The organism is Saccharothrix violaceirubra (genome assembly GCF_014203755.1).
GTDB classification, from domain to species: domain Bacteria; phylum Actinomycetota; class Actinomycetes; order Mycobacteriales; family Pseudonocardiaceae; genus Actinosynnema; species Actinosynnema violaceirubrum.
The window spans coordinates 5,207,494-5,660,602 of the sequence record NZ_JACHJS010000001.1; the positions used below are offsets into that span (position 1 = coordinate 5,207,494).

A 453,109-nucleotide genomic window follows, 5' to 3' on the forward strand; every position below is an offset into this window, starting at 1 on the left:
ACCTGGTGGACACGTTGTCCCGCGGCACCGAGGCGGTCTCGGTGCTGCGGCACGACTACGCCTCCAACGCGTTCGACCACGCGATCGACGGCAGTCCGGTCACGGGCTTCGATCCCGACTTCCCCGTATACCGGCACGGCACCGATCCCGACCGCCTGCTCCCGCACATGCGCGAACTGGGCTTCTCGGACGAGGAGGACGGCGCCTTCGACGATCACCCCATCGCACGGGCGTTGCGCCTGGCTGAACTGATCACCGGTGTCCTGCCCTCGTTCGAGGCGCTGTGCGGCCCGTTGCCCAGTGCCCACGTCGAACCATGGTTCAGCGCCGCACCGAAACCCCCGGCCGCACGCCCCGGCTACGACGGTCCGCTCGACGCCGTCGCGGAGGCACGGCGACTCGCCGCCCTCCACGGCGTGACCGACACTCCGGAACTCGCCGAAGCCCTCGCGGCGGCCGAACGCGCCGAACGCGTCACGATCACGCCCGACAGTCCGCTCGGCCGCCACGTCCGCGCCTGGCTCACCGAGTCGAACCGGGCCGGCTGGTCGCTCAACGACCACGGTGGGCGTGGCCGCATGACCGACGCCGACCGCGACCGCGCCCACGGCCTGGGCTGGTTGGCCCGAGCCCTGGGCGCCGCTGTCGACCAAGTCACCTGACCCCGGTCAACGCCTCCTCGACCGCCTCGGCGATCCGCCGGTCGGTGGCCGCCCGACGTCGGCGTGCCCGCAGCCGCAGCACCACGACCAGCCCGGCCACCGCCACGAGGACGAGCAACGCCACCCACGGCACGGCCCAGGTGCCGGTCTCGGCCGTCACCTCGGCCAGGGCACCGCCACCCGCGACCTGGGGCACGAGCCGCACCGACGCGTCCAGCCACACCAGGGGCGCCACGTCGGCGAAGGGCACGGTGAAGTCCGACCCGGCACCGGGAAGCAGCTCCGGCACGCTCACGGACCGCTCCCGGCCACCGAGTCCGAACAGGCCCTCGACCGCGATCGTCTGCGTACCGCCCGCCCGCAGGTTCCCGGTGTTGGTCACGCGGAACGACACCGTGGCCGTGCCGAACCCGAACGGGTTCCCGTCGTAGGCCACCGACAGTCCTTCGATCGCCAACGCGGGCTTCTCCTCGCCCGTGACCCGCAGGTGGACGCGGCTGCCGAGCCTGCGGTCGACCCGCACGCCGCCGGAACTCTCCGGCACGGCCAACGACGTGACGATGCCGCCGCTGTGGTCGCCGGGTCCCGCGTCGGCCGGAACCGTGATGGTGAAAGGGACTTCCACGGCCGAGCGCGCCGGAACCTCCACTTGGGACTGTGCCAGGGCCACCCAGGTGCCGAGGTCGGTCGAGGGTTGGCCGGCCGGCAGCAGGTCGAGCTGGCCGGACGTGGTCGTGAACCCGTCGGCGGCGTAGACCAACAGCGTGATCGGGCGGTCGCCGTGGTTGGCGATGGCCACCGCGTCGCGGATCGTGTCGCCGGGAGCCGCCGAGTAGCCGTAGTTGGGCCGACCGTCGGTACCGGCCGGGCGCACGCCCCACGTCACCGACTCCTGGGCCGACGCGGGTGTCGTGATCCCGAGGAGGAACACGACGAGGACGAGCAGGACGCGCAACGGCATCGGGGTCTCCCAAGAAGAAGACGGGGTGGCGCGGAGAACCCGCGCCACCCCGAAGGACGATCAGCCCAGTGCGGTCAGGGTGAGGGTCGCGCGGTACGTGCCGTCGGCCACCGTGATCGGCAGCCGCAGGTCGAGGTCGGCCCGCAGGACCGACGACCCGGCCGCGTGACCCGCCGGCGCGCTGCCCAGCGTCGCCGAGCGCGCCAGACCGTCGCCGGACAGGAAGCCGGACGCGACGGCGGCACCGGCCACGGCGCCACCGGCGTTGTCGCCCAGGAACGGCGACCAGCCCAGGTACTTGCCGCCGACCGCGCGGCCCGCCGACGTGAAGTCGCCGACCTGGCCGGACAGCGACCACGGCGCCGACGTGATGCGGGTGTCGGTGACGCGCACGGGGTTGAGCGTGCCGCGGGCGGCGAAGTGGTCGCCGGACTCCTTGGCCGTGCCCAGGTCCACGACGCCGTTGCCGCCGTCGATGCTCCACACCAGCTCGCCCGGCGCACGCTCGGGCACGGTCACCTTGACGCGCTGCTCGTCGTCGCCGACCGGCGCCTCGATGCCCGCCTCGGTGACGAACTTGGTGCCGTTGCGCTTGGTGATGGTGAAGCTGTCGAACAGGTCGCCGACCTTGTGCGGCTCGGGCGAGTTCGCGGTCTTCTCCGCGACGTAGGAGCGGTACGTGACGGTGTCGCCGTTGACCGAGATCACCTGGTACGTGGTCACGCCCTGGCCGCGCCGGACCTGCGTGGCGGCGTTGCGCGTCCACACGTTGTCGTTGGCGGGCGCGAGCGTGTAGTGCTTGGCACCGGAGTTGCTGACCGCGTACACCGGGCCGGTGGTGATGCCGGGCGTGGCGGTGGCGTCGGAGTTCTTGTAGCCGCGGGCGTAGGTGTGGTCGTGGCCCATCAGCACCAGGTCGATGCTGTGCTTCTCGAACACCGGGACCCAGTTGTCGCGCAGCAGCGGCTCGTCACGGCCCTCCGCGCTGCTGTACACCGGCTGGTGGAAGGTCACGACGGACCACTTGTTCGGGTTCGTCGCCAGCACGTGGTCAAGCCACGCCGCCTGGAACTCGATCCACAGCGCGTCCGGCTCCGGGCAGTCGACGGCGCACGCGGGCAGCGACGCGGGAGTCAGGTAGCCCGTGCTCTGCGTGGCGTTGAGCGTGATGAAGCGGACGCCCTGGAAGTCGCTGAAGTAGACGGTCTCCTTGGCGACGTCGTCCCAGTGCGCGAAGTAGGCGGCCGTCTGCCGGGCCGCGTCGGTGTCGCCCTTCGCCCGGTCGGCGAGGGCGCCGATCGTGGTCAGGCCGGGGTGGTTCGCGGGGTACTCGAAGTTCATCTTCCAGTTCCGCAGCGCGCCGTCGTTCTTGTACTCGTGGTTGCCGGGCGCGGCGAGGACCTGGGTGGTGGCGGCGCTCTCACCCATGCCGGCGAACCAGTTGGTCCACTGGATCTGGGTGCTGGAGTCGATCAGATCACCGGCGTGCACGCTGCCGGCCGAGTTCGGGGCCTTGGCATTGGCCGCGGCGACGACGGCGGGCCACGTCGACTCGAGGCCGATCTGGGCGTCGCCGTAGTAGAGGAACTCGAACGGCTTGGCGCTCTTGGCGGCCGAGCGGAACTGCCGCCACCTGCTCCACTCGGTGCCGGTGCCCACGCGGTACTCGTACGCGGTGTCGGCGGTCAGGCCGGTGGCCGTGGCCGAGTAGTGCGTGTAGTCGACGCCGTTGAGCGTGCTGGTGTCGACGGCCGCTGCGGCGATGTCGACGGCGGACCCGCCGACGGGCCGCAGCTGCACCGTGCCGCCGCCGACGTCGGTGCTGCGCCACGTGAAGCTCTGCGACTCGGTGGGCGTCGCGGTGGGCGTGAGGATGACCCGGCTGACGTTCGCCGTGTCAGCCGAGGCCGAGCCGGGGAGGGCGAGGGCCGCGGCCACCACCGTCCCGGCGAGGGCGACGGCCAACACGGCGCGTCTTGACTGCTGGGGGGACATGCTGCGGGTGCTCCTTCTGCTCGAGGTCGTCGTCCCGCACGCTCGCAAGCAGTTCGAACAAGATGAGCAACTTTCACAAAACTGCGGGTGACCTTATGTCGACGGATGGGCATACCGGACATAAGCAAAGAGCGACACATCCGGGACCTTGCGTCACCGGACCGTCCACAGCGGCCGGTCGGGTCACCCGCTCGCGACCCGGCCGGCCCGGTCGCCCGCCGTGGTGCGCCGCCGCGTCCGGAGGAACATCCGGGTGGCCAGGCGGAAGCCCTGACGGGCGTTCAAGTGGGGCAGGTAGGCACGGCCGACCGCGTTCGCGATGCGGGGCAGCGCCGCCGAGTCCGGGTAGGCCATGAACATCGGGCGGTACGTCGGTTGGAACTTCGCCTTGAACGCGAACAGGGAGCGGAAGCCGTAGACCGGTTCCAGGACCTGACCGGTGAAGTCCAGGACGCGTTGCAGCGCGCGGGGGCGTTCGCCCCGGTCGAGCCGGGCCAGGGGTGCGCCGGACAGGCTCAGGAACTCGGCGCCCTCCGCGCGGAACCGCTGGGCGGCCGAGGCGATCAGGAACTCCATCGAACCGGCGAAGCCGTGCGCACGGCGGCGCATGAGGTCCAGCGTCCACCCGACCACCCGACCGTCCGCGTACACCGGCAGCCAGCTCGTGATGCCGTGCACCGTGCGATCGCCGTCCACCGCGAGCAGGCAGCGCACGCCGTCGCCCGCCAGTTCCGCCAGGCCGCCCAGCGTGAAGCCCATCTCGGGCAGGCCCTTGTCCGCCACCCACTGCGCCGAGATCGACCGGACCTGGTCGGTGATCGCGAACGGGGCGTCGGCGTACGTGCACCACTCGGCCGTGATGCCGGCCTTGGCCGCCCGGTTCGACGCCGTGCGCACGTCCTGCCACTTCTTGCCGGTAAAGCTCAGACCGGGCAGGTCGATCACGGTGTCCTCGGCGACCTGCACCGCCGACCACCCCAGGCGCTCGACCGCCTCCCGCGTCTCAGCGCCCACGCTGTACAGGCAGGGCGTCCACCCGTTGTGCGCGCAGAACTCCGTGAACCCGCGGACGGCCTCGACGCGCGCCGGTCCGACCGGGTCCCCGATCGTCAGCGCGATCGTCGCCACGACCCGGTACGCGATCGCCGTCCCGCCGTCGGGCGTGAACCAGTACTGGTTGCCGCGCCACGTGGTCATGTACGACAACGACGAACCGCCGTGGCGCCGCACCAGTTCACGAGCGCGTTCCGCCGCTTCCGCGCCCGAGCACGGCCACGCGCGCCACGACGCCATCAGCAGACCGGTCATCACGATCAGCCAGAACACCACGCCCGTGTACTCGAACAGCAGCGCGCCCACGAATCCCTCCGCGGCGAACTGCAAGGGCACCAGGTCGAGGTACCCCGGCGGGAGGAACCGCGTCGGCAGGTCCGCGAGCAGCCGCAGGAACCCCGGCTCGGGCGTGAACTGGTCGCGCACCAGGTACCCGCCGAAGACGTAGAGCGCCGACAACAGGGCCACGCTGCCGAACGTGAACCGCCGGAACCGGCGCGCGGCGTGTCGGGGCAGGCGCACGGTGAAGTGCCCGCGCGTCACCACCAGCACCACCACCATCGCGAGCGGTGCCAGCATCGGGACGGCGAGGGAGAACGCGGCCTCCCCCACCCCCGCGTCCGGGAACCGCGCGACCGCCATGAGGTACCACCCGATGAACCCGGCGTACGCCGCGTTGGACACCAGCGCCGACCACCACGCGAACACCCGACCGCGGCGCAGCCCTTCCGCCAGCACGAGCAGGAGCAACGCGGGCAGCAGCGACATCACGAGCGCGGGGAAGCGGTCGTACGTCAGTTGGATCGTCATCGTCCGGCACGCGTCGACCATGTCCGCGCCGCACACCTCGTCGACGAACTCCGGCGACGGTTGGGTGACGACCACGACGTCCGCGAACCACGACAGCGGGCCGTTCGGGTAAGGCGACATCATCGCCACGACCGGGCCGAGGGCCGAGGCCGCGAGCAGCAACGCGACCAGCACGCGCGTCTCCTGCACCGAACGCGTCCTCGGCACGGGCCCGCGTCTCAGGAACACCACCCCGATCAGCGCCCCCGCCATGCCGCCGGACAACCGGAGCACGTCCAGGAGCCACCCCGAGTACAGCGCGAGCACCAGCGACGACAGGATCGTCAACAGCCGGACGCGCCGCCGCCACGGCGGCGGGATCCGGAACGACAGCGCCAGCGCCAGCCCCACCCCGCCGATGGACGGCCCCACCGCGACCTCGCCGTCCAGCGATTCCAACCACGACCAGTGCAGCTCCCGCCCGGACAGCACCAGACCGAGGCCGAGTGCCACGCCCGTCACGTGCGCCGCGAGGAAGATCGCCGCGGTCCGCGCCGCGCCGAACACGCGTTCCGCCCGGGGACCGAACCCGAGCAGCAGCACGGTGGTCGCCAGGTAGCCGAGCGGGTCCGTCGACCACAGCGCCGAGCCGAGCATCGTCCATAGTGGACTGCCGAGGCCGACGCCCACCCGGTCGAGCAGGTCGTCGTCGCGGCCCTGGACGACACCGGTCAGCGTGCCGACCGTCCAGTAGCAGATCAGGAACGCGCACGTCAGCGGTGCGCGGCGGAGGAACCGGACGATCATCCGACCAACCCGGTCCGCGCCGCGAGCCACGGCAGGGACCCGAAGAGCCCCTGCCGCGCCAGGTTCCAGTCGTGACCGTTCGGCAGTTCGTTCCACAACACGTCCATTCCGGCTTTGCGACAGGCTTCGAACACGGCGGCGTCGGCCTGCCGGTACGTGCCGTCGTCACGACCCGCGACGATCACACCCGCCGTGCCCGGGAACCGCCCGCCCGCGAGGATGTCCAGGGGGTTGACCCGCGTGAAGGCGGCCTCGTCGCCGCCGAACGCCGCCTTGACGGTCTCCTGGCGGGTGCCCAGCGTGGGTTCGCCCTGAGGCGCCAGCGCGATGAAGTTGCCGTACACGTCCGACGCGCGCACAGCCAGCTGCACCGAGCACGTGGCACCGTGCGAGAAGCCCGCGACCGTCCACGCTTCACGGCGTTCGTCGACGGTCAGCCGCCGTTCGATCCACGCGGGCACGTCGCGGGCCAGGTACGTCTCGGCCCGGCCGAGGGCGGAGTCGAGGCACAACGGGTTCGCCGTCGCCTTGCCCAACTGGTCGGCCACGACGACGACCGGCGCGAGCCCGTCGTGCCCGCGCGCGTACGCGTCCAGGTTGTCCGCGAGCCGACCGCCGTCGAACCAGTCGCGCGGACTCCCCGGCTGTCCCGCCATCAGCACGACGACCGGCAGCCGAGGGCGCGGCGTCGCGTGGTAGGCGGGCGGCAGGTACACCCACGCCGGCCGGGCCTGGAGCGCGCCCGGGATAGTCACCTCGGACACCGTGCCGCGGTCGGGCAGCCCCGCGGGCCGCCGCCAGACGTCCGCGAGCCGCTTGCCCGCCGGCACCTCGACCACGTCGGTCGGCGGCGGTGCGGCGGCGTCGAGGTCGACCCGGTCGTTCCGGAAGACGTCCAGCACCGCGCGCGTGTTCGGGTACTGGCCGAAGTACGCGTTGGCGGCGACCAGGCCGCCCGCCGCCACGGCCGCGGCCAGCACCACCCCGAGGACCCGCCCGTACCAGCGTCCGGACCGCAGCCGCAGGACCGCCAGCGCCGACGCGACCAGCACCGCACCCGACCACACGGCCAGGACCGGCGGCAACGGCTCGGGCCACGGCTTCCACACGTGGTCCACGACCAGCGTCGCCCCGGTCACGACGAGCGCGCACACCGACACGACGACCGGCAGCACCCGGGTCCACCAGGTCCGGTTCCTCCGGATCGCGAGGTATGCCAGGGCGAGCGCGGCCACGACGGTCGCGGTGACGGGAATGGGTCCCTCGATCAGGGACAGGTCCAACGGGCCGGCCATGCGCCCGATCCTTCAGGAGATCTTCAGCTCGCACATCCGTGGTTCGCCTGAGTTCTCAGCCGCGACCATCAGCCTTGAGGATGACAACCCCGGAGCCGGATGGCGCTCGCGTCGCGCGTCGGACGCCCTTCGCGAACCGCGACGCGGCCTCGACCAGGTCCCCCTCGGCCAGGTGGCAGAGGGACAGGCGCACCGTCGTGGCGGTGGTCGGACCGCCGTCCACGAGCAGCCCGGCGGGCCGCCGGTAGCGGACGCCGGCCCGGACGCACCGGGCGGACAACTCCTCCTCGTCGACCTCGGGGCGCAGGCCACCCACAGGTGGTGCCCGCCCTGCGGGACCGCGTACCGGCACGCTCCGGGCAGGTACCGGTCCAGCGCGGCGGACGTGGTCGGGTCCATCGTCGCTGCCGGCGGCGACGCACTCGCCGTACAAGCGGACGTGACGCGGCAGGAGGACGTCGGGCGCCTGTTCGAGCACGCCGTGGACCTCGTGGTCGACAACGCCGGAATCGCCGTGCACGGGCCCGATCGCGGACTTCGCCGCCGACGACTTCGACCGCTTGGTGGACCTCAACCTCAAGGCCGTCCTCCTGGTCCTGCGCCAAGCCGCGGCCCGTCTGCCCGAGCGGGGCCGGATCGTGAACAGCTCCACCCGGCTCACCAGGTCGCCCGCGCCGGGCATGGGCGTGTACACCGCGACGAAGGCCGCCGTGGAGGCGCTGTCGACGACCCCGGCCAAGGAACTCGGTCCACGCGGGATCACCGCGAACAGCGTGCTGCCCGGCGTGACCGACACCGAAGGGCTCGTCACGGCGACCCGGGCGAACCTCGCCGGGATCGCCGCCGCGACACCCCTCGGCCGGCACACCGAGCCGTCCGACGTCGCGTCGGTGGTCGCCGGCCCGGCCCGACGCGGCGTGGGTCACCGGCCAGTCGATCGCCGCGGCGGGCGGGCTCGGCCGACCGTCACGCCGGGTGCACGAGCCGGCTCTCGTAGGCGAAGACCACCGCCTGGATCCGGTCGCGGAGTCCGAGTTTGTGCAGGATCCGCCCCAGGTGGGACTTCACCGTGGCCTCCGCGAGGTGCAGGGTGGCCGCGATCTCGGCGTTCGACAGCCCGGAGCCGACCTGGACGAGCACTTCCCGCTCACGGGCGCTGAGGCGACCCAGCCGCTCGTCGCGGTCGGCGCTTCGGCCGTCGGGGAGGTGCGGGCGGAACCTGTCGAGCAGGCGGCGGGTGATCCGCGGCGAGACCACGGCGTCGCCCGCGGCCACGTCGCGGATCGCGGTGAGCAGTTCCTCGGGCCTGGTGTTCTTCAACAGGAACCCCGACGCGCCGGCCTTGAGTCCGGCGAAGGCGTACTCGTCCAGGTCGAAGGTGGTGAGGATCAGCACCCTCGTCTCCGGGCAGAGCCGGACGACCTGCCGGGTCGCCTCGATCCCGTCGGTGCCCGGCATCCGGACGTCCATGAGGACGACGTCGGGCCGCAGCTCCTGGGCGAGGCGCACGGCATGGTCGCCGTCCCACGCCTCGCCGACCGGCACCATGTCGGGCTGGGCTTCCAGGACCGTGCCGAAGGCCATGCGCAGCAACGCCTCGTCGTCGGCGATCAGGATGCGGATGGTCATGCGCCCACCGTCCCGCCGCTGCCCAGGAACAGCCGGGTGTGGACGCCCCAGCCGCCCGCCGGGAGCGGGCCGGCGCGCAACGTGCCCCCGTAGGCCGCCGCGCGCTCGCGCATGCCGGTGATGCCGTGGCCGGGCGTGTCCGAAAGCGGGCCGCGGCCGTCGTCGACGACGGCCAGCGCGACGCTCTCGGTCGAGCACCGGATCCGGACCTCCGCACGGGTACCGGCGGGCGCGTGCTTCAGGGTGTTGGTCAACGCTTCCTGCACCACGCGGTAGACGGTCAGCTGGGCGGTGGCGGGCACGTGGGCGTGGTCGCCGTCGACGTCGAGCCGGGTCGGCAACCCGGCGGCGCCCAGCTGGTCGGCGAGCGCGCCGAGCTGCGCGATGCCGGGCAACGGGTGGCGTTCCGCGTCCGGTTCGTCGACGCGCAGGATGCCCAGGGTCCGGCGCATGTCGGTCAACGCCTGCCGACCGGTCTCGGAGATCTGGAGCATGGCGGTGGTGGCTTTCTCGGGCGACCGGTGCTGCGCGTAGACGGCGGCGTCGGTGAGCGCGACCATCACGGACAGGTTGTGGGTGACGATGTCGTGCATCTCCCGGGTGATCCGGGTCCGCTCCTCGGCGACCGCGACCCGCGCCTGCCGCTCCCGCTCCCGCTCCCGCCGGGCCGCCCGGTCCCGCACGGCTTCGAGGTAGGCCTTCGTGGTCCGCACGTTCACCCCGAGGACGGCGGCGGCGACGATCATCGCGGTGACCGCGACGAACGGCGTCAGGAAGGCGCCCTCGGCCGTCCAGCGCAGGCAGGCCAGCACGGCACCGACCTCCACGACGGCACCCGCGACGAGCGTGACGCGCGGGCCCGAGTTCGCGGCGACCGTGTAGAGCGCCACGAGCAGGGCGAAGGCGGACGGCAACTGGACGTCCACCACCCACTGCGCGAACCCCGCGGTCGCCACGAGCGCGAACACCACGAGCGGCGCGCGCCGCCGCCACACCAGGGGCGACGCGGCGGCGACCGTGAGCGTCACGGCCACCGGCCACTCGCCGGGCGGGTGCGTGGTCAGCACGTTGAGCAGGAAGAGCACCACCGGCAACGAGTCCCACAGCGCGGCCGGCACCCGGTGGTCGCCGGCCGCCTCGCCCCCGATCGGAGTCACCGCACCACGGTAGGCGGCGAACCCGTCGAGCACATGAGACCACCGGCTGACGGCACTGCGACCCCGGTAGGAATCCCGGCACCTCCCGCGGTAGCACTCCGACCGCCGATCCGGCCTGTCCGACTGCCACCCGGATCGCACCGGGCCCGGCCGCGCGTTCCGCCGCCGGTGGCAGTCCGAAGAGGACCCGGGAGCGATGTGGTCACGCCTGCCCGGAGCCGACGATTACCCCGTGACCGAGCTGATCACGGGACTGCACATGTCCCCGCTGGAACTCCTTGTCCTCCTCAGCGCCGCGGTGCTGGTGGCCGCGCGCTGGCTCCCGTTGCCCGCCCGACCCCGCGTCACGGTCGTGACGGCCGCGGTGTTCCTGCTGTCCGCGATCACGCTCGTGGTGGCGGGACCGCGCTGGCAGCTGGTGCCGGCCCTGGCGGGCGCCGCCCTCGCGCTGCCGTTCGCCCTCTCCCCCGTCCTGCGCCGCGGCCCCGCGCGCCGGGCCCGCTGGTGGCTCGCGCTGCCGGGCACGCTGGCGTGCGCCGGCCTGGTCGTCACGGCCCCGGTGGCCGCCTGGGCGTTCCCCGTGCCCGAGTTCCCCGTGCCGTCGGGCGACCACGCGGTCGGCACCCGCGTTCTGGAGTGGACCGACCCGGACCGCCCGGAGACCTTCACCGAGGACCCCGGGGACCACCGCACGATCGTGGCCCAGCTCTGGTACCCCGCCGAGGACGTCGCCGCGGACGCCCCGCGCGCCCAGTACCTCGGCCGCACGGAGGCCGAGGCGCACACCGTCGCCGAGGCCATCGCGGGCGGGGTCGGCCTGCCGGGTTTCCTGGTCGACGGAGTCCCCCGCGCCCGCACCCACGCCGTCCCGGACGCCCGGGTCGCCGACGGCCGCTTCCCGGTCGTGCTGTTCTCCCCCGGCGCCGGCGGTGTGCGCACCCAGAACACCGCCTGGGCGGAAGAGCTGGCGAGCCGCGGTTACGTGGTCGCCGCCCTGGACCACCTGTACGACTCGGCCGCCGTGGTCCTGGCGGACGGCCGCATGATCACCACGAAGACCATCTCGTCGGGCGACCGCGACCAGGACGAGAAGCTCGCCGCCGACTGGACCGCGATCCGCGCCGCGGACCTGGTCTCCACCCTGACCCACCTGGCCGGCCCCACCCCGCTGAGCGACCACCTGGACCTCACCCGCACCGCCGTGACCGGGCACTCGATGGGCGGCGCCGCGGCACTCCAGGCAGCCAGGCAGGACCGGCGGTTCGCCGCCGTGATCGACCTGGACGGCTACCCCCACGGCCCGACCACGCCCGACCTGACCCAGCCGGCGCTCGCCCTCACCCAGACCGTCACCCCGGACACGGACCCGCGCTACCTGTCCCGCCTGACTGAGGCGCTGACGCACAGCACCGGGAAGAGCTACCGGCTGACCATCCCCGACACCGCGCACCTCACGTTCATGGACGGCCCGCTGTACCTGCCGCCCGTGCCGTCGATCGTCGGCTCGCTGGGCCGCACGGAAAGCCCACGTGTCGTCGCGGCGACCACCCTCGCCTTCCTGGACGCGGTCCTGCGGGACAAGTCCACCGACCTGAACGCCACCCTGTCGACCTACGGCGACCTCACCGTCCACGAACCGCCGGCCGAGTAGGCGAGTCCGGCCGCGGTGGTCGTGACCGGGACTACCTGCGATCGACGACGACGTGACCGTCCGCGCGAGAGCGCAGTTCCACGAGCGCGGCGCTGACCCTGGCCAGCCACAGGGCGTCCGAGTCGAGGTCGGCGGCGTACGTCATCGGCGGAACCGCCCGTCGCCCGGTGAGGGCCGTGCCGCATTCGCGGACGGCCGCGTCGACGCACGCCGCTTCCGCCCGTACGGCAGCCTCCTCCGCGTCGTGCCCCGCCTCGAGAGCCGCCGCGTGCGCACGCCGGTACACCACGTCGTCGAGGTACGAGCGCAACGGCCCGACAAGCGCGTCCCGGATGACGATCACCTGGCTGTGCGGGGTGTCCCGGGAACGCGACGCGGTGCCCGACATGACCGCACGGGCCACGTCCGCGAGTGGTGCGAGGCTCGCGATCAGGCGACGGCGTTGCCTGCGGCGGGCGATCCGGGACGACTGCGCGGTGATGAGCATGCCCGCGGCGATGCAGGTGAACGACGGTGCCAGCAGGAAGATCTGGAGGCCGTCGGGCCCGCTTTCGTCCCACGGCACGGTGATGTGGAGGAGGCCGAGAGCCAGGTACAAGACCTTGTGCGCGGTGTGGGCCATGCCCAGCAGGCATCCGATGCCCACCAGTCGCAGGCCCAGCCGCATCGGCGCGGGTCGGATCATGCGGTTGCGCCAGGCAAGCATCAGCACGTCGCCCACGGCCCACGTGCAGCACGCCAACCACGTCATGACGTAGCCGATCACCAGCGGGTCGTCCGAGCCCTGCCAGCCCTGGCTCAGCTCGCCTCGGCGCAACGGTCCGAGGAGGTACAGCCCGACCAGCGACACCAGCGCGCCCGGCAGGACCCACCGGTGCCACCGCGGACGTGGGGTGCCCGGCTCCACGGACTCTCGGGCGAAGGTCGTCGCGTAGTGGCAGGCGCCGATCAACGCGGCGTGCTGGAGGAGCTGCGGCAACGCGGGCACCTCGCCCAACACCCGGAACACCCCGCGGTAGATCGGGGGGAGGCCGAGCGCGAACGCCACCTCCAACAGGAGAAGTCCCAGGAAGACCGCCCGCTTGGCGGGGTCGCCGGAGTCCCGGCGGATGGCCTGCCATCGGGTCACCACCGCGACGCCGACGAGCAGCATCACGATCAGGTGGACGACGTTCGCCGCGCGCACTCAGCCCTCCAAGGCACGCATCAACGGGGTGGTGTCGTTCGGGTCGCGCCTCAGGGCCAGCGTCGCGTAGGCGAAATCCTCGGCCTCGCGTTCCTCGTTCTCGCCGAACGTGTGGTGCCGGCGGGCGAGCATCACGCGCAACACGCCGGGATCCAGCGCGGTGAACATCGGGGCCAGGGCGTCGGCCACCTCGGTGGCCTGCGCGTGCCCGTACAGGATGTGCCCGAGTTCGTGGAGGATGATGTGGTCCTGGTGCGGACGCGAGGTGCCGGACTCGTAGCAGACGATGTCGACGTCGGCCGCGGCCAACCACAGGCCGGACATCCCGAGCGGGCTCAGCGGCATGGCGACGAGTTCGATCACGCGGCCTCGTCGCGCGCCGAGCGATTCGCACAGCTCGCGCACGTCGTCATAGGGCCCGATCGTCGGCAGGACCTTCGACCGGCGCCGGAACAGCCGCTTCACCGCGCGCCGGCCTCGGGATCGTTGAGCCCTTCGAGGCGGCGCAGCTGTTCGGTCAACGCGGCGACGGCGTCGAGGCTGCCTTCGGACAGGCCGACCAGGCGGGTGGCCGCGTGGGCGATGCCGACGTCACGCATGGCGGCGGCGAGGCCGAGCTGCGCGGCGACCTGCTCCGTGGTCTGGTCGTCGAAGAAGTAGGCGACCGGCACGCCGAAGAACCGCGCCAGCCGCTCCACCGTCTCCTTGGTGGGGTTGACGTTCTTGCCCGACCGGAGTGCGGACAGCAAACCCGTCGACAGTTGGGTCGCGGCGGCGATCTCGGGGTGCGTGAACGGCTTGCGGTCCCGGGGGTGCACCGTGCGGATGAGGTAGTCGACTTTCTCGGCGAGCGTGCGCGGTACGTCCATCGCCCGCCTCCGATCACATCGACGACCCGTTTCCGGCGGTCAGCCTACCGTCGAACCGTGATCACACGGCGCCAAGGCCGTCGCGATCACCGATGACTCCGATGAGCGAACGCGGACAGCGGACCTCGACGGCAGGTCACCGGCCGGTAGCCCTTCCACCGAGCGATGGAACATGATCGACGACACCAGGCCGGAACCGGTGTTCGAGTTCGACCGCGGCACCGGAGACGTGGTCTCGCCGCACTGTGGCGCGACCAGGTCACGGTCACGGGCATCACCGAGGTCCGCTCGGTCTCCGCGCCGCGGTGGATCGGCGAGGCCCTGACCGCCCGACTCGTCGGCGACGACGGTGACACGTACCGACCGCTCCCCCGCCGTCCGATGGGGCGAGTCGACCGCCACGAAATCCCCTCCTCAGGCGTACGCCGTGCCCCGGTCACGCACGCTCTGTTCGTACTCCGCCTCGGCACGCCGCCGCTCGTTCTCCAACTCGGCGCGCAGTCGCCGTTCCGCCCACTGCCGCCGCTCGTTGGCCTGCCGCCGGTGGCGGTCCCAGGTGTCGCGCTGTTCGGCCAGCAGGGTGTTCCACACCTGGTTCGGGTCGAAGGCGCGGGGATCGCGGGCCAGTGCGCGCCGGATCTCCGCGTACCGGTGCCAGCGTTCCGATTCCTGGTGGCGTTGCAGGCCGGTCATGTACTCCTGCCGCTGCCGGTCGAACTCGCGGATGCCCTGTTCGAGCCGCGCCCGCAACCGCGCGCGGACCGCTTCGCGCGCGATCGCGCGGTCCGCTTCCGGGTCCGGCTCCGGCCGTGGCGGGGTGAAGGTTTCCAGGGCGTGCAGGCGGTTCTCGACGAGCACGAGGTTGCGCGGCTTGAGCGACGCGTCCGGGGCGTCGATCCCGGCGGTCATGGGGCCGTTGTCGTTCCGCACGCGGCCCTTGCCGTCCTGGTGCTGGAAGATCGGCTTCACGGCGTCGGTCTCGTAGTACTCGTCGTGCAGGCCCAGGAAGTGACCGACCTCGTGGGCGAGCCGGCGCGGGTCGGTGTCCACCGGCCAGTTGAGCTGGTCGGCGCGGCCGTCGGGTCCGCCGATCAGGATCGTGCCGTGCGCGTCGGCGGCGGTGTCGGTGAACTCGACGGTGACGTTGAACTGCTCGCCGCCGGGGAGTTTGTTGCCCTGGTTGAAGAACTCCGCCACACCCTGCCGCGCCCGGTCCTCGATCCCGGCGAGCTGGGCGGGGTCGGCGTTGCCGTTCGGGTCGAGGTGCAGCTTGACGGTGAAGTCCTTGACCTTCGTGCCGTCGACGTCCAGGTTCCGGACGTCGTAGGCGATCGGGCTGCGCCACCCGTGGATGTCCACCCCGGTCGGGCCGATCGTGGAACTCGACAGCACCCCGCTGTCCTCGCCGCGGACCCACGAGGTCGGCGGGGTGTTCTCGCGGGCCTGGGCCACTCCTTCCGGGGACGCCGGGGTGTCGGGGTAGAACCAGCCCGATCCGGGGTCCGGTGCGGTGGCGGTGGACGGCAGGGACCGGGTGCCCGGGGCGGACGGGGACGGCTGCTGCTTGGACGAGCCGATCTGCGGGTCGTGCTTCGGCTGCGGGGTCGTCGGCTTCGGCTTGGGCGGGTCCTGGTCGGACTGGGTCGGCTTCGACTTGGACGGGTCCTGCTCGGGCGGCGGGTTGCCGTCCTCCGGGTTCGTCGTGGTGGCGACCTCGGTGGGCGGCGGACCGGGCAGGGTGTTGTTGAAGCCCGCGATCTCCTGGTCGATCGTCAGCTTCGCGTCCCACCACGCCTGCTGCCGCACGTCCGCCGCGTCGCGCAACCCGGCCACCGCGCCCTTGGCCGCCTCCACCTGCTGATCAAGGTATCGCTTCGCGTCGTTGGCGTTGCCCAGCCCCTGTTCGGCGCCGTCGAACACGCCCTGCGCGTCGTCGACCGCCTGCTGCGCGCCGTCCAACGCCTTCCCCGCGGCGTCGAGGTCGGTGCGCGCGCTGTCGAACGCGGCCTTGGCCTTGTCGGACAGGGCCTGCGCGTCGCCCACCGCGATGTCCGCCGCCTTGACGTCCTGCTCGGCGTCGGTCTGCTTCCCCTGGGCGGTCTTGAGGTCCTTCTGCGCCTCCGGCAGCTTCTTCGCGAGGTCCACGAGCGCGGTGTTCTTCCCCGCCAACGCCTGTTCCGCGCCGACGACGTCAGCCGAGAGCGCCTGCTCGGTCGCATCGGGACCCGGGTCCTGGCCCTCGGGCGGTGCGGGCCGGTCGGCGAGGTGGTCGGCCAGCGCCTTCTTCGCGTCCGCAACGGCCTGCTCCGCGGCTTCGACGTCCTTCACGCCCGCCTCGACGGCCTTGTTCGCGCCGTCCAACGCCTGCTCGGCCTTGCCGACGTCCGCCTGGGCCGCCGCGAGGTCCTGCTCGGCGCCGGTCTTGCGGTCGAGGGCGTCGGCCAGGTCCTTGTTCCGCGCGTCGAGCGCGGCACCCGCGTCGCCGAAGTTCTTCTGCGCGTCCCCGAACTTCGTCTCCAACGGCGGCAGCTTGGCCTGCTCCGCCGCGAGGTCGGTCTGCGCCTTGTCGAACTTCGCCTGCGCCTCCTTCAGATCCGCGACGGCCTGGTCGATGTCGTTCTTCAGCTCACCGATGACCTGCTGGGCCTCGTGCTCCGCCTTCTCCACCGCGGCCTCTGCCTTGCGCCAGTCCCCGGCGGCGGCCTTCACGGCGTCCTGCACGGCACCCAGGTCGTCGAACTGCTTGCCCAGCACGGTCTGCGCCTCGGGCGCGGGCATCCGCACCTGCGCGGAGTTCGGCACCGACAGGTCGACCACGCCGACCTTGCCCTTGCCGAGGTCGGCGACGATCCGGTACTCCACGTCGAACCCGACCAGCCCGGTGCGCCCCTCCCGCTTGAGGTCGTTGACCTGGTTGTGCTGCGTGCCGGACGCCCCGGCGTCGGACACCTCGCCCGCGTGCTTGACCTCGCCGCCGGGCGTGCTGAACGTGGTGGCGGGGTCCTTCGAACTCAGACCGCCGGTCACGCCGCCCACCACGACGTCGTTCACCTCGGACTTCTTGGCATCGCTGGACGTCGAGGTGATCGTGGTCCTGGGATTCTCCAGCTTCACCCCGTCGCTCAACCCGGCCAGCTTCGGGTTGACCAGCTTCGCGAACACCTTCACGTCCGCGTGTTGGCTCGTGGTCAGCGCGGCCTCGTGCAGACCGGGCACGCTCATCGGCCCGGTCAGCATCCCGGGCAGCTGCGGTTGCAGGTTCTCCGAGCTGAGCGCCGAGTACAGCGCGTTGAGCGAACCGGTGCCCTTGCCGGTGAGGCCGGACTTCGCGCCCGCCGCGCCCAGTGCCGCGATCGCCGCGTCCCGCAGGTCCTTCGCACCACGCAGGGTCTCCACCGACGCGGACGGCGGCAGGGTGGCCGCGTTGCCGCCCTGCTGCCAGGCGGGCGCGTTCGCGGCCTCGGCCTTCGGCCGCGTGGTCCGCGTCGGGTTGTGCGCGGGCGGGGGCGTGCCGCCGGAGATCTTCTGGTTGTCGGCGTGCAGCCGGATGCCCATGTTCTGCGGCCCGGTCCGCGCCGTCGCGATGGGCCGAGGGCTGGTCCCCTTCTCCACCACCAGTTCGAACCGCACGGGCACGTCGAACTTCGCGACCGGCCCGGTGCCGACCCGCTTGTGCCCGACCTGGTTCGCGGTGGAGTCGGTGACGGTGGTGTTGGTGGTGTTGGCGACGTTCACCGCGACCGAGGCGCCCGCCGAGGTGTTGGACAGGTTCGGGTTCGCACCGCCCGGCAGGCCCGCTCCCGGGGTCTTGAGTCCGAGCCCCCAGCCGGAGGCGCTGCCCTTGCCCTGCGTGGCCTTGGTGCTGCCGGCGATGATGTGCTCGACATCGACGCCGTCGTTGGCCATGCCGGTGAACCTGGGCGTTCCCGTGGTCGCCTTGAGGGTGACCTGGTAGGTGTCCTTGCCGAAGGTGCCGGGTTTGTGCACCAGCAACGGGATGCCACCGTCCAGCGCGCTGTCCATCAACGCCTTGACGGAGGTCGGCGACGTCAGGTCCACGAGGCGCTGGAGGTTGTTCATCGAGTCGTCCAGCACCGAGGGCGGCATGAGGTCGGTGCCCAGCTTGGCGAGGTTCGCGGTCAGCTCGGGCACCAGGTTCGACAGGTTGTCCGGCATCTTGTCGATCATGCCCAGGCCCAGCGAGCCCGGTTCGTTCGCGCCGAGCATCGGCGGCGGCGCGATCTCCCCGACCTTCGACGGCGGTGCGGAGGTGTCGGCCAGCACGCCCAGCTTCTTGGCCGCGTCCTCGCTGATCCGCACGAACACACCGCCCGGCAGGTCGACCTTGTTGCCGGCCACCGAGGGCGTGCCCTTGAGCACCGTGTTGCCGGCCCGGCTCTCGCCGACGACCGTGACCGCCGCGTCCATCTGCACCAGCACGGTCCGCCCGCTCGCCGGGGTGATCTTGACCCGGTCCACGTTGCCCGCGACCTCCGCACCGGTGGTGGAGGACTTCGACCACGGCGTCCACTTCGCGCCGACGCCGACCGCGCCTTGGCCGGTGGCGTTCGACGCGGGTTTCGCGGGCAGGTTCAGACCGGCGTTGAGGTCGACGGACTTGACGTCGACAGTACTGTCGGCGGCCTTGAACCCGCCGCCGGTGGTGTTCTCCATGCCGGTCTTGTCCGAAATGGACATCAGCTTGGGCTGGCTCAGCTCGATCTTGACGCCGATGGCCCCGGTCCGGTCGTTGATCCGGCGGCCGTACTTCAGACCGCCTTCCTGGGCGCCGGTCTCCATCATCCTGGGCAGGTTGGCCTTCATGACCTCGGGGCTGAACATCTTGTCGATCTGGTTGCGCGCCGGGGTGCCGGGCAGCGTGAGCGAGGAGTCTCCGCCGGCGGCGGTGTTCAGCGCCTGGATGGCGGCGTCCTTCACCGCCTGGGTGTTCGCCACCGCCTCCACGTGCAGGATCTCCGGCACGGGGTTGGTCGGCGGGGTGGTGAGCAGGGTGTTGATCGACGGTGGTGCGGCGATCGCGGTCGTCACCGGGGCCTGGGGCGTGAAGTCCTTCGGGTCGGTGTCGAACGTCGAGCTGTCCGACGCCCACAGGTTCACCTTGCCGCCGATCGGCGGGATCGTCGCCGCGTTCGGCGCGCCACCGGTCTTGGCGACGACTGTCGGCGTCGGCACGTCGACCCCCGGCATGCCGGGCGTGATCCGCTTGACCCACGCGCGGTTGCGGCTGAACTCGGTGATCTCGATGTCGAACGTCACGTCGTGCTGGAACACCTGGGCGTTGGACGCGCCGACGTTCAGCCCCGAGCTGCTCACCGACGGGCCGGCCGTGGTCTTCACCGAGGTGTTGTCGTTGTACTTGGCGCCGACGTTCGGGGTGGGGGTGAGACTGGTGGACCCCGGCTTCGTCGGGATCGTCATCTTCGCCTCGACGCCGAGGTTCCAGCCCTTCTGGGTGGTCGTGGAGCTGTCCAGGCGCGGTCCGCCGCCGCCCCAGTTCCGCACGTTGTGGCCGTCGACCTGCCCCAGGTGGGTGCCGTTGGTCAGCTGGGCCTTCACGCTGATGTTGACGAAGTCGTTGGTGGCCAGGCCCTGCTTCTTGAGCTGCACCTGGACGCCCGGTCCCAGCAGGCTGTCCATCTTCGCCTTCAACGCGGTGGGCGACAGCTCGGCGGCCAGCTTGCGCTGGTTGCCCAACTGCTCCACCAGGTCGGCGAACCCGGAGTTCTTGCGCGGGTTGCCGTTCGGGTCGTTCCAGGTGGGCAGGAACTTCCCGAAGCCGGGCAGGTTCTTCAGCGCCGTCTCGACCTGGGCCTGCACGTCGGCGGCGGCCGTGAACTCCCCGACCTTGATGTTGCCCGCGGCCAGGTCGGCGGCGAGGTAGGGCGGCTCGAACCTGGTGCCCTCGGTGCCCGGCTTGGTCAGCCCCGTCGGCCCGTCGCCGACCGGCAGGCCCTGCGCGGCGGCCTCGGGCAGGCCGATCCGCAGGTAGGAGGTGGCCGGGACCTGGACGCTCGCGCCGTTCGGCGTGCGCACCTCCAGCAGGGTGGTCACCTTGTAGATGCCGGTGGTCGTCTTGACCTGGACACCGGAGCGGTTGCCGCTGTTGGTGCCCGCGTTGGACGACTCGGTGACCTTCGCCGAGTAGCCGCCCACGACGCCCGCCGTGCCGCCCAGCTTTCCGGAGACCTGCACACCGCCGCCGAGCCCGGCCGAGACGTCGAACCCGCTCTTGGTGTTCGCGCCGATGCCGGTGGTGGTGGTCGCGATGTCGTGCAGCCGCAGCTGCGCGTTCTTGTTGGTACCGACCAGCTCGACGTCCTGGAGCGTCGCCGTCATCTGCACCGCGGTGGCGTGGCCGGCGTTCGGGCTGACGAGGTCGGGCGAGGTGACCCAGCCGTCGAGCATGGCGCCGAGGTTGTCGCGGATCGTGGTGGGGCTCAGGAAGTCCTGGAGCGCGGTCCGGCCCGGCGCGCCGAGCTTGGTGGTGGACGGGTGGAGCTTGGCGGCCACGTTGTCGAACGCGGTCGCGCTGTCGACGTCGGTGACCGCCTCGGGTGCCGGGTGCTCGATCCTGGTGCCCCAGTCGGCTTCCGGGGTGACCGGGCCGCCCTGGTCGGGCGGCGTGAACCCGGTCAGCTCGTCGGGGATCTGAAGGGTGACGTCCACGGGCGTGACCGGGGTGGGGGTGACCGTCACGGTCCCGGTGACGGCGCCGGTCGCGTCGGTGAGGGTGATGTCGTAGGTGACCGGGACGGTGGCGATGGTGGAGTTCTCGCCCGACCGGATCGCGCGCTGGTCGACCGTGCCGGTCTGCACGGCGGCGGACGTGGCGGGCCGGGCGAGCCCGACCTTGACCCCCACCGAGCCGTAGGCGCCGACCTGCTGCCCGGCCGTGCCGCTGAGCGCGATCTCGCCGGCCGTCGCCACCGTCGTGGTGGTATTGGCCGTGGTGCCGCTGTTGGCGGTGAAGTCGACCTTGGTCTTGCCGGCGGGCTTGGAGATCACGTCGGCGTCGTGGGGCGGGGTGTCGAGGTTCACCTTGACGTTCGCCTCGAACCACTTGTCGCCGACCTTGATCGGGAACCTGCGGCCGTCGCCCAGGAAGGTCTCGAAGCTGTCGCCGAGCGCGCTCTCGATCCGGTCGACACCGACCGGGGTGGCGTTCGGGTTCACCGGGAGGAGCGCGGTGACGGCGGCGGCGACCGCGGGGGCGCCGTTGACACCGGTGACGGCGATGGCCCCGAGCGCCTGGCCGCTCTGGAAGAAGTCGGGCAGGTTCTTCGAGGGCAGGACCTTCGTCGGGCCGGTGTCCTCGTCGTCGACCGGGTTCGGGTTCTCGTTCGGGTTCTCGTTCGGATTTCCGCCGGGGTTCGGCGGCTCGACGGTGATCACGGGCGTGTTCGGGGTGTTCTGGTCCGCGCCGCCGGTGGTCGTGTCGGGCTTGGTGCCCAGCGGTTCCATCGGCAGGGACTCGGGGGTCTTCTTGCCGGACGTGAACGGGAGCTTGAAGGGGAACTTGGACCCGCCCGCCTTCTCCTTGCCCGGGTTCTCGACGGGCTTCTTGCCAGGATCCGCGTCCGTGTCCTGTCCCTTGCCCTTGGGGGCTTTGGGCAACCGCGGGACCCTCGGCGACCGGTCCGTCGGCTTGGGGGCGGGCGGCGGGGTGGACGAGGAATCCCTGGGCGCCTTGGTGATGTCGCCGTTGCCGACCTTCGACTCGGGCGTGCCGAACAGGTTCTTGCCCGGACCGCCCGCGTACTTGCTCGTGCGCTCGGACACCCCACCCGGCGCACCACCGGGCGATCCGCCCGGCGCACCACCCGGCGGCAGGGCACCACCCGGCGGCGTACCACCACCGCCCGCCTTGCCGGCAGTCGGGTTGCCGTCCACCGGGGGCAGCGGTCCCGTTCCGCCGACGGCGGCGGTCTTCCCGCCGGGTGGCAGGTTCGTCCCACCTGCCTCGTTCACGCCGCCGGTGGGCATGGTCGCCCCGCCGGGCGTGAACCCGCCGCCACCACCGCCCTTGCCTCCAGGCACACCACCGGGAACACCGCCGCCACCCGGGATGCCGGGAGCACCCGGCGTCTTCGACCCGCCGGGCAGTTGCGTCCCGACCTCGGGCGCCCCGAACCTGGGCACGTCTACCTTGGGGGTCCCGGCCTTGGGCACGTCGATCTTGGGGGTGTCGATCTTGGGGGTCCCGACCGCGGGTACCCCGACCTTGGACGTCCCGACGTCGGGCACGCCGGCCTTGGGCGTCCCACCGGGCACCGTGCCCGGCACGCCGGGCAACCCGTCCGGTCCCGGAAGACCGGTGCCCTTCAAGCGACCGGGAATGCTCCCCGCACCACCCTTGGCGACGGATCCGGTGCCGCTCGGCACCTTCGCACCGCCGAGTCCCCCGCCTACGTTGCCCTTCGGCCCGTTCGGCGGCACCACACCCGGGACGCCGACATCGCCCTTCAGCCCGCCCGGCCCGCCACCGGCGGTGCCCTTCGGCGTGGTCACCGGCCCGACACCCGACGGGTTCACCCCGCCCTTGGCACCACCGGGACCGCCGACTCCGGCGTTCCCCTTCGGGCTCGTCACCGGACCGACGGCGGGACCTGTCGCACCCTTCGCACCGCCGCCCGGACCGACACCCGCACCGCCCCTGGGCGCGGTGGTCGGCGCGACCGAAGGCCCGGTCGTCCCCTTGGTCCCACCGGTCCCGCCCGGCCCGCCACCGCCCTTCGGCCCCACGGGCTTCGTCACCGCGGGTCCGCCGTTCTTCGCACCACCGGGCGGAAGACCGCCCGGCTGCCCCGGAGGCCGTAAGGCACCGGAGTCCGGGTTGATCTTGGCGAGTTCCTTGCCGCTGTTGGCGTCCGTGAGGACGTGCGTCTCGTGGGTCGCCTTCAAACCCGCCTGGACGTTGCCGAACGTCGTGGCCGCCTGCTGGGCCTGGGTCACCGTGTTCGCGTTGGACTCGTTCAGCGCGGGCACCATGAACAGACCGATCGGCCCCAACGCGTTGGGTGCGAACTGCAAGCCGCGCAAGCCGTTGGAGATCCCGGACAACCGGTCTTGAAAGCCGCCCGCCTTGGCCTGCAACCCCTCCAGGGTGGAACTGCTCATGCCGAACCCGGTCCCGCCCGTCGGTCCGCCCACGGGCGGCGGTGGCGGGGTCGGTCCGGACGTGGGTGTCGAGGTCGGGCCGGACGGGTTCGGGTTCGGGTTGCCGACACCCGGGTTCTTGGGAGCCATGGGCCGTTCTCTCCCGGTTTCCTAGATCTGGACCGACGGAGCGTCGGACTTGGTTTCCCGTTCCCCTGAGGGGTATTTGGCCTTGTAGTCGTCGTAGGACTTCTTGGCCGCTTCGCCGGACGTCTTGGCCTCGGTCGCGGCCGACTCGACCTTCGCCCCCGCCGCCTCGGCGTCCCGGGACGCCCGCTCCGCCGCCGCGATGTCGGCCTCGCTCCCGGTGCGCAGCGCCTTCGCGTTCGCCTCGGCGGCTTTCGCGTTCGCCTCGGTGTACTCGGTGTTGGCCTGCTCGTACTTGGCGTTCGAGGCCTTGGCTGCGTCGTTCTTGGCGGACAGGTCGCTTTCGTCCGCCGCACGCGCCGGGTCTTCCTGGCCGCCGGGGTTCTTGGTCTTGTAGTCCTCGTATGCCTGCTTCGCCGCGTCGTCGGTGGGTTTGGTGGCGTCCAAGGCTTCCTTCGAGTTCTTCGACGCGTCGGACAGGTCGCGGGCCTCCTTCGCCGCGGTGTCCGCCGCGTCCGCCGCTTCGGCGCGGGCCGCGTCCGCCTCGGCCTTCGCGGCGTCGTACTCGGCCTTGGCCTTGTCGAAGGCCTCCTTGTCGCCCGCTTCGGCGGCCTTGTTCACCTTCTCGGCCGCGTCGTCGACCTTCTCGTTGGCATCGGACAACTTCTTGGTCGAGTCGTTGAGCTTCTCGTTGGCCGCCTTGGCTTCCTCGGCCTGCTGCTTCTCGGCCTCCTTGGCGTCCTCGTACTGCTGATTGGCCGCCTTGGCGTCGTTGTTCGCCTTGTCGACCACGTCCTGGTCGTCGTCCTGCTTCTTGGCCTTGCCGATCGTCTCGTCCACGTCACCGACCGCCTTGACGCCCTCCCAGGCGATCTCCGCGACATCGGCGATGTTCTCGAACCGCTCCCACCCCTTACTGATCATCTTGACGATGTCGTCCAGCTTCCCGACCCGCCCCAGGTTGCGCCCCAGCGCCCCGACCAGCTTCGCGATGCGCGAGGCGATGTTGGAGGCCAACGCGACACCACGCCCGACCGCGTAGCCGATGAACGCCGGGATCGACGCGCCCGCGGTGGGGACCATCGCCGCGGCGGCGGTCAGGGCACCGCCGATCAGCGAACCGAGGAACTGCGCGATCATGTCGCGGACGATGTCCCGCAGCACGGTCACCAACATCCCGGTGACGGCGACGACCTTCGCCTTCGTCTCCACCGCACCGGCCAGGTCGTCCAGCTCCTGCCCCATCGCGGTCATGCTCGCCTGGAACCGCTCGGACGCCGTCCCGGTCCAGCCGTCGAACGTGGCCAGCCCCTGCTTGTGGTCCTCGGCCAACACCCGGATCTCGGCAGCCTGCCGCTTGGTCGCCTCGACGTTCGCCTGGATGTTCGCCGGATCACCCATGAGTTGGTCGAACCCCTCGCGGATGAACGTGATGTGCTCGATCAACCACCCGATCCCGGCACCGAGAATGCTGCCGAACGGATCGGTGACGATCATCGCGACCGAGGACGCCGCACCGATCGCGTTGAACGTGATGTCCAGGACGCGCTCGGTCTCGGACTCGGCATCGGACCCGATCGAGTCGATCAGGCCGTCGAAGGCCTCGACGAACATCGAGCCCTTGAACTTGTTCTCCTCGGTGATGTCCATGCCGGGAGGGGACGCGAGGGGCGTTTCGGGCGCGGTCATGACCTGGCCTTCCTGGGGACCGGGACGAAGTCTCGTCGTGCGCCGAGCCGGACCCGCCCGGTCCACCGGGCAGGTTCTCGCGCCACTACACGGCCCGGGCACCGCTCCGGTTCACCTTGATCACGACGGACTTCGGACCGTGTCCGGAGATCGACGTCCGGGGCGGTCCCGTCCACCACCGCGGCCCACCCGAAGAACCGGTCGGCGTCCTCGCCACCCGACACACGTTCCCTGCGCGGCCCCTCCATCACGGGCCGCGGCACATCAGGGGGACACCGCACTCGCGGGCCCACCACCGAGGCCGATCCGCTCCCGAGTTCCGCGGGCTTACGGCACGGCGTCGTCCCCGCCCAGGGCGGTGGTCTGGACGGCGTCGATCCGCACAGCGGTCTCCCACGAACGGCGCCGCAACGCGGCCGACAACAGGTCGTCCAACTCGTCGGAGCCGGGATCCCCGTCGTGGACCGTGCCGTGCGGCACGACGAGCGTGTTGGTCGCGACAACCAGGAACCGCAGGCGCACCAGCCGGTAGTCCGGGCCGGACAACTCGCGGTCGTTGTCCCACGGACTCTGGAACTCCGCACGCGCGGCCAACAGCGCCGCCCACCGACGCAGGCGCGCGGCGGTGTGCCGCCCCTCCCACGAATACAGGTCGACGTCGGGAAGCAGGTCGTCTCCGAGCCCGTCCACCAGGTGTCCGGCACGCGGAACGGGCCAGGGCGGCACGTCCGCACCACTCGAAGCCGACGAACCGTGCCCGAGTTCGCGCTGCCGGGCAACAGACCGCGCCCTCAGGTCGAGCACCGCCTCGTCCACACGCGCCGTCGTCAGGGAAACGGGCACACCAAGCACGACGGATCCGCGATCGAGACCGGCCACGACCAGACACAACGCGAGCACGACCGGGTCGGTCAGGTCGTGCTCGGTCAGCAACACGACCCGACGATCCCCACGGTCGTGCTCGCCGTTCCGGTAGGAGGCGCCCAGCCCGAACAGCGTCGTCGCGCCGACCCGGTAGACCGTGACCCGGTGGGAGAAGCGGCCGTCGTCAAGCCGGGCCAACACCTCTTCCACGTCGGCGGAAAGGCCTCCACCCGACGCGACGACGCTCACCTCACCGTCGGTCACAAGGTGGCACAGGTCAGCCCGGTCACAGGCAACGGCCATCCGCGCGAGGTTGTCGTGAAGCGGGGCGGGTCGACACGGATCGCTGGGCGGTCCTTCGAACACGGGCCGGATCGACGACTGACATCCGACTACCGATCACGGTAGTCCGCCCACCGCAGCCGTGACGGTGTCGCCATGAAGCCGAACTGCCGCCACAAGCCCGAGAATCGTTCCGCTACCCCCACAACCGCATCCAAGATCGGCAAGAGCACACGAAAAGCCCGCTGAACTGCGGGTCTGTCAATCTCGTTCGGTTCTGTCGCTGATTGCGTGATCAACGAGTTCGGGTGGCTGCCGGCAGGTATAGCGGGTCTGTGATCATGGTCGGGTGTGGTCGTGACTGGTTGGCAGCCCTGCTTCCGCACCTTGCTGACGTGGTGGTGGAGCGAGTCGAGCCGGCCTCGGCGGGCGTGCGGATCTGGGCGTGCACAACGGTGAAGACCGCGCGCTGCCCTTCCTGTGGTGTCCGGTCAGATCGAGTGCACAGCCGCTATGACCGGAAGCTGGACGATGCGCCGGTGGCAGGCCGGTGGTGCTGCGATTACGGGTGCGTCGGTTCTTCTGCGACGACCAGGGCTGTGCGTTGGAGACGTTCGTCGAGCAGGTCGACGGTCTGACCGTAGGGCACGCGCGCCGTACGCTGTTGTCGCGCACCGCGTCGGAGCGCATCGGGTTGATGTCGGCGGGCAGAACCGGGGCGCGCCTGGCCGCCGGTCCCGGACTGCCTTCCAGTCGAAGCACGCTGCTGCGGTTGGTGCACGCCCTGCCCGATCCACCGGTCGGGGTGGTGGAGGTGCTCGGGGTCGACGACTTCGCCCTGCGTCGCGGTCGCCGCTACGCGACCGTGCCGATCGACGCGGTCACCCACCGCCGCGTTGACGTGCTGCCCGACCGCAGGGCCGCGACCCTGAGCGCGTGGCTGTGTGCGCATCCCGGCGTGAGGATGGTCTGCCGGGACGGCTCGGCCACCTACGCCGAGGCCGTTCGCCAAGGCGCCCCGGACGCGGTCCGGATCGGTGACCGGTGGCACCTGTGGGACAACCTGGTCGCAGCGGTGGAGAAGACCGTGACCGCGCACAGCACATGGTGGTACGTCGGACCGGAGCGACGCACGAAGACCGCGGAGGAGCGGACCCTGCAGCGGCACGCGGCGGTCCACGGCCTGCTGGACCAGGGCGTCGGACTGTTGGAATGCGCACGACGCCTTGGCGTGTCACTCGACACGGTCAAGCGCTACGCCCGCATTCCCTCCGCCGAACAGTTGCGACGCCCGCCGCCCTACCGGCGCGGCATGGTCGACCCCTACCGCGGCCACCTGCGCCGCCGCCTCGCGCAGCAACCCGACGTCCCTGTCACCCACCTGCTCGCCGGGATCCGCGTCCTGGGCTACCCCGGCAGTGCCAACCTCCTGGTCCGCTACCTCGAACAAGGCCGCGCCGAACCCGACCGCGTCCCGCCCTCGCCACGACGCCTGGTCACCTGGCCGACGAGCAAACCGGAGAGCCTGCCCGGGCATCATCGCCGCCATCTCGACGACCTGATCACCGGCTGCCCGCCGATGACGACGCTCGCCCAGCGGATCCGCGAGTTCGCCGTAATCCTGACCCACCGTCGAGGACAGGACCTCAATGCCTGGATCGACGCGGTCCTGGCCGACGACCTGCCCGCTCTGCACCGCTTCGTCCACGGTCTGCGCAAGGACGACGACGCCGTGGTCGCCGGACTTTCCCTGCCCCACAGCAACGGTCCCACCGAAGGAGTCGTCAACAAGATCAAGCTGCTCAAGCGGCAGACCTGCGGGCGAGCGGGCTTCGCCCTGCTGCGCAAGCGGATTCTGCTCAACCGATAACCGCCCCGGATCCGCCATCTGCCCTTGACCTCAAGTCATTGATCACGCAATCAGCGACAGAACCGAACGTTTTACAGTCCCCCGCTTGGGCGATCTCGAAGACAGGCGCTGACCAGGCACCCAGCACCGCGCAGGGAGTTGGCGTGCCGCGCTGATCCGGTTGCGGCTGTCGCGGCCGGACTCCCCGACGGCGCCTGTCCGTAGACCAGGTCGCCCACAGCCTTGGCCGGAGTGCGACATATTCGGGCGGCCATGAACCGGCCAACTTCGACATGGCGCCCGGATGCCGTCGGACAAATTGCACGTCCTTCTATCTAGAAGCTTATCGAAATATTGCCGCCCACGATGCCGCGAAGGTAGCGTTTCGCAGCTCTGGGGGTGATTCGTATGGGTCTCGTACTGGTGCTGACACTCATCGCATTCCTGGCAGCCGCCAATGGGAGCAATGACGTGCCGAAGGGTGTGGCGACTCTCGTGGGTGCGGGAGTGACGAACTACCGCGTCGCGATCTTGTGGGGTACGGCGGCGACGCTCGTCGGGTGTGTGGTGTCACTGACGCTGGCGACGCGGATGACCGCCTTGTTCTCCACCGGGATCGTGTCCGTGGCTCCGACGACGGAGTTCACCATCGCCGTCCTCGTCGGTACGACCGGTTGGGTCGCGGTGGCGACGCTGCTGCGGCTCCCGGTGTCGACGACGCACGCCCTGGTCGGTTCGCTGGTCGGAGCCGGGACGATGCTGGCCGCCGACTCCGTCCGGTGGTCCGCCCTGTTGCCGAAAGTGGTCCAACCGCTGTTGTCGAGCGTGCTTGCCGCGTATGCGGTCTCGGCGGCGCTCGCCGCGTTGGGCCGTGTCCGGCGTCGACGAGTGGATGTGCCCGGCTCCGCGCGGGCGGACGTGGCGCGGGGCCGGGTGGTCGACGCGATCGTGGGTCGGGCGCACTGGGCCACCAGTGGCCTGGCCAGTTTCGCGCGTGGGCTCAACGACACGCCCAAGATCGTCGCCATCGGTGCCGCCGCACTGGTGCCCGCGGGGTTCGCGACCTGGCACATCCTCGTGGTGGTGACAGTGGCGATGGCGGTCGGTTCACTCGCGGGTGGGCTCCGGATCGCCAAGCGGCTGGCCGAGGACGTCGTGACGATGAGCCACCGGGAGGGTTTCACCGCGAACCTGACCACCGCCGCGCTGGTGGGTGTCGGCGCGTGGGCGGGGCTGCCGATGTCCACGACGCAGGTGTCGACGGGTGCGATCGCGGGCTCGGCGGGTACGGCGGTACGGCGGATCAACGGGAAGACCGTCCGACAATTCGCTATCGCTTGGATTGTGACGCCGCCATTCGCGGGAACCGTGGCCGCATTGATCTTCCTCGTCCTCCGCTGAGCACCTGATTAGACATCCCTCTAATCAACACCACCCGTCCGCCTATATCGAAGCATTGACATGTCTCGCGACAGGGGTCGAAACTCTGTGCCACTCGTAGGATTCGGGGAGGGATCTTGACGGAGCGGAAGGTATTGGTCGTATCGGCGTTCGAAGCCGAGATGCAGCCCTTGGCCTCCGCGTGCGCCGCGGCGGCACTGAGTGAAGTCGGTGCCGAGGTGACAGCATGGGACGCCCACCTCTTCGCCCGTCCCGAACCGGTGGGCCGGTTCGATCTCGCGCTGGTCGGCGTGGGGCAGTTCGAGGGTCTGGCCCGCGGGTTGGACCTCGTCCGTCGGCTGAGGAACCGGGCTTCCCGCACGATCGTGTTCGGCCAGTATGCCCAGATGAACTCCGCCGCGTTCCTCGACGAGGCGGACGGGGTGCTGTTCGAGGAACCGGAACGGGTCGCACGGGAACTGGTGTCCGGTGAACTTGCGAACGTGCCGGCGCTGAGGGGTTCGTGGGGCATGGCGCCACGCCCTCCGCACCGCCGGTTGGCGTACACCAAGCCTGCCCGCGAACTGTTCCCCTCGTTGGTGCATTACCACGCCCACCACACCCGGTACGGCCTGATGGGCAACATCGAGGCGACTCGTGGTTGCCACCACCGGTGCACCTACTGCTCGGTCTACGGCGCCTACGACGGCGGGATCGCGCCGATCGAGGCCGAGGCGGTGGTGCGGGATGCCCTCCAGCTCGCCGACGAGGGCGTACGGCACTTCTGCTTCATCGACGCGGAGTTCTTCAACTCGCGCAGGCTCGGCATCCAGGTCGCGGAACGGATCGTCGCCGAGGTCGGGCCGTGCACGTTCGAGATGACCACCCGGGTCGACCACATCCTGGACTACACGGCCGAACTCGAACGCTTCGTCGAGCTGGGCCTGCGGCGGGTGACGTCGGCGCTTGAGTTCCCGTCCGACCGTATCCTGCGGATCTTCGACAAGGGCATCGACCTGGGGGACACCCGGCGGGCGATCGCCGAGGCCGACCGGCTCGGGTTCGCGCTCAACCCGACCTTCATCCCGTTCACGCCGTGGGTGAGCTACGAGGAACTGCTGACCTTCGAGGACTTCCTCGCCGAGACCGGGCTGGAGCGGACGACCGATCCCACGGCGTTGCAGACAAGGTTGTTGCTGTTCAAGGGATCGCCGTTGCTCGGCTCTCCGTGGCTGGACGGTGTCGACACCGTCGACCGCGGGTTCTTCGTCGAGTGGACGCACCCGGACCGTCGGGTCGAGGAGCTGTGGCTGCGTCGCCGCCAGGACGCGGAGGACGTCGGCAAGGTGCGCTGCTGCGTCAAGTGCTGAGACCCGGGAGGCTGCCGAATGAGTGGTTCGCACCGCGTCGTCGTGGAGTCGGGCACCACGCTGCCCGACGGTGACTGGCCTTGGGAGCAGGGTGATCTGAAAGAGGCGTGGCCGTACCTGGGCCCCACCTGGTTGCGCGCCACCGAGAAGGCGCTGCCGGAAGCCGGACCGTGGCACACGGTGGCGCGTCGAGGCCGCGGTGAGATCGCCTACCTGCCTGGGTTCGTCTTCGACGGGCCTCCCGCCGTCGACTTCGATCCGCGCACCTACCTCGGGTGGCAGGCCGCGTCCGGGCAGGAGGTGTGCTGCGGCACCTCGGTCTGTTCCGACACCGTCGCCGAGATCGACGCGTTGGGCCTGGCGCCGTTCTTCCCCGTGCTCGTGCTCGGTTCGCCGTTGGGGTATCGGACGGAGGCCGCGTTCACCTTCTGGACCAGGTCGTTGTTCCCGACGCTGCTGGGCAACGCGGTCGAGTCGGCACTGGCCCAGGGCGTCCGGTCGGTGATCGCGCCGTGGATTCCCGATCGCCTGGGGAACGAGCACCTGGCCGGCTCGTTCGGTGCGGTGGGGGGAAGCACGACGTTCTGGGGTTACGAGGACTTCCTCCGACTGGACGCCACCGACTACGAGAGCCACCTCGAAGCCCTTCCCCTGAAACGACGTCGCAGGATCACCGAGGACTTCGACCGGGTCTCGGCGGCGCGGGTCGACCTCTCCCGGGTGACCGGCGAGGAGATCCGGCCGTTCGTGGGCCGGATCGCCGAGCTGACCTGCCTCAACCGGGAGAAGAACGGAGCGGGCGAGGAACCCTCGCACATCGAGACGATCCTGACCGCACTGCTCGACGCGGGCGCCGACGTGCGTTGTCACCTGGCCCGCAAGGACGGCGCGGTGGTCGGCGTGTGCGTGGCGATCCGCAAAGGCGACCGGCTGTTCCTGAAATGGGCCGGCTTCGACTATGCGGTTCTGGGCGACCGCAGCGGCGTGTACTTCGGCCTGGTGCTCGACGCACCGGTACGCGAGGCGTACGACGAGGGCCTGCGCTTCGTCGAGTACGGAGCCGGCGCGCACCAGGCGAAGGCGTTGCGGGGCTGCGCACCGCGCGCCGTGACCACCGGGCTCGTGGTGGCCGACACCGGTCTGCGCGAGCGGGTCGCCGGCCGGCTGGCGGAGTTCGGACGGACCAGGCACGAGGTGTTCGGCGGAGGGCGGAAGAGTTGATCAGATTCATCGCGCTCAGCGGCTTTCTCGGCGCGGGCAAGACCACCACGATGCTGGCGGTGGCCAGGCGGCTGGAGGCCGCGGGCCGCCGGGTCGCGGTCGTCACCAACGACCAGAGCGACGATCTGGTCGACACGAAGCTGGCGCGCGGCGCCCTGGGTGCCGTCGGCGAGGTGACCGGAGGGTGTTTCTGCTGCCGGTTCGAGGACCTGGTCGACGTGGTCCGCGAGATCGTCGAGGAGCACCGGCCCGACACGATCATCGCCGAGTCGGTGGGCAGCTGCACGGACCTCCAAGCCACCGTCATCCGACCGCTTCGCCGCTACTACGGGAACACGTTCGCGGTCGCGCCGTTGACTGCGGTCGCCGACCCCCTGCGCTTCCGGGCGTTCGCCCGCGTGTGGGAACGCGGTGAGCCCGACACCGACATGACCTACCTGTACCGGCGGCAGCTCGACGACGCCGAGGTGATCGTGGTCGGCAAGGCCGACGTGGTGCCCGCGGCCCACCTCGACGTGACCGAGGCAGCCGTGCGCGAGCACTTCCCGCACGCCAGGGTGCTGGTCTGCTCGGCGTTGACCGGCCTGGGCCTCGACCGGCTCGTCGCCGAGTGGAGCGTCGACGCCGCCGAGGGCCGGGACCTCGAAGTCGACTACGACCGGTACGCGGCGGCCGAGGCGGCGCTGGCCTGGCAGAACCGGACCTTCGACGTCGAAGCCGCCGGCGACGTGCTGCCGGTGGACTGGGGCCGGTCGGTGCTGCGCCGGATCGGCGAGGAGTGCGCCGTCCGCGACTGGCTGGTCGGACACGCGAAGGCGTCTCTCGAATCCTCCTCCGGCCTCACGAAGCTCGGCATCACCGGAACCGGAGTCGAGCCCGTGGTCGACGTCGAGACCCCGGACCCGGTGCGGACGTTCCGCGTGGTGCTCAACGCCCGGATCGCCTGTGAACCGGAGGAACTCGACCGACTCGTGGCCGAGGCCGTCGGCGCGGCCGACGAACGGTTCGGCACCGGGTCGCGGGGCGCCCCGGCGTCGGCGTTCAAGCCCGGCTATCCACGACCACTGCATCGACTCGCCGCGGAGGTGGGAAGGTCATGACCGTCGAGAGGGAAGATCTGGTCGAGCAGGTCAGGGCGCACTACGCGGCCAAGGCCACGACCTGCTGCGGCCCGTCGGACGTGACCGTGTTCGGGGTGGCCCGCTACGCCGACGTCAACCCCGACGAGGTGCCCGGACAGGCGCTGCTCGCGAGCCTGGGCTGCGGCAACCCCACGGCGGTCGCGGCACTCGGTCCGGGCGACCGCGTGCTCGACCTCGGCTGCGGCGCCGGTCTCGACGTCATCCTCAGCGCCCGCCGGGTCGGCACGACCGGAAAGGTCTACGGGCTCGACTTCCTGGACGAAATGCTCAGCCGCGCACGGGAGAACGTCGCGCTCGCGGGCGTGCACAACGTCGAACTGCTCAAGGGCACGATCGAGGCGATACCGCTGCCTTCGGACTCGGTGGACGTCGCGATCTCCAACTGCGTCATCAACCTGTCGGTCGACAAGCAGGAGGTCTTCCGCGAGTTGTTCCGCGTGCTGCGCGCGGGCGGCAGGCTCGGTGTGAGCGACGTCGTCGCCGACGACCGGCTCTCCCCGGCGGAGCGTGCTCGACGCGGCGGCCACGCCGACTGCATCGCGGGTGCCCTGTCGTTCACCGAATACCGGGAGGGCCTGCTCCAGGCCGGATTCGTCGAGCCGACGATCGAGGCCACCCACCCGGTCGCCGACGGCATGCACGGCGCGATCGTGCGGGCCGTCAAACCCGCTGGGTGCTGCGGATGACGGACGAAGGCGTGGCGATCAGCGCGGAGTGCGCCGACTACCTCGCCGGACTGTTCAAGGCGATGGCCGACCCCGTCCGGTTGCGGCTGTTGAGCATCGTGCTGTCCCACAAGGACGGCGAAGCCTGCGTCTGCGAATTGACCAACGCCTTCGGCCTGTCCCAGCCGACGGTGAGCTACCACCTCAAAGTCCTCCACCAAGCCGGGCTGGTCGCCCGGGAGAGGCGAGGCACCTGGGTGTACTACCGCGCTGTTCCCGAGGCGATCGCCGAGGTGGCCGCGCTGGTGGGAGGCATGGACCGCGTCGGGACAGGGTGATGGGCGCCGAGGCCGCGATCAGCGTCCGCCACGCCGAGGAACTCGCGAAGACCCTCAAGGCCCTTGCCCACCCGATCCGTCTCCGACTCGTGTCGCTGCTCGCGCACGAGCCGGACGGGGAAGCGTGCGTCTGCGCCATCTCGGCGGAATTCGGGGTCACCGGTCCGACCATCAGCCACCACCTGAGATTGCTGCGCGAGGCGGGCGTCCTGGCGTGCGAACGCCGGGGCACATGGGTGTACTACCGCCTGAACCCGGACGTGCTGGACCCGGTGCTCCAGGCGATCCCGTTGACCTCGACATCTCCATCTATTATCGTCGATTGACGATGAACGAAGTTCCGGCAGTTGACCAGGAGACCGCCGAGGTCTACGCCTCGTGGTTCCGCGCGCTCTCCGATCCCTCGCGGATCAGAATCCTGAACCTCCTCGCGCGACAGGAGGCACCGATGTCGGTCGGCGAAGTCGTCGACGCGGTGGACATCGGCCAGTCGACCGTGTCCCACCACCTCAAGATCCTGCGCGAGGTCGGATTCGTCGTCGGCACCCGCGAAGGCACCTCGACGCGGTACGAGGTCAACAGGGCCTGTGTCACCAAGTTCCCCACCGCCGCCGACGTGGTGATGGGGGTACGACCCGACGACTCGTAGTACTCGTAGGAGGAACGGATGGACCGCTTGGGCGACATCCTGGAGTTCACCTGGAAGTACCTTCTCCACCTCACGCCGTGGTTCCTGCTCGCGGTCGTGCTCGGCATCGTCGCGAACCTGTTCGCGCTGGACATCCTGGCCCGGCGCGCGTTCACCAAACACGGGGTGCTCGCCATAGTGGCGACGACCGCGATCGGCGCGTTCAGCCCGTTCTGCTCCTTCACCGTCATCCCCCTGATCCGACGGTTCCTCGCGGTCGGCGTGCCGCTGTCCGCTGTCATGGCGTTCTGGGTGGCCTCACCCTCGATGGACCCCGAGATCTTCGGCCTGTCCGCCGCGCAGTTGGGGATGCCCATCGCACTGGCCCGTCTTCTCGGCGCGCTGGCCCTGAGTCTCGCCGCCGGGTTCATCGTCCTCGCGTTCGAGAAGCGCGGCCACCTGCTCGACCCGTTGCGCAAGGACGTCGTCGAGGAAGCCGCCGCGCCGAGTTGCCGGCAGGTACCGGTGGCGGCGGGAGCCGGCGACGGGCCGGGCGCTCCGGCTTCGGACGACACCCGGCCGAGCGCGTGCGACGCGGCCGTGCGACCGGAGCCGACCTCGTGCGGTGCGACGCCGACTGTGGTCGACGACGGCGCACCCTGGTGGCCGATGGTCCGCAAGAACCTGCGCGAGGCGAACCCGGTCGCGCTGCTCAAGGAGGCGTGGGGCGACACCATCCGACTGGGAAAGTGGTTCCTTCTGGCCCTGATCGCCGACGCCGTCATCGTGTTCTACCTGCCGGGCGAGGTCATCGCGAACACCGTGGGCGGCGGCCTGCTCTCCATCCTCGTCGCGGCACTGGTCAGTTTCCCGTTGTACGTCAACGGGGTCGGTGCCATCCCGATCGTCGACGGCCTGCTCATCAAGGGCATGGACGCCGGCGCGGCGGTGACGTTCCTGCTGGCCGGCGCGGTCAGCACGATCCCGGCGATGGCCGCCGTGCGGTCGATCGTCAACTGGCGGGTCTTCTCCGTGTACCTGGGAGTCGGGTTCTTCGGCAGCGTGATCATCGGCTACCTGTCGTGGCTGTGGCTCTGAGACCGCGGGTGCTCGACGGCACAGCCGAACTCGACCCGGAGCGGTGGGATTCGCTGGCCCGGCAGGCCGGCTTCTACGTCAGCCGGCACTGGATTCGAGCGTGGGAGGAGCACGCGGGCGCACGGCCGCTGATGGTCGCGGTCTACGACGACGACCGCCTGCTGGGGGCCGTGCCGTGCTTCGAAACCCGTGCCGGGACCGGCAATCCGCGTTACGACCTCGGCACGCTGCTCGACGTGGACAACGCCCGACTCGATCCGCAGTTGTTCGGCGGCGGCAACTCCGGCTATCGCGGCGACGTGCTCTACGAGCGTGCCGCACCGTCCGAGGCGCGGGCGGCCGTCCTGTCGCTGCTGATGGAGACACTGACGAACGTCGCGGCGACGCGCGGCGCGCGCGGTTGGAGCCTGCTGTACCTTGACGGGCGCACCGCGGCCGAGGTCGCGCCGTACACCGACGCCCATCGCCTCATCATCGGCGCGTCGGCCACGATGCCTCTGGAGTACGAGGACTTCGACGGCTACCTGGGGTCGTTGTCCACGTCCAACCGTTCGAACGCCCGACGCGACATCCGGTCGTTCGAACGGTCGGGTGCGACCGTCGAGGCGCGGAGGGGGCTGGCCGGGTCGGTCGACCTCGTCGCCCCGCTGCTGGGCAACGTGCAGGGGCACCACGGCGCCGATCCGTCCGTCGCCGGAGCCGCCGGCTACCTGCGGTTGTGCGCCGCCGGCGGACTCGACGACCAGGCCGTCGTCTTCCTCGCCCGACTCGACGGCCGACCGGTCGCGTTCTCGCTCGCGTACGAGTTCGGGGGCCGGCTGTGGATGCGGGTCGTCGGACTGGACTACGACCGGGCACCCGCTTGCGGCGCGTACTTCACCACGTACTTCTACGAACCCGTTCGTTACGCGCTCGCGCGTGGACTGCGGGAGATCGACTTCGGCATGGAGTCCTTCGAGGGCAAGCTCCGAAGGGGTGCCCGGTTGCGTCCACAGTGGGCAGTGGCGTCTGTACCCGGCGTCGACCTCGGAGACTGGAACGCCCGTCGACGCGCGCACTGGCTGGCGGAGTTCGGCCATCACCGGGGTTTCCATCCCGATGACTGGAGCGTGCGACCGTCTTCCACGGCCGCGCCTGCCTCACGGACCCCATTCGGAGCTTGACCCGGTCGCCGCACGGCTCGCGGTTGCCTCGACCCCGCGTTCCGCCCGAATCATTGATCACCGGCCAATCCATCCCCACTCCCACGCCACCCCCTTGGCACGAGCGGTAGGGCAGGTCGCGCTCCCGACGCACCCCTGTGGGGTTCCAGAACTCTGCGTTGGGGAGGCTGATCTGCGGCGATCCTGCCCTCTGGGCCTCCAGAGCAGGATCGTGAGGTGTGGCGATACGACTGCTGTACCTGATCTTCGTGCGACTCGGTGGCCGGCTGGTCCTGCTCAGCCGATCATCGGCGGCCAAGGACGTGGAACTGTTGGTGCTGCGGCACGAAGTCGCCGTACTACGTCGCACCAACCGCCGCCCGCGGCTGGAGGGGGCCGACCGCGCAGTGCTCGCCGCGCTGGTGCGTCGACTCCCCCGACTGCTGCGCGAGCACCGGCTGGTGACACCGGGCACCCTCCTACGCCGGCACCGACGCCTGGTCGCGAAGAAGTGGACCTACCGCAACCGCGCCGGACGCCCACCGGTCGACGACACCATCGTGGCGTTGATCGAGAGGATGGCACGGGCAAACACCGGTTGGGGCTACCGTCGAATCCAGGGCGAGCTGCTCAAGCTCGGCCACCGGACAGCCGCTTCAACGGTTCGCCGCGTGCTCAAGCGCCTACGGGTACCGCCCGCGCCCCCGCGCGACACCGATACCTCCTGGCGACGGTTCCTGCGCGCCCCTGCATCCGGCATGTTGGCCTGCGACTTCTTCCACGTCGACTGCGCCGTCACACTCAGGCGGGTCTATGTGTTTTTCGTGATGGAGGCCGCCACCCGCTACGTCCACATCCTCGGCACCACCAACCCAGACGGAGCATGGACCACCCAACAAGCCCGCAACCTCCTTATGGATCCGGGCGACCGGGCAGACGACTTCCGGTTCCTCATCCGCGACCGCGCCGGCCAGTTCACCGCCTCGTTCACCGCGGCCTTCTCCGGCACCGGCATCAAGGTCGTGAAGAGCCCACCACGGTGTCCACGAGCCAACTGCTACGCCGAACGGTTCATCGGCACCGTCAGACGCGAGGTCACCGACCGCTTGCTCATCCTCAACGAACATCACCTCCGCACCGTGCTGGACCACTACGCGACCCACTACAACCACCGCCGACCCCACCAAGCACTGCGACTCGCACCACCGCGACCAGACCGGCCGACCGCAGAGCAGGGCTACACCTCGATACACGGCCGATCCGTCCTCGGCAGCCTGATCAACGACTACGAACCCGCAGCAGCTTAACCGCAGTTCAGGCGGCATGACCGACTTTTGGCACCCCACAGGGCGACAAGGACCACCATGGCTACGACCAGACCGGCGACCACGTGGTCACCCCGTACAAGGGCAGGAACAGGCCCGAGTCGCAGAAGGACACCAACCGCGCCAACGCCCAACTCAAGACCTGACGCGTCCTACGCAAACTCCGCTGCTGTCCCTATCGCGGCGGCCGCCTGGCCAGAGCCATCCACGTCCTACAGAACTACGAAGCCGCCGCAGGATGAAAAGGTTCAGTGCTGGTCCGCTACGCGGCCCACTGCGACCACCACCGGCCACACCGAACACGCCAGCTCTCACGACCACGACCACGACCAGGGGTAGAGCCGAGTTGCGCGTCGATACGTCGCCGACCAGTCCTCGGCGGCCTGGTCAACGAGTACGAACCCACCGCCGCCTAACCGCAAATCAGACTACGTAGCCGAATATCGGCACCCCCACCTCTCCGACCACCGAGCCCGGGCTCAGCGTCCGCTGCCGTCCGGTTCCCTTGCTTCCACCACCTCCCACGGATGGGCGATCGTGCCGTCGGGCTCCCCTCGTTGTCGCGATTCATCGCAATCATCCTGCCCGACGGGGTACCACGGCGGGGTCGCTCCAGGCCGCTGCCGATCCTGTCGGAGTGTGCTTGTCGCAACTGGGAGTTGATCTTCCTTCGGGCCGCACTGTGGTGCCCACACCGGCGTCGGCCGCCAGCCCGGCCCTGGGGCCCGGGTCATCCGAAGGAGAAGCATGACGAAGCCCAGCCACACCCCGTCCAACCAGCCCGATCCGGCGCCGTTCTTCACGGTGCACACCGCTCTCATCCTCCTCGCGGCGGCCTTCATCGGCGCGGTGGTCGGTGGCCTGACCTTCCTCAGCGGCGGGCCCGTCGCCGGCGCGGTCCTTGCCGGCCTGATCGGCTTCGGAACAAGCGTTCCGGTGCTGCGATCACTGATCCGCTGAGGAAGGCCACGCTCGGCTGAAGGCCCATCGGCAGCGCACGGGCATGGAGGCCGTGTCCCTGACGGATGCGGCCTCGGGTTCCGGCTCGACACCGAGCCGTGACGACGTCCCGAACCCTGGTGCCGAGCCGCACGCGGCCCGCCGAGGACGTCGACCACAGCATCGGTGATCAGGTGGTGCTTCGAGCCGAGCTTGCGCCGGTCGACGGGACTCGGCCCGGTGGGTGCGCTCCGAAGACCGAACCCGTCCGGCGGCACAGCAGCGCACTCCTGCTCTACACACCGGGATGACCTACCTCGATGTGGGGTCGCTGCCCAAGCAACGAGACCACCCGACTGCCGGCCCTCTGCGTCGTGGGCAAAGCATGAAGTCCACCGCTTTCCGGAGTCCGCGAGGTGACGACCCGAAACAGATCCGGGGGCACGCGACACTGCTCGATCAAGATCGTGTCCTCGATGCCCTCCTGTGCCAGGAGTTCCACGGCCCGGGGCAACAGGGATGGCTGCTCGATCACGGTGATCAGCCCTGGTTCGTCGCGTCGCCAGCCGCGCGTCGAGATGGTCGTCATCGCGTTGCGGTAGGACACATCGCTGAGCCGCCCCAGCCACCGTGCCCGGTAGAGCAGCGCCTGGATGCTGACACCCCACTGCTCTTTGAGCCGGGCAAGCGACCGCCACGCGTTGCCTCCCATGCTCATCGGAAGGTGGTCGCGGATCTGCTCGGCGGGCATGAGCAGCTCCGCGGCGAAGCGGTGGGCCTGGTCCTCGACCGCCCGGCCACCGGGTTCCGCGTCGCCGTGCATGACGAGGTGGCCCAGTTCGTGCGCCACGTCGAATCGCTGGCGGTAGTAGTCCCGCTTGATCGGGTTCAGTATCACCACCGGGCGGAGCCGGCTGTCGAACGAGTAGGCATCGACGGTCGCGGCCTGGGGTGGGCTGAACACCACGAGTAGGCCGTGGTTTTCCAGCAACCGCACCAGATGTCCGGCGGGACCGTCCTCCATTCCCCACTGCTCACGGACGAGTCTGGCGGCTCGCTCGGGACCGTCGTCGTCCGGACTGGTGACCGTGACCGGGAAGTTCGGCACGTTCGGTTCCGGAAACTCCACGTGCCGTTCGAGGCTGCCCGCGATGTCGACGGCCAGTTGGCCGTACGCGTACGCCTGGTCACGGGCCAACTGGCTGGTGGAGCGCAGCGAACGGAAGTGCGGCGTGGTGCTCAGCGCGGCGATGTCGTCCGGGCGGATAGCGAAGAATCCCGGTTCGACCGCAAGGCTCAGCGCCAACTGCGCCACGGTGGCGGCCGTGGGGCGTTTGGCACCCGATTCCCACCCGCCAACCGCGGTAGGGCTCTTCTCGATCAAGGCCGCCAGGTCGCTCTTGCGCAAACCTGCCAGGTGTCTGGCCATCGTCAGACGGGCGCCGTCGAAGAACGCGGCGACCTCCGCTGCACGATCCGCGGTGGGCACGCGAAAGGTCACTGCCCACCACTTCGACGGTCGTCGCGTCGTTCCTCGGCGGACCGGCGGAGGCGGACCGGTGCGTCCGGAGTGGTGTTCGGTCCGGTCGGCAAAGGGGTGTCGTCGGTGCGACGCCCACCGCCTGCGGGCGGGTCGGTCAGCAGGTTCTCGTACCAGTACCAGGCCTGACCCCCACCCGTGTTCAGCCGGGGACGCCCGAATACGAGTTCGATCTGCCCGCCCAAGCGGTCAAGGGTGTGAGAGACGACGTAGGTGTCGAGGTCCAAGTCCCGCTGCGCCGCCAACAGGGCTTCCAGCCCACCGATCTCCTCGTCGTCGAACAGTGACGGCTGCTGCGGTTCGGGATTGCGTTGACCCGCCACCCATTGCTTCGTCGGGCCCCTGCGGGGCCACGGCAGCGAGTCGAGCTTGCCGTAGTCACAGGACGCCAGCAGGAATCGCCGTTCTCCGCAGACCCAACCGGGACTCCCGTTCAGGTTCGAACGGCGAACCAGGCCGGAGTCCAACTGCGGCATCGAGAAGATGTCCTGGCTGGACAGCTGGTCGTAGAGCACGTCCAGGTCCGCGTCGTCGTTCCCGGAGTGCACCGCGTACCGCTCACACGCGAACACCCGGTCCAGACGGTCACGGAACAGCGTGAACCTCGTGTTTCCCAGCCAGGCCGCGTCGTGGCCGTCGGCCTCGGAGTACTGCTCCAGCGTCCGAGTGGTCGCGGACACATAGGCCCACCGCACACCGGCCAAGACCCCGACACCGCGGAGCGCCGAGATCACTTCACGCTGTTCTTTCACGGCACGGAAGCTACACCACATCCAGTATTTCACGCGACGGAATCAACCAATCGGCGTGTCGACCGTCGAGAGCGGCACATCGGAGCGCCTCAGGAAGATGAGTCCAGGACGTTTCATGTGGTCAACCACGCTCTGTCCGACGTCTCGTCAACCGGCCTGATGGCCTACCTCGGCGGCCTCGTCAAGTACTTCGGCGAGGAGCCGCACCAGCAGCTCGGCGACGACCTGCGCCGGCTCAAGCAGGTGCTGGAGACCGGCGAGGTCGTCCGCTCCGACGGAGCCCCGTGGGCAGGCGGGCACGTGCGGAGTTCCCGCAACGGCCGGCGCAGCCGCTGTCGGACGCCGAACGGGAGAAGGGCACGGACGCATGAGGGCGAACACCCGGGCGGGCCGCAACAAGGTCGAGGTCCGCGACGTGCCGGACCCGAGGATCCTCAACGGCCGCGACGCGATCGTCCGGATCACCTCCACCGCGATCTGCGGCTCGGACCTGCACCTGGTCGACGGCCACGTGCCCACCATGCAGGACGGCGACGTCCTGGGGCACGAGTTCATGGGCGAGGTGGTCGAGGTCGGCTCCGGCGTCGGCCCCGACAAGTTGCGCGTCGGCGACCGGGTCGTGGTGCCGTTCCCGATCGCGTGCGCCGCCTGCGCCGCCGAGCTGTACTCCTGCTGCGAGAACTCCAACCCGAACGCCGGGATCGCGGAGGGGATGTTCGGGCACCCGGTCGCCGGGATCTTCGGCTACTCGCACCTGACGGGGGGTTTCGCGGGCGGTCAGGCGCAGTACGCGCGGGTGCCGTTCGCCGACGTCGGTCCGTTGAAGATCGAGTCGGACCTGGCCGACGAGCAGGTGCTGTTCCTGTCCGACATCCTGCCCACCGGCTACATGGGCGCGGAGATGTGCGACATCCAGCCCACGGACGTGGTGGCGGTGTGGGGTGCGGGCCCGGTCGGCCAGTTCGCCATGGACAGCGCCCGCCTGCTGGGCGCCGCGCAGGTCATCGCCATCGACAAGGAGCCCTGCCGGCTGGCGATGGCGGAACGGGCGGGCCACACGCCGGTGGACTTCGACGAGGTCGACGTGCGCTCCCGATTGCTGGAGCTGACCGGCGGGCGCGGCCCGGACAAGTGCGTCGACGCGGTCGGCATGGAGGCCGCCCACGGCAGTGCGCACATCTCCGCGTACGACCGGGTCAAGCAGGCGGTGAGGTCGGAGACCGAACGCCCGCACGCGTTGCGCCAGGCGATCCTGTCGTGCCGCGGCGGCGGTGTGGTCTCGGTGATCGGCGTGTACGGCGGCCTGATGGACAAGTTCCCCGCCGGCGCGTGGATGAACCGGTCGCTGACCCTGCGCACCGGCCAGTGCCACGTGCAGCGCTACATGAAGCCGCTGCTGGAGCGCATCGAACGCGGGGAGATCGACCCGACCCGGATCATCACCCACACCCTGCCGCTCGACGAGGCGGAACGCGGCTTCGAGATCTTCAAGAACAAGCAGGACGACTGCGAGAAGGTCGTCCTCAAACCCTGACAGCCACCTGTGCCCCGCCTACGGTGATCGCCGTAGCCGGGGCACGGCCCCCCTATTGCTCCTCCACTACACGTACGTCCTGGTCGCCGAGCGCACTGCCATCCCGATACAGAACGGCGCGGACCGGTAGTTGTCAAGTCAAGTGAGACACGTTGTGTCTATGGGGCCGGTTGTGGTTGGTCGAGGGGTTGGTTGATCCAGGCCACCTCGGGCAGCGCGGGTGGGCGGGGTCGGCGGGCGAATCGCTCCGGGTGTCGGGCGTGGGCGCGGTCGAGAGTGGCCTGGCGTTGATCGCGGATCCGTCCGGCGGTGCCGAAGTGCACCGAGGCCGGGGTGTGCATGCCGATGCCGGAGTGGCGGTGCTCGTGGTTGTAGGCCAGGAAGAATCCTTCGCAGAACAGGCGGGCGTCGGCGAGGGAGCCGAACCGGTCGGGGAAGTCGGGCATGTACTTCAGGGTCTTGAACTGCGCCTCGGAATAGGGGTTGTCGTTCGAGGTGCGGGGGCGGGAATGCGAACGCAGGACGCCGAGGTCGGTCAGGAGTTCGGAGACCGGTTTGGACACCATGGCGCCGCCTCTGTCGGCGTGGATCGTGTGCGGTTCGGTGCCGTTGCGGGCGATGGCCTCGGCGAGGAAGTCCTTCGCCAGGACGGCGTCCTCGGCGGCGGCGACCAGCCAGCCGGTGACGTAGCGGGAGAAGATGTCCAGCACGACGTAGCACTTGTACCAGACGCCTTTGACCGGTCCTTTCAACGCGGTGATGTCCCAGGACCACACCTCGCCCGGGCCGCGGGCGGACAGCTCGGGCCGGGTCCGCGGCGGGTGGGTGGCGATCCGGCGGCGTTCGCGGACCTGGCCCTGGGCGCGGGCGATCCGGTACATCGTCGAGATCGAGCACCAGTAGCGGCCCTCGTCCAGTTCGCGCGCCCACACCTGCGGGATCGCCAGATCCCGGTAGGCCGGTGACGTCAGCACCTCCAGCACCCGGGCGCGCTCGTCGGCGTCCAGGGCCTGGGGTGGGGGTGTCCGCGCCGGCCGTGGCCCGTGGATCGGGCCTGTCGGGTTGAGGTGCCGGTAGTGCGTCGCCCGGGAGGTCCCGGTCAGCGCGCATGATTTCTTCACCGAGAGACCGGCCGCGCGCAGTTCGGTGAACGCGGTCGTCAGGATTTGCGAGGCGGCGTGTCGTCCTCCGCGCTCCCGGACAGTTCCTCCAAGAGCGCGTGTGCTTTTCCCATGATGTCCAGTGCCATTCGGGTCTTCGCGAGATCGGAGGCGAGTTTCTCGTTCTGGCGGCGCAGTCTCTCCAGTTCGACTTGTTCGGCGGATTTCCTCGCCGGTTTCGTCTGGGCGCCGGGTTCGGCCGCCTGGCCGGTCAGGCGTCCCGCGTCGCGTGCCCGGGTCCATTCGATGATGTGGGAGGAGTAGAGGCCCTCGCGCCGCAGGATCGCTCCCTTCTCCCCGGCGGGGGCGTTCTCGTACTCGGTGACCACGGCCAGTTTGTAGTCCGGGGTGAACACCCGGCGCGACGGACGTGGCGCCGGGTCGGCCTGGTCGTCGCGGGAGGGCCGGGACTGCTTGTCGGATGGCGAGGACACGGTCATCAGGATCTCCGATCCCGCCCTCGATCATGAACCCACCCTCACACAGGGTGTCTCACGTAAGTCTGACCAAGAGGGGACCGCCCCGCCCGCCTCGGTACCCCGGGCCCGGCGAGTGCGGGCGGAACTGGAGCGGGCCGGCCGCGACTACCACCCGGTGCACGACCGACCCTGTCCCACGAACAAGCGGACCGCCGCCATCTGGGGTTCTGTCCACACAACCGCCTGCGACCCGCCAACGAGGTCCGTGTCGTTTTGTTCAGGGCTGGTTGCCGGTGGCGGTGGAGTTCGGGGACACATGGCGGGGCGGGCACCACCGACCTCCAGGTCGGCACCCGCCTGGTGCCTCAGCCGTAGGGGCGGTCCGCCTCCACGTCGTAGGAGGTGGTGCGCCGGTCGAGCACCTTCTTGATCCTGACTTTCTTGCCGATCCCGCGGAAGGCGTCGAGAGTCCGCGGCAGCGACTCGGTGGTCATGCTGTAGTACAGGGTGAAGGTGTCCATGGCGATGCCGAGGTGGACGTGGATCTCGTCGGTCTCGCTGATCTCGTCGTCCTCGCGTTCGTGCACCACGACGGTGCGGCGGCCGCGTTGGATCGGTCGCACGACGAGCCCCTTGTCGAGCGAGTACGTGTGTGTTTTGCCGCTTCGACTGCGTATCAGGAGTTGCCGGGCGTCCCGGTCGACCTCCACCGCCACCACCAACCGCCGCGTGTTGGTCCACTTCGAGATCCCCCGCCACGTGAACACGGCCACGCCCACACCGGTCCAGAACGCGACCTCTGGCAAGAGGACCGCGAGCACCGCCGTCACCGGGGCCAGCACCGCCACCGGCCGCACCCCCGGCTCCCGGTACCACTCGCGCGCCTTCGCCCGCCACGTGCACTCCATGGTCATCAGGATGGCCGTTCCCCGACCCGGGCACCAGCGCCTTGGTCTTGCCCGGGCCCGCAGTCGACCCGTTGGCGGACACGTGCCGGACGAGGACCAGACACCGTGGGTGCGCAACGCGGACTCCGCCAACGAGGTGCCGACCGACGTTCCACCGAAACGGGAGCACGTAGCTGACCGGCGACCTATCCGATTCCACTCCACCGGGGTGCCCGGGAAAGCCCTCGCGAAGCACCGGCGGACCGGGGAGCGCCGACCACCCGCGATGCGGCGCGCGGAGCGGTGGGGTTCTCGAGGTCGCGGACCGCGGCGGGTCCGCCTCCGACCACGCGGGGGAGTTCGTCGTCCACCGGGTCACCCGCGGCGGAACGCCGGAAGATCTCGTCGATCCACTTCGCCACCGATGCGGACCTCGGCACCACCGGACCATCGAGGCGGTCGACGACCAGGTCCGCGCCATCGCCGGTCTCGACCACGGCCGACCAACCGCGGTGCTCATTCCACAGCAGCGCCACGTCGTAGTCCGGGAACGACCCCCACCGGCCTTCCAGCGCCAGGTACAAGCCCGCCGGCCGCTCGCCCTGGACGCACCAGCAGTCGCCGCTCAGCCCCAGCGCCGCCGTGGCCGACCGCGCATACCTCCGCGACGCCCGCGTCAGCGTGTCGTCGAAATCGAGGCCCACCGCGCACCACCGCCTTCGCACGTGACTCACCGCGCCGACTGCTTGACGCTCCCGCCGACTGCCCCATCAAGCCCGCCTGACCGCGGATCCACCCGTCGCCCTCCTGTTCCGTTCAAGAAACAGGTCGAACGCTCGCACCGCCGGTCACCGCGCCGCCCTCGTCCGCGCGGGCCCGGCGCGATCGTCACCTGCTTCAACCCGGGCGTTCTCGACCCGACCGTATTTCTTCGCGGTGCCGCCATGGGGAAACACACGGTCGCGGGTGCGGTGGAACCGCCGGGCGAGCACCGTGGGCGGGCAAGCCCTGCATCCGGTCCGGGAAGCGTGATCCGGGTCCGGACGTTCGAGTCGCCCAGCACCGGGTACGCGCCCCGAGTGGACACCACGACCGAACGCCGCTCGCTGTGGCTCCTTGAGACCACCCGCGTCCACCCTCTCGTCGCCGATACCGCTGTGGACGTGGCGGTGGTCGGCGCGGGTGTCGCCAGGGTCACCACGGCGGTGGTGCTCGCGCAGGCCGGCCTGCGCGTCGCGCTGCCGAGGTCCTCGTGGGCCTCGTCGGCGAGGTCTCGTCGGTGGCCGAGGTTCGGCTCGGCCAGGGCCGGCTACTGCGCCAGGGGCTCAGCAAGATCGGTGTGTTCCGCGACCACGAGGATCGGCTGCACGCGGCGTCCGCCCGCTGCACCCACCCGGGCGGCCTGGTCCGCTTCAACGACACCGAGCGCGGCCGGGACTGCCCGTGCCACGGCGCCCGCTTCGACGTCGGCGGCGCGGTCCTGGAACACCCGGTCACAGCACGTCCCGGACGCCTGAACCCGACGAGCACCCATGACGACGACACCTCGACCCGCACAAGCCCCCGTCGCATCGTCGGCGAGCGCGGAAACCGGAAGGTCATGACCGAGAAGAACCCCGACACGCCCGCGCAACTCTCCAAGAGGACGTGGTGGGGGGTGCTGAAGCGCACCGTCAAGGAGTTCAACGACGACAACCTCACCGACTGGGCCGCTGCCCTCACCTACTACGCCGTGCTGTCGCTGTTCCCCGGCCTCCTGCTGCTCACCTCACTGCTCGGCCTGCTCGGCCCCGACGCCACCAAGTCCCTTGTGGACAGTCTTAACGTGCTCGGCCCTGGTGAAGCCAAGAACCTGATCGTCGGCGCGATCGAGAACCTCCAGTCCTCCAAAGCCCTCGCCGGACCGCTCGCGGTCATCGGCGTCGTCTCCGCCCTCTGGTCCGCCTCGGGCTACCTCGGCGCGTTCATGCGCGCCGCCAACTCCATCTACGACACCGAGGAAGGCCGCCCGTTCTGGAAGGTCATCCCCCTCTGACTCGGGCTCACCCTCGGCGTGGTCGTCCTCCTCACCCTCACCGCACTGGGCGTCGCCGCCACCGGCGGTGTGGCCGACTGGCTGGGTGACGTCCTGGGATTGGGCGACACCTTCGTCACCGTGTGGGACATCGCCAAGTGGCCGGTCCTGTTCGCGCTCGCCGGCCTCACCGTGGGCCTGCTGTTCTGGGCCTCCCCCAACGCCCGCCAACCCCGCTGGCTCTGGATCACCCCCGGCGGCCTGCTCACCGTCCTCGCCTGGGTGGCCGCCTCCCTCGGCTTCGCCTTCTACGTCTCCCACGCCGGTTCCTACAACAAGACATACGGCTCCTTGGCCGGCGTCATCGTCTTCCTGGTCTGGCTGTGGATCTCCAACCTCACCCTCCTGCTCGGCGCCGAACTCGACGCCGAACTGGAGCGCGGTCGACGCATGGCTACCGGCGAATCGTCCGGCGAGGATCCCGTCGCCCCGCCCCGCGACACCAGGGCAATGGATTGAGGACGCCCGCACGCCGGCCCGACCACCGGAGCGAGGCGCTGAAGGTCGGTCGGATCCGCGGATCCGGTGCGAAAGCGGTGTGCGGTGAGCAGGACGACGACGTCGTACCGATCCACGCGGCGATCGACGCCGGGTCCGGGTCTGCCCTCAAGCTGTGGTCGAGGTGCTCCGATCTCGAGTCGTGGTGCGCGGGGATGAGCCGACAGGCGAGCAGTGGCGGGTGATCGAGCCCTTATTGCCGGTTTCCGGTGCGCAGGGGCGTACGCGAGGGGACGACCGTCTCAATGGTCCTGGCCTGCGGCAACGTCGACGACTGCACCGCCTCGGTCGCCACCCCCACGTTCCCACGGCGGGAACCGCCGGCTCACAGGAGCGCGAGGTGATTGGTTTGCCCACGGAGCGCCAGGGGATTCCCAGGCTTCAAGCGAGCGACGTGGGAGGACCTCCGTGGAGCCCAGGGCTTTGCCGAACGTGGTCGAGAGGGTGTTCGCCGGACTCGGCCGCGTGCGGCACGCACGTGCCTTCCATCCGACTGGACGGTTGTTCGCGGGCACCATACGGGCGTTCGACAGGTGTCCGGAGTGGTTGCCGCTTCCCCGACGGCCGCAGCCGGCGCTGGTGCGGTTGTCGAAGGGGGTCGGCCTGCCCGGGGCGATACCCGACGTGCTCGGGTTGGCGTTGCGCACCGAGGTTCGCGGGGCGCCGTGGGATGTTCTGCTGTCCAGTCACGCGCCGGGGTCTCTGGTGTGGCTGCCGTTCCCGGCCGCGCGGTGGTGCGGTGCGCGACTGAGCACCCTGGGCGGATTGGAAGGTGTCGGCGGCTCGGGGGTGCTGACCGCGACCGGCGCCGCACTGCCGCACAGCACCCGACTCGACGCGCTGTGCACCGCCTCGCCGATGACGTTCACCTTGTCGTTGCACGATTTCGGTCCCGTCGGCGAGGTCTCGCTGACCGCGATCGCGAAGTCGCCGGCACCCGACTTCGACCCCGTGGTCAACGCGGCAGGGCTTGAGCTGAAGCCGACTTGGCTCGGTGCGATTCGGGCTCGCGCCTACGCAGGCAGCCGAAGCGGGCGTGGGGCACCACGATCCACCGGATGAGGCCGGAAGCGGTGCCGGCACCCCCTGGCGGGTCAGAAGATGTTGCTCCAGCCGATGATCTGCGCCACGACGAACGCGAGCACCAGCAGCGTCAGCACGGTCACCGCGACCAGGGTGACGATCGACGGCACGCGGGACGGCATCGGCTGCGGGTGGGACAACCCGGACGTCTGACCCGAATCGGGTGGGGTGTCCCCCGGCGCCACGCCGCCTCCGGGTTCTGGGCCCGGTGTGCGCGCCGGATCCGGGTCGGGAGGGGTGTGACGTGGTTCGGATGTGCCCATGCCGGGTGGGTGCCCGCATTCGGCGCCCTGACGCGACGCTGTGGATCAAGCTGCCCGGCCACCGATGCGGGCGAAGCCTCCACAGCCCCGGGAACTGCTCCGACAACACGTCCACGCCGTCGTCGGACTCCACCCGCACCGCTCGTCCCGAGTGCACCAGGGCGTGCTCCGGTACTCCGCCGCCCGACCGTCCATCGGCAACCAGGTGCTCCCGATCCCGCACGCACCAACCTCACCGCCTCGACCCGCCCTCGTGAATGTTCCACCCAGGGGGATGACGAGTCGGCGCGGGTAGTCGACTGTGGACGACCCACGATCACGAGGAGCACGACCATGAGCGACACCACCACGGCGGACCGGTTGCGGATCGCGCTGTCCGACGTCACCTACCCGGCGGACCGCGACCGCCTCGCCGACCACGCCTCGCGCAACAACGCGGACGAAGACACCGTGCACGCGGTGCGATCGATCCCCGACGGCGAATATCCGTCCTTCGACGCCGTGCTGGAGGCGACGGCCGTGGACGAAACCCGCGAACCCTGATCGTCGACGACCGCGCCGACCACCGACGCGGTGCGCCAAGTGGTGTCCACCGGGAACCGGTGAGGTGGGCGCCGGCCGAATTCGACGCCGGGAGGGAGACGCCGGACGTGAACGCGCGGGTGCTGATGGCGGCTGGGTGGACCCCCGCCCGTTACGGCCTCGACGGACGTGGCGTGGACCCGCGGCGGCCGGCGGACGACCTCCCGGTCGTCGCCGTGCACGCTGCGGGACCTTGTGGCGGACCACTCACCCGGATGGGCCGCCGCTGCCCGCGCGCACCGGCAGTAGGAGATGACGGCATATGAGCCGGAGACGGTGGTGGACGACCCGGCCCGCGCAAGCGTCGACGACACGGAAGCGGCTGTCGCACGCTCGTGTCGAGCGTGCCGGAAGCCGTGCTTCCGACGCTGTCCGGCACCGTGCTCCGGACAGCGGGTGCCAGTGCCCCGAACACGCGGGTAGGTCGGCAGTGGGTACCCTGGCCGGTCGGCTCAGGTGTCGAGGTACTGGTAGTAGTAGCCGCGTGGGATGTGCAGGCACGTGGGGCCCGCCGGTGAGACGACGAACCCCGTTGCCCACGTGGCGTTCTTCTCCGCAACGCACTCGGCTTGGTCGTTCCGATATCCCTCGGTGACCCACCAGCTGTCCGCGCTCGCGCCCGCTGCCCTCGGCAGGACCAGCGCCCAGACCACCGCGAAAACGGCCGCCAGGATCCTCATCATGTTCAACCTCCGCTTCCCTCCACGTCAGATCATCGACCGTGCCCGGGGAGCGGCGCCGCACCACCCGACACGACACCGGCTGCCTGTTCGCCCCGATCTCCCGGCTCGTCCCGCCTTCAGACCATGATCGGGTCGACGCCCTCGACCATCGGCCATTCCGCCGTTTCACGAACCGACGAGCAGGTGAAGGACCCGACTCCCGATCCGCGAAGCGACTTCGACCGATCGGTGCTACGGACGTCGAGACCACGGCACCAGGAGGTACCGATGGGCTTCGCCGCGTGTAGGCCATCCATTCACGGGTAGTCGGCACACGACGCAGGAGGAGGTTCGATGAATTCCCGGAATCCGGTCGAGATCGTGAAGGACGCCGTCGACAAGGTCACCGAAAGGGTGACGCCGGACATTCCCGGCGCACCGTCTGGCGATCCGCCCAGCCTCGCGGAGCCCACCGGTCCGCGTGAGCCCCTTCCGCCCAAGTCCGATCAGGCCGCGCCGGACACCGTGTCACCCACCGGCGCGCCGACCGGCGCGCCGACCGGGGTGAACGCCCAGCAGGACGCCTTCCTGACCACCTCTCAAGGCGTGCGGCTGCACGACACCGACCACTCGCTCAAAGCAGGCGAACGTGGTCCGACGTTGCTGCAGGACCACCACCTGCGCGAGAAGATCATGCACTTCGACCACGAGCGCATCCCCGAGCGGGTCGTGCACGCCCGTGGGGCCGGCGCGCACGGGGAGTTCGTCGGGTACGGCAACGCGGCCAAGATCTGCAAGGCGGGATTCCTTCGCGAAGGCGCGACGACCCCGGTGTTCGTCAGGTTCTCCACCGTGCTGGGCTCGCGCGGCTCCGCGGACACCGTGCGCGACACCCGCGGGTTCGCCACGAAGTTCTACACCGACGAGGGCACGTTCGACCTGGTGGGCAACAACATCCCGGTCTTCTTCATCCAGGACGGCATCAAGTTCCCCGACGTCATCCACGCCGCCAAACCGCACCCCGACCGGGAGATCCCGCAGGCGCAGAGCGCACACGACACGTTCTGGGACTTCGTGTCCCTGCACACCGAGGCCACCCACCACGTCCTGTGGAACATGTCCGACCGCGGCATCCCCCGCTCCTACCGGACGATGGAGGGCTTCGGCGTCCACACCTTCCGCCTCGTCAACGACGCCGGTGAGACCTCCCTGGTGAAGTTCCACTGGAAGCCGAAACTCGGTGTGCACTCGTTGGTGTGGGAGGAAGCGCAACTGCTCAACGGCTTCGACCCCGACTTCCACCGCCGCGACCTCTACGACGCCATCGAGTCCGGCGCGCACCCCCGGTGGGAACTCGGCCTCCAGGTCTTCCCGGACACACCCGACCAGACCTTCGAGGGCATCGACCTCCTGGACGCCACCAAGATCGTGCCCGAGGAACTCGCCCCGGTGCGACCGGTCGGGCTGCTCACGCTCACCCGCAACCCGACCAACTTCTTCGCCGAGGTCGAACAGGTCGCGTTCCACACCGGACACCTCGTGCCCGGAATCGACGTCACCGACGACCCACTGCTGCACGCCCGCCTGTTCTCCTACCTGGACACCCAACTCACCCGCCTGGGCGGCCCGAACTTCACCCAGATCCCGATCAACCGCCCACACGCGCCGGTGAACGACATGCTCCGTGACGGCTTCCACCAGCACGCCGTGCACGCGGGAGTCGCACCGTACAAACCCAACTCCCTCGACGGCGGCTGCCCGTTCCACGCCGACGCGGCGGACAAGGCGTTCATCGAAGTACCACAACGGATCGCCGAGGCCACGAAGGTGCGTCGGGCCGCAGCGTCGTTCGACGACCACTTCACCCAACCCCGACTCTTCTTCCGCAGCCTGAGCCCACTCGAGCAGGACCACGTGATCCGGGCGTTCACCTTCGAACTCGCCAAGTGCTACGAGAAGACGATCAAGGAACGCGAACTGCTGGTGCTAGCCCGGGTCGACGCCCGGCTGTGCGCGGAGGTCGCCGCGGGGCTCGGGCTACCCGTTCCCGAGGCGCAGGACCTCCGCGACGTGCCGACAAGCCCGGCGCTGTCCCAATTCGGGCACACCTGGCCGGTGGATGGCCGGGTGGTCGGCATCGTCGTGGACGCCGACGACGCGGACGGGTTGGCCGGGGTGCGCGCCGCCATTAGCGCGCTCGGGGAGGCCGGGGTCACCCCGTTGATCATCGCGAGCCGAGGTGGGGACCTGCCGCACGGACTCGCCGCCCAACGCACGTTCGCGACCGCACGCTCGGTCGAGTTCGACGCCGTCCTGCTGGCCGCCGCACCGTCGCCCGCACCGGACGCGCTGCCCGTTCGCGCGGCGGTGGACCCGCGAGTGGAACTGCTGGTCGCCGAGGCCTACCGACACGCCAAGGTGATCGGCGCGTGGGGTGGCGGAACGGCGCTGGCCGAAGCCGAGCCAGGCGTCGTGGTCGCCGACGACCCGTCCGACGTCGTCCAGGACGTGCTGACGCTGCTCGCCGGGCACCGCGTGTGGGCGAGGCTCGAACCCCTCCGGGCGTGACGGGGACGGGAGCACCGGGCCACGGTGCTCCCGTCCCGGAACTGCTGTGCCGATCACCAGCTGCTTCACCGGGTGTGACGTCCGGCCAGGGTCCGACGCGACGCTTCAGCTACGCCGAGCGGGGTAATCCCCGATCATCGAAGCCCCGGAGTCGAATTTTTCGAGGAGCGCGTCATGCGACTGCCACACCCACGCGGTCCGATGAGTTCGGTGCTGATCGCAGCCTTGCGCACCGGGCGATTCGACTTTCTCGGATCGGGTCGTGTCACGACGTCGGACGTGGTGGGTGACGAAGACCTCCAGCTGAGTCTGTGGATGTGCTACGAACTGCACTACCGGGGCTTCGACGACGTCGACGACACGTGCGAGTGGTCACCCGAGGTGATCGTGTTCCGCGGTCTGCTGGAGAAGACCTTCCTGGCCGGGCTGCGCGCGATCGCCCCGGTCGAAGACGTGACCCCGGAGGAGGTACCGGACGCGTTGGCGGACCTCGTGGCGGCCGACGACGGGCCGCCCTTGGCCGGGTACCTCCAGCGCGAGGCCACGCTGGACCAGTTCCGCGAGTTCGTGGCGTTGCGCTCGGTGTACCACTTGAAGGAGGCCGATCCGCACTCGTGGGCGATTCCCCGGCTCGACGGTGGCGCCAAGGCCGCGTTGGTCGAGATCCAGGCCGACGAGTACGGCGGCGGGCGTGTCGAGCGGATGCACTCGGAGCTGTTCCGTGACCTCATGCGCTTCCTGGACCTGGACGACACCTACGGCCACTACGTCGACCAGGCCTCCGCCGCGACCCTCGCGGTCACCAACACCATCTCGCTGTTCGGCCTCAACCGGCGCCTCACGGGTGCGCTGGTCGGCCACCTCGCCGCGTTCGAGATGACCTCCTCGCTGCCCAACCGCCGCTACGGCACCGGGTTGCGGCGCCTGGGCGGCGACGCCCGGGCCACCCGCTTCTACGACGAGCACGTGGAGGCCGACGCGGTCCACGAGCAGATCGCCGCGCACGACCTGTGCGGCTCCTACGCCAAGGCCCACCCCGAGGCGGCCGGTGACGTGCTGTTCGGCGCGGCGGCCTGCCTGTCCGTGGAAGCGCGGTTCGGCGGGCAACTCCTGCACCGGTGGGCACGCGGCCTGCCGGCGCTGCTCGTCCCGGCCTTGGGACGGACGGCGTGACCGCCGAGCGCGCCACCATCACCTCATACGAGAACGGGCCGCTGCTCGTGCGCGGGGACTTCGAACTGCGCACGCACGACGGCGAGTTCATCGACCCCGGGCGCGGCACCGTCGCGCTGTGCCGGTGCGGGAAGTCCGCGCTCAAGCCGTTCTGCGACGGGACCCACAAGGCCGCCAACTTCCGGGCGTCCCGCGAACGCTAGCCGATACGAACCGCCGGTACGTCATCGGTGCCGGACGGTCCGAGCGCAGGCTCTCCGCCCTTCCCGCGATTGCGCGGCACACGAACCGCGCAATCGGTTGACTGCACCGCGCGGTTTCCGGTGCGTCAGTTGTCAGCTGAAGGACAGTCCGCCGGTCACGGCGAGCACCTCGCCGGTGACGTAGCTCGACTCCGCCGAAGCCAGGTAGACATAGGCAGGCGCGAGTTCGGCCGGTTGCGCGGCCCGTCCCAGCGGGGTGTCCGCGCCGAAGGAGTCGACTTTCTCCGCCGGCATGGTGGCCGGGATCAGCGGCGTCCACACCGGACCGGGTGCGACCGAGTTCACCCGCACGCCCCGGACGGCCAGGTACTGCGCCAAGCCCTTGGTGAAGTTGACGATGCCCGCCTTGGTGGTGGCGTAGTCCAACAGCTCCGGCGACGGCCGGGACGCCTGGATCGAAGACGTGTTGACGATCGCCGACCCCTTGCCCAGGTGCGGCACCGCCGCCTTGCACAGCCAGAACATCGCGTACAGGTTGGTCTTCACCACCCGGTCGAACTGCTCGGTGGAAATCCCGAGCAGACTGTCGGACTGAGACATCTGGTAGGCGGCGTTGTTCACCAGTACGTCAAGACCGCCGAGTTCGGACGCGCACCGCTCGACCAGGTGTGCGCAGTGCTTCTCCTCGGTGATGTCACCGGGCACGAGCACGGCGCGCCGACCGGCCTCCCGGACCCACTCGGCGGTGCGCTCGGCGTCCTCCTGCTCCTGCTCCAGGTAGGACAGCACCACGTCCGCGCCCTCCCTGGCGAACGCGATGGCCACCGCGCGTCCGATGCCGGAGTCGCCTCCGGTGATCAACGCCCGCCGGTCGCTGAGCCGCCCCCGGCCGCGATAGGAGTACTCGCCGTGGTCCGGTTCCGGGGCCATCTCCGACGCCGTTCCCGGGTGCGCTTGTTCTTGGCCGGGAACCTCTTCAGGTCGCGGGTGCCGCTCGGCGGAGCGACGGTCGTGCTCGGTCATGTCGGGTCCTCCTGCTCGTCGACTGCCGAGCAAGGCGTTCCCGCGATCCGATCGTTCAACCCGAATCGGGACGGGTGACCGGGCGGCCCGATGATCCGGCCGACCACGCCCGGCGACCGTTCGCGTCACTCTTGGCGTCCGTTCCAAGCCGTGGATGTCCGGGTTCATGCCCGGCCGGTCGGGTAGCCGTCATCCGACGCGAAGGAGATGAGATGTTCCCGACCACCTGTACTCCGGTGCGGTCCGTCGCCCACGGCGTCGGCTCGAGCCGACGCACGATCCCGGGCCGCCGTGTGACCCCGTCCTCGGGCAGGTTGTGCGGGCGTCGCGGTGCGCTCGGACGGGTCGCTCCTCAGCTCCGGGAAGGCCGGTCCGGGCCCGTGGGGATGTGCGCGGCAAGCAGGACGACGTCGTCGTCGTGCCGGCCCACCGGGACCAGCAGGCGACGCACACACTCGTCGACGAGGTGGCGAGGATCGTCCGTCACGCGGAGGGCCGCCAGGACTTCGCGGAGGTTGGTGATCCCTTCGTCGATGTCACTCCCGCGGCGCTCGATGAGGCCGTCGGTGTAGAAGACGACCGTGTCGCCCGGGAGCAGGCGGACCTGGTGGTCGAGCACCGGGCGGTCGCGCAGGTGCGGATGGCCGAACAGCATGTCGTGGCCGTGCAGGATGGTGGTGGTGCCGTCGGCGTGCCGGACGACGGGCGGCGGGTGACCGGCGTTGGCCCAGGTCAACACCCATTCCCGGCTCGAGTCCGCCAGCGGTAGCAGGTGGGCCTGGATCATCGTTCCCGTGGCGGCGAGGCCGGTCGCGACACACGCCTGTTCCAGTGCCGTGACCACCGCCGACGGTGGTCCGGCCGGTCGCTCCCAGGCCGCCTGGCGCCCCATGCTGCGAACCTGACCCATGAGCGTCGCGGCGTCGATGTCGTGCCCGGTGATGTCACCCACCACGAGGACCACGCCCGCCGAATCTCCCGGATGTTGTGTACCGGGCACGATGACGTCGTACCAGTCACCACCGACCTGGTCATCCGACGCCGCGGGCACGTAGCACGCGGCCAGGCGCATGCCGTTGACCTCCGGGACCCTCGTCAGCATCGCCTCCTGGAGCCGACGGGCCACGCTCACCCGGCTCTGCAGGAAGTCCGCCCGCTCCAGCGCGTGCGTGACGTACCCGGCCAGCGTGGTGATCACCGTCCGCTCCACGAGATCGACCTCGTGCGGCCGGTCCCAACCGAACAGCAGCACCCCGGTGGTGTCGTCGGCGTACCTCAGCGGCGCACAGGCGATCGCGTGCAGGCCCATTTCCGCGTAGCGACGTTGCGCGGCGGGCGGGAACGCCGCAGCGATCGACGCCGGATCCGGGTAAAGGCTCAACACGCCCCGGCGGGCGGTCGACGCGATCGGCGCGTCGTCACCGACGTCGTAGACCTCGGCGCCCGACTCCGGCCCGACGGCCTGCCGGGGGTCGTCGATCCGGTGGAGGTCGGCGCGTCCTTCGGGAAGCGTCAGCCCGACGTAGACCGGGGCGAGTTGACCGGACACCAGTTCGGTGACCGTCGCGCGGATCTGTGCCAAGTCCTCGGCACGGGACAGCGCCTGCGAGGCCGTCAGCAGCAGTTGTGACCGGTCCAGTGCCGCCTGCAACGCGGCCTCGGCACGTGTGGACCGCACTTGTTCGCACTTCGCGTCCGCCGCCGCGATCCTCGCCCGCAGTACCGATGAGCACGACTCGGCCAGGAGGTCGAGCAGATCCAACTCAGCTCCGGACCACTGTCTGGGGACGTGGTCGAGTACGCACAGGCTGCCCAGCACCCGGCCCTCGGCGTCGGTCAGCGGGAACCCTGCGTACGCACCGACCCGCGGAGACCCCGCCAACGCATCGCCCCGCACCCGCAGGTCGACCGTCGTGTCCGCGACGATCAGCGGCTCACCGGTCGTGACCTGGTGCGCCACCGCCGACCGGTTCGCCGAGGCCCGACGAGTCGACCCCCACGGCTCTCCCACGCCGCACAACCCGGGCAACGTCAACTCGTGCCCGGCGATCAACGACACCATCGCCGCAGGGGTTCGTACAAGGTCGCACGCCCGCCGAGCCCACCGGTCGAACTCCGGATCGGAATTCCCGCCCATCCCGGTACCCGTGACCGCTTCCACTCGACCGGCTCCGGCGTCCGCCCGCCACACGGATCCGTCCCCTTCCACGATCGCACTCCCAGCATTCAGGCCGACACACCCGAGCCAGCTCAACCCGATGCGCAACAACTATAAATCGGCACGCTCGATCACGACCGCTCGTGGCGACGACCACGCCGGCCCTCTGATCGGGCCGTCGTCGGGCAATACCCGAGTGGAGACTCCAGCCGGTTCGGCGTCGACCCCGCGGGTAGTCACGAGGAGACGTGCTGACGAAGATGGCGGAACCTGCTGACCCGACGGACAAGTCGGCCCCGGCTCCCCTTGGCCCACTCCTCCGGTCGCACCGACGCCGTTCGCCGTGCTCCGGGCCCTGCCTGGAGGGTGGGGCATCCGACCACGTGCTGGTGGACCGTCCGCGTGCAGCTCGACCTTGGGGTGGCGCCTGTGCTGGCCTCGACTGCCGCCTAGTGGTACCCGGCGACACGTCGCCGGGTACCCGTATGAGCGCAGGGGCGGGTACTCAGGCGTTGAAGCCGTCCTCTACGACATCCGCTGTTTCCTCTCTGCCGGGTAGGCGCTCTCCGACGGTGTCCGAACAGCGGCAAGGTGTTCATCGTGTTCGCGTGGGCGTCGCGATGGGGTCGTCATCGGGACGATCACCAGAGCTGCGCCCACGTCGACCGGACGCGTGAACCTGAGGCACCCTGCTCATCCAGTACGCCACCAGAAGGCCGGCCGACGACTACTCGCCGAACGCCGGCATCCGGCGCAGTTCAGGAGGCGACACCCTCCGTCATGGGTCGACTCACGGAGGGAAGAGCCGCCAGCAGGTCGGGCTGAGAGGTGGCTCCGAGTCCGGCGAGGGCGTCGATCCATCGCTGTTGAAGGGTGTCGAGGATCCTGCGTTCGATCTCGGGTGCGACCGGGTGTACCCGGACTCGCGGGCTGGAGCTGTGGAGGTTGCCATCGGCTGCCGGACGCATGGCGCGGCGGGAGAAGTTGGAGCGTCGTAGGAGCGCGTGGTGTTCGGTGACGAACACGTGCGGGTGGTCGTGGGTGTCGAGGTGGAGGCGGAGCAGTTCCACGAGGAACGGTGGCAGGGTCACGGTTCGGGCGGACTCGGCGGTCTTGGGTGGGCCGAGTTGGAGGGTTCGGTCGATCTCGTGCAGTGCGCCGACGTCGGGGTCGATGACGAAGCGGCCGTCGTCGAGGTGGAGGTTGCCGCGACGCAGGCCGGTCAGTTCGCCCCAGCGGGCTCCGGTCCAGGCTGCGGTGATGTCCAGGACGCCCGCCCATGGGCCGACCAGGGACGCGGCTTGGAGTGCGACCCGCAGGGCTTGGTGGGGTTGGTCCCAGACGATTTCGCGGGTGCGGTGGTGGCGTCGGCGTCGTCGTGGGCGGATGGGGTTGTGGTCGAGGAGGTTCTCGTCGGCCGCGTCGGCGAGGATCATGGCCAGCGGCTTCATGATGGTTTTCACGGTGCTGTCCGCGAGTCCGCCCGAGCGCAGTTCGGCGGCCCAGGTGTGGGCGGCCAGGTTGCCGATGTCGACGAGGTGGCCGCTCCCCCACCGTGGCCGGATGTGGTTGCGGGTCAGGCTTTCGTACTGGGCCAGTCTTTCGTACTGGGCCAGTGTCGTGGGGGCGACGTCGATGCCGTCGAACCACAGGTCGATCCAGTCGTTCACGACCACCGGGGCCGCGCCGGACTTCGCCGGCGGGTTGTCGGTGCTCGTGGAGCCGTGGTGGATGTCGTCGATCCTGCGGGCTTCGGCTTTCGCCTCGTCCTCGCTGCGGAAGCCCGACTTCGAACCGATCGTCCCGTCGTCGCGGAAGTACCGGACTTGCCAGGAGTTCCGTCCGCTTCCATCGGAACCGTTCTCCTTCCCGTCCACGATCACACCGACGTCCACATGGATGCATCGTGTCCACGAGAACTTCAAGCGCGCTCGGGAAGATCCCCGATGTGGGTGTCGTGTCCTGTTGGGACGGACTGGCAGGTTTCGGCGATCTGCTCGACGTCGCGAACGGCGAAGCGCCGGTGTTTGCCGAGGAAGCGGCAGGGCACAGCGCGGGCGGCGGTGCGGCGGCACAGCCAGGAGGGTCGGACCTGGAGTATGGCCGCCGCCTGCTCTGCGGTGAGCAGGATCGGGGGGTGTCACCGGCTGCGGGTTCGCCGGGATTCGGTGCGGTGGGTCCGGGTTGCCGGGCCTGCCCGGTGGGGGCCGGTTCCCGCTCGACAGCCTTCTGCCTCGGTGCGGGTGACGGGGCCGCGAGGTGGGGCCGGTATCGTCAGGCGACGCGTCGTGTGCTGCCCATCGTCTGTGGTCCTTCCGGGTTGGATCTCGAGGGTTCGTAGAACGGTGTCGTGCCAGCGCAATGCGAATCCCAGGCAGTTGGATTCACTGCGGTGCCCAGGGCGGCAGCCCGGCACGTACCTGCCTCGGAAGCTCCACGCGAGGGAGTCGCTTGACGCGAGTGCGTCCGCGTACCGGTCCTCCGGTGCGGTGCACAACGCGCTGGAGAAGCTGGGCGACAGCGGCTACGCCGTGCGAACCTGCGACAAGCCGCGAAAGTACTCACTCGCCGCGACGGCTGCCGCACCCACGCAGTAGCCGTACCCGGTGCCCGGCAAGCCCTGTCGCCACGTTGTGCCTGCCGATAACCTCATCCATGCAGGTAGAGGACGCGCGGCACCCAGGACGTCGAGGGCTCAGGGTCACGGTTGCCATTCGCCGTGGTGTCGGCCAGCACGGCATGATGATCGGCTGTGCTGCTCCGACTGGCCTACCTCGGCGTGACCAACACGTTCGCGCTGCTGCGCCTGCTGCCCCTGAGCGACCGGGACAAGGACACGGAGATCCTGGCGCTGCGCCACCAGATCATGGTCCTGCAACGCCAACTCGGAGACACCCGACCACGGTTCTCCCCCGCCGACCGGGCCTTCCTCGCGGCACTGCTGCACCGACTCCCGACGCACGCGCTAAGTCGACTCCGCCTACTGGTCCGCCCGGAGACGATTCTGCGGTGGCACCGCGACCTCCGCGCCCGCCGCCACGCAGCCCGATCCCGCCCCAAGCGGCCCGGCCGACCACGGACCATCCGCTCGATCCGACTCCTGGTACTACGCCTAACGCGCGAGAATCCCACCTGGGGCTACCGCCGCATCCACGGCGAACTCCTCGTACTCGGCATCACAGTCGCCGCCTCCACCGTCTGGCAGATCCTCCAGGACGCCGGGGTCGACCCGGCACCAGAACGCGTCTCCACGCCCTGGTCGGCCTTCCTCCGCTCCCAAGCCGACGCGATCCTGGCCTGCGACTTCTTCGAGACCACCACCCTGAGCGGCGCCCGCCTTTACGTGCTCGCGGTGATAGAGCACGCCAGCCGCCGGATCCGCGTCCTCGGCGCCACCGCGCACCCCACCGCCTCCTGGGTCACCCAAGCCGCCAGGAACCTCGTCATGGATCTTGAAGAGGCGGGTAGTTCCGCGCGGTTCCTGATCCGCGACCGGGATGGAAAGTTCCCCGCCCTGTTCGACGCCGTCCTCGCCGACGCCGGTATCCAGGTCGGCCTCACCGGTGTCCGGATACCGCGCATGAACGCGATCATGGAACGCTGGATCCGCAGCTGCCGCCACGAACTCCTCGACCGCACCCTCATCTGGAACCAACCGCACCTACTCCACGCACTACGCCAGTACGAACAGTTCCACAACACCCACCGACCCCACCAAGGCATTGCCAACGCACGACCACTACGCGCCCTGCCACCAGCCGTCACCGATCAAGCAGCGATCACCAGACTCGACGTCCGCCGACAGCAACGACTGGGCGGCATCCTCAACGAGTACCACCACGCCGCCTGACCCGCACGGACGACATTCTCGGCAAGCACAGCGCTCGCCCCGGCAGCCGCGAACGTCATTCGCATTAAGGTGTGCCGGTGTCCATGACGATCACGGTGCCGTACGACGAGCGCCTGTTCAAGCGCACGACCCAGTTCCTGCTCCGTCCGCAGCTCAACCGGCTCTACGTGCTGGGCGCGGTGCTCGTCGCGCTTGGCGTCGCCATGCTGACCCTGACGACGATCGACAAGGTGGTGGGGGTCGTCTGCGTGATCCTCGGCCCCCTGCTGGTGTTCCGCATCGGGCGGGTCACGGCCGCCCAGGCGCTGGAGGCGCAGTGGTCCGCCACTCGGGCCGCGTTCAACCTGGTGATCGACGACCAGTGGGTGAGCATCGCGTACCCGCTGGCCCAGATGCGGTGCCACTGGGAGACGCTGGCGCGGGTCGTGGAGAAGCCCGACGTCTGGTACCTGATGTTCACCAAGTCACAGGCCGTCCCGCTGCCCAAGAACCTCATGACCCCGGAGCAGCAGGCCAAGTTCGCCGCCCTCGCCGCCGCGCGGACGTCGGTGGTCCCGCTACGGCGTGCGCCGGCCCAACGCGCGTGAAATAGCCCGGCCACCGGCCCGCACGGCGGGCAGCACGGTGTCGGTGCGGGTCTCGATCGGCACCACCACGGAGACGGCAGCCACCACGTCGCCGTTCGGGCCGCGCACCGGGGCGGCCACCCGCACCCGCAGCACGGCCTTCTCCACCGCATCGCATCCACGAACGACCCACCCACAGGGTATTTCCGCAGCTCGGAGGTATGACTGAGAAACACCCACCCACCACGAACCCCCACACCCACGACACCAATACCCCCACATCGTCCCGACAATCCACTACGTTGCACCACGCAACACGCGGTCATCGACATGAGCGCGCGTTCGCGAACACCTGATCAGCGGCATGACAGAACGTTCGATGGTTGCCGAATCGTTGGCCGTCCGGCGACTGCGAGGTTCCGGGGTGGTTCGGCGTTGGCCGGGGACTGGGCGATCGAGGTCCAGCCAGCCTGTCCTGTCGTGGGACGGCGCCTGGGAACCGCTGGCGCGGTGACTGCAAAGCGACCGAGGTTGAGGGCTGTTTGCGAGAATGGACAGGTGAGGTTCAAGCGCCGAAATCTCGAAGCACTGGCTGACCTGGTCGTTGGCAACATCGGCCGCGACGACCCTCAGAACGAGGACGAGGCGAGGTACTTCCCGTACCGCTCCAGCATGTACATCACCGAGTTCTTTCGCGAGCTGGACACGGAGTACGAACACGACGGCTCCACTCGCCATCGCTGGGTTGCCGACGTCCTGGAGACGATGCTGGCCGAGCCCCACGACGGCCCCACCCGCCCACCCGAGATCTTCTGCCGTCTTATCGACCAGCTCATGAGTCCGGCCGACCGGCACAACGAAGGGCCGGATCGCCCCCGCGCCCTGGCGCAGCTCAACGAGGTCCTCGGCCGCGAGGGCTTCGAGGCGTTCTACGGCGAGGACGAGCACTGCTACTTGCGTCACCAGGGCAGCCGGACCGTCACAGTGCTCGCAGCCAATCCGCACCGACCGTTTAGCAAGGCCGAACAGGAGAGACGGCAACTCCTGACCGCCTACCTGGACGACTGCAGCGAGGACGACCTCATCGAAGAGGTGCTGCTGCCGCTGTTCCGGCAACTCGGGTACCACAGGATCACGGCCGCAGGCCACAGGGACAAGGCGCTGGAGTACGGCAAGGACGTCTGGATGCGCTACACGCTGCCCACCCAGCACATCCTCTACTTCGGCATCCAGGCGAAGAAGGGCAAGCTCGACGCCTCGGGCGTCACCAAGGCCGGCAACACCAACATGGCGGAGATCTACAACCAGGCCCTCATGATGCTGGCACACGAGATCTTCGACCCGGAGACCAACCGGCGAGTTCTGGTCGACCACGCGTTCATCGTGGCCGGAGGAGAGATCACCAAGGCGGCGCGCAACTGGCTCGGCAACGCCCTCGACGCGACCAAACGCAGTCAGATCATGTTCATGGACCGCGACGACATCCTGAACCTCTACGTCGTCGCCAGCCTGCCACTGCCCGCTAGTGCGTTGCCACCGGCACCCGTGGCCCCATGGGCGGTCAGAGGTGAGGAGCCGCCCTTCTGACATCTCCCCGGCTCGTCGTCCACGCGTCCGCCTATGACACCACGCACCAGCCCACCGAACTCGCCCTCCGACAACACCCCCGACCACGACCGCCCTCAGCGCCGCCTGCTCGACGCCGCATCGTCGGCCACCTCGACCAATACACCCTCAACGAGCCTCCCGGTTCACATCGGTTCACGTCGGACCGGCGCAGATCGGGCCAGGTCGAGGTAGGTTCGGCAGAACCACCCGTTCGGGTGGCGACCCCATTTGGTGTTGGTCAAAAATCAGGAGCGAGTCGCTCCTGATCCGCTCCTTCACAACACCCACGAAGATCGTTTCGTTACTGTCCCGTGACCACTTTGAAGATCGTTCCGAACGCATGAAAAAGCCCGCTGACCTGCGCTTATCGCGCCGATCCAGCGGGCTTCCTCAGACCGTCGGGACGACAGGATTTGAACCTGCGACCCCTTGACCCCCAGGACGCCGAAGTGGGCATCCTCGCAGATCAATAGCGGTGTATTGATCGCTTATGTTGTCCAGGGACGAGCGCGTTGTGTGCCTCGGCGCAGGCCGTGTGGTCCCCACGTGGTCCCCAACCTGGACAGCCTCCAAAGACGTAGACGACAGGTTGTCCAGCGATCCGGCGCACCCTCGCCGGGGCATGATGCCGCCGGAAGTCCAGGCTCCTGAAAGACGATCACCGTCGTCACATCGGAATGTGTGGGCCGACAAGCCGAGTGGCACCCCCGCTCCCGTGCCGGGGCTAGAAATATTGGCGAGGGGCAAGCCGGTGCCCGAAATGCCGGTGCGAGCGGAAGCCTCGGCCGCACGGTGGATGAGGTGGGCACCGTACGACGATGCGTGGCGCGGTTGGCGTGGGCGACCGCGATGTTGTCGAGTTCGTAGACTCCCCACAGCGCAAACTGTCCGGGCTCGCTGTTCCTGGTGCCGCGCATTGCCCCTCGCCTTCAGGTCGTCGACATCGGTTCGGTGGACCACCGTGGGCTTCTCGCCCCGTTCCCCCGGCCCTTGCCGCCGGTTAGCGCCGGGACAGCGGTGTCAAGGGTGGCCGTAGGCCATCGCGCAGCGACGCGTAGCGCCCTTGATGCCGCTGTCCCGGCGTTAAACAATCCCGGGGCCTCGGCGGGAAGGCTCACAAACGCCGTGTTGGGACCGACGCCGCTGCCGTTGAAGTGCTTGAGTCCTTCACGGAACGGGCTACGGCGGCGCGCGGCCCGACCACGTGCGTCGCCTTCGCGCGGGGCCGACGGGCGGAGCGGAGCGGGAGCCCGGCGCGCCCCGATGCGAAAGGCGGCGTGACGGTGGTGGGCACCTGGCGCGGCTCGACGTCGCAGCGTGCCGCCGCAGGCGGCACGCCTTGATCCCCTAAAGCTGAATTCTTCAACGCGTCGCATGAGCGGTCAGCTCGCTACGCTCGGGTCGGCAATCCGATCTGAGAGGGACGACGTGACGGATGAGCACGTGGTGGTCATCTCGACCACCGACAGCGCCGAGAGTGCGGCTGAACTCGCGAAGGCGATCGTGGACGCCAGGCTGGCCGCGTGCGTGCAGGTCAGCAGCCCGATTCGCAGCGTCTACCGCTGGGACGGAGTGGTCCAGGACGATCAGGAGTGGCAGCTCTGGATCAAGTCGGCCCGTGATCGCCTGGACGAGCTGACCGCGTTCATCAAGGCGAACCACTCCTACGACACGCCCGAGGTGGTCGCGCTGCCGATCGTCGGCGGCAATCCCGACTACCTGAAGTGGATCACTGACGAAACTCGGGGCTAGTGCAGGGCGACGGCGATCCGGTCTCGCAGTGCCGTCTCGGGGCCGGTCCTGGTCGTGGGCAGGGTCGACGCGAGGGTGAGCAATCGGGTCTTGGCCAGGCTGGCTTCCGTTCGCACCGCCAGGCGGCCAGCCTGGGTCGCCAGCTCGCCTGCCTTGTCGTAGTCCTTGGTCGACGCTGCCGACGTGGCGAGGTCGGCGAGGATCAGTGCGCGGACCTTGTTGTCCCTGGGCGACAAGGAATCGAGCAACGAGCCCGCGACCGCATCCGCGTCCCGGTGCCTCATGATCGTGTAGGTCGACACGGTCATACTGCCCAGACGGCTCGCCGAGAAGAACCCGGTCCAGGACCGTTCCGTCCGGGGTTGGGCGAAGTCGTAGGCCGTGATCGCGCGTTCGATCGAGCGGAGCGCTCCGGTCTCGTCGCCAAGCCGGGCGAGTTCTTCCGCCTGCCTGGCCGCGATCCATGAACGCGTTGCGGGTGCCGACGAACCGGGCACCATGTCGTGGGCCTGGTGGAGCAGCTTGCTCGCCGGGCCGGTGTCGTTGCGGGACGCGGCCAGGTAGCTCCAGTAGCCCAGAGCACACGCGGCCAACGCGCCGTCGTCGACGGCCTTGGCGATCTTGAGGGTTTCGCGCCACGCGTTCGCGGCCTCGTTGCCTCGGCCGGTGTCGAACAGGACCCAGCCGGTCAGGGCCTTCGTCTCACCCAACGCGACCACCAAGTCTCGACGCGTGCGGTCCGACCGGGCGTTCTTGATCAAGCTTTGCAGCGTGTTCCCGTGACCTTCGAGCGAATCCAGAAGTTGGCTCGCGGGCACGGTCTCCTCGGTCTGGAACAGGTCCGCAGTGCGGTCCCGCATGAGCCTGACCGTGGCGTCGTCCACAGGACGTTCCTGATCCAGGGAGTCCTGTAGGCGCTGCCACGGCGAGTTCGTGATCAGTTCGACGCTCGCGGCGGCGATACCCGCTGCCTTGAGCACGTCCCGGCGTCGCACCTCGGGTCCTTCCTCTGCTTCGTCGTGTTCCATGTCCGGCCAGGTGAACCACAGCAGATGACGGGGAATCCTCATCGCCTCGGCCCACGGAATGAGCTTCGCCAGGTCGGTCACGGCCACCGACGACCGCTCCACCCGGCTCAACTGCCCTTGGCTGAGGTTGATCCAGCGGCCAAGGTCGACCTGCTTGACCTCCGGCGATTGCGCTTGTCGATAGGCACGCATCACGCGGCCGATATGGCGTTCGCGCAATGCCTGCCGCAGTTCCGGCTGTGACCAGAACTCTTCGTCGTGGAGAGGCGCGTCCGACATTCACAACCCCCTGTGGATCGTCCGGCACATATGAGTCTAGCCACGATGGAACACGACTACCAGCACGTATGCGTCAGGCGCATATGCGCAGGACTGGGCCGTGCGGCGTATGCGCCCGCGTCCGACAGCGATCGGCCCGGATCGCCGAACCTGTACGTGCCAGGAAAGCCACTACGAAAGGGCAAGGGATGGCAGCCACGGCAGGTCACAGCTCCGGCGAAACGGAGCGGCCTCCCGTGTCGCGACCGGAGACGGACGGGTCCGAACAGTACGGATGGGTGTACACCGAACACGGTTCGGTCGTCCTGTCGGTTCCCGGCCAGCGTGAACTCAGGTTCTCCCCGGACGACGCACGGGTCGTCGGAGAACTCTTGATCAAAAACGCGAGCGACGCAGACCAGCGGATTACCTCGGAGGACGACTGACATGGCGATTGCGGGTGGCCACCGGTTCCCGATCACGTTCGACGAACTGTTCCCGGAAGGGTTCTTCGTGCTGAGCGTGGAACGGGCATCGGAATACGTGGAAGGCAAGTCACCGCGTCCGGCGGTGGACAAGGTGACCGGGCTGCCGGTGTGGCTGGCCCAAGGCACCGATCCCTCGGCCAAGGGCCGGAACACCGGCCAGGTGGTGAAGATCGCTTCGGAGTACCAGCCGGTCCCCCCGGAGACCCTGGCGGGGACGCCGTTCCGCCCGGCCGTGTTCGAGGGGTTGAAGGTGACGCCGTACGTCCGTGACGGGTGGATCGCGTACACCGTCTGGGCCGATCGGATGCTCTCCCCCAACACGGCCACGCGCGGTTCCCGCAAGGCGGACAACGGCACGACTGCGGCCTGAGAGGGGGCCTTCTGATGTTGCGAGCAACGTTCTCACTCGGCCCCGCGCCGACGGTCGACGTGATCAAGTGGCCGAACTCGGACCTCCGCGCGTTGTGCCTGGAAGTCCGACCGGACGAAGTGATCGTCATCGGTCCGACGGACCGACCCGGCGGCGCGGTCGAGTTCGCGGCCTACCTGCGGGAGATGGCGTCGCACTGCGTGCGGTTGGCCGCGCAGGTGGACCCTCAGTCCGGGCGGCACGGCCAGTCACCGGACACGACCATGCGTGCGCTGAACCAACAGGCTTCGAGCTGGTTCCGGCCGCACGGTGACGAAAGCCGGTACGGAAACCTGGGCGAGACCGGCGCCGGGAGGTTGCCCGAATGAGCGGCCACCGGGAGCGGTCATGAGCGGGGCCTACGGACCTGAACGGGTTTCCGGTCAGGGCATCGCGCCGGAAAACTTGCCCGGTGAGTGGGCCGAAGCCGAGAACGTCCTGACGTTGCGGGAGGCCCACATCCTTGCCTGGCGACTCCGGCCGAGGCCCGGTGCGACGGACGCCGCCCAACTTCTGTTCCATCGACGGGCGGCGACGCTCTACCGACTGGTCGCGGACAAAGATGCCGCGCACCAACACGAATCCCTTGCCTGCGCGACGGTGGAGGACAACCACGCGGAGAAGCTGACCAAGACCGAACGGGAGTAGGCCCAGTAGTAGCAGGGACACCGCGCGCCCGACAGTCGCGTGTGGATGACGCACGCCCCGAAGTGGGTGGCTAAAGAAGATCGCGGCCGGTGGGTGTGGTCGCACGGGGAGCAGTCCGAAAGTCTTGGCGGGCTCTGGCTGCTCCCCGGCGACACACCCGACTGGCTGTCTCCTGGTCGTGTTGAGCCACAAGGAGTTCCAGTCGTGTCAAGCGTATCTGTTGTTCGTGGTCGTTCGTCAAGTGGTGACACTCGCCTGTCGGAGTGGACTTTCGGCGGTGACCTCTGATGTCGCGCTGGGTCGATCCGGCGCCGTTCGAGGGTGTCCGCCCTCGGCTGCCGTGGTGGATGTTGTTGCCGGGCAAGCTGAAGTGCCTGGCGGTCGTGGTTGCGTTGGCGTGGCTAGTGGTCGTAGCCCTGGGGCGGTTCGTACTCACGGCTGTGCGGTACCCGGTCACGTTTGTAGCGCCGCTCGTGGCGGCCTGGTGCGTGTGGCGGCACGGCTGGTGGCCTGTGGGCCTCACCTGCACGGGCCTCGCCGGAGTCCTGGCGCTGTGGGCAAAGGTGGCCCCACACTCATTTCGGCGGCTCTGCTGGTACCGGCTGGTTACGGAGTGGCGGCGGGCTGTGGTGTACGCCCCGCGCTGGCGGACCGTCATGAGGCTGGCCGAACTGACGAAGGACGTTCGCGGGCGCGAGTACCGGCCCAGCCTGCGGCACGTCCGCTCCGAAGGATGGCGTGACCGGGTCCGGGTACGGATGATCCCGGCCCAGTCCTCTGATGCCTGGGAGCTGCGGCGCGACGGCCTGGCGCACTCGTTCGGCGCCCGGTCGTGCCGGATCAGGGTCCTGCGGCCCCGGGTGGTCGAGCTGGACTTCATGCACTCCGACCCCCTGTCGCGCAGCATCCCCGCGCCCGCCTTGGTCGACGTGTCGTCCGGTGTCGACTTGAAGCGGGTCACGGTCGGATGCACGGAATCCGGTTCGTCGTGGCGGATTCGCTTGCAGGGCAACCAGGTTCTGGGCGTCGGCGTGCAGGGCTCGGGTAAAGCGTCGGTGCTGTGGTCGATCGTGTGGCACCTGGCCCCGGCGATCCGTGACGGCTTGGTGCGCCTGGTGGGCGTCGATCCCAAGGGCGGTATGGAACTCGGCCAGTGCCCAGAGGCTTTCGACCGCGTCGTGTACGACAACGGCGTCCAGGCCGTGGAGTTGTTGGAAGACCTGGCGGTCCAGGTCAAGGATCGGGCGGACCGGTATCGCGGTGTGCGCCGGTTGTGGACGCGGGTCGACGACGAGCCGTTCACTGTCCTGGTCGTGGACGAGTTGGCGGACCTGGTCGCCTACCAGTCCGACCAGAACCTGAGGGAACGCGCTTCGCGGGCGTTGCAGACGATCGTGTCGCAGGGCCGCGCGCCCGGATTCTGCGTGCTCGCGCTCGTCCAGGACCCGCGCAAGGAAGTCGTGGGGTTCCGCCACCTGTTCGGGACCCGCATCGCGCTGCGGCTCGACGAACCCGTGCAGGTGGACATGGTCCTGGGCGACGGAGTCCGGGCCAAGGGCGCGGCGGCGCACGAGATCGACGAGAACACTCCGGGCGTCGCCTGGGTGAAGACGGACGGTCGCGGTCTGCCCGAACGCGTCCGCGCGTTCCACGTCACCGATACCGACCTCCTGGCCCTGGCCGCGTACCTGACGGACGGTGAGGCGGCATGACCGACCTCGTTCCTGCGGTCACCTCGGACGTGGCCGCGATGACCTCGGCCGAACGTGCACGGCTGCCCCTGACGCTGGACGTGGTCAAGGCTGCGGCCGAACAGCACGGCGTGTGCGTCCGGCCCGTGCTGCGGGAAGTCGTCGACCTGGACAGCGGCGAGGTGCGCATCGTGGGCGTCCGCTGCAACTCCACGCGCACGTCCCGGTGCCCGGCCTGCGCCGATCGCAACCGACGTTCACGCATGGCACAGTGCCGGGAAGGCTGGCACCTCGCCACTGAACCCGTCGCCGAACGCCACGCCCCGACCGCCGATCAAGTCGCCCTGATCACCTACCGGGCCGACCTCACCGCCGAGTACCGACGCGCGAAGCACGAGGACGCGCACGACCAGGTGGACGACCTCCGCGAAGCACTACGCGAGGCAGACGCGGACATCCGGGCGGAAGGAGTCCGCGGTGGCCTCCCCGCCGTGGAACGCACCGCCAAACCTCCGGCCCGCTCCACTCGGCGTCGCCAGGACTCGCCGAACCTGCCCCGCCGTGCCGTGTCCAAGCGGACAGTGGGTCGCGAGTTCGCCGGACGCTACCGACCATCGACCTTCATCACCCTGACCCTGGACACCTACGGCAAGGTCGGTCCGACCGGCGCTCCGGTCGACCCGGACACCTACGACTACCGACGGGCGGCCCGCGACGCCGTCCACTTCGCGTCGCTGGTCGACCGGTGGTGGCAGAACCTGCGCCGGGTCGTCGGCTTCGACGTGCAGTACTTCGGCACGGTCGAGCCGCAACGGCGCGTCACCCCGCACGCCCACTTCGCCGTGCGCGGCTCGATCCCCCACCGGATCGTCCGCCAGGTCACCGCAGCCACCTACCTCCAGGTCTGGTGGCCACCGCACGACCACCCCGTCTACGGCGGCGACCGCCTGCCTGTGTGGAACGCCGACGCCCGGACCTTCACCGACCCCGACACCGGCAAGGCGTTGACCACCTGGGCCGACGCCGTGGCCGACCTCGACAAACCCGCACACCTCGCCACGTTCGGCCCCCAGGTGCACTCGAAAGGCATCCTCGGCGGCACGGAGGAAGCCGGACGACACGTCGGCTACCTGACCAAGTACCTCACGAAGTCGATCACCGAGGTAGTCGACGCCGACAGCTCGCCACGCCTGGCCGACCACGCCGACCGCCTGGCCGCCGAACTCGCGGTGACACCGTGCTCCCAACGTTGCGCGGTATGGCTGCTCTACGGCGTCCAACCACAAGGCACGACCTCACGCACGACACCCGGCCACTGCAAGGGCAAGGCACACCGCCGGGACACCCTCGGCCTGCCCGGCCGCCGAGTCCTGGTCTCCCGCCGCTGGTCGGGCAAGACCCTCGCCGAACACAAGGCGGACCGCACCGCGTTCGTCCGCGAAGCCCTCGCGGCGGCGGGAATCGAGACTCCGACCACGGACACCGCCCGACTGCGCTGGGCACCCGTACGCCCCGGCGACCCACACGTCCCGTCACGCACCGAACTGCTCCTGCACATGATCGCCCAACGCCTGGCGTGGAAGGCGGACTACGAACGGGCCAGAGCGGTGCCCGATGTTTCAGCAGTCCCACCGGCAGCCGCTTGACCAGGGGGAAGACATGAACGAACCGATGCTGGAAAGCCAGTGGTACACGACGGACGAGTTGGCTTCACGGCTCGGCGTCGACAGCTCGACGGTGCGACGTTGGCGCACATCGAGCCCGGTCCAAGGGCCGCCGTTCGTCCGGCTGACCACACGCGTGACGCTGTACAGCGCGGCGGATGTCGAGGCATGGTTGACCGAACGGCGAATCGACCCGGGGACGGCCGCGTGATGAGCGATCCGGTGCAACTTCCGATCGGGGTGTCGCTCTCCACCGATGTCGAACACCGCCCTGATCGACGGACGCCCTACCGGGCTCGCGCGCGGTGGGTCGACCCGGTCACCAAGAAGCGTTCTTCGAAGTCGGAATCCTTCGACACGGAGACCGAAGCCCGGGACTGGCTGGACGCGCTCATCCTCGCCGCTGCCACCGGGCTCAACCCCGCCGTCGCGACCATGAGCCTCACCGACTACGGCAACGCCAACATGGGGTTGGCCATGCGCGGTCTGGAGGCGAAGACGCTGGACCCGTATCTGGCGGGCTGGCGGAAGCGGGTCGTGCCCACTCTCGGCCACATCCCGGTCCGGATGATCACCAACGGCGTCGTGGACCGTGCGGTGCACGCCTGGATCGCGGACGAGTGCAGCCGATCGACGGTGAAGAACAGCATCGCACCGCTTGTCCGCGTCATGGAGCAAGCGTTGCGGGACGGGTTGATCGACCGGAATCCGGCCCGGGTCAGCGGATGGCAGCGCGAGTACGCCCGTGCGGAAGACGAGTTGGACGATCCCCGTTCCCTGGCGCTGCCGGACTGGGAAACGCTCGTTCGGCTCTCGGACGCGCTGGTGGCCCGTTCGCACGGCGAGTTCCGAGGCTGGGGCAACGTCGTACTGTTCGCCGCGTGCACCGCTGCCCGCATCGGGGAGGTGTCCGGATGCCGTGTCGGTGACCTCGACACGACGGAGTGGATCTGGCGCATCCGACGACAGACCACCACGTCCCCCGGCGGCCTGGTGGACAAAGGCACGAAAGGCAAACGCGCCCGCACCGTTCCCCTGATCGAGGAAATCCGGCCACTGGTCCAAGCCAGCATCGACCGAGTCGGCCGTGATCCCGACGCCCGCCTGTTCACCGGGCCTCGGGGTGGCCGGATTTCCACGGCGGTCCTGCGGGACGCGACGCATTGGGACGAGGTCGTAGCCGCACTCGGATACGAACACCTGCGGCGGCACAGCCTGCGGCACACCGGACTGACGTGGATGGCGGACGCCGGTGTTCCCGTGCACCACCTCCAGCGCATCGCCGGACACGGGTCGCTGACCACCACCCAGCGGTACCTGCACCCGGACCGGCGCTCGGTCACCGACGCGGGCGAAATGCTGTCCCGCCACCTGCGGTCCCCACGTCGGCCGAACCTCCGCGCCGTGTGAGAAACGTGGTCCCCGAATGGTCCCCAAAGCATGATCCCGGCGATCATGCACAAGATCGGGACCGGAAACGAGAGAAGCCGCCTCACCTGGGCAAATACCCGTGTGAAGCGGCTTCTCTCAGACCGTCGGGACGACAGGATTTGAACCTGCGACCCCTTGACCCCCAGTCAAGTGCGCTACCAAACTGCGCCACGTCCCGGCCGCATCCCGATCTCTCGGGGTGCTCGCATAGCTTAGCGCACTCCCCCGCATGCTCCGCACGGGGGTCCGCGCTACTTCTTCGGGCGCTTCTCACGCACCCGCACGGAGATGCGCACGGGACTGCCCTCGAAGCCGAACTCCTCCCGCAGGCGGCGCTCGATGAACCGGCGGTAGCCCGCCTCCAGGAAGCCGGTCGTGAAGAGCACGAACGTGGGCGGCCTGGTGGCAGCCTGCGTGGCGAACAGGACCTTGGGCTGCTTGCCGCTCCGCACCGGCGGCGGGGTGGCGGCGATCAGTTCCGTCAGCCACGAGTTGAGGCGCCCGGTCGGCACGCGGGTGTCCCACGACGTCAACGCGGTACGCAGGGCCGGCGCCAGCTTGCGCACCGAACGCCCCGTCAGCGCCGAGATGTTGACGCGCTCCGCCCACGGCACGCGGACCAGGCCGCGCTCCAGCTCCCGGACCATGGCGTGGCGCCGGTCCTCGTCGACCAGGTCCCACTTGTTGAACGCCAGCACGCACGCGCGGCCCGAGTCGACGACCATCGACAGCACCCGCAGGTCCTGCTCGCTCAACGGCTCGGCCGCGTCCAGCAGCACGATCGCCACCTCGGCGGACTCGATGGCCGCCTTCGTCCGCAACGACGCGTAGTACTCCGCGCCCGACGCGAAGTTGACCCGCTTGCGCAGGCCCGCCGTGTCGACGAACCGCCACACCTCGTCGTCGAGTTCCACCAGCGAGTCCACCGGGTCGACGGTGGTGCCCGCCACCGAGTCGACGACCGCGCGCTCCTCGCCCGTCAGGCGGTTGAGCAGGGACGACTTGCCCACGTTCGGCCGACCGACCAGGGCCACCCGCCGCGGGCCGCCGCGAGCGGACTCGAAGGTGTCGCGCGGGGTCTCCGGCAGCACGTCCAGGATCTTGTCCAGCACGTCGCCCGAACCCCGGCCGTGCAGGCCGCTCACGGGCAACGGCTCGCCGAGCCCCAACGACCACAGGGACGCCACCTCGGCCAGCAGGCGTTCGTCGTCGACCTTGTTGGCCACGAGCAGCACCGGACGCTTGGACCGCCGCAGCACCTTCACGGCCGCTTCCTCGGTCGTCGTGGCGCCCACGGTCGCGTCGACGACGAACAGGATCGCGTCCGCCGTGTTCATCGCCAGCTCGGCCTGGGCGGCGACCGACGCCATCATCCCGGTCGCGTCGGGCTCCCAACCGCCGGTGTCGACGACCGTGAACTTGCGGCCGTTCCACAGCGCGTCGTAGGCCACCCGGTCACGCGTCACGCCCGGCACGTCCTGCACGACGGCCTCGCGCCGGCCGATGATCCGGTTGACCAGGGTCGACTTGCCGACGTTCGGCCTGCCCACCACGGCCAGCACCGGCTGCGGCGCTGCGGCCTGGTCGTCCGCGAAGTCCGCGTCGTCGAACGCGGCCCAGTCGGACTCGTCCGCCCACGTGCCGTCCAAGTCCGTCACGATCCCTCTCCTCGCTGGTCGTCCAGCTCGGCCACCAGCATGGCCAAGCGGTCGCGGACGTGCTCGGTGGCGGCGACGAGCGCCTGCCTACCCTTGTCGGCGGGCAGCTCGAAAGCCTCGCCGAACAGCACGTCCACCTTCGGCCGGAACCGACGTCCGGTACCGGCCGGGCGCCGGGTGCCCCGGCAGGCGACGGGCACGACGAGCGCGCCGGTCGAGCGGGCCAGCCACGCGGCGCCCTTCTGCGCCTCCGCGACGTCGCCCGAACCCCGCGTGCCCTCGGGGAAGACGCCGACGACACCGCCGGCGCGCAACACCTTCTGGGCCGCGATCAACGGTGCGCGGTCGGGCTCGCCGCGCCGGACCGGCAGTTGGCCCAGCCTGCGCAGGAACCGCCCGACCGGACCCCGGAACATCTCGTTCTTGATCAGGAACACCGTGCGTCGCGGCACGATCCCGAACAGCAGTGGACCGTCGGCCAACGAGCTGTGGTTGGCCACGACCACGACGGGTCCGGTGGTCGGCACGCGGTCCGCGTGGTGCACCCGCACCCGGTACCCGAGCCTGAGCGGCACGCGCGAGATCCACCGACCGAAGTCGTGCACCCCGTCGCGACCGCCTTCGGGGAGCCGACCCGACCCGCTCACCCGCGCACCGGACCGGCGACGAGACCCCGGCCGGCGGCCAGGTCGAGCAGCGCGGCGAGCACGCCCGCCAGGTCGAGGTCGGTGGTGTCGAGTTCGACGGCGTCGGGCGCGGGCCGCAGTGGCGAGACCGCGCGGGACGAGTCATAGGCGTCACGCCGTTCGACGTCGGCCAGCACCGCGTCCACAGTGGACTCCAGCCCGTCCTGCCGCGCGCGGCGGTGGGCACGGGCACGGGCGTCGGCGGTGAGGAACACCTTCAGACCGGCGTCCGGCACGACCACGGTGCCGATGTCACGCCCTTCGACCACGATGCCGCCGACCGCGGACAACGCATGCGCCACGATCCGTCGCTGCTCGGCCACGAGCAGTTCGCGCACCGCCGGGTTGGCCGACACCGGGGAGACCGCCCGGGTCACCTCGGGGCCGCGGATCTCGACGCCGACGTCCTCGCCACGCAGTGTGGTGGTGGAGTCGGCCGGGTCGGTGCCCTGCGCCAGGCCCGCGTCACGGGCCACGGCCGCGACCCGGTCGGCGTCGTCGAGGTCGGCACCCGAGCGCAGCACGGCGAGCGTCACCGCCCGGTACATCGCGCCCGTGTCCAGGTAGCGGGCACCGAGCGCGGACGCGAGCCGGCGGGCCGCCGAGGACTTGCCGGTGCCGGACGGCCCGTCCAGGGCCACCACGCCACGCAGCTCACCGTGTCCCACGGTCGTCCTCCTCCACTCGTCCGGTCACCAATTGTGCCGGGTGGGGCGGGTCACAACCCCGGCAGGGCCGTCGACGCGCACCGTACGCGTCCGAAACGCCGGACGTTTACCATGAACAGTATGAATGTCGAGGTCACGCCACTTCCCGGCATCGGGACCCGTCAGGACTTCATGATCCGCTCGGGCCGGCGGATCGGGGTGATCACCTACCGCGACGGCAAGTTCGAGTTGATCGTGTCGAGCAAAGAGGACCCCGACGACTGCTCGGCGTCCATACCGCTGAGCACCACCGAGGCGGGCACGCTCGCCGGCCTGCTCGGCGCGCCGCAGCTCGTCGCCCAGCTGCGCGACGAGCACTCGGACATCGCGGGCATCTCGACCAAGCAGTTCCCGATCGTGCCCGGCTCGGTGTTCGACGGCCGCACGCTCGGCGAGACCGAGTTGCGCACCCGCACGGGTGCGTCGATCGTGGCGGTGGTGCGCGCGGGCGCGGTCTCGCCCTCGCCCCGACCGGACTTCGTGTTCGTCGGCGGCGACCTCGTGGTCGTGGTCGGCACGGTGGACGGTCTCCAGCAGACGGCCGACATCCTGGGCGGTGGCTGAACCCCTTGCACAGCACAGCGATCGCACTGATCCAGCTCGGCGCCGTCTTCTTCGGACTCGGCCTGCTCGGCCGGATCGCCTGGCGCATCGGCATCTCGCCGATCCCGCTCTACCTGATCGGCGGCCTCGCGTTCGGGCACGGCGGGTTCGTCCCGCTGTCGGGCATCGAGGAGTTCGCGCACATCGCGAGCGAGATCGGCGTCATCCTCCTGCTGCTCCTGCTCGGCCTGGAGTACTCGGCCGCCGAGCTGATGACCGGGCTGAAACGCTCGTGGACGGCAGGCGTGCTCGACATCGTGCTCAACGCCGCGCCCGGCGCGATCGTCGGGTTGCTGCTGGGCTGGGGTCCGGTGGGCGCGCTCGCGATGGCGGGCGTCACCTACATCTCCTCGTCCGGGATCATCGCCAAGGTGCTCGGCGACCTCGGCCGGCTGGGCAACCGGGAGACGCCGGTCGTGCTGTCGGTCCTGGTGTTCGAGGACCTGGCGATGGCGGTGTACCTGCCGATCCTGACCGCGGTGCTGGCGGGCGTGAGCTTCCTGGGCGGGTTGAGCGCGGTCGGCATCTCGCTGGCGGCGATCACGATCGTGCTGCTGATCGCGTTGAAGTACGGCCGGTTCGTGTCCGCGATCGTGGACAGCCCGGACGCCGAGGTGTTCCTGCTCAAGCTGCTCGGTTCGGCGCTGCTGGTCGCGGGCATCGCCTCGCAGCTGCAGGTCTCGGCCGCGGTCGGCGCGTTCCTGCTGGGCATCGCGATCTCGGGGTCGACCGCCGAGAACGCCACGCGCATGCTGGAGCCGCTGCGCGACCTGTTCGCCGCGATGTTCTTCGTGGTGTTCGGCCTCAACACCGATCCCGCGTCGATCCCGCCGGTGCTGGGCCTCGCGGTCGCGCTGGCCGTGGTCACGACGGCGACGAAGGTCGCGACGGGCTGGTGGGCGGCCAAACGCCAGGGCATCGCCAAACTCGGTCGCGCCCGTGCGGGTGCCGCGCTGGTGGCCCGCGGCGAGTTCTCGATCGTGATCGCCAGCCTCACGGTCGCGTCCGGCGCCGTGGACGGTCGGCTGGCCGCGTTGGCGACCGCGTACGTGCTGCTCATGGCGATCTTGGGGCCGGTGGCCGCACGAATCGTGGAACCGCTGGCCAAACTAGGAGCTGTTTGGGGTTGGGATCATGTGGTTGGGGTAAGGGTCTTCAACCACATGATGGCTCCTCGTAGATGCAGTCCGGCCTCGTAGCTTTGTGGTGTCTTGTCGTAGCGGGTGGCCAGTCCGCGCCATGTCTTGATCTTCTGGAAGAGGCGTTCGACGGTGTTGCGCCGCCGGTAGCGCACGGGATCGAAGGACACAGGCCGCCCGCCGGCGGAGCCCTTGTTCCTGCGGTTGGCCCGCTGGTCGGTCTTCTCCGGGATCACAGCCGTGATCCGGCGGCGGCGTAGGTAGGCCCGGTTGGCTTTGGAGGAGTACGCCTTGTCCGCGGCCACCGCGTCCGGACGGGTGCGCGGCCTTCCGACCGGGCCGGGAACCCGGATCCGGTCCAGCACCGTCCGGAATTGCGGGCTGTCCCCGGCCTGGCCAGGGGTGAGCACGAACGCCAACGGCAGCCCGGCGGCGTCGACCGCGGTGTGGACCTTGCTGCTCAGCCCGCCCCGGGACCGGCCGAGCCCGGCCGCCGCAGCCCGCGCCTTCCGACGGCGCCTACGGGCGGCACGGTCCCGACCGGCAGATGTGCCCGCGTCGGTCGTGTCCGGCGCGGACCGCGACGCACCACCCGCAGCACGCTCCGCTGGACGGGCAACGGAGCCCCTTTTTCCCCGGTCAACGCCTGTTCCAGCGCGTCAAGGGTCTCCCCGGTCACCGCGAGTCCGGCCGATTCGTGGTGTGCCCGCACGATCGTGGAGTCCACGCTCACCAGTTCCAGGTCGACCTGTCCGCGGGAGGCGGCCTCGGCGATCAGCGCCTCCATCAGCGTCTGGAACACTCCGGTCTTCGCCCAGGTGTTGAACCGGGAGTAGACGGTGGACCAGGGACCGTACCGTTCGGGCACGTCACGCCAGCCTGACCCGGTGCGGAACCGCCACAGGATCCCGTTGAACTGCTCCCGCACCCGACGTGGCAACGGCCCGGTGGCCGCCACCGGCATATGCGGCTCGATCAACGCCCACTCGGCATCGGTCAGATCAAAACGCGCCACATCCGTGTTCTACCAGCCCAACCAGCACACCACCGGGCCCACCTAGATCCGAACTTCAAACAGCTCCTAGCCCGAAAGCGTGGTACCGAGCCGGCGACCGCGTGAACCCTGTCGACGCCCCGTGACGACGACCCCGGACGGGCATAGGAAAAGGGCTGCCGTCCACTCCCCCGGAAGGGGTCGTCATGACAGAGCCGACAGGAGCCACGACCGGCCGCTACCTCGTCCTCTTAGCCGACGGCTCGGGTGCCGCCGGCGCACGCGAGTTACACCGGGTAGCCGGTCTCACCGCCACCAGCACGGCCGACTCGGCGACGAGCGAGGAACTCGCCGCCGCCGACGGCCTGATCCTGCACGACCTCGGCGTCGCCGTGGTCGACGCGGAACCCGAACAGGCCAGGCGGCTGTCCCTCGCCGCCGAGGGCGCCGGGCCGATCTCGGTCGTCGAGCCCGAACGCGTCGTCCAGGCGTACTCGACGACCGCCGAGGAAGCGCTCGCCGTCGACGAGACCGTGCACACGTGGGGCCTCCAGGCGGTCGGCGCGACGCTGTCGGCCGCGACCGGCGCGGGCGTGCGGATCGCGGTGCTGGACACCGGGTTCACCACCGACCACCCGGACTTCGCCGGGCGCACGGTGTTCACGAACTCGTTCATCACCGGCGAGACCGTCGACGACGCGCACGGCCACGGCACGCACTGCATCGGCACAGCCGCGGGTCCCCGCAAGGCGCCCTCGGGCGGGCCGGGCTACGGCGTGGCGCACCAGGCTGACATCTACGCCGGGAAGGTGCTGTCCAACGCCGGTTTCGGCTCCGACGGCGGCATCCTCGCGGGCATCGCGTGGGCCGTGGCCAACGACTGCGCCGTGGTCTCCATGTCGCTGGGCGCCCCGGTCGAGCCGGGCACGCCCGCGTCGCCGGTGTTCGAGGAGGTCGCCCGGCGCGCGCTGGGCCGCGGCACGCTGATCGTCGCGGCGGCGGGCAACGAGAGCCGGCGCCCGAACTCGGTCCGGCCGGTCGGCCACCCGGCCAACTGCCCGTCGATCCTGGCGGTCGGCGCGGTCGACGTGAACCGCGCGATCGCGTTCTTCTCCTGTGGCACCAAGGACACCATCGGCCAGGTCGACCTGGTCGCGCCGGGCGTGGACGTGTACTCGTCGTGGAACAAGGACTGGGAGCAGCTCGGCCGCCACCGCCGCATCCAGGGCACGTCGATGGCGACACCGCACGTCGCCGGCGTGGCCGCGCTCGTCGCCGAGAAGCACCAGGCACGCGGGTGGGAGCTGTGGGCGCGGCTCGCGCAGACCGGACGGCGGCTGGAACTGCCGTCGGTCGACGTCGGCGGCGGGCTGGTGCAGGCGCCTTGACGCGGGTGCCGGTCGTCGTCTCGATCGGCGTGGACGCGGAACTGTCCGACGTGATCGCGCGGTTGCGCACGCTCGGGCTGGTCGTGGACCGGGTGCTCGACCCGCTGGGCGTGGTGGTCGGGTCGGTCGACCCGGACCGGCTCGCCGCGCTCGGCACCGTCCCGGGCGTGTCGGGCGTGGAACGGCAGCGCACCGTCGGCCCGGCGTGAGTCCCGTTTCCCGGGATGTCGGATCGACGCCCTACGCTGTGCGGTGCACTCGACCCCGCGTCGAACAGGTGTTCTAGAATGCGGCCGGGTCGATCCGGACGCGCAGAGAGGAAAACGGGAACGTGGAGGCGGACACGCTCGTGGAACAGCAGGACCAGGTGGACGCCGAGGCGCCGGCCGCGCCCGTCGGGGAGACCGCGCCGGCCCCCGAGGCCAAGCCCGCGAAGCGGACCAAGAGCACGGCGAAGAAGACCCGCACCGTCGAGCTGACCCTCACGGTCACCGGCACCGCGGACGGCGAGTGGCAGGCGGACCTGGTGCACGGCACCCGACGGGTCGTGTCGGGTCTGGTCATCCCGGCGGCGGCGGTCTCCCGCGCGGCCAAGGAGCTGCACGAGGACATCGCCGGCGGCATCGAGGAGGTCATCGAGGCCGCCCGTTCCCAGCACCGCACCCGCATGGAGGAGCTGGAGGCCGAGTTGGCGAAGGTCAAGGCCGCGTTGGCGGAACTGACCGACTAGTCCGCGTCGACAGGCATACGGGGGTCGTCCGGACGGACGGCCCCCGTCGTCCGTTGTGGACGGTCGGGGGCACCTGGCGCGTGACGCGTCGGACACACTAAGTTACCGGTCCTCACCGGATCGGGAGGACTGAGACGTGGATCGACGCGTGGCGATCGTGACGGGTGCCGCCCGCGGCATCGGCGCGGCCGTAGCGGCCAGGCTGGCTCGCGACGGGTTGGCCGTGGCCGTGCTCGACCTGACCTCGGAGGCGTGCGCGGACGTCGTGGCCGACATCCGCGCGCAAGGCGGCACGGCCGTCGCGATCGGCGCCGACGTGTCCGACACCGCCGCGGTCGACGCGGCCGTCGACCGGGTCGTCGCCGAACTCGGACCGCCGACCGTGGTGGTCAACAACGCGGGCATCCTGCGCGACAACCTGCTGTTCAAGATGACCGACGACGACTGGGACGCGGTGCTGGGCGTGCACCTGCGCGGCACGTTCCTGATGTGCCGGGCCGTGCAGCGGCACCAGAAGGCGGCCGGCTGGGGCCGGATCGTGAACCTGTCGAGCACGTCCGCGCTGGGCAACCGGGGCCAGGCCAACTACGCGGCGGCCAAGGCGGGCGTCCAGGGGTTCACCAAGACGTTGGCGATCGAGCTGGGCAAGTACGGGATCACCGCGAACGCCATCGCGCCCGGGTTCATCGCCACCGACATGACCGCGGCGACCGCCGAACGCCTGGGCATGTCCGTCGCGGAGTTCGAGCGCGGGGTCGCGGCCGTGACGCCGGTGAACCGGATCGGCACGCCCGAGGACGTGGCGCACACGGCGTCGTTCCTGGTCAGCGAGGGCGCCGGGTTCGTGTCCGGCCAGGTGGTCTACGTGGCGGGCGGGCCCAAGGACTGACTCACAGGCCGAGGTCGCGGCCGATCAGCTCCTTCATGATCTCGTTGGAGCCGGCCCAGATGCGGGTCACGCGGGCGTCCATCCACGCGCGGGCGACGCGGTACTCGGTCATGTAGCCGTAGCCGCCGTGGAGCTGCACGCACGCGTCCAGCACTTCGTTCTGCACGTCCGCGCTCCAGTACTTGGCCTTGGCCGCGTCGATCGGGGTCAGCTCGCCCCGGGCGTGCGCCTCGACGCCCTGGTCAACGAACGCCTGCGTCACGTCGATCTTCGTGACGAGTTCGGCGAGCGTGAACTTGTTGTACTGGAAGGACCCGATGGACTTGCCGAAAGCCTTGCGCTGCTTGGTGTAGTCGAGGGTCTCGTCGAGGATCTGCCGGGCGTGCGCGGTGTTGGAGACCGCCGCGCCGATCCGTTCCTGGGGCAGGCGCTGCATCATGTGCACGAAACCGCGGTCGACCTCGCCGATCACGTTCTCGGCCGGGACGCGGACGTCGTCGAAGAACAGCTCGGCGGTGTCGGACTCGTGCTGGCCGACCTTGTCGAGCTTGCGCCCGCGTTCGAAGCCCTTCATGTCCGACTCGACCGCGAACAGGGTGATCCCCTTGGCGCCGCGATCCGGGTCGGTGCGCGCGGCGACCACGACGAGATCCGCCGAGGAACCGTTGGTGATGAACGTCTTCGACCCGTTGAGCACCCAGTCCGACCCGTCGCGCACGGCCGTGCTCTTGAGCGCCGCGAGGTCCGACCCGCCCGAGGGCTCGGTCATCCCGATGCCGGTGACGAGGTCGCCCGCGCAGAACGCGGGCAGCCACCGCTTCTTCTGCTCGTCGGTGCCGAGGTCGACCAGGTAGGGGGCGACGACGTCGGCATGCACGCCGAAACAGCTGGCCATGCCCGCGCTGACCTTGGAGAGTTCCTCGCCCAGGACCGCGTTGAAGCGGTAGTCGCCGGCGCCGCCGCCGCCGAACTCCTCGGGCACCTCCAGTCCGAGCAGCCCTTGGCGCCCGGCTTCGAGCCAGACGTCCCGGGCGACCAGCCGGTCCCGCACGAAGTCGTCGTAGCGCGGCAGCAGGTGCCGGTCCACGAACCCTTTGACGGACTCGCGGAAGTCTTCGTGGTCGCGCGTGAAAACCGTACGTCGCACTGTCCGACCTCCGTGCTGGGCGGCGGCTTGGCTGCCGTTCCAGGATTCCACAGCGACCGCCTGGGACCGGATCACTCTTCGAACCGGTCCCGATCGGCGCGCGTGATCACCCCTTCAGGTTTTGCACGACCAGGGCGGCGACCTTCTCGGTGGTGGCACAGGTGTCGGTGTAGTCAGGTGACTTCTTGTTCTCGACACTCGCTTGCAGCAGGAACCAACCACCGGCGCCGGTCACCTCGACACTGGTGCCGCAGTTCCCCTTGCCGTCGGTACCGTCGGAACTCACCGCGCGGTAACCGGCCACCTCAGCCTCCCTGAAGACCGGCTCGTCCTTGGTGTTCGAGACCATGTCGGGGAACCTGGTCCCGTCCGTCACGACGGTCACCTCGTAGGTGGTCCCTTCAAGCACCTTTTGCGCATACCAGGTGCAACTCGGACCAAGCACGCCCTTGTCGGACTCCGGAGCCTTGAACGACCCGAGACCGGACAACTGGGCGGGTTTGAGCAGTTCGCATGGCTTGTCCGCGTAGCGCTCGGGGTTCAGATCCCCTTTCGCCGACGATGAGCCGGTCGTGCCCGGAGTCCGAGTCGTACCCGAATCGGCGGTGGCCACGGACGACGGCCTTCCGGGAGACTTCTCCGAACACCCCGCGATCAGGATCGCGGCAGCGGCAGCCAGCACCGGCAGAGTGGTGCGCCTCATCATCGATCCCCTTGCCCGGTGAATGCGTCGTGGGCGACGCCCTCAGTACGGCGATAGCCGGCAACGGCTGCCTTGATGTTGTCGATGGTCTTCTGCAGCGCTTCACGCGCCTTCTCGTTGGCCCACCGGTAGCCGCCTTCCTCGTCACCGGCGGCTTTGCGCATGGCCATGGCCGCGAACCCGCTGTAAATGTCCTTCCCCGGCGGGTGGCTCTTCGTCAGCTCCTCGGCGTCTCGATACGCCTTCAGCAGCTTCTCGATCGCCTGCTCCAGCGAAGCGATCAGTTGGGGCGCCTTGTCGATGTCGATGCTGAACTGCGTCTGCGTCGACCTCGCCCGAACCCGTCCCTCGGCATCGGCGACCGTCGCGGCGGTCTCCGCGGCGAAGGCCACCCGTCGCCGCTCTAACGCGGCCTCTCCCTCACCCATGACAGTCCGTACCCCTCTCGTCTCTCCCGGTGAGGATGATTCCAGAGGAGCACAGCCTCGTCAGGCGAACACGGACACACAAAGAGAACGGCCCCCGAAGGCTTCAGGGGCCGTTCCGCGCATTCCGCTACCTGTCGAGTCGACGACGGCCCACGGCGCCCGCCGCCACCGTCACGCCGAGCCCGGCGAGGATCACCTGGAAGACGATCTCCAGCCAGTCGATCCCGGCGGTGTCGGCCACGCCGAACAGGCGGGCCACGAACGTGCCCAGGAACGCCGCGACGATGCCGACGACCAGCGTCAGCCACACGGGGATGTCCTGGCGGCCGGGCGCGACGAGTTTGCCCAGGTATCCGATGACCAGTCCGATGACCAACGCGCCGATCACACTCTCGATGCTCATGACGCCTCCCGAAGTGGGTGGTCTTAAGGCGTCAATCATCCCACTCCGACGTCAGCCGAACAGGCCCCGTCGGCCCGCGACCTGGTCCATCCACTGGTGCAACACGCCCGACCAGTCGGTCCGCTGCGCCTGGTCGTGGGTGACGTGGAAGTGCCCGAACGTGTCGCCGCCGGCCCGCAGCAGGCCGCCGCGCCGGTCGGCCTCCAGCACCACGTACAGGTGGTGCGGGTCGGTCACGAAGGTCAGCTCGACCTGGCTGATGCGGTTCAGGAACTGGGGCGGCGGGAGGAACTCGATCTCCTGGTAGAACGGCAGCTGCTGCGGCACGCCGTGGATGCGGCCCTGCTCCGAGTCGGCGCGGGTGAAGCGGAAGCCCAACGCGCCGAACGCGTTGAGCACGTGCTCCTGCGACGGCAGCGGGTGGACGGCGAACGGGTCGAGGTCGCCGGGGTCGACGGCGCCGCGGACCTCCAGCTCCGTGCGCAGGCCCATGGTCATGCCGTGCAGGTGCTGGCCGTGCACGACGGTCAGCGGCGTCTCCAGCGGCACGGGGAACTGGAAGGGCAGCGCGATCCGCTGGCCGGGGCCGACGCCGATGCGGTGCGCGACCGACACGCGGGCGAACTCGACGTTGCGGTTGTACTCGTTGTCACCGCTCTCGACCTCCACCCGGGTGACCAGCGACAGCTTCACCTCGTCGATGTCGGCCGCGTGGTCACCGCCCGCGATCCTGACCTCGCCGGTGAGCACCTCGCCGGGGCGGACGTTCGGGTTGGTCAGCACCGTGTCCACCGTGGGACCGCCGACACCGAACGCGCGCAACATCCTCTTGAACACCACGGTGGTCCTCCTGGACGACCTCAGGGCCTTGGAGCCGATTTGCCCCAAGGACGCCTCGGTGGAGTGATCGGTTCCCGGTGGAATAACGCTAAGCCCGCGTCACGGATAGTGACTGGCATCACACCCGGTCAGCCTAGCAGCCCTCACCTCGTCAATCGTGAACGGTCAACCGGGTGACGTGCGGAACGTCGGTGCCGTGCCGTACGTTGCCCGACCGTGACCACTCTCCTGGGACGGTTCAAGCAGCGGCTCCGGCGGTTCGCGCAGAAGCCGGGCTCGGCGGACCTCGCGCCATACCGCAAGCTGCTCGTCGACGTCAACGAGCTCGCCGACCGCTTCTCCGGCCTGGACGACGAAGAGCTGACCGCCGCCGCGGCCGAACTGCGCGAGAAGTCCGATTTCGGCCGGGTCGAACTGGTCGAGGTGTGCGCGCTCGCGCGCGAGGCCGCCGACCGCGCGCTCGGGCTGCGCCCGTTCGACGTGCAGATCCTCGGCGCGCTCGGTCTCCTCGAGGGTCACGTCGTCGAGATGGCCACCGGTGAGGGCAAGACCCTGTCCGGCGCCATCGCCGCGGCCGGGTTCGCGCTGCGCGGCGACCAGGTGCACGTGGTGTCGGTCAACGACTACCTCGCCCAGCGCGACGCGGAGTGGATGAAGCCGCTGTACGACCTGCTCGGCGTGAGCGTGGGCTGGATCGGCCAGACGTCCAAGCCCGAGGAGCGGCGGGCCGGGTACGCGGCCGAGGTCACCTACGCGCCGGTCAGCGAGATCGGCTTCGACGTGCTGCGCGACCGGCTGGCCACCGACGAGGCGGACCGGATCGTGCCGGAGCCGCGCGTGGCCCTGGTCGACGAGGCGGACTCCGTGCTGGTCGACGAGGCCCGCGTGCCGCTGGTGCTCGCCGGTTCCACGGCCGGCCCGTCCGCCGACCCCGCGCTCGCCGCCCTGGTCAAGCGGTTGCGCCGGGACCTGCACTTCGAGATCGACGACGAAGAGCGCAACGTCTACCTCACCGGCGCGGGCAGCGAGCTGGTCGAGCGCGAACTCGGCGGCATCGACCTGTACTCCGACGAGCACGTGTCCACGACGCTGAGCAAGGTCAACGTCGCGCTGCACGCGCAGGTCCTGCTGCACCGGGACGTCGACTACATCGTCCGCGACGGCAAGGTGCACCTGATCAACGACACCCGCGGCCGGATCGCGAACCTCCAGCGCTGGCCGGACGGTCTCCAGGCGGCGGTCGAGGCCAAGGAGTCGGTGCAGACCACCGACAGCGGCGAGGTGCTCGACTCGGTCACCGTGCAGGCGCTGCTGAGCCGCTACCCCACGGTGTGCGGCATGACCGGTACCGCGGTGGCCGTCGCCGAGCAGCTACGCGACTTCTACTCGCTCGAAGTGCTGGTGATCCCGCCGAACGTGGAGTGCGTGCGCGAGGACGAGGACGCCCGCCTGTACACGACGCTGGAGCTGAAGGAAGCCGCGATCGTCGAGGAGATCAAGGAGGTCCACGAGTCCGGCCGGCCGATCCTCGTGGGCACGCTCGACGTCGCCGAGTCCGAGCGGCTGTCGCGCAAGCTGTCCGAGGCGGGCCTGGAGTGCGTCGTCCTCAACGCGAAGAACGACGCCGAGGAGGCGGCGATCATCGCGGACGCGGGCTCGTTCGGCCGGGTCACGGTCTCGACCCAGATGGCCGGCCGGGGTACGGACATCCGGCTCGGCGGCCACGACCAGACCGACCGCGAGCGCATCGCCGAGCTGGGCGGCCTGTACGTGATCGGCACCGGCCGACACCCGTTCTCCCGCCTGGACGACCAGTTGCGCGGACGCGCGGGCCGGCAGGGCGACCCCGGCGGTTCGGTGTTCTTCTCGTCGTTGCAGGACGAACTGGTCACGCAGTACGTGCCCGACCACGACGAGCCGGCCGAGGTCGAGGACGACGGCCGCATCCTGGACCTGGGCACGCTGCACACCGTGGACCACGCGCAGCGCGTGGCCGAGGGCGTGCAGCTCGAGATCCACCGGAACACCTGGCGCTACAGCAAGTTGGTCGAGCACCAGCGCACGCTGCTGCTGGAGTTCCGCGACCGGGTGCTCACCTCGGACCTGGCGTGGAAGGAACTGGCCGAGCGCAAGCCCGAGCGGGCCGAAGAGCTGGACGAGCTGGACGAGGAGATCCGCGTCCGCGCGGCCCGGTTGATCGCGCTGCACCACCTCGACCAGCGCTGGACCGACCACCTGGTGTTCCTGACCGACCTGCGTGAGGGCATCCACCTGCGTGCGTTGGCGCGGCAGAACCCGCTCGACGAGTTCCACCGCGAGGCGATCCCCCAGTACCACCGGATCGCGCCGGACGCGTGGGAGGAGGCCGAGGAGACGTTCGTCAAGGCGAAGATCGACGAGGACGGCGCCCACCTGGCCGAGGCGGGTGTGAAGCGGCCGAACACGACGTGGACCTACCTGGTCAACGACAACCCGTTCTCGTCGGGTCTCGAGGAGACGTTCAAGAGCCTCGTGAAACTGGTGCGGCGCAAGTAGTCCTCGTCGTGCGCTGCGGGCCGGGTGCGTGTCGCGCCCGGCCCGCGGCATGTGGTGAGCGGGGCAGGGTCAGCGCGCGCCGGTCGCCAGTGGTTTGCCGGTCGGCCGGTTCTCCCCCGGCGCCGGGTCGGCCTGGCGAGGCAGCGGGTCGGCCTTCGCCCGGTCCGCGACCGCCTGCCGGGACAACGCCCTGATCTCGGCCAGGATGTCGAGGTGCTCCTGGGACGGTGGTGGGCCGACGAGGTTCGAGTGGTCGAAGGCGGTGCGCTCCGCGCGGTCCGCCAGCCGTTGAATCCGTCTGATGAGGTCGAGCCCCTGGTCGATGGGCTTCGAGCGCCGTTGCTCAGTCACGCGGGAAGCCTTCACCTCACGCCGGGTGAAGGTAAATCACCTGTGAGTGCGAACTTCACCGGCGACCATTCAGCTACCCGTGGCAAGAACCGCGAAACTCCCCGATCGGTTGGACACCCCTCCGAGCACTGCGAACGTCCCAAGTGACGATCGGGTCGGGGCGGTGCGCAATGGTGACCGGGAGTCATCGGTGAACGCGCTCGCCACTCGTTCGAGCCAAGTGCACGTGCATTCAGGTCGCTGTGACCGGGGACACCATTTTCCCGATTCGGGCGTGTTTGGGCCCACATGTGAGCGGGCATCACAACTCAGCGACCCCCGCGGGCCAGTCGGGCGGTCGAGAGACACGAACCACCTTTTGCGAATACCGCGTGAAGCGGACAACCGGCCCCGAGTAGGCTACTTTGGCCCGATCGGGGGACGTACGAGCTTGTGGGGGTTACCAAGTGTCACTCACGCCGATTTACGACGACCTGATGCGCGAGTTCGAAGGGATCGTCGAGGCCAGCAAGGCGGTCGAGGCCGGCCAGGAGGCGGCCGAGCCCGCCGCCGCCCAGGAGCCCGCCCAGGGCTCCTGACCGGCGTGCCGGCCGCCAGGGCCGAGAGCCAGGGCCACCGACGATCGAGCCGGACGGACCACCGGCACGACGTCGTCCGGCGGCGCCCTGATCGGGCGCCGCCGGACGGGACGAGAAAACTAGGCCGGCGGCTGGAGCAGGTCGGCCGGCACCGGCTGGTCCTGTTCCAACGCACCGAACAGCCGCAGGGCGTTGTCGCGGTCCCACTGGACCACCGAACCGACGTCGCCGATCGTGGGCGTACCGCCCACCGGCACGGTGACGGTGTCCACGCCGCCGCCCATCGCCAACGCCATCCCGGCGAGGTGGTGCAGGTGGTCGCCGTCGGCCACCGAGATCGAATCCGTCGCCGCGAACAGCAGCGGGAACGCGCGGAACGGGTTGGCCAGCACGCTGAAGCCGGTGGCCTTCTCCGACAGCGCGGCGAGGAACTTGCGCTGGTTCTGCACGCGTTCGAGGTCCGCCCGCGCGAACGCCCGCGTCCGCACGAAACCGAGCGCCTGCGCACCGTCCAACTCCTGGCAGCCCGGCTGGAGGTCCAGACCCGCCAGCGGGTCCTTCATGGGCTGCTCGATGCACATGTCGACGCCGCCGATCGCGTCCACGATCCCGGCGAAGCCGCCGAAGCCGATCTCCATGTAGTGGTCGACGTACACGCCCGTCGCGCCCTCGACCGTCTGCACGAGCAACCGCGGGCCGCCGATGGCGAACGCGGCGTTGATCTTGTTCTTGCCGTTCCCCGGAATGTCCACATAGGAGTCACGCGGCACGCTCACCAGCGTCGCCTTCCCCGATCCCTCGGGGATGTGCAGCAGCATGATCGTGTCGGTGCGCCGGCCGCCGGCGTCGCCGGTGGACAGTTGGGTCTTCTGCTCCTCGGTGAGGTCGTCCCGCGCGTCGGAACCGACCAGCAGCCAGTTCGTACCGGGCGTGTCGGCGGGCCGACCCTCGTAGTCGGTGAGCGCGTCGATGCGCTTCAACGTCGAGTCGACGTACACCCACATTCCGATGCCGAACGCCAGCAGCACGACCAGGACGACGGCGACCACCCGGCCGACTCGCACTTTCCGCTTGGGTCGATAACCAGCGCTCATCCACTCTCCCGTGTCGAGGTCTACACACCAACAGACGTGTGGTGGCGAAAGTGGTTGCCACCCTAATGGGACGGCGGGCGCACCAGCGCGTCGAGCAGCCGGTCCAACTCGGCCTCCGGGTCGGCGGTCAGACCGGTGTGCGCGGGCGAGGTCTGCACGATCGTGCTGCGCGGCGCCGTGAGCCACCGGAACCGCTGCCCGACCGTCGTGCGCGACACCGGCCCGGCGGCCGACAGGCCGTCGCAGGACGCCGTGAGGTGCGACAAGCTGCTCCTGAGGATCTCGACGTCCAGGAACGGGTCCAGCGCCCGTACGCGGTCCTCGTCCACGTGCACGCGTGCGCCCAGGAAGCCCAACGGCGCGCAGTAGACCAGGACGCCGACGTTGACGAACTCGCCGCGTTCCTGCCGGGGCACGGCCCGCACCACGGCGTACTCAAACACGTGCGACACGGGCGGCCTCCAGCTCGTCGACCCAGGTGCGATCGGCCAGGCGTGCCGCGAAGAACCGCTCGTAGGCGGCACGCGGTTCGGCGAACACCTCGTCCTGTGCGAGCCACTCGTCGGGCACCAGGGCGAGCACCTCGCGCACCAGCTCGGGCGTGACGCGGGCGGCCAGTTCGGCGTCCACGCCGGCGAGCGGACCGGCGAACGGCAGCATCAGGTGGTCGGCCGCATCGAACCGGTACTTCGCCGCCGGGAAGCGCTCGGGATTCCACGAGTGGTGGAAGTACAGCGAGGCGCCGTGGTCGATCAGCCACAGGTCGCGGTGCCACAGCAGGGTGTTGGGGTTACGCCAGCTCCGGTCGACGTTGAGCGTCAACGCGTCCAGCCACAGCAACCGCGTCGCGTCCTCGACGGACGGGTCGCGCACCACCGGGTTGTAGTCGAACGAGCCGGGCAGGTAGTCCAGGCCGAGGTTGACTCCGCCGCTGGCCCGCAGCAGCTCCTGCACCTCCTGGTCCGGCTCGGCCCGCGCGAGTTCCGGGTCGAGGTCGACCAGCACGATCTCGGGCACCCGGAAGTCCAGGCGTCGGGCCAGTTCGCCGACGACGATCTCGGCGATCAACGCCTTCACGCCCTGACCCGCGCCCCGGAACTTGAGCACGTACATGCCGAGGTCGTCCGCCTCGACCAGGCCGGGCAGCGAGCCGCCTTCGCGGAAGGGCGTGACGTACCGGGTGGCCGCGACCCTGCGCAGCCCGTTCGTGGAGTTCACGCGGGCATCATCGCCGCCGAACCGTGATCCGCGCCAACGGGTTCACGCCGTACCCTCGCGCCCGTGCGACGAGACCCGGCCATCAGCCTGCGCGGCGCCTTGCAAATCCTCGGCCACCACGACCGGCCGTGGTTGGACAGGCTGAACAACGTCCTTGGTGGGGCGATCCTGGCCAGCGGCTTCACCCCGGCCGCGATCTGGGGGTGGGTGGACCAGAAGAACGAGGCCGTGGGGCTGTTACGCAACGCCGTGGACGGGGTTTCGGACCGGATTCTGGGTACGCGTGGCTACGAGCGCCACGAGCTGTGCGGGGCCGCCCACACCGCCATCGTGATCGCCGCGTACTTCGACCTGCTGCACGAGCAGTTGGGCCGTGACTACGAACTCGCCGAGCTGACCGACGCGGACAAACTGCGGTTGGCCGCGGGCGAGTCCACGGACAGCCTGATCCGCCACCTCTACAAGTCGAATGTCCCGGCCCCGTCCGCCCTGACGGGGTTCGAAGAGAACGTCGACCTTGTCGGGCTGTGGGCCGAGCCGCTCACCCCCGCCGTCGAGCGGTTCCTGGACCGTGATCTCCACGCGACGCCGGTGAAGGTCGCGGTCGGTGACCGGTACCGCTCGTACTTCACGGAACTGGCCGCGACCGTGCCGGAGTTCCGGGTGTGGTCCGACCTCGGCGAGCACGCCGCGACCCGTTCGGCGTTGAGGCGACTCGAAGAGCTTCTCACCGTCACGACGACCGAATCGCCGCGTGATCTGCGTGCGGTGATCCGCGACGTCAACCATTCGGAGTTGACCCGACGGGTCGTCGACGTGAATACCGAGGGGTACGGAATCGATGCGGTGTTCCCGACCGTGGAGGACATCTTCGTCATGCCGCGCTTCCGCGCCGTCGGGCGTTCGTCACCCGATGACCTGGAACTGGTGCTGGCGCGGCACTTCAGCACCCCGAACGCGACCCGTCGACCGCTGCTCCTGCTCGGCCATCCCGGTGCGGGCAAGTCCCTGATCACCAAAATCATCGCGGCTCGGCTGCCGAGCGAAAGGTTCACGGCGGTCCGCGTCCCACTGCGGCACGTCGACGCGAACACCACCATCACGAACCAGGTCCGACAAGCATTGACCGCGGCCACGCACGGACGCGTCCCGTGGCCGGACCTCGTGGACCAGAGCGCGGACGTCATCCGCGTCCTGCTCCTCGACGGACTCGACGAGCTGCTCCAGGCCACCACCGACGACCGGTCCGGGTATCTGCACGACATCGTGGAGTTCCAGCGGGTCGAAGCAGCGATGGGTCATCCCGTCGCGGTCGTCGTCACCTCGCGGACACTGGTCGCCGATCGGCTGCGCATCCCGGGCGCCACACCGGTCCTGAACCTGGAGGAGTTCGACGCCGACCGGATTCGGGACTGGGTCCGGCGGTGGAACGCGGTGAACTTCGACCTCCCGTTCAGCGCCGAACTCGCGCTCCGCCACGAGGACCTGGCCGGACATCCGTTGCTGTTGCTCATGCTCGCGCTGTACTACGCCGACCCGACCGTGTCGCGCGATGAGGAACTGTCGACCACCGAGCTGTACGAACGCCTCTTCGTCACGTATGCCCGCCGCGAGGTCACCAAGCAGGCCGGACGCGTGCTGTCGGAGGGGCAACTCGCCGAGTCGGCCAGGGATCAGGTGACCCGGCTGTCCACGGCCGCGCTCGGCATGTTCAACCGGGGACGGCAGGACATCACCGAGGCGGACCTGAGCGCCGATCTCAAAGCACTGGACCGGATCGACACCTCGGGTGAGCGGGTACTGGCCGAGTTCTTCTTCGTCCACGCCCCCGAGGCCCAGGTCGGTGAGACCCGACGCGGGTACGAGTTCGTCCACGCCACCTTCGGCGAGTATCTGGTGGCGGCACGGGTGGTCGACGTCCTGCGTGATGTGGCGGAAGGCGCATACGGGCGCCGCAAGGTGCACGATCCCGAAGACGACCTCCTTCGCGCAATGCTGTCACACCAGCCTTTATGCATCCGCGAACCGGTCCTGGAATTCGCCCGCGACCTGCTCTCAGTCCTGGACGAGGACGAGTTGGATCGCATCCGCCGGACCCTGGAGACTCTGCTGCGGTGCTACCGCACCAGACCGCCGGCCCGCGCTCACACCGACTACTCGCCGCAAGAACCAGATCTGCTTCGCGAGATGGCAACCTACGCCGCGAATCTGGTGCTCTTGCGCGTGCACGGCCCATTCGAACCGCCCAGGGCAGACAAACTCGGCATCACCTGGCCGGATCTGGTCAACCTGTGGCGGGCGGCGTTGACATCCGACAACTACCTGGCGATGCTGGATGCACTCTCGCTCAAGGGAGGGAATTTGGTACGGTTCAGCCCGCTTCAGCACGCGGGCTCGTTGTTCACCGACGTCAAGCACGCACGGCTGACCGGTGATCGCAGTCGGGAATCGCTGCTGCGCACAGGGCTGGCGCTGAATTTCGCGGCCTCTTACCTGGTCATCGACACCGACGACGGGGAGGCCGCTTTCGAGTGGACCCAGCACTTCCTCTCCTGGCTCGACGCGGCAAAAATCCGCCCCTGGGACGAGATCCCGAATTTGATCACCTGCCCGCCACCGCCCACTATGACCGTCGAAGAAATCCGTCAACACGCCGACCGCGCACTCGCCGTAGTCGAGAACCGGAAGAGTTCGTGGCCGCCCGACTATTCCGAACAGCTTTCCACCTGGTCAAAGAATCTGAAGAAGGCCGAACCAATACGATATACAGGCCTGTACTTCACCTTTCAGATGACCAGAACTTTCGGTCGCATCCCAGAAGATACATTCGAGTTCACGAGAGTGATCGGGCCGCAGCGAGCACAGGAAGATATCCCAAGCGCTGACCTTTAGCATTTGGGTGGTACGAGGAGATGACAGGGAACTTCACGCCGTTGATCCAGGGCGACGGGCCGCACAGGCCGTGGCCGGCGAAGGTCGTCCGCACGTCGCCGAAAGTGAAACCGGCCGCGAGAGACCGAGCCTCGATCACGGCGTTCAACCGGTCCGCCGCCGAGTTCAACGCCGCGCGCTCGGCCTTGCTCAACGAACAAGCCCCGGTCGGCTCGAACAGGTGGGGATAGCCCAGCACCACGACCTTCGCCGGGGTGGTGGCGCGGAGTTTCGAGTACAGGCGGTCCAAGCGCCCAGGCAGGGTCTCAGCCGTCAGCTTGTTCGCCTTGTCGACCGCCTTCAGGCACGACTTCTCGCTCTGCAACGTGCACGTGGTCATCACGTCCGCGAAGCCGATGTCGTTGCCACCGACCGTCAAAGTCACCAACGTCGCCGCCGGGGTGATCGACTTCAACTGACTCTCCACGGACTTCGCCGTCGCCCCCGAGCACGCCGCCATCACGAACGACGCATGGATCTGCTTGGCGTACAAAGCCCCGTAAGCGTTCGAACTCCGGTCGCACGAATCGCGCGACGCCCCGGTGCCGGCCGCGTAGGAGTCTCCCAACGCGACCAGCTCCGGGGCGATCGGTGCGGGTACCAGGGCCAGCATCAGCACGGCAGCCATCAGGTTCATGCCACCTGACCTACCACTGTGGACGGTGCCGGCCGAGAAAGTTAACCCTTCAGTGCGACACAGACCGGGATCGGGGCGGTGAACGTGCTCGCGAGCTTCACCCGGCCCGAGCCCTGGTCGACCGTGAACGTAGTGACCGTGTTCGAGTTCTGGTTCGACGCGAACAGCAGCTTGCCCGAGGCGTCCAACGCCAGGTGTCGGGGGAACTTGCCGCCGACGGGCGTGGTCTCCAGCAGCTTCACCGTGTCGCCCTCGACACTGAAGACCGCGATGCTGTCATGACCCCGGTTCGACACGTAGACGAACCGGCCGTCGGCCGACACCAGCACCTCCGCCGGGTAGTTGCGCGGGTTCGCCGGAGTGCCCGAGGGCACGGTCGGCAGCTTCGCCAGCGGCGTGAGCACGCCGTTCGCGTACGACGCCACGACCAGGGTCGAGTCCAGTTCGTTCGCGATGTAGGCGTACTGACCGTTGGGGTGGAACGCCAGGTGCCGGGGGCCGGCACCGGGTTGCACGCGGGCCGTGCTCACGGGCGTCAGCTTCCCGCCCGCCAGCCGGTACGTGTACACCGAGTCCGTGCCCAGGTCGACGGCCAGCACGTACTCGCGCCGCGGGTCGACCACGACCTGGTGCGCGTGCGGCCCGGCCTGCCGGGACTGGTCGGGGCCGGAGCCCTGGTGGCGCACGTGGTCGGTGCGGTCGCCGAGGCTGCCGTCCGCCTTGATCGGGTTGACCGACACGCTGCCCGAGCTGTAGTTGGCCGAGATCACGTGCCCCTGGAACACCACCAGGTGGCACGGGTCGCCGCCGCCGGTCGGCTTGGTGTTGAGCACGCGGGGCGTCGCGCCGTCGAGGGACACCGCGGTCACGGCGCCTTGAGGCGATTCGTTCACCGCATAAAGCCGGTTGCCCTCGACCACCACGAACGACGGGTTGGCCACGTTGGAGATCACGCCCGTGGAGCGGACGCGGCCGGTGGTCCGGTCGGCGACGCCGATCCCGATGCCCTTCCCGCCGCCACTCCACGTGGTGTACGTGCCCAGGTAGACCCGGTACTCGGCTTGCGCCTGCGCGACACCCTCGGTCATCAGCAATCCCGCTCCCACACCGGCCGCTCCGAGGAACCGCCGCCTGTTCACCACCATGTCGCCTCCGGACAATCCGGGGGGCATCCAGAGAGGTCTACCCTGACCCAGATACCGGCGATCATGCAAGAGGCGCAACAGATATTGCGCTCAGCGCAACGCGTGGCCGTGGGACGACCGGCCGAGCGCGGTCGCCGGATCGTACGCCGACCCAAGACCCGGCCGTCACGCAATGTATCGCCGCAGAACCATCCGATTGCGCAATGAACAAGCCCACTGCGCAATGCCTGACGGATGAAATCGCCGACCAAAGCCCTTTAGCCTGGTGACATGACCGCCATCGCCGCACCCACCACTGGTCAGTTCATCGCGCTCGACGACGAGTGGAGCACGCACAACTACCACCCGCTCCCCGTGGTGATCGCCCACGGCGAGGGCGCGTGGGTGACCGACGTGGAGGGCCGCCGCTACCTGGACTTCCTGTCCGGCTACTCGTCGCTGAACTTCGGCCACCGCCACCCCGCCCTGGTCGCCGCCGCCGTCGAGCAGCTCGGCCGGGTCACGCTCACCAGCCGCGCGTTCCACCACGACCAGTTCGGCCTGTTCTGCCGCGAACTGGCCGAACTGACCGGCACCGAGATGGTGCTGACCATGAACTCCGGCGCCGAGGCGGTCGAGTCGGCGATCAAGGTCGCCCGCAAGTGGGCCTACCGGGTCAAGGGCGTGCCCGAGGGTGCCGCCCGGATCGTCGTGGCCGGGTCGAACTTCCACGGCCGCACGACGACGATCGTGTCCTTCTCCACCGACGAGTCGGCCCGCGCCGACTTCGGCCCGTTCACACCGGGTTTCACGGTCGTCGAGTACGGCTCGCTCGACGCCCTGCGCGCGGCCATCACGCCGGACACGGCCGCCGTGCTGCTGGAGCCGATCCAGGGCGAGGCGGGTGTCGTCGTGCCGCCGCCCGGCTACCTCTCGGCCGTTCGGCAGCTCTGCGACGAGCACGACGTGCTGCTGATCGCGGACGAGATCCAGTCCGGCCTGGGCCGCACCGGCGACCTGTTCGCACTCGACCACGAGGGCGTGCGCGCCGACCTGTACACGCTGGGCAAGGCACTGGGCGGCGGCATCCTGCCGGTGTCGGCGGTGGTCGGCAGCCGCGCGGTTCTCGGCGTGCTGCGGCCCGGCGAGCACGGGTCGACGTTCGGCGGCAACCCACTGGCGTGCGCGGTCGGTCGCGCGGTGGTGCGGCTGCTGGCGACCGGCGAGTTCCAGCAGCGGTCCCGCGAGCTGGGCGCGCACCTGCACGCCCGGCTGGGCGAGCTGGTCGGCCACGGCGTCGCGGAGGTGCGCGGACGCGGCCTGTGGGCCGGGGTGGTGATCGCGCCGGGCGGCCCTGGCGGGCGGGCGGCGTCCGAGGCGCTGGCCGCCAAGGGCGTGCTGTGCAAGGAGACGCAGGAGTCGACGTTGCGCGTGGCGCCGCCGCTGGTGATCTCGCGTGCGGACCTGGACCACGGCCTCGACGCGATCGAGGCCGTCCTGCGCCGCTGACGCTGCGCGTCCGTCCGGTAGCGATGGGCGCAGGCCGTGTCCGAATTGGGCGATGAGCACGATTACGCAGGTCACAGCCTTGTCGAGGGTGCCGTGATCGGCACCCTCGACAGGCACAATCTCCCGTATGGGAGAACGCAAGCGGGCCGAGGCCGCCGCCGCACTGGGACGGTGGACCGAGCCCGAGGAGGTCTTGGCGCAGGGACGTGCCCTGCGTTCGCAGGTCGACCACGCCGCACACCGCGCGATGTCCTTGGCCGCCGACCGCCCTTCGGTGGTCGACTACGTCGAGGCGTCCAACGAGGGTCGGCTGCCCGACCTCGTACCGTTGCGCATCGGTCGGATGCTGGCGTCGCCGTTCTCGTTCTTCCGGGGCAGTGCCGGGCTGATGGCGGGCGACCTCGCCGCCGGGGTCGCGAGCGGGTTGGACGCCCAGTTGTGCGGTGACGCGCACGCGGCGAACTTCGGCCTTTACGGCACGCCCGAGGGCACGATCGTCATGGACATCAACGACTTCGACGAGACGTTCCCCGGCCCGTGGGAGTGGGACCTCAAGCGGCTGGCGACCTCGCTCGTGCTGGCCGGGCGTGAGGGCGGCGTGTCGGAGAAGGGTTGCCGGGACGCGGCCGAGGACGCCGTGCACGCCTACCGCGAGGCCGCCGTGCACCTGGCCGGGCTGCCGTTCCTGGAGTCGTGGAGCGCGCTGGGCGACGAGTCGGTGCTGTCCAAGTCCAAGGCGCAGGACCTGACCGACGAGTTCAGCAAGGCCGCGTCCAAGGCACGCAAGAACACCAGCGCCAAGGTCGCCGCGAAGTGGACCCGGCGCGAGGGCGAGCACTGGCGGTTCGTCGCGGACCCGCCCGTGCTGACCCGGATCCCGGACGAGACCGCCCGGGGCGTCGTCGACGCACTTCCGTCCTATGTGGACACACTACGCGAGTCACGGTACAACCTGATCATGCGCTACGGCGTGTCCGACGTCGCGTTCCGCGTGGTCGGCACGGGCAGCGTCGGCCTGCGCAACTACCTGGTCCTGTTGCACGGCAACGGGGACGAGGCGCTGGTGCTCCAGGTCAAGGAGGCCCGGCCGTCCGCGCTGGCGCCGTTCCTGGGCACGTCCGAGCACAAGCACGAGGGCAAGCGGATCGTGCACGGCGCCAGGCTCGTGCAGGCCGAGTCCGACATCCTGCTCGGCTGGACGACGATCGAGGACCGGCACTTCATCGTCCGCCAGTTCCGCAACCGCAAGGGCGAGATCGACGCGACCACGCTCAAGCGCGACGACCTCGACGACTACGGCCGGCTCGCGGGCGCGCTGCTGGCCCGCGCGCACAGCCGGTCGGTCGACCCGCGCCTGCTGGCCGGGTACTGCGCCGACGGCGAGGACCTGGACACCGCGATCGGCCGGTACGCGCTGGACTACGCCGACCGCACCGAGGCCGACCACGCGGAGCTGGCGAAGGCGGTCAAGGACGGCCGGCTTCCCGCGCATGTCGAATAGCCGCCCGTGACACCAGGAACAGCACGACGGCGTTGAGCGTGTGCCACCCGTAGTGCGTGCCGCTCGGCCAGTCCGCGCACAGCGGCTGGTCGAGCGTCCGCACGGTCAGCGACACCACGAACACGACGGCCGCCGCCGCGAGGTCGGTCCACGGCTGCCGCCGGACGGCCGCGACCACCGCGATCGTGATCAACGCGAGCAGCGGCGCCAGGTAGCCGCCCGAGCCGCCGGGGATCAGGTTCGCGAGTGGCAGCGTCACGGCCGCCAGGACCGCGAACGCGGGCACCACGAGCCACGACTTCGCCCATCCGAATCCCAGGTACCAGTGCGCGAAGCAGACCAGGTACCAGAGCACGAACACCGCGATGAAGCCGACGTCGGCCGCGTTGGTGATCGTGTTCGCGAAGGTGTGGAACGACAGGCTCGCGAGCCCGACCAGCGCGAGCAGCACCGGCAGCGCGCGCAGACTGCGCGGTCGTGGCCGGTACCGGAGCCACAGCAGCACCGCGGCCACCAGGAAAGCGGCGTTGCTGACGGCGTTCCAGGGCTCGGCCAGCAGGCCGATGCCGAGTCGTTCGCAGTACGCGTCGACGTGGTCCACGGGCATTTTCTACCCTAAGTTCGTGCGGGTGGACTTCGGTTGGATCGGACTGATCAGACACGCGGAGAGCACAGCCAACGTCGTCGGCGCCCGAGCCGAGGCCGACGGCAGCGAGACCATCGACCTCCCGGAGCGCGACGCGGACGTGCCGCTGTCGGACCGGGGTCTCGAGCAGGCTTCGGCATTGGGCCGCTGGTTCGGCGCCCAGCCCCGCGCGCAGTGGCCGGACGTCGTGGTGTGCTCGCCCTACCGGCGGGCCATCGACACCGCGCGACTGGCGTTGCCCGAGCACCCGCTGACGATCGTGGACGAGCGGGTGCGCGACCGGGAACTCGGCGTGCTCGACCTGCTCACCCGGCACGGGGTGGCCCGCCGGTTCCCCGACGAGGTCGTGCGCGAGCGCCGACTCGGCAAGTTCTACCACCGCCCGCCCGGCGGCGAGTCGTGGGCGGACGTGGCGCTGCGGCTGCGGTCCCTGCTCGGCGACCTCGACCGGCGCTTCCCCGGCCGGCGGCTGCTGCTCGTGGGCCACGAGGTGACCGCGCTGCTGCTGCGCTACCTGCTGGAGTGCGTTCCGGAACGGGACCTGCTCGCCTACGCGCGCAACCGGATCGTGCCGAACGCCTCGCTCACGTCCTGGACCCCGGCGGGCGACCGCTACGCCCTGGAGCACGAGCACGCGACGGCCCATCTGTCCACTTAGGACCTGGTGCGCGCCACGTCCCACACCGGCCCGTCCGTCTCGACCACCTCGCCGTCCGCGCGGAACAGCAGGAACCGGTCGAACGAGCGGGCGAACCAGCGGTCGTGCGTGACCGCGACGACCGTGCCCGCGAACTCGTCGAGCGCGCGTTGCAGGGCCTCGGCCGAGCCGAGGTCGAGGTTGTCGGTGGGTTCGTCGAGCAGCAGCAGGGTCGCGCCGGACAGTTCGAGCAGCAGCACCTGGAACCGGGCCTGCTGGCCGCCGGACAGCGACTCGAACCGCTGGTCGCCGGACGCGCCGAGCCCGTAGCGGCCGAGCACGGACATCGCCGCGCCCCGGTCCAGACCCCGCCGCGGACCTTCGCCGTGCCACAGCACGTCGACGAGCGTGCGGCCCTGCCACTCCGGGTGCTGGTGGGTCTGCGCGAACAGACCCGGCTCGACCCGGGCACCGAGCCGCCACGCACCGTCGTGCGCGACGTCGTCGCCGCCGAGCAGGCGCAGGAAGTGGCTCTTGCCCGACCCGTTGGGTCCGAGCACCGCGACCCGGTCGCCGTAGAAGACCTCGACGTCGAACGGGCGCATCAGGTTCTTCAGTTCCAGCCCGGCGCAGGTGATGGCGCGCACGGCCGTCCGGCCGCCGCGCAGCCGGGGCGTGACCTTCTCCTCGGCCGGCAGTTCCGGCGGCGGACCGGCTTCCTCGAAGCGTTCCAGCCGGGTGCGCGTGGCGCGGTACTTCGCGGCCATCGACTCGGAGATCCTGGCCTGGATCTGGAGCGTGCGGACCAGCTCGACGAGCCGGTCGTGCTCCTCGGCCCAGCGGCGGTGCTGTTCGGCGAGGCGTTCGACGCGGGCTTTCCGGGCGTCGTGCCACGTGCCGAAGCCGCCGGTGTGCGTCCACGCCGAGTGCGCCTCGACCGTGACGACGTGGGTCGCGGCGACGGCGAGCAGCTCGCGGTCGTGGCTGACCAGCAGCACGGCCTTGTCCGTGTCGACCAGGCGTTGTTCGAGCCAGCGCTTCCCGGGCACGTCCAGGTAGTTGTCGGGCTCGTCGAGCAGCAGCACCTGTTCCGGGCCGCGCAGCAGGGCTTCGAGCACCACGCGTTTCTGCTCGCCCCCGGACAGCGTGCGCACTTCGCGGAACCGTGCGCGGTCGAACGGCACGCCCAAGGCGGCGACCGTGACCGTGTCCCACAGCACCTCGGCGTCGTAGCCGCCGGCCTCGCCCCACTCGGCGAGGGCCCGCGCGTAGCGGAGTTGGGCGGGTTCGTCGTCGGTGTCCATCAGCGCGAGTTCGGCCGCGTCGAGTTCGGCGGCGGCCTGGCGCACCGCGGCGGTCGAGGCGTGCAGCAGCAGGTCGCGGACCGTGCTCTCGTCCCGGACCGAGCCGACGAACTGGGGCATCACGCCGAGTCCGCCGCGCACGACCACCGCACCGGCGGCGGGTGCGATCTCGCCGGACAGGATGCGCAGGAGTGTCGTCTTGCCGACGCCGTTCGCGCCGATCAGCGCCACCACCTGCCCGGAGCCGACCTTGAACGCGACGTCGCGGAACAGTTCGCGGCCGTCGTCGAGCCGATAGGCGAGGCCGCTCGCGTCCAGGAATCCCACGGGTGCCGATCGTGCCTGCCGACGGGGTGGCGCGCGAGCGGTTTTCGGCGAGGTCAGCGCCAGGTGAAGCCACGCAGGAGCAGGATCGCGGAGGCCGAGCCGAGCGAGGCCAGGGCCGGGCCGAACGAGCCGAGGAGGAGCAGGAGGACGCCCAGGGCGACGAACACGGCCGCCAGGCTGTACACGAGGACGGGATGCTTGGGCTTGCCGGCGACGAGGGCTGTCGCCAAGGCCGGTTCCTCGTCGGTCAGTCGGGTCTCGATCTCGATCAGCGTTCTGCGCTCGGATTCGCTCAGCATCGCCCGCTCCTCCCACGACCTCGTCGGCACCTTGTGAGTACCCTGACGCGGTCGCCTGAAACCCCGGTCGCCGCGCCTTGGACGCACCGGCCGCCGGATCGGTTTCGCCGGATCCGGTGCCTGATCCCGGCGCCTGATCCCGGCGCCGGACCTCAGCGGGACAGCGCGACCAACCGCGAGACCGCGCGCAGGTACTTCTTCCGGTACCCGCCGCGCAGCATCTCGTCGGTGAACAGTCCGGACAGCGCGGCGCCGGACACCGCCACCGGGATGTCCCGGTCGTAGAGCCGGTCCCCCAACGCGACCAGCCGCAACGCCACGGCCTGGTCCGGAGCCGGGCGCACGCCGCGCAGGTGCACGGCCGTCACGCCGTCGAGCAGCCGCCCGTACCGCGACGGGTGGACGTGGGCGAGGTGCGCGCACAGGTCGTCGAAGTCGTCCAACGTCGAGCCGGGCGTCGACTCGGCCTTGGCCGCCAGGTCCTGGTCCGACATCGGGTCCGGCGCGTCGGGCAGGCCGCGGTGCCGGTAGTCCGGGCCGTCCACCCGCACCACGTCGAACCGCGCCGACATGGACTGGATCTCGCGCAGGAAGTCCGCCGCCGCGAACCGGCCCTCGCCCAGCTTGTCCGGCAGCGTGTTCGACGTCGCGGCCACCGACACGCCGGCCGTCGTCAACTCCTTGATCAACCGGGTCACGAGCATGGTGTCGCCCGGGTCGTCGAGTTCGAACTCGTCGATCGCCAGCAGCCGGTGCCCGGACAGCCGGCGCACGGTCTCGCCGAACCCCAGCGCGCCGACCAGGTTCGTGACCTCGACGAACGTCCCGTACGCCTTCGGGCCGGGCACGGCGTGCCACAGCGACGCGAGCAGGTGGGTCTTGCCGACGCCGAAGCCGCCGTCCAGGTACAGGCCCGGCTTGTGCTCGACCGACCTGCGGAACAGCGAGCCGAACCAACCCCCGGCACCGGCGGTACCCACGGCTCCGGCGAACTTCTCCCCCGCGCGCACCGCCGCGGCCTGGCTGGGCTCGTCCGGGTTGGGCACGTAGGTGTCGAACCGGACCCGGTCGAACCGGGGCGGCGGGACCATCGCGTCGATCATCTCGTCCGCCTCGACGTGGGGGGTGCGGTCGGACAGGCGTGGGGCGGACATGCCGGGCAGCCTAGCGGCGTGCTGGGATGTTTCCGTGCGGATGTTGTGGCCACCACGCGAGCCGGGACCGACCGACGCGGACCTCGAACGCCTCTACGCCTACCCCGACCGGCTGGACCGACCGTTCGTGCAGGTCAACTTCGTGTCGAGCCTGGACGGCGCGGTCGAGGTCGACGGCCGGTCCGGTGCGCTGGGCAACGCGGCGGACAAGAAGGTGTTCGCGCTGGGCCGTGACCTGGCCGACGTCGTCCTGGTCGGCGCGGGCACGGCCGCCGCCGAGGGGTACCGCGGGGTCAAGGCGACCGAGGTGCGGGCGGAACGCCGGGCACGCCTGGGGTTGTCGCCCGTGCCGCCGATCGCCGTGGTCACGGACCGCTGCTCGGTGGCGCCGTCCTCACCGCTGGTCACCGACACGGCCGTGCCGCCGATCGTGCTGACCACGGCCGCCGCGCCGGCGGAACGCCGTCGTGCGCTGGCCGACGCGGGCGCGGATGTCGTGATCACCGGCGACGACCGGGTGGACCTGGTCGCCGCGCTCGACGCGCTGGCCTCGCGCGGACTGTCACGGGTGGACTGCGAGGGCGGGCCGGCGCTGTTCGGCGCGTTGATCGAGGCCGACCTGGTCGACGTGCTGTGCGTCACCTACGCGCCGTTGCTCGTCGGCGGCACGGCCGGACGGATCGCTCACGGCCGCATGCCGGACGCACCGCGCGCGATGGAACTGACGTCCGCGCTGACGTACGAAAGCGCTCTGCTCCTGCGCTACACCCGCGTGCGCTGACGCCTTCCACCAGGCAGGATGTCGACGTGGCACTCCCGTTGAGCCCTCCCGTGCAGCCGATGCTGGCCACCGCGGTCGACGCCATCCCGACCGACTCCGACCTCGTGTTCGAGCCGAAGTGGGACGGCTACCGCTGCCTGGTGTTCCGCGACGGCGACGACATCACGCTCCAGTCGCGCAGCGGGAAACCGCTCGACCGGTACTTCCCCGAGGTCGTCGCGGCGTTGAAGCGGACGCTGCCGGACCGGATCGTGGTCGACGGCGAACTCGTCGTGGCCAAGGACGACAAGCTCGACTTCGACGCGTTGTCCGAGCGCATCCACCCGGCCGCGAGCCGGATCAGGCTGCTGGCCGAGTCCACGCCCGCGAGTTTCGTGGCGTTCGACCTGCTCGCGGTCGACGACGACGTGCTGCTGGACGTGCCGTGCGTGGACCGTCGCGCCCGCCTGGAAAAGGCGATCACGCCGGGGGATTCGCTGTACCTGACACCCGCGACGACCGACGCGGACCTGGCGGCGCAGTGGTTCGGCCTGTTCGAGGGCGCGGGTCTGGACGGCGTGATCGGCAAGCCCGCCGGGTCCGGCTACCAGCCCGGCAAGCGGGTCATGGTCAAGGTGAAGCACGCCCGCACCGCCGAGTGCGTGGTCGCCGGGTTGCGGTGGCACAAGAACACCGAGCCCGGGACCGCCGTCGGGTCGCTGCTGCTCGGTCTGCACGACGACCGGGGCGTGCTCAACCACGTCGGCGTGGTCGGGTCGTTCAAGGCGGCCGAACGCCGGGCGCTGGCGGCGGAGTTCACGTCGTCGATCGTCGCGGCGGACCACCCGTGGCTGGTCGAGCCGGACGGGCGGCGGCTGCCCGGCGAGATCAACCGGTGGCGGTCGGCGCAGGCGGACTGGGTGCCGGTGCGGCCCGAGCGCGTGCTGGAGATCGCGTACTCGCAGACCGAAGGCCAGGAACCGGTGCGGTTGCGGCACAACGGGCAGTTCCGGCGGTGGCGGCCCGACCGCACCCCGGAGTCGTGCCGCTACGACCAGTTGGACCGGCCCGCGCGTTACGACGTGGACTCGGTGTTGCGTGGCGAGGTGCGTCCCGCCTGACTTCGGTGCCACCGTCATGGTCATGGCGGAAGACGTGGCCGCGCTCGTGCGCGAACTGGACGACCGGATGCTGCGCGACTACCGGCGCATGACGATGTGGCGTCAGGTGCACCGCACCACGGGCGTCCTTTACACCGTGGTGCTGATCCTCGTGCCGGCCGTGCTCGCGGTCGGGTTCACGACCTCGGAGACCATGCTGGGCAAGGCGTTGCTGTTGATCGCCGCCGTGGTCGGCGGGCTCAACGTGACGTTCAAGCCGTACCTGCACTCGCAGAAGCGACGGGCGGACGTGAACACCATGCGCCGGTTGCGCGACGAGTACCGGGGCGAACTCGCCCGCGCCGGGGCTTCGGGTGCGGTCGACGTGTACGACAAGTACTCGCGCACCTACGCGACGGTGTTCGAGGCGCGCGGCCAGGACCTCGTCGACGGCACCGTGGAACGCGACCCCCGGCAACCCTGACCCGCGAGTCCTCCACTCAGGCACCCCGAAACACGCGTTCAGGCACCTTCGATCGGGTGAGATCAGACGTCCGGCCGGGCCGATCGCGTCGCGCCGACGGACGCGAGCACCACGCAGCACACGGCGATCCACTGCGTAGGCCGCAACGCCTCGTGCAGCACGACCAGTCCGGCGAGCGCGGCGACCGCCGGTTCCAGGCTCATCAGGATGCCGAAGACGCGCGGCGGGATCTTGCGCAACGCCTCCAGCTCCAACGAGTACGGGATCACCGACGACAGCAGCGCGACCGCGACGCCCGCGATCAACACCGACGGCTGGAGCATCGCCGCCCCGGCCTGGCCGACGCCGAACGGCAGCGCGAGCAGCGCGCCGAACACCATGGCCAGCGCCAGGCCCCGACCGTCGGACGTGCGGTCGCCGAGCTTCGCGGCCAGCAGGATGTAACCGGCCCAGCACACGGCCGCCGCGAGCGCGAACCCGACGCCCACCAGGGACAGACCGCCTTCGGCCCGGGTGAGCAGCACCACGCCGGCCGCCGCCAGCAACGCCCACAGGCCGTCGAGCCACCGCCGTGACCCCAGCACCGCGACCGCCAACGGGCCGAGGAACTCGATCGTCACGGCCGCGCCCAGCGGGATGTGCTCGATGGCGTGGTAGAAGGTCAGGTTCATCGCGCCCAGGACCAGCCCGTAGCCGGCCACCACGGCGTAAGTGCGCGGATCGAGCCGCAGCGACGGCCGCCAGATCAGCACGAGGATCAGCGCCGCGAACACCAGCCGCAGCGTGACCGCGCCGCCCGGACCCGCGACCGCGAACAGCCGCTTGGCCACGGCCGCGCCGACCTGGACCGTGATCACGCCCAGCAGCACCAGGGCCGGCGGCGGGATCGCGCGGAACGCCCGGGAGGCCAGGGCCGGCGGTCCCCCGGCCGGGTGTCGCCGCCGAGGAGTGCCGTGCGCCGTCGCCATCACCACGGGGACCATCATCGCTGCTCCGCTCACCGAAGTCTCACCTGAATTGTGTGAGGCTGGTCCGCACCCGTCGGGAGAGAGCGAGGGACGACTGTGCCGCGTGTGCGTCATGCCGCCTTGGTGATGGCGGCCTTGAGCGCGCTGGCGGCGTGCAGCGCCGGACCGTCGAACCGGCCGGTGATCGCCGTGCAGGGTGACGGGGAGACCACCGGCGCGGCGGTGCCCGCCGGGCCACGCGAGACCCCGCCGCTGGACGACATGGACCCGACCGGCATCACGTGGTCGGGCTGCGTCGAGGCCACGAAGGACCGGATGGGCGGCACGGCGCCGGCGGGCGACTGGGCTTACCGGTGCGCGCGGCTGACCGTGCGGCTGGACATGCCGTCGCGGCCGGGTCGGGGCAGTCTCGGCATGGCGCTGCTGGGCATCGGCACGGGCAAGAGCCCGCTGGTCGTGATCGGCGATCCGGACGGCGAACCGGGCACGCTCAAGGCGGCACGCCTGGCCGCCACGCTGCCCCCGTCCCTGTTGAGCACGTTCACCCTGATCGGTGTCGACCGTCGGGGGACGGGAAATTCGGACGGTGTGCAGTGCGTGCCGGAGATCGCGCGCCTGGGCATCGTCGAGGCCGACCCCGCCGAGCAGTCCCAGGAGGACCTGCTGGAGGACATCGGCCGGGCGAGCCAGGACTGCGTGCTCGACCTGGAGAACCGGCTGCCCGCCGTGGACTCGTGGCGCGCGGCGGCGGACCTCGAACAGCTCCGCGAGGCGATGGGCGTCGACCACCTGAACGCGATCGGCATCGGTGACGGGTCGAAGGTGCTGACCCTGTACGCGAGCCGCTACCCCGAGCGCGTCGGGCGGCTGGTGTTCGACGGCGCGCCCGACCCGGCGCTGGACGTGGCCGGTGTGACCGAGGCCAAAGCGGTGTCGGCCGAGTCGACGTTCGCGGCGTTCGAAAAGGACTGCGTGGTGCGGTCCTGTGCGTTGGGCGCGGATGCCACCAAGCGGTTCACGGCGTTGCTGAGCACGTTGCGCACGCGGCCGATCCGCGGCTACGACTTCGACCTGACGCCCGGCACGGCCACGGTCGCGGTGCTGGCCGGGTTGGCGGACCGGGGGGCGTGGCCGGCGTTGGCGGACGCGATCGTGGCGGCGGAGGGCGGGAACGCCGAACCGTTCGCCGCGTTCTTGCGCCCGATCGTGACGGGGGACAGCGAGAACCCGCCTCGATTGGATGCCGGGCTGGTCACCGAGTGCAACGACACCGCTACGCGGTTGCCGCCGGAGCGGGTAGCGGCCATGGCGACGGACTGGCAGGGGAAGCATCCGCTGTTCGGCGCATACTTCGCGCGGCAGTTGCTGCGGTGCGGGCCGTTCCCGGTGCCGCAGAACCCCAAGCCGGCCAAGATCGCTTCGGCGCCGCCGGTCCTGGTGGTGACGACCGCGGACGATCCGGTGACGCCGAAGTCGGGGTCGGAGCGGGCGGCTCAGGCGTTGCCCGCCGGGGTCCGGGTGGACTGGTCGGGCGGGGGGCACGGGGCCGTGGGGCGGTCTTCTTGTGCCACGTCGGCGGTGGAGCAGTTCCTGGTGAGCGCGAAGGTGCCTACGTCGGGGATGTCCTGCCCGCCCTGATTCTTCGTGCGGTGGCGTGCGGGCGGGGTTGAGCCGGGAAGCCTTGAAAAGGTGGTCGTCGGTGCGGGGCGTTACGAGCTTTCAAGCGTCGCTCGCCGCCGGGGAGGGTGTCGTGCCCCCGGTCCCTGCCGCTGTGCGGTGGGGCTTGGGACTTCGGGGTCGAGGGCCCTGGGAGCCGGGCTTCGAGCGGTGAGGCTTGTTCCGATTTTCGCGGTTTCCCGCCTGTCGCGGGGTTTTCGCCGCTCTCGCGGAGCGGCCCCGGTGTCCTGCGGGACACCGGGGCCGGTCGATGGGGTCTAGCAGCTGGAGCAGCACCCGCAGCCGGGTCCCGTGCATCCGGTGCAGCAACCGCACCCGTCGAGCTGGGCGGTCTCGGTGGTCGTGGTCTCTACCGTCATGGCGGCCTCCCGGTGGAGTGAACGGACATCGGACCGAACCTGTGCCACTTCACAGTCGGCCATACGACCGCTCGGGGAAAGCCCTCTCACCCGAATGTCCTACGGAGAGCGAGTGTGAGTTGCATAGAGTGGCGATTGATCAGCCGTCGAGTTCCTCCAGTGCCCGCTGGGCTTCTTCGAGTTCCGCTCGCAACTGCACGACCCTGGCCAGGTGTCGTTCCCGTGCGGTCTCGATCACGGCGTCCACGGCCTCGGCCACCTCGGGCAGGAGTTGGCGTGCCGCACGGCCCACGGCCGCCGGGGGCACGGGCGTCGCCCGGAGCGGACGTCTGCTCCCCCACTGGAGATCGACCGTCCACTCGCCCTCGGGCGTGGACGTGAGCGTGATCGTCACCTCGCCGCCGGGCGGGCGGGACTGCTTGCGGGGCGCGGACTTCTGCTTCGTGGGCTTCTCCGGCTTCTCCGGTGGCACGGGCTCGTACGGGTACTCCACCGGTGTGTAGATCGGCTCCTCGGGCGCCGGCGCCGCCGGGACGGACTCCTCCCGGGCCGGTTTCGGTTCGGCCACGACCTTCTTGCGCGGCGCGGGTTTCTCCACGGTCAGCTCGGCCGGCGAGAACGACAGCTCGTCCTTCGTCCCGGTCGGGCGGACCTGGATGAAATCTCCCTCCGCGGGCTCCGTGAACGCGACGACCTTCGCCGACCGGCCCGCCTCCACGCCCACCGCCGCGGCGGTGAACCAGACGGCGGGTGGGCGGCCCGCGGCGAGTTCGGCGCGCAGCTGGTCGACATCCTCCGGTGACAAGGACTTCGCCATCGGTACCTCCACTGCGATCATGATGCGTCGCAGTGCAGCTTGCCCTATGGCACCGACAGTTCCGCAGCGGCGGTCGGGGCGGTTGGTCCGGACGGACCATCACTGGTCCACAGTGGACTATCCGGCGGACTATCCGGCGGACTCGTCCTCGGTGCGCAGGTGGTACTCGCAGCCGTACTCGACGGCGTAGCGCAGGTCGTAGTGGTGCACGATCTTCGGCCCGCCGTGCAGGTGCACGTGGGTCACGGTCGGCTTGGGCGACTCGGCCGGCCTCGGCACGGAGTCGACCCGACCGTCGAGGGGCCCGCCGACGTACCGCACCACGTACGCGTGCGTCATGGTCGTGCCTCCCTCGCTTCGGCGTCCGCGTCCATCGTACGAGAGGACGGCCGGACAGGGGCACTGCCGAACCAGTGCCGCGCCAAGGCGTCCAGGGTGTCGACGTCCGCGGGCGGCGGCACCTCCCGCAGGTACCAGGCGAGGTTGCTGTAGACGTGCAGCAGCGTGTACGCCATGACGCGCAGCGGGTCGACCGGCCGACCGTAGCCGGTGTAGAGCGCCCGGTTCGCCGCCTGGTCGCCGCGGGTGAGGAAGATCCCGGTCGCGACGAACTCGTACTCGCGGGCCGCGCGCATCGCGGGCTCGAAGTCGATCAGACCGGTGAGCCGGGTGCCCTCGACGAGCAGGTGCGCGCTCATCACCTCGGTGTGCGCCAACACCGGTTCGTCGGCGCCGAGGTCGACCCGGTCCAGGAACTCGTCCACCCGGTCGGCCCACGCCGGGTCGACCGGCCGGCGCGGTGCGACCCGTCGCGCGGCGACGAAGGACGACCAGTCGGCCGGGTGGTCGACCGGCGAGGGCAGGTCGTGCAGCACGGCCAGCGCCTCGCCGACCTGACGCGCGACCGACTCGCGACCGGCGGCGTCGAGCGTCGGCCACACCTCGACGAGTCCCGTGCCGCGCAGCCGTTCCATGAGGACGTAACCCCAGCCGTCGACCTCGCCGGCCTCGCGCACCGCGGGCGTCGGCACCGGCAGCCGGCCGTGGACGGCACGCAACACGTCCCGCTCGGTGGGCAGCTCTTCGAGGTGCACGGCCGGGAACAGCTTGAGCACGTGCTCGCCGACCCGGTAGACGGGCAGCGACCCGTCGGGGTAGCGGACCGGCTCGCCGCGCAGGTCGAGCCGGCCCAGCAACCGGTCGACGCCGGGCCTCAGGGCACTCTCGTCGTCGACCACTGCCTCGAACCGCTCTTCGGTGTCCGCGAGGGGGAACGTCACCCGATCGACGCTATCGGACAGCGCTCGAGCGCTATTCCGTTTTGCGGGCTTTCGACGGCTGCACGCGGGGTGGCTCGCCGGGCATCTTCGGGTAGTCGGGCGGGTACGGGAGTTCGCCCCGGGGGTCGGCGGCGTACCACTCCAGGAGGGTCTCCAGGCCGTACGCGGTGTCGTCGAGCGTGGCGTGCGGGTCGCCGTCGTCGGCCAGGTAGGCGGGCACGGTGCGGACGTCGAAGTCGTCCGGGTCCACTGTGGACAGCGTCGCCCAGGTGACCGGGGTGGAGACCGTGGCGCGCGGGGTGCCGCGCACCGACCACGCGGACGCGATCGTGCGGTCCCGGGCGGCCTGGTTGAAGTCCAGGAACACGCGCTCGCCGCGTTCCTCCTTCCACCACGACGTGGTCGCCCGGTCCGGCATCCGCCGCTCGACCTCGCGGGCCAGCGCGATCACCGCGTGCCGCACGTCGACGAAGTCCCACTCCGGACGGATGCGCACGGCCACGTGCACGCCGCGCCCGCCGGACGTCTTGGGGTAGCCGACCATGCCCAGCTCGTCGAGCACCTCGCGCAGCACTTCGGCGACCCGCACCGCGTCCCGGAAGTCCGTGCCGGGCTGGGGATCGAGGTCGACCCGCAGCTCGTCGGGCCGGTCGGTGTCGGCGGCACGCACCGGCCACGGGTGGAAGTCGAACGTGCCCAGGTTCGCCGCCCACGCCAGCACGGCGGGCTCGGTCGGGCAGACCTCGTCGGCGGGCCGCCCGGACGGGAACCGGACCCGCGCGGTGCCCACCCAGTCGGGCACGCCCTTGGGCAGCCGCTTCTGGTAGAACCACTCGCCCTCGACGCCGTCCACGTACCGCTTCAACGTCGTCGGCCGGTCGCGCAACACGCGCAGCAGCGGCTCGGCGACCGCGAGGTAGTACCGGACCACCTCGATCTTGGTGATGCCGCGCTCGGGGAAGTAGACCTTGTCCGGGTTGGACACCCGCACGACCCGGTCCCCGACCTGGAGTTCCTCAGCCTTGGCAGCCACGTCCGGAGCCTAACCCCGACCACCGACAGCGGTCGGGCGGAAGGCGGGCGGGATGCCAGGACGCGTGGTTCGGGGCCACCCGAGTGCGTAGTCGGAGGTGCCGGAGTGCGCGTGCCGGGGTGCTTGAGTGCATGTTTCGCGGTGTCCGAACGCATGACTCGCGGGGCTCAGCCGAGGGAGGTGAGCATCTGGGCGCACACGCGGGCGAGGTGGCGGCGCATCACGTCGGCGGCCCGCGTCGGGTCGCCGGCCTCGACCGCCACCACGAGCGAGTCGTGGTCGTCCAGCGACGCGTGCTGGTGCGGCGGGTCGTCGCGCAGGCCGCTGCGCAGGAGCACGACGCGTTGCTGCACGAGCCGCACCTGTTCGGCGATCCGCGGCGAGCGGGCCGCGTCCAAAAGCGCCTGGTGGAATGCGAGGTCGAGCCGGTAGGGGAATTTGTCGCCCGCGGTGTGCGCCTGGCGGGACGATTCGCACACCGCTTTCAGGCGGATGACGTCGGTGTCCGTCCGGCGGCTCGCGGCGAGTTCGGCCGCCGCGCATTCCAATGCGGTGCGCAATTCGAACAACGCTCGGACTTCCGACACGTCCGCCGAAGGCACGTGCGCGCCCCGGTGCGGAACCAGGACGAGCAATCCCTCGGACGCCAAATGGCGGATCGCCTCGCGCAACGGGCCCCGGGAAATGCCGAGCCGCTGCGCGATCCCGACCTCGTTCACCCGGCTGCCGGGCGGCAGCTCACCGGTCAGCACCAGCTCGCGCAGGATCTCGACGGCCTGCGCGGCGAGGCTGAGGTGGAGCGGGGATGTCATCGAAGTCTCCTAGCGCCCGTCGGCGGCCGTGTTGTTGACTGTCGACAGACGACAGCATAGAGGAGGAGAGCATGGCTCACGAGCTGGTCGCCGAGGTGTGGCGGGGCGAGTTCCTGGAGTCCGTGCACCACGGTTCGGTGGTCGTCCTCGCCCCGGACGGCACCACGCGGCTGAGCGTGGGCCAGCCCGCCGCCGTGGCGTTCCCCCGCTCGGCGAACAAGCCGTTCCAGGCGTTGGCCCTGGTCCGGGCCGGATACGCCGAACGCGCCGAGCTGCTCGCCCTGGCCTGCGCGAGCCACTCCGGCGAGCACTTCCACCTCGACGGCGTCCGCCGCATCCTCGGCCGCGCGGGCCTGGACGTCGACGCGTTGCGCTGCACCCCCGAACTCCCGATCGGCGAGCACGCCCTGCACGCGCACCTCGCGGCCGGGCGCGGGCCGGAGCCGATCACGATGAACTGCTCGGGCAAGCACGCCGCCATGCTCGCGACCTGCGTGGTCAACGGCTGGTCGACCGCGGACTACCTCGACCTCGACCACCCGCTCCAGCTCGCGATCCGGGCGACGGTCGAGGAGTGCGCGAGCGAACCGGTCGGCGCCGTCGGCGTGGACGGCTGCGGCGCTCCCCTGTTCGGCATCACCCTCGCGGGCCTGGCCCGCGGGTTCGGCCGGCTCGCGTCGGCCGCGCCCGGCACCGACGAGCACACGGTCGCGCACGCGATGACCACCTACCCCGAGTGGGTCGGCGGCACCGGCCGCGACGTCACCCGGCTCATGCACGGCGTGCCCGGCGCGGTGGCCAAGGACGGCGCCGAGGGCGTGTTCGCGATCGGCCTGCCCGACGGGTCGGCCGCCGCGTGCAAGATCGCCGACGGCGCCCGCCGCGCACAGGGCGTCGTGCTGGTGGCGGCGTTGCGCGCCCTGGGCGTGGACGCGCCCGCGGACCTGGCGACGGTCCCGGTGCTCGGGCACGGTCGCACGGTCGGTGCGGTCCGACCTTCGGCCGCTCTCACGGGGTGAAATCGGCATTACCCTGGGCCCATGGGCAGTTCCCGACCCGGGGGTTCCCCCGACGACAGGTTCGACGACGAACTCATCGGCCTCGACCCGGACGACCCGGAGACGCGGGCCTTCGCCGCCCACCTCGACCGGATGCACCGGGAGCACCCGACCTTCACGGTCGAGGGGTCGCTGGCCGGGGTGGAGCACTTCGCCGACTCGGCCAACCGCGCGGGCGGACTGCGCCGGCAGACCGCCGTGCTCATCGTGCTGCTGATCCTGCTCGGCGTAGGGGTCAGCGTGTGGTTCTACCTGGGCCAGATCCTGTCCGTGTTCTTCGTTTAACGTGGAGGTATGGAACCAGTCGTCGGCGCGACCCCGAAGGTGGTGCGCTCCGAAGCGGAGTGGCGCGAGACCCTGACGCCGCAGGAGTACGCGGTGCTGCGGCAAGCCGGCACCGAACGTGCGTGGACCGGCGAGTACACCGACACCAAGACCGAAGGCGTCTACTCGTGCCGCGCGTGCGACGCCGAGTTGTTCCGCAGCGACACGAAGTTCGACTCCCACTGCGGGTGGCCGTCGTTCTTCTCGCCGCTGGCCGGGGACTCGGTGCTCCTGCGCGAGGACCGCGCGCTCGGCATGGTGCGCACGGAAGTGCTCTGCGCCACATGCCACAGCCACCTCGGGCACGTTTTCGAGGGTGAGGGCTATGCGACTCCGACGGACCAGCGCTACTGCATCAACTCCATCAGCTTGCGTCTGGTCGAAACCACCGCCGGTCCGACAGACTGACCAGTGCTGCTCCGAATGATGTCCGTTACCACACCATGGAGGAAACATGCATCTGTTCAAGGGCACCGACGGTGAGGGCTCCGGCGGCGTCGACGGCGCGTCGTCCTCCTGAATCCCCTTTACCGCAACCCTAAGGGTTGCTCAAGCACTCTTGCTGGGGTGTGAAGCGGCGCACACCATTGCCTCCTGACCGGCGGACGAACCGCCGAGGTCCGCAGGGGGTGGATCGTGGAGCGTCCGTGGGGAATTACGGAACAGGGGTTCTTCGAGCTTTACTGGATCGCGCTCGCCGTGACGATCGTGATCGCGATCCTGATCAGGGTGCGCCTGCGGGGGCAGTCGGACGACGCCCCCGCCGGCGCACCCGACGTCCACGTGCTGGCCGTGCTGGTCGGTGGCGCACGACGCGTCGCCGAGACCGCGCTGGCCGAACTGATCGCCGCGGGAGATGTGCGGCTCACGCGTGACGGCACCGTGACCGCCACCCAGGGTGTCCCGTCCGCACGGGATCCGATCGCGCGCAGTGTGCTGCGCGACGTGGAACGGCCGCCGCTCGTCCTGGCCCGCAAGACGCTGTGGGGCCAGGTCCACACCGTCCGGCACGCGGAGGCCGTGCGCCTGGCCACCGGACGTGCCGTCGAGGCCGGTCTGCTGGCCGACCCGCGCCGGGCGTTGCGGTCGGCCGTCCTCTCACTGCTCCCGCTGGCCCTGCTGTTCGCGGTCGGCCTGGCCCGGTGGGCGTCGGAACTCACGGTCGGCGGGCCGGTCGGGTGGCTGTCGGTGCACCTCGTGCTGACCGGCGTCCTGCTGGCCGCGCTGCCGAAGGTGATCGCCGTGGGACTCACCGCCCGGGGTTCCCGGGTGGTGGCGCGGACCCGCACGAGTGCGGGTGTCGGGGGCTGGAGGGCGACCGGCTCGGCGGGGGGAGTCGAACCGGTCGCCCTCCACGGCATCGAACGCCACCCGGACCCGGAGGTGCGGGACGCGTACGTGGCCGGTCGGCCCCTGCCGCGAACGAATGGTGGCGGCAGGTCCACCGCGGCGGCGTACGGCGCCGGCGCCGGCGCGGCGTGCGGGTCGGGCAGCGGGTGCAGTTCGTCGGGCTGCGGCGGTGGCAGTGGTTGCGGCGGTGGGGGCGGCTGCGGTGGGGGCGGGGGCAGCTGATCCCCCATCGTCGGACGAATCGGACACGGTCCGACCGCGCACCGCACACGGCCGGACCGCCTCCGTGACGGATCATCGTTTTCGCTGGTCACACCTTTACGCTGCGCGGGAACCAGGCGTGGCGCCGGTCCGTCACAGGCGGCGGTACCACCGGGGAGAGGCGGGATGGCCGATGACGGTCACGGCGGGTCCGGCACGACTGTGGCCGGAAGAGCAGGGGTTCCTGGCCGGCGGGCCGGGGCGGGCGGCCGAGGTCGCGGTCGTGTCGTTGCTCGACGCGGGCGCGCTGCGCCTGTCGCGCAGCGGCGTGGTGCGCCCGGTCAGCGGGCCGCCGCGCTCGTGGACTCCGATCCAGTCGGCCGCGCTGCGGTCGGCGTCGCGGCCGTTCGGCGAACTGGTCCAGGCCGTCGCGGCGAGCGCGGAAGCGCGGGGGTTGCGTCGCCACCTGCTGGACCGGGGACTGCTGGTGTCGCCGACGCGGCGGGCGCTCGCGAAGACCACGCGCGTGCTCGCGTTGCTGGTCGGCATCGCGGCCCTGCTCACGGTCCTGATCACGCACGTCCAGGTCCTGCTGTGCATCGGCGTGGTCGTGGCGATGCTGTTCGTGCGCTACTTCGCGGGGAAGCTGCGGGGACCGTTGACCGGCCGCGGGCGTGCCGAGGTGCGCGACCTGGCCCGGTACGCGACGCCCGCGAGCCGGCTGCACCTGGTGGCGTACAAGGGTCTGCTCGGCCGGGTCGGGAGTCTGCGCGTGTGCGACCTGCTCGGGCTCGCCCCGGCGGCCTCGACGTTGCGGCGGCGCAGCAAGAAGCGGTCGACCACGACGTCGTCGTCGGACTCGTGCGGCGGCGGGGTCTACAGCTCGTGCGGGAGTTGCGCGGGCAGCGGGTGCGGGTCGTCGTCGGACAGTTCCTCGTCGGACAGTTCGTCCTCGTCCGACAGCGGCAGCAGTTGCAGCAGCGGGAGCAGCTGCGGTTCCTCGTGCGGAGGCGGTGGCGGTGACTGAACGACTCGGGGTCGGCATCGGGTGGCGGCCGGAGATCGACCTGACCGTGGAACGGCTGCCCGGCGTGGACTTCGTCGAGGTGGTCGCGGAGAACCTGCACGTCGGGCACCTGCCCGAATCCGTGCTCCTGCTGCGTGAACGCGGCATTCCCGTACTGCCGCACGCCGTGTCGCTGTCGCTGGGCGGCGCCGACCCGGTCGACCCGAAGCGGGTCGCGCACCTGGCCGCGCTCGCCGAGGCCGTCGACGCGCCGTTCGTCAGCGACCACGTGTGCTTCGTGCGCGCGGGCGGGCTCGACTCCGGTCACCTGATGCCCGTGCCGCGCACCCGCGACGCGCTCGACGTGCTCGTGGCCAACGTCAGGTCGATCCAGCCGGACCTGCCCGTGCCGCTGGCGCTGGAGAACGTGGCCGCGTTGCTGGAGTGGCCCGACGGCGAGCTGTCCGAGGGCCGGTTCCTGGCCGAACTCGTCGAGCGCACCGACATCCACCTGCTGGTCGACGTGGCCAACCTGTACGCCAACGCCCGCAACCTGGGTACCGACGTGGACCGGTTCCTCGACGAGATCCCGTTGGAGCGCTTGGCTTACGTGCACGTCGCGGGCGGCGTCGAGCACAACGGCCTCTACCACGACACGCACGCCCACGCCGTGCTGCCCGAGGTGCTCGACGTGCTGGCCGCGTTGCGCGACCGCGTCGACCCGCCGGGCGTGCTGCTGGAACGCGACGACGACTACCCGTCCGACGCGGAACTGGCCGCCGAGCTGGCCGCGATCCGCGCGGTCGTCGAACGGTGACCGCGCCCCAGCGCGCCGAACTGGCCCGACGCCAGGCCGAACTGCTGCGCGCCCTGCTCGCCGACGGCGACGTGCCGGCGGGGTTCGACCCGGACCGCGTCGCCGTCGAGGCGCGGGCGCTGTTGTCGAAGCGGCGCGGGATCGTGGCGATGTTGCGCCCGGATCTGGTCGACTCGTTGGGCGAACGCTTCCGTCCGCTCTTCGACACCTACGGCCGGGGCCGGCCACGAACGGATGGCAGCCGAATGCGTGAGGACGCGGCGGCCTTCGCCGAGTGGCTCGCCGACCGGGGCGAACTTCCGACGCGGACCAAACGGCGCTGGTGGCAGCGAGCGGATCAGTGATCTTCGGCCGGCCGGTCGCCGGCCGGCCGCGCGAACAGCGCAGCGTCGCCAGTCGGGTCACCGCGCGTGACCACCGACTGGGCCGACCAGGGGGCAGGGCCGCCTCGAAACGACGCTGACCCGCTTGCGCCCCGTGGCTAACTTCGGTGGCGTTGGGGGGAACTGGGACACCGCTGCCGCCGCGGTCGGACGGCGTCCTCCCGATTGCGCGTCTCGGACGCGTACCCACCGGATTCGGGAGGTGTCTGTGCTGGGTTCAAGATCGACCGGCCGGGGTGTCGCCTGGGGGGCGACCACCCTCGCCATCGGCCTCGTGGTCGGGGTCACCACGCCCGCGACCGCCGCGCCACCGGAGGTTCCCGCGACGGGAATCCCCTTGGCGGGCAAGCGGATCGCGACACCCGACGCCACGGTCACACTGCTCACCGGCGACCGGGTGTCCCTGGTCGGCGGCGCCGTGTCGGTACGACCGGCGGCAGGTCGGGAGAAGGCCGAGTTCCACCGCTTCGAACGCGACGGGCACCTGCACGTCGTGCCGCGCGACGCCTACGGCGCGTTGGCACGGGGCAAGCTCGACCCGCGACTGTTCGACGTCACCGGGTTGATCGACGCGCGATACGACGACGCGCACCGCGACTCCGTGCCGTTGATCCTCCAGGCGGCGAGCACCGGCGCGGCGGGCGTGAGCGTCACGCACGCGCTGCCGGGTGCGTTGGCCGCCAAGGCTTCGAAGTCCGCGGCGGCCACCGCGTACGCCGCGCTGGTCGCCGATCCGGGCGTGGAGAAGGTGTGGCTGGACGGCCTGCGGCAGCCCACGCTGGACCAGAGCACCAGGCAGATCGGCGCGCCCGCCGCGTGGGAGCGGGGCCTGACCGGCAAGGGCGTCAAGGTCGGCGTCGTCGACACGGGCGTGGACGGCGCGCACCCCGACCTCTCCGGCCGCGAACTCGCCCAGGCCGACTTCACCGAGGACAACGACAACGTCGACCGCGTCGGCCACGGCACGCACGTCGCGGCCACGATCGCGAGCCACGACCCGAAGTACCGGGGCGTGGCGCCCGACGCGCAGATCCTCGACGCCAAGGTGTGCGTGCTCAGCGGCTGCGCCGAGTCGTGGATCATCTCCGGGCTCACGTGGGTGGTCGAGCAGGGCGCGGACGTGGTCAACGTCAGCCTCGGCGGACCGGACGGCCCCGAGACCGACCCGATCGAGGCGCTCGTCGACTCGCTCTCGGCGCGGACCGGCACGCTGTTCGTCGTGGCGGCGGGCAACTCCGGCCGGCCGGGCACCATCGGCTCGCCGGGCAGCGCGGACTCCGCGCTCACCGTCGGCGCGGTCGAGCGCGACGACGACATCGCGGTGTTCTCCAGCCGAGGACCACGCTCTGACGGCGGGGTGAAGCCCGACGTGACCGCGCCGGGTGTGGGCATCGTCGCGGCCAAGTCGGCCGAGGGCCAGATCGGGGACCCGGTAGACGCCACGCACGTCGCCCTGAGCGGCACGTCCATGGCCACCCCGCACGTCGCCGGCGCCGCCGCGCTCCTGGCGCAGCAGCACCCCGACTGGACCGGCTCCCGCATCAAGGCCGCCCTCACCGCCACGGCCGCGTACAACCCGAAACTCGGCGCGTACGACCAGGGTTCGGGCCGGATCGACCTGACCAAGGCCGTCGACTCGACGCTGACCAGTGAGCCGACCGGGCTCGCGTTCGGCGTCCAGGCATGGCCGCACCAGGACGACAAGCCGGTGACCAAGGAGGTGGAGTACCGCAACACGGGTACCACGCCGATCTCGCTGCGCCTGACGATCGACGCGGCCGGACCGGCGGACCTGTTCTCCGTGTCCCCCAAGGAACTCACCGTGCCCGCCGGCGGCACGGCGACGGCCACCGTCACCGCCGACACGCGCGGCACGGCCGACGGCGGGGCGTTCGGCGGCGCGGTCGTCGCGACCGGCGGGCCGACGCCGGTGCGCACGCCCGTGGGCGTCGACAGCGAGGTCGAGAGCTACGACGTCACGTTCGAGGTCGTCGACCAGGACGGCAGCCCGGCGACGGGCCACGCGACCGACGTGTTCGGCCTGACCAACCAGACGGTGAAGTTCCTGCCGGGCGACAAGGGCACGTTCACCACCCGCGTACCCAAGGGCGACTACCTGGTCAACAGCTCGGTGACCGACCAGGGCCGGACCAAGGGCGCCTTCCTCGTGGCGCCGAAGGTCCAGGTCTCCGGCCCGACCACGGTGCGAATCGACGCGCGCAAGGCCAAGCCGGTCCGGATCACCCCGCCCGACCCCGCCGCCAAGCAGGGTCCGGGCGAGCTGACCTACCGGCGGACCCACGGCCAGTACGGGCTGCTGATGGGCGTGCTGTTCATCGGCGGGTACGACGGCACGATCGCGATCGGCCACCTCGGCGAGGCGGTGCCGGCGGCCGAGTTCGAGACCGTGATCGGCACGACCGCCACCTCGGACCGGGCGACCTACCGGTTGTCGTACTCCGATGTCGGCCGACTGCCGGACGGGTTCGTGCGCACACCGTCGATCAGGGACCTCGCCGAGGTGCGGACGTCGCTGGACGCGGCGCCGGCGGGCAGGACGTTCCTGCTCGGTGCCAACCCGACGACGAAGAACGGCACCGGCGGGTGGGGCTCGCTCGACCCGGTCCCCGCGTCCGGCAAGCCGCTCGACTACGTCACGCCCGAGCTGCGGTGGGGTTGGCGGCTGGAGCAGAATTCCGCGCCGGACCGGTCCGACGCGTCGTGGTCGTCGCCCGACCGCGACTACCGCAAGGGCCGCGTCTACCAGCAGCGATTCCTGCGCCCGCCGTTCGGTCCGGCGGTGCCGGCCAACCGGTACCTGCCGTCCATCGCCCGCTACCAGGACCTCCTCCTGGTCAGCCCGTCGTTGCTCGTCGACGGCGAAGGCAACCAGGGCCGGACCGCGGGCAAGGGCACGGTCGCGCTGTACCGCGACGGCAAGCTCCTGTCGAAGGTCGAGGCGCCGGGTGTCGGCCAGTTCCCGGTGCCGGCGGGTCCCGCCGAGTACCGGGTCGACATCGACCTGACGACGGCGGCGGACGTGCTCGCCTACGCGAGCCGGGTGACGGCGAGCTGGACCTTCCGCTCCGACACCGCGACCGGCACGACCCCCGTCGCCCTCCCGGCCGGTTTCGTGCGGTTCACGCCGAAGCTGGACGACTCGGGCACGCTGCGGGGCCGGTCCGCGCGGGTGCCGTTCGTGGTCGAGTTCGACAAGGACTCGGGCGCGGGCAAGGTGCGCAAGGTGGGCGTCGACGTGTCGTACGACGACGGCAAGACCTGGTCCCCGGCTCCGGTCACGGGTGACTCGGTGCTGCTCAAGCCCCCGGCGGGCAGCGGCTACGTGTCGTTGCGCGCCAAGGGGTCGGACTCGAAGGGCAACCGGTTCGAGCACGCGGTCGTCCGCACGTTCAAGTTCGCGAGGTGAGCACGGCGACGGGTCGGTCCACAATGGACCGACCCGTCGCACTCAGGTGACGCGGGTCACATTTCAGCAACACCGACGCACGCTTCGGCACCTCCACTCCGGGAGCCCGCGAACAACGCGGGCGAGGGGAACCACAGGGAGGTGTCTCGTGCCGAGAACAGGTACCGCCGCACTGGCGGTCGCCGTCATCGCCGCCGGGACCGTCGCGGCAGGGGCGGGCACGGCCGCTGCCGCACCGGTGTCGTCGTCCGACACCGTCACGCTGATCACCGGCGACAAGGTCACGTTCGCCGGCGACAAGGTCACCGGGGTCGAACCGGGACCGGGACGCGACAAGACCACGTTCCACCGCTTCGAACGCGACGGCCACGCCCACGTCGTCCCGAGCGACGCGTTCGCACCGCTGGCACAGGGCAAACTCGACCCGCGGCTGTTCGACGTGACCGGGCTGATCGGCTTCGGCTACGACGACAAGCACCGCGACTCAGTGCCGCTCGTCGTGCAGGGGAAGGAAACGCGCGCAGCGGGCATGCGGACCACCGCGACGTTGCCGGGCGCGTTCGCCGCGACCGTCGCGAAGTCCGACGCGTCCGCGAACTGGTCCGGGATGCTCGGCGACCCGAACGTGCGCCGGGTCTGGCTCGACGGCCTGCGCACACCGACCCTGGACCGAAGTACCAGGCAGATCGGCGCACCCACCGCGTGGGAGAAGGGCTTCACCGGCAAGGGCGTCAAGGTCGCCGTGCTGGACTCCGGCGTCGACGGCGCCCACCCCGACCTCGCCGGTCGGGAGATCGCCGAACACAACTTCACCACCGACCCGGACACCGTCGACCGCAACGGCCACGGCACCCACGTGGCGGCCACGATCGCGAGCCACGACCCGAAGTACCGGGGCGTGGCACCGGACGCGTCGATCCTCGACGGCAAGGTGTGCGCCGGGAAAGGCTGCCCCGAGTCCGCGATCCTGGCCGGCATCGAGTGGGCCGTGGACCAGGGCACCGACATCGTGAACCTGAGCCTCGGCGGGCTCGACTTCCCGGGCGTCGACCCGCTGGAAGAGGCGATCAACACCTACTCAGAGCGCTCCGGCACGCTGTTCGTGGTGTCGGCGGGCAACGACGGCCTGCCCGGCACGGTGAACTCGCCGGGCAGCGCCGACGCCGCGCTCACCGTCGGTGCGGTGGACCAGAACGACGCCGTGGCCGGATTTTCCAGCCGTGGCCCCAGGCTCGGCGACCACGCGGTCAAGCCCGACGTGACCGCGCCCGGTGTGCGCATCGTCGCGGCCAAGGCCGCCGAAGGCCGGAACGGCGAACCGGTCGACGACACCCACGTCGCCATGCAAGGCACGTCCATGGCCACCCCGCACGTCGCGGGCGCGGCGGCCCTGCTGGCCCAGCAGCACCCCGACTGGACCGGTGCCCGAATCAAGGCCGCCCTCACCGGCAGCGCCGTACCCAAGTCGGGTACGGGCGAGTTCGACCAGGGCTCCGGCCGGATCGATGTCGCCGCGGCCACCGTCGTGACCGTTGTCGCCGAGCCGACCACCCTCACGTTCGGCGAACAGCGATGGCCCCGCCAGGACGACGAGCCGCTCACCCGTGATCTCGTCTACCGCAACACCGGCGACCAGCCGGCGGTGCTGGGCCTGACGCTGGAGACCGGCGCTCCCTCCGGCCTGTTCTCGTTGTCCGCCAACGAGATCACCGTGCCCGCGCATGGCACCGCTTCCGTACGGGTCACCGCCGACACCCGAACCCACCCGGATGGTCGACACTCGGGCACCGTCGTCACGACCGGCGCGATCAAGGTCCGCGTGCCGCTGAGCGTGCACAGCGAGCCCGAGAGCTACGACGTCCACCTCGAGTTCATCGGGCACGACGGCAGGCCGGCAACCACTCACAACACGGCGTGGCACGGTAGCGCTCCCGGGGAACAGTTCCGGTTCCTCGACCCCTCGGTACCGAGCACGACCCTGCGACTGGCCAAGGGCGACTACGTCCTCACCAGCGTCGTAGGTGAATCGACTCGACAGGCCCTGCTCTCGGCTCCGAAGTTGTCGGTGACGGCGGACATGGTGGTGAAAGTCGACGCTCGCACCGCCAAGCCGCTCACCGTCACCGCACCCGACGCCACGGCGGTCCACCAGAGCGCCATCGTGGGTGTCGCTTGGAAGGGGGAGTCCGTCTTCACCAACTTCCCGAACGGATTCGGCGATCTGACGTCCATCGGAGTCATCGGACCACAGCCCCGACTCGACGGGCTGTACACATTCGCGGCCACCAAGGCGGTGACGGCCACCGCGACCTACATGCTCGGCTACATCGACCGAGGCCGGGTCTCGACCGGATTCATCCGCAAGCCGGCCAAGAAGGACCTCGCCGAGATCCGGATCGACCCGCAGGGTACCCCTGGGCTGAGCCATTCCCTGGCCGAAAGCATGCGGTTGTCCGACGACCAGTCGATCAATTGGTTCTCCCGTCCCGCGACGCCGAGCAACCTCGTCGAGTACGTCACCACCGACGTCTCCTGGAACTGGGGTTTCTCGCAGCACCGCGGCGATTCGCTCGCGGCGGATTGGTCCTCTCCGATGCGCGCGTACCGCCAAGGACAAGTCCACGACCTGCGGTTCCAGGTACCCGCGTTCAACCCGGTCACCCGTTTGGACGAGCAGGGCTCCACGGTCTACGGGACCAGCGGCGCCCTACTCATGATCTTGAAGACATACGTGGACGGCGGGGGGAACCGCGGTGTCATCGGTGCGCCCAAGGTCACCCTGTACCGCAACGGCACGCTTGTCGAAGAACAGAACAGCGACTGGGTCGCCTTCACCAAGCTGCCCGAGGGAATGGCCGACTACCGGGTCGAGACCGAGAGCACGCACTCACCCGAGATGAGCGAGTACGGCACGCTCGTGCGCACCGCCTGGAACTTCCGCTTCGCGCCTTCCGCCACGAGCGACCGGACCCGGGTCCCCGTACCGGTCACCGCCGTCCAGTTCACGCCGACGAACGGGATCGTCGCCGCCGGGAAGTCGGTACGGGTGCCGTTCGGCTTCACCGGGCCGCGTCAGCGGATCGAGGTGGCGGAAGTGTCCTACGACGACGGTGCCACGTGGACGAAGGTGCCGGTCGCCGGGGATTCCGTCCTCCTGCGCACGCCCAAGCGCGACGGCTACGTCTCGTTGCGTGCCAAGGGTTCCGACGGCAAGGGCAACGGGTTCGAGCAGACGACGATCCGCTCTTTCAAGTTCGCCAAGTAGGGCACCGTCGGCCGGGTGCGTCCACTGTGGACGCACCCGGCCGACGGGTCAGGGCAGGTTCGCGACCAGCTCGGCCGCCGGCACGCGGGTGCCGGTGTAGAACGGGATCTCCTCACGCACGTGCAGCCGCGCCTCGGTGCCGCGCAGGTGGCGCATCAGGTCCACGATCCGGTGCAGCTCGTCGGCCTCGAACGCCAGCAGCCACTCGTAGTCGCCGAGCGCGAACGACGCCACGGTGTTCGCCCGCACGTCCGGGTAGTCCCGCGCCTCCTTGCCGTGGTCGGCGAGCATCTTGCGGCGCTCGTCCTCCGGCAGCAGGTACCACTCGTAGGACCGCACGAACGGGTACACGCACACGTACTTGCGCGGCTCCTCCCCGGCCAGGAAGGCGGGGACGTGGCTGCGGTTGAACTCGGCCGGGCGGTGCAGGGCGACCTGGCTCCACACCGGCGTCGACACCCGGCCCACGGCGGTGCGCCGGAACCCGGTGTACGCCTGCTGGACCTGTTCGATCTCCTCGGCGTGCCACCAGATCATGTAGTCCGCGTCGGCGCGCAGACCCGCGACGTCGTACACGCCGCGCACGACGACGCCCTTGCCCTCCAGGCCGTCCAGGTACTCCTGGGCCTCGGCGGCGGCCGGGCCGCGCTCGTCGGGCAGCCGCCCGGCGTCGACCCGGAACACGGACCACATGGTGTAGCGGATGGTGTCGTTCAGCTCGGTGTAGTTCAGGCGGGCCATGCCCTCATCCTCTCACTCGCCCCAGGACGTGGGCCGCGACCCGGGCCGCCGCGGCGTCGCCGGTCGCGATGCACGCCGGGATGCCGACGCCGTGCAGCGTGGCACCCGCCAGGGCCAGGCCCGGCACGTCCTCGACCGCGTCCTCCACATCGCGCACCAGGTCGAGGTGACCCACGCCGTACTGCGGCAGGCCACCGCCCCACCGGGTCACCAGCACGTCGATCGGCGCGGCCGTGATCCCGGTCAGCTCGGCCAGGTCGGCGCGGACGGCGGCGACCAGGTCCTCGTCGTCGCGCTGGAGCACGCGCACGTCGCCGTGCCGTCCCACGCTGCCGCGCACGAGCGCCGGACCACCGGCCAGGTGCGCCCACTTGCGACTGGAGAACGTGAAAGCCTTGGCGCTGAACGGGGTCCCGTCCGCGTACCGCTCCCCCTCGGCCAGCAGCACGCCCGACCGCTCGGGCAGTTCCGTGCCGGGCGGCAGGGCCAACGCGACCACGGCCATGGACGCCAGTTCGACCTCGCCCAGCCGCACGGAGGCCTTGGGCGCGATGTCGGCGAGCAGCTTGCGGGCCGCCGGCGCGGGCACGGCGAGCACGACGCCGTCCACGTCGAGGAACTCCGGCGCGGTGGCCGACCCGATCTCCAGCCGCCAGTCGCGCTCGCGCCGGACCAGGCGCCGCACCGGCAGCCCCAGCCTGATCCGGGCCCGCGTGGACAGCGCGTCGACGAGCGCGGACAGCCCCACGTCGAGCGTGCCGAACACGGGCGGGCGCGGCACGCGCGGCTGCGGCGGCGCGGGCATGGTGGTCGCGGCGGCGGCCAGCAGCGAGCCGACGCCCGAGTCGAGCGCGGTCGCCAGGCTCGGCATCGTGGCGCGCAGGCCCAGCACGTCCGTGCGACCCGCGTACACGCCGCCCAGCAGCGGTCCGACGAGCCGGTCGGCGACCTCGGGGCCGAACCGCTCGCGCAGCAGCGCGCCGACCGCGACGTCCCGGCCCGCCAGGTCGATCGGCGGCAGGTCGGGTTCGGCCGCGACCCGGCGCAGTCCCTCGGCGGACAGCACCGCGCGGACCGCCTCCACGGACGCGGGCACGCCCATCAGCGTGTGCGCCGGGATCGGCCGGATCGCACCGGCCGCCCGGATGGTGGACGGCGCACCGGTGGGGTGCACGACGTGCCCGCCGAGCCCGAGTTCGACGACGAGTTCGGCGGCCTCGGTCCGGCGGTGCAGGAACGCCTCCGCGCCGACGTCGTAGCGCAGCCCGGCGACCTGCTCGGTGCGCAGCTTGCCGCCGAGCCGGTCGGACCGCTCGACCACGGTGATCTCGGCGGCCGGGCCGAGCAGCAGCCGCAGGCGGTGCGCGGCGGCCAGACCGGAGATCCCGCCACCCACCACCGCGACGCGCATCCCCGTCATCCCGCCCGGTGCACCAGCTCGACGGCCTTGGTGATCATGTCCGGATCGGTGTCCGGGAGCACGCCGTGGCCGAGGTTGAAGATGTGGCCGGCGGCGGCCCTGCCCTCGTGCTTGATGCGCTCGACCTCGCGTTCCAGCGCGGGCAGGCCGGCGAACAGCAGCGCCGGGTCCAGGTTGCCCTGCACGACCGGGAGCGGCAGGTCCGGCGCGGCGGCCCGGAGCCGGCGCACGGCCACGTCCAGCGGCGTGCGCCAGTCGACGCCGACGACGTCCGCGCCGGCCTCGCGCATCGCGGGCAGCAGTTCGCCCGTGCCGACGCCGAAGTGGATGCGCGGCACGGTCGTGACGCTCCGCAGCACCTTCGTCGAGTGCGGCAGGACGAACTCGCGGTAGTCGCGCTCGGACAGCGCGCCGGCCCACGAGTCGAACAGCTGCACGGCCTGTACGCCCGCGTCGACCTGCACGCGCAGGAACGCGCCGGTGATGTCGGCGAGGCGGTCGAGCAGGGCGTGCCACAGCTCCGGGTCGCCGTGCATGAGCGCCTTGGTGCGCTCGTGGTTCTTCGACGGGCCGCCTTCGACCAGGTACGACGCCAGCGTGAACGGCGCACCCGCGAACCCGATCAGCGGGACGCCGTCGAGTTCCTTGAGCAGCAGGCCGATCGCGTCGGCGACCGGCTGGGCCTGGCCGGGCAGCAGGGCGGGCAGCGCCTCGACGTCGCGGCGGTCGGCGATCGGCTTCGCGATCACCGGGCCGGTGCCGGGCACGATGTCCAGGTCGACGCCCGCGATCTTGAGCGGGACGACGATGTCGGAGAACAGGATCGCGCCGTCCACGTCGTGCCGGCGGACCGGCTGCATGGTGATCTCGCGGACCATGTCCGGGTCGAGGCAGGCGTCGAGCATGGCCGTGCCCGCGCGCAGCTTGCGGTACTCGGGCAGCGAACGGCCCGCCTGGCGCATGAACCAGACCGGGGTGCGTGACGGTGTGCCTCCGCGCGCGGCGACCAGCAGCGGGGCGTCGGTGTAGTCGCTCATGTCGACGCCATCGTCCCACGGCCCGGCGGCCGTCGTCCGCGTGGTCGCCCATTCCCGGCGACGTGGGTGGCGGGCCGGTTTTCCCGCCGGACCGTCCGCTCCCCGGACACCTCGACCGCGGGGCGTCGATCACCGGCGTGCCGTGCTCACCCGACGGGGTGGGCGGGCCTAAGGTCGGTGTCGTGACCGGAGTGGTGGGGGAGCCCGAACTGTTCCGGCGGGCGGTGGCCACGTTGCGGTCGGTGCGGACCCGGCCGGAACTCGAGCTGTCCGTTGTGCGCCCGCCACAACGACTCGCGCCCTGGGCGTACGCGTTGACCGCCGAGGTGACCGGTCCCGCCGACGAGCTGTCGACCGGGCGGTTGGTGCTGCTGCACGACCCGGACGGGGTGGACTCGTGGTCCGGGATCTTCCGCCTGGTGGCGTACGTGCGGGTGGAACTGGACCCGGAGCTGGCGTCGGACCCGCTGCTGCCCGAGGTCGGGTGGTCGTGGCTGACCGAGTCGTTGGAGGTGTCCGACGCGCCGTTCGTGGCGCTGGGCGGCACCGTGACGCAGACGTCGTCGGCGCGCTTCGGCTCGATCGCCGGTCCCGCGCGCACGGACGACCTTGAGCTGCGCGCGTCGTGGACCGCCACCACCCCCGACCTGTCGCCCCACGGCACCGCGTTCTACGACCTCATGGCCACCGCCGTCGGCCTGCCCCCCGTGGGCGTGACCACCCTCCGCTGACCGCGAGTCCTCCACTCGGACACCTCCCTTCGGGTGATCCCACCCCCAATCCCGCGAGTTATGCGTTCAGACACCGCGAGTCGTGCGTTCAGACACCGCGAGTCGTGCGTTCAGACACCACGAGTTATGCGTTCCGGCACCACGAGTCGCACGTTCGGACATCACCGGTCGTGCACTCGGCACGCCCGGCCGAAAGCCGTCCTCCCCGGAGAACGCGCGAGTCGCGCACCCGGGACCCTCGACCGGGCGGCCGGCCTCAGTCGTTGTCGCGGAGCACCCGCAGCGCGTTGCGACCGGCGAGCTTGGCGCACTCGTCCTCGCTCCACCCCCGCTCCAGCAGGGCACCGAACAGGTCCGGGTACGTGGACACGTCCTCCAGCCCCTCGGGCAGCTCCCGGGTGCCGTCGTAGTCCCCGCCGATGCCGATGTGGTCGATCCCGGCCACCTCGCGGGCGTGCTCCACGTGCGCCACGACGTCGTCCAGCGTCACGCGCGGCGGCGGGGTCGCCGAACGCCACGTCGCCAGGAACCGCTCGCGGACCTCCAGGTCGTTGTGGTTCTCCCCCGCCGCGGTCATCGCGTCCTTCAGCTCGTCGTCCCACTCGGCCAGCCGCTGGGAGACGAACCGGGGCACGAACGTCACCATGCACACGCCGCCGTTGCCCGACAGTCGCGCGAGCACGTCGTCCGGCACATTCCGAGGGTGATCGGCCACGGCACGACAAGAGGAATGCGTAAACACGATGGGCTTGGTCGACACGTCCAACGCGTCACGCATAGTGCTCGGTGCGACGTGGGACAGGTCGACGAGCATGCCGATCCGGTTCATCTCGCGGACGACCTCCCGACCGAAGTCGGTGAGCCCACCGTGCACCGGCTCGTCGGTCGCCGAATCGGCCCACGGGGTGTTCTCGTTGTGGGTCAGCGTCATGTAGCGCACGCCCAACCGCCGCAACGCGCGCAGGACGCCCAACGACCCGTTGATGGAATGCCCGCCCTCGGCTCCGATGAGGGACGCGATCCGCCCTGCGGCGAATGCCGACTCGGCCTCGTCCGCGGTCGTCGCGAGCGCCAGTTCGTCGTGGTACTCGGCGACGAGTTCATGGACCAGTTCGACCTGCTCCAGCACGGCGGTGACGGCTGCGTCGCCCGCCAGCCGGCACGGGACCCAGACGGACCAGAACTGGATGCCCAATCGGCCCCGCCGCGCCCGCACGAGATCGGTCTGGAGGGCGGGCTGGAGGGTCCTCAGATCGATTCGGGACGCGCCGCGACACGGATCGCCCGGTATTGACTTTTCACCGATTTCGCCCTCGGCGGCGAGATCGCGCAGCGCCCACGGGAGGTCGTTGTGTCCGTCGACCAACGGGACGCGGGCCAGCAGATCCGCCGCTCGATCTCGGTGTGCGGTGCTCGACACGGCCAACTCCTAGGTGTCGTCGTGAGACCGACTCGCGTTACAAGCCCTATCCAGTTGTCATCCGATCGTGTGACAACCGAGGCCAACGGTGACGACTCATTCGCGATAGATACCCGATTGATCGTCCCGTAGACCCGCTTGGGCGGCTACGCTGCCCCAGACGACACCACTTTCGGTCGATCAGTGGCGCGGCTGATTGGCCGAAAGTCCCGGTGCCGGTCGGGGGGCACGACCGACTCCAGGGAGGTAGTGACGTGGCTGCCGTCGGCTTAGGTCAGGCCGTTCGTACCACGCCAGCCGGCTCGTTGCCGGCGAACATGGTCCCGCACCCGCGGGAGGAGCTTTTTTCGGTGTTGGTGGTCGACGACCACCCGCTGCTGAGGGAGGCGATAAGTGCCCGGCTCACCCAGATGGGAGCCGGGACCGTACACGAAGCGGCTTCGGTCGCGGAGGCTCGGGCGCGGGCACTCGCAACCGGACCGTGTGATCTCGCGATCCTCGATCTGGGTCTGCCGGACGGAACCGGCATCGACCTGGTCACGGAACTCCGTGCCCAGGGCTGGCCCCGCATCGTGGTCCTCGCGTCCTCCGACGACCCCTACGCGGTCAGGTCGGCCTTCCAGGCGGGCGCCCAGGCGTACCTCCTGAAGTCCGCCTCGCCGATGGTGGTCACCGACGGAGTGCGCAGGGTCCTCGACGGCGGCGTCTACGCGGACCCGAGCGTGGCACCCGTGCTCGCGGCGGGAACACGTGTGCCGGACCCCAGCCGACCCGCGCCACGACACCGCCACGCGGGTGGCACCCGTGCTCGCGGCGGGAACACGTGTGCCGGGCACCGACAACACGCCGCGGGAACTGTCCGCGCGCGAGGTCGAGGTGCTCCAGCTGGTCGCTGACGGCCAGAGCAACAAGGAGATCGGCGAGGCGTTGAGCCTGTCCGCGCTCACGGTGAAGTCTCACCTGTCGCGGATCGGGCGCAAGCTGGGCACGGGTGACCGGGCTCAGATGGTGGCGCTGGCCATGCGTGCCGGCGTGATCCGCTGAGCAGGTCACCACACTGAACCGGCCTGAATCACCCGCGAGTGGTTCGTTCGTCGTAAGGTCATCCGCCGTGGATGCACCCGCCGACGAGCCGACCGAACCAACCGGAGCAGATCCGGTTCCGCTGACGGAACCCGCTGACGGAGTTCCGCCGGTGGTGGCCGATGCCCCGTCGCTGGAGCGTGCCGCGAAAGCGCTCGCTTCGGCGACGGGACCGGTCGCGGTGGACACCGAGCGAGCCTCGGGCTACCGCTACTCGCAACGGGCCTACCTGGTGCAACTGCGCCGGGCGGGCGCCGGGACCGTGCTGGTCGACCCGATCGCCCTCGGCGGTCGGCTCGACCCGCTGGTCGCGGCGCTGGACGGGACCGAGTGGGTGTTGCACGCGGCGTCCCAGGACCTGCCGTGCCTCGCCGAACTCGGCCTGCGTCCGGCCGTGTTGTTCGACACCGAGCTGGCGGGCAGGCTCGCCGGTTTCGAACGGGTGGCTCTCGGCACGCTCGTCGAGCGCCTGCTCGGCTACCGGTTGGAGAAGGGGCACGGCTCGGCCGACTGGTCGCGCCGCCCGCTGCCGGCCGACTGGCTGAACTACGCGGCGCTCGACGTCGAGCTGCTGGTCGAACTGCGTGACGTGCTGGAACGGGAACTGGACCGGCAGGGGAAGCTGGGCTGGGCCCTCGAGGAGTTCGAGGCCGCCCGCACCGCTCCCCTGCCGCGTCCCCGTGCCGAGCCGTGGCGACGCACGTCCGGCATCCACCGCATTCGCAGTCCCCGGCAACTGGCCGCCGTGCGCTCGCTGTGGGAAACCCGCGACACCGTGGCCAGGACCCGTGACATCGCACCCGGACGGGTGCTCCCGGACAGCGCGCTCGTCGAGGCCGCCGTCCGCAACCCGCCGGACGAGGCCACGCTGTCAGGCCTGCCGGTCTTCCGGGGCCGGGCGCAACGGCGCATGGTCGGCGAGTGGTTCGGCGCCCTGCAAAGGGCGGCGGCACTGCCCAAGGCGGAACTCCCCGACCCGGCCCAGCAGCACGACGGCCCTCCGCCGCCCAACCGCTGGGCGGACAAGGACCCGGCCGCCGCGGTACGGCTGGCCGCCGCACGCACGGCGCTCACGGCCGTCGCGGAGGCCAACACGCTGCCGGTGGAGAACCTGCTGCTGCCCGACCTCGTGCGCCGCACCTGCTGGCAACCGCCGGCCGACCTGTCGGTCGAGGGCGTGACGGCCGCGCTCCGCGAAGGCGGTGCCCGGTCGTGGCAGCTCGGTCTGACGGCCGAGGCGCTGGCGAAGGCCCTGGCCACCCGTCCCGAGTGAACCGTCGCCGGACCGGCCCGCCGAGGGCCGGTCCGGGCGCTAGTCACCGTCCCACTCGTTCTCCACGCAGTCCGGGCCGTCCGGTTCCGGTTCGTCCTCGTCCTTGACCTCACCGAGGGTCCGGCCGGAGACCTCGGCCTGGGCGAGCCTGCGCACCGCCGCGACCACCGCGTCGCCGAGCACGGTGCCGATCACCACGTTCTCGAAGGACGTGTCGCGGGTCTTGGCCATGAAGGCGTACTCGACGTCCGCCTCGGCCATCGTCATGCACGCGTCGACGTACCGGTCGAGGTGGTCGATGAACCGGTCGTGCCCGACGTCGCGGGCGGCCGCCAGGACGTCCACGAGCGCCTGGAACGCGGGAAGCTTCGTCCGGACCGGCCACTTGTTGCGCTTCAGGAACGCACGTGCCTGCTCGTAGGCGATCTTGTCGTCGTGCTCGAAGTGGCGGGGTGTGAGGGCCGCGCTCATCGCGCCCATGGCCCGGTGCTCCGACCGTTCCGGGTCGTCCAACGCGCCGAGCACCTCGCGCACCTTCGCGATCGACAGGCCGCCGACCTGCACCATCGCCCGCACCAGGCGCAGCCGGTGCAGGTGGGTGTCGTCGTAGCGGGCCTGGTTGGGACTGGTGCGCTCGCCCGCGTGGAGCAGCCCCTCGCGCAGGTAGTACTTGATCGTCGCGACGGGCACGCCGGCCTGCCGGCTCAACTCGGCGATGCGCATGTACCGAAACCCTTCCTGAGATCGTCCTCAGTATGGATACTGTAGCTATCCGATAGTAGAAAGCGTCACTATCCATAACTGGGAGAGGTCATGAGTCGCATCCTCCGCTGGCACCCACCCTTGATGATCTTCACCTTCCTGATGCTCGGCTTCACGGCCGTCTCGGCGGTCGGCTTGGTCGTCGATGACCGCGTCCTGCTCGACGCGCCGATCTGGTTCAAGCCGTTCAAGTTCGCGATCTCGCTCGCCCTCTACGGGGTGACGTTCGCGTGGATCCTCACGTTCGTCACCCGCTTCAAGCGCCTGGCCCGGTGGGCGGGCACGCTGATCGCCGTCGGCGGGACCCTCGAAATGCTGATCATCACCGGTCAGGTGGTCCGCGGCCGGCAGAGCCACTTCAACGAGTCCACGCCGCTGGACGACGCGCTGTGGGACACCATGGCATACGCCATTCTCGGGGTGTGGGTCATGCACCTGATCATCTCCCTGGTGCTGGCCTTCACGCGCTTCGAGGACCGCGTGGCCGGTCTGGCGATCCGCCTCGGCTCGTTCCTCGCGCTGATCGGCCTGGCCCTGGGCATCCTCATGGCCCGCAACATCGACCCGGACCAGGTCTCGGCCACCGGCATCGCCGGGTCCCACACGATCGGCCGGCCCGACAGCACGACCACCGAGCTGGCGGTGACCGGCTGGAACGCCAACGCGGGCGACCTGCGCGTCCCGCACTTCGTCGGCATCCACGCGCTCCAACTGATCCCGCTGATCGTCGTGCTGTTCGGCCGCCGGGCCAACCGCACGCTGGTGTGGGGGCTGTCGATCGGCTATGCCGGACTCATGGTGCTCACGACGTGGCAGGCGTTGCGCGGCCAGGCCCCGTTCCAGCCCGACGGACAGACGACGGTCGGCGCGCTGGTGCTCGTGGCGTGGTCGGGACTGGTGACGGTCGTGGCCCTGCTGCTGAACTCCCGTCGGACCGCGCGCGTGGCGGTGGCGGCGTGACCGGGTTCCTGTTCCAGATCGCGTTCCTGCTCACGGTCCCGTTCTGGGGCCTGATGGTGTTCGCCCCGAAGTGGTCGGGCACGCTCAAGATCGTCTCCTCGCCGCTGGTCGCGGTGCCGCCGCTGGTCGTCTTCTGCGTGGTGACGGTCGGGCACCTGCCCGTGCTGTGGGCCACGATGAGCAACCCCGACCTGGACACGTTGCGCGCGTTCATGAACGAGGCGTGGGGTGCCACGGCGGTGTGGGCCCAGGTGATCGCGTGGGACCTGCTGATCGGCGCGTGGATGTTCCGCGAGTCCCGGCGGCTGGACCTGCACCCGCTGCTCATGGGACCGCTGCTGGTGTTCACGATCCTGCTCTCGCCGTTCGGTTTCCTGATCTTCCTCGGCATCCGGCACTTCCGTGACACACCCGACAGGGCGACCCAGGTGGTTACCGACCGGTAATGAGGACTAGAGTCGGGATTACCGATCGGTAGGAGCGGTGTCCACGATCGGAGGACAGCCCGTCACCGAAGCTTGAGGAGACGCCGTGGCCGCACCAGATGCGCGTGCTCGGACCGTGGTCTTCGTCGACGGCGTGCGCACGCCGTTCGGCAAGGCCGGCCCCAAGGGGATCTACGCGGAGACGCGTGCCGACGACCTGGTGGTCAAGGTGATCCGCGAACTCCTGCGCCGCCACCCCGAGCTGCCGCCGGAACGGATCGACGAGGTCGCCGTCGCGGCGACCACGCAGACCGGCGACCAGGGCCTGACCATCGGCCGCACGGCCGCGCTGCTGGCCGGACTGCCCAAGTCCGTGCCCGGCTACGCGATCGACCGCATGTGCGCGGGCGCGATGACCGCCGTCACCACGGCCGCGAGCGGCATCGCGTTCGGCGCGTACGACGTGGTGATCGCGGGCGGCGTCGAGCACATGGGCCGCCACCCCATGGGCGAGGGCGTCGACCCCAACCCCCGCTTCCTGTCCGACAAGATCGTCGACCCGTCCGCGCTCGTCATGGGCTCGACCGCGGAGAACCTGCACGACCGGTTCCCCGCGATCACCAAGGAGCGCGCCGACGCGTACGCCGCCGCCTCCCAGGCCAAGTACGCCGACGCCGTCAAGAACGGCAAGATCGGCCCCGAACTGGTGCCGGTCGCCACGCGGTCCACCGAGCACGGCTGGGGGCTGGCCACCGCCGACGAGCCACCCCGGCCGGGCACGACCGTCGAGGACCTGGCCAAGCTCAAGACCCCGTTCCGCCCGCACGGCCGGGTCACGGCGGGCAACGCCGCCGGGCTCAACGACGGTGCGACGGGCTGCATCCTCGCCGACGAGGACACCGCGCGGGAACTGGGCCTGCCGGTCGCCATGCGGCTCGTGGGCTACTCGTTCCTGGGCGTCGAGCCCGAGGTCATGGGCGTCGGACCGGTGCCCGCCACGGAGAAGGCCCTCAAGCGCGCCGGGCTGACGATCGACGACATCGGCCTGTTCGAGATCAACGAGGCGTTCGCCGTGCAGGTCCTGGCGTTCCTCGACCACTTCGGCATCGCCGACGACGACCCCCGCGTCAACCAGTGGGGCGGCGCGATCGCGGTCGGCCACCCGCTGGCCTCGTCGGGCGTGCGGCTGATGACCCAGCTCGCCCGCCAGTTCGCCGAGCGCCCGGACGTGCGCTACGGCATCACCACCATGTGCATCGGCATCGGCATGGGCGGGACCGTCATCTGGGAGAACCCGAGCTGGAACGGGGAGTCGAAGTGAGCACGCCGACCGCCGAGCAGGCGAAGGAACTGTTTCCCGACGAGGTCGTGACGACCGCGCGCACGCGCCTGGTCTCCGTGCCCGGTCTGGCCGGGCGGGTCGCCCTGATCACGCTGGACAACGGCCACGACCACACCCGGCCGTCCACGTTCGGCCCGCAGGGCCTGGTGAGCCTGGCCGCCGCGTTCGACGAGGCCGCCGCCGCGGACCCGGTCGCGATCGCGGTGACCGGCAAGCCGTTCGTGTTCGCCGTGGGCGCCGACCTGTCCGCCGTCGAGCACGCCACGCGCCGCGAGCACGCCCTGTTCATCGGCGAACTCGGCCACGACGTGTTCCGCCGGTTCACCGACTCGAAGATCCCCACGTTCGCGTTCGTCAACGGCGCGGTCATGGGCGGCGGCCTGGAACTGGCGCTGTCGTGCCACTACCGCACGCTCGCGTCGAACGCCGCCGCGATCGCGCTGCCCGAGGTGTTCCTGGGCCTGTTCCCGGGCTGGGGCGGCACGCAGCTGCTGCCGAACCTGATCGGCCCGGACGCGGCCGTGACCGTGATCTTCGAGAACGCGTTGAACCAGAACCGGATGCTCAAGCCCGAGCAGGCGTTCGGGCTCGGCATCGCGGACGTCCTGTTCGAGTCGGCGGACTACCTGGAGCGGTCGCTGGAGTGGCTCGCGGGCGTCGTGCGCGGCGAGATCCCCGTGCCGCGCAAGGAGATCGACCGCGGCGCGGGCTGGGACGCGGCACTCGCCCGGGCCAAGGGCATCGTGTACGGCCGCACCAAGGGCGCGACGCCGGGTGCGCTGAAAGCGTTGGAGCTGCTGGCACTCGCGCGCGAGAACGACCTGGACCGGGGCTACGCCGCCGAGATCGAGGCGCTGGCCGACGTCGTCATGGGCGACGAACTCCGGGCCGGGCTGTACTCGTTCAACCTCGTGCAGAAGCGGGCCAAGCGACCGGCGGGCGCGCCGGACAAGGCGTTGGCGCGCAAGGTGACCAAGGTCGGCATCGTCGGCGCGGGCCTGATGGCCTCCCAGATGGCGCTCCTGTTCGCCCGCCGGCTGGAAGTGCCGGTCGTGCTGACCGACGTCGACCAGGCCCGCGTGGACAAGGGCGTCGGCTACGTCCACACCGAGGTCGACAAGCTGCTCGGCAAGGGCCGGCTCTCCCCCGACGCGGCCAACCGGCTCAAGGCGCTGGTGACCGGGTCGCTGGACAAGGCAGCGTTCGCCGACGCCGACTTCGTCATCGAAGCGGTGTTCGAGGACCTCGACGTGAAGCGCACGGTGTTCGCCGAGGTCGAGCGGCACGTGTCGGCCGAGGCGGTGCTGGCCACCAACACGTCGTCGTTGTCGATCACCGACATGGCCGCCGGGCTGGCACACCCCGAACGCGTGGTGGGCTTCCACTTCTTCAACCCGGTGGCGATCATGCCGCTGCTGGAGGTCGTGCGCGCGGAGAAGACCGACGACGCGACACTGGCCACCGCGTTCGCCGTGGCCAAACAGCTCAAGAAGTCCGCGGTGCTGGTGAAGGACGCGCCGTCGTTCGTCGTGAACCGGCTGCTCACCCGGTTCATGGGCGAGGTCGTGAAGTCGATCGACGAGGGCACGCCGTTCGAGGTCGCGGACCGGGCCACCGAGTCGCTCGGCCTGCCGATGTCGCCGCTGATCCTGCTCCAGCTCGTCGGCCCGGCCGTCGCGCTGCACGTGGCCGGGACGATGCACCGGGCGTTCCCGGAGCGGTTCGCCGTGTCGGCGAACATGAAGGCGTTCGTCGAGGCGGGCAAGACCGCGGTGTGGCAGTGGGACGCGGCAGGCCACCAGAGCGTCGACCCGGCGGTCCAGGAGCTGTGGCGGTTCGGCGACCACCCGTCGACCGGCGACGAGGTGCGCTCGCGCGCGCTGGAGGCGTTGGCCGAGGAGATCCGGTTCATGCTCGACGAGGGCGTGGTGGCCGAAGCGCAGGACATCGACCTGTGCATGATCCTCGGCGCCGGGTGGCCGTTCTGGCTGGGCGGCGTGACGCCGTACCTGGACCGGACGGGCATCTCGGAGAAGGTCACCGGCCGACGGTTCCTGCCGCCGGGCGTGGCGTCCGTACCCGGCTGAGCCTTCCACCGCGCCCGGTCGCCCTCTCGCGGGGCGGCCGGGCGCGGTGCGTCACGTAGACGTTGCTGCGAGTGGGTGTCAGGCCCGGCGCACTCGGGTGAGCAGTGCTCACGTCGTGGATCACCGCGCGATCTTTGGTGGCATGACCCGCCGTCGTCGCACCCGTCCCCGCACCCCCCGACCGGACCCGGTCCGGGTGGAGGAACTGGTCGCCTACCTGCGTACGGACCGGCGCTGGCGCGACGAGGTGGCGGGCCGGCTCGTGTCCCGCCTCGACCCCCGGCTGGTGCGGTCGGTGCGCACGTGCGGCTGCCGGCCGTTGGCGCACGTGGCCGAGGAGTTCGACAGCCAGGCGTGCGTCGACCTCGGGCCGAGCGCGCCGTACCAGGTGGCCAAGGCCGTGTACGGGCAGGTTCCGCTGCGCGGCGCCGCCCGTCTGCGGTACACGGCCCGCAGCCTGCGCGTCCTGGGCGTGTTCCTGTGCGCGAACGACCTGGCCGCGTGCCCTTGCACGGTGGCCCTGGCCCGTGACCCCCGCCAGACCCGGATCGACCGCGTGGTCGTCGGCGCGTTGGACGGCGCGGGCTTCTAGAGGCGGTCCAGCCCGGGCACGCGGTCCAGGACGACGCCGAAGTGCTCGGCGTGCGCGGCGATGATCCCGGCGTCGTCGAGGTCCTCGACGTGCCGGTCCTCGCCCACCGTGACGATCAGCTTCGACCCGGCCACGGTCACTCGACCGTCGGCGGTGGGCAGCGAACACAGCGGGTTGCGCCGGAAGTACGACCCCGGCCAGGTCTGGTGGTACCAGGACGTGGCGCCGAACTCGTCCAACGACCGTGGCCGGGTCTCCAACCGGAACTGCGTCACGCCGTCGAGCCGCACGTCCAGGTCACCGTCGACGTCGACCACCTCGACCCCGTCCACCCGACCGCCGGGCGCCATCACGGGCAACGGGAAGCGGCCGAAGCCGACGTCGACCAGCAGACCGTCGACGCGCAGGGCGAGGTGGCCGAACGGCGGCCCGAACACGCCATCGGCGAACACCTTGCCCGCGAGCAGTTCCACGTCGTGGCCGAGCGCCCGCAGCAGCAGGGCGAACGCCCCGTTCAACTCGTAGCAGAACCCGCCACGACGACGGTGCACGATCTTGTCGACCAGGGCGTCCTCGTCGAGCGTGATGACCCGCCCGAGGTGGATGTCGAGATTCTCGAACGGCACCGACCGCACGTGCCGCTCGTGCAACTCCCGCAACGGACTGTCACGCCGGGCCCCGATCCGCGCAAGGTAGGCCTCGGCCGTTCGTGTGTCCATGGTGGACAGCGTGCACCGCCCACCCCCGTGGTCAAAGGATGCGATCGGGATCGGCGGGCACCCCGCACCATCGGGCGACTACCGGGAACCTCGCACCCCGTCGACCCTGGGCGGATGTTCCCGATCATCGTCCTGGCGCTGAGCGCCCTGCTGCCCGTCCGCACCGACGCCTGCGAACGGGGTGAGTTCTGTGCCTGGGCCGCGCCGGCCTACAGGGGCACACCCGACCGGTTCGACCTGGAGACGGCCAACCCCGGCGAGTGCGTGCCGCTGCCGCACGACGCCCGGTCGTTCGCCAACCGGCTCAGTCGCGAGGTCACGGTCCACCAGAGCGCGACCTGCTCGACCGAAGCCGACTTCACCACCTACCCCGGTCACGGTACGTATGTGCCGGAGGCGCCCTTTGTCGTCCGAGCCCTTCAAGTATGGGAATCGTGATCCCCGAACGGCGTACACACGACGCCGCTCCGTGATGAACTGTCGCTCACATCTCCCGAGCGACGAAGGGACGACATGCAGCCGCCGGCCGCGATCCACCTGCACCAGAAGATCACCATGATGGTGAACCGCTACGAGGCGTTCGCCGACGACGGCAACGGGCAGCCCGGCGTGCCGATCGCGTTCGTCGAGCAGAAGCGGATGAAGCTCAAGGAACACGTCACCATCTACACCGACTCCTCCAAGAGCCGGGTGCTGGCCGAGTTCCGCGCCCGCAAGGTCATCGACCTCGGCAGCGGGTACGACGTCACCACGCCCGAAGGCCAGGCGATCGGCCTGTTCCGCAAGGACTTCGGCAAGTCCCTGGTCAACTCGACCTGGCACGTCGAACAGCCGGGCCTGGCACCGTTCACCGGCCGGGAGCGCGACCAGGGCATCGCCGTCCTGCGCCGCGTCTGGGGCTTCATCCCGTTCGTGAACAACATCCCGTTCCCGTTCCGCTACCACTTCGACTTCGCGCGCGAGAACGGCCCGGTGTTCAGCGTGGACAAGAAGACCTGGGTGCGTGACCACTACCTGATCCGCATCCTCGACCCGAACGTCGACTTCCGCCTGGTGATCGCCCAGGCCGTCGCCGTGGACGCGCTCCAGTCCCGCTGACCGTGGTGCCCGGACCGCGTCCGGGCACCACACCCGTCACGCCCACGCGGCGGCGTTCTCCTCCACGTACGCGGCGAACAACCGCGCCGGCCGGCCGAGCACCCGCTCCACCGTGTCCGTCAGCGACAGGTACTGCCCCGCCGCGACCGCGGTCAGGTGGTACGTCACCGCCTCGGCGTACCCGGTGTCCAGGCCACCCGCCTCGGCCGCCGCCACGTAGGCGGCCGGCGGCACGCTCGCGATCGCGGTCGACCGGCCCGACACCTTGTCGATCAGGTCGAGGGCTTCGCGGAACGACAGCCCTTCCGGACCGGAGATCTCGTAGGTGTTCCCCGCGTGCCCGTCCTGGGTCAGGGCCGCCACCGCGACGTCGGCGATGTCCCGCGTGTCGATGAACGCGTGCCGCCCCGGGCCGGCTTCCGGCAGCGGCACCGTGCCCGAGAGCACCTGCTCGTGGAAGTAGTCCTCGGTGAAGTTCTGGTGGAACCACGTCGGACGCAGGATGGTCCAGTCGATCCCCGAGTTCCGCAGCGCGGGCTCGTTGCCACCCGCCGGGCCCAGGCCGCCCGCCGACAGCAGCACGATCCGCTCCACGCCGGATTCGACCGCGCGCGGCACGAACGCGGACACCAGCGGCGAGCTCAAAGTCCAGACAGGAGGCACGAGGTAGATCGCCCGCACACCGTCCAAAGCGGACTGCCAGGTGGACTCGTCGGTCCAGTCGAAGCGGAGGTCGGAGGAACGGGACACGGGCCGGACGTCGTCGAGCGCGGCGGCGACGTGGCGGCCGGTCTTGCCGGTGGCGCCGATAACCAAGGTCGTCATGCCCCAAGCGAACCAGCGCGGTGAGCGGACGGACATGGTCGAGCCGCCCGATTCCATGTTCAATCGTCTACATGGACGCACTCACCGATCTCCTGCGCGGTGTGCACGCGCGTAGCGCCCTGCTGTGCCGCTCGTTCGTCACCGAGCCGTGGGCCATGGCCTACACGCCCACCGTGAAGCTGACCGTCACGTTCGTGCTCGACGGCGACGCGTGGCTCCTCGTCGAGAACATGGCTCCGTTGCGAGTGACCGCGGGCTCAGTCGGCCTGGTGCGCGGACGCACCCGGTTCGTGCTCGCCTCGGACCCGTCGACCCCGCCGCAGTTCGACGCCCACCAGGACGACTGCGAACGCTGGCGGATCGGCACCCGCACCTACGGTCTCGCGCCCGAGGGCGACGCGACCGTGATCACCGGCAGCTACGACGTCCAGGACGTGTCCGACCGGCTGCTCAACGCCCTGCCGCCCGCGCTCGTCGTGGGGTGCGACCCGTGCGCGACGTCGACGCTGCTGTCCGAGGAGGTCGCCGTCGACCGGCCCGGCCAGGACATCGTGCTGGACCGGCTGCTGGACCTGCTGCTGGTGTTCGCGTTGCGCGAGTGGTTCGAGGGGGATTCGTCGAACGCGCCCGGGTGGTACCACGCGCTCGGCGACGATGTCGTCGGCCCGGCGTTGCGGGCCGTGCACGGCCGACCGGACCGGGCGTGGACGGTGTCGGAGTTGGCGGCCGAGGCCGGGGTGTCACGGGCGTTGTTCGCCCGCCGGTTCTCCGCGCTGGTGGGCGTTCCGCCGTTGACCTACCTGACCGGGCTGCGCATGGACGTGGCCGCCGACCTGCTCGCCGAACCCGGTGCCACGGTGACGTCGGTGGCCCGTGCGGTCGGCTACGCGGACGGGTTCGCGTTCAGCACGGCCTTCAAACGAGTACGCGGCGTGCGACCCAGTGTGGTAGCTCTGCGGGCATGAACACGTTGGCAGACTTGAAGAACGCGTTGCGCGCGTTCGCGGCGGCCCGCGACTGGGACCGGTACCACACGCCCAAGAACCTCGTGATGGCGTTGTCCGGCGAGGTCGGCGAACTCGCTGACCTGTTCCAGTGGCTCACGCCCGAGCAGGCGGCGAACGCGATGGCGGACCCGGAACTGGCGTGGAACGTCCGCGACGAACTGGCCGACGTCTTCCACTACCTGGTGCGGCTGGCCGACAAGCTCGACGTCGACCTCGTCGAAGCGGCGTTCGCCAAGATCGAGCGCAACGAGACCCGCTTCCCCGCGGACTCGCCGAAGCCACTCGCCTAGACATAGGTCAACAACAGGAGGATCAACGTCGCGAGGAGGATCGCCGCCAGGACGACGGGTGTCCACTGCGACTGTCCCGGACGGTCGCGGGCATGTCTGCCCCGCCGTCCGTGCCAACGCCACGGCACCGAGACCTCCCACGACCACTGCTGGCTGCTCATGACCGTTAACGTAGGGACGACCACCTCGGACCGGCCGCGCGTCACCCGCGTGCCGCAACCGCACCAACCGGTCAGCGGTGCGGACCGGCCGGACCGTGACGGTGGCGGGAAAGGGTGTCGCGGTGCGCGTCGTCGTGGTCGGTGCGGGGATCGCCGGTGTGGCCTGTGCCCGTGCGCTGGCCGATTCCGGGGTGGTTGTGCGCGTCCTGGAACGCGGCCGGGTCGTCGGCGGGCGGATGGCGACCCGCCGTTACGACGGTCGGCGGGCGGACATCGGTGCCGGGTACTTCACCGTGTCGGACGCACGCTTCGCCGCCGTCGTCGCGCGCTGGCGTGACGCGGGCCTGGCGCGCGAGTGGACGGACACTCTCACCGTGCACTCGCCTTCCGGGTGGAGCACGACCGCGGAACCGATGCGGTGGGCCGCGCCGGGTGGACTGAGGTCCCTGGTGGTCGATCTCGCGCGAGGACTGGACGTCCGCGTGGAATCGGAGGTCGAGTGGGTCGAGCCGGGTCCTCGCGTGGACGGTGCCCGCACCGATGCCGTCGTCCTGGCGATGCCCGGCCCGCAGGCACTACGCGTCCTGGACCCACGTTCGCGGGCCGTGCGTGCCGCGGCGGAGGGACAGGGCTGGCAACCGTCCCTCGTGGCGACCCTGAGGTTCCCGAAGCGGACCTGGGACTTCCCCGGCGTGTTCGTCAACGGGAACCCGGTGCTGCGCGCGATCTTCGACGACGGCAGCCGACGCGGCGACAACGCCCCGGTCCTGGTCGCGCACACCGTCGCCGCGTTCGCCGAGGGTTTCGTCGCCGACCCGACCGACGCGGCCGACGACATCGAGGCCGCGGTGCGGGAGCTGATCGACCTGCCGCCGGCCACAAGCCGCGCGGTGCACCGCTGGACCTATGCGATTCCAGGCACTCCGAACCCCGCACCGTTCTTCTTCGGCGAGGAGATGATCGGCATAGCCGGCGACGCATGGGGCCTGCCCAGGGTGGAAACTGCCTGGCTCTCCGGCACGCTCCTGGCCGAGGCCCTGCTCACTCAGGTCTGAGCCGCAGCAAATCCCCTGAAACGCAAAAAGCCCTGTGGGGGTCGACCGGAAGATCGACCCCCACAGGGAAAGAATGTTCGGCGGCGTCCTACTCTCCCACACCCTCACGAATGCAGTACCATCGGCGCTGGAAGGCTTAACTACCGGGTTCGGAATGGGACCGGGTGTTCCCCAACCGCAATGACCACCGAAACACTATGAAGATAACCAACCGACCACACCCGACACTCCCAGCCGACCCTCACAAGTCGACCAGAACCCGCCGGGGGCCTGGTTTCGGTTCCTTCAGAACCGCACAGTGGATGCGTAACATCTTCATGACAAGTCCTCGGCCTATTAGTACCGGTCAACTCCAGCCGTTACCGACCTTCCATCTCCGGCCTATCAACCCAGTCGTCTACTGGGGGCCTTAACCCACAAAGGGGTGGGACACCTCATCTAGGAACGAGCTTCCCGCTTAGATGCCTTCAGCGGTTATCCCTTCCGAACGTAGCCAACCAGCCATGCCCCTGGCGGGACAACTGGCACACCAGAGGTCCGTCCGTCCCGGTCCTCTCGTACTAGGGACAGCCTTCCGCAAGTATCCTACGCGCGCGGCGGATAGGGACCGAACTGTCTCACGACGTTCTAAACCCAGCTCGCGTACCGCTTTAATGGGCGAACAGCCCAACCCTTGGGACCTACTCCAGCCCCAGGATGCGACGAGCCGACATCGAGGTGCCAAACCATGCCGTCGATATGGACTCTTGGGCAAGATCAGCCTGTTATCCCCGGGGTACCTTTTATCCGTTGAGCGACCACGCTTCCACAAGCCATGGCCGGATCACTAGTTCCGACTTTCGTCCCTGCTCGACCCGTCGGTCTCACAGTCAAGCCCCCTTGTGCACTTGCACTCGACACCTGATTGCCAACCAGGCTGAGGGAACCTTTGAGCGCCTCCGTTACCCTTTGGGAGGCAACCGCCCCAGTTAAACTACCCACCAGGCACTGTCCCTGATCCGGATCACGGACCGAGGTTAGACATCCAGTACGACCAGAGTGGTATTTCAACGACGACTCCACAACCACTGGCGTGGCCGCTTCACAGTCTCCCACCTATCCTACACAAGCCGAACCGAACACCAATACCAAGCTATAGTAAAGGTCCCGGGGTCTTTCCGTCCTGCCGCGCGTAACGAGCATCTTTACTCGTAATGCAATTTCGCCGGGCCTGCGGTCGAGACAGTCGAGAAGTCGTTACGCCATTCGTGCAGGTCGGAACTTACCCGACAAGGAATTTCGCTACCTTAGGATGGTTATAGTTACCACCGCCGTTTACTGGCGCTTAAGTTCTCAGCTTCGCCACAAAGTGACTGACCGGTCCCCTTAACGTTCCAGCACCGGGCAGGCGTCAGTCCGTATACATCGTCTTGCGACTTCGCACGGACCTGTGTTTTTAGTAAACAGTCGCTTCTCGCTGGTCTCTGCGGCCGGAAGATCCTAGCCCGCAAGGGGCTTCAAATCCCCCGGCCCCCCTTCTCCCGAAGTTACGGGGGCATTTTGCCGAGTTCCTTGACCACAGTTCACCCGATCGCCTCGGTATTCTCTACCTGACCACCTGTGTCGGTTTGGGGTACGGGCCGCATGAACACTCACTAGAGGCTTTTCTCGACAGCATGGGATCACTCTACTTCGCCTCAATCGGCTACGCATCACGTCTCAGCCTGTATGACGTGCGGATTTGCCTACACGTCGGCCTACACGCTTACACCAGTACTACCACTCACTGGCGGAGCTACCCTCCTGCGTCACCCCATCGCTTGACTACTACAAGTTCAGGTCCCGCGCTCCACGTCACACCATCACCCGAAGGATCAGGCGCGGGCTTCGGGCGGTTAGTATCACAAGGTTCGCCATGGGCGCGTTCACACGGGTACGGGAATATCAACCCGTTGTCCATCGACTACGCCTGTCGGCCTCGCCTTAGGTCCCGACTTACCCTGGGCGGATTAGCCTGGCCCAGGAACCCTTGGTCATCCGGCGGACGAGTTTCCCACTCGTCTTTCGCTACTCATGCCTGCATTCTCACTCGCACAGCGTCCACACCTGGATCACTCCGGCGCTTCACCCGCTGCACGACGCTCCCCTACCCATCCACGCTGATGCGTGAATGACACGGCTTCGGCGGTGTGCTTGAGCCCCGCTACATTGTCGGCGCAGGACCACTTGACCAGTGAGCTATTACGCACTCTTTAAAGGGTGGCTGCTTCTAAGCCAACCTCCTGGTTGTCTGGGCGACCCCACATCCTTTCCCACTGAGCACACACTTAGGGGCCTTAGCCGGCGTTCTGGGCTGTTTCCCTCTCGACTACGAAGCTTATCCCCCGCAGTCTCACTGCCGCGCTCTCACGTACCGGCATTCGGAGTTTGGTTGATTTCGGTAAGCTTGTGGGCCCCCTAGACCATCCAGTGCTCTACCTCCGGCACGAAACACACGACGCTGCACCTAAATGCATTTCGGGGAGAACCAGCTATCACGGAGTTTGATTGGCCTTTCACCCCTAACCACAGCTCATCCCCCAGGTTTTCAACCCTGGTGGGTTCGGGCCTCCACGCGGTCTTACCCACGCTTCACCCTGGCCATGGCTAGATCACTCCGCTTCGGGTCTAGACCACGCGACTATCACGCCCTCTTCGGACTCGCTTTCGCTACGGCTACCCCACACGGGTTAACCTCGCCACGCAGCACTAACTCGCAGGCTCATTCTTCAAAAGGCACGCCGTCACCCCGAAAGGCTCCGACGGATTGTAGGCACACGGTTTCAGGTACTATTTCACTCCCCTCCCGGGGTACTTTTCACCTTTCCCTCACGGTACTAGTCCGCTATCGGTCACCAGGGAGTATTCAGGCTTAGCGGGTGGTCCCGCCAGATTCACAGCAAATTCCACGAGCTCGCTGCTACTTGGGAACACCACAAGGAGACACCGGGTTTTCGCGTACGGGGCTGTCACCCGCTACGGCCACGCTTTCCAGACGCGTTCCGCTAACCACAGTGCTTTCTGACTCCTTGCCAGTCCGGCAGAACTGACCAGTGGGTCCCACGACCCCGTACACGCAACCCCTGCCGGGTATCACACGAATACGGTTTAGCCTCTTCCGCTTTCGCTCGCCACTACTCACGGAATCACGGTTGTTTTCTCTTCCTGCGGGTACTGAGATGTTTCACTTCCCCGCGTTCCCTCCACACGCCCTATGTGTTCAGACGTGGGTGACCCCACATGACTGGGGCCGGGTTTCCCCATTCGGAAATCCTTGGATCTCAGCTCGGTTGACAACTCCCCAAGGCTTATCGCAGTCTCCTACGTCCTTCATCGGCTCCTGGTGCCAAGGCATCCACCGTATGCCCTTAATAACTTGCCACAAAGATGCTCGCATCCACTGTGCAGTTCTCAAAGAACAAACCAGACACCAGCCCACCAACGTCAACGCCTACCCGCACACCCCCGAAGAGGCACACCAGCGGTTCGAAGACCGGACCGGTCGGTCACTGAAAGACACTCGCGTGTTCTCTCAGACACCCAACAGCGCACCGAACAGAAACCCTCGACCCTCTGATCACCTTTCCACGCTCCGGAGAGCAGTACTCACTGACCAGACAACCGAAAACCCCGCATTAGCCAGCATCCACAAAATTGAGCCCCACCCGACGATCATCCGCCGCCGGCGTGGCCTCCACCACGACCCTCCGAAAAGGACCGCGGTGCAGATGCTCCTTAGAAAGGAGGTGATCCAGCCGCACCTTCCGGTACGGCTACCTTGTTACGACTTCGTCCCAATCGCCAGTCCCACCTTCGACCGCTCCCCCCCTTACGGGTTGGGCCACGGGCTTCGGGTGTTACCGACTTTCGTGACGTGACGGGCGGTGTGTACAAGGCCCGGGAACGTATTCACCGCAGCGTTGCTGATCTGCGATTACTAGCGACTCCGACTTCACGGGGTCGAGTTGCAGACCCCGATCCGAACTGAGACCGGCTTTAAGGGATTCGCTCCACCTCACGGCTTAGCAGCCCTCTGTACCGGCCATTGTAGCATGTGTGAAGCCCTGGACATAAGGGGCATGATGACTTGACGTCATCCCCACCTTCCTCCGAGTTGACCCCGGCAGTCTCCCATGAGTCCCCGCCACTACGCGCTGGCAACATGGAACGAGGGTTGCGCTCGTTGCGGGACTTAACCCAACATCTCACGACACGAGCTGACGACAGCCATGCACCACCTGTACACCAGTCCGAAGAGGCCACCATCTCTGGCAGTTTCCGGTGCATGTCAAGCCCAGGTAAGGTTCTTCGCGTTGCATCGAATTAATCCACATGCTCCGCCGCTTGTGCGGGCCCCCGTCAATTCCTTTGAGTTTTAGCCTTGCGGCCGTACTCCCCAGGCGGGGTGCTTAATGCGTTAGCTGCGGCACGGAGGACGTGGAAGCCCCCCACACCTAGCACCCACCGTTTACGGCGTGGACTACCAGGGTATCTAATCCTGTTCGCTCCCCACGCTTTCGCTCCTCAGCGTCAGTATCGGCCCAGAGACCCGCCTTCGCCACCGGTGTTCCTCCTGATATCTGCGCATTTCACCGCTACACCAGGAATTCCAGTCTCCCCTGCCGAACTCAAGTCTGCCCGTATCGACCGCAGGCTCCACGTTAAGCGTGAAGTTTTCACGGCCGACGCGACAAACCGCCTACGAGCTCTTTACGCCCAATAATTCCGGACAACGCTCGCACCCTACGTATTACCGCGGCTGCTGGCACGTAGTTAGCCGGTGCTTCTTCTGCAGGTACCGTCAGTCACCCTTCGTCCCTGCTGAAAGAGGTTTACAACCCGAAGGCCGTCATCCCCCACGCGGCGTCGCTGCATCAGGCTTCCGCCCATTGTGCAATATTCCCCACTGCTGCCTCCCGTAGGAGTCTGGGCCGTGTCTCAGTCCCAGTGTGGCCGGTCACCCTCTCAGGCCGGCTACCCGTCGTCGCCTTGGTAGGCCACTACCCCACCAACAAGCTGATAGGCCGCGGGTCCATCCCGTACCGCCGGAACTTTCCACCCCACGACATGCGTCGCGGAGTCGTATCCGGTATTAGACCCGGTTTCCCAGGCTTATCCCGAAGTACAGGGCAGGTTACCCACGTGTTACTCACCCGTTCGCCGCTCGTGTACCCCGAAGGGCCTTACCGCTCGACTTGCATGTGTTAAGCACGCCGCCAGCGTTCGTCCTGAGCCAGGATCAAACTCTCCAATAATGAACGAGTTGATCGCTCGAACGATGCTGACCCACGAACCGGAATATGGTCCGCGTTTGACAGTCAGTCGTCCAGTATTCGATCTCAAAGGAATACCTCTTGACGAGGTATATCAGTTTACTGGCTATTCGGCACGCTGTTGAGTTCTCAAAGAACACGCGCTCACCATCGTCGCGCTCTCAGTCGAGAGGCTCTTCCGGGGCTTGTGGCCTGCGCTCCGTTCCGGCTTTTCCGGCCCGTTCCGCGCTGACATGGAGAAAGTTACACGGCGGCCAACAGGGAGACAAATCAGGGGTCCAGGGCCTTGTTCGTGCAGGTCAGAACCCCTGTGGAGACCCAAAACCGCGATCATGTGTGACCGGGACCACTCGAACGAGTTTCAGTGGGGTGCCGACGGCAGCGTGACGGCCACCGAAAGCCCTCCTCCGGGCACCGCCGACGCCTGCACCACGCCCTCGTGCGCGGCCACCGCGACCCGCACGATCGACAGCCCCAACCCGGTCCCCGTGCGCGAGGTCCGGTCCGTGCCGCCACGGCGGAACGGCTCGAACAGCTCGTCCACTCGTTCCGGCGCGACGACCGGCCCCGACGACGTCACCCGCAGCAGCGTCCACTGCGGACCGGCCTCGGTGCCCACCTCGATCCACCCGCCGGGCAGGTTGTGCCGCACGGCGTTCTCCAACAGGTTGCCCGCGATGCGTTCGAGCAACGCCGGGTCACCCACGGCCGGCGCCGGTCCACACCGGAACGTCGTCCGCAACCGCCGGTCGTCCGCCTCACCGCGCACCGCGCGCCACGCGGACTCCACGACGGCCGTCAGGTCGACCGGCTCCCGCACGGCCAGCCCCACCGCTTCGGTGCGTGCGAGCAACAGCAATGCCCCGACGAGCTGCTCGGCGCGCAACGTCGCGGCCCGCACCACGTCGGCCATCCGCCGCAGCTCGGCCCCGTCCGCGTCCGGGTCGGCGAGCGTCACCTCCAGCTCGGTGCGGATCACCGACAGCGGGGTGCGCAGCTCGTGCGAGGCATTGGCCACGAACCGGCGCTGCGAGTCGAACGCGGCCTGGAGCCGGTCGAGCATCTCGTCGAACGTGTCGGCCAGCTCCGCGACCTCGTCCCGCGGTCCGGACAGCCGCAACCGTTCGCCGAGCGACTCGGCGGACAGCCGGCGGGCCGCGCCGGTGACCTCCTGCACGGGTCGCAGCACGCGCCCGCCCAGCGTCCACGCGAGCAACGCCGCCGCCGCGACCACGCACAGGAACGCGATCGACCCCGACCGCAGCACGTCGTCCTGGGCCTGCCGGGCCAGGGTGTCGGCGAGCACGCCCGCGTCGACATCGGCACCGTCGACGACCACCGTGCTGCCCTCGGGGTAGCGGGGCATCGAGCCGACCACGCGGGTGACCAGCAACCACCCGAGGATCAGCAGCAGGCCGCTGACGAACGCGACGAGCCCGGCCGCGAGCACGGTGATCCGCGCGCGCAGTCCCGGGCCGCGCCGGCGCGGCACCTCAGGCCTCAGCGGAACCCGCCGTCGGCACGCGGTACCCGGACCCGACCACGGTGTCGATGATGCCCGGCTCCCCGAGCTTCTTGCGCAACGTCATCACGGTGACGCGCACGGTCGTGGTGAACGGGTCGGCGTTCTCGTCCCACACGCGTTCGAGCAGTTCCTCGCTGCTCACCACGGACCCCTTGGCCGCGAGCAGCACCTCCAGCACGCCGAACTCCTTGCGGGTCAGCTCGACCGGCTGGCCGGCGCGGCGCACGGTCCGCCGCGCCGGATCCAGTTCGACGTCGCGCGCGGTCAGCAGGGGCGGGGTCGCGGGTGTGGCACGCCGGGCCAGCGCCCGGACCCGGGCCACCAGTTCCGGAAACGCGAACGGCTTGGCCAGGTAGTCGTCGGCACCCAGGGACAGCCCCGCGACCCGGTCGTCCAGCCCCGCGCTGGCGGTGAGCATCATGACCCGGGTCAACGCCCCGGAGCCCAGGATCTCCTTGCACAGCTCGTCACCGGACATGCCGGGCAGGTCACGGTCGAGCACCACGACGTCGTACCGGGTCACCGTGGACTTCTCGTGCCCGGACTCGCCGTCGTACGCCACGTCCACGGCCATGCCTTCGCGCCGCAGCCCACGCGCGATCGCGTCGGCCAGGGGCACCTCGTCCTCGACTATCAGGATGCGCACCCCACCAAGGTGCCACACCGGCCGGGGAGGACGTTCAGCGCCGGGTCCCGTCGACGACCACCGTGCCCGCCGACTGCAACGCCCGGAGCTGGAGCAGCGCCGGGTGCTCCTCGGCCAGGCGTGCCGCGTTGAGCAGCGACCGGACGGCCGCCGTCTCGCCGCGTGCGCGCTCCAGGGCGGCACGCCCCTCGGCACGGGCCACGATCTCGGCGAGGGCGGCCTTGCGCAGCTCGGCGGGCATGATCACGTCGCGCACGTCCACCTTCTCGACCACGAGCCCGAGCCCGGTCACGGGGTCGCCCAGGGCGGCGAGCACCTCGGCGCCGATGGCGGCGCGCTCCGGTTCCACCCGGTCGTGCGGTCGGGTCAGGACGGCAGCGCGCAGCGCGAGCTGGGCGGCCAGGTGCAGGTCCTGGACGGGATCGGCGCTGACGCTCAGGTAGCGCACGGCGTCGGTGATCATCCACTTGAGCACCGACGTCACCCGCACGAGGACGCCGTCGGCGGTGGGGATGTCCTGCCACGCGCCGACGTGGTTCTTCGCCCGCACGTCGACGCGCTTGACCACGTCGTCCCGGCGCAGCCGGTGCTCGCCGGGTCCGAGTTCGCCGACGATCACACCCCGGCGGAAGTGCACGCCGCGTTCCCACGGCAGAAAAGTGTGCTTCATCGGTTTCCTCCCCTCGGGCGCAGCGACCGTGCCCCGGTCGGGCGGACGACCGGCGGGGGTCCCGAAGACCCGCGTGGCCGGGCGTCCGACCGGTCCGACCGGGGCACGGTTTTCAGGAGTCGAACCTGAGTCGCTCAGCGCGATGCCGCGGACCGGCTCCCATCACGGAACCCGGAGCGGCATCGCCGTCCGGGCCGCCGACCGGCCCGGACACCGAGAATAGGGAGATCACTTGCGGGCTGTCGCGCCGATTTCCGCCGGTTCGGACGCGGCGACCCACTCGGTGATGCGCCGGGCCACGCCCTGGTCGGTCAGGCCGAGGTCGGCGAGCACCTCGCCGCGTTCGGCGTGCTGGTGGAACTCCTGCGGGATGGCCAGGTCACGCAGCGGCGTGGTCACGTCGGCGTCGCGCAGCGCGGCGGCCAGCGCCCAGCCGAAGCCGCCGTGCCGGCCGCCGTCCTCGACCGTGACCACCAGGCGGTGGCGTGCGGCGAGGTCGACCAGGTCGGCGGGCACGGGGAAGATCCAGCGCGGGTCGACCACCGTCACGCCGATGCCCTGGTCGGCCAGGCGACGCGCGGCGGCCACGCCCAGCGAGCCGAACGCGCCGACGGTCACCAGCAGCACGTCGTCGCCGTCGCGCCGGAGCACGTCGACGGTGCCCAGCCGCTCGATCGCGGGCAGGTCCTCCCCCACGGACGCCTTCGGGTAGCGGACCACGGTCGGCGCGTCGGACACGGCCACGGCCTCGCGCAGCTCCTCGCGCAACGCGGCGGCGTCGCGCGGCGCGGCCACCCGGATACCGGGCACCAGGCCGCAGATCGACAGGTCCCACATGCCGTGGTGGGACGCGCCGTCGGGGCCGGTGATGCCGGCCCGGTCGAGCACCACGGTCACGCCCTGGCGGTGCATGGCGACGTCCATCAGGAGCTGGTCGAACGCCCGGTTGAGGAAAGTCGCGTAGATCGCCACGACCGGGTGCAGGCCGCCCATGGCCAGGCCGGCCGCCGAGGTCATGGCGTGCTGCTCGGCGATGCCGACGTCGAAGCACCGGTCCGGGTACAGGCCCGCGAACTTGTCCAGGCCCGTCGGTCCGCGCATGGCCGCGGTGATGGCCACGAGGTCGGACCGCTCGCCGCCCAGCGCCGCGAGTTCGTCGGCGAAGACGTGGGTCCAGGTGCGCTTGGCGGGCGCGAGGTTCTCGCCGGTGATCGGGTCGATGACGCCGGTGGCGTGCATCTGGTCGGCCTCGTGGTTCTCGGCGGGCGCGAAGCCGTTGCCCTTGCGGGTGACGGTGTGGACGATCACCGGCCCGCCGAAGGACTTGGCGCGGCGCAGCGCCGACTCGAGCGCGACCAGGTCGTGGCCGTCGACCGGGCCGATGTACTTCAGGCCGAGGTCCTCGAACATGGCCTGCGGGCTGATCGCGTCCTTGATGCCGACCTTGGCCGCGTGCAGCGCGGCGTAGAGGGGCTTGCCGAACACGGGCGCGTTGCGCAACGCGGTCTTGCCGCGTTCGAGCGCGCGCTCGTAGCCGGGACGCAGGCGCAGCGAGGACAGGTGGTCCGCGAGGCCGCCGATCGTGGGCGAGTACGAGCGGCCGTTGTCGTTGACGACGATGACCACGGACCGGTCGGTGCCGGCCGCGATGTTGTTGAGCGCCTCCCAGCACATGCCGCCGGTCAGCGCGCCGTCGCCGACGACCGCCACGACGTGCTGCCGCTTCCCGGTGAGCTGGAACGCCTTGGCCAGGCCGTCCGCGTAGGACAGGGCCGTGGACGCGTGGCTGTTCTCCTCGACGTCGTGCTCGCTCTCGGCCCGCGACGGGTAGCCGGACAGGCCGCCCTTCTGCCGCAGCGTGTCGAAGCCGGCACGCCGGCCGGTGAGGATCTTGTGCACGTAGCTCTGGTGCCCGGTGTCGAACACGACCGGGTCGGCCGGCGAGTCGAACACGCGGTGCACGGCCATGGTCAGCTCGACAACGCCCAGGTTGGGGCCGAGGTGACCGCCGGTGCGGGCCACCTTCTCGACCAGGAACCCCCGGATCTCGTCGGCGAGTTGTGCCAACTCGTCGGGGCCGAGCCGTTTCAGCTCGTCCGGGCCGTGCACGGATTCCAGCAGCGACACTCGCTCCACCTCGCCCTAGTGGTCCGAATCGTCCGGCCAGTCTACGGACCGTGTGCTGAGGGACCCGGTCGGCGGGACGGCCTCCACCAAAGCAACACATTCCACGTGATGCGTCATCGGGAACGCGTCGAAGGCCCTGAGCTGCGTGGTCCGGTACCCGTTCGCGGCGAACACGGCCAGGTCGCGGGCCAACGCGGCCGGGTCGCAGGCGACGTAGACCACACGGTCGGGGCCACTGCGCGTGATCGCCTCGACGACTTCGCGGCCGGCGCCCTTGCGCGGCGGGTCGAGCACGACGACGTCCGGTCGGCGGTCGGCGAACGCGGGCGAGGCCAGCACCGCCTCGGTGCGGCCGACGTGCCACTCGACCTGCGGCAGGTCGGCCAGGTCGCGGCGGCCGTCGGCGACCGCGCCCGCGGCCGACTCGACGACCGCGACCGACCCGGAGGCGCCGACCTGGTCGGCGAGCACGGCCGCGAACAGGCCGACGCCGCCGTAGAGGTCCCACGCGGTCTCACCCGGTCGGGCGGCGGCCCACTCGGCGACGACGGCGGCGAGCGTGTCGGCGGCCTCCGGGTGCACCTGCCAGAAGCCGTCGGCGCGCACGTGCCACGTGCGGCCGGCGGCGTGTTCGGTGGCCGTGCCGCTGCCCGAGCGGCGGCGGGCGGGTCCGGGCACGGGACGACCCCGGACGCGCTTGGCCGGTCCGATCTCGGTGACGTGCACGGCGTGGTCTGCGTCCCTGGTCACGACCAGTTCGGCGCCGGGCGGCCACGCCCGGTCCACGACGGCGTCGAGCGCGCCGGGCGCGGCGATGGCGCAGTCGTCGACCGGGATCACGCCGTGGCCCCGGTGCGCGCGGAAGCCGGGCCGCCCGTCGGCGCCGACGGCCAGGCGCACGCGCGTGCGCCAGTCGGCCGGCCCTCCGGGCAGTTCCTCGACGACGACGTGGCGCTCCAGGCCGGCCAGGCGGCGCAGCTGCTCCTCGACGACGGCCGCCTTGAGCGCGCGTTGGGCCTTCGGCGTGGCGTGCTGCCAGTCGCAGCCGCCGCAGCGGCCGGGTCCGGCGAACGGGCAGGGCGATTCCACTCGATCGGGTGACGCGACGAGCACCTCGACCGCGTCGCCCCGGCAGAACGAGCCGCCCTTGTCCTCGGTGATCAACACGCGGACGCGTTCGCCGGGCAGCGCGTGCCGGACGAACACGACCCGCCCCTCGTGGCGGGCGACGCAGTGCCCGCCGTGCGCGACGGCACCGACCTCGACCTCGATCAGCCGACCCGTCATCGGCCGGTGTCCCGCTGGTCGAGGCCGCGGCGGACGGCACCGGGCGCGACGGCGTCGTCCCGACCGCTGACCTTGGCCGACGAGGCGAGCTGCCACGGCACGCTGGTCACCATGACGCCCGGTTCGAACAGCAACCGGCCCTTGAGCCGCAGGGCGCTCTGGTTGTGCAGGACCTGCTCCCACCAGCGGCCGACGACGTACTCGGGGATGAACACCGTGACGACGTCGCGCGGGCTGTCGGTGCGGATGCGCTTGACGTAGTCGAGCACCGGTTTGGTGATCTCCCGGTAGGGCGACTCGATCACCTTGAGCGGCACCTTGAGGTTCTCCTTCTCCCAGTCGTGGACGAGCCTGCGGGTGTCCGCGTCGTCCACGTTGACCGTGACGGCCTCCAGGATGTCCGGCCGGGTCGCCTTGGCGTACGCCAGGGCGCGCAACGTCGGCATGTGCAGCTTGGACACGAGGACCATGGCGTGGTTGCGCGCGGGCAGCAGCTTCTGCCGCTCCTGCTGGCGCAGCTCCTCGGCCACCCGGTCGTAGTGCCGGCGGATCGCGGTCATCAGCGCGTAGATGGCGGCCATGGCCGCGATGGCGATCCAGGCGCCCTTGGTGAACTTGGTGATCAGCACGACGACGAGCACCGAGCCGGTGAGCACCAGGCCGACCGTGTTGATCAGCTGGGAGCGGCGCATCCGGTTGCGCGCCGCCGGGTCGGTCTCACCCGCGAGCAACCGGTTCCAGTGCCGGATCATGCCGGTCTGGCTCATCGTGAACGACACGAACACGCCCACGATGTAGAGCTGGATGAGCCGGGTGACCTCGGCGTCGAACGCGATGACCAGGACCACCGCGGCACCGGCGAGGAATAGGATGCCGTTGCTGAACGCGAGCCGGTCGCCGCGGGTGTGCAGCTGGCGGGGCAGGTACCGGTCCTGGGCGAGGATCGAGCCGAGCACCGGGAAGCCGTTGAACGCGGTGTTCGCGGCGAGCACGAGGATCAGCGCCGTGACGACCGTGATGAAGTAGAACCCGGCCGGGAACCCGTCGAAGACCGCCTCCGCGATCTGGGCGACCATGGTCTTCTGCTCGTAGCCGGGCGGCGCGTTCACGAGCTGGTGCGCCGGGTCCTCGGCCATCCGCACGCCCGTGAGCTGGGCGAGCACGATCAGACCCATCAGCATCACGACCGCGATGCCGCCCATGAGCAGCAGGGTCGTGGCGGCGTTGCGCGACTTCGGCTTGCGGAACGCGGGCACGCCGTTGCTGATGGCCTCGACGCCGGTCAGGGCCGCGCAGCCGGACGAGAAGGCGCGCAGGACCAGGAACACGAACGCCAGGCCCATGAGGTGGTCGTCCTCGGCGCGCAGCTCGATGCCGGCGCTCTCGGCGCGCATCGGGTCGCCGAGGACGAAGCCGCGGAACAGGCCGTAGCCGATCATCAGCAGCACGCCGACCATGAACGCGTACGTCGGCACCGCGAACGCGCTGCCGGACTCGCGGATGCCGCGCAGGTTGACCGCGGTGAGCACCACGATCGCGGCGACCGCGAACTCGACCTTGTGCGTGGCCACGAACGGCACGGCCGAGCCGATGTTGGCCGCGGCCGACGAGATCGACACCGCGACCGTGAGGATGTAGTCCACGAGCAGCGCGCTGGCGACCGTGAGGCCCGCTCTGCGCCCCAGGTTGACCGTGGCGACCTCGTAGTCGCCGCCGCCGGACGGGTAGGCGTGCACGTTCTGCCGGTAGCTCGCCACCACCACGAGCATCACCAGCACCACGACGACGCCCACCCAGGGGGCCAGCGCGTAGGACGAGAGGCCGGCGACCGACAGGACGAGGAAGATCTCCTCGGGCGCGTAGGCCACCGAGGACATCGCGTCCGAGGCGAACACGGGCAGGGCGATGCGCTTCGGCAGGAGCGTGTGCGCGAGTCGATCGCTCCGGAACGGCCGGCCCAGTAGGAGGCGCTTGGCCGCTGTTGTCAGCTTGGACACGGGACCAAAGCGTAAGGGGTCTCGTCCCCTGGTCGGAGTAATCCTCGGTAGGTTCTGCACAGGCGTCGTTCGGGAGGCATACGTGCACGTGGTGATCATGGGTTGCGGCCGGGTCGGTTCGACCCTGGCCAAGGCCCTGGAACGCCTGGACCACCAGGTCGCGGTGATCGACAAGGACGCTCTGTCCTTCCGCCGGCTCGGGACGGATTTCCACGGCAGGCAGATCGTCGGCAACGGGTTCGACCGACAGGTCCTCATCGAGGCGGGCATCGAGCGCGCGGGCGCGTTCGCGGCCGTGTCCAGCGGTGACAACTCGAACATCATCTCCGCGCGGGTGGCGCGGGAGACGTTCGGCATCGAGGCCGTGGTGGCACGGATCTACGACGAGAAGCGGGCGGCCGTCTACGAGCGGCTGGGCATCCCGACCGTGGCGACGGTGCCCTGGACGACCGACCGGTTCCTGCGCATGCTGCTGCCCGAGGGCGCGTCCACGGCGTGGCGCGACCCGTCCGGGTCGGTGGCGGTGTTCCCGCTGGACCTGCACGAGGACTGGATCGGGCAGCCGGTCGAGGCGTTGCAGGAGGCGGCCGGCTGCCGGGTGGCGTTCGTGATGCGCTTCGGCACCGGCGTGCTGCCGGACCGGCGGACCGTGATCCAGGCCGACGACGTGGTGTACGCCGCCGCGTTGTCGGGCACCGTGACCGACGTGGCCGCCGCGGTGGCGCACGCGCCCGAGGAGAGCTGATGCGGATCGCGATTGCCGGTGCGGGCGCCGTCGGGCGCTCGATCGCGGCGGAACTGGTCTCCGACGGCCACCAGGTGATGCTGATCGAGCGCAACCGGGCGCACTTCGAGCCGCACACCGTGGAGCTGGCCGAGTGGGTGCAGGCCGACGCGTGCGAGCTGTCGTCGCTGGAGGACACCGGGTTGCAGCTGTGCGACGTGGTGATCGCGGCGACCGGCGACGACAAGGTGAACCTGGTCGTGTCGCTGCTGGCCAAGACCGAGTTCGCGGTGCGGCGCGTGGTCGCGCGGGTGAACGACCCGGCCAACGAGTGGCTGTTCACCGAGTCGTGGGGCGTGGACGTGGCGGTGTCCACGCCGCGCATCCTGTCCGCGCTGGTCGAGGAGGCCGTGACGGTGGGTGACGTCGTGCGGCTGATGACCTTGCGCCAGGGCCAGGCGAACCTGGTGGAAATCACGCTGCCGGACGACACGCCGCTGGCCGGGTCACCGGTCAACGGGCTGGCGTTGCCCCGGGACGCCGCGCTGGTCACGATCCTGCGCGGCGGCCGGGTGATCGTCCCGGGTCCGGAGGATTCACTCGAAGGCGGGGACGAGCTGCTGTTCGTGGCGGCGGCCGACGTCGAAAGCGAAATCCGCACCGCGTTGGGCTACTGAACCCGTGCGCAAACATTTTCCCCGACGATTCACCTGCGGGTGTGGTCGTCGGGGAAATGCTTGCCCGACGACTTCCCCGGGGCGAATGGTGGTGCGCGGCGGCCGGTTTCGGCCGCTTTCGCGTGAACCACGGAGGGAGTGGTCGAACATGCGGGTCACGGCCAGGTTGTCCACGGTGCTCTTGGCGACCGCCGGTCTCGTCGCCGCAGGTCTGGGCCTCGGAAGCGCGTCCGCGCAGGACGATGTGCGGTTCCTGACGTTCGCGGACAAGTGCGTCGACGTGTCCGGTGCGAGCGGGGGCGACGGCGCGAACATCATCCAGTGGAGCTGTCACGGCGGCGCGAACCAGGATTTCTCGATCGTGAACGCGGGCAACGGGCAGGTGGAGATCCGGACGTTCGCCGGAAAGTGCGTGGACGTGTCCGGCGTGAGCTCGTCGAACGGCGCGAAAATCATCCAGTGGCGGTGCCACGGCGGCGCGAACCAGAAGTTCCGGATCGAGGACCAGGGCGACGGGCGCGTGGTGATCCGGACGTTCGCGGGCAAGTGCGTGGACGTGTCGGGCGCCAGTTCGTCGGACGGCGCGCAGATCATCCAGTGGCAGTGCCACGGCGGTGCGAACCAGAAGTTCCGGATCGTCTGATCAGGTCTCGTCGGGACCGCGCGTGAGCGGTCCCGACGACCCGACGAAGGTCCGAACGCGTGTTTCGGGGTGTCCGAGTGCGTGTTTCGGGGTGTCCGAGCGGAGGACTCGCGCGGTCAGTCGCGGGCGGTGCCGTCCTCGGTGCGCACGGCCTCGGCCCGCAGTCGCTCCTCGGCGGCGGCGTTCTCGGCCTCTTCGAGTTCGGCCGCGGCCTTGAGGCGCTTGTCCGAGCGCCGCACCGCCCACACCGTGGCGACCAGGGCCAACGCCATCAGCGGGTAGCCCATCGACAGCCGGGCCACCAGGAGCCAGCCGACCTGGTCCTCCTCGTAGAGCCAGCGCTGCACGGCGAACCGGGCGAAGAACACCAGCGCCCACACCAGCGTGGCGATGTCGTAGTCGCGGACCGAGGCCCGGTCCTTGCGCCACGCCATGCCCTGGCCGTTGAGGAAGCTCCAGATCAGGCCCGCCAGCGGTCGGCGCAGCAGGATCGACAGCACGAACGCGCCGCCGTAGACCAGGCTCTGCCAGATGCCGAACAGGAAGAAGCCCTTGGCCGACCCGGTCTTGTAAGCGATGAACGCGGCGATGCCGACGCCGAACACCGCGGAGACGGCCGGCTGGATCGAACCCTTGCGCAGGGCGAGCACCACGCCGATGACGACCGCCGCGCCCAGCGAACCCCAGATCGCGGGCAGGAGCCCGGCGAACATGTTGACCAGGACGAACACCAGGACGGGCAGCGACGAGAAGACCAGGCCGGGCACGCCGCCCATCTGCTCGAGCATCGTGGGCTGCTTCTCGGGCTCTTGCGTAGAGGTCATGAAGCGTTCTGCAACTCGTAGTAGGGGTTGTAGAGGACCTTACGGCCGTCGCGGACCGCGATCCGTCCTCTGGCCTTTATGGTCCGACCGGGTTCGATGCCGGCGATGCGGCGGCGGCCCAGCCACACCAGCGTGACGCCCTCGGTGCCGTCGTACAGCTCGGCCTCCAGGGTGGCCGCCGCGTCGCGCGGGCACAGCTCGACGGTGCGCAGCCGGCCGAGCACCGTGACCTCCTCGCCGGACTTGCAGTCGCACGCCCGGACGGCGCCGATCTCCTCGGCTTTTCGCGACAGGTCGTCGGCGTCCAACTCGCTGACGTCGGTGGTCAGCCGACGCACGAGGCGGCGCCAGTAGCCGCCCCCAGAACCAGTCATCCCCGACTCCTGGGTGCTTCGTTGGCCTCGCTGCGAGGCCGTCCACCGGTCAGGGTAACCGCGCGCCACGGCGGTGGTATCCGACCGGGGGAGGATCCGCCGTCACGACTTCGTCGTACCCTGTCGGGCCGTTCGACACCCCGTCTCATCAGGGGTCACGTCGGGGATTCCCCGGATCGGCACGCCGCCGCGCCGGTTCACCCGGGCGGCGGCGGTCCGGCCGGGTCAGCCCTGCTGCTGTTGCTGCTGGGCCTGGATGTGCCGGGCGATGGCGTCGGGCAGCTCGACCGGCAGCGGCGTGCGCACCGGCATGGGCTGCTCGCCGCGCACGACGACGGTGAGCCGCAGCACCTCGCGCAGCGCGACCAGGGCGTGGTCGGCCTGGTCCTCGGACGGTGCCGCCGCGACGCCGCGCACCATCCAGCGCGGGCCGTCGACGCCGACGAAGCGCAGGTGCACCTCGTTGTTGCGGGCCGAGATCTCCTCGCCCCACTCGCCGTTCTCCCGGTTGATGCGGAACCCGTCGCCCTTGAGCTGGGTGATCAGCTCGGCGCCCACCTCGGGCCACAGCTTCTCCGTGCGCGGCGCGGCGAACGCGCTCACGGTGAGCTGGCCCAGCGTGGTCAGCAGGTGCACGGCGCGCACCGCGCCCGCCGGGTCCATCTCGACCTGGAGCTGGGCGCCCTCGGGCACCGGGAAGCGGATCGAGCCGAGGTCGAGCCGGTTCAGGCCGTCGTCGGGCGTGTCGGCCTCGTCGAACGGGCCGTGTTCGGGCCGGTCGTCGTCGAGCCCGACCTCGACCTCCGGCTGCGCCGTCCCCCGGTTCGCGGAGTGCCTACCGCGCTTGCGGCGCCTTCCGAACATCGATCACCCCTCCGTCCGGGCGAGCACCTCGTGCCCGCCAGTAGAGCCGTAGCCTCCCGCACCCCGTTCGGAGTCGGGAAGTCCATCGACTTCGCGGAACACCGCGTGTTCCACCTTCTGCACGACCAACTGGGCGATCCGGTCGCCGCGCGCCAGCACGACGGGTGCCCGGAGGTCGTGGTTGACCAGGCAGACCCTGATCTCGCCCCGGTAGCCCGCGTCGATCGTTCCGGGCGTGTTGACCACGCTCAAGCCCACCTTGGCCGCCAGACCGCTGCGCGGGTGCACGAACGCGGCATAGCCTTCGGGGAGCGCGATCGCGATCCCGGTGCCGACCACGGCGCGTTCGCCGGGGTCGATCACCACGTCGCTGGTGGTCACCAGGTCCGCGCCGGCGTCGCCGGGACGCGCGTACGACGGGAGCGGGACGGACGGATCGAGCCGGGAGAGCAGGACCTCGACGCTGGGCACGGCGCGCGAGATTACCCTGGTGGCGTGAGCGAGACCTCCGCAACCGTCCCGACCGCCTTCCGGGAGCGGCAGTACGTGCCCTGGTGGGGCTGGCCGCTGCCGCTGGCCGCCGCCGTGCTGCTGGCCGCCGAGATCCACATGGGCTTCCCCGGCGTCCGGTCGTGGCTGCCCTACCTGATCACGGTCCCGCTGGCCGTGCTGCTGATCGTGCGGATGGGCGCGCTGCGGGTCGAGGTGTCCGACGGCGAGCTGCGGGTGGGCGCGGCGCACGTGCCGCTGGCGCTGCTCGGCGAGGTCGAGGTGTTCGACGCGAAGACCAAGCGGAAGGCGATGGGTCCGAACCTGGACCCGATGGCCTTCGTCGCGCACCGGGGATGGGTCGGCCCGGTGGTGAAGGTGCGGGTCGAGGACCCGCGGGACCCGACGCCGTACTGGCTGTTCAGCGTGCGGTCGGCGGACGAACTGGCCCGCGTGCTGCGCGACTCGCGCTGACCGTGTCGGGAGACTGCCTCCTGGGCGCCACCCCGGCGGTGGGGTGAGCGCCCAGAAAGTCGTGCCCGGTCGAAAGGCTTCGATCAGGCGCAGTCGCGGCAGACGTACTGCCCGTTCACTTCCTCGGCGAGCCTGCTGCGGTGGTGCACGAGGAAGCACTTCGAGCACGTGAACTCGTCCGCCTGCTTCGGCAGGACCTTGAACGTCAGTTCTTCACCGGACAGGTCGGCGCCCGGCAGCTCGAAGTTCTCGGCGGACGCGTCCTCGTCGATGTCGACGACGCCGGACTGCGTTTCGTTGCGCCGCGCCTTCAGCTCCTCGAGGGAGTCTTCAGCGAGTTCGTCGGCCTCGCTGCGACGCGGTGCGTCGTAGTCGGTCGCCATCTTCTTTCACCCCTGCGGTCACATGGAGACTGTTCGTGTCGCTGGTAAACGCACCAGCGCCCCTGTTTGTGCCCTCCGCCTCGGTGACGGAGGTCTCCCTCGCACGGCCGGGCGTCAACCCCCTGGACGTCGACGCTTTTCCGGTGTCCGGCCGTGTGCGGAGCGCCGAGAGGGTAGCTCATCGCGCAAGGTGTCGCGCAGCGGGTTCCCCCTAATTGAGCAGACGGGTGACAGGACCTTCGCACGCAGGCCCGATAGGCTTCGGGAACAGGCTTGCCGACCGGTGGTGGACGCGTACCGCACGGGGTGGGGTGCCGACCGTCGCGACCGGGTGGCCCGGAGCGCGGTCGCGCGGGTGTCGGCATAGCCTGATCGTCATCAGCACTGCCCAGGGGAGGTCGGCGGACGTGGGACCGGGATCGGCGAGTGCGGGGTCGTCGCGGTACCGGAAGCGGCGGCCGGTACCGGCCCTTGTGCTGTTCCTGGTGCTGGGGGTCACGGCGGTGGTGGTCTGGAACGGCGTGCTGGCCGACGCGGGCGACGTGGACGCCGCGATCAGGTGCAACACGCCCGGGAACGTGCCGTCGTCCGTCGTGCCGACCGGGGAGCCGGCCGGGGAGACGATGCCGCAGGCCGCGCGGGGCACGGTGCTCGGTCACGACGCGTTGGACCGCACGGACCCCGTTCCGGCGAGCGATGTCCACTTCCGGGTGTTCAACGCAAGCACGCAGCGCAACCAGGCGCGGTTCGTGGCGACCACGCTGACCGAGCTGGGGTTGCAGCAGGCCGCCGAGCCGGACAACGACCCGGTCTACCCGGCGCAGGACATGGAGTGCCGCGGCCAGATCAGGTTCGGTGCGCCCGGCGCGGGCGCGGCCCGGACGTTGAGCCTGCTCGCGCCGTGCCTGGAGCTGGTGCGCGACGAACGCCAGGACGCGACCGTCGACGTCTCCGTCGGCAAGAAGTTCAGCGAACTCAAGCCCAACCACGACGCCCGCAAGGTGCTCGACGGGCTGACCGCGTGGGCCGAGCAGCACCCGGACCGCCAGGGCGGCCAGGCCGCCGACGGCAACCCGCCGCCGTCGATCGACCAGGACCACCTCGACGCCGCCCGCGACGTCCACTGCTGATCGGCGAAACACCGGCGCGAATGCGCGAGTCGTGTGTTCGACACCGCGAGTCGTGGACTCGGATCGGACTTCCGCGTACTCACCGTGCCCGGACACCGCGAATCGTGTGACGCTCTTGCGCGAATCGGGTGAAATGTGGCGCTACCCACTCCCGAAATTGGTTCAGACCTTTCCGAAGCCGCTTTCCGCGAGCGTCGCGCGCAATGCGTCCGCGATTCCCGGAGCCGCCGCGAAGGTCGCGTCGGCGCCCAACTCCGGGGCCTCGCCCGGCAGCAGCACGACGGCACCGGCCTCTTTCGCCAGCAGCGCGCCGGCCGCCCAGTCCCACCGACCCAACGCGTGCTCGGCATAGGCGTCCAACCGCCCGGCCGCCACGGCGCACAGGTCCAACGAAGCCGCGCCCGCCCGTCGGATGTCGCGCACGCGGGTGGCCATGGCCGCCCACGTCTCGGCCTGCCGCTGCCGGCGGTCGGCACGGTAGGCGAACCCGTAGCCCAGCAGTGAGACCTCCAGCCGGGTGACCGCGGACACCGCGAGGCGACGCCCGTCCAACCAGGCACCACCGCCGGCCGCCGCCGTCCACACCCGGCCGCTCGCCGGTTCCACCACGGCACCCGCCACCGACACCCCGTCCACCTGCGCCGCGATCGACACCGCGTAGTGCGGGATGCCGTACAGGTAGTTCACGGTGCCGTCGATCGGGTCGACAACCCAGGTCAGCCCCTCGACCGCGGCCGTGCCGCCCTCCTCCTCGCCGATCACCGGTTCACCGGGCCGGCGCGTCGCGAGCAGCGCGCGCACGAGCTGTTCGGAAGCGCGGTCGGCGGCCGTCACCACATCCGTCACCGTGGATTTCGTGTCCACCTCGGCGACGGCCGTCTCCCGACTCGTCCGCACCAGTTCCGCCGCCTCGGTCGCGACCTCGACGGCGACTTCGACCAGTCGGCCGGCATCGAAACGCACTGTTCCTCCTGCGTCACTCACACGGGACTATCGGTGAAACGCAGGCTAATGTCTGCGGATCACGTTCCTGAATCGAGTAGGAAGGGCCACGGGGATGGGCAGCTCCCGCGGGTTCGGTGTGGACATCGGCGGCTCGGGGATCAAGGGCGGACTCGTCGATCTGGAAACGGGCACGCTCGACGGCGAACGACTTCGCGTCACGACTCCGCAGCCGTCGACACCGGACGCCGTCGCGGACGTGGTCGCCGAGATCGTGGCCAAGTTCGACTGGACCGGCCCGGTCGGCGTCACGCTGCCGTGCGTGGTCAAGCACGGCGTCGCGCACACCGCGGCCAACGTCGACAAGGGCTGGATCGGCACGGACGCCGCGGCCCTGTTCGCCCGGCGCCTGGGCAGGCCCACCGAGGACGTGGTCGTGCTCAACGACGCCGACGCCGCGGGCCTGGCCGAGATGCGGTTCGGCTCGGGCGTGGGACGTGCCGGCACGGTCGTGCTGCTGACGTTCGGCACGGGCATCGGCAGCGCGTTGTTCCTCGACGGCCGCCTCGTGCCCAACACCGAGTTCGGCCACCTCGAAGTCGACGGGCACGACGCGGAGAAGCGGGCCGCCGCGTCGGTCAAGGAGGACCGGAACCTGTCCTGGGCCGAGTGGACGCCGCTCGTGAGCCGCTACCTGTCCGTGCTGGAGAACCTGATCTGGCCGGATCTCGTCATCGCCGGCGGCGGGGTGAGCAAGAAGGCCGAGAAGTGGCTGCCGCTGCTCGAGGCGCGGACGGAGGTCGTGGCCGCCGCGTTGAAGAACGACGCGGGCATCGTGGGCGCCGCGGTCGCCGCCGCGCACGGGACCCACTCATAACCGCACGTCCGCTACCTGCGAGAACGCGTGCCGCCGAAGGTCGGGAGCCGGCGGGGCGCACCGGCACGCGATTCTCGTCGTTACAATGGAACGGTGCCCCGCTGACGAACGATCCGGCGGGCTTCCCCCCGTACTCCGGCGACCGAGGTTCGCGCCCTTCGGTTTGCCTTGATCGACAGTCGCGAAAGGGCGTACGTGGCAGCCGCGAAGACGACCCAGGCAGCTAAGGCTGACGCCGAGGAGACGCCCAAGGCCACCTCGGCGAGGAAGGCGCCGGCCAAGAAGCCGGCCGCGAAGACCGGTGCGGCCAAGACCGCGACGCGGGCACCGCGCAAGACCGCGGCGAAGGCCGCCGCCGGCCCGGTCAAGGCCAAGAAGGCGGGCGAAGGCGACGAGCCCGAAGACCTCGAAGCCGCCCCCGACGCCGAAGACCTGGTCGACGACGTCGAACTGATCGACGAGCCGGTCGAGGAAGAGCCCGCCGAGGAGGAGACCGCCAAGCCCGGCGAAGGCGACTTCGTCTGGGACGAGGAGGAGTCCGAGGCGCTGCGGCAGGCACGCAAGGACGCGGAGCTCACCGCGTCCGCCGACTCCGTCCGCGCGTACCTCAAGCAGATCGGCAAGGTCGCCCTGCTCAACGCGGAGGAGGAGGTCGAACTCGCCAAGCGGATCGAGGCCGGCCTCTACGCCGCCGAGCGGGTGCGCCGGGCCGAGGAGGAGAGCGAGAAGCTCACCCCGCAGCTGCGCCGCGACCTGCGCTGGATCGTGCGCGACGGCGAGCGGGCCAAGAACCACCTGCTGGAGGCGAACCTGCGCCTCGTCGTGTCGCTGGCCAAGCGCTACACCGGCCGCGGCATGGCGTTCCTGGACCTGATCCAGGAAGGCAACCTGGGTCTGATCCGCGCGGTGGAGAAGTTCGACTACACCAAGGGCTACAAGTTCTCCACGTACGCGACGTGGTGGATCCGCCAGGCGATCACCCGCGCGATGGCCGACCAGGCCCGCACCATCCGCATCCCGGTGCACATGGTCGAGGTCATCAACAAGCTGGGTCGCATCCAGCGCGAGCTGCTCCAGGACCTGGGCCGTGAGCCCACCCCGGAGGAGCTGGCCAAGGAGATGGACATCACCCCGGAGAAGGTGCTGGAGATCCAGCAGTACGCCCGGGAGCCCATCTCGCTGGACCAGACGATCGGCGACGAGGGCGACTCGCAGCTCGGCGACTTCATCGAGGACTCCGAGGCCGTGGTGGCCGTGGACGCGGTGTCGTTCACGCTGCTCCAGGACCAGTTGCAGTCCGTGCTGGCGACGCTGTCCGAACGCGAGGCGGGCGTGGTGCGGCTGCGGTTCGGCCTCACCGACGGCCAGCCGCGGACGTTGGACGAGATCGGCCAGGTCTACGGCGTGACGCGCGAGCGCATCCGGCAGATCGAGTCGAAGACGATGTCGAAGCTGCGCCACCCGTCCCGGTCGCAGGTGCTGCGCGACTACCTGGACTAGGTTTTCGATCCGTTCGGAGCCCCCTCCCCTGCCGTGGGAGGGGGCTCCGGTCGCTTGTGGACCTTCTGGCGCGGCGGTGAACCGGACGTGATGCGTCCGGATCGTGGAATACCGGCCCCTGTTCGCGCTGGGCGTACAAAAGTGTCTCCGGTCACAGTGTGGCCCACTTGACGCACACCTTCCGGACCATTGCCGTTCGGCCGGATGTCGCAACGAGGTACCGGAATCCCTTGCTGCGACAGCGGAACGTGACGACCCATCCGGCGATCCGGTGGAGGTCGGCGGGTTCCGCGGACCTGGTCACCGGGTAAATCGGAAGTGACACGGGTCGCCACGACGTCGGGAACACTGACTAACGCCCGTGCGTCTGCAAGAGTGGAACCGGCGAGCACCGCGCACCCGCCACGTGCGATGTGGTCGCAGCAAGGAGTGAGGGCACCGACCCCCGGTGCCGGGACGGAGGGAGATTTCCATGACTACGACGCTCACCCGCCCCGCGTTGACCGCCGCCGACCGCTGCGACCGCTGCGGGGCTGCTGCCCAGGTTCGCGCCATCCTCCCCTCGGGAGGCGAGTTGCTGTTCTGCGGGCACCACGCCCGCGAGCACAACTCCAAGCTGCGCGAGCTGGCTGCCGAGTTGCAGCAGGGCTGACATCACTCGGGCTTCGGGCCCGGAGCAACCCATAGCCGTCCGGGGCGGGGACCGTGAGGTCCCCGCCCCCCTGCATGTCCGGGGCCCGTGCGTGCGGTCGGGCCTGCCCGAGTGCGTGTTTCGGAGTGCCTGAGCGGAGGACTCGCGGGCTACCAGGAGCGGAGCGTGGCGATGCGTTCCTCGAGCTGCTCGATGCTCGCCATGGCGGTCGGCGGGCCGCCGCAGTACTCGCGCAGCTGGTTGTGGATCTTGCCGTGCGGCTTCTTGGTGCGGTGGTGGTACATGGCCACCAGCGTGTTGAGCTCCTTGCGCAACTGGGCCAGACGCTCCTGGACACTCGCCGGACGCGTCGGAGCCGGAGCGACGGGGGCGGCCACCGGGCGTTTGCCCGCGTCGACGAGCTGCTTCTCCTGACGCTGCCGCAGCAGCGCACGGACCTGGTCGGGCTCGAGCAGCCCCGGCAGTCCCAGGTACTCCTGCTCCTCGTCGCTGCCCGCGAACGCCGCCGTGCCGAACGACGACCCGTCGTAGATCACCTGGTCCAGCTCGGCACTGGCGCCCAGCGCGGTGAACGCCCGCTCCTCCTCGCCCGGCTCGTCCTTGACCTGGTTGGCCTGGGCGAGCAGCTCCTCGTCCCAGCCGTCCTTCTCGCGGTGCGGCTTGCCCAGGACGTGGTCGCGTTGCTGCTCCAGCTCGCTGGCCAGGCCCAACAGCACCGGGACGCTGGGCAGGAACACGCTGGCCGTCTCGCCCTTCACCCGCTGCCGCACGAACCGACCGATGGCCTGGGCGAAGAACAACGGCGTCGACGAACTGGTCGCGTACACACCGACGGCCAGTCGCGGCACGTCGACGCCCTCGGACACCATGCGCACGGCGATCAGCCAGCGCTCCTGCGACGCCGCGAACTCGGCGATGCGCCCGGACGCCTTGGGGTCGTCGCTGAGCACGAGCGTGGCGTCGTGGCCGGTCACGCGCTGGAGGATCTCGGCGTACGCCTTGGCCACGGTCTGGTCGGTGGCGATGACCAGGCCGCCCGCGTCCGGGATGCCGCCCGACCGCAACTGGGTCAGCCGCTGGTCCGCGGCCTTGAGCACGGACGGCATCCACTCGCCGGTCGGGTCGAGGGCCACGCGCCACGCGCGGGCGTTCTGCTCCTGCGTGAGCGGCTCGCCCAGACGCGCGGAGAACTCCTCCCCCGCGCTGGTCCGCCAGCTCGCCTCGCCCGAGTAGGCCAGGAAGATCACCGGGCGGACGACGCCGTCCTTGAGCGCGTCCGAGTAGCCGTAGAGGTGGTCGGCACGGCTGCGCTGCACGCCGTCCGGACCGGGTTCGTAGGACACGAACGGGATGGGCGAGTCGTCGCTGCGGAACGGCGTCCCGGTCAGGCACAGTCGGCGCACGGCGGGCGTGAACGCCTCGCGGATGGCGTCGCCCCACGACTTGGCGTCGCCGCCGTGGTGGATCTCGTCGAGCAGGACCAGGGTCTTGCGGTTCTCCGTGCGCACGCGGTGCAGCGTCGGGTGCGCGGCCACCTGTGCGTACGTGAGCGCGACGCCGTGGAAGTCGCGCGAGGTGACCGCGTTGGTGTTGCGGAAGTTCGAGTCGATGGCCAGCCCCGCCTCGGCGGCGGCCTGCGCCCACTGGTGCTTGAGGTGCTCGGTGGGCGTGACGATCGTGACGGCTTCGATCGTGCGGTCGGCGAGGAGTTCGGCGGCGACGCGGAGACCGAACGTGGTCTTGCCGGCACCGGGCGTGGCCACGGCGAGGAAGTCGCGCGGCTTCGCGGCGAGGTACTTGGTGAGCGCACGCCGCTGCCAAGCGCGGAGCGGACGGGTCGATGCGACCTGCGGTTGCGCCAACCTCGGACCCCTTCTCGCTGATCAACGGTGGTGCACATGGGAATGCCCTCGTCGCGGATGGCCGTCGAGGGCACCGACAGCCTACCGGTTGCGCCGAACGGGTACTCGGCACCGATGCCGCGAATCCGGAGGCGATGCAGCATGCTTGACCTTGAGATGAGGTCGCCTAACGACATCGCAGGACGCGGTCGTGCCCGCAACGGGCCGCTGCGTCTGTTGGCGCGCACGCTGTCGAAGGCGTGGGAGCACAGCATCTTCTCCGAGTCGGCCGAGGCCGCGTTCTGGCAGGTGCTGTCGTTCCCGCCGTTGCTGCTGGGACTGCTGGGCAGCATGGGGTACGTGGGCGACTGGCTCGGACCGGACGTCGTGGGCGCGGTGAAGGACCGCATCATCTCCACGTGCCTGACGATCTTCAGCCACGACGTGGTGTCCGGGGTGATCGAACCGACCGTGGACCAGATCCTGACCACGGGCAAGGGCGAGATCGTGTCGATCGGGTTCCTGATCTCGCTGTGGGCGGGGTCGTCGGCGATGTCGTCGTTCGTGGACGCGATCACCGAGGCGCACGACCAGTACGGCGTGCGCAACGAGGTGTGGCAGCGGATCTTCGCGTTGCTGCTGTACATGGCGAGCCTGGTGCTGCTGGTCGTCGGCCTGCCGGTGCTCGCGCTGGGGCCGGACTGGCTCGGCGCGCTGTTCCCGGCGGCGTGGCAGGTCGAGCGGTGGTTGAGCGCGCTGTACTACCCGGGCATCGCGGTGCTGCTGGTGGTGGCGTTGGCGACGTTGTACAAGCTGTCGCTGCCGCGCAAGCTGCCGTGGCACCGGCTCGTGCCCGGCGCGGTGCTGGCGATGGCGGTGTTCGTGCTGTCGTCGATCGTGCTGCGGCTGTACATCCGGTGGATCACGACCACGGGCTACACCTACGGCGCGTTGGCGACGCCGATCGCGTTCCTGCTGTTCGCGTACTCGATCGGGCTGGCGATCACCATCGGCGCGTACTTCAACAGCGCGATCCAGGACACCTGGCCGGCGCGGATGACCCGTCGGCAGCGCCGCCGCTGGCGTCGGCTGGAGTTGGAGCGGGAGGCCGAGCGCATCCGCTCCGACGCTCCCGAGCCCCTGCCGCCCCGCGAGTCCTCCACCCAGGCACCCTGAACTACGCGTTCGGACACCCCGAAATACGCGTTCGGGACGGGCCTGGGAGTGCCCGAACGCACATTTCGCGGTGTCCGAACGCACGACTCGCGGTGCCTGAATGCACAACTCGCGGGTGGGTGACCTGATCGGAGGTGCCTGAGCGCGTGTTTCAGGGTGTCCGAGTGGAGGACTCGCGCGGAGGTTGGGCTAGTCGCCGCCCTTGGGGAGGCCTTCGTAGATCTTCTTGCAGTCCGGGCAGACCGGGGAGCCGGGCTTGGGGCTCTTGGTCACCGGGAAGACCTCGCCGCACAGGGCCACCACGTGCGTGCCCATGACCGCCGACTCGGCGATCTTGTTCTTGCGCACGTAGTGGAACATCTTCGGGGCGTCGTCCCCGGTGGTGTCCGTGCCTTCCGGCCTGGTGTCGAGTTCGGGAAGGGTCTGGGTGCTCACGGCCTCAGCTTAGCTGGGATGATGCCGCCTCGTGAGCGCGCCGAGCACCACCGGAGAGGTCCGCGACGCCCTGGCCGAAGGCCGTCCCGTCGTCGCCCTGGAGTCCACGATCCTGGCGCACGGGCTGCCGCCGGGCCGCAACCGCGAGGTGGCCGGGCGCATCGAGGACGCCGTCCGGGCGGCCGGTGCCACCCCGGCCACGATCGCGGTGCTCGACGGCGTTCCCCGGATCGGGCTGACCCCGGCGCAGCTGGACCGGGTGTGCGACCCGGACGCCGGACTGGCCAAGCTCTCCCGGCGCGACCTGGGCGTCGCGCAGGCCCTGGGCCTCGACGGCGCGACGACCGTCGCGGCCACGGCCACCCTCGCCCACGAGGCGGGCATCGGCGTGTTCGCCACGGGCGGTCTCGGCGGCGTGCACCGGGGCGGCAGCTGGGACGTGTCGGCCGATCTGGACGTGCTCGCCCGGGCGCCCGTGCTGGTCGTGTGCTCCGGCGTGAAGTCGATCCTCGACATCGGTGCCACGCTGGAGGTGCTCGAAACGCGCTCCGTGCCTGTGCTCGGCTGGCGGACGGACCGGTTCCCGGCGTTCTACCTGCGCGAATCCGAGTTCGACGTGCCGTGGCGGGTCGACGACGCGCGGACGGTCGCGAGGGTCGTGCACGCGCGGCGGACCGGGATCCTGCTCGTCAACCCGGTGCCGGCCGCGTTCGAGATGCCGCGCGGACTGCACGACCGACTGCTCGACGAAGGTCTCCGGCTGACCGCCGACGTGCACGGCAAGGACGTCACGCCCCGCCTGCTGCGCCACTTCCACGAGCACAGCGACGGCGCGAGCCTGGACGCCAACGAGGCGCTCGTGCTCGGCAACGCCCGCCTGGCCGCCGAGGTCGCCGTCGCGCTCACCGCCTGATCGGGGGACGCGTCGCCGTCGGGCTCAGGTCCGGGCGCCCGAGGCCGTACTGGCGGTCTGACGGGCGGAGGAGCGACATGCGCGTGACGATCAGGCTTCGGGTGCTGGGGTGCGCCGTGGTGGGCGCGATCGCCATCGGGGTGATCATCGCCGTGGCCGCGTTCGTGAACGGTTCCCAGTCACGGGAGACGGCCACGCTCGCGCGTGTCAGCGCCGCGATGAGCGCGCAGTGGAACGCGGACATGATGCACGACGGCCTGCGCGCCGACGTGATGGCCGCGTTGTACGCGACCTCGGACGAGCAGCGCGGGGCGCTGGGCGTCGAGGAGACCGCCGAGCACGTGTCGGACATGCTGTCGGACTTCGACCAGGCCGCCTCGCTGGCGCCCGCGTCGCTGCTCGACGAGTTCAAGACCGTGCGCCCGCTCGTCGTCGACTACACCGCGTTGGCCCAGAAGGTCGTCGACCTCGCGCGAACCGACCACGCGGCGGCGAACGCCCAGGTCGACGCGTTCATGACCATGTTCTCCAGCCTGGAGGACAAGCTCGGCACGCTGGACGACGACCTCGGCGCCGCGGTCGAGGAGCAGCGGCGACTGGCCGACGCGGCCGGTCTGTCGGGCCTCGGCCTGATCATCGCGTGCGGCGCGCTGGCCGTGGTCGGCTTCGTCCTGCTGGCGTGGTGGACGTTCCGCGCGATCGACCGGCCGATGAAGGCCATGGTCCGCGCGCTCAAGGCGTTGGCCGGCAAGGACCTCACGCAGCGCGTCGAGGTCGTCCGCGACGACGAACTCGGCGAGATGGCCGGTGCGCTCAACGACGCGTCCGCGTCGATCCGCGAGGTGCTCGTGACCGTGCGTTCGGACGCGGACGCGCTGCTCGGCGCGGGCGGCGACCTCGACGCCGTGTCACGACGACTGGGCCAGGCCGTCGACGAGACGGTCACGCGCACCGGCGAGGCCACCAGGTCCGCCGGGCAGGTCACCGACGCGGTCGGCCGGATCGCGCAGGCGTCCGAGCGGATCAGCGACGCCGTGCGCAGCGTGTCGAGCGCCAGTTCCACGGCGGTCGACTCGGCGACGGGCGCGGCGCGGACCGCGGAGACCGCGGCGTCCGGCGTGGAACGGCTGCGGGTGGCGAGCGCGGAGATCGGCGAGATCGTCGGCGCCATCACCTCGATCGCCGAGCAGACCAACCTGCTGGCGCTCAACGCGACCATCGAGGCGGCCCGTGCGGGTGCGGCCGGTCGCGGGTTCGCGGTCGTGGCGGCCGAGGTGAAGGACCTGGCGCAGGAGACCGCACGGGCCACCGAGAACGTGAAGAACAAGATCGGCGTGATCCAGCAGGTGACCGGCGAGACGGTCGGCTCCATCGACGGCATCTGCACGGTGGTCGGCCGGATCAACGACGACCAGCAGCGGATCTCCTCCGCCGTGGACGAGCAGTCCCGGACGACCGAGGGCATCGTCACCAGCGTCGGCGAGGTCGGCACGATCACGTCCGACATCCAGGCTCACCTGGACGGCATCGCCTCGTCGGCGTCGTCGACGGCGGACGGCGCCGCCGCCACCCGGGCGTCGGCGGGCACGCTCACCACGACCGCGCGCCGGATGAACGACCTGCTGGGCGGGTTCACCTTCTGAGTCAGCCGTCGATGACCTGGTGGCCGCGCGCTTCGAGCGCGCGGCGCTCCCGCTCGAAGCGGTTCGGCTCCTCCTTCTTGCGGGGCGGGCGGTCGTTGGCGATCAGCACGGCCATCCACGGCAACGGAATGGAGAGCACGATGAACGCGAGCGCCAGCCACCACGTCCGGTAGAAGACCATCGCCAGCAGCAGGCACGGGAAACGTGCGCCCATCATGATCATGTACTTGCGCTTGCGTGCGGCGTGCTGGTCCTCGAAGGAGTGCGCCGCCTCGGTGATGAGCACCGGTTCGGGATTGCCCACGAGACCACCTCCCCGACCATCGTCCCACCTCGCCGGACGCGTCACCTGACCGGATGGCCTATTTCGCCGACGACACCGGACGCGGCCGTACGATCCGGTGGTGGTCGCCCTTGATCGACTGGTGGACGTGCTCGGCAGCCTCGGCACGCACCTGTGCTGCGCGCCGCGCGGCCGGGACGTGGAACTGCGCGGCGTGGCCCTGCACGACCCGGTCGAGCGGACCGCGACCGCCACCGACGACGTGCTGCTGGGTCTGGGCGTCCCCTCCCCGGCCGCGGCGGCACGCCTGGTCGGCGGCACGCAGGCGGCAGCGGTGGTGCTGCACGGCCGGCCGCCGCTCGACGAACGGGTCGCGGTGGCGGCCCGGCGGTCGGGCGCCGCGGTGCTGCTGGTGGACCCGTCCGTGCCGTGGGGGCAGTTGGCGAACGTGGCGCAGACGCTCGTGCTCGGCGGTCAGCGCAAGGGCGCGGCCGACCTGTTCGCGGTGGCCGACGCGATCGCGGCCGTGGTCGGCGGGCCGGTGACGATCGAGGACCAGCAGTCCCGGGTGCTCGCGTACTCGTACCGGCAGCAGGGCGTGGACGACGTGCGCGTGCAGACGATCCTGGGCCGTCGCGTGCCTGAGGAGGCACGGCGGGCGTTGGACGATTACGGCGTGTTCACGCACTTGGCGCGGACCGACGAGCCGTTGTTCGTGCCCAGGTTGACGCCGTCGTTGGGCGGCCGACTGGTGGCGGCCGTGCGCGCGGGGCGTGAGCTGCTCGGTTCGGTCTGGGTCGAGGTGGACGCCGACGTCGACGCGGTGCGCCACTCGGCGTTGGTCGACGGCGCGCGGACGGCCGCCCTGCATCTGTTGCGCGCACGCGCCAGCTCGGACCTGGAGCGGCAGGCCGAGGCCGACCTGGTGATCAGCCTGCTGGAGGGTGGCGAGCCCGCGGACCTCGCCCGGCTCGGCCTGCCCGCGGGCGATCTGCGGGTGATCGCCGTGCAGGCGCACGCGGGCGAGGGCGAACACGGTGCCGCGCTGCTGGCGTTCGAGCGGGCCACGGCGGGTTTCGGCTGGTCACGTCCTGGTCGCAGCGCGTTGTTCGGCAACGTCCTCTACACCGTGGTGCCGTGCGGCGAGGACGACGCGGCGGCGGTCGAGTGGGTGCAGGCGCTGCGCCGCGAACTGCCGCCGGAGGTCCTCGTCCCGGCCGGGATCGGCGGCCGGGCGGACGCCGTGCACCTGCCGTCCTCGCGCAACGAAGCGGATGAGTGCCTCGCGCTGTCCACCGGTGAGCCGGTCGTCTACGACCACGCGTGGGCCCACGTGCTCCTCGGCCGGCTGGCCGCCGTCGCGGACTCCGGTCGACGACCGTCGCGCGGACCGGTCGCCGACCTCGTCCGGCACGACGTCGAGCACGGGACGCGGTACGCGGACACGTTGCGCGCCTGGCTCGCGGCCCAGGGCGACGCCCGCGAGGCGGCACGCGCGCTGTCCGTACACCCGAACACGTTGCGCTACCGGATGCAGCGCATGGCCGAGGTCACCGCGCTCGCCCTCGACGACCCCGACCAGCGGCTCGCGATGGCGATCGCGCTGACCGTCACCCGTACCGCCCCTTGACCGCGCCCGTGCGCGAGGATTGGGCGTGCTCTCAGACCTTTCCGGTGAACTGGCCACGCGGTTGCGTGAGGCGTTCCAAGCGGCGCGCTACGACGCCGACGGCGTGGTGGACGTGCTCGGCCCGCAGGCGCACGCCGCGCTCGGCCGCGGCGAACCCGAGGCGGCCCGGCGGGCCAGCCTGGACAGCGGTGCGCTCGGCACCCTGATCAGGCTCTTCCTGCTCGGCGATGCCGAGGACGCCGACGCCGTGGCGAAGGCGTTGCCCGGCGTCGACCTGGACGTCGCGCTCGGCGCCGAGGTGGTGCGCGGCGACGGTGACCGGCTGCGTGCCGGGCTCGACATCCGCCCTTACGGCGACGACGAGGGCTCGTGGTGGGTGATCGCCGACCTGGACGCGGACCAGCGCGGCGGCCCGGTGCCGGCCGACCACGTGCTCGGCGTCGGGCACGCGTCCATCAGCCTGGCGCGGGCGACGTCACGCCGGCCCGTGGGCTCGTTGCTCGACCTGGGCACCGGGTGCGGCGTGCAGGCCCTGCACGCGTCACGGCACGCCGAAAGCATCACGGCCACGGACGTGTCCGAGCGCGCGCTGGCGTTGGCGGCGGGCACGTTCCGGCTCAACGGGCTGGACGTGGAGCTGCGGCGCGGCGAGTGGTTCGCCCCGCTGCGCAACCGCCGGTTCGACCAGGTGGTGTGCAACCCGCCGTTCGTGGTCGGTCCGCCGCGCGTGGACTACGTGTACCGCGACTCCGGTCTGGCCGGCGACGACGCGAGCGCGCTCGTGGTCCGGCAGCTGCCCGCGTTCCTGACCGAGGGCGGCGTCGGGCAGCTCCTCGTGTCGTGGGTGCACCGGCGAGGCGAGGACTGGGCGGACCGCGTGACGGGGTGGCTGCCGCGCGGCGTCGACGCGTGGTTCGTGCAGCGCGACGTGGCCGACCCGGCGCTGTACGTGGGCACGTGGCTGCGTGACGCGGGCGTCGACCCGCGGTCGGCCGAGGGCCGGGCGAAGGCCGGTGCCTGGCTGGACTGGTTCGCCGAGAACGACGTCGAGGGCATCGGGTTCGGGTTCGTGACGTTGCGGCGCACCGGCGCCGCGCACGGCGACGTGGTGTGCGAAGACCTGCGCCACGCCTACGACGACCCGCTGGGCCCGGAGTCGGCCGCGTGGCTGGACCGCGTGGCGTGGCTGCGGGCGCACGGCGACGCCGAGTCGCTGCTGGCGACGCGGTTCACGGTGCCGGACACCGTGGTGCTCGAAGAGGTGTCCGCGCCCACCGACGAGGGCTGGGAGTCGGTCGTGCGCCGCCTGCACCGCACGGACGGTCCGGGGTGGCAGCAGGAGGTGGACGCCGCGACGGCCGCGCTGGTGGCCGGGTTCCGGGGCGTGCTGCCGTTGGCGGACCTGGTGGCGTTGCTGGCCTACGCGCACGACCTGCCCCTGGACGCGTTGACCGAGGCCGCGGTGCCGATCGTGCGGGACATGGTGCGGCGGGGCATGGTCGTGCCCGCGTGAGGGCGGTCGTGGCCCGCGTCACCGAGGCGAGCGTGACCGTGGCGGGCGAGGTGGTCGGGTCGATCTCGGAGCCCGGTCTCCTCGTCCTGCTCGGCGTGCACGTGGACGACGACGCGGCGAAGGCGCCGCTGATGGCCAGGAAGCTGCACGAGTTGCGCGTGCTGCGGGACGAGGAGTCGTGCGCCGGCACCGGCGCACCCCTACTCGTGGTGAGCCAATTCACACTCTACGGCGAGACACGGAAGGGGCGGCGGCCGTCGTGGACCGCCGCCGCACGGCCCGAGCACGCCGCGCCGTTGATCGACGCGGTGGTCTCGGAACTGCGGGCCAGGGGGGCCAGGGTCGAAACAGGGCGTTTCGGGGCGATGATGTCCGTGCGCAGCGTGAACGACGGTCCGTTCACCGTGTTGGTCGAACTCTAGATCGGCTCTCAGCCAAATCTCAGGATTCCGGGCGCAACCGCTGTGACGGCAGTGACGTCTTGCAGGATGAGGGAAGCGGGAACCATTTCGATCCGCACAACGTTTCCCCAAGTGTCCAGCCAAGCAGGCGGCGGAAGACCGGTGCCGAAAGGCTCGCCGCGCCGCAGCGCGGGTGTGTGACGCGACCGCACGCCAGCCCGCGAAGGGGGAGGGAGTTCCATGACCGTCCCGAAGGTCCTCGACCGCGAGGTCGGGAACGACACGACCGTCACCGGCGCCGAGTTGGACCTCGACGCCCAGGGACCGGCCGCCGACCTGGTTCGGGTGTACCTGAACGGGATCGGCAAGACAGCGCTGCTGACCGCCGCACAGGAGGTCGAACTCGCCAAGCGCATCGAAGCCGGCGTCTTCGCGCAATACGTGTCGGAGACCGACACGACGTTGTCGCCGACGCGCCGCTCCGAACTGCGCGAGTTGATCCGCGACGGACATGTCGCGAAGAACCACCTTCTCGAAGCGAATCTTCGTCTGGTCGTTTCGCTCGCCAAGCGTTACACCGGTCGTGGAATGCCGCTGCTCGATCTGATCCAGGAGGGGAACCTGGGATTGATCCGCGCGGTGGAGAAGTTCGACTACACCAAGGGTTTCAAGTTCTCCACGTACGCCACGTGGTGGATTCGCCAGGCGATCACCCGGGGAATGGCCGACCAGGGCCGCACCATCCGCCTTCCCGTCCACCTGGTCGAGCAGGTGAACAAGCTCGCGCGGATCAAGCGCGATCTGCACCAGCAACTCGGCCGGGAGGCCACCACCGACGAATTGGCGGCGGAATCCGGGCTCACCCCGGACAAGGTCGCCGACCTGCTCGACCACGCCCGTGACCCGGTGAGCCTCGACATGCCCGTCGGTGCCGAGGAGGACGCCCCGCTGGGCGACTTCATCGAGGACTCCGACGCCACGGACGCGGAGAGCGCGGTCATCTCCGGGCTGCTCCAGGACGACCTGCGCCGCGTGCTGGCCACGCTGGAGCCGCGCGAGCAGGCCGTGATCAGGCTGCGTTACGGCCTGGAGGACGGCCAGCCGCGCACGCTCGACCAGATCGGCAAGCAGTTCGGCCTGTCCCGCGAGCGGGTCCGGCAGATCGAGCGCGAGGTCATGTCCAAGCTGCGCCAGGGCGAGCGTGCCGCCAAGCTGCGCGCCTACGCGAGCTGAGACGCCTCACCTGTTCGGCCGGGTTGACTTGTGACCCGGCTCACGGCACGGTCGTGCGTTACGAAGCCAAGCGACGCCTCCACGTTCCGACGTGGAGGCGGTCGCCTGCCGAGGAAGGTCGGGGCGGTCGGGGGCCGGCCCGGCCTTCCGCATTTCCGGGGTTTCCCGCCCGCGGAGGACGTGAATCACAGCGGTCGCGGGCGGACGGCGGGAACGGATCGGTATAGGTTCGGCGGAATCCGAACGCGCGCAAGGGAGCCCGCGACGTGCCCGCTGTGCCCACCACACCGTTCCAGTACCGCGACGTCCTGCCGTTGGCCAAGGACACCCGCACCGAGTACCGCCTGGTGACGTCCGAGGGCGTCTCGACGGTCGAGGCCGCCGGGCGGACGTTCCTCACCGTCGCGCCCGAGACGCTGACCCTCCTGGCCAAGGAGGCGATCCGGGACATCCAGCACCTGCTGCGGTCCTCGCACCTGACCCAGTTGCGCGCGATCGTCGACGACCCCGAGGCCAGCGGCAACGACCGCTTCGTCGCCATGGACCTGCTGCGCAACGCGTGCATCTCCGCGGGCGGCGTGCTGCCGATGTGCCAGGACACCGGCACCGCGATCGTGCTGGGCAAGCGCACCGAATCCGTGCTGACCGGCGGCACCGACGAGGAAGCGCTGTCGCGCGGCATCTTCGACGCGTACCAGGAACTGAACCTGCGCTACTCGCAGATGGCGCCGGTGACGTTCTGGGACGAGAAGAACACGGGCACGAACCTGCCCGCGCAGATCGACCTGTTCGCCGCGCCCGGCACGGAACCGAAGTACGAGTTCCTGTTCATGGCCAAGGGCGGTGGTTCGGCCAACAAGACGTTCCTGTACCAGGAGACCAAGGCGCTGCTGAACCCGTCGCGGCTGGCCAAGTTCCTGGACGAGAAACTGCGTTCCCTGGGCACGGCCGCGTGTCCGCCGTACCACCTCGCGGTGGTCGTGGGCGGATTGTCCGCCGAGCAGAACCTGAAGGTCGCGAAGCTGGCGTCCGCGCGGTACCTGGACGACCTGCCCACCGAGGGTTCGCCGCTGGGCAACGCGTTCCGCGACGTCGACCTCGAACAGCAGGTGCTGGAACTGACCCGGAACTTCGGGATCGGCGCGCAGTTCGGCGGCAAGTACTTCTGCCACGACGTGCGCGTGATCCGACTGCCCCGGCACGGCGCGTCCTGCCCGGTGGGCATCGCGGTGTCGTGCTCGGCGGACCGGCAGGTCAAGGCGAAGATCACGCCCGAGGGCGTGTTCCTGGAGCAGCTCGAACGCGACCCGGCCCGGTTCCTGCCCGACGTGCGGGGCGAGGACCTGTCGGACGAGGTCGTGCGGATCGACCTGACCCGGCCGATGGACGAGATCCGGGCCACGCTGTCGTCGTTGCCGGTGAAGACGCGGGTGTCGCTGACCGGGCCGCTGGTCGTGGCGCGGGACATCGCGCACGCGAAGATCAAGGAACGGCTCGACGCGGGCGAGCCGATGCCGCAGTACCTCAAGGACCACCCGGTGTACTACGCCGGTCCGGCCAAGACTCCCGACGGGTACGCGTCGGGGTCGTTCGGGCCGACGACGGCGGGCCGGATGGACTCCTACGTCGAGCAGTTCCAGGCCGCCGGCGGCTCGCTGGTGATGCTCGCCAAGGGCAACCGGTCGCGGCAGGTCACGTCCGCGTGCGACACGCACGGCGGGTTCTACCTGGGGTCGATCGGCGGCCCGGCCGCGCGGCTGGCCCAGGACTGCATCCGCAAGGTCGAGGTCCTGGAGTACCCGGAGCTGGGCATGGAAGCGGTGTGGCGGATCGAGGTCGAGGACTTCCCGGCGTTCGTCGTCGTGGACGACAAGGGCAACGACTTCTTCGCCGAGACGTCCGCGCCGACGTTGCAGATCTCGTTCCGCAAGTAGGAGGTGGGCGGCGCCCTGCGCGGACGCCGCTCCGTCCTACTTCTTGTCCTGCCGGTGCGCAAGGACGACCTGACGGTCACCGAGCGGTGCGTCGATCTTGGCGGTCAGCGGGGGGAAGCGGATGTCCATCGTGCACATCTTCTCCTCCTTGGGGACCGTTTCGACGAGCACGAGCTTGACCTTCGTCGAGGTCTGCTCGGCCACCTCGACGGAGGCCTTGCTGCACCCGCCCTCCTGACCGATCACGCCGAGGACCGAGCCGTCGCCTTCGGTCCAGACGGTCCTGGGGAGCTGTTCGGGGAGCAGGGCGGCGTCGACCTTGGCCGGGGGGACTTCCTTGCCGCCCTCGGGGACCGGGCTGTCGAACGTGGGCTGGTCCGGTGCCGGCGTGGGGCTGGGGCGTTCGGTGGTCAGCGCCGGACCCGCCGCGGGCTCGACGCTGGGCTGACTCGTGGCGCACCCGGCGAGCGCGACCAGCAGCGCACCGGCACCGATTGCGGTTCCTAGGCTTCTCATGTGTCCAGGACGGAGCTGTCACGCTCCGGGGTTGCTTTTCACAGTTACCCGATCGGGTGATTCGCCCGGACAGCCAGGGCACGGACATCGACCACTTCGAGCCGTTGGCGCGCAACCCGTTGCGCACGTTCGACTGGCTCAACCACCTGCCGGCGTGCCCGTCGTGCAACAGCAGCCTCAAGCGGGACCGGTTCCCGGTGGCCGGCGAGGGGCTGCCGTCGCTGGTCGACCCGACCGCCGAGGACCCGTTCGACCACCTGCGACTGGGACGAACGGCTGCGGGCCGACCCTTTTGGCGGTCTAGAGCGTCCGACTCAGCCACGTCGAGCGTTCGGGCTCGAAGCCGTGCCGGCGGTAGAAGCGGCGCGCGGCGTCGTTGGGTTCCTCGGTCTCCAGGAAGATCTTGCGGGCGCCGGCGGCGCGGGCCTGGTCGACCAGTCCGGTGAGGACGGTGGCGCCGGTGCCCCGGCCCCGGTCGGCGACGTAGAACTCGTCGAGCAGCGCGTCGCGGCCACCGGATTCCAGGGACCAGCCCCAGGTCAGGACCGCGTAGCCGCGATCGAACAGCCAGACCTGGCCGTGCCGGTCGTCGGCGAGCAGCGGGCCGAGGGCCGCGGTGACCACCGGTTCGTCGTAGTCGTGGCCGTCGATCGCGTAGAACTCGCGCACCAGCGGCAACAGGGTCGACAGGTCGTCGTTCGATGCTCTGCGGATCACCCACGCAACGTCGACGGTGGGTGGTCGGGTTGTCAAACTGTGACCCGATCGGGGGTGAAGAATAGGCCGACGAGGCCGATATTCCCGCGAAATTGTCGGACCCCGGGTCCATCATGGCGCGCATGGCAGACGCAATCGTGGCCGAAGGACTGGTCAAACGCTACGGGTCGGTCGTCGCCCTCGACGGACTCGACCTGACGGTGCCCCAGGGCTCCGTCATGGGCCTGCTCGGTCCCAACGGCGCGGGCAAGACGACGACGGTGCGCGTGCTCACCACGCTCTTGCAGCACGACGAGGGCAGGGCACGGGTCGCCGGGCTCGACGTCGTCGCCGATGCCAAGGAACTGCGCCGCAAGATCGGCCTGTCCGGGCAGTACGCGGCGGTCGACGAGAACCTCACCGGGTTCGAGAACCTCGACATGGTCGGCCGGCTCTACCACCTCGGCCGGCAGGGCAGCCGGGAGCGCGCCCGCGAACTGCTCGCGCGCTTCGACCTCGTGGAGGCGGGCGACCGTCCGGTCAAGGGGTACTCCGGCGGCATGCGGCGCCGGCTCGACCTGGCCGGCGCGCTGGTCGCCCGGCCCGAGGTGCTGTTCCTGGACGAGCCGACCACGGGTCTTGACCCGCGCAGCCGGCTGGGCATGTGGGACGTGATCGCCGAGCTGGTCGCCGGCGGCACCACATTGCTGCTCACCACCCAGTACCTGGAGGAGGCCGACCGGCTCGCGGACAAGATCGCGGTCATCGACCACGGCCGGGTCATCGCGCTGGGCACGGCCGACGAGTTGAAGAACCAGGTCGGCGGCGAGCGGCTGGAGCTGACCGTGGCGTCGGCGGAGGACGCGGCGACCGCGCGGTCCGTGCTGGCGCCGCTGGCGATCGGCGACATCTCGGCCGACGAGCGCGGACACCGGCTGACCGTCCCCGTGTCGGGGGGCGCGGCCGTGCTGGTCGACGGCGTGCGGCGGCTGGACGCCGAGTCGGTGAAGGTGCTCGACATCGGTCTGCGTCGACCGACGCTCGACGACGTGTTCCTGACGCTGACCGGCCACGCGACCGAGGAAGAGCAGGGAGAGAAGTGAGCTTCGCACAGGCGCTCGGTGACGGCGCGGTCGTCGCCAAGCGGAATCTGATCAAGATCAAGCGGGTCCCGGACCTGCTGGTGTTCTCCACGTTGTCGCCGATCATGTTCGTGCTGCTGTTCGCGTACGTGTTCGGCGGCTCGATCGAGATCCCGGGTATGGACTACCGGGAGTTCCTGATGGCCGGCATCTTCGCCCAGACCGTGGTGTTCGGCTCGACCATCACCGGTTCCGGTCTGGCCGAGGACATGCAGAAGGGCGTGATCGACCGGTTCCGGTCGCTGCCCATGGCGCGGTCCGCGGTGCTGATCGGCCGGACGACGTCCGACCTGGTCAACAACGTGATCGTGATCGTGGTCATGTCGATCACGGGTCTGCTGGTCGGTTGGCGCATCCACTCGTCGTTCCTCGAGGCGCTGGCCGGGTTCGCGCTGCTGCTGCTGTTCGCGTACGCGGTGTCGTGGGGAATGGCGATCGTGGGGCTGCTGGTGCGCAGCCCGGAGGTGTTCAACAACGCCAGCTTCGTCGTGATCTTCCCGTTGACGTTCATCGCGAACACGTTCGTGCAGGAGAGCAACCTGCCCGGACCGCTCAAGGTGTTCGCGGAGTGGAACCCGGTGTCGGCGGTGACGGCGGCGGCTCGTGAGCTGTTCGGGAACACCAATCCGGCGTTCAAGCCGGCGGACGTGTGGCCGCTCCAGCACCCGGTGCTGATGACCTTGGCTTGGGTGGTGGTCTTCTTGGCGTTGTTCGTGCCGTTGGCCATTCGGCAGTATCGGCGTGCTGTCAGCCGGTGATGTGGGGGTGGTGAGGGGCGTCGCCGATCTTGGTGGCGCCCCTTTGGTTTGTGTTGGGGTGGTGTAGCGGGGCTGGGTGGTGTGCTGCCGGTGGTCGTCGCGTTCGTGAACGCGCGAGTTATGCGTTCGGGCACTGCGAGTTGTGCGTTCAGACACCCTGAGTTGTGCACTCGGGTGCCTGACGGGCGGGTGTAGCTGTACTCGCTCGCCTCGGAAATCGTTGTGGTGCAGGCGATGGCGTGATGGTTGCCCGTCAGGGGGCATTCGGTCGGTCTATACGCCGGATGTTCGACGGGCTGCGGCCGTCCGGGCGAGTTTGTTGGCTGGTAAAGGTTTTTCCGGCCCGAGATCTTGTCGCGATGCGTAACTCCTTGTCATGACTGGAAATCGCGTTTACGTCCTTCCTCGGCCGGTTATCCGAACGGCAGACCCAGCCGAGCCAAGGAGGATGAGATGTCCACCGGCACCATCATCGGCGTCGTCGTCGTACTGGTCGTGATCGTCGGGGCCGCGGTGCTGCTGAAGGTCGCCCTCCAGCGCCGGCGGTTGCGTGGGCGGTTCGGGCCCGAGTACGAGCGGGCGGTGGCCGGGGCCGACAACCGCATGGCCGCGGAGCGGGAGTTGAGTGCGCGGGAGCGCGAGTACGCCAAGCTCGACATCCGGCCGTTGAACGCCGCCACCCGGGAGAGCTACGCCCGGCACTGGACGCGGGTGCAGGAGCAGTTCGTCGACGACCCCGCCACCGCTGTCGGCGAGGCCGATCGGTTGGTCACCGACCTCATGGCCGAGCGCGGGTACCCGACCGACGGCGGCCACGAGCGTCAGGTCGCGTTGCTGTCGGTCGCGCATGCGAAAACCCTTGGGCACTACCGGGAAGCGCACGACATCAACACCCGCCACGAGCGCGGCGAGGCGTCCACCGAGGACCTCCGCGCGGCCATGGTGCACTACCGGACCCTGTTCGAGGACCTGTTGGGCCGAGGGCGAGAGGAAGCGCGATAGATGACCGAGCGCCAGGAAACCCGTCCGTTGACCACCGAGGACCTCGTCCGCGACGAGCACGACCGGGTCGAGACCCACGACGTCCCGGGCGACGGCCGTCACGACCACGAGACCGCGTACGACCGGACCCCGTACGACCACGAGCCGCTCGACGAGGCCGACGGCGGCGACGTGGCCGACACCCACCACATCGACGTCGACGAGCCCGCGCCCGACCGGTCCGTCGACGCGGACGCCCCGTTGTTCACCGACACCGACGCGGACTCCTACCGCGAGCAGTGGCGGTCGCTCCAGGCCGACTTCGTCGACAACCCGCGCGAGGCCGTCCAACGCGCCGACGAACTGGTCGCCGGCGTCATCCAGAGCCTCGCCACGACCTTCGCCGACCACAAGCGGTCGCTCGAGGGCCAGTGGCAGCGGGGCGACCAGGTGGAAACCGAGGAACTGCGGCTCGCGCTCCACAAGTACCGGTCCTTCTTCGACCGGCTGCTCGCGGTGTGACCCCACGTTTCCCCGTTGTGCGTCCGGCGACCCGGGCGCACAACGGGTGTTTTCGTCGTGGGGTGTCCTGCCGCGGACGATCAGCCGGGCATCTCCCGGATCTCCATCTCCAGCACGTCGATCTCGTCGGCGATCGCCTCGTCGAGCATGTTGTCGAGCAGCTCCGAGCACCCGGTCACCATCGAGTCGAACCGGGGCACCTGTTCCCACCACACGGCCGGGTTGTTCCAGAAGGACCCCGAGCCCTGGTCGACGCCCGCGAGCCCGCGCAGGCGCGGGTCGTCCTCGGGCAACCGGCGGACGTAGTCGATGAACCGCGCCAGCGAACCGGGATGGTGCACCGGTACCGCACCGTAGCCGCGCAGACAGTCCTCGAGTTCGGCCAGCAACTCCTCTTTGAAGCTCATGCTCCACCCCGACTTCCCCCGCGCCGTTGCGGGTGAGGAGGACTCAAAGTCCAGGCACACCACGGTACCGCCGCGGGGTCACGCGAAACGCCTGCCAACGGGCGCTTTACGGCCACGAAACCGGCGGAGAGGGGGAACCCGACCCCGAGGAGCGGCGGCGCGGGAGCGGGGAGGAGCGGCGGTGCGGGCCGGGAGCCTCCAGGGAGGTTCCCGGCCGTGCCGGACGGCCCGGATCGTCCTCAGTGGACGGTTTCAGTGGTCGGCGCGCAGGCGGGCGATGAAGCTGAAGCGGTCGCCCCGGTACAGGGAGCGGACGCGTTCGATGGGTTCGCCAACGTTGTCATACGACACCCGGTGCAGCAGCAGCATCGGCAACGCCGGGTTCGTGCCGATCAGCAACGCCTCGCGCGGGGTGGCCAACACCGTCTCGACGCGTTCCTCGGCCTCCTCGAAGGTCACGTCCAGCTTCTCGGTCAGGCACGCGTACAGCGACGTCGTCGGGTCGAACGCGTCGAGCAGGGTCGGGAACCGGTCGGCCGACAGGTACGTCGACTCCAGCCCGACGCGTTCGTCGTCGGCGAGCAGCACGCGCTCGAAGTGGATGGCCGGGGCGCCGCGCTCGATCCGCAGGTCGCGGGCGAGCACGTCGTCGGCGGGCAGGTGTTCGACGGAGATCACGCTGCGCGCGGGGTCCACGCCCTGGCGGCGCATCCCCTCCGTGTAGCTGACCAACGACAGCGGCTGGACGAGCTTGGGCGGCGCCACGTAGGTGCCGCTGCCCTGGCGGCGTTGCAGCTTGCCTTCGAGCACCAGCTCGCCGACGGCCTGGCGAAGGGTGACGCGGGACACCGAGAAGCGCTCGGCCAGCTCCCGTTCCGAGGGCAGGGCCGTGCCCTCCCCCAACGCCTCGACGAGCCAGAGCAGCTCGGTCTTGACCGCGTAGTAGCGCGGGACCCGACCGTGCTCGGGGATGCCGGCGCGAACCGGTCCGTCCGCGCGGTAGTGCGGAACGAAATGAGAAGCAGGCACGGAATCGAGACTACGTTGAGGTCAGCCCCGGTCGGACCGCTATCGGAGTGGGTTCCGCCTCACGGCACCAGCTCCGGCGGTTCGGGGATCTTGTAGCCCGAACGGCCGATGTTCGCCTCCAGGGACTTGCGCCATTCACCGGACGTCATCATCTTCCGCACGGCTTCGGTGATCTTGGTCTTACTGGCGGTGTCGCCCTTGCGCAGACCGATGCCGTACTCCTCCTTGGAGAACGGCTTGCCGACCACCCGCAGCACCTCGGGGTTCTGCGCCGCGTAGCCGGCGAGGATCACGTCGTCGGTCGTCAACGCGTCGACGTTCTCCGCGAGCAATGCGGTAACGCAGTCACTGAACTGGGGGTACTCCACCAGGCGCCCGCCGGGCGCGTACTCGTCGATGACGTGCTGCGCCGACGTGCTGCCCTGCGTCGAGCACAGCCGCACGCCGTCCTGGGCGAGCGACTCCGGTCCGGTCACGCGGGTGTCGTCCATCCGCACCAGAAGATCTTGGCCGGCGATGAAGTACGGCCCGACGAAATCGATCACCTCCTTGCGCTTGGGGGTGATCGAATATCCGGTGACGACGAAGTCGACCCGGCCGGAAGTGATCATGTTCTCGCGTTCGGGCGGGCTGACCTCGACCCAGGTGATGCCGGATTCCTCGACGCCGAGTTCGGTCGCCACGTAGCGCGCCACGTCGATGTCGAAGCCCTTGAGCACGCCGTCCATCCGCCGGACGCCGAGTCCGGGCTGGTCGAAGGCGACGCCGATGGTCAGCTTGTTGTCGCGGCCGGCTCGCCCGACGACAGTGGTGTCGTCACCGGAGGAGCAGGAGGCGAGGACAAGCACGGCGACGCACGCGAGGGCGCGCAAAGATGCCAGTGCCATTCTTCCCCTTTTCGGGAGATTACCTCGGATTAACGGCAACTTAAGCGGACCCGCACGCTCCCACAACGCGTCTGTGGAAAACTCCGGACACGGAATCGGTCAAGAGTCACGCTGAGTCACCAACGGCCGCCGGGCTGTCGGAGTCGTCGCGGTCCGGTGTCGTGCCGTGACGGCGGCGGCCCGATCGTGAGCCGCGCGCTGCCGACGTACGCGCCCGCCGCGCTGGCCAGCACCGGCTCCAACGCCAGCCCCCGGATCTCGGGCACGTCCTCGGCGAGCGCGGCCAGCCGCAGCACGAGGTCCTCCAGCGCGCGCAGGTCGGCCCGCTCCGCGCCGCCGTACCCGGCCAGCAGCGGTGCGGCCTTCGGTGCGCGCACGAGCGCCGCCGCGTCCGCGTCGGTCAGCGGGACGGCCCGGTACGCGCGGTCGCCCAGCAGGTCGCTGACCACGCCGGACAGCCCGAACGACACCAGCGTGCCGAACGACGGGTCGTCCTGGAGGCCGAGTACGCAGGACAACCCCTTGGGCGCCATCCGCTGCACGTACACCTCGCCGTCGCCGGCCACCTCGGCGAGCATCGCGTGCGCCGAGCGGACCGCGTCCGCGCCGTGCAGGTCGAGGCGGACGCCCACCAGGTCGGTGCGGTGGCGCAGTCGCTCGTCGGTCGACTTCACCGCGACCGGGTAGCCCAGGTCGGCCGCCGCGACCACCGCCTCGTCGGCGGTCGCCACGACCCGGAACGGCACCACCTCGACGCCGTAGCAGGCCAGCAGCCGGACCGCGGTCGAGTCGTCGAGCCGGCGCACTTCGGTCACGTCGAGTGACGCCACGAGCGTGTGCGCCGCGTCCGCGTCCACGCCCTCCGGCCGGACGAAGCGGCCCTGCGGCGCCGATCTCCAACGCGCGTACCGGCTCGCCCGCGCGAGCGCGAGCACCGCGCGTTCCGGGCTCGGGTAGGACGGCACGGAACCGCGTCCGGGCGCACCGCCCGGACCGGGCACGGCCAACTCGTCGGGCACGCCCTCCGCGGCGAGGAACGTGGACACGATCGGCTTGTCCGCACCCGCGACGGCGGCGCGCAACGCCCGCGCGAACTCCGCGCCCGGCACGGCGAGCGGCGGTACGAACACGACGACGAGCGCGTCCGCGTCCGTGTCGCGCAACGCGTCACGGACCGCGCCGGCGAATACCTCGGGGTCCGCCTGCGCGCCCACGTCGACCGGCACACCGACGAGTTCGAGTCCCTGCGCCAGCGCGGTGTCGGCGGCCAGCAGACCGATCGCGGTCGAGTTGCCGACCACGGCCACGCGCGGACCGGCGGGCAACGGCTGGTGCGCGAGCAGCAGGGCGGTGTCGAACAACTGCGCCAGCGACTCGACCCGGATCACGCCCGCCTGCTCGAACAACGCCTGCACGCTGGACTCGTCGACCGGCACCGACGTGGCGGCGAGCGCGGGGGTGACCGCGTGCCGCCCGGACTTCACCGCGACGATCGGCTTGGTGCGGCCGAGCCGCCGGGCCAGCCGGGCGAACTTGCGCGGGTTGCCGAACGACTCCAGGTACAGCAGCACGACGTCGGTGGACGGGTCGGTCTCCCAGTACTGGAGCAGGTCGTTGCCGGACACGTCGGCGCGGTTGCCCGCGGACACGAACGTCGACAGGCCAAGGCCCCGTTCGGCGGCGGTGGCCAGGATCGCGGTGCCCAGCGCGCCGGACTGGCAGAAGAAACCGGTGCGCCCGCGCGCGGGCAGGACCGGCGCCAGGGTGGCGTTGAGGCGGACCGCCGCGTCGGTGTTGATCACGCCGAGCGCGTTCGGGCCGACCACGCGCATGCCGTGGGCGCGGGCCTCGGCCGTGAGCCTGCGCTCGGCGTACCGGCCGTCGGGACCGGTCTCGCCGAACCCGGACGTGACCACGACCAGCGCTTTGACGCCCTTGGCCAGACACGCGTCCATGACCTCGTCGACGCTCGCGGCGGGCACCGCGACCACGGCGAGGTCCACGTCGTCGGGGATCTCCAGCACGGACGGGTACGCGCGCACGCCGCGCACGGACCGGTGCTCGGCGTTGACCGGGTAGACCGGGCCGGTGAAGTCGGCGCGCAGCAGGTTGGTCAGCACCGCGTGGCCGATCTTCGTGCGGTCCTTGGACGCGCCGATCACCGCGACCGAACGCGGGTGCAACAGGTTGTGCACGCTGCGCGCCTCGGCCGCCTGCTCGCGGGCACGGGCCACCTCGACCGACTCCTCGGTGGGGTCGATGTCGAACTCCAGGTGCAGCACGCCCTCCTCGAACGCGCGGCTGACCCGGTAGCCGGCGTCCCGGAAGACCCGGACCATCTGGCCGTTCTCCATCAGCACCTCGGCGGTGAACCGGCTCAGGTCGCGTTCGCGCGCGGCGGCGGCGAGGTGTTCGAGCAGGATCGAGCCGAGACCACGGCCCTGGTGGGCGTCCTCGACGACGAACGCCACCTCGGCGGACCGGCCCGCGTCGATCCGGTCGTAGCGGCCGACCGCGATGATGTCGTCGCCCAGCAACGCGATGAGCGCCACGCGGTCGGCGTGGTCGACGGTGGTGAAGCGTTCGACGTCACGGCGCGGCATGCGCGGGTACGGGCCGAAATAGCGGAAGTAGCGGGTGCGTTCGGACAGCCGGCCGTGGAACGCGACCAGGCGCTCGGCGTCGTCGGGCGTGATCGGGCGCACATGGACGGTGCCGCCGTCGCTGAGCACGACGTCGGCCTCCCAGTGCCGGGGGTGGTCGAACGGGTCCACGTCAGTCCCTGGGGTCGTCGGGGTCGAGGCCGTGCAGGGGGAACACCGCGTGGCGGGTGTCGCGCACGGCGGCGTCCACCGCGTCCGTCGTGACGCCGCCCCACGCGGTGACGTCCGTGGGCGCGCCGTCGGTCATGGAGGCGGGCAGGCGGCGGTCGGGCGCCAGCCGGGCGACGTGGTCGACCCAGTCGGCGGGCACGGGCGTGTCCGGGTCGAGGTCGCGGTCGAGCACGGTGGCCAGCAGGTGGGTCCAGGACCGGGGTACCACGCGGATCAGCTCGTACCCGCCGCCGCCCAACGCGAGCCAGCGCCCTTCGGCGACCTCCTCGGCCAGGTCGCGGAACCGGCGGTAGACGGCGGCGTGCCCGTCGACGCTCAGCGCGAGGTCGGCGAGCGGGTCCTCCCGGTGGGTGTCCACACCGCACTGGGTGACCAGGACCTGCGGCCGGAAGGTCCGCAACAACGACGGGACCACCGCGTCGAACGCCCGCAGCCACGCCTGGTCGCGGGTGCCCGGGGGGAGCGCGAGGTTCACCGCGGTGCCCTCGGCGCCGGCCGCGCCGGACTCGGCGGGCAGCCCCGTGCCGGGCCAGAGGCTGAAGGGACTCTGGTGCAGCGACACGGTCAGCACGCGCGGGTCGTCGTAGAACGCGGCCTGCACGCCGTCGCCGTGGTGCACGTCGACGTCCAGGTACGCGATGCGGTCGAAGCCGTTGTCGAGCAACCACGAGATCGCCACCGCGCAGTCGTTGTAGACGCAGAAGCCGGCCGCGTGGTCGCGCATGGCGTGGTGCAGTCCCCCGGCGATGTTCACCGCGCGGCACGCCGAACCGTCCGCGATGCGCCGTGCAGCGGCGAGCGAACCGCCGACGACCAACGCGGACGCCTCGTGCATGCGGGCGAACACGGGGTTGTCGGCGGTGCCGAGTCCGTGGCCGACGTCCCAGCCGCTCACCGGCGCGGCGCGCACGGCGGCGAGGTAACCGGCGTCGTGCACACGTTCGATGTCGGCGTCGGCGGCCGGCTCCGGTGCGACGAGGTCGACGCCGTCGAGCACGCCGAGGCCGGTCGCGAGCCGGATGGTGAGGTCGAGGCGGACGGCGTTGAGCGGGTGGTCGCCGCCCAGGTCGTAGCCGAGGAAGGACGGGTTCCAGACGACGGCGGGCTTGCCCATGGTCTCCGAACCTAGTCGAGCGATCACGGCCGCGTGGTCGCTCGACGACACTCTCACAGTCGCGTCGCGGTGGCCGGCACGGAAACCGTTTCGCGCCCCACGCCCGGTACGCGGCCGGAACGCGGGTCACCGGGAGGCGACGATGACCGGCCGCGGCACCCGGCGGTGTGCGGCGGTCGGGACCGCCGCACGTGTCGATGCGCGGAAGCCGGTGGCGGTGTCACCGCGCGTCGCGCGTGGCGGTCCAAGTCGACGCCGGACGGTCGTTGGCGGGGAAACGGTGTCGCCGTGCGACGCGGGGTGGTCACGCGGACCGGAGTGGATCACCGGCACGCGTGCCCCGACGTGGTTCCGGGACGGCCGTGTGCGGGACGCGGGCAGGGCGACCTAGAGTCTCCCGGGCGGAACCGGTCACCCGTGGAGCGAGGTCGAACACGTCATGCAGATGCGCCGTACTCCCGTCGTGCTCGCCTTGGCCCTCGCCCTCGGGTTGTCCGGGTGCGCCGCCAAGGTCGTGGGCAGCCCGGTCGCGGCCGGCGGTGCCACGTCGGCGCCGTCGACGACCGCCTCGGGCAAGCCGTCGGCGAGCGGGAAGCCGACCTCGTCGGGCACCGCCAAGCCGTCGGCGACCAGCGCCGCGCCCAGCGGCACCCAGTCGACCGGCAAGGTGAAGATCGGCACCCGCAAGAAGAGCACCGGGCCCGACGCCTGCGGCCTGGTCACGCCGGAGGACGCCAAGGTCGCCGTCGGCGCCGCCCGGGTCGGCGAGCCGGGGTGCATCCTGTCCACCGAGGAGCCGTACGTGGTCGTCCTCGTGCTGGTGACGTTCTCCGACTTCGAGGGCCAGGCGCGTGAGTTCGAGATCGGCGGCAACACCGCGTACGAGATCAAGGACGACGCGGACTGCTCGGTGATCGTGATGCTGACCGACGACCCGGACGAGATCACGCCCGCGCTCAAGGTCGACGTGACCCCGGTGGACGAGGGCCTCGACACGTGCAAGATCGCGGTCGCGTTGGCCACGAAGGGCTTCGAGCGGCTCCCCAACGCCTGACGCCGTCCGTTGTGGACGGCGCCGGCCGTCAGCCCGGGGCGGACCCGGCGGCGACCTCGCGGGCCGGGTCGGTGCACCAGTGCGACCACGAGTCGGGGTAGAGGATGGCGGGCTTTCCGGCAGCCGTGAGACCGGTCGCCTCAGCGGCCGGCACGACCGACGACGCGGTCACGCCCGAGCCGCGGTACGCCCCGACGCGGGCGAGTCCGGCGGCACCAAGGGCATCCACCACGGCATGGCACCGGGAGTGACGATCACGTCACCCGGCCCGGGGGAAGGTTCATCCGTCGACACCGGACGGTTCTCCCGCGTCCACGCCGCGTAGCCGCCGTCCAGCACGGCCACCTCGTCGTGCCCCGCCCAGCGCAGCAGCCACCACACCCGTGCCCCGACCGATCCGTCACCGCCGTCGTACGCCACGACCGGGTGATCCGCCGACACCCCGGCCGCCTGGGCACCCGTCGCAGGTCCGGCCCCGCCGGCAGCGGATGACGACCGCCGGCGCCCGGTTCCGCCGAAAGATCCGCATCGAGGTCGAGGTGGACCGCACCCGGGACATGCCCGACCTCGTAGTCTTGACGTCCCGGCGGTCCGCCGAGGCGTCGGCGCACGTCGAGCACGACCGGAGGCCGGTCGCCGGCGAGCGCGGCGGCGAGGGTTCCGGTGCTGATCAGTGGACGCACGGCACCAACCTGCACCCGTCAGGGGACGACTAGCATTGCCATCACACGAAGGGGAGCAGGTGTGAACGACCTCATCGACACCACCGAGATGTACCTGCGCACGATCTACGAACTCGAGGAAGAAGGCGTCGTGCCCCTGCGCGCGCGCATCGCCGAACGCCTCGGCCAGAGCGGCCCGACGGTGAGCCAGACCGTCGGCCGGATGGAGCGCGACGGTCTCGTGGTGGTCGCCGACGACCGCCACCTGGAGCTGACCGAGCAGGGCCGCAACCTCGCCGTCGCCGTCATGCGCAAGCACCGGCTCGCCGAGCGACTGCTGGTCGACGTGATCGGCCTGGAGTGGGAACACGTGCACAGCGAGGCGTGCCGCTGGGAGCACGTGATGAGCGAGGCCGTCGAGCGCAAGCTGGTCAAGCTCCTGGGCAACCCGACCACGTCGCCGTACGGCAACCCGATCCCCGGCCTGGACAAGCTCCTGGTCGACGGCGAGCCGGCGCCGGCCGTCGAGGCGGGGCTGGTGCGGATCGACGAGGTGGCCCGGCGCGGCGGCGGCACCGTGGAGGTCCGCCGGATCGCCGAGCACGTGCAGATGGACCCGGAACTGATGGCCGAACTCAAGGCAGCGGGCATCGTGCCCGGTCAGACGGTCGACGTCGAGTCGCTCGGCGGTGCCCGCGTGGTGCAGGTGCGTGGCAACGGTTCGAAGGCCGAACTCGACCCGGCGGTCGCGCACGCGGTGCTGGTCCAGGCACGCTGACCGGAACCGACGATCCGGGCCCGACCCGGCCCTGGTACGAGTGGAGGTGCACGCCCGCACGGGCGTGCACCGCAGCATGCGGACGAGGGAAAGAGGTACCGGGGTGAAGCTGCTCGTCACGGGCGGTGCGGGCTACGTGGGAAGCGTATGCGCCGCACGACTCGTCGAAGCCGGGCACGAGGTCGTCGTGCTCGACAACCTGTCGACCGGGCACGCGGACGCCGTGCCCGAAGGCGCACGCCTGGTGTCGGCCGCGATCGACGACGTGATCGAGGACGTGCTCGCCGAGGGGTACGACGGCGTGCTGCACTTCGCGGCCAAGTCCCTCGTCGGCGAGTCGCAGCAGGACCCGGCGAAGTACTGGCAGGGCAACGTCGTCACGTCGCTGCGCCTGCTGGAAGCGATGCGCCGGCACCGGACGCCGCGACTGGTGTTCTCCTCCACCGCCGCCACCTACGGCGAGCCGGAGGTGGTCCCGATCCCGGAGACCGCGCCGACCCGCCCGACCAACACCTACGGCGCGACCAAGCTGGCGATCGACCACGCGATCACCGGGTACGCCGGTGCGCACGGCATCGCGGCGGTCAGCCTGCGGTACTTCAACGTCGCCGGCGCGTACGGCCGGTTCGGCGAGCGGCACACCACCGAGACGCACCTGATCCCGCTGGTGCTCCAGGTCGCGCTCGGCACGCGCGCGGACGTGAAGATCTTCGGCGACGACTGGCCGACCGACGACGGCACGTGCGTGCGCGACTACATCCACGTCGTGGACCTCGCGGACGCGCACGCGCTGGCACTGGCGAACGCGGTCGCGGGCGAGCATCGGATCTACAACCTGGGCAACGGGTTCGGCTTCTCCGTGCGGCAGGTCGTGGACGCGTGCCGCGCGGTGACCGGCCACCCGATCCCGGCCGAGGTCGCGCCGCGTCGCGACGGCGACCCGGCGACGCTGGTGGCGTCGAGCGACAAGGCGCGCGCCGAACTGGGCTGGACGCCCAAGCGGGTCGACCTGGACGGCATCGTCCGCGACGCGTGGGAGTTCACCCAGTCCCGCCGGGAGGCGTGATGACGGACCGCACGGTCGAGGCCGACGACTTCGCCGACCTCGCCTCCTACGTCGCACTGCCCCGGGTCGGGTCGCTCGCCCTGTCCCCCGACGGCACCCGGCTGGTCGTCGTCGTGTCCGAACTGTCGCCCGACGGCAAGCGGTACCAGGGCGCGCTCTGGGAGGTCGACCCGACGGGGCACGCGCCCGCGCGCCGGTTGACCCGGTCCGCCAAGGGGGAGTCGACGCCCCGGTTCGCGCCGGACGGCGGACTGCTGTTCCTCTCCGCGCGCCCCGATCCCGAGGCGAAGTCCGACGCGACCGACAAGGACAAGACCGCGTTGTGGTCGCTCCCGCCCGCGGGCGAGGCACGGGAGCTGCACCGGCCGGCGGGCGGCGTCGCGGACTTCGTGGTGGCCCGCGACAACGGCCGGGTCGTGCTGGTGTCGGCCGCGCACCCCGGCCTCGGCTTCGGCGAGGACGACCGGGAACGGCGCAAGGAGCGCGAGGACGCGGGCGTGACCGCGGTCCTGCACGAGTCCTACCCGGTCAGGTACTGGGACTCCGACCTCGGGCCGTCGTACCCGCGCGTGCTGGCGAGCGCGGAGCCCGTCGGTGCCGAGCGCGTCGAGCGGCTGGTGGACCTGACGCCGGACAACGCGCGTCGGCTGGGCGAGTCGCCCGCAGTCAGCCCGGACGGCGCGTGGGTCGCGTTCGTCGAACAGGTCGACGTCAGCCCGGCGTACGGCGCGCGGCAGCGGCTCGTGGTCGCGGCGGCGGACGGGTCGTCGCGGCGGATCGTCGCCGAGTCGCCCGAGTTCTCGTTCGGCTCGCCCGCGTTCCTGCCGGACGGGCGGTCGCTCGTCGCACTGCGGATCTTCGAGTCGTCGGCCGACGAGCCGTGGCACCACCACCTGATCAGGATCGACCTGGAGTCCGGGGCGAGCACGGACCTCGCGCCCGACTTCGGCGAGGAACCCGAGCACCCGGTCGTGAGCCCGACCGGCGACGCCGTCTACTTCACCGGCAGCCGACTCGGGCACCAGCCGATCTGGCGGGTCGACCTGGCCTCGGGCGAGGTCGTGCGGCTGACCGCGTCCGGTTCGTACACCGACGTCGCGGTCGGTCCCGACGGTGCGACTGTGTACGCGCTGCGCAGCGCGTGGGACGCCACGCCCCGGCCCGTGCGGCTCGACGCGCACGCGGTCGAGCAGGAGGCGGTGGAACTGCCGGCGCCGGGCGCGGTGCGGTCGTTGCCGGGCACGCTCACCGAGGTCGAGACGGTGGTCGAGGACGGGCGCACGGTGCGCGCGTGGCTCGTGCTGCCGGAAGGCGCGTCCGCCGAGCGGCCGGCGCCGCTGCTGCTGTGGGCGCACGGCGGGCCGGTGGCGAGCTGGAGCGGGTGGAGCTGGCGGTGGAACCCGTGGCTGATGGCGTCGCGCGGGTACGCGGTCCTGCTGCCGGACCCGGCGTTGTCGACCGGCTACGGGCGCGACTTCGTGCGCGCGGGCTGGGGTTCGTGGGGCGCGAAGCCGTACACGGACCTGATGGAGATCACCGACGTGGCCGAGCGGCTGCCGGAGGTCGACGGCTCGCGGACGGCGGCCATGGGCGGGTCGTTCGGCGGGTACATGGCGAACTGGATCGCCACGCGGACCGACCGGTTCTCGGCGATCGTGACGCACGCGTCGTTGTGGCACATGGACGCGTTCACCGGGACCACGGACGACTCGTACTACTGGATCCGCGAGATGGGCGACCCGCTCGTCCGGTACGACCGGGTGCGGGACAACTCGCCGCACCTGCGGGTGGCGGACATCAAGACGCCGATGCTGGTCATCCACGGCGCCAAGGACTACCGGGTCCCGGTCGGCGAGGGGCAGCGGTTGTACTTCGACCTGGTGCGGCACGGCGTGCCCGCGAAGTTCCTGTACTTCCCGACCGAGAACCACTGGATCACGTCGCCGGGCAACGCGACGGTCTGGTACGAGACGATCTTCGCGTTCCTGGCCGAGCACGTGCTCGGCGAGCCTTGGCGGCGTCCCGGGCTGCTGTGATGGCGTGGAACACGGAGGAGACGCGCCGCCGCCTCAAGGAGGCGGCGGTCGCGGAGTTCGCCGAGCACGGTCCGGCGGGCACGCGGATGGACCGGATCGCGGGGCGGGCGGGGATCAACAAGGAGCGGTTGTACAACTACTTCGGTGACAAGAACCGCCTGTTCCAGGCCGTGCTCATCGAAGAGCTGGAGAAGATGGCGGCCGACATCCCCCTGGGCCTGGAGGAGCCGGGCGAGTACGCGGCGCGGTGCTTCGACTACCACGCCGCGCATCCGCACCTGGTGCGGTTGTTGCAGTGGGAGGCGCTGGAGTACGGACGTGCGCCGGTGCCGCACGAGGAACAGCGGCTTTCCCACTACGGGAAGAAGATCGCCGCTTTCGAGGCCGCGCAACGGGCCGGGCACGTGACCGGGTCGATTCCGGCGGCCGACCTCGTGTTCATGATCATTTCCTTGTCTGCGTGGTGGTTCGCCGTGCCGCAGGTGGCGCGAATGCTGACCGGGTACCCCGAGGCCGCCGACTCCCGCCGGGAGTCGGTGATCGAGGCGGCCCGAAGGCTCGCCGGTCCCTGAGCACGGCGCCCGAGGGCGACTGTCGGCCCGCTTCGGCCCGGGGCATCGCACCCCGGGCCGAAGCGTTTCCTGGGCGGAACGCACAGGTGGCCCGCTCCGCTTCGTCGCGCGGCCCGGGGGCAGGACGCGGCCTTCCCGACCCGACGGGCACACCGACCCTCGCCGGGTGTGCCACCAGGCGAGGGTCTTCGGGCGTTCGGGGCCGGGGACTTCGCGCTCACCTCGGTGTCGGTGTCCCGGGTCATGCCGCGACCGGAATCCTCGGGCGGGGGCCGACCGCGATGATCGTCAGCGCCGCGGCCAGGATCGCGCCCAGCAGCAGGCAGATCGTGGTGAAACCCGCCGGTGCCAGGACGGCCGCCACCACGGGGCCGAGTCCGCCGCCCAGTCCGACCACGAAGCCGTGGCCCGCCAAGGCGGCGCCACGCGCTTCGCCACCGGCCAGGCCGACGATGGTCACCAACGCCGGGACCGCGACCGCCAAGCCCGCGACGTACACGGCCGAGCCCAGCAACAGCAGCGGCAGCGTCGGGGCCAGTGCTTCGACCGCCAGTCCGACCGCGCCCGCGGCGAGCGCCGTCATGGTCACCCGGTACGGGCCGTATCGGGTGATCATGGGACCGGCCAGGGCGCCCAGCAGGATGCCGGGCAGGCCGGGCAGTCGCAGGAGCAGGAGCGTGCCCGCCTCCGTGATGCCATATCGCTGTGCCACCACCGCGTTGAAGGCCGTGTACATGCCCACGAACGTCAACAGCAGCGTGACCCCGCCCGCGTAGGCGGCCAGCAACGGGCGGTTGCCGAGCAGCGTCGCGAACGACCTCGGCGTCGTCGTCCGGGCGGTTTCGGGCAGGCGGAGAACGGCGATCGCGGTCGCCGCCAGCAGCGGTGCCATCAGCCAGAACACCCACTGCCAGCCGAGCGCGCGGTCGACGGACAGCGCGTAGCCCTGGCCGACCAGTCCGGCCAGCAGGAAGCAACTGGACACCGCCGTCACGCCGATCGCACGCCGATCCGGTGGAACGGCCGCGGCCACGTGCGCCAACGCCACCGTGGGGAACGCAGCCACGACGAAGCCCTGCACCACCCGGACGACCAACAGCACCTCGAAGCTCCCGGCCGCCCCCGCCGCCAGGCAGGCGACGGCGCCGGCCATCGCGCCGACCGCCATCAGGTGCCGCCGGTCGAACCGGTCGGCGACGGTGCCCAGCACCAGGTTCCCCACCGCGAACGCCAGCCCGAAGCCACCACCGACCCAGGACGCGGTGCTCAGCGCCACCCCGTACCGCTCGGCCACCCCGGGTAACAGCGGGACGGTCAGGTAGAGCTGCGACACCACCAGGAGGGCGCCGATCATCAGCACGCCGATGGTCACCCACCACCGTCGGTTCTCGTTCATCGTCATCTCCAACTCATTGGTTGGAATCAGGTTATGCCCAGAGTGCGCACCTCCTTCAAGCGATCGAGACGGACTGTGACGTGGGTCGCAATTCCGCGATTCGGGCTCCGCTCCCCCGGCGGACGTGGCGTGCGACCAGCCCGGCCGTGCGGTCGGTTCGACCACTCGCGACCGGCTACCGGCGCATCCCCGAAGGCGCGGCGGCCACCCGGACTTCGTGGGACGACCCGCCCCTGACTCCACCGGCCTTCTGGTTGCACCCCAACGACTTCCGGGCAGGGCGAGCCGTCGGCCCGACCTCCTGCCGACGCGACCCGGTGGCGGCCGACCGGCCACGTGCGGTGCATGGTCGAAGTCGAGGAAGGGCAGGGAAGACGACCCGAGGGGACCGGGTGGTCCGACAGGCCCGAGGAACGGTGGCAAGGATCTTCCTCCTTCGACATGGACGACGGCGTGTTCGGCAGGCCGGCTGGAGTCGGTTGACGCGGTGGCGGGCCCGGTGCGGTGTCGGGCGGCCTGCCCGAACAGGGATGCGTAACGGCGGAAGACCTGGGCGATGCCGAACAGGTCCCCGCGAGGACTTGGAACGGGTTATTGCGTGGCAGCAACGGGGAGGACGGCACGGAGTGGTGCGGATCCGGTACGGAAGGGCGTCCGACCGCGGTCGGTGTGCGGATGGAGCCGTTGCCGTGGTGGGAAACCGACGCCACTTGGCGGGTCTGCCGCACTGTCACCCACGATCGACACTTCCGACCGGCGGTTGACCGGGGCAGTAGACCGACCCCGGGCCGCCACGGGCCATGGCGGTCGGGTAGGTCCGCCACGGGGCACCGGTGCGCGGCTTCCGCGGGATCGCGTTGATCACCTGACGGTGACCCGGCCGCCCTCCGCGTCCGGACGCCGGTGACGGCGGCTCGATCGCCGTCCACGCACGATCGGTCGGTCCGCCACGGCCGGCCACACCTGGACCACCGGACACACTGATCACCGACTTACCGGACCTCGCCTACCTCCTTTGGAATCGACCATCTCGGTCGGATCGCGCCGACGTCGGGCGGCCGCGATCCCGACCCGTCGTCGGTCAGGCCCTGGCGGTCCGAGCCTGCCGCCAGGTGCCCTGCCCACCGCCGGTCGTCAGCCGTCAGCCGCCGACCACCACAGCCGTCAGCCCGAGCCAGCCGCGCTCGGCCTGAGCCGGTCGTCGGTCGAAGCCCGGTCGCGGCCCGCACAGACCGGCGGTCCGCACCTGTTGCCGGCCGGTGCCCGGCCCGCTGCCGACCGGAGCCAACCGGTCGTGCCTGCCCCTGCCCTGCGGAGCGGGCAGCGGGCGGATGGCCGACAGGTGGGTGGTGGGGAGTCCAGGCGGGGTGGGAAGAACCGAAGGTGCGGTGGTCAGGGTGGTGGGTGGCGGTCTCCGGCGTTCTCGGCCAGGGAGCGGAGTTCGAGGGGACTCATGCCGGCCTCCAGGGCCAGGCCTACGAGCGTGGCCAGGCGGTGGGTCGGGTCGGCGGTCGTGGCCTGGTCCAGGGCTACGTTGGCCAACGCTCCCTCTCCTCTCAGGTAGGCCGAGACCGCCAGCAAAGTGGCTGGTTCGGCGCGTTCCGGGATCGGGGTGGCCCGGGTCAGCTCCGTCCACAGCAGCTCGGCCCCGCGGGCGTGCGGACCGACGGCATGGGCGAGGGCACCGTCGCGCACGTACGGATCCGACAAGGCATACGCCAGGTCGGCCACCTCCTCGTCGGTCAGGGGACGGGTCCGGTCGGCCGCACGGACGATCTCCGCCCGGACCAGGTCGTGGTCACGGGCACGCGTGTCCGGGTCGCGGAGGCGGGTGTACTCGTCCAGCAGCCGGGCCCTCCGGGTCAGGGCGTCCTGGGGATCGGGGGCGAGCAGGGTCGCCAACTCGGCTCGGGCCCGGTAGGTCACGTGGCCGCGCACCGCCGACTCCGCGGCGAACGCGGACGAGCGCGGGTCCGGGACACGTCCCGCCGTCCCCCGGTCGTGGTAGTCGAACCACGGCTGGTCGTCGTGGGTCGAGCGGGTCCACAGGGCATGGGACAACGTCACGTCGACGTGCGTGAGCAGGTGGGTCAGGTGCCCGATCAGGCTGTCGCGGGGCAGCCGCTCCGGCGGGTCGGCACCGCAGCCGCCCACCACGACCGCCAAGGCCGAGTCGACGCCGAAGCGCGCCACCGGCCCGACCAACCGGTGCGCCAACGCCGGGTCGTGGCGTGGCTCGCCCAAGTCCGTCCGGATGGTGGCGTGGACGCGGGAATCCTCCAGCGCCAGCAGGACGATCGAGTCTGACGGGTGGAAGCCGAGCAGGTGCGGCACGGCCGCGATCACGTCGCCGGGGCCGTCGAGGCGGGTGTGGTCCATGGGTCCACTGTGGCCGGGTCGGTGGGAGGGTGCACGCACCCGGTCCGAAACTGTGGACAACTCGGGGGCCTGTGGATAAAGACCCCGCCCTCGGGGAAAGAGGGCGGGGTCCGACGAACGGGAAGTCAGCCGATGGCGCGACGAAGCGCCGCCGTGCCACCCACGACGGGCAGCTCCACCTCGGTCGACTTCAGGTCCAACGACAGCCCCGCACCCGGCTTCGGGCGCAACGTGTAGTCGTAGTCGCTGGACAGCAGCACGAACTCCACCGAGTGCCCGGCCTTCACGATGTAGTCCGTGGGCTGGAACTCGACCTCGATCCGGTACTGCTTGCCGGTCCGGATCGGCGTGGTCACCGACTCGTCGACCCGGTTCTGCGGGTCGGTCCACCCGCGCGTGATCACGTGCGACGTGCCGTCCGGCGCGCGGTCGACCAGCAACGCGGTCACGTTCGCCGCCGGCCGGTCGAACGACAGGCCGAGCTCCACCCGGGCCGTCCCGGAGAACCGCAGGTCACGCGACGTGGCACGGGTCCCGTAGGACAACCGGTTCGGCGACGACGGCGCGTCCGCCAACGCCTCGGCCTTCTGGGTCGCGTCGTCGCGCAACGACTCCACGACCGGCCGGCCGTAGTTCTGCCCGAGCTTCAGGGCACCCTTCGACGAACCGCCCGCGCCCAGGTAGGCCCGCGCGGTCGACGTGCCCGGCGCCGGCCAGTCGGCCTCGTCGGTCCAGGTCGTCCTGTCCTCGCGCTGGATCGTGGACTTCGGCTCGCGGTCCACGCCGTTGTCGATCCCGAACAGGTAGTGCGTGAACCACCGGTTGAGCGTGCGCCGCCACTCGGCCGACCGCAGCGTGTCCGGGTCGGTGTGCCCGGACTGGTGCAGCCACAGCTTGTGGTCGACCCCGTTGCGCCGCAACGCCTCATACCACTGCGCCACGTGCTTGGTCTTCACGTTCCAGTCGCTCAGACCGTGCACGGCCAGCACGGCCGCCCGCACCTTGTGCGCGTTCTTGACGTAGTTGCGCTCGTCCCAGAACGAGCTGTAGTCGCCGGTCACGCGGTCCTGCTTGGCGACGAGGTCGGCGATGACCGGCTTGCAGATCTCCCGGTCGGTGCGCGTGTAGACGTACTCGGCGAGCACGTCGAGGTCCTCGCCCTGGTACGTGCCGGGCGCGACCACGGCGCCGTCGGCGCGGTAGTAGTCGTACCAGCTCGAGATGGCCGCGATCGGCACGATCGCCTCCAACCCCTTCACGCCGGTGGACGCGACCGCGTTGGGCAGTGTGCCGTTGTACGACACACCCATCATGCCGACCTTGCCGGTCGTCCACGTGGCCTTGACGTCCTTGCCCGCCGCGTCGCGCGCGGTGGCCCGGCCGTTGAGCCAGTCGACGACGGACTTCGAGCCGATCGTCTCGTTGCGCCCGCCGGAGGTGGGGCAGCCGGAGGACTTGCCGGTGCCCAGCGACTCGCCGTACACCACGGCGTAGCCGCGCTGGATGAAGTACGACTCGTACCGGGTGGAGATGATCGGTCCGGCGGACGGCCCGACCGACGCGGCGATGCGCTCGTCCGCCTCGGCCTTGAGGACCGATCCGTCGCGCCGGTCGTGGCCGCCGTGCCGGTTGGGCACGTACAGCTCGAGGTCGACGTTGTGGTTGGCGACGGGGTTGCCGCCGGAGAAGTACGGGCTGTTGAGGAACACGACCGGCACCTTGAGGCCGCGTTCGGTCGCCTTCTGCCGCACGACCTCGACGTAGACCTCGTCGTCGCGGCCGTCGCGGTCGCTGTCGACCGGCGCACGCACCCAGAGGCTCTCCTTCACGACGTCGGTCGCGCTGAAGACGGGTTGCGCCTCACCATCGCGGAACACCGGCTCCTCGGTCGCGGCGTGTGCGACCGCGGGCACGAAGCCGAGCGTCACCAGAGCCGCGACCAGCGCGGCTCTCCGAGCACCCTTCACTTGGCGAACCCCCATCATGTGTGGGACAGGATGGGGGCACCCTTCCTGCACGGTGCGAGACGTGTCAAGGGCTCCCAAAGTCCACTGTGGACAGTTCGGGAGAACCCTACGATCGGCCCTTGACCAGCGCCGGAGCCACCCGGACGGAGGCCAGGACGAGCGCGCACGCGGCGAGCGCCGCACCCACCCAGTTCGGTGCGGTCCAACCGAATCCGGCGTCGATCGCCACGCCGCCGAGCCACGCGCCGGCCGCGTTGCCGAGGTTGAACGCCGCGATGTTGGCCGCCGACGCGAGCGCGGGCGCACCCTCCGCCTGGCCCAGCACCCGTGCCTGCAAAGGGGCTACGGTGGCGAATCCCGCCACGCCGAAAAGCGCGATGGTGATCACGGCCGCCACCGGCCAGTGGGCCGCGGCCACGAACACCAGCAGCACCACCGTCAACGCCAGCAGCACGCGCCGCAGGTTGGGCATGAGGTCCCGGTCGGCCAACCGCCCGCCGAGCACGTTGCCCACGCACAGCCCCGCGCCGAACAGGACCAGCAGCCACGTGACCGCGCCGGAGGAGAACCCGGCCACCTCGGTCATCATCGGCGCCACGTACGTGAACGACGCGAACACCGCCCCGAAGCCGAACGCGGTCGTGGCCAGGGCCAGCCACACGCCCGGTCGGCGGAACACGGCGAGTTCCCCGCGCAGCCCGTCCGATCCCGGCAGGCGCGGCACCAACGCCAGCACCCCCACGGCGCCCGCGACCCCCAACGCCGTCACCGCCCAGAACGTCGACCGCCACCCGAACGCCTGCCCGAGCGCGGTCCCCAGCGGCACGCCCAGCACGTTCGCGGCCGTCAGCCCGGTGAACATCAGCGCGATGGCCCGCGCCCGCCGGTCCGGCGCCACGAGGTCGGCCGCCACCACGCTGCCCACGCCGAAGAACGCCCCGTGGCACAACGCCGCCACCACGCGTCCGACCATCAGCACCGAGTAGTCCGACGCGACCGCGCACAACAGGTTGCCCAGCACGAACAACCCCATGAGCCCCAGCAGCAACGTCTTACGCGGCAGCCGTGCGCCCAACGCGGTCACCAACGGCGCACCGACAACGACGCTCAACGCGTACCCGGACACCAACAACCCGGCCGTGGGGATCGACACCCCGAGGTCGCGCGAGACCTCGGGCAGCAGGCCGACGATCACGAACTCCGTGGTGCCGATGCCGAACGCCCCCAGCGCCAAGGCGATCAACGCGGGCGGCATCACCGCTCCCCCAGCCACGCCGAGACCTCGGCCAGCAGCGTCCGCGCCTCGTCCAGCACGCCGTCCATGAGCAGGAACGCGTGGATCGTCCCCGGGAACCGCCGCAGCCGGACCGGGACGCCCGCCGCCGCCAGACCGGCCGCGTACCGCTCGCCGTCGTCGCGCACCGGGTCGTACTCGGCCGTGGCCACGAACGCGGGTGGCAGTCCGGTCAGGTCCCCGCGCCCCGGCGTCGCCTCGACGGGCGTCGTCGCACCCACGTACTGGTCCCAGAACCACCGCATCGTGTCGGCGTCGAGCCCGTATCCCTCAGCGAAGTCCACAGCGGACTGTGTGCCGAAGTCCCGGTCCAGCGCCGGGTAGACCAGCACCTGGAACGCGAACGGCACGGTCCGCCGCAGGGTCAGCGCGGCGGCGAGGTTCCCGCCCGCGCTGTCCCCGAACACCCCGATCCGGTCCGGTTCGACGCCGAACCGGACCGCGTTGCGCACGAACCACGTGGCCGCGGCCTCGCAGTCGTCCAGCGGCACGGGGAACGGGTGCTCGGGCGCCTTCTGGTAGTTCACCGCGAACACCACGTGCCCGGTGGCCTCGGCCAGGGCGCGCAGGATCACGTCGTAGTGGTCGAGGTTGCAGATCGTCCACCCGCTGCCGTGCAGGAACACGATGCCCGGCAGCGGGCCGTCGAGGCGGGGCCGGTAGACGCGGGCGGGCAGGTCGGCGGTCGGTCCGGGCACGAACAGGTGCTCGACGGACACGTCGGCGGGTGCGCCCTGGAACGCGAGGTAGCCCCCGGCGGCCGAGCGCGCGGCGGCCGGGGTGGTCACGGGCGCGGCACCGGACAGCTTGTCCAGCACGGCGCGTGCCTGGTCGTTGAGTGGCATGAGTCGATCATCGAGTCGCGCGGAACCATAAGTCCAAGGCTTGTCTTTTCTCCTTGCCATAAACTGCATTCATGACGCTCCGCCAGTTCGAGTACCTGGTCACGGTCGTCGACGAGGGCTCTTTCACCCGCGCCGCCGAACTGCTGCACGTCACGCAGCCCGCGCTGTCACACCAGATCAGGGCGTTGGAACGCACCGTGGGCACGCCCCTGCTCGACCGCCTGCCCCGGACCGTGCGCCTTACGCCGGCGGGCCGCGCATGGGTGCCCCATGCTCGTGCGGCACTGGCAGAAGCCCGACGCGCGCGCACCGCCGCACGCCGGGCCGCCGACCTGGAGGGCGGCGAACTGCGCCTGGCCACGCTCTACTCGTTCACGCTCGGCGGCCTCCTGCCGCCGGTGCTGCGGCGGTGGCGTGCCGAGCACCCCGACGTCCGGGTCGACCTGATCGAGCACCGGCACGCCGACGAGTTGCGCGAGTCGATGGCACGCGGCGACGCGGACCTGGCGATCGGGCCGGACCCGGTGAACTGGGCCGGCTACCGGGAGGTGCTCGGCGTGGAGGAGTTCGTCGTGGTGCTGCCGCCGGACTTCGCCCACGACGGTCCGATCGACCTGTGCGCGTTGAAGGAGACCGGCTGGGTGCATTACGCCACGACGAACGGACTCGCCGAAGTGCTCGACAACGCCTGTCGCACCAGGGGTTTCCAGCCGCGCGTCGCGGTGCGCACCGAGCAGACGGCGGCGGCGCCGGTGCTGGCGGCGGCCGGGCTGGGTCCCGCGCTCGTGCCGCGCGGCGTGCTGCCGGACGTGTTCGACGGCACCGTGCTGCGGCCCGATCCACCGGTGCGGCGCACGCTCGTGGCGTACGCGCACCGGGCACCCGATCCGCTGACGGCGGCGTTCGTCGCGCTGCTCGCCGGGGCAGGATGGGACGCATGAGGCTCGTGATCCTGGGCGGCGGCGGGTTCCGCGTGCCGCTGGTCCACCGGGTGCTGGCGAACGACGACCTGGTCACCGACGTGGTGCTGCACGACGTGGACGCGGACCGGCTCGCCGCGATCGGCGCGGTGCTGGACGACCGGCCGCACACGACCGCCACGACCGACCTGGACGAGGCGCTGACCGGCGCGGACTTCGTGTTCTCGGCGATCCGGGTCGGCGGCCTGGCCGGGCGCGCGATCGACGAGGAGGTCGCGCACGCGCACGGCGTGCTCGGCCAGGAGACGGTCGGCGCGGGCGGCATCGCCTACGGCCTGCGCACGGTCCCGGTCGCCGACCACATCGCCCGTCGGGTCGCCGCTATCGCCCCGGACGCCTGGGTCGTCGACTTCACCAACCCGGCGGGCCTGGTCACCGAGGCGATGTCCCGGCACCTCGGCGACCGGGTGATCGGCATCTGCGACTCGCCGAGCGGCCTGTGCCGCCGGGTCGCGGGCGCGCTCGGCGTCGACGGCGCCCGGTTCGACTACGCGGGCCTCAACCACCTCGGCTGGCTCCAGGGCGTGTACGTCGGCGACGAGGACCTGCTCCCCCGCCTGCTGGACGACGACGCCGCGTTGCGCACGTTCGAGGAGGGCCGCTTGTTCGGCGGCGAGCGGCTGCGCGCGTTGGGCATGATCCCCAACGAGTACCTGCACTACTACTACTCGACGCGCGAGGCCATGGGCGACGGCCGGGGCGCTTTCCTGCTGGGGCAGCAGGAAAAGTTCTATTCGGGCGAGGTCGACTGGGAGACCACGCGATCCGAGCGCGAGGCCACGTACATGGGCGGCGACCGCGACACGCTGGACGGCGGCGGTTACGAGCGCGTCGCCCTCGCCCTCATGCGCGCGATCGCCCTGGACGAACCGGCCGAGCTGATCCTCAACGTGCGCAACGGAACCACTCTGTCCACAGTGGACGAGCAAGCGGTGGTCGAGGTCCCGTGCCGCGTGGACGCGCGCGGCGCCCGGCCGCACCCGGTCAGCCCCCTGCCCGACGACGCCGCCGCGCTCGTCTCCGCCGTGAAGGCCGTCGACCGGCTGGTCCTGGCCGGCACGCGCGATACCGCGCTCCAGGCGTTCGCCCGCCACCCGCTGGTCGATTCGCCGACCGTCGCGCGGAGCCTGCTCGACACCTACGTCGACCGGCACCCGGAGCTGGCCTACCTGAGGTGACGCCGCCCCAACGAGTCCGCGCGCCGCGTCGTCTCCGGCAGCCGGGTCCGGCACAGCCGCAGGACCTCGGCGCACGCCCGGTCCAGGTCGATCCGGTGTCCCACCGACACGAACACCGGCTTGACGTCGTCGCACGTGCGCAACGCCCGACCCACCACCTCGCCGTCGTCCACCAGGTCGGTGCAGGAACCCTTCGCGGTACCCGGCAGGTCGTACGGTCCCATCGGCGTCTTGGCCACGCCGATGGACGGCAGATCCGCCAGCACCCCGAGGTGGCACGCCAGACCGAACCGACGCGGGTGCGCCACCCCCTGACCGTCGCACACCAGCAGGTCCGGCGCCACGGTCAGCTTCTTCACCGCCGCCAGCAGCGAGGGCAGCTCGCGGAACGCGAACAACCCGGACACGTAAGGGAATTCCGCGACCCCGGACACGACCGCCTCGTCCACGGTCCTCAGGTCCGCGTCGAGCACCACGACCGCGCCCACCACCCGGTCGTCGTCCCCGTAGGCGACGTCGAGCCCGGCGACGAACCGCGGCGTGAAGTCCGGGTCGGCGACCGCGCGCACCAGGGGGCGCAGGCGTTCCTGCTCGGCGACGGCTTCCTCGACGGTCGGCACACCGGGCAACCTATCCTGGCCCCGTGTGGAACGGTGACCAACTCGACCTCGACGCCTACCTCGACCGCGTCGACTACCGCCCGGAACGCGACCGCACGGTCACGTTGCGCGGCCTGCACCGGGCGCACCTGCGCGCGATCCCGTTCGAGAACGGCGACATCGTCGCGGGTGTCCCGATCGCGCTCGACCTGCCGTCGATCCAGGACAAGCTGGTCGGCAAGCGGCGCGGCGGCTACTGCTACGAGCACAACCTGCTGTTCGCGGCCGTGCTGGACCGGCTCGGCTACCAGGTGACGGGCCTGGCCGCCCGCGTCGTGCTCGGCCGGCCGGGCGACGTGCCGGCCACGCACGCCCTGCTGCACGTCGACCGCACGTGGCTGGTCGACGTCGGTTTCGGCGGCGGTGGTCTGCTGGAACCCCTGCCGCTGGTCGAGGACGCGTTCCAGGCGCAGGGCGGGTGGAGCTTCCGGCTCGACCTCGACGAGCCGACGGGCGTCTTCACGCTCCAGACGTACCGCGAGAACGCGTGGACCGACCTCTACCGGTTCACCAAGGACCCGCGCACGCCGGCCGACTACACGGTGCTCAGCCACTACCTGTCCACGCACCCGAACTCGCCGTTCACCGCACGGCTGCTGGTGCAGCGGACGGAGGACCACGCGTTGCGCCGGATCACCGGTTCCGAGTACTCGGTGACGAGCCCGGACGACGCGACGACCACGCGCACCCTCACGCCGGACGAGCTGACCGCAGTGCTGCGGACCGACTTCGCGGGCCTGGAGTTGCCGACCGGAGTCACCCGCCCGGTCGATTAGCATCCTGTGGATGGACGTCCTCGCGTTCGTCGGCACCGTCCGCTTCGACGGGCAGAACGGGTTCCTCGACGACCTCGACACGCCCGAGGGGTTCGCGGCGTGGTCGGGCTCGGCACCCGACGAGGACCTGCGCCAGCGCGTGGTGCGCCTGCGCTGGGCGACGCGGTCGCTGCTGGCGCACCTGGTCGACGCGCCCGACCGCGCCGACACGCCGTTGCTGTTGGCGCCGGACGTGGCCACGGCCGTGCTCAACGACGCGGCGGCGCGCGTGCCCCGGTACGCCCGGCTGGAGTGGGCGACGCGGCCGGCCATGCGGTACGTGGACGCCGCCGACCCTGCCGACCGGTTCGTGGCCGGTCTGGCCACGGCGGCGATCGAGTTCCTGACCGGCGGTGAGCGGGAACGGGTACGGGCCTGCCCCGCACCCCGGTGCGTGCGGTTCTTCGTGAAGGCCCACCCGCAGCAGCAGTGGTGCGCACCCGCGTGCGGCAACCGCGCGCGGGTGAGCCGCCACTACCACCGCGTGCACGCCGGCTAGCTAGCCCTGCGCGATGTACGCGGCCAGGTGTTCCTGGCCCGCCTCCAACTGGTCGATCCGGCTCTTCACCACGTCGCCGATGCTGACGATGCCGACGAGTTCGCCGTCGTCGAGCACGGGCACGTGCCGCACCCGACGCTCGGTCATGTGTACGGTCAGCGTGTCGACGGTGTCGCTGCTGGTGCACGTGTACAGGTCGGTGGTCATGATCGAGGCGACCGGGTCGGTCAGCAGTCCGCCGCCCCGGGAACCGAGGTGCCGCACCACGTCCCGTTCGGACACGATGCCCGCGACGGTGCCGTCCGCGACGACGACCAGGGCACCCACGTTGTGCGCGGCGAGGGCGGAGACCAGCTCCGCCACCGACGCGGTCGAGTCGACTGTCTCCACCCGGGAACCCTTGGCCCGCAAGACGTCCGCGATCCTCATGTGGTGCCTCCCGCGATCTCGTGGTCGGTACCTCTCACAGGTTACGGACCAACCGGACGTTTCGGGAGGTCACGGACCCGTTGGGACCAGACCTGAACGATGCAGCCCGCCGCGGTGACCGCGATCAGGGCGACGACGACCGTGCCGAAGCCGGTCGCGGCGGCGGCCAACGCCGGTCCGAGCGAGAACCCCAGTGTGCGCAGCAACGTGCTCACGCCGCCGGACGTGCCGATCAGGTCGGGCGGGGTCGCCGCCAGGATCGCGGCCGAGTTGGGTCCGGCGAACAGGCCGTGCCCGATGCCCAGGACGAACAGCCGCCACGCCACGTCCCACGGCGCGGCCGACTCGTCGAGCGGCAGGAGCGCGACCGTGCCGACGAGCACGACGACCGCACCGGCGAACGCCACCCGCGCCGCGCCGAACCGGTCCGCGAGCACGCCGCCGACCGGCGAGAACGCCGCCATGCCGGCCGACGTGGACAGCAGCACCAGGCCCGCGACCGTGGCCGACCGGTGCGCCAGGAGGTAGGGGACGACGAAGTTCACCGCGGCGATACCCGTGACCACGAGCGGCAGGGCGAACAGCGACGACGCCGACGCGCGCGTCCGCAGCATCGTCCGGACCGGCCGGACCTGCGGCAACCTCAGCCAGATCACGAGGGCGACGGCCGCGAGCGGCAGCCAGTACCCGCCGAGGAACAACGCCGTCGCGCCGACGCCGACCACCGAAGCCTCGACCAGCGACCGCCGGCCGGGCGCGGGCAGGCCGCCCTTCGCCGGAATCGTGCGCCGACCCACCACGAACGCGAGGACCACCAGCGGCACGTTGATCGCGAACACGGCACGCCAGCCGAACGCGTCGGTCAGCAGCCCGCCGACCGCCGGTCCGGCCACGCCGCTCACCGGGAACAGGGCCAGCACCAGACTCATCGCCCGCCCCCGGTGCTCGGGCCGGGACACGGCCGCGACGAGCGGGATCGTCAGGGCGCCGAGCAATCCGGCGAACACACCCTGCACCGCACGGGCCGCGAGCAACAGCGGGGCGTCCGGTGCCACCGTGATCAGCACACTGGCCACGCCGAAACCGCCGACCGCGAGCAGGAACGCCGACCGGGGACACGCCCGGTCCAGCCACCGCCCGGCCGGGACCGCCAACGCCACCAACGCCAGGTTGTACGCGTGCAACACCCACTGCGTCACGGTCGGTCCGGCGTGGAGTTCGGTGCCGAGCACGGGCAGCGCCACGCCCACCACGGTCAGGTCGAGCGCGGCCAGCACCACGCCCAACGCCACCGCCACCACGGCACCCCACCGGGTCCGCTCGATCGGGATCGTCATGCGCCCACGGTCGTTCTAAGGCGGCCGGGCGGGCATCGGGCACGAGCCCTATTCGAACAGCCGCAACCGGTGCGCCGCGGCAGCCGCCGCCACGCGGTTGGCGACACCGAGCTTGCCCAGGATGTTCGACACGTGCACGCTCGCGGTCTTTGTCGAGATGAACAGGCGGGCCGCGATCTCCCGATTGCCCAGACCGTCGGCGACCAGCCGCAGGATCTCGGTCTCGCGCGGCGTCAACCCGAGCCGGGACCGCCGTGCCCGGCCCGCTCCGTCGAGCACGACCCGCGCCCGTCGCGCCAGGTCCGCGAGTCGCGCGCGCATGTCGACGGCACCGAGCCGGTCGGCGAGGTCGACGGCCCGGCGCAGCGCGTCGGCCTGCCCCCTGGGGTCCGACCGGACCACGTCGAGCAGCGCGCGAAGCGTTTCGAACGGGCGTCCCAGCGCCGTCCACACGTCGGCTGCGGCGGGATCGCGGTCCACGGTCGCCGCCCACGCCCGGTCGACGGGGCAAACCGCCGGCGGGCGTGGCAACCCGACACCGACTTCGGCGGCGATCGCGACCAGCGGCCAGGTCACCGGCGTGGCGGCACGGACGACGTCGGCCGCCACGTCGTCGCGTCCGGCCGCACGGTGGAGGTGCGCGGCGAGCACCGGGTCGTCGCCACCGAGCGCCCGTGCCCGGTCCAGGCACCGCTCGGCCCGATCGGGGTCGCCCCGGTGCAGCAGGACGAAACCGCGTCGGCACAACAGGTCGGCGTGCCGCGCGGCGGGCGGCACGAGGTCGAGCGCCTCGGCGACGACCCGCAGCGCCTCGTCCCACCGGCCGGTCGCGATGAGCACGTCGGCCAGGTCGATCGCGTGCACCGCGCCCGACGACCGGGCGACACCGACCTCCTCGGCCACGCGCAGGCCCCGGCGTGCCGCGGCCTCGGCTTCAGCGGTCGAGCCGTGCGCGGCGGCCAGCAGGGACTCGTAGTGCGTCGCCCGCAGCACGATCCGGTGCGCGGCCAGTCCGGACGCGATGTCCCGTGCCGTGCGCAAACGCTTGGCCTGGTCGTCGGGATCGCCGGTGCGCAGGTCCAACGCCGCCAGGGTGATCAACGCGCCCGCGCGGGCCGGACCGTCGCCCGCGCAGGCCCGGAGCGCCGCGTCCCGCGCCTCGTCGCGCAGACCCGCCTCCAGCAGCCGCACGGCCAACGAGTTGAGCAGGTACGAGCTGATCCGGTCGTCGGACACCAGTCCCACGGCCGCGCGGTGGTCGTCGAGCGCGTCCGGCAACGGCCGCAGGCGGGCCCGCTGCTCCAGCACGGCGGCCACCCGGACCGGTTCGGTCCGGGGATCGAGCCGGGACAGCAGTTCCGTGGTCAACTCCACGCCGCGTGCGTGCTCGCCGGCGCGGGACGCGGCCTCCCCCGCCGACTCCAGCACCGATTCGCGGTCGACACCGAGGTGGGCGGCGTGCGGCCACAGCTCCAGGACGAGGTCGAGCAACGCGGACTGCTCGGCGAACGCGAGGGCGGCCCGTGCCCGCCGGGCAGCACGCCACGCCGTCGTGACCGCGCCTGCCGGATCGCCGGCGCCGAGCCGGTGGTACGCCAACGCCGCCGACTCCGGCAGGACCGCGGCGTACCGGGCGTGCAGGTCGGCCCGTTCGCCGGGCAGCAGATCGCGGTGGACCGCGTCGCGGATCAGGGCATGGCGGAACGCGTAGCCGTCGCCGTCGACCGACAGCACACCACTGTCCACTGTGGATCGCATGGCGGAAACGTCCACCACGCGGGAAAGAACGTCGTGCGACACCCGGTTCCCGGCCACGGACGCGGCGCGCACGATCGCCACCGCGTCGGCGGGCAACCGGTCGACCCGGCCCAGCAGCAGGCGGTCCGGCGGCGGACCGCCGACGTCCACCAGCGCCTCGACGAAGAGCGGATTGCCACCGCTGCGGTCGAAGACCTCGCGCACGAACGCCGGTTCGGGCTCTTCGCCCAGGATCGCGTGCACCTGGGCACGCACCTCGTCCCGCGAGAGCCGTTCCACCTCGAACCGGCGCACGTGCGGCAGCCGGGCGAGTTCGGCCAGCAGGCTCACCGGCTCGGCACGCTCGTCGGACCGGTAGGTCACCACGAACACCGACCCCGGGACGGAACGCTGGTTGCGCACCAGGAAGTCCAGCAACGCCCGACCGGCCGGGTCCAGCCAGTGCGCGTCCTCCACGACGAGCACGACGGGACGCCGTTCGGCCAGGCGTGCCAACAGGATCAGCACACCCTCGAACAGCCGGGGCCGTGCGTCGTCGGCGAACGGGACCCCGTCGCGCAGGGGCGCCAGGGCGGCGTCGTCGACACCGCGCAACGCCGCGACGAACGGCGCGTACGGCAGTCCGGGCGGGGCCACGCAGCCGCCGACCAGTGCCGTCACGTCGTGCGTCGCCAGGAACTCGGCGACCAGCCGGGATTTGCCGACCCCGGCCTCACCGCCGACGAGCACCGTCGCGGGCGCGGCGTGGACCGCGCCCGCGAGGTGCTCCACCTCGGTCGTCCGTCCGACCAGTACCGGGCTCGTCATGTCGAGCCGCGACAGTAGTCGGCGCTCAGCCTCCCGTGCGGCGGAATGCGACCCGCCGGGGCACGTGGGACGAGCGCAGCGTCCGACCGGGGAGCGCGGTCACGGCTTCGGACTTGCCTTTGCCGCGCCGCTCGCGCCGGTTGGGCACGGGCTGGTTCTCGGGATTGTCGTCGCGCATGGTGGGCATGTGCGCCTCCTCGAAATGGGTCGAGGGCATACAGAGGTCACGACGGGACGAAGCCGTCGTTCAAGCCGCTAAGGCCACCGTGAAGGAGCGCGACCGGATCACCGGGCGTCGCGCGAAGAAGAGGAGAACCCTCAGATCTGGAACATGCCGACGACGCTACCGCGCCCGTCGGCGGTTGCCAACCGATTATCCGTCTAGCCCTCGATGATCTCCACGACCTCGCCGTCGATCACCAGCGGCTGGTCGAAATCGGCCCGCTCACTGAAGAAGCGGTGCGCGAACGCGCCGACGGCCCGCGTGGTCACCGCGTCGAACCCGCCGCCGATCACCCCGCCGACCAGGGGCACGCCCTTGGCCAGGGTGATGCTCGCCCGGCTGGTGCCGTACTTGGCCAGGAGTGTGAACCCGACCCGCTTGTTGATCTCCCGGATGAGGTGCGCCGGAACCCGCTCGATCAGGTTCATGGTCAGTTTCGCGCCGACCCGGATGCCCGCCTTCTTCAGCAGCTCCGTCCCGGCGTTGCCCAGCAGGCACACCAGGATCGCGGTGCGCACCTCGTCGCTTTCCAGGTCGTGCCCGCGCACCGCGGCGATCGACGCGATCAGGTGCGTCTGCACGAGGTAGGCGGCGGCGATGTTGGCGGGCAGCGTGACCGGCAGCGTGATCAACCCGCCCAGGTTGGTCGCGAACCCCTGCACGCCGGCCGCCGCCACGTGCCGCCGGATGAGGTACCGGACGGCCTCGTCGCGCGACAGCCCACGCCCCAGCGCCTCCGCGGCCATCGCCTGGGCGCTCTTGAACGGCCCGAAGCCCTCGATGCCGACCCGCAGCAGGTTCTCGATCGCACCCTGCCCGACGCGGGCCAGACCACGCTCCTCCACCATGACGCGAGCCTACGCCGCTAGGCGGGCAGCGGGTCGTCCTGCGGCGCGGCCACCACCTTGCGACTGCGCCGGTTGCGCTTCTCCAGCGTCGTCGCCAACCAGGTCAGCAGCAGGCACATCGCGATGTACAGCGCCGCGACCGAGATCGTGATCGGCACCAGCGGCCGGCCGAACTGGAAGTCGCCGCCCAGGTAGCGGGCGTAGTAGAGCAGTTCCTCGTAGGTGATCAGGAAGCCCAGCGCGGTGTCCTTGAGCAGCACGACGAGCTGGCTCACGATCGCGGGCAGCATCACGCGCAGCGCCTGCGGCAGCAGCACCAGGCGCATGACCTGACTCTTGGCCATGCCCAGCGCGTACGCGGCCTCGCTCTGCCCGCGCGGCAGCGACAGCACGCCCGCGCGGAACACCTCGGCCAGGACCGCGCCGTTGTACAGCGTCAGCCCGAGCACCACCGAGAAGAACGGCGCGCCCAGCGCCAGGCCGTAGTGGAACATGAAGATCAGCACGACCAGCGGCACGGCGCGGAAGAACTCCACGACCACGGTGGCGGGCACGCGGATCACGGCGTGGTCGGACAGCCGGGCCATCGCGAACACCGCGCCGAACAGCAGCGCGAGCACGGCACCTGCGCCGAACGCCTTGAGCGTGTTGAGCAGGGCGGCCAGCAGGTCCGTCTGGATCTTGGTGTACTCGATCCAGGTCCACTTGGAGCCGCTGAACTGGCCGCTGACCGCGAAGCGGTAGGCGACGAACGCGAGGACGGCCACGACGGCGAGCGCCCCGACGACGCCGTACACGCGGTGGCGGACGCGGGCCCTGGGCCCGGGAACGTCGAACAGGACCGAACTCATCGCGCGATGCTCCAGCGCTTCTCCAGGCTGCGTTGCAGCAGGGTCATGGGGATCACCAGCACGACGAAGAACAGCGCGACCCAGGCCAGGCCGACGAGCTGGTCCTCACCGCGCTCGGCCAGGTTCAGGCTGATCGAGCCCGCCTGGAACACCGAGAAGCCGGCCGCGATGGTGGTGTTCTTGAGCAGCGCGTTCAGCGTGCTGACCATCGGCGGCACGACCGCGCGCAGCGCCTGCGGCAGCACGACCGAGCCGAGCATCTGGCCGAACGTCAGGCCCAGCGCCCGGGACGCCTCGGCCTGGCCGACCGGCACGGTGTTGATGCCCGCGCGCATGACCTCGCACACGAACGCGGCCGTGTACAGGGTCAGGGCGATCACCGCGGCCACGAAGTAGTAGCTGCCGAAGTCCCGGGTGTTCACGATCCCCAGCAGCGGGAACGCGAACGCGAAGAAGAAGAACACCAGCGTCAGCGGCGTGTTGCGGACGATGGTCACGTACGTGGCGCCGGCCGCGCGCAGCACCGGGACCGGCGAGACCCGCAGCATGGCCAGCACCACGCCGAGCACCAGGGCGCCGGTCCCGGACAGCAGGAACAGCTCGACGGTGTCGAGGAAGCCGGGACCGTACAGGTCGAGGTTGTCGAGCAGGACGTCCATTCGCTTCCTCGATCAGTGGGGACGGTGCGCGACCGGCCACCCCCGGCGGCCGGTCGCGGTCGTGATCAGCGGTTCGGGACGGACCTCAGTAGCGGTCGATGACCGGCTTGTCGGCCGAGCTGCCCGACTTGCCGAGCGTGGCGTCGTAGATCTGCTGCCACGCGCTGCCCGAGATGGCCTCGTCCAGGATGTCGTTGATCTTGGTGCGCAGCGCCTTGTCGTCCTTGGCCAGGCCGACGCCGTAGGGCTCCTTGGTGAACGGCTTGCCCACCACGCGGAACTTGTCCGGCTCCAGCGAGGCGTAGCCCTTGAGGATGGCGTCGTCCGTGGTCACGGCGTCGACGGCACCCTGGTCGAGCTGCTGGACGCACTGCGAGTAGTTCTGGAACTCGAGGATGTTCTCGGGCTCGGTCAGCGCGTTGGTCTTGACGTACTGGATCGGCGTCGAGCCGGTCACCGAGCAGACCTTCTTGCCCTTGAGCGTGTCCGGCCCCTTGATCGAGTCGTCACCCTTGCGGACCAGCAGGTCCTGGCCGGCGGTGAAGTACGGACCGGCGAACCCGATCTGCTCCTTGCGCTTGGCGTTGATCGTGTAGGTGCCGACGTAGTAGTCCACGTCGCCGTTGATCAGCGCCTGCTCGCGGCCCGCCGAGGCGATGGCCTTGTACTCGATCTTGTCCTCGGTGAAGCCCAGCTTGGCCGCGATCAGCTTCGCGATCTCGATGTCGAAGCCGGTGAACTTGCCGGTCTTGGAGTCCTTCAGGCCCAGACCCGGCTGGTCCTCCTTGACCCCGATGATCACCTTGCCGCGAGACTTGATCTTGTCGAACGTCGGTGAACCCTCGACCTTCACGTCCTGCGCGACGGCCTGGGTGGGCGCCGGGGTGCCCTCACCCGGTGAGCCCTCCTTGCCGCAGGCGGTCAGGGCCAGACCGCTCGCCAACAGCGCAACCGCAAGGGTGCGAACCCTCATCGTCGTTTCTCCTGCTCTTCTTGGGTCGAGCGACGCCGGGCGCGCCGCGGTCGATCGACGTCAGTGCGTCAGGATCTTGCCAAGGAAGTCCTTCGCGCGGTTGGACTTCGGCGAGGAGAAGAACTCCTCCGGCTTCGCGTCCTCGACGATCTCGCCGTCCGCCATGAAGACCACCCGGTCGGCCGCCTTCCGGGCGAAGCCCATCTCGTGCGTCACGACGAGCATGGTCATGCCCTCCTTCGCGAGGGTGGTCATGACGTCGAGCACCTCCTGGACCATCTCCGGGTCCAGCGCCGAGGTCGGCTCGTCGAACAGCATCACCTTGGGCCGCATGGCCAGCGCGCGGGCGATCGCGGCGCGCTGCTGCTGACCGCCGGAGAGCTGGGCCGGGAACTTCTCGGCCTGGTTGGCGATGCCGACCCGTTCCAGCAGCTCCATGGCGGTCTTGCGGGCCTCGGCGGCGGGCAGCCGGCGCACCTTGACCGGCGCGAGCATGACGTTGTCGACGATGCTCTTGTGCGCGAACAGGTTGAACGACTGGAAGACCATCCCGACCTCGGCGCGCAGCTTCGCCAGCGCCCGGCCCTCGGCGGGCAGCGGCCGGCCGTCGACCTCGATCTGCCCGCGGTCGACCGGTTCGAGGCGGTTGATCGTGCGGCACAGCGTCGACTTGCCCGACCCGGAGGGACCGAGGACGACGACGACCTGACCCTTCGGCACCTCGAGGTGCACGTCCTTGAGAACATGCAGGTGGCCGAAGAACTTGTCCACGCCCGCGATCCGGATCATCGGCGGAACGGCGGTGGTCATCGAATCCTCCAGCTGGGGGTTCTCGAGCGTTGGCGGAAACCTAGGTGTGCCCGACCACACCAGTCCAGGCGGTTGAGCAAGACTTAGGGTCTCAACTCTGTCACAGGCGGCGACGAGAATCGGGAGGACGGGCCGTGCGCGTACTGCTGGTCGAGGACGACGACCGGGTCGCGGAGGCGCTGGTCCCGGCGTTGACCCGGCGGGGTTTCACCGTCGTCCGCCAGGCGACCGGACGGGGGACACTCGATAGGTTGGCCGGGATCGACGTGGTGCTGCTGGACCTGGGACTGCCCGACATGGACGGCGTGACGCTGTGCCGCCACATCCGGGCCGCCAGCGACGTGGCCATCATCGTGGTGTCCGCGCGCGGCGAGATCGACGACCGCATCCTCGGCCTGCACGCGGGCGCGGACGACTACCTGGTCAAACCTTACGACGTGGGCGAACTCGTGGCGAGGGTGCATGCGGTGCGCAGACGGCGCGGCGACCCGGTCTCCACGGCAACGGCCGTGTTCGAGGTCGCGGACGTGCGGCTCGACCTGGCCCGGCACGAGGTTACCGTCGGCGGCGAACCGGTGGCGTTGTCACGCAAGGAGTTCCAGGTGTTCGCGCTGGTCGTGGCCGCCGGCGGCGCGGTGTGCACGCGCGAGCGCATCATCGCCGAGGTGTGGGGCCGGTCGTGGGCCGGCGCCAACCGGACGCTGGACGTGCACGTGGCGACGTTGCGCACCAAGCTCGGCCGACCGGCGCTGCTGGAAACCGTGCGCGGGGTCGGGTACCGGCTGAACGCGGACGGACCGTGACGTGCGGTCGCGACTGCTGGGCATCGTGCTGGCGCTGGTCGTGCTGCTGCTGGTCGGACTCGGCCTGCCGCTGGGCCGGGGCATCGCCGCCGCCGCGCAGCAGGAGCTGTTCCTCGACCGGCTGACCGACACGAACCGGTTCGCCTCGCTGGCCCAGCGACCGCTGGTCGACGGCCAACCCTCGGCGATCACCGAGGAACTGCGCCGTTACCAGGAGGTGTACGGCATCCGGGTGGCGCTGGTCGACCAGGACCGACGGGTGCTCGCGTCGTCCGCGGACGTCCAGGTCTCGGGCGACGTGTCGGCCCGCGTCGACGTGGCGCTGGCCGGGCGCGAGCCGACCGAGCCCGACCTGGTGCTGCCGTGGGACGACACCGAACTCGTGCTGGCCGAACCGGTGCTGGTCGACGGCGACGTGCGCGGCGCGGTGGTCACCCTGTCGCCGACCGGCAAGACCCGGCGCGCGGTCGTGTTCTGGTGGCTGGTGCTGCTGGCCGGGAGCCTGTTGGCGCTGGCCGTCGCGGTGTTCGCCGCGCTGCCGCTGGTGCGGTGGACGCTGCGGCCGGTGCGCGCGCTCGACGACGCGACCGGGACGCTGCTGGCCGCCGTGGTGTCGGGCCGGCCGGTGCCGCCCGTGGACTCCTCGTCGGGACCGCCCGAGCTGCGACAGCTCGCGCGGTCGTTCGACCAGATGGCCGCCAACGTCTCCGACGTGCTCGCCGCGCAGCGCGCGTTCGTGGCCGACGCGTCGCACCAGCTGCGCAACCCGCTGACCGCCCTGCGCCTTCGACTGTCCAATTTGGATGGACAGGTGTCCGGTGACGCCCTGACGCACCAGGTCGCGGCGCTGGACGAGGCGGACCGACTCAACCGCATCCTCGACGAACTGCTCGCCCTGGCCCGCGCGGGCGCCGCGTCGGTGGACCCGGTGCCGGTCGACGTCGACCGCGCGGTGGCCGACCGGCTGTCCGCGTGGCAGCCCGCCGCCGCCGCACGCGGGGTGCACCTCGTGCTGGACGGCGAACCCGGTGGCACCGTCCTCGCGCCGCCACGCGGGGTGGAGGCGGTGCTGGACGCGTTGCTGGACAACGCCCTCAAGTTCACCCGTGACGACACCCTCGTGCACGTGGACGTCCGACGGACCGGGCAGACCGTGGTGCTGTCGGTGCGCGACGAAGGACCCGGGCTCGCGCCGGACGACCTGGAACGGGCCTTCGACCGGTTCTGGCGGGCGCCCGAGCACCAGAACGTGCGCGGCTCCGGCCTCGGCCTGGCCCTGGTGCGGCAGATCGTCGGCCGGGTCGACGGCACGGTCCACCTCGAAGCACCCGACCCGGGCGGACTGCGGGTCGTGGTGGAACTGCCGGGCGTCAGACCTTGACGTCGCGGTAGTACCTGGTCGCGCCGGGGTGCAGCGGGATCGGCGTCGTCTCGATCGCCGACCGGGTGTCCAGCGACCGCGCGGCCGGGCTCACCTCGGCCAACGTGCGCTGCGCCGCGAACAGCCCCCGCGTCAACGCCTCCGCCAGGTCGTCGGACACCGTGTCGTTCACCATCAGGAAGTTGCGCACGACCAGCGTCTTGATCGCGCCGCCCGGGATCGGGTAGGAGGACGCGGGCAGCGTCGCCCACCCGTACACCGGGTGCCTCTCGACCATGCGCGGCACGACGTCGGCCAGGTCGACCAGCCGCAGCCCGACGACGCCCGCCAGGTCGGTGATCGTCTTGGTCGGCACGCCGCCGGACCAGAAGAACGCGTCCAGCGTGCCCGCGACCATGGCGTTCTTGCCGGACTCCAGGTCGAGGTGCCGCACCTGCAGGTCGGTGTCCGGATCGATGCCGGCCACGTCCAGCAGCAGCTCGGCGATGAACCGGGTGCCCGACACGGCCGCACCCGTCGAGACCCGCAGGCCGCGCAGGTCGGCGAGCTTGTGCACGGGCAGGTCGGCGCGCACGACCAACTGGAAGTAGTCGTCGTGCATGCGGGCCAGCGCGTACAGCCGGTGCTCGCCGGCCATGACCTGCGCGGTCCCGATCGCCGCCGCGGCGTCGGCCTGCGCGAACCCGACCTGCGCCCGGTTCGTGCGCAGTCGGCCCAGGTTGTCGACCGCGCCGTCGGTCACGTCGACCGCCGGCCGCGCCACCCCCGGCGACCGCTCCCACTCGGTCGCCAACGCCTTGCCGAGCGCGTAGTACTCGCCCGCCGTGCCGCCGGCCGCGATCGTCAGCCGCACGGTCGAGAAGTCCACCGAGCAGGCCGTCGCGGACAGCACGACAAGGGCCAGCGCGATCCCGAGCACGCGTGCGCGCAGCAAACCCGACACCCGCGCATCGTCCCACGTCCACGCTCTACGCTGGAGCCGACGGAAGGATTGGACGCAGTGACCCGCACATACCAGATCCGCACGTTCGGCTGTCAGATGAACGTGCACGACTCCGAGCGCCTCGCCGGCCTGCTGGAGGACTCCGGCTACGCGCCGGCGGCCGGTGACGCCGCGCCCGACGTGGTCGTGTTCAACACGTGCGCCGTGCGGGAGAACGCGGACAACAAGCTCTACGGCACCCTCGGCCACCTCGCGCCCGCCAAAACCGCCAACCCCGACATGCAGATCGCGGTCGGCGGCTGCCTCGCGCAGAAGGACCAGGGCGAGATCGTCAAACGCGCGCCGTGGGTCGACGTCGTGTTCGGCACGCACAACCTCGGGTCGTTGCCCGCGCTGCTCGAACGCGCCCGGCACAACCGCGAGGCCCAGGTCGAGATCCTGGACTCGCTGGAGACGTTCCCCTCGACGCTGCCCGCGCGCCGCGACTCGGCGTACTCGGGCTGGGTGTCGGTGTCGGTGGGCTGCAACAACACGTGCACCTTCTGCATCGTGCCGTCGCTTCGCGGCAAGGAGAAGGACCGGCGGCCCGGCGAGGTGCTCGCCGAGGTGCGCGCGCTGGTGGCCGAAGGCGTGCTCGAAGTGACGTTGCTCGGCCAGAACGTCAACTCCTACGGCGTCGAGTTCGGCGACCGGTACGCGTTCGGCAAGCTCCTGCGCGCCACCGGCACGATCGAGGGTCTCGAGCGGGTCCGGTTCACCTCGCCGCACCCCAAGGACTTCACCGACGACGTGATCGCGGCGATGGCCGAGACGCCGACCGTGTGCCACCAGCTGCACATGCCGTTGCAGTCCGGTTCGGACCGCGTGCTCAAGGAGATGCGCCGCTCGTACCGGACCGGGCGGTACCTGTCGATCCTGGAGAACGTGCGCGCGGCCATGCCGGACGCGGCCATCACCACGGACATCATCGTGGGCTTCCCCGGCGAGACCGAGGAGGACTTCCAGGCCACCCTGGACGTGGTCCGTGAGGCGCGGTTCACCGGCGCGTTCACGTTCCAGTACTCGAAGCGGCCCGGCACGCCCGCCGCGTCGCTGCCCGACCAGCTGCCCAAGCAGGTCGTGCAGGAGCGGTACGACCGGCTGATCGCGGTGCAGAACGCCATGTCGTGGGAGCTGAACAAGGAGCAGGTCGGCCGCCGGGTAGAGCTGCTCGTGGCCGCCGGCGAAGGGCGCAAGGACGCGGAGACGCACCGGCTGTCGGGTCGGGCGCGCGACGGACGGCTCGTCCACTTCACCCCGGGCGACGCGGCCGTGCGGCCGGGAGACGTCGTCGAGACCGTGGTGACCTACGCGGCCCCGCACAACCTGATCGCCGACGGCCGGCTGCTGTCGCACCGCCGCACGCTCGCGGGCGACCGGTCCGAGGCCGGTCTCAAGCCCAAGACCGCCGGGGTGACGCTGGGCCTGCCGTCGTTCGGCAAGCCGGCGCCGCTGCCCGCGCCGGTCGGCGGGTGCTCGACCGGATGAGCGACTTCGACGACGAACTGCGCGACGAGATCGACCGGGTGGGCAGATCGGCGGCGAAGCGGTTCGAGCCGGGCAGGGGTGCCCTGGTCATCGCGGTGGCCGTGCTGGTGGTCCTGGTGTCGCTCGTGCTGCCGTGGGTGGGCGGCGACCCGGGGCTGAGCGTGCTGGCCGGGCCGGCGCCGGCCGTGCCCAGGGTGTTCGCGTACCTGGCGCTGGTGTCGGGCGTGCTGCTGCCCGCCGTGACGCTGGGCCTGCGTCGCTGGGTGCTGGCCTGGGTGTCGGCGTTGGGCTGCTTCGCGGCCACCGTGTGCGGCGTGCTGTCGATCTGGACGACCCAGACGACGACCGGCCACCACCCCGGTCCGGGTCCCGGCTTCGGCCTGATCCTGGCCGTCCTCGCCGTGGCGACCCTGCTGGTCCGCTGGCTGCGCATCGCCGCGTCCCGCCACTGATCCGCGAGTCCTCCACTCGGACACCGCGAAATACGCCCTCAGGCACCCTGAAATACACGTTCGGACACGACACGGGCGCCGCGAGTGAAGACTCGCGACGCCCGTGTCGTGTGCTTGCGGACTACCGGGTGGCCACGGCCTGCTCGGCCGCCGCCAGCCACTCGCGCCACTGCTTGGCCTGGGCCTCGGCCTGCTCGGCACGGCGCTTGTCGCCCGCCGAACGCGCCTTCTCCGCCTGGGCCTCGAACTGCTCCACGCGCTCGCGGAACTGCGCCACGCGGGCCTCGGCCTCCGGGTCGGACCGGCGCCACTGGGCGTCGACCGCGCCGCGGACCTTCTCCTCGATCGAGCGGAGCTTGCCCTCCAGCTCGCGGACCCGCTCGCGCGGCACCTTGCCGATCGCGTCCCACCGCTCCTGGATGCGGTAGAGCTGCTGGCGGGCCGTCTCCAGGTCGTGCGACGGGTCGATGTGCTCGGCCTCGGCGAGCAGCTCCTCCTTGAGCTTGGCGTTGGTCGAGAACTCGGCGTCACGCTCGGAGAACGCCTCCGACCGCCGCGCGAAGAACGCGTCCTGCGCCGCCCGGAACCGCTGCCACAGGGAGTCGTCGGCCTCCTTGGGCGCACGCCCGGCGGCCTTCCACTCGACCATCAGGTCCTTGTAGCGCCCGGCCGTGACACCCCAGTCGTCGGACGAGACCAGCGACTCGGCCTCCTCCACCAGCTCCTGCTTGCGGGCCTTGGCCACGCCGCGCTGCCGGTCCAGGTCCGCGAAGTGCGAACCACGCCGCCGGTTGAACGCGTCGCGCGCCTTGGAGAACCGCCGCCACAGCTGCTCGTCGGTCTTGCGGTCGACACCCCGGATCGTCTTCCACTCGTCCAGGATCGCCCGCAGCCGGTCGCCCGCCGCCTTCCACTGGGTGGACTCGTTGGCCAGGACCTCGGCCTCCTCCACCAGCTCCAGCTTGCGCGCGCTCGCCGCCGCGCGGGCCTCGTCCTTCGCGACCTTGGCGGCCTCGATGCCCTCCTCGGCCTTGGCCAGGACGAACTCGACGCGCGCGGTCAGCGCCGCGAGGTCGCCGACCACGGCGGCCTCGGCCAGCTGCTCCTGGACGTGCTTGGCGCTGGTCGACGCGTGCTTCGGGTCGCCCGCCCCCGACGACAGGCGGGTCACCAGCAGCTCGACCTCGGTACGCAGGTCGTCGAACCGGCGCGCGAAGTGCGCGAGTCCCTCGGCGGGTTCGCCCGCCTGCCAGGAACCCACCGCCCGCTCGCCGTCGGCCGTCTTGACGTAGACGGTGCCGTCGGCGTCCACGCGCCCCCAGCGGTCAGGGTGGTCCGACGCGACGGGGACCGGCGCGGGCGCCGCCGCGCCCTCCGCGCGAGTCTCCTCGACCACCGCCCCCGCACCACTGCCACCAGTGGTTCCCGGTGTCGTCTCGTGCTCGGTCATCGCCGGCTTCCTCCTCGCCTAACCACTTCGTGGTGCCCGTGCCGACCACGGGCGCCCCGCCGATGACGGGGCCCAGCACCCGGGTAGGGCGACTGTTCGGCAGCCACCTGATACCCCGCGCGCATTCAAACAGGTCAGGGCCGACCTCGGTACTGGTGGTGTCCGATGAGTAGCGTTGACGTCCATGATCCCGCGTCTCGCCGTCGTGCCGCACCCGCCGCTGCTGGTGCCCGAACTGGTCCCCGGCGCCGTGGCGGACACGGCCGCCGTGCGGGCCGCCTGCGTTGCCGCGGCACGGGAATTGACCGCACTGTCACCCGATTGGGTGGCTGTCGGGGTGGACCCGTCGGGGCCTCGGGTCGTCGAGCGGGTAACGAGTACGTTTCGAGGTTTCGGGGTCGACGTCCCGGTTCGGCTGTCGGACGACGCCGTCGACCACGACCCGGAACTCCCGCTGCCCGCCCTCGTCGCCGCGTGGCTGAGGGAACAGGCGGGTGCGCGCAGCGTGCGCGTCCACCTGGTCGCGCCCGACACCCCCCTGGACGAGTGCCTCGCGCTCGGCGCCGACCTGGCCGGCGGCCCGCTGCTGGTCCTGGGCGACGGGTCGCACCGGCACGGCGAGCGGGCCGTCGGACGGGCGGACGAGCGCGCGGGGGCGTTCGACGACGAGGTCGGCCGGGCGCTCGCCGAGGCCGACCGGGATGCGCTGAAGGCGCTCGACACCGACCTCGCGGCCGAACTGGGCGCCGCCGGGCGGGCCGCGTGGCAGGTGCTCGCGGGCGTGCCGGGCGACTGGCGGTGCGTCCGGTCGGAGTTCTCGGCACCGTTCGGCGTCGGGTACCACGTCGCCGTGTGGGAGGCGTGATGCGCCGGCCCGTGGCCGTCGTCGGCCCCACCGCGACCGGCAAGTCCGACCTGGCCGTACGGCTCGCCGAGGACCTCGACGGCGAGGTGGTCAACGCCGACGCGTTGCAGCTCTACCGCGGCATGGACATCGGCACAGCCAAGATCACCGAGGACGAGCGGCACGGCGTGCCGCACCACCTGCTCGACGTGCTCGACGTGACCGAGACCGCGGCCGTCGCCGCCTACCAGCGCGACGCCCGCGCGACCGTGGAGAAGATCCTCGCCGCCGACCGCACGCCCGTGCTGGTCGGCGGTTCCGGCCTGTACGTCCAGGCCGTGCTCGACGACCTGGAGTTCCCCGGCACCGACGACGCCATCAGGGCCGCGTTGGAGCGTGAACTGGAGACCCTGGGCGCGCAGGCGCTGCACGACCGGCTCGCCCGGGTGGACCCGGTGGCGGCGCTGGCGATCCTGCCGTCCAACGGCCGCCGCGTGGTCCGCGCGCTGGAGGTCGTCGAACTCACCGGCCGGCCGTTCTCCGCCACGCTGCCCAAACCCGGACCGGCCCGCTGGGACACGGTCCTGATCGGCCTGGACCGCGACGTGTCCGAACTGGACGACCGGGTCAACCGGCGGGTCGCCGACATGTTCGGCGCGGGCCTGGCCGACGAGGTGCGCACCTTGGAGGCGCAGGGTCTGCGCGAAGGACGCACGGCCGCGCGGGCGTTGGGCTACCAGCAGGTGCTCGCGTCGTTCGACGGCGAGTACGACATGCTCACCGCCGCCGCGGCCACCGCGCAGGGCACGCGCCGGTTCGTCCGCCGGCAGCGGTCGTGGTTCCGCCGCGACCGCCGGGTGCGCTGGTTCGACGCGGCCGACGCGGGCCTGGTCGCGGACGTCCTCGCCCACGCGGCCCAGTAGCCTGGTCGGCGTGGGAGTCGAGTTTCTGAAGGGCCACGGCACCGAGAACGACTTCGTCGTGCTGCCCGATCCGGACGGCCTGTTGGACCTGACCGAGGAGCGCGTCCGCGTGCTCTGCGACCGGCAGGGCGGGCTGGGCGGCGACGGCGTGCTGCGCGTGATCAGGCTCGACATGGGCCCGTGGTTCATGGACTACCGCAACGCCGACGGCTCGATCGCGGAGATGTGCGGAAACGGGGTGCGCGTCTTCGCACGGTATCTGGTCGACGCGGGCCTGGTACCGCGCGGCGAGTTCACGGTGAGCACGCGCGGCGGCAACCGGGACGTGGTCGTGCACGACGACGGCACGGTCACCGTCGACATGGGGCGCGCGTTGGTGACGGGTACCTCGACGGCCACCATCGGCGGCACCGCGTTCGACGGCGTGTGCGTCGACGTGGGCAACCCGCACCTGGCGTGCGTCACCGGCACCCCGGTGACCGACCTGGACCTGGCCCTGCCCCCGGGCCACGACCCGGTGGCGTTCCCGCACGGCGTGAACGTGGAGTTCGTCAACGTGCTCGACGACGGCGCGCTGCGCATGCGGGTGCACGAACGCGGCGTCGGCGAGACCCGGTCATGCGGCACGGGCACCGTGGCCGCGGTCGCGTCGTGGCTGTACGGCCGGGGTGAGCGGACCGGCAAGGCCACTGTGGACGTCCCGGGAGGACAGGTCTCGGTCGTGGTCGACGAGGAGACGAGCACGCTCACCGGTCCGGCCGTACTGGTGGCCCGCGGCGAACTCGACCAGGCGTGGTGGGACTCGTTGGGCACGGCGTAGTACGGATCCGGAACGCGGGTCCGCAGCCATCCGAGCGTGGTCTGCCCGTGTCGTCGGAACCGGGCGGGAACCGCGACCGTGCGGCCCGCTCGCCGCGCTCACGATGGATCCGTCACCACTCCTCGACCGCGACCCGATTCCTTGTCGTACTTCCTGATCAAGGAGATTCCTTGTCGTACTTCCTGATCAAGGACCTGTGGTCGACCGATCACGCACTCGGCGGATCCGGGACAGCGTTCTCGACTGCCGATGACGGGCCTGGTCATGGCGCGCGTGGTGGAGGTGGCCGTCCCGGCGCACCGGCTGACGATGGCGTGGCGCGTTCGAGCCGGTCGACGCGGCGGTGTGTCCTTCGTACCGTCGGTGGTCCCGGCGTGCCGGGATCGTGGACGGAATATGCGTCCGCGCGGATAGGCACGGACCGCCCGGGTCGACTGGCCTCGTCCGCGATCACCCGGAACCGCGAACTCCGCCACATGCGTTCTCCCGTGACTTCGCAACCCTGGCGTCGGTGCCGCTGTCGCCACCACACCTGCTGATCGAGGATGGGATGGGCCGGTAGCCAAGCACCGCGGCGCGGAGTCCGCCGCCGGCCTCGCGGAGTCGATGGCCATGCCGACCGACGCCCACGCCACCGGCCGCTCCCCGCCGACACAGCATTCGCGCGCGTCGACACCCGGCGGTCGCCGAATTCGCGCCGACCAGCGTCGCGACTGCCTCGCGACGAACCGGCCGCGGGCACGGCGTCGACGCCTGGCGGCAGAGTCAGCACCGGTGACCAAGGCTTCCCGGACGCAGCATCGTCGTCGCCCGCCGTCTGGTGGAGAACGACAGCTTCAACGCCGTCGGCATCCGGGCCACCCGTCACCAGGCCCGGCCAAGTCCACCGCGACCGGCGACGCGCCTGCGGGGACCGCCACGCCGCCGCACTGCGCCACCTGTACAACCGCATACCCGGCCGGCTCGACCACTACCTCCGCAGGAGGACCTACGACCCGATCAAGGGTCTTCGCCCAGGACCTTCCTCTCGACCCGCCGCACGATCGGGGTGATGGGCAGGACATGGACGCTCCGGCCCGCCCGTCAGGGAACGAACGCCGGAAGTACCGCCTGCGGATTGGGCATTGTCCGACCGCGTCGCGGGAAGGCGTCGACCATCCGCTTGTTCGGCAGTCCTCAGGTGGGCCTCGGCGGTTCGGCTGCGATCACGACTCGGGGACGTCAGCGGCATCACCCCACGGGAACAGGGTCGGCGCGTTGGGTGCGCAGCGGTGAGCACAGGACCCACAGGACCGCCAGCACCTGGCCGACCAGTCCGATCCACAGCGTCGGCACGATGCCCAGTCGGGCGCCGAGCACACCGCCGAGCACGCCGCCGAGAGGCATCGTGCCCCACACGACGAACCGCACGCTGGCGTTCATCCGGCCGAGCAGGTGGTCGGGACAGATCGCCTGGCGGTAGCTGACCTGGGCGACGTTGTAGACCACCACGCCGTAGGCCATGACGATCTCCGACACGGCCGCGAACCCCAGTCTCCAGCCGGCCTCCGCGAACGGGAACAGCAGCACGACCGGCTGGGTGAACAGCATCGCCGCGATGATCGTGCGCGACTGGCCCAGGCGCCGCGTCCACCACCCGGCGGTCAGCGCGCCGAGCACGCCGCCGATGCCGCCGAAGCTGAACAGGAGCCCGACCGTGCCGTCGGACAGGTCGAGCGTGCGGACCAGGAACAGCACGCACACCGCGTAGAACACGCTGCTGAACAGGTTCGCGGTCGCCGTGCAGCCGACGATCGCGCGCAGTGACCGGTTGCCGAACACGAACCGCAGCCCTTCACCGATCTCCGCGAGGAAGTTCGGCATGGCGGGCTTGGCCGGCTCCGGCTCGGGCGTCCGGATGCGCAGCAGGGCGAGCGCCGACCCGAGGTAGCCGATCCCGGTCGCGAGCACGCCGACGGCCGCGCCGACCACCTGGGCGATGCCCCCCGCGATCGCCGGGCCGGACACCTCCGCGACCGACTGGGTGACGGTGAGCTTGGAGTTGCCCTCCACCAGCCGCTCCCGACCCACGAGCGTGGGCAGGTAGGACTGGTAGGCCACGTCGAACATCACGGTCGCCGCGCCGACCAGCAGCGCGACCACCACCAGGTGCCCGAACGTCAGCACGTCGAGCCACCACGCCGTCGGCACGGACAGCAGCAGCACGAACCGGACGCCGTCGGCCGCCAGCATCACCGGCCGACGGCGCGATCTGTCGACCCACACGCCGGCGGGCAGGCCGATGAACAGGAACGCGGCCGTGGTGGCGGCCGTGAGCAGGCCCATCTCGAACGGGCTCGCGGCGAGGGTGCCCGCCGCGAGCAGGGGCAGGACCGTGCGTCCGATCGTCGCGCCCAGGTGGCTGGTGGCGTCGCCGATCCAGAGCAGTCGGAAATCTCGGTGGGACCACAGGGACATGGCGACGAGTGTCCCGGGAGTGATTGGAAAGTGTCAATCACTGGTCGACCTAGACTGTGCCGGTGGAACGACGACCCGCGACCGAGGCCGAGGCCGCCGCCCTCGCCTCGGCGGTGCGGCTGCGCATCATCCGGTTGACGGGCGAGGTCCCGTTGACCAACAAAGAGCTGGCCGAACGCCTCGACCGCGACCCCGCCACGATGCTCCACCACGTGCGCAAACTCGTCGCCGCGGGCTTCCTGGAGGCGTTGCCGCCGCGGCCCGGCAACCGGGGGGCGAAGGAGATCCCCTACCGGTCGACCGGCCTGTCCTGGCGGCTGTCGCACGATGCCGACCCGCCGTCGATCGCCGAGGCGATGCTGGAAGCGTACCTGGCCGAGGTCGCCGAACTACCCGAAGGGGTGATGGACCAGTCACGGTTGGTGGTCCGTTGCGATCCCGGGGAACTGAAACGGCGCCTCAGATCGTTGTTGGATGAGCTGGCCGCGGAGCCGGACGACCCGGAAGGCGAACGCTTGGCGCTCTACCTCGCGGTGTACCCGCAGGGGTGATCGCACGGTCGTCCGCCCGGGACTAAAACATTCGGCGGCACCTGCGGGACGTGCGACGATGAAGGGCAAATGACGGAAAACACGCAGTACGACACCGACCGGTTCGACGACCGCGACGACGAGCTGTCGACCGGCGACCTGGCACTCGCCGACCGCGCCGCGCTGCGCCGTGTCGCGGGCCTGTCCACCGAACTCCAGGACGTCACCGAGGTCGAGTACCGACAGCTCCGGCTGGAGCGGGTCGTGCTCGTGGGCGTGTGGACCGAGGGCACGGCCCAGGACTCCGAGGCGTCCCTGGCCGAACTCGCCCTGCTCGCCGAGACCGCGGGTTCCGAGGTCCTCGAAGGGCTCGTGCAGCGCCGCGACCGACCGGACCCGGCGACCTACATCGGCTCGGGCAAGGTGACCGAGCTGCGCGACGTGGTGATCGCGACCGGCGCCGACACCGTGATCTGCGACGGCGAGCTGTCGCCCGGCCAGCTCCGCCAGCTCGAGGAGAAGCTCAAGGTCAAGGTCGTCGACCGGACCGCGCTCATCCTCGACATCTTCGCCCAGCACGCGTCCTCCAAGGAGGGCAAGGCGCAGGTCGAGCTGGCCCAGCTCCAGTACCTGCTGCCCCGCCTGCGCGGCTGGGGCGAGTCGCTGTCGCGACAGGCCGGTGGTCGCGCCGGCGGCGGGAACGGCGGCGTGGGTCTGCGCGGCCCCGGTGAGACCAAGCTCGAGACCGACCGGCGGCGCATCCGCGCGCGGATCGCGAAGCTGCGCCGGCAGATCGAGGCGATGGGCGTCATCCGGGAGACCAAGCGGCACCACCGCGTGGTCAACTCGGTGCCCAACGTCGCGATCGCGGGCTACACCAACGCGGGCAAGTCCAGCCTGCTCAACGCGCTGACCGGCGCGGGCGTGCTGGTCGAGGACGCGCTGTTCGCGACCCTGGACCCGACCACGCGGCGCACGACGACGCCCGACGGCCTGCCGTTCACGCTGACCGACACGGTCGGCTTCGTCCGGCACCTGCCGCACCAGCTCGTCGAGGCGTTCCGGTCGACGCTGGAGGAGGTCGCGGACGCCGACCTGCTGCTGCACATCGTCGACGGCTCGGACGCCATGCCCGAACGGCAGGTCAAGGCCGTGCGCGAGGTGATCACCGACATCTCGTCGCGCCGCGACGACCCGATGCCGGCCGAGCTGCTGGTCGTGAACAAGATCGACTCGGTGGGCGAGCTGGGCCTGGCCCGACTGCGCCACCTGTTCCCGGGCGCGGTGTTCGTGTCCGCGCACACCGGCGAGGGCATCGCCGAGCTGCGCGAACGCGTGGCCGGCCTGATCCCCCGCCCCGACGTGGTGATCGAGGCACTGGTGCCGTACTCGCGCGGCGAACTGGTCGCGCGCGTGCACCGCGAGGGCGAGGTGCTCAAGGAGCGCCACACCGGCGAGGGCACCGAGCTGAGCGCCCGGGTCCGACCCGACCTCGCGGGCGCGCTCGAGCGCTTCGCCGTCGACGGGAGCCGGATCTGAGGGCGCTGCTCGTCGCGCTCGGACTGATCGTGACGGCCGGTTCCGCTTCGGCGGGACCGGCCGTCGTCGATGCCTGCGCGATCACCGACCCGCGGCTGGCCGAGCTGTCCGGGCTCGGGTCGGACGGCACGTCCTGGTACGCGGTCGCCGACAGCGACGACGGGCGCATCGAGGTCCAGGTGCTCGACCGCTCCTGCGCGATCACGCGGACGATCGTGGGCGCCACCGATCCGTTCGACGTCGAAGACCTGGCGTTGGCCCCGGACGGCACGCTGTGGCTGGCCGACACGGGTGACAACCGGCGGAGTCGGCAGACCGTGGCCCTGCACGCGGTGTCACCGGACGGGACGACCCGGCTGTTCCGGTTGACCTACCCGGACGGAGCGCACGACGCCGAAGCGTTGCTGCTCGACGGCGCGGGCGTGCCGTACATCGTCACGAAGGAGGCGTTCGGCTCGCCGCTGGTGTACCGGCCGACCGGTCCGCTGGTGCCGGACGGGACCGAGCCGCTGGAGCAGGTCGCGAAGCTGTCGCTGCCCGGCAGCGACACCACCGGTGGACCGGCGGTCGGTTCCGTGGTCACCCGCGTGGTGACCGGCGGCGCGATGTCGCGGGACGGCCGGGTCGCGGCCGTACGGACCTACACCGACGCGTACCTGTACCCGGTGGTCGACGGCGACCTGGCCACGTCGCTGGAGGCCGACCCGGTGCGCGTGCCGCTGCCCGGCGAGCCACAGGGCGAGGCGCTCGCGTTCGACCCCGACGGCACGTTGGTGTCCGCGTCCGAGTTCGGCGACACCGGCGCCTCGTCGGCCGTCCGGACCGTGGCCGGCGCGGCGGCCCTGGCCGTGCCCGCGCCACCGCCCACGACGACGACCACCGCCGCTCCCCCGGCGTCGGCGCGGAGTGTCGACGCCGGCGAGTCCGTGTCACCGGTGTGGGTGATCGGCGGCGGACTCGGCGCGCTGGCGCTGCTCGCGTTCCTCGTCCGCCGGCGACGACGGACCTAGGACGTTCCGGTGGTGGCGGGTGCGGGTCGACGGCACGTGACCCGCACCCGGACTAGAGCCGGCGCAGCACCGCGACGACCTTGCCCAGGATCGACGCCTCGTCGCCCAGGATCGGCTCGTACGCGCTGTTGTGCGGCATCAGCCACACGTGGTCGTCCTTGCGCTTGAACGTCTTGACCGTCGCCTCGTTGTCGATCATGGCGGCGACCACGTCGCCGTTGTCGGCGGTCGGCTGGCGGCGGACCACGACCCAGTCACCGTCGGTGATGGCCGCGTCGACCATGGAGTCGCCGACGACCTTCAGCAGGAACAACTCGCCCTCGCCGACCAGGTCGCGCGGCAGCGGGAAGACGTCCTCCACCGCCTCCTCGGCCAGGATCGGGCCACCGGCGGCGATGCGGCCGAGCATCGGCACGTACGCGGGCGTCGGCTTGGACGCCGGGTCGAGCCCGGTCACGATCTCCGTCGGCAGCACGCCCACCGCGCGCGGCCGGTTCGGGTCGCGGCGCAGGAAGCCCTTGCGCTCCAGCGCGCGCAACTGGTGCGCGACCGACGACGTGGAGGTCAGCCCGACCGCCTCGCCGATCTCGCGGACGCTGGGCGGGTAGCCGAACCGGTCCAGCCAGTCGCGGATCACGTCGAGCACCTTGCGCTGGCGCAGCGTCAGGCCCGCGTTGCCCGCGACGTCCGCCGGTTCGGGGCCGGACGGCGCGTCGGTGCGCGGTTCGTCCTCGGTCTTGCGTGCCACGGTGCTCCTCCTCACCGGTCCCGATCACCCAGGCCGGCTGGTCGTCGATCTTCGACTTAGAAAAGTAGTCGCACTCCGTGTCCAGATCAAACACCTGTTCGAAGTAAATACCGGCGTGTCCTTCCCGTGGCGCCGGTCCGAGTGGTAGACATTCGCACGGACGTTCGATTCGAACAAAAGTTCGATCTTGGTACGCGGACCTGCGACGGAGGGCTCCAATGGCGGTGGTGATCGGCACACGGGACGGGTTCGAACTCGTCGAGCACGACGGTGTCGGGGTGCCACCCGGACCACGCGTCGTACGGCGGTTCGCCGTGACGGACACCGGCCGTCCGGCGGCGGAATCGCGTCCGGCCACGGCCCCCGAGCCACCACGCCCCGCAGTCCCGGCCGACCGGACCAGGCGCACGGGGCTGCTGCGGTTGCTCGCGTACGGTGTGCTGACGGCCGTGATCTCGGCGTGCCTGGCGTTGACGTACGGGTACGTGTCGGGCGCGATGACCGTGCCCGAACGCACCAGCGTGGTGTACGTCCAGGCGGGTGAGACGTTGTGGGACGTGGCCGCGCGCAGCGCGCCGGACAGCGACGTCGACGCGGTCGTGGACCGGATCCGCGAACTCAACCACCTGACCTCCGACGAGGTGCTGCCCGGCCTCGCCCTCGTCGTGCCGGACGGACGCGAGCCACCATCGCCCTGACCCCGGTCGGCACGACCTTGTGGCGGCGCCTCCCGCCACGAGTCCGCCGCGGCCGCCCCCTCGTCGGCCAGGGCGAGCCGGCCCGGATGGGCTGCGACGTGTCGGAATGCGGGCAGGCCTTTCCGGCGTCCGAGTCGCCGCAAACCCGGTCCTGGCGAAAGGATTCCCGTCCGGGCCGCCGGCTCTTACCGGGGCCCGTTGCAGCCGAGATCACCTGACCTGCGACCAAGGACTGCGCCGCGGCGACACGCGCACCTCACCTCGTCGGGACTGGGCCCTGCCTGAGGTTCCCGCCAGGTGGCACTCGTCGTCGGCACGAATGCGAGACGCTCTGACGCATCGGGCCACGCCCGGGGTCCGGCAGTTCCCCCGGCGCCCACCCGACCCGGAGTGGACACCAGCGGCCACGCCCCCCTGACACCTGCCCACACCGGCATGCCGGGCAGAATCGCAGACTCCGCGTGACGCACCGGTGGCCCTGCGCGGCACCCGGGCGTCGGCCTGTGACGGGTCTGTCGCGGTCGGTTCCACCCGGCGGGTCGAGTTGCGGCGGCCAGGGTCTCAGGCATAGGTTGACCCCCACATCTAGTGGTTACACCGCTGTAGTTGGTCCACAGGTTGGGGTATTCCCCACGGTGTGGCTGACGCGGTGAGTGCTGCGCGCGTGAAGGGGGAGCAGTCGTGCGGTGCCCGTTCTGCCGGAATTCGGACTCCAGGGTCGTGGACTCGCGGGAGGTCGACGAGGGGCAGGCGATCCGGCGCCGGCGATCGTGCTCGAGCTGCGGCCGGCGGTTCACCACCGTCGAGGAGGCGGTGCTGGCGGTCCTCAAGCGGTCGGGGGTGACCGAGCCGTTCAGCCGGGACAAGGTCGTCGTCGGCGTGCGCCGGGCGTGCCAGGGCCGCCCGGTCGACGAGGACGCGCTCCAGGTGCTGGCCCAGCGGGTCGAGGAGTCGATCCGGTCCGCCGGGCACGCCGAGGTCCCCAGCAACGAGGTGGGCCTGGCCATCCTCGGCCCGCTGCGCGAGCTCGACGAGGTCGCCTACCTGAGATTCGCCAGCGTCTACAAGTCGTTCACCTCGGTGGCCGACTTCGAACGTGAGATCGCCGCGCTGCGCGAGCCCGCCGACGACTAGATCACGGATTTCCGCGACCGCATCGGACGGGGAGCCCGGACGTGGTCGCGATCGAGGACAACCAAGCCAGTTCGAGGAGAGGGACCGGGGATGACGGAAACCGTCGGTGGCACCACGGCGAAGAACGCCGGCCGCAACAACGGCAAGCGGGCCGGCTTGTCGATCGGCCGGGTGTACACCACCGCGGGCACGCACCCGTACGACGAGGTCACGTGGGAACGCCGGGACGTCGTGATGACGAACTGGCGGGACGGCTCGATCAACTTCGAGCAGCGCGGGGTCGAGTTCCCCGATTTCTGGTCGGTCAACGCGACCAACATCGTGACCAGCAAATACTTCCGCGGCGCCGTGGGCACCCCGCAGCGCGAGCACAGCGTGCGCCAGTTGATCGACCGGGTCGTGAAGACCTACACCGAGGCGGGCACCAAGCACGGCTACTTCGCCACCGAGGCCGACGCCGAGGTGTTCGAGCACGAGCTGACCTGGATGCTGCTGCACCAGGTGTTCAGCTTCAACTCGCCGGTGTGGTTCAACGTGGGCACGCCGTCGCCGCAGCAGGTCAGCGCGTGCTTCATCCTCTCGGTCGACGACACCATGGAGTCGATCCTGAACTGGTACCGCGAGGAGGGCCTGATCTTCAAGGGCGGCTCCGGTGCCGGCCTGAACCTCTCGCGCATCCGCTCGTCGAAGGAACTGCTGTCCTCCGGCGGCACCGCGTCGGGTCCGGTGTCGTTCATGCGCGGCGCGGACGCGTCGGCGGGCACGATCAAGTCCGGCGGTGCCACGCGGCGGGCCGCGAAGATGGTCGTGCTGGACGTCGACCACCCCGACGTCGAGGAGTTCATCGAGACCAAGGCGCGCGAGGAGGACAAGGTCCGCGCGCTGCGCGACGCCGGGTTCGACATGGACCTGGGCGGCAAGGACATCGTGTCCGTGCAGTACCAGAACGCGAACAACTCCATCCGCGTGTCCGACGAGTTCATGCGCGCCTACGAGGGCGGCGACGAGTTCGGCCTGCGTTCGCGGCAGACCGGCGAGGTCATCGAGAACGTCGACGCGAAGGGCCTGTTCCGCAAGCTCGCGCAGGCCGCGTGGGAGTGCGCCGACCCGGGCATCCAGTACGACGGCACGATCAACGACTGGCACACCACGCCGGAGTCGGGCCGGATCACCGCGTCCAACCCGTGCTCGGAGTACATGCACCTGGACAACTCCAGCTGCAACCTGGCGTCGCTGAACCTGATGAAGTTCCTGACCGACGACGGTTCGTTCGAGGTCGAGAAGTTCACCAAGGCCGTCGAGCTGATCATCACCGCGATGGACATCTCGATCTGCTTCGCCGACTTCCCCACGCCCGCGATCGGCGACACCACGCGCGCGTTCCGGCAGCTGGGCATCGGCTACGCCAACCTGGGCGCGCTGCTCATGGCGACCGGCCACGCGTACGACTCGGAGGGCGGCCGTGCGCTGGCCGCCACCATCACGTCGCTGATGCAGGGCGTGGCGTACAAGCGGTCGGCCGAGCTGGCGGGCGTCGTCGGCGCGTACGACGGTTATGCGCGCAACGCCGACTCGCACCAGCGCGTGATCCGCAAGCACGCGGCGGCCAACGACGAGATCCGCACGCTGCACGCCACCGACGCGGCCGTGCTGAAGGCTGCGACCAAGGCCTGGCAGGAGTGCCTGCGCATCGGCGCCCGCAACGGGTGGCGCAACGCGCAGGCGTCCGTGCTCGCCCCGACCGGCACGATCGGTCTGATGATGGACTGCGACACGACCGGCATCGAGCCGGACCTGGCGCTGGTCAAGTTCAAGAAGCTGGTCGGCGGCGGTTCGATGCAGATCGTCAACCAGACCGTGCCGCGCGCGCTCGCGGCGCTGGGCTACGCGGCCGAGCAGGTCGAGGCGATCACCGAGCACATCTCCGAGCACGGTCACGTCGTGGACGCGCCGGGCCTCAAGCCCGAGCACTACGAGGTGTTCGACTGCGCCATGGGTGAGCGGTCGATCGCCCCCATGGGTCACGTGCGGATGATGGCGGCGGTCCAGCCGTTCCTGTCCGGCGCGATCTCCAAGACGGTGAACATGCCGGAGACGGCGACTGTCGAGGAGGTCGAGGAGATCTACTACCAGGGCTGGAAGCTGGGCCTGAAGGCGCTCGCCATCTACCGCGACAACTGCAAGGTCGGCCAGCCGCTGTCGGCGGGCAAGTCGGCGAAGGCCGCCGCGGAGACCAAGCCCGAGCCGGTCGTGGAGTACCGCCCCGTCCGCAAGCGCCTGCCCAAGAAGCGCCCGTCGCAGACCGTGTCGTTCACGGTCGGCGGTGCCGAGGGCTACCTGCACGCCGGTTCGTACCCGGACGACGGCCTCGGCGAGATCTTCGTGAAGCTGGGCAAGCAGGGTTCCACGCTGGCGGGCGTGATGGACGCGTTCTCGATGTCCATCTCGGTGGGCCTGCAGTACGGCATCCCGCTGGAGTTCTACGTCTCGAAGTTCCAGAACCTGCGCTTCGAGCCGGCGGGCATGACCGACGACCCGGACGTCCGGATCGCGACCAGCGTGCTGGACTACCTGTTCCGCCGGTTGGCCCTGGACTACCTGCCGTACGAGAAGCGTTCGCAGCTGGGCATCTTCACCGCGGACGAGCGCACGGCCCAGGTGGCGGCCGACTACGGCACGTCGTCGGACGTCGACCTGGAGGGCCTGCGCACGTCGGTCGAGTCCACGAAGAAGCCCGAGGCGGAGGTCGCGAAGCCGACCACGTCGCGGGTCGGCAGCTCGACCGAGCTGCTCGAACTGCACCTGGGCAAGGCCGCCGACGCGCCGCTGTGCATGACGTGCGGCACCAAGATGCGCCCGGCCGGTTCCTGCTACCTGTGCGAGGGCTGCGGCTCGACGTCGGGTTGCAGCTGACAGATCGACCGGAAGGTCCCCCGGACGCGACGTCCGGGGGACCTTCCCTTGTCCGGGGACGTGGAGGGCCGCCCGTGATGGCCGGACCTTCGAGCGCCGAGACTTACTACCGCTGGTAGCATCAAGTCATGACCGCTCGCGACCCCGCCGACGAGAGTGCCCGCCCGCACCCGGGCCGGGCCGACTCGGTCGCGAGGCTCGCCAGACAGCTGGGATTCCTGCACGACGAGGGGAAAGCACCCGAGGCGTTCGCGTCTACGGCTCGTACCGAACACGGCCACGACGAGCGTCCGTTGGGACGCGCACGCAAGGTGAGCGTGTCCATGCCCGAAGAGCTGACGGTCGCGGTCCAACGGCGGGTCGGACGCGGCGAGTTCAGCCAGTACGTCACCGAGGCCGTCACACGCCAGTTGGAGTTGGACCTGCTGGGCGATCTGGCCGCACTGCTCGCCGAGGAACACGGCGCGGTGCCCGAAGAGTTCCTGGCAGAGGCTGGAGCGGCGTGGCCGGACGTCGAGTGATGAGCGGCGGAACGCTGGTCCTGGACAGCGAGGGCCTGGTCAAGATCGCGGCCGGCGACTCCCGGGCACGGGCCTACCTGGAGACCGCGCGGACCCGCGGGGCGCGCGTCGTCGTCAGCGCCGTCACCTTGGCCGAGGTGTTGCGCGGCGGTCACCGGGACACCGCGGTGCATCGCGTGCTGTCCCGGATCGTCGTCACGCCCGTGACCCCGGAACTCGGACGCGCCGCCGGAGAACTCCTGGGCTCGACCGGGCTGTCCGGGCATCGCTGCGCCATCGACGCGATGGTCGCGGCGACCGCGTTGCGGCAGGGGCGCCCCGTGGTGCTGCTGACCAGCGACCCCGACGACTGGGAACGTCTGGTCGAGGAGCCTGAGCGGGCCAAGGAACAGCGTGTCGTGGTCGTGCACATCTGACCGTCGGGCAAGGTTCTCGTGGCAGACTGGATTCCATGATCTACGGAATCGAGTTCTCCACGCGCCGGTGAGCGCGCGTATCTCCGTCGACCGCGTGTACGGCGCCGACCGGTCCGGGCGGCCTACCCGGGTCGCGGTCGGGCATGGTTTCGCGGCCGTCGTCGAACGGGTCGGCACGTCCTGGTGGCATGGGCGGCAAGGGACTCCCTGGAGGTACGTCCTCCGGGTGTACCGGGGCTCGGAGGAGCTGCACGCGGTCGACCTGCCGTGGGCGGTGAACGCGGTGACCTTCCACCCCACGTCGCCGGTGCTGGTGTTCGCGGCCGGGCAGTACGACGGCGGCTATCGGCATCACGGGCGGTTGTCGTGGCTGGACCTGACCACGGGCGACGTCCACACGGTGCTCGACGAGAACGTGCGCCGGTTGGCGTGGGTCGACCGGACGTTGGTCGCCGATGCCGCACCGCCGTTCGAACTCGACGGCGCCGAGGCCGCCACCAGGTACACGATCGACTGGGAAGGGATGCCTGACGTGCGCACGCACGTCCTGATCCCCATCCCTCCGCATCCGGACGACGACCCCGGGACACCGGGCCGTGGGGCGATCCACGCGGTCCGCGCCCTGTCCGACGGGCGGGTTCTCGTGGCCGGTGCGGATGGTCTCGCCTGCCTCGACCAGCCAGGTCCATTGTGGACTGTCGAGGGTGCGGCTCACCAGATCGTGGTCGACGGTGACGGCCTGATCGTGAACCAGTCGGCGGACGGCGTGGTGCTGCGGGTGTCCCTGGACGGCGTGGTGTCGTCCCGTCGGACGTTCGACCATCCCATCGTGTTGACCTCCACCATGACCGGACGCGTTCTGGTGCACAGCCACGCGCACCCGGTCGGGCAGTTGCTCGACGGCGGCACGGTCGACCTGGGCCGGACCGATGCCGTCAACGGCCTGTTCGACATCGCTCGTGCGCCGGACCTGCTGGTGGTGAAGGACAGGTGGGTCGTCGGCGTGTCGAGCGGGCCGCTGTTCCCGTTGGAGTGGGACGAGGAGCGCGACGCCCGCCTGTCGGGCGGTGTCGGCGCGTACCTGCCGGACCGCCCGTCCCTCGTGCACACCGGTCAGGTGCACCGGGCGTGCGGAACGGTCGGCGGTTTCGTCGTCCGCCGCTCGTACCCGGACGGGGCGGCGGAATGGGTGACGACCACCGCGACCCGCGCGCTCGCATCGGACGCCGACGCCGAGTTCACGTGGGTGGCGACGATCGGCCGTGATCTCACGGTGCTGTCGAGCGGGACGGGGGCCGAGATCGCCCGACTCCCGCTGGCGGACCACGGGATTCCGCTCGCGGTGGGCCTGGCGGGTCGGGGAAAGGTCGTGGTGGGCACGGATCTGGGACGGCTGCTGTACTGCTCGCTCGACTAGGGTGGATCGCATGCGTGCACGTGGACCCCTGGGCTTCCGGTAGTTGCCGCCGGGAAGGTCCCGAGCGGTGTACTCCGGGGGAGTCCCATGTCCCGCACCGCACATCCCCGCACGGTCGAGGGGTCTCGGCCGTGGCGCTCGATCGTCGTGGTCGACCTGCGCTACGACCACGCTTGCTTCGCCGAGGCGCGGGGCGAACGCCCTCGTCCCCGGCTGATCCGCCGCCGGGTGGCGGTCCACCGTTTTCCGCGTGGGCGCAACGACTCGGACGTCCGTGACCGCGCCCAGGTCCAGGAGCGTCGGGCACGCCGACGGCTTCGGCGTGAGCTGTACCTGGCCCGGGTCGCCGGGCTGGAGGACGTGGTGCCCGCACGGCATCGGCGTGACGCCCTCTATCACGGGTGAGGTGGGGTGGTCGTGTCGCCTCCGCCTCGACGGAACCGAATGAAAACCGGGTGACGCGCGATAAAGTGCCAGGTCAGGAAGCGTCTTCCCCGCGCACGCGGGGGTGGTCCCCACTGGGAGTACACGGGCTCGGGCCACCGCGAGTCTTCCCCGCGCACGCGGGGGTGGTCCCGGGGGGCGTTCGCCATTTCTGGGCTCCGTGCCGTCTTCCCCGCGCACGCGGGGGTGGTCCGCCCGACGGTGAGGGCGAAGGGCCGGCCGACACGTCTTCCCCGCGCACGCGGGGGTGGTCCGATGTCGTGCCGAGATGGCCGGCCGCCGCGCAGCGTCTTCCCCGCGCAGGCGGGGGGGTCGGCATCGTCGATGGGAACGCACACCGCGTACTCGTCTTCCCCGGCGCCGGCGGGGGTGGTCCCCACCCACGACCAAGCGCACGCGCGCCCCAGCAGTCTTCCCCGCGCAGGCGGGGGTGGTCCCCAGATCCGCGAACTCCCCGTCGGGCAGGCCCTGTCTTCCCCGCGCAGGCGGGGGTGAGGTTCGAAATGTGCTGATCAACCCACATGACCCCGTTTTGTCGGTGGTGGTCGCTAGCTTGTGCTCAGTCCACGCGGAGCCCAGGGAGCGAGCACATGTCAGGCACGACGTACCTCGAACTGTCCGAAACGGGCGGTGGGGCGCACAAGTTCTACGAGGTGCGGGTCGACGGCACCGAGGTCACGATCACCTACGGTCGGATCGGGGAGCAGGGGCAGATCCGGACCGCCTCGTTCGCCGACCACGACAAGGCGGTCAAGGCCGCCGAGAAGAAGATCGGCGAAAAGGTGCGCAAGGGCTACGCCCCGGCAGTGAAGGGCATGCGCCAGCGCAGAGCGGTGAGCCGCCGGCAGATCGTGAGCACCCGCTCGACCGCCCGCCAGGCCCCCGTCCTGTGGCGGTTCGCGTCCGGCGCTCCCGCGTTCGGCATCTTCATCGGCGAGGACCACGCCTGGGTGGGCAACGAGAACGGGGACGTCTACACGCTCACCCACGACGGCCGGGTCACCGGGCGGTTCGGGTTGCCCGACTCGGTCAAGTGCATCGTGGCCGACGACTTCTGGATCTACGCCGGTTGCGACGACGGCAACGTCTACGACCTGGGCGCCAAGGTCCCCCGGGTCGCCTACGAGATCGCCGACGACGTGGACATCTACTGGCTGGACATCCACGACGGCGTGCTCGGCGTCTCCGACCGCAAGGGCGGCGTCACGGTCGTGGATCACGAGGACGAGTTCCAGTGGTCGCGCCCGGCCAACGGGGACAGCGCGTGGATGGTGCGCTGCTCCGACGAGGGCGTCTTCCACGGGCACTCCGGTGGCGTGACGCGCTACTCCGAGCGCGGTGACCGGGTCTGGCACTCCGACACCGTGGGCAGTGTGCTGTTCGGCTGGCAGGAGCGCACCGAGGTGTTCGCGGGCACGAGCCGGTCGCGGGTGCACCGGTTCGCCAAGTCCGACGGCCGCGAGACCGGCGTCTACGTGTGCGACGCGGCCGTGTTCTCGTGCGCCACCTCGCCCGACGGCGAGTTCGTGTTCGCGGGTGACAACCAGTCGTCCGTCTACTGCTTCGCCGCCGACGGCACGCGGTTGTGGAAGCTGGCCACGGGCTGCGGTTCCGCGTTCTCCATGCAGTACCGCGACGAGCGCCTCTACCTCGTGACCACCGACGGTTCGCTCGCGTGCGTCGACGCGAGCCCGGCCGCCGTGCACGCCGCCGAGCAGGGCCAACTGCCGCAGCGCCAGGACATCAAGGCCGGTGCGATCGAACGCGTCGAGGCCACCGCCGAGGTGGAGATCGTCTCGCACGTGGACGCGGGCGAGGGTGTCGTCGTCGAGTGCACCCAGGAAGGCGGCCGGATCAGGGTGCACGTGGTGTCCGACGGCTACAACCGGTCGTGGGGCGTGCAGTTCCCCAAGCAGATCCGGGTTCCCGGCGCCCGCTACCTCGTGTCCGAGGTGCTCACGTCGGCGAGCGGCTCGTTCTACCGCGCCCGAGGGGAGATCAAGCGCATCCGTTGACCTTGCCCTTGGCGGCAGGGTCGGACGATCACGGGCATGGACATCGTGATCGTCACCGGAGCGGGTTCGGGCATCGGCCGGGCGACGGCCCGCCGACTGGCGAAGGGCGGCGCACGCGTCGTCGCCGTCGGCCGACGCCCCGAACCGCTCGCCGAGACCGCCGCGGGCCTGGACATCCACCCGCTGGCCGCCGACGTGACCGTCGACCCCGAGGGCATCGTGACCGAGGTCGTCGACCGGTTCGGCCGAGTGGACGTGCTGGTCAACAACGCCGGCATCGCCCGGCCGGGCAGGCTCGACGCGGTCGACCGTTCGACCGCGCTGGACCTGTTCGCGACGAACCTGTTGGCGCCGTTGCTGCTCACGTCCGCCGCCGTCCGCGCCATGCCGGACGGCGGCGTGGTGTGCAACGTGAGCACGGCGATCGGCCAACGCGGCTGGCCGGAGAGTTCGGTCTACGCCGGGCTGAAGGCCGCGCTGGACTCGTTCACCCGCAGCTGGGCCGTGGAACTCGCCCCTCGGGGCATCCGCGTGGTCGCGGTCGCTCCCGGCGCGATCGAGACCCCGATCGCCGACGGCCTGCCGGCCGAACGCCGACAGGCGCTGCGGAACTGGCAGATCGCCCACACCCCGCTGGGTCGGGTCGGCACGCCTGATGAGGTCGCCGACGCGATCGCGAACCTGATCGGCTCGACGTTCGTGACCGGCGTCGTGCTTCCGGTCGACGGAGGCGCCGTCGTAGCGTGACGGCATGCGGATCGGCGAGTTGGCACGCGCGACCGGCACGACCCCGAGGGCGTTGCGGCACTACGAGGCGGCCGGTCTGATCGCTTCGGCACGCGCGTCCAACGGCTACCGCGTCTACTCCCCCGCCGCGATCACCCGCGTGCGCAACATCCGCCACTTCCTGGACGCGGGCCTGACGCTCGAGGACGTCGCGGCGTTCGAGTCCTGCCTGGACGGCGACGTGGCCACCACGTCGCCGTCACCGGCAGGTCTGCGCGTCGCCCACGACCGCCTCGCCGCGCTCGACCGCAGGATCGCCGCCCAGCTCGAAATCCGGACCCGCCTGGCGAACGCCCTCGCCCACCACTCGATCGTGGGTGTCTGAGTGCGTCTTTCAGGGTGTCGGAGTGGAGGACTCGCGGGCTAGCGGCGGAACAGCTTGTTACCAAGCCACACGACGGGGTCGTAGCGGCGGTCGGCCACCCGTTCCTTCAACGGGATCAGGGCGTTGTCGGTGATCTTGATGTGCTCGGGGCAGACCTCGGTGCAGCACTTGGTGATGTTGCACAGCCCCAGACCGTGCTCGGTCCGCGCGGCGTCCAGGCGGTCCGCCTCGTCCAACGGGTGCATCTCCAGTTCCGCGATCCGCATCAGGAACCGGGGACCGGCGAACGCCTCCTTGTTCTCCTCGTGGTCACGGATCACGTGGCAGGTGTCCTGGCACAGGAAGCACTCGATGCACTTGCGGAACTCCTGCGACCGCTCGACATCGACCTGCGACATCCGGTAGTCCCCCGGCGCCACGCCCTTCGGCGGGGAGAAAGCCGGGATCTCGCGGGCCTTCTCGTAGTTGTACGACACGTCGGTCACCAGGTCCCGGATGACGGGGAACGTGCGCATGGGCGTCACGGTCACGACCTCGTCCTCGGCGAACACCGACATCCGGGTCATGCACAGCAGCCGCGGCCGGCCGTTGATCTCCGCCGAGCACGACCCGCACTTGCCCGCCTTGCAGTTCCACCGCACCGCGAGGTCGGCCGTCTGCGTGGCCTGCAACCGGTGGATCACGTCGAGGACGACCTCGCCCTCGTTGACCTCCACCGTGAAGTCCTGGAGACCGCCGCCCGACGCGTCGCCGCGCCAGACCCGGAAGTGCCCTTGGTAGCCCATGTCAGCCCTCCAGTTCCGCGGCGGTCAGGTACTTGCGCAGCTCGGCTTCGTCGAACAACGCCAACAGGTCCGGCCGGATCGGGATCTGCGGCTGTTCGACGACCGACACCGATGTGCCGGACACCGTGCACACCAACAACTTCCGACGCCAGTCGGCCGCCATGACCGGGTGGTCCTCCCGCGTGTGCCCGCCCCGGCTTTCGGTGCGCAGCAACGCGGCCCGCGCCACGCACTCGCTGACCACGAGCATGTTCCGCAGGTCCAGGGCCAGGTGCCAGCCCGGGTTGAACTGCCGGTGCCCCTCGACCGTCACGGACGACGCCCGCGCTTTGAGTTCCTCCAGGCGTGCCAACGCCTGTTCCATCTCCGACGCCCGGCGGATGATGCCCACGAGGTCGTTCATCGACTGCTGCAACTCCATGTGCAGCGTGTACGGGTTCTCGCCGCCTTCGCCGGAGAACGGCGCCAACGCCACCCGGGCGGCCTCCTCCACCGCCTCGGCGGAGCAGGTCGGACGTGCGGACAGCCCCGAGACGTAGGACGCCGCGCCCGCGCCGGCACGGCGGCCGAACACCAGCAGGTCCGACAACGAGTTGCCGCCGAGCCGGTTGGACCCGTGCATGCCGCCCGACACCTCGCCCGCCGCGAACAGGCCCGACACGCTCGACGCACCGGTGTCCGGGTCGACCCGCACGCCGCCCATCACGTAGTGGCAGGTCGGCCCGACCTCCATGGGCTGGGCGGTGATGTCGACGTCCGCCAGTTCCTTGAACTGGTGGTGCATGGACGGCAGCCGGCGCACGATCTCCTCGGCGGACAGCCGCGTCGACACGTCCAGGAACACGCCGCCGTGCGGCGACCCGCGACCCGCCTTGACCTCGGCGTTGATCGCCCGGGCCACCTCGTCCCGCGGCAGCAGCTCCGGTGGTCGGCGGTTGTGGTCCGGGTCGGTGTACCAGCGGTCGCCTTCGGTCTCGTCGACGGCGTACTTGTCCTTGAAGACCTCGGGGATGTAGTCGAACATGAACCGCTTGCCGTCGGAGTTGCGCAGCACGCCGCCGTCGCCGCGCACGGACTCGGTGACCAGGATCCCCTTCACCGACGGCGGCCAGACCATGCCGGTCGGGTGGAACTGGACGAACTCCATGTTGATCAGCGACGCCCCGGCGCGCAGGGCCAGCGCGTGCCCGTCGCCGGTGTACTCCCACGAGTTCGACGTGACCTTGAACGACTTGCCGATGCCGCCGGTGGCCAGCACCACGGCCGGTGCCTCGAACAGCACGAACCGGCCGGATTCGCGCCAGTAGCCGAACGCGCCCGCGACCACGTCGCCGTCGAGCACCAGGTCCGTGACCGTGAACTCGGCGAACACCTTGAGCCGCGACTCGTGGTCGCCGGTCTCGGCGAAGTCGTCCTGCTGCAGCGAGACGATCTTCTGCTGGAGGGTGCGGATCAGCTCCAGTCCGGTGCGGTCGCCGACGTGGGCCAGGCGCGGGTACTCGTGGCCGCCGAAGTTGCGCTGGCTGATCCGGCCGTCCTTGGTGCGGTCGAACAACGCGCCGTAGGTCTCCAGTTCCCAGACCCGGTCCGGTGCCTCCTTGGCGTGCAGTTCGGCCATGCGCCAGTCGTTGAGGAACTTGCCGCCGCGCATGGTGTCGCGGAAGTGCACCTGCCAGTTGTCGTTGGAGTTCGCATTGCCCATCGCCGCCGCGATGCCACCCTCGGCCATCACGGTGTGCGCCTTGCCGAACAACGACTTGCACAGCACGGCGGTCCGCATCCCGTGTTCCCGGGCCTCGATGGCCGCGCGCAGCCCCGCGCCGCCGGCTCCGATCACGAGGACGTCGAACGACTGCCGTTCCACCTCGGGCAAAACGGGCTCCTTAGTTGATGATCCGCGGGTCGGCGATCGTGCCGGAGGCGACCAGCGCGACGTAGAGGTCGGTGAGACAGACGAAGATCAGCGACGCCCAGGCGAGCTGCATGTGCCGGGCGTTGAGCTTGGAGACGAACGTCCACATCCGATAACGGATCGGATGCTTGGAGAAGTGCTTGAGGCGTCCACCCGCGATGTGCCGGCATGAGTGGCACGAGAGCGTGTAGGCGCCGAGCAGGCCGACGTTGACCAGCAGCACGATGTTGCCCAGGCCCAGTCCGGTACCCAGCGCGTAGAACGCGTCGTAGACGTTGATCAGCAGCAGGATCGACGCCGCGTAGAAGAAGTACCGGTGCAGGTTCTGCGCGATGAGCGGGAAACGGGTCTCGCCCGTGTACTTGGCGTGCGGCTCGGCCACGGCGCACGCGGGCGGCGACAGCCAGGCGGCCCGGTAGTACGCCTTGCGGTAGTAGTAGCAGGTCACCCGGAAGCCCAGCAGGAACGGCAGGATCACGACCGGCGGTGTGAGGAACCCGGGCAGTTCCGGCAACGGCCGGCCGAAGTGCGCCGCGGCGGGCAGGCACTCCTGGCTCAGGCACGGCGAGTACATCGGTGTCAGGTAGTGGTACTCGTCGACCCAGTAGTACTCGCCCATGAACGTGCGTGCCGCCGCGTAGATCGAGATCAACAGCAGCCCGACGGCCGTGACCAACGGCGGCAGCCACCACCGGTCCGTCCGCAGTGTCCGCCGGTCGATCTGCGCCCTCATACCTCACCTCGTTCCACGTCGTTGTGGTGGGAGCGAAAACCGAGCCGGCCCCCGCGATCGCGCTCGCGGGGGCCGGCTCGTGGTCGGTCAGGTGCGGCGGTAGCCGCCGAGTCCTTCGTCGTCGGCGTCGTGCCACAGCCTGGGGTCGTAGGGTGCCTCGGGCACCACCACGACCTCACGTCCCACCCGGGGCGCTTCCCGCGGCCGGGGCGCGTCGTCGAGTTCGCCGAGTTCGGTCACGTCGATGTCGAGGCGCTCCAGGTCGTTGACCAGCCTGCGGACGGCGGCGATGTCGCCGTACCGCGCACGCATTCCGCCGACGCACTGGCGGAGCCGGCCGAGCGTGCGGCGCAGCTCGACGATCTCGGAGGAAGTCACCGTCAAGCACCTCCCGGTGTGTGGTTCGGCACACGACTCTGCCCGGTCCGCGCGCCTGTGACAAGCACCACAAGTATCGGCGCGCCGTCCCGGATACTGAATCGTTTTTGTGACGATCATGTGTCGTGGAATACTGTGCGTGCTGCAACGTCCATCCGTGTGACGCCAGCGCTGTCGTCCCACCGGGCCGCCACCACGGCCCGTGATCACTCCCGGAGACAGCGAAGCCATGACCACGCACCCGGTCGTCGCCGAGGTGACCGCCCGCATCGCCGCCCGCAGCGCCGCCTCCCGAACCGCCTACCTCGACCGCGTCACCCTGGCCGCGCAGGACGGTCCCACCCGCCGTGACCTGGCGTGCAGCAACCTCGCGCACGGGTTCGCCGGCATCACCGGCGGCGACAAGGACCTGCTGCGCGCGAACCGCCGGCCGAACGTCGCGATCGTGTCCGCCTACAACGACATGCTCTCCGCGCACCAGCCCATGCACGAGTACCCCGACTGGATCAAGGGCGCGGCCCGCCTGGCCGGCGGCGTCGCCCAGTTCGCGGGCGGCGTGCCCGCGATGTGCGACGGCATCACCCAGGGCCGGGCGGGCATGGAGCTGTCGCTGTTCAGCCGGGACGTGATCGCCATGGCGACGGCCGTGGCGCTGTCGCACGACATGTTCGACGCGGGCCTGCTGCTGGGCGTCTGTGACAAGATCGTCCCCGGTCTGCTGATCGGCGCGCTGTCGTTCGGGCACCTGCCCGCGATCCTGGTGCCCGCCGGTCCCATGCACTCGGGCCTGCCGAACAAGGAGAAGGCCCGCGTCCGCCAGCTCTACGCCGAGGGCAAGGCCACCCGCGAGGACCTGCTCGACGCCGAGGCCGCGTCCTACCACAGCCCCGGGACCTGCACGTTCTACGGCACGGCCAACTCCAACCAGCTCGTCGTCGAGGTGATGGGCCTGCACCTGCCGGGCGCGAGCTTCGTCCCGCCCGGCACGAGGCTGCGCCGCGCGCTGACCGAGGAGGCCGCCCGACGCGCGGTCGAGATCTCCCGGGGCGACGAGTACACCCCGATCGCCCACGTCGTCGACGAGAAGGCCGTGGTCAACGGCGTCGTGGCGCTGCTGGCCACGGGCGGGTCGACCAACCACACCATGCACCTGGTCGCGATCGCGTCGGCCGCCGGCATCGAGCTGACCTGGGACGACTTCGACGACCTGTCCTCGGTCGTGCCGCTGCTGACCCGCGTCTACCCCAACGGCAGCGCGGACATCAACCACTTCCAGGCCGCCGGCGGCGTGCAGTTCCTCGTGGACACGCTGCTGGACGCGGGCCTGCTGCACGAGGACGTGCGCACGGTCGCCGGTCCGGGCCTGGGCCGCTACCGGCGCGAGCCCGTGCTCGTCGAAGGCGCCCTGACCTGGCGTGACGGCCCCGGGCGTTCGCTGGACACCTACGTGCTGCGGCCCGCGACGGACCCGTTCGCGCGCGACGGCGGACTGCGCACGCTGTCCGGCAACCTCGGGCGCGCGGTGATCAAGGTGTCGGCGGTCGCGGCCGAGCACCGGGTCGTCGAGGCGCCCGCCCGCGTGTTCACCTCGCAGGAGGCGTTCGGTGTGGCGTTCAAGGCGGGCGAACTGGACCGCGACGTCGTCGTCGTGGTGCGGCAGCAGGGTCCGCGGGCCAACGGCATGCCCGAACTGCACAAGCTCGTGCCCGCCCTGGGCGTGCTGATGGACCGGGGCTTCAAGGTCGCCCTGGTCACCGACGGCCGCATGTCCGGCGCGTCGGGCAAGATCCCGGCCGCGATCCAGGTGACGCCCGAGGCCGCCGTGGGCGGACCGCTGGCCCTGGTCCGCGACGGCGACCCGGTGCGACTGGACGCGGTGACCGGCACGCTGGAGGTGCTCGCCGACCTGGCCGTTCGCGAGCCGGTGGACTTCCCGCCCGGCGCGGACGCGTGGGTCGGCACCGGGCGTGAACTGTTCGGGGCGCTGCGCCACGCGGTCGGCCCGGCCGATCGGGGCGCGAGCGTGTTCGGCCCGATCGCGGCCTCGCACTTCGCGGGCCGGACCACTCAGGAGGTGTCCCGGTGACCACCGGCGCGGAACTGCTGGACCTGTCCCCCGTCGTCCCGGTCGTCGTGCTCGACGACGCGGACCTCGCCGTGCCGCTGGCACGGGCGTTGCTGCGCGGCGGCATCAAGGTCATCGAGTTGACGTTGCGCACGGCCGCCGCGCCGGCCGCGGTGGAGCGGATCGCCGCCGAGGTGCCGGAGATCGTGCTCGGTGTTGGCACCGTGACCACGCCCGAACAGGCCGAACTGGCCCGCAAGGCCGGGGCGTCGTTCCTGGTCACACCCGGGTCGACGGACCGGCTGATCGACGCCGTGCTCGACACCGGACTGCCGTTCCTGCCCGGCGCGGCCACCGTGTCGGAGGCGTTGCGGCTGGCCGAACGCGGCATCACGGCGCTGAAGTTCTTCCCGGCCGAGGCGTCCGGCGGCGTCGACTTCCTCAAGTCGGTGGGGGCGCCGCTGCCGTCCCTGCGGTTCTGCCCCACGGGCGGCATCACGGTCGAGTCCGCGTCCCGGTACCTGGCGCTGCCGAACGTGGGCTGCGTCGGCGGGTCGTGGCTGACGCCCGCGTCGGCGTTGGCCGCCGGCGACTTCGACCGGATCGAGGAACTGGCCCGCGCGGCGGCTCAGCTGTCCAGGTAGCGCAGGACGCCGGCGATCGAGTCGGCCACCGGCGCACCGGTCGCCTCCAGTCGGCGGCGGTCGGTGACGCCGGTGGTCACCAGCACCACCCGCGTCCCGGCGTGCTCCGCGGCTTCCGCGTCGTCGACGACGTCGCCGACCAGCACGACGGCCGCCGGGTCAAGGCCCTGGGCGTCGAGGTGGCGCACGAGGTGCTCGGCCTTGGAGCCGTAGCCCACCGCGCGCAGGCCGTCGACCCGGGTGAACAGGTCGTGGATGCCGTGCCGGGTGATCAGCGGGACGAGGTTGTCGTGGTGGTACATGGACAGCAGCGACTGCGTGTGGGAGGTGCGTTCACGCAACGCCTCCACGCCCTCGGCCAGGCCGCAGGCGTCCACGAACGCGTGGTACTCCTCGTGGAAGATCACGTCGATGAACGCCCAGTCGTCGTCCGACAGCGACCGGCCCAGCAGTCCCTCGTAGCACTGGAGCAGCGGGCGGCTGAACGTCTCGCGCCAGCGGTCGATGGTGATCTCGGGACTGCCGTAGTGGCGGCACACCCGGTTGACCGCCGCGAGCACGGCATGGTTGTCGTCGAACAGCGTGCCGTTCCAGTCCCACACCACGTGCCGTGTTTCCATCCCCACCACGCCACCCTACGTCTGCCCCTATGATCCGGGCGGGGGTGTTCCGAAAGATCATGGATTCGACGCGCAGGACGACGGTCGCCGAGCCCGGCTGGCAGGTCGGGCTGGTGTGGGTGGTCTTCCCGCTGCTCGGCGCGGCCCTGCTGTTCGGAGTGGAGCTGATCTCCGGGTGGGTCGCCGCGCTGGAGTGGGCGCCCGCGCAGGGGATCTTCCGGCTGATCTCGTCGATCCCCTCGCCCTGGGACACCGTGGCCGCGCTCGGCGCGGGCGTGCTGGGCGGGCTGTTCATCTCCCTGCTGGCCGCCGTCGAGCGGTTGCGCGTCGAAGTCGCCGACGACCACGTCGAGCTGGCGCGCGACGACCACGACCACGCGTACGACCGCGGCGCGATCAGCGGCGTGTTCGTCGAGGGCAAGCAACTGGTCCTGCTCGGCGTGGACGGCGGCGAACTGGCGCGTGAGACGTCGGACCTCAGGGCGTCCGACCTGGAGGAGGCGTTCCGGGCGCACGGTTACCCGTGGCTGCCCGGCGACCCGCACGCCGCCGAGTACCGACGGTGGATCGAAGGCGTGCCGGGTCTGCCGGTGGGCGCGGAGCCGTTGCTCAAGGCGCGGTCCAGGGCGTTGCGCGACGACAAGAAGGACGACGCGGCCGACCTGCGCGCGGAGCTGGCCCGGCTGGGCGTGGTCGTGCGGGACGAGAAGAAGCGGCAGTTCTGGCGCACCACCGGCCGGTAGTACCCTCGCGTCGGTGCGCAACACGGTGTTCCGCAAGCTGATGGCGAACGAGTTCGGCCAGGTCAGGGCAGAGCTGATGGCCAGTGACCACGTACTGTCCGCGCTCGGGGGGCGTACTCCCGACCAGGCTCTGGACGAGGGCATCCCGGCCAAGGAGATCTGGGTCGCGGTGTGCGACGCGTTCGAGGTGCCCGAACACCGGCGCTGACGTCTCGAACACCTGTTCGGCTACACTGCCCGACACTACCGGGTGACCATCCCCGCGGCCGGCACGGTCACCGCCGAAAAATGTCGGACCCCACCCGTACCGTCGGCCCCGACATCGCACAGCGACCTTCAGACAACCGAGGTGGATTCCAGATGGCACCCCAGGCACCCGACCGCGACAAGGCCCTCGAACTCGCCCTGGCCCAGATCGACAAGCAGTTCGGCAAGGGCTCGGTCATGCGGCTCGGCGAGGAGGGCCGCGCGCCGATCGAGGTCATCCCGACCGGCGCGATCGCGCTCGACGTCGCGCTCGGCATCGGCGGGCTGCCCCGGGGCCGCGTGGTCGAGATCTACGGTCCGGAGTCCTCGGGTAAGACGACGGTGGCGCTGCACGCCGTGGCCAACGCGCAGCGCAACGGCGGCATCGCGGCGTTCATCGACGCCGAGCACGCCCTCGACCCGGAGTACGCGCGCAAGCTCGGCGTGGACACCGACGCGCTGCTGGTCTCCCAGCCCGACACCGGCGAGCAGGCGCTGGAGATCGCGGACATGCTGGTCCGCTCCGGCGCGCTCGACATCCTGGTGATCGACTCGGTGGCGGCACTGGTGCCCCGGGCCGAGATCGAGGGCGAGATGGGCGACAACCACGTCGGCCTCCAGGCCCGGTTGATGAGCCAGGCGCTGCGCAAGATCACGGGTGCGCTGAACTCGTCCGGCACCACGGCGATCTTCATCAACCAGCTGCGCGAGAAGATCGGCGTGATGTTCGGTTCGCCGGAGACCACGACGGGCGGCAAGGCGCTGAAGTTCTACGCGTCGGTGCGCCTGGACGTGCGCCGGATCGAGACCCTGAAGGACGGCGGCGAGCCGGTGGGCAACCGGACCCGGGTCAAGGTCGTGAAGAACAAGGTGGCCCCGCCGTTCAAGCAGGCCGAGTTCGACATCCTCTACGGCCAGGGCATCAGCCGCGAGGGCTCGCTGATCGACATGGGCGTGGACCAGGGCATCCTGCGCAAGTCCGGCGCCTGGTACACCTACGAGGGCGACCAGCTGGGACAGGGCAAGGAGAACGCCCGCAAGTTCCTGCGCGAGAACCCCGACGTGGGCAACGAGATCGAGAAGCGCATCAAGGAGAAGCTCGGCATCGGCGCGACCCTGGAGTCCGAGGAGACGGCCGCCGCTCCCGTGGACTTCTGATCCGCCGCCTTCGGGCGGGGTGAGGTTCGCACGGGCAGGCGGTCCGGTCGCGGCCGGGGTCGACCCCGGCCGGTTCGGACCGGCGGGCGATCCGGTCACGGCGGGTGCCCACCTGGCCGGTTCCGGCGAGCGGTCCGGACGATGTCGAGCCCGGTCGGCAGACAGTCGGACCGACACCGGTCCCGGCCGACGCCGACGGTTCGACCGAGGCCGGCAGGCGGAGCGATCCGGACGGACGCCGGCCACCCGCACCAGGCGGCCCCGCGACGCGGAACCGTTCGACAGCCAGTGGAACCGACGCCGATCCTGACCCGATGCCGACCGGCGGGCGGTTCGAACCAAGGCCGGTCTCGCCCGTGACCGACGGGCGGGCGGTTCGACCGGGTCCGGCAGGCCGATCCGGACGGACATCGACCGGCGGGCGGGTCGACCGAGCCGGTCTCGACCTGGTCCGACAGGCGAGGCGGCCTGACCGGCAAGGCGGTCCGGCAGGCTGCGATCCCGGCAGGCAAGGCGGTCCGGACGGGTGCCGGTGTCGACGGACCAGTGGGTGCTTCGTCCGGCGGCGGGGTCCGACAGGCAGTCGGGCCGGGCCTGTTCGGCAGGCCGGCGTGCTGCCACGTCGGAAAGAATCGGCCGGTGGACGGCCGACAGGGACATGTCCCGGCCAGGCCGGGACCGAGGTTCGTCCGGTGGGGAAATTGGTCGACGAGTTCGAGGACGACGGGAGCGACCACGGCAGGGACGACGATCCCTGGGCGGCGGTGGCGCCCGGCACGGCGGTGTCCGTACCCGACCCGACCGCACGGTCGGACAGTCGGGACGAGGACGACCCCTGGGCTTCCGCCGTACCCGGGGTCGGCTCATCCCCTCGTCGTGGCCCGGCCGCCGAGGGGGAGGGGTGGGCGCGGGCAGACCGGCGTGCCACTGGGAAGTCCACTTCGGACAGTCACGGTCGACGGGCCGCACCGGAGGCGGACGGCGAGGTCGACCCGGCCGCGGAGCGACGGCGGGCCACCGACATCTGCTACGCGTTGCTCACCGCACGGGCGCGTACCCGGGTCGAGCTGCGGGACGCCTTGGCGCGCAAGGGGATCGGCCCCGGCACGGCCGAGGACGTGCTCGGCCGGTTCGACCGGGCGGGGTTGATCGACGACGCGGCCTTCGCCGAGGTCTGGGTCCGGTCCCGGCACACGCATCACGGGCTCGGGCGCCGGGCGTTGGCGCGCGAGTTGCGGCAGAAGGGCGTCTCCGACGAGGTCGCGGCCGAGGCCGTCGCGGCGGTCGACGAGGACGCCGAGCGCGAACGGGCCCGGGAGTTGGTGCGCAAGAAGCTGCGCGCCATGTCCGCCCTGGACGACCGGACCAAGCTCCGCCGCCTGGTGGCCGCGTTGGCCCGCAAGGGCTACGCCGAGGGACTCGCCTACCGCGTGGTCCGCGACGAACTCCAGGACGTCGACGACGAGCCGTTCCCGGACTGATCCCGGGACAGGACCCGCTTTCGGTGGGGTCGGGGACGCACTCCGACGATCGGGCGTCTACCTGTCACCATCGGCGGGCACTCAGCCGAGCAACGCGTTTTCCCACTCGCGAGTGCGTTGGTCGATGTAGTCCGCGTCGGCCTGCCATGCCTCGCCGTGCCCCTCGTGCCACAACCGCGTCCACGGCTGCCGTCCCACCGCGGCTTGCGCGGCCAGGAACGTGGACATGGACCGGGTGCGGGCGGCGAGCAGCAGGACGAGTTCACGGCGTCGGGTCTCGTCCAAGCCGTAGGCGTCGACGAACACGCGCATGCGGCGACCGGCGTCCGCCCGATTCCACTCGGGATCGGCCGACAACGGGACAAAGCCGTGGAGGGCGTACGCGACGTCCCACAGGCGGGTGCCCGGCGCGGCCGTGTCCCAGTCGATGAACGCCCAGTGCGGATCGCCGACGACGAGGTTCCAGGGCGCGAGGTCGTGGTGGGCGATGATGTCGGCGCCGTCGGCGGGGATGAGGACCTGCCAGTGCGCGTCCGGCGGCGGGACGAAGTCGGCGACCGCGTCGTGGAAGTCGCGGACGATCCGGGCGACGCGCGCGAGGCGGTCGTCGGGGTCGAGCAGGCCGAAGTGTTCCGGCCAGGCCACGTCGCCGGGGACGAAGCTCAGCACTTCCCGGCCCTGGTCGTCGATGCCCAACGGCTTCGGCGCGGCGGTGAACCCGACCGCGTGCAGGTGGTCGAGAAGTGCGTGGACGGCCGGCGTCCAGGGGCCGCTGGGACGGCGGACGGTCCGCCCGACCCGGACCACCCCGGCGCTCATGTTCCCGCCGTGGAGTGGCACCTCGTCGTTTCCCATGCGGCCACCCTGGCAGGCGCCGGCGAAGTCCTGCCACCGCTTTCCTAGCCGACGCGGTGCCGCGTCCAGGTCGGGCTGTCGACGTAGTGGTTGTCGAACCGGTCCTGGGACGCGCCGATCTCGGCCGGGTCCGCCTGTCCCCGCTGCACGCGGTCGAGCAGGCGGTAGTAGTCGAACCGGCCGATGCCCGGCGTGAACACGAAGAGCACGTCCGCGTCCTTCCCCGAGGTCGCGCCGAACGCGTGGTGCACACCCGGCGGCACCAGGAGGAAGTCGCCTTCGGCCAGGGTCCGGACCTCCTGGTCGAGCAGGACGTCGAGGCTGCCGGACACGACGAAGAACAGCTCGGTGGCCTTCGTGTGGAAGTGCGGCGGCGCGCCGTTCGCCCCGGCGGCGAAGCGGGAGCGGTTGGCGGTCGCCGTCGCCGTGTCGGCCAGCAGGGTGACCGTCGCGGACGGGTCGGCGTCGAGGAGTTCGGCTTCCGGGGAGCGGACGATCAGCGGCTTTTCCATGACTCAAGCTTCGCCTGGAATCACCCTCCGAACAACGACGGAAACCATCGGCAACGATAACCCTGGAGTTATGGATATCCTGCGCTCATGGAGCGTCGGGACCTGGAGATCTTTCTGACCTTGGCCGAAGAACTGCACTTCGGACGCACCGCCCGACGCCTGCACGTGTCCCAGGCCCGGGTCAGCCAGACCGTCAAAGACCTGGAACGCCGGATCGGTGCGCCGTTGTTCGACCGCACCAGCCGCCGGGTCGAGTTGACGCCGCTGGGCCGACGGCTGCGCGACGACGTCGGCCCCGCGTTCCAGCGGATCACCGAGGGCGTCGACCGGGCCGTGAGAGCGGCCCGGGACACCTCGCTGTTGCGCATCGGCTTCCAGGCACCCGCCGTCGCCGACCTCGTCCCGCACGTGCTCGGCCGCTACCGCAGGCGCAACCCCGGCGCCGAGGTCCGGATGCGGGAGGCCGACTTCGCCGACCCGTTCGGGCTCCTGCGGCACGACGAGGTGGACGTGCTGGTCACGCTGTTCCCGGTCGACGAAGTCGACCTCGTCGCGGGTCCCGTCGTGTTCACCGAGCCTCTCGTGCTGGCCGTGGCCGGCACGCACCCGTTCACCCGACGACCCGAGGTCACGCTCGACGACCTCGCCCGGGACGTGGTGTTCCGGGCCGCGTTCCGGATGGACGCGACACCCGCCGGCCACCCGGTCGAGCACGGCCGGGACGTGACCACGTTCCAGGAACTGCTCGCGGCCGTGGCCGACGGCGAGGGCGTGTGCCCGCTGGGCGCCCACGCCGCCGAGTACTTCGCCCGGCCCGGCGTCGCGTTCCTCCCCGTCGTCGACGCGCCCGCGGTGGAGTGGGGGTTGGTGTGGCGGCGCGGCGGCGAGACGGCCGTCGTCCGGGAGATCGTGGGGGTGGCGGGCTAACCTCGTACGATGGTGCTGCTTCAGGACTTCGACGCCCCGGCGTGGGTGTGGACGGCCGTCGACATCGCGGTCGTGCTCGGGTTGGTCGTGTCGATCGTGCTCGGGGTCCGCGCGCTGCGGTCCGACCGGCGGAAGTGATCAGCGCAGCGCCGCGAACAGGCAGACCACCAGCAGCGGCAGCGCGGTCACGCCCACGACCAGGCCCAACGCGGCGAACGACCACGTCGCGACCACCACGCCCGCCGCGATGCCGCCCGCCGCGCCCGCCACGTTCATCAGCAGGTCGGACAGCCCCTGGGCGGCGGGCCGGTCGTCCGGCGACACCGACTCGGTGAGCAGGGCCGACCCCGACACCAGACCGGCGGACCAGCCGAACCCCAGGACCGTCAGGCCGATCGCGAGCTGCGGCGCGTCGTGCGATTCGGCCATGCCCGCGATCGCCGCCGCCGCGACGACCAGTGCGCTGCCGATCGCGAGCACGGGCACCCGGCCCACCCGGTCGGCCAGCCAGCCGAACACCGGGCTCGCGATGTACATGCCGGCCACGTGCAGGCTGATCACGATGCCCACCACGCTCAGCGACGAGCCCGCGTGGTTCATGTGCACGGGCGTCATCGACATCAGGCCGACCATCGCCGTGTGGCACAGGGCGATGGCCGACAGCGCGAGCCGGGCCTGCCCGCTCAGCGAACGCCACACCTGCCACGAGCCGCGCGTGTCGGCCACGCCACCGGCGCAGTGCGCGGGCGTGACCACGGCGGCACGCGAGCGGGCGATGGTCAACGGGTCGGGCCGCAGCAGGGCGAGCACGAACACCCCCGCGGCGGCGAACACGACGGCCGACAGCAGGAACGGTCCGGCGTTGACCGGCAGGTCGAGCGCCCGCGCGACCTTCCCGGCCGGCTCGGCCAGGTTGGGGCCCGCCACCGCGCCGACCGTGGCCATCCACACGACCAGCGCCATCGACCGGGCCCGCCGGCTCGGGTCGGCCAGGTCGGCCGCCGCGTAGCGGGTGGACAGGTTGGCGGCACCGGCCGCACCGAACAGCAGCAGCGCGGCCACCACCACCTGCCACGACTCCGTGATCACGCCGATCGCGGCGCACACGGCGCCCAGCGCGCCGATGCCGTACCCGGCGATCAGCGCCGGACGTCTGCCGCTGCGGGCCGCGAGCCGGGCGGCGGGCAGCGCGAACAACGCCGAGCCGAGCACCGCGCTGGTCTGGGCGACGCCGCCGACCGTGTCCGAACCGGACAGCGAGGCCGCCGCGAGGGCGCTCACCGTGAGGCCGATGGTCACCCCGGCCGAGCCGAGCACCTGCGTGCCCGCGAGCACCCGCAACACCTTGCGCTGCACCACGTCGACGGTCGTCATGTCCGAGAGCTTGCCCGATGTCACGTGCCGGGCTGAACAGTGCGTTCGAAGTAGTCGGCCATGCCGTCGGCGGTCAGGTCGTCGCCACCGCTGCTCTTGGTGACGATGCCGAACACCGGCAGGCCCGCGCTGGTGAACACGAGCAGGCCGACGCCGTCGCCGGCCGCCGACCGGTACCGGCCGGCCAGCCCGTTGCCCGCCCAGTCCGCCTGGACGATGTCGGACTTGAGCGAGCGCACCACCGCGTCCGCGCCCTGTTCGGCGCCGGTTACCGTGTCCGTGAGGACGTACTGCACGGTGTAGTCGTCACGCAGCGAGCAGCTGATCACGGTGCCCTTGATCGCGTCCAGGCCGGCACCCTCGACCGCACCCGGCTTACAGGTCGCGGTGTCGGGCACGGCGCCGGCGAGTTGGCGCAGGCAGTGGGTGAAGCCCTGGGCGTCCTTCGCCAGGTCGGTCTTGCACTCCTGGGCGTCGGGGATGCCCTGACCGGCGAACGCGTAGATGCCGCCGACCACGGCGAGCACCACGGCCACGGCGGCACCGAGCGCGATCCACGCCTTGCGCGGGCTCTTGCCGCGCGGCTTGGTCTGCCGGTCGCCGACGCTGGGGAAGTTGAACACCTGCTGGTCGATGCCGTACGCGCCACTGGTGTTCGGGTTGACCGGGTACGGACCGCTCATCGCGGGGTTGACCGGGTGCGCGCCGCTCACGGCCGGGTTGACCGGGTAGGGACCGCTCGCCGCCGGGTTGGCCGGGTGGGGCAGGCCGGCGGCGGGGGTCGTCGGGTGCGGGCCGCCCACGGCGGGGCCGACCGGGCGCGGACCGCCGACCACGGGCGTGACCGACGTGGTCACGACCGTGGCGGGCTCCGCCGAGGCGGGCTTCGGCGGGCGGGGGCCGATGCCGTCCTTGGGCACGTGGTGCGCGCCGAGCGCGACGGCGGTCTCGGGCTGGTCCCGGCTCGTCGGCACGACCCGCAGGTGCCCGGCGATCATGGACGCGACCAGGGGGATCCGGCTCGAACCGCCGACCAGGTAGATGCCCGCCAAATGCTCGGGCGCGATGCCCGTCGACCGGATCGTCGCGGCCAGCAGCTCGACGCTGCGCAGCAGGCTCGGCTTGATCAGCGCTTCCAGGTCCGAGCGGCTGACCAGCACGTCCTCGAACGGTTCCGGCATCGGCACCTCGGTGTGCGGGTGCCGGGACAGCGACTCCTTGGCCGCGCGCACGTCCTCCTGCAACGCGCGTCGGGCACGGCGGTCGGCGGTCGAGTCCGGGCGCAGCAGCCGCTGCCACGCGGCCGGGTCGCGGTGGGAGACCTGGCGGCCGACGTGTTCCAGCAACGCCTGGTCGACGTCGAGGCCACCCAGGTCGGGCAGGCCGTCGTCGGCCAGCACCGCGAAGCCGTTCTGCGTCGCGCCGACGATCGCCACGTCCAGCGTGCCCGCGCCGAGGTCGTAGACCGCGAGCGCCTGCCCGACCGCCAGCGAGGCGTAGTGCGACGCCGCCGCCACGGGTTCGGGCACGAGCACCAGTTCGCCGGTCAGACCCGCGAGCCTGGCCGCCGAGAGCAGGACGTTGCGCCGGGTCGCGCCCCACTCGGCGGGGTGGGTGAGGCGGATCTCGTCGAGGGCGGCGGCACCGAGCTGGCGGGTCGTCTCGTCCAGCACGCGGCGCAGCACGGCGGCCAGCGCGTCGGTGACGGGGACGACGTTGTCGCCGAGCAGCAGGGCGCCTTCGTCCACGCGGCGCTTGGGGTTGGGCTCGAACCGCGACGGGTCGAGGCGGGCGCGGCGTTCGGCGTCGCGGCCGACGACGAGCGTGCCGTCCTCCTCGCAGTAGACCGCCGACGGCATGGTCGCCGAACCGTCCACTTCGACCACCCGGGGCGGCCGACCGTGCGCGGCGAGGACCGCGACGGTGTTGGAGGTGCCCAGGTCGATGGACAGCACGCGCATGGGTGCAGATGCTGCCACAGGCACGATCTCGCTGGTCACGGTTCGACGGAGGTCACTTTCGGGTGACAAGCCGGGCACCTGGCCGCACGGGCCCCGAAACTGTCGGACCCCAAGTCCACGATGGTCCGCGTGAACGTACTCGACGCATTCTCGCCCGCCACCCGGCAGTGGTTCGCCGGTGCCTTCGCCGCGCCGACGGCGGCGCAGGCCGGTGCGTGGGAGGCCGCCGCCCGGGGCGAGCACGCCCTGGTGGTCGCGCCGACGGGATCGGGCAAGACGCTGGCCGCGTTCCTGTGGGCGCTGGACCGGTTGGCGTCCGCGGAGCCACCCGCCGACCGGGAGCGGCGGTGCCGCGTGCTGTACGTCTCGCCGTTGAAGGCGTTGGCGGTGGACGTGGAGCGCAACCTGCGCGCACCGCTGGCGGGCATCCGGCAGGCCGCGCACCGGTTGTCGCTGCCGGAGCCGTCGATCCGGGTCGGCATGCGCACCGGGGACACGCCGGCCGACGAGCGGCGGGCGTTCACCCGGACACCACCGGACGTGCTGGTGACCACGCCCGAGTCGTTGTTCCTGGTGCTGACGTCGCGGGCGCGGGAGTCGTTGCGGGGTGTGGAGACGGTGATCGTCGACGAGGTGCACGCGGTGGCGGGCGGCAAGCGCGGCGCCCACCTGGCGCTGTCGTTGGAGCGGCTCGACGCGCTGCTGGAGCGGCCCGCGCAGCGGATCGGCCTGTCCGCGACGGTGCGCCCGGTCGAGGAGGTGGCCGCGTTCCTGGCCGGCGGCCGGCCGGTCACCCTGGTGCAGCCGGCCCTGGCCAAGACGATCGAGGTGCGCGTCGAGGTGCCGGTGGAGGACATGTCGGTGCTGGGCGAGCCGACCGGCGAGGTCTCGGGTTCGGCCGCGGGCGCGGAACGCCGCGCGTCGATCTGGCCGGCGGTCGAGCAGCGCGTGCTGGACCTGGTGCGCGCCCACCGGTCGACGATCGTGTTCGCGAACTCCCGGCGGTTGGCCGAACGCCTGACCGCCCGCCTGAACGAACTCGCCGTCGAGTCGGAAAACCCTTCGGGCACGACGGACTTCGACCGGACGGTGGTTTCCGACCGGTCGCCGACGGTCGAGCCGGGGCCGGGCGGGCGGCGGACCTCCCGGTCGTCCACCGAGCGGTTCCCGGCCGAGGCCGTGGGGCAGTCGGGGGTCACGACGCAGTCGGGTGCGGTCATCGCGCGGGCGCACCACGGTTCGATGTCGCGCGAGCAGCGGACCGTGGTGGAGGAGGAGCTGAAGTCCGGGCGGCTGCCGTGCGTGGTGGCCACGTCGTCGCTCGAACTCGGCATCGACATGGGCGCGGTCGACCTCGTGGTGCAGGTGGAGGCACCGCCGACGGTCGCGTCCGGGCTGCAACGGGTCGGCCGGGCCGGGCACCAGGTCGGCGCGGTGTCGCGCGGGGTGGTGTTCCCCAAGTTCCGGGGCGACCTGGTGTCCTGCGCGGTGGTCGCGGAGCGGATGCGGGACGGCGCCATCGAGGCCGTGCGGTACCCGCGCAACCCGCTGGACGTGCTCGCGCAGCAGATCGTCGCGATGGTGGCGCTCGAACCGTGGACCGTCGACGCGCTCGCCGGGCTCGTGCGGCGGGCCGCGCCGTTCGCCGCGCTGCCGGAGTCGGCGTTGCGGGCCGTACTGGACATGCTGTCCGGCCGGTACCCCAGCGACGAGTTCGGCGAACTGCGACCGCGGATCACGTGGGACCGGGTCACCGGCGAACTGGCCGGGCGGCCGGGTGCGCAGCGGCTGGCCGTCACCTCGGGCGGCACGATCCCCGACCGGGGGCTGTTCACCGTGACCACGCCGCCGTCCGAGAACGGTCCGGGATCGCGGGTCGGCGAACTGGACGAGGAGATGGTGTACGAGTCGCGGGTCGGCGACACGTTCCTGCTCGGCACCTCGTCGTGGCGGGTCGAGGACATCACGCACGACCGCGTGATCGTCGTACCGGCGCCCGGACAGCCCGCGCGGATGCCGTTCTGGAAGGGCGATTCGCCGGGCCGCCCGCTGGAACTCGGGCGGGCGCTGGGGAAGTTCCTGCGCGAGGTGTCCGCGGCCGACGCGCGGGAGGCCGCGCGGCGCACGGCGGCGGCCGGGCTGGACGCGTGGGCGACCTCGAACCTGGTGACGTACCTGACCGAACAGCGCGAGGCGACCCGGCACGTGCCCAGTGACCGGACGGTGCTGGTCGAGCGGTTCCGGGACGAGCTGGGCGACTGGCGGCTGGTGGTGCACTCGCCGTTCGGCGCGCAGGTGAACGCGCCGTGGGCGTTGGCGATCGCGGCGCGGTTGCGGGAGCGGCGCGGCGTCGAGGTGCAGGCGGCGCACTCCGACGACGGGATCGTGGTGCGGCTGCCGGACGCGGTGGACCAGGAGGGCGTGCCGGTCGTCGTCGGCGCGGCGGACGTGCTGCTCGAACCCGAGGAGGTCGAGCAGGTCGTCGTGGCCGAGGTGGGCGGGTCGGCGCTGTTCGCGGCCCGGTTCCGGGAGTGCGCGGCCCGGTCGCTGCTGCTGCCCCGCCGTGATCCGAGACGTCGGACCCCGTTGTGGCAGCAGCGACAGCGCTCCGCGCAACTGCTGTCCGTGGCGGCGAAGTACGAGAGCTTCCCGGTGGTCCTGGAGGCGATGCGCGAATGCCTTCAGGACGTGTACGACGTGCCCGGCCTGCGGGAACTGATGGCCGAGGTACGGGCGAGACGGGTGCGCGTGGTGGAGGTGGAGACCTCGTCGCCGTCGCCGTTCGCACGCAGCCTGCTGTTCGGCTACGTCGGGATGTTCCTGTACGACGCGGACGCGCCACTGGCCGAGCGGCGGGCGGCGGCCCTGTCGCTGGACTCGGCGCTGCTGGCCGAACTGCTGGGCACGGAGGCGATCCGCGAGCTGCTCGACCCCGAGGTGGTCGAGGAGGTCGAGCGGGCGTTGCAGCGGCTCGCGCCGGACCGGCACGTGCGGGATGTCGAGGGCACGGCGGATCTCCTGCGGTTCCTGGGCGACCTGTCGCCCGCCGAGGCGGCCGAGCGGGGCGTCCGTCCGGAGTGGATCGACGAACTGGTGGCGCGGCGGCGGGTGATCCGGGTGCGGATCGCGGGGCAGGACCGGGTGCTCGGCATCGAGGACGCGGGGCGGGTGCGGGACGCGCTCGGCGCGGCGTTGCCGGTCGGCGTGCCGGAGGCGTTCACCGAGCCGGTGGCCGATCCGCTCGGCGACCTGTTGTCGCGCTACGCCCGGACGCACGGACCGTTCCCGGCCGCGCAGGCGGCCGAGCGGTTCGGGCTCGGGGTCGCGGTGGTGACCGGTGTGCTGGACCGCATGGCGGGCACGGGCCGGCTGGTGCGCGGCGAACTGCGGCCGGGCGGCACGCACACCGAGTACTGCGATGCCGAGGTGCTGCGCCGGTTGCGGCGCGCGTCGCTGGCCCGGCTGCGGTCCGAGGTCGAACCGGTGGAACCGGCGGCCCTGGGCCGGTTCCTGCCCGGTTGGCACGGCATCGGGCGACGGACGAGATCGGGGCCGACGGTCGACGACGTGTACTCGGTCGTCGAGCAGTTGGCGGGCGCGCCGCTGCCGGCGAGCGCCGTGGAATCACTGGTGCTGCCCGCCCGGCTGCCCGGCTACAGCCCGGCGTTGCTGGACGAACTGACCGCGTCGGGCGAGGTGACGTGGACGGGCTGCGGTGCGCTCGCGGGCGGCGACGGGTGGATCGCACTGGCGCCGACGGACGTGGCGGACCTGCTGCTGCCCGACCTGGTGCCCGAGGCCGTGCCGGAGTCGTCGCTGCACACGGCCGTGGTGGAGGCGTTGGCGGGCGGCGCGTTGTTCTTCCGCCAGGTGGTCGACCGCGTGTCGCTGCACGGCCCGACGACGGACGCCGAGGTGGTCGGCGCGCTGTGGGACCTGGTGTGGGCGGGCGTGGTCACCAACGACACGCTGGGCCCGCTGCGGGCCGTGGTGGCGGGTGGCGGCACAGCGCACAAACCAAGACGTTCGGCGCCACGCGGCCGTTATGCCCGCATGCGCGCCGCGCGACCCGACATGCCCAGTCGCACCGGCCCACCCACGGCGGCGGGTCGCTGGTCGTTGGCCGTGGTCCCGTCCACCGACCCGACCCGCCGGGCGCACGCGCGGGCCGAGGCTTTCCTGGAACGCCACGGGGTCCTGACCCGGGGCGCGCTGGACACCGAACGCGTGACTGGCGGCTTCAGCGGCGTGTACCGCGTGCTGCGGATGATGGAGGAGTCGGGCCAGGTGATCCGCGGCTACGTCGTGGAGGGCCTGGGTGCCGCCCAGTTCGCGGCGAGGGGTGCCGTCGACCGCCTCCGCGCCCTGTCGAGACCGGCGGCGTCCACGACACCCGACCCGGACGCCGCCACCGCGGTGGTCCTGGCGGCGGCGGACCCCGCCCAGCCGTACGGCGCCGCCCTGCCCTGGCCCGCCCAGATCGGCGAGTCCAAACACCGGCCCGCACGCAAGTCCGGTGCGCTGACCGTCCTGGTCGACGGCGTGGCGACGCTGTACGTCGAGCGCGGCGGCAGGTCGCTGCTCTCGTTCACCGAGGAGGAGGAGCCACTCCGCGCGGCAGCCCACGCTTTGGGCCGCGCCGTCCACGACGGCTGGTTGGGCAGCCTGTCCGTGCAGAAGGCGGACGGCGAACACGCCCTGTCCTCAAACCTGTCCACGATCCTCCAGGAGGCCGGCTTCCGAGCCACCCCCAAGGGCCTGCGCCTGCGCTCCTGACCACAACGCCACCAGGAAGGAACTCGCACCCGACCACGACGACACGGGCTGCGGGCTGCGGGCTGCGGGCTGCGGGCTGCGGGCAGACAACCCACTCGGGCTGCCCTCGCCCACGAGCCTCCCATCCTGGTGTTCACCCAGCCGACCCACGAACCCAGCCGCCAAGCGGGACAAACTGACTGCCACCGCCGAAGAACGGCGGCACGCTTCGGGACCCCGCCGAACGGTCCGTTTCAGCGCCCGGCTCCATGGACCTGCCCGGCATCCGCTCGCCGCTCCACTTCGCCGACCCAGCCCACCGGCCCACTTCGCCGATCCGGGCTCGCCGGTCTGGCCCGCCGGTCCAGCCGGCTGGTCTGGTTCACCAGTCTCGCCGGTCCACCGATCCGGTCTGCCGGTTCGGTTCGGCAGAGCGGACCGGTGGTCCGGCCAGCGGTGTGGTTCGGCGGACCAGACCGGCGACCCGGTTCGGGGATCCGCCGCGGCGACCCGACTCAGCACCCCCGCTTCGACAATCCGGTTCAACGGAGCGGTTCGGCAGTCCGGTTCAGCGGTCCGGTTCCGTGCTCGGTTCCAGGCCCCCGGTTCGGGGGTCTGGCGGGACCAGTTCCGCCGACCAGTTCAGCGGCCCGACTCGACAGTCCGGCCCAGTGAGCCGTCTCGACGCACGGCCTGGCGATGCGGCACGACGAGTCGCCACCGCAGTCCGGCTCGGAGGTTCGGCAGCGCAGCGGTTCGACAGCGCAGCGCAGCAGTTCGGTACGGCGGCGTGGTCCGGCGGTCCGGTGCGGTGGAGCGGTTCGACCAAACGGGCCAGCGGTCCGGTTCGAGGCGGAGCCGGCGGTGCGGTTCGAGATGAGGCCCGCGGTTCGATGATCGGGTCAGGGGTCCGGCGTGGTGGGCTGTCCATGTGAGGCCCGGCCGACCGCCTGCCGGGCCTCGGCGCGGACGTCCGGCCACTACCACGATGTCGCACCACCCCGTCGTCACGTGTCGGGGTCGACCACCTTCAGCCCACCCGAATCCTGGCTAATCCGGACAAAACCGGTGCGCCCGAACGACGCGTGGCGTGCATCGGTTTGAGGACACGTTGCGCAGGTAACGTCTGCCCTCATGGCGGAACTGGTGCTCGGCCCCGTGCTGCGGCACGTCGACTCGACTTCGGCCACGGTCTGGGTCGAGACCGACGCGGCGTGCGAGGTGGCCGTCCTCGGCGGTCGCGCGAGAACGTTCCAGGTCGGCGACCAGCACTTCGCGCTCGTCGTCGTCGACGACCTCACCCCGGGCTCGTCGACGCCCTACCAGGTCCACCTCGACGGCGACCTGGCCTGGCCGCGCCCCGACGACCCGTTCCCGCCCTGCCGCATCCGCACCTCCACCGCGACCCGCATCGTGTTCGGCTCGTGTCGCGCGGCCAAGGCGGTGCCCGGCGCGTTGACCGCCGACAAGCTCGGCCCGGACGCGCTCGACGCCTACGCCGTGCGGATGAAGGACCAGTCCGAGGACACCTGGCCGCATGCCCTCGTGCTGCTCGGCGACCAGGTCTACGCCGACGAACCGACGCCGCGGATCAAAGCCTGGCTGTCCGAACGCCGTGCCGGTGCCGAGCCGCAGGGCGAGGTGGTGTCCTTCCGCGAGTACGCCGAGCTGTACCACGAGACGTGGTCCGACCCGGAGATCCGCTGGCTGATGTCGACCGTCCCCACGTCGATGATCTTCGACGACCACGACGTCCGCGACGACTGGAACACCTCGCGCCCCTGGCGCGAGCAGATGGCCCGCAAACCGTGGTGGCACCGCCGCATCCGGGCCGGGCTCGCCTCCTACTGGGTCTACCAGCACCTGGGCAACCTCGGTCCGGCCGAACTGGAGCAGGACGACCTGTACGCGAAGGTCCGGTCCGCCGGGCACGACGTCGCCGACCTCCTGGAGGACTTCGCCGAACAGGCCGACCGCGAGGCGGACGGCCGCAAGTCGACCCGCTGGAGCTACCGGCGCGACTTCGGTCGCACCCGACTGCTGGTGATCGACACCCGCAGCGGGCGCATCCTCGACGGCCCCGAGCGGCTCATGGTCGGCGACGAGGAGTTCGACTGGATCGAGCGCAACGCCGAAGGCGACTTCGACCACCTGCTGATCGGCTCGTCGCTGCCCTGGCTCATGCCGCACGGCCTGAGCCACTTGCAGTCGCTCAACGAGCGCATGGCCGGCCTGCCCGGACTGCGGGGCCGCCTCGGCGAAGCGGTCCGCCAGGCCGCCGACCTGGAGCACTGGCCGGCGTTCCGGGCGTCCTTCGAGCGACTGGCCCGGCTGATCCACCGCATCGGCACGGGCGAGCACGCGCCGGGCACGGTGGCGGTGCTGTCCGGCGACGTCCACCACAGCTACGCGGCCGTCGCGCGCTACGCCGAGCCGACCGCTTCGAAGGTCGTGCAACTGGTCTGCTCGCCCGTGCACAACGAGCCGCCCCGGATCTTCCGCCCGGCGTTCCGGCTGTCCTGGTCGAAACCGATCGCCCGCCTGCTGCGCCGCCGGGCCGACCGCCAGGGCATCTCCCCGGACCCGGTGTCGTGGACGAAGCTGAGCGGGCCGCACTTCGGGAACTCGATCGCGTTCCTCGACGTGGCCGGCCGCTCGCTGCGCTTCACCCTGGAGACCGCCCGCCCGGACGAAGGACTGGTCAAGGTCGCCGAACTCGACCTGTAGGCGCCTACTTGGTGGCCAGCCGCAGCAGCGCCCACAGTTGCGCGATGGCGTCGTGGTCGCCGGAGATCTTCACCTCACGACCCGAGGCCCGCCCCCACAGCCAGCGGTAGACGGCGGTCGGCGAGCCGGTCACGGCGCCGGCCGCGGGCGTCCCGTCGGCGGGCCACGACGACGCCGGTCCCGGACCGGTGCGGGTGAGCCAGGTCCGGCCGCCCGCGGTGATCGACACCACGACCTCGGTGGTGCCGCGCACGGTCAGCACGTCGAGCCGGTGGCCCAGCCACAGCGTGAGCACCTCGTCGACGCCGTCGAGCGCCACGTCGTCGGCGACCGGGTCGAGCGGACGTCCGGCCGCGCCCTGCACGTCCATGCGGTGCACGGTCGTCTCGTGCGCGAGACGTCGGGCCCAGAACAGGTGGTCTCCCCTGGCCGGCCACCAGGTCGGGCACGGGTCGTCCGGTCGGTGCGCGGCCAGCCGGTCGACCAGCGGGCCGGCGCCCGCGCGCACGTAGTCCGCCAACGACTGCCCCGGCTCGGGGTCCTGCTGCCACGCCAACGGCTGGTACCCGTCGCGCAGCCACGCCGTCACCAGCCGGTAGGTGCTGCCCACGTGCCGCGCGGTCTCGCCCAGGGTCAGGCCGGGACACGCGGGCACCTGCCGTTCCGGGCGCTGCCCGTCGACCGCCGCGGCCAGCGCACCGGCCTCGGCGGCGAGCACGTCCAGCAGTCGCGCGTACCCGATCTCCCCGCTCACGTCCCGCCCTCGTAGACGACCTCGCCGGTCGGCACGGCGACCCGCCCGGGGACTCCGCCCCCGGGAACGGCCTCGCAGGTCGACACCGCGAACCCCGCACCGACACCGCCCTCGTGGACGATCCCACCGACCAGCACCGCGAACTGCCCGACCTGCCGGACCAGGTCGTCGGCCTCCCGGTCCGCCACGTGCCCGGTCACGCCCGCCAGGACCAGCTCGCGGGTCGCCGAGCACGCGTCGAAGAACGCCGCCCACTCGGTGAACTCGGGCGCCAACCGGGGCAGCAGCACCCACACGCTGGTCGGCTTCGCCCGCCCCCGGTGCGGCCGGCCCCGGGCCGCGAGCACGGCCGCCGCCGCCCGCAGCGCGCCGAGGTAGGCGGCGGCGAACCGGGACGCGGGCGCGGTCTCGCGGTCGGCTTCGCGCAGGCAACGCCGGGCCTGGTCGAGCAGCGCGACCGCCGACGAGGGCGGCAGGGGGACTCGGTGGAAGTCGGTCGCGGCTGACATGGCGGCCTCCTCGCGGGCGTCGGGACCTCGACGACCGCCGCGGGGAGACGGCGGCTCCTGGTGCGGAGCGCTTCCCCCGCTCCGCACCAGGGCATAGCTCGAACGTATGTTCGAACGAAAGCAGCATAACCTGTGAGCCCGGAACTCCTCAACCCGCCCCCGCGTGGTCTCATGAACAAGTGAGCGCACTTCAGCCCGACATGCGGCACCCCGGGATCGAACGAGTGGCGGACGCGCTGGCCGAGGCCGGGCACCACGACTCCGCCGAGGGCATCCGGGTCCTGGCCGACGCCGTCCGCACCGCCGCCGAGGCCGCCGCGGCACTCGGGATCGAACCGGGCGCGATCGCCAACAGCCTGCTGTTCCGGGCCGAGTACGCCGGGCAGGCACGTCCGCTGCTGGTCCTGACCTCCGGCGCGCACCGCGCGGACGTCGACCTGCTGATCGCGCTGACCGGCGCGGACGCGATCAAGCGCGGCACGCCCGAGTTCGTGCGCGAACACACCGGGCAGGTGATCGGCGGCGTGTCGCCGGTCGGCCACCCGGCGCCGATCGACACGCTCGTCGACGTCGACCTGGAGGGGTACGCGGCGGTGTGGGCGGCGGCGGGCCACCCGCACGCGGTCTACCCGACGACGTTCGCCGGCCTGGTCGAGCTGACCGGCGGCACACCCGCGCGGGTCGCCCGGTGACCGCCGCGCCATCGCAACGGCTGGTCGAACTGTCGCCGTCGGACCTCAACGCCCGGCTCGGCGAGGCGTTGGCGCTGTACGTGAGCGCGATGGCCTACCCGCCGGGCACGGCGGAACAGCGCGCGCCCATGTGGATGGCGCACATGCTGCGCGACGGCTGGCGGTGCGTCGGCGCGTTCGACGAGGAGGACGCCCTGGTCGGCATCGGCTACGGGTACCGGGGTTCGGTCGGGCAGTGGTGGCACGAGCAGGTGCGGCACGGCCTGACCGCCGTCGCCGGGCCGGTCGCCGTCGAGCGGTGGATGCACGACTACTTCGAACTGACGGAGCTGCACGTGCTGCCGCGCGCCCAGGGTCGGGGCACCGGCGAGCGGCTGCTGCGCACGCTGTTGGACGGCGTGGCCACCGACAAGGTCCTGCTGTCCACGCCGGAAGGCCCCAGCAAGGCGTGGCGCCTGTACCGGCGCGTGGGTTTCGTGGACGTGTTGCGCAACTACCAGTTCACCGGCGACCCCAGGCCGTTCGCGGTACTCGGCCGGGGCCTGCCGATGGAACCCGCGGCCTGAGCACCGGGCCCGCACGCCCGACGGCGTGCGGGCCCGCCCGGGTCAGAGTTCGCCGAGCCGTTCGCGCAACGTGTCCAGCCCCATCGCACCCATCTCCAGGGCGTCGCGGTGGAAGCGCTTGAGGTCGAACGCGTCGCCGTGCCGGGCGCGGGCGTCGTCGCGGGCGGCCAGCCAGAGGCGTTCGCCGAGCTTGTACGACGGCGCCTGACCGGGCCAGCCCAGGTAGCGGTCGATCTCGTCGTACACGTGCGAGGGCTCGGTGATCGTGCGGGTCAGCATGAACTCCAGGCCCAGTTCCGGGGTCCAGCGCTCGCCCTCGTGGAAGCCCGTGCCGCGCGGGATCTCCAGTTCCAGGTGCATGCCGATGTCCACGATCACGCGCGCGGCGCGGAACAGGTGGGCATCGAGCATGCCGAGCAGGTCGCCGTCGTCCTCCAGGTAGCCGAGTTCGCGCATCAGCCGCTCGGCGTAGAGCGCCCAGCCCTCGCCGTGGCCGGACACCCAGCACAGCAGGCGCTGGAAGTCGTTGAGCTTGTCCGCCTGGTACACCGCCGTCGCGACCTGGAGGTGGTGGCCCGGCACGCCCTCGTGGTAGACGGTCGTGACCTCGCGCCACGTGGAGAACTCCTCCTTGTCCGCGGGCACGGACCACCACATGCGGCCGGGACGGGAGAAGTCCGGGTTGGGTCCCGAGTAGTACGCGCCGACGCCGCCGCCGGGCGGTGCGATGCGGCACTCCAGGCGCATCAGCTCGTCGGGGAGTTCGAAGTGGACGTCGCGCAGGTCCCGCAAAGCCTTGTCGGACAGGCGTTGCATCCACGACTGGAGCCCGTCCTTGCCCCGCACGAGGTAGCGGGCGTCGGTGTCGAGGGCGGCGGCGGCCTCGGCGAGCGTGGCACCCGGCTTGATCCGCCCGGCCACCCGCTTCATCTCGGTCTCGACGCGGGTGAACTCCGCCCAGCCCCACTCGTAGGCCTCGGCCAGGTCGAGGCGGGAACCGATGAAGTACCGCGACCACAGGCGGTAGACGTCCGCGCCGACCGCGTCCTTGGCCGGTGCCTTGGCCGCGAGGTCGGCGCGCAGGAAGTCGGCCAGTCCGCCGAACGCCGCCGACGCGTCCGTGGCGCGCGCGTCGAGGTCGGCCCGCAGCGCGCCGTCCTCCGGTGCGGCGGCGACCAGGCCCGCGAAGTAGGACTGCCCGGACCGGCCCGCCCACGTGTCGCACTGGTCGGCGATCTTCGTCACCTGGCGCAGCGCCGCCACCTTGCCCCGCGCGGCGGCCTCGGTCAGGCCCGAGCGCAGGCTCGCCACGGCCGCGGGCACGGCCGCGAGCCGGCGGGAGATCGCCGCCCAGTCGTCGGCGGTGGCGGTCGGCATGTGGTCGAACACCTCGCGCAGCATCTGCACGGGGCTGGCGATGACGTTGAGCGCGCCGAGCTGCTCGTCGGCGTCGTGCAGGTCCACGTCGACGCCGACGCGTTCGAGGAACACGGCCTTGGCGTCGGCCTCGGACTTGTCGGCGGGTTCGGCGGCGGACACCGCCGCGAGCGCGCGTCGGGCCAGCTCGGCACGGGCGTCGACGGCGTCCGCGGAGAAGTCGGTCAGCCGTTCGTCGTGACCGGGCACACCCATCATGGTCGCGGTCACGGGGTCGGCCGCCGCGTAGTCGGACACGAACTGGTTGGAGATGCCGTGGACACCGGCGGTCGGAGATGCCATGAGCCGCACGTTACCGGCGGGTGTGGAACGCCCACAGGTGTTTAGCCTGCCTCACTACATCCTTCGACGGGTCAACTTTTGACCCGGCCGGCAGGATGTCCGCGTGTCCCGCTCCCCCGCCCGCCTGGTGCCGGTGTTCCTGCTGCTCATGCTGGCCTTGAGCGGGTGTGTCCGGCTGCACGCGGCGATGGCCGTCTCCGAGGACGACAAGGTGTCCGGCGAGATCGTGGCCGCGACGCCGCCGACCCAGGACAGCGACCCCGGCCCGCAGCTCAAGGTGCCGTCGGAGCTGGCCGAACGGGTCACCACCAAGGCGTACAAGGTGGACGGCTACGCGGGCACGCAACTGCTCTTCACCGGTCTGTCGTTCGAGGAAGTGCGCACGCTGGCGAGCGTCACGAGTCCGTCGAGCAGCCGTTACCAGCTCAACTTCCGCCGGTCGGGTGACCTGGTGACGCTGTCCGGCTCGGTGGACCTGAGCACGGTCCCGGTCGACCGGGCGGACATCCAGGTCAAGATCAGCTTTCCGGGCGAGGTCGTCGACACCAACGGCCGCGAGGAGGAGGACGCCACGATCGCGTGGGACCCCCGGCCCGGCCAGGCGTCGATGCTCACCGCGACCGTGCGCTACGAGGGCGAGAACGCGCCGTCGTACGTGGGCTGGACGCTGCTCGTCGCGGGCCTGGTCGGCGTGGCCGTGCTGATCGTCCTGGCGCTCGCGGTCGTGTCGCACCGCCGCAGCCTGGTCGCCTATTAGGCCAGGTTGAGCTGCCAGGAGACCCCGAACCGGTCGTTGAGCCAGCCGAATTTCGCACTGAACCCGTAGTCGTCCAACGGCATCAGCGGCATGCCGCCGTCCGCCAACGCCTCGTACACCCGATCGATCTCCGCCTCGGTGTCGCACTCGACGAACAGCGAGACCGACGGGGTGAAGGTGAAGTCGTGCGGCATGGAACTGTCCATGCACATGTAGAACTGCCCGCCCATCCGGAAGGTCGCGTGCACCACGCTGCCCTCGACTCCCGGCTGCTCAGGGCCGTAGCGGGTCACCGACAGCACCTCGCCATCGTCGAAGAGCGACGTGTAGAACGTCATCGCCTCCTCGGCCCGGCCCTGGAACATCAGCAACGCGGTCACCTTTGGCGCGTTCACAGCACCACACACTAGGCCCGCGCGGGCACCAGTCCCAGCCTCCCGACGACCTCCCTGGTCGCCTTCGAGCGGTTGAGGGTGTAGAAGTGCAGGCCGGGCACGCCCTCGGCGAGCAACCGCGCGCCGGTCTCCGTCGCGAGGTCGATCCCGGCGCTGCGGAACGCCGCAGGGTCGTCGAGGTACGGGTCGAGCCGGCGGGACACCTCGTCGGGCACGTCCGCGCCGGACAGCTCGACCGTCTTGGCCAGCGTGCGCTTGGTCGTCAACGGCATCAGGCCGGGCAGCAGCGGCACGTCGCCGCAGCCCGCCGCGTCGAGGCGGTCGCGCAGCCGCAGGAAGTCCTCGGGCCGGAAGAACAGCTGGGCGATGACGTAGTCCGCACCCGCCCTGATCTTCGAGACCAGGTGCTTGGTGTCCGTGTCCAGGTCGGGCGAGCGCGGGTGGCCGTAGGTGGACGCGGACACGCCGACGCAGAAGTCGCCGAGTTCGCGGCACAGCCGGACCAGTTCCTCGGCATAGGTCAGGCCGTCGGGCTGCGGCGTCCACTCGCCGTACGGGTCGCCCGGCGGGTCGCCGCGCAGCGCCAGGATGTTGCGCACGCCGACCGCGGCGTACCAGCCGATCACGTTGCGCAGCTCGGCCACCGAGTGCTGCACGGCGGTCAGGTGGGCGGTGGCGACCAGCGTGGTCTCCTGCGCGATGCGTGCCGTGGTGCGGATGGTCCGGTCGCGCGACGAGCCGCCCGCGCCGTAGGTGATCGAGACGAAGGACGGGTCCAGGGGCTCCAGCTCGCGGATCGCCCGCCACAGCACGGCCTCGTCGGCGTCGTCCCGGGCCGGGAAGAACTCGACGGAGAACCCGGGGCTGTCCCGACGCAGGCGCTCGACCACCGATGTCATGTCCACCACCCTAGTAGGCGGTCCGAGAGGTGGGAGGACTCTTTCACCAGATGGAACGAGCACCCCGGTCGGACGCCGTGACCACGCTGGGGAGACGATAGACGGGTGCCGCTCCACCCGTTGGACCTGGATCTGCCCAAGCACGTCGACGCAGCATTGGCGGGCTACCTCGCCGACCGCCGGTCGCTGGGAGAGCGGATGGAGGCGAACTTCACCGGCGCGGTGGACGCCCTGGCCGACTTCGTGCTCGGCGGCGGCAAGCGCATCCGGCCGACGTTCGCCTGGTGGGGCTGGCGGGCGGCCGGCGGCGACCCCGAGTGCGCGCAGGCCGAGGCCGTGCTCACGGCCGTCAGCTCGCTCGAACTGATCCAGGCGTGCGCGCTCGTGCACGACGACCTCATGGACGCCTCCGAGACCCGGCGCGGCCGGCCGACCGTGCACGTCGAGTTCGCCCGCCGCCACCGCGAACAGGGCTGGCTCGGCGAGCCCGCGCGGTTCGGGCTCGCCGCCGCCGTGCTGATCGGCGACGTGGCCCTGGCCTGGGCCGACGACATGCTGTTCGCCGCCGGGCTGCCCACCGACGCGTTGCAGCGGCTGAGCCTGCCGTGGCGGGACATGCGCACCGAGATGCTCGCCGGCCAGTACCTCGACGTGCTCACCCAGGTGCGCGGCGACGCCTCGGCCGACGCCGCGCTGCGCATCGACCGGCTCAAGACCGCCGCGTACACCGTCGAACGGCCGCTGCACATGGGCGCGGCCATCGGCGGCGGGTCGCCGGAGCTGATCGACGGGCTGCGCGCGTTCGGCACGGACATCGGCGTGGCCTTCCAGCTGCGCGACGACCTGCTCGGCGTGTTCGGCGACCCGACCGTCACCGGCAAGCCCGCGGGCGACGACCTGCGCGAGGGCAAGCGGACGCTGCTGGTCGCGCTGGGCATCGAGCGCGGCGCGGACGTGCTGGAGCACGCGCTGGGCCGGCCGGACCTCGACGTCGCGACCGTGGACGAGGTGCGCGCCCGGCTGGTCGAGGTCGGCGCGGTGGCCGCCGTCGAGGAACGGATCACCGAGCTGACCGAGTCGGCGCTGCGCGCGCTCGACCGGGCGCCCGTGGCCGAACCCGCCGGCGACCGGCTCGCCGAGCTGGCGGTGAGCGCGACCAGAAGGACGTACTGAGCATGCGCGCGGTGAACGGGCCGACCGACCACGTCGTGGTGGTCGGCGCCGGCCTCGCCGGGCTGTCCGCAGCCCTGCACCTGCTCGGCGCGGGTCGCCGGGTCACCGTGGTCGAGCGCGACGACGTGCCCGGCGGTCGGGCCGGCCGGCTGGACCTGGACGGGTACCCGTTCGACACCGGTCCGACCGTGCTGACCATGCCCGAACTGGTCGACGAAGCGCTGGGCGCGGTCGGCGAGACCCTGGCCGACCGGCTCGACCTGCTGCCCGTCGACCCGGCTTACCGGGCGCGGTTCGCCGACGGGAGCACGCTGGACGTGCACGCCGACGCGGACGCCATGGAGGCCGAGGTGCGCCGGTTCGCCGGACCGCGCGAGGCGGCCGGCTACCGGGCGCTGCGGACCTGGCTGACCGACCTGTACCGGGTCGAGCGGGACGCGTTCCTGGGCGCCAACTTCGACTCGCCGCTGGACCTGCTGACCCCGGAGCTGGCGAAGCTCGCGGCGTTGGGCGGCTTCTCCCGGCTCGCGCCGGCCATCGGCCGGTTCCTGCGCGACGAGCGGCTGCGCCGGGTGTTCTCGTTCCAGTCGCTGTACGCGGGCGTGCCGCCCAAGCGCGCGCTCGCCGCGTACGCCGTGATCGCGTACATGGACACGATCGCGGGCGTCTACCACCCGCGCGGCGGCATGCGCGCGCTGCCGGACGCGCTCGCCGCCGCCGCCCGGGACGCGGGCGCCGACCTGCGGTTCGGCACGCGGGTGGCGTGGCTGGAACGGATCGGGTCGCGGGTGAAGGCGGTGCGCACCGCCCAGGGCGAGCGCATCCCGTGCGACGCCGTGGTGCTCACCCCGGACCTGCCCGTGTCCTACCGGCTGCTGGGACACCGGCCGCGTCGGCCGCTGCCGGTGACGTGGTCGCCGTCGGCCGTCGTGCTGCACGCGGGCACCCGGCGGCGCTGGCCCGAACTGGCCCACCACACGATCTTCTTCGGCCGGGCGTGGGACCGGACGTTCACCGAGCTGACCCGGCGGGGCACGCTGATGAGCGACCCGTCGCTGCTGGTCACCGCCGCACCGGACCAGGGCCTGTTCGTGCTCGCGCCGGTGCCCAACCTGCGCACCGGCCGCATCGACTGGGACCGGGTCGGCCCGGCCTACCGGGACGAGGTCGTCGGCACGCTCGAAGCCCGCGGCCTGACCGGGCTCGACGCGTCGATCGAGGTCGAACGCCTGGTCACGCCGCACGACTGGGCCGGTATGGGCCTCGCGGCGGGCACCCCGTTCTCGGCCGCGCACACGTTCGCGCAGACCGGCCCGTTCCGGCCGCGCAACCTGCTGTCGGGCGTGGACAACGCGGTGCTGGCGGGCTGCGGCACGACGCCGGGCGTCGGCGTGCCGCCGGTGTTGATCTCCGGCCGGCTCGCCGCGCAGCGGATCACCGGCGTGACCGGCGCCACGCGCGGCCGACGGGTCGCGGCACGGCCGGCGCGCGGCCGGTGACGATCCCCGGAACGATCATGATCACGAGGCTGTCACACGTGTTCGCCATTGCGTGCCGACCGCCCTCGGTGTTGTGCGACGATGTTGCCGCGATGGCCGCGACACCGTCCCTTCCCCGATCGAGCGCCGCTCCTGTCGACCCGGTGCGGTTCGCCGCTACCCGGGTCGAAGCCGCCGGAGAGCACGACGACCCGCGCGGCATCCCGATCCGCACCATCCTGCTCGGCGTCGCCGGCGTCATGCTGATCGCGCTCGGCGGCACCGGCGCGGGCGCCACCCTCAAGCGCGACCCCCTGCTCACCGACACGTCGCTGAGCTGGATCCGCTACGGCCACGGGCACGACCTGGCGACGGCGGTGCTGTACATCGGCCTGGGCCTGGTGGTCTGGGCGTGGGTGCGGCTGGGGCGCATGGTGCGCAACCGGCACGTCGGCTCGGCGGCCGTGCTCACGGCCGTGGTCGCGTGGACGTTGCCGCTGCTGTTCGCGCCGCCCCTGTTCAGCAAGGACATCTACAGCTACCTGGCGCAGGGCCAGCTCGCGCTCAACGGCCTGGACCCGTACGAGGTCGGCCCCGCCGTGCTCCAAAGCCCGTTGTCGGACAACGTGAGCTGGGTGTGGCAGAACACGCCCGCGCCGTACGGTCCGCTGTTCATGATGCTCGCCGAGGGCGTCGTGTGGGCGACGAACGCGAGCGTGATCGGCGGCGTCGTGGCCATGCGCCTGGTGCTGGCCCTCGGGCTGGTCCTGGTCTGCTGGGCGCTGCCGGGCCTGGCCCGCCACCTCGGCGGGCGGCCGGCGGTGGCCCTGTGGCTCGCGGGCGCGAACCCGCTGATGCTGGTGCACCTGATCGGCGGCGCGCACAACGACGTGATCATGGTCGGGCTGATGGCGGCGGGCGTGCTGCTCGTGCTCGACCGGCGGCACGTGTTCGGCATCGCGCTGGTCGCCCTGGCGTTCTCGGTGAAGGCGACGGCCGTGATCGCGGTGCCGTTCCTGGTCCTGGTGTGGGCGCGGCGGATGCCCGGGTCGCGCAACGCCCAACTGGCCAAGGCGGTCGCGGCGGGCGGCATGACGTTCGTCGGCGTGTTCGCGGCCACGACCGCGATCGCGGGCCTGGACCTGGGCTGGATCCCGGCGTTGGGCACGTCCTCGACGATCGTCAACTGGCTGTCGCTGCCCAGCGCGGTCGGCGACTTCGCCTTCACGGTCACGAACCTGGTGGTCTCCGTCGAGCCGGGCGTGTTCATGACGATCGCGCGCGGCCTCGGCAGCCTGCTGCTGCTCTACGTGGCGTGGCGGCAGTGGCGCGCGGCCGACGAGGGCGGGCCGGGCGCGATCCGGCACGCGGCGTTGACCATGCTGGCCCTGGCGCTGCTTTCGCCGGCCACGCTGCCCTGGTACTTCAGCTGGGCGCTGGTGTTGGGCGCGGGCCTGGCGTGGACGACGCCGGCGCTGAACCGGGCCACGTTCTTCTCGGTGTTCCTGCTGCTGGTGACGTTCCCGGACGGCAACACGGCGCTGTACTCGTGGGGCTACCTGGTGCTCGCCGCCGGCGTGTCGGCGCTGGCCTGCGTGACGTCGACCAGGCCGGACCCGCTGAGGCTCTCCGGCAGGTACACGTGACCGACCTGGCCGCGGCGTACGCGCACTGCCGCGAGTCCAACGCCCGGCACGGACGCACGTTCTTCCTGGCCACCAGGCTGCTGTCGCCCGCGCGTCGACCCGCCGTGCACGCGTTGTACGGGTTCGCGCGACTGGCCGACGAGATCGTGGACTCCGGCACCTCGGCCGATCCGGCGGGCGACCTCGACCGGCTGGAGAAGCGGCTGCACGACGCGCTCGCGGGCCGGCCGACGCCGGAACCCGTGCTGCTCGCCCTGGCCGACACGGTCCGCCGGCACGGCCTGGACCCGGGGCTGTTCGGGGACTTCCTGGCGTCGATGCGGATGGACCTGGACGTCGTCTCGTACCCGGACATGGCCGCGCTGGGCCGGTACGTGCGCGGGTCGGCCGAGGTGGTCGGGATCTGGCTGCTGCCGGTGTTCGGCACGGTCGTGCCGCGCACCGAGGCGGAACCGGCCGCGGCGGCGCTGGGGCGGGCGTTCCAGCTCACGAACTTCCTGCGCGACGTGGCCGAGGACCTGGACCGGGGCCGGGTGTACCTGCCGGGCGACGTGCTGGCCGCCTACGGCGTGGACCGGGAGCGGCTGACGCGCTGCCGGCGGACCGGGCGGGTGGACGAGCGGGTGCGCCGGGCGTTGCGGCACCTGGTCGCGGTGACGTACGCGGTGTACCGGGAGGCCGAGGCGGGGATCTGCCTGCTGGCGCCGTCCGCGCGGCCGTGCGTGCGCACCGCGGCGACGCTGTACCGCGAGATCCTGGACCGGATCGTGGCGGCGGACTGCGAGGTGTTCGCGCGGCGGGTGGTCGTGCCGACCGGACGCCGGTTGGCGGTGGCCGTGCCGGGCCTGGTCGGTGCCCTGCTGGCCCGCTGAGCCAGGCCCCCGGAAAAGACAAGGCCGGAAAAGACAAGGCCGGAAAAAGCCCGACCGGGCGGCGGGTGCCGCCCGGTCGACGTGTTCGAAGTGATCAGAAACCCATCGCCTGCGCGCGGCGCTTGACCTCGCGCCCCCGGTCCCCGCGCAACGCCTCGATGGGCGTGCCGGGCAGGGTGTCGTCGTCGGTGAACAGCCACCGGAGGATCTCCTCGGTGGAGTAGCCGGAGTCGCGCAGCACCGTGATGGTGCCGGGCAGGCCCTTGACCACCCCGCCCGCGGCGAGGAAATCGGCCGGTACGACGAGCACGCCGTTCCGGCGCTCCGCGAGGAGTTGACCGTCGCGCAGCAACTGGTGGACCCGGGTGACCGGGAGGGACAGACGCTCCGCGACCTCGGGCAGGTCCAACACCTCAACGTCGGGAGCCAGGACATCCGCAGCGGCAGGAATCGCACTCACAAGCGTCACGATGCCACAACGACGGGAGCAATGCCCTGCGCCAACCGGGTGGAAGCGGTACATCCACCGGCCGCCTGCCGGACACCGGCCGTTCCCTCAGGACCTGACACGAACCTCACACACGGAACGCGATCCTCCATCACACGACACGGGGCACTTTCACCCCACCGTACGATCCACGATCGTGGAAAGGTCGGCGACGAACGTGATCGGCGGGCTGCTCGAACAACGCTACCGCGTTGGTGCCCTGGTGGCACGGGGTGGCATGTCCACCGTCTACCGCGGCGTGGACACCCGTCTCGAACGACCCGTGGCGATCAAGGTCATGGACCCCCGTTTCTCCGCCGACCCCGCGTTCGTGGCGAGATTCGAGCGCGAGGCACGGGCGGCGGCCGGGCTGCACCACCCCGGCGTGGTGGCCGTGCACGACCAGGGCGTGGACGAGGAACGCGTCTACCTGGTCATGGAGCTGGTCGAGGGCGGGACGCTGCGCGACCTCATGGCCGCGCGCGGCACCTTCGACGTGCCGCTCGCGCTCAGCGTGCTGGAGAAGGTGCTCTCCCCGCTGGCCGCCGCGCACCGGGCGGACCTCGTGCACCGCGACGTCAAACCCGAGAACGTGCTCATCGGCCGCGGCGGCACGGTCAAGGTCGCCGACTTCGGCCTGGCGCACGCCGTGTCCGCGGCCGGCCCCTCCGGCGACACCACGCTCCTGGGCACCGCGTCCTACCTCTCCCCGGAACAGGTGACCACCGGATCGGCGGACGCGCGCAGCGACGTGTACGCCGCCGGCGTGCTGCTGTACGAGATGCTGACCGGCACGCCGCCGTTCGTCGGCGATGACGCGTCCTCGGTCGCGCACCGGCACGCGACCGAGGACGTGCCGCCGCTGACCGACCACCCCGCCGAGGTGGCCGAACTGGTCCGGCGCTCGACCCGGCGTGAACCGTTCCTGCGCCCGGCCGACGCCGACGCGTTCCTGGGCGAGGTCGAGGCGGCACGGGCCGCGCTGGGCATCACGCCGGTCGACGTCCCCGTGCCCGGCACGCCCGTGGCGCCCGAACCCGCCACCATGCGCGTCGAGCAGACCGTGCACCTGGGCGCGCCCGTGACCGAACTCACCGTGCCCGTGCGCCGGATCGACCCGGACGGCCCCCAGGGCACCGTGGCGATCCCCCTGGGCGAGATCGCGGCACCGCGGCCCGCGCGACCCTCCGGTCAGCGCAAGAAGCGGCGGAAGAAGACGCCCGAGCAGCTCCTCGAAGAGATGCGGCAGCGTGGCAAGCGGCAGATGATCACGTGGACGAGCGTGGTCGTCGTCGTGGGCATCCTGGTCGGCCTGTCGGCGTGGTGGATGACCGTCGGCCGGGTCACCAGCGTGCCCGCCGTGGTCGGCCAGGAGGAGAAGGCCGCGCGGTCGATGCTCGACGACGCCGCGCTGAAGTTCACCGTCAGCGGGCAGAACAGCGACGACGTCCCGCGCGGCCAGGTGATCAGCACCGACCCGCCGGCCGGTACCGAGGCGTTGCGCGGCGACCTGGTCCGCGTGCTCGTGTCGCGCGGCCGTCCGGTCGTCCCGCAGATCGCGGCGGGCACCGACGTCGAGGTCGCCAAGCAGGAGATCGCGTCCGTCGGCCTGGTCGCCCAGCAGAACGAACAGGACACGCTGTTCAGCGACCGGGTGCCCAAGGGCAAGGTCGTGTCGCTGAACCCGACGTCGGGCAGCGAGGTCCCGATCGGCTCGGCGGTCCGCATCCTGATCAGCAAGGGTCCCGAGCCCAAGCCCGTGCCGCAGGTCGTCGGCAAGACCAAGGACGAGGCGTTCGGCGCGCTGACGGCGGCGGGCTTCACGCCCGAGGAGGGTCCGCCCGAGTTCTCGCCGACCGTCGAGGGCGACCGCGTGGTGCGCACCGACCCGCCGGCGGGCACCAACGTGACCGGCAACGACCGGCGCGTGGTCGTGACGCTGTCCAACGCCGTGACCGTGCCCCAACTCCAGGGCAAGAAGGTCAAGGAGGCCAAGGAGATCCTGGAGCGGGCCGGCTTCAAGGTCGAGATCCAGTACAACAAGCGCGAGCGGGCCACCGTCATCGGCCAGTCGCCCCAGGCCGACACCAAGGCACCCAAGGGCTCGACGGTCACGATCATGGCCCTGTAGGACGACGAAAACGGCCCCCGGCGCTTGCCGGGGGCCGTTTCGCGGGTCGCTTCAGCTGCGGAGCATCTCCGCGACCAGGAACGCCAGCTCCAGCGACTGCTGGGTGTTCAGGCGCGGGTCGCACGCGGTCTCGTAGCGGCCGGCCAGGTCGGTGTCCGAGATCTCCTGGGCACCGCCGAGGCACTCGGTGACGTCCTCGCCGGTCAACTCGATGTGGATGCCACCGGGGTGGGTGCCCAACCGGCGGTGCACCTCGAAGAAGCCCTGGACCTCGTCCACGATCCGGTCGAAGTGCCGGGTCTTGTAGCCGGTCGACGACTCGTGCGTGTTGCCGTGCATCGGGTCGCACTGCCAGATCACCTGGTGGCCGGACGCGGTCACCTTCTCGACGATCGGCGGCAGCACGTCGCGCACCTTGCCGTTGCCCATGCGGCTGATCAGCGTCAACCGGCCGGGCTGGTTGTGCGGGTCCAGGCGCTCGACGTACTCCACCGCCAGTTCCGGCGAGGTCGTCGGACCGATCTTCAGGCCGATCGGGTTGGCCAGCAGCTCGGCGAACGCGATGTGCGCGCCGTCGAGCTGACGGGTCCGCTCGCCGATCCACAGGAAGTGCGACGACAGGTCGTAGAGCTTCGGCTGGTCGCTGTTCGTGTCCAGCCGCAGCAGGGCCCGCTCGTAGTCGAGCAGCAGCGCCTCGTGCGAGGCGAAGATCTCCGTCGTGTGCAGCGAGGTGTCGTTCACCCCGCACGCCGACATGAACCGCAGACCGCGGTCGATCTCGGCGGCCAGCGCCTCGTACCGCTCGCCGGCCGGCGACGTGCGCACGAAGTCCTTGTTCCAGTCGTGCAGCCGGTGCAGGTCGGCCATGCCCGCCTGGGTCATCGCCCGCAGCAGGTTCATCGCGGCACCCGCGTTGGCGTACGCGCGGATCATGCGCGACGGGTCCGGCACGCGGGCCTCGGGCGTGGCGACCAGCGAGTTGACGATGTCGCCGCGGTAGGACGGCAGGCCCAGCGCGTCGATGTTCGACGAGCGCGGCTTGGCGTACTGGCCGGCGATGCGGCCGATCTTGACCACGGGCAGGCTCGCGCCGTAGGTCAGCACGACCGCCATCTGGAGCAGGGTCCGGACGTTGGCGCGGATGTGCGGCTCGGTGTTGTCCGCGAACGTCTCCGCGCAGTCGCCGCCCTGCAACAGAAACGCCTCGCCGCGAGCGACCTCGGCCAGGTTGTCGCGCAGCCGGTCGATCTCGGCCGGCACGGTGATGGGCGGCACGCTCTCCAGCACGGCCCGCACCCGGTCGACCTGCTCGGCGTTCGGCCACTCGGGCTGCTGGTGGGCAGGCCGGGCGAGGGCGTCGTCGAGACGGGTGCGCAACTCGGGCGGAAGGGGCGGAAGCTCCGGAAGCGTGTCCACGGGCACGTCCACGGTCCAGTTCACGTGTTAAGGGTAGGCCGTCGAGGGCAAGGCGCTGCCACCGGTAGGGCCGGTCATGATGAGAGTCATGCCCGAAAAGCGGTTGGACGACGCCACGGCCGGACGGCTGCTGGCGGTCGCGGTGGAGAACGTGCGGCGCGAGTACCCGGTCCACTGGGTCCACGTGGTGTCGGCCGACGGCGGGCTGGTGCCCCAGCGGGAGCTGCACCCGGTGTTCGCCGGGTCGTTCGACTGGCACTCGTGCGTGCACCAGACGTGGCAGATCGTGCGACTGCTGCGCCTGTGGCCCACGCTGGCCGGCGCGGAGGACGCGTCGGACACGCTGGACTCGTTGATCACCCTGGACGGCAGCCGTACCGAGGCCGCGTTCTTCGACGGCCCGCAGGGGTCGTACTGGGAGCGGCCCTACGGGTGGGCGTGGCTGTTGACGCTGGCCGCCGAGCTGCACACGTGGGAATCGCCGTGGGCGGCCGAACTCGAACCCCTGACCTCGACGATCCGTGACCGCTTCCGGTCCTGGATCGCCGGCGCCCGGCTGCCCGTCCGGACCGGCACGCACGGGAACACGGCGTTCGCGGCCGGCCTGGTGCTGGACGCGGCACGGGCGGTCGACGACGTCGACCTGGCCGCCGCGTGCGAATCGGCCGCGCTGCGGTGGTACTCCGGGGACCGCGGCTACGGCGGCTTCGAGCCCGACGCACCGGATTTCCTGTCCCCGATCCTGACCGAGGCCGACCTGATGCGCCGGGTGCTCCCGGCCGACGACTTCGTGTCGTGGTTCGAGGAGCTGCTGCCCGATCTCGGCGGCGACCGGTGGCGGGTGCTGCGCTCGCCCGTCGAGGTCGAGGACGCGTCCGACCCCTACGGCGCGCACCTCGTGGGACTGGCGTTGTCGCGGGCGTGGCAGTGGCGTGCGATCGGCGAGGCGTTGCCGCCCGACCACCGGTTCCGCACGCCGGCGTCGGACGCGGCGGCGGCCCACGCGGACGCCGGGTGGCGGTACGTGTTCGACCAGGGCTACGCGACCGAGCACTGGGTCGGGTCCTACGCGCTGTACCTGGGCGTCGGTGCTTTCAAGGGGTAGAAAAGGGCCGCGCCCCTTGGTGAACCGCTCCCCGGAAGTTGGACTGGGAATCCAGTTCCGACTGTCCGGGGAGCGGTTCGTTGCATCCACGCAGTTCGTTGTCAGAGGAGCAGCGGGAGTCCGCTGTCGTGTTGTTCGAGGCCGGGTGGGGCAGGGACGCTGTCGCGACCCGGCTGGGTGTGCCCGCGACAGCGGTGCGACGCTTGCATGATCGTTGGAGGCTGCGGGGCGCGGGAGCGTTGATGGCCAAACAGGGCAGGCGGTCGTTCACGTTCGAGTTCAAGCTGGAGGTCGTGCGCCGGTTCGTCGACGGTGGGGCGTCCGCGCTGGAGCTGGCGCGTGAGCATGACCTGGCCTCGCCGAAACAGGTCGAGACCTGGGCCAGGTTGTACCGGCGTGACGGCGAGGACGCGCTGCGGCCCAAGCCGAAAGGCCGGCCTGCCAAGCCCGCCGGCACCACCGGGCTCAGCGAGCTGGAACGGTTGCGGCAGGAGAACCTGGAGCTGTCCGCGAAGGTGGCGTACCTGGAAAAACTGCGGGCCTTGAAGGAGCAGGGGCGAGACTGAAGACCCAGGTCGTCGCCACCCTCAAGGCTCAGTATCCGCTCGCGGCGCTGCTCAAGGCCGCGGGCCTTGCCCGCTCGACGTTCTTCTACCAGCAGGCCCGCCTGGCCCGGCCCGACCCGCACGCCGAACTCAAGACCGCGATCACCGAGGAGTTCGAGGCCGCCCATGGCCGTTACGGGCATCGGCGGGTTCACCTGGTGCTGAGCCGCAAGGGCCGGCGGGTGGCCAGGAAGACGGTGCTGAAGCTGATGAACACCCTCGGCCTGGTCTGCAAGGTCCGCAGGCCACGCCGCCACCGGTCCTGGCAGGGGCAGACCGGCACCACCGCCGGGAACCTGCTCAACCGCGAGTTCGGCGCCTCGTCTCCGGACACGAAATGGGTCACCGACGTCACCGAGTTCCGCGTTGGTGACCGCAAGATCTATCTGTCGCCGGTGATCGACCTGTTCGACCGGTCCGTGATCGCCTACAGCTGCGGCCTGTCCCCGTCGCTGGAGCTGACGAACTCCTCACTGCGCGCCGCGATCGCCACCCTGCCCGCCGCGGCCAGACCACTGGTGCACCCCGACCAGGGCTTCCACTACCAGCACGTCACCTGGCGCAGGCTACTGGCCGATGCCGGTCTGACCCAGTCGATGTCCCGGCGGGGCAACTGCCTGGACAACGCGGTCGCCGAGAACTTCTTCGGACATCTGAAGGAAGAACTGTTCCACCACACCACGTTCGACACCGTCGAGGAGTTCACCGCGGCACTGCACGAGTACATCGACTGGTACAACACCACCCGCATCTCCACCACGCTCAAGGGCCTGAGCCCGGTCCAATACCGAGCCCAGGCCCTCGCGGCCTAACCTTCAGTTAGCCAGTCCAACTTTCGGGGACCAGTTCACTGGAGGCACGGCCCTTTCCGGGTCGATCAGCCGAAGAAGACCTCGGCCTCCGAGTAGCGCTCCGTCGGAACGGTCTTCAGCTCGGCGGTGGCCTCGGACAGCTTCACGCGGACGATGTCGGTGCCCTTGAGTGCGACCATGACGCCGAAGTCGCCCTCGGCGACCGCGTCCACCGCGTGCAGGCCGAACCGGGTGGCCAGGACGCGGTCGTAGGCCGTGGGCGTGCCGCCGCGCTGGACGTGGCCCAGCACGACCGCGCGCGACTCCTTGCCCGTGCGCTCCGCGATCTCCTCGGCCAGCCACTGGCCGACGCCGCCCAGGCGGACGTGGCCGAACGCGTCCTTCTCGCCCGAGTGCAGCACCTCGGCGCCGCCCTCGGGGATGGCGCCCTCGGCGACCACGATGATCGGGGCGTACTCGCGCTCGAAGCGGCGCTCCACCCACTCGACGACCTTCTCCACACTGAACTGACGCTCGGGCACGAGGATGCCGTTCGCGCCGCCCGCGAGGCCCGAGTGCAGGGCGATCCAGCCGGCGTGGCGGCCCATGACCTCCACGACCAGCGCGCGGTGGTGGGACTCCGCCGTCGTGCGCAGGCGGTCGATCGCCTCGGTGGCGATGTGCACGGCCGTGTCGAAACCGAACGTGTAGTCGGTCGAACCCAGGTCGTTGTCGATGGTCTTCGGCACGCCGACGACGCCGATGCCGTCGTCGGTCAGCCTCTTCGCCACGCCGAGGGTGTCCTCGCCGCCGATGGCGACCAGGGCGTCGACGCCGTTGGCCGCGAGCACCTCGCGGATCTTGTCGACACCGCCCTCGACCTTGTACGGGTTGGTGCGCGAAGAGCCCAGGATCGTGCCGCCCCGGGTCAGGATGTCCTCGACGTCGGGCAGTCCGAGCGGCCGGGTCAGGTTCTCCAGGGGACCCTGCCAGCCGTTGCGGAAGCCGACGACCTCCCAGCCGTGGACCTCGATGCCCTTGCGGACCACGCCGCGGATGACCGCGTTGAGGCCGGGGCAGTCGCCACCGCCGGTGAGCACACCAATGCGCATTTTGCTTAGCCAATCTTCTCGTGGCGTCGGTCACCCTAGACTGTCACGGACTGGATCGGTGCAGCAAGGGTGCGCCCCGTCACCGGACCACGAAGCCCCGGCGGTTCCGTTCGGCCTCGATCACCTTCCACCGGGCCAGGTTGTGGCGGGCGTCGGCGAGCGCGTCGTGCGCGTCGGCGGGCGGCTGCGGCAGGCGTGGTTTGCCCACGTCCTCCCAGCGCTGGCGCAGGTCGCGGGTGAAGCGCGGCAGCATGCGCGGCAACGCGGGCATCGCGCCCCACAACTGGGCCAGGGCCACGTGGTCGTAGGCGGCGAACCACGCCCACAGCTCGACGTCGTCGCGGTTGGCCTTGGGCCCGCCGAAGAAGTCGATCAGGTCCTTCTTGATCCGCTCACGACTGCGCCACGCGGGATCGGCGGGCGGCGGGAGCTGGTTGAGCACGTTGGCCCGCACCCACGGACCGGCCTTGGCCGGATCGAACCCGGTCGACACGGCGTAGTACTCGCGGCCCTCCTCGTCGACCACGCCGATGGAGACGAGGTCGATCGTCACCCCGTCCTCGATGAACTCACAGTCGTAGAAGAACCGCACGGCACCACCCTAGGTGGCGATCAGCCGGCCTTCTTGTCGGGGAGCCGGTCGGCGGCGGAGGTCTCGTCGGCGGTCTCCTTGGCCTTGGCCGCGTAGACGTCGACGTACTCCTGGCCGGACAGCTCCATCAGGGCGTACATGATCTCGTCGGTGATCGACCGCAGCACGAACCGGTCGCCGGACAGGCCGGCGTAGCGGGAGAAGTCGAGCGGCTTGCCGATCTTGATCCGGATCGGGTACGGCCGCCACATCTTCGAGCCGATGGGGTTGGCCTTGTCCGTGCCGAACATCGCGACCGGGATGACCGGCGCACCGGATTCGAGGGCGATCCAGGCCACGCCGACCTTGCCCTTGTAGAGCCGGCCGTCCGGGGAACGCGTGCCCTCCGGGTAGATGCCCAGCACCTTGCCCTCGCGCACGATCCGCACGCCCGTGTCCAGCGCGGCCTGGGCCGCACTCGCGCTCGACCGGTCGATGGGCACCTGGCCGACGCCGGAGAAGAACCACCGCTTGATCGCGCCCTTGACACCCTTGCCCGTGAAGTACTCGATCTTCGCCGGGAACGTGACCCGGCGGGACAGCTTCAACGGCAGGAAGAAGGAGTCGGACACCGCGAGGTGGTTGCTCGCGAGGATGACGCCACCGGACTCGGGCAGGTTCTCCGCGCCCTCGATGATGCGCGGACGGAAGAACAACTTCAGGATCGGCCCGATAAAGACGTGCTTCATCAACCAGTAGAGCACCCTGGGAACGCCTCCTCGACGTGCGGTGACCCGCACCAGCCTACGGAGCGGACCTCACGGGGCACAACGAAGCCGGTGCCCGGGAAGACCCTCCGGCTGCCGTAATCCGCAACACAACGCGGTCGTGGGACGATGGACACAAGCAGGGCAGGGCGCCTTCACGACCGGAGGGCTGGGGCACGCCGATGAACTCCCGACGCGACTCGACCGACGGCCCGGAGGACGTGGACGCTGCCTTCGCGGAGATCGTCGCGAGCCTGGAACGCGAGGGCGTCGGCACCTCGTGGCCGGACGAGAAGCCCGAGCCGCCCGAGGAGGTCGACCGGCACGTCGACCGCCCGGCGCCGGTGGACGTGGCGGACGAGGAAGACGATCCCGCGGACCATTACGTGCCGCCGGAGCCCCCGCCACTGCCCATGCTGCGCAAGGGCACGATCGCCGCGTTGGCGCTGATCCTGCTGGGCGTCGTGCTGCTGGTCTTCCCGGGCCTGTTCGGGCTGTCGTCGCGGATCGGCACGCCGTTGGCCCTGGTCGTCCTGTGCTCGGGCGTCGGCTGGCTGCTGCTGCGTCTGCGCAACAACCCGCCCCCCGACTCCGGCTGGGACGACGGCGCCGTCCTCTGACGCTCGCGAGTCCTCCACTCGAACGCCCCGAACTACGCACTCGGGCACCCTTCCCTCTCGCAAACGCGCGAGTTATGCGTTCAGGCACCGCGAGTTGTGCGTTCAGGCACTGCGAGTTATGCGTTCAGGCACCGCGAGTTGTGCGTTCAGGCGCCACGGGCCGGACCCCTGAGTTCGGGGCAGGAGCCGCGAGTCCCGCCGCAGGGCTACCGAGGCACGCGTTCGGACCCGCGAGTCGCACGGTCGGGCGCTGCGAGTCCGGCCGCTTCACGGAGGTGGCGGCGGGTGAGGACGTGGCCCCGACGACCAGGCACGTGGCCCGGATGCGCGAGTGCGCGTTTCAGGGTGCCCGGGTACGGGGCTCACATGCCCGGTGCGCGGCCCGAGGTGCGCGAGTACGCGACTCGGGCTGTCCGAACGCACAACTCACGGTGCCTGAACGCACAACTCGCGGTGCCTGAACGCATAACTCGCGCGTTTACGGAGGGGAAGGGGCCCGAGTGCGTAGTTCAGGGTGTCCGGGTGGAGGACTCGCGGGCCAGGACGGCGGCGCCCACCAGACCGGCGTCGTCGCCGAGCTGGGCGGTGCGGATGCGGGCCGGCGGGCGGTGGCCGGCGCCGGTCATGACCGACGCGTAGCGCTCACGGGCGTCGTCCAGGAACAGGGGCGCCGACTCGGACACCCCGCCGCCGACCACCACGACCTCGGGGTCGTAGACGTCGGCCACCAGGGCGAGGCCGTCACCCAGCCAGCGGGCCAGGTCGGCCAGCGCGCGACGGGCCACCGGATCGCCGTCCCGGGCCGCGCCCGCCACCCGACGACCGGTCACCACACGACCGTTGCCCACCACCTCCCGGGCCAGCACGGTCGACGAGCCCGGATACCGCGCCAGCAGTTCGACGGCGGTCGTGGCCAGGGCCGTCCCGCTGCAATACCGCTCCCAACAGCCCGCACGCCCGCACGGGCACGGCCGCCCGTCGGGCACGAGCCGCAGGTGTCCCAGCTCAGGCGCCACGCCGTGCGCACCCCGGAACAACACCCCGTCGACCAGCAGCGCCCCGCCGATCCCGGTACCCAGGGCGACCAGCACGGCCACCCGCGCGCCCCGGGCCGCGCCGAAGCGGTACTCGGCGAACGCCGCCGCGTTGGCGTCGTGCTCCAGCACGACGGGCAGTCCCACCCGCCGCGCGACGCGTTCGGCCACGGGCGCCCGCCGCCACGCCAGGTGCGGCGCGAACAGCACGGTCCGCCGGTCGGCCGCCACGAACCCCGCCACCGCGAGCCCGACGGCCGTCACGGGGTGCCGCGCGGCCAGGTCCGCGATCGCACCGCAGATCGCGTCCTCCAACGCCGCCACGCCGCCGGGTGTCGCCGCACGGACGGTGTCGAGCACCTCGCCGTCGCCGGTGACCACGCCCGCGCGCACGCTCGTGCCGCCGACGTCGAGGCCGATCGTCAGCACCGACGGACGACCGGGATGTGCTGCACGTGGGGTGGCCCGGGAGAGTCCTCGGCGGCGGCCGGCGGGCGGTCCAATGCGGCCCGCAGCACGGCGATCAGCCCGACGACGTGCTCGGCTGCCTTGGCCGCCAACTCCGACCGGTCGCCCTTGAGCACCGCGGCCACGTTGCACACCGGGCACCAGCCGCAGGCACCCGGGTCGTGCCCCTCCTCGGCGGCGAGTCGGTTCAGCCAGGGCTGGAAGCGGTCGGCCGCCACGTCCAGCAGCCGGCGCAGTTCGTCGATCGGGTCGGCGTCCACGGGAATCACCGCATCCAGAGGTCGGGATCGGGCCGGAAGCGGACGACCAGGCTCTCGGCGTCCAACTCCGCACCGGTCACCACACAGCGCTTGAGCAGCGACGGCAACGCGACGAGCCGACGCCGCCCGTCCACGGTCACGGCCAGTTCGTCGCCGACGCGGGCCAGGCCGAGGTCGGAGTCGCCGACGCGCACCGCGATCCGCAGCACGTAGTCGTCCCCGTCGCGGGACATCTCCGCCGCCGCGGATCCGGACCGGACGCCGTCGAGCGGGTCCGCTCCCCCGTACAGCGACTCGGCGACCGCGAGCAGTTCGGCCACGCCGACAGGTTCCTGCGCGCGGTGACCGACAGTGCGCACCACGCCGAGACCGTCCAGTCCGGCGAGCACGGCCTCCTGCTCGGCACGCCGGGTGCGCAGCCACGAGGCCGCCGCACCGGTCTCGGCGCCGGGATCGGGCACGAGCCGGTTGGCCACGACGCCGTCCACGGCGATCCCCTGGAGCGCCAGCGCGGTCGCGGTCCGCCGGGTCTCGGCGGCGACGACGCGTTCGGGCGTCAGCACCAGCCGCACGGCGGTGTCCGGCGAGGTCAGCAGGTCACGCAGCCGCTCGAGGCGCTCGGCGAGCCGGCCCAGGGCGTCGGCGGTCGCGTCCCAGCGGTCGACCTGCGCGCTGCCCGCGACGCCGGCCAGCAGTCCGCGCACCACGCGCCGATGGGTCGGGAACAGCCGTTCGAGGTACGAGGCCAGCGCCTCGGGCAGCGCCAGCAGCCGCAGCGTCTCGGCGGTCGGACCGCAGTCCACGACCACCGCGTCCCACGGCCCCTCGGCGACGAACCGGCGCACCTCGGCCAGCGCGAGCAGCTCCTCGACGCCGGGCAGCACGGTCAGCTCCTCGGCCGCCAGCTCGTCGACGCCCGCGCCCGCGAGCAGCGTCCGCAGGTGGCCGCGCAGGTCGCGCCACGCTTCGTCGACGAGGGCACGCGGGTCGACCTGGGCCGCGTGCAGTCCGGGTTCGACCTCGACCGGGTCGGCGCCGGCGGGCACGCCCAGCGCGTCGCCCAGGGAGTGCGCGGGGTCGGTCGACACGACCAGGGTCTTGCGGCCGGCGGCGGCGAGCGCGACGGCGGTGGCCGCGGCCAGCGTGGTCTTGCCGACGCCGCCCTTGCCGGTGAACAGGAGCAGGCGGGCGCTCATCCCGCCTTTTCCACCCGGCGCTTGAGCTCCTTCAGCGCGGTGTCCATGATCATCTTCTCGGCCTTGCGCCGGAACAGCCCGATCATCGGCACGACGAGCTGCACGGACAGCGTGTAGGTCACCTCGGTGCCGCCGCCCTTGGGCGTGAGCCGGTAGGTGCCCTCCTGGAACTTCTGCATCTGCCCTTTGACCAGGTGCCACGAGATCAGGCCCGGCGACCACTCGTCGTAGGCGAGCACGTACTCGTCCTTGATCGGCCCCTGGTCGATGTTGAACCGCACCTGCGCCGCCCGGCCGTCCGCGCGGGTCTCCAGCACCTCGGTCGCCTTGACCCCGTTCGCCCACTCGGGATACGTCGCGAAGTCGGCGATCACGTCGACGATGCGGTCCGCTGCCGCGTCGATGACGATGGACTGGGTTGACTCGTCGGCCATGCCGGGGAGGCTACCCGGTCACCAGCGCAGCACGTGCGGCGTGCCGGTGCGCTGGAAATGCCCGACGTTGACGCACTCCGTGCGCCCGATCCGGACCCGCCGGCTCAACGGCTGGTGCACGTGCCCGAACACCGACCAGCGCGGCCGGTCCCGCTCGATCACCTTCAGCAGCGCGTGCGAGCCGAACTCCGGACGCCGGGCCACGACGTCGTAGGTCAGGTCCGCGACGGCGGGTGGGATGTGCGTGCACAGCACGTCCACATCGGTCAGTCCGACGGCCGCCGCGCCGAAGTCCTCCTCGGTGCGCAGGTACGCGTGCCACGGCCCGCCACGCCGACGCGGCGCGAACGCGGGCGGCAGCAGCGCGCCGCCGACGAACCCGAACCGCAGGCCGCCGATCTCGGCCACCTCGCCGTCGAGCACGTGCACGCCCCGGCCCGCGAACCGGGGCCACAGCTCGGGACTGTCCACGTTGCCCGGTGTCGCGTAGGTCGGCGCGGGCATGGCCGCGAACAGCCGCTCGTACTGCTCCAGCACGGCCTCGCGGACCACCTCGGCGGCGTCGTCGACCTGCGCCCACAGCGACCGCAGGTACAGCGCGGCCTCGACGGGCATCCGACCGGTGCGCATCTCGGCGAACACGCGCACCTTCTCGGCGCCGAAGATGCGGCCGAGGATGCCGTTGCCGTGGTCGTAGTAGTCGACGAAGTCCAGCAGGTCGCCCAGCACGACCAGCGCGTCGGCACCGTCGCCCGCACGGGCGAGCGCCTCGGCGTTGCCGTGGACATCCGACACGACGTGAACGCGCACGGCATCGAATCTACGGCAGCGGGGGTGCCACCCCGGCGGGTCGTCCCGCCTCCAGGGACGCCTTGAGCCCGAACGCGACCGCCTTCGCGGCGAGCTGCCGGCGCCGGATCTCGGCCCGCACCCGGCGCGGCGTCGGCGTGCCCGGCAGTTCGGCGCGCAGGAAGTAGTGCAGCAACGTCCCGTCCGACATGGGCTCCAGCCACACCTCCATGGAGCCCACGAGCGCGCCCGTCACCGTCCAGCGCATCCCCTCGACGCCGCGATCGGCGTACACGGCGGGGAGGAGGTCCGGCCAGAAACCGGGCCACGCCGCCGGATCGGCGAACACCGCCGCCACGACGGCGGGCGGCACCGCCAGGAAGGTCTCGTCGACGACGTCCACACCGGCCACGACCGGCAACAGTGCCACGACACGGTCACGGACGGCCCGGCAGCCTGGTGTATCGCCGGAATCACAGGATAAGTTTCCCCACCGGTAACAATTCCCCCGTCCCGGAGGTCGACGTGCGCGAGTTCAGCGTCCCCGCCACCGCCACTGTGGCAGCCGAGGAGAACCTCACCGACATGGTGTGGGCGAACGCGGAGCGCTTCGGCAACGCGGTCAGCTTCCGGCGCCGGATCGACGGCACGTGGGTCGACGTGACGTCGCGCGATTTCGCCGCCCAGGTACTCGCGGTCGCCAAGGGGCTGATCGCGAGCGGGCTGGCGGTCGGCGACCGGGTCGGCCTGATGTCCAAGACCCGGTACGAGTGGACCCTGCTGGACTTCGCGATCTGGCACGCGGGTGGCGTGGTCGTGCCGATCTACGAGACGTCGTCGGCCGAGCAGATCGAGTGGATCCTGTCGGACTCGGCGACCAAGGCGCTGTTCGTGGAGACCGCCGCGCACCACGCGACCGTGGACACGGTCGTCGCGGACCTGCCCGAGGTGCGCAGCGTGTGGCGCATCGAGGGCCCCGGCGACGGCGTGGCCGGCGCGATCGACGAGCTGACCGCGCTGGGCGCCGCGGTGTCCGACGACGACGCCCGCGCCCGGCGCACCGAGGTGGGCGCGGACGACATCGCGACGATCGTCTACACCTCGGGCACCACCGGCCGGCCCAAGGGCTGCGAGCTGACGCACCGCAACCTGCTCGCCGAGGTCCGGTCGGACATCAACGCGTTCCCCCGGTTGATGCGCGCGGGCAACGCCCTGCTGCTGTTCCTGCCGCTGGCCCACATCCTGGCCAGGGCGATCGCACTGACCGCGTTCTCCGCGCGCGTGACGCTGGGCCACACCCCGGACGTGCGCAACCTGGTCGACGACCTCCAGTCGTTCCGGCCGACGTTCGTCGTCGCCGTGCCCCGCGTGTTCGAGAAGGTCTACAACGGCGCCAAGCAGAAGGCGCACGCCGGCGGCAAGGGCAAGATCTTCGACGCGGCCGAGCAGACCGCCGTCGCCTTCAGCAAGGCCCGCGACGAAGGCGGGCCCGGCCTCGGGCTGCGGATCAAGCACGCGCTGTTCGCGAAGCTGGTGTACGGCAAGCTCCAGGCGGCCCTGGGCGGCCGGTGCGTCGCCGCGGTGTCCGGGGGCGCGCCGCTGGGCTCGCGGCTCGCGCACTTCTTCCGGGGCGTGGGCGTGCCGGTGTACGAGGGCTACGGCCTCACCGAGACCAGCGCGGCGGCGTGCGTGAACACCGAGTCGGCGTTCCGCGTCGGCACGGTCGGCCGGCCGGTCGCGGGCACCTCGCTGCGCATCGCCGAGGACGGCGAGGTGCTGATCAAGGGCGACATCGTGTTCACCGGCTACTGGAACAACCCGGCGGCCACCGCCGAGTCGCTGGTCGACGGCTGGTACCGCTCGGGCGACCTCGGCGCGCTGGACGACGACGGCTTCCTGAAGATCACCGGACGCAAGAAGGAGATCATCGTGACGGCGGGCGGCAAGAACGTCTCGCCGGCCCAGCTCGAGGACCGGCTCCGGGCGCACCCGCTGATCAGCCAGTGCATGGTGGTCGGCGACGCGCGGCCCTACGTCGGCGCGCTGATCACCGTCGACCCGGAGTTCTTCCCGGCGTGGCGCGAGCGGACGGGCAAGCCCGCCACCGCCGGCGTCGCCGACCTGCTCGACGACGAGGACCTGCGCGCGGAGATCCAGGCCGCGGTCGACGACGCCAACCAGGCGGTGTCCAAGGCCGAGTCGATCCGCCGGTTCCGCATCCTGCCGGTGGACTTCACCGAGGCCGGCGGCGAGCTGACCCCGAGTCTGAAGCTGCGGCGGTCCGTCGTCTCGGACACCTACCGGCGGGACATCGAGTCGCTGTACGCGTGAGGTGGACTCACGATCCATCGGTCGCGGATCGACGTGATCCGCTTCACAAAGGTCCCCCGTTGGGGGACCATGGGCCAAACAAGACGAGTGGCCCGCACCACGTGGTGCGGGCCACTCGACCCCCAGTGATCGCGTATCCGCTCACGCGGACCCGATGAGCTTCGTCGTCCCGGTCCCCCGACCGGGACTCCTCAAGACTGCCCGAGCGCGCTGTCGTATCGCTGACGCGGCGATGACTCGCTCCGTCAGCGCGCGCTTAGGCTGGGGACGCGCGGAGAACGGAGCGAGGGGACGGTCATGGCGTCGGGTCCGTGGTTCGGTCTGCTCGGGCCCCTCCAGGTACGGCTGGACGATCGGCTCGTGCCCGTGCGCGCGGGCAAGCACCGGGCGCTGCTGGCGGCGTTGCTGCTGCGGGCGGGACGTGTCGTGCCGGTCGGCGACCTGGTCGCGTTCCTGTGGGGACAGGCGCCGCCGGCCCGGACCCGGGGCACGCTCCAGACCTACGTGATGCGGCTGCGCCAGCTCCTGGGCGACCCCTCGCTGATCCGCACGACCGCCGACGGGTACCGGATGGTGGTGCCGCCGGAACGCGTCGACGTGCACCGCTTCACCACGACCGCGGCACGGGCGAGCGCGGCGGCGCGGGCGGGCGACCTGGGCACGGCCGCGGACCTGTTCGCCGAGGCGCTGGGACTGTGGCGGGGCCAGGCGCTGGCCGACGTGCCGTCGTCGGCGTTGCGCGACGACGAGGTGCCCCGGCTGGCCGAGCGGCTGATGATCGCGCACGAAGAGCGCAACGACGTCGAACTCGCGTTAGGACGCCACGAACGGCTTGTGCCGGTACTGCGCGGCCTGACCGCCGACCACCCGCTCAGAGAGCGGTTCTGGGCGCAGCTCATGCTCGCCCTGCACCGGGGCAGCCGGCAGGCCGAGGCGCTGGAGGCGTTCCGCCGGGCCGATCACGTGCTCGGCGAGCAGCTCGGCGTCGAACCCGGCGACGAACTGCGCGGACTGCACCAGAAGATCCTCGTCGGCGACCCCGGCCTGGCCCTGCCCCGCCGCGGGCGGGACCCGGACGTGCCGCGCGGGCTGCCGCCGGACGTGCCGGGGTTCGTCGGCCGGGCGGCGGCCGTCGACCGGATCACCCGGCTGATCGCGCCGGACGGGTCGCGCACGGCCGTGCCGATCGTCGTGGTCGCGGGCGTCGCGGGCGTGGGCAAGACGGCCCTGGTGACGCACGTGGCGCACCGGCTGCGCGACCGGTTCCCGGACGGCCTGCTCTACGCGGACCTGCGCGGCTACACGGCCGGGCCGCCGGCCGAGACGATCGACGTGCTGTCGCGGTTCCTGCGGGCGCTGGGCGTGCCGCCGGAACGGATACCGGGCGACGTCGACGAGTGCGGCTCGCTGTTCCGCTCGCTGCTGGCCCAGCGCCGGATGCTGATCGTGCTGGACAACGCGGCGGCACCGGACCGGGTCCGGCCGCTGCTGCCCGGTGTGGCCGCGTGCCCGGTGCTGGTGACGAGCCGGTCGGACCTGCGTGGGCTGATCGCGGTGGACGGTGCGCGACCCGTGCCGCTGGACGTGCTCACGCCGGCCGAGGCGCAGACCCTGCTGGGCCGGTCGGGTCCGGCGGCGGCCGAACTGGCGCGGCGGTGCGGACACCTGCCGTTGACGCTGGGCATCGCGGCGGCCTCGATCGGGGACGAGCCGGTCGGGCACTACCTGGCCGCGCTCGGCGACCGGACCCCGGCGCGGCTGGCGCACGAACGCCAGTCCCCCGCGACCCGACGGCTGTTCGGGCTGCTGGGCGTCGTGCCGGGCGGGGACTTCGACGCGCAGGCGGCGGCGAACCTGGCGGACGTGCCGGTGCACGAGGCGGCGGAATCGCTCGACCGGCTCGCCGCGGTCCGACTGCTGGTCCGGCACGGCGACCGCTACGGATTCCACGACGAACTGGCCCGGTTCGCCCGGGAGTCGGAAGTCGCCGACGGCGCGGCGGCCCGGGTACGGCTGCTGGAGTACTACGCGGCGACGGTCGACCGGTGCGCCGAGGTGCTCTACCCCGACCTGGTGCGCCTGCCCGCGCCCGAACGCCGGCACCCGCGCGTGCCGGCCGTGGACACCCCTGCGCATGCGCGCGCCTGGCTGGACGCGGAACTGCACAACCTCACGTCCGCGATCCGCTCGGCCGCCGAACACGGACCGGCCGCGCTGTCGTGGCGGCTGGCCGACGGGCTGCGCGGCTACCTGTGGATCGGCCGGCACGTGGCGGAATGGCTGTGCAGCGCGCACTACGGGCTCGTCGCCGCGCACGACCAGCGCGACCGGGCCGGCGAAGCGGCGATGCACCGCAACCTCGGCACGCTCCACCGCCGCCTCGGCGACTTCGGCACGTCGATCTCGCACTACACGCGCGCGGTCGAACTGCACCGGCTGGACGGCGACCGGGACGCGGAGGCCGGCGTCCGGGCGGGACTGGGGCTGGTCCGGCTGGAGGCGGGCGACCTGGCGGCGGCGCGGGACGAGCTGGAGGCGTGCCTGGCCCTCCAGCGCGAGACCGGCGGCGCCCGGTCGGGCGAGGCGGGCGTGCTGGTCGGACTGGGCGCGTTGGCCGTGGAGACCGGCGAACCGGCCGAGGCCGTCGTGCTGCTGACCGAGGCGTTGTCGATCAGCACGGCGCACGGGTTGCGCGTCGCCGGGATCAGCGCGCGCACCCTGCTCGGTCTCGCCCTGCACCTGACCGGCGGGAACGGGGACGAGCACCTGGCCGAGGCGTTGCGGTCGAGCGTCGCGTCGGGGTTCACCGATGCCGCCGCCCGGGTTCTGGAGACCACGGCGTACGTGCGGCTGCGCGCGGGTGATCACGGGGCCGCGCTGTCGTTGGCGGACCGGGCGTTGACCGAGCTGCGCGACGGTGCCGATCAGCGGATCACGACGGACGTGCTGACGGTGATGGCCGCGGCCAACAGGGGGCTGGGGGCGCTCGATCTCGCCGATGCGCAGTACCAGCAGGCGTCGACCAAGGCACGGGCCATCGGGTACCGGGCGGGGCTCGCGCGGGCGTTGTCCGGGTTGGCGGGGTTGCGGCGGGTCCAGGGCGAGTTGGCGGAGTCGCTCATGCTGGCCGACCAGGCCGCGGCGCTGACCGCCGAGCTCGGCCTGTGCCTCCCCGCCGAGCTCGCGAGTCCTCCACTCGGGCACCCCGAAACACACACTCAGGCACCTCCTTTCGGGTGACCCCCATCCCGCGAGTCGTACGTCCGGACACCGCGAGTTATGCGTTCAGACACCGCGAGTTGTGCACTCGGGCACCGCGAGTTGTGTGTTCGGGTGCCGATCGTTGTGGGTTGGGTCGGTCGGCTCTGTTTCGTTTCTTGTCAGCCGGTCAGTAGGTGGGACAGGCGGTTGGCCAGGGTGTCCCAGCGCCACTCGCGTGACACCCAGTCCCGACCGGCCGCGCCCATCAGTCGTGCGGTGTCGCGGTCCGCCAGCAGGGTGCCGACGGCTTTCGCCACGTCGTCCACCGAGCGGCCGTCCACCACGTTTCCCGTCACGCCGTCGCGCACGGTTTCCGGTGCGCCGCCCGAACGGCCCGCCACGACCGGCAGGCCGGTGGCCGACGCCTCCAGGTACACCAGCCCCAGCCCTTCCACGTCGAGGCCCTTCCCGCGCGTTCGGCACGGCATCGCGAACACGTCGCCGGCGTTGTAGTGCGCGGGCAGCTCCTCCCACGGCACCGGGCCGGTGAACACGACGTGATCGGTCACGTCCGCGGCCGCGGCCAGGCGTTCCAGCGTCGAGCGGTAGCCACCGTCGCCCACGATCAGGAGGGCGGCGTCGGGTGCCGAATCGCGGATCTGTGGCAACGCCCGCACGAGGACGTCCTGTCCCTTACGCGCCACGAGTCGCGACACGCACACCACCACGGGTCGGTCGCCCAAGCCGTACCGCGCACGGATCTCCGCGCGGGCAGCCGGGTCCGGGGCGAACACCCCGGTGTCCACTCCGGACGGGAGGTGTTCCAGGGCCGCCATGGGTCCGAAGGCGGCGGCGAAGCGGGAGCGCGTGTACCGGCTCACGTACGTCACGACGTCCGAAGTGGACCCGATCGCCCGCAACGCCTGGCGAGCGCCGGGCAGCATCGACCAGCCCACCTCGTGCCCGTGCGTCGACGCCACGACCCGGTCGGCACCCAGTGCGGGGGCCATCAACGCCAACGGGGCCGCCGCGCCGAACCACACGGTCGAGCAGTCCGTCGCCCGGCGCAGGTCGGCGGCCTTCCTGATCACGTCGGGGGTCGGCAGCATCAGCGTGCCGCCGTGGCGGACGACCTCGAACGGCTGGTTCGCGTCGAACTCGGCGGCGCCCTCCCACGCGGGCGCGTACACCACGAGTTCGGGCAGGCGGCGCGCGAACGCGTGCAGGTACGCCTGGATCCCCCCGTGCCGGGGCGGGAAGTCGTTGGTCACCAAGAGGGTTCGCCGCACCCGCGACAGGTTACGGGAACGTGCTCCGGAGGAAATCGTGCCAGCCGCGCACGACCCCAGCCCGGTCGAGGCCGAACGTCCGCAGCGCCCCCTCCACATCGGACGACCGGGCGAGCAGCCGGTAGAACCCGACCAGGCGTGGTTCGCCGAGCACGGCGGCCAGGTAGGCGACCAGCGACCACGACCGCTGGTAGGCAGGTTCCGGGTCGGTCCGGAAGTCCGCGTCGGACGGCAGGTCGCCGAGTCGCCCGGCCCGCACCTCGGCCGCCAGCGTCGACGCCCACCCTGTGCCCAGGCCCCGGTAGCCGACGTAGTCGGCGAACCCCTCCAGCAGCCACATCGGGGCGCCGTCGGCCGTGGCCCCGCGGGCGACGACGTGCGTGATCTCGTGCCGCAGCAACACCCGCAGGGAGGCCGTGGGCAACGGTGACGCGAGCACGACCCGTTGTCCGGACGCCACGCCCGGGTCGGACACCGCGATGCCGGCGAGGCCGGCGGCGAATCCCGGTCCCACCAGGGCGTTCAGCTCTTCGCGGCCGGCGGGGACGTACACCGCGACCCGGCCGTTCCACGGTCCCCACACGGCACGCACGGCGTCCACGGCGCCGGGCAGTTCGGCGGACACGCGCGCGGCGAACTCCTCGCCGCCGGGGTGGGCGAGCACGAATCCGGCCGGCCCGTCGAGCACCGCGCACGGCCCGAAGTCCCACGGTCCGCGCCAGGTGTGCCGCCCGAAGCGTTCGAGGGCGGTGTCCGAGGCCAGGTACCAGCGACCGCCGCGGCGCGTGAACACGTACGCCATGTCCCGCACGCTCGGCACGGTGTCGACGTCCCGCAGCCGGTACTCCAGCCCGACCCGGGGCGTGGCAAGGGAATCCGCGTCCGCGGTGAGGCCGTCCGGCACGGCGGCGTCGTCGACCCGGTAGGACCACTGCGCCAAGGGCACCGCGGACAGGTTGCGGAACAGGGCGCGTTGGGCGTCCACGAACGCCGGGGACGCGTGCGGGTCGAGGTCGGCGAGGAACGCGGTCTCGTCACGCGTCAACACGGCCCGCGACCTCCGGTCGAGCACGTCCCGCACGGCCATGTCGTCGGTCACCGGCACGGACGCGACCGTCAGGAACAGCACGACGACCAGTAGGAACACGCGGACGGGGCCGCTCCTGGCAGGAGCGGCCCCGTCCGGAGAGGTCATCAGCCCGCGATGCGACGCATGGCGTAGATCGAGCCCGGCGCCTCCAGCGCGACGATCTTCACCGGCACGCCGTCGGTCGACGCGTGCACGACGCGCCCGTTGTCCACGGCCATGCCCACGTGCATGCCGCCGTTGTAGATGATCAGGTCGCCCGCGGTCACCTCGCCGCGCGAGACGGCACGCCCGGCGCCCGCCTGGCCCTGGCTGGTGCGCGGGATGCTCACACCCGCCGCGGCGTACGACTTCATGGTCAGGCCCGAGCAGTCCCACAGGTTCGGACCGGTCGCGCCGTACGAGTACATGTCGCCACGCTGGTCGAGTGCGAACTGGAGCGCCGCGCCCGCCGCGCCGGCGGGCACCGGCGGCTGCGAGGTGTCGCCCGGGTTCTTCAGGGTCGCCTTGTCGGAGTTGCTGAGCTGGTTGAGGACGTTCTTGACCTCGACGATCTGCTTGTCCAGCTCGCCCTTGCGCTTCGTGACGTCCTCGGTGATCTTCACCGCCTCGTCGGAAGCCTGCTGCGCCTTGGCCTGCGCCTCGGACGCCGCCTTCTTCGACTGCTCGGCGGTGTCGACCGCGGCCGACAGCTTCTCCAACGCCTCGGCGTTGTCCGCCGCGAGGATGCCCAGCGCGGACATGCGGTTGAGGAAGTCCTGCTGCGAATCGCTGACCAGCAGCGCCGAGAGCTGGTTGAACCGCGCGCCCTCGAAGGACGCCTCGGTCAGCTTGTCGACCTGGCCCCGGAACTGCTCCTCGTCGGACCTGGCCTGCTCGCCCGACTTGGTGGCCTGCGCGAGGTCGGCGTTGGCCTTGTCGAGTTCGGCCTGCTTGGCCGTCTGCTGCTCTTGGGCGCGGAGCAGTTCCTCGTTGAGCTTGGTCGCCTGCTCCGCCAGCTCGTTGTACTTCTTGAGCGCGTCGGACTGGTTGGTGGGCTGCGCGTTGGCGGGAACGGGCGTGATGCCCACCGCCGCGGCGGCCACCGCGGTCGCCGCGATCAGACCGCGTTTGAATCGTTGCGACGCCACAGTCGTGCGTCTCTCCTTCGTGTGTACCGCCAGGTGGGTCCGGGCGTGACGCGACGCATCTTCCCGCGAACCCGGTTTTTCCGGCTCGGCTCCCCGCGTGCCGATACGGCGGTGATCCCGCGCCGCCGGCCAGGGTGGACGGCGAAGCCCCGCGAGGTCTCGGCCAGGTTACGAAAAGTGAGCGCCCACGTCCACCCGTCCCGGCCCGAATACCTTTCGGGTTCATTACGATCCACGAACGGGCCAGCGAGGACACTCCCCGTTGGTGTGAAAAACCCGACGGAGGTCACACCCTGCCCAGGCGTGCCAGCAGCACCGCCGACGGCACGGGGTGGGCGCCGCGGCGTCGGACGGAGTCGGCGACGGCCCGATCGGACGTGACCACCACCACGGGCCGGCCCTCCGGCTCGGCGGTCACCAACGCCCGGATCACGTCGTCCGCCAGCACACCCGGATCGCTGAACAGCACGCGCACACCTCGCGGCGCCGACGTGGGCACGGCCACCACGCCCGCGCCGTCGAACACCAGCGTGACCTCCGCGCCGGTCCGCGCGGCCAGCACCGCGAGCTGGTGCACGAGCCGGTCCCGCTGGTCCGACAACGACAGTTCGGGGTAACCCGTCTTGGTGACGTTATAGCCGTCCACGATCAGGTGGACGGCCGGCAGGGCCAGCAGCCGGTCCAGCGCCGCCGGGTCCTCGACCCGGCCCACCGCGCCCTGCGCCGCGCTCGCACCGCGCACCAGGTCCGCCGGACGCGGTCCCGCACCGCCCAACGCCAACTCCCGACGCAGGCCGTTGACCGCGCCGTCGAGCGTGTCCACGAGCAGCGCCAGCCGCACCTCGTCGGCCTGCCGTGCCTCCTTGGCGGACTGCCGAGCCACGTCCGCGTCCGCGACGGCGCGTTGTGCCTTGGCCCGTTCGTTCTCGGCCCGCTCGCGTTCCCGGTCGCGTTCGGCGGTCACCCGCCGCACCTCCGCATCGGTCAGCGCCCGGACCTTCTCGACCTCGGCCGCCGCGGCCTCGGCCCGGTCCTTGGCCTCGCGCAACCGCACACCCTGCTCTCGCAGGCGTTTGCGCAGCCGCTCCAGCTCGACCTCGGCCTCCTCGCGGATCTTGTCCGCCGCGCCGCCGACCTCGGCGCGTTCGGTGCGCAACCGGTCCAGCTCGGACTCGAGGCGTTCCGCGCGCAGCACGGCCGTGTCCCGCTCGGCGCGCAACGACGCGTCCGACGCCCGCCGCCCGACCAGCTCCACGAAGTGCGCCGCGACCTCCTCGCCCTGCAGGATCGCCGCCGCGCCCGCCGTCACCGGGTCCGGCGAGGTGGTCTCCAACGTCGCGGGCCGGTTGCGGCGCAACCACTCCACGACCGCCGCCCGGAAGTTCGCCGACCCGCGCAGCCCGCCGAGCAACGCCGACGCGCCCAACCGCGCGCGTTTCGTCGGCGCGAACCGCGCGACCGCCCGCAGCGACTGCGGCACGTCGACCTTCGCCAGCTCGCCCAGGGCATCGGCGCTCAACTCGGCCAGCCGCACGCGCAACGGCTCGGGCAACCCGGCCCAGTCCACGGCCGATTCGCCGACCGGGTCGTCCTCCGAGACCGCGTCGTCGGCCGTGTCCAGCGGCGTGATCGGGTCCTGCACCCGTACAGGCTACGACCCGCGCACAGGCGACACCGATCCGGTAACGCGAGGTGGCGCGCCTTGTAATGAAGAATTGTCGGTGCCGACCATTATCGTCCCGGCCGATGACCACTCAACTGTCGTTCGACGAGCTGGGAACCCCGTTGCGGGACACCACGTTCGTCGTGTTCGACCTGGAGACCACGGGCGGCAGCGCCACCGAGGACGCGATCACCGAGATCGGCGCGGTGAAGGTGCGCGGCGGTCGGGTGCTGGGCGAGTTCGGCACGCTCGTCGACCCGCGGCGCGGCATCCCGCCGCAGGTGGTCGCGCTCACCGGCATCACGCAGGCGATGGTGTCCGCCGCGCCGGCGCTCGACGCGGTGCTGCCCGCGTTCCTGGAGTTCGTCGGCGACGCGGTGCTCGTGGCGCACAACTCCGGCTTCGACGTCGGCTTCCTCAAGGCCGCGTGCGAGCGGCACGGCTATCGACGGCCCACGTCGTCCGTGGTGTGCACGGTCAAGCTCGCCCGCCGTGTGCTGACCCGCGACGAGGCGCCGTCGTGCCGGTTGTCGGCGCTGTCCGCGCTGTTCGGCGTGGCCGAGATGCCCAACCACCGCGCGTTGACCGACGCGCGGGCCACCGTCGAGGTGCTGCACCGGCTGCTCGAACGCGTCGGCAACCAGGGCGTGCACTCGTTGGAGGAACTGCTCGCCTACCTGCCGGACGTGTCGCCGGCCCAGCGGCGCAAGCGGTCCCTGGCCGCGGACCTGCCGGCGGAACCGGGCGTGTACCTGTTCCGCGGCCCGTCGGACGAGGTGCTCTACGTCGGCACGGCGTCCGATCTGCGCCGCCGGGTGCGGCAGTACTTCACGGCGTCGGAGGGCCGTCGCCGGGTGCGCGAGATGGTGGCCTTGGCCGTGCGGGTCGACTCGGTGGTGTGCGCGCACGCGTTGGAGGCGTCGGTCCGCGAACTGCGCCTGCTCACCGCGTACAAACCCGCCTACAACCGCAGGTCGAAGAACGCGTCGGCGGCGTGGTGGCTGACCCTGACCGACGAGGCGTTCCCCCGGCTGTCGCTGGTCCGCACGCCGCGCCCGGGCGCCCTGGGGCCGTTCCGCACCCGGCGGTCGGCCGAGAACGCGCTGGACGCCGTGCTCGACGCCGTGCCGCTGCGCGCGTGCAACCAGCGGATACCGGCTTCGGGCGGCAGCGGCACGCCGTGCGCGCTGTACGGGATGGGTCGCTGCAAAGCGCCGTGCGCGGGCCTCCAGGACGTGACCGACTACGAGCCGGCCGCCACGACGTTCCGCGAGCTGGTGTCCGGCCGGACGACCGCGCCCCTGCACGACGTCGCGACCGCGTTGGAAGACCTTTCCGCCGCCGAGCGCTTCGAGGAGGCGGGCACCCGACGTGACCGCTTGGCCGCGTTGATCCGCGTCCTGGACCGGGGGCAACGCCTCGCGGCCCTGGCCGCGCTCCCCGAACTGGTGGTGGCCAGACCCGACGGCGAGTACGGCTGGGAGTTCGCGGTGGTGCGCCACGGCCGCCTGGCCTCGGCCGGGGTGGCCCGACGGGGCGTAGCACCGATGCCGGTCGTGGCGGCCCTGGTGGCGAGCGCGGAAACCGTGGTCCCGCGGCCCGGTCCGCTCTTCGGCACGCCACCCGAGGAGGTCGCCCTGGTCCTGCGGTGGATCGACCGACCGGGGTCGAGGCTGGTCCACTGCGACACCCCGTGGGCCTCGCCCGCGCGGGCCGCCGCGACCTGGCGGTCGTGGGCGGAACGCGCCGAGGCCGGCCGCGACCTGTACCGCCACGCCGAGCACTAGCATTGGGCCCACCCCGAGCACCCGAGGAGGACCCGTGATCACCGCGATCGTGCTGATCCAGGCCGCCGCCGACACCATCCCGGACGCGGCGCAGGCGATCGCCGACATCGAGGGCGTCACCGAGGTCTACTCGTGCGCCGGCGACGTCGACCTGATCGCCCTGGTGAAGGTGGAGCGCCACGAGGACCTGGCCGCCCTGGTCCCCGGCCGCATCAGCAAGGTGCCCGGCGTCCTGAACACCGACACCCACATCTCGTTCCGCTCGTACTCCAAGCGGGACGCCGAGGACGCCTTCTCCATCGGCCTGTAGCCCTGGCGTGTCCCCGCCCGCACGTCGGTGAGCCCGACGTGCCCGTTCGGGCTGCGCGGGTGCGGATCTCGTGGTGTCCGGACGCGAAAGTCACGGTGCCTGAACGCACAACTCGCGGTGTCCGAGTGCACAACTCGCGGTGTCCGAGTGCACAACTCGCGGTGTCCGAGTGCGTGTTTCAGGGTGTCCGAGTGGAGGACTCGCGGGTACGCGAGAGGCCCCGCACCCCAAGGGGGCGGGGCCTCTCGGCGGAGGGCTCAGGCTTCGTGCTTGCCGGGCAGGGCCGGCTTGTTCTCCGCGGTCAACGAGTCCGTCGCCGCACCGTGCTCGGCACGGGCACGCGCCAGCGCGGCGGTCTCCTCCGGCTTGTCCGGCGTCAGGAAGCTGCCGGGCACCGGGTGGCCGGCCGACCCCAGCTTGTTCATCTTCTTCGGCACGGACGCGCCCTGGTACTCCAACGGGAGCGGGTGGCCGTGGTCGTCCACCGGGCCCAGCGGCTGGTGGATCTCGATGAACTCGCCGTGCGGCAGGCGCTTGATGATGCCCGTCTCGACACCGTGCTCCAGCACCTCGCGGTCGGCGCGCTGGAGACCGATGCACAGCCGGTAGGTGAGGAAGTAGGCGATCGGCGGCAGCACGAGCAGGCCGATGCGGCCCATCCACGTCGTCGCGTTCAACGAGATGTCGAACTTGTACGCGAAGATGTCGTTCGCGCCCATGAGCAGCAGGACCATGAAGTACGTGATGGCCATGACGCCCAACGACGTCCGGACCGGCACGTCACGCGGACGCTGCAGCAGGTTGTGGTGCGCGTAGTCCTTGGTCATCTTGCGTTCGATCCACGGGTACGCGGCGGCGATGCCGGTCAGCAGCGGCAGACCGAGCATGAACGGCCAGAACGGCGCCGGGATCATGTAGTCGCCGAGGTACAGCTCCCACGCGGGCCAGATGCGGACCAGGCCGTCGGTCCAGCCCATGTACCAGTCGGGCTGCGAACCCGCCGACACCTGCGCCGGGTTGTACGGGCCGAAGTTCCACACCGGGTTGATCTGGAAGATGCCGCCCATGATCGCGGTGACGGCCGTGACCACGGCGAAGAAGCCGCCGCCCTTGGCCGCGAACACCGGCATGATCCGCACGCCGACGACGTTGGTCTCCTTGCGGCCCACGCCCGGGAACTGGGTGTGCTTCTGGTACCAGACCAGGCCCAGGTGCACGGCGATCAGCGCCAGGATGATGCCCGGGATGACCAGGATGTGCAGCGTGTAGAGCCGCGGGATGATCTCGGTGCCGGGGAACTCGCCGCCGAACGCCAGCCAGTTGAGCCACGTGCCGATCACCGGGAACGAGATCAGCAGGGCCGCCATCACGCGCAGGCCGGTGCCGGACAGCAGGTCGTCGGGCAGCGAGTAGCCGAGGAAGCCCTCGATCGCGCCGAGCATGAACAGCACGATGCCGATGACCCAGTTGATCTCACGGGGACGCCGGAAGGCACCCGTGAAGAAGATCCGGAACATGTGCACGACGATCGCGGCCATGAACAGCAGCGCGGCCCAGTGGTGGACCTGCCGGACGAACAGACCGCCGCGCACCTCGAACGAGATCTGCAGCGTCGACTCGAACGCCCGGGACATCTCGATGCCCTGGAGGTTCACGAAGCTGCCGTGATAGACGACCTCCTCCATGGAGGGGTCGAAGAACAGCGCCAGGTAGGTGCCCGACAGCAGCAGGATGATGAAGCTGTAGAGCGCGATCTCGCCGAGCAGGAACGACCAGTGCGTCGGGAAGACCTTGTTCAACTGCTTGCGGATGCCGCCCGCCATGTGGAACCGGTCGTCGGCCCACTTCGCGGCGCCGCCCGCCAAGCGGGCCCCGGCACCCTGCCGCTTTGTCGGCGTGGTGATGCCGCTCATGACTTACGCTCCCAGAACGCCGGACCCACGGCCTCGATGAAGTCGCCGCGGGCGATCAGGTAACCGTCTTCGTCCACGGTGATCGGGAGCTGCGGGAGCGCCCGGGTGGCCGGGCCGAAGCGCGGCTTGCCGTAGTGGAAGACGTCGAACTGCGACTGGTGGCAGGGGCACAGCAGCAGACCGGTCTGCTGCTCGTACAGGGAGGTCGGGCACCCGAGGTGGGTGCAGATCTTCGAGTACGCGTAGAAGTCGCCGTAGTTGAACTCCTCCTGACCGTCCCGCTTCACGACCTCCTGGCCGGGACGCAGGCGGATCAGCATGACCGGGTTGTCGGCCCGCTTGAGGGCGGCGACCAGCGCTTCCTCGTCGTCGCGTTCGGACTCGCGGAACGGGAACACGGTCTCGAAGCCACCGGCGGCCAGGTCCTCGGGCCGGATCAGCTCGACGTCGTGGAACCGGCCGGTGTGCCGGCGCAGGTAGACCTTCTCGCCGTTCTCGGCCTTCCACCCGGTGTGCCACAGCGAGTTCTTGGTCTCGCTGTCCTGCCACGGGTTCTTGACCAGCGCGCCCAGCGGCACGGCCAGCACGCCGAGGCCGAACACGCCGGCGCCCAGGCCCGCGGTCCGCTTGATCAGCGACCGGCGGCCGATCGTGGAGCGCACGCCCGCGTCGGCGAGTTCGGCGAGCACCGTGGCCTTGTCGATCTCGGGCGAGCCGCCGTCGTGGCGCTGCTGGACGGCCAGCTCCTCCGGGATGAACTTCTTGGTGTACAGCAGCGCGCCGACGCCCAGGGCCAGGATGGACAGGCCGAGCGTGAAACCGATGAGCGGCGTGTACAGGCTGTACAGGATGTGCTCGTCGGTGTGCGGCGCCTCGTACTTCCACGGCCAGAACAGGAACGCGCCGAGGAACGCCAGGCCGGCGAGCGCGGCGATGGTGAACCACAGTGCGACGGTCCGCTCGGCCCGGCGCTCCGCGCGCGTGCCCTTGACCGGCCAACGCTCCTCGTAGTGGACGAGTTCGACGCCGTCGATGGCGGTACCGAGCTTGACCAGCTCGTCCCGGTCCATGTCCGCGAGTTCCGCCTCCGAGGGCAGCCCGTCCGGCTTACCGCCGCTCATGCCTTGGCTCCGATCCAGAGGGTCACGCCGATCAGGGCGGCGATACCCACGATGAACGCGATCAGGCCCTCCGATACCGGCCCGAGGCCGCCGAGGGGGGCGCCGCCGGGGTTGTTGTTCCCGTCGGTCACCGACTTGATGTACGCGATGATGTCCTTCTTCTCCTCCGGCGTGAGCTGCCGGTCGGAGAACTTCGGCATGTTCTGCGGACCGGTGAGCATCGCCGTGTACAGCTGCTCCTCGGTCACGCCGTCCAGCTCGGGTGCGAACTTCCCGGACGACAGCGCCCCGCCGCGACCGGTGAAGTTGTGGCACGCCGCGCAGTTGAGGCGGAACAGCTCGCCGCCGCGGGCCGGGTCCTCGCCGCGGAGCGCTTCGCCACGCTCCTCGGGGGTCTCCGGGCCGCCGCCACGCGACTGGATGAAGGCGCCGAGCGCCTCGATCTCCTCGGGCGAGAACGCCGCCGGCTTGCGCTGGGCCTGGGCCTCCTGGCGGGCCATCGGCATGCGGCCGGAGGACACCTGGAAGTAGACGGCCGCCTCGCCGACACCGATCAGGCTCGGGCCGCGGTCCTCGACGCCGTCGAGGTTCGCGCCGTGGCAGCTGATGCAGGTGTTGTTGTAGAGCTGCTCGCCCAGTCGCACCTGCGCCGGGTCCTCCGTCGCCTGCGCGGTCTGCGGCTGCGGTGCCAGCGCGCTGAACAGGAAGCCCGCGCTCAACAGCGCGAAGCCCAGCGCGAGCAGGCCCGAGATCCGCCGACGCAGCTTGCTGCGCTTCCGGGCCCGTGTGGTGATGGTGGTCATGAGAACGGCAACCCTTGCTGGTGGGAGTTCGGGGTTCGGGCTGGTCAGGGCACGATGTAGATGATGGCGAACAGGCCGATCCACACCACGTCGACGAAGTGCCAGTAGTACGACACGACGATGGCCGAGGTCGCCTGTGCCGGCGTGAACTTGCTCAGCTTCGTACGCACCAGCAGGTAGACGAACGCGATCAGGCCGCCGATCACGTGCAGACCGTGGAAGCCGGTCGTCAGGTAGAAGACGGTGCCGTACGCGGACCCGGGGATCGTGGTGCCCTCGTGCACGAGGTTGATGTACTCACCCGCCTGGCCGGCGACGAAGATCGCGCCCATGATCAACGTGACGACGTACCACCGACGGAGGCCGAACACGTCGCCACGCTCGGCGGCGAACACGCCAAGCTGACAGGTGAACGACGATGCCACCAGGATGACCGTGAAGAACAGTGCGTAAGGCACGTTCAGCTCGGTCGGCTCCGGCGGCCAGTGCCCTTCGTTCTGGGCCTTCACCGTGAAGTACATGGCGAAGAGCCCGGCGAAGAACATGAGCTCACTGGACAGCCAGACGATCGTGCCGACGCTGACCATGTTCGGGCGGTTCAGCGAGTGCACGCGCTGGCCGATTGAGGGCGCTGCCGTTGTCACACGACGCATTATTGCTTGCAGGTTTTCGCTCCGCCCATCGGGTCCGGGGCGGGTCGACGGGTCGTCTCGATCACAGGTCGGAGTGGGTGCGATGGGACTGCTGGACGCCTTGCGACGAAGGCTCGCGCGCGGTGCCGTACCGACGTTGGCGATCGACTCGCCGGGGCTGCGCGTGGTCGTGACCGCGTTCGACCTCGTCGAGGCCGACTCGGCGGTGCTGGCCCGGTCGCCCGAGTGGGACCCCGCCGCCGACGCCGTGCTGCGCCACCACCTCGAACTGCCCGCTGACCAGGTACAACGCGCGCGCGAGCTGCTCGCGCCGGACGGGTGGGAGCTGCGGGAGGGCTCGCCCGCGTACGCGTTGCGCGTGCAGAAGCTGGACGTGCTGGGCTGCGCCCGGGAGCGGTCCCGGATGGCCGGGCTCGCCCAGCGGCTGGGCGGCGACTGGATCGGATGGGACGCGCTTCAGGTGTGCCGGGGTAATGCGGATAACATCGTCGCAACCTGGCACCCGACCCGCCGGAGGACCGCAGATGAGCGCGCAACCGACCAGGATCCTGGTGTTCAGCCACCGCCCCGAGGTGCGTGAGACGATCATCACTGCGGTCGGCCGCCGACCCGCGCCCGACCTGGGCCGCGTCGACTACGTGGAGGTCGGCGCGATCGCGGACGTCCTGTACGAGATGGACAAGGGCGGCGTCGACCTCGCGATCCTCGACGGCGAGGCGCAGCCCACCGGCGGCATGGGCCTGTCCCGGCAGCTCAAGAACGAGATCGCCGACTGCCCCCCGATCGTGGTGGCGGTGCGGCGCAAGGACGACCGGTGGCTGGCCACGTGGTCGCAGGCGGACGCGGTGATCGTCCACCCGCTCGACCCGCTGGCCGCCGCCGAGACCGTGGCCGAGGTGCTGCGGTCGACGGCCGTTCCCGTCGTGCGCGGCTGACCGCCATGACGGCTCTGTCCTGGCCTTCGCTGCTGTCCAGACTCGTCGACCGCGGGGACCTGTCCGAAGAGGACACCTCGTGGGCGATGGACCAGATCATGTCCGGCGCGGCGACGCAGGCGCAGATCGGCGGGTTCGCGGTCGCGCTGCGCGCCAAGGGCGAGACGCCCGCCGAGGTGGACGGCCTGGCCTCGGCGATGCTGCGGCACGCACGCCGGTTCACCGTGGACGTGCGGTCGATGGACGTCGTCGGCACGGGCGGTGACAACTCCGGGTCGGTGAACATCTCGACCATGGCAGCGCTGGTCACGGCGGCGGCGGGCGTGCCCGTGGTGAAGCACGGCAACCGCGCGGCGTCGTCGCAGACCGGCACGGCCGACGTGCTGGAGGCGTTGGGCGTCGCCATCGACCTGCCCGCTACGGGGGTCCAGCGGACCCTGGCCGAACTGGGCATCGGTTTCTGCTTCGCCCCGATCTTCCACCCGGCGTTCCGCTACACCAGCGGCCCCCGGCGTGAGCTGGGCATTCCCACCCCGTTCAACCTGCTCGGACCGCTGACCAACCCGGCGCAGCCGGACGCGGGCCTGATCGGCTGCGGCCGGGACGGCGTCGGCGGGCTGATCGCGTCGGTGTTCGCGCGGCGCGGCAAGACGGCGCTGGTGGTGCGCGGCGACGACGGCCTGGACGAGATCACCACGACGACCACGACGTCGGTGTGGGTGGCGTCCGGCGGTTCCGTGCGGACCGACCGGATCGACCCGTCGGTGCTGGGTGTGCGCGCGGCGTTGCCGGCGGACCTCAAGGGCGGCGACCCGGCGCTGAACGCCGAGGTCGTGCGGGACTTCGTGGGCGGCAAACCGGGGGCCGTGCGCGATGCCGTGCTGCTCAACGCGGCCGGTGCGATCGCGACCTTCGCCGGGTTCGGCCCGGACCTGCACGCGGACCTGGCGGCGGGCCTGACCCGCGCCGCCGAGGCCGTGGACTCGGGCGCGACCGCCACCCTCCTGCGCACCTGGGCCACCCTCTCCACGACCCTGAAGGCCGAACTCCCCGACCCCTGATCCGCGAGTCATGCGTTCGGACACCGCGAGTTGTGCACTCAGACACCGCCCACCCCCGCGAGTCCTCCACTCAGGCACCCCGAAACACGCGCCCAGGCACCCTGAAATACGCACTCGGACACGTCCGCGCGTGAACCCCGCGGTGGTGGGGCATGCTGGAGGCATGCTCTACACGGTCATGAAGCGGGTGGTCGCGCCCTCCGCGCGCCTGGTGTGGCGGCCTCGGGTCGAGGGGCTGGAGAACGTGCCGGAGTCGGGAGCCGTCATCCTGGCGCCCAACCACCTCTCGTTCATCGACAGCATCGTCCTGCCCATGGTGGTGCCCAGGCGGGTGTCCTTTTTGGCCAAGGCCGAGTACTTCGAGGGCCGAGGGGTCAAAGGTGCCCTCTCCCGGTACTTCTTCGGGGGCCTGGGCCACGTCCCGGTCAAGCGTGGTGCCGGCCGCGCGGCCCGCGCCTCCCTGGACACGGCCAACGAGATCCTCACGGCGGGCGGTGCCTTCGCCATCTACCCGGAGGGCACGCGCAGCCTCGACGGCCGGCTGCACCGGGGCCGCACGGGCGTCGCACGCCTCGCGTTGGAATCCGGGGCACCGGTCGTGCCGGTCGGCATCACGGGCACGGACCGGGTCCAGCCGGTCGACCGGCGGCTCCCCCGGCTCGCGCCTGTGACGATCCGCTTCGGCGAACCGTTGGACTTCTCGCGGTACGCGGGCATGGCCGAATCGCTTCCGGTGTTGCGCTCCATCACCGACGAGATCGTCTACCGCATCCTCGACCTGTCCGGCCAGGAGTACGTGGACCGGTACCAGAACTCGAACGCGGCCTGAAACGCGAAACGGCCTCCCCGGTCCGGGGAGGCCGTTTCGACGTGGAACTCAGTGGTGGTTCGGGCCGGTGTGGTACTCGAACACCAGGCCGCCGACCGCGATCAGCACGAGCACGACCGCGATGACCAGCAGCCACACGTGCCAGAACGCGAGCGCCACGCCCGCGGTGCCGGCGGCGGCGGCCAGGGCGACCGGCCAGTACGAACCCGGGCTGAAGAAGCCCAGCTCGCCCGCACCGTCGCTGACCTCGGCCTCGGCGTTGTCCTCGGGCCGCACCTCGATGCGCCGGGCCACGAACCGGAAGTACGTGCCCACGATCAGCGCCAGGCCGCCGGTCAACGCCAGGGCGACCGCGCCGACGGGCTCCACCACTCCGGTGGCCGACCACGTCCAGTAGCCGTACACGACGGCCATCAGGAACGAGAAGCCCATCACCAGGTCAAAAATGCGCGCTTCGACCTTCATCGGGAATCGTCCTCCTACTTCCCGCCGCCGGTGGACGCCTCGCGGACGGTCCGGTCGGTGTCGAAGGGCTTGGTGGTGACGGCGTGCGGGGTGCACAGCTCGCCGCAGTCCATCTCCGTCAACGCCTCGGCGGCGGTGTACGGCTTGCCGGTCTTCTCGTTGGTCTTCTGGCGCAGGCCGATGTACTCGTCGAACAGGGCCGGCTTGAGCGCGCGGACCTCGAAGTTCATGACCGAGTGGTAGGTGCCGCACAGCTCGGCGCACCGGCCGACGAACGAGCCCTCACGGTCGATCTTCGTGATCTCGAAGGAGGAGTCCTGGTTGTTCTTCTTCGGCAGCGGGAAGACGTCCCGCTTGAAGTGGAACTCCGGCACGTAGAACGAGTGGATGACGTCGGTCGACTCCAGGTTGAACCGGATCGACTTGTCCGACGGCACGACCAGCAGCGGGATCTCGCCCGAGCTGCCGACCGTGCTGACCGGCCCGTCGGCGGTCTTGAACTCCGGGTAGCGGAACTCCCAGTTCCACTGGAAGGCGATCACGTCGACGGTCACGTCCGGCTTCTCGGACTTGTCCGTCACGTAGTTCTGGGTGACCGCCGTGAAGTAGAAGAGCACGGCGACGATGACCGTCGGCACGACGATGAGCACCAGTTCCAGCGGCAGGTTGTACGCGACCTGGCGCGGCAGCTCCTCGCTCTTCTTGCGGTGGAAGGCGACCGACCAGAGGATCAGCCCCCACACGATCACGCCGACCGCGAGCGCGGCGACGACGGACCACGTCCACAGCTCGCGCATCTTCTCGGCCTGCGGCGTCACGGCCACCGGCCAGCCGAAGCGCAGCACCTCATCCGTGGAGCAACCCGTGGCCCCGATGCCGACCAGGCCGACCAGCCCGACGACCTTCGCCAGCCGCGCTGCCCTGGTGCCCTCCTTCAGGCCCACTGCTCGCCGCCTCCTCGCTGCTGAAAGCTCGCAGGCAAGGGAGGTTTGAGAACCCTTGCCGGATCATGCGGGAGCGTAGCTCAGCGCACGGGGGGTCACCCCTCGGGGGCCGCACCCCCACGGTGCAGTTTCGGTCACACAACGGTATCCCGGCATACTGGGGACTTACCTCAAGCAACACGAAAGGGTGCCTCGGCGTGTGCGGCCTGGTAGGACTGGTTTGCCCTGACGAGAACGACGCCGCGCACGCGCGGCAGGCCGTGCTGGGGGCGCTGCGCTGCCAGCGGCACCGCGGGCCCGACGAGAGCGGCACGTGGCAGGGCGACGAGGTCGTCTTCGGCTTCAACCGCCTCTCGATCATCGACATCGAGCACTCGCACCAGCCCCTGCACTGGGGCCCGATGAACCAGCCCGGTCGCTACGCGATCCTGTTCAACGGCGAGATCTACAACTACCTCGAACTGCGCTCGGAGCTGACCAAGCAGTTCGGCGCGGTGTTCGCGACCGACGGCGACACCGAGACGATCGTCGCGGCCTACCACCACTACGGCCCCGCCGCGGTGGCCAAGCTGCGCGGCATGTTCGCGTTCCTGATCTGGGACCGCGAGCGGCGGGTGCTGTTCGGCGCGCGCGACCCGTTCGGCATCAAGCCGATGTACTACGCCGCCGGTCCGGGCGGGGTGGCGTTCTCCAGCGAGAAGAAGTCCGTGCTGGAGCTGACGCACACGATCGGCGTCACCCCGAAGGTCGACCAGACGGCCGTCCAGCACTACCTGACGCTCCAGTACGTGCCGGAGCCCCAGTCGCTGCACGACGTCGTCCACCGGATCGAGTCGGGCACCTCGTTCACGCTCACGCCGGGTGGCAAGCCCGTGGTGGAGCGGTACTTCCCCGCCACGTTCCGGCCGCGCGCGGTGCACGGCCCGTCCGACGAGAACCGGCTCTACGACGAGATCACCGAGGCGCTGCGCGACTCCGTCGCCAAGCACATGCGCGCGGACGTCACGGTCGGCTCGTTCCTGTCCGGCGGCATCGACTCGACCGTGGTCGCGGCCCTGGCCAAGGAGCACAACCCGGACCTGATCACGTTCACCACGGGCTTCGAGCGGCAGGGCTACTCGGAGATCGACGTGGCCGCCGAGTCGGCCGCCGCGATCGGCGTGAAGCACGTGGTCCGGCCGGTCAGCGCGCAGGAGATGATGGACGCGCTGCCGCTGATCACCTGGTACCTGGACGACCCGGTGGCCGACCCGGCGCTGGTGCCGCTGTGGTTCATCGCCCGCGAGGCGCGCAAGCACGTGAAGGTCGTGCTGTCCGGCGAGGGCGCGGACGAGCTGTTCGGCGGGTACACGATCTACCGCGAGCCGCTGTCGCTGGCGCCGTTCGACAAGGTGCCGGGCGCGTTGCGCAAGGCCATGGGCAAGGTGTCCACGAAGATCCCGCAGGGCGTGCGGGGCAAGGACCTGCTGCGTCGTGGCGCGCTCACGCTGGAAGAGCGCTACTACGGCAACGCGCGGATCTTCCTGGACGACCAGCTTCGCCAGGTGCTGCGCACGTACGACCCGAACGTGTCGCACCAGGACGTGACCGCGCCCTGGTACGACCAGTCGCGGGACTGGGACCCGGTGACGCGCATGCAGCACGTCGACCTGTTCACGTGGCTGCGTGGCGACATCCTGGTCAAGGCCGACAAGATGACCATGGCGAACTCGCTGGAGCTGCGGGTGCCGTTCCTGGACCCGGAGGTCTTCCGGATCGCCAACCAGGTGCCGTCGGAGCTGAAGCTCACCAAGGAGACGACGAAGCACGCGCTGCGCCGGGCGATCCGCGACATCGTGCCCGCGCACGTGCTCAACCGGAAGAAGCTCGGCTTCCCGGTGCCGATCCGGCACTGGCTCAAGGACGAGATGCACGACTGGGCCGTCGACCACGTGCACCAGTCGCAGACCGACCGTTACCTGGACAAGAACGCCGTGCTGCGGATCATCGAGGAGCACCGCTCCGGGGTGGCCGACCACAGCCGGCGGATCTGGGCGCTGCTGGTGTTCATGATCTGGCACGGCATCTTCGTCGAGGGTCGCATCCGGCCGAACGTCCCGGAGCCGACCTACCCGGTCAAGCTGTAGTGGCGGCGGGGTCGGCGCACGGCGCCTGGCCCCGTTCCACCATGATCCGCTCGACGTCGGAGACCAGCCGGGTGAGGTGCGCCCGGCTGGTCTCCAGCGCGACGATCCGCTCGTCGACGGACGTCAGCTCGTCGCGCAGCATGAGCAGCAGCGGCACGCAGCCCGCGTCGTCCTCGGGCAGGTCGACCTCCTGGTCGAAGGCGTAGGCGAGGACCAGGCGGACCAGTTTGATGTTGAGCCCGGACGCGATCAGGCAGCGGACGCTGCGCACGCGGGCCACGTCGGCATCGTCGTAGACGCGGTAACGCCCCGCCGTGCGCGGGGGCGTGAGCAGGCCCTGCTGCTCGTAGTAGCGCAGCATGCGCACGGTCGCGCCGGTCTTCTCGGCCAATTCCCCGATCAGCATGTGATCCTTCCTGCGCTTAATAAGCTTGACCCTGACGTCAGTGTCACACTTTACCGTCGTGGACGTGATCGCACTCGTCCTGATGCTGTGCGCGTTCGCGGTCGGCACCTCGGAGTTCATCGTCGTCGGTGTGCTCCCGGAGGTGTCCGCCGACCTGGGGGTCTCGCTGCCGTCCGCGGGTCTGCTGGTCACCGCCTACGCCGTGTCCGTCGCCGTCGGCGGACCCGTCCTGACCGTCCTGACCGGCCGCCTGCCGCGCCGGCCACTCCTGATCGGCGTCATGGCGCTCGCGTTCGTCGCGGCGGCCGTGTGCGCCCTGGCCCCCGACTACACCGTGCTGATGGCGGCGCGCATGCTCGCGGCGTTGGCACAGGGCCTGTTCTTCGCTGTCGCCTCCCAGATCGCGGTGGCCGCTGTGGCACCGGAGAAGCGGACCGCGGCCATCGCCAAGATCGTCAACGGCGTGGCGCTGTCCACCGTGCTCGGCATCCCGGTCGGCACGCTGATCGGGCAGAACTACGGCTGGCGGGCGTCGTTCGCGCTGGTCGCCGTGCTGACCCTGATCGGGCTCGCGGGCGTGGCGCTCGGTGCGCCCAAGGTCGCCCACGAGCCCGATCCGGGCGTGCGGGCCAGCCTGTTCGCGTTCGGGCGCAAGACCGTGCTGCTGGGTCTGGCGACCACCGTCCTGTCGTTCACCGGCATGATCACCGCGTTCACCTACGTGGCGCCCGCACTGGTCGAGGTCAGCGGCTTCAGCCCGTCGTGGGTGACCGGTGTGCTGCTGGTCTACGGCCTGGGCACGGTCGTCGGCAGCACGATCGCCGGCCGCGTCCGCACCGACGCGATCATGCGGGTGCTGCCCGTGACGTTGGGCCTGCTCATGCTCGTGCTGCTCGCCACGGGCTTCCTGCTGGAGACCAGGCTGACCGCCGTGGTGGCGTTGTTCGGTCTCGGTGCGACGGCGTTCGTGTCCGGCCCGCTGCTGCACACGTTCCTCATGGGGCAGGCGGGCTCGGCGGCCGGACTCGTCGCGTCGGTGAACATCTCGGCGTTCAACGTGGCGGCGGCCCTGGGCCCGATGATCGGCGGCGCGGTGATCGCCGGCGGGTTCGGGGTGCGGTGGACGGCCGCGGCGGGCGCGCTGCCGACGCTGCTGGGCGTCGGGGTCGCGCTGGTCATCGGACGCCTGGTGCGTCGAGGGGGCGCACCGGTCGAGGAACGTGCGGAACCGGCGCCGGTCCGCGCGTGAGGCGGAACCCTTACCGGGCGCTACTGCCCGGTAAGGGTTTTGTCAAGCACTCGGTCCGCCTAACGTCGAGCCCGTGACGAACCCCGAGGTGGACTCGCTGGCCGAGCTGATCGACGACTGCACCGACCTGCCCCGCGAACTGCGCACCGCGGGCAAGACCATCCCCGCGCCGCGCGCGGCGGAGCCGTGGCAGGTCGACGAGGACACGTACCGCCAGGTCGAGGGACTGGACGCGTTCGTCTGAGGCTCTTCACACGACGAAGGCCCCCGACCTCGCGCGAGGTCGGGGGCCTTCGTCGTACGGGCTCAGTGGAACGAGTCGCCGCAGGCGCACGAACCGCCGGCGTTGGGGTTCTCGATGGTGAAACCCGACTTCTCGATCGTGTCCACGAAGTCGATCACGGCACCCTCGACGTACGGGGCGCTCATGCGGTCGACGGCGACCTTCATGCCGCCGAAGTCGCGGAGCGCGTCGCCGTCGAGCGTGCGCTCGTCGAAGAACAGCTGGTACCGCAGGCCCGCGCAGCCACCGGGCTGGACGGCGATGCGCAGGTGCATGTCGTCGCGGCCCTCCTGTTCCAGCAGCGCCTTGGCCTTCACGGCCGCCGCGTCGGTCAGCGTCACGCCGTGGGTGGGCGGTGCTTCAGGAGTCGGGCTGACTGCGTCCTGAGCGGTCGTCATGGCTCTCCCTCAGAGGTCCTTTGCGGGCATCTCTTCCCAGCAACACGGGTGGTTCCCGCTTTGTTCCTCCACCCATGGTCGCACAACGGCCGGCCACGGCGGTGTGACCGTCACCGCGACCACTGGCGGGCGACGCGTTCGGCCAGGTCGGACAGCGTTCCGGCGGGGTCTGCCAGGGCTTTCGCCACCGAACCGACGTGTTCGGCCACCGAGTACGCGTCCTGGACGCCGACGCTCGCGGCCTCCCTCCGGCCCACGTCCACCTGGCCCGCCAGGACCAGGCAGGGCACCCCCCGATCGGCGGCACCGGCCGCGACGGCGGTCACCAGCTTGCCCCGCAGCGACTGCCAGTCGAAGCTGCCCTCCCCGGTGACCACGAGGTCGGCGGCGTCCAGCGCGGCATCCAGGCCGGTCAGCTCGCGGACCAGCTCGGCGCCGGACCGCCGCTCGGCCCCCAGGGCGAGCAGGGCGGCACCGAGCCCGCCCGCCGCGCCCGCGCCCGGCAGGTCGCGGACGGCCCGGAGTTCGGGCATGGCCGCCAGGCGGGCTTCGAGCCGTTCGACGACTTCGGGCGTGGCGCCCTTCTGCGGACCGAACACGCGCGCGGCGCCGTTCGGCCCGAGCAGCGGGTTGGACACGTCGACGGCGGCCACCAGGTTGTCGGCGTGCCGCACGACCTCGCGGAACCCGGCGCCGCCGTCGGTCGTGGCCGAGCCGCCGAGCCCGACCACGACCGTGCGCAGGTGGGCGGCGGCCTCGACCAGCTCGCCGACACCGCGGGTGGTGGCCGTCTCGGGGCTCTTCCCGTCGACGAGGTGCAGACCGCACGCCTGGGCGGACTCGATGTAGGCGGTGCCGTCGTGTTCGAGCCAGAACGCGGTCACGGGCGTGCCGAGCGGGCCGGTGACCCGCTGTTCGTGCAGCGTGCCGCCGAGCGCGGCGTGCAGCACGTCGACGAAACCGGGGCCGCCGTCGGCCAGCGGTCGCAGGTCGAGCACGTCGTCGGCCGCGCGCCGCCAGCCCGCCGCGATGGCGTCGGCGGCCTCGCGAGCGGTCAGGGTGCCGCCGAAGCAGTCCGGAGCGATGACAACCCGCACCTCGGAACCGTACCGAAGCCGTCATCTCCTACCCTGGTCGCGTGAGGTTCCTGCGCCGCAGCGCCGAAGAGGCCACCACCGAGACCCCCGCCGAGGCGACCCCCGAGGAGTCGTCGGCGGAATCCGGCCGCACGCCGGGCAAGGGCAGGGCGACCCCGAAGCGGCGTGAGGCCGAGAACAAGCGACGCGGCCCCGTGCCGCCACCACCGCGTACGCAGCGTGAGGCGTTCAAGCGGATGCGCGGCAACAAGCAGTCGAAGGACGAGCGCCGCGCCGCCGCCGTCGAGCGCCGTGAACGCATGATGGCCGGCGAGGAGAAGTACCTGCCGCCCCGCGACCGGGGTCCGGTGAAGGCGTACATCCGCGACGTGGTCGACGCGCGCCGCAACTTCATGGGCCTGTTCATGCCCATGGCGATCCTGGTGTTCATCGCCCTGTTCGTGCCGAACCTGGTCGTGCAGCAGTACGCGACGCTGCTGACCACGTTCATGCTGCTGGCGATGATCCTCGAGGGGTTCGTGCTGGGCCGCATCGTGAGCAAGCGGGTGCGCGCGAAGTTCCCGAAGGAGACGGTCCGGGGGCTGTCGGTCGGCTGGTACTCGTTCATCCGCGCCAGCCAGCTGCGCCGGCTGCGCGTCCCGAAGCCCAGGGTCTCCCCCGGCGACAAGGTCTGAGTCCCCGGACCCGCGACGATGGCCGCCCTGGGTGACGTCGTCGCGGGAGGACGGGTGCCGTCATGGTCACGCTGAGCGCCGTCTTCGACCGGGAATCCGCAGTGGATCCGATCCTCGTCCGCACCCAGGACGAACTCGGCGCGCTGATCGAGCGGGTGCGCACGGCCGCGACCGGACTCCCGTGCCCGCCCATCGTGACGATCGGCGAGGCCGACGACCCGTGGGGCTCTCCCATCCTGGAGGCCGGCATCGGCGAGGATCGCGGGTTCGTACGGGAGACCTGGAACCCCATGCGGGTGACGCGGGGCGACCTCTCCGCGACCGGTGTCCTCGTGTACGACTTCCAGGCGCACCCGGCCGACATCCCCGCCGACCAGGCGGTGTCCCTGGACGTGGTCCGCGAGGTACTCGCCGCCTACCTCGCCCACGACACCCGGATCCCCGCCGATTTCCCACATCTTCATATCGTTAGCTAGACGAAACACACGCCACTAGGGTGGTGGCATGGAGTTCCGACGCCTGGGCCGCAGCGGCCTCAACATCAGCGAGATCTCGTACGGCAACTGGCTCACCCACGGCTCCCAGGTCGAGGAAGACCAGGCCACGGCGTGCGTGCGGGCCGCGCTCGACGCCGGGATCACCACCTTCGACACGGCCGACGTGTATGCCAACACCAAGGCCGAGGAAGTCCTCGGCCGGGCGCTCAAGGGCGAGCGGCGCGAGTCGGTGGAGATCTTCACCAAGGTGTTCTGGCCGACGGGCCCCGGCGGTCCCAACGACAAGGGCCTCGGGCGCAAGCACATCGTCGAGTCGGTCAACGGCTCGCTCAAGCGGCTCCAGACCGACTACGTCGACCTCTACCAGGCGCACCGGTTCGACCGGTCCGTGCCGCTGGAGGAGACGTTCCTCGCCTTCTCCGACCTGGTCCGCCAGGGCAAGGTGCTCTACATCGGCGTGTCCGAGTGGAACGCCGAGCAGATCGCCCGGGGCGCGGCGCTGGCCCGTGAGCTGAACGTCCCGTTCATCTCCAACCAGCCGCAGTACTCGGCGCTGTGGCGGATCATCGAGGCGCAGGTCGTGCCCACGTCCGAGCGCGAGGGCATCTCCCAGATCGTCTGGTCGCCGATCGCCCAGGGCGTGCTGACCGGCAAGTACCTGCCGGGGCAGCCGGTGCCCGCCGGGTCGCGGGCCACCGACGAGAACGGCAAGAACTTCATCGCGCGGTTCCTCAAGGACGACGTCCTGGAGAAGGTGCAGCGGCTCAAGCCGCTGGCCGCGGACGCCGGGCTCACGCTCGCCCAGCTCGCCGTCGCCTGGGTCCTCCAGAACCCGAACGTCGCCTCCGCGATCATCGGCGCCTCGCGCCCGGAGCAGGTGCACGAGAACGTCAAGGCCGCCGGCGTGAAGCTGGACGAGGAACTGCTCAAGCGGATCGACGAGGTGCTCGGCGACTCCGTCGAGACCGACCCCCGGCTCACGATCACCCCGTGACGCGCGACGTGCGGGGCGGCCACGACAGCCGCCCCGCACGTCAGAACCGGAACGTCCGCAGGGCCACCGCCACGCACGCCACCGCGAACGCCACGCCCACGGCCGCGTCGACCACCACGAGCCGCCCGTCGAACAGCGCCCGGACCCCGTCCACCACGTACCGCAGCGGGTTCAGGCGGGACGCCGCGTCCAGCCACCCCGGCGCGAACGACATCGGCAGCAGCACGCCCGACAGCAGCATCACCGGCACGGCGACCGAGTTCACGACCGGCGCGAACAGGTACTCGCCGGGCAGCTTCACGGCCGCCGCGTAGGACAGCGACGCCAGGCCCACGCCCGCGACGACCACGAGCGCCAACCCGGCGGGCACTCCCCACCAGGAAGCCCGCAGTCCGAAGGCGAGACCGCACAGGACCAGCGCCGTGCCCTGCACGGCCAACGTCGTCGCGTCCCGCAGGACGCGGCCGAGCAGCAGCGCCGCACGGCTGACCGGCGTCACGCGCAGCCGTTCCAGCACGCCCGACCGCAGGTCCGGGATGAGCGAGAACCCCGCGTACCCGGTGGCGAACAGCCCCAGTTGCACGAACAGGCCGGGCACGAAGAACGTCATGGCCCGCTCCCCCGGCAACGCGTCGGTCAGCAGCGGCCCGAACAGCACCAGGTACAGCACGGGCTGGACGAGTCCGATCGCGACGGCTACCCGCGACCGCACCGCCGCGGCCAGCTCGACCCGGTAGACGATCAGGGTGTCCCTCAGCACGTCAACGCCTCGAACACGTCGTCGAGCGTCGCGCCGCGCACGACCACCGACCGGATCTCCGCGCCCGCGTCGCCCAGCCGCCGGACGAGGTCGGGCAGCAGTCGGGCACCGTCGCGGCAGGTCACGGTGAGCGTGTCGCCGTCCAGCGACGCCTCGCCCAGATCCGTGACGGCGTCGACCACGTCCACGTCGTGCCCCGCGAGTCCGATCACGACGGTGTCGTGTCCCACCGCGGCCTTCAACGCCCCAGGGCTGTCCTCGGCCACGATCCGCCCCTGATCCATGATCGACACCCGCGAGCACAGGGCGTCGGCCTCGTCGAGGTAGTGCGTGCTCACGAACACGGTCGCGTCGAGCGCGCGCACGTGGTCCCACAGCGCGGCCCGACTGCCCGGGTCCAGGCCGGTGCTCGGCTCGTCCAGGAACAGCACCTCGGGCCGGTGCACGAGGCCGAGCGCCACGTCGAGCCGGCGACGACGACCACCCGACAGCGTGGCGACCGGCCGGTCGCGCGCGTCGCCGAGCCCGAAGTCGTCGAGCAGCACGTCGGCGCGTCGTGCCGCGTCCGGCAGTCGGTGCAGAAGTCCTTGCAGGACAAGTTCTTCCCGGGGTGTCGACAGTGGACGCGTGCCGCCGGACTGGGCCACGTAGCCGATCCGCCGGCGCACCCGGTCGGGTTCGGCGCGCAGGTCGTGCCCGGCCACCCGCGCCCGGCCCCCGGTCGGGGCGAGGACCGTCGCGAGCATCCGCAGGGTCGTGGTCTTGCCCGCGCCGTTGGGTCCGAGGAACCCGACGACCTCGCCCGGCCGCACGGCGAGGTCTACCGACCGGACCGCCTCGACCTGGCCGAACACCCTGGCCAACCCTTCCGCCTCGATCGCGTACATCACCCTCCTCTCACTAGTCGAAACCAACTAGTCGGTAGCGACTATACGAAATCGACTACCGGCCGGCTAGAGTCCGGGGCGTGGCCGACCGCACGAAGATCAAGAACCCGCTCGCCCTGGCCCTGCTCGGCCTGCTGCTGGAACGACCGATGCACCCCTACGAGATGGCGACCACGCTGCGCGAGCGCTACAAGGACCGGACGTTCAAGGTCAACACGGGCTCGCTCTACGACACCGTGGCACGACTGGCCGAGCACGGGTGGATCGCCGCGTCCGCCACCGAGCGGACCGGCAACCGGCCCGAGCGGACCGTCTACGGGTTGACCGACCTGGGACGCGCCGAGTTCACCGACTGGCTGGACGCGTTGCTGCGCAACCCGGTGAAGGAGTTCCCGCAGTTCCTGGCGGCCGTCAGCTACCTGGGCGCGCTGGAACCCGAGCGCGCGCGCGAGGCACTGGAAGCACGCGCGGGGCAGCTCGAGAAGACCGCCACGCAGATCCGCGCGACGCTGGAAGAAGTCCTGGCCGGGGGCCTGCCCCGGCTGTTCATGATCGAGGTCGAGTGCGCGCTGCGCCTGCTCGACGCCGAGCTGGCCTGGGTGCGCGAGACCGCCGCCGAGATCGCGGCCGGCACGCTGGCCTGGCCCGACCGCTGATCAGGACGCCAGCGACATCGGTCCGTACACCTCGGACTCGTCGCGCAGCAGGGTCACCCGGTCCACACCGGACGCCCGCAGGTCCTGCCACACGCCGTTGAACCAGTCCTCGGCCTCGCCCTGGTCGGCGAAAGTCTCCTGAGGACCGTCGACCTCGCGGCCCTGCGCGTCCTGGTACCGCCAGCGGTATTCCACGTGGGCCACCTCCGGAGTTCACGGCGGGTAACGTTCGGACTCAGGCTATGTCCCCCGATGGAGGGAGTGAGGTGTGACGAGTCGGACACTCGTGCTCGGCGGCGCGCGATCCGGCAAGTCCGCGCACGCGGAAGGGCTGGTCACGGACGACGTCGTGACGTACGTGGCCACGGCCCGCCGCTACGCGGACGACCCCGAATGGGAGCAGCGCATCGCCGCGCACGTGGCCCGACGTCCCACCCAGTGGACCACGGTCGAGGCGCCGACGCCCGACGACCTGCTCGCCGTGCTCACCGCGACCAGCGAATCCGACCCGCCGATCCTCGTCGACGACGTGGCCACGTGGCTCACCGGCGTGCTCGACGAAGCGGGCGCGTGGGACGGCGCGGGGGCCGACGTCGTCGAACGGCACTGCGCCCACCTGGTCGGTGCCGTGGCACAGATCCGGGCCCGACTGGTGCTGGTGTCGGCCGAGGTCGGACTGGGCGTCGTGCCCGGCACCCGCTCTGGCAGGCTTTTCCGCGATCACCTCGGCTCGCTCAACGCGCGGCTGGCCGAGGTCTGCGACGAGGTGGTGCTGGTCGTCGCGGGCATCCCACTGCGACTGCGCGAAGCCGGAGGTAGTCGGTGACCATCGAGTTCCCGCCCGTGGAGGCCCCGAGCGAGGCCGTGCGACAGCGGGCCGAACGGCGGCACGCCACGCTCACCAAGCCGACCGGTTCCCTGGGCCGGCTCGAAGAGCTGGGCGCCTGGGTCGCGGCGTGCCAGGGCGAATGCCCGCCCCGCCCGTTCACCCGACCCCGGGTCGTGGTGTTCGCGGGCGACCACGGCGTGGCCCGCCACGGCGTCTCCGCGTACCCGAGCGAGGTCACCGGCCAGATGGTGGCGAACTTCCTCAACGGCGGCGCGGCGGTGAACGTACTGGCCAACGTCGCCGGCGCGACCGTGCGCGTCGTGGACACCTCGGTCGACGGCGACACCGGCGTCGACGAGCACAAGGTGCGCCGGGCGTCGGGGTCGATCGACCGCGAGGACGCGCTCACCCTCGAGGAGGCCGAGCAGGCGGTCGAACTCGGTCGCCGGCTCGCCGACGAGGAGGTCGACGGCGGCGCCGACCTGCTGATCGCGGGTGACATGGGCATCGGCAACACCACGCCCGCGGCCGTGCTGATCGGCGTGCTGACCGGGTCCGAGCCGGTCGCCGTGGTCGGGCGGGGCACTGGCATCGACGACCAGGGCTGGATGCGCAAGACCGCCGCGATCCGCGACGCGTTGCGCCGGGCCCGGCCCGTGGTCTCCGACCCCCTGCGGTTGCTGGCCACGTCGTCGGGCGCGGACATCGCGGCCATGGCCGGTTTCCTGGCCCAGGCGGCGGTGCGGCGCACGCCCGTCGTGCTCGACGGCGTGGTGTCCGGTGCCGCCGCGATCGTGGCCGAGGAACTCGCGCCGGGTGCCCGCAAGTGGTGGGTGGCCGGGCACCGGTCGGCCGAGCCGTCGCACGCGCTGGCCCTGAACCACCTCGACCTGGAGCCGCTGATCGACTTCGACCTGCGGTTGGGCGAGGGCTCCGGCGCGGTCGCGGCCCTGCCGCTGGTGGTGATGGCGACCCGCGTGCTGGCCGAGATGGCGACCTTCGAGAGCGCGGGCGTCTCCAAGCGTTCGTAGCGTCGTCCGTGGTGTAGTGGCCGGCCGCCGGGGTGGATCGCACCGCGGCGGCACGGCCCCCACCGGCCGATCCACGGCGGGCCGTGGATCGGCCGTCCTGATCGGGGTCACGTACCGCGCGGTGAATCCCGCGCGGTGAGGACGGCGGCCAACCCGGTCACCGCGGCCCTGTGAGGATGACGCCGTGAAGCTCGCACTGTCCTGGCTCACCGTCCTGCCGGTGCGCGTCGGCAGCGTCGACGCGCACGCGGCACGACGGGCGATCGCGCTGGCCCCCCTGGTCGGCGTGCTGCTCGGCGCCGCGGCGGCCGGCGCGCTGCTCGCCCTGCGCGAAGCGCCCCCGCTGCTCGCCGGTCTGCTCGTGGTCGGCGGTCTCGCTCTGGCCACCCGGGGCATGCACCTGGACGGCCTGGCCGACACCGCCGACGGGCTGGGCTGCTACGGGCCGCCGGACCGGGCGCTCGCGGTGATGAAGGACGGCGGCGCCGGGCCGTTCGCGGTGGTCGCGCTGATCGTGGTGCTGGGCGCGCAGGCGGCGGCGTCGCCCGTCGTCGGGCCGGGCGCGGTGGTGCTGGCCCTCACGGCGGGCCGGGCCGCGTTCGCGCTGTGCTGCGTGCGCGGTGTGCCGGCGGCCCGACCGGAAGGGCTCGGTGCGCTGGTCGCCGGGTCACAGCCGGTGTGGGTGGCGGCGGCGTGGTGGGCGGCGTTGGGCGTGGCCGGGTTCTTCGTGTCGCCGGTGCGCGGGCCGCTGGCCGTGGTCGTGGCCGCCGCGCTGGTGCTGCTGTTGGTGCGGCACACGCGTCGGCGCTTCGGCGGCATGACCGGCGACGTGCTCGGCGCCGCCTGCGAAACGGCCACCCTCGCGGTGCTCGTGGTGTGCGCCGTGTGAGGGTGGCCGTCGCGTCGGGGAGCGCTCAGGCGAGCGGGACCATCCAGCCGTGCGGGTCCTCGACGGTGCCCTGCTGGATCGACGTGAGCTTCTCGCGCAGCTTGAGCGTGACCTCGCCGGTCACGCCGCCGGACACGGAGAACTCGCCGTCCGCGTGCTTGACGTGGCCGACCGGCGTGATCACGGCGGCCGTGCCGCACGCGAACACCTCGGTCAGCTCGCCGGACCCGGCCTTCTTCTCCCACTCCTCGGTGGAGATCCTGCGCTCCTCCACGCCGTAGCCGAGGTCGGCGGCGAGCTGGAGCAGCGACCTGCGGGTGATGCCGGGCAGCAGCGCGCCGGACAGCTCGGGGGTGACGACCTTGGCGTCCGCGCCGGAGGAGAAGACGAAGAACAGGTTCATCCCGCCCATCTCCTCGACCCAGCGGCGCTCCACGGCGTCGAGCCACACGACCTGGTCGCAGCCCTTGTCGGCGGCCTGTGCCTGGGCGACCAGGGACGCGGCGTAGTTGCCCGCGAACTTGGCCGCGCCCGTGCCGCCCGGTGCCGCGCGCACGTACTCGTTGGACAGCCACACCGTCACCGGCTTCACGCCGCCGGCGAAGTACGGACCGGCGGGCGAGGCGATGAGCACGTACAGGTACTCCGCCGCCGGGCGCACGCCCAGGCCCTTCTCGGTCGCGATGACGAACGGCCGCAGGTACAGCGACTCCTCGGCGTTCGACGGCACCCAGCGGGCGTCCACGGCGAGCAGCTCGCGGATCGAGTCGACGAACAGCTCGTCGGGCAGTTCGGGCATGGCAAGCCTGCGGGCCGACGCGCGCAGGCGCTCGGCGTTGGCCAACGGGCGGAAGGAGGCGATCGAGCCGTCGGGCCGGCGGTACGCCTTGAGCCCTTCGAAGATCGCCTGGCCGTAGTGCAGCACGTTCGCCGCCGGGTCCAGTTCCAGCGAGTGGTACGGCTCGACCCGCGCGTCGTGCCAGCCCTGCTCGCGGTTCCAGCGGATCGTCACCATGTGGTCGGTGAAGTGCTGCCCGAAGCCCGGCTTCGCGAGTACCTCGGCAACGCGCTCCGGGGTCGCCGGCTGCTGGTTGGAGGTCCGGGTGAAAGGCAACGCGGTCGTCATGACAGCACCCTAACCGTCATGCGGTGTTCGGAAAATCGCCTTGCCGACGGTCGGCCGTCCTAACTCCGCCGCCGGGGGGTGAGCGGTCCTCGCAGTGCGAGCGCGGCGACGCCCACGAGGAGTGACGCGATGGTCACCACGAGCGCGTCGAACGGCGCGCAGATCGCGAGCAGAACCGACAATCCGAGTCCGAAACACGCGGTGCGCGTAGGCCAGGTGCGGTCCTCTTTCCGGAGGATGCGCGCGGCGGCGTTCGTGAAGCCGTAGTGCAATGCCATGGCGCACGCGCCGATCGCGAGTGCCGTGGTCGGACTCGCGAGTACCACGCACAATGCGGCGCACGCGGCCGTGAGGATGTCGAGCGGGACGCGTCCGCGCACCGGGGGCAGATCGCCGACGGCGACCAGTGCCGTGAGCGTGCGCCGCGCGGTGGCGAACACGTGCCGCAGGACGGCGAGCACGGCGACCGTGACGGCGAGCCCGAGCAGGGGCACGAGCCAGCGCCCGTCGGCGACCACGAGCGCGTCGCGCAGGGGTGCCCGGGACAGGCCCAGCCGGGCCGGGCCGAGCTGGTGCAGCACGGCGTACCCGGTGAACGCGGTGATCACGAGCAGCGCGCCGACGAAGAGCGGCACCGCGGCGCGCGCGGACTCCGCACCGGACACCCGCTCGAAGCCCAGGAACGCGACGAACAGCACCGAAGCCGCGCCGAGCACGCCCATGACCTGCGGAGATCCGGCCAGAGCCGGGTTTTCGGGCGGTGGGACGGCCAGGCACACGACCCCGACCAGGAGCAGCACGCCGAGCACGAACACCGCCGCGGCGGCGGCCGAGCGGCGTGGCGCGCGCACGCCGTTGGACGCGACCGAGGCGATGAGCACGGCCAGCGCGGCGGGTGTGCGGTACTCCGGCAGGACGTAAGCGGCGAACGTCCCGGCGAGCGCGGCAGCCACCCCGGCTCGCCCGATCAGGTGAGCCACGCCGGAGAGCCGGGCGGGCAGGCGGCCCAGGCGTGCGTACGCGAAACCGTGGCCGCCGGCGTCGCCGTCCGCGCGGGCCTGGTCGGCCGCGCCGAACCCCGACAGCAGGGCGACGCAGGCGGGGAGGACGAGGGCGGGGAGGAACCAGGGACCCGCGAGCAGCGCGGCCGGCGCGAAACCGGCGAACACACCGGCGCCGAGGGCGCCACCGAGCGCGGACACCACGGCGACACGGGGCGTGAATGTCACCGGTACACACTCGCAGACGAACTGGCCACGGCCTAACCACTGCGCGATCGACACCTGATCGTGTTAATTGTTACTCCGCGCTGCTGGCACTGCAACGGGCGGCCGGCTGAACTCGACCTTTAGCATTCGGTGCGATCACCACTCCGTTCCCGTCGCACAACACAAGAAGTGCCGGGAGGAATTTCCGAGGAGACGCAGTGACAGCGCCGAAACTGGCCATTACCGACAGTGAACCGACGAAGGCCGCGGTCGACGCCGTCGTCGTCGGGACCATCCAGGGGACGGACGGACCGGTGCTCGCCGGGTCCGCCGAGGCGCTCGACGCCGCGTTCGACGGCGGGCTGGCGGACCTGCTGGCGACCGTCGGCGCGTCGGGCAAGGCCGAAGAGGTCGTCACGCTGCCCACCCTGGGCAAGATCGCGGCACCCGTGCTGCTCGCCGTCGGCCTCGGCAAGGCGGGCGACGACGGTGGCGTCACCGAAGAGCAGGTGCGCCGCGCGTCCGGTGCCGCCGCGCGTGCGGTCGGCGGCAAGAAGCGCGTGGTGACCACGCTGTCGACGCTGCACCTGGGTGCGGCCGTCGAGGGCACCGTGCTCGGCGCGTACACGTTCACCGCCTACAAGACCGCCGTCGGCGACGGTCCGGTCGGCCGGGTCGACCTGGTCGCGCCCGCGACCGGCACGACCAAGGCGCACCGCGCCACCGTGAAGGCGGCGACCGCGATCGCCGAGGCCGTGAGCCTGACCCGCGACCTGGTGAACACCCCGCCGAACGACCTGTTCCCGGAGTCGTTCGCCAACCGGGCCGCGGAACTGGCCAAGGCCGAGGGTCTCGAGATCGAGGTGCTCGACGAGAAGGCGCTGCGCAAGCAGGGCTTCGGCGGCATCCTCGGCGTGGGCGGCGGCTCGTCGCGCCCGCCGCGCCTGGTCCGCGTGACCTACAAGGGCCCCAAGGCCGGCAAGAAGGTCGCGCTGGTCGGCAAGGGCATCACGTTCGACACCGGCGGCATCTCGATCAAGCCCGCGGCCGGCATGGACGAGATGACCTCGGACATGGGCGGCGCGGCGGCCGTGATCGCCACCGTCGTGCTCGCGGCCAAGCTGAAGTACCCGCTGGAGGTCACCGCCTGGGCGCCGCTCGCGGAGAACATGCCCTCGGGCACCGCGTACCGGCCGGGTGACGTGCTGACGATGTACGGCGGCAAGACCGTCGAGGTGCTCAACACCGACGCCGAAGGACGGCTCGTGCTGTCCGACGCGATCGTGCGCGCGTGCGAGGAGGGACCGGACTACCTGGTCGAGACCTCCACGCTGACCGGCGGCCAGATCGTGGCGCTGGGCAAGCGGACCATGGGCGTGATGGGCACCGAGGCTTTCCGCGACCGGGTCGCGGAACTGGGCCGGGCCGTCGGTGAGAACGCGTGGGCGATGCCGTTGCCGGAGGAACTGCGCGGCGACCTCGACTCGCGCCTGGCCGACCTGGCGAACGTGGCCGGGCACCGGTTCGGCAGCATGCTCGTGGCGGGCGTGTTCCTGCGCGAGTTCGTGGCCGAGGGCGTGTCGTGGGCGCACCTGGACGTGGCCGGTCCGTCGTTCCACAGCGGCGGGGCGTACGGCTACACCACCCGGGGCGGCACCGGCGTACCCGTACGCACCCTGGCGGCCGTGCTGGCGGACATCGCGGCGAACGGCTGACACCCGCGCGAGGTGGGGCACCCTGCACCCCACCTCGCGGGTCACACCGACTCTTGATCGACATCCGCGCTCACGGGTACCGGACACACCCCCACCCACCCTGGGGGGCTGCCCCGCTCCAGCCTATCGACGACGGCAGCGCGGCGCGGAGATACAGCCCTCGCCTGTGGACAACTCCACCGGGGACACCGGGCCTGTGGACAAGTCCGGCGGGACACCCGATCGGGCGGCCGGAAGAGCGCGCGGCCGGAAGAGCGCTCAGCCCGCCGATTTGCGGCGGGTGTACTCGCGCATACGTTTGGGGTAACCCACGATCCCCGCGTCGTACACCGGGATGCCGAGTTTGCGCGCCAACCTCCGCGCGCCTTCCTCGCCGTCGATACGCCGTCTGGTCCACTCGCCGTCGTGTGCGACGAACACCACGGTGGTCTCCGTCACGGTGGTCTTCGGCTCGACGAACGCCTCGACCCCGCGCCGAGACGCGGCCCACTGCTCCAGGTATCCGGTGTCGGCCGACGTCGCCACACGCGGCACGCCGGCACGCTGCTTCCTGCGGAAACGGTCGAACAGACCCACCCCTGGTACCTCCTGCCCCGAGTCCAGACGGCCATCCTGCCGGCGGCCGTGTGAAAGCGTGGCCAAATCTCCCGATCGGGCACCGCGTCGCCGCCTTCGCGGAGGTAGTGACAAGATGGCTTCTACACGCGCGCACCCGCGCGGAGTAAGGCAACAAGCCCTCCAGGGAGATCCCGTGACCGACACCTCCGCCGACCTTGTGATCCTCGGTGGCGGCTCGGGCGGCTACGCCTGCGCGTTCCGCGCGGCCGAGCTCGGCCTGTCCGTCGTCCTGGTCGAGAAGGACAAGCTGGGCGGCACCTGCCTGCACCGCGGGTGCATCCCGACCAAGGCGCTGCTGCACGCCGCCGAGGTCGCGGACAACGCGCGCGAAGGCGACCAGTTCGGCGTGAAGTCCTCGCTGGAGGGCATCGACATCGCGGGCGTCAACTCCTACAAGGACGGTGTGATCAGCCGTCTGTACAAGGGACTCCAGGGTCTGGCCAAGGCGAACAAGGTCACGCTCGTCGAGGGCACCGGCACGTTCGTCGGCCCGAACACCGTCGAGGTGGACGGGCAGCGCTACACGGGCAAGAACGTCGTGCTGGCCACCGGCTCGTACGCGCGCAGCCTGCCCGGTCTGGAGATCGGCGGCCGGATCATCACCAGCGACCAGGCGCTGAACCTGGACTTCGTGCCGGAGAAGGTCGTCGTGCTCGGCGGCGGCGTGATCGGCGTGGAGTTCGCGAGCGTGTGGGCGTCGTTCGGCGCCGAGGTCACGATCGTGGAGGCCCTGCCCCGCCTGGTGCCGGCCGAGGACGAGTACGCGTCCAAGCAGCTCGAGCGCGCGTTCCGCCGCCGGGGCATCAAGTTCAAGACCGGCGTCCGGTTCACCGGCGCCACGCAGACCGACTCGGGCGTGTCCGTGACGCTGGAGTCCGGCGACGTGCTCGAGGCCGACCTGCTGCTCGTCGCCGTCGGCCGGGGCCCCAACTCCGCGGGCCACGGCTTCGAGGAGGCCGGTGTCAAGATCGAGCGCGGCTTCGTGATCACCGACGAGCGCCTGCGCACCAACATCCCGAACGTCTACGCCGTCGGCGACATCGTGCCCGGCCTGCAGCTCGCGCACCGCGGGTTCCAGCAGGGCATCTTCGTCGCCGAGGAGATCGCCGGGCAGAACCCCAAGGTCATCGACGAGGCGGGCATCCCGCGCGTCACCTACTGCAAGCCCGAGGTCGCCTCGGTCGGGCTCTCCGAGGCCGCGGCCCAGGAGAAGTACGGCAAGGTCGAGACCTTCGTCTACGACCTGGCGGGCAACGGCAAGAGCCAGATCCTCAAGACCGCCGGCGGCGTCAAGCTGGTCAAGGCGCCGGACGGCCCGGTCGTCGGCATCACCCTGGTCGGCGAGCGGGTCGGCGAGCTGATCGGCGAGGCCCAGTTGATCTACAGCTGGGAGGCGTACCCGGAGGACGTGGCTCCGCTCATCCACGCACACCCGACCCAGACGGAAGCCCTCGGCGAGGCGTTCCTCGCCCTGGCCGGCAAGCCGCTGCACGTGCACGGCTGACCGTCGCAAACCAGTCAGCCGCACACGATCCAGGAGTCAGCGAACGATGGCCTTCTCCGTCCAAATGCCCGCTCTCGGCGAAAGCGTCACCGAGGGCACCGTCACCCGCTGGTTGAAGCAGGAGGGTGACCGCGTCGAGGTCGACGAGCCCTTGCTGGAGGTGTCGACCGACAAGGTCGACACCGAGATCCCCTCGCCCGCCGCGGGCGTCCTGCAGAAGATCGTCGCGCAGGAGGACGAGACCGTCGAGGTCGGCGCCGAGCTGGCCGTGATCGGCGACGGCGACGCGGACTCCGGTTCCGCCTCGACGCCCGTCGAGGAGGCCGCGCCCGAGCCGCAGGCCGCACCGGCGCCGCAGGCCGCGCCCGAACCCGAGCCGCAGGCCGCGCCGGCCGGCGGTGCCGCCGAGGGCACGCCGGTGACCATGCCGGCGCTCGGCGAGAGCGTCACCGAGGGCACCGTCACCCGCTGGCTCAAGCAGGTCGGCGACCCCGTCGAGGTCGACGAGCCGCTGCTGGAGGTGTCGACGGACAAGGTCGACACCGAGATCCCGTCGCCGGTGGCGGGCACGCTGCTGGAGATCACCGCGGGCGAGGACGAGACCGTCGAGGTCGGCGGGCAGCTCGCGGTCGTCGGCTCGGGTGCGCCCGCGCCGAAGGCTCCCGAGGCGCCCAAGCCGGCACCGGTCCAGGAAGCCCCGAAGCCCGCGCCGGTCCAGGAAGCGCCCAAGCCGACGCCCGCGCCCGAGGCCCCGAAGCCCGCTCCCGTCCAGAAAGCGCCGAAGGCCGACGACAACAACACCGACGGTGGCACGCCGTACGTGACGCCGCTGGTCCGCAAGCTCGCGGCCGAGCACGGCATCGACCTGGCCACGCTCAAGGGTTCCGGCGTCGGCGGTCGCATCCGCAAGCAGGACGTGCAGGCCGCCGTCGAGGCCAAGAAGGCCCCGGCGCCGGCCGCCGCGCCCGCATCGGCGGCACCCGCCCAGCGGGTCGCGGCGCCGGCCGCCGACACCAGCGGCAAGCGCGGCACGGTGCAGAAGCTGCCCCGCCTGCGCCAGATCGTCGCGCAGCGTACCCGCGAGTCGCTCCAGGTCTCCGCGCAGCTCACCCAGGTGTTCGAGGTGGACGTCACCAAGATCGCCCGGCTGCGCAACCAGGCCAAGAAGGCGTTCGAGCAGCGCGAGGGCACGAAGCTGACGTTCCTGCCGTTCTTCGCCAAGGCGGCGGTCGAGGCACTCAAGCAGCACCCCGTGCTGAACGCCTCGATCGACGAGGAGAAGAAGGAGGTCGTCTACCACGGTGCCGAGCACCTGGGCATCGCGATCGACACCGAGCGCGGCCTGCTCAACGCGGTGATCGCGAACGCGGGCGACCTCAACCTGGCCGGCCTGTCGCACAAGATCGCGGACCTCGCGGCCCGCGCGCGCGGCAACAAGCTGACCCCGGACGAGCTGACCGGCGGCACGTTCTCGCTGACCAACCTGGGCAGCAACGGCGCGCTGTTCGACACCCCGATCATCCAGCAGCCGCAGGTCGGCATCCTGGGTGTCGGCGTGGTGAAGAAGCGCGCGGTGGTGATCACCGACGCGAGCGGCGACGACACCATCGCGATCCGCTCGATGGCCTACCTCGCCCTGACCTACGACCACCGCCTGGTGGACGGCGCCGACGCGGGCCGTTTCCTGACCACGGTGAAGAACCGCCTGGAAGAGGGCGCGTTCGAGGCCGACCTGGGTCTGTAGGAACACAAGCCGGCGAAGGCCGTATCCCTCACGCGAGGGATACGGCCTTCGCCGTCCCGGGTGGTCAGGACGACACTTCCGCCGCTGTGCGCGGGGCGGGTCGCTGAGAGACGATCATTGCCATGCGCGTTGTGGTCGCCGGTTCGTCCGGTTTCATCGGCACCAGCCTGGTCGCCGCGCTGCGCGGCGCCGGCCACGAGGTCGTGCGGCTCGTGCGGCGGCCGGCACAGGCACCCGACGAGCGGACGTGGGACCCACCCGCGGGCAGGCTCGACGTCGACGCGTTGACCGGCGCGGACGCGATCGTGAACCTGTGCGGCGCGGGCATCGCGGACAAGCGGTGGGACCAGGCGCGCAAGCAGGTGCTGCTGGACAGCCGCACGGTGCCCACGGAGGTACTCGCCGGTGCCGCGGTCGAGCACGGGGTGCCGCTGCTGGTCAATTCGAGCGCGGTCGGCTTCTACGGCGACACCGGCGAGGAGGTCGTCGACGAGACGTCGCCGTCGGGCACCGGGTTCCTGGCCGAGCTGGTCCGCCGCTGGGAGGCGGCGACGGAGGGCCCGCAGCGGGTCGTGAAGCTGCGCACGGGCCTGGTGCTGGGCGAGTCCGGCGGGCTGTTCGGCAAGTTGAGGCCGCTGTTCTCGGCCGGTCTGGGCGGCAAACTCGGCTCCGGCCACCAGTACATGCCGTGGGTGTCGCTGGACGACGTGCTCGCGGCGACCGTGTTCGCGATCGAGCACCCCGAGATCTCGGGACCGGTGAACGTGACCGGTCCGTCGCCCGTGACGAACTCCGAGTTCACCCGCACGGTCGGGCACGTGCTGCGGCGGCCGACGCCGTGGATCGTGCCGGGGTTCGCGCTCAAGCTCGTGCTCGGCGAGTTCGCCGAGGAGGGCGTGCTGATCGGGCAGCGCGCGATCCCCCGTGCGCTGGAACGGGCCGGGTTCCGGTTCCGGCACCCCTCGTTGGGCACCGCGGTGGCGGCGGCCGTCGGCCGATGATCGCCCTCGGCGTCCTGTTCGTGCTCGCCTCGGTCGGGCTCGGCGTGCTGGTGCGCCACGACGTGCCCGTGCTGGACCGCGATCTGCACGAGGTGGCCCTGACCCTGGGTCCCGCGGTCACGCGGACCGCCGAGGTGATCAGCCTCGTGCTCAGCCCGGGGCTGGCCACGATCACGTTGGTGGCGTTGGGATCGCGGGCGCTGCTGGCGCGGGACTCGCTGCTGGTGCGCGCGTCCGTCCTGTTCGGACTGTGCTGGACGACCGTGCTCGCGCGGGACCTGTACCGGCGCATCAGGCCGATCGAGTACGACCTCTACAGCTATCCGAGCGGGCACGTGACGGCCGTGGCCACGATGGGGTTCGTGGGCGTGCTGCTGACCGCGCACCTGGCCCGCGACCACGTGCGCACCGCGATCGTCCTGGCCGTCACGGCGATCGTGCTCACGGCCGCGAGCCGGGTCGTCGTGCAGTACCACTGGTTCACCGACACGGTCGGCGCGGTGCTCGGCGTCATGGGGGTGGGGCTGCTCGGCGCCCACGCCCTTCGGCTGACGCCCGTGGGCGTAGGGTCGAGGAGTGAGCAGTCCTGATTTGTCCTGCCGCACGTCGCGCGACCCGTTCGACGTGCGTGAACTGGGCACCATCGACTACCTGGCCGCGTGGGACCTCCAGAAGGGGATCGCCGAGGCGCGGGCCGAGGGGACCGGCGGCGACACCCTCCTGCTGCTGGAGCACCCGCCCGTCTACACCTGCGGTCGGCGGACCGAGCCCGAGGAGCGGCCGGTCGGCGGCGACGTGCCGGTCATCGACGTCGACCGCGGCGGCAAGATCACCTGGCACGGTCCGGGCCAGCTCGTCGGCTACCCGATCATCGGGCTGTCCGAGCCGTTGGACGTCGTCGACTACGTGCGGCGGCTGGAACAGGCCCTGATCCACGTGTGCGACCAGCTCGGTCTGCACACCGGTCGGATCAAGGGGCGCAGCGGCGTGTGGTTCCCGGCCGACGAGCGCGCGGGCGAGCGCAAGGTGGCCGCGATCGGCATCCGCGTGCAGCGCGGCGTGACCATGCACGGGTTCGAGATCAACTGCAACGCGTCGCTGGACGCGTTCGGCGACATCATCCCGTGCGGCATCCGGGACGCGGGCGTGGCGTCGCTGTCGGAGGAACTCGGCCGGGACGTGACGGTGGCCGAGGTGCTGCCGCTGGCCCGGGAGGCGGTGATCGCGGCCCTGGACGGGACGCTGCCGTTGACCGACCGCACGCTGGAGCGTCAACAACCGGTCGCCCCAGGGGTCACGTTCGCGGTGCGCACGGGCTGACAGCACGACGACGTCCCTCTAGTGTTCCGTAATTACGGACTACAAGTGAGGGGGACTCGCGGTGCCGCTGACCCGACGAAGCCTGTTCACCGCCGGTGCGGTCGCGGGCGGCACGCTGCTGCTGCCCGTACCGCGCGCGTCCGCCGAACCCCGCTTCGACGGGTGGCCCGACTGGCTCGGCGCGCATCGCGACGACGTGGCGCTGGTCGTCGACGACGGCCGGGGCGGACGGATCTCGCACCGCCCCCACGCACCCCAGCCGCTGGCCGCCGCGGCGATGATCGAACACCTGGCCGCCTACCGGGAGGTCCGCCCCGAGGGGCGCGTCACGGTCGGCGACTGGGAGCGGTACCTCCCGGGCCAGGACCACGGCGCCGCGCTGGCCCACCTCGGCATCACGTCGGGCAACGGCGTCACCGCCGACGACCCCCACGCCCTCGTCACGCTCGACGACCTGGCGGGCGTGATGATCCGGTTCGGCGACACCGCCGCCGCGGACCTGCTGCGGGACCGGCTGGGCCGACCGGGGTTGCCGTCGTTCCTGACCGAACGGCTGCGATTGGTCCTGCGCCGACCCGTGTCCGCGCAGGAGTACCTCGCCGATCCACGCCTCCAACTGGAGGTGATCGGCCGCTCCCCCGACGTCCCCGGCTACGCCGGTCGGGCGGACTGGGCCCGGGACACGTGGCCGGGCACGGCCGCCGCGGTGGACCGGACCCACCGGCTCCTGGCCGGTGACGCCCTCCTCGAAGCCGGCCACGCGGTGCCGCCCAAAATGGCGGGCATCGGAGTGGCGGACATCGGCAGACTGGGCGGCGCGCTGCCCGGAATCGTCACCCTCGGCGTCACGGTCCGGTGGCCCGACGGCCGGCTCGGCTCGGCCACGCTGCTGACCCGAGGCGTCGACGAGGCCCGGTACGCCGACCGGGGCGCGCTGCCCGACCTGCTGACGCGGGTCCTGCTCGACGCCGCCGTTCTCGGAGAGCTGCGCGATCGTCTCTCGTAGGATCACGCCGGTGGAGCTGGAAAGACGTCTTGCCGAACTGGAGCAGCGGGTCGCCGCCCTGGAGGGCGGGACCACACCGGCGGAAGGCGGCGGCACGCTCGGCTACCGGGGCCGGGTCACCCTGGGTGGCGAGCCGGTCGAACGGCACGTCGACGTGACACCGGCCCACGCGCTCCACCTGGACGACCGGCCGCGCCTGGAGGTGCTGGCCGCGTTGGCACACCCCGTGCGGGTCGACATCGTGCGCTGCCTGCTCGGCGCGGGCTCGCGCCCGTCGACGGCGTTGCAGGAGGCGGCCGGACTCGGCTCGACCGGTCAGCTCTACCACCACCTCAAGGCACTGACCGCGGCCGGCGTGGTGGAGCAGGACAGGCGCGGGAGCTACCGGCTGCGCCCGGAGGCGACCGTGCCCGTGCTCGTCCTGCTCACCGCCGCGGCGGACGTGGCCGGTCAGCTCCGCAGCTGAGGGGCGACCTCGGCCGCGACCAGCTCCAGGTGGGCCAGGTCGGACAGGTCCAGCACCTGGAGGTAGTACCGGTGCGCGCCGGTGCGTTCGCGCCACTCGCCGAGCCGGTCGACGACCTCGGCGGGCGTGCCCGCGAGACCGTTGGCCTTCAACTCGTCGACCTCGCGGCCGATCGCGTCGGCCCGGCGCTTGACCTCGGCGTCGTCCTTGCCGACCGCGACGACCAGGGCGACCGACCGGGTCACGGTCCCCGGGTCGCGGCCGATCGCGCGGCACGCCTCGTCGACCCGGCCGAACTGCTCGACGGCGAAGTCCGCGGGTACGAACGGCAGGTTGAACTCGGTGGCGTAGCGGGCCGCGAGCGCGGGCGTCCGCTTCTTGCCGCCACCGCCGATCACGACCGGCACCCGTGCCTGGACGGGCTTGGGCAGCGCCGGCGAGTCCTTGAGCGTGTAGTGCTTGCCCTCGAACGAGTAGGTCTCGCCGACCGGCGTGGCCCACAGGCTCGTGATGATCTCCAACTGCTCCTCGTAGCGGTCGAAGCGCTCACCGATGTCGGGGAAGTCCAGCCCGTACGCGGCGTGCTCCTCGGCGAACCAGCCCGAACCGAGGCCGAAGTCGACGCGCCCGCCGGACATGTGGTCGACCTGCGCCACGCCGATCGCCAGCGGACCGGGGTGGCGGAAGGTCGCGGCGGTCACGAGCGTGCCCAGGCGGATCGTCGAGGTCTCCCGGGCCAGGCCCGCGAGCGTGATCCACGCGTCCGTCGGACCGGGCAGGCCGTCGGCCGACCCCATCCGGAGGTAGTGGTCGGAGCGGAAGAACGCCCCGTACCCGGCGGCCTCGGCGGTCCGTGCGACGGCGAGCAGGTCGTCGTAGGTCGCCCCCTGCTGGGGCTCGGTGAAGACGCGCAGTTCCAGTTCCACGCGCCCACGCTAACCCCCGGCGCGCGGTGGCCGCCGCGCGGGACGTGACGTCCGTCGCCGCGCCGGATCGGGCCTGGTCGGGGCCTTCGGTCGGGGTCGGGTCCGGTGCCGCGTGACGTACTGTTGACGGGTGACCGTCGTACCTGAGGGTCGGAAGCTGCTGCGGCTCGAAGTCCGCAACAGTCAAACGCCCATCGAGAAGAAGCCCTCGTGGATCAAGACCAAGGCGAAGATGGGCCCCGAGTACCGGGAACTCAAAGGCCTGGTCAAACGCGAGGGCCTGCACACGGTGTGCGAAGAGGCGGGCTGTCCCAACATCTACGAGTGCTGGGAAGACCGCGAGGCGACGTTCCTCATCGGTGGCGAGCAGTGCACCCGACGCTGCGACTTCTGCCAGATCGACACCGGCAAGCCGGCCGACCTCGACCGCGACGAACCGCGGCGGGTGGCCGAGTCCGTGCAGGCCATGGGCCTGCGCTACTCGACCGTGACCGGCGTGGCGCGTGACGATCTCGAGGACGGCGGCGCGTGGCTGTACGCGGAGACCGTGCGGCAGATCCACGCGCTCAACCCGGGCACCGGCGTGGAACTGCTGATCCCGGACTTCAACGCCGTCCCCGAACAGCTCGCCGAGGTGTTCGCGTCCCGACCGGAGGTGCTGGCCCACAACCTGGAGACCGTGCCCCGGATCTTCAAGCGCATCCGGCCGGCGTTCCGCTACGAGCGGTCGCTGGAGGTGATCACCGCGGCCCGCGAGGCGGGTCTGGTGACCAAGTCGAACCTCATCCTGGGCATGGGCGAGACGCCGGACGAGGTGACCGAGGCGCTGGCCGACCTGTACGACGCGGGCTGCGAGATCATCACGATCACCCAGTACCTGCGCCCGTCGCCCCGGCACCACCCGGTGGAGCGCTGGGTCAAGCCGGAGGAGTTCGTGACGCACAAGGAGACGGCCGAGAAGATCGGCTTCTCCGGCGTCATGGCCGGTCCGCTGGTGCGGTCGTCGTACCGGGCCGGGCGGTTGTACGCGCAGGCCGTGACCAAGCGCGGCGACGAGCTGCCGGAGAACCTGACGCACCTGCTCCAGGCGGGCGAGGCGGCCCAGGAGGTCACCTCCCTGCTGTCCCGCTAGCGGTCTTCCGCGTCGCCTGCCGGTTTCCCCCGGCGGGCGACGCGCCCGTTCACGAAGAACGTCCCGGCACCGACCGCCAGGCCGAACACGACCACCGGCAGGCCCCAGCCGTACCGCCGCTCGCGCAGACGTGCGCAGACCTCGGGCAACGCCACCCCTTGGGCCTCGAGCGCGACGTCGTCGAACCCGGCGCCCCACGCGTTGCCGCAGGCGACCGCGATCCCGCCCGGCGACCGCGCCTCGATCGGCAGGAGCAGGATCAGCAGCCCGGCCAGCACGAACGCGCCGCCGACCACCGCGGACACCACCCTGGCCGACATGGCGTGCAACCTACGCCCACCCCGCCCGACCTGCGGCGATGTACCGACGAGGAACCCCGGTCGGCCGCGCCGGATCGCCTCACCGGCGCACGCGCCGCTAGTCCGCGAGGGGCACCTTCGCCAGCAGCTTGGGCAGCTCGACGGCCAGGTCCGGCACCTCCAGCCCGAGGGCGGCCAACCGCTCCACCACCTCGGCCGGCGCGATCTCGAACCACAGCGCGGCGTCCAGCACCGACCGCATCGTGACCGGCCGCCGGAGGTCCAGTCCGAACATGTCGAACCGGTCGAACCGGTCGAAACAGTCGAGAAGGGCGAGGCTGAAAGGGTCGAGCCGTTCGGGCACGGGGTCCACGTCGTAACCCAGCTTCCTCACCCGCTCCGCGACCTGTACGGCCTCGCCACCTGTCTTCTTGGACACGCGCGCGATCCCGGCGAGCGGCATCCGCCGAATCGACCTGATCATTCCCATCGTGTGGTAGTCGATCTCGGTCAGCGGCTCGTCCGGCCACGACCAGATCGGGGCCTCGAGACCCATCCGGCGCAGGCGACGGACGATCTCCGCGGCCGATCGCCCGATCTCCCGTGCCGCTTCGAGCACGAACCCGAAGTCGCGCCTGGTTTCCCAATGGGGACGCTGCTCGCCGGCCGGCGAGAAGCGCATGAGCAGGCGATCGGCCTCGTCGTACGCCTGGGTGGCGATCACCGACGATGGCAGGTCGAACTTGAGTTCGGCCAGCCTGGTCCACGCCTCGCCGACCGGGACGCGGGTGTTCTCGGCCAGGTCCAGCAGGTCACGCAGTCCCACCCGGACCGGGCCCGGAGGCGTGTTCCGCCGCAGCCACGTCCCCGACAGCAGTGTCCGATCACGCTCGTCGAGCGTGTCGGGCAGCAGGTCCGCCGGAGGCACCGGGATGCCGATCTCGGCGAAGCGACGTGCCACCTCGCGAGGTGGCACGTCCCACAGCACAGAAGCCCGGACCAGTTGCGACACCTCGACGACCCCGCCCATCGGCAGCGCCGCGCACGACAGGACCGGACGGGTGGCCGAGGCGGCCCAGTCTGGCAGGGACTCGACCCGGGGCGCGGAGAACCCCAGCTCGGCGAGCCTGTCCGTGACCCTGGTGGGCGACCACCGCAGTACGGCCGCTGCGGCACAGACGTGCTCCACGCTCACCGGGTGACCGTCCGGGAGCCAGGGTCTGCCTCGTTCGAGATCGACTCCGACCAGGGTCAGGTCGTCACGCGTGATCCGTCGCGGCAGTGTCCGCACCCGACGGGTGTCGAAACCGCACCGGTCGAACAGGTCGAGGAGCTTCTCGACCGGGATCCCGGTCCGGACGTGTGCGTAGACGAAGCGGCCGACGGACACCGGCGTCCGGGGGTCGAGCCAGGAAGACGTCCGGTACTCGACATGCGTCGACAGCAGCCGGGAGTCCCGGTCCGGGTCGTCGAACCCGCCGGTGAAGGACGAACCCGGATCGATGCCCAGCGCGGCGAGCCGCTGCGCCACGACCACGGGTTCGATGCCGTAGGCCGCGGCCACCGACAGCACGTAGCCGGCCGAGGTCGAATCCGACACCTGCACCTGGCGCGGGTCGTTCGTCGTCTCCGAACCCACTCCGAGGAAGGCCGCGTCCGATGGTCGCGCCGAACGCACGGCGCGACCATGCGGGAAGTCCACACCAAGCACCTCGGGGCCTCGGTGGGCAAGCAATCGCCACAGCAGAAGCCACTCGTCCAGTGCGGCATGGTCGAAGCGCGTCCGGGCAGGGCCGCCGGCCGCGTCCAACCGCCGGATTCGGGCCCAGTCCCACGGAAAGCAGCCCACCGTCGCCATGTCGATCGGCCCGGCCGCCGACCACACCGGTCGTCCACTCGACGCGATCTCGTCGGTCACGATGTCCGCGACGAAGGGACTGTCGACGGCCAGGTCGCAGATCCACTCGTGGGTCAGGAAGACCGGGTCGGCCGCGACCAGTTCACGGGCGGCGTCCCGCAGCAGGCTTTCCACCTGGGACGACACGTCGTCCAGGACCGACTTACGGTCGACGCTGAGTCTGGGGGCCGCGTGGTGGTGCAGGTTCACCACGGCACCCCGTGACCCCAGGCTGTTCAACGGTGGCGGGCTCAACACACCTCGGCGGTGGACGGGTTCCGCGTGGATGCCGTCGACCAGGAGCCCACCGCCCCCTTCACACCACACCACCTGCCCGTACTCGGTCGGCTCGCTGTGCACGAGCATCCCGGACACGGTCACACCATCCTCGACACCACGGGGTCTGGCCTCCAACCTGAACGGTTCCCACTCGGCCGACAGGTCGTCGTGGGTCGCCGTGGTGGCGAACTCGGCCAGGCCCAACAACCGGTTCAGCACGTCCACGCACGACGGCGCCGCATCCCCATCCCGCAGGTACAGCGTCACCGTCGTCCCCGGCTCGACGTCCTCGTCCACCGGCTCGATGCGGAACAGGTGCCCCGGCCCGGCGATCATGACGCGCAACGGCTGCCCGTGGTCGAACCCGTCCCGGCTCATCCGCCGGGTACGGACCTCGATCTCGTCGGCCAGCATGAAGTAGCTCAGCACCCCGATGCCGAACCGGCTGTTGGGGAACAGCTCCACCCCCGCCGCCTCCCACCGGGCCTGCTCCTCGGCGAACTCGGGCCGGTCGGCGAACCGGGCACCGGCGCGGGAGAACACCTCGCGCAGCTCGGATTCGCCCATCCCCACGCCGTTGTCGTGGCACCGCAGGTAGTACCGGCCGTCCTCGCGGCCCTGGGTGAAGGTGATCCGGCCCTCCCACAACGCCCGGCTCCGGTGCTTCACGGCCTGGTAGTCGTATCGGGCCTTGCGATAACGGCACGCGTCCAACGCGTTCTGGTACAGCTCGCGGATCGCCAACGACCGGTCCCCGTAGAGCTGCTCCCCCATCAGCAGCTCGCGCACCCGGCTCTCCTCCAGCCGGAACCGGGTCACGGGCACCACGAACACCGGCCGCCCGTTCTCCTCGGCGGGCCTGATGCGGTCCGCCGAAGCGTGGGCGGGCAAAGACCGAAGCGGCTTGAGGACCTCCACGCCGACGGCCACGTCCCGCACCGCGCCCAGGACCGCGTCGGTCCGGCGTACGTGGTCCCGCAGGGACTCCAGCACGGCTTCGTGGCGGCAGTGCGCCAACAGCGCGACGCCCACGTGCTCCATCGGCTCCCACCGCGCCTCGGCGATGGTCGTGCGCAACTCGCCCAGTCGCACCGGGTTCGGGATGCCCAGGTGCTCCACCACGGTGATCGGCAACGCGGTCAGCCCGATCGCCAGCTCACGGGCCACGACCAGGAGCAGGCCGAGCAGCTCCTCACGCACCTCCTGCGGCGGCCCGAAGCCGAGGTAGGAGCGGACCGGCTCGAGTCCACGCCGCCGGTCGTCGCGCAGATCCCCGGGCGTGAGGTGGAACAACGCCTCGATCCGGTCGAGGCAGGCCAGTACCGGCTGTAGCGGACGGTCACCGGTCGCCAGCGGCGCGGGCCGGTCGGGGCGGCCGGCGACCCACTGGTGGAACAGCCACCAGCCGATCCCGTCGCCGGCCTCGGGGCGTGCCGCCGTGCGGTCGACGAGCCGCCGTTGTTCCGGGCCGGACAGGAATCGCGCGTAGTCGGCCGACCCGGGCTCACGTAACGACGTGGGTCCGACCGACACCGCCGCGGCAGCAGCCTCCAGCACTCTGACCTGGTGCAACATCGGCGCCAGCACCAGCAGTGCGGCCTCGGCACCGGACAACTCGAAGTCCACGGCCAGGTGCGACGCCATGCGCGCGGCCAGGTCCGGGTCGAGCCAGGGGTCGCCGGCCAGCACCTCTTCGGCCCGGACACGGCGTGAGTCCAACGAGCGGGCCAGGGCCAGGACCGGTGGTCCGAAGCGGTCCGCGTCCGATGCCAGGCCCCACAGCGGACTGTCCGCCGCCCACGCCCCGTCCGCCATCCGCGCCCCTCTCGCCCGTGCCGCACCAGGAGCACATCTTCCCGGTGCGGCACGGACGGGTGTCAGGGGGCGGCGGCGGATGCCCGCCCGGAGTCGGCGGCGTGGACCGGCTCGGCGATCACCGAGGCCGATCCTTCGTGCACACCCCAGAGTTCCAAAAGGCTGGAGACGGCGTCCGCGATGCCCTCGTACCGTTCGGAGGGGAGATCCGCGGGAAGCTCGATCCGCAGCTCGGGTCGACCCATGCGACTCATCCTCACGGGTCGCGTTACCGGTTTGCAATCACTCGATCGAGCGCTATTTCACACAGTACGCGGCATAGTTCGGGATTTTGCGACGAATACCACATCACCGCTGGTCAAGCCAGGTGGCGAGCCATGAAACCTTGCCGTCAAGTTCGTAACGCGGAAAACCACTTGAGACAGCGAGTACGGCTGTACTCGACCCGCATGCGGGACCCCGGCACCTGATCGAGTCGTTCCCACGAGGGGAATTGCCGGTCGATCGGAATAATCAATACGGGAATCGTGACGACGGTGGGCGCGGCAGGATTCGAACCTGCGACCGCTCGGGTGTAAACCGAGTGCTCTTCCGCTGAGCTACGCGCCCGGACGGCATCGGCGGAGCCGCCGATGCCGGGGGAAACTATCAGGCCAGGGCGGCCACGGCCTTCTTCCACGCCTCCTGGTCGCGCGCCTCGCCCGGCGCGTTGACCTCGGCGTAGCGGACGACGCCGGCGGTGTCGATCAGGAACGTGCCGCGCGTCGCGAGCCCGGCCGCCTCGTTGAACACGCCGTACTTGGTCGCGACGTCGCCGTGCGGCCAGAAGTCCGACAGCAGCGGGAACTGGTAGCCCTGCTGCTCGGCCCACGCCTTGAGGCTGAACGGGGTGTCCACGGACACGCCGAGGACCTGCACGTTCTCGTTCTCGTACGTGGCCAGCTCGTCACGCACCTGGCACAGTTCGCCCGTGCAGATGCCGCTGAACGCGAACGGGTAGAACACGAGCAGCACGTTGCGCTCACCGCGGAACGACGAGAGCGTCACGGCCTGCTTGTTGTAGTCGTTGAGCGTGAAGTCCGGAGCTTCCGAACCGACCTCGACCGCCATTGCCTCGCCCCTTGCGCAGAAGAAGACGGGCCCCACCTGAACCAGGAGCCCGCTCCCGAGCCTAGGGCATCGGCCCTCAGCGCTTGACCTTGACCGACTTCGGGGCGACCAGCCGCGTGGCCGACCAATCGGCGCTCACGTTGATGTTGGACGTCTGTGCCAGCCCGGCGGTCGAGACGGCCTCGGCGATGTCGCTGGGCTCGACGTAACCCGAACGTCCCGTCTTCGGGGTCAGGACCCAGATCACGCCGTCCTCGGCGAGCGGGGTGGTCGCGTCGACCAGGCCGTCCACCAGGTCGCCGTCCTCGTCCCGCCACCAGAGCAGGACCACGTCCACGACGTCGTCGGCGTCCTCGTCGAGCAGATCGCCACCGATCCGCTCTTCGATCGCCACGCGCAGGTCGTCGTCGACGTCCTCGTCCCAGCCGATCTCCTGGACAACGTTGCCCGGTTCGATCCCGAGCCTGTCGGCGACACCGGCCTTGCCGGCGTCTTCCGCGGCCACCACGGCTTCCACTCCTCCAAGTACAGATGAGCGGCAGCCGGGATACGACTGCCGCGCGTTGTCACTGCCAGTCGCGGCTAGCGAACACTGTCTGCCCCGCCAAGCGCAACCGTAGACGGCAAGACACGCCGCATCGGGTACCCCCGGATGCGCGACGTCATGCCCATGAGGCAGGCTCTACATACCTCCTATTCGCGCGCGCGAGAGGCTCGTCCGGGACTACTCGTCGGTAGTTGGTGCCGACGACGGGTCGGTCGGGTCACGATGGGAGTCGCACAAACCCCGGAACGAGGAGATCCCTTGGCCCCGCAGAACCCCGGCGCCACGCCCGAGCGGGTGCGCGTCATCCGCGACGGACTGGCCGCCCACCTCCCGGACATCGACCCGGAGGAGACCGCGGAGTGGCTGGAGTCGTTCGACGCCGCCCTCGCGGGCGGCGGGCAGCAGCGCGCCCGGTACCTGATGCTGCGCCTGCTCGAACGCGCTCGGGAGAGCCACGTCGGGGTGCCTGCCCTGACCAGCACCGACTACGTGAACACCATCCCCACCGAGCGGGAGCCGTGGTTCCCCGGCGACGAGGAGGTGGAGCGCCGCTACCGCGCGTGGATCAGGTGGAACGCGGCGATGACGGTGCACCGCGCGCAGCGGCCCGGCGTCGGTGTCGGTGGTCACATCTCCACGTACGCGTCGTCGGCGAGCCTCTACGAGGTGGGCTTCAACCACTTCTTCCGGGGCAAGGACCACCCGGGCGGCGGGGACCACGTGTTCATCCAGGGCCACGCCTCCCCCGGCGTGTACGCCCGCGCGTTCCTGGAGGGCAGGCTCTCGGCGCACCAGCTCGACGGGTTCCGCCAGGAGCTGTCGCACGCGGGTCCCGGCGGCGGCCTGCCGTCGTACCCGCACCCGCGGCTGATGCCGGACTTCTGGGAGTTCCCCACGGTGTCCATGGGCCTGGGCCCGATGAACGCGATCTACCAGGCGCGGTTCAACCGCTACCTGCGCGACCGCGGCATCAAGGACACGTCCGACCAGCACGTGTGGGCGTTCCTCGGCGACGGCGAGATGGACGAGCCCGAGTCGCGCGGCCTGCTCCAGCTCGCCGCCAACGAGCAGCTCGACAACCTCACCTTCGTGGTGAACTGCAACCTCCAGCGCCTCGACGGGCCGGTGCGCGGCAACGGCAAGATCATCCAGGAGCTGGAGGCGTTCTTCCGGGGCGCCGGCTGGAACGTCATCAAGGTCATCTGGGGCCGCGAGTGGGACGCCCTGCTGCACGCCGACCGCGACGGCGCGCTGGTGAACCTGATGAACACCACGCCCGACGGCGACTACCAGACGTACAAGGCCAACGACGGCGCATACGTCAAGGAGCACTTCTTCGGCCGTGACCCCCGCACCAAGGAGCTCGTCACGCCGCTGAGCGACGACGAGGTGTGGAACCTCAAACGCGGCGGCCACGACTACCGCAAGGTGTACGCGGCGTACAAGGCGGCCGTGGAGCACGTCGGCCAGCCGACGGTCATCCTCGCCAAGACCATCAAGGGCTATGGCCTGGGCCCGCACTTCGCGGCGCGCAACGCCACGCACCAGATGAAGAAGCTCACCCACGAGGACCTGAAGAACTTCCGGGACAGCCTGCGCATCCCGATCCCGGACTCGGAGCTGGACCCGTACCTGCCGCCGTACTACCACCCCGGCCCGGACGCGCCGGAGATCCGGTACCTGCAGGAACGCCGCCGCCAGCTCGGCGGGTACGTACCCGAGCGCCGGTCGAAGTCCAAGGCGCTGGCGCTGCCCGGCGACAAGGTCTACGAGGTCGTGCGCAAGGGTTCGGGCAAGCAGGGCGTGGCGACCACGATGGCGTTCGTCCGGCTGGTCCGCGACCTGGCCAAGGACGGCGGGATCGGCAACCGGCTCGTGCCGATCATCCCGGACGAGGCGCGCACGTTCGGCATGGACTCGATGTTCCCGGCGCAGAAGATCTACAACCCGAACGGCCAGCTCTACACGTCCGTCGACGCGCAACTCATGTTGGCGTACAAGGAATCCGAGCAGGGCCAGATCCTGCACGAGGGCATCAACGAGGCGGGCTCGACCGCGTCGTTCACGGCCGCGGGCACCTCGTACGCCACGCACGGCGAGCCGATGATCCCGATCTACATCTTCTACTCGATGTTCGGGTTCCAGCGGACCGGCGACGGCCTGTGGGCGGCGGCCGACCAGATGGCACGCGGCTTCGTGCTCGGCGCCACGGCGGGCCGCACGACGCTGACCGGCGAGGGCCTCCAGCACGCGGACGGCCACTCGCTGCTGCTGGCGCACACCAACCCGGCGGTCGTCGCGTACGACCCGGGCTGGGGCTTCGAGATCGCGCACATCGTGCGGGACGGCCTGCGGCGGATGTACGGCGAGGCCGCCGAGAACGTCTTCTACTATCTGACCGTCTACAACGAGCCGTACCAGCAGCCCGCGGAGCCCGCGGACCTGGACGTCGACGGTCTGCTCAAGGGCCTGTACCGCTACCGGACCGCGGCCGAGGGCGGTGTCCGGGCGCGCATCCTGGCTTCGGGCGTGGCGCTGCCGTGGGCGGTCGAGGCCCGACGGCTGCTGGCCGAGGAGTGGGGCGTGCAGGCCGAGATCTGGTCCGCCACGTCGTATTCGGAACTGCGCCGCGAGGCCGTCGGGGTCGACCGGCACAACCTGCTGCACCCTGAGCAGGAGCCGCGCGTGCCGTACGTGACGCGGGTGCTGTCGGAGGACGCGGCCGGTCCGGTCGTGGCGGTGTCGGACTGGATGTCCGCGGTGCCGGACCTGATCCGCCCGTGGGTGCCGACGGACATGACGACGCTGGGCGCGGACGGCTTCGGCTTCTCCGACACCCGCCCGGCCACGCGCCGGCACTTCCTGGTCGACGCGCAGTCGGTCGTGGTGGCGACGCTGGCGGCGTTGGCCAAGCGCGGCGAGGTCGACCGGGCGAAGGTCGTCGAGGCGGCGCGGAAGTACCGGATCGACGACGTGTCGGCGGCGGGTCCGTCGACCACGGACGCGGGTCTGGCGTAAGGCACCGACGCGGAGGGGGCCGTCGTGGATCACCACGACGGCCCCCTCGGCCGTTCCTGCGGGCCTCCCGCCGGACGGACGTCCCGATCACCGGCCCGTCCCCGGAGATCGGCTCAGCGGTCCGCTGAGCCGATGCGCACCGCGTCGTCCGCCCTGGGCACGCGGGCGGCGGCCCGGGTCCAGTTCAGGTACCCGCTGATCACCAGCGCCGCGAACACCACGTACACGGCGGCGCTGAAGTACAGGCCGGACCCGATCTGGAGCGGCACGCCGATCGCGTCGACGACGAGCCACACCACCCAGAACTCGACCAGGCCCAGGCCCTGGAGCGTGAACGCGAGCACCGTGCCGACGAACAGCGCGGCGTCGGGCCACGGGCTCCACGACGCGTCGAAGGCGTCGAGCACCAGCGCGAACACGACCGTGCCGACGACGAACGCGGCGGCGGTGACGAGCCGTTCCCGCGTGGTGCCCTTGCGGACCACGACGCCGAACACCGGGTCACGGCGGCGGGTCCACGCCCACCAGCCGTAGAGCGTGATCGCGGCGATGACGACCTGCCGCGCGGCCGTGCCGCCCAGGTGCGCGGAGACGTAGACCATGAACAGCAACGTCACCGACACGAGCTGGACGGGCCACGTCCACAACGAGCGGCGTTGTGCGAAGAAGACGACGAGCAGGGCGAACACCTGGCCGATGAACTCGGCGTAGGACACCTTCTGGCCGAAAGCCGTGAAGCCCTGGTCCAACAAGACGTGCACCGCGTCCTCCATCCCCGTTCGTCCCGGGGCATGGCACGACGACGGCACGCGCGCCTCTCATCCGGACTTTCACCGTCGGCTCCGGAGTTCCACCGGATCGGCCGCCGTGGTGGCGGTTCGCGGGCTGTACCGCCGGTTCGGATTTCCACCGAGCCCCGGAGCGCATGTCTCCTCGCTCAACACCACCCCACCCCCACCTGTTCCCACCCCCACGCGCGAGTCCTCCACTCCGACACCCCGAAACACGCACTCGGACACCCACCTTCGGGTGACCACCCCGCGAGTCATGCGTTCGGACACCGCGAAATGTGCGTTCGGACACCGCCCCCGCACCGCCGATCGCGACCCCACCGACCCATGCACCCCGGACAAACGAAAGACCTGCGGGAGGAACGCGTTCCTCCCGCAGGTCTTCGGATCGGGTCAGGACTTCGGACGCTCGAAGCCCTGCGGCGGCGTCGGCGTGTCCATCGTCGTGGCACGACGACCGCCGGCCATCGCCGACGCGGTCGCGGACGGCGTGATCGGGTCGTGCGAACGCCGCTGCTCCGGCGGCCGGGCGCGGGTCTCCTCCTGCACGCGGTCGAGCATGCCCTCCCACCGGCGCTGCATCGGACGGATCAGCCCGCCGCCGACGCCCACGACCACGACGCCCGCGACCGTGGCCAGCACGGCGATCAGCACCGGCATCGTCACCGACACCGCGATGCCCAACTGGTTGAGCGCCGCGATCACACCCAACGCCATGATGAAGCCCTGGGTGACCGCGCCCAATGCCCGCGTGTACGGCCGCGTGCCCAGGGCGCCGACCACCAGCCCGCGTGCCGCCTTGCCGATCGCCGAGGCCACCAGCACGAGCACCAGCGCCACCACGATCCGGGGCAGGTACGCGATCACGTCGTTGAGCAGCGCGCTCACCGCGTTGCCCGCGCCGAACACGCCGAACGCCGTCTGCAACGCGATCAGCAGCACGAAGTAGTAGACGGCCTTGACCACGAGGCCGGTCGCGGTGATCGGCGACCGGGCCATCGCGCCGCGCAGCCCGGACCGCTCCACGAGGCGCTCGAACGCGAGCCGGCCGAGCAGGAAGTCCACGCCGCGCGCCAGTGCCTTGGCGATCAGCCAGCCGATGCCCAGCACCAGCAGGAAGCCGAGGAATTTCGGTACGAAGGTGGCGACCATCGCCCACGCTTCGCCAAGCCCTTCGGTGATCTGGGAACCCATGACAACCTCCTCGTCATCGGGCGATCCGTCACCGTGATCATTGGTCCGTCCCCGTCACCCGGCAACCTGAACGCATGGCACGAAAGGGTGACTGGCGTGGCACATCCCGCCGGAACGGTCCAGAGTGGAATCACCGGTGGGGACCGGGGAGAGGGAAACGCCCGACGCGCTGGCGCGTCGGGCGTTTCCGGTTCCCGGGGACGCCACGTCCCCGCCGACGTGCCATCGTGGGCGCATGGTCGACGACCACCCCGCCCCGCTCTCCCCGACGACGTTGCGCGAACTCCAACGCGCCTCCGGCGAACTGGCCACGTCCAGCGTCGCCGAGATGGAGCGCCGCCTGCCCTGGTTCCGCCGCATGCCGGCCGACCAGCGGGCGAGCGTGCTGCTGCTGATCCAGAACGGGGTGGCCGGGTTCGTGTCGTGGCTGCACGACCCGGACCAGGCGATCCGGTTGACCGCCGACGCGTTCCGGTCGGCGCCCAAGGACATCGCCCGCTGGGTGAGCCTGCGCCAGACGGTGGAGCTGGTGCGGATCGCGTTGGAGCTGTTCGAGCGGCAACTGCCGGGGCTGGCGGCCGACGACGCCGAACGCGCCGTGCTCACCGAGGGCGTGCTGCGGTACGGCCGCGAGATCGCGTTCTCGGCGGCGACGTCGTACGCGGCGGCGGCCGAGGCGCGTGGTGCGTGGGACGCCCGGCTGGAGGCGTTGGTCGTGGACGGGATCGTGCGTGGCGACGCCGAGGAGTCGCTGCTGTCCCGGGCGACGGCGTTGGGCTGGGACCCGGCGGAGGAGGCGACCGTGCTGGTCGGCAACCCGCCGTCGGACGACCCGCCGGCCGTGGTGTTCGAGGTGCGCAGCCGGGCGGCCCGGCTGGGTCGGCCGGTGCTGTTGAGCGTGCAGGGGTCACGGCTGGTCGTGGTGCTGGGCGGCGAGACCGCGGACGGGACGGCGCCGGCGCGGATCGCGGAGGCGTTCGGGCCGGGCGCGGTGGTGGCCGGGCCGACCGTGGCCACGCTCGCCGAGGCGCACCGCAGCGCGAGCGACGCGCTGTCCGGGCTGCGCGCGGTCGTGGGCTGGCCGGCGGCGCCGCGTCCGGTGCGGTCGCTCGACCTGCTGCCGGAACGGGCGCTCGCGGGCGACCCGGAAGCCGAGTGGCAGCTGGTGGACCGGGTGGCGCGGCCGTTGGAGGACGCGGGCGGCGCGCTGCTCGACACGGTCGACGGCTTCCTGGAGGTCGGCGGTGTGCTGGAGGCGTGCGCACGGCGACTGTTCGTGCACCCGAACACCGTGCGTTACCGACTTCGTCGCGCCACGGAGCTGACCGGGTTGAACCCCAACGACGCGCGTGACGCGCTGGTGCTGCGCGTGGCACTGTCCGTGGGCAGGCTGGCGCGGGCCCGCGGCCTGTGGTGACGTGTGATCTGGAACGCATGTCCCGTTCAGCACATTTGGGCTGTGGTCGACAACACGCGACGTCGTTCCACGTTCACTTAGGGGTCACTTTTGTAGAAACCCTACAAGCTCAATGGCCCGGATTCGTCACCGACGGCATTCTGTGAACCGGCGGTGAACGTGTTCAGTGAGCGGGTGATCGCGCTGCTCGCCCCAGGACAGGGGTCCCAGACACCCGGCATGCTCGCGCCCTGGCTCGAACTCGAAGGTGCGGAGAAGCGCGTCGCCCAGTGGTCCGAGAGCACCGGCCTCGACCTGCGTCGACTGGGCACCGAGGCCGACGCTGACGAGATCAAGGACACCTCCGTCACGCAGCCGCTCGTCGTCGCGCTGGCCGTGCTGGCCGCCGAGGAACTGCGTCGCCGCGTAGACCTGCCCGCCGACACGGTCGTGGCCGGGCACTCCGTCGGCGAGCTGGCCGCCGCGGCGGTCGCGGGTGTGCTCACGGCGGACGACGCGGTCGCGCTGGCCGCCGTGCGCGGCGCCGAGATGGCCGCCGCGTGCTCGCTCGCACCGACCGGGATGGCCGCCGTGCTCGGCGGCGAGGAGGACGTCGTCCTCGCCCGGCTCGACGAGCTGGGCCTGGTCGGGGCCAACCGCAACGGCGCGGGTCAGATCGTGGCCGCCGGGCCGCTGGACGCGATCGACCTGCTCGTCGAGACGCCGCCGGAGCGGGCGAAGATCCGCAGGCTCCAGGTCGCGGGCGCGTTCCACACCGGGTACATGAGCACGGCGGAGGACGCGGTGCGCACGCGTGCCGCCGACGTTGCCGTGTCCGACCCGGTCTTCCCGCTGCTGTCCAACGCGGACGGCGCCGTCGTCGACTCCGGCGACGAGGTGCTGCGGCGGCTGATCTCCCAGGTGACCCGCCCGGTGCGGTGGGACTCCTGCCAGTCAACCCTCGCCGGTCGCGGCGTGACCGCCGTGGTGGAACTGCCGCCGGCGGGCGCGTTGACCGGCCTGGCCAAGCGCGAGCTGAAGGGCACACCCACGTTGGCACTGAAGACCCCCGACCAGCTCGACCAGGTCGTCGCACTGCTCACCGCCGAGGTGAGCGCCGAGTGAGCGCCTTCTCCCTCCCCGCCGGCCGCGTCGGCACGGGCATCGTCGGCCTGGGCAGCCACCAGCCGGACAACATCGTCAGCAACCACGACCTGGCCAAGGTCATGGACACCTCCGACGAGTGGATCCGCGACCGCGTCGGCATCGTCAACCGCCGGATCGCGGCCAAGGACGAGCGGCTCGTCGACATGGCGGTCGTGGCCGGCGCCAAGGCCGTCGCGGACGCGGGGCTCGCGCCGTCGGACATCGGCGCCGTGATCGTCGCGACCTGCACCATGCCATCGCAGATCCCCAACGCCGCCGCGCAGGTCGCGGACCGGATCGGGGTCAAGGCCGCGCCCGCGTTCGACCTGAACGCCGCGTGCGCGGGCTTCTGCTACGCCCTGGGCACCGCGTCCGACCTGGTCCGTGCGGGCACCGCCGAGCACGTGCTGGTGATCGGCGCGGAGAAGCTGTCGGACTGGGTCGACCAGACCGACCGGTCGACCGCGATCATCTTCGCCGACGGCGCGGGCGCGGCCGTGGTCGGTCCGGTCGCCGAACCGGGCATCGGGCCCGTGGCGTGGGGCAGCGCGGGCGACCTGGTCGACATGATCCACGTGGCCGACCGGAACTCGTGGATCTTCCAGGAGGGCCAGTCGGTCTTCCGGTGGGCCACGACCCAGATCGCGCCGATCGCGGTCAAGGCCGTCGAGTCCGCCGGGCTGACCCTGGCCGACATCGACGTCTTCGTACCGCACCAGGCGAACCTGCGGATCATCGAGTCGATCGCGAAGCGGCTGAAGTCCCTCGGCGCGCGCGACGACCTGAAGGTGGCACGCGACATCGTCGAGTCGGGCAACACGTCCTCGGCCTCGATCCCGCTCGCGCTGGACCACATGCGCGCGGCGGGCGAGATCTCCAGCGGGGACGTCGCGCTGCTCGTCGGCTTCGGCGCCGGCCTGTCCTTCGCGGGCCAGGTCGTCCGCTGCCCGTGATCCGTTCACCCAGACTCCGGTGGGAAAACCAGCCGGCGACGCACGAAGGAAAGGGAAACCAGTGAGCAACGAGGACATCCAGGTGGGACTCGCGGAGATCGTCGAAGAGGTCGCCGGTGTCGCGGCCGACGACGTGACCCCCGACAAGTCCTTCGTGGACGACCTGGACATCGACTCGCTGTCCATGGTGGAGATCGCGGTCCAGGCCGAGGACAGGTTCGGGGTCAAGATCCCCGACGACCAGCTCGCCGGCCTCAAGACCGTCGGCGATGCGGTCGACTACATCACCGCCAACAAGGCATGACGACTGCCGGTGACGTCGTCGTCACCGGGCTGGGTGCCACCACCCCGCTCGGTGGCGATGTCGCCTCGACCTGGGAGGCGCTGCTGGCCGGACGCAGCGGCGTCCGCCCGCTGACCGACGACTTCGTCACGCGCTTCGAGCTGCCCGTGCGGATCGGTGCGCGGCTGGCGGTCGAGCCGACCGAGATCCTGCCGCGCGTCGAGGCGCGCCGGCTGGACCGGTGCGAGCAGGTCGCCGTCGTGGCGGCGCGCCAGGCGTGGGAGGACGCCGGGATCGCCGAAGGCGACGTGGACCTGGAACGGCTCGGCGTGGTGGTGGGCACGGGCATCGGCGGTGCCATGACGTTGCTCGACCAGGACGATCTGATCGAGGCGTCGGGGCTGCGCAAGGTCTCGCCGCTGACCGTGCCGATGCTCATGCCCAACGGTCCGGCCGCGCACGTGGGCTTGGCGCTCAAGGCCCGCGCGGGCGTGTCCGCGCCGGTCTCGGCGTGCGCGTCGGGTTCCGAGGCGCTGGCGTGGGCGTGGCGGATGCTGCGCTCGGGCGAGGCCGACGTCGTGGTGGCCGGTGGCGCGGAGGCGTGCATCACCACCATCACCATGGCGGGCTTCATCCAGGCCCGGACCATGAGCACCCGCAACGACGACCCGGCCCGTGCGTCGCGCCCGTTCGACGTGGACCGCGACGGGTTCGTGCTCGGCGAGGGCGCGGCGATCATGGTGCTGGAACGCGAGGAGTTCGCCCGCGCACGCGGCGCGCGGATTTACGGCCGGCTCGCGGGCATCGGCATCAGCTCGGACGGCCACCACATCACGGCGGCCGACCCCGAGGGTCTCGGGCAGTCCCGTGCCATCGCGACCGCGATCCGCACGTCCGGGTTCGCGACGTCGGACATCGGCATGGTCAACTGCCACGCGACGTCGACCCCGGTCGGCGACGTGATCGAGCCGCAGGCGGTCCGCCGTGCCATCGGCGACCACCCGCTGCTCACCGCGCCCAAGGGCCACCACGGACACCTGCTGGGCGCCTCCGGTGCCCTGGAGGCGATCCAGACGTTGCTCTCGGTGCGCGACGGCATCGTCCCCCCGACGCTGAACCTGGAGAACCAGGACCCCAAGGTCCCGCTGGAGGTCGTGACCGGCGAGCCGCGCAAGGTCGAACTGACCGCGGCGGTCAACAACTCGTTCGGTTTCGGCGGGCACAACGTGTCGCTCGTCTTCGCCCCGGCTTAGCACGTCCGCACGACGAGGAAGGGCCGTCCCGGGGTCGGGGACGGCCCTTCCGGCGTTTCGGGGGTGCCTGAACGCACATTTCGCGGTGTCCGAACGTATGACTCGCGGTGTCCGAACGTATGACTCGCGGTCAGCAGGGGGAGTACTGAGAGGTCAGGCCCTCGGTGCCGGCGTCCACGCGCAGGCCGGCGCCGGTGTCCCGCAGCGGGTAGACGACGCGCCAGCGGATGCAGTCCACGGGGAGTGCCGGGGGTGCCTTGGCGACGTCCTGCGTGCTGGTGAAGGTGATCATGACGCGCAGCCGGTCGGTGGTGGTGGTCTCCAGCCGGCGCACGACCACGCTGCCGTTGCGCGTGGTGTCGTAGTCGGCGAGCCAGCGGTCACGGTCGGCGCGTTCGAGCCGTTCGGGCGTGACCATCCCCGTCCACGCGGCGAAGTCATGGGCGTTGAGGGCGTCGAAGTACTGCTGGAGCAGGTCGCGCACGCGCGGCCCGTCCGGGTGGCTCGCGGCGTCCACGGTGAGCTGGACGGTGGTCGTGCCGGGTTCGTCGGCCCGCGGCACGGCCGCGGAACCGGTGACCAACTCCCCCGCCCCGGTCGGATCGGGCCGCTGGTAGACCTCGCGCGCGAAGACACCGACGGCCGCGGTCAACGCGGCCACGGCGAGCACGACGGGGGCGAGCACGCGGATCGACACGGACACGAGCCTGCCACATGTGCGCCACCGGGAAGGTGCAGATGCACGTGCACGGGCGGCACGCGGCAGTGCTCCGCGTGCCGTTCCGCTCAACCGACCCGGTGCAACCAGGTCACCGGCGCGCCGTCACCGGCACGGCGGAAGGGCTCCAGCGCGTCGTCCCAGGCGGCGCCGAGGATCTCGTCGACACCGTGTGCGAACGACTCACCGCCACGGCTGCGGGCGGCGAGGGCGCGCAACTGGTCCTCGGAGACGACGATGTCCCCGTTCGCGCTGGTCTTGGCGTGCCACAGGCCGAGCACGGGTGCGAAGCAGTACCGCACACCGTCGACGCCCGGACTGGGGTCCTCCGTGACCTCGAACCTCAGCATCGGCCAGGCCCGCAGCGCGGACGCGAGTTTCGCGCCCGTGCCGGCGTCGCCGGACCAGGCGCACTCGGCGCGCAACTGTCCCGGCGCCGCGGGCTGTGCCGCCCACTTGAGGTCCGCTCGCTCACCGAGGGTGCCCGAGATGGCCCACTCGACGTGCGGACAGACCGCAGACGGCGACGAGTGGACGTAGACCACGCCACTGGTGCTGCCACGGGTGCTCACAGCTGACCTCCGCTACTCGACGAGGGACGTCTTCCCCTACGGCCTGCCGACATCGCGGACGATCTTGTGAATTCCCGACTTGGTCATTCTGCCCGCTGTGGGTCAGGTCCGCCAGAAGAACCAGCAGCTTCATCACCCGGGCGGGTCGGATACAGGACTTTCGACCCTAAGTGGATCGTGGACCGGGCGATATCGCCCACACGCCCGCCGGGGGGACCCCGTGCCGCGCGGGTTCACCCGTGATCGGGATGGGGGTCACGCGGGCTTCGGTTGGCGCTACGGTGTCCGCCGTGGAAATCGGTGTGCCATGCGCCTGATCAGGCTCGGCGGCGAGCCGTCGAAGGTCGGCGCGGACGTCCGGGCCGCGCTGAGCACGTGGGGCGTCGGCGACGCGGTGCTCGGCGGTGTCGCGCTGCTCGGGGTCCGGCCGCCGGACTGCCCGCGCGAACTCGACGCCGTGCTGGTGCTGCCGCGCGGCGTGCTCGTCGTGGTGGGCGTGGACCTGCCGGACCCGGCCAAGCGGCTGGAGGCGCCGCTGGGCGGGACGTGGACGATCGACGGCTGGCCGCTGAGCCGGGGCGACGGCGCGACCAGTCCGGCCGCCGAGGCGCTGGAGGCGAGTTCGGCGGTGGCCCGGCGCATCCAGGACATGCGTGGCGAGCCGCTGCCGGTGACGACGGTCGTCGCGGTCGGCCCGTACGTGGGGCACGTCGTGCAGCCGACCGTGGACCTCAACCGGGGCGTGCGCGTGCTGCACCCGAAGCCCACGACGCTGCTGGCCGCCGCGCGCGAGCTGGCGACCGGCGACCGGCCGTGCCCGGTGGACCAGGCGGCCCGGCTGATCGCGGTACTGGCGCCGACCGGCACGCCGCCGGACCCGTCCGCCCTGCGGGCCGAGGGTTTCCCGGACGCGGCGGTCGAGCGCACGGTGCTGCTGCCCAGGGCCGTGCCCGCCAAGCCGCCGGCACCCCGGTGGTTCACCTACGTCGCGGTGGCGGTCGCGGCGGCCGTGGTGCTCGCGGTCGTGGTCTCGCTGGTGTCCGGCGGCGGCCCGGAGACGACGCCGCAGGCGAGTGCGTCCGCGCAGCCGACGACCGTGGTGGTCGACGGGCAGGACTTCGTGTCGCGGGGCACCGACCGGACCGAGGACTGCGAGTCGCACGCGTTCGGCGACGTGCGGGCGTGGCTGGGCGAGCACCTGTGCCTGCGGCTGGACCGGGCCCAGTTCGAGACGAAGGTGGACGGGCGGGTGGTGGGCGTCGCCGTGGCGGAGCTGAGCCTGCCGGATCCGCAGCGGGCCGGGCAGTTCGGCGCGGTCGCGGCGGCGGCCGGGTCCGGCGGTGTCACGCCGCTGGTCAAGGAGGGCAAGGGGTGGCCGGGCGGACCGGCCTCGTTCGACCGGTCGGCGATCCGGACGACCGTCACGGGCGCACGGGTGCGCATCGCGCAGGTGGTGTGGGCCGACGGTGAGTCGGCGGCGGACGACCCGAAGCTGGTGGCCGTCGCGGAGCGGGCGTCGAAGCTGCCGCCGGGGCCGTGAGCCGTTTCACCGGGGAGCCGTTTCACCGGCCGAGGCGGACCATGCCGATCGCGATCAGCCCGAACGCCACGTGCAGCACGATGACCAGACCGGCGACGGCGCTGAGCGTCTCGGTGCCCGGCAGGCCGCGCAGCGCACCGCACGAGAACAGCCAGCCGCCGAGCGCGACGAGGAAACCGCCGACCAATAAGGGTTTCGGCACGTGCGCCAGGCAGAAGATCGCCTGCGACCGGGCGCGCAGCAGCGTCGCCACGAAGACCGGCACGACCAGGAAGCCCGGCAGGTACACGGTGAGCAGGGCGAAGGCGGGCACGCCGGGCAGGTACGTCGTCGCGATCACGAAGACGCACCACAGAACCGCGGCGGTCGCGACGACGACGGTTCCTCGGCTCACTCGACCAGTCTAATGAGACCGGGCGGGATTGTGCCGATCTGCCAACGAATGGCGGCGGCCGGCGTGCGGCAGGCGGGTCAATTCCGCCGATGTGCGGTCACAACCCGTAAGCCTCCAGCAACCGCAGCCACACCTCGCTGATCGTCGGGTACGCCGGGACGGCGTGCCACAGCCGGTCGACGGGCACCTCGCCGACGATCGCGATCGTCGCGGCGTGGAGGAGTTCCGCGACGTCGGGTCCGACGAACGTCACGCCGACCAGCGTGCGGGTCCGCTCGTCGACGACCATGGCCGCGCGGCCGGTGTAGCCGTCGGCGTGCAGCGAGGACCCGGCCACCGCGATGTCGATCTCCACAACGCGCACGTCGAGCCCGGCCTCGCGCGCCTGCGCCGCCGTGCGGCCGACGAAGGCGACCTCGGGGTCGGTGAACACGACCTGCGGCACGGCCGTGTGGTCGGCGGTGGCGACGGCAGCGGACCACGGCGGGGCGGACGTCGTGCCGGCGACGATGGCGGTGCCGACCGCGCGGGCGGCGTACTTGCCCTGGTGGGTCAGCGGTGCGCGGCCGGTGACGTCACCCGCCGCGTACAGCCAGTCCACTCCGGACACCCGGCCGAGGTCGTCGACGGGCAGCGCCTGCCCCGGCGTGAACCCGAACGCCTCCACGCCGAGGTCGAAGGTCGCGGGCTGCCGCCCGGTGGCGACGAGCAGGTGCGAGCCGGAGACCACGCGCCCGTCGGCCAGCCCCAGCGCGACCCCACCGTCCACAGTGGACGCTGAAACCGCACGGGCACCGGTCTCCACGGTGATGCCGTCCGCGCGCAACCCGGCCACGACCGCGTCGCCCGCGAACGGCTCGAACCTCGGCAGCGGCCGGTCACCGGACACCACCAGCGTCACGTCGGAGCCGAGCCGGGCCCACGCCTGGGCCAGCTCGACCCCCACCACTCCCCCGCCGAGCACGACCAGCGCCGGCGGTACCTCGTGCGCCGACGTGGCGTCGCGCGAGGTCCAGGACGGGACGTCGGCCAGGCCGGGCACCGGCGGCGTACGCGGAACGCTGCCGGTGCACACGACCACGGCCCTGGTCGCGGCGAGTTCGCGGCCGTCGACCGACACCCGGCGTTCGCCGACCAGTCGGGCCCGACCGCGCACCACCTCGATGCCGGCACCGGTCGCCCACTCGACCTGACCGGCGTCGTCCCACCCCGAGGTGAACCCGTCGCGGCGGGCGAACACCGCGACGGGGTCGATCCGGTCCCCGACGGGCACGCCGGGCACCCGGCGTGCGGCGGCGAGTGCGTGCCCGGGGCGCAGCAACGCCTTGCTGGGCATGCACGCCCAGTACGAGCACTCGCCGCCCACGCGTTCGGCCTCGACGAGCACCGTGCGCAGACCCGCGGCGGCGGTCCGGGCCGCGGCGTTCTCCCCGACCGGCCCACCGCCGATGACGATCACGTCGTAGTCGCTCACCGACCCACCCCACACCCTCGGGGTCGGGTGCGGCAAGTCACGCGGGGTCGAAGACCCCGGACAGCATTTTCAGGATCACACCGTCGGCCGTGCTGAGCACCAGGGGCCGTTCCTCGGCGTCGACGCGCGCGGCGAGCTTGAACATCGCGTCGGCGGCCTGGGCGGCCATGCGGAAGGTCAGCGTCACGGGTGCGCTGCCACGCACCGCGTAACGGTCGACGAACAGGTCACGGAGTCGTTCGGCCATCAGTTCGTACTGGTCCACGCTGGAGTCGAGGCGGTGACCGTCGAGCAGGTCGCTGAACCGCACCCGGCCGAAACCGGGCAGTTCGGCCACCATCCGCAGGTACACGGCGACGACCCGGCGCGCGGCGTCGCGCCAGTCGGCGAGGGGTTCGGCGGTCAGCAGGCTTTCCACCCGGCCCAGGTACTCCTCCATGCCGCGCAGCGCCAGGGCGTGCACGACGGAACGCTTGTCCGGGAAGTATTGGTAGAACGATCCGATTGGCACGCCGGCCAGCTCGACGATCCTGGCTGTGGTGATGTCGTCGTAGTCGTACTCGTTGAGCAGTGTCGCGCAGGCATCGACAATGGCGGTCACCGTGGCGGCGCCGCGCTGCTGCACCGGCTGACGACGCATCACCTTGGCTAAGCGGTTTTCGGCGGGATTTTCAGGCACCAGGACATCTTGATGGATACGAGCGGGTAATCCCAAACTACAGATTTGCAACAGCCGGGCCACGAACAGCGAACAAGAAAGATGAGCAGTGCTCGACTTGCTTCACGTCAACATTGTGCCGCAACGAAAACGATTGACCGGACGATAGGTTATTCCGCACTTCGCGGTACAGGCACCGGACGCGTTTCGCCGGCCGGTACGACACCGTTGCGAGACCTTCCGTTCACCTCCACGACGCGTGCTCGCGGCGGACGCGTGACATAGGGCCCCAACAGGGCCGCGACGAGCAGTCCGGGAGCCAGCAGCGGCACCACGGCGGCGAGTGCGAGAGCCGTCGCGGCGGCGCGCAGGACGTCGCCGGGGATGAGTGCGATCCGGTCCACGACGAACGCGCGACGACCCGGCACGGACAACACCACGAGCACGAACAGAAAGACGGCGAGCGTCAGAAGCGCGCGGTGCACGGCGCCGTAGCCGACGGATTCCGCGGCGAGCATCACGGCGATCCAGCCGAGCACGGCACCGCCCTGCCGGCGCGGGGTCGTCATCGCCCACAGCAGGCCGCCGGCGACCGCCAGGAATGCGGTGCGACCGGTCAGCCACGCGTCGACCGCGGCGAGCCACCCGGTCGGCACGGCGGCCCACTCCAGCGGCGCCGCCAGGACGTCGAGCGGGCTCGGGTGCGACCGGACCTGGCCGACGACCCAGCCCAGCGACCACGTGGACACCAGCACGGCGACGACGAGCTGCGGGCGTGGCCGGTCGATCGCGACGCGACACAGCCGGACCAGCTCCCGGCGATGTTCCTTCACCGTTCCAGGGTGCCGTGGATTGCGCCGGATCCGGCGCCGGTCACCCGTGTGCGCCCGAAGTCGCCCTCTTCGGGCGTAGCCCGCGCGCCGGGTGTCCGGATTGATCGCGACGAGATAGCGGCGGTGCGCGCCGAGCGTGTAGATTGGCAGTTCTGCGTGCGTGACCGGGACGCACCAGGTCGTCAGGTGGAAAACGACACAGCCTGATAAACCACGGTACTGAGAAATGAGGCACGTTGTCAAGCCCTTCCGCCGACCTCCGACACGCGGAAACCGAGTCGGAGCAGGAATACGTGTCGATGCTGTACGGCCGGCTGGACGACCTCCGCGAGCAGAGTTCGCGGCGGCTCGCGAGCGCGTTGCGGCAGACCGGCGGCACGCACCAGATGCGCTCGGAGCGGGACACCTCGGTCGCCCTCTACTCGGACCAGCTCGCGCAGTACAGCGCGGTCGAGAACGGCCTGTGCTTCGGCCGGCTCGACTTCGACGACGAGGGCCGGTTCTACATCGGCCGGATCGGCCTGTTCGACGAGGACCGCGAGTACGAGCCGCTGCTGATGGACTGGCGCGCGCCCGCCGCCCGCCCGTTCTACCTGGCGACGGCCGCGGCACCCGAGGGCGTGAAGCGGCGCCGGCACCTGCGCACCCGGCAGCGCAAGGTGGTCGGCTTCGACGACGAGGTCCTCGACATCACCTCGGTGGACCCGGCACGCCGCTCGGAGGGCTTGACCGGCGAGGCGACACTGCTGGCGGCGGTGAACGCGGCGCGCACCGGACAGATGGGCGACATCGTCGCGACCATCCAGGCCGAGCAGGACCGGATCATCCGCACCGAGCTGAACGGCGTCGTGGTCGTGCAGGGCGGTCCGGGCACCGGCAAGACGGCCGTGGCGCTGCACCGTGCCGCGTACCTGCTCTACACGCACCGCCGCCAGCTCGCGAAGCGCGGCGTGCTCGTGGTCGGCCCGAACACGACGTTCCTGCGCTACATCGGGCAGGTGCTGCCCTCGCTCGGCGAGACGGGCGTACTGCTGTCGACCGTCGGCGAGCTGTTCACGGGCCTGGTCGCGACCGGGCGCGAGGCCGCCGGAACGGCCGCGTTGAAGGGCCGCGTCCAGATGGCCGACGTCGTGGCGAACGCGATCCGCGACCGCCAGGAGGCGCCCGCCCTGGTGGAGATCCCCTTCGAGCAGGACACCCTCAAGCTCAACCGGCAGGCGATCACGGCCGCGCGCGGCCGGGCCCGGCGCACCAGACGTCCGCACAACGAGGCCCGGCGCACCTTCGTGCGCGAGATCATCTCGACGCTGGCCAACCAGGCGGTCTCCCGACTGGGCCGGCACCTGCTCGACCAGGCCGACATCGACGACATCCGGCGCGAGCTGCGCGAGGACGAGAACGTGCGGGCGGCGGTCGAGCGCCTGTGGCCGACGCTGACCCCGCAGCGGTTGCTGGAAGAGCTGTACGCGTCCCCGAAGCGGATCGCCCGCGCGGCGTCCAAGCTGTCGCCGGCCGAACGCGCGCTGCTGGTGCGCACGCCCGGCGCCGAGTGGACGCCCGCCGACGTGCCGCTGCTGGACGAGGCGGCCGAACTGCTGGGCGAGGACGACACCGAGACGAAGGCGCGTGCCGAACGGCGGCGGCGGCAGGCGATCGACTACGCGCAGGGCGTGCTGGACATCCTCGACCTGGAGGACGACGCCGACCCGGACATCCTGATGGCGACCGACCTGGTCGACGCCTACCGGCTGGCCGAGCGGCACGGCGCGGAGACCTACGAGACCGCCGCCGAGCGCGCCGCCGCGGACCGGACGTGGACGTTCGGGCACGTGATCGTGGACGAGGCGCAGGAGCTGTCCGCGATGGCGTGGCGGACGCTGATGCGCCGCTGCCCGTCCAAGTCGATGACCGTGGTCGGCGACATCGCGCAGACCGGCGACATCGCGGGTGCGTCGTCGTGGTCGGAGGTGCTGTCGCCGTACGTGATGGAGCGGTGGAAGCTCACCGAGCTGACCGTGAACTACCGGACGCCGTCGGAGATCATGGCGGTGGCGGCGGACGTGCTGGCGTCGGTCGACCCCGCGCTCGTGCCGCCGACGTCGGTGCGCGACAGCGGGTTCGAGCCTTGGGCCCGGCGCGTGACGTCGGTGGAGGAGGCGCTGCCGGGGTTGGTTGAGCGGGAGATCCCGGCGGTGGGCGACGGCAAGCTCGCGGTGATCGCGCCGGCCGCTTCGGTGCCGTCGGTGCGCACGCTGGTCCCCGACGCGGCGGACGACCTGGACGCGCAGGTGGTCGTCCTGGGCGTGACGGACGCCAAGGGCCTGGAGTTCGACTCGGTGCTCGTGGTGGACCCGGCGGGCATCCTGGCGGAGTCGCCGCGTGGTGCCAGCGACCTGTACGTGGCGCTCACGCGGGCGACGCAGCGGCTTGGCGTCGTGCACACCGGCGAGCTGCCGGAGGTGTTGTCCGGCCTGCGCGAGGTCACCGGCTGAGCACGGCGCTCGGGCACGGGGGTCACCGCGTGAGCACGTGCCCGAGGGTCGCGGCCGTGATCGCCAAGGCGAGGTTGAGCCCGACGGAGAGCGCGGCCCGGCGGTGGTCGCGGGTCTCCAGCAGCGCGACGGTCTCCATGCCGAACGTGCTGTAGGTGGTCAGGCCGCCGCAGAACCCGGTGCCCAGCAGGGCGTACCAGGCGGGCGGCACGGCGGTCAGGCAGCCGAGCAGGAACGAGCCGACCACGTTGACCGCGAGCGTGCCGGCCGGGAACCGGCGGTTGAGCAGGCGGCCGACCAGGTACCGGACGGGCGTGCCGACGGCGGCACCGGCGAAGACCAGCAGCGGGATCACCGCGTCGCCGCCCTGGTCGCGACCACGGCCACGAAGGTCGCGGCGACGCACAGCACCGGGGTCGCCACGAGGTACGGGACCGATCCGCCGCGCACGACGTCCACGGCGTAGGCGCTGAACGTGGTGAACCCGCCGAGCACGCCGACGCCGACCAGCGGCCGGGCCAGGTGGTGCAGGCGGGGCAGCAGCACGGTCAGCACGCCGATCAGCGCGCAGCCCGTCACGTTCACCGCGAGCGTGCCCCACTGGCCCGGCCACAGGAGCTGGCAGCCGTAGCGGGCCACGCCGCCGAGGCCGCCGCCGAGTGCGACGGCCGCGACGGCGGCGGACTCCCTAGTGCGCACGCAGGTGGTCGACCAGGTGGTCGAGGGCCGACAGGGCGCGCACGACGTCCTCGCGTTCGGTCGGGTCGAGCTTGTCCAGGGCGGTGCCGATGCGCTTCTCGTGGGCGCTCTGCCAGACGGCGAGCTGCTCGTGTCCCTTGGGCGTCACCGAGAGCCGGGCCACGCGGCGGTCCGTGGGGTCGCCGCCCCGGGCGACCAGGCCGCCCTCGATGAGCTGGCCGACGAGACCGCTGACGGTGTTGGGTGCCAGGCGCAGTTCTGCCGCGAGGTCGCCGACGCGCATGGGCGGTCGTTCGGCGAGTGTCTGGAGCAGCTCGATCTGCGCCATCGGCAGGGAGTCCCACGGCCATTCCGACCGGATGCTCGTGCGCAGAGCCCGCCGCAGGCGGGTGACCACGTCGGTGAGCGAGCGTGCCTCGTCTGACATGGGCGAATAGTACCGGGGTGAACTATGTCGGCATCAGATATAATCGGCTGACGATGTATTTCACCCTGCGCTGGTTCGTCGTGGAGTCCCCCCGGCCACGACGCGTCGCGACCTGGACGGGGGCGCCCTGGCTCGCCGTGGCGACGGTCTGCTTCGGCGCGTTCCTCGGCCAGTTCGACGCGAGCGTCGTCACGCTGGCCCTGCCCGCGATCGGACAGGACTACGGAGGTTCGCCCGAGTGGGTGGCCCTGGCCTACCTGCTGACGCTCGTCGCCCTGGTGGCACCGGTCGGCCGGTTCTCCGACGTGGTCGGCCGCAAGATCGTCTACCTGTACGGGTTCGCGGTGTTCACCCTCGCGTCCGTCGGGTGCGCGCTCGCGGACGGACTGCCGTCGTTGATCACGTTCCGCGTGGTGCAGGCGATCGGCGCGGCCATGCTGCAGGCCAACAGCGTGGCCCTGGTCGCGGCGAGCGCGCCCGGCCGCGAACACCGCGCACTGGGCGTGCAGGCGGCGGCACAGGCGCTCGGCCTCGCGCTGGGACCGACCGCCGGCGGACTGCTGGTCGACGCGTTCGGCTGGCGGTGGGTGTTCGCGGTGAACGTGCCGATCGGGCTGATCGCCCTGGTGGCCGGGCACTTCCTGCTCCCCCGCACCGCCGAGCGCAGCACGGCCACGCCGTTCCGCCCGGTGAACACGGTGCTGCTCGCCGCGGCCACGACCACGGCACTGCTCCTGCTGTCCGGTGTGGACGAACCGCTGCTGCTGCTCGTCGCGGTGCCCGCCGCGATCGGCTACGTACTGCGGGAACCGTTGCTGCGCAAGGTGGGCCTCGGGCTATTCGGTGCGTTCTGCGGCTACCTGGTGCTGTTCGGCCCCCTCGTCCTGATCCCGTTCACCGCCACCGGTCCGCTGTGGCGGACGGGTCTGCTGCTGAGCGCGCTGCCCCTGGGTTTCGCGCTGACCGCGACCGTGAAGTGGCGCTGGAGCGGGCTGTTCGGCACGGCGCTGTCCACTGTGGCACTGGTCACGATGGCACTCGGCGTGGTCGACGTCGTGACGCTCGGTGTGCTCGGGCTGGGCCTGGGGTTGTTCATCCCGGCCAACAACGCGCGCGTGCTGGCCGCGTTGCCGCCGTGCGACGCGGGATCAGGAGGGGGGCTCGTGAATCTCGCGCGCGGCCTCGGGACCGCGTTCGGCGTCGCCCTACCACTGCTGCTGCACGACCACCATGGCCCGAACGTGCCGTTCTGGGTGTTGGCCGGCGTGGCGTCGGTCGCCGCGCTTAGGCCGTTCGGGGACAAGCGGGGCCGCCCCCTACAACCGAAAGGGCGAAAACAGTAACCTCCACGCCTTAGGCAGGCGACGGGTCGAGGTGCGTTCTCGTGACTGAGCTGTCGGGTCCGGTGCCCGAGGGTGTGGACACCGGGCTCCCCAGTGCGGCAAGGCTGTACGACTACCTGCTCGGCGGCGGGCACAACTTCGCCGCCGACCGCGAACTGGCCGGGAAGTTCCTGGCCGCGCAACCGAACGCGCGCGTGATCGCCCGGCTCAACCGGGCCTTCCTGCGCCGGGCCGTGCTGTACCTGGTGGCGCACGGCATCCGCCAGTTCGTCGACCTCGGCTCGGGAATCCCCACCGTGGGCAACGTCCACGAGGTCGCCCGCCGGGCCGCGCCCGAGTCGCGCGTGGTGTACGTGGACTACGAGGACGTCGCCGTGGCGCACAGCCGGATGATCCTCAAGGGCGACGACCTGGCCACGATCGTCCAACAGGACATGACCGAACCCGACCGGTTGCTCGCCGCCGTGCGCGACACGGAGCTGATCGACTTCGCCGAGCCGGTCGGCGTGCTGGCCGTGGGCGTGTTCCACTTCGTACCACCGGAAAGCGACCCCGCGGGCGTGCTCGCCGCGTACCGGGACGCCGTCGTTCCGGGCAGCCACCTGGCGCTGTCCCAGTTCACCGCCGACTTGCAGCCCGCGGAGATGGCCGGGATCGTCGAGGTGATGAGCAGCAGCGCGAACCCCATGTTCCCGCGCACCGGTGAGGAGATCACGGCCCTGTTCGCGGGCTTCGACCTCATCGAGCCGGGCGTCGTCCCCCTGCCGCTGTGGCACCCGGAACCCGGCGTCGAGCCGGAGGACCCGACCAAGGCCGGGATCCTGGCCGGGGTCGGCCGCAAGCGGTGATCCGTGGCCACGCCTTCTAGGAGCTGTTTGAAGTTCGGATCTAGGTGGGCCCGGTGGTGTGCTGGTTGGGCTGGTAGAACACGGATGTGGCGCGTTTTGATCTGACCGATGCCGAGTGGGCGTTGATCGAGCCGCATATGCCGGTGGCGGCCACCGGGCCGTTGCCACGTCGGGTGCGGGAGCAGTTCAACGGGATCCTGTGGCGGTTCCGCACCGGGTCAGGCTGGCGTGACGTGCCCGAACGGTACGGTCCCTGGTCCACCGTCTACTCCCGGTTCAACACCTGGGCGAAGACCGGAGTGTTCCAGACGCTGATGGAGGCGCTGATCGCCGAGGCCGCCTCCCGCGGACAGGTCGACCTGGAACTGGTGAGCGTGGACTCCACGATCGTGCGGGCACACCACGAATCGGCCGGACTCGCGGTGACCGGGGAGACCCTTGACGCGCTGGAACAGGCGTTGACCGGGGAAAAAGGGGCTCCGTTGCCCGTCCAGCGGAGCGTGCTGCGGGTGGTGCGTCGCGGTCCGCGCCGGACACGACCGACGCGGGCACATCTGCCGGTCGGGACCGTGCCGCCCGTAGGCGCCGTCGGAAGGCGCGGGCTGCGGCGGCCGGGCTCGGCCGGTCCCGGGGCGGGCTGAGCAGCAAGGTCCACACCGCGGTCGACGCCGCCGGGCTGCCGTTGGCGTTCGTGCTCACCCCTGGCCAGGCCGGGGACAGCCCGCAATTCCGGACGGTGCTGGACCGGATCCGGGTTCCCGGCCCGGTCGGAAGGCCGCGCACCCGTCCGGACGCGGTGGCCGCGGACAAGGCGTACTCCTCCAAAGCCAACCGGGCCTACCTACGCCGCCGCCGGATCACGGCTGTGATCCCGGAGAAGACCGACCAGCGGGCCAACCGCAGGAACAAGGGCTCCGCCGGCGGGCGGCCTGTGTCCTTCGATCCCGTGCGCTACCGGCGGCGCAACACCGTCGAACGCCTCTTCCAGAAGATCAAGACATGGCGCGGACTGGCCACCCGCTACGACAAGACACCACAAAGCTACGAGGCCGGACTGCATCTACGAGGAGCCATCATGTGGTTGAAGACCCTTACCCCAACCACATGATCCCAACCCCAAACAGCTCCTAGAGCCTGGCGGACGGCACTCGCCGGCGAGTGGATGCGTGCGGTCCACCCGACCGCGTACGTCCCCTTGTCGCCCGCCGAGATCGAGGAGTTCCTGCTCGACCAGGTGGACGAACTGCTGGCGATCTGCACGGACGAGCCGTTCCGCGCGGACGACGCCGACGAGGTCGGGAAACGCCTGGTGCGCACGGACTTCACCGACTCGGAGGCCATCCGGGTCACGGTGGAGCTGCTGGCCAAGGCGCTCGCCGACGCGGGCGTGCCAGCCGACCGGCTGGTGTCGGTGCTCGCGGCGGTGGGCGCCGGGTACGCGGCGGGCCTGCGGCAGCACGTGTTCGACCAGCAGGAGGCCGTGAAGAACTCGCTGTGGACGGCGAAACGGCGGGTGGAGCGGGTGCTCGCGGCCAGCGAGGCGCGGTTCCGCGAGGTGTTCGAGTCCTCCGCGATCGGCATCGCGATCACCGACCTGCACGGCGAGTGCGTGGAGGCGAACGAGGCGTTGGCCGGGATGGTCGACCGCACGCTCGCCGAGCTGACCGGGCTGCGGCTGACCAAGCTGTTCCACGCCGACGACGCCGACCCGTTGACCGACGCCTACCGCGCGGCCCGGTCCGGGCGGGTGGACCGGTTCCGCGAACAGCGGCGGTTGGTGCGCGGCGACGGCGAACCGCTGTGGGTGCACCTGGCCGTGTCGCTGCTGCGCGACGGCGACGGCACGCCCGCGTACTTCGTGACGATGGTCGAGGACGTCAGCGAACTGCACCTGTTGCAGAAGAACCTGGACCACCAGCTGCTGCACGACTCGCTGACCGGGCTGTCCAACCGGCAGCACTTCGTGTCCCGCCTGGAGAGCATGCACGGCGCCCGGCGCGGCGCGATCACCCTGTACCAGCTCGACCTCGACTCGTTCGCGGTGGTGAACAACGGCCTGGGCCACGCGGTCGGCGACGAACTGCTCAAGGAGGTCGGGCGGCGGCTGGAGCACGTGGTGGCGCCCGACCGGGCGTTCGTGGCCCGGATCGGCGCGGACGAGTTCGCGATCGTGGCGCCCAGCGCCGACACCGCCCGCGTGCCCGCGATGATCGAGCGCATCAACGAGGCGTTGGACCGGCCGCTGCCCTCGGGTGCCGCGCTGTCGGCGACCGTGGGCGTGCTGCACCGGCCGGACGCGCGGTGGGACGTCGCCGAGGTGCTGCGCGCGGCGAACTCCACGCTGCGGCGTGCCAAGGCGAAGGGCAAGCGGCAGTGGCTGACCTACGACCGGCACCACGACGCGGTGGCACGGCCGTCGCTGGAGGCCGCGGCCCGAATGCCGGGCGCGTTGCGCGACGGCGCGATCGACGTGGAGTACCAGCCGGTCGTGGCGCCGGGCTCCGACGTGGTCGGCTACGTGGCGCGGTTGCGGTGGGACGGGTTCGGGCACGACCGGTGCGTGGAGATGGCCGACGCCAACGGGTTGGCGTTGACGCTCGGGCAGTGGGCGCTGCACGAGGCCACCGGGACGGCCGCGGGTTGGGCGCACGGCGTGCTGCACGTGGAGCTGTCCGCGATGCAGTCGCGTGACGCCGACCTCGTGGCCACGGTCCAGCGCACGCTCGCCGACACGGGACTGGCCGCGTCGTCGCTGAAGCTGTGGCTGGACACGCGGGCCATGCTCGACGGCGCGGGCGAGGACAACGCGCAGGTGTTGCGGGACAACGGGATCGCGGTCGGCCTGACCCGGTACAACGGCGGCCAGGCCGAGCTGGCGTTGGCCCGCGAACTGGGCGTGGACTCGCTGCTGGTCGCGCCGACGGTCGTGCGCCGACTGGCCCGTGAGGACGAATCGGTGCTGCACACGGCGATGAGCGTCATGACGGGCGTGGTCCGCCGGACCGGTCTGGCGGTCGCCGTGCCGGAGGTGGACACCCCGACGCAGGCCCGGTGGTGGACGGGCATCGGCGTGGACCTGGTCTTCGGTTCGTACTACGGCGACCCGGTGCCGTCGTGGGAGCTGGCCTAGACCTGCTTCACGGCGGCGAGCAGCTTGGTCAGCGAGTCCTTGGCGTCGCCGAACAGCAGGGTGGTCTTGGGGTTGTAGAGCAGGCTGTTGTCCACGCCCGCGAAGCCCGGTCGCATCGACCGCTTCATGAACACCACGGCCTTGGCGCGGTCCACGTCGAAGATCGGCATGCCGTGGATCGGACTGGACGGGTCGTCCCGGGCACCGGGGTTGACCACGTCGTTCGCACCGACCACGAGTACCACGTCCACGCTGCCGATGCCGGGGTTGACGTCGTCGAGTTCCTTGAGCCGGTCGTAGGGCACGTCGGCCTCGGCGAGCAGCACGTTCATGTGGCCCGGCATGCGGCCCGCGACCGGGTGGATGCCGTAGCTCACGTCGATGCCCCGGGCCTCCAGCAGCAGTGCGAGTTCGCGCGCGGCGTGCTGGGCCTGCGCGACGGCGAGCCCGTAGCCGGGGACGACCAGCACGGAATGCGCGTAGCCGAGCAGGATCGCGACGTCCTCGACCGTGCCCGAGCGCACGGTCCGCTGCTCCTCGGTGTGCGCCACCTCGGGTCGCGGGCTGAACGCGCCGAACAGGATGTTGGTCAGCGGGCGGCCCATGGCCTGGGCCATCAGCCGGGTCAGGATCGTGCCGGACGCGCCGACGAGCGTGCCCGCGACGATCAGCAGCGTGTTGCCCAGGACGTAGCCGGACGCGGCGACCGCGAGGCCGGTGAACGCGTTGAGCAGCGAGATCGCGATCGGCACGTCCGCGCCGCCCACCGGCAGCACGAACAGCACGCCCAGCGCCAGACCCGCCAGCGCCAGCAGCACCAGCAACGCCGTGCTCGACGTCGTCAGCACCGCGGCGGACAGGACCACGCTCGCCACCGCGACACCGATGCCCAGGCTCTGTCCGGCGGGCAGCAGGACCGGGCGGGTGGTCATGATCTCCTGGAGCTTGAGGAACGTGACCACGCTGCCGGAGAAGCTGACCGCGCCGATGAGCACCGTGAGCACGGTCGCGAGGTCGAACAGGAGGTCGCCGTCGGCGGCCAGGAACTCGGTCAGCGCCACCAGGGCCGCCGCCGCGCCGCCCACGCCGTTGAACAGGGCGACCATCTGCGGCACGGCGGTCATCTTGACCGCCTTGGCGGCCGGGATGCCCACGACCGTGCCGAGCACGACCATCACCAGGATCAACAGTCCATTGTGGACGACACCGTGCGCGTAGGCCGTCACGACCGCGAGCACCATGCCGCCCGCGCCGACGAGGTTGCCCACGCGGGCGTAGCGCGGGGTGCTCAGGCCCTTCAGCGCCAGGATGAAGCACAGCGCCGCGACCAGGTACGCCAGGGAAGCCCAGTTCATCGCTTGTGCCCCTTGAACATCTCCAGCATCCGGTCGGTGACCACGAAGCCGCCCACCACGTTCACCGTGGCCAGGAACACCGCGAGCAGGCCGAGCACCAGCTCGACACCGCCCTCGGCGTGGCCGGTGATCAGGATGGCGCCGACCAGGATCACGCCGTGGATGGCGTTGGCACCGGACATCAGCGGGGTGTGCAGGATCGTCGACACCTTCGACACGACCTCGAAGCCGACGAACACGGCCAGCACGAAGATGGTCAGCAGGTCGATCACAGCAGCTCCCGGGTCGGTGCGTGGCGGACCTCGCCCGCGTGGGTCAGGCAGCAGCCCGCGAGCACCTCGTCGGCCAGGTCCGGGCCGCCCTCGCGGGCGATCATGAGGACGAGGTTGGCGACGTTCTTCGCGTAGAGCTTGCTGGCGTGCACGGGCAGGGAGCTGGGCAGGTTGCGCGCGCCGTACAGGAGCACGTCGCCGACCCGCACGTCCTCGCCGGGCCGCGAGCCCACGACGTTGCCGCCGGTCTCGGCCGCCAGGTCGACCACGACCGAGCCGGGCGCCATGGCCTTGAGCATGTCCGTGGTGACCAGGGTCGGCGCTTTGCGGCCGGGCACGGCGGCCGTGGTGATCACGACGTCGGAGGCGGCCACGCGTTCGGCGATCAGCTCGCGTTGGCGTTCCAGCGCCGCCTCGGACTGCTGGGCCGCGTAGACGCCGTCCTGGGTCTCCAGGTCGAGTTCGAGGAACTTGGCGCCCAGGCTGCGGACCTCCTCGCGGGCCGCGGCGCGGACGTCGTAGGCCTCGACGACCGCGCCGAGCCGGCGTGCGGTCGCGATGGCCTGGAGCCCGGCCACGCCCGCGCCCAGCACGAGCACCTTGGCCGGCGGCACGGTGCCCGCGGCCGTGGTGAACATGGGCAGGAAGCGCGGCAGGCGTTCGGCCGCGACCAGCACGGCCCGGTAGCCCGCGACCAGGGCCTGCGAGGACAGCGCGTCCAGGGTCTGGGCCCTGGTCACGCGGGGCAGCAGGTCGAGGCTGAACGCGGTCACGCCCCGGTCGCGCAGCGCGCGCACGTGGTCGAGTTCGAAGGCCGGTGACAGGAAGCTGACGGTGACGTCGCCGGCGCGCAGCCGGTCGACGTGGTCGGTCGGCTGGACGGAGGCGACGATCCCGGCCGTCCCGGCCGGGTGCTCGTCGACGACCGTGGCGCCGGCGGCCCGGTAATCGTCGTCGGAAGCGTGCGCGCTCACGCCCGCACCTGACTGCACGTCCACGGCGAGACCTGCGCCGAGCAGCGTGGACACCGTCTCCGGTGTCCCGGCCACACGACGTTCGGCGGGCCGCGACTCCGCGGGTATCCCCACTCTCACACCGGGGGACGATAGCGATCAAAGGTGATCCACACCACAGCACGGCGTTGACCGTCAAGCACGCCACCCCGGCGGGCGCTTGCCTCAGTGGATCACGGGGCAGATCCCGGTCGTGCCGACGGGGAAGAAGTTGGGGACCAGTTCCTCTTTGTCGTAGTAGCGGTGGAAGACGCTCGTGAGACCGCCGGACACGGGCGGCACGATCCACGACCAGTCGGCCGGGCACCGGCGACCGGCGGCCTCCTCCTTGCGGACGTGGGTGAGGAACCGGTCGGATTCGGTGTGGTGGTCGGTGATCGTGACACCGGCCTTCTCGAAGGAATGCAGCACCGCGCGGTTGAGTTCGACCAGGACGCGGTCCTTCCAGAGGGTGCGGACGTCGCTCGTGTCCAGTTCCATGCGTTCGCCGAGATACGGCAGCAGGTCGTAGCGATCGCGGTCGGCGAAGTTGCGCGCGCCGATCTCGGTGCCCATGTACCAGCCGTTGAACGGTGCGGCGGGATAGTCGATCCCGCCGATTCGCAGGCGCATGTTGCTGATCACCGGAACGGCGTGCCAGCGCAGTCCCAGTCCGGCCAGCCAGGGCAGCTCGGGGTGCGAGATCGGGACCTCGAGGACGGCGTCGCGGGGCAGGTCGACCACGCACGGGTCCTCGTCGTGGCCGTCGACGACCAACGGGAGAAGGTCGAAGGGACCGCGCCGGGCGGGCGGGCTCCAGCCGAGCGCGACGGCCTGGGCGGTCAGCTCGGCGTTGCGCCGGTCGCCGAGCACGCCGCCGTCCGGACCGGGGTATCCGGCGTAGCGCACGAGCTGCTCGTTGCGGATGCGCGGACCTGGCCGATCCGGGTGGTCGGGGGCGAACACGCTGATCACGGGCCTGATCCGGCCGCCGTTGGTGGCCAGGCGGAGGTGCTCGACGCAGGCGTCGGCGACCTCCTTGGGCGCACGCACGTCCCGCAGGTCCCGCACCTTGAGGCTGCGCCAGTACAGCCGGCCGATGCACCGCGCGCTGTTGCGCCACGCCACCCGCGCGCCGTAGACCAGCTCGGCCTCGGTGTGCCGGTAGGAGCCGGTGGCCGACACCTCGGCGCGCACCTCGGCGAGCCGGCGGGCGACCGGACCGTGCTCGGGGTGTTCAGCGCGGTGGGCGCGCAGGAACTCCTCGGCTTCGGCCATGTCGACCGTCGTGGCACGGCGGGGCAGGAGAGGGACGAGGACCATGGCGGGTCACCGTAGTTGTCCATCGGTGTCCACTGCACCGCCGTGTCGGGCACCCCGCGCGGTATTCAGCTCCACTGGGTGAACACTTGATCCGGCATCAGGGTGAGCTATTCGAGATAAATGAGTGAAATCGGATCGTTATCCACTCGAACCCGAGTCGACATGGTGATCCGGATCACGGTCCATTCTTCACCGATCGAGTGAGTCGACCGGCGGGTTCCAGCTCGTGAACCTGGTCATGCCGCGAATGGCCAGGCGTGACGGGATCGCGCGCATGACCGTGTCGCGGATCGTCGTCGCGATCGGCGTGCGCACGAACATGCCGAATCTTCCGGCGGCCCGGGAGGCATTGGCGATGCGACGGGTACGGGTCCGGCGTGCTTTGTCGTACGCGGCCAGGCCGGTGGGGAGGTCGTGTTCGCGCAGGCTCGCGGCCAGCACCACGGCGTCCTCGATCGCCATGCAGGCGCCTTGGCCGAGGAACGGTGTCATGGCGTGCGCGGCATCGCCCAGCAGGGCGACGTTGCCCCGCACGAACGTGGGCAGCTCGGCTTTCAGCTCGTGGACGTCGTGCCGCAGGATCGTGCCGGGCGGCGTGGCGTCGAGGACGGCCGGGATCGGGTCGTGCCAGGCACCGACCAGTCGTTTCACCTCGGCCAGGTCGTCTTCGACCGCGTGACCGGCGGCCGCGACCGTGGCCGCATACCAGCAGACGCGGCCGTCGCCAAGCGGGAGGACCCCGAACTCCGTACCGGAACCCAGCGTCTGACTGATCATCAGGTCGGCGGGGAAGACCGCACTGGTCACGCTGCGCCACGCCGTGGCACCCGAGTAGACCGGACGGGGGAACGTCGGAAAAAGCTCCGCACGAATACGGCTGTGGATGCCGTCCGCCGCCACGACGAGGTCCGCGTCCAGGTCGGCGGTCGATGTCACCTCGGTGGACGTGACCAGGCATTCCGCCGGCAGGGCCGACCGCAGCACCCGGTGCAGGTCGGCCCGGTGCACGGCGACCACCTGGTCCTGGTGGACCGCGTCGACGTGCGTCAACCGGCGTCCGCGCGGGTCGAGGACGGCGCCCGCGACGCGCGGCGTGCCGACACTTCGCACCTCCGAAGAAAGGTCCAGCAGGTCGAGCGCGCGCAGGGCGTTGGGCATGACGCCGATGCCGGCGCCCACCTCGCCGAACTCGGCGGCCCGTTCGAGCACGACCACGTCCCACCCGATCCGACGCAACGCGACCGCCGCCGCCACCCCGCCGAGTCCGCCGCCCACCACCGCTGCCCGCATGGTCCCGCCCCTTCTACAGCTGTAGATACCGGTACTCTACAGCTGTAGAACCGAGGAGTGGTGTGTGACCGATCGCAGGACGTTGCTGGCGGACGCGGCCATCCACGTGATCGCGGCCAGGGGCATGCGCGGCCTGACCCACCGCGCGGTCGACGCGGAGGCGGGCGTGCCGGAGGGGTCGACGTCGGCGTACTTCCGCACCCGCAAGGCGCTGGTGGAGGCGGTGGTCCACCGACTGTCCGAGCTGGACCAGGTGGAGATGGCCGACGTGCTGACGGCCGAGTTCGACCTGGACCGCTTCGCACTCCTGGTGGCCACCGTGCTGGACGGCTGGCTGGGCCCGGCCCGCACGCGGACCCTGGCGCGCTACGCGTGCCTGCTGGAGGCCACCCACCACGAGGAACTGCGCGGAATCCTGGCCCACGGCGAAAAACCACGCGCCCAGACCGTCGCGATCCTGCGCGCGGCAGGCGTGCCGTCCCCGGAAGCGGCGGGCCACACCCTGGTCGCCTTCCTGGAGGGCCTGCTCTTCGACCGCCTCGTCGGGGCCGGCGCGACGACGTCACCCCCTCCCGGCACCCCGGAAAGCGTTGCGTCACTGACAAAAGCCGTGCGGATGGGACTACGCGCGGTCGTGGAGGGCTAGCTGTACTGCCCCGTGAGGTTGGGTACGCGGCTGGCAGGTGGTTGGCCTTTGAGTGCGGTGTGGCCGCGGTGGTGATTGTAGGTGTGCAGCCACCGCGGCAGCGTCTCGCGGCGTTCGGTCTCAGACCGGTATGCCTGGGCGTAGGCCCATTCGTCGAGCAGGGTGCGGTTGTAGCGTTCGACCTTGCCGTTGGTCTGGGGCCGGTAGGCGCGGGTGCGTTTGTGGGTGATGCCCGCCTGGGCGAGGGTGTCGCGCCACAGATTCGAGCGGTAGCAGGAGCCGTTGTCGGTCAGCACCCGCTTGACCGCCACTCCCGCCGCCTGGAAGAACGCCTGTGCCCGGTGCCAGAAGGCGACAGCGGTGTGCTTGGTCTCGTCGGGCAGGATCTCGGTGTAGGCCAGCCGGGAGTGGTCGTCCACCGCGTTGTGCAGGTAGGCGTAGCCGAGGTTCGGGCGGCCGTGGACCCTGCGCGGTCGGGCGGGGTCGCGGTGGGCCGAGCTGTTGCGCCCACCGGCCTGCCGACCGTGAACCTTGTGGCCGCCGCCGTCGGGGATGTTGCCGAGCTTCTTGATGTCGACATGCACCAGGTCGCCCGGTGCGGCGTGCTCGTAGCGGCGCACCGGCGCGGCGGTGGCCCGATCCAGGTGCGCCAGGCGGGCCAGGCCGAAACGGCGCAGCACCCGGTGCACCGTGGAGGGGTTCAGGCCCAGCAGGTGGGCGATGCGGGCCGGTCCCCACCGCCGGGCCAGGCGCACTTTCACGATCCGCCGTTCACGGCGGGTGGGCAGGCGCCCGGGGCTATGGTGGGGTCGGCTTGAGCGGTCGGCCATGCCCACCTCGCCCGACTCGCGGTAGCGAGAGGCCCAGCGGGCCGCGGTGGTCGGCGAGACCTGGAACCGCTCGGCCGCCCGCCGCAGCGGCCAGCCCTCCTCCACGACACACCGGGCCAGGCGCAGCCTGCCCACCGGAGTCAGCGGTGCGTTAGCGTGGGTCACGAGGGCCTCCGTCGGCTTGGTGTAGACGTCGCAATCCACACCGAACCCGGAGGCCCTCCCTCATTCCAACATCATCCGACTACGTGTCGCGTCGGACGTCCACAACCTCCCAGGGCAGTACAGCTAGCACGTAGGCGTTGACGAAGAACGTCTCCACCTTCGCCCAGTGCAGATGGCCGGCGAGCGCCACATCCCCTTCACGCCCGAGCACGACGTGCAGGTGCAGGACCCCGTCGACGATCTCCCCGGTGCCGGACAGCTCGCACGGTTGGCGGTACTCGGTGATCACGTCCGCGGACGCGTCGTGGGCCGGCATGTTGCTGATGGCGACGGCATCGACGGCCCCGATGAGGGAGACCACGGCACCGTCGCGCACTCCTCGTTCGGCGAGTTGCCGGGACAACGCCTCGACGACCTCGTCACCGGGCCGGGCGGACACGAGCAACACGGAAGATCCTTTCGTCAGGGGTGTCGAACCAGCACGTCACCGACGGCACGCCGAACGGCCCGCGACGGCTCGTGCCGCAACGTCCGCTGCAAGGCGCCCCGAGCCGACGTCTCCGAGCCCAGGAACCTGACGCCGCACCACAGCGCCGCGCCGTCGTCGGCATTGGCCAACTCGGCGGTGAACCGCCCGACCCGCTCGGCCCCGAGTTCGAATCGGCCGTGCTCGACGTCGCCCGCGATCCTCCCGGCCCGCTCCCAGGGCACGCCGAGCACTCGGGCGGCCACGGCGGTCAGGTAGAGGTGCCGCACGTCGCGGTCGCGTTCCAGGGACTCGACGACGGCGGGGAAACACCATGACCACCGACTTCCCGCCGCCCGGATCACGGGTGGCGGTCCACCTCAGCGGACACCCACACGACGTGCTCCGCCAACAGCCCGAAGCCCACCTCACCAGGGAAGTCGTTCACGGCCGTGGAACAGGCCACCTGTCGGGCCGTCCGAAGGCAGCGTGGCCAACCACAGGAGGTCTCGCGCGGCCTCATCGGGCGTTTGACTGGCGGCACCATAGGACATCCTCGTGTTCGCCTGACCTGGTGATGCGGCGTTGACGAGGATTCCGTCCTCGTGCAGCTCGTCGGCCAGCACTTTGGTCATGGCGTTCACCGCCGTCTTCGACACCCGGTATGCGGGGCTGTTGCCCTTCATAGTGGACAGAGAAGCCATATGGGTCGTCAAATTGACTATCCGGCCATAACGCTGCTCCTTCATCACCGGCACGACAGCCGAGACACAGCGCCAAGCTCCGAACACGTTGACCTCGAAGGTCGCCCGTACTCGCTCCTGGTCGAGCGACGAGGCTGCGAAGCCTCGGTCGATCGCCACAGCGGCGTTGTTGACCAGGATGTCGAGTCGTCCGTATTCGAAGACGATGTCGGAAACCGCCCTGCCGATGGTGGCCACATCTGTCACGTCGAGTTGGTGAGCCGACACGGGAAGGCCCTCGGCACGGAGGGGCTCTGCGGCTCTGGCCGCAGCGCCTTCCGTCCGAGCGACAAGCGCCGTGTGCACGCCCTGCTCGGCAAGACCTCGGACGATGGCCAAGCCGATTCCACGATTCGAACCCGTCACCAAGGCGACACGCGTCGTCATGAGGGCTATGCGATCAGAGATCGAACCTGCTCGTCCAGTCCGACGATCGCAGGATGATCATGAACGGCAAGCTTGCTCCGGATACCGGCCAGGCGCCGACGATTACGCGTCGACCGACTGGACGCGATCAACGGCACCGCCTCGCCGACCAACGCGCATGCTTGATCGACTTCGCCGAGTTCAAGCACAGCCTCGGCACGCCATATGAGGTAGGTCGAAAGATCGACTGCCCGCTCGATCGGCTGAAGGGCAAGAGACCTGCCGAGCCACTGGTCCGCAAGCCGGTACCGCTTCAACAGCATGTAGCACGCAGCAACCTGTGCACTGTACTCCGCATGATCGAAATATCCGGCCCAATCGGGGTCCGATTGGTCATCCGAAGCACACATCGCTTGGTCGGCCCGCACCAGAAGAGCCTCACACTCGGAGGCGGCCCCCATCACGGCATTGGCCCGAGCCTCCCGGACAGTCATCATCGCGAGAACCCTCTTCGAAGCACCCTTGGCCCCATCACGAGCCGCTTTTGCGACCGCGAGTGCTTCCTCCGCCCGGTCCGCATCGACCAGTTGAAGGCTCATGCACTTGAGGATGTTCGCACCCGATACCCGGTCGCCGGCCGAGTGCGCCGCGCGCAGTCCTGCCAGGAAATATCGCTCAGCCGAGGCATGGTAGCCGGCATCGAAGCTGGCCCAGCCCGCAATTCTCCCCAGTTCGGCAGCGACGCCGAACAGTCGTGTGCCGATCTTCTCCCCGTAAGTGGCCTGCGACAGAAGGTTCGTAACCAACTTCAACTCGGCATCCGCGAGATCGCGAACGTTTCCGCCACCCAACGAGTCGAGCATCTGCCGAACAGTGGGAAGACGCCGCTCCAAGCACTCGACCAATGCGGTGTCGACCCGGCCACCCCGAAGCACAGAATCAACTTTGGCATGTTCAAGGCCCAGCCACTGGTTGGCGATCGTCACCATCGTCCCGCTACTCAAAGTGAGGAATCCTCGACGGTCGAGCACGGCGGCTCCTGCGGTGTGGTCGAGCATCGAGCGCGATGCGTCGGCGGTCCAGGGCAGTTCGATGTTCACGCGGTCCCCGGCCGGCAACCAGGCGGGCCAGCCCAGGCGGCGGACGTGCTCGCGGGGGACGCCCAATTCCGTGGCCAGGGCGTTCTGCGAATCCTCGTCGGGGACGACGCCCCAGTTCTCCCAGCGCCACGCCTTTTCCCTCCGCGCGGCGATGTTGCCGACGTGCCGCGCGACGACGTCGACCAGGTCCTGGTAGGTCCAGCCGCGTTCCGCACGGACGTAGGCGAGCGGATGGGTGAAGAAGTCTCGTTCCGAGCCGCCCACGTCGTCCTCCCTTGGCACCGTCGGGACTGTATCGCCGGCCCCGACACCGAAACACGGACCGGGCGACTATTCAGGCGATCGGGCGCATAGGGACAACAACAAGACAACGCCGGGTCGCTTCGCCGGCCCGGGGAATTGCGGTTTGCTCCTCCCGACGACCGAACGGGTCGCCACGAACGCGAAGGGGCACCATGACCACCGACTTCCCACCGCCCGGATCACGGGTGGCGATCCATCTCAGCGGACACCCGCACGACGTGCTCCGCGAACAGGCCGAAGTGCACCTCACCAGGTACGACTGGCACCTCGCCGGAACCTCGACCGACACGACCGACCTGCTCCGGCTGGTCTCCGACGGCGTCGACCTGGTCCTCCTGCTCGACCACGACGACGTCGTCGGCGTCCTGATCGCACTCGAAGCACTCCGACAGTTGCGTGAAAGCACCGGAATCCGCCCGGTCATCCTCACCGCCGCCGATTTCGACGCCCCGTGCGCCGCATGACCGTCCGACTCCGGGTCCACGTGTTCGATCGGATGGCGCGGGCCGCCGGATTCCGCTCCGATTTCCAGGTCGCCGCCGCCATGGGCGTCAACCGGTCGACCGTGAAACGGGTCAAGGACGGAAAACTGCGGCCCGGCCCGGCGTTCATCGGCGGGGCGCTCACCGCGCTCGCGCCGAAGAAGTTCGAAGAACTGTTCCAGGTGGTCGATCAGGAAAGGACGGAGTAGTGCCGGGTTACGAGCCGAAGATCGGGCAGGAGTTCGGGGAGTTCGCGCGGGAACTGGCGGTCGAGGAAGCGCCGGGACTGTTCGCGATCGTCGACCAGTACGACAACGAGGGCCAGGTGGCCGGGTACGGACTGGAGTTCGGGGACCGGGCCGAGTTCGTCACGGTCGAAGGGGACTTCCGGCTGTCCGGGGTCGACGCGCACGGGATCGTCGACCTCTACGGGCGCATGGTGGACGCGGACGTCCGCCTGGTCCCGCTCGGAAAAACCGGTGGCGGTGGGAGTTAGGGTCGAGGACATGTGGACCCATCGCGAGATCTACCTCTGACATCCGGGCGTCGACCCCGGCCCCGCGCAACCGCGCCGGGGCCGTCCGAACGATCCGGAAGAGATCTCCATGTCCCACATCGCTTTCTTCAACGTGCCCGCGCACGGCCACGTCAACCCGACCCTCGCGGTCGTCGTCGAACTGGTCTCCCGGGGCCATCGCGTCACCTACGCGGTGCCGGAGGAGTTCCACGACGCCGTAAGGCACGTCGGGGCCACGCCGGTCCCCTACACGAGTTCCCTGCCCACCGGTGACCAGGAGTGGCCCGAAGAGGCCGCGCCCGCCATGGCGCTGTTCCTCGACGAAGCCCGCGTGGTCCTCCCGCAGCTCGAAGCCGCGTACGCCGCCGACGTCCCCGACCTGGTGGTCTACGACATCGGCGCGTGGACGGCCCGGCTCCTGGCCGCCCGCTGGGGTGTCCCGGCCGTCCAGTTCTCCCCCACCTTCGTCGCCTACGAGGGCTGGGAGGAGACGCTGGCCGATCCGGACGTGGACCGGTTCTTCGACGTCCTCGACCGGTGGCTGGCCGAGCAGGGGGTCGACACCCCGGGACGCGACTACGTCGGCCGGCCGGACCGGGCCGTGGTGTCGATCACCCGGACGTTCCAGTTCCAGAGCGACACCGTGGACCCGCTCTACGCCTTCGTGGGCCCGTGCCTGGGTGACCGGTCCTACCAGGGCGGGTGGCAGCCGAAGGGCCGGACCCTGCTGGTGTCGCTCGGGTCGGCGTTCACGAACCGGCTCGACCTGTACCGGAACGTGGTCGAGGCGTTCGGCGACACGGACTGGCACGTCGTGCTCAACGTCGGCCGGCTGGTCGACCCAGCCCTGCTCGGTGACCTGCCCGACAACGTCGAGGTCCACCGGTGGGTCCCGCAGCTCGCGATCCTGGCACACGCGTCGTTGTTCGTCACGCACTGCGGCATGGGCGGCACGATGGAGGGCCTGTACCACGGCGTGCCGATGATCGGCGTCCCCACGATCGGCGAGCAGCACCTCAACGCGCAGCGCCTGGTCGAGCTGGGCGTCGGCCGCCACCTGCCCGATCCGTCGATTGAGGACCTGCGCACGGCCGCGCGTGAACTCACCGAGGACCCGGACGTGGCCCGACGTCTCGCGGAACTCCGGCAGGAGGCACGCGAGGCGGGCGGCGCACGTGCCGCCGCGGACGTGCTGGAGGCGACTCTGTGAACGGGCGCCGGGCGCGAGCCCGGCGCCCCCGTCTACGCGGACCGCTCGCCGAGCCGGGGGAACGGCTCGGTCGAGAACACGACCTCCACGGCCACCTCGAAGTACCGGGCGATGCGCAACGCGAGGAACAGGCTCGGGCTGTACTCGCCCCGCTCCAGGTACCCCACGGTCTGGTAGTGGATGCCCAGTGCCTCGGACAGCTGCCGACGCGAGACGCCGCGCTCCGCGCGCAGCATCGCGATCCGGTTGTAGACGGTCTCGCTCACCCCATGCCCCTCTGGATCGCCGCCTGGCGACGTTCCTCCATGTTCGCGCCGGATTCCCGACGGGCCATGCGCCTCAAAATGCCCGGTGCGAGCGCGAAACCCACGACCGCCCACAGTCCGAGCACGCCCAGAGTCTCCAGGTGCCGCCACGAGCCCGCGATCTCGGCCGCCGCCGCGGCGTCCGGCAGGATCGTCGACCGCATGCCCAGGCCGAGCCAGTACAGCGGGAACACCTGGGCGAGGCCCTGCACCCACTCGGGCATGGCGGTGATCGGGTAGAAGATCCCGGAGATCCCGACCAGGGCCAACATCGGCAACATGGTGTAGCCCATCGCGCCCTGCGGCGACTTGGCGATCGACCCGACGACCGCACCCCACGGCAACGTCGCCAGCAGTCCCAACAGGATGACCGGGATGAGCGTGAGCCAGGCGCCGAGGCCGACCGCGCGGATCTCCGGCACCACGATGATGCCCGGCAGCACCATGATCAGGATGCCGGTGGCGGTGTCCAACGAGGTCTGCGTGACCCGGCCGACGAGGTAGCCGAGCATGCCCTGGGGCACGGCCTTGGCACGCAGCAGCGTGCCGTCCTCGCGGTTCATCGAGAGCTGGCCCGCCGGTCCGACGAGGCCGCCGAGCGCGACACCCATGGCGATCATGCTCGGCAACGTCGCCGCGGCCAGCGACAGCGGGGTGCCCGCCAAGGTGGACGTGCGCTGGAACAGCAGCACGATCGCGAACACCGACGCCATGAAGAAGTTGAACCACTGGTCGGAGCTGCGCAGCGACTGGAGCCACTCGCGGCGGCCCCGGTCGACGCCCAGCCGGAACGCGTACGCCACCGGGTTCACAGCGCCACCACCTCGGCTTCGTCGGCGTGGCCGCTCTCGAACCGCTGCACCAACGCCATGTAGGTGTCCTCCAACGTGCTGCGCCGCACCTCCAGTTCGGAGATGTCGGTCGGGTGCTGGCCGAGCAGGTCGCGCACGAACGCGGTCGCGTCCTCGGCGGGGTGGACGTGCCGCCGGCCGTCCTGCGTCCACCGCACCTCGGAGGTGGCCTTGACCCGACGGCTGAGCTGGTCGGGGCTGCCGTCGGCGATGATCCGGCCGCCGGCGAGGATCAGGATGCGGTCCGCGAGCTTCTCCGCCTCGGCCAGGTCGTGCGTGGTGAGCAGGATGGTCATGCCGTCGATGTCGGACAGCCGGTGCACGAGGTCGTGGAAGTCGCGTCGGGCGTGCGGGTCGAAGCCCGCCGTCGGCTCGTCGAGGAAGAGCAGTTCGGGCTTGCCGACGATGCCGATCGCGACGTCGAGCCGGCGCCGCTGCCCGCCCGACAGCGAGCCGATCTTCTTGCCCGCGTGCTCGGTCAGGCCGACGGTGGCGATCAGCTCGTCGGTGTCGAACGGGCGCGGGTGTTCGGTCGTGCCGTAGGGCGTGTAGTAGCGGCCCAGGTGGTGAAGCAGTTCGCGGACCTTCCAGCGGGCGTGGTCGCGCCACGACTGGAGCACGACGCCGAGCTTGGCACGCCAGTGCTCGTCGCCGGTGGCCGGATCCACGCCCAGCACTCGGACCGTGCCGGACGAGGGCGTGCGGAAGCCCTCCAGGATCTCGATCGTGGTGGTCTTGCCGGCGCCGTTGGGGCCGAGCAGCGCGACCACCTCACCCCGGTCCGCACCGAACGCGACGCCGTGCAGCACGTCGTTCGTGCCGTACCGCATGCGCAGATCGCGCACGTCGATGATCAAGACCGTCACCTCCCCCTTGTTCTGGTCGTCCGCCGATTTGTAGCACATGTGCTATCAGTCGTACTACCAAGACCTCGCTTGGACGTTGACGCGATATTTACTTCACAACTTCGTGAACGTTCTGTAGCTTCGAAAGTGGTTCCTCAACGCACTGGGAGGTGTGCGAGATGACCGAGACCATCCATCGCGAGTTGCCCGTCGCGCGCGGGGTGTTCGACCCCGACCCGTTATTGGGCGCGCTGCGCGAGACCGAGCCCGTCAGCCGGGTCGCGTTCCCCGACGGACACCTCGGCTGGCTGATCACGTCCTACGAGCTGAACCGGGAGGTGCTGGCCGACAACCGGTTCAGCAACCGCGCCGAGTTGCAGCGCATGCCGATCCGCATCGGCGGCGAAGTCGTGGGGCAGCAGCCGGCGGCCAAGCCCGGCATGTTCATCAACATGGACCCGCCGGACCACACGAAGTACCGCAAGCAGCTCACCGGCCAGTTCACCGTCCGCCGGATGAACCTGCTGATGCCGCGCATCGACGAGATCGTGGCCGACCACCTGCGCGGCCTGCGCGCGCACGGCTCGCCGGTCGACCTGGTGAAGCACTTCGCCCTGCCGGTGCCGTCACTGGTGATCTGCGAACTGCTCGGCGTGCCCTACGAGGAGCGGCACGGGTTCCAGGAGAGCACCCGTCGGATGGTGAACCTCGAAAGCTCGTTCGAGGACATCATGGCCGCGTTCACCGAGGTCGAGGAGTACCTCGCGGGTCTGGTGGCCCGCAAGCACGACGACCCCGGCGACGACATGCTCACCGGTCTGATCCAGGGCGGGCAGCTCACCGACGAGGAGGTCGCCAACATCGGTGTCCTGCTGCTGGTGGCCGGGCACGAGACGACCGCCAACATGCTCGCGCTCGGGACGCTGACCCTGCTGCGGCACCCCGAGCAGCTCGCCGCGCTGAAGGCCGACCCGTCGCTGGTCGACAACGCGGTCGAGGAGCTGATGCGCTACCTGACCATCATCCAGTTCGGCACGCAGCGGGTAGCGTTGGAGGACGTGGAGCTGCACGGGCACACGATCCGTGCCGGGGACGCGGTCATCGTGTCCGTCCCCGCGGCCAACCGCGACCCGAGGCGCTTCGAACGGCCCGACGAGTTCGACATCCGCCGGCCCGCGAGCGGGCACCTGAGCTTCGGCCACGGCGTGCACCAGTGCCTGGGCCAGCAGCTCGCCCGCATCGAGATGCGGGCCGGGTTCGCCGCCCTGTTCCGCGAGTTCCCGGACCTGGAACTCGCGGTCGCACCGGAGGAGGTCCCGATGAAGACCGGAATGTCCATCTACGGCGTGCACAGCCTGCCGGTGAAGTTCTCATGAGGATCGAGGTCGACCCGGACCGCTGCGCGGGCTCGGGCATGTGCGCGCTGACCGATCCCGACGTGTTCGACCAGAGCGACGAGGACGGCACCGTGGTGCTGCTCGACCCGTCGCCCGCGGCCGAGCACCACAGGGGCGCCCGCGACGCGGCGCACCTGTGCCCGGCCGGGGCGATCCGCGTCGTGGAGTGACGACTCAGGGGGTCGTCGGGACCGGCCCGACGACCCCTTGGCGGCGTGCCCAGCTCCAGCCGCGCGGCGTGCCGCGTGCGGCGTTCACCAGGGACTCGACCACGACCAGGTAGGTGAGCCGGCGGTAGAGCACCTGCCGCAACGGGTAGGTCCACAGTGGATGGAGCGATTCGCCGTCCAGCCGCAGGGCGTAGCCCGCGCTCACGGTCCGCACGGCCAGGAACACCAGCCAGACCACGATCGCCATGGGCGCGTCCGCCACAAACGCGCCGTACAGCACGAAAACGTCCATCGCCGGCCCCAGCGGCAGCACGAGGTGGAACAGGAACAGGTACAGCAGCCCGAACCGCCCCATGCGGCCGGGTTCGCGTAACGCGGCGCGGTGCTTCCACATCGACTGGAACGTGCCGTAGGACCAACGGCACCGCTGCCGGTACAGCGCGCGGACGTCGCGTGGCACCTCGGTCCACGCCCGCGCACGCGGCTCGTACACCACGCGCCATCCCGCACGGGTGATCGCGATGGTCGCGTCGGTGTCCTCGGCCAGCGTGTCCGTGCCGATGCCGCCGACCTCGACCAGCGCGTCCCGCCGGAACGCGCCGACCGCGCCCGGGATCGTGGGCAGGCACTCGAAGGCGTCCAGGATCTGCCGGTCCAGCCCCGAACCCGCCGTGTACTCCAGGTGCTGCCACCGGCCCAGCAGCCCGGCGCGGCCGGCGACCTTCACGTTGCCCGACACCGCACCGACACGGCGCCGACACCGGCGCCGCCCAGCGGCCGGACCAGGCGGGCGATCCCAGGGTCTCCGGTCGGGCCAAGATCAAGAAGGCGTACAGGCGGGCCAAGGCGGGCGTGAAGGTGCGTCTGCTCCGCAAGGGCGGACGGCGGCCGAGATCGAGTGGGTGAGAGGCTGGGCGGTGTCCCGGGAGTTTTCACCGAAAGGCTCGACGGGACCGGGCGGCATTCCCAGGCCTATTCCGTGCGTGGATTTAGTGGACGAAATTTCCCCAGTGTCGAACACCCCTCGTGAGTACGGGTCGGTAAGCCGCACTAAGGGGTGGCTTCCCCCACGCACGACCGAGGGGTTCTCGGGTCTACACCGGTTGTCGTTGCCGCTCCGCACACCACCCCTGACCTGGACTTTGCACCGTCCCGACCGCAGCTTGCACCATGCGTTCACTCATCAGTGTTTTCCACCCTCGAACAGCGCAGACCATAGGGGGACGACCTGCACAAAGGCTCTGACACACAGGTGACCCACTCGCCACTGACGAGTGAATCAAGGCTCGGCTTCCCCTTTTTCGGACGAATAGGACGAAACTGGTCCGCATCAGATCCCGACCACAGTTGAGGTGAGTGACAATGGGCGGCCTGCTCGGCTCGATCATCGAATTCATCAACGGTCTGCTCGGCCTGATCGTCGGCGGGACCGGCGGCTGATCGCGGGGTGCGGGGCCGGGGGTTCACGACCCCCGGCCCCGCACCGACTTCGACACCGCGGCCACGCCGAACGGCACGCGTGGTAGGGCGGGTGGGGCTCGAACCCACGACCTGACGGGTTGGTGGTCGTCTCTCCCATCACCTTCGGACGCCTGCCACCCCTCGCCACGAGCAGCACACTTGGCATTCGCGAACGACCACTATGGACCGTCCACCACCGTCGCCTGCCGTCGTTTCATGGGGCAAAGGTGTGGCGTCGATCTTCGGCGGTACAGGGTGCCGGACGCCTGGGCCTCGCTTCGACCGACCCTCCCGGCCCTTCACCACAGGAGGGGCCTCGCGTCATCCCGTCGACCTGGCGCAGCCCTACCGCACGGGCCGGGGGCCTGCGACATGCCCGCCAGTCCGGCGGCCGGAGTACCAGGCTCGCAGGCCCCCGGCCCGTGCGGTAGCCCTCGTGGAGGTCGACGGGATGACGCGTGCCCCGGCCCACGCTGGGACGCGAGCCTCACCGCGGTTCCCCTCATCCTGTTGATCTGCCCGTCCGGCGAGGACATGCTCTTGGTTTTGCGGCGACTGCCGGTGCCGCTGCCGCCTCCGGACGCCGGGCGGGCGTGGGTGCCGAAGGCGGGCCCCGCGCTCGACCGGGCGGCCGGAGATCCAGCGGCGAGCGGCGCCGGTAGGCGCCGCCTTGAACAAGTAAAGAAACTCTGAACACGCCTGTGGCAGCACAGCAGAGCTAACGCTGAGGACCTGGCCAGACAACCACGGTCTTGTCGTCGTGCCGTTTGGCGCGGGGAAGGGCGAAGCCGTCGGGGTCCGAGTGTTCCTCCCAGCGGTGGAGGCTGTGCAACAGGTCGGACAGTTCGTCGCCGTTCATCCGTGCGATGTCGGACCATGCAATGCCCAGGTGCTCGACGGGGCGTTCAAAGCCGTCTGTGGCAAGGACGCACCAATCGACGTCCGGAACGTGGAACGTACGCGTGGTGGCTTCCTCGGCCGCCTGGCTGTTCGTCTCTGCGATCCAGTAGCCGCCAGGTACGTTGCGGGCTACCAGTTCGCGCTCCTGTAGGCGACGTAGAAGCCGGGCGTGTTCGTCGTCGTACCCGCTGCCTGCCGCGAGCCTGTTCACGTACTGGCGACGAAGGGCGGTGCCTACGGAGGCCAATCGGTCGTCTGTGACGCGGTTCGCCCGACCGTTCACCGAAACGATCACGGTGCTGTCCCCGAGGGCCAACACGTTCAGTTGATCACGGTCCGCCCGGACCATCAGCACAGTGGACGAAGGGGCGCGACCTGGGACCAGTGACAGGTTTGCGGTGGTGGCACTGATGGCCGATTCCAGTACTTCGGACAGCACGTCAGGGGCGCCCATCCTTTTCACCAGCTCGGCGCATAGTTGATCAACGTACTCGGTGGCCTCGACGACAGCGGGCGTGAAGCTGGATGCCCCGTCTAAGACGACAGCCCCAGAACCATAGTGAGCCCAACGATCCTGACCACCGCTTGCCTTGCCGTCGCCGGAGAGGGTTGCCCCGTGGAACACGGCTAGGCCCAGGCACGTGGTGGTACGAGCACCTTTGGAGCCTTCGGTACCAGTCCATCGAACTCGGTCGTGACCGCCATGCTGAACTCCGTGTCCCCGAAGTCCGCGAACAGGTCGGCAGCCGCGTTCGTGATGTAGTGCGCCGCACCAATCGAACCAAGGGCGTGAAGACCTGCGATGTGCACGATCACGCGGCTGCCCCAGCGGTGTCGGGCTATGTACGCGTGATCGGCTCTGACGGGAGCCTCCTCGTCCAACGGCGACAGGTACCACTGACCGGTGTCCTGGTCCACGATGTGCCATTGGCCGTTGTCGCCGATCGCCATGCGCAAGCACGGATCGTCACCCATGAGCCTGTGGCCGATGTGGGCCGATGTGGGCCCGCACACCACGATGGCGTCACCTGCGGGCTCCCACTCCTCGCGAGGGTCCAGGACTACACGGTTGACGATGAAGGCGAGCTTGTCGGCTTGGGCTGACAACTGCAGGCCGGCTGCATCGTCCTCGCTGGCGATGAGCAGAGCGTCACGCTCGCGGATGAGCCGGCCAGGAAGGGCCAAGTCAAGCGGGCCTACTCCGAAGAACGCCCGGTGCTCGGGTGGTGCGCTGCTGCGGATCTGGGTGATCCGTCCCTTCGTCAGACCGAACGCCTTGGCGACTTCGGTGTAGCTGCCACCCAGAAGGTCGCGCGCCTCCTCGATGGCAGCACGACGGAGTCGGGCAAGCTCGGCGGATCGCTGCTGGTAGACGGCCAGCAGGTCGGTAGCTCGCTTGCCTCTGCGGACGGGATCAGGGTCCTCGCGCAGGCTGTCGAAGTCGTCGGCCACACGACGATTTTAGACCCCTTGACACCTCGGAGTCATGGGCGTACCTTGATGTTTAGACCTCTCAACAACGGCAAGTGTCCGGAGTGTTTAGAGGGATAAACGAACTGGAGGCAGGCATGCGGAACATCCCGGTTGTGCTGGCTGGTTGGCGGTTGCGGGTCACGGAGGACCCGGAGCTGAAGACGTACGAGAAGGACGGCGTCCAGGAGGTGGCGACGGACCAGGACGGCACGTCGCTGTTCGTGGTGTCGCTGTTCGCGAAGCCGCTGCCGGTCGAGGGCCGGAAGGCGGGCAAGGGCGAGGAGATCCGAGTGACGCTGATGATGGACCCGGGGTCGATCGGTGAGGGTGACTTGGTCGAGCTGATCGACGCGACGGTGTCGCCGTACTCGTTCAAGAACGACAAGGGCGAGACGGTCTCGGGCATCTCGTTCCGCGCGGTGGGCCTCAAGCCGCTGGGCTGATCGACCCGGTCGCAATCGTTCGTCGCTTCGAGAATCGGAATCCTGTGGCCATGTGAACCGCCCCGCAGTGCGGGTGCAAGCCGTGACGCCCTGAAGCAGGCTTCCGTTTGTTCCTTGAAAATTCCACAGTGGATAGTTTTATGCCGAAAACTGGCCGATGACATCTCGTGTCGAGATGTTCGGCGGTGCCAGGTTGTTGGATTTCCTGGCACCGGCCGTGCATTCCGACGCGGCTACCCGGTTGTTTCCGGGCGTGGTTCGGCCTCGTGGATCGAGAAGTTGACAGTGGTTCCGTACACGCGAGCGAGGCGGAACAGCGTGTTGATGGTGTCCACGGGTGGCTGGTCGAGGTCGAACCAGTAGTGCCACTGCTGGGTTGTGTTGTCGTAGCCGTGGGCGAGTGCCGCGACCTTGTCCTTCTGTTCCTTCCAGCGTGGCCCGTCGAAGTGGGCGTTGGTGATGAGGAACCGGCCTCGTCGTGAGGGGTTTGTCATGCGGACGATCCTGCCGTGGCCAGTGTGCGGCAGGCATCGACCGTTCGGGTGTGCGCTGTCCGGCCGATGGATCGCAGAAGGAGAACGGTGATGGAAGACGACGGTTTGACGCCGTACTACTACGCGGGAAGTGAATGCTCGATCGTGGCCTTCTGGGTCCGGGACGAGGTGGAGTTGATGGTCACGAAGTACAAGCCGGACGAGGACGGTGCTGCGGTTCCCGACGTGTCCATCGACATCGTGATGTCGTGGGAGGAATTCCGCTCGTTCGCTTCAGACGCGATGCGGGTGTGTGCGGAACACGACGCTGGCTGATTCGCGGGGAGTGACGTTGATCGCCGGTCGCGTCCGGGGGTCTTCGTGGTTTTCCGATCCGGAAGGAAGGTGGCGGTGTGACGGGGATGGTGTCGGGGTTTTTGAACACGCGGGCGATTCGCCGGTACGGCGAGTTCGTGGGTGCGTTGGACATGGTCGAGGAGGCGTTCCGGGCGGTCGACGAGGTGATCGACCGGGTGGACGACTCGGAGTCCGGGTGTGCCTGCGGGTGGACGTTGCCCACGCGGGACGACCTGGTGGCGTTGCGGCGCAGGGCGTTCGAGGCGTTGGACTCGGTGCGGTTGAAGGCCAAGAAGCACGAGGGCGACCTGGTGTCGCGGGAATGGAGGGCGTGAGATGAGCCTGGTCGTGGATCGCGCGGTCGACGAGATGGACGCGGCGATGGTGACGTTGCGGGCGTCGTTGCGCGGGGTGCCGGTGGACACGCCGGGATTCTCCGCGTCGTACGAGAAGGCGCGCAAGGCGGTCGGTGAGTTGTTGGTCGGGTTGACGGACGTGAAGTCGAAAGTCCGCGACGACTGACGTTATTCGTGTGCGGATGGGGCCGGTTCCGGATTGGCGGGGCCGGTCCCTTTCTTCGTGGTTTTTTGCGGGAGGGAGGTTTCGGGATGTCCGGTTTTTCGAGCAGGCGTGTGGGTGTGGAGTGGCGGGCCGCGTTGTGGGCGGTGCGGCATCCGGTGGTGGTGGGTGTGCCGGGTGCGGTGGCCGCGTCGGCGGTGGAGTTCGGGCCGACCGTGACGGGGTTGGCGTTGGGCGGGCTCGCGGCGGGCGTAGGTGCGTGGTGGCGGGCGCATCCGGACAGCTTCGACGCGGTCGCGGCTCCGCGGCTTCGGGCGGTGCGGCGTCGGTGGTTGTCCCGGTACATGGGTGGCTTGTGGCGGGACGTGCTGCTGGACTGCGATCTGGCGCCGACGCACCGCCGGACGGGGTTGCCCAGGGTGCCGCGTGTGCTGCGGGTGCGGTCGTTCTCGCCGTCGGTGGACACGGTGTTCGTGCGGATGGTGCCGGGTCAGACGGCACGCCAGTGGGAGGACGCCGCGGAGCGGCTGGCGTCGGCGTTGGACGCGGAGCGGGTCGGGGTGGAGCGGGTCAAGCCGCAGGTGCTCGGGGTGATCGTGCAGCACCGCGAGACGTTCTCCGGGGTGTTGGAGGCCCCGGAGATGCCGTGGGACTCCGAGGCGGTGGACCTGGGCGCGGTGGGGTTCGGGGAGACGGAGTACGGCGACGCGTGGTGCGAGCCGGTGGCCGGTCAGCACGTGTTCGGGGTGGGCGCGACGGGTGCGGGCAAGGCGTCGTTGGTGTGGTCGCCGTTGCGGGCGATGGCGCCGTTGATCCGGGACGGCCTGGTGCGGCTGTGGGTGTGCGACCCCAAGCGCATGGAGCTGGTCCGGTCCGAGCCGATCGCGTACCGCTACGCCGCCGAACCGGGCGACTGCGTCGAGTTGGTGCGCGGGTACGTGGCCGACCTGGAGGACACCGAACGGCGGCTGGCTTCGGCGGGCCGCCGGAAGTTCGCGGTCTCCCGGGAGACGCCGCTGAACGTGTTGGTGCTCGACGAGTTGGGCGCGCTGCTCGGGTTCGGTGACTACGCACTGGTCAAGGAGATGCGCCGGTTGTTGTCGTACGTGGGCACGCAGGGCCGGGCGACGGGGCATTCGATGTGGGGGTTCACGCAGGAACCGACCAAGGACGTCGTGCCGGTGCGGGACCTGTTCACGGTCCGGGTGTGCCTGCGGGTGACCTCGGCGGGGCATGTGGACATGGCGTTGGGCGACGGGGCGCGGCTGCGCGGGGCGTTGGCCGACGAGATCCCGAACGACCCGGCCACGGCGGGGATCGGCTACGTGCTGCGGCAGAGGTCGCGGCTGCCGATGCGGGTGCGGGCGTCCTACGTGGACGACTCGGAGATCGACGAGTTCGTCCGGTTCGTGACGGCGGGCCGTCCGGGTGGCCTCAGGGCGGTGGCGTGATGTGGCGTTTCGGGTTCGTGCTGTGGTCGGCGTGGCAGGTGCTGCGCTGGGCGGTGGTCTGCGCGCTGGTGCTGCTGGTGGTGTACCTGGTCGACGGTGTCGGCGGCTGGTTCCTGGCCGCACTGCTGGGCATGGTCGTCGCGTTGGCCGGTGTGGTGGCCATGCTGCGGGGGCTGTACCGGCGCGAGCTGACCGAACGGCGGTGACGGCGATGGCATCCCGTCGACACCCCGGCCAGTTCGACCTGTTCGCCGATGCGGAGGACCGTCCGGAGCCGGTGGAGACCAGGCGGGGCAGGCCGTCGGGGTTCGGCGGTAAACCGGACCTGCTGGTCGAGGTGTTCGACCTGGTGCACGACGGCCGTGTGGGCCGGTTGGAGCACTCCGGGCGGGTGGTCGAACTGGACGGTGACGGCCATTGCCGCCACGCCCACGACGACGTCGCCGCGATGGTGGAGTCGTTGTTGGTCCAGCGGTACGCGGTCGAGTGCGGATCGGCCGTCCTACGACACGGTGCCGTCCGCCGGGACGTGTTGTTGGTCAAGCTCACCCGGGACGGGCAGAACACCCGGACCCGGTGGTCGCACCTGCGGGGTGCGCGGTGAACTGGCGTGAGGTCGACGGTGTCGAGCTGCGCGAGCGTGCACAGGGCCTGGTCGACGACTACGTGGCCGCGATAATCCGCATCGGTGAGGAGACGGCCACTGCGGCGGATTGGCAGCGTGCGGCCGAGCTTGCGGGAGGACTCATCACGGTCCACGAGGACTTGGCCGGTTACTACCGGTACATGTCCGGGACGTTGTCCGACTTCGTACGCCACACGGGGAGGTGACCGTGGTGCGGGCCGACGAATCCGAGGGGATCGACGTTCAGGCCGGTGTCACCAGGCGGGTCGTCGGCCTGCGCCGCAAGCGTGCCGAGTCCGCGCAGTTGCGCGGCCTGGTCGACGACCCGGACATGGTCGCGGTGCGCATCGAGTCCCAGCGGCGGCTGATCACCCGGGGCATGTGGTTCTTCCTGACCCTGGGGTTGGGGTTCACCACGGCGGGCGTGCAGGACTTCCTGGCCGGGCCGCGTACCGCCGCCGATCCGTTGTGGTGGGCGGCGTGGCTGGCCGAGCCGATGCTGGCGGGCATCCTGATCACGCTGTTGGCGTTCGAGTCCGAGGTGCTGCACCGGGGTGTGGCGGTCGACAGCCGGTGGGTGGAGCGCCTGAAGCGGACCCTGTTGGGCTCGACGCTGTTCATGAACGTCTGGCCCACGCTGGCTCCGTTGTGGACGCCGGGCGTGCGGTTCGAGTTCGGGAACTTCGCGGTGCACCTGGTCGTGCCGTTGGTGGTGTTCATGGTCGCCGAGGTCATGCCGGTGATCCAGCAGCGCATGAACCAGGCGGTCACCGACGCCTACCGGCGGGCGGGCACCGCCCCCACACCCGCCCCGGCGCCGGTCCCGGCCGCCTCCCGCCCGAGCCCGGCGGCGTCGGCGACCGGAACCCGGCTGAGGCTGCCGGACCCGATCCGTGACGCGGTGAAGGCCAAGGCCGACCAGGTCGCCGCGCAGGGCCGTGCGCTCACCGCCGACGACGTCCGCCAGGCGGTGCGCGTCCCGGCCGACCTGGCGGACCGCATCGTCGCCGAGGTCCACGCCCACAACGGGCACAGCTTCACCTGACCACGGCAGGCATCCCCCCGCCTGCCCCCATGAGCGGGGCACGACCACTCCCCTCGGTCGTGCCCCGCTCCCCGTTCTGTCCTCAACTTCACGGAGAACGCCATGACCGGCACCACTACCACCGTCGGTACCGAACACGACTACAGAGAGGCCGCTCGCGACGTGATGCGCCACGACGGCCCGTGTCACCTGGACCTGCGCTCCGCGATCGCCCGTACCTATCTCGACCTGGCCGACGTGGTCGCCTACGCCGAAAAGGTGGAGTGCGGCGAGCGGGAGCGGTTCACCGCCGACGTGTCCGCCGCCTGCGGGCACTTGTCCGCCGCCCTGTCCGCCGAGAACGGGGAGGGCTGGCGCGAGCGCGAGGCGGCCACCGTGTTCGTACGCCTGGCGGTGACCGCACCGAGGCTCCGACGTCGCGCCGTCGACCGCTCCTGATCCAGGGCGGGAACCTCACCTGCCCTCATGGGCGGGGCACGGCCACACCTCCCCGGCCGTGCCCCGCTTCTCGTTCTGCCACAAGGAAAGGAGGTCGCTTGTGACGTCCACTCTGGACAATCGAATCGCCGATCGGGTCCGCCGTGCGGACTACCGCGAATGGCGGGACAAGGTCGAGGGCACCGGCGGCTGCGCGAAGCCGATCCGGATGACCGGCGGCTGGCAGGTCCAGCACGCCACCACCGGCGCGCTGCTGGACTGGCACGGCGGGGACGTGTTCATCCCCTGCGGCAACCGCCGCGAGTCGGTGTGCCCGTCGTGCTCGGACCGGTACGCGGCCGACGCCTACCACCTCATGCACGCCGGGTTGGCGGGCGGGTCGAAGGGCGTGCCGGTCACGGTCGCCGGGAAGCCGCGCGTGTTCGCCACCCTCACCGCCCCCTCGTTCGGCCCCGTGCACGGCCGCCGCACCACGAGCCGGGGCAAGGCGCTGCCGTGCGGGTGCGGCACCTGGCACCACCCCGCCGATCCGGCCCTGGGCACCCCGGTGGACCCGGACGCCTACGACTACGTCGGCGCGGTGCTGTGGAACGCCAACGCCGGAGCCCTGTGGGCCAGGTTCACCACCGCGCTGCGCCGTGCCCTGGCCAGGGCCGCCGGGCTGACCGTGCGCGAGTTCACGCACCACGCCCGCGTCTCCTTCGCCAAGGTCGCCGAGTACCAACGCCGGGGCCTGGTCCACTTCCACGCCGTCATCCGCGTGGACGGCCCGGACGGCACCGCGGCGTCCTCCCCCTCGTGGGCCACCGCCGAAATGCTCGAACACGCCGTGATCGCGGCGGCCCGTGCGTCCCGCGTGGAGCAGAAACACCCCGACGGCACGACCACCGTGATGCGCTGGGGCGCCCAGGTCGACGTCCGCACGATCCGCCCGGCCGACGCGGACCGGTTCGAGGACGACGGCGCGATCAGCGAATCCCGCCTGGCCGGGTACGTGGCCAAGTACGCCACCAAGGGCACCGGCAAGAGCGAGGCGGCGGACCGGCCGATCCGCTCGCGGCTGGACATCGACCACCTGCGGGTGTCCGAGCACCACCGCCGCATGATCCGGACGGCGTGGGACCTCGGCGGCCTGCCCGCCTACCAGGCCCTGAACCTGCGGCGGTGGGCGCACATGCTCGGCTTCCGGGGCCACTTCCTGACCAAGTCCAAGCACTACTCGACCACGTTCACCGCGATGCGCGCCGAACGCCGCGCTTTCCGCACCGCCGAGCTGTTCGACCGGCTCGGCCACGACGCGGACACGGTCCTGCTGGTCTCCCACTGGGAGTACACGGGCTCGGGCCACCGCGACGACGCCGAGCGCGAACTCGCGGCGGCCATCGCCGAACGCACCCGCGAGCACCGCAAAGCCAGGTACGACAAGGAGGCACGGAGATGAACAAGCTCTGGGGGATGAAGGAGGTCGCCGAGTTCCTCGGCGTCCCGGTGAACACGCTGTACCAGTGGCGGACGAAGAACTACGGACCGCCCGGCAAGCGCGTCGGCAAGTACGTCCGCTTCGTGCCCGACCAGGTCCGGGCCTGGGTGGACTCGCTACCGAACGGCGTGGCCTGATGGCCCGACCACCGTTGCCGATCGGGACGTTCGGCACGATCCGCACGTACCGTGACCGCTCGGGGTGGCGGGCTCGGACGAACTTCCGCGACCACGATGGCGTCACGCGGCCGGTCGAGCGGCGGGGACGGACCAAGGCCGGTGCGGTCGGCGCGCTCAAGGAGGCGTTGCGGGACCGGAAGGGGCCTGCCGGGTCGGACGGCATCACGTCCGACATGAGGTTCAGGGACGCCGCCGAGCTGTGGTTGGAGGCGTTCCAACGGTCGGTCGACGCGGGCCGCCGCTCCCCCACGTCGCGAGAGACCTACGAAAACCGACTCCGGGGCCTGCTGCTCCCGGCCGTCGGGGACCTGCGGATTCGTGAGCTGACCGTGGCCCGGCTCGACCGGGTGGTGGCGACGGTGCAGGACCGGACCAGCTCGTCGACGGCCAAGACGGTGCGCACGGTGCTGTCCGGTGTGTGCGCCTTGGCGGTGCGGCACGGCGCGCTGGTGTCGAATCCCGTGCGGGACGTGGCGCCGTTGGAGGGACGCCGGGAGCGTGCCCGGGTCCTGTCGTTGGGCGAGTTGGCCGATCTGCTGGCCAAGCTCGACGGCGACGAGGTCGCGATGCGTCACGACCTGCCGGATCTGGCCCGGTGGTACGCGGGCACGGGTGAGCGGACGGGTGAGGGGCTGGCGGTGCACTGGCACCACCTCGACCTGCACACGGGCACGGTCACCTGGGGCGGCGGGCTGATCCGGGTCAAGGGCGAGGGGCAGCGGGTCAGCCGCGGCAAGACGGACGTCTCCGAACGGGCGCTGCCGCTGTCGTCGTGGCTGGTGGGCGTGCTGCGGGAGCGTAGGGGGAGGCTGGCCGAACGGTTCGGGGTCGACCAGGCGGACCTGCGGGGACCGGTGTTCCCGAACTCGCGCGGCGGGCTGCGGGACAAGCACAACACGTTGGCCCGGTGGCGGGAGTTCAGGACACGGGCGGGGTACCCGTGGGTGACGTTCCGGACGTTCCGGCGCTCGGTGGCGACCATCCTCGACGAGGCGGGGTTGAGCGCCCGGCAGATCGCCGACCAGCTCGGACACTCCAAGGTCTCGACCACCCAGGACGTGTACATGGGGCGTCGGGTGGCCGGACGCAAGGCCGCAGACGCGTTGGAGGCGATTAAGGGGTGACGGGGGTAAAGCGTGGCAAAGGGGTGGCGGTGATCTTGAAGCCGATCATCGCCACCCTTTCCGAACAGGCCAAACTGTAGGGCGGGTGGGGCTCGAACCCACGACCTGACGGATTATGAGTCCGCTGCTCTGACCAGCTGAGCTACCGCCCCCGGTGAAGTCGCGGTCTTGGAGAGTACAGATTCGGGGGCTTGGCGTCCTCGCAACCCGTCAGCACGTGACCAAGACGTGCTACTCCGCCCCTAGGCCGGACGGTTCGTAGCCGGTCGGGTAGCCCGGGTACGTGCGGTTCTTCGGCTGATCGGTCAAGGCCGCACGGGGGGCGGGCGGGGCCGTCCGGGCGGGTAGGCGGCGGACGATCCTGCTGCGCAGGCGCAACGTGCCCCGAGCGAGGGCGCCCACCGCGGCGGGTGGGCGGGTGAAGCCGAAGGCCCGACTCATGGGCTCGTCGAGGAACGACAGGACAGCCTGCGAGGTCAGCGCCTTCGGCACGTACGGGTACCACGAGCAGAACAGGTCCACTGTGTACTGCCCGATCCGGCGGTTGGTCTCGCTGTACACGAACTCCCGTCGCTCGTACGCGTCCTTGAACTCCCGGAACTCCGCGTAGGTCCCTGGCAGGTCCTTGATCGCCATCCGCACCCCCACCGCGCGGTAGAAGTGGAACGACGCCTGCCGCTCCTGCTCGACCAGCGGTCGCCAGCCGTACGCGTCCAGCCAGTCCACCGGGTCGAACACGAACGTCGACAGCACGTACTTCATGTCGTCGTTCGTGATCTCGAACCGGCCGTGCAGCCGGTTCACGACCCGCAGCGCCTCCCTGCCCCGGGGCGAGTCGTAGCCGTGGTCGATCAACTCGGCCATGAGCAACGCCGTGTCGTCGTACCGCCGCTGCGGCCGGCGTTCGAACTCCCGCGTGCGCGCCAGCAGACCCGAGATCGACGGCACGCAGTACGTCCGGAACAGGGCGAACTCCAGCGACTTCACGTAGTCCCACGGGAACTCGTAGCCCGCGGTGATGCGCAGGATCTCCTGGTGCCCGGTCACCGGGTCCAGAGCCTCGATGCGGCGCAGGTTCGCGAAGCGGTCGGCCATGCCTACAGGATGCCCGACTCACCCGTAGTACAGGGCGGCCAGGCGGGGCAGCCGCTCGCGGACCTCCTCCTCGTCGTCGAAGTCGAAGTCCGCCTCCAGGACGGGGAGCACCGGTGGGTCCGGGTCGAGGGGGAGTTCCTCGCCGGTCTTGGCCCGGTACGCGTCCGAGGCGATGCCCAGGGCTTCCTCGCAGTCGAACTCGTCCCCCTCCTCCGCCGCTTCCCGCACCACGGGCAGGTCGGCGAGCGCGTCGGGATCGGCCACGACCCGTTCGAACGTCTCCCGGCCCTGGACGATCAACCAACCGCGGAAGTAGTCGAAGCCGTCGTCGGAACACCCGCCGTTGACCACGTAGGCCGCCGCCCACAGTGGAGTGCGGTACGACGACGCCAGGAGTTCCTCGAAGACCCGGTCGGCGGCGACGATCTCCTCGCGCGGCAAGGCGGCGAGCAAGGCGCTCACGCGTGCGGCGACCTCGTCGGCGTCGGGAACGTCGGCACGTGCGGTGTCGACCAACTGCCAGAACCCGTCGATGTCCATGGCGTCCAGGGTGACAGCGGGGTCAGACAGTTTCGGCAGGTTTCGCCCGCCGGGGTGGTGGACATCCTCGGAGGAGGACCGACCGGAAACGGGGAACAGCGTGGCGACACCGACAAAGCTCAGGCCCCGTCCGAAGTGGACGGGGCCTGAGCTGCGATTACGCTCCCCCAACTGGATTCGAACCAGTAACCCTTCGATTAACAGTCGAATGCTCTGCCGTTGAGCTATGGGGGAATGTTCTGTTGTGCGCCGGGCTTCGCGGCCCGACGGGAGGTAACTCTAGCGCATGTCGGGCCGTGTTCGCGCACACCCCCCTCCTTTTCCGGCAGGATGGGACATGACCAGGGACGATGGGAGGAGAACCGTGAAAGCCATCCTGTTCGGCGCCGCAGTCGGCTACGTCCTGGGCGCCCGCGCCGGGCGTCGACGTTACGAGCAGATCGTCCGGTTGTACCGGGCGGTGGCCGACCACCCGGCGGTGCGGGGCGCCACGGATGCCGTCCGGGCCAAAGTGGGTGAGAAGACCGGGTTCGGGCGTCCGCCCCGGCGGGAGTCGTTCACCGTGCCCGACTCGAACGGCCGGCCCGATCCGGTCATCCCGCGCACCAACTAGGCCACGCGCGCCACGGCGAAGACCCGTCGGAACGGCAGGTGCGTGACACCGTCGTCGTCCGGCGGGTACGCCGTGCGCAGCCTCGGCGCCAACTCGTCCCGGAACGCCTGCCAGGCCTCGTCGGTCAGCGCGGCGCGGATCGGCCGCAGCAGCGTCCCCGTGATCCACTCCAGGACCGGGTCGTCGCCGGTCAGGACGTGCAGGTACGTCGTCTCCCACGCGTCGACGGACGCGCCGCCGAGCACCCGCGCGTACCCCAGCGGGTCCAGGACCGGCGCCTCGCGCAGCAGTCCGCGCAGCGCGGGCCACGACTCGCCGACGACCTCGTGCACCAGGCGGTGGGTCGGGTCGGCGAAGTTACCGGGCACCTGCATCGCCAACCACGCGCCGGACGGCAGCGCGCGCAGCCAGCGCCGGAGCAGGTCCTCGTGGCCGGGCACCCACTGGAGCACGGCGTTGGTCACGACCACGTCGGTGTCCGGCTCGGGCTGCCACGTCCGCACGTCGCCGACCGTGGCGGCCAGGCCCCTCCCCCGCGCCGACTCGACCATCTCCGGCGACGAGTCGAACGCCTCGATCACCGCTTTGGGCCAGCGCAGCGCCAGTACCTCGGTCAGGTGGCCCGGCCCGCAGCCCACGTCGACCACGCGACGGGGATCCTCGGCCCCGATCCGGTTCACCAGATCGTGGAACGGGCGGGCGCGGTCGTCGGCGAAGTCCAGGTAGCGGGTCGGGTCCCACATCACGCGCCTCCGTCAGGGTCGGGCCAGCTTCTCCGCCACGCTCGCGGCCACTCGGCGCACGCGCTCGACGTCCGCGTCCGGATCGGGTCGCACGTGCAGGACGACGCCGTCCCGACCCGGCACCTTGCGCCGCAGGAACCACGCCCGCAACTCCTCGTTGCGCTCGCGGTCGCGGATCGCGCCGGTCACGCGGGCGTACACGACCTCGGGCACGCGGCCCGGCGTCGCCAGCGGGTACCGCACGGCCGGCAGGTCGCGCAGCAGCACGGCCGCGCCCGCCGTGCCGTCCTCCACCGCCTCGACCACGGTCAACGCGCCCGAGCCCCACGTCGCCTTGCTGATCAGGTGCCAGCCGACGCGACGCGGGCCGGGCAGCCACAGACCCAGGGTCGTGGCCACGAGCCATTCGTCGCCGCACGCGGCGGACGCGAGCACGTTCTCGTCGCGTTCGAGCACACCGGCGAACCCCTTGGGGGCGCCCGAGCCGAAGATCCTCCGGAACACCACGTCTACAGCCCTCCGGCAGCCTGCTCGCCCAACTCCTTGTGGTACGCCTCCAGCGCGATCAGGTCGCCGAACAGCGCGCGGTACTCGTCGGCCTCGTCGATCGGCGACACCCGGCGCAGCCGGGACTTGATCTCGGCGATCTGCCCGCCGACGAGGATCTGCTGCAACCTGGTGAGCACCGACTGCACGTACCGGTACTCGTCGTCGGCCTTGGTGCGCAACGGTTCCACGGCCAGCTCCGTCAGCACGGACCGCTCGGTCTGGCCCGCGCACGCCTGGGACACCGCGTCGACCAGCGCCGGTCCGCTCAGCCCGGACGACGCGCCGCCGGCCGTGCGGATCGCCTGGTGCAGGGCGAGGTACGCGGGGTGCGTGAACGCGTCGTCGGGCAGCACGTCGTACTGCGGCCCGGCCATCTCGGGCACCTGCAACGCGGCTTTGAGCGCCTCGCGCTGGTGCCACAGCGCCGGGTCGGCGGGGTTGGGCCGGGCGCCGACCTCGACCAGCGTGCCCTGGTCGGGGTCCACCCGCCGGGGCCGGGACGGGGAGACCTTGCCGGTCGCGGTCTCGCGCACGCGGCGGACGACCGTGGCCTCGTCCTCCCAGCCGACCCACCAGGCGAGCTGGGTGGCGTAGCCGTCGCGCTTGGCCCGGTCCTTGATCTGGGCGACGAACGGGACCATCTTCTTCAACGCCTCGACGCGGCCGTCGACCGAGTCCAGGTTGTAGCCGCGCAGCTGGGCCTTGATCGCGAACTCGAACAGCGGGGTGCGCCGGGCGACCAGGTCGCGCACGGCGTTGTCGCCCTTTTCCTGGCGCAGTTCGCACGGGTCCATGCCGTCGGGCGCGACCGCGATGTAGGTCTGCGCGGAGAACTGCTGTTCGCCCTCGAACGCCTTGAGCGCGGCCTTCTGCCCGGCCGCGTCGCCGTCGAAGGTGAAGATCACCTCGCCGTTGAGGTCGTCGTCGATCAGCAGCCGGCGCAGCACGTTCATGTGGTCGGCGCCGAACGCCGTGCCGCAGGACGCGACGGCCGTGGGCACGCCCGCGAGGTGCATGGCCATCACGTCGGTGTAGCCCTCGACGACGACGGCCTGGCGCCGTTTCGCGATCTCCCGCTTGGCCAGGTCCAGCCCGAACAGGACGTGGGACTTCTTGTAGATCGGGCTTTCCGAGGTGTTGAGGTACTTGGCCTGGATCTGGTCGTCGTCGAAGATCCGGCGGGCGCCGAAGCCGACGACGTCGCCGCCGAGGTCGCGGATCGGCCACAGCAGCCGCCGGTGGAACCGGTCGATCGGTCCCTGCCGACCCTCCTTGGTGAGCTGGGCCTTGATCAGCTCGGTGAGTTCGAAACCCTGGTGCAGCAGGTGTTTGGTGAGCTTGTCCCACCCGGCGGGCGCGAAGCCGCAGCCGAACTGGCGGGCGGCGGCCTGGTCGAAACCGCGCTGCGCCAGGAATTCCCGCGCGGCCATGGCGTCCGGGGTGGACAGTTGTTCCGCGTAGAACTCGGCGGCGAACCGGTGCGCCTCGATCAGCCGGCTGCGGGTGCCGCGGTCGCGCTGGATGGTCGCGCCGCCGCCCTCGTAGGTGAGCTGGATGCCCGCGCGGTCGGCGAGCCGCTCGACCGCCTCGACGAAGCCGAGGTGCTCGATCTTCATCACGAACGCGATGACGTCGCCGCCCTCGCCGCACCCGAAGCAGTGGTAGGTGCCGTGCGTCGGCCGGACGTTGAAGCTCGGCGACTTCTCGTCGTGGAACGGGCACAGGCCCTTGAGCGCGCCGCCGCCGGCGCGGCGCAGGGACACGTGGTCCCCGACGACCTCGTCGATCCGGCTGCGGTCACGTACGACCGCGATGTCGCTTTCCCGGATGCGTCCTGCCACGGTCGTCGAGTCTAGTGCCGGCAGACTGGGCACCGTGACGACCGCCGATCCCGACCTCGCCGCCGCTTTCGACGAGCACCGGTCGCACCTGGTCGGGGTCGCCTACCGGCTGACCGGCAGCGTCGCCGACGCCGAGGACGCGGTCCAGGAGGCGTGGCTGCGGCTGGCGAACCGGACCGGCGAGCCGCTCGTGGAACCGCGGGCGTGGCTGACCACGGTGGTGGGCCGGATCTGCCTGGACCGGCTGCGGTCGGCGGCCGTGCGGCGGGAGAGCTACGTCGGCAGTTGGCTGCCGGAGCCGGTCGTGACGACGCTGGACCCGCGCGCGGACCCGGCCGAGGCCGCGGTGCTCGACGAGGGCGTGCGGCTGGCGGCGCTGGTCGTGCTCGACCGGCTCGGCCCGGAGCAGCGGGTGGCGTTCGTGCTGCACGACGCGTTCGGCGTGCCGTTCGACGAGATCGCGGCGGTGCTGGGCTGCGCGGTGGCCACGGCCCGCCAGCACGCGTCCCGCGGCCGGCGTGCGGCGGCGGACGCGGCACCGCCGTCCCGGGTCGCCCTGACCGAGCAGCGGGAGTTGATCGAGCGGTTCGTGGCGGCGCTGGGCAGCGGCGACGTGGACGCGGTCGTGGCGCTGCTGCACCCCGACGCCGTGGTGGTCGGCGACGGCGGTGGGCGGGCGCGCACGGCGCTGCACCCGGTCGTCGGCGCGGACAAGGTGGCCCGCTTCCTGCTCGGCCTGATCCGCAAGTACGGCGGCCTGTCCGACGCGGTCCCGGTTCTGGTGAACGGCGACCTCGGGTTCCGGTTCGCGGAGCGGGAGGACCTGGCCGCACGGGTCGGGACTTTCACTTTCCGTGACGGGAAAGTCTCGGGTCTGTTCGACATCTCCAACCCGGACAAGCTGCGCCACGTGACGTTCTGACCACATGGCGTAACCGTTCACCCACACGGAGTGAACCGTTCGGCTGATCCTTTCTGGTCTAGACCAGGCTACGTTCTCCTCAGCCGTTTTCCCCCTGCATGAGGAGACGCGAACCATGACCGAAAAGCACGAGGACGGCACCACACGTCGCTCGTTCATGGCGACCGGCGCGACCGCCGTCGCCGTGACCGCCGCGGGTGTCGGCATCGCCGGCGTGGCGGGCAGCGGACAGCGGGCCCAGGGCGCCACCCTGCCCTTGACGCCGCAGTGCACCGACGGCGACGACACGCCACCGGTGATCGAAGGCCCGTACTTCCGACGCAACTCGCCCAAGCGCACCAACCTGCGCACCACGGGTGTGAGCGGCGTGCTGCTGAGCCTCACCGGGTTCGTCTACAACATCCGGTGCCAGCCGCTGGGCAACGTCCTGCTGGACTTCTGGCAGGCCGACCAGCGCGGCCAGTACGACAACTCGACCGCGCAGTACCGCGGTCGCGGCCACCAGTTCACGAACGCCGACGGCTCGTACACGCTGGAGACGATCGTCCCCAAGGACTACCCGGGCCGGACCCCGCACATCCACGTGAAGGTCCAGGCGCCCAACGGTCCGATCCTCACCACCCAGCTGTACTTCCCCGGCGACACCAAGGCGTACGGGATGAACGTCGCGCAGCTCAACGCCCGCGACGCGTACTACATCACCGACACGCTGATCGCGCTCGGACCGCTGACGTCGAACCGGTACGCCGGCAAGTTCGACTTCGTCATCAAGCGCTGACCTGAACCAATCCCCGACTCCATGTCGGGATCAAGACGGGTTGGTACCCATCCCTCCTCGGCATTCCGCCTGACGAGGAGGGATCGGGGTCACGCTCGGTGAGAACTCCCCGTGCCGGACCACACGTCGAAGCCATTACACGACGTGACGTCCATAGCCCGCACCCGATGACGCGATCGCCACCCGACCGCCGGCCCGACCGGGTGCTACGGGTGCGCCACCTGGGCCACGAACAGCACGGCCCCCGTGTGCTGGTGGCGGACCAGCAGCAGGTACGGCCGGTCGACCCGGACCGTCACCGGTTCCTCGGGCAGCTCCAGCGACACCGCGCGCATCATCACCGCCGTCGCCGCCGCGCCCTCCAGACCCTGTTCGTCCAGGCGCAGCACGGCTTCGTGCACGACCTCGTCCACGTAAAGGCGCGGGTCCGGGCTCAACCCGGTGAGGTCCGCGTCCTTGGTGAACAGCGTCCGGACGCCCAGGTCGCGCAACGGCTCCGACAGCAGCGCGGAGGACTTCGCCCGGAGTCGGGGCAGGAACAGCTCGACGTTGCGCCGCTGCAACGCTCCCAGCACGGTCGGCACGCCCGAGAGCCCGCCGAGGTCGTCGTCGGGCAGCAGCACGACCGCCTCGACGCCGCCGTGCGCGGGGATCGTCACGGCCTGCCAGCCGGCCGCGTGCGCGTAGCCGGACTTGGCTTCGCGGCGCATGGTCGGCACGTCGCCCACGTCCCGGAACGGCCGGTCCTCGGTGTCGTGCTCCGGGAACTCCTCGGTCCACGCGGTCTTCAGGTACAGGGCGTTGACCAGGGCGGCGACCGTATCGGACTTGACCGCGCCGCGGTCGAGCAGCTCGGGGATCAGGCCGCGGGTGGTGTCGGCGACGTCGGCGTTGATGAGCTTGCGCGCGGCCTCGACGTCCTCGGCGAACGGCGCCGACCGGACCGCGGCACCCGGCCAAGCGGACAGATCGGTCAGGAAAGACTCGTTGACCGGCAACGCGTCCCACGCCCACAGCGTGTTGGCGACGGCGAACGTGACGTCGTCGCCTGAGATCCGGGTCTCCCGGACCGGGGTGGTGTCCCCGAGCAACGCCGTGAGCTCGTCGGCGGTCCGGCCGCGCGCGGCCTGCGCGGTCGTCCCCAACGCGCTCGCCACCGAGAACGGCGACCAGCAGACGTCGGCGGTGCGATCGGGTGCGAGGGCGTCGTGCAGCTTGAGGGCGAACGTCAGCATGCTTCTCCTCGCGGGTCGGGGTCTTACGCCCGAGTGTGCCCGTTCCCGCGCACGAGGGTCCGATGCCACGCCTGCGCCTGGGCGTCGGTCAGCGACGCGATCTGGTCCACGACCACCCGCAGCCGGTCGGCGTCCGACGACGCGCTCTCGAACGCCGGACGCAACGCCGGGTCGAGCGTGTCGGGCGCGCCCTTGCCCAACGTCTCGGCGAGTTCCCCGATCAGCTCCCGTTGGCGTGCCTGGCGTTCGAGGTGCACCGGATCGCTCATCACGTACCGGACGGCGACGGCCTTGAGCAGCGCCACCTCGGCGGCCACGCGCGGCGGCACGACCAGGTCGGCGGCGTAGCGGCGCAACGGTCCGTCGCCGTGCTCGCGTCGCGTCGCGCCGACCGCCGCCGACGCGAACCGGCCGACGAGTTCGCTGGTCAGCCGCTTGAGGTTGACCTGGGCGAGCAACGAGCCGTCGTACTCGGCCAGGTTCGCGATCACGGGCAGCCGCAGCAGGTCGGCGGCCACCTCCTCCAGCGCGGCGACCGGTTCGGGCGAGAAGTGCCGGGCGGCGAGGTCCGCGATGGCCCGGCGTTCGGTCACGTCGCCCAGCGCGGCCAGGGTGATCCGGTGCGCGAGGACGCCGTCCTCCACGTCGTGCACGGAGTACGCGACGTCGTCGGCCCAGTCCATCACCTGGGCCTCCAGGCAGCGGCGGCCTTCCGGCGCACCCTCGCGCAGCCAGCCGAACACGTCGAGGTCGTCCTGGTAGACGCCGAACTTCACGGTGCCCGGACGCCGGGCCCACGGGTACTTCGTCGCCGCGTCCAGGCAGGCCCGCGTGAGGTTGAGCCCGGTGCGGGTCTTGGGTTCCAGGCGGGTCAGGATGCGCAACGTCTGGGCGTTGCCCTCGAAACCGCCGCAGTCGGCGGCCACCGCGTTCAACGCGCGTTCCCCGTTGTGGCCGAACGGCGGGTGGCCGATGTCGTGCGCCAGCCCGGCGGTGTCCACGATGTCCGGGTCGCAGCCCAACGTCCCGCCGATGCCCCGGCCGATCTGGGCGACCTCCAGCGAGTGGGTCAGCCGGGTGCGCGGCACGCCCGTGACCTCCGAGCCCTCGCCCGGACCGACGACCTGGGTCTTGCCCGCGAGCCGGCGCAGCGCGGCGCTGTGCAGCACGCGGGCGCGGTCGCGCGCGAACGGCGTCCGGAGTTCCTCTACCGCGTCGGGCAGCAGCGCGGCTTTCGGTCTCTCCTCGGTCCGGCGTTCGGCGTCGTGCGCGGTGTAGCCGGCGTTCATCCGTCGAGCCTAATTCAGCCCTGCGTGATGCCGTCGAACACGTCGACCGGTGCCTTCATCAGGTGGTAGTAGAGCAGGCCGAACGTCTCGCGCCGGATGTAGTAGAGCTGGGTCTCGCGGGTCTGCACGTTGGGTCCCGAGCGGGTCGGCGACGTCCACGCCTCCAGGCCCTGGTCCTCGGCCATGGTGCGGGCACGCAACGAGTGCCACGGGTCCGAGACGATCACGGCCGTCTTCAGGTCGCGGGCGCGGGCGGCGTCGGCCAGTGCGCGGATGCTGCCCAGCGTGTCCGTGCCGAAGCCGACCTCGACGACGCGGTCCTCGGGGACGCCGTGCTCGACCAGCCAGATCCGCCCGGCCTCGCCCTCGGTGTACTCGTCGCCGGGTTGCCGGCCGCCGGTGGTCGCGATGTAGGAGACGACCCCCTGGTCGTACAGGCGGCGCGCGTGCTCCAGGCGGGCTTCGAGCGCGCGTGACGGAACGCCGTTGTACTGCGCGGCGCCGAGGACCACGGCCATGTCCGCGTGCGTGCGGTCGTCCTCGCGGGCGACCTGCCAGACGCGGAACGCGGTGCCGCCGACCACGAGGAACCCGATCAGCAGTCCGCCGAGGACGACGCGCTGGACGAGCCTGCGGACCCGGGCCGGGAAGGATGCGGGGGGCACGCTTCGATGAAACCACATTCCACGGGATGATCACGGCATGCCGGCCGACCAACCGACGATCGTCGCGACCTCAGGCGGATACATCGCCGGGCGACGCACGGAGATCGAATTCGGTGCCCTCGTGCACCACGCCGTCGAGCTGTCCGGGGCGCGCAGACCCCGGGTGTGCCACGTCGGGACGGCGTCCGGCGACCAAAGATCATGGCAAGCGAATGTGGACGAAGCCGCCCGCGTCGCCGGGTGGGACCTGGCGCACCTGAACCTGTTCCCGATGCCGCAGGTCCTGGACGTCGCGGAGTTCGTGCTGTCGCACGACGTCGTGTGGGTCGGCGGCGGGTCCGTGGCGAACCTGCTCGCGGTGTGGACGGTGCACGGGCTGGGGCCGGTGCTGCGCACGGCGTGGGAGCGGGGCGTGGTGCTCGGCGGCGTGTCGGCCGGGTCGATCTGCTGGTACCTGGGCGGTTCGACGGATTCGTTCGGGCCGGAACTGCGGGTCGTGACGAACGGGCTCGGGTTCCTGCCTTACGGCAGCGGCGTGCACTTCGACTCGGAAGCCGCGCGTCGGCCCGTGGTGCACGAGGCGGTGCGTGATGGCGTGCTGCCGGAAACACACTGCACCGACGACGGAGCCGGGCTCGTGTACTTCGGGACGCGGCTCGTCGAGGCGGTCTCGGAGCGGTCGCGCGGCGGGGCGTACGTCGTCGTCCGCGACTCTTCAGGGAACCCCCAGGAGGAATCGCTCGACATCCGGCGGTTGTGAAACGGATCGTCGAAGTGTGCGAAGACGCTGGTGGGCAGTGGTGGCGGTCACTGTGGCCGTGGCGCTTTACCCGTCCCGGACGGCCGTGGAACCGACCGGTTACGCGGCGGCGTCCGCGCCTTCGATCTCCTCGGACTCTTCGCACCCTTCGGCCTCCTCGGATTCCTCGGGCACGACCAGTCCGTCCAGCGCCACCGTCACCGCGCCCGATCTGCCGACCGCGATCGCGGCGGCCGTGGCGGCGTCGTCCGAAGGCGACCTGGCAGTGTCGGTGTTGGACCTGGAAACCGGTGCCACGGCGGGAAGCCGGAGCGCCGAACCCTTCCCCACGGCGTCGTTGAGGAAGCTGCTGGTGGCGGTGGACGTGCTGCCTTCGGCGTCGGCGGACGACCGGGAGTTGTTGGTGCGGGCGTTGAGCTTGAGCGACGACTCGGCCATGAACGCGTTGTGGGACAGGCACGACGGCATGGGTGCGATAACGCGGGTCGCGACCCGCGTTGGTCTCGTTGCGACGTCACCACCGACGGACCCGACGCAGTGGGGCGACGTGACCATGTCGGCGGACGACGTGGTGCACCTGTACCGCTACATCCTCACCGGACTCCCGGCGGACCAAAGGGATTTCATCGTCGACGCACTGGGTTCGGCCCCCGACACCGCCGCCGACGGCTTCGACCAGGGCTTCGCGCTGATGGGGCCGGACGTCGACGCCTACGCCAAACAGGGCTGGATGTGGTACCTGCCGGCGGACCTGTACCTGCACAGCGCGGGCATCGTCCGGTCCCGTTACGTGGTGGCGATCCTGTCCCTCCACTCCGGAGTCCCCGCCGCGACGGCGGAAGCCACCCTGGACGCCGTCACCACCGCCCTCCTGACCCCACTCCCCTGACCCGCGAGTTATACGTTCAGACACCGCGAGTTGTGCACTCAGGCACTCCCTCCGGCCTGCCGCTTCCACTCCGGACCCGTCGGGCCCTGCCGGGTGCTGCCGTCCCGGTGGACGACGACCTCGGGGTTGTCGTGGTTGTCACCGCTCGGGGGTGCCGTGTTGCGCACCGACAGGTCCTTGTACCCGCCGGTCGTGAAGTGGACCCGAAGCGGGTTGTTGCGCTTGTCGTCCTTCAACCGCTCGACGGACGCGATCCCGTCGGCCTCGCCCAGCACCTGCCGGAGAAGATCCTTCAGCCTGTAGTTCCTCATGACCCCACGCCTTGGTGGTGCACTCCGATGAAACCTTCGCCGCCGTTGGCGAACTCGATTCGCACCAGGTCGAATGAAGCGGACCCCCGTTCGTTCCGGAGATCTTCGACCACGACTATTTCGGGATGGTCGATTCCCCTGAGGGCTTTCGACAGAAGGGCCGCGAATGACTTCTCGTCCACACCTCGATCCTCTCACCCGGGAGGGAGCGGGAGCGTTCGGCCGTCTCGGCGCAACACCGTTTCGATCACGAACCCGCCGAAAACGGGTTCCCACTCGGTGACTACGCGGAGTGATCCATCCAGACGAGACGGGTCGGGCCGTGGTGGCCTCGTTCCAGGACGCGGGCGGCGCGGTCCGCAGAGCCGGAGCGCAGCACGTTGCCTCCGGGCAACAAGGCGGTGGCGTGCCCGGTCCAGGCGAAGCCCCATGCGACTACCTCGGCATCCTCGCACTCGCCGTACTCACGGAGGACGGCGAACATCCTCGGCCGCTCATCCTCGATCATGGCGGCGACGAACTCCTCGTACTCCTTGCGGTCGAACGTCATGGTCATCTCGATTGCCTCCGTGTCACTGTCGGTTGATCACCGTTGGTAGCGATAGAGTGGCGCGGTCCCCGTGGGACGGAAAGTGGTTTCCCACTTTATTCACCTGATTGGAGTATCTCGGGCATGACTCAGGAAGGTGCCGTCAACGCCACCGTGCGGCGGTGGCAACTCACGGAAACGCTCCGCCAACTGCGGGAAGCGGCCGGTATGACGATCGAGCAGGTGGTCGAAAGGCTACGCGACGGACAGGGAAAGTGGTCGCGGTCCAAGCTCGGTCGGATCGAGACACGCGAACAGGGCGTGAAACGACACGAGGTCGAGGAGTTGTTGGACCTTTACGGAGTCTACGACCCCACGATCCGCCCGTGGTTGCTGGGATTGGTTTCGACGGTCAATGAACGCGGGTACTGGCTGGCGTTGCGCAAGGACCTGCCATCGGACTTCCACGAGTTCCTCGGAGTCGAGGCCGCGCTGGTCCGACTCCGCGAGTTCGAGACCATGGTGGTGCCGGGACTGCTTCAGGTGCCCGAGTACACCCGGGCGCTGATCTACGGTGCGAATCCGGGGCTGGAGCGAGATCTCGCGGAGGGGCGCGTCCAAGCACGCATGGCCCGGCAACAGGTCTTGAACCGGACAGTGCCGTTGCGGCTGCACGTCATCCTCGACGAGGCCATCCTCGAACGGCCGGTCGGTTCGGCGGCGGTGATGCGAGACCAGTTGCAGCGTCTGATCGACACCGGCGCCGAGAACCACGTCACGGTCCAGATCTTGCAGAAGAGCGCCGGAGCCTCGCCTGCGCTCGACGGACCGTTCTCGCTGCTGACGCTGCCCGCGCCCATCCCGGACTTCGGCTATGCGGAAGGGCAGGGAGGTGCGGTGTACATCGAAGACGTCGACCACGTCAGGGAATGCGCCCAGCGGTGGGGAATCCTCACCGGGAAGGCGCTCTCGGCCGTCGACTCGCTGGACGTGCTCAGGGAGGCCGTGAACACTTACGACGAGCAAACCTGACGAAGGAAGTGCGATGGCCACCTGGCGCAAGAGCAGCTACTCGGGAAGCGGCGGAACCGGCGGCGGCAACTGCGTCGAAGTCGCGCACGACGGCAGGCGGTTGCGCGTACGCGACAGCAAGAACCCCGAAGCGGGCACCCTCACCGTCAGCCGCGCCTGGCTTGAGTCGCTCAAGACCGACTGATGCCGGAGTGGTTCCCGTGGCCGGACGACACCGGCCACGGGAACCGGCACTCACGGTCTGATCAGGTTCACCGACCTCCCCGCCGCGCGGTGGGCCTCGGCCCAGCCCTCGATCGCCTGCCGGCACGCGTCGTCCAGGTGCCGCAGCCCGCGCAGGTCCACCCGCACGTGCTTGGTCACCGGCAAGCCCTCCAAGGCGTCGAGCAACCTCGGCAGCTTCAGGAACGTGGCGTTCCCGCGCAACGTCACGTGCTCGTGGTCCGGCCCGTCCTCGTCGACCACGACCGACAGCCGGGACACGTCCCACGCCGTCTTCACCACGGCCGCCAACAACCCGACCAGGGTCCCGGTCAACAGGTCCGTCACCACGATCAGCCCGGCCGTCAGCAACAGCACCGCGCTCTCCGCACGGTCGGTCCGCACCAGCTTCACCACGCGGGGCAGCTCCAACAGCTTCCACCCCGCCTGCACCAGCAACGCCGCCAGCACGGCGATCGGCACGAACGCCAACACCTCGGGCAGCACGACCACGAACACGAGCAACCACACGCCGTGCAGCACGCGCGACAATTTCGTCCGCGCACCGGCCCGCACGTTGGTCGCACTGCGCACGATCACGGCCGTCATCGGCAAGGCGCCCAACACACCGCACACCGTGTTGCCCACGCCCTGCGCGACCAGTTCCCGGTTGTAGCGGGTACGCGGACCGTTGTGCATGCGGTCCACCGCCGCCGCGCTGAACAGGCTCTCGGCCGACGCGACCAACGCGAACGTCAGCATCGCGCCGAACACTCCCGCGTCCAGCAGCGACACGTCGACCAGCATGATCACGTCCGACAGCGGGCCGACCTCGATGCGCGGCACGGGCAGGAACGCCCCGACCGCACTGGCCACGACGACCGCGACCAGCATGCCCGGCACCATCCGCACCTTCTCCGGTGCGCGTTGCCACAACGCCGTGACCACGAGGGTGAGCACGGCCACCGCGACGGCGGCCGGGTTCACGACGGCGTCGCGCAGCAGCTCGAACAGGCCGGCGAACTTCTCGCCGGTCGTGCGCGGCTGTTCCTGCCCGGCCAGCGGGTAGAGCTGGCTGAGGATCAGGACCAGGCCGATGCCGGCGAGCATGCCCTGCACGACCGCCGGGGAGATGGCCCGGAACCAGCGGCCCAGCCGCAACAGGCCCATCGCGATCTGCAACAGACCGGCGCCGAGCACGATCAGCCCCATCGCGGCCAGGCCGTGCGAGGCGACGGCGTCGGCGACGAGCACCGTCAACCCGGCCGCCGGGCCGCTGACCTGGAGGCTGCTGCCCGGCAGGACGCCCGCGACCAGGCCGCCGACGACACCGGTGACGATGCCGAGTTCGGCGGGCACGCCCGAGGCGACCGCGACGCCGACGCACAGCGGCAACGCCACCAGGAACACCACGAGCGACGCGCCGATGTCGGGGACGAACGTCCCGGTCCGGGCGGGCAGCTCCTCTTGGCGGGTCATAGCGGCACGAACCCGTCGGGACTGTGCGCCAGCACGTCGCCGGACTCGATGTCGTAGAACCAGCCGTGCACGCGCAACGCCCCCGACTGGACGCGTTCTCGCACGAACGGGTAGTCGTCGAGTTTCTCGAGCTGGGCCGTGACGTGGTGCTGTCCCTCGGCGCGCATGCCGGGGTCGGCCTCGGCGACGATCGTCGAGCCCTGGCCGTGGTCGGCCAGCCAGCGGCGCATCAGGGGCAGGTGGTCGACGCCGCCCTTGTGCAACGCCTGCACGGCGCCGCAGTGCGAATGGCCGCACACCACTACTTCGCGCACGCCCAGGTGAACAATGGCGAACTCGATCGTGGCCATTTCACTGGACGTCGAATGCTCTCCGTATGGCGGGATCACGTTGCCGGCCGTTCGGAGTTCGAAGAGGCTGCCAGGTTGAGCACCGGTGATCGCCGCGGGCACGATGCGCGAGTCGGCGCACGTGATGAACAGCGCGGTGGGCGACTGCCCCAGCGCCAACCGCCGGCCGGCTTCCCTGGGCCGCCGCAGCGAATGCGTCCGGGCGTGCTGAACCAGGTGATGGAATTCCATGGAATTTCCTCACTTCGTCAGGTGGACTTCTTCAGTTGTGGCGGGGATGGGGTCTCAGTTCCGGAACACCTGCAACACGTCGGGAGCTGTCCGTTCGTGGAGGTGGTCGGCACGAGCGCACGGCCGGACAGGGCGGGTGCTGATCTCGTGTGCCGGCGCCGAAGGGGCGCGGTGAAGGGGTCGCCGCCGAACCGGGGACATCCGGCGGGGGCAGAGGGTCACGCGGGGTTCGGGGGCCTGACGGGCCTCACGTGGCGGTTCCTCCTCGGCGGGCATGCCGGCCGAGTGGGCGGAGCGCACGACGACGGGCGCGAGGTGCGCCGTCGCCGGGGTGAGGACCGCGAGCAGCACGAAGACGACGAACGTCGTCAGCGCGCGCACCATGAAAGCCCCCGATCCACCGCGACCTGTGGATCAAGTGTCGCCAATCGGGATGACGTCGAGGTTAATCGAGGGGCCTATCAGGCAAGTTTCACTCGAATGTTCGTGACGAGATTCATAAGATAGGACGTATCGTCACGCTATGTAAACGCCAGAGAGACGAAACTTTTTCAACCGAGAGCTGCCAGCAGGAATACGATCGCGGCGGCCAGCGAGCCACCCGCTCGGGCGTGGTTCCACGGCACCCATTCGTTGAGGTACTTCGACCAGTAGTCGGAAGTTGCCTCTCGTTCGAGAGCGTTGTTGCGCGGGATGTGATAGGCGAAGGTCAACACGTACCCACCCAAGGCATAGAGCACGGCACCCGTGATCGCGAGCCCGCCGTCGGTGAACGCGGCCACCGCCGACACCGCGCCGGTGCCGAGGAAGAGCGAGACGAACCACGGGTTCACGACGGCGATGTTGATCGCCCGCATGGCCGCGAGGCCGACCTCGGGATCGGTCCGGCGCAGACCGGGCATGACCATCGCGGAGAACGCGAAGAAGACGCCGGCCATCATGGCGCAGCACAGAGCCGCGATGCTGGAGAACATGGCGTGAGTCAACCTCGCGACCCCGCCGGAATGCCATACCCGCACGACCGGCACCCATGACCGGTCGTCCGGACACACGAAGTCCGCCGCACCCCACCAAGGGGAACGGCGGACTCGACGGAAGCTCAGGCCCCGATCAGGCGGGCGGCCAGGTAGGACTCCAACTGGTCCATGGACACGCGCTCCTGCGCCATCGTGTCGCGCTCCCGCACCGTGACCGCGTGGTCGGTCAACGAGTCGAAGTCGACCGTCACGCAGAACGGCGTGCCGATCTCGTCCTGCCGCCGGTACCGGCGACCGATCGCGCCCGCGTCGTCGAACTCGATGTTCCAGTGCCGGCGCAACGCCGTGGCCAGGTCCTTGGCCTTGGGCGACAGCTCGGCGTTGCGACTCAACGGCAGCACGGCCGCCTTCACCGGCGCGAGGCGGCGGTCCAGCTTGAGCACGACGCGCTTGTCCACGCCGCCCTTGGCGTTGGGCGCCTCGTCCTCGACGTACGCCTCCAGCAGGAACGCCATCATCGGCCGGCCCACGCCCGCCGCGGGCTCGATCACGAACGGCTTGTACCGGCTGTTCGTGGCCTGGTCGAAGTACGACAGGTCCACGCCCGAGTGGTTGGAGTGCGTCGTGAGGTCGAAGTCCGTGCGGTTCGCGATGCCCTCCAACTCACCCCACTCCTGGCCGCCGAAGCGGAAGCGGTACTCGATGTCCACGGTCCGCTTGGCGTAGTGGGACAGCTTTTCCTTGGGATGCTCGTAGTGCCGCAGGTTCTCCTTGGCGATGCCCAGCTCCGTGTACCAGCGCGTGCGCTCGTCGATCCAGTACTGGTGCCATTCCTCGTCCGTGCCCGGCTCGACGAAGAACTCCATCTCCATCTGCTCGAACTCGCGGGTGCGGAAGATGAAGTTGCCCGGCGTGATCTCGTTGCGGAACGACTTGCCGATCTGGCCGATGCCGAACGGCGGCTTGCGGCGCGACGTGGTCTGCACGTTCAGGAAGTTCGTGAAGATGCCCTGCGCGGTCTCGGGCCGCAGGTAGTGCAGGCCCTCCTCGGTCTCCACCGGACCGAGGTGGGTCTTGAGCAGGCCGTTGAACATCTTCGGCTCGGTGAACTGGCCGCGCGTGCCGCAGTGGGGGCACGGCACGTCGGAGACGTCGCCCTCGGCGACCTCCTTGCCGGTGCGCTCGGCGTACTCCTCGACCAGCGTGTCCTGGCGGAACCGCTTATGACACGAGTTGCACTCGATCAGCGGGTCGACGAACGCCTCGACGTGGCCCGACGCCGTCCACACCTCGCGCGGCAGGATCACCGACGAGTCCAAGCCGACGACGTCCTCGCGACCACGCACCATGAAGTTCCACCACTGGCGCTTGATGTTGTCCTTCAGCTCGACGCCGAGCGGACCGTAGTCCCAGGCCGAGCGCGTACCGCCGTAGATCTCGCCGCACGGGTACACGAACCCGCGACGCTTGCACAGGCTGACGACGGTGTCGATGCGATCGGCTGCCACGGGAAACTCCATCACAAGGGGTCAAACGGGGGTCATCAGACTAGTCCCGGCTGCTCACCGCGCGGTCGTCGGTCCCGCCGCCTCGCCGAGCCGGACCGTGAACGCATCCGCCGCCACCAGGCTTTCGCTCTGCCGGACGTCACCCGATTCGGCGTCCAACAAGGGTTCGAACGCGGACGGTTCCGGATGGGCCGTCGACAACAGCGGGACGACGGCTTCGCGTACTTCGAACGGCGACAACGCGCGTCGGTACGCGGGCACGGACTCGAACTCGACCGTGAGCAGGAACAGGTCGTGCTGATCGGTCGACCGGGTCAACCGCCCGGCCCGCACGCCCGGCTGGGCGGTGAGCAGGGCCAGTGCCTTGGCGACCCGGTCGGTGAACGCCGACGCGTCCGCCTCGGCGACGGTGAACCGGCAGGCGAGCAGCACGGTGCAAGGATGCCACGGTGAACCGCGACGCCAAGCGCCCCCTCGTCCCCGGTGCCGGTCCGCTCGCGCGGGTGCCGGCGCCCGTGGTGTTCCTGCTGGTTCTCGGACTGTTCACGGTCGGTGTGCTGGTGCGCGGGCCGGTCGGCGCGGCGGTGCTGGGCGTGCTGTGCCTCGGGGTGCTGTCGTTGCTGGTGGTGACGTGGCCGCTGCTGCCCGTACCCGCGCGTGCCCTGCGGGTACTGGTGCTCGCGATCCTGGTGCTGGTCACGGTGTCGGTGCTGTAGGCGGGGCTACTATCGGTGGTGAAAATCCATACCACCGGGAGGTGCCGTGACGGCTGGGGTGCGAGGCGAGCACGTGCACTCCCCCGATCGCGACGCCCCGCGACCGGCGCCGCCGCCGTCGGTCCGCACGCTCTCCGCCGCCGGTGAGCTGTTGCGGGCGCTGGCCGCGCCCGTGCGCATCGCGATCGTGCTCCAGTTGCGGTCCGCCGACCTGTGCGTGCACGAGCTGGTCGAGATCCTGGGCGTGGCGCAACCGTTGATCAGCCAGCACCTGCGGGTGCTCAAGGCCGCCGGGGTCGTGCACGGCGAACGGCACGGCCGCGAGGTCGTCTACCGGTTGGTGGACGAGCATCTGGCGCACATCGTGGTCGACGCCGTGACACACGTCGAGGAAGGTCCGCATGGTAGTAACGAGCGGACCCGTCGGACGGAGGAACAGTGACGACAAGCGAGCGCCCGACCGCACCGGTACCCGGGCTGCGGTCCACCCGGCAGCGCACTGCCGTGTCCCGGCTGCTCGACACGCTCGACGAATTCCGGTCGGCCCAGGAACTGCACGAGGAGCTGCGCAAGCGCGGCGAGGGCATCGGGCTGACGACCGTGTACCGGACGCTGCAGTCCCTGGCGGACGCGGGCGAGGTGGACGTCCTGCGCACCGACACGGGCGAGGCGATCTACCGGCGGTGCTCGGCGCACCACCATCACCACCTGGTGTGCCGGCGGTGCGGGCACACGGTCGAGGTCGAGGGACCCGCCGTGGAGAAGTGGGCCGACCGCGTCGCCGCCGAGAACGGCTTCTCGGAGGTCAGCCACACCGTGGAGATCTTCGGCACGTGCGCGGACTGCGCCGCCAAGCCCTAGCCGCGCGAGTCCTCCACCCAGGCACCCTGAAATACGCGCTCGGACACCTTCGATCAGGTGGTGCCGAGTGCGTATTTCGGGGTGCCTGAGTGCGTATTTCGGGGTGTCCGAACGGAGGACTCGCGGGGTCAGTCCTCGTAGGGCTCGGGTGGCGCGGGGATCGTGGTGATCGTGGTGACGGTCAGGGTCGGCACGAACGCCGACGCCTGGGTGGCCGAGCCGGGCACCACGCGGCCGGTGGCCTCGATCCACTGGTCGGTGGGCAGCGTGGCGAAGTCCTGCCCCGCCAACAGCGCCTTCACCGGCCGGGCGTCGGCCGCGCAGCACGAGATCGTCAGCCGGGCGATGTAGACGTTCGTGCCCTGCCTGGCCACGAAACCGGTCAGGCGGACGGTGCGGTCGTCCAACGACCCCGAGTCGTCCCAGGCCGTGCGCATGACGAAGTCGGTGATCGTCAACGGCACCACGGTCTCGTCCGGCAGCGCCTCGAAACCCGCGCCCGCCTTGGGCGCGGTGTTGCCCTTGCCCGTGACGGTGTCCGCGCCCAGGGCCGGCGGGCTGATCAGGAAGACCGCCAGCACCGGCAGCAGCAACAACCACGTGCTGTGCGAACGGTGGTCGTGGTCGTGTTCGCGCTCCCGGCGGATGTCGCGGACGATCGCCACGAGCGCCAGCACCACCATGATCGCGCCGGTCGCGATCAGCCACGGGCGCAGGGATTCCTTGACGTAGCGCAGGTACGTGTCGGTCAGCGCGAGTTTCAACAGCGCGCCGCCCAGCAGCACCAGCAGGATGTTCTGGGTCTCACGCCTCACAGGAACACCACTCCCGACAACACCGCGCAGCCGATCGCCACGAGGAACACCGCGGGCGCGAACCGCCACGCGAACGACCGCCCGAACGCGCCCGCCTGCAACGCCACCAGTTTCACGTCCACCGCCGGACCCACGACCAGGAACACCAGGAGCAGACGCGGTGACAGCAGCGTGGACATCGACACGGCCACGAACGCGTCCGCCTCGCTGCACAACGCCAGCACCACGGCCAACAACGCCATCACGAACACGCCGAGCGCGACCTGACCGGCCAGCGTCTCCAGCCACTCGGTCGGCACGAGCACCTTGAACGCCGCCGCGAACACGCCGCCCAGCACCAGGTACCCGCCCGCCTCCACGAGGTCGTGCCGCGCCGTCTCGGCGAAGACCGCCCAGCGGGACGTGCCGTCGTGGTCGCGGACGCGGGCCAACGCCCGTTCGGCGATCCACTCGGTCCGGCCGAACCGCGTCCACAGCCAGCCGACGACGACCGCGGTGAGCAGCGAGCCGACGAACCGCGCGGGCACCATCAGCGGGGCGTCCTTGAACGCCACGGCCGTCGACACCAGCACGATCGGGTTCACGGCCGGCGCGGCGAGCAGGAACGTCAACGCCGCCGCGGGCGCCACGCCCTGACCCATCAGCCGCCGGGCGACCGGCACGGACGCGCACTCGCAGCCAGGCAGCGCGACGCCCGCGACACCGGCGACCGGCACGGCCAGCGCCTCCTTGCGCGGCAACAGCCGGCGCAGGGCGCTCGCGGGCACGAACGCGGCGATGGCGCCGCTGATCAACACACCGAGCACCAGGAACGGCAACGCCTGCACGCACACGGCCACGAACGTGGTCGACGCGGTCCGCACGCGGGGTGCGTCCAGCAGCAGCGAAGCCAGCCAGTCCTGCCCGACGAGGGCGAGCACGAGCACCGCGCACAGCACCTCGAGCGAGGTGATCCGCCACCTCGGCGGCGACGGGCGCGGACGCCGGCCGCGGATCTCGCCAGTGATTGTCACTTTCGACATGATGCCGGCCGCGGCCGGCCACCGGCAGGGACGTCCGGCCGGGGGATCCCGGCCGGACGCACCGGGTCACTCCTCGTCGGCGCGCATCTCCGCGACGGCGTCCAACACGTCCTGCGCGCTCTCCACCGGCATGAGCGGTTCGACGACCGCGGACACCGAGGAGTCCTGCGCCAAGACCGACTCGGCCAGCTCGATGGCCTCCGCACGGTCGTACGGGCCGCACAGGAAGGACGCCCACTCCTCGCCCACGCGGGCCTCGAACGTCACCGCCCACGGCAGCGAGTCGACGTCGCCGTCCTCCTCGTCGGGTTCGTACACGGTCAGGCCGGCCATCACTCTTCGCCCTTCGACAGGAGTTCGCCGCGCAACTGCGAGGCGGTGGACACCACGAGCATGAGCAGCGTGCTCAGCGGCTCGGGCTTCAAACCCTCGGCGGGGAACGCGTACCGCAAGGTCACGTCCATGCCGCGATCGGTGTGCACGACGCCGAGCGTGCCGAACAGGCCCCGGCCCGCGCGCTCGGCCGCGGACACGGCCAGCTCGCGGTCCTCGGGCAGGTCCCACGCCACGACGCAGGTCAGGCTGAGCACGGTCAGCCCCTCGGCCAGGCGCATGGCCTGCACGGCGCACGGCACGTCGCCGTGGCGGAAGCTCAACGCGCCGTCGTCGTCCACGTGCACCTCGTGGAACAGCTCCAGCGCGGTCCGCGCGGACGTGAGCAGTTCGGCGGTCATCTGGGCGTCGTCGTCGGTCACGGGGTGCTCTCCTCGTCGGGCTTGTCGATCGCGCCACCGAACCTGCGGTCGCGCCGGGCGTACTGCTCGCACGCCCGCCACAGGTGCTGCCGGTCGAAGTCGGGCCACAGGATGTCCTGGAAGACCATCTCCGCGTAGGCCGACTGCCACAGCAGGAAGTTCGAGATGCGCTGCTCCCCGGACGGGCGGACGAACAGGTCCACGTCCGGCATGTCGGGCTGGTACAGGTGGCGGGCGAGCGTACGCTCGTCCACCTTCTCCGGGTTGATCTTCCCGGCGGCGGCGAGCCGGGCGATCTCGCGGGCGGCGTCGCCGATCTCGGCCCGGCCGCCGTAGTTGATGCACATGGCCAGGTTGAGCGTGTCGTTGTCGCGGGTGCGCTCCTCCGCGACCTCCAGCTCCTTGATCACGCTGCGCCACAGCCGCGGCCGCCGGCCGGCCCACCGCACGCGCACGCCGAGTTCGTCGAGTTCGTCGGTGCGGTGGTGGATCACGTCGCGGCTGAAGCCCATGAGGAAGCGGACCTCCTCGGGGCTGCGCCGCCAGTTCTCCGTGGAGAACGCGTACAGCGACAGCCACTTCACGCCGAGCTGGATCGCGCCCTTCGCGGCCTCGACGACGACCGCCTCGCCGCGCTTGTGCCCCTCGATCCGGGACAGGCCGCGCTGGTTGGCCCAGCGCCCGTTGCCGTCCATGACGATCGCGACGTGTTTCGGGACCAACTCGGCGGGGATGTCGGGAGGCGTCGCGCCGGACGGGTGGGGTTCCGGGGGTCGGGGAACGCGCCGCGCGCGTTCGGCCCGCCGTCGGCGAAGCATGGCTGTCCTCTCGGGGGTGGTGCGGCTGCGGTGCGGCGACTCTATCCGTCGGCGGCGGGCGGTCTGCGCTCGACCAGCGGCAGCGAGCGCAGTTGCCGTTCCAGGTGCCATTGCAGGTGGGCGGCCACGAGACCGCTCGCCTCGCGCCGGTGCACGGCCGGCACGCCGTCCACCCCCGACCAGTCGCCGTGCAGGAGTGCGATCAGGAGACGCAACGTGTCGGCGTGTGGTTGCGCGCTGCCCGGCGGGCGGCAGTCCGGGCAGACCATCCCGCCGGCCTGGATGTTGAACGCGCGGTGCGGTCCGGGCGTACCGCACCGGGCACACTCGGTCACCGCCGGCGCCCAGCCCGCGAAAGCCATGGCGCGCAGCAGGAACGCGTCGAGCACGAGGGAAGCGTCCCGCTCCCCGGCCGCCAACGCCCGCAACGCACCAGTGACCAGCAGGTACAGCCGCAGGACGGGTTCGCCCTCCTCGGCGGTGAGCCGGTCGGCGGTCTCCAGCACCGCGCACGCCGCCGTGTACCGCTGGTAGTCGTCGACCAGGGCCACGCCGAACGCGTCGACCGTCTCCACCTGCGTGACCACGTCCAGCGACCGGCCGGGGTAGAACTGCACGTCCACGTGCCCGAACGGTTCGAGCCGGGCACCGAACCGGCTGGAGGTGCGCCGCACGCCCTTGGCGACCGCGCGGACCTTGCCGTGCCGCTGGGTCAGCAGCGTGATGATCCGGTCGGCTTCGCCGAGCTTCTGCACCCGGAGGACGACCCCCGTGTCCCGGTACAGGTTCGCCACGCTAGAACCCCAGGCGGCGCAACTGCTTCGGGTCGCGCTGCCAGTCCTTCGCGATCTTGATGTGCAGGTCCAGGTACACGCGCGTGCCCAGCAGTTTCTCGATCTGCCGGCGCGAGGTGATGCCGACCTGCTTGAGCCGCTCGCCCCGGTGGCCGAGGATGATCGCCTTCTGGCTGGGCCGCTCGACGAACACGTTGGCGTGGATGTCGACCAGGTCGTCCCGGCCCTCGCGCGGGAGCATCTCCTCGACCACGACGGCGATCGAGTGCGGCAGCTCGTCGCGCACGCCCTCCAGCGCGGCCTCGCGGATCAGCTCGGCGACCAGCGTCTGCTCGGGCTCGTCGGTCAGCTCGCCGTCCGGGTACAGCGGCGGGCCTGCCGGCAGTTTGCCGACGAGCAGCTCGGCGAGCTGCTCGACCTGGTAACCCGACTGCGCCGACACCGGGATGAACTCGGCGAAGTCCATGACCTGCTGCAACGCCAGGAGCTGCTCGGCGACCTGCTGCGGGCCGACCAGGTCGGTCTTGGTGACGATGCCGATCACCGGCGTGCGCTTGGCGATCTTCTCCAGCTCGGCCGCGATGAACCGGTCGCCGGGGCCGACCTTCTGGTCGGCGGGCACGCAGAAGCCGACCACGTCCACCTCCGACCAGGTCTCCCGGACCAGGTCGTTGAGGCGCTGGCCGAGCAGCGTGCGCGGCCGGTGCAGGCCGGGCGTGTCGACCAGCACGAGCTGGCCGTCCGCGCGGTGCACGATCCCCCGGATGGTGTGCCGGGTGGTCTGCGGCTTGCTCGACGTGATCGCGACCTTCGTCCCGACCAGCGCGTTGGTCAGCGTCGACTTGCCCGCGTTGGGTCGGCCGACGAAGCACGCGAACCCGGACCGGTAATCCTGCATCCGCCCATTGTCCCCGCACCCGCCGGACGTGCCGCGTCCGCCCTCGTTATCGGTGCCGCACCCGGCCGCGGCACCGTTCCCGTCGATCAGGACGCCGATCCCAGCCGGCCCCGGATCAGGTTGAGTTCGAGGAGTTCGGGCAGGGGGCCGCCGGTCTCCAGCCAGTCCTCCAGGTCGGACAGGACGGCGTCGTGCAGGACCAGGCCGAACCACACCGGCTTCTCGCCGGGTCGCTTGACCACGATCACGTTCGAGCTCTCGCACACGTCCAGGCAGTCGGCCGTGCGCACGGTGACCGTGCCGCCCGAGCGGTCGGCCAGCGCGCGCAGCCGGGCGAGCTGGTCGTCGTGGTCGTAGTCGGGGTACTTCTTCACCGTGCCGCAGCAGCAGCCGCGGCACACCGTCACCAGTGCCACTAGACGGTGTCCACGTGTGTGCCCGACGCGTCGGCACGCAGGACCGGGATGCCCGGGGTCAGGTCGTGGGCGGCCGAGACCGAATCGCCGTCGAGCGCGTCCGCGTCCGTCACCACGGCGGCGGCCTCCAGGCCCTCGGCACCGCTGGACACGGCCGCCGCCACGGCCGCCTGGAGGGCGGTGAGCTTCAACGACGGCAACGCCACCGTGGTCGCGGCGTACGTGCGGCCGTCGGTGTCGCGGACGGCCGCGCCCTCGGCCGTCCCCGTGCGGGCCCGCGACGCCCTGGCCAACGTGATCAACTTCTGGTCCTCGGCGGCCAGGTCAGACATCGGGGGTCTCCTCGTCGTCGGTCACCGGGCGGACGAGCACCGTCGTGATGCGCATCCGCCCCCGTTCGTCCTTGCCACCCTCCGCGCGCAGGCGAAGGCCCTCGATCTCCGCTTCCGTGCCGGGCAGCGGCACGCGGCCGAGGCGCTGCGCGAGCAGCCCGCCGACCGTCTCCACCTCGTGGTCGTCCAGTTCGGTGCCGAACAGGGCGTCGAGGTCGTCCACGGGCAGACGCGCGCTCACCCGCACCGACCCGTCGGTCAGGTGCTCGACCGGCGGCCGGTCGTCCTTGTCGGACTCGTCGGTGATCTCGCCGACGATCTCCTCCAGGATGTCCTCGATGGTCAGCAGGCCGGCCGTGCCGCCGTACTCGTCGACCACGATCGCCAGGTGGTTGCGGGTCAACTGCATCTCCCGCAGGAGGTCCGCGATCGGCTTCGAGTCGGGGATGAACGAGCCCTGGCGCATCAGCCCGGACACGGCCGTGTCGTCCGGCTCGCCCGCCAGCGTGTGCCGGACCAGGTCCTTGAGGTTCACCACGCCGAGCACGTCGTCGACGCTCTCGCCGATCACCGGCACCCGCGTGTATCCGGTGCGCAGCGACAACGCCAACGCCTGGCGCACGGACTTCGTCCGCTCGATCCACACGATCTCCGTGCGCGGCACCATGACCTCGCGGGCGATCGTGTCGCCGAGCTGGAACACCGAGTGGATCATCTCGCGCTCGCCCTCGTCGACGACGCCGCGCTCCTGCGCCATGTCGACCAGCTCGCGCAGCTCCACCTCGGACGAGAACGGGCCCTCGCGGAAGCCCTTGCCCGGCGTGATCGCGTTGCCGACCAGGATCAGCAGCCGCGACAGCGGGCCGAGCAGGCGGCCGAGCACGCGCACCGGACCGGCGGCCAGCAGGCTCACCGCGTACGGGTGCTGCCGGCCGATCGTGCGCGGACCGACGCCCACCAGCACGTACGACACGACGAGCATGGCCAGCCCGGCGACCGACACGGCCAGCCAGCCGGTCTCGATCGTGCGCAGGGACACGACCGTGACCAGCACGGTCGCCGACAGCTCGCAGCCCAGCCGCAACAACAGCAGCAGGTTGACGTGCCGGGGCCGGTCGGTCAGGACCTGGATCAACTGGCCGGTGCCGACCCGGTCGCCTTGGCGGTGCAACGCCTCGACGCGGGCCCGCGACACCGTGCCCAGCGCGGCGTCCGCACCCGCGAACGCCCCGGCCGCCAGCACGAGCAGCACGGCCAGCACGAGCAGGCCGGAAGAACTCCACATGGCGGTCGCCTCAGGCTTCTTGCCCGCCGGAGTCCTCCAGACCCGCGGCGCCGAGCAGCTTCGAGTCCGCCTCGCGCTGCGCCGACTGGCGCACCGCCTCGGCCGCGGCCGAGCGGAAGTCGGCCAGGATGCGGTTCTGGAGCGTGAACATCTCCCGCTCCTCGGCGGGCTCCGCGTGGTCGTAGCCGAGCAGGTGCAGCACGCCATGCACGGTAAGCAGGTGCAGCTCGTCCAGCAGCTCGTGGCCCGCCTTCTCCGCCTGGTCCTGCGCGAAGTCCGGGCATAGCACGATGTCGCCGAGCAGCGCCGGGCCGAGACCGGCCGCGTCCGGACGGCGGGCCGAGTCCAGCTCGTCCATGGGGAAGGCCATGACGTCCGTGGGACCCGGCAGGTCCATCCAGCGCTGGTGCAGGTCGGCCATCACGTCCAGCTCGACGAGCAGGACGGACAGCTCGGCCAGCGGGCTCACGCCCATCCGGTCCAGGGCGAACCGGGCGGCGGCGACGATGGAGGTCTCGTCGACGCCGACGCCCGACTCGTTCGCGATCTCGATGCTCACGACGCCTATCGTCCCCGGCGCTGCTGACGTGCCCGACCACCGGGTCCGGTGTGGTGCTCGTGCTCCTCGGTCTCGGCGACCGCGACCTGCCACTTCTCGTACGCGTCGACGATGTCGGCCACCAGCCGGTGGCGGACCACGTCGTGGCTGGTCAGCACGGAGAAGTGCACGTCCTCGACGCCTTCGAGGATCTCCCGGACGACCCGCAGGCCGCTGCGCTGCCCGCCGGGCAGGTCGACCTGGGTGACGTCGCCGGTCACCACGACCTTCGAGCCGAACCCGAGCCGGGTGAGGAACATCTTCATCTGTTCGGGCGTCGTGTTCTGCGCCTCGTCCAGGATGATGAACGCGTCGTTGAGCGTGCGACCGCGCATGTACGCCAGCGGTGCGACCTCGATCGTGCCCGCCTGGGTGAGACGCGGGATCGACTCCGGGTCGACCATGTCGTGCAGCGCGTCGTAGAGCGGACGCAGGTACGGGTCGATCTTCTCGTGCAGCGTGCCCGGCAGGTAGCCCAGCCGCTCGCCCGCCTCGACCGCCGGGCGGGTCAGGATGATCCGGTTGACCTGCTTGGCCTGGAGCGCCTGCACGGCCTTGGCCATCGCCAGGTAGGTCTTGCCGGTACCCGCCGGACCGATGCCGAACACGATCGTGTTCTTGTCGATGGCGTCGACGTAGTGCTTCTGGTTCAGCGTCTTGGGCCGGATCGTGCGCCCGCGCCGCGACACGATGTCGAGGCTGAGCACCTCGGCCGGCGACTCGCCGGTGCCGGCGGACAGCATCGCGACCGTGCGGCGGACGGCGTCCGGGTTGACCTGCTGGCCGCGCGCGGCGAGCGTGACCAGCTCCGAGAACACGCGCTCGGCGAAGGCCACGTCGGCGGGCAGGCCGGACAGGGTGATCTCGTTGCCCCGCACGTGGACGTCCGCTTCGAGGAGTTCCTCGGCGAGGCGCAGGTTCTCGTCACGCTGCCCGAGCAGGGCGAGGACCGCGCTGTCCGGCACGGCGAACTTGTACTGGGCGTCCTGCGGCGTGTTGTCTGCGGTTCCGGCCACGTGGATTCGGGCCCTGCTTCCTGCGCGTTCGCGCTGCTCGGGGTGGTGCTCGGTGCGGGTGCCTTCGATGCTAGTCGCCGGTACCGACAGTCCGCACCGAAGTAACTCCGGGGCGGAAACCCGCTGGACGCGACCGTGACGCTGGGGAGTGTGACGACGTTGCGGGAGTTGACGGGCGACGACCTGGACGCGTGCCGGGCACTGGCGCGGTCGCGGACGTGGCCCGACGAGCCGGACAAGTGGGCGTTCCTGCTTCGGGTGGGGACCGGGTTCGGGCTGTTCGACGGGTCCCGGCTGGTCGGGACGGTGCTCGTGACGCGGTTCCCCGGGCACGCGGTGATCAGCATGGTGCTGGTGGCCGTGACGCACGAGAGGCGTGGGCTGGGGCGGCGGCTGATGACGCACGCCCTGGAGTTCGCCGATTCGCCGGTGGTGTCGTTGCACGCCACGCCGAACGGGCGGCCCCTGTACTCGAAGCTGGGGTTCGTGGCGGTGGATCGGGTCACGGCGCATGTCGGCCGGTTCACGCGCGCGGCGAGTGGGGTGTCGCGGCCGTTGGTCGCCGCGGATCGGGACCGGGTGGTGGCCGAGGACGCCCGGGTGTTCGGGGCGGACCGGTCGGGGATGTGGGACGGGTTGTTCGGGTTCGTGGAACGGGCCCGGGTGTCGCCCGAGGGGTTCGGGTGTGCGTGGTGGAACCTCGATCGGCTCATGATCGGGCCGGTGGTGGCGCGGAGCGTCACGGGGGCGGCGGAGTTGGTCGCGGACCTCGCGGCGGGGGATCGGGTGATCCGGGTGGATTCGCGGTCGTCGGGGTTGGGGGCGTGGTTGGTGCGGCACGGGTTGGCGGCGCGGGCAACCGTGGACCTGATGGTGCGCGGTGAGTTCCCGGGTGACCGCGACCGCCTGTTCGCGCCGGTGATGCAGGCGTTGGGGTAGGCCCTTTTCAGGCCAGCGGGCCCAGTCGTCGGCCGCCGAGGACGTGCAGGTGGGCGTGGAAGACGGTTTGGCCGGCTTCCACGCCGGTGTTGAACAGGAGGCGGTAGCCGGAGTCGGCGACGTTCTCGGTCTTGGCGACCTCGCCGGCCGTGCGGAACAGGTCGTCGAGGACGCCGGGGGCGGTGGTGGTGAGGGCTACCGCGTCGGTCGCGTGGATCTTGGGGACGACGATCACGTGGACCGGGGCTTGGGGGGCGATGTCGCGGAAGGCGAGCGTCGTGTCGGTCTCGTGGACCACGGTGGCGGGGAGTTCGCGGGCCACGATGCGGCAGAACAGGCAGTCGGACATGCGCCGCAGGCTACTGAACGCGCGAGTCCTCCACTCGGACACCGTGAAACACGCGTTCAGGCACCTTCGATCGGGTGCCGTTGCTCTTGTGAACGCGCGAGTTATGCGTTCAGGCACCGCGAGTTGTGCACTCGGGACCGTGCGGTGTGCGGTGGGGATCGTGGGGTGCGCGTTGGGGCGCCGGCAGGTAGCGGGGTTGATCGTGATGGTGTCGGTGCGCTGTATCGGACCGGCCTGGGCCGCGTGGTTCGTCGGTGGTTCAGGGCCTGGCTTCTGCCGCCAGGCGTAGTGCCGCGTCTCGGCAGGTTTGCCAGGCCTTCGTGCCAGGGGTGATCAGGTCCATGTGGGTCGTGTTCCGGAGGGTGATCAACTCTGCGCCGGAGGCGGTGGCGAAGGCTTCGCTTTGGCTGATCGGGACGTCCTCGTCGTTCTCGCCGTGGACGAGGACCATCGGCTTGTCGATCGGGAGGCAGGCGGTCGGGTCGGCGTCGGCGTACTTGTCGGGGACCTCCTCCGGGGTTCCGCCGAGGAGTTCCGCTGCCCGCTTGGTGATCTGGGGGTCGCCCCGGAAGTCGAGGACGCCGGCCTGGGACACGGCGCCGACGACCCGGGGGTGGCGGGCTGCCGCCCAGACCGCCAGGTGGCCTCCTGCCGAGTGACCGAGAGTGACCAAGGGGCCCGCTACCGCGTCCAGTGCGGCGAGGACGTCCTCGCCTGTTTCGGGCCAGCCGCCGCCGGCAGATATGCGGCGGTACTCGATTGTCAGTGCCCGGACGCCGTGCGCCACCAGATCGAGCGCCAGTGGGCGGCCCAACTCGAGTCCATATCGCTCGTGCCAGAACCCGCCGTGGATGACCACGACCACGGCCGAACGGTTCTGCGGTGGACCCGTCAATTCGGCGAATTGGCTCGGATGGTCGCCGTAGACGATGCGCTGCAACGGACGCCTCCAGACGAAAAAAGGGCCGCGTCGCGGTGGGACCTGGGGGTCGCCCCACCGCGACACGGCGACGCCGGACCGAGGGGGGAGGTGTCCGGCGAGCTTGGCGTCCGAGAGGAGGTCGGCGGTTAGGCCGAAGCGACCCCTCAGGCCAAGAGAGTAACCCCTGAGCCCGCTCTCCGCCAGCGCAGGGGCGCACTACTACCGCCAGCGATCGGTCAGCACACCGAGCGCACCCAAAGCCACGGCCGCCGCGGTGGATGCTCGCAGAACGGTATGGCCCAGTCGCACCGCGTGCGCGCCCGCGGTCGTCAATGCCGACAATTCCTCGTCGGTGATCCCGCCTTCCGGACCGACCACCAACAACACGTCGCCGTCGGTCGGCAGTTCGACATCGGCGATTGAACCCGTGGCAGTCTCGTGCAAAACCAACGTGACCGACGACGAACTCGTCAATCGAGCCAACTCGGCGGTCCCGACCGGTTCCGCGACCGAAGGGACGCGGGCCCTGCGTGCCTGTTTCGCGGCTTCCCGAACGGTCGCGCGCCAGCGTTCCAGGGCCTTCGCGCCGCGGGGACCCTCGTCCCACTTGGTGACGCAGCGCGACGCCCGCCACGGCACGACCCCGTCCACGCCGGCCTCGGTCGCCAGCTCCACGGCCAGCTCCCCGCGATCGCCCTTGACCAACGCCTGCGCCACGACGACCCGCACGCGGGGCTCGGGCACGACCCACCGCTCGACGACGTCCAGCCGCAGGCCGTCCTTGAGCGCCTCGGCCACGACGCACCGCGCCTGGGCACCCGTGCCGTCCGACAGCACCAGCTCCTCGCCCGCACGCAACCGCCGCACGGTCGCCGCGTGCCGCCCCTCCGGGCCGTCCAACAGCATGGACGACCCGGCGGGCAGCGCGGGGACCAGGAAGACCGGTGGCGTCACCGGTGGCCGCGGCCGGACCGCAGCCGCGAGAACAGACCGCCGCCCTTGCCGTTGTGCGACAGGCTCGGCTCGTCCTCGCCACGCGCCACGGCCAGCTCGCGCAGCAGTTCGGTCTGCCGGGCGTCGAGCTTGGTCGGCACCACGACCTCGAGGTGGACGTGCAGATCGCCGCGGCCGTCGACGCGCCCGGTCGAGCGCAGGCGGGGCATGCCGCGGCCGGTGAGCACCAGCTCGGTGTTCGGCTGGGTACCGGGGTCGATGACCAGTTCTTCCTCGCCGTCGAGCGTCTTGAGCGACAGCACGGCGCCGAGCGCGGCGGTCGTCATCGGGATGCGGATCGCGCAGTGCAGGTTGGCGCCGTCACGCTCGAAGTCCTCGTGCGGCACCTCCTCGATCTCCACGTACAGGTCGCCCGCCGGGCCACCGCCCGGACCGACCTCGCCCTGACCCGCCAGCCGCACGCGCATGCCCTCGGCCACACCGGCCGGGATCTGCACGGAGATCGTCCGCCGCGACCGCACCCGGCCCTCGCCCGCGCACTGCCGGCACGGGTCCGGGATGACCTCGCCCAGTCCCCGGCACACCGGGCACGGCCGGGCCGTCACGACCTGGCCGAGGAACGAGCGCTGCACGGACTGCACCTCGCCGCGCCCGCCGCACGTGTCGCAGCGCACCGGGGCCGAACCGTCGGCGCAGCCGCTGCCCACGCACACGTCGCACAGGATCGCGGTGTCGACGGTCAGTTCACGACTGGTGCCCGCCGCGCACTCCTCCAGCGTCATGGCGAGCCGGATCAACGCGTCCGAGCCCGGCTGGACCCGGCTGCGCGGACCGCGTCCGCCACCCGCTCCCCCGCCGGCGCCGAAGAACGCGTCCATGATGTCGCCGAGGCCGAACCCGGCGAACGGGTCGCGCCCGCCGCCACCGCCACCCTGGTCGAGCGGATCCCCGCCGAGGTCGACGACCTGCCGCTTCTTCGGGTCCGACAGGACCTCGTAGGCGGCGGTCACCTCCTTGAAGCGGGCTTCCTCGTTGGGGTTGACGTCCGGGTGCAACTGCCGCGCGAGCTTGCGGTAGGCGCGCTTGATCTCCTCAGGGGTCGCGTCGCGCGCGACTCCGAGCATGCCGTAGTAGTCCCTCGCCACCGTGTGTCCTCCTGCGGGCGCGCATGTCCGCGCGCACCGCTCGCTTGCGAAACGTCCCGCGTGACCCGGGTGTTCCCCCGCCTCACCGTGAGGTCAGGATCTCACCGACGTAGGTGGCGACCGCGCGCACCGCCGCCATGGTCCCGGGGTAGTCCATCCGGGTCGGCCCGACCACGCCCATGCCGCCGAGCAGGTTGTCCCGGCTGCCGTAGCCGATGGAGACGATCGAGGTGCTGCGCATCTCGGCCGCCTCGTTCTCCTCCCCGATGTGCACCAGGATGGTGCCGGGATCGCGGGCCGCCGCCAGCAGCTTCAGCACGACGACCTGCTCCTCCAGCGCCTCCAGCACCTGGCGCAGCGAACCGGGGAAGTCTGCCACGTTCCGGGTCAGGTTCGCGGTGCCACCCAGCACCAGGCGTTCCTCGGGGTGCTCGACCAGCGATTCGATCAGCACGGTGGCGACCCGCGTCACGGCGTCGCGCAGCTCCGGCGGCGACTGGTCGGGCAGGGCCGCGACCTCGGCGGACGCGTCGGACAGCCGCTTGCCGACCATGGCCGCGTTGAGCAGGGAGCGCAGCCGGGCGACGTTGTCCTCGACGATCACGTCCCCGAGGTCGACCGACCGCTGGTCGACCCGGCCGGAGTCGGTGATCAGCACGAGCATCAGGCGGGCGGGCGTGATCGCCAGGACCTCCAGGTGCCGGACGGTGGACCGGCTCAACGTGGGGTACTGCACGACCGCGACCTGGCGGGTGAGCTGGGCCAGCAGCCGGACGCTGCGACGCAGCACGTCGTCGAGGTCGTAGGCGCCCTCGAGGAAGTGGCGGATGGCCTTGCGCTCGGGCGACGACAGCGGCTTGACCTCGCTGAGCCGGTCGACGAACAGGCGGTAGCCCTTGTCGGTGGGCACGCGGCCGGCGCTGGTGTGCGGCTGCGTGATGTAGCCGTCCTCCTCCAGCGCGGCCATGTCGTTGCGCACGGTCGCGCTGCTCACGCCGAGGTTGTGCCGCTCGACCAGGGCCTTGGAGCCGACCGGTTCCTGGTTGGACACGTAGTCGGCGACGATCGCCCGCAGCACGTCGAAACGGCGCTCATCGGCGTTCACCACGCGTCACCTCCGTCAGGGGACAGTCCTCCCACCGAGTTTACGGAGGTGGCGGGCGGTCACGGGAATCCCGCACCGGAAACACGGTCGCCGCGGTGAGGTATCCCCCGATAGCGTCCGGCGTGCTCATCCCCCGAATCCAGGCCGCGCTGCGCGCGTCGATCGTCGACGACTCCGTGCGGGTGGGGCCGTTCCTGGTCCGCTTCGACGCCGGTTCCGACCACCCGTTCCTCAACTACGCCGTGCCCGACGACGGCGCCGACCCCACGTCCGAGCAGGTCGCGGAGCTGGTGGCGGCGTTCCGCGCGCGGTCGCGCACGCCCCGGCTGGAGTACCTGCGCCCGGCGCCGGCCGCCGACGCGGCGCTGGCGGCGGCCGGGTTCACCGTCGACCAGCTGCTGCCGATGATGGCGATCGACGCGCTGACCGCGCCGCCGACGCCGGCCGGGGTGGCGCTCGCACTCGCCACTTCGGACGCGGACCTGTTCGACGTGGCGACGGTGCAGAACGTCGGCTTCGGGGTGGACGCGCCGGCGACCGACTCGGACGTGGCGCGGCAGCGGGCCGTGCTGGACGCGGGCGGGTTCGCGGTCGTGGCCCGGCTCGGCGACGCGGTGGTGGGCGCCGGCGTGGCGACGGCACCGCACGACGGGCTGTCGCAGGTGGCCGGCATCGCCGTGCCGGAGGCGTTCCGCCGGCGGGGGATCGCGTCGACGGTGTGCGCGGACCTGACCGCACGGGTGTTCGCGGCCGGGTGGACGCCGTTCCTGGAGACCGAACCGGACGGGAAGGTCACCCGGCTGTACGGGCCGCTGGGGTTCTACAAGATCGGCGAGTCGGCGGCCGTCACGCTCAAGTGAGGCGGTGCACGACCGCGTCGGCGAGCAGTCGGCCCCGGTCGGTCAGCACGCAGCGGCCCGCCGCGAGCGCGGCCTCGTCGAGCAGGCCGTCGACCGCGGCGGCCTTGGCCCGCGCGCGACCGTCCTCGTCGAGCACGTCCAGCGGCAGTCCCTCGGCCAGGCGCAGTTCGAGCAGCACGCGTTCGACCCGCCGGTCGTCGGGGGTCAGGGTCTCGCGGCCGGCGGCGGGCGAGCCGCCCGCCGTGAGGAGTTCGGCGTACTTGGCCGGGTGTTTGACGTTCCACCAGCGCACGCCGCCGACGTGGCTGTGCGCGCCCGGTCCGGCGCCCCACCAGTCCGCGCCCTGCCAGTAGAGGAGGTTGTGGCGGCAGCGGGCGTCCTCGGTCGCGGCCCAGTTCGAGACCTCGTACCACCGCAGGCCCTGCGCGGTCAGGGCCGCGTCGACGAGTTCGTACTTGTCGGCCAGCACGTCGTCGTCGGGCATCGGCACCTCGCCGCGCCGCACCCGGCGGGCCAGGGCCGTGCCCTCCTCGACGATCAGCGCGTACGCCGACACGTGGTCCACCCCCGCCGAGCGCACGGCGTCGAGCGACGCGCGCAGGTCGTCGAGCGACTCGCCGGGCGTGCCGTAGATCAGGTCGAGGTTCACGTGCTCGAAACCGGCCTCGCGCGCCTCCCGCGCCGCCGCGGCGGGACGGCCCGGGGTGTGGACGCGGTCGAGCACGGCGAGCACGTGCCGCACCGCCGACTGCATGCCCAGCGACACCCGCGTGTAACCGGCGTCACGAAGGGCGCCGAAGAATTCCGGTGACGTGGACTCCGGATTCGACTCCGTGGTGACTTCGGCGCCGGGCGCCAGACCGAACGCGCCGCGCACCGCGTCGAGCACGGCCGCGAGACCGTCGGCGCCCAGGAGTGACGGAGTGCCACCGCCCACGAACACGGTGTCGGCACGCGGCGGGGTGCCGAGCACGGTCGCGGCGAGGTCGAGTTCGCGCTTCACGGCGTCCAGCCACGACGCCGGTGACGCCGATGTGCCCAGCTCACCGGCGGTGTAGGTGTTGAAGTCGCAGTAGCCGCAGCGGGTCGCGCAGAACGGCACGTGCACGTACACGCCGAACGGGCGGGTACCGAGACCGGTCAGCGCCGAGGAGGGCAGTGAGCCGTCGGCGGGCGCGGGATCACCGGTCGGCAGGGCGGAGGGCATGGGCCCCATTGTCCCATCTACCAGCGCCGTGACCCCCGTCCCACCATCCGGTTGACTGTGGACCACGGGGTGGACACATGGCACCCTGACAGCCATGACGTCGACCGGAATCCGCCTGGTGGTACGCCGCCATGTGGATTTTCGTCGCGTCTCCAGCGCGATGTGCCGCAGGTCGGCATAACCGCGCGCGACTGTTGTTCCCGTCGGCGCCGGTTGCGCTGACGAGACCCCCACCACGCACCCCGGGACTCGTACGCGCACCAGCGCCCCGAATCCCCGGAGGACGAGGATGGTCCCCCCGACTACGACGCCTGGGCGCGCCAAGCAGCGCCGAGGTGAGGGGCAGTGGGCGCTGGGCTACCGCGAGCCGCTGAACCCGAACGAGCGGAGCAAGAAGGACGACAACCCGCTCAACGTGCGGGCGCGGATCGAGAACATCTACGCCCGCGGCGGGTTCGCCTCCATCGACCCCGGCGACCTGCGTGGCCGCTTCCGCTGGTACGGCCTGTACACGCAGCGCAAGCCCGGCATCGACGGCGGCCGTACCGGCGCGTTGGAGCCCGAAGAGCTGGACGACGAGTACTTCATGCTGCGCGTCCGCATCGACGGCGGCCGGCTGACCACCCAGCAGCTCGCGCTGATCGGCGAGCTGTCGCAGACGTACGCGCGCGACACGGCCGACATCACCGACCGGCAGAACGTGCAGTACCACTGGATCCGCATCGAGGACGTCCCCGCGCTCTGGCAGCGGCTGGAGGACGCGGGCCTGACGACGATGGAGGCGTGCGGCGACAGCCCACGCGTCGTGCTCGGTTCCCCGGTGGCGGGCATCTCCGCGGACGAGATCATCGACGGCTCCCCCGCCATCGACGAGATCCTCGAGCGCTACATCGGCGACCCGCGCTTCGCCAACCTGCCGCGCAAGTTCAAGACCTCGATCTCGGGCCGGCAGGACACCGCCCACGAGATCCACGACATCGCGTTCGTCGGCGTCGAGCACCCCGAGCACGGCCCCGGGTTCGACCTGTGGGTCGGCGGCGGCCTGTCCACGAACCCGATGCTGGCCAAGCGGCTGGGCGTCTGGGTGCCGCGCGACGAGGTGCCGGCCGTGTGGGAGGGCGTGATCAGCGTCTTCCGCGACTACGGCTACCGCCGGCTGCGGCACCGCGCGCGGATCAAGTTCCTGGTGGCGGACTGGGGTCCGGAGAAGTTCCGCCAGGTGCTGGAGGACGAGTTCCTCGGCCGCAAGCTGATCGACGGCCCGGCGCCGGAGACGCCCGCGCGGCCCATCGACCACATCGGCGTGCACCGGCAGAAGGACGGCCTGTTCTACGTCGGCGCCGCGCCGGTCGCCGGCCGCGTGTCCGGGTCGATCCTGGTCGAGGTGGCCAAGGCCGTCGAGCGGGCCGGGTCGAACCGGGTCCGGCTGACCCCGCAGCAGAAGCTGGTCGTGCTCGACGTGGCCGAGGCCGAGGTCAAGGGCCTCCAGGCGGCGCTGGCCGAACTGGGGTTGCAGACCGAGCCGTCGCCGTGGCGGCGGGGCATCATGGCGTGCACCGGCATCGAGTTCTGCAAGCTCGCGATCGTGGAGACCAAGGCCCGCGCGGCGACGTTGGTCGACGAGTTGGAATCGCGGCTCGCGGACATCACCGACGGCACGACCGCGCCACTGGCCGTGCACATCAACGGCTGCCCCAACTCGTGCGCGCGCATCCAGACCGCCGACATCGGGCTCAAGGGCCAGATCGTCACCGACGAGGCGGGCAACCAGGTCGAGGGCTTCCAGGTCCACCTGGGCGGCGGGCTCGGGCTCGATTCGGGCTTCGGGCGCAAACTGCGCGGCCACAAGGTGACCGCGACCGACCTCCCGGACTACGTCGAACGGGTTGTCCGCAATTTTGTGGCACAAAAAGAGGAAGACGAGCGTTTCGCACAGTGGGTCGCCCGTGCCGACGAGGCAGACCTGAGGTGAGCGCGCGAGAACGCGTTGGTCGTCCGGGGTCGGCTTCCGGCCGTGGAGCTTGCGGAATCGCCGGAAGTCGGCCCCGGACGGCCGACTTCCGGCGATCGAGCCGCCGACTCCGGAGGAGCGGCCATGAGTGACCGAGCGACACCTTTTTACTGTCCCTACTGCGGAGATGAGGACCTCCGGCCCCAGGAGGAGCCCGCCTACTCCTGGCTCTGCAACTCGTGCCGCCGCGTGTTCACCGTGAAGTTCATTGGTCTCAACCTTCCCCAGGAGGTGCAGCGATGACCGCCCCGTCACGGGTCGAGGAGCTGAAGGTGATCGCGGAAGCGGCGTCGGTCGAACTGGCCGACGCGTCCGCGGACGAGGCGTTGGCGTGGACCGCGCGGACGTTCGGCGAAAGCTGGATCGTCGCGTCGAACATGCAGGACGCGGTGCTGATCGACCTGGCCACCAAGGTCAAGTCCGACATCGACGTGCTGTTCCTGGAAACCGGCTACCACTTCGCGGAGACCATCGGCACGCGTGATGCGGTCGACCTGGTCTACCCCGACGTGCACATCGTGAACGCGGCGGCCGAGCAGTCGGTCGCCGAGCAGGAGGCCGAGTTCGGCCTGCTGAACCAGACCGATCCCGGCCGGTGCTGCCGACTGCGCAAGGTGATCCCCTTGCAGGCGACCCTGCGCAACTACGACGCGTGGGTCACCGGCGTGCGCCGGGTCGACGCGCCCACGCGCGCGACTACGCCGATCGTGCAGTGGGACGAGCGCAACGGGCTGGTCAAGATCAATCCGATCGCGGCGTGGTCGGACGACGAGTTCAACGCCTACATCGCCGACCGCGGGATCCTCGAGAACCCGCTGGTGCAGGCCGGTTATCCCTCCATCGGCTGCGCGCCCTGCACCGCGAAGCCGTTGCCGGGAGCCGACCCGCGCAGCGGTCGGTGGGCAGGCCAGGCCAAGACGGAATGCGGGTTGCACGGATGAGCGGCACAGCCACGACGGGGACGTCGTCGACACTGGACACCCTCGGTCGCCTGGAATCGGAGGCGATCCACATCTTCCGGGAGGTGGCGGGCGAGTTCGACCGACCGGTGATCCTGTTCTCCGGCGGCAAGGACTCGACCCTGCTGCTGCACCTGGCGGTGAAGGCGTTCTGGCCCGCGCCGGTGCCGTTTCCGCTGTTGCACGTGGACACCGGGCACAACTTCGACGAAGTGATCGAATTCCGTGACCGTGTCGTTGCCGAACACGGACTTCGACTGGAAGTCGCGAAGGTCCAGGATTACATCGACGACGGAAGGTTGTCGGAACGTCCCGACGGTACCCGGAATCCGTTGCAGACAGTACCCCTGCTCGATGCGATCACCTCTCACAAGTTCGACGCGGTGTTCGGCGGCGGACGCCGCGACGAGGAGCGCGCACGGGCCAAGGAACGCATTTTCAGCCTGCGTAACGCGTTCGGACAGTGGGAGCCGCGGCGGCAGCGTCCCGAATTGTGGAACCTCTACAACGGAAGGCACCGCCCGGGGGAACATGTACGCGTGTTCCCGCTGTCCAACTGGACGGAACTTGACGTCTGGCACTACATCGCGAGGGAGGGGATCGAATTGCCTTCGATCTACTACGCCCACACGCGCGATGTGTACCTGCGTGACGGCATGTGGCTCGCGGAAGGTCCGTGGGGCGGGCCGCGCGACGGTGAAGAACTGATCACGAAGACCATCCGCTACCGGACGGTCGGAGACGGATCCTGCACCGGCGCGGTCGAGTCCGACGCCACCGACATCGAGGCCGTCATCGCCGAAGTGGCGGCGTCCCGGTTGACCGAGCGCGGCGCCACGCGTGCCGACGACCGGCTGTCGGAAGCCGCCATGGAGGACCGCAAGCGGGAGGGCTACTTCTAGATGAGCGACCTGTTGAGATTGGCCACGGCGGGCAGCGTGGACGACGGCAAGTCCACTTTGGTCGGACGACTGCTGTACGACACCAAGTCCGTGCTCGCCGACACGCTCGACGCGGTGCACCGCGCCAGCGCGGACCGGGGACTGACGACTCCGGACCTGTCGCTGCTCGTGGACGGGCTGCGCTCCGAGCGTGAACAGGGCATCACCATCGACGTGGCATACCGCTACTTCGCCACGCCGCGAAGGTCTTTCGTGCTGGCGGACACCCCGGGACACGTGCAGTACACCCGCAACACGGTGACCGGCGCGTCCACCGCGCAGCTCGGCGTGCTGCTGGTCGACGCCCGCAAGGGCGTCGTCGAGCAGACCCGCCGGCACGCGGCGGTGCTCGCGCTGCTGGGCGTCCCGCGCCTGGTGCTCGCGGTGAACAAGATCGACCTGGTCGACTACGACCCGGTCGTGTTCTCCCGCATCGCCAAGGAGTTCACCGCGCACGCGCTCGCCCTCGGCTTCACCGAGGACGCGGTCGTGGAGATCCCGGTGTCGGCCCTCGCGGGCGACAACGTGGTCGAGCGCTCGGCGCGGACGCCCTGGTACACCGGCCCCACCCTGTTGGAGCACCTGGAGACCGTGCCGGTCGAGCCCGACCCGCACGACGCGCCGTTCCGGTTCCCGGTGCAGTACGTGATCAGGCCGCGCACCGCGCAGTTCCCGGACTACCGGGGCTACGCGGGCCAGGTGGCGGCGGGCACGGTGCGGGTCGGCGACGAGATCGTCGTCCTGCCCTCGGGTCTGCGCAGCCGCGTGGAGGGGATCGACACCGCCGACGGCCCGCTGGAGGAGGCGTTCGCCGGTCAGTCGGTGACGCTCCTGCTCGCCGACGACGTGGACATCTCACGCGGCGACCTGATCGCGCCCGCCGACTCGCGCCCGGCCGTCGTCGACGAGTTCGACGCGACCGTGTGCTGGTTGTCGGACAAGGCTTTGACACCCGGAGCCCGGGTGCTGGTCAAGCACGGCACGCGCACCGTGCAGGCCATCGTGACCGAACTGCGCACCCGGTTCGACGAGCAGCGGCTGGCGAGCACCGCCGGTCCGGACTCGTTGAACCTCAACGAGATCGGCCAGGTCGCCCTCCGCACCGCCGAGCCGGTGCCCGTCGACGACTACGCGCGCAGCCGGCGCACCGGCGCGTTCCTGGTCATCGACGCCGCCGACGGCAGCACCCTGGCGGCGGGTCTCGTGGGCGCGCCACTGCCCGAACTGGACGGTGTGGCAGGCGACGCGCGCGCCGACAACCACGCCCTCGTCTCCCCCGGCCCCTGACCTCCCGAAAGGCACCACCACCGTGAGCAGCAGACGCACCATCCTCACCAAGTCCTTCGCGATACTGACCGCGTTCGTCGCCCTGGCCGCGTGCTCACGGGCGGACGGTGGCGACACCGCGGCGTCGAACGCGCCGGCCCAGGACAAGGGACCGGCCGCCGAGATCCGACTCGGCTACTTCCCCAACGTCACGCACGCCGCCGCGCTGATCGGCGTGGAGAACGGCCTGTACGCCAAGGAACTGGGCAACACCAAGCTCACCACCCAGACGTTCAACGCCGGCCCCGAGGCGGTCAACGCGCTGCTGGGCAGCTCGCTCGACGCCACGTTCATCGGCTCCGGCCCGGCGATCAACGCGTTCGCCAAGTCCAACGGCGAGGCCGTGCGGCTGATCGCGGGCGCCACGTCCGGCGGCGCGCAGCTCGTGGTCAAGCCGGAGATCAACTCGGCGGCGGACCTCAAGGGCAAGGTCATCACCACCCCGCAGCTGGGCAACACGCAGGACGTGGCGCTCAAGAAGTGGCTGTCCGACCAGAAGCTCACCGTGGGCTCGGGCGCGGACCAGGTGAACATCACCAACACCGAGAACGCCCAGTCGCTCGACCTGTTCAAGAAGGGCGACGTGCAGGGCGCGTGGGCGCCGGAGCCGTGGTCGTCGCGGCTGGTGCTCGACGCGGGCGCGAAGGTCCTCGTCGACGAGAAGACCCTGTGGGACGGCGGCAAGTTCCCGACCACCGTGCTGCTGGTGCGCACCGAGTTCCTGCGCGACCACCCGCAGACCGTCGAGGCGCTGCTGAAGGGCCACCTGGCCGCGACCGAGTTCGCGACGAGCAACAAGCCCGAGGCGAAGAAGATCGTCAACGAGGCGTTGAAGAAGCTCACGGGCAAGCAGCTGGGCGAGCCGGTGCTCGACCGCGCGTTCGACAACATCGAGCTGACGCTGGACCCGCAGGCGAAGTCCTTCCCGCAGTTGGCCAAGGACGCGGTCACGGCGGGCGTTTCCAAGGAGGCGGCGAAGGTCGAGGGTCTCGTCGACTTCACGCTGCTGAACAAGGTGCTGACGGCCGCGGGCAAGCCGACCGTCGACGCCGCCGGACTGGACAAGAAGTAGCGACGGGGAAGGCAGGCACACCATGACCGCCACACTCGCGACCGCCAAGAACGCCGCGGTGACGCTGTCCGGCGTGCGGAAGGTCTTCGGACACGGCACATCCGCGGTCCTCGCGCTCGACGGTGTCGACCTCCAGGTCGAGCCCGGCGAGTTCGTGTGCCTGCTGGGTGCGTCCGGCTGCGGCAAGAGCACGCTGCTCAACATCGTCGCCGGCCTGGACGCGCCCACCTCGGGCGACCTCGAACTGACCACGTCGCGGCCCGCCGTGATGTTCCAGGAAGCCGCGCTCATGCCGTGGCTGACCGCCGAACGCAACGTCGAGCTGCCGCTGCGGCTCGCGGGCGTGAAGCGCGGCGAGCGCAAGGAGAAGGCGGGCGAGCTGCTGTCGCTGGTCCGCCTCGTCGGTGCCGGGCACAAGCGCCCGCACGAGCTGTCGGGCGGCATGCGCCAGCGTGTGGCGTTGGCGCGCGCGCTGGCGTCGACGTTGGGCAGCGCGAAGGAGGGCACGCCCGGCCTGCTGCTGATGGACGAGCCGTTCGCCGCGCTCGACGCGATCACCCGTGACGTGCTCCAGGCGGAGCTCGTCCGCGTGTGGCGCGAGACGCAGACCGCGATCGTGTTCGTCACGCACGACGTGCGCGAGGCCGTGCGGCTGGGCCAGCGGGTCGTGCTGCTGTCGTCGCGGCCGGGTCGGGTCGTGCGGGAGTGGAACACCGCCGAGGGCGACGAGGTGGCGTTGATCGACGAGATCACCACGCACCTGCGAGAGGTGATCAGTGGCCACGCCGCTTGAGACCGACCTCGCGAAGGTCGGTGCCGGGCTCGACGCGCTCGACGCGCCGACCGCGTCCGGTCGCCCGCCGCTGTGGCGGCGGTTCGTCCGCACGGGTCTGCCGCCGCTGATCGCGTTCGCGCTGCTGATCGGCGTGTGGCAGGCGCTGTGGGCGGCGGCGTTCTGGCCGGAGTACCAGCTGCCCTCGCCGAAGTCGGTGTGGGCGGCGGTGGCCGAGGCGATCGAGTCCGGGCGCGCGTTCGAGGTGCTGTGGACGTCGGTGAGCCGGGCGGTGTTCGGCTTCCTGACCGCCGTGGTGATCGCGACGCCGCTGGGCCTGCTGGTCGCCAAGGTCCGCGTGGTGCGGGCGGGCATCGGCTCTTTACTGTCGGGCCTGCAGTCGCTGCCGTCCGTCGCCTGGGTGCCGGCCGGCATCCTGTGGTTCGGCGCCACCCCGTCGACGATCTACTTCGTCGTGCTCATGGGATCGGTGCCGTCGATCGCGAACGGCCTGGTGGCGGGCATCGACCAGGTGCCGCCGCTGCTGCCGCGCGTCGGCAAGGCGCTGGGTGCGACCCGGCTGGCGGCGGCGCGGCACATCCTGCTGCCCGCGGCCCTGCCGGGCTACCTGGCCGGGTTGAAGCAGGGGTGGGCGTTCTCGTGGCGGTCGCTGATGGCCGCGGAGATCATCGCCACCTCGCCGCAGCTCGGTGAGGGTCTGGGCCAGTACCTGCACAACGGGTCGTCGCTCAACGACATCTCCATGGTGATCGCGGCGATCTTCCTCATCCTGCTCGTGGGCGTGGGGATCGAACTGCTGGTGTTCCGGCCGCTGGAACGCGCGGTGCTCAAGGCCCGCGGTCTGACGGGAGCACTGTGACGGCTCTGGTCGCGGTGGCGCACGGTTCGCGCGACCCACGTTCGGCGGCGACGGTACACGCGCTGCTGGACGTGGTGCGGGCCGTGCGCCCCGACCTGGACGTGCGCGCGTCGTTCCTCGACCTCTCCGCGCCGCGGTTGGGCGACGTGCTGCATGCGGTGCACGGCGATGGTCACGCGTCGGCCGTCGTCGTGCCCCTGCTGCTGGGCCAGGCGTACCACGCCCGGGTCGACGTGCCGGGTGCCGTCGCCGAGGCACGCCTGGCGGCGTTGGACGTGACGATCGCGGACGTGCTCGGGCCGGACGACCGGCTGGAGGACGCGGCCCTGCGCCGGCTGGGTGCCGTGGTCGACCTGGACGACCCCGGTCTGGGCGTGGTGGTCGCCGGTGCCGGGTCGTCGCACGCGCCGGCCAACGCGGCGGTGGCCGCAGTGGCCCGGCGGTGGGCTTCGACGCGGCCGTGGGCGGGTGCCGAGGCGGCGTTCGCGTCCACGGCGTCGCCGGACGTGCCGACCGCGATCGCGCGGCTGCGGGTCCGGGGTGCCGAGCGGATCGCGGTGGCGTCGTGGTTCCTGGCGCCGGGGTTGCTGCCGGACCGGGTGGCGGACCTGGCCGCGGGTGCGGCCGTGGCGGCGCCGCTGGGTGCGGACGCGGCCGTGGCCTCGTTGATCCTGTCGCGGTACGCCGAGGCGCTGGGCGACGTGGTGGCGTTGCCGGCCTAGGTGTCCCGGTCGGCGTCGAGGGCGGCGACCAGTTTCTCCATTGTGGACAGTGTGGTGCGCAGGTCGGCGACGTCGATCCCGGCGGTGATGCGCTTCGTCCACGCGTGCTGCACCTCGCGCAGCCCCGCGATCGCGGCGTACCCGGCTTCCGTGGGGCTGAGCAGCTTGGCGCGGCGGTGGGCGGGATTGGGCCGGTATTCGGCCAACCCCTTGTCCACCAACAGGTCCGCGATGCGCTGCACGCTCTGCCGGGCCAGGCTCATCTCGCGGGCGATGCCCGACACGGGCAGCGGGGTCCGCAGCACCGCGCCGAGCACCTGCCACCACGCCGCCGTCAGGCCGACCGGCCGGGTCATCTCCTCCGCGGCGTCGAGCAACGCGCCGTAGAGGCGGAACGTCCGCATGACCACGTCGGTCAACACGTCGCCCGCCGGGGTCCGGCCGCTCACGAGGCCGCGGCGACGAGCTTGCCGAACCACTCCGGGTTGCCGGTGCTGAACAGGCCGTACCAGGCTTCGAGCACCGCCGGTTCGTAGACGTCCAGCTCGGCGAGGATCTCGCGGGCGAACTCCAGCGCGCTCGCGCCGCCGGCCGTGATCAGCTTGTCGTGGCGCACGGCGCGTTCCTGACGGAAGTGCGCCTGCCCCCGGTAGTTCGGCACGCTCGACAGCTCTTCGACCGCGTTGCCGGTGTGCGGGCGGTCGTCGAGCAGGCCCTCGTCGGCCAGACCGATCGTGGCGCCGCAGATGGCGGCGACCGGGACGCCGGCGTCGAGCCAGCGGCGTGCGGCGGCCGAGAACTCGCGGTTGGCGCCGGTGGTCCACGTGTCGGAGCCGGAGAGCAGGAGCAGGGCGCTGTCGTCCGGGGTGATCCGGTCGAGCGTGGTGTCGGGCAGGATGCGCAGGCCGCCCATCGTGGTGATCGGGTCGAGGGTCGCGGCGACCGTGCGGACCTGGAACACGCCGGGCCGCTTCTGGAAGTGCGGGAGGTTGAGGCGCGCGGTGGCGAAGCCGAACTCCCAGTCGGAGAGGGTGTCGTAGAGGGCCACGTGAACCGTCTTGGTCGTCGTCATGACAGTAGACTGTCATATTGACAGCATGCTGTCAATATGCCGTCCTCGTAGAGTGCTGGGCATGGCTGACGAGGTGGTGCACTACTCCGTGCGGCGCGGCATCGCGACGATCACGCTGGACTCCCCGCACAACCGCAACGCGCTGTCCGCGCAGGTGCGGTCCGAGCTGGGTGCCCGACTGAAGGCGGCGCAGGCGGACGACGGGGTGCGGGTGGTCGTGCTGACGCACGTCGGGCCGGTGTTCTGCTCGGGGATGGACCTCAAGGAGGCCCGGGGCGCGCGGGCCGACCAGCAGGGGGTCAACGAGTTCCCCGCCCTGCTGGAGGCGGTGTTGACCAGTCCCAAGCCGGTGGTGGCCCGGTTGGCGGGGCCCGCGCGGGCCGGCGGGGTGGGATTGGTCGCGGCCTGCGATCTCGCGGTGGCCGCGGAATCGGCGACCTTCGCCTTCAGCGAGGTGCGGATCGGGGTCGTGCCGGCGGTCATCTCGGTGACGGTGTTGCCGCGGTTGGCCGCACGGGCGGCCCATGAGTTGTTCTTGACCGGGGAAACGTTCGACGCCCATCGGGCCGTCGCCATCGGGCTGTTGAATGCGGCGGTCGCCGATGATGAATTGGATGCCGCTGTTTCCCGGTATACGGACATGTTGGCGTTGGGGGCGCCGGGGGCTTTGGCGGCCACGAAGAGGATGCTGCTGGAGCCACGTGGAGGGAATCTCGGGGAGGTGTTCGCGGACATGTTGGAGTTGTCCGCCCGGCACTTCGGCGGTGCCGAGGGGCAGGAGGGGATCGCGGCGTTCAAAGCCAAGCGTTTGCCCTCGTGGGTTCCTTCGGAGGGGTGAGGCGGATCAGAACCAGCCGGTGCAGTCGATGCGGCCGGCCGACGACCCGCAGGCGCGAATGAGTTTGCCGTTGTTGTCGAAAGGTTCGGTGTGGGCGCCGGTGCCTGTTTCCACTCGGATGTAACCCAGAAAACCCTCGTAGCCCGAACCGTCGAGGTTGGTACGGTCGGTCCAGATCTCTTCGGCCGGGGTCGCCTCGGAAATTCTTCCCCAGGCGCATTTGGTGGTGTTGGAGGCCCTTAGTTCCACTATTCGGCCGTTGGGCATGACGACCGGGTTGTCGCCGTTCTGGACGTCGAACGGGGTGAAGGCGTCCAGGTAGTCGCAGCCCGGTTCAGCGTGGGCCGGCACGGGGGTGAGGAGCAGGAGTGCGATGAGTGCCTGGTACATGGTCGGCACTGTGCGCCGCGGGGCATGCCGGCGCAGGGCGGGTCACCCGGTCGTGGTCGTGGTGGTGGGGGGTGCCGGTTCGGCCGCGGTGAGAGTGCGGATGGTGTAGCCGATCACGACCAGGAGCAGGAGGCCGATGAGGGCGACGGTGAGGCGGCGGGCCGGGGTCATCGGTCGGCCTTCGGGTTGATCCTCGCGGAGGCGTCGTCCACCACGCGGTCGATGAGGCGGGCCATGCCCAGGGCCGCGGGGAGGAGGACCGCCATGACCAGGGCGAACTGGAAGGGGAAGGGGAGCTGGGCCAGCCACAGCTCTACGCCGTCCCACCACTTCGCGAAGGTCTCCATGGAGGTGAGGGTACGTCGTCGGTCGGTGCGGGGGTGCGGGGCTTGGGCTTGGCGGTTCAAGAGCTGAAGCGAAGAGTTTGAAAACGGTGCTCGCCGCTGCACAGGCCGCCAAGGAGAAGGTAAGCGCTCGTGTTCTCCGTGTGGGCCGGCGCCCCTGGCTTGGGCGGTGAGTGGGAGTGGCGACCGGTGGCGGGTGGCTGGGTAGGTTCGGGGCATGTTCGCCGTTTACGCAGTCGAGCCGTCGCCGCAGGATCCGCTTGCCGCATTGCGCGTCGGGGAGCGGCCGGAGCCCGTCGTGCCCGAGGGGTGGGTCAAGGTGGCGGTGCGGGCTGCCAGCCTCAACATGCACGACCTGTGGACCCTGCGTGGGGTGGGGATCAAGGAGTCCGCGTTCCCGATGATCCTCGGGTGTGACGGGGCCGGGGTGTTGTCCGACGGGACCGAGGTGGTGTTGCACTCGATCATCGGTGATCCGTCTTGGGGTGGTGAGGAGACGCTCGATCCCGGGCGGACCTTGTTGACCGAGAAGTACCAGGGGACGTTCGCCGATCACGTTGTCGTTCCCGCTCGCAACGTGTTGCCCAAGCCCGCGGAGTTGTCGTTCGTCGAGGCCGCCTGCATGGGTACGGCGTGGTTGACCGCCTATCGGATGTTGTTCGTCAAGTCCGGGTTGCGGCCTGGGCAGACGATGCTCGTCCAAGGGGCTTCCGGTGGGGTGTCGACCGCTTTGGTGCGGTTGGGGCGGGCCGGTGGGTTCCGGGTCTGGGTCACGGGGCGGACGGAGGCCAAGCGCGAACTCGCGTCGCGGTTGGGGGCGCACGCGGTGTTCGAGCCGGGGGCCCGGTTGCCCGAACGGGTCGACGCGGTGTTCGAGACCGTGGGCAAGGCGACCTGGTCGCACTCGCTCAAGTCGCTCAAGCCCGGCGGGATCGTGGTCGTGTCGGGTGCCACCAGCGGCGAGCCCTCGGCCCTCGAGATCCAGCGGCTGTTCTTCCTCCAGCTCCGGGTCGTCGGGTCGACCATGGGCACGTTGGAGGAGCTTCGGGACCTGCTGGCGTTCTGCGCGCTCAACGGCATCCGGCCGCAGGTGGGTGCCGAGCTGCCCTTCGAGCGGGCTGCCGAAGGTTTCGCGGCGATGTGGGGCGGGGACACGGCGGGGAAGATCGTGTTCACCCGGTAGTCCGGTCTCCCGGCCGGAGTGCGACGGGCCCGGGTGGGCGTAGGTTCGCCGCAGTCGAGGACCTCCGAGGGGAGACCGCCCATGACAACGCATCCGGGTTTAGGTGGCGGGCGCGGGGTGTTCCGCCGCAAGCCCATCGACGAGATCGTTTCCGACGCGCCGTCCGGCTCCGCCGGCCTCACGCGCACGCTGGGGCTGTGGCAGCTCACCGCCATCGGCGTCGGCGGGATCATCGGGGCCGGGATCTTCTCCCTGGCGGGCGCGGTGGCGAACAAGACCGCCGGGCCCGCCGTGTTGATCTCGTTCCTGGTCGCGGGCATCGCCAGTGCCGCCGCCGCGTTCTCCTACGCCGAGTTCGCCGGGCTGATCCCCCGCGCCGGGTCCGCCTACACCTACGGGTACGCCGTGCTCGGCGAGATCGTCGGGTGGTTCATCGGGTGGGACCTGCTGTTGGAGTACACCGCCATCGTGGCCGTGGTCGCCATCGGGATCTCCGGGTACTTCACCGAACTGCTCGACCTCGTCGGGGTCCGGTTGCCGTTGTGGCTGCAGGGCGCGCCGGGCACGGAAGGCTCGGACGTGGCCGCGGGCAGCTACCAGGTGAACCTGTTCGCGGTCGTGCTCTGCCTGGCGATCGCGTTCGTCCTGAACCTGGGTATGAAGAACGCGGCCCGCTTCGAGACCGTGCTGGTGTACCTCAAGGTCGCGGTCGTGCTGCTGGTGATCGTGGTCGGCGTCTTCCACATCGACACCGGCAACTACGACCCGTTCCTGCCCTTCGGCCTGTCCGGGGCGTTCGCCGGGGCCGCCACCGTGTTCTTCGCCGTGTTCGGGTACGACGCCATGAGCACGGCCGCCGAGGAGTCGACCGAGTCGCGCCGCCACATGCCCAAGGCGATCGTGTACTCGTTGGCGATCTCCATGGTCCTCTACGTCCTGGCGTGCCTGGTGCTCACGGGCATGGTCGACTACCGCGCCATCGACGCCGAGAGCGCCTTCGCCACCGCGTTCGCCGACATCGGACTGCCCGCGCTGGGCATCGTCATCTCGGTCGGCGCGGTGCTCGGCATCACGACCGTGCTCTTCACGTTCATGATGGGCGCCGCGCGCGTCGGGTACTCGATGAGCCGTGACGGCCTGCTGCCCGCGTGGTTCGGGCGCACGCACCCGGTCCGGCACGTACCCACGCGCACGACGTGGGTGCTCGGCATCGCCTCGGCGGTCATCGCCGGGTTCCTGCCCATCGCCGAGGCGGCCGAGCTGACGAACATCGGGATCCTGCTGGCGTTCGTGGTCGTCTGCGTCGCGGTGATCGTGCTGCGCTACCGGCGGCCCGACCTGCCGCGCACGTTCAGGACGCCGGGCATGCCGGTCGTGCCGGTGATCGGGATCGTGTTCTCCCTGTGGCTGATCACGTTCCTCACCGCGCACACGTGGCTGCGGTTCGCGGTCTGGTTCGCCGTCGGCCTGGTCGTCTACCTCCTCTACGGACGCCGGCACTCGACACTGTCCTCAGCGGACTGAACCGCACCACTCGTCGACCACGTCGGCGAGCACGGCCATCGGCAGCGGACCGCCGCCCAGCACGAGGTCGTGGAACGCCCTGATGTCGAACCGGTCGCCGAGCCGTCGTTCGGCCTCACCGCGCAGGCGCTGGAACTCCAGGCGCCCCACCATGTACGACAGCGCCTGCGCGGGGTTCTCGATGTAGCGGTCCACCTCGGAGTGGATGTCCACGTCCGGCATCACCGCGTTGTCCCGCAGGTACTCCACGGCCCGCTGCCGCGACCAGCCCAGGGCGTGCAGACCGGTGTCCACGACCAACCTGGCCGCCCGCAACGAGTCCGCCGCGAGCATGCCGAGGCGGGCCACGTCGTCGCTGTACAGGCCCATCTCGTCGGCCAGCCGCTCGGTGTAGAGCGCCCACCCCTCGTGGTAGGCCTCGACCGAGGCGAACCGGCGCAGCAGCGGCAGGTCGGTCAGGCGCTGGGCCAGCGCGATCTGGAAGTGGTGCCCGGGAACGCCCTCGTGGAAGGCGGTCGCCTCGGCGCCGAGCCGCTCGCGTTCGGTGGCGTGGTGGGTGTTCACGAAGTACGTGCCCGGCCGCGAACCGTCCAGGGCCGGGTCCATGTAGTACGCCAGCGGCGCCGTCGGCGCGTCCGCCTCGGGCACCTCCTCGACCGCGCACGCCGCGTCCGGGACCACGCCGAACCACTCGGGCGCGGCGGCTTCGGCACGGGCGATGGTGCGACGGGCCAGGTCCAGCATCTGCCCGGCGCTCGTCCAGCGCAAGGTCGGGTCGTCGAGCAGGCGACGGCGCACCTCGGCGGCGGTGATCGGGCCGAACACCCGGGCGCCGATGTCGGCGTACTCGCGGTCCAGGTCCGCGATCAGCGCCAGGCCGATCTCGTGCAGTTCGCGCGGCGTGTGCGTGGTGGTCGTGTAGGTACCCACCAGTCCGACGTACCGCTCCCCTCCCTCGGGCAGCCAGCACAGACCGGGACGGTCCTCGGCCCGGCCCCGAGGCAGGACCTCGTCGTGCAGGAACGCGCGGTAGCGGGCGAAAGCGTCGCGCACCGGCACCAGGGTGCGCCGGCACTCGTCGGCGAAAGCGGTCTCCGCCAACGGTTGTGCGAGCGGGTCGGGGTCCTGGGCGAGGTGGCGGTCGAGGCGGTCCACGCCCGCGCGGACCAGGTGCGCCACGGGCAGCCGGTCGGAGGCGCGTTGGCGTCCGGCGAGGACCTCCAGGTAGCGGGGTAAGCCCGCGAGGCGGGCCAGGTAGGCGCGGCGACCCTCGTCGTCGGCCGGTCTGGTCAGCGGCAACGTGGCCAGCAGCACGACCACGGGCGCGTTGAGCCCTTCGGCGTGGGTGTGCTCGACCAGGGCCGCGTCGATCCGGTGCGCGAAGCCGGAAGCCTGTTGCGCGACCACGGCCCGGGTGACCGGATCGTCGTCACCCTCGGACGCGCGTCGGGCTATGTCCAGGGCTTCGCGTCGGGACGCGGCGGCCGTGTCGGCGCTGTGGTCGGGTAACCGGTCGTCCCAGCCGGGTACCCCGAGCAGGGTCGCCATCACCGGGTCGAAGTCGAACAGCACGGTGAGCAGTTCGTCGGCGAGTTCGCGCGCGGTCGTCATCGCAGTATTCTGACCCGCCCGCCGCCGGTTACCGGGGCGGAAAGCGGCGTGCCGCGCCGGAGATCGCCTGCCGCGCTTCGGCTTCCAGCCGCCGGACGACCTCGGCCGCGGGCAGCGACCGGCCCAGCGGGTAGGTCTGCCCGGCCCACAGCGACATCAGCTCCGGGTCGCCGGTCGCCCGCACCGGCTTGGTCAGGTGGTGCACCTGCGGGTACGCCGCCGGCGCGGCGGCCGAGTGGTCGGTCAGGAAGCGGTTGACCAGCCCGCGCGCGGGCCGGCCGCTGAACGCGCGGGTCAACGCGGTGCGCCGGGCGCCGGCCGCGAGCGCCTCCCGGTGCGCCGACGACGTGCCCGCCTCCGGGCAGTTCAGGAACGCCGTGCCGAGCTGGGCCGCGACGGCGCCGCCGGTGATCACGGCGGCCACGTCCGCGCCGTGCACCAGGCCGCCCGCGGCGATCAGCGGCAGGTCCACCCTGGCCTGCACCAGCCGCAACGCGGCCAGCACCCCGTACAGCTCGCCGCCGCCGGGCGAGACGCCGTCGTCGACGAACGTGCCCCGGTGCCCGCCCGCCTCGCCGCCCTGCACGCACAACGCGTCCGCGCCCACGCGCGCGGCCTGGACGGCTTCCGCGGGCGTGGTCACCGTGACGACGACGGCGGACTTGGCCGCGTGCAGCCGGCGGACGTCGCCGGCCTCGGGCAGGCCGAAGGTGAACGACACGACCGGCACCCGCATGGCGATG

At 70.9% G+C, this 453,109-nt stretch carries 442 protein-coding genes, 4 tRNA genes, 3 rRNA genes, 9 pseudogenes and 1 riboswitch (2 of these 459 running past the window's edge); of the genes and pseudogenes, 228 read left to right on the plus strand and 230 right to left on the minus strand.

Annotation, left to right across the window (positions count from 1 at the left end; genetic code table 11):
* A protein-coding gene (locus tag F4559_RS23720; RefSeq protein ID WP_184672187.1) for a DUF6461 domain-containing protein crosses the window boundary here: on the plus strand, positions 1-662 show its 3' portion. The gene continues 271 nt to the left of window position 1, outside the view; only the last 662 of its 933 coding nucleotides appear in the window; its start codon lies beyond the left edge, outside the window; the stop codon is at positions 660-662.
* Here the strand turns inward: F4559_RS23720 and F4559_RS23725 are convergent.
* The 5 genes from F4559_RS23725 to F4559_RS35465 form a co-directional block, all read right to left on the minus strand.
* Entirely contained in the window at positions 655-1,671 is a 1,017-nt protein-coding gene (locus tag F4559_RS23725; RefSeq protein WP_184672189.1) for a WxL protein peptidoglycan domain-containing protein, read from the minus strand. The two genes, F4559_RS23720 and F4559_RS23725, sit on opposite strands and share 8 nt — an antisense overlap.
* Before the next feature lie 12 nt (positions 1,672-1,683).
* The gene (locus F4559_RS23730; protein ID WP_221447359.1) at positions 1,684-3,591 is read right to left on the minus strand and encodes a purple acid phosphatase family protein; all 1,908 of its coding nucleotides are present in this window, start codon (positions 3,589-3,591) and stop codon (positions 1,684-1,686) included.
* 210 nt (positions 3,592-3,801) lie between these two features.
* The gene (locus tag F4559_RS23735) at positions 3,802-6,267 is read right to left on the minus strand and encodes a phosphatidylglycerol lysyltransferase domain-containing protein (protein ID WP_184672192.1); all 2,466 of its coding nucleotides are present in this window, start codon (positions 6,265-6,267) and stop codon (positions 3,802-3,804) included.
* Positions 6,264-7,562, minus strand: a complete 1,299-nt coding sequence (locus tag F4559_RS23740) for an alpha/beta hydrolase (protein ID WP_184672194.1) — start codon at positions 7,560-7,562, stop codon at positions 6,264-6,266. The genes F4559_RS23735 and F4559_RS23740 overlap by 4 nt, the downstream gene beginning before the upstream one ends.
* A 55-nt stretch (positions 7,563-7,617) precedes the next feature.
* On the minus strand, positions 7,618-8,142 hold the full coding sequence (locus F4559_RS35465; RefSeq protein WP_376774655.1) for a hypothetical protein: 525 nt from the start codon (positions 8,140-8,142) through the stop codon (positions 7,618-7,620).
* On the opposite strand from F4559_RS35465, the pseudogene F4559_RS36820 reads away from it, so the two are divergent.
* Positions 8,126-8,401, plus strand: a pseudogene (locus F4559_RS36820) (SDR family NAD(P)-dependent oxidoreductase); the annotation flags it as partial. The gene F4559_RS35465 and the pseudogene F4559_RS36820 overlap by 17 nt on opposite strands.
* Before the next feature lie 127 nt (positions 8,402-8,528).
* Here F4559_RS36820 and F4559_RS23750 read toward each other — a convergent pair.
* Both F4559_RS23750 and F4559_RS23755 read right to left on the minus strand, forming a co-directional pair.
* Complete coding sequence (locus tag F4559_RS23750; RefSeq protein ID WP_184672196.1) at positions 8,529-9,191, minus strand: response regulator; 663 nt, start codon at positions 9,189-9,191, stop codon at positions 8,529-8,531.
* Positions 9,188-10,348 (minus strand): sensor histidine kinase, encoded by a 1,161-nt coding sequence (locus F4559_RS23755; RefSeq protein ID WP_312865792.1) that lies wholly within the window; start codon positions 10,346-10,348, stop codon positions 9,188-9,190. Before F4559_RS23755 ends, F4559_RS23750 begins: the two co-directional genes overlap by 4 nt.
* A gap of 232 nt (positions 10,349-10,580) precedes the next feature.
* Between F4559_RS23755 and F4559_RS23760 the strand changes: the two genes are divergently transcribed.
* Complete coding sequence (locus F4559_RS23760; RefSeq protein WP_312865793.1) at positions 10,581-11,999, plus strand: alpha/beta hydrolase family protein; 1,419 nt, start codon at positions 10,581-10,583, stop codon at positions 11,997-11,999.
* Positions 12,000-12,030: 31 nt separating this feature from the next.
* Here the strand turns inward: F4559_RS23760 and F4559_RS23765 are convergent, their stop codons facing one another.
* From F4559_RS23765 to F4559_RS23790, 6 genes are all read right to left on the minus strand, one after another.
* The gene (locus F4559_RS23765; RefSeq protein ID WP_184672200.1) at positions 12,031-13,185 is read right to left on the minus strand and encodes an MAB_1171c family putative transporter; all 1,155 of its coding nucleotides are present in this window, start codon (positions 13,183-13,185) and stop codon (positions 12,031-12,033) included.
* A complete protein-coding gene (locus F4559_RS23770) occupies positions 13,186-13,650 on the minus strand; it encodes a hypothetical protein (protein WP_184672202.1) in 465 nt (154 codons plus the stop codon).
* Positions 13,647-14,054 carry a helix-turn-helix domain-containing protein gene (locus tag F4559_RS23775; protein ID WP_184672203.1) on the minus strand — a complete coding sequence of 136 codons (408 nt, stop codon included), beginning with the start codon at positions 14,052-14,054 and terminating at the stop codon, positions 13,647-13,649. The genes F4559_RS23770 and F4559_RS23775 overlap by 4 nt, the downstream gene beginning before the upstream one ends.
* A 414-nt stretch (positions 14,055-14,468) precedes the next feature.
* Positions 14,469-23,192, minus strand: coding sequence for a hypothetical protein (locus F4559_RS23780; protein WP_184672205.1), 8,724 nt, complete (start codon positions 23,190-23,192; stop codon positions 14,469-14,471).
* A 150-nt stretch (positions 23,193-23,342) separates the two neighbouring features.
* Positions 23,343-25,007, minus strand: coding sequence for a WXG100 family type VII secretion target (locus F4559_RS23785; protein WP_184672207.1), 1,665 nt, complete (start codon positions 25,005-25,007; stop codon positions 23,343-23,345).
* Positions 25,008-25,334: 327 nt separating this feature from the next.
* Positions 25,335-26,120 carry a hypothetical protein gene (locus F4559_RS23790; RefSeq protein WP_184672209.1) on the minus strand — a complete coding sequence of 262 codons (786 nt, stop codon included), beginning with the start codon at positions 26,118-26,120 and terminating at the stop codon, positions 25,335-25,337.
* A 583-nt stretch (positions 26,121-26,703) separates the two neighbouring features.
* Here F4559_RS23790 and F4559_RS23795 point away from each other — a divergent pair.
* The 14 genes and pseudogenes from F4559_RS23795 (at position 26,704) to F4559_RS23860 (ending at position 39,271) form a co-directional block, all read left to right on the plus strand.
* A complete protein-coding gene (locus F4559_RS23795; protein ID WP_184672211.1) occupies positions 26,704-28,023 on the plus strand; it encodes an ISL3 family transposase in 1,320 nt (439 codons plus the stop codon).
* 387 nt (positions 28,024-28,410) lie between these two features.
* Entirely contained in the window at positions 28,411-29,403 is a 993-nt protein-coding gene (locus F4559_RS23800; RefSeq protein ID WP_246445320.1) for an inorganic phosphate transporter, read from the plus strand.
* Positions 29,404-29,519: 116 nt separating this feature from the next.
* Positions 29,520-30,752 (plus strand): radical SAM protein, encoded by a 1,233-nt coding sequence (locus F4559_RS23805; protein WP_221447360.1) that lies wholly within the window; start codon positions 29,520-29,522, stop codon positions 30,750-30,752.
* 18 nt (positions 30,753-30,770) lie between these two features.
* Positions 30,771-31,973: a GNAT family N-acetyltransferase gene (locus F4559_RS23810; RefSeq protein WP_184672217.1), complete on the plus strand. Its 1,203-nt coding sequence runs from the start codon at positions 30,771-30,773 to the stop codon at positions 31,971-31,973.
* Positions 31,970-33,073 (plus strand): GTP-binding protein, encoded by a 1,104-nt coding sequence (locus F4559_RS23815; RefSeq protein WP_221447361.1) that lies wholly within the window; start codon positions 31,970-31,972, stop codon positions 33,071-33,073. Before F4559_RS23810 ends, F4559_RS23815 begins: the two co-directional genes overlap by 4 nt.
* Positions 33,070-33,801, plus strand: coding sequence for a methyltransferase domain-containing protein (locus tag F4559_RS23820; protein ID WP_184672219.1), 732 nt, complete (start codon positions 33,070-33,072; stop codon positions 33,799-33,801). Before F4559_RS23815 ends, F4559_RS23820 begins: the two co-directional genes overlap by 4 nt.
* The gene (locus F4559_RS23825; RefSeq protein ID WP_184672221.1) at positions 33,798-34,118 is read left to right on the plus strand and encodes an ArsR/SmtB family transcription factor; all 321 of its coding nucleotides are present in this window, start codon (positions 33,798-33,800) and stop codon (positions 34,116-34,118) included. Before F4559_RS23820 ends, F4559_RS23825 begins: the two co-directional genes overlap by 4 nt.
* Positions 34,118-34,444, plus strand: coding sequence for an ArsR/SmtB family transcription factor (locus F4559_RS23830; protein WP_184672223.1), 327 nt, complete (start codon positions 34,118-34,120; stop codon positions 34,442-34,444). Before F4559_RS23825 ends, F4559_RS23830 begins: the two co-directional genes overlap by 1 nt.
* Before the next feature lie 2 nt (positions 34,445-34,446).
* Positions 34,447-34,767 (plus strand): ArsR/SmtB family transcription factor, encoded by a 321-nt coding sequence (locus tag F4559_RS23835; protein WP_184672225.1) that lies wholly within the window; start codon positions 34,447-34,449, stop codon positions 34,765-34,767.
* Positions 34,768-34,785: 18 nt separating this feature from the next.
* Positions 34,786-35,844, plus strand: coding sequence for a permease (locus F4559_RS23840; protein ID WP_184672227.1), 1,059 nt, complete (start codon positions 34,786-34,788; stop codon positions 35,842-35,844).
* A complete protein-coding gene (locus tag F4559_RS23845; protein WP_184672230.1) occupies positions 35,829-37,007 on the plus strand; it encodes a GNAT family N-acetyltransferase in 1,179 nt (392 codons plus the stop codon). The genes F4559_RS23840 and F4559_RS23845 overlap by 16 nt, the downstream gene beginning before the upstream one ends.
* Before the next feature lie 302 nt (positions 37,008-37,309).
* Complete coding sequence (locus F4559_RS35470) at positions 37,310-38,293, plus strand: integrase core domain-containing protein (protein ID WP_312865794.1); 984 nt, start codon at positions 37,310-37,312, stop codon at positions 38,291-38,293.
* A 41-nt stretch (positions 38,294-38,334) separates the two neighbouring features.
* Positions 38,335-38,553: pseudogene (locus F4559_RS23855) on the plus strand (IS5/IS1182 family transposase); the annotation flags it as partial.
* A gap of 505 nt (positions 38,554-39,058) precedes the next feature.
* Positions 39,059-39,271 (plus strand): hypothetical protein, encoded by a 213-nt coding sequence (locus tag F4559_RS23860; protein WP_184672235.1) that lies wholly within the window; start codon positions 39,059-39,061, stop codon positions 39,269-39,271.
* Positions 39,272-39,545: 274 nt separating this feature from the next.
* On the opposite strand, the gene F4559_RS23865 is transcribed toward F4559_RS23860, so the two are convergent.
* From F4559_RS23865 to F4559_RS23875, 3 genes are all read right to left on the minus strand, one after another.
* Positions 39,546-40,739 carry a helix-turn-helix domain-containing protein gene (locus F4559_RS23865; RefSeq protein WP_312865795.1) on the minus strand — a complete coding sequence of 398 codons (1,194 nt, stop codon included), beginning with the start codon at positions 40,737-40,739 and terminating at the stop codon, positions 39,546-39,548.
* Between the two features lie 8 nt (positions 40,740-40,747).
* Complete coding sequence (locus F4559_RS23870) at positions 40,748-41,542, minus strand: hypothetical protein (RefSeq protein ID WP_184672237.1); 795 nt, start codon at positions 41,540-41,542, stop codon at positions 40,748-40,750.
* Positions 41,543-41,689: 147 nt separating this feature from the next.
* A complete protein-coding gene (locus F4559_RS23875; RefSeq protein ID WP_184672239.1) occupies positions 41,690-41,842 on the minus strand; it encodes a hypothetical protein in 153 nt (50 codons plus the stop codon).
* 67 nt (positions 41,843-41,909) lie between these two features.
* On the opposite strand from F4559_RS23875, the gene F4559_RS23880 reads away from it, so the two are divergent.
* Positions 41,910-43,076 carry a zinc-dependent alcohol dehydrogenase gene (locus F4559_RS23880; protein ID WP_184672241.1) on the plus strand — a complete coding sequence of 389 codons (1,167 nt, stop codon included), beginning with the start codon at positions 41,910-41,912 and terminating at the stop codon, positions 43,074-43,076.
* Positions 43,077-43,234: 158 nt separating this feature from the next.
* On the opposite strand, the gene F4559_RS23885 is transcribed toward F4559_RS23880, so the two are convergent.
* The 3 genes from F4559_RS23885 to F4559_RS23900 all read right to left on the minus strand — a co-directional run bounded on the left by F4559_RS23885 (position 43,235) and on the right by F4559_RS23900 (position 46,267).
* Positions 43,235-44,676 (minus strand): IS3 family transposase gene (locus F4559_RS23885; protein ID WP_446689143.1). Its coding sequence is split into 2 segments (ribosomal slippage): positions 43,235-44,301 and positions 44,301-44,676, totalling 1,443 coding nucleotides; the frame shifts between segments, so codons are not numbered across the junction.
* Between the two features lie 344 nt (positions 44,677-45,020).
* Positions 45,021-45,563, minus strand: a complete 543-nt coding sequence (locus tag F4559_RS23895) for a hypothetical protein (protein WP_184672243.1) — start codon at positions 45,561-45,563, stop codon at positions 45,021-45,023.
* A gap of 185 nt (positions 45,564-45,748) precedes the next feature.
* Positions 45,749-46,267, minus strand: a complete 519-nt coding sequence (locus F4559_RS23900; RefSeq protein WP_184672244.1) for a DUF6292 family protein — start codon at positions 46,265-46,267, stop codon at positions 45,749-45,751.
* Positions 46,268-46,821: 554 nt separating this feature from the next.
* Here F4559_RS23900 and F4559_RS23910 point away from each other — a divergent pair.
* Together F4559_RS23910 and F4559_RS23915 are read left to right on the plus strand one after the other, a co-directional pair.
* Positions 46,822-48,075 (plus strand): annotated as a pseudogene (locus tag F4559_RS23910) (YhjD/YihY/BrkB family envelope integrity protein).
* A 585-nt stretch (positions 48,076-48,660) separates the two neighbouring features.
* Positions 48,661-49,176, plus strand: a complete 516-nt coding sequence (locus F4559_RS23915; protein WP_184672246.1) for a hypothetical protein — start codon at positions 48,661-48,663, stop codon at positions 49,174-49,176.
* A 32-nt stretch (positions 49,177-49,208) separates the two neighbouring features.
* Here the strand turns inward: F4559_RS23915 and F4559_RS23920 are convergent, their stop codons facing one another.
* Positions 49,209-49,460, minus strand: coding sequence for a DUF6480 family protein (locus tag F4559_RS23920; RefSeq protein ID WP_184672247.1), 252 nt, complete (start codon positions 49,458-49,460; stop codon positions 49,209-49,211).
* 333 nt (positions 49,461-49,793) lie between these two features.
* Here F4559_RS23920 and F4559_RS23925 point away from each other — a divergent pair, with 333 nt between their 5' ends.
* Positions 49,794-50,003, plus strand: a complete 210-nt coding sequence (locus F4559_RS23925; protein WP_184672249.1) for a DUF2795 domain-containing protein — start codon at positions 49,794-49,796, stop codon at positions 50,001-50,003.
* Positions 50,004-50,494: 491 nt separating this feature from the next.
* On the opposite strand, the gene F4559_RS23930 is transcribed toward F4559_RS23925, so the two are convergent.
* Complete coding sequence (locus F4559_RS23930) at positions 50,495-50,725, minus strand: hypothetical protein (RefSeq protein WP_184672250.1); 231 nt, start codon at positions 50,723-50,725, stop codon at positions 50,495-50,497.
* Positions 50,726-51,058: 333 nt separating this feature from the next.
* On the opposite strand from F4559_RS23930, the gene F4559_RS23935 reads away from it, so the two are divergent.
* The 3 genes from F4559_RS23935 to F4559_RS23945 all read left to right on the plus strand — a co-directional run bounded on the left by F4559_RS23935 (position 51,059) and on the right by F4559_RS23945 (position 54,648).
* Complete coding sequence (locus tag F4559_RS23935; RefSeq protein ID WP_184672252.1) at positions 51,059-53,272, plus strand: catalase; 2,214 nt, start codon at positions 51,059-51,061, stop codon at positions 53,270-53,272.
* 174 nt (positions 53,273-53,446) lie between these two features.
* On the plus strand, positions 53,447-54,445 hold the full coding sequence (locus F4559_RS23940) for an iron-containing redox enzyme family protein (protein ID WP_184672253.1): 999 nt from the start codon (positions 53,447-53,449) through the stop codon (positions 54,443-54,445).
* Positions 54,442-54,648 (plus strand): CDGSH iron-sulfur domain-containing protein, encoded by a 207-nt coding sequence (locus F4559_RS23945; RefSeq protein ID WP_184672255.1) that lies wholly within the window; start codon positions 54,442-54,444, stop codon positions 54,646-54,648. The genes F4559_RS23940 and F4559_RS23945 overlap by 4 nt, the downstream gene beginning before the upstream one ends.
* A 132-nt stretch (positions 54,649-54,780) precedes the next feature.
* On the opposite strand, the gene F4559_RS23950 is transcribed toward F4559_RS23945, so the two are convergent.
* The 5 genes from F4559_RS23950 to F4559_RS36915 all read right to left on the minus strand — a co-directional run bounded on the left by F4559_RS23950 (position 54,781) and on the right by F4559_RS36915 (position 60,245).
* Complete coding sequence (locus tag F4559_RS23950; RefSeq protein ID WP_184672256.1) at positions 54,781-55,671, minus strand: SDR family oxidoreductase; 891 nt, start codon at positions 55,669-55,671, stop codon at positions 54,781-54,783.
* A 352-nt stretch (positions 55,672-56,023) separates the two neighbouring features.
* The gene (locus F4559_RS23955) at positions 56,024-57,808 is read right to left on the minus strand and encodes a SpoIIE family protein phosphatase (RefSeq protein WP_281386353.1); all 1,785 of its coding nucleotides are present in this window, start codon (positions 57,806-57,808) and stop codon (positions 56,024-56,026) included.
* 779 nt (positions 57,809-58,587) lie between these two features.
* On the minus strand, positions 58,588-59,724 hold the full coding sequence (locus F4559_RS23960) for a tyrosine-type recombinase/integrase (protein ID WP_184672260.1): 1,137 nt from the start codon (positions 59,722-59,724) through the stop codon (positions 58,588-58,590).
* A gap of 26 nt (positions 59,725-59,750) precedes the next feature.
* Positions 59,751-59,960 (minus strand): helix-turn-helix domain-containing protein, encoded by a 210-nt coding sequence (locus F4559_RS36825; protein ID WP_376774723.1) that lies wholly within the window; start codon positions 59,958-59,960, stop codon positions 59,751-59,753.
* A gap of 9 nt (positions 59,961-59,969) precedes the next feature.
* The gene (locus tag F4559_RS36915) at positions 59,970-60,245 is read right to left on the minus strand and encodes a hypothetical protein (RefSeq protein WP_425567939.1); all 276 of its coding nucleotides are present in this window, start codon (positions 60,243-60,245) and stop codon (positions 59,970-59,972) included.
* A 336-nt stretch (positions 60,246-60,581) separates the two neighbouring features.
* On the opposite strand from F4559_RS36915, the gene F4559_RS23965 reads away from it, so the two are divergent.
* The gene (locus tag F4559_RS23965) at positions 60,582-61,679 is read left to right on the plus strand and encodes an integrase core domain-containing protein (protein ID WP_184672261.1); all 1,098 of its coding nucleotides are present in this window, start codon (positions 60,582-60,584) and stop codon (positions 61,677-61,679) included.
* An 83-nt stretch (positions 61,680-61,762) separates the two neighbouring features.
* Positions 61,763-62,266, plus strand: a complete 504-nt coding sequence (locus F4559_RS23970) for a YcxB family protein (RefSeq protein WP_184672263.1) — start codon at positions 61,763-61,765, stop codon at positions 62,264-62,266.
* Here F4559_RS23970 and F4559_RS36545 read toward each other — a convergent pair.
* Positions 62,237-62,413 carry an IclR family transcriptional regulator domain-containing protein gene (locus F4559_RS36545; protein WP_312865796.1) on the minus strand — a complete coding sequence of 59 codons (177 nt, stop codon included), beginning with the start codon at positions 62,411-62,413 and terminating at the stop codon, positions 62,237-62,239. The genes F4559_RS23970 and F4559_RS36545 overlap by 30 nt on opposite strands.
* Positions 62,414-62,803: 390 nt before the next feature.
* On the opposite strand from F4559_RS36545, the gene F4559_RS23980 reads away from it, so the two are divergent.
* Both F4559_RS23980 and cutA read left to right on the plus strand, forming a co-directional pair.
* Positions 62,804-63,832, plus strand: coding sequence for a PDDEXK family nuclease (locus tag F4559_RS23980; protein ID WP_184672264.1), 1,029 nt, complete (start codon positions 62,804-62,806; stop codon positions 63,830-63,832).
* A gap of 1,395 nt (positions 63,833-65,227) precedes the next feature.
* The gene (gene cutA, locus F4559_RS23985; RefSeq protein WP_184672266.1) at positions 65,228-65,605 is read left to right on the plus strand and encodes a divalent-cation tolerance protein CutA; all 378 of its coding nucleotides are present in this window, start codon (positions 65,228-65,230) and stop codon (positions 65,603-65,605) included.
* Here the strand turns inward: cutA and F4559_RS23990 are convergent.
* Positions 65,602-66,912 (minus strand): NsdA family TPR-like regulatory protein, encoded by a 1,311-nt coding sequence (locus F4559_RS23990; RefSeq protein WP_184672268.1) that lies wholly within the window; start codon positions 66,910-66,912, stop codon positions 65,602-65,604. The genes cutA and F4559_RS23990 overlap by 4 nt on opposite strands.
* 426 nt (positions 66,913-67,338) lie before the next feature.
* On the opposite strand from F4559_RS23990, the gene F4559_RS23995 reads away from it, so the two are divergent.
* From F4559_RS23995 to F4559_RS24025, 7 genes are all read left to right on the plus strand, one after another.
* On the plus strand, positions 67,339-67,749 hold the full coding sequence (locus tag F4559_RS23995; protein ID WP_184672270.1) for a hypothetical protein: 411 nt from the start codon (positions 67,339-67,341) through the stop codon (positions 67,747-67,749).
* A gap of 14 nt (positions 67,750-67,763) precedes the next feature.
* Positions 67,764-68,117: a hypothetical protein gene (locus F4559_RS24000; protein WP_184672272.1), complete on the plus strand. Its 354-nt coding sequence runs from the start codon at positions 67,764-67,766 to the stop codon at positions 68,115-68,117.
* 19 nt (positions 68,118-68,136) lie between these two features.
* Positions 68,137-68,436 (plus strand): AMED_5909 family protein, encoded by a 300-nt coding sequence (locus tag F4559_RS24005; RefSeq protein WP_184672273.1) that lies wholly within the window; start codon positions 68,137-68,139, stop codon positions 68,434-68,436.
* A 287-nt stretch (positions 68,437-68,723) separates the two neighbouring features.
* A complete protein-coding gene (locus tag F4559_RS24010; protein WP_184672275.1) occupies positions 68,724-70,148 on the plus strand; it encodes an ATP-binding protein in 1,425 nt (474 codons plus the stop codon).
* A complete protein-coding gene (locus F4559_RS24015; RefSeq protein WP_184672277.1) occupies positions 70,145-71,773 on the plus strand; it encodes a replication initiator in 1,629 nt (542 codons plus the stop codon). Before F4559_RS24010 ends, F4559_RS24015 begins: the two co-directional genes overlap by 4 nt.
* A 13-nt stretch (positions 71,774-71,786) precedes the next feature.
* Entirely contained in the window at positions 71,787-72,002 is a 216-nt protein-coding gene (locus tag F4559_RS24020) for a helix-turn-helix transcriptional regulator (protein ID WP_184672279.1), read from the plus strand.
* Positions 72,002-73,201 carry a tyrosine-type recombinase/integrase gene (locus F4559_RS24025; protein ID WP_184672281.1) on the plus strand — a complete coding sequence of 400 codons (1,200 nt, stop codon included), beginning with the start codon at positions 72,002-72,004 and terminating at the stop codon, positions 73,199-73,201. Before F4559_RS24020 ends, F4559_RS24025 begins: the two co-directional genes overlap by 1 nt.
* Positions 73,202-73,326: 125 nt before the next feature.
* On the opposite strand, the gene F4559_RS24030 is transcribed toward F4559_RS24025, so the two are convergent.
* The 4 genes from F4559_RS24030 to cmk form a co-directional block, all read right to left on the minus strand.
* A tRNA-Pro gene (locus F4559_RS24030) sits at positions 73,327-73,400 on the minus strand.
* Positions 73,401-73,473: 73 nt separating this feature from the next.
* Positions 73,474-74,880 carry a ribosome biogenesis GTPase Der gene (gene der, locus F4559_RS24035; protein WP_184672282.1) on the minus strand — a complete coding sequence of 469 codons (1,407 nt, stop codon included), beginning with the start codon at positions 74,878-74,880 and terminating at the stop codon, positions 73,474-73,476.
* Positions 74,877-75,527, minus strand: a complete 651-nt coding sequence (locus tag F4559_RS24040; RefSeq protein ID WP_184672284.1) for a lysophospholipid acyltransferase family protein — start codon at positions 75,525-75,527, stop codon at positions 74,877-74,879. The genes der and F4559_RS24040 overlap by 4 nt, the downstream gene beginning before the upstream one ends.
* Positions 75,524-76,234: a (d)CMP kinase gene (cmk, locus tag F4559_RS24045; protein WP_184672286.1), complete on the minus strand. Its 711-nt coding sequence runs from the start codon at positions 76,232-76,234 to the stop codon at positions 75,524-75,526. Before cmk ends, F4559_RS24040 begins: the two co-directional genes overlap by 4 nt.
* Positions 76,235-76,354: 120 nt before the next feature.
* Here cmk and F4559_RS24050 point away from each other — a divergent pair, with 120 nt between their 5' ends.
* Together F4559_RS24050 and F4559_RS24055 are read left to right on the plus strand one after the other, a co-directional pair.
* Positions 76,355-76,837 carry a cation:proton antiporter regulatory subunit gene (locus tag F4559_RS24050; RefSeq protein WP_184672288.1) on the plus strand — a complete coding sequence of 161 codons (483 nt, stop codon included), beginning with the start codon at positions 76,355-76,357 and terminating at the stop codon, positions 76,835-76,837.
* A gap of 5 nt (positions 76,838-76,842) precedes the next feature.
* Positions 76,843-78,075, plus strand: a complete 1,233-nt coding sequence (locus F4559_RS24055) for a cation:proton antiporter (RefSeq protein ID WP_246445323.1) — start codon at positions 76,843-76,845, stop codon at positions 78,073-78,075.
* Here the strand turns inward: F4559_RS24055 and F4559_RS24060 are convergent.
* A pseudogene (locus F4559_RS24060) lies at positions 78,009-79,030 on the minus strand (IS5 family transposase). The gene F4559_RS24055 and the pseudogene F4559_RS24060 overlap by 67 nt on opposite strands.
* 185 nt (positions 79,031-79,215) lie before the next feature.
* Here F4559_RS24060 and F4559_RS24065 point away from each other — a divergent pair.
* The 4 genes from F4559_RS24065 (at position 79,216) to fabG (ending at position 82,016) form a co-directional block, all read left to right on the plus strand.
* Positions 79,216-80,397 (plus strand): S8 family serine peptidase, encoded by a 1,182-nt coding sequence (locus F4559_RS24065; protein ID WP_184672289.1) that lies wholly within the window; start codon positions 79,216-79,218, stop codon positions 80,395-80,397.
* Positions 80,394-80,606 (plus strand): hypothetical protein, encoded by a 213-nt coding sequence (locus tag F4559_RS24070; RefSeq protein WP_184672291.1) that lies wholly within the window; start codon positions 80,394-80,396, stop codon positions 80,604-80,606. Before F4559_RS24065 ends, F4559_RS24070 begins: the two co-directional genes overlap by 4 nt.
* A 122-nt stretch (positions 80,607-80,728) precedes the next feature.
* Complete coding sequence (locus F4559_RS24075) at positions 80,729-81,127, plus strand: DUF6319 family protein (RefSeq protein ID WP_312865797.1); 399 nt, start codon at positions 80,729-80,731, stop codon at positions 81,125-81,127.
* A 136-nt stretch (positions 81,128-81,263) separates the two neighbouring features.
* The gene (gene fabG / locus F4559_RS24080; protein ID WP_184672293.1) at positions 81,264-82,016 is read left to right on the plus strand and encodes a 3-oxoacyl-ACP reductase FabG; all 753 of its coding nucleotides are present in this window, start codon (positions 81,264-81,266) and stop codon (positions 82,014-82,016) included.
* A 1-nt stretch (position 82,017) separates the two neighbouring features.
* On the opposite strand, the gene F4559_RS24085 is transcribed toward fabG, so the two are convergent.
* The 5 genes from F4559_RS24085 to F4559_RS24105 all read right to left on the minus strand — a co-directional run bounded on the left by F4559_RS24085 (position 82,018) and on the right by F4559_RS24105 (position 85,537).
* On the minus strand, positions 82,018-83,163 hold the full coding sequence (locus tag F4559_RS24085) for an acyl-CoA dehydrogenase family protein (RefSeq protein WP_184672295.1): 1,146 nt from the start codon (positions 83,161-83,163) through the stop codon (positions 82,018-82,020).
* Positions 83,164-83,269: 106 nt separating this feature from the next.
* Positions 83,270-83,869: a DUF3558 domain-containing protein gene (locus F4559_RS24090; RefSeq protein ID WP_184672296.1), complete on the minus strand. Its 600-nt coding sequence runs from the start codon at positions 83,867-83,869 to the stop codon at positions 83,270-83,272.
* Entirely contained in the window at positions 83,866-84,294 is a 429-nt protein-coding gene (locus F4559_RS24095) for a hypothetical protein (protein ID WP_184672298.1), read from the minus strand. The genes F4559_RS24090 and F4559_RS24095 overlap by 4 nt, the downstream gene beginning before the upstream one ends.
* Before the next feature lie 127 nt (positions 84,295-84,421).
* Positions 84,422-84,697, minus strand: a complete 276-nt coding sequence (locus F4559_RS24100; protein ID WP_184672300.1) for a GlsB/YeaQ/YmgE family stress response membrane protein — start codon at positions 84,695-84,697, stop codon at positions 84,422-84,424.
* A gap of 51 nt (positions 84,698-84,748) precedes the next feature.
* Positions 84,749-85,537, minus strand: coding sequence for a sporulation protein (locus F4559_RS24105; RefSeq protein ID WP_184672302.1), 789 nt, complete (start codon positions 85,535-85,537; stop codon positions 84,749-84,751).
* Positions 85,538-85,753: 216 nt separating this feature from the next.
* Here F4559_RS24105 and secA2 point away from each other — a divergent pair, with 216 nt between their 5' ends.
* A complete protein-coding gene (gene secA2 / locus F4559_RS24110; RefSeq protein ID WP_184672304.1) occupies positions 85,754-88,072 on the plus strand; it encodes an accessory Sec system translocase SecA2 in 2,319 nt (772 codons plus the stop codon).
* 69 nt (positions 88,073-88,141) lie between these two features.
* Here secA2 and F4559_RS24115 read toward each other — a convergent pair whose 3' ends face one another.
* The 4 genes from F4559_RS24115 to F4559_RS24130 all read right to left on the minus strand — a co-directional run bounded on the left by F4559_RS24115 (position 88,142) and on the right by F4559_RS24130 (position 91,313).
* Entirely contained in the window at positions 88,142-88,423 is a 282-nt protein-coding gene (locus F4559_RS24115) for a hypothetical protein (protein WP_184672306.1), read from the minus strand.
* 697 nt (positions 88,424-89,120) lie between these two features.
* On the minus strand, positions 89,121-90,095 hold the full coding sequence (locus tag F4559_RS24120; protein ID WP_184672308.1) for an LCP family protein: 975 nt from the start codon (positions 90,093-90,095) through the stop codon (positions 89,121-89,123).
* A gap of 62 nt (positions 90,096-90,157) precedes the next feature.
* On the minus strand, positions 90,158-90,547 hold the full coding sequence (locus F4559_RS24125; protein ID WP_184672310.1) for a DUF3037 domain-containing protein: 390 nt from the start codon (positions 90,545-90,547) through the stop codon (positions 90,158-90,160).
* Entirely contained in the window at positions 90,531-91,313 is a 783-nt protein-coding gene (locus F4559_RS24130; RefSeq protein ID WP_184672312.1) for a HipA family kinase, read from the minus strand. Before F4559_RS24130 ends, F4559_RS24125 begins: the two co-directional genes overlap by 17 nt.
* A gap of 63 nt (positions 91,314-91,376) precedes the next feature.
* Between F4559_RS24130 and F4559_RS24135 the strand changes: the two genes are divergently transcribed.
* Complete coding sequence (locus F4559_RS24135; RefSeq protein WP_376774656.1) at positions 91,377-94,205, plus strand: NACHT domain-containing protein; 2,829 nt, start codon at positions 91,377-91,379, stop codon at positions 94,203-94,205.
* Here F4559_RS24135 and F4559_RS24140 read toward each other — a convergent pair.
* Both F4559_RS24140 and F4559_RS24145 read right to left on the minus strand, forming a co-directional pair.
* The gene (locus tag F4559_RS24140; RefSeq protein ID WP_246445324.1) at positions 94,147-94,872 is read right to left on the minus strand and encodes an SGNH/GDSL hydrolase family protein; all 726 of its coding nucleotides are present in this window, start codon (positions 94,870-94,872) and stop codon (positions 94,147-94,149) included. The genes F4559_RS24135 and F4559_RS24140 overlap by 59 nt on opposite strands.
* 50 nt (positions 94,873-94,922) lie before the next feature.
* Entirely contained in the window at positions 94,923-95,969 is a 1,047-nt protein-coding gene (locus tag F4559_RS24145; protein WP_246445325.1) for a lactonase family protein, read from the minus strand.
* Positions 95,970-96,296: 327 nt separating this feature from the next.
* On the opposite strand from F4559_RS24145, the gene rocD reads away from it, so the two are divergent.
* Together rocD and F4559_RS24155 are read left to right on the plus strand one after the other, a co-directional pair.
* Positions 96,297-97,514: an ornithine--oxo-acid transaminase gene (gene rocD, locus F4559_RS24150; protein ID WP_184672320.1), complete on the plus strand. Its 1,218-nt coding sequence runs from the start codon at positions 96,297-96,299 to the stop codon at positions 97,512-97,514.
* A 127-nt stretch (positions 97,515-97,641) separates the two neighbouring features.
* A complete protein-coding gene (locus F4559_RS24155; RefSeq protein WP_184672322.1) occupies positions 97,642-99,015 on the plus strand; it encodes a DUF2252 domain-containing protein in 1,374 nt (457 codons plus the stop codon).
* Here F4559_RS24155 and F4559_RS24160 read toward each other — a convergent pair.
* A complete protein-coding gene (locus F4559_RS24160; protein WP_376774657.1) occupies positions 98,981-99,616 on the minus strand; it encodes a hypothetical protein in 636 nt (211 codons plus the stop codon). The two genes, F4559_RS24155 and F4559_RS24160, sit on opposite strands and share 35 nt — an antisense overlap.
* 22 nt (positions 99,617-99,638) lie before the next feature.
* On the opposite strand from F4559_RS24160, the gene F4559_RS24165 reads away from it, so the two are divergent.
* Entirely contained in the window at positions 99,639-100,319 is a 681-nt protein-coding gene (locus F4559_RS24165) for a histidine phosphatase family protein (protein ID WP_184672326.1), read from the plus strand.
* Here the strand turns inward: F4559_RS24165 and F4559_RS24170 are convergent.
* The 3 genes from F4559_RS24170 to zapE form a co-directional block, all read right to left on the minus strand.
* Positions 100,316-101,929, minus strand: coding sequence for an ABC-F family ATP-binding cassette domain-containing protein (locus tag F4559_RS24170; protein ID WP_184672328.1), 1,614 nt, complete (start codon positions 101,927-101,929; stop codon positions 100,316-100,318). The two genes, F4559_RS24165 and F4559_RS24170, sit on opposite strands and share 4 nt — an antisense overlap.
* A gap of 53 nt (positions 101,930-101,982) precedes the next feature.
* Positions 101,983-102,228, minus strand: coding sequence for a DUF3040 domain-containing protein (locus F4559_RS24175; protein ID WP_184672330.1), 246 nt, complete (start codon positions 102,226-102,228; stop codon positions 101,983-101,985).
* A gap of 152 nt (positions 102,229-102,380) precedes the next feature.
* Positions 102,381-103,382 (minus strand): cell division protein ZapE, encoded by a 1,002-nt coding sequence (gene zapE / locus F4559_RS24180; protein ID WP_184672332.1) that lies wholly within the window; start codon positions 103,380-103,382, stop codon positions 102,381-102,383.
* Positions 103,383-103,422: 40 nt separating this feature from the next.
* Between zapE and F4559_RS24185 the strand changes: the two genes are divergently transcribed.
* Genes F4559_RS24185 through F4559_RS24195 form a run of 3 tightly spaced genes read left to right on the plus strand, consistent with a single transcriptional unit; the run spans position 103,423 to position 105,726 of the window.
* Positions 103,423-104,163 (plus strand): pyrimidine reductase family protein, encoded by a 741-nt coding sequence (locus F4559_RS24185; RefSeq protein WP_246446305.1) that lies wholly within the window; start codon positions 103,423-103,425, stop codon positions 104,161-104,163.
* A 26-nt stretch (positions 104,164-104,189) separates the two neighbouring features.
* Positions 104,190-105,263 (plus strand): ATP-dependent DNA ligase, encoded by a 1,074-nt coding sequence (locus F4559_RS24190; RefSeq protein WP_184672336.1) that lies wholly within the window; start codon positions 104,190-104,192, stop codon positions 105,261-105,263.
* Between the two features lie 22 nt (positions 105,264-105,285).
* Entirely contained in the window at positions 105,286-105,726 is a 441-nt protein-coding gene (locus tag F4559_RS24195; protein ID WP_184672339.1) for a hypothetical protein, read from the plus strand.
* Positions 105,727-105,788: 62 nt separating this feature from the next.
* Here the strand turns inward: F4559_RS24195 and F4559_RS24200 are convergent, their stop codons facing one another.
* A complete protein-coding gene (locus F4559_RS24200; protein WP_184676152.1) occupies positions 105,789-106,709 on the minus strand; it encodes an EamA family transporter in 921 nt (306 codons plus the stop codon).
* Between the two features lie 90 nt (positions 106,710-106,799).
* Here F4559_RS24200 and F4559_RS24205 point away from each other — a divergent pair, with 90 nt between their 5' ends.
* Positions 106,800-108,332 carry an alpha/beta hydrolase gene (locus F4559_RS24205; protein WP_312865798.1) on the plus strand — a complete coding sequence of 511 codons (1,533 nt, stop codon included), beginning with the start codon at positions 106,800-106,802 and terminating at the stop codon, positions 108,330-108,332.
* Between the two features lie 537 nt (positions 108,333-108,869).
* On the opposite strand, the gene F4559_RS24210 is transcribed toward F4559_RS24205, so the two are convergent.
* From F4559_RS24210 to F4559_RS24230, 5 genes are all read right to left on the minus strand, one after another.
* Positions 108,870-109,547, minus strand: a complete 678-nt coding sequence (locus F4559_RS24210) for a DUF6319 family protein (protein WP_184672343.1) — start codon at positions 109,545-109,547, stop codon at positions 108,870-108,872.
* A 129-nt stretch (positions 109,548-109,676) separates the two neighbouring features.
* On the minus strand, positions 109,677-109,886 hold the full coding sequence (locus tag F4559_RS24215; RefSeq protein ID WP_184672345.1) for a DUF8847 domain-containing protein: 210 nt from the start codon (positions 109,884-109,886) through the stop codon (positions 109,677-109,679).
* Positions 109,883-110,827, minus strand: a complete 945-nt coding sequence (locus F4559_RS24220) for an aminoglycoside phosphotransferase family protein (RefSeq protein WP_184672347.1) — start codon at positions 110,825-110,827, stop codon at positions 109,883-109,885. The genes F4559_RS24215 and F4559_RS24220 overlap by 4 nt, the downstream gene beginning before the upstream one ends.
* A 31-nt stretch (positions 110,828-110,858) precedes the next feature.
* Complete coding sequence (gene ligD / locus F4559_RS24225) at positions 110,859-111,860, minus strand: non-homologous end-joining DNA ligase (RefSeq protein ID WP_184672349.1); 1,002 nt, start codon at positions 111,858-111,860, stop codon at positions 110,859-110,861.
* Positions 111,861-112,027: 167 nt separating this feature from the next.
* Positions 112,028-112,672 (minus strand): GntR family transcriptional regulator, encoded by a 645-nt coding sequence (locus F4559_RS24230; protein WP_184672351.1) that lies wholly within the window; start codon positions 112,670-112,672, stop codon positions 112,028-112,030.
* A gap of 71 nt (positions 112,673-112,743) precedes the next feature.
* Here F4559_RS24230 and F4559_RS24235 point away from each other — a divergent pair, with 71 nt between their 5' ends.
* The 9 genes from F4559_RS24235 to F4559_RS24275 all read left to right on the plus strand — a co-directional run bounded on the left by F4559_RS24235 (position 112,744) and on the right by F4559_RS24275 (position 124,503).
* The gene (locus tag F4559_RS24235; RefSeq protein WP_184672353.1) at positions 112,744-113,691 is read left to right on the plus strand and encodes an asparaginase; all 948 of its coding nucleotides are present in this window, start codon (positions 112,744-112,746) and stop codon (positions 113,689-113,691) included.
* A 21-nt stretch (positions 113,692-113,712) separates the two neighbouring features.
* Complete coding sequence (locus tag F4559_RS24240; protein ID WP_184672355.1) at positions 113,713-114,015, plus strand: hypothetical protein; 303 nt, start codon at positions 113,713-113,715, stop codon at positions 114,013-114,015.
* A gap of 9 nt (positions 114,016-114,024) precedes the next feature.
* Positions 114,025-114,462, plus strand: coding sequence for a peptide-methionine (R)-S-oxide reductase MsrB (msrB, locus tag F4559_RS24245; protein ID WP_184672357.1), 438 nt, complete (start codon positions 114,025-114,027; stop codon positions 114,460-114,462).
* Positions 114,463-114,690: 228 nt separating this feature from the next.
* A complete protein-coding gene (locus tag F4559_RS24250) occupies positions 114,691-115,626 on the plus strand; it encodes a TIGR04222 domain-containing membrane protein (protein WP_184672359.1) in 936 nt (311 codons plus the stop codon).
* Between the two features lie 172 nt (positions 115,627-115,798).
* Positions 115,799-116,632, plus strand: a complete 834-nt coding sequence (locus F4559_RS24255; RefSeq protein WP_184672361.1) for a TIGR04222 domain-containing membrane protein — start codon at positions 115,799-115,801, stop codon at positions 116,630-116,632.
* Entirely contained in the window at positions 116,625-117,428 is an 804-nt protein-coding gene (locus F4559_RS24260; protein ID WP_184672363.1) for an MbnB/TglH/ChrH family RiPP precursor modification enzyme, read from the plus strand. Before F4559_RS24255 ends, F4559_RS24260 begins: the two co-directional genes overlap by 8 nt.
* Positions 117,425-117,772, plus strand: a complete 348-nt coding sequence (locus F4559_RS24265) for an SCO6045 C-terminal-like domain-containing protein (protein WP_184672365.1) — start codon at positions 117,425-117,427, stop codon at positions 117,770-117,772. The genes F4559_RS24260 and F4559_RS24265 overlap by 4 nt, the downstream gene beginning before the upstream one ends.
* A 247-nt stretch (positions 117,773-118,019) precedes the next feature.
* On the plus strand, positions 118,020-121,238 hold the full coding sequence (locus tag F4559_RS24270; protein ID WP_312865799.1) for a S8 family serine peptidase: 3,219 nt from the start codon (positions 118,020-118,022) through the stop codon (positions 121,236-121,238).
* 148 nt (positions 121,239-121,386) lie between these two features.
* Positions 121,387-124,503 carry a S8 family serine peptidase gene (locus F4559_RS24275; RefSeq protein ID WP_184672367.1) on the plus strand — a complete coding sequence of 1,039 codons (3,117 nt, stop codon included), beginning with the start codon at positions 121,387-121,389 and terminating at the stop codon, positions 124,501-124,503.
* Between the two features lie 48 nt (positions 124,504-124,551).
* On the opposite strand, the gene hemQ is transcribed toward F4559_RS24275, so the two are convergent.
* Genes hemQ through hemE form a run of 3 tightly spaced genes read right to left on the minus strand, consistent with a single transcriptional unit; the run spans position 124,552 to position 127,701 of the window.
* Positions 124,552-125,244, minus strand: coding sequence for a hydrogen peroxide-dependent heme synthase (hemQ, locus tag F4559_RS24280; RefSeq protein WP_184672369.1), 693 nt, complete (start codon positions 125,242-125,244; stop codon positions 124,552-124,554).
* 4 nt (positions 125,245-125,248) lie between these two features.
* Positions 125,249-126,664 (minus strand): protoporphyrinogen oxidase, encoded by a 1,416-nt coding sequence (gene hemG / locus F4559_RS24285; RefSeq protein WP_184672371.1) that lies wholly within the window; start codon positions 126,662-126,664, stop codon positions 125,249-125,251.
* Positions 126,661-127,701, minus strand: a complete 1,041-nt coding sequence (gene hemE / locus F4559_RS24290) for a uroporphyrinogen decarboxylase (protein WP_184672373.1) — start codon at positions 127,699-127,701, stop codon at positions 126,661-126,663. Before hemE ends, hemG begins: the two co-directional genes overlap by 4 nt.
* A 182-nt stretch (positions 127,702-127,883) precedes the next feature.
* Between hemE and F4559_RS24295 the strand changes: the two genes are divergently transcribed.
* Positions 127,884-128,432 carry a DUF3000 domain-containing protein gene (locus tag F4559_RS24295; RefSeq protein WP_184672375.1) on the plus strand — a complete coding sequence of 183 codons (549 nt, stop codon included), beginning with the start codon at positions 127,884-127,886 and terminating at the stop codon, positions 128,430-128,432.
* 256 nt (positions 128,433-128,688) lie between these two features.
* On the opposite strand, the gene F4559_RS24300 is transcribed toward F4559_RS24295, so the two are convergent.
* Positions 128,689-129,852 (minus strand): dipeptidase, encoded by a 1,164-nt coding sequence (locus F4559_RS24300; RefSeq protein ID WP_184672377.1) that lies wholly within the window; start codon positions 129,850-129,852, stop codon positions 128,689-128,691.
* Positions 129,853-130,106: 254 nt separating this feature from the next.
* Between F4559_RS24300 and F4559_RS24305 the strand changes: the two are divergent.
* Both F4559_RS24305 and F4559_RS24310 read left to right on the plus strand, forming a co-directional pair.
* Positions 130,107-130,896 (plus strand): annotated as a pseudogene (locus F4559_RS24305) (response regulator).
* Between the two features lie 67 nt (positions 130,897-130,963).
* The gene (locus F4559_RS24310) at positions 130,964-132,208 is read left to right on the plus strand and encodes a ribonuclease D (protein ID WP_184672379.1); all 1,245 of its coding nucleotides are present in this window, start codon (positions 130,964-130,966) and stop codon (positions 132,206-132,208) included.
* 39 nt (positions 132,209-132,247) lie between these two features.
* Here F4559_RS24310 and F4559_RS24315 read toward each other — a convergent pair whose 3' ends face one another.
* Positions 132,248-132,931, minus strand: coding sequence for a MerR family transcriptional regulator (locus F4559_RS24315; RefSeq protein ID WP_184672382.1), 684 nt, complete (start codon positions 132,929-132,931; stop codon positions 132,248-132,250).
* Positions 132,932-133,021: 90 nt separating this feature from the next.
* Here F4559_RS24315 and F4559_RS24320 point away from each other — a divergent pair, with 90 nt between their 5' ends.
* The 5 genes from F4559_RS24320 to F4559_RS24340 all read left to right on the plus strand — a co-directional run bounded on the left by F4559_RS24320 (position 133,022) and on the right by F4559_RS24340 (position 138,376).
* Entirely contained in the window at positions 133,022-133,930 is a 909-nt protein-coding gene (locus F4559_RS24320; RefSeq protein ID WP_184672384.1) for a hypothetical protein, read from the plus strand.
* A complete protein-coding gene (locus tag F4559_RS24325; protein WP_184672386.1) occupies positions 133,927-134,376 on the plus strand; it encodes an ABA4-like family protein in 450 nt (149 codons plus the stop codon). Before F4559_RS24320 ends, F4559_RS24325 begins: the two co-directional genes overlap by 4 nt.
* Before the next feature lie 85 nt (positions 134,377-134,461).
* The gene (locus F4559_RS24330; RefSeq protein ID WP_184672389.1) at positions 134,462-135,676 is read left to right on the plus strand and encodes a thiolase family protein; all 1,215 of its coding nucleotides are present in this window, start codon (positions 134,462-134,464) and stop codon (positions 135,674-135,676) included.
* On the plus strand, positions 135,673-137,784 hold the full coding sequence (locus F4559_RS24335) for a 3-hydroxyacyl-CoA dehydrogenase NAD-binding domain-containing protein (RefSeq protein WP_184672391.1): 2,112 nt from the start codon (positions 135,673-135,675) through the stop codon (positions 137,782-137,784). The genes F4559_RS24330 and F4559_RS24335 overlap by 4 nt, the downstream gene beginning before the upstream one ends.
* A 142-nt stretch (positions 137,785-137,926) precedes the next feature.
* Positions 137,927-138,376 (plus strand): hypothetical protein, encoded by a 450-nt coding sequence (locus F4559_RS24340; protein ID WP_184672393.1) that lies wholly within the window; start codon positions 137,927-137,929, stop codon positions 138,374-138,376.
* Here F4559_RS24340 and F4559_RS24345 read toward each other — a convergent pair.
* On the minus strand, positions 138,373-139,095 hold the full coding sequence (locus tag F4559_RS24345; protein WP_184672395.1) for an arylamine N-acetyltransferase family protein: 723 nt from the start codon (positions 139,093-139,095) through the stop codon (positions 138,373-138,375). The two genes, F4559_RS24340 and F4559_RS24345, sit on opposite strands and share 4 nt — an antisense overlap.
* 114 nt (positions 139,096-139,209) lie before the next feature.
* Here F4559_RS24345 and F4559_RS24350 point away from each other — a divergent pair, with 114 nt between their 5' ends.
* The gene (locus tag F4559_RS24350; RefSeq protein ID WP_184672398.1) at positions 139,210-139,533 is read left to right on the plus strand and encodes a peptidase inhibitor family I36 protein; all 324 of its coding nucleotides are present in this window, start codon (positions 139,210-139,212) and stop codon (positions 139,531-139,533) included.
* Between the two features lie 75 nt (positions 139,534-139,608).
* Complete coding sequence (locus F4559_RS24355; RefSeq protein WP_184672400.1) at positions 139,609-140,193, plus strand: LURP-one-related family protein; 585 nt, start codon at positions 139,609-139,611, stop codon at positions 140,191-140,193.
* A gap of 36 nt (positions 140,194-140,229) precedes the next feature.
* Here F4559_RS24355 and F4559_RS24360 read toward each other — a convergent pair whose 3' ends face one another.
* Entirely contained in the window at positions 140,230-141,018 is a 789-nt protein-coding gene (locus F4559_RS24360; protein WP_184672402.1) for an NAD(P)H-binding protein, read from the minus strand.
* Between the two features lie 71 nt (positions 141,019-141,089).
* On the opposite strand from F4559_RS24360, the gene F4559_RS24365 reads away from it, so the two are divergent.
* Together F4559_RS24365 and F4559_RS24370 are read left to right on the plus strand one after the other, a co-directional pair.
* Positions 141,090-141,983 carry an AraC family transcriptional regulator gene (locus tag F4559_RS24365; protein ID WP_184672404.1) on the plus strand — a complete coding sequence of 298 codons (894 nt, stop codon included), beginning with the start codon at positions 141,090-141,092 and terminating at the stop codon, positions 141,981-141,983.
* Complete coding sequence (locus F4559_RS24370) at positions 141,980-142,315, plus strand: nucleotide pyrophosphohydrolase (protein WP_184672406.1); 336 nt, start codon at positions 141,980-141,982, stop codon at positions 142,313-142,315. The genes F4559_RS24365 and F4559_RS24370 overlap by 4 nt, the downstream gene beginning before the upstream one ends.
* Here F4559_RS24370 and F4559_RS24375 read toward each other — a convergent pair.
* Positions 142,312-142,476 carry a hypothetical protein gene (locus F4559_RS24375; protein WP_184672408.1) on the minus strand — a complete coding sequence of 55 codons (165 nt, stop codon included), beginning with the start codon at positions 142,474-142,476 and terminating at the stop codon, positions 142,312-142,314. The genes F4559_RS24370 and F4559_RS24375 overlap by 4 nt on opposite strands.
* A gap of 122 nt (positions 142,477-142,598) precedes the next feature.
* Here F4559_RS24375 and F4559_RS24380 point away from each other — a divergent pair, with 122 nt between their 5' ends.
* Entirely contained in the window at positions 142,599-143,531 is a 933-nt protein-coding gene (locus tag F4559_RS24380; protein ID WP_184672410.1) for an NAD(P)/FAD-dependent oxidoreductase, read from the plus strand.
* Between the two features lie 75 nt (positions 143,532-143,606).
* Here the strand turns inward: F4559_RS24380 and rrf are convergent.
* The 9 genes from rrf to F4559_RS24425 form a co-directional block, all read right to left on the minus strand.
* Positions 143,607-143,723 (minus strand): 5S ribosomal RNA (gene rrf, locus F4559_RS24385).
* A gap of 124 nt (positions 143,724-143,847) precedes the next feature.
* Positions 143,848-146,931 (minus strand): 23S ribosomal RNA (locus F4559_RS24390).
* 357 nt (positions 146,932-147,288) lie between these two features.
* Positions 147,289-148,804, minus strand: a 16S ribosomal RNA gene (locus F4559_RS24395).
* The 16S, 23S and 5S rRNA genes sit together here, the layout of an rRNA operon.
* Positions 148,805-149,183: 379 nt before the next feature.
* The gene (locus tag F4559_RS24400; protein ID WP_184672412.1) at positions 149,184-150,314 is read right to left on the minus strand and encodes a sensor histidine kinase; all 1,131 of its coding nucleotides are present in this window, start codon (positions 150,312-150,314) and stop codon (positions 149,184-149,186) included.
* Position 150,315: 1 nt separating this feature from the next.
* Positions 150,316-150,993, minus strand: a complete 678-nt coding sequence (locus tag F4559_RS24405) for a response regulator transcription factor (RefSeq protein ID WP_184672414.1) — start codon at positions 150,991-150,993, stop codon at positions 150,316-150,318.
* Positions 150,994-151,027: 34 nt separating this feature from the next.
* A complete protein-coding gene (locus F4559_RS24410; protein WP_184672416.1) occupies positions 151,028-151,663 on the minus strand; it encodes an SPFH domain-containing protein in 636 nt (211 codons plus the stop codon).
* Between the two features lie 228 nt (positions 151,664-151,891).
* Positions 151,892-153,790, minus strand: coding sequence for a 1-deoxy-D-xylulose-5-phosphate synthase (gene dxs, locus F4559_RS24415; RefSeq protein WP_184672418.1), 1,899 nt, complete (start codon positions 153,788-153,790; stop codon positions 151,892-151,894).
* 15 nt (positions 153,791-153,805) lie between these two features.
* Entirely contained in the window at positions 153,806-155,077 is a 1,272-nt protein-coding gene (locus tag F4559_RS24420; protein ID WP_184672420.1) for a class I SAM-dependent RNA methyltransferase, read from the minus strand.
* Positions 155,074-157,074, minus strand: a complete 2,001-nt coding sequence (locus F4559_RS24425; RefSeq protein ID WP_184672422.1) for an APC family permease — start codon at positions 157,072-157,074, stop codon at positions 155,074-155,076. The genes F4559_RS24420 and F4559_RS24425 overlap by 4 nt, the downstream gene beginning before the upstream one ends.
* On the opposite strand from F4559_RS24425, the gene F4559_RS24430 reads away from it, so the two are divergent.
* The 3 genes from F4559_RS24430 (at position 156,983) to F4559_RS24440 (ending at position 159,118) form a co-directional block, all read left to right on the plus strand.
* Positions 156,983-157,819, plus strand: a complete 837-nt coding sequence (locus F4559_RS24430; RefSeq protein WP_221447365.1) for a potassium channel family protein — start codon at positions 156,983-156,985, stop codon at positions 157,817-157,819. The genes F4559_RS24425 and F4559_RS24430 overlap by 92 nt on opposite strands.
* Positions 157,819-158,475 (plus strand): potassium channel family protein, encoded by a 657-nt coding sequence (locus F4559_RS24435; RefSeq protein ID WP_184672426.1) that lies wholly within the window; start codon positions 157,819-157,821, stop codon positions 158,473-158,475. Before F4559_RS24430 ends, F4559_RS24435 begins: the two co-directional genes overlap by 1 nt.
* Positions 158,476-158,623: 148 nt before the next feature.
* Complete coding sequence (locus tag F4559_RS24440; protein WP_184672428.1) at positions 158,624-159,118, plus strand: RICIN domain-containing protein; 495 nt, start codon at positions 158,624-158,626, stop codon at positions 159,116-159,118.
* Between the two features lie 116 nt (positions 159,119-159,234).
* Here F4559_RS24440 and F4559_RS24445 read toward each other — a convergent pair whose 3' ends face one another.
* The 4 genes from F4559_RS24445 to dut all read right to left on the minus strand — a co-directional run bounded on the left by F4559_RS24445 (position 159,235) and on the right by dut (position 161,651).
* On the minus strand, positions 159,235-159,942 hold the full coding sequence (locus F4559_RS24445; RefSeq protein ID WP_184672430.1) for a DUF3159 domain-containing protein: 708 nt from the start codon (positions 159,940-159,942) through the stop codon (positions 159,235-159,237).
* Positions 159,939-160,316, minus strand: coding sequence for an OB-fold nucleic acid binding domain-containing protein (locus F4559_RS24450; protein WP_184672432.1), 378 nt, complete (start codon positions 160,314-160,316; stop codon positions 159,939-159,941). The genes F4559_RS24445 and F4559_RS24450 overlap by 4 nt, the downstream gene beginning before the upstream one ends.
* Before the next feature lie 225 nt (positions 160,317-160,541).
* Positions 160,542-161,180: a DUF3710 domain-containing protein gene (locus F4559_RS24455; protein ID WP_184672434.1), complete on the minus strand. Its 639-nt coding sequence runs from the start codon at positions 161,178-161,180 to the stop codon at positions 160,542-160,544.
* Positions 161,181-161,183: 3 nt separating this feature from the next.
* Positions 161,184-161,651 carry a dUTP diphosphatase gene (dut, locus tag F4559_RS24460; RefSeq protein WP_184672436.1) on the minus strand — a complete coding sequence of 156 codons (468 nt, stop codon included), beginning with the start codon at positions 161,649-161,651 and terminating at the stop codon, positions 161,184-161,186.
* 24 nt (positions 161,652-161,675) lie between these two features.
* Between dut and F4559_RS24465 the strand changes: the two genes are divergently transcribed.
* Entirely contained in the window at positions 161,676-162,143 is a 468-nt protein-coding gene (locus tag F4559_RS24465) for a DUF3093 domain-containing protein (RefSeq protein ID WP_184672438.1), read from the plus strand.
* 83 nt (positions 162,144-162,226) lie between these two features.
* On the opposite strand, the gene F4559_RS24470 is transcribed toward F4559_RS24465, so the two are convergent.
* Positions 162,227-162,526: a DUF4193 domain-containing protein gene (locus F4559_RS24470; RefSeq protein WP_184672440.1), complete on the minus strand. Its 300-nt coding sequence runs from the start codon at positions 162,524-162,526 to the stop codon at positions 162,227-162,229.
* 407 nt (positions 162,527-162,933) lie between these two features.
* Here F4559_RS24470 and cei point away from each other — a divergent pair, with 407 nt between their 5' ends.
* Positions 162,934-163,656 (plus strand): envelope integrity protein Cei, encoded by a 723-nt coding sequence (cei, locus tag F4559_RS24475; protein ID WP_184672442.1) that lies wholly within the window; start codon positions 162,934-162,936, stop codon positions 163,654-163,656.
* Positions 163,657-163,818: 162 nt separating this feature from the next.
* Here cei and F4559_RS24480 read toward each other — a convergent pair whose 3' ends face one another.
* Positions 163,819-164,619 (minus strand): inositol monophosphatase family protein, encoded by an 801-nt coding sequence (locus F4559_RS24480; RefSeq protein ID WP_184672444.1) that lies wholly within the window; start codon positions 164,617-164,619, stop codon positions 163,819-163,821.
* A 94-nt stretch (positions 164,620-164,713) separates the two neighbouring features.
* Between F4559_RS24480 and ppgK the strand changes: the two genes are divergently transcribed.
* From ppgK to F4559_RS24495, 3 genes are all read left to right on the plus strand, one after another.
* The gene (gene ppgK / locus F4559_RS24485; RefSeq protein WP_184672446.1) at positions 164,714-165,475 is read left to right on the plus strand and encodes a polyphosphate--glucose phosphotransferase; all 762 of its coding nucleotides are present in this window, start codon (positions 164,714-164,716) and stop codon (positions 165,473-165,475) included.
* 168 nt (positions 165,476-165,643) lie between these two features.
* On the plus strand, positions 165,644-166,975 hold the full coding sequence (locus tag F4559_RS24490) for an RNA polymerase sigma factor (protein WP_184672448.1): 1,332 nt from the start codon (positions 165,644-165,646) through the stop codon (positions 166,973-166,975).
* A 472-nt stretch (positions 166,976-167,447) separates the two neighbouring features.
* A complete protein-coding gene (locus F4559_RS24495; RefSeq protein ID WP_184672450.1) occupies positions 167,448-167,627 on the plus strand; it encodes a DUF7455 domain-containing protein in 180 nt (59 codons plus the stop codon).
* A gap of 149 nt (positions 167,628-167,776) precedes the next feature.
* Here the strand turns inward: F4559_RS24495 and F4559_RS24500 are convergent, their stop codons facing one another.
* Positions 167,777-169,489 carry a DEAD/DEAH box helicase gene (locus F4559_RS24500; protein WP_184672453.1) on the minus strand — a complete coding sequence of 571 codons (1,713 nt, stop codon included), beginning with the start codon at positions 169,487-169,489 and terminating at the stop codon, positions 167,777-167,779.
* A gap of 141 nt (positions 169,490-169,630) precedes the next feature.
* Between F4559_RS24500 and F4559_RS24505 the strand changes: the two genes are divergently transcribed.
* A complete protein-coding gene (locus F4559_RS24505) occupies positions 169,631-170,644 on the plus strand; it encodes a YihY/virulence factor BrkB family protein (protein WP_184672455.1) in 1,014 nt (337 codons plus the stop codon).
* A 189-nt stretch (positions 170,645-170,833) separates the two neighbouring features.
* Here the strand turns inward: F4559_RS24505 and F4559_RS24510 are convergent, their stop codons facing one another.
* Positions 170,834-171,079: a DUF3039 domain-containing protein gene (locus F4559_RS24510; RefSeq protein ID WP_184672457.1), complete on the minus strand. Its 246-nt coding sequence runs from the start codon at positions 171,077-171,079 to the stop codon at positions 170,834-170,836.
* A gap of 31 nt (positions 171,080-171,110) precedes the next feature.
* Here F4559_RS24510 and F4559_RS24515 point away from each other — a divergent pair, with 31 nt between their 5' ends.
* Together F4559_RS24515 and F4559_RS36550 are read left to right on the plus strand one after the other, a co-directional pair.
* A complete protein-coding gene (locus tag F4559_RS24515) occupies positions 171,111-171,992 on the plus strand; it encodes a pseudouridine-5'-phosphate glycosidase (protein ID WP_184672459.1) in 882 nt (293 codons plus the stop codon).
* Between the two features lie 83 nt (positions 171,993-172,075).
* Positions 172,076-173,635 carry a methyl-accepting chemotaxis protein gene (locus F4559_RS36550; protein WP_184672461.1) on the plus strand — a complete coding sequence of 520 codons (1,560 nt, stop codon included), beginning with the start codon at positions 172,076-172,078 and terminating at the stop codon, positions 173,633-173,635.
* A 1-nt stretch (position 173,636) separates the two neighbouring features.
* On the opposite strand, the gene F4559_RS24525 is transcribed toward F4559_RS36550, so the two are convergent.
* Entirely contained in the window at positions 173,637-173,939 is a 303-nt protein-coding gene (locus F4559_RS24525; protein WP_184672463.1) for a DUF3099 domain-containing protein, read from the minus strand.
* A gap of 100 nt (positions 173,940-174,039) precedes the next feature.
* Between F4559_RS24525 and F4559_RS24530 the strand changes: the two genes are divergently transcribed.
* The 5 genes from F4559_RS24530 (at position 174,040) to F4559_RS24550 (ending at position 180,629) form a co-directional block, all read left to right on the plus strand.
* Complete coding sequence (locus F4559_RS24530; RefSeq protein WP_184672465.1) at positions 174,040-175,548, plus strand: PucR family transcriptional regulator; 1,509 nt, start codon at positions 174,040-174,042, stop codon at positions 175,546-175,548.
* A 25-nt stretch (positions 175,549-175,573) separates the two neighbouring features.
* Positions 175,574-177,061, plus strand: a complete 1,488-nt coding sequence (locus F4559_RS24535) for a DUF7782 domain-containing protein (RefSeq protein ID WP_184672467.1) — start codon at positions 175,574-175,576, stop codon at positions 177,059-177,061.
* Positions 177,058-177,483, plus strand: coding sequence for a D-aminoacyl-tRNA deacylase (gene dtd / locus F4559_RS24540; RefSeq protein ID WP_184672469.1), 426 nt, complete (start codon positions 177,058-177,060; stop codon positions 177,481-177,483). The genes F4559_RS24535 and dtd overlap by 4 nt, the downstream gene beginning before the upstream one ends.
* Before the next feature lie 219 nt (positions 177,484-177,702).
* Positions 177,703-178,695, plus strand: a complete 993-nt coding sequence (locus tag F4559_RS24545; protein WP_184672471.1) for a sigma-70 family RNA polymerase sigma factor — start codon at positions 177,703-177,705, stop codon at positions 178,693-178,695.
* A 275-nt stretch (positions 178,696-178,970) separates the two neighbouring features.
* Positions 178,971-180,629: a fumarate hydratase gene (locus F4559_RS24550; RefSeq protein WP_184676156.1), complete on the plus strand. Its 1,659-nt coding sequence runs from the start codon at positions 178,971-178,973 to the stop codon at positions 180,627-180,629.
* 36 nt (positions 180,630-180,665) lie between these two features.
* On the opposite strand, the gene F4559_RS24555 is transcribed toward F4559_RS24550, so the two are convergent.
* Both F4559_RS24555 and F4559_RS24560 read right to left on the minus strand, forming a co-directional pair.
* Positions 180,666-181,145, minus strand: a complete 480-nt coding sequence (locus F4559_RS24555) for a hypothetical protein (RefSeq protein ID WP_184672473.1) — start codon at positions 181,143-181,145, stop codon at positions 180,666-180,668.
* A gap of 300 nt (positions 181,146-181,445) precedes the next feature.
* Positions 181,446-181,862, minus strand: a complete 417-nt coding sequence (locus F4559_RS24560; RefSeq protein ID WP_312865801.1) for a GNAT family N-acetyltransferase — start codon at positions 181,860-181,862, stop codon at positions 181,446-181,448.
* Positions 181,863-181,984: 122 nt separating this feature from the next.
* Between F4559_RS24560 and F4559_RS24565 the strand changes: the two genes are divergently transcribed.
* The 4 genes from F4559_RS24565 to F4559_RS34595 all read left to right on the plus strand — a co-directional run bounded on the left by F4559_RS24565 (position 181,985) and on the right by F4559_RS34595 (position 185,244).
* The gene (locus F4559_RS24565) at positions 181,985-182,944 is read left to right on the plus strand and encodes an efflux ABC transporter ATPase subunit, DrrA-related (protein WP_184672477.1); all 960 of its coding nucleotides are present in this window, start codon (positions 181,985-181,987) and stop codon (positions 182,942-182,944) included.
* Entirely contained in the window at positions 182,941-183,741 is an 801-nt protein-coding gene (locus F4559_RS24570) for an ABC transporter permease (protein ID WP_184672479.1), read from the plus strand. Before F4559_RS24565 ends, F4559_RS24570 begins: the two co-directional genes overlap by 4 nt.
* A 453-nt stretch (positions 183,742-184,194) precedes the next feature.
* Positions 184,195-184,743: a hypothetical protein gene (locus tag F4559_RS24575; RefSeq protein WP_184672481.1), complete on the plus strand. Its 549-nt coding sequence runs from the start codon at positions 184,195-184,197 to the stop codon at positions 184,741-184,743.
* Positions 184,744-185,244 carry a hypothetical protein gene (locus F4559_RS34595; RefSeq protein ID WP_221447367.1) on the plus strand — a complete coding sequence of 167 codons (501 nt, stop codon included), beginning with the start codon at positions 184,744-184,746 and terminating at the stop codon, positions 185,242-185,244.
* 80 nt (positions 185,245-185,324) lie between these two features.
* Here the strand turns inward: F4559_RS34595 and F4559_RS24585 are convergent, their stop codons facing one another.
* The 5 genes from F4559_RS24585 to F4559_RS24605 form a co-directional block, all read right to left on the minus strand.
* Positions 185,325-185,651, minus strand: coding sequence for a hypothetical protein (locus F4559_RS24585; protein ID WP_184672483.1), 327 nt, complete (start codon positions 185,649-185,651; stop codon positions 185,325-185,327).
* Positions 185,652-185,903: 252 nt separating this feature from the next.
* Positions 185,904-186,680 carry a GntR family transcriptional regulator gene (locus F4559_RS24590; protein WP_184672485.1) on the minus strand — a complete coding sequence of 259 codons (777 nt, stop codon included), beginning with the start codon at positions 186,678-186,680 and terminating at the stop codon, positions 185,904-185,906.
* Positions 186,681-186,739: 59 nt separating this feature from the next.
* On the minus strand, positions 186,740-187,567 hold the full coding sequence (locus F4559_RS24595; RefSeq protein WP_184672487.1) for a glutamate ABC transporter substrate-binding protein: 828 nt from the start codon (positions 187,565-187,567) through the stop codon (positions 186,740-186,742).
* 116 nt (positions 187,568-187,683) lie between these two features.
* Complete coding sequence (locus F4559_RS24600; RefSeq protein WP_184672489.1) at positions 187,684-190,341, minus strand: bifunctional acetate--CoA ligase family protein/GNAT family N-acetyltransferase; 2,658 nt, start codon at positions 190,339-190,341, stop codon at positions 187,684-187,686.
* 1 nt (position 190,342) lies between these two features.
* Positions 190,343-191,515 carry an acetoin utilization protein AcuC gene (locus tag F4559_RS24605; protein ID WP_184672491.1) on the minus strand — a complete coding sequence of 391 codons (1,173 nt, stop codon included), beginning with the start codon at positions 191,513-191,515 and terminating at the stop codon, positions 190,343-190,345.
* Positions 191,516-191,954: 439 nt separating this feature from the next.
* On the opposite strand from F4559_RS24605, the gene F4559_RS24610 reads away from it, so the two are divergent.
* Entirely contained in the window at positions 191,955-192,569 is a 615-nt protein-coding gene (locus tag F4559_RS24610; RefSeq protein ID WP_184672493.1) for a hypothetical protein, read from the plus strand.
* Between the two features lie 28 nt (positions 192,570-192,597).
* Here the strand turns inward: F4559_RS24610 and F4559_RS24615 are convergent.
* A pseudogene (locus F4559_RS24615) lies at positions 192,598-193,252 on the minus strand (sulfurtransferase).
* 61 nt (positions 193,253-193,313) lie between these two features.
* On the opposite strand from F4559_RS24615, the gene F4559_RS24620 reads away from it, so the two are divergent.
* The 4 genes from F4559_RS24620 to F4559_RS24635 all read left to right on the plus strand — a co-directional run bounded on the left by F4559_RS24620 (position 193,314) and on the right by F4559_RS24635 (position 197,683).
* Positions 193,314-194,009, plus strand: a complete 696-nt coding sequence (locus F4559_RS24620) for an iron-dependent transcriptional repressor DtxR (protein ID WP_184672495.1) — start codon at positions 193,314-193,316, stop codon at positions 194,007-194,009.
* 103 nt (positions 194,010-194,112) lie between these two features.
* Positions 194,113-195,075 (plus strand): UDP-glucose 4-epimerase GalE, encoded by a 963-nt coding sequence (galE, locus tag F4559_RS24625; RefSeq protein WP_312865802.1) that lies wholly within the window; start codon positions 194,113-194,115, stop codon positions 195,073-195,075.
* Positions 195,075-197,111 carry a S9 family peptidase gene (locus tag F4559_RS24630; RefSeq protein ID WP_184672497.1) on the plus strand — a complete coding sequence of 679 codons (2,037 nt, stop codon included), beginning with the start codon at positions 195,075-195,077 and terminating at the stop codon, positions 197,109-197,111. The genes galE and F4559_RS24630 overlap by 1 nt, the downstream gene beginning before the upstream one ends.
* Positions 197,111-197,683: a TetR/AcrR family transcriptional regulator gene (locus tag F4559_RS24635; protein WP_184672499.1), complete on the plus strand. Its 573-nt coding sequence runs from the start codon at positions 197,111-197,113 to the stop codon at positions 197,681-197,683. Before F4559_RS24630 ends, F4559_RS24635 begins: the two co-directional genes overlap by 1 nt.
* 241 nt (positions 197,684-197,924) lie before the next feature.
* Here the strand turns inward: F4559_RS24635 and F4559_RS24640 are convergent, their stop codons facing one another.
* From F4559_RS24640 to F4559_RS24665, 5 genes are all read right to left on the minus strand, one after another.
* The gene (locus tag F4559_RS24640; RefSeq protein ID WP_184672501.1) at positions 197,925-199,079 is read right to left on the minus strand and encodes an MFS transporter; all 1,155 of its coding nucleotides are present in this window, start codon (positions 199,077-199,079) and stop codon (positions 197,925-197,927) included.
* 1,392 nt (positions 199,080-200,471) lie between these two features.
* Positions 200,472-201,458: a DUF4192 domain-containing protein gene (locus tag F4559_RS24650; RefSeq protein ID WP_184672503.1), complete on the minus strand. Its 987-nt coding sequence runs from the start codon at positions 201,456-201,458 to the stop codon at positions 200,472-200,474.
* Between the two features lie 125 nt (positions 201,459-201,583).
* A complete protein-coding gene (locus F4559_RS24655) occupies positions 201,584-203,425 on the minus strand; it encodes a Xaa-Pro dipeptidyl-peptidase (protein WP_312865803.1) in 1,842 nt (613 codons plus the stop codon).
* A 106-nt stretch (positions 203,426-203,531) separates the two neighbouring features.
* Entirely contained in the window at positions 203,532-204,680 is a 1,149-nt protein-coding gene (locus tag F4559_RS24660) for an MFS transporter (RefSeq protein ID WP_184676162.1), read from the minus strand.
* On the minus strand, positions 204,680-205,564 hold the full coding sequence (locus tag F4559_RS24665) for an alpha/beta hydrolase (protein WP_184672507.1): 885 nt from the start codon (positions 205,562-205,564) through the stop codon (positions 204,680-204,682). The genes F4559_RS24660 and F4559_RS24665 overlap by 1 nt, the downstream gene beginning before the upstream one ends.
* A 71-nt stretch (positions 205,565-205,635) precedes the next feature.
* Here F4559_RS24665 and F4559_RS24670 point away from each other — a divergent pair, with 71 nt between their 5' ends.
* Together F4559_RS24670 and F4559_RS24675 are read left to right on the plus strand one after the other, a co-directional pair.
* The gene (locus F4559_RS24670) at positions 205,636-206,505 is read left to right on the plus strand and encodes a LysR family transcriptional regulator (RefSeq protein WP_184672509.1); all 870 of its coding nucleotides are present in this window, start codon (positions 205,636-205,638) and stop codon (positions 206,503-206,505) included.
* Positions 206,502-207,722 carry a family 4 glycosyl hydrolase gene (locus tag F4559_RS24675; RefSeq protein ID WP_184672511.1) on the plus strand — a complete coding sequence of 407 codons (1,221 nt, stop codon included), beginning with the start codon at positions 206,502-206,504 and terminating at the stop codon, positions 207,720-207,722. Before F4559_RS24670 ends, F4559_RS24675 begins: the two co-directional genes overlap by 4 nt.
* On the opposite strand, the gene F4559_RS24680 is transcribed toward F4559_RS24675, so the two are convergent.
* A complete protein-coding gene (locus tag F4559_RS24680) occupies positions 207,710-208,342 on the minus strand; it encodes an endonuclease V (RefSeq protein WP_312865804.1) in 633 nt (210 codons plus the stop codon). The genes F4559_RS24675 and F4559_RS24680 overlap by 13 nt on opposite strands.
* Before the next feature lie 23 nt (positions 208,343-208,365).
* On the opposite strand from F4559_RS24680, the gene F4559_RS24685 reads away from it, so the two are divergent.
* Both F4559_RS24685 and F4559_RS24690 read left to right on the plus strand, forming a co-directional pair.
* Positions 208,366-209,157, plus strand: coding sequence for an arylamine N-acetyltransferase family protein (locus tag F4559_RS24685; protein ID WP_184672515.1), 792 nt, complete (start codon positions 208,366-208,368; stop codon positions 209,155-209,157).
* Positions 209,158-209,167: 10 nt separating this feature from the next.
* Positions 209,168-209,695: a CGNR zinc finger domain-containing protein gene (locus F4559_RS24690; protein WP_184672517.1), complete on the plus strand. Its 528-nt coding sequence runs from the start codon at positions 209,168-209,170 to the stop codon at positions 209,693-209,695.
* Here the strand turns inward: F4559_RS24690 and F4559_RS24695 are convergent, their stop codons facing one another.
* The 9 genes from F4559_RS24695 to F4559_RS24735 form a co-directional block, all read right to left on the minus strand.
* Positions 209,696-210,124 (minus strand): CBS domain-containing protein, encoded by a 429-nt coding sequence (locus tag F4559_RS24695; protein WP_184672519.1) that lies wholly within the window; start codon positions 210,122-210,124, stop codon positions 209,696-209,698.
* A gap of 41 nt (positions 210,125-210,165) precedes the next feature.
* Positions 210,166-211,461: an MFS transporter gene (locus F4559_RS24700; RefSeq protein WP_184672522.1), complete on the minus strand. Its 1,296-nt coding sequence runs from the start codon at positions 211,459-211,461 to the stop codon at positions 210,166-210,168.
* A gap of 48 nt (positions 211,462-211,509) precedes the next feature.
* Positions 211,510-214,026 carry a helix-turn-helix transcriptional regulator gene (locus tag F4559_RS36105; RefSeq protein WP_184672524.1) on the minus strand — a complete coding sequence of 839 codons (2,517 nt, stop codon included), beginning with the start codon at positions 214,024-214,026 and terminating at the stop codon, positions 211,510-211,512.
* A gap of 25 nt (positions 214,027-214,051) precedes the next feature.
* Complete coding sequence (locus F4559_RS24710) at positions 214,052-214,213, minus strand: hypothetical protein (protein ID WP_184672526.1); 162 nt, start codon at positions 214,211-214,213, stop codon at positions 214,052-214,054.
* A gap of 194 nt (positions 214,214-214,407) precedes the next feature.
* A complete protein-coding gene (locus F4559_RS24715) occupies positions 214,408-215,097 on the minus strand; it encodes an EcsC family protein (RefSeq protein WP_184672528.1) in 690 nt (229 codons plus the stop codon).
* Positions 215,098-215,114: 17 nt separating this feature from the next.
* A complete protein-coding gene (locus F4559_RS24720; RefSeq protein WP_184672530.1) occupies positions 215,115-215,948 on the minus strand; it encodes an amino acid ABC transporter permease in 834 nt (277 codons plus the stop codon).
* Positions 215,945-216,607, minus strand: coding sequence for an amino acid ABC transporter permease (locus F4559_RS24725; protein WP_184672532.1), 663 nt, complete (start codon positions 216,605-216,607; stop codon positions 215,945-215,947). Before F4559_RS24725 ends, F4559_RS24720 begins: the two co-directional genes overlap by 4 nt.
* A gap of 85 nt (positions 216,608-216,692) precedes the next feature.
* Positions 216,693-217,580: a glutamate ABC transporter substrate-binding protein gene (locus F4559_RS24730; RefSeq protein WP_184672534.1), complete on the minus strand. Its 888-nt coding sequence runs from the start codon at positions 217,578-217,580 to the stop codon at positions 216,693-216,695.
* 60 nt (positions 217,581-217,640) lie between these two features.
* Complete coding sequence (locus tag F4559_RS24735; protein WP_184676164.1) at positions 217,641-218,369, minus strand: amino acid ABC transporter ATP-binding protein; 729 nt, start codon at positions 218,367-218,369, stop codon at positions 217,641-217,643.
* 155 nt (positions 218,370-218,524) lie between these two features.
* Here F4559_RS24735 and F4559_RS24740 point away from each other — a divergent pair, with 155 nt between their 5' ends.
* On the plus strand, positions 218,525-219,193 hold the full coding sequence (locus tag F4559_RS24740) for a response regulator transcription factor (RefSeq protein ID WP_184672537.1): 669 nt from the start codon (positions 218,525-218,527) through the stop codon (positions 219,191-219,193).
* A 1-nt stretch (position 219,194) separates the two neighbouring features.
* Positions 219,195-220,574, plus strand: a complete 1,380-nt coding sequence (locus F4559_RS24745; protein ID WP_184672539.1) for a sensor histidine kinase — start codon at positions 219,195-219,197, stop codon at positions 220,572-220,574.
* Here the strand turns inward: F4559_RS24745 and F4559_RS24750 are convergent.
* Positions 220,564-221,517 (minus strand): TAXI family TRAP transporter solute-binding subunit, encoded by a 954-nt coding sequence (locus tag F4559_RS24750; protein ID WP_312865805.1) that lies wholly within the window; start codon positions 221,515-221,517, stop codon positions 220,564-220,566. The two genes, F4559_RS24745 and F4559_RS24750, sit on opposite strands and share 11 nt — an antisense overlap.
* A gap of 57 nt (positions 221,518-221,574) precedes the next feature.
* Here F4559_RS24750 and miaB point away from each other — a divergent pair, with 57 nt between their 5' ends.
* Both miaB and F4559_RS24760 read left to right on the plus strand, forming a co-directional pair.
* Positions 221,575-223,044: a tRNA (N6-isopentenyl adenosine(37)-C2)-methylthiotransferase MiaB gene (gene miaB, locus F4559_RS24755; protein ID WP_184672541.1), complete on the plus strand. Its 1,470-nt coding sequence runs from the start codon at positions 221,575-221,577 to the stop codon at positions 223,042-223,044.
* On the plus strand, positions 223,041-223,496 hold the full coding sequence (locus F4559_RS24760; RefSeq protein WP_184672543.1) for an Rv2732c family membrane protein: 456 nt from the start codon (positions 223,041-223,043) through the stop codon (positions 223,494-223,496). Before miaB ends, F4559_RS24760 begins: the two co-directional genes overlap by 4 nt.
* A 121-nt stretch (positions 223,497-223,617) precedes the next feature.
* On the opposite strand, the gene F4559_RS24765 is transcribed toward F4559_RS24760, so the two are convergent.
* Positions 223,618-224,946: a DUF349 domain-containing protein gene (locus F4559_RS24765; RefSeq protein WP_184672545.1), complete on the minus strand. Its 1,329-nt coding sequence runs from the start codon at positions 224,944-224,946 to the stop codon at positions 223,618-223,620.
* 184 nt (positions 224,947-225,130) lie between these two features.
* Between F4559_RS24765 and F4559_RS24770 the strand changes: the two genes are divergently transcribed.
* Genes F4559_RS24770 through dapF form a run of 3 tightly spaced genes read left to right on the plus strand, consistent with a single transcriptional unit; the run spans position 225,131 to position 227,533 of the window.
* Positions 225,131-225,811: a class III extradiol ring-cleavage dioxygenase family protein gene (locus tag F4559_RS24770; RefSeq protein WP_184672547.1), complete on the plus strand. Its 681-nt coding sequence runs from the start codon at positions 225,131-225,133 to the stop codon at positions 225,809-225,811.
* Positions 225,811-226,713 (plus strand): tRNA (adenosine(37)-N6)-dimethylallyltransferase MiaA, encoded by a 903-nt coding sequence (miaA, locus tag F4559_RS24775; protein WP_184672549.1) that lies wholly within the window; start codon positions 225,811-225,813, stop codon positions 226,711-226,713. Before F4559_RS24770 ends, miaA begins: the two co-directional genes overlap by 1 nt.
* Before the next feature lie 10 nt (positions 226,714-226,723).
* Positions 226,724-227,533, plus strand: a complete 810-nt coding sequence (dapF, locus tag F4559_RS24780) for a diaminopimelate epimerase (protein ID WP_184672551.1) — start codon at positions 226,724-226,726, stop codon at positions 227,531-227,533.
* Positions 227,534-228,763: 1,230 nt separating this feature from the next.
* On the opposite strand, the gene F4559_RS24785 is transcribed toward dapF, so the two are convergent.
* Positions 228,764-229,990: an MFS transporter gene (locus F4559_RS24785; protein ID WP_184672553.1), complete on the minus strand. Its 1,227-nt coding sequence runs from the start codon at positions 229,988-229,990 to the stop codon at positions 228,764-228,766.
* A 56-nt stretch (positions 229,991-230,046) separates the two neighbouring features.
* On the opposite strand from F4559_RS24785, the gene F4559_RS24790 reads away from it, so the two are divergent.
* The 3 genes from F4559_RS24790 to F4559_RS24800 all read left to right on the plus strand — a co-directional run bounded on the left by F4559_RS24790 (position 230,047) and on the right by F4559_RS24800 (position 233,069).
* A complete protein-coding gene (locus tag F4559_RS24790; RefSeq protein WP_184672554.1) occupies positions 230,047-230,541 on the plus strand; it encodes an ArsR/SmtB family transcription factor in 495 nt (164 codons plus the stop codon).
* Between the two features lie 69 nt (positions 230,542-230,610).
* Entirely contained in the window at positions 230,611-232,059 is a 1,449-nt protein-coding gene (gene hflX, locus F4559_RS24795) for a GTPase HflX (protein WP_184672556.1), read from the plus strand.
* 29 nt (positions 232,060-232,088) lie between these two features.
* The gene (locus F4559_RS24800; RefSeq protein ID WP_312865806.1) at positions 232,089-233,069 is read left to right on the plus strand and encodes an NHL repeat-containing protein; all 981 of its coding nucleotides are present in this window, start codon (positions 232,089-232,091) and stop codon (positions 233,067-233,069) included.
* Positions 233,070-233,121: 52 nt separating this feature from the next.
* On the opposite strand, the gene lexA is transcribed toward F4559_RS24800, so the two are convergent.
* Positions 233,122-233,817, minus strand: coding sequence for a transcriptional repressor LexA (gene lexA, locus F4559_RS24805; RefSeq protein ID WP_376774658.1), 696 nt, complete (start codon positions 233,815-233,817; stop codon positions 233,122-233,124).
* Between the two features lie 218 nt (positions 233,818-234,035).
* On the opposite strand from lexA, the gene F4559_RS35495 reads away from it, so the two are divergent.
* The 10 genes from F4559_RS35495 (at position 234,036) to F4559_RS24855 (ending at position 244,486) form a co-directional block, all read left to right on the plus strand.
* Complete coding sequence (locus F4559_RS35495; protein WP_184672557.1) at positions 234,036-234,515, plus strand: LysM peptidoglycan-binding domain-containing protein; 480 nt, start codon at positions 234,036-234,038, stop codon at positions 234,513-234,515.
* Between the two features lie 681 nt (positions 234,516-235,196).
* Positions 235,197-235,649: a transcriptional regulator NrdR gene (nrdR, locus tag F4559_RS24815; RefSeq protein WP_184672558.1), complete on the plus strand. Its 453-nt coding sequence runs from the start codon at positions 235,197-235,199 to the stop codon at positions 235,647-235,649.
* A gap of 90 nt (positions 235,650-235,739) precedes the next feature.
* A complete protein-coding gene (locus F4559_RS24820) occupies positions 235,740-238,562 on the plus strand; it encodes a vitamin B12-dependent ribonucleotide reductase (RefSeq protein ID WP_184672559.1) in 2,823 nt (940 codons plus the stop codon).
* A 128-nt stretch (positions 238,563-238,690) separates the two neighbouring features.
* Complete coding sequence (locus F4559_RS34605; protein ID WP_221447368.1) at positions 238,691-239,083, plus strand: hypothetical protein; 393 nt, start codon at positions 238,691-238,693, stop codon at positions 239,081-239,083.
* On the plus strand, positions 239,083-239,499 hold the full coding sequence (locus F4559_RS24830) for a type II toxin-antitoxin system VapC family toxin (protein ID WP_184672560.1): 417 nt from the start codon (positions 239,083-239,085) through the stop codon (positions 239,497-239,499). The genes F4559_RS34605 and F4559_RS24830 overlap by 1 nt, the downstream gene beginning before the upstream one ends.
* A gap of 67 nt (positions 239,500-239,566) precedes the next feature.
* Positions 239,567-240,916 (plus strand): hypothetical protein, encoded by a 1,350-nt coding sequence (locus F4559_RS24835; RefSeq protein WP_184672561.1) that lies wholly within the window; start codon positions 239,567-239,569, stop codon positions 240,914-240,916.
* A gap of 87 nt (positions 240,917-241,003) precedes the next feature.
* On the plus strand, positions 241,004-241,321 hold the full coding sequence (locus F4559_RS24840) for a hypothetical protein (protein WP_184672562.1): 318 nt from the start codon (positions 241,004-241,006) through the stop codon (positions 241,319-241,321).
* Between the two features lie 629 nt (positions 241,322-241,950).
* Positions 241,951-243,375: a WGR domain-containing protein gene (locus F4559_RS24845; RefSeq protein ID WP_184672564.1), complete on the plus strand. Its 1,425-nt coding sequence runs from the start codon at positions 241,951-241,953 to the stop codon at positions 243,373-243,375.
* 36 nt (positions 243,376-243,411) lie between these two features.
* Complete coding sequence (locus F4559_RS24850; protein WP_184672565.1) at positions 243,412-244,122, plus strand: SDR family NAD(P)-dependent oxidoreductase; 711 nt, start codon at positions 243,412-243,414, stop codon at positions 244,120-244,122.
* Positions 244,123-244,126: 4 nt separating this feature from the next.
* Positions 244,127-244,486, plus strand: coding sequence for a MerR family transcriptional regulator (locus F4559_RS24855; protein WP_184672567.1), 360 nt, complete (start codon positions 244,127-244,129; stop codon positions 244,484-244,486).
* A gap of 38 nt (positions 244,487-244,524) precedes the next feature.
* On the opposite strand, the gene F4559_RS24860 is transcribed toward F4559_RS24855, so the two are convergent.
* From F4559_RS24860 to F4559_RS24875, 4 genes are all read right to left on the minus strand, one after another.
* Complete coding sequence (locus F4559_RS24860) at positions 244,525-245,271, minus strand: succinate dehydrogenase/fumarate reductase iron-sulfur subunit (protein ID WP_184672569.1); 747 nt, start codon at positions 245,269-245,271, stop codon at positions 244,525-244,527.
* A gap of 1 nt (position 245,272) precedes the next feature.
* Positions 245,273-247,144, minus strand: a complete 1,872-nt coding sequence (locus F4559_RS24865) for a fumarate reductase/succinate dehydrogenase flavoprotein subunit (protein WP_184672571.1) — start codon at positions 247,142-247,144, stop codon at positions 245,273-245,275.
* A gap of 10 nt (positions 247,145-247,154) precedes the next feature.
* A complete protein-coding gene (gene sdhC, locus F4559_RS24870) occupies positions 247,155-247,916 on the minus strand; it encodes a succinate dehydrogenase subunit SdhC (RefSeq protein ID WP_184672572.1) in 762 nt (253 codons plus the stop codon).
* Positions 247,917-248,003: 87 nt separating this feature from the next.
* Positions 248,004-248,294 (minus strand): Rv0250c family protein, encoded by a 291-nt coding sequence (locus F4559_RS24875; protein ID WP_184672574.1) that lies wholly within the window; start codon positions 248,292-248,294, stop codon positions 248,004-248,006.
* Between the two features lie 229 nt (positions 248,295-248,523).
* On the opposite strand from F4559_RS24875, the gene edd reads away from it, so the two are divergent.
* Together edd and eda are read left to right on the plus strand one after the other, a co-directional pair.
* Positions 248,524-250,380 (plus strand): phosphogluconate dehydratase, encoded by a 1,857-nt coding sequence (gene edd, locus F4559_RS24880; RefSeq protein ID WP_184672576.1) that lies wholly within the window; start codon positions 248,524-248,526, stop codon positions 250,378-250,380.
* Positions 250,377-251,003 carry a bifunctional 4-hydroxy-2-oxoglutarate aldolase/2-dehydro-3-deoxy-phosphogluconate aldolase gene (gene eda / locus F4559_RS24885; protein ID WP_184672578.1) on the plus strand — a complete coding sequence of 209 codons (627 nt, stop codon included), beginning with the start codon at positions 250,377-250,379 and terminating at the stop codon, positions 251,001-251,003. Before edd ends, eda begins: the two co-directional genes overlap by 4 nt.
* On the opposite strand, the gene F4559_RS24890 is transcribed toward eda, so the two are convergent.
* Positions 250,988-251,623, minus strand: a complete 636-nt coding sequence (locus tag F4559_RS24890) for an HAD family hydrolase (protein ID WP_184676174.1) — start codon at positions 251,621-251,623, stop codon at positions 250,988-250,990. The genes eda and F4559_RS24890 overlap by 16 nt on opposite strands.
* 44 nt (positions 251,624-251,667) lie before the next feature.
* Here F4559_RS24890 and F4559_RS24895 point away from each other — a divergent pair, with 44 nt between their 5' ends.
* From F4559_RS24895 to F4559_RS36830, 4 genes are all read left to right on the plus strand, one after another.
* Complete coding sequence (locus F4559_RS24895; protein ID WP_221447370.1) at positions 251,668-252,366, plus strand: YqeB family protein; 699 nt, start codon at positions 251,668-251,670, stop codon at positions 252,364-252,366.
* 13 nt (positions 252,367-252,379) lie between these two features.
* Entirely contained in the window at positions 252,380-252,574 is a 195-nt protein-coding gene (locus F4559_RS24900) for a DUF3046 domain-containing protein (protein WP_184672580.1), read from the plus strand.
* 152 nt (positions 252,575-252,726) lie between these two features.
* Entirely contained in the window at positions 252,727-253,770 is a 1,044-nt protein-coding gene (gene recA / locus F4559_RS24905; protein WP_184672582.1) for a recombinase RecA, read from the plus strand.
* A 692-nt stretch (positions 253,771-254,462) separates the two neighbouring features.
* Positions 254,463-255,251, plus strand: coding sequence for a regulatory protein RecX (locus F4559_RS36830; RefSeq protein WP_376774659.1), 789 nt, complete (start codon positions 254,463-254,465; stop codon positions 255,249-255,251).
* Positions 255,252-255,332: 81 nt separating this feature from the next.
* On the opposite strand, the gene F4559_RS24915 is transcribed toward F4559_RS36830, so the two are convergent.
* Both F4559_RS24915 and F4559_RS24920 read right to left on the minus strand, forming a co-directional pair.
* Positions 255,333-256,106 (minus strand): phosphotransferase, encoded by a 774-nt coding sequence (locus F4559_RS24915; protein WP_184672584.1) that lies wholly within the window; start codon positions 256,104-256,106, stop codon positions 255,333-255,335.
* Positions 256,107-256,150: 44 nt separating this feature from the next.
* Positions 256,151-256,618, minus strand: coding sequence for a cupin domain-containing protein (locus tag F4559_RS24920; RefSeq protein WP_184672586.1), 468 nt, complete (start codon positions 256,616-256,618; stop codon positions 256,151-256,153).
* Positions 256,619-256,705: 87 nt separating this feature from the next.
* Between F4559_RS24920 and F4559_RS24925 the strand changes: the two genes are divergently transcribed.
* Together F4559_RS24925 and F4559_RS36110 are read left to right on the plus strand one after the other, a co-directional pair.
* Positions 256,706-257,545, plus strand: coding sequence for a LysR family transcriptional regulator (locus tag F4559_RS24925; protein WP_184672589.1), 840 nt, complete (start codon positions 256,706-256,708; stop codon positions 257,543-257,545).
* Between the two features lie 9 nt (positions 257,546-257,554).
* Complete coding sequence (locus F4559_RS36110) at positions 257,555-257,683, plus strand: hypothetical protein (RefSeq protein ID WP_281386356.1); 129 nt, start codon at positions 257,555-257,557, stop codon at positions 257,681-257,683.
* Here F4559_RS36110 and F4559_RS24930 read toward each other — a convergent pair whose 3' ends face one another.
* Positions 257,684-258,919 carry an MFS transporter gene (locus F4559_RS24930; protein ID WP_184672591.1) on the minus strand — a complete coding sequence of 412 codons (1,236 nt, stop codon included), beginning with the start codon at positions 258,917-258,919 and terminating at the stop codon, positions 257,684-257,686. It lies immediately after the preceding gene.
* A gap of 20 nt (positions 258,920-258,939) precedes the next feature.
* Entirely contained in the window at positions 258,940-260,880 is a 1,941-nt protein-coding gene (locus F4559_RS24935) for an Hsp70 family protein (RefSeq protein ID WP_184672593.1), read from the minus strand.
* Between the two features lie 120 nt (positions 260,881-261,000).
* Here F4559_RS24935 and F4559_RS24940 point away from each other — a divergent pair, with 120 nt between their 5' ends.
* The gene (locus F4559_RS24940) at positions 261,001-265,656 is read left to right on the plus strand and encodes an ATP-dependent helicase (protein WP_184672596.1); all 4,656 of its coding nucleotides are present in this window, start codon (positions 261,001-261,003) and stop codon (positions 265,654-265,656) included.
* A gap of 1,113 nt (positions 265,657-266,769) precedes the next feature.
* Positions 266,770-268,362, plus strand: a complete 1,593-nt coding sequence (locus F4559_RS24945; protein ID WP_184672598.1) for an alkaline phosphatase D family protein — start codon at positions 266,770-266,772, stop codon at positions 268,360-268,362.
* A 4-nt stretch (positions 268,363-268,366) separates the two neighbouring features.
* On the opposite strand, the gene F4559_RS24950 is transcribed toward F4559_RS24945, so the two are convergent.
* Together F4559_RS24950 and F4559_RS24955 are read right to left on the minus strand one after the other, a co-directional pair.
* A complete protein-coding gene (locus F4559_RS24950) occupies positions 268,367-269,116 on the minus strand; it encodes a maleylpyruvate isomerase N-terminal domain-containing protein (protein ID WP_184672600.1) in 750 nt (249 codons plus the stop codon).
* Positions 269,113-269,625, minus strand: coding sequence for an SAV_6107 family HEPN domain-containing protein (locus F4559_RS24955; RefSeq protein ID WP_184672602.1), 513 nt, complete (start codon positions 269,623-269,625; stop codon positions 269,113-269,115). Before F4559_RS24955 ends, F4559_RS24950 begins: the two co-directional genes overlap by 4 nt.
* A gap of 200 nt (positions 269,626-269,825) precedes the next feature.
* Between F4559_RS24955 and F4559_RS24960 the strand changes: the two genes are divergently transcribed.
* Positions 269,826-270,317, plus strand: a complete 492-nt coding sequence (locus tag F4559_RS24960) for a YbaK/EbsC family protein (RefSeq protein WP_184676180.1) — start codon at positions 269,826-269,828, stop codon at positions 270,315-270,317.
* Positions 270,314-270,883: a GNAT family N-acetyltransferase gene (locus F4559_RS24965; protein WP_184672604.1), complete on the plus strand. Its 570-nt coding sequence runs from the start codon at positions 270,314-270,316 to the stop codon at positions 270,881-270,883. Before F4559_RS24960 ends, F4559_RS24965 begins: the two co-directional genes overlap by 4 nt.
* Positions 270,884-270,925: 42 nt before the next feature.
* Here the strand turns inward: F4559_RS24965 and F4559_RS24970 are convergent, their stop codons facing one another.
* A complete protein-coding gene (locus tag F4559_RS24970) occupies positions 270,926-272,602 on the minus strand; it encodes a DUF885 domain-containing protein (protein ID WP_184672606.1) in 1,677 nt (558 codons plus the stop codon).
* Between the two features lie 103 nt (positions 272,603-272,705).
* Here F4559_RS24970 and F4559_RS24975 point away from each other — a divergent pair, with 103 nt between their 5' ends.
* The gene (locus F4559_RS24975; protein ID WP_184672608.1) at positions 272,706-273,359 is read left to right on the plus strand and encodes a DUF3153 domain-containing protein; all 654 of its coding nucleotides are present in this window, start codon (positions 272,706-272,708) and stop codon (positions 273,357-273,359) included.
* Here F4559_RS24975 and F4559_RS24980 read toward each other — a convergent pair.
* Positions 273,356-273,754: a VOC family protein gene (locus F4559_RS24980; protein WP_312865807.1), complete on the minus strand. Its 399-nt coding sequence runs from the start codon at positions 273,752-273,754 to the stop codon at positions 273,356-273,358. The two genes, F4559_RS24975 and F4559_RS24980, sit on opposite strands and share 4 nt — an antisense overlap.
* A gap of 11 nt (positions 273,755-273,765) precedes the next feature.
* On the minus strand, positions 273,766-274,653 hold the full coding sequence (locus F4559_RS24985; RefSeq protein ID WP_184672610.1) for a methylenetetrahydrofolate reductase: 888 nt from the start codon (positions 274,651-274,653) through the stop codon (positions 273,766-273,768).
* Between the two features lie 105 nt (positions 274,654-274,758).
* On the opposite strand from F4559_RS24985, the gene F4559_RS24990 reads away from it, so the two are divergent.
* From F4559_RS24990 to F4559_RS25005, 4 genes are all read left to right on the plus strand, one after another.
* Positions 274,759-275,826, plus strand: coding sequence for a polyprenyl synthetase family protein (locus tag F4559_RS24990; protein WP_184672612.1), 1,068 nt, complete (start codon positions 274,759-274,761; stop codon positions 275,824-275,826).
* 2 nt (positions 275,827-275,828) lie between these two features.
* A complete protein-coding gene (gene crtI / locus F4559_RS24995; RefSeq protein ID WP_184672614.1) occupies positions 275,829-277,325 on the plus strand; it encodes a phytoene desaturase family protein in 1,497 nt (498 codons plus the stop codon).
* A 143-nt stretch (positions 277,326-277,468) separates the two neighbouring features.
* Positions 277,469-278,950, plus strand: a complete 1,482-nt coding sequence (gene mptB / locus F4559_RS25000; protein WP_312865808.1) for a polyprenol phosphomannose-dependent alpha 1,6 mannosyltransferase MptB — start codon at positions 277,469-277,471, stop codon at positions 278,948-278,950.
* Positions 278,947-279,822, plus strand: coding sequence for a phytoene/squalene synthase family protein (locus F4559_RS25005; protein WP_312865809.1), 876 nt, complete (start codon positions 278,947-278,949; stop codon positions 279,820-279,822). Before mptB ends, F4559_RS25005 begins: the two co-directional genes overlap by 4 nt.
* A gap of 94 nt (positions 279,823-279,916) precedes the next feature.
* On the opposite strand, the gene F4559_RS25010 is transcribed toward F4559_RS25005, so the two are convergent.
* Positions 279,917-280,282 (minus strand): Rv2175c family DNA-binding protein, encoded by a 366-nt coding sequence (locus F4559_RS25010; protein WP_312865810.1) that lies wholly within the window; start codon positions 280,280-280,282, stop codon positions 279,917-279,919.
* A 184-nt stretch (positions 280,283-280,466) separates the two neighbouring features.
* Here F4559_RS25010 and F4559_RS25015 point away from each other — a divergent pair, with 184 nt between their 5' ends.
* Positions 280,467-282,440 carry a Stk1 family PASTA domain-containing Ser/Thr kinase gene (locus tag F4559_RS25015; protein ID WP_184672620.1) on the plus strand — a complete coding sequence of 658 codons (1,974 nt, stop codon included), beginning with the start codon at positions 280,467-280,469 and terminating at the stop codon, positions 282,438-282,440.
* A gap of 51 nt (positions 282,441-282,491) precedes the next feature.
* On the opposite strand, the gene F4559_RS25020 is transcribed toward F4559_RS25015, so the two are convergent.
* Positions 282,492-283,880 (minus strand): class II 3-deoxy-7-phosphoheptulonate synthase, encoded by a 1,389-nt coding sequence (locus tag F4559_RS25020; RefSeq protein ID WP_184672622.1) that lies wholly within the window; start codon positions 283,878-283,880, stop codon positions 282,492-282,494.
* 64 nt (positions 283,881-283,944) lie between these two features.
* On the opposite strand from F4559_RS25020, the gene F4559_RS25025 reads away from it, so the two are divergent.
* The 4 genes and pseudogenes from F4559_RS25025 to F4559_RS25035 all read left to right on the plus strand — a co-directional run bounded on the left by F4559_RS25025 (position 283,945) and on the right by F4559_RS25035 (position 286,378).
* Complete coding sequence (locus F4559_RS25025; protein ID WP_184672624.1) at positions 283,945-284,961, plus strand: DUF2891 domain-containing protein; 1,017 nt, start codon at positions 283,945-283,947, stop codon at positions 284,959-284,961.
* Between the two features lie 98 nt (positions 284,962-285,059).
* Positions 285,060-285,182: pseudogene (locus F4559_RS36920) on the plus strand (helix-turn-helix domain-containing protein); the annotation flags it as partial.
* Between the two features lie 21 nt (positions 285,183-285,203).
* The gene (locus F4559_RS35500; protein WP_246445261.1) at positions 285,204-285,527 is read left to right on the plus strand and encodes a helix-turn-helix domain-containing protein; all 324 of its coding nucleotides are present in this window, start codon (positions 285,204-285,206) and stop codon (positions 285,525-285,527) included.
* Between the two features lie 47 nt (positions 285,528-285,574).
* The gene (locus F4559_RS25035; protein WP_246446340.1) at positions 285,575-286,378 is read left to right on the plus strand and encodes an IS3 family transposase; all 804 of its coding nucleotides are present in this window, start codon (positions 285,575-285,577) and stop codon (positions 286,376-286,378) included.
* 65 nt (positions 286,379-286,443) lie between these two features.
* Here the strand turns inward: F4559_RS25035 and F4559_RS25040 are convergent, their stop codons facing one another.
* From F4559_RS25040 to F4559_RS25050, 3 genes are all read right to left on the minus strand, one after another.
* Positions 286,444-287,469, minus strand: a complete 1,026-nt coding sequence (locus tag F4559_RS25040) for a 6-phosphofructokinase (RefSeq protein WP_184672627.1) — start codon at positions 287,467-287,469, stop codon at positions 286,444-286,446.
* A 79-nt stretch (positions 287,470-287,548) separates the two neighbouring features.
* Entirely contained in the window at positions 287,549-288,061 is a 513-nt protein-coding gene (locus tag F4559_RS25045; RefSeq protein ID WP_184672629.1) for a polyadenylate-specific 3'-exoribonuclease AS, read from the minus strand.
* Between the two features lie 20 nt (positions 288,062-288,081).
* Positions 288,082-288,804 (minus strand): lysophospholipid acyltransferase family protein, encoded by a 723-nt coding sequence (locus F4559_RS25050; protein WP_184672630.1) that lies wholly within the window; start codon positions 288,802-288,804, stop codon positions 288,082-288,084.
* A 185-nt stretch (positions 288,805-288,989) separates the two neighbouring features.
* Here F4559_RS25050 and F4559_RS25055 point away from each other — a divergent pair, with 185 nt between their 5' ends.
* Positions 288,990-289,427 carry a hypothetical protein gene (locus F4559_RS25055; RefSeq protein ID WP_184672632.1) on the plus strand — a complete coding sequence of 146 codons (438 nt, stop codon included), beginning with the start codon at positions 288,990-288,992 and terminating at the stop codon, positions 289,425-289,427.
* 509 nt (positions 289,428-289,936) lie between these two features.
* Here the strand turns inward: F4559_RS25055 and F4559_RS25060 are convergent.
* The 6 genes from F4559_RS25060 to F4559_RS25085 are packed head-to-tail and all read right to left on the minus strand — an operon-like array spanning position 289,937 to position 294,038.
* Entirely contained in the window at positions 289,937-290,890 is a 954-nt protein-coding gene (locus F4559_RS25060) for an ROK family protein (protein WP_184672634.1), read from the minus strand.
* Positions 290,884-291,189: a hypothetical protein gene (locus F4559_RS25065; RefSeq protein ID WP_312865811.1), complete on the minus strand. Its 306-nt coding sequence runs from the start codon at positions 291,187-291,189 to the stop codon at positions 290,884-290,886. Before F4559_RS25065 ends, F4559_RS25060 begins: the two co-directional genes overlap by 7 nt.
* Positions 291,190-291,194: 5 nt before the next feature.
* A complete protein-coding gene (locus tag F4559_RS25070; RefSeq protein WP_184672638.1) occupies positions 291,195-292,385 on the minus strand; it encodes an ArsA family ATPase in 1,191 nt (396 codons plus the stop codon).
* Positions 292,382-292,819, minus strand: a complete 438-nt coding sequence (locus F4559_RS25075) for an SRPBCC family protein (RefSeq protein ID WP_184672640.1) — start codon at positions 292,817-292,819, stop codon at positions 292,382-292,384. Before F4559_RS25075 ends, F4559_RS25070 begins: the two co-directional genes overlap by 4 nt.
* An 18-nt stretch (positions 292,820-292,837) precedes the next feature.
* On the minus strand, positions 292,838-293,629 hold the full coding sequence (locus F4559_RS25080; RefSeq protein WP_184672642.1) for a metallophosphoesterase family protein: 792 nt from the start codon (positions 293,627-293,629) through the stop codon (positions 292,838-292,840).
* Positions 293,630-293,639: 10 nt separating this feature from the next.
* Positions 293,640-294,038, minus strand: coding sequence for a polyketide cyclase / dehydrase and lipid transport (locus F4559_RS25085; protein WP_312865812.1), 399 nt, complete (start codon positions 294,036-294,038; stop codon positions 293,640-293,642).
* 95 nt (positions 294,039-294,133) lie between these two features.
* Between F4559_RS25085 and F4559_RS25090 the strand changes: the two genes are divergently transcribed.
* Positions 294,134-295,939 carry an AMP-dependent synthetase/ligase gene (locus tag F4559_RS25090; protein ID WP_184672644.1) on the plus strand — a complete coding sequence of 602 codons (1,806 nt, stop codon included), beginning with the start codon at positions 294,134-294,136 and terminating at the stop codon, positions 295,937-295,939.
* 297 nt (positions 295,940-296,236) lie between these two features.
* A complete protein-coding gene (locus F4559_RS25095) occupies positions 296,237-299,179 on the plus strand; it encodes an AfsR/SARP family transcriptional regulator (protein WP_184672647.1) in 2,943 nt (980 codons plus the stop codon).
* A 140-nt stretch (positions 299,180-299,319) separates the two neighbouring features.
* On the opposite strand, the gene F4559_RS25100 is transcribed toward F4559_RS25095, so the two are convergent.
* The 4 genes from F4559_RS25100 to F4559_RS25115 form a co-directional block, all read right to left on the minus strand.
* The gene (locus F4559_RS25100) at positions 299,320-300,429 is read right to left on the minus strand and encodes a glycosyltransferase family 4 protein (RefSeq protein WP_184672649.1); all 1,110 of its coding nucleotides are present in this window, start codon (positions 300,427-300,429) and stop codon (positions 299,320-299,322) included.
* 10 nt (positions 300,430-300,439) lie between these two features.
* On the minus strand, positions 300,440-301,576 hold the full coding sequence (locus tag F4559_RS25105; RefSeq protein ID WP_184672657.1) for a hypothetical protein: 1,137 nt from the start codon (positions 301,574-301,576) through the stop codon (positions 300,440-300,442).
* A 47-nt stretch (positions 301,577-301,623) separates the two neighbouring features.
* Positions 301,624-302,646, minus strand: a complete 1,023-nt coding sequence (locus tag F4559_RS25110; RefSeq protein WP_184672659.1) for a C40 family peptidase — start codon at positions 302,644-302,646, stop codon at positions 301,624-301,626.
* Positions 302,647-302,932: 286 nt separating this feature from the next.
* Complete coding sequence (locus tag F4559_RS25115; RefSeq protein ID WP_221448358.1) at positions 302,933-304,267, minus strand: NYN domain-containing protein; 1,335 nt, start codon at positions 304,265-304,267, stop codon at positions 302,933-302,935.
* Positions 304,268-304,392: 125 nt separating this feature from the next.
* Between F4559_RS25115 and F4559_RS25120 the strand changes: the two genes are divergently transcribed.
* Positions 304,393-306,096 carry a DEDD exonuclease domain-containing protein gene (locus F4559_RS25120; RefSeq protein ID WP_184672661.1) on the plus strand — a complete coding sequence of 568 codons (1,704 nt, stop codon included), beginning with the start codon at positions 304,393-304,395 and terminating at the stop codon, positions 306,094-306,096.
* Positions 306,097-306,130: 34 nt separating this feature from the next.
* Positions 306,131-306,406: an Lrp/AsnC family transcriptional regulator gene (locus F4559_RS25125; RefSeq protein ID WP_184672663.1), complete on the plus strand. Its 276-nt coding sequence runs from the start codon at positions 306,131-306,133 to the stop codon at positions 306,404-306,406.
* Between the two features lie 257 nt (positions 306,407-306,663).
* Here F4559_RS25125 and qcrB read toward each other — a convergent pair whose 3' ends face one another.
* From qcrB to ctaE, 4 genes are read right to left on the minus strand one after another with little or no spacing between them, the layout of a single operon-like run.
* Entirely contained in the window at positions 306,664-308,319 is a 1,656-nt protein-coding gene (gene qcrB / locus F4559_RS25130; protein ID WP_184672665.1) for a cytochrome bc1 complex cytochrome b subunit, read from the minus strand.
* Positions 308,316-309,440 carry a cytochrome bc1 complex Rieske iron-sulfur subunit gene (gene qcrA / locus F4559_RS25135; RefSeq protein ID WP_184672667.1) on the minus strand — a complete coding sequence of 375 codons (1,125 nt, stop codon included), beginning with the start codon at positions 309,438-309,440 and terminating at the stop codon, positions 308,316-308,318. The genes qcrB and qcrA overlap by 4 nt, the downstream gene beginning before the upstream one ends.
* The gene (qcrC, locus tag F4559_RS25140) at positions 309,437-310,243 is read right to left on the minus strand and encodes a cytochrome bc1 complex diheme cytochrome c subunit (protein WP_184672669.1); all 807 of its coding nucleotides are present in this window, start codon (positions 310,241-310,243) and stop codon (positions 309,437-309,439) included. Before qcrC ends, qcrA begins: the two co-directional genes overlap by 4 nt.
* A 44-nt stretch (positions 310,244-310,287) precedes the next feature.
* Positions 310,288-310,896, minus strand: coding sequence for an aa3-type cytochrome oxidase subunit III (ctaE, locus tag F4559_RS25145; protein WP_184672671.1), 609 nt, complete (start codon positions 310,894-310,896; stop codon positions 310,288-310,290).
* Positions 310,897-310,978: 82 nt separating this feature from the next.
* On the opposite strand from ctaE, the pseudogene F4559_RS25150 reads away from it, so the two are divergent.
* From F4559_RS25150 to F4559_RS25165, 4 genes and pseudogenes are all read left to right on the plus strand, one after another.
* Positions 310,979-311,356, plus strand: a pseudogene (locus F4559_RS25150) (hypothetical protein); the annotation flags it as partial.
* Between the two features lie 64 nt (positions 311,357-311,420).
* Complete coding sequence (locus tag F4559_RS25155; RefSeq protein WP_184672673.1) at positions 311,421-311,831, plus strand: hypothetical protein; 411 nt, start codon at positions 311,421-311,423, stop codon at positions 311,829-311,831.
* Positions 311,832-311,836: 5 nt separating this feature from the next.
* Positions 311,837-312,892, plus strand: coding sequence for an anthranilate phosphoribosyltransferase (trpD, locus tag F4559_RS25160; protein ID WP_184672675.1), 1,056 nt, complete (start codon positions 311,837-311,839; stop codon positions 312,890-312,892).
* A 163-nt stretch (positions 312,893-313,055) separates the two neighbouring features.
* Entirely contained in the window at positions 313,056-313,721 is a 666-nt protein-coding gene (locus F4559_RS25165; RefSeq protein ID WP_184672677.1) for a lysophospholipid acyltransferase family protein, read from the plus strand.
* Between the two features lie 48 nt (positions 313,722-313,769).
* Here F4559_RS25165 and F4559_RS25170 read toward each other — a convergent pair whose 3' ends face one another.
* On the minus strand, positions 313,770-314,186 hold the full coding sequence (locus tag F4559_RS25170) for a cytochrome c oxidase subunit 4 (RefSeq protein WP_184672679.1): 417 nt from the start codon (positions 314,184-314,186) through the stop codon (positions 313,770-313,772).
* A gap of 14 nt (positions 314,187-314,200) precedes the next feature.
* Positions 314,201-315,130, minus strand: coding sequence for an aa3-type cytochrome oxidase subunit II (gene ctaC / locus F4559_RS25175; RefSeq protein WP_184672681.1), 930 nt, complete (start codon positions 315,128-315,130; stop codon positions 314,201-314,203).
* 197 nt (positions 315,131-315,327) lie between these two features.
* Between ctaC and asnB the strand changes: the two genes are divergently transcribed.
* Positions 315,328-317,256 (plus strand): asparagine synthase (glutamine-hydrolyzing), encoded by a 1,929-nt coding sequence (asnB, locus tag F4559_RS25180; RefSeq protein ID WP_184672683.1) that lies wholly within the window; start codon positions 315,328-315,330, stop codon positions 317,254-317,256.
* Here asnB and F4559_RS25185 read toward each other — a convergent pair.
* Positions 317,246-317,662 carry a MerR family transcriptional regulator gene (locus F4559_RS25185; protein ID WP_184672685.1) on the minus strand — a complete coding sequence of 139 codons (417 nt, stop codon included), beginning with the start codon at positions 317,660-317,662 and terminating at the stop codon, positions 317,246-317,248. The genes asnB and F4559_RS25185 overlap by 11 nt on opposite strands.
* A gap of 64 nt (positions 317,663-317,726) precedes the next feature.
* Here F4559_RS25185 and F4559_RS25190 point away from each other — a divergent pair, with 64 nt between their 5' ends.
* The gene (locus tag F4559_RS25190) at positions 317,727-318,911 is read left to right on the plus strand and encodes an MFS transporter (RefSeq protein ID WP_312865813.1); all 1,185 of its coding nucleotides are present in this window, start codon (positions 317,727-317,729) and stop codon (positions 318,909-318,911) included.
* Positions 318,912-318,984: 73 nt separating this feature from the next.
* The gene (locus F4559_RS25195) at positions 318,985-319,155 is read left to right on the plus strand and encodes a hypothetical protein (RefSeq protein WP_184672687.1); all 171 of its coding nucleotides are present in this window, start codon (positions 318,985-318,987) and stop codon (positions 319,153-319,155) included.
* A gap of 62 nt (positions 319,156-319,217) precedes the next feature.
* Here the strand turns inward: F4559_RS25195 and F4559_RS25200 are convergent, their stop codons facing one another.
* Together F4559_RS25200 and F4559_RS25205 are read right to left on the minus strand one after the other, a co-directional pair.
* On the minus strand, positions 319,218-319,592 hold the full coding sequence (locus F4559_RS25200; RefSeq protein ID WP_184672689.1) for a HesB/IscA family protein: 375 nt from the start codon (positions 319,590-319,592) through the stop codon (positions 319,218-319,220).
* Between the two features lie 110 nt (positions 319,593-319,702).
* Complete coding sequence (locus F4559_RS25205; RefSeq protein ID WP_184672691.1) at positions 319,703-320,689, minus strand: glycerate kinase family protein; 987 nt, start codon at positions 320,687-320,689, stop codon at positions 319,703-319,705.
* 41 nt (positions 320,690-320,730) lie between these two features.
* On the opposite strand from F4559_RS25205, the gene F4559_RS25210 reads away from it, so the two are divergent.
* The 3 genes from F4559_RS25210 (at position 320,731) to F4559_RS25220 (ending at position 322,854) form a co-directional block, all read left to right on the plus strand.
* Positions 320,731-321,363: a DUF3043 domain-containing protein gene (locus F4559_RS25210; protein WP_184672693.1), complete on the plus strand. Its 633-nt coding sequence runs from the start codon at positions 320,731-320,733 to the stop codon at positions 321,361-321,363.
* Positions 321,364-321,425: 62 nt separating this feature from the next.
* Complete coding sequence (locus F4559_RS25215; RefSeq protein ID WP_184672695.1) at positions 321,426-321,839, plus strand: Imm1 family immunity protein; 414 nt, start codon at positions 321,426-321,428, stop codon at positions 321,837-321,839.
* Between the two features lie 28 nt (positions 321,840-321,867).
* Positions 321,868-322,854, plus strand: coding sequence for an aldo/keto reductase family protein (locus F4559_RS25220; protein ID WP_184672697.1), 987 nt, complete (start codon positions 321,868-321,870; stop codon positions 322,852-322,854).
* Positions 322,855-322,894: 40 nt separating this feature from the next.
* On the opposite strand, the gene F4559_RS25225 is transcribed toward F4559_RS25220, so the two are convergent.
* Entirely contained in the window at positions 322,895-323,614 is a 720-nt protein-coding gene (locus F4559_RS25225; RefSeq protein ID WP_184672699.1) for an ABC transporter permease, read from the minus strand.
* On the minus strand, positions 323,608-324,501 hold the full coding sequence (locus F4559_RS25230) for an ATP-binding cassette domain-containing protein (protein ID WP_184672701.1): 894 nt from the start codon (positions 324,499-324,501) through the stop codon (positions 323,608-323,610). Before F4559_RS25230 ends, F4559_RS25225 begins: the two co-directional genes overlap by 7 nt.
* Positions 324,502-324,581: 80 nt before the next feature.
* Here F4559_RS25230 and F4559_RS25235 point away from each other — a divergent pair, with 80 nt between their 5' ends.
* The gene (locus F4559_RS25235) at positions 324,582-325,157 is read left to right on the plus strand and encodes a PadR family transcriptional regulator (RefSeq protein ID WP_184672703.1); all 576 of its coding nucleotides are present in this window, start codon (positions 324,582-324,584) and stop codon (positions 325,155-325,157) included.
* Here the strand turns inward: F4559_RS25235 and F4559_RS25240 are convergent, their stop codons facing one another.
* Positions 325,158-325,352: a hypothetical protein gene (locus F4559_RS25240; protein ID WP_184672705.1), complete on the minus strand. Its 195-nt coding sequence runs from the start codon at positions 325,350-325,352 to the stop codon at positions 325,158-325,160.
* Between the two features lie 73 nt (positions 325,353-325,425).
* Between F4559_RS25240 and cobU the strand changes: the two genes are divergently transcribed.
* From cobU to F4559_RS25255, 3 genes are all read left to right on the plus strand, one after another.
* The gene (gene cobU, locus F4559_RS25245; RefSeq protein ID WP_184672707.1) at positions 325,426-325,983 is read left to right on the plus strand and encodes a bifunctional adenosylcobinamide kinase/adenosylcobinamide-phosphate guanylyltransferase; all 558 of its coding nucleotides are present in this window, start codon (positions 325,426-325,428) and stop codon (positions 325,981-325,983) included.
* On the plus strand, positions 325,980-327,017 hold the full coding sequence (gene cobT, locus F4559_RS25250; RefSeq protein WP_184672710.1) for a nicotinate-nucleotide--dimethylbenzimidazole phosphoribosyltransferase: 1,038 nt from the start codon (positions 325,980-325,982) through the stop codon (positions 327,015-327,017). Before cobU ends, cobT begins: the two co-directional genes overlap by 4 nt.
* A 184-nt stretch (positions 327,018-327,201) precedes the next feature.
* Entirely contained in the window at positions 327,202-327,906 is a 705-nt protein-coding gene (locus tag F4559_RS25255; RefSeq protein ID WP_184672712.1) for an adenosylcobinamide-GDP ribazoletransferase, read from the plus strand.
* 25 nt (positions 327,907-327,931) lie between these two features.
* On the opposite strand, the gene F4559_RS25260 is transcribed toward F4559_RS25255, so the two are convergent.
* Together F4559_RS25260 and F4559_RS25265 are read right to left on the minus strand one after the other, a co-directional pair.
* Positions 327,932-329,032: a branched-chain amino acid aminotransferase gene (locus tag F4559_RS25260; protein ID WP_184672714.1), complete on the minus strand. Its 1,101-nt coding sequence runs from the start codon at positions 329,030-329,032 to the stop codon at positions 327,932-327,934.
* 59 nt (positions 329,033-329,091) lie between these two features.
* Positions 329,092-330,261: an APC family permease gene (locus F4559_RS25265; RefSeq protein WP_184672716.1), complete on the minus strand. Its 1,170-nt coding sequence runs from the start codon at positions 330,259-330,261 to the stop codon at positions 329,092-329,094.
* A 197-nt stretch (positions 330,262-330,458) separates the two neighbouring features.
* Between F4559_RS25265 and F4559_RS25270 the strand changes: the two genes are divergently transcribed.
* Positions 330,459-331,955, plus strand: a complete 1,497-nt coding sequence (locus F4559_RS25270; protein WP_184672718.1) for a leucyl aminopeptidase — start codon at positions 330,459-330,461, stop codon at positions 331,953-331,955.
* A gap of 258 nt (positions 331,956-332,213) precedes the next feature.
* On the opposite strand, the gene F4559_RS25275 is transcribed toward F4559_RS25270, so the two are convergent.
* Complete coding sequence (locus tag F4559_RS25275) at positions 332,214-332,531, minus strand: oxidoreductase (protein ID WP_184672720.1); 318 nt, start codon at positions 332,529-332,531, stop codon at positions 332,214-332,216.
* Between the two features lie 175 nt (positions 332,532-332,706).
* Here F4559_RS25275 and lpdA point away from each other — a divergent pair, with 175 nt between their 5' ends.
* The 7 genes from lpdA to F4559_RS25310 all read left to right on the plus strand — a co-directional run bounded on the left by lpdA (position 332,707) and on the right by F4559_RS25310 (position 339,614).
* Complete coding sequence (gene lpdA / locus F4559_RS25280) at positions 332,707-334,077, plus strand: dihydrolipoyl dehydrogenase (protein WP_184672722.1); 1,371 nt, start codon at positions 332,707-332,709, stop codon at positions 334,075-334,077.
* Positions 334,078-334,123: 46 nt separating this feature from the next.
* Positions 334,124-335,821: a 2-oxoglutarate dehydrogenase, E2 component, dihydrolipoamide succinyltransferase gene (sucB, locus tag F4559_RS25285; protein ID WP_184672724.1), complete on the plus strand. Its 1,698-nt coding sequence runs from the start codon at positions 334,124-334,126 to the stop codon at positions 335,819-335,821.
* A 122-nt stretch (positions 335,822-335,943) separates the two neighbouring features.
* Positions 335,944-336,822: a TIGR01777 family oxidoreductase gene (locus F4559_RS25290; protein WP_184672726.1), complete on the plus strand. Its 879-nt coding sequence runs from the start codon at positions 335,944-335,946 to the stop codon at positions 336,820-336,822.
* Positions 336,819-337,412, plus strand: coding sequence for a phosphatase PAP2 family protein (locus F4559_RS25295; RefSeq protein WP_184672728.1), 594 nt, complete (start codon positions 336,819-336,821; stop codon positions 337,410-337,412). The genes F4559_RS25290 and F4559_RS25295 overlap by 4 nt, the downstream gene beginning before the upstream one ends.
* Positions 337,399-338,142, plus strand: coding sequence for a lipoyl(octanoyl) transferase LipB (lipB, locus tag F4559_RS25300; RefSeq protein WP_184672730.1), 744 nt, complete (start codon positions 337,399-337,401; stop codon positions 338,140-338,142). The genes F4559_RS25295 and lipB overlap by 14 nt, the downstream gene beginning before the upstream one ends.
* Before the next feature lie 61 nt (positions 338,143-338,203).
* The gene (locus F4559_RS25305) at positions 338,204-339,148 is read left to right on the plus strand and encodes a serine hydrolase family protein (RefSeq protein ID WP_184672733.1); all 945 of its coding nucleotides are present in this window, start codon (positions 338,204-338,206) and stop codon (positions 339,146-339,148) included.
* Between the two features lie 10 nt (positions 339,149-339,158).
* Entirely contained in the window at positions 339,159-339,614 is a 456-nt protein-coding gene (locus tag F4559_RS25310; RefSeq protein ID WP_425567938.1) for an ArsR/SmtB family transcription factor, read from the plus strand.
* Here F4559_RS25310 and F4559_RS25315 read toward each other — a convergent pair.
* Positions 339,599-340,534: an LLM class F420-dependent oxidoreductase gene (locus F4559_RS25315; RefSeq protein WP_184676192.1), complete on the minus strand. Its 936-nt coding sequence runs from the start codon at positions 340,532-340,534 to the stop codon at positions 339,599-339,601. The two genes, F4559_RS25310 and F4559_RS25315, sit on opposite strands and share 16 nt — an antisense overlap.
* Positions 340,535-340,670: 136 nt before the next feature.
* Between F4559_RS25315 and lipA the strand changes: the two genes are divergently transcribed.
* Positions 340,671-341,672 (plus strand): lipoyl synthase, encoded by a 1,002-nt coding sequence (gene lipA, locus F4559_RS25320; RefSeq protein ID WP_184672735.1) that lies wholly within the window; start codon positions 340,671-340,673, stop codon positions 341,670-341,672.
* Here the strand turns inward: lipA and F4559_RS25325 are convergent.
* From F4559_RS25325 to F4559_RS25350, 6 genes are all read right to left on the minus strand, one after another.
* Positions 341,669-341,992 carry a hypothetical protein gene (locus F4559_RS25325; RefSeq protein ID WP_184672737.1) on the minus strand — a complete coding sequence of 108 codons (324 nt, stop codon included), beginning with the start codon at positions 341,990-341,992 and terminating at the stop codon, positions 341,669-341,671. The genes lipA and F4559_RS25325 overlap by 4 nt on opposite strands.
* A 97-nt stretch (positions 341,993-342,089) precedes the next feature.
* Entirely contained in the window at positions 342,090-345,962 is a 3,873-nt protein-coding gene (locus tag F4559_RS25330) for a wHTH domain-containing protein (RefSeq protein WP_184672739.1), read from the minus strand.
* Positions 345,963-346,024: 62 nt separating this feature from the next.
* Positions 346,025-346,207: a hypothetical protein gene (locus tag F4559_RS25335; protein ID WP_184672741.1), complete on the minus strand. Its 183-nt coding sequence runs from the start codon at positions 346,205-346,207 to the stop codon at positions 346,025-346,027.
* 292 nt (positions 346,208-346,499) lie between these two features.
* Positions 346,500-346,571 (minus strand) — tRNA-Val (locus F4559_RS25340).
* Between the two features lie 39 nt (positions 346,572-346,610).
* Positions 346,611-347,072, minus strand: a complete 462-nt coding sequence (locus F4559_RS25345) for a peroxiredoxin (RefSeq protein WP_184672743.1) — start codon at positions 347,070-347,072, stop codon at positions 346,611-346,613.
* A 76-nt stretch (positions 347,073-347,148) separates the two neighbouring features.
* Entirely contained in the window at positions 347,149-347,580 is a 432-nt protein-coding gene (locus F4559_RS25350; protein WP_184672745.1) for a DUF3052 domain-containing protein, read from the minus strand.
* 297 nt (positions 347,581-347,877) lie between these two features.
* Between F4559_RS25350 and aceE the strand changes: the two genes are divergently transcribed.
* Complete coding sequence (gene aceE, locus F4559_RS25355; RefSeq protein ID WP_184672747.1) at positions 347,878-350,637, plus strand: pyruvate dehydrogenase (acetyl-transferring), homodimeric type; 2,760 nt, start codon at positions 347,878-347,880, stop codon at positions 350,635-350,637.
* Between the two features lie 113 nt (positions 350,638-350,750).
* On the opposite strand, the gene pnuC is transcribed toward aceE, so the two are convergent.
* Positions 350,751-351,398 carry a nicotinamide riboside transporter PnuC gene (pnuC, locus tag F4559_RS25360; protein WP_184672749.1) on the minus strand — a complete coding sequence of 216 codons (648 nt, stop codon included), beginning with the start codon at positions 351,396-351,398 and terminating at the stop codon, positions 350,751-350,753.
* Positions 351,399-351,443: 45 nt separating this feature from the next.
* A riboswitch (FMN riboswitch) is annotated at positions 351,444-351,565 on the minus strand.
* A 256-nt stretch (positions 351,566-351,821) separates the two neighbouring features.
* Positions 351,822-352,622: a mechanosensitive ion channel family protein gene (locus F4559_RS25365; RefSeq protein ID WP_184672751.1), complete on the minus strand. Its 801-nt coding sequence runs from the start codon at positions 352,620-352,622 to the stop codon at positions 351,822-351,824.
* A gap of 235 nt (positions 352,623-352,857) precedes the next feature.
* On the opposite strand from F4559_RS25365, the gene F4559_RS25370 reads away from it, so the two are divergent.
* The 5 genes from F4559_RS25370 to F4559_RS25390 all read left to right on the plus strand — a co-directional run bounded on the left by F4559_RS25370 (position 352,858) and on the right by F4559_RS25390 (position 357,653).
* Complete coding sequence (locus F4559_RS25370) at positions 352,858-354,039, plus strand: PucR family transcriptional regulator (RefSeq protein WP_184672753.1); 1,182 nt, start codon at positions 352,858-352,860, stop codon at positions 354,037-354,039.
* Between the two features lie 159 nt (positions 354,040-354,198).
* Positions 354,199-355,143 carry an ACP S-malonyltransferase gene (locus F4559_RS25375; protein ID WP_312866007.1) on the plus strand — a complete coding sequence of 315 codons (945 nt, stop codon included), beginning with the start codon at positions 354,199-354,201 and terminating at the stop codon, positions 355,141-355,143.
* Complete coding sequence (locus tag F4559_RS25380; RefSeq protein ID WP_184672755.1) at positions 355,140-356,117, plus strand: beta-ketoacyl-ACP synthase III; 978 nt, start codon at positions 355,140-355,142, stop codon at positions 356,115-356,117. Before F4559_RS25375 ends, F4559_RS25380 begins: the two co-directional genes overlap by 4 nt.
* 61 nt (positions 356,118-356,178) lie before the next feature.
* Positions 356,179-356,421, plus strand: a complete 243-nt coding sequence (locus F4559_RS25385) for an acyl carrier protein (protein ID WP_184672757.1) — start codon at positions 356,179-356,181, stop codon at positions 356,419-356,421.
* Complete coding sequence (locus F4559_RS25390; RefSeq protein WP_184672759.1) at positions 356,418-357,653, plus strand: beta-ketoacyl-[acyl-carrier-protein] synthase family protein; 1,236 nt, start codon at positions 356,418-356,420, stop codon at positions 357,651-357,653. The genes F4559_RS25385 and F4559_RS25390 overlap by 4 nt, the downstream gene beginning before the upstream one ends.
* Positions 357,654-357,783: 130 nt before the next feature.
* Here the strand turns inward: F4559_RS25390 and F4559_RS25395 are convergent, their stop codons facing one another.
* Together F4559_RS25395 and F4559_RS25400 are read right to left on the minus strand one after the other, a co-directional pair.
* On the minus strand, positions 357,784-358,350 hold the full coding sequence (locus F4559_RS25395) for a hypothetical protein (protein ID WP_184672761.1): 567 nt from the start codon (positions 358,348-358,350) through the stop codon (positions 357,784-357,786).
* Positions 358,351-358,439: 89 nt separating this feature from the next.
* Positions 358,440-358,943, minus strand: coding sequence for a DUF3145 domain-containing protein (locus F4559_RS25400; protein WP_184672763.1), 504 nt, complete (start codon positions 358,941-358,943; stop codon positions 358,440-358,442).
* Between the two features lie 307 nt (positions 358,944-359,250).
* On the opposite strand from F4559_RS25400, the gene F4559_RS25405 reads away from it, so the two are divergent.
* Positions 359,251-360,483, plus strand: a complete 1,233-nt coding sequence (locus tag F4559_RS25405) for a hypothetical protein (RefSeq protein WP_184672765.1) — start codon at positions 359,251-359,253, stop codon at positions 360,481-360,483.
* A 22-nt stretch (positions 360,484-360,505) separates the two neighbouring features.
* Here F4559_RS25405 and F4559_RS25410 read toward each other — a convergent pair whose 3' ends face one another.
* The 4 genes from F4559_RS25410 to F4559_RS25425 all read right to left on the minus strand — a co-directional run bounded on the left by F4559_RS25410 (position 360,506) and on the right by F4559_RS25425 (position 363,842).
* Positions 360,506-360,877 carry a hypothetical protein gene (locus F4559_RS25410; RefSeq protein WP_184672767.1) on the minus strand — a complete coding sequence of 124 codons (372 nt, stop codon included), beginning with the start codon at positions 360,875-360,877 and terminating at the stop codon, positions 360,506-360,508.
* 97 nt (positions 360,878-360,974) lie between these two features.
* On the minus strand, positions 360,975-362,336 hold the full coding sequence (locus tag F4559_RS25415; RefSeq protein WP_184676197.1) for a dihydrolipoyl dehydrogenase family protein: 1,362 nt from the start codon (positions 362,334-362,336) through the stop codon (positions 360,975-360,977).
* 52 nt (positions 362,337-362,388) lie between these two features.
* Entirely contained in the window at positions 362,389-363,093 is a 705-nt protein-coding gene (locus F4559_RS25420; RefSeq protein ID WP_312865815.1) for a TetR/AcrR family transcriptional regulator, read from the minus strand.
* Between the two features lie 86 nt (positions 363,094-363,179).
* Positions 363,180-363,842 (minus strand): hypothetical protein, encoded by a 663-nt coding sequence (locus F4559_RS25425; protein WP_184672769.1) that lies wholly within the window; start codon positions 363,840-363,842, stop codon positions 363,180-363,182.
* A gap of 236 nt (positions 363,843-364,078) precedes the next feature.
* On the opposite strand from F4559_RS25425, the gene F4559_RS25430 reads away from it, so the two are divergent.
* A complete protein-coding gene (locus F4559_RS25430) occupies positions 364,079-366,334 on the plus strand; it encodes a helicase domain-containing protein (protein WP_184672771.1) in 2,256 nt (751 codons plus the stop codon).
* Between the two features lie 22 nt (positions 366,335-366,356).
* On the opposite strand, the gene F4559_RS25435 is transcribed toward F4559_RS25430, so the two are convergent.
* From F4559_RS25435 to F4559_RS25445, 3 genes are read right to left on the minus strand one after another with little or no spacing between them, the layout of a single operon-like run.
* Positions 366,357-366,689, minus strand: a complete 333-nt coding sequence (locus F4559_RS25435) for a fluoride efflux transporter FluC (RefSeq protein ID WP_184672773.1) — start codon at positions 366,687-366,689, stop codon at positions 366,357-366,359.
* Positions 366,686-367,033: a fluoride efflux transporter FluC gene (locus tag F4559_RS25440; RefSeq protein WP_184672775.1), complete on the minus strand. Its 348-nt coding sequence runs from the start codon at positions 367,031-367,033 to the stop codon at positions 366,686-366,688. Before F4559_RS25440 ends, F4559_RS25435 begins: the two co-directional genes overlap by 4 nt.
* Positions 367,023-367,460: a MarR family winged helix-turn-helix transcriptional regulator gene (locus F4559_RS25445; RefSeq protein WP_184672777.1), complete on the minus strand. Its 438-nt coding sequence runs from the start codon at positions 367,458-367,460 to the stop codon at positions 367,023-367,025. Before F4559_RS25445 ends, F4559_RS25440 begins: the two co-directional genes overlap by 11 nt.
* A gap of 17 nt (positions 367,461-367,477) precedes the next feature.
* Between F4559_RS25445 and F4559_RS25450 the strand changes: the two genes are divergently transcribed.
* The 4 genes and pseudogenes from F4559_RS25450 to F4559_RS25465 all read left to right on the plus strand — a co-directional run bounded on the left by F4559_RS25450 (position 367,478) and on the right by F4559_RS25465 (position 372,781).
* Entirely contained in the window at positions 367,478-368,803 is a 1,326-nt protein-coding gene (locus F4559_RS25450) for an MFS transporter (RefSeq protein WP_312865816.1), read from the plus strand.
* Positions 368,804-368,844: 41 nt separating this feature from the next.
* Entirely contained in the window at positions 368,845-369,651 is an 807-nt protein-coding gene (locus F4559_RS25455; RefSeq protein WP_184672779.1) for an SAM-dependent methyltransferase, read from the plus strand.
* Positions 369,652-369,737: 86 nt separating this feature from the next.
* Positions 369,738-370,759 (plus strand): annotated as a pseudogene (locus F4559_RS25460) (IS5 family transposase).
* Between the two features lie 54 nt (positions 370,760-370,813).
* Positions 370,814-372,781, plus strand: coding sequence for a bifunctional diguanylate cyclase/phosphodiesterase (locus F4559_RS25465; protein ID WP_184672787.1), 1,968 nt, complete (start codon positions 370,814-370,816; stop codon positions 372,779-372,781).
* Here the strand turns inward: F4559_RS25465 and F4559_RS25470 are convergent.
* The 5 genes from F4559_RS25470 to F4559_RS25490 form a co-directional block, all read right to left on the minus strand.
* Positions 372,778-374,136, minus strand: a complete 1,359-nt coding sequence (locus tag F4559_RS25470; RefSeq protein ID WP_184672789.1) for an NAD(P)(+) transhydrogenase (Re/Si-specific) subunit beta — start codon at positions 374,134-374,136, stop codon at positions 372,778-372,780. The genes F4559_RS25465 and F4559_RS25470 overlap by 4 nt on opposite strands.
* Positions 374,133-374,408, minus strand: coding sequence for an NAD(P) transhydrogenase subunit alpha part 2 (locus tag F4559_RS25475; RefSeq protein ID WP_184672791.1), 276 nt, complete (start codon positions 374,406-374,408; stop codon positions 374,133-374,135). Before F4559_RS25475 ends, F4559_RS25470 begins: the two co-directional genes overlap by 4 nt.
* Positions 374,405-375,502, minus strand: coding sequence for an NAD(P) transhydrogenase subunit alpha (locus F4559_RS25480; protein ID WP_184672793.1), 1,098 nt, complete (start codon positions 375,500-375,502; stop codon positions 374,405-374,407). Before F4559_RS25480 ends, F4559_RS25475 begins: the two co-directional genes overlap by 4 nt.
* Before the next feature lie 84 nt (positions 375,503-375,586).
* Entirely contained in the window at positions 375,587-376,723 is a 1,137-nt protein-coding gene (locus F4559_RS25485; RefSeq protein ID WP_184672795.1) for a nitric oxide synthase oxygenase, read from the minus strand.
* A gap of 189 nt (positions 376,724-376,912) precedes the next feature.
* Complete coding sequence (locus F4559_RS25490; protein WP_184672797.1) at positions 376,913-378,013, minus strand: FAD-dependent monooxygenase; 1,101 nt, start codon at positions 378,011-378,013, stop codon at positions 376,913-376,915.
* Between the two features lie 64 nt (positions 378,014-378,077).
* Here F4559_RS25490 and F4559_RS25495 point away from each other — a divergent pair, with 64 nt between their 5' ends.
* Positions 378,078-378,659: a TetR/AcrR family transcriptional regulator gene (locus F4559_RS25495; RefSeq protein WP_184672799.1), complete on the plus strand. Its 582-nt coding sequence runs from the start codon at positions 378,078-378,080 to the stop codon at positions 378,657-378,659.
* Here F4559_RS25495 and F4559_RS25500 read toward each other — a convergent pair.
* The 5 genes from F4559_RS25500 to F4559_RS25520 form a co-directional block, all read right to left on the minus strand.
* A complete protein-coding gene (locus tag F4559_RS25500; protein ID WP_184672801.1) occupies positions 378,656-379,654 on the minus strand; it encodes an IS481 family transposase in 999 nt (332 codons plus the stop codon). The two genes, F4559_RS25495 and F4559_RS25500, sit on opposite strands and share 4 nt — an antisense overlap.
* Before the next feature lie 79 nt (positions 379,655-379,733).
* Positions 379,734-380,102 (minus strand): PPC domain-containing DNA-binding protein, encoded by a 369-nt coding sequence (locus F4559_RS25505; protein WP_184672803.1) that lies wholly within the window; start codon positions 380,100-380,102, stop codon positions 379,734-379,736.
* 14 nt (positions 380,103-380,116) lie between these two features.
* On the minus strand, positions 380,117-380,485 hold the full coding sequence (locus F4559_RS25510; protein ID WP_184672805.1) for a hypothetical protein: 369 nt from the start codon (positions 380,483-380,485) through the stop codon (positions 380,117-380,119).
* Between the two features lie 63 nt (positions 380,486-380,548).
* Positions 380,549-381,250: an SDR family NAD(P)-dependent oxidoreductase gene (locus F4559_RS25515; protein WP_184672807.1), complete on the minus strand. Its 702-nt coding sequence runs from the start codon at positions 381,248-381,250 to the stop codon at positions 380,549-380,551.
* Positions 381,251-381,255: 5 nt separating this feature from the next.
* Positions 381,256-382,611 (minus strand): NsdA family TPR-like regulatory protein, encoded by a 1,356-nt coding sequence (locus tag F4559_RS25520; protein ID WP_221447377.1) that lies wholly within the window; start codon positions 382,609-382,611, stop codon positions 381,256-381,258.
* A 173-nt stretch (positions 382,612-382,784) separates the two neighbouring features.
* Here F4559_RS25520 and F4559_RS25525 point away from each other — a divergent pair, with 173 nt between their 5' ends.
* From F4559_RS25525 to F4559_RS25540, 4 genes are all read left to right on the plus strand, one after another.
* A complete protein-coding gene (locus tag F4559_RS25525) occupies positions 382,785-383,096 on the plus strand; it encodes a hypothetical protein (protein ID WP_184672809.1) in 312 nt (103 codons plus the stop codon).
* Positions 383,093-383,323, plus strand: coding sequence for a transcriptional regulator (locus F4559_RS25530; protein WP_184672811.1), 231 nt, complete (start codon positions 383,093-383,095; stop codon positions 383,321-383,323). The genes F4559_RS25525 and F4559_RS25530 overlap by 4 nt, the downstream gene beginning before the upstream one ends.
* Positions 383,323-383,610 carry a hypothetical protein gene (locus F4559_RS25535; RefSeq protein WP_184672813.1) on the plus strand — a complete coding sequence of 96 codons (288 nt, stop codon included), beginning with the start codon at positions 383,323-383,325 and terminating at the stop codon, positions 383,608-383,610. Before F4559_RS25530 ends, F4559_RS25535 begins: the two co-directional genes overlap by 1 nt.
* Positions 383,611-383,719: 109 nt before the next feature.
* Positions 383,720-384,841 (plus strand): macrolide family glycosyltransferase, encoded by a 1,122-nt coding sequence (locus tag F4559_RS25540; protein WP_184672815.1) that lies wholly within the window; start codon positions 383,720-383,722, stop codon positions 384,839-384,841.
* A gap of 32 nt (positions 384,842-384,873) precedes the next feature.
* Here F4559_RS25540 and F4559_RS25545 read toward each other — a convergent pair whose 3' ends face one another.
* The 3 genes from F4559_RS25545 to F4559_RS25555 are packed head-to-tail and all read right to left on the minus strand — an operon-like array spanning position 384,874 to position 386,827.
* Entirely contained in the window at positions 384,874-385,107 is a 234-nt protein-coding gene (locus F4559_RS25545) for a helix-turn-helix transcriptional regulator (RefSeq protein ID WP_184672817.1), read from the minus strand.
* Complete coding sequence (locus F4559_RS25550) at positions 385,104-385,958, minus strand: ABC transporter permease (RefSeq protein WP_184672819.1); 855 nt, start codon at positions 385,956-385,958, stop codon at positions 385,104-385,106. Before F4559_RS25550 ends, F4559_RS25545 begins: the two co-directional genes overlap by 4 nt.
* Positions 385,955-386,827, minus strand: coding sequence for an ABC transporter ATP-binding protein (locus F4559_RS25555; protein WP_221448381.1), 873 nt, complete (start codon positions 386,825-386,827; stop codon positions 385,955-385,957). Before F4559_RS25555 ends, F4559_RS25550 begins: the two co-directional genes overlap by 4 nt.
* 194 nt (positions 386,828-387,021) lie before the next feature.
* On the opposite strand from F4559_RS25555, the gene F4559_RS25560 reads away from it, so the two are divergent.
* Both F4559_RS25560 and F4559_RS25565 read left to right on the plus strand, forming a co-directional pair.
* The gene (locus F4559_RS25560; protein WP_184672823.1) at positions 387,022-388,218 is read left to right on the plus strand and encodes a cytochrome P450; all 1,197 of its coding nucleotides are present in this window, start codon (positions 387,022-387,024) and stop codon (positions 388,216-388,218) included.
* A complete protein-coding gene (locus tag F4559_RS25565) occupies positions 388,215-388,409 on the plus strand; it encodes a ferredoxin (protein WP_184672825.1) in 195 nt (64 codons plus the stop codon). The genes F4559_RS25560 and F4559_RS25565 overlap by 4 nt, the downstream gene beginning before the upstream one ends.
* 4 nt (positions 388,410-388,413) lie before the next feature.
* Here F4559_RS25565 and F4559_RS25570 read toward each other — a convergent pair whose 3' ends face one another.
* The 3 genes from F4559_RS25570 to F4559_RS25580 all read right to left on the minus strand — a co-directional run bounded on the left by F4559_RS25570 (position 388,414) and on the right by F4559_RS25580 (position 392,222).
* Entirely contained in the window at positions 388,414-389,148 is a 735-nt protein-coding gene (locus F4559_RS25570; protein WP_312865817.1) for a glycosyltransferase family 2 protein, read from the minus strand.
* A gap of 1,440 nt (positions 389,149-390,588) precedes the next feature.
* Entirely contained in the window at positions 390,589-391,224 is a 636-nt protein-coding gene (locus tag F4559_RS25575; protein WP_345017550.1) for a hypothetical protein, read from the minus strand.
* A gap of 173 nt (positions 391,225-391,397) precedes the next feature.
* Complete coding sequence (locus F4559_RS25580) at positions 391,398-392,222, minus strand: hypothetical protein (RefSeq protein ID WP_184672829.1); 825 nt, start codon at positions 392,220-392,222, stop codon at positions 391,398-391,400.
* 116 nt (positions 392,223-392,338) lie between these two features.
* On the opposite strand from F4559_RS25580, the gene F4559_RS25585 reads away from it, so the two are divergent.
* On the plus strand, positions 392,339-392,686 hold the full coding sequence (locus F4559_RS25585) for a hypothetical protein (RefSeq protein WP_184672831.1): 348 nt from the start codon (positions 392,339-392,341) through the stop codon (positions 392,684-392,686).
* A gap of 233 nt (positions 392,687-392,919) precedes the next feature.
* Here the strand turns inward: F4559_RS25585 and F4559_RS25590 are convergent, their stop codons facing one another.
* A complete protein-coding gene (locus tag F4559_RS25590) occupies positions 392,920-393,180 on the minus strand; it encodes a hypothetical protein (protein WP_184672833.1) in 261 nt (86 codons plus the stop codon).
* A gap of 90 nt (positions 393,181-393,270) precedes the next feature.
* Between F4559_RS25590 and F4559_RS25595 the strand changes: the two genes are divergently transcribed.
* From F4559_RS25595 to F4559_RS25650, 12 genes are all read left to right on the plus strand, one after another.
* On the plus strand, positions 393,271-393,495 hold the full coding sequence (locus F4559_RS25595; RefSeq protein WP_184672835.1) for a hypothetical protein: 225 nt from the start codon (positions 393,271-393,273) through the stop codon (positions 393,493-393,495).
* Positions 393,496-393,572: 77 nt separating this feature from the next.
* On the plus strand, positions 393,573-393,851 hold the full coding sequence (locus F4559_RS25600) for a hypothetical protein (protein ID WP_376774662.1): 279 nt from the start codon (positions 393,573-393,575) through the stop codon (positions 393,849-393,851).
* A 1-nt stretch (position 393,852) separates the two neighbouring features.
* Positions 393,853-394,038: a hypothetical protein gene (locus F4559_RS25605; RefSeq protein WP_184672837.1), complete on the plus strand. Its 186-nt coding sequence runs from the start codon at positions 393,853-393,855 to the stop codon at positions 394,036-394,038.
* 86 nt (positions 394,039-394,124) lie between these two features.
* Positions 394,125-395,486 (plus strand): FtsK/SpoIIIE domain-containing protein, encoded by a 1,362-nt coding sequence (locus F4559_RS25610; RefSeq protein ID WP_184672839.1) that lies wholly within the window; start codon positions 394,125-394,127, stop codon positions 395,484-395,486.
* A complete protein-coding gene (locus F4559_RS25615) occupies positions 395,486-395,692 on the plus strand; it encodes a hypothetical protein (protein WP_184672841.1) in 207 nt (68 codons plus the stop codon). Before F4559_RS25610 ends, F4559_RS25615 begins: the two co-directional genes overlap by 1 nt.
* A 5-nt stretch (positions 395,693-395,697) precedes the next feature.
* Positions 395,698-396,090 carry a hypothetical protein gene (locus F4559_RS25620; RefSeq protein ID WP_184672843.1) on the plus strand — a complete coding sequence of 131 codons (393 nt, stop codon included), beginning with the start codon at positions 395,698-395,700 and terminating at the stop codon, positions 396,088-396,090.
* Positions 396,087-396,317 carry a hypothetical protein gene (locus F4559_RS25625; protein ID WP_184672845.1) on the plus strand — a complete coding sequence of 77 codons (231 nt, stop codon included), beginning with the start codon at positions 396,087-396,089 and terminating at the stop codon, positions 396,315-396,317. The genes F4559_RS25620 and F4559_RS25625 overlap by 4 nt, the downstream gene beginning before the upstream one ends.
* A gap of 5 nt (positions 396,318-396,322) precedes the next feature.
* Positions 396,323-397,156 carry a hypothetical protein gene (locus F4559_RS25630; RefSeq protein ID WP_312865818.1) on the plus strand — a complete coding sequence of 278 codons (834 nt, stop codon included), beginning with the start codon at positions 396,323-396,325 and terminating at the stop codon, positions 397,154-397,156.
* A gap of 102 nt (positions 397,157-397,258) precedes the next feature.
* Entirely contained in the window at positions 397,259-397,594 is a 336-nt protein-coding gene (locus tag F4559_RS25635; protein WP_184672847.1) for a hypothetical protein, read from the plus strand.
* A gap of 100 nt (positions 397,595-397,694) precedes the next feature.
* On the plus strand, positions 397,695-399,035 hold the full coding sequence (locus F4559_RS25640) for a replication initiator (protein ID WP_184672849.1): 1,341 nt from the start codon (positions 397,695-397,697) through the stop codon (positions 399,033-399,035).
* Positions 399,032-399,211, plus strand: a complete 180-nt coding sequence (locus F4559_RS25645) for a helix-turn-helix transcriptional regulator (RefSeq protein ID WP_184672851.1) — start codon at positions 399,032-399,034, stop codon at positions 399,209-399,211. The genes F4559_RS25640 and F4559_RS25645 overlap by 4 nt, the downstream gene beginning before the upstream one ends.
* The gene (locus F4559_RS25650; protein ID WP_184672853.1) at positions 399,211-400,377 is read left to right on the plus strand and encodes a site-specific integrase; all 1,167 of its coding nucleotides are present in this window, start codon (positions 399,211-399,213) and stop codon (positions 400,375-400,377) included. Before F4559_RS25645 ends, F4559_RS25650 begins: the two co-directional genes overlap by 1 nt.
* Positions 400,378-400,454: 77 nt before the next feature.
* On the opposite strand, the gene F4559_RS25655 is transcribed toward F4559_RS25650, so the two are convergent.
* The 4 genes from F4559_RS25655 to F4559_RS25670 all read right to left on the minus strand — a co-directional run bounded on the left by F4559_RS25655 (position 400,455) and on the right by F4559_RS25670 (position 402,246).
* Positions 400,455-400,529: transfer RNA gene (locus tag F4559_RS25655), tRNA-Ile, on the minus strand.
* Between the two features lie 79 nt (positions 400,530-400,608).
* Positions 400,609-401,472, minus strand: a complete 864-nt coding sequence (locus F4559_RS25660; RefSeq protein WP_184672855.1) for an oxygenase MpaB family protein — start codon at positions 401,470-401,472, stop codon at positions 400,609-400,611.
* An 18-nt stretch (positions 401,473-401,490) separates the two neighbouring features.
* Positions 401,491-402,012 (minus strand): DUF4240 domain-containing protein, encoded by a 522-nt coding sequence (locus F4559_RS25665; protein ID WP_184672857.1) that lies wholly within the window; start codon positions 402,010-402,012, stop codon positions 401,491-401,493.
* 162 nt (positions 402,013-402,174) lie between these two features.
* A tRNA-Asn gene (locus tag F4559_RS25670) sits at positions 402,175-402,246 on the minus strand.
* Positions 402,247-402,376: 130 nt separating this feature from the next.
* Here F4559_RS25670 and F4559_RS25675 point away from each other — a divergent pair.
* Positions 402,377-402,625 carry a hypothetical protein gene (locus F4559_RS25675; RefSeq protein ID WP_184676565.1) on the plus strand — a complete coding sequence of 83 codons (249 nt, stop codon included), beginning with the start codon at positions 402,377-402,379 and terminating at the stop codon, positions 402,623-402,625.
* Here F4559_RS25675 and F4559_RS25680 read toward each other — a convergent pair.
* The 3 genes from F4559_RS25680 to dnaG are packed head-to-tail and all read right to left on the minus strand — an operon-like array spanning position 402,622 to position 405,758.
* Positions 402,622-403,368: a trans-aconitate 2-methyltransferase gene (locus F4559_RS25680; protein ID WP_184672858.1), complete on the minus strand. Its 747-nt coding sequence runs from the start codon at positions 403,366-403,368 to the stop codon at positions 402,622-402,624. The two genes, F4559_RS25675 and F4559_RS25680, sit on opposite strands and share 4 nt — an antisense overlap.
* Positions 403,369-403,380: 12 nt before the next feature.
* Positions 403,381-403,875, minus strand: a complete 495-nt coding sequence (locus F4559_RS25685) for a hypothetical protein (RefSeq protein WP_184672859.1) — start codon at positions 403,873-403,875, stop codon at positions 403,381-403,383.
* A 2-nt stretch (positions 403,876-403,877) separates the two neighbouring features.
* Positions 403,878-405,758, minus strand: a complete 1,881-nt coding sequence (gene dnaG, locus F4559_RS25690; protein WP_184672861.1) for a DNA primase — start codon at positions 405,756-405,758, stop codon at positions 403,878-403,880.
* Between the two features lie 34 nt (positions 405,759-405,792).
* On the opposite strand from dnaG, the gene sigJ reads away from it, so the two are divergent.
* Both sigJ and F4559_RS25700 read left to right on the plus strand, forming a co-directional pair.
* A complete protein-coding gene (gene sigJ / locus F4559_RS25695; protein WP_312865819.1) occupies positions 405,793-406,680 on the plus strand; it encodes an RNA polymerase sigma factor SigJ in 888 nt (295 codons plus the stop codon).
* Positions 406,681-406,795: 115 nt separating this feature from the next.
* On the plus strand, positions 406,796-407,458 hold the full coding sequence (locus tag F4559_RS25700) for a dioxygenase family protein (protein WP_184672864.1): 663 nt from the start codon (positions 406,796-406,798) through the stop codon (positions 407,456-407,458).
* Between the two features lie 206 nt (positions 407,459-407,664).
* On the opposite strand, the gene F4559_RS25705 is transcribed toward F4559_RS25700, so the two are convergent.
* From F4559_RS25705 to F4559_RS25715, 3 genes are read right to left on the minus strand one after another with little or no spacing between them, the layout of a single operon-like run.
* The gene (locus tag F4559_RS25705) at positions 407,665-408,693 is read right to left on the minus strand and encodes a serpin family protein (protein WP_184672866.1); all 1,029 of its coding nucleotides are present in this window, start codon (positions 408,691-408,693) and stop codon (positions 407,665-407,667) included.
* A gap of 23 nt (positions 408,694-408,716) precedes the next feature.
* Positions 408,717-409,982, minus strand: coding sequence for a deoxyguanosinetriphosphate triphosphohydrolase (locus tag F4559_RS25710; RefSeq protein ID WP_184672867.1), 1,266 nt, complete (start codon positions 409,980-409,982; stop codon positions 408,717-408,719).
* A 14-nt stretch (positions 409,983-409,996) separates the two neighbouring features.
* Positions 409,997-410,665, minus strand: coding sequence for a YdcF family protein (locus F4559_RS25715; protein WP_184672868.1), 669 nt, complete (start codon positions 410,663-410,665; stop codon positions 409,997-409,999).
* A gap of 19 nt (positions 410,666-410,684) precedes the next feature.
* Between F4559_RS25715 and F4559_RS25720 the strand changes: the two genes are divergently transcribed.
* Entirely contained in the window at positions 410,685-411,407 is a 723-nt protein-coding gene (locus F4559_RS25720; RefSeq protein ID WP_184672870.1) for a Type 1 glutamine amidotransferase-like domain-containing protein, read from the plus strand.
* A 271-nt stretch (positions 411,408-411,678) separates the two neighbouring features.
* Positions 411,679-412,296 carry a serine hydrolase gene (locus F4559_RS34615; RefSeq protein ID WP_513851473.1) on the plus strand — a complete coding sequence of 206 codons (618 nt, stop codon included), beginning with the start codon at positions 411,679-411,681 and terminating at the stop codon, positions 412,294-412,296.
* 38 nt (positions 412,297-412,334) lie between these two features.
* Here the strand turns inward: F4559_RS34615 and F4559_RS25730 are convergent, their stop codons facing one another.
* From F4559_RS25730 to F4559_RS25740, 3 genes are all read right to left on the minus strand, one after another.
* On the minus strand, positions 412,335-412,607 hold the full coding sequence (locus F4559_RS25730) for a hypothetical protein (RefSeq protein ID WP_184672872.1): 273 nt from the start codon (positions 412,605-412,607) through the stop codon (positions 412,335-412,337).
* Positions 412,604-412,789, minus strand: coding sequence for a hypothetical protein (locus F4559_RS25735; protein ID WP_184672873.1), 186 nt, complete (start codon positions 412,787-412,789; stop codon positions 412,604-412,606). The genes F4559_RS25730 and F4559_RS25735 overlap by 4 nt, the downstream gene beginning before the upstream one ends.
* A gap of 101 nt (positions 412,790-412,890) precedes the next feature.
* Positions 412,891-413,163 carry a hypothetical protein gene (locus F4559_RS25740; RefSeq protein ID WP_184672874.1) on the minus strand — a complete coding sequence of 91 codons (273 nt, stop codon included), beginning with the start codon at positions 413,161-413,163 and terminating at the stop codon, positions 412,891-412,893.
* A gap of 117 nt (positions 413,164-413,280) precedes the next feature.
* Here F4559_RS25740 and F4559_RS25745 point away from each other — a divergent pair, with 117 nt between their 5' ends.
* Both F4559_RS25745 and F4559_RS25750 read left to right on the plus strand, forming a co-directional pair.
* The gene (locus F4559_RS25745; protein ID WP_184676209.1) at positions 413,281-414,168 is read left to right on the plus strand and encodes a helix-turn-helix domain-containing protein; all 888 of its coding nucleotides are present in this window, start codon (positions 413,281-413,283) and stop codon (positions 414,166-414,168) included.
* Positions 414,169-414,181: 13 nt separating this feature from the next.
* Positions 414,182-414,352 carry a DUF397 domain-containing protein gene (locus F4559_RS25750; RefSeq protein WP_184672875.1) on the plus strand — a complete coding sequence of 57 codons (171 nt, stop codon included), beginning with the start codon at positions 414,182-414,184 and terminating at the stop codon, positions 414,350-414,352.
* Positions 414,353-414,402: 50 nt separating this feature from the next.
* Here the strand turns inward: F4559_RS25750 and F4559_RS25755 are convergent, their stop codons facing one another.
* From F4559_RS25755 to F4559_RS25780, 6 genes are all read right to left on the minus strand, one after another.
* Positions 414,403-415,848 carry a SulP family inorganic anion transporter gene (locus F4559_RS25755; RefSeq protein ID WP_184672876.1) on the minus strand — a complete coding sequence of 482 codons (1,446 nt, stop codon included), beginning with the start codon at positions 415,846-415,848 and terminating at the stop codon, positions 414,403-414,405.
* Entirely contained in the window at positions 415,845-416,429 is a 585-nt protein-coding gene (locus F4559_RS25760) for a carbonic anhydrase (RefSeq protein WP_184672877.1), read from the minus strand. Before F4559_RS25760 ends, F4559_RS25755 begins: the two co-directional genes overlap by 4 nt.
* Before the next feature lie 54 nt (positions 416,430-416,483).
* Complete coding sequence (locus tag F4559_RS25765; RefSeq protein WP_184672879.1) at positions 416,484-416,813, minus strand: hypothetical protein; 330 nt, start codon at positions 416,811-416,813, stop codon at positions 416,484-416,486.
* A 167-nt stretch (positions 416,814-416,980) separates the two neighbouring features.
* Positions 416,981-417,457, minus strand: a complete 477-nt coding sequence (locus F4559_RS25770) for an anthrone oxygenase family protein (protein ID WP_184672881.1) — start codon at positions 417,455-417,457, stop codon at positions 416,981-416,983.
* A 71-nt stretch (positions 417,458-417,528) separates the two neighbouring features.
* Positions 417,529-418,914, minus strand: coding sequence for a glycine--tRNA ligase (locus tag F4559_RS25775; protein ID WP_312865821.1), 1,386 nt, complete (start codon positions 418,912-418,914; stop codon positions 417,529-417,531).
* Positions 418,915-418,968: 54 nt separating this feature from the next.
* Positions 418,969-419,346 (minus strand): antibiotic biosynthesis monooxygenase family protein, encoded by a 378-nt coding sequence (locus F4559_RS25780; protein ID WP_184672885.1) that lies wholly within the window; start codon positions 419,344-419,346, stop codon positions 418,969-418,971.
* A gap of 17 nt (positions 419,347-419,363) precedes the next feature.
* On the opposite strand from F4559_RS25780, the gene F4559_RS25785 reads away from it, so the two are divergent.
* Genes F4559_RS25785 through F4559_RS25795 form a run of 3 tightly spaced genes read left to right on the plus strand, consistent with a single transcriptional unit; the run spans position 419,364 to position 420,491 of the window.
* Positions 419,364-419,630, plus strand: a complete 267-nt coding sequence (locus F4559_RS25785; protein WP_246445329.1) for a hypothetical protein — start codon at positions 419,364-419,366, stop codon at positions 419,628-419,630.
* A gap of 46 nt (positions 419,631-419,676) precedes the next feature.
* Positions 419,677-420,072 (plus strand): ArsR/SmtB family transcription factor, encoded by a 396-nt coding sequence (locus F4559_RS25790; protein ID WP_184672887.1) that lies wholly within the window; start codon positions 419,677-419,679, stop codon positions 420,070-420,072.
* Entirely contained in the window at positions 420,069-420,491 is a 423-nt protein-coding gene (locus F4559_RS25795) for a Fur family transcriptional regulator (protein WP_184672889.1), read from the plus strand. The genes F4559_RS25790 and F4559_RS25795 overlap by 4 nt, the downstream gene beginning before the upstream one ends.
* A gap of 128 nt (positions 420,492-420,619) precedes the next feature.
* On the opposite strand, the gene F4559_RS25800 is transcribed toward F4559_RS25795, so the two are convergent.
* The 12 genes from F4559_RS25800 to F4559_RS25855 all read right to left on the minus strand — a co-directional run bounded on the left by F4559_RS25800 (position 420,620) and on the right by F4559_RS25855 (position 429,240).
* Positions 420,620-421,306, minus strand: a complete 687-nt coding sequence (locus tag F4559_RS25800; RefSeq protein WP_184672893.1) for a TIGR03943 family putative permease subunit — start codon at positions 421,304-421,306, stop codon at positions 420,620-420,622.
* Positions 421,303-422,328: a permease gene (locus F4559_RS25805; protein ID WP_184672895.1), complete on the minus strand. Its 1,026-nt coding sequence runs from the start codon at positions 422,326-422,328 to the stop codon at positions 421,303-421,305. Before F4559_RS25805 ends, F4559_RS25800 begins: the two co-directional genes overlap by 4 nt.
* Before the next feature lie 66 nt (positions 422,329-422,394).
* The gene (locus F4559_RS25810) at positions 422,395-422,661 is read right to left on the minus strand and encodes a hypothetical protein (RefSeq protein WP_184672896.1); all 267 of its coding nucleotides are present in this window, start codon (positions 422,659-422,661) and stop codon (positions 422,395-422,397) included.
* On the minus strand, positions 422,661-423,062 hold the full coding sequence (locus F4559_RS25815) for a YbjN domain-containing protein (RefSeq protein WP_184676213.1): 402 nt from the start codon (positions 423,060-423,062) through the stop codon (positions 422,661-422,663). The genes F4559_RS25810 and F4559_RS25815 overlap by 1 nt, the downstream gene beginning before the upstream one ends.
* Before the next feature lie 17 nt (positions 423,063-423,079).
* Entirely contained in the window at positions 423,080-423,901 is an 822-nt protein-coding gene (locus tag F4559_RS25820) for an isoprenyl transferase (protein ID WP_184672898.1), read from the minus strand.
* A gap of 41 nt (positions 423,902-423,942) precedes the next feature.
* Entirely contained in the window at positions 423,943-424,695 is a 753-nt protein-coding gene (gene recO / locus F4559_RS25825; RefSeq protein WP_184672900.1) for a DNA repair protein RecO, read from the minus strand.
* 1 nt (position 424,696) lies between these two features.
* Positions 424,697-425,593, minus strand: a complete 897-nt coding sequence (era, locus tag F4559_RS25830) for a GTPase Era (protein ID WP_184672902.1) — start codon at positions 425,591-425,593, stop codon at positions 424,697-424,699.
* Positions 425,594-425,679: 86 nt separating this feature from the next.
* The gene (locus F4559_RS25835) at positions 425,680-426,000 is read right to left on the minus strand and encodes a (2Fe-2S) ferredoxin domain-containing protein (protein WP_184672904.1); all 321 of its coding nucleotides are present in this window, start codon (positions 425,998-426,000) and stop codon (positions 425,680-425,682) included.
* A gap of 8 nt (positions 426,001-426,008) precedes the next feature.
* Positions 426,009-426,341 carry a cytidine deaminase-like protein gene (locus F4559_RS25840; RefSeq protein WP_184672906.1) on the minus strand — a complete coding sequence of 111 codons (333 nt, stop codon included), beginning with the start codon at positions 426,339-426,341 and terminating at the stop codon, positions 426,009-426,011.
* On the minus strand, positions 426,334-427,626 hold the full coding sequence (locus tag F4559_RS25845) for a hemolysin family protein (RefSeq protein WP_184672908.1): 1,293 nt from the start codon (positions 427,624-427,626) through the stop codon (positions 426,334-426,336). The genes F4559_RS25840 and F4559_RS25845 overlap by 8 nt, the downstream gene beginning before the upstream one ends.
* Positions 427,627-427,636: 10 nt before the next feature.
* Positions 427,637-428,185 (minus strand): rRNA maturation RNase YbeY, encoded by a 549-nt coding sequence (ybeY, locus tag F4559_RS25850; protein WP_184672910.1) that lies wholly within the window; start codon positions 428,183-428,185, stop codon positions 427,637-427,639.
* Between the two features lie 5 nt (positions 428,186-428,190).
* A complete protein-coding gene (locus tag F4559_RS25855; RefSeq protein WP_312865823.1) occupies positions 428,191-429,240 on the minus strand; it encodes a PhoH family protein in 1,050 nt (349 codons plus the stop codon).
* Between the two features lie 135 nt (positions 429,241-429,375).
* Between F4559_RS25855 and F4559_RS25860 the strand changes: the two genes are divergently transcribed.
* Complete coding sequence (locus tag F4559_RS25860; protein WP_312865824.1) at positions 429,376-430,179, plus strand: GNAT family N-acetyltransferase; 804 nt, start codon at positions 429,376-429,378, stop codon at positions 430,177-430,179.
* Positions 430,180-430,186: 7 nt separating this feature from the next.
* On the opposite strand, the gene F4559_RS25865 is transcribed toward F4559_RS25860, so the two are convergent.
* From F4559_RS25865 to hrcA, 5 genes are all read right to left on the minus strand, one after another.
* On the minus strand, positions 430,187-430,528 hold the full coding sequence (locus tag F4559_RS25865; RefSeq protein WP_184672913.1) for a histidine triad nucleotide-binding protein: 342 nt from the start codon (positions 430,526-430,528) through the stop codon (positions 430,187-430,189).
* Positions 430,529-430,787: 259 nt separating this feature from the next.
* Entirely contained in the window at positions 430,788-431,468 is a 681-nt protein-coding gene (locus tag F4559_RS25870; RefSeq protein ID WP_184672915.1) for an alpha/beta hydrolase family protein, read from the minus strand.
* 201 nt (positions 431,469-431,669) lie between these two features.
* Positions 431,670-432,404, minus strand: a complete 735-nt coding sequence (locus tag F4559_RS25875; RefSeq protein ID WP_184672917.1) for a 16S rRNA (uracil(1498)-N(3))-methyltransferase — start codon at positions 432,402-432,404, stop codon at positions 431,670-431,672.
* Positions 432,401-433,549, minus strand: a complete 1,149-nt coding sequence (gene dnaJ / locus F4559_RS25880) for a molecular chaperone DnaJ (RefSeq protein ID WP_184672919.1) — start codon at positions 433,547-433,549, stop codon at positions 432,401-432,403. Before dnaJ ends, F4559_RS25875 begins: the two co-directional genes overlap by 4 nt.
* Positions 433,550-433,631: 82 nt before the next feature.
* Entirely contained in the window at positions 433,632-434,657 is a 1,026-nt protein-coding gene (gene hrcA, locus F4559_RS25885; protein WP_184672921.1) for a heat-inducible transcriptional repressor HrcA, read from the minus strand.
* Positions 434,658-434,749: 92 nt separating this feature from the next.
* Here hrcA and F4559_RS36555 point away from each other — a divergent pair, with 92 nt between their 5' ends.
* Complete coding sequence (locus tag F4559_RS36555; RefSeq protein WP_184672923.1) at positions 434,750-435,514, plus strand: GNAT family N-acetyltransferase; 765 nt, start codon at positions 434,750-434,752, stop codon at positions 435,512-435,514.
* Here F4559_RS36555 and hemW read toward each other — a convergent pair.
* On the minus strand, positions 435,507-436,721 hold the full coding sequence (hemW, locus tag F4559_RS25895) for a radical SAM family heme chaperone HemW (RefSeq protein WP_184672925.1): 1,215 nt from the start codon (positions 436,719-436,721) through the stop codon (positions 435,507-435,509). The genes F4559_RS36555 and hemW overlap by 8 nt on opposite strands.
* A 94-nt stretch (positions 436,722-436,815) precedes the next feature.
* Between hemW and F4559_RS36840 the strand changes: the two genes are divergently transcribed.
* The 10 genes from F4559_RS36840 to F4559_RS25935 all read left to right on the plus strand — a co-directional run bounded on the left by F4559_RS36840 (position 436,816) and on the right by F4559_RS25935 (position 445,404).
* Positions 436,816-436,902, plus strand: coding sequence for a putative leader peptide (locus F4559_RS36840; protein ID WP_376774724.1), 87 nt, complete (start codon positions 436,816-436,818; stop codon positions 436,900-436,902).
* Between the two features lie 108 nt (positions 436,903-437,010).
* Positions 437,011-438,693, plus strand: a complete 1,683-nt coding sequence (locus F4559_RS25900) for a nitrite/sulfite reductase (RefSeq protein WP_184672927.1) — start codon at positions 437,011-437,013, stop codon at positions 438,691-438,693.
* A 123-nt stretch (positions 438,694-438,816) separates the two neighbouring features.
* Complete coding sequence (locus F4559_RS35515) at positions 438,817-438,975, plus strand: DpnI domain-containing protein (protein ID WP_246445330.1); 159 nt, start codon at positions 438,817-438,819, stop codon at positions 438,973-438,975.
* On the plus strand, positions 438,972-439,673 hold the full coding sequence (locus F4559_RS25905; protein ID WP_184672929.1) for a phosphoadenylyl-sulfate reductase: 702 nt from the start codon (positions 438,972-438,974) through the stop codon (positions 439,671-439,673). The genes F4559_RS35515 and F4559_RS25905 overlap by 4 nt, the downstream gene beginning before the upstream one ends.
* Entirely contained in the window at positions 439,586-440,593 is a 1,008-nt protein-coding gene (cysD, locus tag F4559_RS25910) for a sulfate adenylyltransferase subunit CysD (RefSeq protein WP_376774725.1), read from the plus strand. Before F4559_RS25905 ends, cysD begins: the two co-directional genes overlap by 88 nt.
* Positions 440,594-441,919, plus strand: coding sequence for a sulfate adenylyltransferase subunit 1 (locus tag F4559_RS25915; protein WP_184672933.1), 1,326 nt, complete (start codon positions 440,594-440,596; stop codon positions 441,917-441,919). It abuts the gene before it with no gap.
* Positions 441,920-441,941: 22 nt separating this feature from the next.
* Positions 441,942-443,030 (plus strand): ABC transporter substrate-binding protein, encoded by a 1,089-nt coding sequence (locus F4559_RS25920; RefSeq protein WP_184672935.1) that lies wholly within the window; start codon positions 441,942-441,944, stop codon positions 443,028-443,030.
* A 22-nt stretch (positions 443,031-443,052) separates the two neighbouring features.
* Positions 443,053-443,823, plus strand: a complete 771-nt coding sequence (locus F4559_RS25925) for an ABC transporter ATP-binding protein (RefSeq protein WP_184672937.1) — start codon at positions 443,053-443,055, stop codon at positions 443,821-443,823.
* Positions 443,807-444,682 (plus strand): ABC transporter permease, encoded by an 876-nt coding sequence (locus F4559_RS25930; RefSeq protein WP_184672939.1) that lies wholly within the window; start codon positions 443,807-443,809, stop codon positions 444,680-444,682. The genes F4559_RS25925 and F4559_RS25930 overlap by 17 nt, the downstream gene beginning before the upstream one ends.
* Complete coding sequence (locus tag F4559_RS25935) at positions 444,679-445,404, plus strand: sirohydrochlorin chelatase (RefSeq protein WP_184672941.1); 726 nt, start codon at positions 444,679-444,681, stop codon at positions 445,402-445,404. The genes F4559_RS25930 and F4559_RS25935 overlap by 4 nt, the downstream gene beginning before the upstream one ends.
* Here the strand turns inward: F4559_RS25935 and F4559_RS25940 are convergent.
* Complete coding sequence (locus F4559_RS25940; protein ID WP_312865825.1) at positions 445,401-445,853, minus strand: MarR family winged helix-turn-helix transcriptional regulator; 453 nt, start codon at positions 445,851-445,853, stop codon at positions 445,401-445,403. The two genes, F4559_RS25935 and F4559_RS25940, sit on opposite strands and share 4 nt — an antisense overlap.
* Positions 445,850-446,476, minus strand: a complete 627-nt coding sequence (locus F4559_RS25945) for a DJ-1/PfpI family protein (protein ID WP_184672943.1) — start codon at positions 446,474-446,476, stop codon at positions 445,850-445,852. Before F4559_RS25945 ends, F4559_RS25940 begins: the two co-directional genes overlap by 4 nt.
* 61 nt (positions 446,477-446,537) lie before the next feature.
* Here F4559_RS25945 and F4559_RS25950 point away from each other — a divergent pair, with 61 nt between their 5' ends.
* The gene (locus F4559_RS25950; RefSeq protein WP_184672945.1) at positions 446,538-447,314 is read left to right on the plus strand and encodes an enoyl-CoA hydratase-related protein; all 777 of its coding nucleotides are present in this window, start codon (positions 446,538-446,540) and stop codon (positions 447,312-447,314) included.
* A 6-nt stretch (positions 447,315-447,320) separates the two neighbouring features.
* Here the strand turns inward: F4559_RS25950 and F4559_RS25955 are convergent, their stop codons facing one another.
* Genes F4559_RS25955 through F4559_RS25960 form a run of 3 tightly spaced genes read right to left on the minus strand, consistent with a single transcriptional unit; the run spans position 447,321 to position 448,051 of the window.
* Complete coding sequence (locus tag F4559_RS25955; RefSeq protein WP_184672947.1) at positions 447,321-447,704, minus strand: hypothetical protein; 384 nt, start codon at positions 447,702-447,704, stop codon at positions 447,321-447,323.
* A 42-nt stretch (positions 447,705-447,746) separates the two neighbouring features.
* Positions 447,747-447,875 (minus strand): hypothetical protein, encoded by a 129-nt coding sequence (locus tag F4559_RS36115; protein ID WP_281386361.1) that lies wholly within the window; start codon positions 447,873-447,875, stop codon positions 447,747-447,749.
* Positions 447,872-448,051: a hypothetical protein gene (locus F4559_RS25960; RefSeq protein ID WP_184672949.1), complete on the minus strand. Its 180-nt coding sequence runs from the start codon at positions 448,049-448,051 to the stop codon at positions 447,872-447,874. The genes F4559_RS36115 and F4559_RS25960 overlap by 4 nt, the downstream gene beginning before the upstream one ends.
* Before the next feature lie 214 nt (positions 448,052-448,265).
* Here F4559_RS25960 and F4559_RS25965 point away from each other — a divergent pair, with 214 nt between their 5' ends.
* Both F4559_RS25965 and F4559_RS25970 read left to right on the plus strand, forming a co-directional pair.
* Positions 448,266-449,231 (plus strand): quinone oxidoreductase family protein, encoded by a 966-nt coding sequence (locus tag F4559_RS25965; protein ID WP_184672951.1) that lies wholly within the window; start codon positions 448,266-448,268, stop codon positions 449,229-449,231.
* A gap of 81 nt (positions 449,232-449,312) precedes the next feature.
* Positions 449,313-450,755: an amino acid permease gene (locus tag F4559_RS25970; RefSeq protein ID WP_184672953.1), complete on the plus strand. Its 1,443-nt coding sequence runs from the start codon at positions 449,313-449,315 to the stop codon at positions 450,753-450,755.
* Here the strand turns inward: F4559_RS25970 and F4559_RS25975 are convergent.
* Together F4559_RS25975 and F4559_RS25980 are read right to left on the minus strand one after the other, a co-directional pair.
* Complete coding sequence (locus tag F4559_RS25975) at positions 450,744-452,366, minus strand: DUF885 domain-containing protein (RefSeq protein WP_184672955.1); 1,623 nt, start codon at positions 452,364-452,366, stop codon at positions 450,744-450,746. The two genes, F4559_RS25970 and F4559_RS25975, sit on opposite strands and share 12 nt — an antisense overlap.
* A 28-nt stretch (positions 452,367-452,394) precedes the next feature.
* On the minus strand, positions 452,395-453,109 hold the 3' portion of the coding sequence (locus F4559_RS25980; protein ID WP_184672957.1) for an NAD(P)H-dependent flavin oxidoreductase. It continues 323 nt past the right edge of the window; 715 of the gene's 1,038 nt are visible here — the last part of the coding sequence; the start codon falls outside the window, past its right edge — the gene reads right to left on this strand; the stop codon is at positions 452,395-452,397.

What these genes read in the sequence shown, in the direction of transcription:
- F4559_RS25585 (WP_184672831.1), top strand. Translation starts at nt 392,339, where the DNA reads ATGCGGAACATCCCGGTTGTGCTGGCTGGTTGGCGGTTGCGGGTCACG.
- F4559_RS25365 (WP_184672751.1), bottom strand. Translation starts at nt 352,622, where the DNA reads ATGGGTTCCCAGATCACCGAAGGGCTTGGCGAAGCGTGGGCGATGGTC.
- F4559_RS24850 (WP_184672565.1), top strand. Translation starts at nt 243,412, where the DNA reads ATGGACATCGTGATCGTCACCGGAGCGGGTTCGGGCATCGGCCGGGCG.
- F4559_RS24650 (WP_184672503.1), bottom strand. Translation starts at nt 201,458, where the DNA reads ATGGACCACACCCGCCTCGACGGCCCCGGCGACGTGATCGCGGCCGTG.
- F4559_RS25765 (WP_184672879.1), bottom strand. Translation starts at nt 416,813, where the DNA reads ATGGTGCGCGCGCTGACGACGTTCGTCGTCTTCGTGCTGCTCGCGGTC.
- F4559_RS23740 (WP_184672194.1), bottom strand. Translation starts at nt 7,562, where the DNA reads ATGGCCGGCCCGTTGGACCTGTCCCTGATCGAGGGACCCATTCCCGTC.
- F4559_RS24660 (WP_184676162.1), bottom strand. Translation starts at nt 204,680, where the DNA reads ATGCCGCCCGCGTTGATCGCCTTGGCGCTGGGGGCGTTCGGCATCGGC.
- F4559_RS24930 (WP_184672591.1), bottom strand. Translation starts at nt 258,919, where the DNA reads ATGACGACCGTCGACGTGGTGCAGCGCAAGGTGTTGCGGGTGCTCGCG.
- F4559_RS24845 (WP_184672564.1), top strand. Translation starts at nt 241,951, where the DNA reads ATGTCAGGCACGACGTACCTCGAACTGTCCGAAACGGGCGGTGGGGCG.
- F4559_RS36840 (WP_376774724.1), top strand. Translation starts at nt 436,816, where the DNA reads ATGACGTCGACCGGAATCCGCCTGGTGGTACGCCGCCATGTGGATTTT.
- F4559_RS24065 (WP_184672289.1), top strand. Translation starts at nt 79,216, where the DNA reads ATGACAGAGCCGACAGGAGCCACGACCGGCCGCTACCTCGTCCTCTTA.
- F4559_RS24575 (WP_184672481.1), top strand. Translation starts at nt 184,195, where the DNA reads ATGTCCACCGGCACCATCATCGGCGTCGTCGTCGTACTGGTCGTGATC.
- F4559_RS24445 (WP_184672430.1), bottom strand. Translation starts at nt 159,942, where the DNA reads ATGACCTCTACGCAAGAGCCCGAGAAGCAGCCCACGATGCTCGAGCAG.
- F4559_RS25470 (WP_184672789.1), bottom strand. Translation starts at nt 374,136, where the DNA reads ATGAACTGGGCTTCCCTGGCGTACCTGGTCGCGGCGCTGTGCTTCATC.
- F4559_RS25915 (WP_184672933.1), top strand. Translation starts at nt 440,594, where the DNA reads ATGAGCGACCTGTTGAGATTGGCCACGGCGGGCAGCGTGGACGACGGC.
- F4559_RS24155 (WP_184672322.1), top strand. Translation starts at nt 97,642, where the DNA reads ATGGGAGAACGCAAGCGGGCCGAGGCCGCCGCCGCACTGGGACGGTGG.
- F4559_RS24200 (WP_184676152.1), bottom strand. Translation starts at nt 106,709, where the DNA reads ATGGTCCCCGTGGTGATGGCGACGGCGCACGGCACTCCTCGGCGGCGA.
- F4559_RS25055 (WP_184672632.1), top strand. Translation starts at nt 288,990, where the DNA reads ATGAACTCCCGACGCGACTCGACCGACGGCCCGGAGGACGTGGACGCT.
- F4559_RS24970 (WP_184672606.1), bottom strand. Translation starts at nt 272,602, where the DNA reads ATGGCATCTCCGACCGCCGGTGTCCACGGCATCTCCAACCAGTTCGTG.
- F4559_RS24175 (WP_184672330.1), bottom strand. Translation starts at nt 102,228, where the DNA reads ATGCTGAGCGAATCCGAGCGCAGAACGCTGATCGAGATCGAGACCCGA.
- F4559_RS24410 (WP_184672416.1), bottom strand. Translation starts at nt 151,663, where the DNA reads ATGAAGCACACTTTTCTGCCGTGGGAACGCGGCGTGCACTTCCGCCGG.
- F4559_RS25960 (WP_184672949.1), bottom strand. Translation starts at nt 448,051, where the DNA reads ATGGAGACCTTCGCGAAGTGGTGGGACGGCGTAGAGCTGTGGCTGGCC.
- hemE (WP_184672373.1), bottom strand. Translation starts at nt 127,701, where the DNA reads ATGAGCGACTACACCGACGCCCCGCTGCTGGTCGCCGCGCGCGGAGGC.
- F4559_RS25905 (WP_184672929.1), top strand. Translation starts at nt 438,972, where the DNA reads ATGACCGCCCCGTCACGGGTCGAGGAGCTGAAGGTGATCGCGGAAGCG.
- F4559_RS24670 (WP_184672509.1), top strand. Translation starts at nt 205,636, where the DNA reads ATGACGCTCCGCCAGTTCGAGTACCTGGTCACGGTCGTCGACGAGGGC.
- F4559_RS24960 (WP_184676180.1), top strand. Translation starts at nt 269,826, where the DNA reads ATGCGGCACCCCGGGATCGAACGAGTGGCGGACGCGCTGGCCGAGGCC.
- F4559_RS25230 (WP_184672701.1), bottom strand. Translation starts at nt 324,501, where the DNA reads ATGTACGCGATCGAGGCGGAAGGGTTGGCCAGGGTGTTCGGCCAGGTC.
- F4559_RS24720 (WP_184672530.1), bottom strand. Translation starts at nt 215,948, where the DNA reads ATGAGTTCGGTCCTGTTCGACGTTCCCGGGCCCAGGGCCCGCGTCCGC.
- F4559_RS25945 (WP_184672943.1), bottom strand. Translation starts at nt 446,476, where the DNA reads ATGACGACGACCAAGACGGTTCACGTGGCCCTCTACGACACCCTCTCC.
- F4559_RS25595 (WP_184672835.1), top strand. Translation starts at nt 393,271, where the DNA reads ATGGAAGACGACGGTTTGACGCCGTACTACTACGCGGGAAGTGAATGC.
- F4559_RS25095 (WP_184672647.1), top strand. Translation starts at nt 296,237, where the DNA reads ATGGCGTCGGGTCCGTGGTTCGGTCTGCTCGGGCCCCTCCAGGTACGG.
- F4559_RS25900 (WP_184672927.1), top strand. Translation starts at nt 437,011, where the DNA reads ATGGTCCCCCCGACTACGACGCCTGGGCGCGCCAAGCAGCGCCGAGGT.
- qcrA (WP_184672667.1), bottom strand. Translation starts at nt 309,440, where the DNA reads ATGAGCGGCGGTAAGCCGGACGGGCTGCCCTCGGAGGCGGAACTCGCG.
- F4559_RS24820 (WP_184672559.1), top strand. Translation starts at nt 235,740, where the DNA reads ATGACGGAAACCGTCGGTGGCACCACGGCGAAGAACGCCGGCCGCAAC.
- F4559_RS25155 (WP_184672673.1), top strand. Translation starts at nt 311,421, where the DNA reads ATGAGCGCGCAACCGACCAGGATCCTGGTGTTCAGCCACCGCCCCGAG.
- F4559_RS25710 (WP_184672867.1), bottom strand. Translation starts at nt 409,982, where the DNA reads ATGAACGCCGGCTACACCGCGCACGACGCCGAACGCCGGACCGAGGAG.
- F4559_RS24375 (WP_184672408.1), bottom strand. Translation starts at nt 142,476, where the DNA reads ATGAGCAGCCAGCAGTGGTCGTGGGAGGTCTCGGTGCCGTGGCGTTGG.
- F4559_RS23775 (WP_184672203.1), bottom strand. Translation starts at nt 14,054, where the DNA reads ATGGACGTACCGCGCACGCTCGCCGAGAAAGTCGACTACCTCATCCGC.
- crtI (WP_184672614.1), top strand. Translation starts at nt 275,829, where the DNA reads ATGCGCGCGGTGAACGGGCCGACCGACCACGTCGTGGTGGTCGGCGCC.
- F4559_RS24240 (WP_184672355.1), top strand. Translation starts at nt 113,713, where the DNA reads ATGGGCAGTTCCCGACCCGGGGGTTCCCCCGACGACAGGTTCGACGAC.
- F4559_RS25700 (WP_184672864.1), top strand. Translation starts at nt 406,796, where the DNA reads ATGACCGAAAAGCACGAGGACGGCACCACACGTCGCTCGTTCATGGCG.
- F4559_RS24925 (WP_184672589.1), top strand. Translation starts at nt 256,706, where the DNA reads ATGGAGCGTCGGGACCTGGAGATCTTTCTGACCTTGGCCGAAGAACTG.
- F4559_RS25865 (WP_184672913.1), bottom strand. Translation starts at nt 430,528, where the DNA reads ATGTCCGACTGCCTGTTCTGCCGCATCGTGGCCCGCGAACTCCCCGCC.
- F4559_RS24360 (WP_184672402.1), bottom strand. Translation starts at nt 141,018, where the DNA reads ATGACGACCTTGGTTATCGGCGCCACCGGCAAGACCGGCCGCCACGTC.
- F4559_RS24635 (WP_184672499.1), top strand. Translation starts at nt 197,111, where the DNA reads ATGGCGTGGAACACGGAGGAGACGCGCCGCCGCCTCAAGGAGGCGGCG.
- F4559_RS24725 (WP_184672532.1), bottom strand. Translation starts at nt 216,607, where the DNA reads ATGGACGTCCTGCTCGACAACCTCGACCTGTACGGTCCCGGCTTCCTC.
- F4559_RS23940 (WP_184672253.1), top strand. Translation starts at nt 53,447, where the DNA reads ATGCGACTGCCACACCCACGCGGTCCGATGAGTTCGGTGCTGATCGCA.
- F4559_RS23860 (WP_184672235.1), top strand. Translation starts at nt 39,059, where the DNA reads ATGACGAAGCCCAGCCACACCCCGTCCAACCAGCCCGATCCGGCGCCG.
- F4559_RS24860 (WP_184672569.1), bottom strand. Translation starts at nt 245,271, where the DNA reads ATGGGCTACCAAGGGCACTTCCGGGTCTGGCGCGGCGACGCGTCGGGC.
- F4559_RS25370 (WP_184672753.1), top strand. Translation starts at nt 352,858, where the DNA reads ATGGTCGACGACCACCCCGCCCCGCTCTCCCCGACGACGTTGCGCGAA.
- F4559_RS24955 (WP_184672602.1), bottom strand. Translation starts at nt 269,625, where the DNA reads ATGTCAGCCGCGACCGACTTCCACCGAGTCCCCCTGCCGCCCTCGTCG.
- F4559_RS24735 (WP_184676164.1), bottom strand. Translation starts at nt 218,369, where the DNA reads ATGATCCGGATCGCGGGCGTGGACAAGTTCTTCGGCCACCTGCATGTT.
- F4559_RS24365 (WP_184672404.1), top strand. Translation starts at nt 141,090, where the DNA reads ATGGACGCACTCACCGATCTCCTGCGCGGTGTGCACGCGCGTAGCGCC.
- cutA (WP_184672266.1), top strand. Translation starts at nt 65,228, where the DNA reads ATGAGCGGTCAGCTCGCTACGCTCGGGTCGGCAATCCGATCTGAGAGG.
- F4559_RS25465 (WP_184672787.1), top strand. Translation starts at nt 370,814, where the DNA reads ATGCGTGCGGTCCACCCGACCGCGTACGTCCCCTTGTCGCCCGCCGAG.
- F4559_RS25560 (WP_184672823.1), top strand. Translation starts at nt 387,022, where the DNA reads ATGACCGAGACCATCCATCGCGAGTTGCCCGTCGCGCGCGGGGTGTTC.
- F4559_RS24450 (WP_184672432.1), bottom strand. Translation starts at nt 160,316, where the DNA reads ATGACTGGTTCTGGGGGCGGCTACTGGCGCCGCCTCGTGCGTCGGCTG.
- F4559_RS25220 (WP_184672697.1), top strand. Translation starts at nt 321,868, where the DNA reads ATGGAGTTCCGACGCCTGGGCCGCAGCGGCCTCAACATCAGCGAGATC.
- F4559_RS25845 (WP_184672908.1), bottom strand. Translation starts at nt 427,626, where the DNA reads ATGTGGAGTTCTTCCGGCCTGCTCGTGCTGGCCGTGCTGCTCGTGCTG.
- F4559_RS25070 (WP_184672638.1), bottom strand. Translation starts at nt 292,385, where the DNA reads ATGAGCGCCCGCCTGCTCCTGTTCACCGGCAAGGGCGGCGTCGGCAAG.
- hemG (WP_184672371.1), bottom strand. Translation starts at nt 126,664, where the DNA reads ATGACGGGGATGCGCGTCGCGGTGGTGGGTGGCGGGATCTCCGGTCTG.
- F4559_RS25295 (WP_184672728.1), top strand. Translation starts at nt 336,819, where the DNA reads ATGATCGCCCTCGGCGTCCTGTTCGTGCTCGCCTCGGTCGGGCTCGGC.
- F4559_RS24025 (WP_184672281.1), top strand. Translation starts at nt 72,002, where the DNA reads ATGAGCGATCCGGTGCAACTTCCGATCGGGGTGTCGCTCTCCACCGAT.
- F4559_RS24015 (WP_184672277.1), top strand. Translation starts at nt 70,145, where the DNA reads ATGACCGACCTCGTTCCTGCGGTCACCTCGGACGTGGCCGCGATGACC.
- F4559_RS25815 (WP_184676213.1), bottom strand. Translation starts at nt 423,062, where the DNA reads ATGACCGCCGAACTGCTCACGTCCGCGCGGACCGCGCTGGAGCTGTTC.
- F4559_RS24185 (WP_246446305.1), top strand. Translation starts at nt 103,423, where the DNA reads ATGTTGTGGCCACCACGCGAGCCGGGACCGACCGACGCGGACCTCGAA.
- F4559_RS25120 (WP_184672661.1), top strand. Translation starts at nt 304,393, where the DNA reads ATGACCACTCAACTGTCGTTCGACGAGCTGGGAACCCCGTTGCGGGAC.
- F4559_RS25740 (WP_184672874.1), bottom strand. Translation starts at nt 413,163, where the DNA reads ATGACCATGACGTTCGACCGCAAGGAGTACGAGGAGTTCGTCGCCGCC.
- F4559_RS24210 (WP_184672343.1), bottom strand. Translation starts at nt 109,547, where the DNA reads ATGGCGAAGTCCTTGTCACCGGAGGATGTCGACCAGCTGCGCGCCGAA.
- F4559_RS23820 (WP_184672219.1), top strand. Translation starts at nt 33,070, where the DNA reads ATGACCGTCGAGAGGGAAGATCTGGTCGAGCAGGTCAGGGCGCACTAC.
- F4559_RS23950 (WP_184672256.1), bottom strand. Translation starts at nt 55,671, where the DNA reads ATGACCGAGCACGACCGTCGCTCCGCCGAGCGGCACCCGCGACCTGAA.
- F4559_RS23825 (WP_184672221.1), top strand. Translation starts at nt 33,798, where the DNA reads ATGACGGACGAAGGCGTGGCGATCAGCGCGGAGTGCGCCGACTACCTC.
- F4559_RS25715 (WP_184672868.1), bottom strand. Translation starts at nt 410,665, where the DNA reads ATGTGGTTTCATCGAAGCGTGCCCCCCGCATCCTTCCCGGCCCGGGTC.
- F4559_RS23995 (WP_184672270.1), top strand. Translation starts at nt 67,339, where the DNA reads ATGGCGATTGCGGGTGGCCACCGGTTCCCGATCACGTTCGACGAACTG.
- F4559_RS23970 (WP_184672263.1), top strand. Translation starts at nt 61,763, where the DNA reads ATGACGATCACGGTGCCGTACGACGAGCGCCTGTTCAAGCGCACGACC.
- F4559_RS25810 (WP_184672896.1), bottom strand. Translation starts at nt 422,661, where the DNA reads ATGGCCGGCCTGACCGTGTACGAACCCGACGAGGAGGACGGCGACGTC.
- F4559_RS25540 (WP_184672815.1), top strand. Translation starts at nt 383,720, where the DNA reads ATGTCCCACATCGCTTTCTTCAACGTGCCCGCGCACGGCCACGTCAAC.
- F4559_RS25955 (WP_184672947.1), bottom strand. Translation starts at nt 447,704, where the DNA reads ATGTACCAGGCACTCATCGCACTCCTGCTCCTCACCCCCGTGCCGGCC.
- F4559_RS25745 (WP_184676209.1), top strand. Translation starts at nt 413,281, where the DNA reads ATGACTCAGGAAGGTGCCGTCAACGCCACCGTGCGGCGGTGGCAACTC.
- F4559_RS24230 (WP_184672351.1), bottom strand. Translation starts at nt 112,672, where the DNA reads ATGACATCCCCGCTCCACCTCAGCCTCGCCGCGCAGGCCGTCGAGATC.
- F4559_RS25965 (WP_184672951.1), top strand. Translation starts at nt 448,266, where the DNA reads ATGTTCGCCGTTTACGCAGTCGAGCCGTCGCCGCAGGATCCGCTTGCC.
- F4559_RS25075 (WP_184672640.1), bottom strand. Translation starts at nt 292,819, where the DNA reads ATGGCCGACGAGTCAACCCAGTCCATCGTCATCGACGCGGCAGCGGAC.
- F4559_RS25645 (WP_184672851.1), top strand. Translation starts at nt 399,032, where the DNA reads ATGAACAAGCTCTGGGGGATGAAGGAGGTCGCCGAGTTCCTCGGCGTC.
- recA (WP_184672582.1), top strand. Translation starts at nt 252,727, where the DNA reads ATGGCACCCCAGGCACCCGACCGCGACAAGGCCCTCGAACTCGCCCTG.
- qcrB (WP_184672665.1), bottom strand. Translation starts at nt 308,319, where the DNA reads ATGAGCGGCATCACCACGCCGACAAAGCGGCAGGGTGCCGGGGCCCGC.
- F4559_RS24195 (WP_184672339.1), top strand. Translation starts at nt 105,286, where the DNA reads ATGGCGGAAGACGTGGCCGCGCTCGTGCGCGAACTGGACGACCGGATG.
- F4559_RS23930 (WP_184672250.1), bottom strand. Translation starts at nt 50,725, where the DNA reads ATGATGAGGATCCTGGCGGCCGTTTTCGCGGTGGTCTGGGCGCTGGTC.
- F4559_RS24630 (WP_184672497.1), top strand. Translation starts at nt 195,075, where the DNA reads ATGACGGACCGCACGGTCGAGGCCGACGACTTCGCCGACCTCGCCTCC.
- F4559_RS24000 (WP_184672272.1), top strand. Translation starts at nt 67,764, where the DNA reads ATGTTGCGAGCAACGTTCTCACTCGGCCCCGCGCCGACGGTCGACGTG.
- zapE (WP_184672332.1), bottom strand. Translation starts at nt 103,382, where the DNA reads ATGTCCGCCCCACGCCTGTCCGACCGCACCCCCCACGTCGAGGCGGAC.
- F4559_RS25325 (WP_184672737.1), bottom strand. Translation starts at nt 341,992, where the DNA reads ATGTCGGCCAGGGTGGTGTCCGCGGTGGTCGGCGGCGCGTTCGTGCTG.
- F4559_RS25610 (WP_184672839.1), top strand. Translation starts at nt 394,125, where the DNA reads ATGTCCGGTTTTTCGAGCAGGCGTGTGGGTGTGGAGTGGCGGGCCGCG.
- F4559_RS24710 (WP_184672526.1), bottom strand. Translation starts at nt 214,213, where the DNA reads ATGCCCACCATGCGCGACGACAATCCCGAGAACCAGCCCGTGCCCAAC.
- F4559_RS24140 (WP_246445324.1), bottom strand. Translation starts at nt 94,872, where the DNA reads ATGGCTGCCGTGCTGATGCTGGCCCTGGTACCCGCACCGATCGCCCCG.
- F4559_RS23750 (WP_184672196.1), bottom strand. Translation starts at nt 9,191, where the DNA reads ATGACCATCCGCATCCTGATCGCCGACGACGAGGCGTTGCTGCGCATG.
- F4559_RS24350 (WP_184672398.1), top strand. Translation starts at nt 139,210, where the DNA reads ATGTTCCCGATCATCGTCCTGGCGCTGAGCGCCCTGCTGCCCGTCCGC.
- F4559_RS24495 (WP_184672450.1), top strand. Translation starts at nt 167,448, where the DNA reads ATGACTACGACGCTCACCCGCCCCGCGTTGACCGCCGCCGACCGCTGC.
- F4559_RS23925 (WP_184672249.1), top strand. Translation starts at nt 49,794, where the DNA reads ATGAGCGACACCACCACGGCGGACCGGTTGCGGATCGCGCTGTCCGAC.
- F4559_RS24840 (WP_184672562.1), top strand. Translation starts at nt 241,004, where the DNA reads ATGTCCCGCACCGCACATCCCCGCACGGTCGAGGGGTCTCGGCCGTGG.
- F4559_RS24830 (WP_184672560.1), top strand. Translation starts at nt 239,083, where the DNA reads ATGAGCGGCGGAACGCTGGTCCTGGACAGCGAGGGCCTGGTCAAGATC.
- F4559_RS25760 (WP_184672877.1), bottom strand. Translation starts at nt 416,429, where the DNA reads ATGGAATTCCATCACCTGGTTCAGCACGCCCGGACGCATTCGCTGCGG.
- F4559_RS25445 (WP_184672777.1), bottom strand. Translation starts at nt 367,460, where the DNA reads ATGTCAGACGAGGCACGCTCGCTCACCGACGTGGTCACCCGCCTGCGG.
- F4559_RS25590 (WP_184672833.1), bottom strand. Translation starts at nt 393,180, where the DNA reads ATGACAAACCCCTCACGACGAGGCCGGTTCCTCATCACCAACGCCCAC.
- F4559_RS25660 (WP_184672855.1), bottom strand. Translation starts at nt 401,472, where the DNA reads ATGGCCGACCGCTTCGCGAACCTGCGCCGCATCGAGGCTCTGGACCCG.
- F4559_RS25840 (WP_184672906.1), bottom strand. Translation starts at nt 426,341, where the DNA reads ATGTCTGACCTGGCCGCCGAGGACCAGAAGTTGATCACGTTGGCCAGG.
- F4559_RS24595 (WP_184672487.1), bottom strand. Translation starts at nt 187,567, where the DNA reads ATGGCACTGGCATCTTTGCGCGCCCTCGCGTGCGTCGCCGTGCTTGTC.
- F4559_RS24855 (WP_184672567.1), top strand. Translation starts at nt 244,127, where the DNA reads ATGCGGATCGGCGAGTTGGCACGCGCGACCGGCACGACCCCGAGGGCG.
- F4559_RS34605 (WP_221447368.1), top strand. Translation starts at nt 238,691, where the DNA reads ATGACCGCTCGCGACCCCGCCGACGAGAGTGCCCGCCCGCACCCGGGC.
- F4559_RS24340 (WP_184672393.1), top strand. Translation starts at nt 137,927, where the DNA reads ATGACCCGCCGTCGTCGCACCCGTCCCCGCACCCCCCGACCGGACCCG.
- F4559_RS23880 (WP_184672241.1), top strand. Translation starts at nt 41,910, where the DNA reads ATGAGGGCGAACACCCGGGCGGGCCGCAACAAGGTCGAGGTCCGCGAC.
- F4559_RS25975 (WP_184672955.1), bottom strand. Translation starts at nt 452,366, where the DNA reads ATGACGACCGCGCGCGAACTCGCCGACGAACTGCTCACCGTGCTGTTC.
- F4559_RS24215 (WP_184672345.1), bottom strand. Translation starts at nt 109,886, where the DNA reads ATGACGCACGCGTACGTGGTGCGGTACGTCGGCGGGCCCCTCGACGGT.
- F4559_RS25635 (WP_184672847.1), top strand. Translation starts at nt 397,259, where the DNA reads ATGACCGGCACCACTACCACCGTCGGTACCGAACACGACTACAGAGAG.
- F4559_RS23935 (WP_184672252.1), top strand. Translation starts at nt 51,059, where the DNA reads ATGAATTCCCGGAATCCGGTCGAGATCGTGAAGGACGCCGTCGACAAG.
- hemQ (WP_184672369.1), bottom strand. Translation starts at nt 125,244, where the DNA reads ATGGCCCGCCTGAACTACACCGAGCTGAACGACACCATCCGCTACACC.
- F4559_RS23830 (WP_184672223.1), top strand. Translation starts at nt 34,118, where the DNA reads ATGGGCGCCGAGGCCGCGATCAGCGTCCGCCACGCCGAGGAACTCGCG.
- F4559_RS25730 (WP_184672872.1), bottom strand. Translation starts at nt 412,607, where the DNA reads ATGAGGAACTACAGGCTGAAGGATCTTCTCCGGCAGGTGCTGGGCGAG.
- F4559_RS24505 (WP_184672455.1), top strand. Translation starts at nt 169,631, where the DNA reads ATGCTTGACCTTGAGATGAGGTCGCCTAACGACATCGCAGGACGCGGT.
- F4559_RS24610 (WP_184672493.1), top strand. Translation starts at nt 191,955, where the DNA reads ATGCAGATGCGCCGTACTCCCGTCGTGCTCGCCTTGGCCCTCGCCCTC.
- F4559_RS24355 (WP_184672400.1), top strand. Translation starts at nt 139,609, where the DNA reads ATGCAGCCGCCGGCCGCGATCCACCTGCACCAGAAGATCACCATGATG.
- F4559_RS24690 (WP_184672517.1), top strand. Translation starts at nt 209,168, where the DNA reads ATGGACGTCCTCGCGTTCGTCGGCACCGTCCGCTTCGACGGGCAGAAC.
- F4559_RS24920 (WP_184672586.1), bottom strand. Translation starts at nt 256,618, where the DNA reads ATGGAAAAGCCGCTGATCGTCCGCTCCCCGGAAGCCGAACTCCTCGAC.
- F4559_RS24435 (WP_184672426.1), top strand. Translation starts at nt 157,819, where the DNA reads ATGCGGATCGCGATTGCCGGTGCGGGCGCCGTCGGGCGCTCGATCGCG.
- F4559_RS25970 (WP_184672953.1), top strand. Translation starts at nt 449,313, where the DNA reads ATGACAACGCATCCGGGTTTAGGTGGCGGGCGCGGGGTGTTCCGCCGC.
- F4559_RS25165 (WP_184672677.1), top strand. Translation starts at nt 313,056, where the DNA reads ATGCTCTACACGGTCATGAAGCGGGTGGTCGCGCCCTCCGCGCGCCTG.
- F4559_RS25390 (WP_184672759.1), top strand. Translation starts at nt 356,418, where the DNA reads ATGACGACTGCCGGTGACGTCGTCGTCACCGGGCTGGGTGCCACCACC.
- F4559_RS23780 (WP_184672205.1), bottom strand. Translation starts at nt 23,192, where the DNA reads ATGAGCAGTTCCACCCTGGAGGGGTTGCAGGCCAAGGCGGGCGGCTTT.
- F4559_RS23735 (WP_184672192.1), bottom strand. Translation starts at nt 6,267, where the DNA reads ATGATCGTCCGGTTCCTCCGCCGCGCACCGCTGACGTGCGCGTTCCTG.
- F4559_RS24915 (WP_184672584.1), bottom strand. Translation starts at nt 256,106, where the DNA reads ATGGGAAACGACGAGGTGCCACTCCACGGCGGGAACATGAGCGCCGGG.
- trpD (WP_184672675.1), top strand. Translation starts at nt 311,837, where the DNA reads ATGACGGCTCTGTCCTGGCCTTCGCTGCTGTCCAGACTCGTCGACCGC.
- F4559_RS24090 (WP_184672296.1), bottom strand. Translation starts at nt 83,869, where the DNA reads ATGATGAGGCGCACCACTCTGCCGGTGCTGGCTGCCGCTGCCGCGATC.
- F4559_RS24020 (WP_184672279.1), top strand. Translation starts at nt 71,787, where the DNA reads ATGAACGAACCGATGCTGGAAAGCCAGTGGTACACGACGGACGAGTTG.
- F4559_RS25200 (WP_184672689.1), bottom strand. Translation starts at nt 319,592, where the DNA reads ATGACGACCGCTCAGGACGCAGTCAGCCCGACTCCTGAAGCACCGCCC.
- F4559_RS24770 (WP_184672547.1), top strand. Translation starts at nt 225,131, where the DNA reads ATGATCCCGCGTCTCGCCGTCGTGCCGCACCCGCCGCTGCTGGTGCCC.
- F4559_RS23810 (WP_184672217.1), top strand. Translation starts at nt 30,771, where the DNA reads ATGAGTGGTTCGCACCGCGTCGTCGTGGAGTCGGGCACCACGCTGCCC.
- F4559_RS24010 (WP_184672275.1), top strand. Translation starts at nt 68,724, where the DNA reads ATGTCGCGCTGGGTCGATCCGGCGCCGTTCGAGGGTGTCCGCCCTCGG.
- F4559_RS24005 (WP_184672273.1), top strand. Translation starts at nt 68,137, where the DNA reads ATGAGCGGGGCCTACGGACCTGAACGGGTTTCCGGTCAGGGCATCGCG.
- F4559_RS24345 (WP_184672395.1), bottom strand. Translation starts at nt 139,095, where the DNA reads ATGGACACACGAACGGCCGAGGCCTACCTTGCGCGGATCGGGGCCCGG.
- F4559_RS24565 (WP_184672477.1), top strand. Translation starts at nt 181,985, where the DNA reads ATGGCAGACGCAATCGTGGCCGAAGGACTGGTCAAACGCTACGGGTCG.
- F4559_RS24715 (WP_184672528.1), bottom strand. Translation starts at nt 215,097, where the DNA reads ATGGTGGAGGAGCGTGGTCTGGCCCGCGTCGGGCAGGGTGCGATCGAG.
- F4559_RS25290 (WP_184672726.1), top strand. Translation starts at nt 335,944, where the DNA reads ATGCGCGTTGTGGTCGCCGGTTCGTCCGGTTTCATCGGCACCAGCCTG.
- F4559_RS24050 (WP_184672288.1), top strand. Translation starts at nt 76,355, where the DNA reads ATGAATGTCGAGGTCACGCCACTTCCCGGCATCGGGACCCGTCAGGAC.
- F4559_RS23785 (WP_184672207.1), bottom strand. Translation starts at nt 25,007, where the DNA reads ATGACCGCGCCCGAAACGCCCCTCGCGTCCCCTCCCGGCATGGACATC.
- F4559_RS24640 (WP_184672501.1), bottom strand. Translation starts at nt 199,079, where the DNA reads ATGAACGAGAACCGACGGTGGTGGGTGACCATCGGCGTGCTGATGATC.
- F4559_RS25215 (WP_184672695.1), top strand. Translation starts at nt 321,426, where the DNA reads ATGGTCACGCTGAGCGCCGTCTTCGACCGGGAATCCGCAGTGGATCCG.
- hflX (WP_184672556.1), top strand. Translation starts at nt 230,611, where the DNA reads ATGACGGAAAACACGCAGTACGACACCGACCGGTTCGACGACCGCGAC.
- F4559_RS23835 (WP_184672225.1), top strand. Translation starts at nt 34,447, where the DNA reads ATGAACGAAGTTCCGGCAGTTGACCAGGAGACCGCCGAGGTCTACGCC.
- F4559_RS25185 (WP_184672685.1), bottom strand. Translation starts at nt 317,662, where the DNA reads ATGCTGATCGGGGAATTGGCCGAGAAGACCGGCGCGACCGTGCGCATG.
- F4559_RS25260 (WP_184672714.1), bottom strand. Translation starts at nt 329,032, where the DNA reads ATGACGACCGCGTTGCCTTTCACCCGGACCTCCAACCAGCAGCCGGCG.
- F4559_RS25515 (WP_184672807.1), bottom strand. Translation starts at nt 381,250, where the DNA reads ATGACGACGCGTGTCGCCTTGGTGACGGGTTCGAATCGTGGAATCGGC.
- F4559_RS24730 (WP_184672534.1), bottom strand. Translation starts at nt 217,580, where the DNA reads ATGAGGGTTCGCACCCTTGCGGTTGCGCTGTTGGCGAGCGGTCTGGCC.
- F4559_RS25040 (WP_184672627.1), bottom strand. Translation starts at nt 287,469, where the DNA reads ATGCGCATTGGTGTGCTCACCGGCGGTGGCGACTGCCCCGGCCTCAAC.
- F4559_RS24420 (WP_184672420.1), bottom strand. Translation starts at nt 155,077, where the DNA reads ATGACGGGTCGGCTGATCGAGGTCGAGGTCGGTGCCGTCGCGCACGGC.
- era (WP_184672902.1), bottom strand. Translation starts at nt 425,593, where the DNA reads ATGCAGGATTACCGGTCCGGGTTCGCGTGCTTCGTCGGCCGACCCAAC.
- F4559_RS24440 (WP_184672428.1), top strand. Translation starts at nt 158,624, where the DNA reads ATGCGGGTCACGGCCAGGTTGTCCACGGTGCTCTTGGCGACCGCCGGT.
- F4559_RS23955 (WP_281386353.1), bottom strand. Translation starts at nt 57,808, where the DNA reads ATGGGCGGGAATTCCGATCCGGAGTTCGACCGGTGGGCTCGGCGGGCG.
- F4559_RS25405 (WP_184672765.1), top strand. Translation starts at nt 359,251, where the DNA reads ATGCGCCTGATCAGGCTCGGCGGCGAGCCGTCGAAGGTCGGCGCGGAC.
- F4559_RS24255 (WP_184672361.1), top strand. Translation starts at nt 115,799, where the DNA reads ATGACGGTCACGGCGGGTCCGGCACGACTGTGGCCGGAAGAGCAGGGG.
- F4559_RS25755 (WP_184672876.1), bottom strand. Translation starts at nt 415,848, where the DNA reads ATGACCCGCCAAGAGGAGCTGCCCGCCCGGACCGGGACGTTCGTCCCC.
- F4559_RS25705 (WP_184672866.1), bottom strand. Translation starts at nt 408,693, where the DNA reads ATGCTGACGTTCGCCCTCAAGCTGCACGACGCCCTCGCACCCGATCGC.
- F4559_RS24695 (WP_184672519.1), bottom strand. Translation starts at nt 210,124, where the DNA reads ATGAGGATCGCGGACGTCTTGCGGGCCAAGGGTTCCCGGGTGGAGACA.
- F4559_RS24945 (WP_184672598.1), top strand. Translation starts at nt 266,770, where the DNA reads ATGGCGGAACTGGTGCTCGGCCCCGTGCTGCGGCACGTCGACTCGACT.
- F4559_RS24320 (WP_184672384.1), top strand. Translation starts at nt 133,022, where the DNA reads ATGAGTCGCATCCTCCGCTGGCACCCACCCTTGATGATCTTCACCTTC.
- F4559_RS36110 (WP_281386356.1), top strand. Translation starts at nt 257,555, where the DNA reads ATGGTGCTGCTTCAGGACTTCGACGCCCCGGCGTGGGTGTGGACGGCC.
- F4559_RS23920 (WP_184672247.1), bottom strand. Translation starts at nt 49,460, where the DNA reads ATGGGCACATCCGAACCACGTCACACCCCTCCCGACCCGGATCCGGCG.
- F4559_RS25665 (WP_184672857.1), bottom strand. Translation starts at nt 402,012, where the DNA reads ATGGACATCGACGGGTTCTGGCAGTTGGTCGACACCGCACGTGCCGAC.
- F4559_RS25490 (WP_184672797.1), bottom strand. Translation starts at nt 378,013, where the DNA reads ATGCGGGCAGCGGTGGTGGGCGGCGGACTCGGCGGGGTGGCGGCGGCG.
- F4559_RS24675 (WP_184672511.1), top strand. Translation starts at nt 206,502, where the DNA reads ATGAGGCTCGTGATCCTGGGCGGCGGCGGGTTCCGCGTGCCGCTGGTC.
- F4559_RS24890 (WP_184676174.1), bottom strand. Translation starts at nt 251,623, where the DNA reads ATGGAAACACGGCACGTGGTGTGGGACTGGAACGGCACGCTGTTCGAC.
- hemW (WP_184672925.1), bottom strand. Translation starts at nt 436,721, where the DNA reads ATGCCCTCCGCCCTGCCGACCGGTGATCCCGCGCCCGCCGACGGCTCA.
- qcrC (WP_184672669.1), bottom strand. Translation starts at nt 310,243, where the DNA reads ATGACCACCATCACCACACGGGCCCGGAAGCGCAGCAAGCTGCGTCGG.
- F4559_RS24545 (WP_184672471.1), top strand. Translation starts at nt 177,703, where the DNA reads ATGACCGTCCCGAAGGTCCTCGACCGCGAGGTCGGGAACGACACGACC.
- F4559_RS24585 (WP_184672483.1), bottom strand. Translation starts at nt 185,651, where the DNA reads ATGAGCTTCAAAGAGGAGTTGCTGGCCGAACTCGAGGACTGTCTGCGC.
- miaA (WP_184672549.1), top strand. Translation starts at nt 225,811, where the DNA reads ATGCGCCGGCCCGTGGCCGTCGTCGGCCCCACCGCGACCGGCAAGTCC.
- F4559_RS25565 (WP_184672825.1), top strand. Translation starts at nt 388,215, where the DNA reads ATGAGGATCGAGGTCGACCCGGACCGCTGCGCGGGCTCGGGCATGTGC.
- F4559_RS23895 (WP_184672243.1), bottom strand. Translation starts at nt 45,563, where the DNA reads ATGGAGTGCACGTGGCGGGCGAAGGCGCGCGAGTGGTACCGGGAGCCG.
- msrB (WP_184672357.1), top strand. Translation starts at nt 114,025, where the DNA reads ATGGAACCAGTCGTCGGCGCGACCCCGAAGGTGGTGCGCTCCGAAGCG.
- F4559_RS25575 (WP_345017550.1), bottom strand. Translation starts at nt 391,224, where the DNA reads ATGGGCGCCCCTGACGTGCTGTCCGAAGTACTGGAATCGGCCATCAGT.
- F4559_RS25330 (WP_184672739.1), bottom strand. Translation starts at nt 345,962, where the DNA reads ATGGCGGACGGGGCGTGGGCGGCGGACAGTCCGCTGTGGGGCCTGGCA.
- F4559_RS24765 (WP_184672545.1), bottom strand. Translation starts at nt 224,946, where the DNA reads ATGACCGAGCACGAGACGACACCGGGAACCACTGGTGGCAGTGGTGCG.
- F4559_RS24785 (WP_184672553.1), bottom strand. Translation starts at nt 229,990, where the DNA reads ATGTCCCTGTGGTCCCACCGAGATTTCCGACTGCTCTGGATCGGCGAC.
- F4559_RS25615 (WP_184672841.1), top strand. Translation starts at nt 395,486, where the DNA reads ATGTGGCGTTTCGGGTTCGTGCTGTGGTCGGCGTGGCAGGTGCTGCGC.
- F4559_RS25485 (WP_184672795.1), bottom strand. Translation starts at nt 376,723, where the DNA reads ATGGTCCTCGTCCCTCTCCTGCCCCGCCGTGCCACGACGGTCGACATG.
- F4559_RS24315 (WP_184672382.1), bottom strand. Translation starts at nt 132,931, where the DNA reads ATGCGCATCGCCGAGTTGAGCCGGCAGGCCGGCGTGCCCGTCGCGACG.
- F4559_RS36105 (WP_184672524.1), bottom strand. Translation starts at nt 214,026, where the DNA reads ATGACGAGCCCGGTACTGGTCGGACGGACGACCGAGGTGGAGCACCTC.
- F4559_RS24605 (WP_184672491.1), bottom strand. Translation starts at nt 191,515, where the DNA reads ATGGGCAAGCCCGCCGTCGTCTGGAACCCGTCCTTCCTCGGCTACGAC.
- F4559_RS24700 (WP_184672522.1), bottom strand. Translation starts at nt 211,461, where the DNA reads ATGACGATCCCGATCGAGCGGACCCGGTGGGGTGCCGTGGTGGCGGTG.
- ppgK (WP_184672446.1), top strand. Translation starts at nt 164,714, where the DNA reads ATGGGCAGCTCCCGCGGGTTCGGTGTGGACATCGGCGGCTCGGGGATC.
- F4559_RS25950 (WP_184672945.1), top strand. Translation starts at nt 446,538, where the DNA reads ATGGCTGACGAGGTGGTGCACTACTCCGTGCGGCGCGGCATCGCGACG.
- F4559_RS25750 (WP_184672875.1), top strand. Translation starts at nt 414,182, where the DNA reads ATGGCCACCTGGCGCAAGAGCAGCTACTCGGGAAGCGGCGGAACCGGC.
- F4559_RS23800 (WP_246445320.1), top strand. Translation starts at nt 28,411, where the DNA reads ATGGGTCTCGTACTGGTGCTGACACTCATCGCATTCCTGGCAGCCGCC.
- F4559_RS24120 (WP_184672308.1), bottom strand. Translation starts at nt 90,095, where the DNA reads ATGAGCGCTGGTTATCGACCCAAGCGGAAAGTGCGAGTCGGCCGGGTG.
- F4559_RS36115 (WP_281386361.1), bottom strand. Translation starts at nt 447,875, where the DNA reads ATGACCCCGGCCCGCCGCCTCACCGTCGCCCTCATCGGCCTCCTGCTC.
- F4559_RS24940 (WP_184672596.1), top strand. Translation starts at nt 261,001, where the DNA reads ATGGTCCGCGTGAACGTACTCGACGCATTCTCGCCCGCCACCCGGCAG.
- F4559_RS25820 (WP_184672898.1), bottom strand. Translation starts at nt 423,901, where the DNA reads ATGCTTCGCCGACGGCGGGCCGAACGCGCGCGGCGCGTTCCCCGACCC.
- F4559_RS25530 (WP_184672811.1), top strand. Translation starts at nt 383,093, where the DNA reads ATGACCGTCCGACTCCGGGTCCACGTGTTCGATCGGATGGCGCGGGCC.
- F4559_RS24555 (WP_184672473.1), bottom strand. Translation starts at nt 181,145, where the DNA reads ATGAGAAGCCTAGGAACCGCAATCGGTGCCGGTGCGCTGCTGGTCGCG.
- F4559_RS35500 (WP_246445261.1), top strand. Translation starts at nt 285,204, where the DNA reads ATGGCCAAACAGGGCAGGCGGTCGTTCACGTTCGAGTTCAAGCTGGAG.
- F4559_RS25925 (WP_184672937.1), top strand. Translation starts at nt 443,053, where the DNA reads ATGACCGCCACACTCGCGACCGCCAAGAACGCCGCGGTGACGCTGTCC.
- F4559_RS25720 (WP_184672870.1), top strand. Translation starts at nt 410,685, where the DNA reads ATGCCGGCCGACCAACCGACGATCGTCGCGACCTCAGGCGGATACATC.
- F4559_RS25025 (WP_184672624.1), top strand. Translation starts at nt 283,945, where the DNA reads ATGCCCGAAAAGCGGTTGGACGACGCCACGGCCGGACGGCTGCTGGCG.
- F4559_RS24145 (WP_246445325.1), bottom strand. Translation starts at nt 95,969, where the DNA reads ATGACCGAGGGTGTCGCGCAGGCGCAAGCCGAGTACCGGGTCTACCTG.
- F4559_RS34595 (WP_221447367.1), top strand. Translation starts at nt 184,744, where the DNA reads ATGACCGAGCGCCAGGAAACCCGTCCGTTGACCACCGAGGACCTCGTC.
- F4559_RS25525 (WP_184672809.1), top strand. Translation starts at nt 382,785, where the DNA reads ATGACCACCGACTTCCCACCGCCCGGATCACGGGTGGCGATCCATCTC.
- F4559_RS24665 (WP_184672507.1), bottom strand. Translation starts at nt 205,564, where the DNA reads ATGCCACTCAACGACCAGGCACGCGCCGTGCTGGACAAGCTGTCCGGT.
- F4559_RS25555 (WP_221448381.1), bottom strand. Translation starts at nt 386,827, where the DNA reads ATGCGGTACGGCACGAACGACGTGCTGCACGGCGTCGCGTTCGGTGCG.
- rocD (WP_184672320.1), top strand. Translation starts at nt 96,297, where the DNA reads ATGACCGCCATCGCCGCACCCACCACTGGTCAGTTCATCGCGCTCGAC.
- F4559_RS25805 (WP_184672895.1), bottom strand. Translation starts at nt 422,328, where the DNA reads ATGTCGAAAGTGACAATCACTGGCGAGATCCGCGGCCGGCGTCCGCGC.
- F4559_RS35495 (WP_184672557.1), top strand. Translation starts at nt 234,036, where the DNA reads ATGGCGGTGGTGATCGGCACACGGGACGGGTTCGAACTCGTCGAGCAC.
- F4559_RS24455 (WP_184672434.1), bottom strand. Translation starts at nt 161,180, where the DNA reads ATGTTCGGAAGGCGCCGCAAGCGCGGTAGGCACTCCGCGAACCGGGGG.
- F4559_RS24235 (WP_184672353.1), top strand. Translation starts at nt 112,744, where the DNA reads ATGGCTCACGAGCTGGTCGCCGAGGTGTGGCGGGGCGAGTTCCTGGAG.
- F4559_RS35515 (WP_246445330.1), top strand. Translation starts at nt 438,817, where the DNA reads ATGAGTGACCGAGCGACACCTTTTTACTGTCCCTACTGCGGAGATGAG.
- ctaE (WP_184672671.1), bottom strand. Translation starts at nt 310,896, where the DNA reads ATGCGTCGTGTGACAACGGCAGCGCCCTCAATCGGCCAGCGCGTGCAC.
- F4559_RS24095 (WP_184672298.1), bottom strand. Translation starts at nt 84,294, where the DNA reads ATGGGTGAGGGAGAGGCCGCGTTAGAGCGGCGACGGGTGGCCTTCGCC.
- F4559_RS23990 (WP_184672268.1), bottom strand. Translation starts at nt 66,912, where the DNA reads ATGTCGGACGCGCCTCTCCACGACGAAGAGTTCTGGTCACAGCCGGAA.
- F4559_RS25680 (WP_184672858.1), bottom strand. Translation starts at nt 403,368, where the DNA reads ATGTGGGACCCGACCCGCTACCTGGACTTCGCCGACGACCGCGCCCGC.
- F4559_RS25170 (WP_184672679.1), bottom strand. Translation starts at nt 314,186, where the DNA reads ATGAAGGTCGAAGCGCGCATTTTTGACCTGGTGATGGGCTTCTCGTTC.
- F4559_RS25605 (WP_184672837.1), top strand. Translation starts at nt 393,853, where the DNA reads ATGAGCCTGGTCGTGGATCGCGCGGTCGACGAGATGGACGCGGCGATG.
- F4559_RS24470 (WP_184672440.1), bottom strand. Translation starts at nt 162,526, where the DNA reads ATGGCGACCGACTACGACGCACCGCGTCGCAGCGAGGCCGACGAACTC.
- F4559_RS24370 (WP_184672406.1), top strand. Translation starts at nt 141,980, where the DNA reads ATGAACACGTTGGCAGACTTGAAGAACGCGTTGCGCGCGTTCGCGGCG.
- F4559_RS24100 (WP_184672300.1), bottom strand. Translation starts at nt 84,697, where the DNA reads ATGAGCATCGAGAGTGTGATCGGCGCGTTGGTCATCGGACTGGTCATC.
- F4559_RS24935 (WP_184672593.1), bottom strand. Translation starts at nt 260,880, where the DNA reads ATGCGCGTGCTGTCCATCGACCTGGGCACCTCCAACACCGTCGCGGTC.
- sdhC (WP_184672572.1), bottom strand. Translation starts at nt 247,916, where the DNA reads ATGAGGGCGCAGATCGACCGGCGGACACTGCGGACGGACCGGTGGTGG.
- F4559_RS24760 (WP_184672543.1), top strand. Translation starts at nt 223,041, where the DNA reads ATGAGCGACTTCGACGACGAACTGCGCGACGAGATCGACCGGGTGGGC.
- F4559_RS25620 (WP_184672843.1), top strand. Translation starts at nt 395,698, where the DNA reads ATGGCATCCCGTCGACACCCCGGCCAGTTCGACCTGTTCGCCGATGCG.
- F4559_RS25345 (WP_184672743.1), bottom strand. Translation starts at nt 347,072, where the DNA reads ATGGCGGTCGAGGTCGGTTCGGAAGCTCCGGACTTCACGCTCAACGAC.
- F4559_RS25650 (WP_184672853.1), top strand. Translation starts at nt 399,211, where the DNA reads ATGGCCCGACCACCGTTGCCGATCGGGACGTTCGGCACGATCCGCACG.
- F4559_RS24430 (WP_221447365.1), top strand. Translation starts at nt 156,983, where the DNA reads ATGCGCTTCGGCAGGAGCGTGTGCGCGAGTCGATCGCTCCGGAACGGC.
- F4559_RS24985 (WP_184672610.1), bottom strand. Translation starts at nt 274,653, where the DNA reads ATGACATCGGTGGTCGAGCGCCTGCGTCGGGACAGCCCCGGGTTCTCC.
- edd (WP_184672576.1), top strand. Translation starts at nt 248,524, where the DNA reads ATGACCACGCACCCGGTCGTCGCCGAGGTGACCGCCCGCATCGCCGCC.
- F4559_RS23840 (WP_184672227.1), top strand. Translation starts at nt 34,786, where the DNA reads ATGGACCGCTTGGGCGACATCCTGGAGTTCACCTGGAAGTACCTTCTC.
- F4559_RS25335 (WP_184672741.1), bottom strand. Translation starts at nt 346,207, where the DNA reads ATGGGTCGACCCGAGCTGCGGATCGAGCTTCCCGCGGATCTCCCCTCC.
- sucB (WP_184672724.1), top strand. Translation starts at nt 334,124, where the DNA reads ATGGCCTTCTCCGTCCAAATGCCCGCTCTCGGCGAAAGCGTCACCGAG.